385 protein-coding genes, 7 tRNA genes and 7 pseudogenes (2 of these 399 only partly in view) are annotated in these 461,373 nt (G+C 62.9%); 228 read left to right on the top strand and 171 right to left on the bottom strand.

The window, feature by feature from the left end; translation table 11 throughout:
* The 6 genes from AT984_RS13365 to AT984_RS13340 form a co-directional block, all read right to left on the bottom strand.
* Positions 1-4,086, bottom strand: partial view of a translocation/assembly module TamB domain-containing protein gene (locus tag AT984_RS13365; RefSeq protein ID WP_058720508.1) — the 5' portion only. It extends 180 nt beyond the left edge of the window; only the first 4,086 of its 4,266 coding nucleotides appear in the window; it begins with the start codon at positions 4,084-4,086; its stop codon lies beyond the left edge, outside the window.
* Positions 4,087-4,088: 2 nt separating this feature from the next.
* On the bottom strand, positions 4,089-6,188 hold the full coding sequence (locus tag AT984_RS13360; RefSeq protein ID WP_058720507.1) for an autotransporter assembly complex protein TamA: 2,100 nt from the start codon (positions 6,186-6,188) through the stop codon (positions 4,089-4,091).
* The gene (locus tag AT984_RS13355; protein ID WP_058720506.1) at positions 6,185-7,366 is read right to left on the bottom strand and encodes a vWA domain-containing protein; all 1,182 of its coding nucleotides are present in this window, start codon (positions 7,364-7,366) and stop codon (positions 6,185-6,187) included. The genes AT984_RS13360 and AT984_RS13355 overlap by 4 nt, the downstream gene beginning before the upstream one ends.
* Before the next feature lie 151 nt (positions 7,367-7,517).
* A complete protein-coding gene (locus AT984_RS13350) occupies positions 7,518-9,608 on the bottom strand; it encodes a S9 family peptidase (RefSeq protein WP_082680012.1) in 2,091 nt (696 codons plus the stop codon).
* Between the two features lie 121 nt (positions 9,609-9,729).
* On the bottom strand, positions 9,730-9,969 hold the full coding sequence (locus AT984_RS13345) for a hypothetical protein (protein ID WP_058720505.1): 240 nt from the start codon (positions 9,967-9,969) through the stop codon (positions 9,730-9,732).
* A 5-nt stretch (positions 9,970-9,974) separates the two neighbouring features.
* Positions 9,975-10,829, bottom strand: coding sequence for an AAA family ATPase (locus tag AT984_RS13340; RefSeq protein WP_058720504.1), 855 nt, complete (start codon positions 10,827-10,829; stop codon positions 9,975-9,977).
* Positions 10,830-10,915: 86 nt separating this feature from the next.
* On the opposite strand from AT984_RS13340, the gene AT984_RS13335 reads away from it, so the two are divergent.
* The 4 genes from AT984_RS13335 (at position 10,916) to AT984_RS13320 (ending at position 16,866) form a co-directional block, all read left to right on the top strand.
* Positions 10,916-11,602 (top strand): c-type cytochrome, encoded by a 687-nt coding sequence (locus tag AT984_RS13335; RefSeq protein ID WP_058720503.1) that lies wholly within the window; start codon positions 10,916-10,918, stop codon positions 11,600-11,602.
* Between the two features lie 155 nt (positions 11,603-11,757).
* Complete coding sequence (locus AT984_RS13330) at positions 11,758-13,050, top strand: HD-GYP domain-containing protein (RefSeq protein WP_058720502.1); 1,293 nt, start codon at positions 11,758-11,760, stop codon at positions 13,048-13,050.
* A gap of 137 nt (positions 13,051-13,187) precedes the next feature.
* Positions 13,188-14,768, top strand: a complete 1,581-nt coding sequence (locus AT984_RS13325) for an ABC transporter substrate-binding protein (RefSeq protein WP_058720501.1) — start codon at positions 13,188-13,190, stop codon at positions 14,766-14,768.
* Between the two features lie 121 nt (positions 14,769-14,889).
* Positions 14,890-16,866, top strand: a complete 1,977-nt coding sequence (locus AT984_RS13320; RefSeq protein WP_156422028.1) for a hypothetical protein — start codon at positions 14,890-14,892, stop codon at positions 16,864-16,866.
* 69 nt (positions 16,867-16,935) lie between these two features.
* Here the strand turns inward: AT984_RS13320 and AT984_RS13315 are convergent, their stop codons facing one another.
* Positions 16,936-19,056: a metallophosphoesterase gene (locus tag AT984_RS13315; protein ID WP_082680011.1), complete on the bottom strand. Its 2,121-nt coding sequence runs from the start codon at positions 19,054-19,056 to the stop codon at positions 16,936-16,938.
* A gap of 120 nt (positions 19,057-19,176) precedes the next feature.
* A complete protein-coding gene (locus tag AT984_RS13310) occupies positions 19,177-24,873 on the bottom strand; it encodes a CHAT domain-containing protein (protein ID WP_058720498.1) in 5,697 nt (1,898 codons plus the stop codon).
* Between the two features lie 298 nt (positions 24,874-25,171).
* Between AT984_RS13310 and AT984_RS13305 the strand changes: the two genes are divergently transcribed.
* The 5 genes from AT984_RS13305 to arsH all read left to right on the top strand — a co-directional run bounded on the left by AT984_RS13305 (position 25,172) and on the right by arsH (position 29,110).
* A complete protein-coding gene (locus AT984_RS13305) occupies positions 25,172-26,032 on the top strand; it encodes a Crp/Fnr family transcriptional regulator (protein WP_197418085.1) in 861 nt (286 codons plus the stop codon).
* A 261-nt stretch (positions 26,033-26,293) separates the two neighbouring features.
* The gene (locus tag AT984_RS13300; RefSeq protein ID WP_058720496.1) at positions 26,294-26,617 is read left to right on the top strand and encodes an ArsR/SmtB family transcription factor; all 324 of its coding nucleotides are present in this window, start codon (positions 26,294-26,296) and stop codon (positions 26,615-26,617) included.
* Positions 26,618-26,684: 67 nt separating this feature from the next.
* On the top strand, positions 26,685-27,197 hold the full coding sequence (locus tag AT984_RS13295) for an arsenate reductase ArsC (RefSeq protein WP_058720495.1): 513 nt from the start codon (positions 26,685-26,687) through the stop codon (positions 27,195-27,197).
* 21 nt (positions 27,198-27,218) lie between these two features.
* Positions 27,219-28,301, top strand: coding sequence for an ACR3 family arsenite efflux transporter (gene arsB, locus AT984_RS13290; RefSeq protein WP_058720494.1), 1,083 nt, complete (start codon positions 27,219-27,221; stop codon positions 28,299-28,301).
* 119 nt (positions 28,302-28,420) lie between these two features.
* Positions 28,421-29,110, top strand: a complete 690-nt coding sequence (arsH, locus tag AT984_RS13285; protein WP_058720493.1) for an arsenical resistance protein ArsH — start codon at positions 28,421-28,423, stop codon at positions 29,108-29,110.
* Between the two features lie 29 nt (positions 29,111-29,139).
* Here the strand turns inward: arsH and AT984_RS13280 are convergent, their stop codons facing one another.
* On the bottom strand, positions 29,140-31,335 hold the full coding sequence (locus AT984_RS13280) for a TRC40/GET3/ArsA family transport-energizing ATPase (RefSeq protein WP_082680010.1): 2,196 nt from the start codon (positions 31,333-31,335) through the stop codon (positions 29,140-29,142).
* 358 nt (positions 31,336-31,693) lie between these two features.
* Between AT984_RS13280 and AT984_RS23575 the strand changes: the two genes are divergently transcribed.
* Positions 31,694-32,047: a BON domain-containing protein gene (locus tag AT984_RS23575; RefSeq protein ID WP_231741420.1), complete on the top strand. Its 354-nt coding sequence runs from the start codon at positions 31,694-31,696 to the stop codon at positions 32,045-32,047.
* A gap of 199 nt (positions 32,048-32,246) precedes the next feature.
* Here the strand turns inward: AT984_RS23575 and AT984_RS13270 are convergent.
* Both AT984_RS13270 and AT984_RS13265 read right to left on the bottom strand, forming a co-directional pair.
* Positions 32,247-32,336, bottom strand: a tRNA-Ser gene (locus AT984_RS13270).
* Between the two features lie 37 nt (positions 32,337-32,373).
* Positions 32,374-33,201: a symmetrical bis(5'-nucleosyl)-tetraphosphatase gene (locus AT984_RS13265; RefSeq protein ID WP_058720492.1), complete on the bottom strand. Its 828-nt coding sequence runs from the start codon at positions 33,199-33,201 to the stop codon at positions 32,374-32,376.
* 105 nt (positions 33,202-33,306) lie between these two features.
* Here AT984_RS13265 and AT984_RS13260 point away from each other — a divergent pair, with 105 nt between their 5' ends.
* The 5 genes from AT984_RS13260 to AT984_RS13240 all read left to right on the top strand — a co-directional run bounded on the left by AT984_RS13260 (position 33,307) and on the right by AT984_RS13240 (position 39,605).
* Entirely contained in the window at positions 33,307-34,620 is a 1,314-nt protein-coding gene (locus AT984_RS13260) for a hemolysin family protein (protein ID WP_058720491.1), read from the top strand.
* A complete protein-coding gene (locus AT984_RS13255) occupies positions 34,617-35,363 on the top strand; it encodes a SapC family protein (RefSeq protein WP_058720490.1) in 747 nt (248 codons plus the stop codon). The genes AT984_RS13260 and AT984_RS13255 overlap by 4 nt, the downstream gene beginning before the upstream one ends.
* A 155-nt stretch (positions 35,364-35,518) precedes the next feature.
* On the top strand, positions 35,519-37,102 hold the full coding sequence (locus AT984_RS23570) for a lyase family protein (protein ID WP_058720489.1): 1,584 nt from the start codon (positions 35,519-35,521) through the stop codon (positions 37,100-37,102).
* Between the two features lie 115 nt (positions 37,103-37,217).
* On the top strand, positions 37,218-38,513 hold the full coding sequence (locus AT984_RS13245; RefSeq protein ID WP_058720488.1) for an acetyl-CoA hydrolase/transferase family protein: 1,296 nt from the start codon (positions 37,218-37,220) through the stop codon (positions 38,511-38,513).
* 468 nt (positions 38,514-38,981) lie between these two features.
* Entirely contained in the window at positions 38,982-39,605 is a 624-nt protein-coding gene (locus AT984_RS13240) for an N-acyl amino acid synthase FeeM domain-containing protein (protein ID WP_156422027.1), read from the top strand.
* Between the two features lie 39 nt (positions 39,606-39,644).
* Here the strand turns inward: AT984_RS13240 and AT984_RS13235 are convergent, their stop codons facing one another.
* Positions 39,645-40,439, bottom strand: coding sequence for an IclR family transcriptional regulator (locus tag AT984_RS13235; protein WP_058722316.1), 795 nt, complete (start codon positions 40,437-40,439; stop codon positions 39,645-39,647).
* Positions 40,440-40,577: 138 nt separating this feature from the next.
* On the opposite strand from AT984_RS13235, the gene AT984_RS13230 reads away from it, so the two are divergent.
* From AT984_RS13230 to AT984_RS13200, 7 genes are all read left to right on the top strand, one after another.
* On the top strand, positions 40,578-41,549 hold the full coding sequence (locus AT984_RS13230; RefSeq protein WP_058720486.1) for an MBL fold metallo-hydrolase: 972 nt from the start codon (positions 40,578-40,580) through the stop codon (positions 41,547-41,549).
* A gap of 80 nt (positions 41,550-41,629) precedes the next feature.
* Positions 41,630-42,166: a VOC family protein gene (locus AT984_RS13225; RefSeq protein WP_058720485.1), complete on the top strand. Its 537-nt coding sequence runs from the start codon at positions 41,630-41,632 to the stop codon at positions 42,164-42,166.
* Between the two features lie 24 nt (positions 42,167-42,190).
* Positions 42,191-43,876: an FAD-dependent oxidoreductase gene (locus AT984_RS13220; RefSeq protein WP_058720484.1), complete on the top strand. Its 1,686-nt coding sequence runs from the start codon at positions 42,191-42,193 to the stop codon at positions 43,874-43,876.
* The gene (locus AT984_RS13215) at positions 43,873-44,085 is read left to right on the top strand and encodes a DUF2783 domain-containing protein (protein WP_058720483.1); all 213 of its coding nucleotides are present in this window, start codon (positions 43,873-43,875) and stop codon (positions 44,083-44,085) included. The genes AT984_RS13220 and AT984_RS13215 overlap by 4 nt, the downstream gene beginning before the upstream one ends.
* A gap of 81 nt (positions 44,086-44,166) precedes the next feature.
* Positions 44,167-45,489, top strand: a complete 1,323-nt coding sequence (gene fahA / locus AT984_RS13210; protein WP_058720482.1) for a fumarylacetoacetase — start codon at positions 44,167-44,169, stop codon at positions 45,487-45,489.
* A 384-nt stretch (positions 45,490-45,873) separates the two neighbouring features.
* Positions 45,874-48,516 carry a TonB-dependent receptor gene (locus AT984_RS13205; protein WP_058720481.1) on the top strand — a complete coding sequence of 881 codons (2,643 nt, stop codon included), beginning with the start codon at positions 45,874-45,876 and terminating at the stop codon, positions 48,514-48,516.
* Between the two features lie 324 nt (positions 48,517-48,840).
* Positions 48,841-50,175, top strand: a complete 1,335-nt coding sequence (locus tag AT984_RS13200; protein ID WP_058722315.1) for a sugar MFS transporter — start codon at positions 48,841-48,843, stop codon at positions 50,173-50,175.
* A 164-nt stretch (positions 50,176-50,339) separates the two neighbouring features.
* Here the strand turns inward: AT984_RS13200 and AT984_RS13195 are convergent, their stop codons facing one another.
* Both AT984_RS13195 and AT984_RS13190 read right to left on the bottom strand, forming a co-directional pair.
* On the bottom strand, positions 50,340-51,470 hold the full coding sequence (locus tag AT984_RS13195; RefSeq protein ID WP_058720480.1) for a PEP-CTERM sorting domain-containing protein: 1,131 nt from the start codon (positions 51,468-51,470) through the stop codon (positions 50,340-50,342).
* A gap of 172 nt (positions 51,471-51,642) precedes the next feature.
* A complete protein-coding gene (locus tag AT984_RS13190; protein WP_082680009.1) occupies positions 51,643-52,464 on the bottom strand; it encodes a substrate-binding periplasmic protein in 822 nt (273 codons plus the stop codon).
* A 444-nt stretch (positions 52,465-52,908) separates the two neighbouring features.
* On the opposite strand from AT984_RS13190, the gene AT984_RS23005 reads away from it, so the two are divergent.
* The 3 genes from AT984_RS23005 to AT984_RS13180 all read left to right on the top strand — a co-directional run bounded on the left by AT984_RS23005 (position 52,909) and on the right by AT984_RS13180 (position 54,775).
* Complete coding sequence (locus AT984_RS23005) at positions 52,909-53,154, top strand: hypothetical protein (protein ID WP_156422025.1); 246 nt, start codon at positions 52,909-52,911, stop codon at positions 53,152-53,154.
* Positions 53,155-53,219: 65 nt separating this feature from the next.
* Positions 53,220-53,813, top strand: coding sequence for a hypothetical protein (locus AT984_RS13185; protein ID WP_058720479.1), 594 nt, complete (start codon positions 53,220-53,222; stop codon positions 53,811-53,813).
* Between the two features lie 194 nt (positions 53,814-54,007).
* Complete coding sequence (locus AT984_RS13180) at positions 54,008-54,775, top strand: substrate-binding periplasmic protein (protein ID WP_058720478.1); 768 nt, start codon at positions 54,008-54,010, stop codon at positions 54,773-54,775.
* Positions 54,776-54,801: 26 nt separating this feature from the next.
* Here the strand turns inward: AT984_RS13180 and AT984_RS13175 are convergent, their stop codons facing one another.
* The 11 genes from AT984_RS13175 to AT984_RS13125 form a co-directional block, all read right to left on the bottom strand.
* Positions 54,802-56,346 carry a tryptophan halogenase family protein gene (locus tag AT984_RS13175; RefSeq protein WP_058720477.1) on the bottom strand — a complete coding sequence of 515 codons (1,545 nt, stop codon included), beginning with the start codon at positions 56,344-56,346 and terminating at the stop codon, positions 54,802-54,804.
* A 36-nt stretch (positions 56,347-56,382) separates the two neighbouring features.
* The gene (locus AT984_RS13170) at positions 56,383-57,939 is read right to left on the bottom strand and encodes an ATP-binding protein (RefSeq protein WP_058720476.1); all 1,557 of its coding nucleotides are present in this window, start codon (positions 57,937-57,939) and stop codon (positions 56,383-56,385) included.
* The gene (locus tag AT984_RS13165; RefSeq protein ID WP_058720475.1) at positions 57,929-58,687 is read right to left on the bottom strand and encodes a response regulator; all 759 of its coding nucleotides are present in this window, start codon (positions 58,685-58,687) and stop codon (positions 57,929-57,931) included. The genes AT984_RS13170 and AT984_RS13165 overlap by 11 nt, the downstream gene beginning before the upstream one ends.
* Positions 58,688-58,695: 8 nt before the next feature.
* Positions 58,696-60,081: an extracellular solute-binding protein gene (locus AT984_RS13160; RefSeq protein WP_197418083.1), complete on the bottom strand. Its 1,386-nt coding sequence runs from the start codon at positions 60,079-60,081 to the stop codon at positions 58,696-58,698.
* A 488-nt stretch (positions 60,082-60,569) separates the two neighbouring features.
* Positions 60,570-60,986: a VanZ family protein gene (locus tag AT984_RS13155; RefSeq protein ID WP_082680007.1), complete on the bottom strand. Its 417-nt coding sequence runs from the start codon at positions 60,984-60,986 to the stop codon at positions 60,570-60,572.
* A 161-nt stretch (positions 60,987-61,147) separates the two neighbouring features.
* Positions 61,148-61,912: an SDR family NAD(P)-dependent oxidoreductase gene (locus AT984_RS13150; protein ID WP_058720473.1), complete on the bottom strand. Its 765-nt coding sequence runs from the start codon at positions 61,910-61,912 to the stop codon at positions 61,148-61,150.
* A 67-nt stretch (positions 61,913-61,979) separates the two neighbouring features.
* A complete protein-coding gene (locus tag AT984_RS13145; protein ID WP_058720472.1) occupies positions 61,980-63,566 on the bottom strand; it encodes a cryptochrome/photolyase family protein in 1,587 nt (528 codons plus the stop codon).
* Positions 63,563-63,787, bottom strand: coding sequence for a DUF2256 domain-containing protein (locus tag AT984_RS13140; RefSeq protein ID WP_058720471.1), 225 nt, complete (start codon positions 63,785-63,787; stop codon positions 63,563-63,565). Before AT984_RS13140 ends, AT984_RS13145 begins: the two co-directional genes overlap by 4 nt.
* Complete coding sequence (gene ubiG, locus AT984_RS13135; RefSeq protein ID WP_058720470.1) at positions 63,784-64,530, bottom strand: bifunctional 2-polyprenyl-6-hydroxyphenol methylase/3-demethylubiquinol 3-O-methyltransferase UbiG; 747 nt, start codon at positions 64,528-64,530, stop codon at positions 63,784-63,786. Before ubiG ends, AT984_RS13140 begins: the two co-directional genes overlap by 4 nt.
* Complete coding sequence (locus AT984_RS13130; RefSeq protein WP_058720469.1) at positions 64,527-65,603, bottom strand: NAD(P)/FAD-dependent oxidoreductase; 1,077 nt, start codon at positions 65,601-65,603, stop codon at positions 64,527-64,529. The genes ubiG and AT984_RS13130 overlap by 4 nt, the downstream gene beginning before the upstream one ends.
* 10 nt (positions 65,604-65,613) lie before the next feature.
* The gene (locus AT984_RS13125; protein ID WP_058720468.1) at positions 65,614-65,985 is read right to left on the bottom strand and encodes a thiol-disulfide oxidoreductase DCC family protein; all 372 of its coding nucleotides are present in this window, start codon (positions 65,983-65,985) and stop codon (positions 65,614-65,616) included.
* 95 nt (positions 65,986-66,080) lie between these two features.
* On the opposite strand from AT984_RS13125, the gene AT984_RS13120 reads away from it, so the two are divergent.
* Positions 66,081-67,163 (top strand): MerR family transcriptional regulator, encoded by a 1,083-nt coding sequence (locus tag AT984_RS13120; protein ID WP_197418077.1) that lies wholly within the window; start codon positions 66,081-66,083, stop codon positions 67,161-67,163.
* A 54-nt stretch (positions 67,164-67,217) separates the two neighbouring features.
* On the opposite strand, the gene AT984_RS13115 is transcribed toward AT984_RS13120, so the two are convergent.
* A complete protein-coding gene (locus AT984_RS13115; RefSeq protein ID WP_058720466.1) occupies positions 67,218-67,973 on the bottom strand; it encodes a substrate-binding periplasmic protein in 756 nt (251 codons plus the stop codon).
* 374 nt (positions 67,974-68,347) lie between these two features.
* On the opposite strand from AT984_RS13115, the gene AT984_RS13110 reads away from it, so the two are divergent.
* Complete coding sequence (locus AT984_RS13110; RefSeq protein WP_058720465.1) at positions 68,348-68,896, top strand: hypothetical protein; 549 nt, start codon at positions 68,348-68,350, stop codon at positions 68,894-68,896.
* Between the two features lie 478 nt (positions 68,897-69,374).
* On the top strand, positions 69,375-69,788 hold the full coding sequence (locus AT984_RS13105) for a globin family protein (RefSeq protein WP_058720464.1): 414 nt from the start codon (positions 69,375-69,377) through the stop codon (positions 69,786-69,788).
* Between the two features lie 1,034 nt (positions 69,789-70,822).
* Here the strand turns inward: AT984_RS13105 and AT984_RS22535 are convergent.
* The 8 genes from AT984_RS22535 to prfB form a co-directional block, all read right to left on the bottom strand.
* Positions 70,823-71,958 (bottom strand): IS3 family transposase gene (locus AT984_RS22535; protein ID WP_231741419.1). Its coding sequence is split into 2 segments (ribosomal slippage): positions 70,823-71,697 and positions 71,697-71,958, totalling 1,137 coding nucleotides; the frame shifts between segments, so codons are not numbered across the junction.
* The gene (locus tag AT984_RS13090; protein ID WP_058720463.1) at positions 71,936-72,406 is read right to left on the bottom strand and encodes a restriction endonuclease subunit S; all 471 of its coding nucleotides are present in this window, start codon (positions 72,404-72,406) and stop codon (positions 71,936-71,938) included. The genes AT984_RS22535 and AT984_RS13090 overlap by 23 nt, the downstream gene beginning before the upstream one ends.
* On the bottom strand, positions 72,403-74,016 hold the full coding sequence (locus AT984_RS13085; RefSeq protein ID WP_082680004.1) for a type I restriction-modification system subunit M: 1,614 nt from the start codon (positions 74,014-74,016) through the stop codon (positions 72,403-72,405). Before AT984_RS13085 ends, AT984_RS13090 begins: the two co-directional genes overlap by 4 nt.
* 463 nt (positions 74,017-74,479) lie before the next feature.
* Entirely contained in the window at positions 74,480-75,118 is a 639-nt protein-coding gene (locus AT984_RS13080; RefSeq protein WP_058720462.1) for a hypothetical protein, read from the bottom strand.
* Positions 75,119-75,893: 775 nt separating this feature from the next.
* A tRNA-Thr gene (locus AT984_RS13070) sits at positions 75,894-75,969 on the bottom strand.
* A gap of 53 nt (positions 75,970-76,022) precedes the next feature.
* A complete protein-coding gene (locus AT984_RS13065) occupies positions 76,023-77,036 on the bottom strand; it encodes a class 1 fructose-bisphosphatase (RefSeq protein WP_058720460.1) in 1,014 nt (337 codons plus the stop codon).
* A 4-nt stretch (positions 77,037-77,040) separates the two neighbouring features.
* Complete coding sequence (gene pepN, locus AT984_RS13060) at positions 77,041-79,734, bottom strand: aminopeptidase N (RefSeq protein ID WP_058722311.1); 2,694 nt, start codon at positions 79,732-79,734, stop codon at positions 77,041-77,043.
* Between the two features lie 85 nt (positions 79,735-79,819).
* Positions 79,820-80,924, bottom strand: a protein-coding gene (prfB, locus tag AT984_RS13055; protein ID WP_156422024.1) for a peptide chain release factor 2 whose coding sequence is annotated in 2 segments (ribosomal slippage) — positions 79,820-80,842 and positions 80,844-80,924 — 1,104 coding nt in all. Because the reading frame shifts where the segments join, the coding sequence is not laid out codon by codon here.
* A gap of 164 nt (positions 80,925-81,088) precedes the next feature.
* Between prfB and AT984_RS13050 the strand changes: the two genes are divergently transcribed.
* Positions 81,089-81,403: a DUF4212 domain-containing protein gene (locus AT984_RS13050; protein ID WP_335338571.1), complete on the top strand. Its 315-nt coding sequence runs from the start codon at positions 81,089-81,091 to the stop codon at positions 81,401-81,403.
* A 4-nt stretch (positions 81,404-81,407) separates the two neighbouring features.
* Here AT984_RS13050 and AT984_RS13045 read toward each other — a convergent pair whose 3' ends face one another.
* A complete protein-coding gene (locus tag AT984_RS13045) occupies positions 81,408-82,376 on the bottom strand; it encodes an alpha/beta fold hydrolase (RefSeq protein WP_058720459.1) in 969 nt (322 codons plus the stop codon).
* A gap of 109 nt (positions 82,377-82,485) precedes the next feature.
* Here AT984_RS13045 and AT984_RS13040 point away from each other — a divergent pair, with 109 nt between their 5' ends.
* The gene (locus AT984_RS13040) at positions 82,486-82,974 is read left to right on the top strand and encodes a GNAT family N-acetyltransferase (protein ID WP_058720458.1); all 489 of its coding nucleotides are present in this window, start codon (positions 82,486-82,488) and stop codon (positions 82,972-82,974) included.
* 48 nt (positions 82,975-83,022) lie between these two features.
* On the opposite strand, the gene AT984_RS13035 is transcribed toward AT984_RS13040, so the two are convergent.
* From AT984_RS13035 to AT984_RS13010, 6 genes are all read right to left on the bottom strand, one after another.
* Entirely contained in the window at positions 83,023-83,841 is an 819-nt protein-coding gene (locus AT984_RS13035) for a DUF2987 domain-containing protein (protein ID WP_058720457.1), read from the bottom strand.
* A gap of 78 nt (positions 83,842-83,919) precedes the next feature.
* Complete coding sequence (locus AT984_RS13030; RefSeq protein WP_156422022.1) at positions 83,920-84,597, bottom strand: hypothetical protein; 678 nt, start codon at positions 84,595-84,597, stop codon at positions 83,920-83,922.
* A complete protein-coding gene (locus AT984_RS13025) occupies positions 84,587-84,841 on the bottom strand; it encodes a helix-turn-helix domain-containing protein (RefSeq protein WP_058720455.1) in 255 nt (84 codons plus the stop codon). The genes AT984_RS13030 and AT984_RS13025 overlap by 11 nt, the downstream gene beginning before the upstream one ends.
* Complete coding sequence (locus tag AT984_RS13020) at positions 84,841-85,422, bottom strand: DUF2975 domain-containing protein (protein ID WP_197418075.1); 582 nt, start codon at positions 85,420-85,422, stop codon at positions 84,841-84,843. Before AT984_RS13020 ends, AT984_RS13025 begins: the two co-directional genes overlap by 1 nt.
* Before the next feature lie 188 nt (positions 85,423-85,610).
* Positions 85,611-86,207, bottom strand: a complete 597-nt coding sequence (locus AT984_RS13015) for a GNAT family N-acetyltransferase (RefSeq protein WP_058720453.1) — start codon at positions 86,205-86,207, stop codon at positions 85,611-85,613.
* Positions 86,204-86,695: a carboxymuconolactone decarboxylase family protein gene (locus AT984_RS13010; protein ID WP_058720452.1), complete on the bottom strand. Its 492-nt coding sequence runs from the start codon at positions 86,693-86,695 to the stop codon at positions 86,204-86,206. The genes AT984_RS13015 and AT984_RS13010 overlap by 4 nt, the downstream gene beginning before the upstream one ends.
* A gap of 233 nt (positions 86,696-86,928) precedes the next feature.
* Here AT984_RS13010 and AT984_RS13005 point away from each other — a divergent pair, with 233 nt between their 5' ends.
* A complete protein-coding gene (locus AT984_RS13005) occupies positions 86,929-87,189 on the top strand; it encodes a hypothetical protein (RefSeq protein WP_058720451.1) in 261 nt (86 codons plus the stop codon).
* Between the two features lie 108 nt (positions 87,190-87,297).
* On the opposite strand, the gene AT984_RS13000 is transcribed toward AT984_RS13005, so the two are convergent.
* Positions 87,298-87,825 carry a GNAT family N-acetyltransferase gene (locus AT984_RS13000; RefSeq protein ID WP_058720450.1) on the bottom strand — a complete coding sequence of 176 codons (528 nt, stop codon included), beginning with the start codon at positions 87,823-87,825 and terminating at the stop codon, positions 87,298-87,300.
* A 311-nt stretch (positions 87,826-88,136) separates the two neighbouring features.
* Here AT984_RS13000 and AT984_RS12995 point away from each other — a divergent pair, with 311 nt between their 5' ends.
* A complete protein-coding gene (locus AT984_RS12995; RefSeq protein ID WP_058720449.1) occupies positions 88,137-88,628 on the top strand; it encodes an SET domain-containing protein in 492 nt (163 codons plus the stop codon).
* A gap of 121 nt (positions 88,629-88,749) precedes the next feature.
* Here the strand turns inward: AT984_RS12995 and AT984_RS12990 are convergent, their stop codons facing one another.
* Together AT984_RS12990 and alaS are read right to left on the bottom strand one after the other, a co-directional pair.
* Positions 88,750-89,460, bottom strand: coding sequence for a UPF0149 family protein (locus tag AT984_RS12990; protein ID WP_058720448.1), 711 nt, complete (start codon positions 89,458-89,460; stop codon positions 88,750-88,752).
* 83 nt (positions 89,461-89,543) lie between these two features.
* Positions 89,544-92,198, bottom strand: a complete 2,655-nt coding sequence (gene alaS / locus AT984_RS12985) for an alanine--tRNA ligase (protein WP_058720447.1) — start codon at positions 92,196-92,198, stop codon at positions 89,544-89,546.
* Between the two features lie 194 nt (positions 92,199-92,392).
* Here alaS and AT984_RS12980 point away from each other — a divergent pair, with 194 nt between their 5' ends.
* Complete coding sequence (locus AT984_RS12980) at positions 92,393-93,880, top strand: NAD-dependent succinate-semialdehyde dehydrogenase (RefSeq protein WP_058720446.1); 1,488 nt, start codon at positions 92,393-92,395, stop codon at positions 93,878-93,880.
* Positions 93,881-94,000: 120 nt separating this feature from the next.
* Here the strand turns inward: AT984_RS12980 and AT984_RS23850 are convergent, their stop codons facing one another.
* Both AT984_RS23850 and AT984_RS12970 read right to left on the bottom strand, forming a co-directional pair.
* Positions 94,001-95,548, bottom strand: a complete 1,548-nt coding sequence (locus tag AT984_RS23850) for a methyl-accepting chemotaxis protein (RefSeq protein WP_269465245.1) — start codon at positions 95,546-95,548, stop codon at positions 94,001-94,003.
* 250 nt (positions 95,549-95,798) lie between these two features.
* The gene (locus AT984_RS12970) at positions 95,799-99,077 is read right to left on the bottom strand and encodes a TonB-dependent receptor (RefSeq protein ID WP_058720445.1); all 3,279 of its coding nucleotides are present in this window, start codon (positions 99,075-99,077) and stop codon (positions 95,799-95,801) included.
* A 578-nt stretch (positions 99,078-99,655) separates the two neighbouring features.
* Between AT984_RS12970 and AT984_RS12965 the strand changes: the two genes are divergently transcribed.
* Positions 99,656-101,389 (top strand): bifunctional metallophosphatase/5'-nucleotidase, encoded by a 1,734-nt coding sequence (locus AT984_RS12965; RefSeq protein ID WP_197418073.1) that lies wholly within the window; start codon positions 99,656-99,658, stop codon positions 101,387-101,389.
* 195 nt (positions 101,390-101,584) lie between these two features.
* Here AT984_RS12965 and AT984_RS12960 read toward each other — a convergent pair whose 3' ends face one another.
* Entirely contained in the window at positions 101,585-101,830 is a 246-nt protein-coding gene (locus AT984_RS12960) for a hypothetical protein (protein ID WP_058720443.1), read from the bottom strand.
* Positions 101,831-102,778: 948 nt separating this feature from the next.
* Positions 102,779-103,045, bottom strand: coding sequence for a hypothetical protein (locus tag AT984_RS12955; protein ID WP_156422021.1), 267 nt, complete (start codon positions 103,043-103,045; stop codon positions 102,779-102,781).
* Between the two features lie 572 nt (positions 103,046-103,617).
* Here AT984_RS12955 and AT984_RS23000 point away from each other — a divergent pair.
* The 8 genes from AT984_RS23000 (at position 103,618) to AT984_RS12930 (ending at position 110,702) form a co-directional block, all read left to right on the top strand.
* Positions 103,618-104,349 carry a hypothetical protein gene (locus AT984_RS23000; protein ID WP_156422020.1) on the top strand — a complete coding sequence of 244 codons (732 nt, stop codon included), beginning with the start codon at positions 103,618-103,620 and terminating at the stop codon, positions 104,347-104,349.
* 36 nt (positions 104,350-104,385) lie between these two features.
* Positions 104,386-105,279, top strand: a complete 894-nt coding sequence (locus tag AT984_RS12950) for an HNH endonuclease (RefSeq protein WP_058720441.1) — start codon at positions 104,386-104,388, stop codon at positions 105,277-105,279.
* A 422-nt stretch (positions 105,280-105,701) separates the two neighbouring features.
* Positions 105,702-105,905 carry a hypothetical protein gene (locus AT984_RS23265; RefSeq protein ID WP_197418071.1) on the top strand — a complete coding sequence of 68 codons (204 nt, stop codon included), beginning with the start codon at positions 105,702-105,704 and terminating at the stop codon, positions 105,903-105,905.
* Positions 105,906-106,034: 129 nt separating this feature from the next.
* Positions 106,035-106,493, top strand: coding sequence for a DUF6998 domain-containing protein (locus tag AT984_RS23990; RefSeq protein ID WP_082680002.1), 459 nt, complete (start codon positions 106,035-106,037; stop codon positions 106,491-106,493).
* A 171-nt stretch (positions 106,494-106,664) separates the two neighbouring features.
* Positions 106,665-107,780, top strand: coding sequence for a hypothetical protein (locus tag AT984_RS22995; protein ID WP_156422019.1), 1,116 nt, complete (start codon positions 106,665-106,667; stop codon positions 107,778-107,780).
* A 39-nt stretch (positions 107,781-107,819) separates the two neighbouring features.
* Positions 107,820-109,370, top strand: coding sequence for an IS21 family transposase (istA, locus tag AT984_RS12940; protein WP_058718810.1), 1,551 nt, complete (start codon positions 107,820-107,822; stop codon positions 109,368-109,370).
* 23 nt (positions 109,371-109,393) lie between these two features.
* Complete coding sequence (gene istB, locus AT984_RS12935) at positions 109,394-110,131, top strand: IS21-like element helper ATPase IstB (RefSeq protein ID WP_058718811.1); 738 nt, start codon at positions 109,394-109,396, stop codon at positions 110,129-110,131.
* A 196-nt stretch (positions 110,132-110,327) separates the two neighbouring features.
* The gene (locus AT984_RS12930; protein ID WP_058720439.1) at positions 110,328-110,702 is read left to right on the top strand and encodes a hypothetical protein; all 375 of its coding nucleotides are present in this window, start codon (positions 110,328-110,330) and stop codon (positions 110,700-110,702) included.
* A gap of 578 nt (positions 110,703-111,280) precedes the next feature.
* Here AT984_RS12930 and AT984_RS12925 read toward each other — a convergent pair.
* From AT984_RS12925 to AT984_RS23260, 3 genes are all read right to left on the bottom strand, one after another.
* Complete coding sequence (locus tag AT984_RS12925; RefSeq protein WP_058720438.1) at positions 111,281-111,790, bottom strand: hypothetical protein; 510 nt, start codon at positions 111,788-111,790, stop codon at positions 111,281-111,283.
* A gap of 724 nt (positions 111,791-112,514) precedes the next feature.
* Positions 112,515-112,847 (bottom strand): hypothetical protein, encoded by a 333-nt coding sequence (locus tag AT984_RS22990; RefSeq protein ID WP_156422018.1) that lies wholly within the window; start codon positions 112,845-112,847, stop codon positions 112,515-112,517.
* A 298-nt stretch (positions 112,848-113,145) separates the two neighbouring features.
* Entirely contained in the window at positions 113,146-113,301 is a 156-nt protein-coding gene (locus AT984_RS23260) for a hypothetical protein (RefSeq protein ID WP_197418069.1), read from the bottom strand.
* Between the two features lie 659 nt (positions 113,302-113,960).
* Here AT984_RS23260 and AT984_RS12915 point away from each other — a divergent pair.
* The 3 genes from AT984_RS12915 (at position 113,961) to AT984_RS12910 (ending at position 115,553) form a co-directional block, all read left to right on the top strand.
* Positions 113,961-114,371 (top strand): hypothetical protein, encoded by a 411-nt coding sequence (locus AT984_RS12915; protein ID WP_058720436.1) that lies wholly within the window; start codon positions 113,961-113,963, stop codon positions 114,369-114,371.
* A 328-nt stretch (positions 114,372-114,699) separates the two neighbouring features.
* Complete coding sequence (locus AT984_RS23985; RefSeq protein WP_082680001.1) at positions 114,700-114,885, top strand: PEP-CTERM sorting domain-containing protein; 186 nt, start codon at positions 114,700-114,702, stop codon at positions 114,883-114,885.
* A 107-nt stretch (positions 114,886-114,992) separates the two neighbouring features.
* Complete coding sequence (locus AT984_RS12910; RefSeq protein WP_058720435.1) at positions 114,993-115,553, top strand: DUF4268 domain-containing protein; 561 nt, start codon at positions 114,993-114,995, stop codon at positions 115,551-115,553.
* Positions 115,554-116,670: 1,117 nt separating this feature from the next.
* Here the strand turns inward: AT984_RS12910 and AT984_RS22520 are convergent.
* Positions 116,671-117,009 (bottom strand): annotated as a pseudogene (locus tag AT984_RS22520) (50S ribosomal protein L6); the annotation flags it as partial.
* A 563-nt stretch (positions 117,010-117,572) separates the two neighbouring features.
* On the opposite strand from AT984_RS22520, the gene tnpA reads away from it, so the two are divergent.
* The 6 genes and pseudogenes from tnpA to tnpC all read left to right on the top strand — a co-directional run.
* The gene (gene tnpA, locus AT984_RS12900; RefSeq protein WP_058720433.1) at positions 117,573-117,926 is read left to right on the top strand and encodes an IS66-like element accessory protein TnpA; all 354 of its coding nucleotides are present in this window, start codon (positions 117,573-117,575) and stop codon (positions 117,924-117,926) included.
* Positions 117,923-118,255, top strand: coding sequence for an IS66 family insertion sequence element accessory protein TnpB (gene tnpB, locus AT984_RS12895; RefSeq protein WP_058720432.1), 333 nt, complete (start codon positions 117,923-117,925; stop codon positions 118,253-118,255). The genes tnpA and tnpB overlap by 4 nt, the downstream gene beginning before the upstream one ends.
* 57 nt (positions 118,256-118,312) lie before the next feature.
* Positions 118,313-119,047 (top strand): annotated as a pseudogene (locus AT984_RS12890) (IS66 family transposase); the annotation flags it as partial.
* Between the two features lie 110 nt (positions 119,048-119,157).
* The gene (gene istA / locus AT984_RS12885) at positions 119,158-120,702 is read left to right on the top strand and encodes an IS21 family transposase (protein WP_058719888.1); all 1,545 of its coding nucleotides are present in this window, start codon (positions 119,158-119,160) and stop codon (positions 120,700-120,702) included.
* Between the two features lie 103 nt (positions 120,703-120,805).
* Positions 120,806-121,543: an IS21-like element helper ATPase IstB gene (istB, locus tag AT984_RS12880; RefSeq protein ID WP_058719889.1), complete on the top strand. Its 738-nt coding sequence runs from the start codon at positions 120,806-120,808 to the stop codon at positions 121,541-121,543.
* 112 nt (positions 121,544-121,655) lie between these two features.
* Positions 121,656-122,549 (top strand): annotated as a pseudogene (tnpC, locus tag AT984_RS12875) (IS66 family transposase); the annotation flags it as partial.
* 814 nt (positions 122,550-123,363) lie between these two features.
* Here tnpC and AT984_RS12870 read toward each other — a convergent pair.
* The 3 genes from AT984_RS12870 to AT984_RS12855 form a co-directional block, all read right to left on the bottom strand.
* Positions 123,364-124,227 carry a hypothetical protein gene (locus tag AT984_RS12870; RefSeq protein ID WP_058720430.1) on the bottom strand — a complete coding sequence of 288 codons (864 nt, stop codon included), beginning with the start codon at positions 124,225-124,227 and terminating at the stop codon, positions 123,364-123,366.
* Positions 124,228-124,400: 173 nt separating this feature from the next.
* A protein-coding gene (locus AT984_RS12865; protein ID WP_156421925.1) for an IS3 family transposase occupies positions 124,401-125,596 on the bottom strand; the annotation gives its coding sequence in 2 pieces (ribosomal slippage) (positions 124,401-125,338 and positions 125,338-125,596; 1,197 coding nt in all).
* A 134-nt stretch (positions 125,597-125,730) separates the two neighbouring features.
* Positions 125,731-126,099 (bottom strand): hypothetical protein, encoded by a 369-nt coding sequence (locus tag AT984_RS12855; protein ID WP_156422017.1) that lies wholly within the window; start codon positions 126,097-126,099, stop codon positions 125,731-125,733.
* 460 nt (positions 126,100-126,559) lie between these two features.
* Between AT984_RS12855 and AT984_RS12850 the strand changes: the two genes are divergently transcribed.
* The 8 genes from AT984_RS12850 to AT984_RS12815 all read left to right on the top strand — a co-directional run bounded on the left by AT984_RS12850 (position 126,560) and on the right by AT984_RS12815 (position 144,827).
* Positions 126,560-127,945: a tetratricopeptide repeat protein gene (locus tag AT984_RS12850; protein WP_197418066.1), complete on the top strand. Its 1,386-nt coding sequence runs from the start codon at positions 126,560-126,562 to the stop codon at positions 127,943-127,945.
* 746 nt (positions 127,946-128,691) lie between these two features.
* Positions 128,692-129,840 (top strand): PEP-CTERM sorting domain-containing protein, encoded by a 1,149-nt coding sequence (locus AT984_RS12845; RefSeq protein WP_082680346.1) that lies wholly within the window; start codon positions 128,692-128,694, stop codon positions 129,838-129,840.
* Positions 129,841-130,989: 1,149 nt separating this feature from the next.
* Entirely contained in the window at positions 130,990-131,766 is a 777-nt protein-coding gene (locus AT984_RS12840; protein WP_156422015.1) for a hypothetical protein, read from the top strand.
* Positions 131,767-132,470: 704 nt separating this feature from the next.
* On the top strand, positions 132,471-134,042 hold the full coding sequence (locus AT984_RS12835) for a class I SAM-dependent DNA methyltransferase (protein ID WP_058720425.1): 1,572 nt from the start codon (positions 132,471-132,473) through the stop codon (positions 134,040-134,042).
* Entirely contained in the window at positions 134,032-135,273 is a 1,242-nt protein-coding gene (locus tag AT984_RS12830; RefSeq protein WP_058720424.1) for a restriction endonuclease subunit S, read from the top strand. The genes AT984_RS12835 and AT984_RS12830 overlap by 11 nt, the downstream gene beginning before the upstream one ends.
* A 125-nt stretch (positions 135,274-135,398) precedes the next feature.
* The gene (locus tag AT984_RS12825; RefSeq protein WP_058720423.1) at positions 135,399-140,186 is read left to right on the top strand and encodes a DUF3320 domain-containing protein; all 4,788 of its coding nucleotides are present in this window, start codon (positions 135,399-135,401) and stop codon (positions 140,184-140,186) included.
* Between the two features lie 175 nt (positions 140,187-140,361).
* On the top strand, positions 140,362-141,438 hold the full coding sequence (locus AT984_RS12820) for a Fic family protein (RefSeq protein ID WP_058722307.1): 1,077 nt from the start codon (positions 140,362-140,364) through the stop codon (positions 141,436-141,438).
* A 155-nt stretch (positions 141,439-141,593) separates the two neighbouring features.
* Positions 141,594-144,827, top strand: coding sequence for a type I restriction endonuclease subunit R (locus AT984_RS12815; protein WP_058720422.1), 3,234 nt, complete (start codon positions 141,594-141,596; stop codon positions 144,825-144,827).
* A 64-nt stretch (positions 144,828-144,891) separates the two neighbouring features.
* Here the strand turns inward: AT984_RS12815 and AT984_RS23785 are convergent, their stop codons facing one another.
* Positions 144,892-145,026, bottom strand: a complete 135-nt coding sequence (locus AT984_RS23785) for a hypothetical protein (protein ID WP_257721159.1) — start codon at positions 145,024-145,026, stop codon at positions 144,892-144,894.
* Between the two features lie 81 nt (positions 145,027-145,107).
* Positions 145,108-145,251, bottom strand: coding sequence for a hypothetical protein (locus tag AT984_RS22985; RefSeq protein ID WP_156422014.1), 144 nt, complete (start codon positions 145,249-145,251; stop codon positions 145,108-145,110).
* Between the two features lie 439 nt (positions 145,252-145,690).
* On the opposite strand from AT984_RS22985, the gene AT984_RS23555 reads away from it, so the two are divergent.
* Both AT984_RS23555 and AT984_RS12805 read left to right on the top strand, forming a co-directional pair.
* The gene (locus AT984_RS23555) at positions 145,691-145,870 is read left to right on the top strand and encodes a type II toxin-antitoxin system RelE/ParE family toxin (protein ID WP_231741418.1); all 180 of its coding nucleotides are present in this window, start codon (positions 145,691-145,693) and stop codon (positions 145,868-145,870) included.
* A 79-nt stretch (positions 145,871-145,949) separates the two neighbouring features.
* The gene (locus AT984_RS12805; RefSeq protein WP_058722306.1) at positions 145,950-146,195 is read left to right on the top strand and encodes a type II toxin-antitoxin system CcdA family antitoxin; all 246 of its coding nucleotides are present in this window, start codon (positions 145,950-145,952) and stop codon (positions 146,193-146,195) included.
* A gap of 29 nt (positions 146,196-146,224) precedes the next feature.
* Here AT984_RS12805 and AT984_RS12800 read toward each other — a convergent pair whose 3' ends face one another.
* From AT984_RS12800 to AT984_RS12785, 3 genes are all read right to left on the bottom strand, one after another.
* On the bottom strand, positions 146,225-148,246 hold the full coding sequence (locus AT984_RS12800) for a site-specific integrase (RefSeq protein ID WP_156422013.1): 2,022 nt from the start codon (positions 148,244-148,246) through the stop codon (positions 146,225-146,227).
* Positions 148,247-148,328: 82 nt separating this feature from the next.
* Positions 148,329-148,402 (bottom strand) — tRNA-Gly (locus tag AT984_RS12790).
* Positions 148,403-148,414: 12 nt separating this feature from the next.
* Entirely contained in the window at positions 148,415-149,284 is an 870-nt protein-coding gene (locus AT984_RS12785; protein ID WP_058720419.1) for a dioxygenase family protein, read from the bottom strand.
* A gap of 129 nt (positions 149,285-149,413) precedes the next feature.
* Here AT984_RS12785 and AT984_RS12780 point away from each other — a divergent pair, with 129 nt between their 5' ends.
* Positions 149,414-152,005: an ABC transporter permease gene (locus tag AT984_RS12780; RefSeq protein ID WP_082680000.1), complete on the top strand. Its 2,592-nt coding sequence runs from the start codon at positions 149,414-149,416 to the stop codon at positions 152,003-152,005.
* Between the two features lie 59 nt (positions 152,006-152,064).
* Here AT984_RS12780 and AT984_RS23845 read toward each other — a convergent pair whose 3' ends face one another.
* The 7 genes from AT984_RS23845 to AT984_RS12745 all read right to left on the bottom strand — a co-directional run bounded on the left by AT984_RS23845 (position 152,065) and on the right by AT984_RS12745 (position 162,042).
* Entirely contained in the window at positions 152,065-154,122 is a 2,058-nt protein-coding gene (locus tag AT984_RS23845) for a methyl-accepting chemotaxis protein (protein ID WP_058720418.1), read from the bottom strand.
* A 61-nt stretch (positions 154,123-154,183) separates the two neighbouring features.
* A complete protein-coding gene (locus tag AT984_RS12770; RefSeq protein ID WP_231741417.1) occupies positions 154,184-156,373 on the bottom strand; it encodes a methyl-accepting chemotaxis protein in 2,190 nt (729 codons plus the stop codon).
* Positions 156,374-156,518: 145 nt separating this feature from the next.
* Positions 156,519-157,049, bottom strand: a complete 531-nt coding sequence (locus AT984_RS12765) for a chemotaxis protein CheW (protein ID WP_058720417.1) — start codon at positions 157,047-157,049, stop codon at positions 156,519-156,521.
* Between the two features lie 59 nt (positions 157,050-157,108).
* A complete protein-coding gene (locus tag AT984_RS23840) occupies positions 157,109-158,953 on the bottom strand; it encodes a methyl-accepting chemotaxis protein (protein ID WP_082679998.1) in 1,845 nt (614 codons plus the stop codon).
* A 49-nt stretch (positions 158,954-159,002) separates the two neighbouring features.
* Entirely contained in the window at positions 159,003-161,135 is a 2,133-nt protein-coding gene (locus AT984_RS12755) for a chemotaxis protein CheA (RefSeq protein ID WP_058720416.1), read from the bottom strand.
* Positions 161,136-161,174: 39 nt separating this feature from the next.
* The gene (locus AT984_RS12750) at positions 161,175-161,537 is read right to left on the bottom strand and encodes a response regulator (RefSeq protein WP_058720415.1); all 363 of its coding nucleotides are present in this window, start codon (positions 161,535-161,537) and stop codon (positions 161,175-161,177) included.
* Positions 161,538-161,586: 49 nt separating this feature from the next.
* Positions 161,587-162,042, bottom strand: coding sequence for a hypothetical protein (locus AT984_RS12745; protein ID WP_442952186.1), 456 nt, complete (start codon positions 162,040-162,042; stop codon positions 161,587-161,589).
* 289 nt (positions 162,043-162,331) lie between these two features.
* Between AT984_RS12745 and AT984_RS12740 the strand changes: the two genes are divergently transcribed.
* The 5 genes from AT984_RS12740 to AT984_RS12720 all read left to right on the top strand — a co-directional run bounded on the left by AT984_RS12740 (position 162,332) and on the right by AT984_RS12720 (position 168,178).
* Positions 162,332-163,480: a hybrid sensor histidine kinase/response regulator gene (locus AT984_RS12740; protein WP_058720413.1), complete on the top strand. Its 1,149-nt coding sequence runs from the start codon at positions 162,332-162,334 to the stop codon at positions 163,478-163,480.
* Positions 163,477-164,124 carry a response regulator gene (locus tag AT984_RS12735; protein ID WP_058720412.1) on the top strand — a complete coding sequence of 216 codons (648 nt, stop codon included), beginning with the start codon at positions 163,477-163,479 and terminating at the stop codon, positions 164,122-164,124. The genes AT984_RS12740 and AT984_RS12735 overlap by 4 nt, the downstream gene beginning before the upstream one ends.
* Before the next feature lie 148 nt (positions 164,125-164,272).
* Entirely contained in the window at positions 164,273-165,607 is a 1,335-nt protein-coding gene (locus AT984_RS12730; RefSeq protein WP_231741416.1) for a sensor domain-containing diguanylate cyclase, read from the top strand.
* A gap of 46 nt (positions 165,608-165,653) precedes the next feature.
* Entirely contained in the window at positions 165,654-167,639 is a 1,986-nt protein-coding gene (locus AT984_RS12725) for a TonB-dependent receptor plug domain-containing protein (RefSeq protein ID WP_231741415.1), read from the top strand.
* The gene (locus AT984_RS12720) at positions 167,636-168,178 is read left to right on the top strand and encodes a YfiR family protein (RefSeq protein ID WP_058720410.1); all 543 of its coding nucleotides are present in this window, start codon (positions 167,636-167,638) and stop codon (positions 168,176-168,178) included. The genes AT984_RS12725 and AT984_RS12720 overlap by 4 nt, the downstream gene beginning before the upstream one ends.
* A gap of 42 nt (positions 168,179-168,220) precedes the next feature.
* On the opposite strand, the gene murI is transcribed toward AT984_RS12720, so the two are convergent.
* Positions 168,221-169,048: a glutamate racemase gene (gene murI, locus AT984_RS12715; RefSeq protein ID WP_058720409.1), complete on the bottom strand. Its 828-nt coding sequence runs from the start codon at positions 169,046-169,048 to the stop codon at positions 168,221-168,223.
* A gap of 155 nt (positions 169,049-169,203) precedes the next feature.
* Here murI and AT984_RS12710 point away from each other — a divergent pair, with 155 nt between their 5' ends.
* The 4 genes from AT984_RS12710 (at position 169,204) to AT984_RS12695 (ending at position 173,910) form a co-directional block, all read left to right on the top strand.
* A complete protein-coding gene (locus tag AT984_RS12710; RefSeq protein WP_058720408.1) occupies positions 169,204-169,953 on the top strand; it encodes an electron transfer flavoprotein subunit beta/FixA family protein in 750 nt (249 codons plus the stop codon).
* Positions 169,954-170,048: 95 nt separating this feature from the next.
* A complete protein-coding gene (locus AT984_RS12705) occupies positions 170,049-170,981 on the top strand; it encodes an electron transfer flavoprotein subunit alpha/FixB family protein (protein ID WP_058720407.1) in 933 nt (310 codons plus the stop codon).
* A 93-nt stretch (positions 170,982-171,074) separates the two neighbouring features.
* Positions 171,075-172,865: an acyl-CoA dehydrogenase gene (locus AT984_RS12700; protein WP_058720406.1), complete on the top strand. Its 1,791-nt coding sequence runs from the start codon at positions 171,075-171,077 to the stop codon at positions 172,863-172,865.
* Between the two features lie 91 nt (positions 172,866-172,956).
* Complete coding sequence (locus tag AT984_RS12695; protein WP_058722303.1) at positions 172,957-173,910, top strand: NAD(P)H-dependent flavin oxidoreductase; 954 nt, start codon at positions 172,957-172,959, stop codon at positions 173,908-173,910.
* Here AT984_RS12695 and AT984_RS12690 read toward each other — a convergent pair whose 3' ends face one another.
* Positions 173,911-175,077 (bottom strand): alkane 1-monooxygenase, encoded by a 1,167-nt coding sequence (locus tag AT984_RS12690; RefSeq protein WP_058720405.1) that lies wholly within the window; start codon positions 175,075-175,077, stop codon positions 173,911-173,913.
* A 102-nt stretch (positions 175,078-175,179) separates the two neighbouring features.
* Here AT984_RS12690 and AT984_RS12685 point away from each other — a divergent pair, with 102 nt between their 5' ends.
* Complete coding sequence (locus tag AT984_RS12685; RefSeq protein WP_058720404.1) at positions 175,180-176,256, top strand: AraC family transcriptional regulator; 1,077 nt, start codon at positions 175,180-175,182, stop codon at positions 176,254-176,256.
* A gap of 82 nt (positions 176,257-176,338) precedes the next feature.
* On the opposite strand, the gene AT984_RS12680 is transcribed toward AT984_RS12685, so the two are convergent.
* The 4 genes from AT984_RS12680 to AT984_RS12665 form a co-directional block, all read right to left on the bottom strand.
* Complete coding sequence (locus AT984_RS12680; protein ID WP_197418064.1) at positions 176,339-177,931, bottom strand: ABC transporter substrate-binding protein; 1,593 nt, start codon at positions 177,929-177,931, stop codon at positions 176,339-176,341.
* A gap of 45 nt (positions 177,932-177,976) precedes the next feature.
* Positions 177,977-179,566: an ABC transporter substrate-binding protein gene (locus tag AT984_RS12675; protein WP_156422011.1), complete on the bottom strand. Its 1,590-nt coding sequence runs from the start codon at positions 179,564-179,566 to the stop codon at positions 177,977-177,979.
* A gap of 112 nt (positions 179,567-179,678) precedes the next feature.
* Positions 179,679-180,032, bottom strand: coding sequence for a hypothetical protein (locus tag AT984_RS23980; RefSeq protein ID WP_058720403.1), 354 nt, complete (start codon positions 180,030-180,032; stop codon positions 179,679-179,681).
* A gap of 12 nt (positions 180,033-180,044) precedes the next feature.
* Positions 180,045-180,887: a 2OG-Fe(II) oxygenase family protein gene (locus AT984_RS12665; RefSeq protein ID WP_058720402.1), complete on the bottom strand. Its 843-nt coding sequence runs from the start codon at positions 180,885-180,887 to the stop codon at positions 180,045-180,047.
* 464 nt (positions 180,888-181,351) lie between these two features.
* Between AT984_RS12665 and AT984_RS12660 the strand changes: the two genes are divergently transcribed.
* From AT984_RS12660 to AT984_RS12635, 6 genes are all read left to right on the top strand, one after another.
* On the top strand, positions 181,352-184,207 hold the full coding sequence (locus AT984_RS12660; protein WP_058720401.1) for a 2-oxoglutarate dehydrogenase E1 component: 2,856 nt from the start codon (positions 181,352-181,354) through the stop codon (positions 184,205-184,207).
* A gap of 100 nt (positions 184,208-184,307) precedes the next feature.
* Positions 184,308-185,564 carry a 2-oxoglutarate dehydrogenase complex dihydrolipoyllysine-residue succinyltransferase gene (gene odhB / locus AT984_RS12655; RefSeq protein WP_058720400.1) on the top strand — a complete coding sequence of 419 codons (1,257 nt, stop codon included), beginning with the start codon at positions 184,308-184,310 and terminating at the stop codon, positions 185,562-185,564.
* Positions 185,565-185,580: 16 nt separating this feature from the next.
* Complete coding sequence (locus tag AT984_RS12650) at positions 185,581-185,910, top strand: DMT family transporter (protein WP_058720399.1); 330 nt, start codon at positions 185,581-185,583, stop codon at positions 185,908-185,910.
* 22 nt (positions 185,911-185,932) lie between these two features.
* A complete protein-coding gene (gene lpdA / locus AT984_RS12645) occupies positions 185,933-187,354 on the top strand; it encodes a dihydrolipoyl dehydrogenase (RefSeq protein ID WP_058720398.1) in 1,422 nt (473 codons plus the stop codon).
* A 58-nt stretch (positions 187,355-187,412) separates the two neighbouring features.
* Positions 187,413-188,513, top strand: coding sequence for a cell division protein ZapE (gene zapE / locus AT984_RS12640; protein ID WP_058720397.1), 1,101 nt, complete (start codon positions 187,413-187,415; stop codon positions 188,511-188,513).
* A 47-nt stretch (positions 188,514-188,560) separates the two neighbouring features.
* A complete protein-coding gene (locus AT984_RS12635; RefSeq protein ID WP_058720396.1) occupies positions 188,561-189,304 on the top strand; it encodes a hypothetical protein in 744 nt (247 codons plus the stop codon).
* A gap of 50 nt (positions 189,305-189,354) precedes the next feature.
* Here AT984_RS12635 and AT984_RS12630 read toward each other — a convergent pair whose 3' ends face one another.
* Positions 189,355-190,122 carry a PP2C family protein-serine/threonine phosphatase gene (locus tag AT984_RS12630; RefSeq protein ID WP_058722300.1) on the bottom strand — a complete coding sequence of 256 codons (768 nt, stop codon included), beginning with the start codon at positions 190,120-190,122 and terminating at the stop codon, positions 189,355-189,357.
* A 100-nt stretch (positions 190,123-190,222) separates the two neighbouring features.
* Here AT984_RS12630 and AT984_RS12625 point away from each other — a divergent pair, with 100 nt between their 5' ends.
* Positions 190,223-190,450: a YdcH family protein gene (locus tag AT984_RS12625; protein ID WP_058720395.1), complete on the top strand. Its 228-nt coding sequence runs from the start codon at positions 190,223-190,225 to the stop codon at positions 190,448-190,450.
* Positions 190,437-192,500, top strand: coding sequence for an ATP-dependent DNA helicase (locus AT984_RS12620; RefSeq protein WP_082679997.1), 2,064 nt, complete (start codon positions 190,437-190,439; stop codon positions 192,498-192,500). The genes AT984_RS12625 and AT984_RS12620 overlap by 14 nt, the downstream gene beginning before the upstream one ends.
* Positions 192,501-192,594: 94 nt before the next feature.
* Here the strand turns inward: AT984_RS12620 and AT984_RS12615 are convergent, their stop codons facing one another.
* Complete coding sequence (locus AT984_RS12615) at positions 192,595-193,395, bottom strand: outer membrane protein assembly factor BamD (protein WP_058720394.1); 801 nt, start codon at positions 193,393-193,395, stop codon at positions 192,595-192,597.
* 125 nt (positions 193,396-193,520) lie between these two features.
* Between AT984_RS12615 and AT984_RS12610 the strand changes: the two genes are divergently transcribed.
* The 20 genes from AT984_RS12610 to AT984_RS12515 all read left to right on the top strand — a co-directional run bounded on the left by AT984_RS12610 (position 193,521) and on the right by AT984_RS12515 (position 214,836).
* Complete coding sequence (locus AT984_RS12610; RefSeq protein ID WP_082679996.1) at positions 193,521-194,549, top strand: RluA family pseudouridine synthase; 1,029 nt, start codon at positions 193,521-193,523, stop codon at positions 194,547-194,549.
* A 251-nt stretch (positions 194,550-194,800) separates the two neighbouring features.
* The gene (scpB, locus tag AT984_RS12605) at positions 194,801-195,550 is read left to right on the top strand and encodes an SMC-Scp complex subunit ScpB (protein ID WP_058720393.1); all 750 of its coding nucleotides are present in this window, start codon (positions 194,801-194,803) and stop codon (positions 195,548-195,550) included.
* Positions 195,547-197,796, top strand: coding sequence for a pseudouridine synthase (locus AT984_RS12600; protein ID WP_058720392.1), 2,250 nt, complete (start codon positions 195,547-195,549; stop codon positions 197,794-197,796). Before scpB ends, AT984_RS12600 begins: the two co-directional genes overlap by 4 nt.
* A 117-nt stretch (positions 197,797-197,913) precedes the next feature.
* A complete protein-coding gene (gene ndk / locus AT984_RS12595) occupies positions 197,914-198,339 on the top strand; it encodes a nucleoside-diphosphate kinase (RefSeq protein WP_058720391.1) in 426 nt (141 codons plus the stop codon).
* A 67-nt stretch (positions 198,340-198,406) separates the two neighbouring features.
* Entirely contained in the window at positions 198,407-199,543 is a 1,137-nt protein-coding gene (rlmN, locus tag AT984_RS12590) for a 23S rRNA (adenine(2503)-C(2))-methyltransferase RlmN (RefSeq protein WP_058720390.1), read from the top strand.
* Positions 199,544-199,625: 82 nt separating this feature from the next.
* On the top strand, positions 199,626-200,414 hold the full coding sequence (pilW, locus tag AT984_RS12585; RefSeq protein WP_058722297.1) for a type IV pilus biogenesis/stability protein PilW: 789 nt from the start codon (positions 199,626-199,628) through the stop codon (positions 200,412-200,414).
* A 24-nt stretch (positions 200,415-200,438) separates the two neighbouring features.
* A complete protein-coding gene (locus tag AT984_RS12580) occupies positions 200,439-201,452 on the top strand; it encodes a helix-turn-helix domain-containing protein (RefSeq protein WP_058720389.1) in 1,014 nt (337 codons plus the stop codon).
* A gap of 5 nt (positions 201,453-201,457) precedes the next feature.
* Positions 201,458-202,753 carry a flavodoxin-dependent (E)-4-hydroxy-3-methylbut-2-enyl-diphosphate synthase gene (gene ispG / locus AT984_RS12575; RefSeq protein WP_058720388.1) on the top strand — a complete coding sequence of 432 codons (1,296 nt, stop codon included), beginning with the start codon at positions 201,458-201,460 and terminating at the stop codon, positions 202,751-202,753.
* Positions 202,754-202,781: 28 nt separating this feature from the next.
* On the top strand, positions 202,782-204,098 hold the full coding sequence (hisS, locus tag AT984_RS12570) for a histidine--tRNA ligase (protein ID WP_058720387.1): 1,317 nt from the start codon (positions 202,782-202,784) through the stop codon (positions 204,096-204,098).
* 69 nt (positions 204,099-204,167) lie between these two features.
* Complete coding sequence (locus tag AT984_RS12565) at positions 204,168-204,845, top strand: YfgM family protein (protein WP_058720386.1); 678 nt, start codon at positions 204,168-204,170, stop codon at positions 204,843-204,845.
* On the top strand, positions 204,842-205,996 hold the full coding sequence (bamB, locus tag AT984_RS12560) for an outer membrane protein assembly factor BamB (protein ID WP_231741413.1): 1,155 nt from the start codon (positions 204,842-204,844) through the stop codon (positions 205,994-205,996). Before AT984_RS12565 ends, bamB begins: the two co-directional genes overlap by 4 nt.
* Before the next feature lie 57 nt (positions 205,997-206,053).
* The gene (der, locus tag AT984_RS12555) at positions 206,054-207,394 is read left to right on the top strand and encodes a ribosome biogenesis GTPase Der (RefSeq protein WP_058720385.1); all 1,341 of its coding nucleotides are present in this window, start codon (positions 206,054-206,056) and stop codon (positions 207,392-207,394) included.
* 108 nt (positions 207,395-207,502) lie between these two features.
* Positions 207,503-207,748, top strand: coding sequence for an RNA chaperone Hfq (hfq, locus tag AT984_RS12550; protein ID WP_058720384.1), 246 nt, complete (start codon positions 207,503-207,505; stop codon positions 207,746-207,748).
* A gap of 189 nt (positions 207,749-207,937) precedes the next feature.
* Positions 207,938-209,197 (top strand): GTPase HflX, encoded by a 1,260-nt coding sequence (gene hflX / locus AT984_RS12545; protein ID WP_082680344.1) that lies wholly within the window; start codon positions 207,938-207,940, stop codon positions 209,195-209,197.
* Positions 209,198-209,199: 2 nt separating this feature from the next.
* On the top strand, positions 209,200-210,540 hold the full coding sequence (gene hflK / locus AT984_RS12540; protein ID WP_082679995.1) for an FtsH protease activity modulator HflK: 1,341 nt from the start codon (positions 209,200-209,202) through the stop codon (positions 210,538-210,540).
* A 20-nt stretch (positions 210,541-210,560) separates the two neighbouring features.
* Positions 210,561-211,460, top strand: coding sequence for a protease modulator HflC (gene hflC, locus AT984_RS12535; RefSeq protein WP_058720383.1), 900 nt, complete (start codon positions 210,561-210,563; stop codon positions 211,458-211,460).
* Positions 211,461-211,474: 14 nt separating this feature from the next.
* Positions 211,475-211,666: a DUF2065 domain-containing protein gene (locus tag AT984_RS12530; RefSeq protein ID WP_058720382.1), complete on the top strand. Its 192-nt coding sequence runs from the start codon at positions 211,475-211,477 to the stop codon at positions 211,664-211,666.
* 53 nt (positions 211,667-211,719) lie between these two features.
* Positions 211,720-212,883, top strand: coding sequence for an ATP phosphoribosyltransferase regulatory subunit (locus AT984_RS12525; protein ID WP_058720381.1), 1,164 nt, complete (start codon positions 211,720-211,722; stop codon positions 212,881-212,883).
* Between the two features lie 52 nt (positions 212,884-212,935).
* Positions 212,936-214,279 carry an adenylosuccinate synthase gene (locus AT984_RS12520; RefSeq protein ID WP_058722294.1) on the top strand — a complete coding sequence of 448 codons (1,344 nt, stop codon included), beginning with the start codon at positions 212,936-212,938 and terminating at the stop codon, positions 214,277-214,279.
* Between the two features lie 35 nt (positions 214,280-214,314).
* The gene (locus AT984_RS12515; RefSeq protein ID WP_058720380.1) at positions 214,315-214,836 is read left to right on the top strand and encodes a phosphoribosyltransferase; all 522 of its coding nucleotides are present in this window, start codon (positions 214,315-214,317) and stop codon (positions 214,834-214,836) included.
* Between the two features lie 26 nt (positions 214,837-214,862).
* Here AT984_RS12515 and AT984_RS23250 read toward each other — a convergent pair whose 3' ends face one another.
* Both AT984_RS23250 and AT984_RS12510 read right to left on the bottom strand, forming a co-directional pair.
* Positions 214,863-215,051, bottom strand: coding sequence for a hypothetical protein (locus AT984_RS23250; protein ID WP_197418062.1), 189 nt, complete (start codon positions 215,049-215,051; stop codon positions 214,863-214,865).
* A gap of 22 nt (positions 215,052-215,073) precedes the next feature.
* Positions 215,074-215,158: transfer RNA gene (locus tag AT984_RS12510), tRNA-Leu, on the bottom strand.
* 136 nt (positions 215,159-215,294) lie between these two features.
* Between AT984_RS12510 and rnr the strand changes: the two genes are divergently transcribed.
* Positions 215,295-217,601, top strand: coding sequence for a ribonuclease R (gene rnr, locus AT984_RS12505; protein ID WP_442952144.1), 2,307 nt, complete (start codon positions 215,295-215,297; stop codon positions 217,599-217,601).
* A gap of 123 nt (positions 217,602-217,724) precedes the next feature.
* On the opposite strand, the gene AT984_RS12500 is transcribed toward rnr, so the two are convergent.
* Positions 217,725-219,245 carry an NAD(P)H-hydrate dehydratase gene (locus AT984_RS12500; RefSeq protein ID WP_231741412.1) on the bottom strand — a complete coding sequence of 507 codons (1,521 nt, stop codon included), beginning with the start codon at positions 219,243-219,245 and terminating at the stop codon, positions 217,725-217,727.
* Positions 219,246-219,294: 49 nt separating this feature from the next.
* On the bottom strand, positions 219,295-220,602 hold the full coding sequence (locus AT984_RS12495; protein ID WP_058720378.1) for an FAD-dependent oxidoreductase: 1,308 nt from the start codon (positions 220,600-220,602) through the stop codon (positions 219,295-219,297).
* Between the two features lie 320 nt (positions 220,603-220,922).
* On the opposite strand from AT984_RS12495, the gene rpsB reads away from it, so the two are divergent.
* The 16 genes from rpsB to AT984_RS12415 all read left to right on the top strand — a co-directional run bounded on the left by rpsB (position 220,923) and on the right by AT984_RS12415 (position 236,042).
* Complete coding sequence (gene rpsB / locus AT984_RS12490) at positions 220,923-221,669, top strand: 30S ribosomal protein S2 (RefSeq protein WP_058720377.1); 747 nt, start codon at positions 220,923-220,925, stop codon at positions 221,667-221,669.
* Positions 221,670-221,794: 125 nt separating this feature from the next.
* Entirely contained in the window at positions 221,795-222,685 is an 891-nt protein-coding gene (gene tsf, locus AT984_RS12485) for a translation elongation factor Ts (RefSeq protein WP_058720376.1), read from the top strand.
* A gap of 141 nt (positions 222,686-222,826) precedes the next feature.
* Positions 222,827-223,537 (top strand): UMP kinase, encoded by a 711-nt coding sequence (pyrH, locus tag AT984_RS12480; RefSeq protein WP_058720375.1) that lies wholly within the window; start codon positions 222,827-222,829, stop codon positions 223,535-223,537.
* Between the two features lie 44 nt (positions 223,538-223,581).
* A complete protein-coding gene (gene frr, locus AT984_RS12475; protein WP_058720374.1) occupies positions 223,582-224,142 on the top strand; it encodes a ribosome recycling factor in 561 nt (186 codons plus the stop codon).
* 15 nt (positions 224,143-224,157) lie between these two features.
* Positions 224,158-224,889, top strand: a complete 732-nt coding sequence (gene uppS / locus AT984_RS12470; RefSeq protein ID WP_058720373.1) for a polyprenyl diphosphate synthase — start codon at positions 224,158-224,160, stop codon at positions 224,887-224,889.
* Between the two features lie 19 nt (positions 224,890-224,908).
* Positions 224,909-225,769, top strand: coding sequence for a phosphatidate cytidylyltransferase (locus AT984_RS12465; protein ID WP_058720372.1), 861 nt, complete (start codon positions 224,909-224,911; stop codon positions 225,767-225,769).
* Positions 225,766-226,965 carry a 1-deoxy-D-xylulose-5-phosphate reductoisomerase gene (locus AT984_RS12460; protein ID WP_058720371.1) on the top strand — a complete coding sequence of 400 codons (1,200 nt, stop codon included), beginning with the start codon at positions 225,766-225,768 and terminating at the stop codon, positions 226,963-226,965. The genes AT984_RS12465 and AT984_RS12460 overlap by 4 nt, the downstream gene beginning before the upstream one ends.
* Positions 226,962-228,329 (top strand): RIP metalloprotease RseP, encoded by a 1,368-nt coding sequence (rseP, locus tag AT984_RS12455; RefSeq protein WP_058720370.1) that lies wholly within the window; start codon positions 226,962-226,964, stop codon positions 228,327-228,329. The genes AT984_RS12460 and rseP overlap by 4 nt, the downstream gene beginning before the upstream one ends.
* Before the next feature lie 8 nt (positions 228,330-228,337).
* Positions 228,338-230,653 carry an outer membrane protein assembly factor BamA gene (gene bamA / locus AT984_RS12450; protein ID WP_058720369.1) on the top strand — a complete coding sequence of 772 codons (2,316 nt, stop codon included), beginning with the start codon at positions 228,338-228,340 and terminating at the stop codon, positions 230,651-230,653.
* Positions 230,653-231,174, top strand: coding sequence for an OmpH family outer membrane protein (locus tag AT984_RS12445; protein WP_058720368.1), 522 nt, complete (start codon positions 230,653-230,655; stop codon positions 231,172-231,174). Before bamA ends, AT984_RS12445 begins: the two co-directional genes overlap by 1 nt.
* Positions 231,175-231,182: 8 nt before the next feature.
* Complete coding sequence (gene lpxD / locus AT984_RS12440) at positions 231,183-232,253, top strand: UDP-3-O-(3-hydroxymyristoyl)glucosamine N-acyltransferase (RefSeq protein ID WP_058722292.1); 1,071 nt, start codon at positions 231,183-231,185, stop codon at positions 232,251-232,253.
* Between the two features lie 2 nt (positions 232,254-232,255).
* Entirely contained in the window at positions 232,256-232,699 is a 444-nt protein-coding gene (fabZ, locus tag AT984_RS12435) for a 3-hydroxyacyl-ACP dehydratase FabZ (RefSeq protein WP_058722291.1), read from the top strand.
* Positions 232,700-232,713: 14 nt separating this feature from the next.
* Positions 232,714-233,496 carry an acyl-ACP--UDP-N-acetylglucosamine O-acyltransferase gene (gene lpxA / locus AT984_RS12430; protein ID WP_058720367.1) on the top strand — a complete coding sequence of 261 codons (783 nt, stop codon included), beginning with the start codon at positions 232,714-232,716 and terminating at the stop codon, positions 233,494-233,496.
* A gap of 7 nt (positions 233,497-233,503) precedes the next feature.
* A complete protein-coding gene (lpxB, locus tag AT984_RS12425) occupies positions 233,504-234,670 on the top strand; it encodes a lipid-A-disaccharide synthase (RefSeq protein WP_058720366.1) in 1,167 nt (388 codons plus the stop codon).
* On the top strand, positions 234,636-235,268 hold the full coding sequence (gene rnhB, locus AT984_RS12420; protein WP_058720365.1) for a ribonuclease HII: 633 nt from the start codon (positions 234,636-234,638) through the stop codon (positions 235,266-235,268). Before lpxB ends, rnhB begins: the two co-directional genes overlap by 35 nt.
* Entirely contained in the window at positions 235,269-236,042 is a 774-nt protein-coding gene (locus tag AT984_RS12415) for a TrmH family RNA methyltransferase (protein ID WP_058720364.1), read from the top strand.
* A gap of 2 nt (positions 236,043-236,044) precedes the next feature.
* On the opposite strand, the gene AT984_RS12410 is transcribed toward AT984_RS12415, so the two are convergent.
* Positions 236,045-236,920 (bottom strand): EamA family transporter, encoded by an 876-nt coding sequence (locus AT984_RS12410; protein WP_058720363.1) that lies wholly within the window; start codon positions 236,918-236,920, stop codon positions 236,045-236,047.
* 1 nt (position 236,921) lies between these two features.
* Positions 236,922-237,743 (bottom strand): posphoenolpyruvate synthetase regulatory kinase/phosphorylase PpsR, encoded by an 822-nt coding sequence (gene ppsR, locus AT984_RS12405; RefSeq protein WP_058720362.1) that lies wholly within the window; start codon positions 237,741-237,743, stop codon positions 236,922-236,924.
* Positions 237,744-238,067: 324 nt separating this feature from the next.
* Between ppsR and ppsA the strand changes: the two genes are divergently transcribed.
* From ppsA to istB (AT984_RS12345), 11 genes are all read left to right on the top strand, one after another.
* The gene (gene ppsA, locus AT984_RS12400; protein WP_058720361.1) at positions 238,068-240,476 is read left to right on the top strand and encodes a phosphoenolpyruvate synthase; all 2,409 of its coding nucleotides are present in this window, start codon (positions 238,068-238,070) and stop codon (positions 240,474-240,476) included.
* A gap of 125 nt (positions 240,477-240,601) precedes the next feature.
* Positions 240,602-242,704: a sodium:solute symporter family protein gene (locus AT984_RS12395; protein WP_058720360.1), complete on the top strand. Its 2,103-nt coding sequence runs from the start codon at positions 240,602-240,604 to the stop codon at positions 242,702-242,704.
* Positions 242,705-242,874: 170 nt separating this feature from the next.
* Positions 242,875-243,237 carry a 30S ribosomal protein S6 gene (gene rpsF, locus AT984_RS12390; RefSeq protein WP_058720359.1) on the top strand — a complete coding sequence of 121 codons (363 nt, stop codon included), beginning with the start codon at positions 242,875-242,877 and terminating at the stop codon, positions 243,235-243,237.
* 34 nt (positions 243,238-243,271) lie between these two features.
* A complete protein-coding gene (gene priB, locus AT984_RS12385; RefSeq protein WP_058720358.1) occupies positions 243,272-243,580 on the top strand; it encodes a primosomal replication protein N in 309 nt (102 codons plus the stop codon).
* Positions 243,581-243,624: 44 nt separating this feature from the next.
* A complete protein-coding gene (gene rpsR, locus AT984_RS12380; RefSeq protein WP_058720357.1) occupies positions 243,625-243,915 on the top strand; it encodes a 30S ribosomal protein S18 in 291 nt (96 codons plus the stop codon).
* A gap of 13 nt (positions 243,916-243,928) precedes the next feature.
* Positions 243,929-244,384, top strand: a complete 456-nt coding sequence (rplI, locus tag AT984_RS12375; RefSeq protein WP_058720356.1) for a 50S ribosomal protein L9 — start codon at positions 243,929-243,931, stop codon at positions 244,382-244,384.
* 245 nt (positions 244,385-244,629) lie between these two features.
* The gene (gene dnaB, locus AT984_RS12370) at positions 244,630-246,078 is read left to right on the top strand and encodes a replicative DNA helicase (protein WP_058720355.1); all 1,449 of its coding nucleotides are present in this window, start codon (positions 244,630-244,632) and stop codon (positions 246,076-246,078) included.
* Between the two features lie 44 nt (positions 246,079-246,122).
* Positions 246,123-246,410, top strand: coding sequence for a hypothetical protein (locus AT984_RS12365; RefSeq protein ID WP_058720354.1), 288 nt, complete (start codon positions 246,123-246,125; stop codon positions 246,408-246,410).
* Positions 246,411-246,879: 469 nt separating this feature from the next.
* Positions 246,880-248,075 (top strand): IS3 family transposase gene (locus tag AT984_RS12355; RefSeq protein WP_156421925.1). Its coding sequence is split into 2 segments (ribosomal slippage): positions 246,880-247,138 and positions 247,138-248,075, totalling 1,197 coding nucleotides; the frame shifts between segments, so codons are not numbered across the junction.
* A gap of 494 nt (positions 248,076-248,569) precedes the next feature.
* A complete protein-coding gene (gene istA, locus AT984_RS12350; protein WP_058719888.1) occupies positions 248,570-250,114 on the top strand; it encodes an IS21 family transposase in 1,545 nt (514 codons plus the stop codon).
* A gap of 103 nt (positions 250,115-250,217) precedes the next feature.
* Positions 250,218-250,955 (top strand): IS21-like element helper ATPase IstB, encoded by a 738-nt coding sequence (gene istB / locus AT984_RS12345; protein WP_058719889.1) that lies wholly within the window; start codon positions 250,218-250,220, stop codon positions 250,953-250,955.
* A gap of 234 nt (positions 250,956-251,189) precedes the next feature.
* Here istB (AT984_RS12345) and AT984_RS12340 read toward each other — a convergent pair.
* The 8 genes from AT984_RS12340 to cydP all read right to left on the bottom strand — a co-directional run bounded on the left by AT984_RS12340 (position 251,190) and on the right by cydP (position 259,514).
* Positions 251,190-252,316, bottom strand: a protein-coding gene (locus AT984_RS12340) for an IS3 family transposase (protein ID WP_442952143.1) whose coding sequence is annotated in 2 segments (ribosomal slippage) — positions 251,190-252,073 and positions 252,073-252,316 — 1,128 coding nt in all. Because the reading frame shifts where the segments join, the coding sequence is not laid out codon by codon here.
* Positions 252,294-253,838, bottom strand: a complete 1,545-nt coding sequence (locus AT984_RS12330) for a hypothetical protein (RefSeq protein WP_156422009.1) — start codon at positions 253,836-253,838, stop codon at positions 252,294-252,296. The genes AT984_RS12340 and AT984_RS12330 overlap by 23 nt, the downstream gene beginning before the upstream one ends.
* Before the next feature lie 1,456 nt (positions 253,839-255,294).
* On the bottom strand, positions 255,295-255,705 hold the full coding sequence (locus tag AT984_RS12315) for a hypothetical protein (RefSeq protein WP_156422008.1): 411 nt from the start codon (positions 255,703-255,705) through the stop codon (positions 255,295-255,297).
* Positions 255,706-255,795: 90 nt separating this feature from the next.
* Entirely contained in the window at positions 255,796-255,921 is a 126-nt protein-coding gene (gene cydX, locus AT984_RS22515; protein WP_082679994.1) for a cytochrome bd-I oxidase subunit CydX, read from the bottom strand.
* Positions 255,922-255,936: 15 nt separating this feature from the next.
* Positions 255,937-256,551, bottom strand: a complete 615-nt coding sequence (gene petA / locus AT984_RS12310; protein ID WP_058720347.1) for a ubiquinol-cytochrome c reductase iron-sulfur subunit — start codon at positions 256,549-256,551, stop codon at positions 255,937-255,939.
* Positions 256,552-256,625: 74 nt separating this feature from the next.
* Positions 256,626-257,768 (bottom strand): cytochrome d ubiquinol oxidase subunit II, encoded by a 1,143-nt coding sequence (gene cydB / locus AT984_RS12305; protein ID WP_058720346.1) that lies wholly within the window; start codon positions 257,766-257,768, stop codon positions 256,626-256,628.
* A 10-nt stretch (positions 257,769-257,778) separates the two neighbouring features.
* Positions 257,779-259,335 (bottom strand): cytochrome ubiquinol oxidase subunit I, encoded by a 1,557-nt coding sequence (locus AT984_RS12300; RefSeq protein ID WP_058720345.1) that lies wholly within the window; start codon positions 259,333-259,335, stop codon positions 257,779-257,781.
* Complete coding sequence (gene cydP, locus AT984_RS23975) at positions 259,332-259,514, bottom strand: cytochrome oxidase putative small subunit CydP (RefSeq protein ID WP_442952185.1); 183 nt, start codon at positions 259,512-259,514, stop codon at positions 259,332-259,334. The genes AT984_RS12300 and cydP overlap by 4 nt, the downstream gene beginning before the upstream one ends.
* Before the next feature lie 292 nt (positions 259,515-259,806).
* Here cydP and AT984_RS12295 point away from each other — a divergent pair, with 292 nt between their 5' ends.
* The 3 genes from AT984_RS12295 (at position 259,807) to AT984_RS12285 (ending at position 262,751) form a co-directional block, all read left to right on the top strand.
* Positions 259,807-261,087 (top strand): sigma-54 interaction domain-containing protein, encoded by a 1,281-nt coding sequence (locus tag AT984_RS12295; RefSeq protein WP_082680341.1) that lies wholly within the window; start codon positions 259,807-259,809, stop codon positions 261,085-261,087.
* 319 nt (positions 261,088-261,406) lie between these two features.
* A complete protein-coding gene (locus AT984_RS12290) occupies positions 261,407-261,763 on the top strand; it encodes an ArsR/SmtB family transcription factor (protein WP_058720343.1) in 357 nt (118 codons plus the stop codon).
* Positions 261,764-261,914: 151 nt separating this feature from the next.
* Positions 261,915-262,751, top strand: a complete 837-nt coding sequence (locus tag AT984_RS12285; protein ID WP_058720342.1) for a TlpA disulfide reductase family protein — start codon at positions 261,915-261,917, stop codon at positions 262,749-262,751.
* Between the two features lie 238 nt (positions 262,752-262,989).
* Here AT984_RS12285 and AT984_RS12280 read toward each other — a convergent pair whose 3' ends face one another.
* The gene (locus tag AT984_RS12280; protein ID WP_058720341.1) at positions 262,990-263,940 is read right to left on the bottom strand and encodes an IS481 family transposase; all 951 of its coding nucleotides are present in this window, start codon (positions 263,938-263,940) and stop codon (positions 262,990-262,992) included.
* A 465-nt stretch (positions 263,941-264,405) separates the two neighbouring features.
* On the opposite strand from AT984_RS12280, the gene AT984_RS22510 reads away from it, so the two are divergent.
* From AT984_RS22510 to AT984_RS22980, 3 genes and pseudogenes are all read left to right on the top strand, one after another.
* Positions 264,406-264,870 (top strand): LexA family protein, encoded by a 465-nt coding sequence (locus tag AT984_RS22510; protein ID WP_082680340.1) that lies wholly within the window; start codon positions 264,406-264,408, stop codon positions 264,868-264,870.
* 20 nt (positions 264,871-264,890) lie between these two features.
* Positions 264,891-265,142: pseudogene (locus AT984_RS22505) on the top strand (Y-family DNA polymerase); the annotation flags it as partial.
* Positions 265,126-265,260: pseudogene (locus AT984_RS22980) on the top strand (integrase core domain-containing protein); the annotation flags it as partial. The pseudogenes AT984_RS22505 and AT984_RS22980, both read left to right, overlap by 17 nt.
* On the opposite strand, the pseudogene AT984_RS23530 reads toward AT984_RS22980, so the two are convergent.
* From AT984_RS23530 to AT984_RS22970, 3 genes and pseudogenes are all read right to left on the bottom strand, one after another.
* Positions 265,252-265,697 (bottom strand): annotated as a pseudogene (locus AT984_RS23530) (IS3 family transposase); the annotation flags it as partial. The pseudogenes AT984_RS22980 and AT984_RS23530 overlap by 9 nt on opposite strands.
* A gap of 190 nt (positions 265,698-265,887) precedes the next feature.
* On the bottom strand, positions 265,888-266,205 hold the full coding sequence (locus tag AT984_RS23970; RefSeq protein ID WP_058720338.1) for an SPL family radical SAM protein: 318 nt from the start codon (positions 266,203-266,205) through the stop codon (positions 265,888-265,890).
* A gap of 118 nt (positions 266,206-266,323) precedes the next feature.
* A complete protein-coding gene (locus tag AT984_RS22970; RefSeq protein WP_058720337.1) occupies positions 266,324-266,662 on the bottom strand; it encodes a hypothetical protein in 339 nt (112 codons plus the stop codon).
* Positions 266,663-266,901: 239 nt separating this feature from the next.
* Here AT984_RS22970 and AT984_RS12255 point away from each other — a divergent pair.
* A pseudogene (locus tag AT984_RS12255) lies at positions 266,902-267,837 on the top strand (PA0069 family radical SAM protein); the annotation flags it as partial.
* 67 nt (positions 267,838-267,904) lie between these two features.
* On the opposite strand, the gene AT984_RS12250 reads toward AT984_RS12255, so the two are convergent.
* From AT984_RS12250 to AT984_RS12210, 8 genes are all read right to left on the bottom strand, one after another.
* Positions 267,905-268,234, bottom strand: coding sequence for a hypothetical protein (locus AT984_RS12250; RefSeq protein WP_058720336.1), 330 nt, complete (start codon positions 268,232-268,234; stop codon positions 267,905-267,907).
* Between the two features lie 187 nt (positions 268,235-268,421).
* Complete coding sequence (locus tag AT984_RS12245; RefSeq protein WP_082679992.1) at positions 268,422-270,041, bottom strand: response regulator; 1,620 nt, start codon at positions 270,039-270,041, stop codon at positions 268,422-268,424.
* A gap of 264 nt (positions 270,042-270,305) precedes the next feature.
* A complete protein-coding gene (gene dnaJ / locus AT984_RS12235) occupies positions 270,306-271,454 on the bottom strand; it encodes a molecular chaperone DnaJ (protein ID WP_058720334.1) in 1,149 nt (382 codons plus the stop codon).
* Positions 271,455-271,572: 118 nt separating this feature from the next.
* The gene (gene dnaK / locus AT984_RS12230; protein ID WP_058720333.1) at positions 271,573-273,534 is read right to left on the bottom strand and encodes a molecular chaperone DnaK; all 1,962 of its coding nucleotides are present in this window, start codon (positions 273,532-273,534) and stop codon (positions 271,573-271,575) included.
* A 156-nt stretch (positions 273,535-273,690) separates the two neighbouring features.
* Positions 273,691-274,224 (bottom strand): nucleotide exchange factor GrpE, encoded by a 534-nt coding sequence (gene grpE, locus AT984_RS12225; RefSeq protein WP_058720332.1) that lies wholly within the window; start codon positions 274,222-274,224, stop codon positions 273,691-273,693.
* A 221-nt stretch (positions 274,225-274,445) separates the two neighbouring features.
* Positions 274,446-274,886, bottom strand: a complete 441-nt coding sequence (locus AT984_RS12220) for an RNA-binding S4 domain-containing protein (RefSeq protein WP_058720331.1) — start codon at positions 274,884-274,886, stop codon at positions 274,446-274,448.
* Positions 274,883-276,361 carry a sensor histidine kinase gene (locus AT984_RS12215; RefSeq protein WP_082679991.1) on the bottom strand — a complete coding sequence of 493 codons (1,479 nt, stop codon included), beginning with the start codon at positions 276,359-276,361 and terminating at the stop codon, positions 274,883-274,885. The genes AT984_RS12220 and AT984_RS12215 overlap by 4 nt, the downstream gene beginning before the upstream one ends.
* Before the next feature lie 10 nt (positions 276,362-276,371).
* Positions 276,372-277,079: a response regulator transcription factor gene (locus AT984_RS12210; protein WP_058720330.1), complete on the bottom strand. Its 708-nt coding sequence runs from the start codon at positions 277,077-277,079 to the stop codon at positions 276,372-276,374.
* 238 nt (positions 277,080-277,317) lie between these two features.
* On the opposite strand from AT984_RS12210, the gene AT984_RS12205 reads away from it, so the two are divergent.
* The 3 genes from AT984_RS12205 to AT984_RS12195 are packed head-to-tail and all read left to right on the top strand — an operon-like array spanning position 277,318 to position 280,309.
* A complete protein-coding gene (locus tag AT984_RS12205) occupies positions 277,318-278,280 on the top strand; it encodes a Bug family tripartite tricarboxylate transporter substrate binding protein (RefSeq protein WP_058720329.1) in 963 nt (320 codons plus the stop codon).
* Positions 278,280-278,813 (top strand): tripartite tricarboxylate transporter TctB family protein, encoded by a 534-nt coding sequence (locus AT984_RS12200; RefSeq protein ID WP_058720328.1) that lies wholly within the window; start codon positions 278,280-278,282, stop codon positions 278,811-278,813. The genes AT984_RS12205 and AT984_RS12200 overlap by 1 nt, the downstream gene beginning before the upstream one ends.
* Positions 278,813-280,309: a tripartite tricarboxylate transporter permease gene (locus AT984_RS12195; RefSeq protein WP_058720327.1), complete on the top strand. Its 1,497-nt coding sequence runs from the start codon at positions 278,813-278,815 to the stop codon at positions 280,307-280,309. The genes AT984_RS12200 and AT984_RS12195 overlap by 1 nt, the downstream gene beginning before the upstream one ends.
* A gap of 55 nt (positions 280,310-280,364) precedes the next feature.
* Here AT984_RS12195 and hemH read toward each other — a convergent pair whose 3' ends face one another.
* The 11 genes from hemH to argA form a co-directional block, all read right to left on the bottom strand.
* A complete protein-coding gene (hemH, locus tag AT984_RS12190) occupies positions 280,365-281,459 on the bottom strand; it encodes a ferrochelatase (protein ID WP_058720326.1) in 1,095 nt (364 codons plus the stop codon).
* 127 nt (positions 281,460-281,586) lie between these two features.
* Positions 281,587-282,402 carry a substrate-binding periplasmic protein gene (locus tag AT984_RS12185; protein WP_058720325.1) on the bottom strand — a complete coding sequence of 272 codons (816 nt, stop codon included), beginning with the start codon at positions 282,400-282,402 and terminating at the stop codon, positions 281,587-281,589.
* A 107-nt stretch (positions 282,403-282,509) separates the two neighbouring features.
* Entirely contained in the window at positions 282,510-283,385 is an 876-nt protein-coding gene (locus AT984_RS12180) for a substrate-binding periplasmic protein (protein ID WP_058720324.1), read from the bottom strand.
* Positions 283,386-283,651: 266 nt separating this feature from the next.
* A complete protein-coding gene (locus AT984_RS12175) occupies positions 283,652-284,629 on the bottom strand; it encodes an adenylate/guanylate cyclase domain-containing protein (protein ID WP_058720323.1) in 978 nt (325 codons plus the stop codon).
* Positions 284,630-284,834: 205 nt separating this feature from the next.
* Positions 284,835-287,066 (bottom strand): RNA polymerase sigma factor RpoD, encoded by a 2,232-nt coding sequence (gene rpoD / locus AT984_RS12170; protein WP_058720322.1) that lies wholly within the window; start codon positions 287,064-287,066, stop codon positions 284,835-284,837.
* Positions 287,067-287,460: 394 nt separating this feature from the next.
* Positions 287,461-289,485, bottom strand: a complete 2,025-nt coding sequence (dnaG, locus tag AT984_RS12165; RefSeq protein ID WP_058720321.1) for a DNA primase — start codon at positions 289,483-289,485, stop codon at positions 287,461-287,463.
* Between the two features lie 10 nt (positions 289,486-289,495).
* Complete coding sequence (locus tag AT984_RS12160) at positions 289,496-292,678, bottom strand: bifunctional diguanylate cyclase/phosphodiesterase (protein WP_058720320.1); 3,183 nt, start codon at positions 292,676-292,678, stop codon at positions 289,496-289,498.
* 434 nt (positions 292,679-293,112) lie between these two features.
* The gene (locus AT984_RS12155; protein WP_058720319.1) at positions 293,113-293,409 is read right to left on the bottom strand and encodes an H-NS histone family protein; all 297 of its coding nucleotides are present in this window, start codon (positions 293,407-293,409) and stop codon (positions 293,113-293,115) included.
* A 176-nt stretch (positions 293,410-293,585) separates the two neighbouring features.
* Entirely contained in the window at positions 293,586-294,635 is a 1,050-nt protein-coding gene (locus AT984_RS12150) for an extracellular solute-binding protein (protein WP_156422006.1), read from the bottom strand.
* A gap of 258 nt (positions 294,636-294,893) precedes the next feature.
* Positions 294,894-295,166, bottom strand: coding sequence for an oxidative damage protection protein (locus tag AT984_RS12145; protein ID WP_058720318.1), 273 nt, complete (start codon positions 295,164-295,166; stop codon positions 294,894-294,896).
* Positions 295,167-295,255: 89 nt separating this feature from the next.
* Positions 295,256-296,596: an amino-acid N-acetyltransferase gene (gene argA / locus AT984_RS12140; protein WP_058720317.1), complete on the bottom strand. Its 1,341-nt coding sequence runs from the start codon at positions 296,594-296,596 to the stop codon at positions 295,256-295,258.
* A gap of 72 nt (positions 296,597-296,668) precedes the next feature.
* On the opposite strand from argA, the gene hrpA reads away from it, so the two are divergent.
* The 3 genes from hrpA (at position 296,669) to AT984_RS12125 (ending at position 303,191) form a co-directional block, all read left to right on the top strand.
* Positions 296,669-300,565, top strand: coding sequence for an ATP-dependent RNA helicase HrpA (gene hrpA / locus AT984_RS12135; RefSeq protein WP_442952142.1), 3,897 nt, complete (start codon positions 296,669-296,671; stop codon positions 300,563-300,565).
* Between the two features lie 92 nt (positions 300,566-300,657).
* Positions 300,658-302,505, top strand: a complete 1,848-nt coding sequence (locus tag AT984_RS12130; RefSeq protein ID WP_058720316.1) for a DUF294 nucleotidyltransferase-like domain-containing protein — start codon at positions 300,658-300,660, stop codon at positions 302,503-302,505.
* A 53-nt stretch (positions 302,506-302,558) separates the two neighbouring features.
* Positions 302,559-303,191, top strand: a complete 633-nt coding sequence (locus AT984_RS12125; protein WP_058720315.1) for a 3'-5' exonuclease — start codon at positions 302,559-302,561, stop codon at positions 303,189-303,191.
* 93 nt (positions 303,192-303,284) lie between these two features.
* Here the strand turns inward: AT984_RS12125 and AT984_RS12120 are convergent, their stop codons facing one another.
* Entirely contained in the window at positions 303,285-305,012 is a 1,728-nt protein-coding gene (locus AT984_RS12120; protein ID WP_058720314.1) for a cation acetate symporter, read from the bottom strand.
* Positions 305,009-305,317 carry a DUF485 domain-containing protein gene (locus AT984_RS12115; protein WP_058720313.1) on the bottom strand — a complete coding sequence of 103 codons (309 nt, stop codon included), beginning with the start codon at positions 305,315-305,317 and terminating at the stop codon, positions 305,009-305,011. Before AT984_RS12115 ends, AT984_RS12120 begins: the two co-directional genes overlap by 4 nt.
* Before the next feature lie 487 nt (positions 305,318-305,804).
* Here AT984_RS12115 and AT984_RS12110 point away from each other — a divergent pair, with 487 nt between their 5' ends.
* The 15 genes from AT984_RS12110 (at position 305,805) to AT984_RS12035 (ending at position 325,475) form a co-directional block, all read left to right on the top strand.
* The gene (locus AT984_RS12110; protein WP_082679988.1) at positions 305,805-307,757 is read left to right on the top strand and encodes a serine/threonine protein kinase; all 1,953 of its coding nucleotides are present in this window, start codon (positions 305,805-305,807) and stop codon (positions 307,755-307,757) included.
* Positions 307,754-310,237 (top strand): serine/threonine protein kinase, encoded by a 2,484-nt coding sequence (locus AT984_RS12105; RefSeq protein ID WP_082679987.1) that lies wholly within the window; start codon positions 307,754-307,756, stop codon positions 310,235-310,237. The genes AT984_RS12110 and AT984_RS12105 overlap by 4 nt, the downstream gene beginning before the upstream one ends.
* Positions 310,238-310,436: 199 nt before the next feature.
* Positions 310,437-312,155: a glycosyltransferase family 39 protein gene (locus AT984_RS12100; protein WP_082679986.1), complete on the top strand. Its 1,719-nt coding sequence runs from the start codon at positions 310,437-310,439 to the stop codon at positions 312,153-312,155.
* A 157-nt stretch (positions 312,156-312,312) separates the two neighbouring features.
* Entirely contained in the window at positions 312,313-313,407 is a 1,095-nt protein-coding gene (gene apbC / locus AT984_RS12095) for an iron-sulfur cluster carrier protein ApbC (protein ID WP_058720310.1), read from the top strand.
* 219 nt (positions 313,408-313,626) lie between these two features.
* Positions 313,627-314,433, top strand: a complete 807-nt coding sequence (locus tag AT984_RS12090) for a formate dehydrogenase accessory sulfurtransferase FdhD (RefSeq protein ID WP_335338567.1) — start codon at positions 313,627-313,629, stop codon at positions 314,431-314,433.
* A 299-nt stretch (positions 314,434-314,732) separates the two neighbouring features.
* Positions 314,733-317,804 (top strand): formate dehydrogenase-N subunit alpha, encoded by a 3,072-nt coding sequence (gene fdnG, locus AT984_RS12080; protein ID WP_156422005.1) that lies wholly within the window; start codon positions 314,733-314,735, stop codon positions 317,802-317,804.
* A 2-nt stretch (positions 317,805-317,806) separates the two neighbouring features.
* Entirely contained in the window at positions 317,807-318,715 is a 909-nt protein-coding gene (gene fdxH, locus AT984_RS12075) for a formate dehydrogenase subunit beta (protein ID WP_058720307.1), read from the top strand.
* Complete coding sequence (locus AT984_RS12070) at positions 318,712-319,338, top strand: formate dehydrogenase subunit gamma (protein ID WP_058720306.1); 627 nt, start codon at positions 318,712-318,714, stop codon at positions 319,336-319,338. The genes fdxH and AT984_RS12070 overlap by 4 nt, the downstream gene beginning before the upstream one ends.
* A gap of 76 nt (positions 319,339-319,414) precedes the next feature.
* A complete protein-coding gene (gene fdhE / locus AT984_RS12065) occupies positions 319,415-320,452 on the top strand; it encodes a formate dehydrogenase accessory protein FdhE (protein WP_058720305.1) in 1,038 nt (345 codons plus the stop codon).
* A complete protein-coding gene (gene selA / locus AT984_RS12060) occupies positions 320,452-321,903 on the top strand; it encodes an L-seryl-tRNA(Sec) selenium transferase (protein WP_058720304.1) in 1,452 nt (483 codons plus the stop codon). Before fdhE ends, selA begins: the two co-directional genes overlap by 1 nt.
* Positions 321,900-323,846, top strand: coding sequence for a selenocysteine-specific translation elongation factor (gene selB / locus AT984_RS12055; RefSeq protein WP_058720303.1), 1,947 nt, complete (start codon positions 321,900-321,902; stop codon positions 323,844-323,846). The genes selA and selB overlap by 4 nt, the downstream gene beginning before the upstream one ends.
* Before the next feature lie 31 nt (positions 323,847-323,877).
* Positions 323,878-323,973 (top strand) — tRNA-Sec (locus tag AT984_RS12050).
* Positions 323,974-324,057: 84 nt separating this feature from the next.
* Entirely contained in the window at positions 324,058-324,522 is a 465-nt protein-coding gene (locus tag AT984_RS12045; protein ID WP_058720302.1) for a glycine cleavage system protein H, read from the top strand.
* Entirely contained in the window at positions 324,519-324,893 is a 375-nt protein-coding gene (locus AT984_RS12040; protein ID WP_231741410.1) for a DsrE family protein, read from the top strand. Before AT984_RS12045 ends, AT984_RS12040 begins: the two co-directional genes overlap by 4 nt.
* Before the next feature lie 3 nt (positions 324,894-324,896).
* The gene (locus AT984_RS12035) at positions 324,897-325,475 is read left to right on the top strand and encodes a nitroreductase family protein (RefSeq protein ID WP_058720300.1); all 579 of its coding nucleotides are present in this window, start codon (positions 324,897-324,899) and stop codon (positions 325,473-325,475) included.
* Between the two features lie 23 nt (positions 325,476-325,498).
* On the opposite strand, the gene AT984_RS12030 is transcribed toward AT984_RS12035, so the two are convergent.
* Together AT984_RS12030 and AT984_RS12025 are read right to left on the bottom strand one after the other, a co-directional pair.
* On the bottom strand, positions 325,499-326,542 hold the full coding sequence (locus tag AT984_RS12030) for a 2-dehydropantoate 2-reductase (RefSeq protein ID WP_335338566.1): 1,044 nt from the start codon (positions 326,540-326,542) through the stop codon (positions 325,499-325,501).
* Positions 326,539-327,084 carry an Mpo1 family 2-hydroxy fatty acid dioxygenase gene (locus AT984_RS12025; protein ID WP_058720299.1) on the bottom strand — a complete coding sequence of 182 codons (546 nt, stop codon included), beginning with the start codon at positions 327,082-327,084 and terminating at the stop codon, positions 326,539-326,541. Before AT984_RS12025 ends, AT984_RS12030 begins: the two co-directional genes overlap by 4 nt.
* A 150-nt stretch (positions 327,085-327,234) precedes the next feature.
* Here AT984_RS12025 and AT984_RS12020 point away from each other — a divergent pair, with 150 nt between their 5' ends.
* Positions 327,235-327,957, top strand: coding sequence for a YceI family protein (locus AT984_RS12020; protein ID WP_058720298.1), 723 nt, complete (start codon positions 327,235-327,237; stop codon positions 327,955-327,957).
* 164 nt (positions 327,958-328,121) lie between these two features.
* On the top strand, positions 328,122-328,799 hold the full coding sequence (locus AT984_RS12015) for a DUF502 domain-containing protein (protein ID WP_058720297.1): 678 nt from the start codon (positions 328,122-328,124) through the stop codon (positions 328,797-328,799).
* Here AT984_RS12015 and AT984_RS12010 read toward each other — a convergent pair.
* From AT984_RS12010 to moaA, 5 genes are all read right to left on the bottom strand, one after another.
* Positions 328,796-330,079 (bottom strand): cyanophycinase, encoded by a 1,284-nt coding sequence (locus AT984_RS12010; protein WP_058720296.1) that lies wholly within the window; start codon positions 330,077-330,079, stop codon positions 328,796-328,798. The genes AT984_RS12015 and AT984_RS12010 overlap by 4 nt on opposite strands.
* Positions 330,080-330,173: 94 nt before the next feature.
* Positions 330,174-331,475 (bottom strand): molybdopterin molybdotransferase MoeA, encoded by a 1,302-nt coding sequence (gene moeA, locus AT984_RS12005; RefSeq protein ID WP_058720295.1) that lies wholly within the window; start codon positions 331,473-331,475, stop codon positions 330,174-330,176.
* 63 nt (positions 331,476-331,538) lie between these two features.
* Positions 331,539-332,090 carry a GNAT family N-acetyltransferase gene (locus AT984_RS12000; RefSeq protein ID WP_231741409.1) on the bottom strand — a complete coding sequence of 184 codons (552 nt, stop codon included), beginning with the start codon at positions 332,088-332,090 and terminating at the stop codon, positions 331,539-331,541.
* Positions 332,087-332,764, bottom strand: coding sequence for a molybdenum cofactor guanylyltransferase MobA (mobA, locus tag AT984_RS11995; RefSeq protein WP_058720294.1), 678 nt, complete (start codon positions 332,762-332,764; stop codon positions 332,087-332,089). The genes AT984_RS12000 and mobA overlap by 4 nt, the downstream gene beginning before the upstream one ends.
* A gap of 9 nt (positions 332,765-332,773) precedes the next feature.
* Complete coding sequence (moaA, locus tag AT984_RS11990; protein WP_058720293.1) at positions 332,774-333,910, bottom strand: GTP 3',8-cyclase MoaA; 1,137 nt, start codon at positions 333,908-333,910, stop codon at positions 332,774-332,776.
* Positions 333,911-334,096: 186 nt separating this feature from the next.
* Here moaA and AT984_RS11985 point away from each other — a divergent pair, with 186 nt between their 5' ends.
* Together AT984_RS11985 and AT984_RS11980 are read left to right on the top strand one after the other, a co-directional pair.
* A complete protein-coding gene (locus tag AT984_RS11985; protein ID WP_058720292.1) occupies positions 334,097-334,588 on the top strand; it encodes a response regulator in 492 nt (163 codons plus the stop codon).
* A 23-nt stretch (positions 334,589-334,611) separates the two neighbouring features.
* Positions 334,612-336,000: a sensor histidine kinase gene (locus AT984_RS11980; protein ID WP_082679983.1), complete on the top strand. Its 1,389-nt coding sequence runs from the start codon at positions 334,612-334,614 to the stop codon at positions 335,998-336,000.
* Between the two features lie 82 nt (positions 336,001-336,082).
* Here the strand turns inward: AT984_RS11980 and AT984_RS11975 are convergent, their stop codons facing one another.
* Entirely contained in the window at positions 336,083-336,685 is a 603-nt protein-coding gene (locus AT984_RS11975) for a phenylacetic acid degradation protein PaaY (RefSeq protein WP_058720291.1), read from the bottom strand.
* Between the two features lie 231 nt (positions 336,686-336,916).
* Between AT984_RS11975 and AT984_RS11970 the strand changes: the two genes are divergently transcribed.
* From AT984_RS11970 to AT984_RS11915, 12 genes are all read left to right on the top strand, one after another.
* Entirely contained in the window at positions 336,917-337,723 is an 807-nt protein-coding gene (locus AT984_RS11970; RefSeq protein WP_058720290.1) for an enoyl-CoA hydratase-related protein, read from the top strand.
* 4 nt (positions 337,724-337,727) lie between these two features.
* Positions 337,728-338,189 (top strand): hydroxyphenylacetyl-CoA thioesterase PaaI, encoded by a 462-nt coding sequence (gene paaI, locus AT984_RS11965; RefSeq protein WP_058720289.1) that lies wholly within the window; start codon positions 337,728-337,730, stop codon positions 338,187-338,189.
* A 23-nt stretch (positions 338,190-338,212) separates the two neighbouring features.
* Positions 338,213-339,529 (top strand): phenylacetate--CoA ligase PaaK, encoded by a 1,317-nt coding sequence (gene paaK / locus AT984_RS11960; RefSeq protein WP_058720288.1) that lies wholly within the window; start codon positions 338,213-338,215, stop codon positions 339,527-339,529.
* 24 nt (positions 339,530-339,553) lie between these two features.
* Complete coding sequence (gene paaA / locus AT984_RS11955) at positions 339,554-340,555, top strand: 1,2-phenylacetyl-CoA epoxidase subunit PaaA (protein ID WP_058720287.1); 1,002 nt, start codon at positions 339,554-339,556, stop codon at positions 340,553-340,555.
* Positions 340,556-340,592: 37 nt separating this feature from the next.
* Positions 340,593-340,907, top strand: a complete 315-nt coding sequence (gene paaB / locus AT984_RS11950; RefSeq protein WP_058720286.1) for a 1,2-phenylacetyl-CoA epoxidase subunit PaaB — start codon at positions 340,593-340,595, stop codon at positions 340,905-340,907.
* Between the two features lie 11 nt (positions 340,908-340,918).
* Positions 340,919-341,719 carry a 1,2-phenylacetyl-CoA epoxidase subunit PaaC gene (paaC, locus tag AT984_RS11945; RefSeq protein ID WP_058720285.1) on the top strand — a complete coding sequence of 267 codons (801 nt, stop codon included), beginning with the start codon at positions 340,919-340,921 and terminating at the stop codon, positions 341,717-341,719.
* Between the two features lie 2 nt (positions 341,720-341,721).
* On the top strand, positions 341,722-342,246 hold the full coding sequence (gene paaD, locus AT984_RS11940; protein WP_058720284.1) for a 1,2-phenylacetyl-CoA epoxidase subunit PaaD: 525 nt from the start codon (positions 341,722-341,724) through the stop codon (positions 342,244-342,246).
* A gap of 21 nt (positions 342,247-342,267) precedes the next feature.
* Positions 342,268-343,347, top strand: a complete 1,080-nt coding sequence (paaE, locus tag AT984_RS11935) for a 1,2-phenylacetyl-CoA epoxidase subunit PaaE (protein ID WP_058720283.1) — start codon at positions 342,268-342,270, stop codon at positions 343,345-343,347.
* A 32-nt stretch (positions 343,348-343,379) separates the two neighbouring features.
* Entirely contained in the window at positions 343,380-344,000 is a 621-nt protein-coding gene (locus AT984_RS11930) for a TetR/AcrR family transcriptional regulator (RefSeq protein WP_058720282.1), read from the top strand.
* 71 nt (positions 344,001-344,071) lie between these two features.
* The gene (locus tag AT984_RS11925) at positions 344,072-345,226 is read left to right on the top strand and encodes an ABC transporter substrate-binding protein (protein WP_058720281.1); all 1,155 of its coding nucleotides are present in this window, start codon (positions 344,072-344,074) and stop codon (positions 345,224-345,226) included.
* A 186-nt stretch (positions 345,227-345,412) separates the two neighbouring features.
* Positions 345,413-347,467, top strand: a complete 2,055-nt coding sequence (gene paaZ, locus AT984_RS11920) for a phenylacetic acid degradation bifunctional protein PaaZ (protein ID WP_058720280.1) — start codon at positions 345,413-345,415, stop codon at positions 347,465-347,467.
* A 34-nt stretch (positions 347,468-347,501) separates the two neighbouring features.
* Positions 347,502-347,993 (top strand): hypothetical protein, encoded by a 492-nt coding sequence (locus AT984_RS11915; RefSeq protein WP_058720279.1) that lies wholly within the window; start codon positions 347,502-347,504, stop codon positions 347,991-347,993.
* A 74-nt stretch (positions 347,994-348,067) separates the two neighbouring features.
* Here AT984_RS11915 and AT984_RS23965 read toward each other — a convergent pair whose 3' ends face one another.
* On the bottom strand, positions 348,068-348,937 hold the full coding sequence (locus tag AT984_RS23965; RefSeq protein WP_442952141.1) for a C40 family peptidase: 870 nt from the start codon (positions 348,935-348,937) through the stop codon (positions 348,068-348,070).
* 282 nt (positions 348,938-349,219) lie between these two features.
* On the opposite strand from AT984_RS23965, the gene AT984_RS11905 reads away from it, so the two are divergent.
* Complete coding sequence (locus AT984_RS11905; protein ID WP_231741408.1) at positions 349,220-349,648, top strand: YidB family protein; 429 nt, start codon at positions 349,220-349,222, stop codon at positions 349,646-349,648.
* Between the two features lie 75 nt (positions 349,649-349,723).
* Here AT984_RS11905 and AT984_RS11900 read toward each other — a convergent pair whose 3' ends face one another.
* From AT984_RS11900 to AT984_RS11885, 4 genes are all read right to left on the bottom strand, one after another.
* The gene (locus tag AT984_RS11900) at positions 349,724-350,587 is read right to left on the bottom strand and encodes an HAD family hydrolase (RefSeq protein WP_058720277.1); all 864 of its coding nucleotides are present in this window, start codon (positions 350,585-350,587) and stop codon (positions 349,724-349,726) included.
* A 100-nt stretch (positions 350,588-350,687) separates the two neighbouring features.
* Positions 350,688-352,460 (bottom strand): PhoH family protein, encoded by a 1,773-nt coding sequence (locus tag AT984_RS11895; RefSeq protein WP_058720276.1) that lies wholly within the window; start codon positions 352,458-352,460, stop codon positions 350,688-350,690.
* Positions 352,461-352,749: 289 nt separating this feature from the next.
* Positions 352,750-353,232: a peroxiredoxin gene (locus tag AT984_RS11890; RefSeq protein ID WP_058720275.1), complete on the bottom strand. Its 483-nt coding sequence runs from the start codon at positions 353,230-353,232 to the stop codon at positions 352,750-352,752.
* Between the two features lie 174 nt (positions 353,233-353,406).
* Complete coding sequence (locus AT984_RS11885; protein ID WP_058720274.1) at positions 353,407-353,781, bottom strand: Mth938-like domain-containing protein; 375 nt, start codon at positions 353,779-353,781, stop codon at positions 353,407-353,409.
* A gap of 141 nt (positions 353,782-353,922) precedes the next feature.
* On the opposite strand from AT984_RS11885, the gene AT984_RS11880 reads away from it, so the two are divergent.
* The 6 genes from AT984_RS11880 to speD are packed head-to-tail and all read left to right on the top strand — an operon-like array spanning position 353,923 to position 359,846.
* On the top strand, positions 353,923-355,149 hold the full coding sequence (locus AT984_RS11880) for a pyridoxal phosphate-dependent aminotransferase (RefSeq protein WP_058720273.1): 1,227 nt from the start codon (positions 353,923-353,925) through the stop codon (positions 355,147-355,149).
* Between the two features lie 47 nt (positions 355,150-355,196).
* A complete protein-coding gene (locus tag AT984_RS11875; protein ID WP_058720272.1) occupies positions 355,197-356,510 on the top strand; it encodes a homoserine dehydrogenase in 1,314 nt (437 codons plus the stop codon).
* 1 nt (position 356,511) lies between these two features.
* Positions 356,512-357,918, top strand: coding sequence for a threonine synthase (thrC, locus tag AT984_RS11870; RefSeq protein ID WP_058720271.1), 1,407 nt, complete (start codon positions 356,512-356,514; stop codon positions 357,916-357,918).
* 28 nt (positions 357,919-357,946) lie between these two features.
* On the top strand, positions 357,947-359,179 hold the full coding sequence (locus AT984_RS11865; RefSeq protein WP_082680337.1) for a molybdopterin molybdotransferase MoeA: 1,233 nt from the start codon (positions 357,947-357,949) through the stop codon (positions 359,177-359,179).
* A gap of 15 nt (positions 359,180-359,194) precedes the next feature.
* Positions 359,195-359,446, top strand: a complete 252-nt coding sequence (locus AT984_RS11860; RefSeq protein ID WP_058722280.1) for a MoaD/ThiS family protein — start codon at positions 359,195-359,197, stop codon at positions 359,444-359,446.
* A 28-nt stretch (positions 359,447-359,474) separates the two neighbouring features.
* Positions 359,475-359,846: an adenosylmethionine decarboxylase gene (gene speD / locus AT984_RS11855; RefSeq protein ID WP_058720269.1), complete on the top strand. Its 372-nt coding sequence runs from the start codon at positions 359,475-359,477 to the stop codon at positions 359,844-359,846.
* Between the two features lie 83 nt (positions 359,847-359,929).
* On the opposite strand, the gene AT984_RS11850 is transcribed toward speD, so the two are convergent.
* The gene (locus AT984_RS11850) at positions 359,930-360,463 is read right to left on the bottom strand and encodes a porin family protein (RefSeq protein WP_058720268.1); all 534 of its coding nucleotides are present in this window, start codon (positions 360,461-360,463) and stop codon (positions 359,930-359,932) included.
* 139 nt (positions 360,464-360,602) lie between these two features.
* Complete coding sequence (soxR, locus tag AT984_RS11845; RefSeq protein WP_058720267.1) at positions 360,603-361,097, bottom strand: redox-sensitive transcriptional activator SoxR; 495 nt, start codon at positions 361,095-361,097, stop codon at positions 360,603-360,605.
* Between the two features lie 83 nt (positions 361,098-361,180).
* Here soxR and AT984_RS11840 point away from each other — a divergent pair, with 83 nt between their 5' ends.
* Together AT984_RS11840 and AT984_RS11835 are read left to right on the top strand one after the other, a co-directional pair.
* Positions 361,181-362,332, top strand: a complete 1,152-nt coding sequence (locus AT984_RS11840; RefSeq protein ID WP_058720266.1) for a questin oxidase family protein — start codon at positions 361,181-361,183, stop codon at positions 362,330-362,332.
* A 331-nt stretch (positions 362,333-362,663) separates the two neighbouring features.
* The gene (locus tag AT984_RS11835; RefSeq protein ID WP_058720265.1) at positions 362,664-364,382 is read left to right on the top strand and encodes a glycosyl hydrolase family 18 protein; all 1,719 of its coding nucleotides are present in this window, start codon (positions 362,664-362,666) and stop codon (positions 364,380-364,382) included.
* Between the two features lie 291 nt (positions 364,383-364,673).
* On the opposite strand, the gene AT984_RS11830 is transcribed toward AT984_RS11835, so the two are convergent.
* Positions 364,674-364,997, bottom strand: coding sequence for a DMT family transporter (locus AT984_RS11830; protein ID WP_058720264.1), 324 nt, complete (start codon positions 364,995-364,997; stop codon positions 364,674-364,676).
* Positions 364,998-364,999: 2 nt separating this feature from the next.
* Positions 365,000-365,350: a DMT family transporter gene (locus AT984_RS11825; protein WP_058720263.1), complete on the bottom strand. Its 351-nt coding sequence runs from the start codon at positions 365,348-365,350 to the stop codon at positions 365,000-365,002.
* 617 nt (positions 365,351-365,967) lie between these two features.
* Here AT984_RS11825 and AT984_RS11820 point away from each other — a divergent pair.
* The gene (locus AT984_RS11820) at positions 365,968-366,477 is read left to right on the top strand and encodes a c-type cytochrome (RefSeq protein WP_197418058.1); all 510 of its coding nucleotides are present in this window, start codon (positions 365,968-365,970) and stop codon (positions 366,475-366,477) included.
* Positions 366,478-366,551: 74 nt separating this feature from the next.
* Here the strand turns inward: AT984_RS11820 and AT984_RS11815 are convergent, their stop codons facing one another.
* From AT984_RS11815 to AT984_RS11780, 8 genes are all read right to left on the bottom strand, one after another.
* Positions 366,552-367,016, bottom strand: a complete 465-nt coding sequence (locus tag AT984_RS11815; RefSeq protein ID WP_058722279.1) for an FKBP-type peptidyl-prolyl cis-trans isomerase — start codon at positions 367,014-367,016, stop codon at positions 366,552-366,554.
* Between the two features lie 140 nt (positions 367,017-367,156).
* A complete protein-coding gene (locus AT984_RS11810) occupies positions 367,157-368,740 on the bottom strand; it encodes a flavin monoamine oxidase family protein (RefSeq protein WP_156422003.1) in 1,584 nt (527 codons plus the stop codon).
* Positions 368,722-370,332: a polyamine aminopropyltransferase gene (locus AT984_RS11805; protein WP_058722278.1), complete on the bottom strand. Its 1,611-nt coding sequence runs from the start codon at positions 370,330-370,332 to the stop codon at positions 368,722-368,724. Before AT984_RS11805 ends, AT984_RS11810 begins: the two co-directional genes overlap by 19 nt.
* A gap of 92 nt (positions 370,333-370,424) precedes the next feature.
* Positions 370,425-371,390 carry a PA2778 family cysteine peptidase gene (locus AT984_RS11800; RefSeq protein WP_197418056.1) on the bottom strand — a complete coding sequence of 322 codons (966 nt, stop codon included), beginning with the start codon at positions 371,388-371,390 and terminating at the stop codon, positions 370,425-370,427.
* On the bottom strand, positions 371,387-371,785 hold the full coding sequence (locus AT984_RS11795; protein ID WP_058720260.1) for a PA2779 family protein: 399 nt from the start codon (positions 371,783-371,785) through the stop codon (positions 371,387-371,389). The genes AT984_RS11800 and AT984_RS11795 overlap by 4 nt, the downstream gene beginning before the upstream one ends.
* A gap of 129 nt (positions 371,786-371,914) precedes the next feature.
* Positions 371,915-372,139 (bottom strand): DUF350 domain-containing protein, encoded by a 225-nt coding sequence (locus AT984_RS11790; RefSeq protein WP_058720259.1) that lies wholly within the window; start codon positions 372,137-372,139, stop codon positions 371,915-371,917.
* A 22-nt stretch (positions 372,140-372,161) separates the two neighbouring features.
* Complete coding sequence (locus AT984_RS11785) at positions 372,162-373,808, bottom strand: DUF4178 domain-containing protein (protein ID WP_058720258.1); 1,647 nt, start codon at positions 373,806-373,808, stop codon at positions 372,162-372,164.
* Positions 373,801-374,871 carry an SPFH domain-containing protein gene (locus tag AT984_RS11780; protein WP_058720257.1) on the bottom strand — a complete coding sequence of 357 codons (1,071 nt, stop codon included), beginning with the start codon at positions 374,869-374,871 and terminating at the stop codon, positions 373,801-373,803. Before AT984_RS11780 ends, AT984_RS11785 begins: the two co-directional genes overlap by 8 nt.
* A gap of 239 nt (positions 374,872-375,110) precedes the next feature.
* On the opposite strand from AT984_RS11780, the gene AT984_RS11775 reads away from it, so the two are divergent.
* Positions 375,111-375,602 carry a molybdenum cofactor biosynthesis protein MoaE gene (locus tag AT984_RS11775; protein ID WP_058722276.1) on the top strand — a complete coding sequence of 164 codons (492 nt, stop codon included), beginning with the start codon at positions 375,111-375,113 and terminating at the stop codon, positions 375,600-375,602.
* A gap of 8 nt (positions 375,603-375,610) precedes the next feature.
* Complete coding sequence (gene crcB, locus AT984_RS11770; protein WP_058722275.1) at positions 375,611-375,991, top strand: fluoride efflux transporter CrcB; 381 nt, start codon at positions 375,611-375,613, stop codon at positions 375,989-375,991.
* 26 nt (positions 375,992-376,017) lie between these two features.
* On the opposite strand, the gene AT984_RS11765 is transcribed toward crcB, so the two are convergent.
* From AT984_RS11765 to AT984_RS11755, 3 genes are read right to left on the bottom strand one after another with little or no spacing between them, the layout of a single operon-like run.
* Positions 376,018-377,670, bottom strand: coding sequence for a sensor domain-containing diguanylate cyclase (locus tag AT984_RS11765; protein ID WP_058720256.1), 1,653 nt, complete (start codon positions 377,668-377,670; stop codon positions 376,018-376,020).
* A gap of 2 nt (positions 377,671-377,672) precedes the next feature.
* A complete protein-coding gene (locus AT984_RS11760; protein ID WP_058720255.1) occupies positions 377,673-378,182 on the bottom strand; it encodes a hypothetical protein in 510 nt (169 codons plus the stop codon).
* A gap of 5 nt (positions 378,183-378,187) precedes the next feature.
* Complete coding sequence (locus tag AT984_RS11755) at positions 378,188-379,486, bottom strand: hypothetical protein (protein WP_058720254.1); 1,299 nt, start codon at positions 379,484-379,486, stop codon at positions 378,188-378,190.
* 276 nt (positions 379,487-379,762) lie between these two features.
* Here AT984_RS11755 and clpB point away from each other — a divergent pair, with 276 nt between their 5' ends.
* Positions 379,763-382,357, top strand: a complete 2,595-nt coding sequence (gene clpB, locus AT984_RS11750; protein ID WP_058722274.1) for an ATP-dependent chaperone ClpB — start codon at positions 379,763-379,765, stop codon at positions 382,355-382,357.
* 132 nt (positions 382,358-382,489) lie between these two features.
* Here the strand turns inward: clpB and AT984_RS11745 are convergent, their stop codons facing one another.
* Positions 382,490-383,857 carry a L,D-transpeptidase family protein gene (locus AT984_RS11745; RefSeq protein WP_156422002.1) on the bottom strand — a complete coding sequence of 456 codons (1,368 nt, stop codon included), beginning with the start codon at positions 383,855-383,857 and terminating at the stop codon, positions 382,490-382,492.
* A 28-nt stretch (positions 383,858-383,885) separates the two neighbouring features.
* The gene (locus AT984_RS11740) at positions 383,886-385,091 is read right to left on the bottom strand and encodes a YybH family protein (protein ID WP_082680336.1); all 1,206 of its coding nucleotides are present in this window, start codon (positions 385,089-385,091) and stop codon (positions 383,886-383,888) included.
* A gap of 193 nt (positions 385,092-385,284) precedes the next feature.
* Here AT984_RS11740 and AT984_RS11735 point away from each other — a divergent pair, with 193 nt between their 5' ends.
* A complete protein-coding gene (locus AT984_RS11735; protein WP_156422001.1) occupies positions 385,285-386,247 on the top strand; it encodes a type IV pilus assembly protein FimV in 963 nt (320 codons plus the stop codon).
* Between the two features lie 59 nt (positions 386,248-386,306).
* The gene (gene nadB / locus AT984_RS11730; protein ID WP_058720250.1) at positions 386,307-387,929 is read left to right on the top strand and encodes an L-aspartate oxidase; all 1,623 of its coding nucleotides are present in this window, start codon (positions 386,307-386,309) and stop codon (positions 387,927-387,929) included.
* A 32-nt stretch (positions 387,930-387,961) separates the two neighbouring features.
* Here the strand turns inward: nadB and AT984_RS11725 are convergent, their stop codons facing one another.
* From AT984_RS11725 to AT984_RS11715, 3 genes are all read right to left on the bottom strand, one after another.
* Complete coding sequence (locus AT984_RS11725; protein ID WP_058720249.1) at positions 387,962-388,252, bottom strand: late competence development ComFB family protein; 291 nt, start codon at positions 388,250-388,252, stop codon at positions 387,962-387,964.
* 147 nt (positions 388,253-388,399) lie between these two features.
* On the bottom strand, positions 388,400-389,503 hold the full coding sequence (gene nadA, locus AT984_RS11720) for a quinolinate synthase NadA (protein ID WP_058720248.1): 1,104 nt from the start codon (positions 389,501-389,503) through the stop codon (positions 388,400-388,402).
* A 113-nt stretch (positions 389,504-389,616) separates the two neighbouring features.
* On the bottom strand, positions 389,617-390,477 hold the full coding sequence (locus tag AT984_RS11715) for an AraC family transcriptional regulator (RefSeq protein ID WP_058720247.1): 861 nt from the start codon (positions 390,475-390,477) through the stop codon (positions 389,617-389,619).
* 73 nt (positions 390,478-390,550) lie between these two features.
* Here AT984_RS11715 and AT984_RS11710 point away from each other — a divergent pair, with 73 nt between their 5' ends.
* Entirely contained in the window at positions 390,551-391,807 is a 1,257-nt protein-coding gene (locus AT984_RS11710; protein ID WP_156422000.1) for an MFS transporter, read from the top strand.
* The gene (locus AT984_RS11705; RefSeq protein WP_058720246.1) at positions 391,804-393,516 is read left to right on the top strand and encodes a thiamine pyrophosphate-binding protein; all 1,713 of its coding nucleotides are present in this window, start codon (positions 391,804-391,806) and stop codon (positions 393,514-393,516) included. Before AT984_RS11710 ends, AT984_RS11705 begins: the two co-directional genes overlap by 4 nt.
* Before the next feature lie 38 nt (positions 393,517-393,554).
* On the opposite strand, the gene rraA is transcribed toward AT984_RS11705, so the two are convergent.
* The 5 genes from rraA to AT984_RS11680 form a co-directional block, all read right to left on the bottom strand.
* Positions 393,555-394,064: a ribonuclease E activity regulator RraA gene (gene rraA / locus AT984_RS11700; protein WP_058720245.1), complete on the bottom strand. Its 510-nt coding sequence runs from the start codon at positions 394,062-394,064 to the stop codon at positions 393,555-393,557.
* Between the two features lie 8 nt (positions 394,065-394,072).
* On the bottom strand, positions 394,073-394,303 hold the full coding sequence (locus AT984_RS11695) for an RNA-binding S4 domain-containing protein (RefSeq protein WP_058720244.1): 231 nt from the start codon (positions 394,301-394,303) through the stop codon (positions 394,073-394,075).
* 33 nt (positions 394,304-394,336) lie between these two features.
* Complete coding sequence (gene serB / locus AT984_RS11690; protein ID WP_058720243.1) at positions 394,337-395,050, bottom strand: phosphoserine phosphatase SerB; 714 nt, start codon at positions 395,048-395,050, stop codon at positions 394,337-394,339.
* Positions 395,051-395,062: 12 nt separating this feature from the next.
* Positions 395,063-398,602, bottom strand: coding sequence for a transcription-repair coupling factor (mfd, locus tag AT984_RS11685; protein WP_058720242.1), 3,540 nt, complete (start codon positions 398,600-398,602; stop codon positions 395,063-395,065).
* A 325-nt stretch (positions 398,603-398,927) separates the two neighbouring features.
* On the bottom strand, positions 398,928-399,593 hold the full coding sequence (locus tag AT984_RS11680; RefSeq protein WP_058720241.1) for a CCXG family PEP-CTERM protein: 666 nt from the start codon (positions 399,591-399,593) through the stop codon (positions 398,928-398,930).
* Between the two features lie 271 nt (positions 399,594-399,864).
* Here AT984_RS11680 and AT984_RS11675 point away from each other — a divergent pair, with 271 nt between their 5' ends.
* Together AT984_RS11675 and AT984_RS11670 are read left to right on the top strand one after the other, a co-directional pair.
* Positions 399,865-401,118: a hypothetical protein gene (locus tag AT984_RS11675; protein ID WP_058720240.1), complete on the top strand. Its 1,254-nt coding sequence runs from the start codon at positions 399,865-399,867 to the stop codon at positions 401,116-401,118.
* Between the two features lie 7 nt (positions 401,119-401,125).
* Positions 401,126-402,274: a substrate-binding periplasmic protein gene (locus AT984_RS11670; protein WP_082679979.1), complete on the top strand. Its 1,149-nt coding sequence runs from the start codon at positions 401,126-401,128 to the stop codon at positions 402,272-402,274.
* Between the two features lie 71 nt (positions 402,275-402,345).
* On the opposite strand, the gene AT984_RS11665 is transcribed toward AT984_RS11670, so the two are convergent.
* Positions 402,346-403,395, bottom strand: coding sequence for an RNA methyltransferase (locus AT984_RS11665; RefSeq protein WP_058720238.1), 1,050 nt, complete (start codon positions 403,393-403,395; stop codon positions 402,346-402,348).
* A 221-nt stretch (positions 403,396-403,616) separates the two neighbouring features.
* On the opposite strand from AT984_RS11665, the gene AT984_RS11660 reads away from it, so the two are divergent.
* Genes AT984_RS11660 through ispD form a run of 3 tightly spaced genes read left to right on the top strand, consistent with a single transcriptional unit; the run spans position 403,617 to position 406,863 of the window.
* Positions 403,617-405,128: an acetyl-CoA hydrolase/transferase family protein gene (locus tag AT984_RS11660; protein ID WP_058720237.1), complete on the top strand. Its 1,512-nt coding sequence runs from the start codon at positions 403,617-403,619 to the stop codon at positions 405,126-405,128.
* Positions 405,129-405,154: 26 nt separating this feature from the next.
* The gene (locus tag AT984_RS11655; protein WP_058720236.1) at positions 405,155-406,099 is read left to right on the top strand and encodes a bestrophin family protein; all 945 of its coding nucleotides are present in this window, start codon (positions 405,155-405,157) and stop codon (positions 406,097-406,099) included.
* Between the two features lie 50 nt (positions 406,100-406,149).
* Complete coding sequence (gene ispD / locus AT984_RS11650) at positions 406,150-406,863, top strand: 2-C-methyl-D-erythritol 4-phosphate cytidylyltransferase (RefSeq protein ID WP_231741407.1); 714 nt, start codon at positions 406,150-406,152, stop codon at positions 406,861-406,863.
* A 60-nt stretch (positions 406,864-406,923) separates the two neighbouring features.
* Here ispD and AT984_RS11645 read toward each other — a convergent pair whose 3' ends face one another.
* Positions 406,924-408,009 carry a PEP-CTERM sorting domain-containing protein gene (locus AT984_RS11645; RefSeq protein WP_082679978.1) on the bottom strand — a complete coding sequence of 362 codons (1,086 nt, stop codon included), beginning with the start codon at positions 408,007-408,009 and terminating at the stop codon, positions 406,924-406,926.
* 291 nt (positions 408,010-408,300) lie between these two features.
* Positions 408,301-408,930 carry an outer membrane beta-barrel protein gene (locus AT984_RS11640; RefSeq protein WP_058720233.1) on the bottom strand — a complete coding sequence of 210 codons (630 nt, stop codon included), beginning with the start codon at positions 408,928-408,930 and terminating at the stop codon, positions 408,301-408,303.
* A 257-nt stretch (positions 408,931-409,187) separates the two neighbouring features.
* Between AT984_RS11640 and AT984_RS11635 the strand changes: the two genes are divergently transcribed.
* The gene (locus tag AT984_RS11635; protein WP_058720232.1) at positions 409,188-409,925 is read left to right on the top strand and encodes a helix-turn-helix domain-containing protein; all 738 of its coding nucleotides are present in this window, start codon (positions 409,188-409,190) and stop codon (positions 409,923-409,925) included.
* Positions 409,926-409,958: 33 nt separating this feature from the next.
* On the opposite strand, the gene AT984_RS11630 is transcribed toward AT984_RS11635, so the two are convergent.
* Positions 409,959-412,196: a patatin-like phospholipase family protein gene (locus tag AT984_RS11630; RefSeq protein ID WP_058720231.1), complete on the bottom strand. Its 2,238-nt coding sequence runs from the start codon at positions 412,194-412,196 to the stop codon at positions 409,959-409,961.
* Positions 412,197-412,390: 194 nt separating this feature from the next.
* Here AT984_RS11630 and ispF point away from each other — a divergent pair, with 194 nt between their 5' ends.
* Positions 412,391-412,921 (top strand): 2-C-methyl-D-erythritol 2,4-cyclodiphosphate synthase, encoded by a 531-nt coding sequence (gene ispF, locus AT984_RS11625; RefSeq protein WP_058720230.1) that lies wholly within the window; start codon positions 412,391-412,393, stop codon positions 412,919-412,921.
* Between the two features lie 15 nt (positions 412,922-412,936).
* On the opposite strand, the gene AT984_RS11620 is transcribed toward ispF, so the two are convergent.
* From AT984_RS11620 to ompR, 3 genes are all read right to left on the bottom strand, one after another.
* Entirely contained in the window at positions 412,937-413,767 is an 831-nt protein-coding gene (locus tag AT984_RS11620; protein WP_058720229.1) for a hypothetical protein, read from the bottom strand.
* A 232-nt stretch (positions 413,768-413,999) separates the two neighbouring features.
* On the bottom strand, positions 414,000-415,334 hold the full coding sequence (locus tag AT984_RS11615; protein WP_058720228.1) for an ATP-binding protein: 1,335 nt from the start codon (positions 415,332-415,334) through the stop codon (positions 414,000-414,002).
* Between the two features lie 11 nt (positions 415,335-415,345).
* Positions 415,346-416,086 (bottom strand): osmolarity response regulator transcription factor OmpR, encoded by a 741-nt coding sequence (gene ompR / locus AT984_RS11610; protein WP_058720227.1) that lies wholly within the window; start codon positions 416,084-416,086, stop codon positions 415,346-415,348.
* A 201-nt stretch (positions 416,087-416,287) separates the two neighbouring features.
* Here ompR and AT984_RS11605 point away from each other — a divergent pair, with 201 nt between their 5' ends.
* Positions 416,288-417,046: an SIMPL domain-containing protein gene (locus tag AT984_RS11605; RefSeq protein ID WP_058720226.1), complete on the top strand. Its 759-nt coding sequence runs from the start codon at positions 416,288-416,290 to the stop codon at positions 417,044-417,046.
* 62 nt (positions 417,047-417,108) lie between these two features.
* On the opposite strand, the gene AT984_RS11600 is transcribed toward AT984_RS11605, so the two are convergent.
* Complete coding sequence (locus AT984_RS11600) at positions 417,109-417,879, bottom strand: 3-hydroxybutyrate dehydrogenase (protein ID WP_058720225.1); 771 nt, start codon at positions 417,877-417,879, stop codon at positions 417,109-417,111.
* A gap of 104 nt (positions 417,880-417,983) precedes the next feature.
* Between AT984_RS11600 and AT984_RS11595 the strand changes: the two genes are divergently transcribed.
* The 8 genes from AT984_RS11595 to AT984_RS11560 all read left to right on the top strand — a co-directional run bounded on the left by AT984_RS11595 (position 417,984) and on the right by AT984_RS11560 (position 427,447).
* Positions 417,984-418,868 carry an alpha/beta fold hydrolase gene (locus tag AT984_RS11595; protein WP_058722272.1) on the top strand — a complete coding sequence of 295 codons (885 nt, stop codon included), beginning with the start codon at positions 417,984-417,986 and terminating at the stop codon, positions 418,866-418,868.
* Positions 418,869-418,944: 76 nt separating this feature from the next.
* Positions 418,945-421,260 (top strand): RelA/SpoT family protein, encoded by a 2,316-nt coding sequence (locus AT984_RS11590; RefSeq protein ID WP_058720224.1) that lies wholly within the window; start codon positions 418,945-418,947, stop codon positions 421,258-421,260.
* 66 nt (positions 421,261-421,326) lie between these two features.
* Positions 421,327-421,403, top strand: a tRNA-Val gene (locus AT984_RS11585).
* A 72-nt stretch (positions 421,404-421,475) separates the two neighbouring features.
* Positions 421,476-421,552: transfer RNA gene (locus AT984_RS11580), tRNA-Val, on the top strand.
* 212 nt (positions 421,553-421,764) lie between these two features.
* Entirely contained in the window at positions 421,765-423,846 is a 2,082-nt protein-coding gene (locus tag AT984_RS11575; RefSeq protein ID WP_156421998.1) for a M13 family metallopeptidase, read from the top strand.
* A gap of 222 nt (positions 423,847-424,068) precedes the next feature.
* Complete coding sequence (gene phaR / locus AT984_RS11570; RefSeq protein ID WP_058720223.1) at positions 424,069-424,665, top strand: polyhydroxyalkanoate synthesis repressor PhaR; 597 nt, start codon at positions 424,069-424,071, stop codon at positions 424,663-424,665.
* A 66-nt stretch (positions 424,666-424,731) separates the two neighbouring features.
* Positions 424,732-426,132, top strand: coding sequence for a 30S ribosomal protein S12 methylthiotransferase RimO (gene rimO, locus AT984_RS11565; protein ID WP_058720222.1), 1,401 nt, complete (start codon positions 424,732-424,734; stop codon positions 426,130-426,132).
* Positions 426,133-426,256: 124 nt separating this feature from the next.
* The gene (locus AT984_RS11560) at positions 426,257-427,447 is read left to right on the top strand and encodes a PLP-dependent transferase (protein WP_058720221.1); all 1,191 of its coding nucleotides are present in this window, start codon (positions 426,257-426,259) and stop codon (positions 427,445-427,447) included.
* A 69-nt stretch (positions 427,448-427,516) separates the two neighbouring features.
* Here AT984_RS11560 and smpB read toward each other — a convergent pair whose 3' ends face one another.
* Positions 427,517-428,032, bottom strand: coding sequence for an SsrA-binding protein SmpB (smpB, locus tag AT984_RS11555; protein WP_058720220.1), 516 nt, complete (start codon positions 428,030-428,032; stop codon positions 427,517-427,519).
* Between the two features lie 51 nt (positions 428,033-428,083).
* Between smpB and AT984_RS11550 the strand changes: the two genes are divergently transcribed.
* Together AT984_RS11550 and AT984_RS11545 are read left to right on the top strand one after the other, a co-directional pair.
* The gene (locus AT984_RS11550; protein ID WP_058720219.1) at positions 428,084-428,593 is read left to right on the top strand and encodes a type II toxin-antitoxin system RatA family toxin; all 510 of its coding nucleotides are present in this window, start codon (positions 428,084-428,086) and stop codon (positions 428,591-428,593) included.
* Positions 428,580-428,930 carry an RnfH family protein gene (locus AT984_RS11545; RefSeq protein ID WP_156421997.1) on the top strand — a complete coding sequence of 117 codons (351 nt, stop codon included), beginning with the start codon at positions 428,580-428,582 and terminating at the stop codon, positions 428,928-428,930. The genes AT984_RS11550 and AT984_RS11545 overlap by 14 nt, the downstream gene beginning before the upstream one ends.
* 73 nt (positions 428,931-429,003) lie before the next feature.
* On the opposite strand, the gene AT984_RS11540 is transcribed toward AT984_RS11545, so the two are convergent.
* Positions 429,004-429,528 (bottom strand): DUF4124 domain-containing protein, encoded by a 525-nt coding sequence (locus tag AT984_RS11540; RefSeq protein ID WP_058720218.1) that lies wholly within the window; start codon positions 429,526-429,528, stop codon positions 429,004-429,006.
* A gap of 185 nt (positions 429,529-429,713) precedes the next feature.
* Here AT984_RS11540 and guaB point away from each other — a divergent pair, with 185 nt between their 5' ends.
* The 17 genes from guaB to AT984_RS11455 all read left to right on the top strand — a co-directional run bounded on the left by guaB (position 429,714) and on the right by AT984_RS11455 (position 452,370).
* Entirely contained in the window at positions 429,714-431,183 is a 1,470-nt protein-coding gene (guaB, locus tag AT984_RS11535; protein ID WP_058720217.1) for an IMP dehydrogenase, read from the top strand.
* Positions 431,184-431,265: 82 nt separating this feature from the next.
* Complete coding sequence (locus tag AT984_RS11530; protein WP_231741406.1) at positions 431,266-432,555, top strand: MFS transporter; 1,290 nt, start codon at positions 431,266-431,268, stop codon at positions 432,553-432,555.
* Positions 432,556-432,590: 35 nt separating this feature from the next.
* Positions 432,591-434,222 (top strand): glutamine-hydrolyzing GMP synthase, encoded by a 1,632-nt coding sequence (guaA, locus tag AT984_RS11525; RefSeq protein WP_058720216.1) that lies wholly within the window; start codon positions 432,591-432,593, stop codon positions 434,220-434,222.
* Between the two features lie 34 nt (positions 434,223-434,256).
* Complete coding sequence (locus AT984_RS11520) at positions 434,257-434,487, top strand: hypothetical protein (protein ID WP_156421996.1); 231 nt, start codon at positions 434,257-434,259, stop codon at positions 434,485-434,487.
* A 152-nt stretch (positions 434,488-434,639) separates the two neighbouring features.
* Positions 434,640-435,254, top strand: coding sequence for a tRNA adenosine(34) deaminase TadA (tadA, locus tag AT984_RS11515; protein WP_257721158.1), 615 nt, complete (start codon positions 434,640-434,642; stop codon positions 435,252-435,254).
* Positions 435,255-435,263: 9 nt separating this feature from the next.
* Entirely contained in the window at positions 435,264-436,253 is a 990-nt protein-coding gene (locus tag AT984_RS11510) for an LD-carboxypeptidase (RefSeq protein WP_082679975.1), read from the top strand.
* Between the two features lie 186 nt (positions 436,254-436,439).
* The gene (locus tag AT984_RS11505; RefSeq protein ID WP_231741405.1) at positions 436,440-438,677 is read left to right on the top strand and encodes an ABC transporter substrate-binding protein; all 2,238 of its coding nucleotides are present in this window, start codon (positions 436,440-436,442) and stop codon (positions 438,675-438,677) included.
* Positions 438,678-439,661 carry an ABC transporter permease gene (locus AT984_RS11500; protein ID WP_058720213.1) on the top strand — a complete coding sequence of 328 codons (984 nt, stop codon included), beginning with the start codon at positions 438,678-438,680 and terminating at the stop codon, positions 439,659-439,661. It abuts the gene before it with no gap.
* A 9-nt stretch (positions 439,662-439,670) separates the two neighbouring features.
* Positions 439,671-441,134: an ABC transporter permease gene (locus AT984_RS11495; RefSeq protein ID WP_058720212.1), complete on the top strand. Its 1,464-nt coding sequence runs from the start codon at positions 439,671-439,673 to the stop codon at positions 441,132-441,134.
* A 5-nt stretch (positions 441,135-441,139) separates the two neighbouring features.
* Positions 441,140-443,035 carry an ABC transporter ATP-binding protein gene (locus AT984_RS11490; RefSeq protein ID WP_058720211.1) on the top strand — a complete coding sequence of 632 codons (1,896 nt, stop codon included), beginning with the start codon at positions 441,140-441,142 and terminating at the stop codon, positions 443,033-443,035.
* A 370-nt stretch (positions 443,036-443,405) separates the two neighbouring features.
* The gene (locus AT984_RS11485) at positions 443,406-446,360 is read left to right on the top strand and encodes a TonB-dependent receptor domain-containing protein (RefSeq protein ID WP_082679973.1); all 2,955 of its coding nucleotides are present in this window, start codon (positions 443,406-443,408) and stop codon (positions 446,358-446,360) included.
* 116 nt (positions 446,361-446,476) lie between these two features.
* Entirely contained in the window at positions 446,477-447,787 is a 1,311-nt protein-coding gene (locus tag AT984_RS11480; RefSeq protein WP_082679972.1) for an aspartyl/asparaginyl beta-hydroxylase domain-containing protein, read from the top strand.
* A gap of 579 nt (positions 447,788-448,366) precedes the next feature.
* The gene (locus AT984_RS23805) at positions 448,367-449,020 is read left to right on the top strand and encodes a hypothetical protein (RefSeq protein WP_058720210.1); all 654 of its coding nucleotides are present in this window, start codon (positions 448,367-448,369) and stop codon (positions 449,018-449,020) included.
* A 105-nt stretch (positions 449,021-449,125) separates the two neighbouring features.
* Positions 449,126-449,968, top strand: coding sequence for a MotA/TolQ/ExbB proton channel family protein (locus AT984_RS11470; RefSeq protein ID WP_058720209.1), 843 nt, complete (start codon positions 449,126-449,128; stop codon positions 449,966-449,968).
* 49 nt (positions 449,969-450,017) lie between these two features.
* A complete protein-coding gene (locus AT984_RS11465) occupies positions 450,018-450,446 on the top strand; it encodes an ExbD/TolR family protein (protein WP_058720208.1) in 429 nt (142 codons plus the stop codon).
* A gap of 21 nt (positions 450,447-450,467) precedes the next feature.
* Complete coding sequence (locus AT984_RS11460; RefSeq protein WP_197418055.1) at positions 450,468-450,899, top strand: ExbD/TolR family protein; 432 nt, start codon at positions 450,468-450,470, stop codon at positions 450,897-450,899.
* A gap of 190 nt (positions 450,900-451,089) precedes the next feature.
* Positions 451,090-452,370, top strand: coding sequence for a hypothetical protein (locus AT984_RS11455; protein ID WP_058720206.1), 1,281 nt, complete (start codon positions 451,090-451,092; stop codon positions 452,368-452,370).
* Positions 452,371-452,622: 252 nt separating this feature from the next.
* Here the strand turns inward: AT984_RS11455 and AT984_RS11450 are convergent, their stop codons facing one another.
* The 7 genes from AT984_RS11450 to AT984_RS11420 all read right to left on the bottom strand — a co-directional run bounded on the left by AT984_RS11450 (position 452,623) and on the right by AT984_RS11420 (position 457,471).
* Entirely contained in the window at positions 452,623-453,381 is a 759-nt protein-coding gene (locus AT984_RS11450) for a 3-hydroxyacyl-CoA dehydrogenase (RefSeq protein WP_058720205.1), read from the bottom strand.
* Positions 453,382-453,515: 134 nt separating this feature from the next.
* A complete protein-coding gene (gene adk / locus AT984_RS11445) occupies positions 453,516-454,169 on the bottom strand; it encodes an adenylate kinase (RefSeq protein ID WP_058720204.1) in 654 nt (217 codons plus the stop codon).
* Positions 454,170-454,333: 164 nt separating this feature from the next.
* Positions 454,334-455,089, bottom strand: a complete 756-nt coding sequence (gene kdsB, locus AT984_RS11440; RefSeq protein WP_058720203.1) for a 3-deoxy-manno-octulosonate cytidylyltransferase — start codon at positions 455,087-455,089, stop codon at positions 454,334-454,336.
* Between the two features lie 14 nt (positions 455,090-455,103).
* On the bottom strand, positions 455,104-455,298 hold the full coding sequence (locus tag AT984_RS11435; protein WP_058720202.1) for a Trm112 family protein: 195 nt from the start codon (positions 455,296-455,298) through the stop codon (positions 455,104-455,106).
* Positions 455,299-455,335: 37 nt separating this feature from the next.
* Positions 455,336-456,412 (bottom strand): tetraacyldisaccharide 4'-kinase, encoded by a 1,077-nt coding sequence (gene lpxK / locus AT984_RS11430; protein ID WP_082679971.1) that lies wholly within the window; start codon positions 456,410-456,412, stop codon positions 455,336-455,338.
* 2 nt (positions 456,413-456,414) lie between these two features.
* A complete protein-coding gene (locus AT984_RS11425) occupies positions 456,415-456,831 on the bottom strand; it encodes an ExbD/TolR family protein (protein WP_058720201.1) in 417 nt (138 codons plus the stop codon).
* A 22-nt stretch (positions 456,832-456,853) separates the two neighbouring features.
* Positions 456,854-457,471, bottom strand: a complete 618-nt coding sequence (locus AT984_RS11420; RefSeq protein ID WP_058720200.1) for a MotA/TolQ/ExbB proton channel family protein — start codon at positions 457,469-457,471, stop codon at positions 456,854-456,856.
* On the opposite strand from AT984_RS11420, the gene AT984_RS22965 reads away from it, so the two are divergent.
* The 3 genes from AT984_RS22965 (at position 457,392) to AT984_RS23515 (ending at position 459,823) form a co-directional block, all read left to right on the top strand.
* Complete coding sequence (locus tag AT984_RS22965) at positions 457,392-457,670, top strand: hypothetical protein (RefSeq protein WP_197418349.1); 279 nt, start codon at positions 457,392-457,394, stop codon at positions 457,668-457,670. The genes AT984_RS11420 and AT984_RS22965 overlap by 80 nt on opposite strands.
* Before the next feature lie 176 nt (positions 457,671-457,846).
* Entirely contained in the window at positions 457,847-459,151 is a 1,305-nt protein-coding gene (xseA, locus tag AT984_RS11415; protein ID WP_058720199.1) for an exodeoxyribonuclease VII large subunit, read from the top strand.
* 90 nt (positions 459,152-459,241) lie between these two features.
* A complete protein-coding gene (locus AT984_RS23515) occupies positions 459,242-459,823 on the top strand; it encodes a superoxide dismutase (protein WP_058720198.1) in 582 nt (193 codons plus the stop codon).
* 176 nt (positions 459,824-459,999) lie between these two features.
* Here the strand turns inward: AT984_RS23515 and AT984_RS22495 are convergent, their stop codons facing one another.
* Together AT984_RS22495 and AT984_RS11405 are read right to left on the bottom strand one after the other, a co-directional pair.
* Complete coding sequence (locus tag AT984_RS22495) at positions 460,000-460,356, bottom strand: Mpo1-like protein (RefSeq protein WP_082679970.1); 357 nt, start codon at positions 460,354-460,356, stop codon at positions 460,000-460,002.
* A 206-nt stretch (positions 460,357-460,562) separates the two neighbouring features.
* Positions 460,563-461,015, bottom strand: a complete 453-nt coding sequence (locus AT984_RS11405; protein ID WP_058720197.1) for a DUF192 domain-containing protein — start codon at positions 461,013-461,015, stop codon at positions 460,563-460,565.
* 97 nt (positions 461,016-461,112) lie between these two features.
* Here AT984_RS11405 and AT984_RS11400 point away from each other — a divergent pair, with 97 nt between their 5' ends.
* Positions 461,113-461,373, top strand: the start of a protein-coding gene (locus AT984_RS11400) for a heavy metal translocating P-type ATPase (protein ID WP_082679969.1). Its footprint extends 2,067 nt past the window's final position; 261 of the gene's 2,328 nt are visible here — the first part of the coding sequence; its start codon is at positions 461,113-461,115; its stop codon lies off the right edge, out of view.

Below are 461,373 nucleotides of genomic sequence, written 5' to 3'. Positions count from 1 at the left end.
GCCTTTGAAGTCGCTACCCTTGCCGTCGAATGACAGCTCATCCAGGCCCACGGTCTTCATCACCTTGGTGGTGACGCCTTCGCCGTCGCCGGCCAGCAGGGCCAGGGCGGCGCTTTGCAGCATGGCGGCGTCGTTGCCCTCCACCTGGTCGGGCGCGCGGCCCAGCAGCAGCCAGGAGAGTTTGGCGCTCTCGGGCATCTCGGGGTCGGAGTAGAGCTTGATGCGCGGCGACTGCGCGGTGCCGGTCACGGTGACGCCGACTTGCACATCGTCATTGGCACTGCTGTTGAGCTTGTTGGGCCGCAGGGCCAGCACGTCCAGGCGCGGGTTGTCCGGCGTGCCGGTGAAGGTGATCAGGCCTTTTTCGACCGTGAGCTTTTGGCCATAGGCGTCGAAGCTGCCCTTGACCGCCTTGATCTGGCCGTTCAGCGCCGGGCCGCTGGCGGCTTGGGTCAACACCAGCTTGCCGGCCAGCAAAGTGTCGAGGCCGTGGCCGCGCACGCGCAGCTTTTGCCCCAGGTCGATGTCGAGCTTGACCTTGACGCTGCGTTTGGTCGTGGCCTTGTCGGCGACCTGCGGGGCGGCCTTGGCCGGGCGGCGCACCTTCACATCGTCATCCAATTCGGGCGCGTTATTGCGGGAGAAATCGAACAGGCCTTCCTCCACATCCAGCTGGCCGGTCAAATCAAAGGACTTGGGGTCGGTCAGCATTTGCAGCTGGCCGTTGACCGACAAGCGCCGATCGACCCGACGCAGCAGCGCGAACTTGTTCGCCTTGACCTGCAACTCAGCATGCGGCTTGGCGCCCAGCTGCATGAGGCCGGCGGCGCTCAACTCGCCGCCACCGGCGCGCAGCTTGAAGGTTTCCAGCTGGGCCTTGCCGCCGCTCAGCGTCAGGCGTAACTCGCCTTCGTTGACGTCCACGCCCAGCAAGGGGTTGCGCAGGGACAGCTTCTCGGCGCTGGCCAGGCCGGTGATTTCAGGCGCACCCAGGCGGCCACCGAAGCTGGCGCTGGCCAAGAAGCTGCCACCGACGCGCCAACCGGCCGGCAGCAAAGCGCCCCAGGTGTTGAGATTGGTCACCTGGGCTTCCAGCACCCCTTGCAGCTGCGAGTTGGGGCCGGGCCAGAGCTGGCCATCCGTGTTGCGCGCCGTCAGCGCCCCAGCTAGCGCGCCGCCGGGCACGCTCGCTGCCGCCTGCGTCAAATGCCACAGGCCCGGGCTGCCGATCAGGCCGACCCGCAGATCGGTGAGCTGCAGCATTTGCGTGCCGTTGTCGTCGGTGACGCTGAGGTCACCGCGGCTGCGCTCCAGCGCGATGTCCACCTGCAGTTTGGGCTGGCTGCTGATGCGGGCATAGCCGGCCACCACCAGGTCGCCGCCCCAGCCGAAGTCGGGCTGCCAGCGCGCCAGCAGGGGCGCCACCGCCAGCGGTTCGATGTTCAGGTCGAGCGCGATCTGCTGCTCTCCGGCCCAACTCATTTGCTGCCAGCGCAGGCCGGCGCCCAGCAGGTCCAGGCGGCCGGGTTTGAGTTCGGCCTGTTTGAGCTGACCCAGCGCCGCGAAGCTGACCTGGCCGCTTAAATTTTGTGCCTGCAGCCAGGGTGCCAGCGCGCTGTCTTGCGGCCGGGCCAGCAACTTGCCGCCGCTGAATTGCCAGCGCCCGCCATCGCGCCAGAGCTTGAGCGGGGCGGCGTCCAGGCCGGCTTGCAATTCCAGCTTGATGGGGCCGCGGGCGATCAGGTTCTTGGGCTGGTCGGGCGGGATCAGGGCCGCCGGCACTTTGCCCTCGACGCTGCCGTCAAGCAGCAGGCTGTGCTGCGCCCAAGTGCCCTTGAGTTGCAGGCTGGCCTGCGGCAGAGCGAAGCCCTGGCTGGAAAACTTCTGCAGGCTGAGCTGGGCCGATTGCGGCTGCGTCAAGCCGCTGCTGAGCGCCCATTGCAGCTGCGCGCCGCCCAGCTCGGTCAAGCCTGCCGCATCGCCTTGCGGGCCGGTGATGTTTTGCAACTGCAGGCCGCTGCCGCGCAAATCGGCCTCAGTGTGCCAGGCCCAGGCCGGTGCGACTGATTTGGCTGACTTCGCATTGCTGCTGCCGGGTTCGGGCTGCAGTTGCAGGCTCACATTGCCCAACAAACTGCCACTCAGCCGGGCGCCAGGCAAGAAGCTGGCCAGCAAAGCCTGTGCGGAATTCAGCTGGCTGGCGTTGATATTGAGCTTGGCCTGCAGCTGCTCCGCCGCGGACAGGCTGGCTTCGCCGCGCAGCTGATTCGGGCCGGCTTGCAGCTCCAGCATGGCCTTGGGCGTGCCCGCAGCCTGGCGTTCGTAATTCAACAAGCCGCTCAGAACGGGGCCGCTCGGATTGCTGGTTTGCACTTGCAAGGCCGCCGTGCCTTGCGGAGCCATTTGCAGCGGGCCGGCCTTGGCGGTACTGGGGCCGGCCTGCAAATTGGCGTCGAGCTTGAGGTCCAGGGCTTGCGCTTTTTGCTGCCAGGCACTGCCGGGCAGACCGGCCACAAAGCGGCGCAGATCCGGGGCATGGCCCTTGGCTTGCGTCTTGAGCTGCCAGCCTTGCTGCAGGCTGAAGGCCTGCTTGAGCTTGAGTTCGCCGCTGCCGGTCAGTTCACTCAGACCCACTTTGAGCGCGAAGCTGGGCAGCGTGACCATTTGGCGGCTCAGTTGCGCCTGCAGTTGGAGACTCAGCGGCAGATTGGGCTCGGCCAATGGCTTGCGGGCCAGCCATTGGCCCTTGAGCTGGGCGTTCAGATTGAGTTGCGGGTCGGCGCCGGCCTGGTTCAGCTGATTGATGGCCTGGCGGGTGCTCAGCTCGATGCGGCCATTGGCCTGCAAGCCTTGCAAGCGCGTGTCCAGCCCTTCGCCGCGCAGTTGCTCCAGAGCGATGGCAAGCTTGACGCCTTGGGCCGCGCTGCTATTGCCGACCAGGTTCAGGCGCCCGGCTGGCTGGCTAGCGCTGCCCAGCGCCAAGTCCAGGGTTTTGATTTGCAAAGCCGCCGGGTCAGCCGGCTGGAAGCTCAGGTCCAGCTTGAGGCTGCGCAGCGGCAGCAGGGCCTGGTTCCAGGTGCCCGCCGCGGCATTGCTGAGCTGGGCCTGCACGGCCAGGGTCTGCGCTGCATTCGCATCGCCAGCGGCCTGGGCTCGTAGGGTGGCCGAGCCCGTCAGTGCGGTGCGCGGCACGCCGGACAGCAAGGCCGCCAGATCCAAAGCCTTGGCATCCAGCTGCAAAGACTGCAGCGGCCAGGCGGCGAAAGCTTGCACCTGCGCGTGGGCCTGCAGTTGCTGGGCTTGCGCGCTCAGCTGGCCTTGCAGCTGAAACTGCTGCAGCGGGCCTTTAGCCATCACTTGCGCACTCCAGGCGGGCAGGCCGTCCTCGGTGGCCGCGGCTTGCAGCTGCAGCTGCGCGTCCAGCGGCAGCGTGCCCTGGCTGCCCAGGGTCAGTTGGCCGGAGGCCTGCATCAAGTCCCAGGCCAGGTGATGCAGGGTGAGCTGGTGTTGCTGACCTTGGGCCGCGCTGATGTCCAGGCTGGCGCGCAAATCGCGCAGGGGCTTGTCGCCCAGCTCCGGGCTGTGAATGCTGCCAATGCTCAGCTCGCGTACATGCAGGCCCAGGGGGCTGAGTAGGGAGGTCGGTGCTTGCGTGGGCTCGGTGCTGGGGGCCAGGGCCAGCGTGAGGCGCTCGACATGCAAGCGCTGCAAGCTGATGTCGGCCCACAGCGCGGGGCTGCGGTTCCAGGCCAGCTGCAGACCTTGCCAGCGCAAGCCTTGCAATTCGATTTGATCGCTGCCGCCGGGCAGGGTGTAGCGCAAGCGCTTGGCCGAAAACTCACCGCTCAGGCTGCCTTGGACTTGCTCAACGGCAAGACCTGGTACCAGATTCAGCAACTGCTGCGTGCCCGGCTCGGTGGCCACCGCCCACCAGCCGGTGATGCCCACCGCGCACAGCAGCACCGGCAGGGCCAACATACCGGGCAAGAGGGCGCGGCTGCGTGGCTTCTTGGCCTTGATCGGCGCCGGCGCCGGGGCAGGTGCCTGGGCTTGGCCTTGCGCTTGGGGCTCGGGAGTCTCGTTCATGCTCACAGTGCGATGCCCACGCTGAAGTGCAAACGCCATTTGCCGGTGGCGTGCGCATGGGCGTAATCCAGGCGCAGGGTGCCGAGCGGGCTGCGGTAGCGCAGGCCCAGGCCGCTGGCCAGGGTGGGGCGCAGCTCGGCCCAGTTCATGGCGGTGTGGCCGGCGTCCACAAAGGCGGCGCCCATCAGATCCGGCAAGGTGGCTGTGAAGGCGTGCGCCAGCTCGATGCTGCCGGTCCACATCACTTTGCCGCCGGTGGGGTTGCCGTTGGCATCCACCGGGCCCAGGTCATGCAGGCCATAGCCGCGCACCGAGTCGTCACCACCGGCGCGGTAGCGCAGGGCTTCAGGCAGACCGACCTGCGGCTGCGCGTAGACCTGTGACCAGTTCGTGCGCGCGTTGCCGAACCAGCCGCCCGGCAAGGGCTTGTAGCCGTGCAGCACCAATTCGCTGCGACCGAAGGCGCCGCTGCTGGCGACCGAGTTGTCGGCCCGGCCCAGGCCCAGCAGCAGGCTGGCGGTATAGCCGTCGCTGGGCTTGAGCGTGCTGTCCACACGTCGCCGAGTCCATTGGATATTGGCCGAAATCGCGCCGCTGCTGACTACTTGCTGCGGGTCGGTTTCGCGGGCGCGCAGCACTTCAAGAAAATAGATGCGGTCGTCTTGCAGGGTCTCACGCAAACGGCCCAGGCGGGCGCGCACATTGATGGTGACCTTCTCGCCCTCGGGCACGCGCTCGGCGAAGAGGGCGGCGAGGTCGCGCTGCATATCGGTGCGCGGATGCGAGCTCAACTCCCAGTCCAGCCAGGGGTTTTTCTGGCTGACATTGAGCTTGATGCGCGAGCGCATATTCAGGCCCAGCGGTTTGCGGTGGGTGTAGTCCAGGCCCAAGCGCGGACCGTCGCCGGTGCTGAAACCCAGGCTGGCGGTGAGTTGCTGGCGCGGCGCCTCGCGCACATCCACCCACACCGGCGCCAGCGTCGGCCCGCCGGCTTCGGGGCGGATGCTGACGGTGGCGTTGTCGAACAAGGTGGTCTTGATCAGGCGCTCTTGAAAATCAAGCAGCGCGCGTTCGGTATAGGGCTCGCCGACTTGATAGCCGGCCAGGCGCTCGACCACCTCGCGTGGCTGATTCTTCAGGCCCTGGATGCGCAAGTCGCCCAGGCGATAGAGCGGGCCGCTGTCCATCACCAGGCTCAGCTCGGCGTTGTTGCGCTCGGCGTCGATGTCGGCGCTGGAGCTTTCCAGCTTCGCTTGCGGATAGCCCTGGGCGCGGGCCTGGGTCAGCAGGGCCGACTTGGCGGAGGACCAATCGCCTTGAACAAAGGCCTGGCCTTCTTTCAAACGCCAGTTCTGTTGCAGGGTTTGGCGCACGCGCTCGGCTTGGGCCTCTTTCGCTTGATTGGCGGCTTGCTCGGCGGCTGAAAGGGGGGCTGGCGGGGTAGTTGAAGGCGCTGCGCCTTGGTTGGTCGATTGTTCGGCTGCCCCCGTGCTTGTCACTGTGGTGGATGCTGTGCTGGATGCCGCGGTGGATGGGACCGAAGCGGCGGGGCTGGCGGGGTTGGTGGTGGCGTCGCTGCTCTCGTCCGGGTTGACTGCAGATGTGTCGGCTGCAGGCGGCTCAACAAGGCCGGCGGCCACCTCGCCGCGGAAGCTCAGCTTGAGCTTGCCTACCGTGGTGCGCGGGCCTGGGGTGACGCTGACGGTGACGACGATAGGTGTCTGGCTGGTGTCGCGCGTGGCTTCCACCTGGGCATTGAAATAGCCTTGTGTCTCCAGCAAGGCTTGGGCTTGCTCGGGCGCGGCCTTGGTCAGTCGGGCCAGTTCCTGGCTGCCCAGGCGCTGATCTTCCGGCGCATTGCGAAAGCGTGCCAGGTCCAGATGCTCGGACAGCATGTCGCGCAGCGTGGCATCGGGTGCCAGCACCACCAGCTTGTACTCGGCCACCAGGCGACCTTGCGCCTGCTGACCGGGGACCAGCGCACCGAGCGCGGCTTTGGCCTCGCTGATGGGATTGCCGAATTGCTTGGTGAAGCTGGCGCAGCCGCTCAGCAATGCGACACACAGGCCCAGGCCAGCGGCGCGCCAGGGCGCCAAGCTCATTTGCTGAGCAAACGCATGGCGGCTTCCAGCCCGACCAGAGACAGAGGGAACATGCGCTGATGCATGAGTTGCTGAATCAGGGCCACGCTCTGGCGGTACTGCCATACGCCCTGCGGTTCGGGATTGATCCATGCGTACTTCGGGAAGGCATTGGCCAGGCGTTGCAGCCATTCGGCCCCGGCTTCTTCGTTGTTGTATTCGACGCTGCCGCCGGGCTGAAGGATTTCGTAAGGGCTCATCGTCGCATCGCCGACGAAGATCAGTTTGTAGTCGCGGTTGTACTTGCGGATGATGTCCCAGGTGGAGGTCTTCTCGGCAAAGCGGCGGCGGTTGTTCTTCCAGACGAAGTCGTAGACGCAGTTGTGAAAGTAGAAAAACTCGAGGTGCTTGAACTCGGTCTTGGCGGCCGAGAACAACTCCTCCACGCGGTGGATATGCTCGTCCATGGTGCCGCCCACATCCATCAACAAGAGCACTTTGACCTTGTTGTGGCGTTCCGGGATCATGCGGATGTCCAGCATGCCGGCATTGGCGGCGGTTTTGTGGATGGTGTTATCCAGATCGAGCTCAAGCTCGGAGCCTTCGCGGGCGAAGCGGCGCAGCCGGCGCAGGGCGACCTTGATATTGCGGGTGCCCAGCTCCAACTGGTCGTCGTAGTCTTTGTAGGCGCGCTGCTCCCACACTTTGACGGCGCTCTTGTTGCGGCTGGCGCCGCCAATGCGTATGCCTTGCGGGTTGTAGCCGCTATTGCCGAAGGGGCTGGTGCCGCCGGTGCCTATCCATTTGTTGCCGCCTTCGTGGCGCTCTTTTTGCTCCTCGAAGCGCTTCTTGAGCGTGTCCATCAACTCCTGCCAGCCCATCTTCTCGATGGCGGCTTTTTGCTCTGGCGTCAGCTCCAGCTCCAGGTGCTTGCGCAGCCATTCCAGGGGCACGTCTTTACTGAAGTCGGTGAGCAGCTCCACGCCCTTGAAGTAGGCCGCGAAGGCGCGGTCGAACTTGTCGTAATGGGCTTCGTCCTTGACCAGGGTGGTGCGGGCTAGGAAATAGAAATCCTCGGTCGAGGGCGGGCCATCGGCGCCGATCACGCCCGCCTGCAAGCCTTCGAGCAGGCTGAGAAATTCCCGCACGGAAACCGGCAGCTTGGCAGCGCGCAAGGTGTAGAAGAATTTGATCAGCATGGGGGCGGGGAGACAGGGCTGAGTCCGATTATCCACAGGGCGGCCCTGGCTCGCACTCTGGCCTCAATGGCTGGGTTTTTGGCTCGGTATTTCGCTTGGCTTTTAGGCATGGCCGGCCGCCGGGGCAAAGCCCGGCAGGCGCGCTCCGGATTCAGTTCTTGGCCTTGCGGGCCTTGGCTGCTTTGTCACTCTTTCCAGGCTTCTCGGCCTTCGTTGCCTTTGCAGCCTTGCTTGGCTTGGCGCCAGCACCCGCCACCGAGTCATGGCTTTTTAGCCAGTCAAAAAACTCGCCGTACCAAAGCCGGCTGTTCTGCGGTTGCAAGATCCAGTGGTTTTCGTCCGGGAACCACAGCAGGCGCGCATCCACATTCCGGGCCTTGAGGGTGTTGTAGTAGGCCAGGCCTTGCGCATCCGGCACGCGGTAGTCCTTGGCGCCGTGAATCACCAAGGTGGGCGTTTGCATGTGTTGGGCAAAGCTGTGCGGGCTTTGCGAGGCGATCTTGGCGGGATCGTTCCAATACCAAGCGCCCAATTCCTTGGCATGCCAAGCGTAGGCATCGTCGGCGAACATGGCTTGCCAGTCGTAGCAGCCGGCATGGCAGACATAGGCTTGGTAGCGCCCTGCAGGCACATGGCCATTCATCCAGGCCACCATATAGCCGCCGTAGCTGCCGCCGGTGGCGAAGATGCGGTGCGCATCGACCCAGGGCTGCTGGAGCAGATAGTCGGTGCCGGCTTCGACGTCTTGCAATTCCAACTCGCCCCAGCGGTGGGTGATGGCGTCCTTGAAGGCGTAGCCGAAGCTCGATGAGCCGTGGTAGTTGACGCAGGCGACGATATAGCCCTGCGCGGCAAACGCCTGATGGTTCCAGCGCCAATGCCAGGAATCACCGAAAGCGGTATGCGGGCCGCCGTGGATCACCTGCATCACCGGGTATTGCTTGCTGGCATCGAAGTCCGGCGGGTAGACCAGCCACATCTGCACCGGGTCGTTCTGCGCGCCCTGAACGATCACTTCTTCGTGGCGTGAAAAGCGGTAGTCGGCCAGGCGCTTGTCATTGAACTGCTCGATGCGCTGGGTTTGGCCGTCAGCGTTGAGCACCGTGATGCGGGTGGGGTGTTGAACACTGTCGTGCGCCAGCACCAGCGTGCCGTTGGCCTGGGCGAAGGCGGTGATATTGCCGCCTTCGACGATGCGCTGAACTTTCTGGCCAGGCAGATCGAAATGCCACAGATGGCGGCGGCCGCGCTCTTCGGAGGTGAAGAGCAGGCTCAGATCGTCTTCGGCCCAGCTCAAGGGGGCGTCGACCTCATGGTCCCAGTCTTCCGACACCACGGCCCAGGCGCCATGTGTGTCCAGCACCGCCAGCTGCGACGGCATATTGTGCTTTTGGCCTTGGTGGCTGGCGACAAAGGCCAGGTGCTGGCCGGCATGGCTGTAGCGCGGCGCTTGCAGATGCCAGTCCGGCTCTTGCAACAAGGTTCTGATCTTGCGGCTCTTGACCTCCACCTCGCCCAGGGCAAAGCGGCTATCTAAACGCTTCTCTGCGGCGGGGTCGAAGGCGAAGACGATGCGCCGGCCATCGGGTGAGATGTCGAAGCAGTCTTCATCGGCCTCGGTCCAGCTCAGGCTGATGTCGCTGCCTTCGAACAAGTCCTGCGTCTTGCCGCTGGCCACGTCAATGACGTGGAGGTGCGGCACCCGGCCTTGCGGAATATGGTGGTCCCAGAAGCGGTAGAGCGCCTCTGAGGTGGCGTAGGCCGTGGTCTTGCGGGCCTTGAAGTCGGTCAGGGCTTGCGCTTGCGCCTTGGCGCCTTTCAGCGCTGGCCAGACCCAGGAGATGAAGGCGATGTGGCGCCCGTCCGGAAACCATTTGAAGGCTTCCACCCCGGTGGCGACAGAACCCAAGCGGCGTGCTTCGCCGCCATCGGGTGCGATCAGGTAGAGCTGTGCTTCTTCGTCCTTGCTGCCTTCTTGTTCGCGCCGGGCGATGAAGGCGATTTGCTCACCGCTGGGGCTCCACTGCGGGCTGCCATCTTTCTCACCGGCCGAGGTCAGCCGGCGCGGCTCGCCGCCCAGGGTGGACAGCAGATAAAGGTGGTTGGCCCCCTTGTTCTTGTCCATGTCGTAGCTGCTGACGCTGACCACCGCCTGCGCGCCATCGGGCGACAAGCTGGGCGCGCCGACGCGCTCAAGTTGCCACAGGGCTTCGACATTGAAGGGCTGATTCTTCTTGCTCATCGTGCTGAGATCCTTGAGGTGCGCGAAGGGGCGCCGCTGTGGGCTGTTGCGGGTCGGTACGGGTGGGACCAACCTTCCGCGCTTAAACGGCTGGACGGCAGAGGGCCGAGCGGCCCGCTGCTCAGGACTTGTTTTGACGCAGGCGCCAACGCGCCAGCAGTTCCCGGCAAATCAGGCGGCCCAGGCCGCAGCCGGCCAGGATGAAGAGCAGGCCGGTGATCTCCTTCACGCCCCAGGCGCTGGAGCTGACGAAGTCAAAGCCCAGCGTCAAGCCAAGCTGCCAGCCCAGCAGGGCGCCGAGCACAAAGCCGATCGCGTCGGCCACGCCCTCGTGCAGGGCATTTTTCAAAGGTGCGCCCATGGTTTTTAGCGGTTATGGCGTTGCATGAAGACCAGTTTCTCGAACAGCGTCAGGTCTTGCTCGTTCTTCAATAGCGCGCCGACCAGCGGCGGCACGGTGACCGAGGCGTCCTGGGTCAGCAGCGATTCGGTGGGGATGTCTTCGGCCACCAGCAGCTTGAGCCAGTCCAGCAGCTCCGAGGTGCTGGGCTTTTTCTTCAGGCCCGGCAGATTGCGCACCTCGAAGAAGGTCTTCAGCGCGGCGGCCAGCAGCTCTTTCTTGAGGCCGGGGAAGTGCACATCGACGATGCTTTGCATGGTCGCAGCATCCGGGAACTTGATGTAGTGGAAGAAGCAGCGGCGCAAGAAGGCGTCCGGCAGTTCCTTCTCGTTATTGGAAGTGATGAAGACCAGCGGGCGGTGCTTGGCCTTGATCAGCTGGCGGGTTTCGTAGACATAGAACTCCATCCGGTCGATCTCGCGCAGCAAGTCGTTGGGGAATTCGATGTCGGCTTTGTCGATCTCGTCGATCAGCAGGGCCACCGGCTGATCGGCTTCAAAAGCTTGCCAGAGCACGCCTTTGACGATGTAGTTCTCGATGTTGCGGACTTTCTCCGAACCTTCGATGCCGGCCAGCTGGCTGTCGCGCAAGCGGCTCACCGCGTCGTACTCATAAAGCCCTTGCTGGGCTTTGGTGGTGGACTTGATGTGCCATTGCAACAGGGGCATACCCAGGGAGCGCGCCACCTCTTCTGCAAGCATAGTCTTGCCGGTGCCGGGTTCGCCCTTTACCAGCAGGGGCCGCTGCAGTTTTGCTGCGGCGTTGACAGCCAGCATTAAATCTGGGGTGGCGATATATTGATCCGAGCCTTCAAATTTCATGTTGTATGTCAAGAATTGGGTTGTGTAATTTCAGTATAAGGCGCGCCCTATAATCGGCGCCGACCTCAGATCAAGACCACGGGACTATGAAAAAACTGTTGCAGATCTCGATTGCCATGTTCGCCATTTTGGGTGCGACCTCCGCGGTTCAAGCCCAGGCTCAGGCCACCACTTCAGCTGCTGCGGCCGGGTCGGCCAGCGTTCAGTCCAAGGTTGCCATGTGCATCGGCTGCCACGGTATTGCAGGCTACCAGTCCTCGTTCCCCGAAATCCATAAAGTGCCGATGATCGCCGGGCAAAACGCCAAATACATCGGCGCGGCCTTGACCGCATATGCCAAGGGTGAGCGCAAGCACCCCACCATGCGCGGCATTGCCCAGACTCTGAGCGAGCAAGACATCGCCGACATCGCCGGCTACTACGAGAAGCAGGCGGCTCAGGCCGGTGCTACTGCCGTGGCCGAAACGGTGCCCCAGCCTTCGGCCCAAGTGGCTGAGTTGCTGACCAAGGGCGCTTGCGCCTCTTGCCACGGCGCCAATTTCAGCAAGCCCATCGACGGCAGCTACCCGAAGTTGGCGGGCCAGCATCCTGACTATCTGTATGCGGCGCTGAAGTCTTACCAAACCGAAGGTAATCCGGTGGTGGGCCGCGGCAACGCCATCATGGCCGGTCAGGTCAAGCAATTCAGCCACACCGAGTTGCAGGCCATGGCCAAGTACCTGGCTTCGCTGCCGTCCGAGTTGCGCACCGTGCCGCAAAGCAAGTTCCGCTGAAACTGAACTGCCTTGCTTTTGAGCAAGGCCGGATGCAAAAGGCCGCCGTATGGCGGCCTTTTTTCGTCTATTTTTCACGAGTTCAGTTTAGGGGGTGGGTCATACTTCAAAGTGTGACAATTTCATTTTCGACTGCACGAGCAACAAAGCCCCGAATGCTCAAGAAGATTCCTACACAGCAGGTTCAGTTGGGCATGTTCCTCCAGTCGATGGAGGGATCATGGTTGTCCCACCCGTTCTGGAAAACCAAGTTCGTCATCAAGGACCAGGCTGATCTGGAGGCCTTGTTGACCAGCGGCGTGCCCGCCGTTTGGATCGATGTCAGCAAAGGCGACGATGTGCGCCCGACCTCGAACGAGCAGGTCAATGAAGAAGCCAGCGTCACCGCGGCCTTGATTGAGGCTGCGCCAGTGGCCCCGCCTGCCGCGGCCCCGGCCGTGCCGCGCTCAGCACCGGTTGCCGCGCCGCCGCCACCACCGCCTCCGGCGCCAGCCAGCCAGCAAAAGGTGAGCTTGGGTACCGAAATGGCGCAAGCCACCAAGGTCATCAACCGCAGCAAGCAAGCGGTGATCAATTTGTTTGGCGAGGCCCGCATGGGCCGCGCCATGGATGTCGAGCAATGCCTGCCCATCGTGGAGGAAGTGGCTGACTCGGTGTCGCGCAATCCATCGGCCTTGATCAGCCTGGCGCGGCTCAAGACCAAGGACGACTACACCTATATGCACTCGGTGGCCGTTTGCGCCCTGATGGTGTCGCTGGCCAAGCAACTGGGCATGGATGAGGCGCAGTCGCGCGAGGCCGGCCTGGCGGGTCTGCTGCACGATGTGGGCAAGATGATGATGCCGCTGGATGTGCTGAACAAGCCCGGCCAGCTCACCGATGCCGAGTTCAATGTCATCCGCTCGCACCCGTTGCGTGGCTATCAGATGCTCAAAGAGGGTGGTGCGGTGCCGGCGTCAGCCCTCGACGTCTGCCTGCATCATCACGAGAAGATGGACGGCACCGGCTACCCGCAAAAGCTCAAGGGTGAGGAAATCAGCGTGCTGGCGCGCATGGGCGCGGTTTGCGATGTTTACGATGCCATCACTTCCACCCGGCCATACAAGAGCGCTTGGGACCCGGCTGGCTCGATTCAGCGCATGGCGCAGTGGACGGGGCAGTTCGATCCGGTCATCTTCAAAGCTTTCGTCAAATGCGTGGGCATCTACCCGGTTGGCAGCCTGGTGAAACTGGAATCCGGCCGCTTGGCCGTGGTGGTGGACTTGAACCCGCTGAGCCTGGCTGCGCCGGTGGTGCGGGTGTTTTATTCGACCCGCTCCAAGCTGCCGGTGCCGGTGCAGTTGCTGGATCTTGCCAGCCCGACCGCCGGCGACCGGGTGGTGGGTCGAGAGTCGCCGCTGGATTGGGGTTTTACTCATCTGGACGATATCTGGCGCGCACCGCTTTAGTGCTTCGTTAGCGCTTTGATTCCTTGCCCAGGCCTGCAAGTGGCCAGGGCAGGGGCAGTGGCTAGGGTTGCCCCGGGCTGCTGCGCAGCAAGCCCTGCCTAAACTCCCCTCACGACGATGACAGGGAGAGGCACTCGATGAAGAAGATCACCTTGATGGCTTTGGCGCTGGCGGCTTGCAGCGCGCCGCTGCTGCTTCAGGCGCAAACCCTGCGCTGGGCCAGCCAGGGCGACCCGCAAACCATGGACCCGCACTCGCAGAACGAGAGCATGACCAATATGGTCAACGGCCAGGTCTATGAGCGACTGACCCGGCGCGACCGCAGCCTGAATCTGGTGCCAGGTCTTGCCACCGAGTGGACTCAGGTCTCGCCGCTTGTCTGGCGCTTCAAGCTGCGGCCGGGCGTCAAGTTTCATGATGGTCAGGCGCTGACGGCCGATGATGTGGTCTATTCCATTCAGCGCGCCAAGGAGAGCAGCTCACAGCTGGCTGTCTACGCCAATGCCGTCGGCGTTCCCAAGAAGGTCGATGAGCTGACGGTGGAATTCCAGCTTGCCAAGTTCAATCCGATCTTTTTGCAGCACATCGACCTGCTGTGGATCATGAGCAAGCCTTGGTCGGAGACGCACCGCGTCACCAAGCCACTGGACTTCAAGAACAAGGAAGAAAGCTTCACCAGCATGAATGCCAACGGCACCGGCCCCTACCAGCTGGTGACGCGCCAACCGGGCATCAAGACCGTCTACAAACGCAACCCCGGCTGGTGGGGCAAGTTCGAGGGCAATGTGCAAGAGGTGGTGTTCAGCCCCATCGCCAATGATGCGACGCGGCTGGCGGCGCTGGTGTCGGGGGAGATCGACTTCGTGTTGGATCCCGCGCCACGCGACGTGCCGCGCCTGCGCAGCACCAGTGGCGTCAAGGTGGTGGATGGGCCGGAGAACCGGCTGGTCTTCATCGGCATGGATCAGGCTCGCGACAAGCTGCTCTACGGCAAGGTCAGCGGTGACAAGAATCCCTTCAAGGACATTCGCGTGCGGCGGGCCATGTATCAGGCCATCGATGTGGAGACGCTCAAAACCAAGCTGATGAATGGCCTGAGCGTCACCACCGGGAGCTTGACGCCCTCGGCCAGCGCCTCCTACAACGACCCGCAAATCGAGGCCCGCGCGCCCTTCGACATCGCCGCTGCGCGCAAGCTGATGGCCGAGGCCGGCTATGCCGATGGCTTCGAGGTCACGCTGGACTGCCCCAATAACCGCTACATCAACGACGAGTCCATTTGCAAAGCCTTGGCCGCGATGTGGGCGCAGCTCAAGATCAAGATCAACGTCAATGCCATGCCGCGGGTCACTTACTTCCCCAAGCTGGAAAAGCTCGACACCAGCTTGTACCTCTACGGCTGGGGCGGACCGATCACCGATGCCGAGTCCATCCTGACCCCGGTGTTCCGCAAGCGCGGCGAGCAAGGCGTGGGCGCCTACAACTACGGCGATGTGCGCAATGACAAATTCGACGCCCTGGCCGCGCAGTCCAGCGTTGAGGTCGATCCGGCCAAGCGTGAACAGCTGATCAAGGCCGCCATCACCGAGTTCAAGCAGCAGTTCCATGTCTTGCCCCTGCATCGCCAGGTGATTCCCTGGGCCATGCGCAACGGCGTCGAGGCGGTGCACCGGCCCGACAACTGGCTGGAGCTGAGCTGGGTCAAGCTCGGTAAATGAGGCCGCAAATCGGGCGTTAGGCCCCAAATCGGCTGGCATCTCCGCTGACCTCGGCCGGGGTGGCGGTGGCAAGATCAGGCGATAGAAATGCCTTGGGGCTTGAGCACCCCGAATGATCAATATGCCCAGCCTGTTCTTGCCATCTCGCCCCTTCGCCCCGCGTCAGCTGGGCCTGGGCCTGCTTCTCGTTTGCGCAGTCTTGGTCGGCTGTGGTGGCGGCAAGGGCGGTGACAGCAGCTCGGGGGGCGGCGGCGTCACTGAGTTCGCCAGCGGCCCCACACTCAGCGGCATCGCTGCGGTGGGCGCACCTCTGATGAATGCGCGTGTCGCCGTGGTGGACGGCAGCGGCGCCAGCCTGGGCAGCACCACCACCCGCGCGCCTGACGGCTCCTACAGCCTGACCCTGAGCAGCAAGAGCCTGACTGCGCCCTTGCTGGTGCAGGTCAGTGGCTTGGATGCTGCCGGTAATCCGCAAGTGCTGCATTCGGCGGTGCCGATTCTGGCCGCCAATGCCTCGGCCATGGTGGCCCATGTGTCGCCGCTGAGCAATGCGGTGCTGGCGCTGGCGCTGGGCGCCGACCCGCAGCCGGTGTTTGCCGCGGCCAAGTCCAATGGCCCAGCGCTTGCCGCGGCCGCCACGGCCGCCAGCGCGGCCGGCGAGTTCGTTAAAACCCTGGTCAAAACCCAGCTGACTGACCTGAAGTTCAGCAACCCAACCGCCCTTAGCCTGCTGGCCGATCCGGCCTTCGCCGCCAATAAGGGTGCGCATGATTTGCTGATCGAAAGCCTGCGCGTCAGCCTGGTTAAGAACAGCAAGGGCGTGATGCAGCTGCAGCTGAGCAATAAATTGCTGCCCAGCCAGGCAGCCGAAGTGGTGGTGGATTTGCCCATGGCGCAGACCGAGTTGCTCAAGACCAGCAGCCCGACGCCCACCAACGCCATCACCAGCACGCTCAAAGCCACCACCAGCCCGACGGCGACCTTGGCCAATCTGGCCGCGCTGGACGATCTCAGCGCCGCGTTGAACAAGCTGATCGCCCAAGGGGCGAGTGCCGCCACCATTGGCTCGCACGCCTTGTTGGCTGGCTATGACACGCACAACGGCCGGCTCAAGGCCGCGCTCGCCACCAAGCTGGCCGACTATGTCGCCAAGAATCGCCAATTCGGCCGCTGGCAGATCACCGGCTGCGCCGATGACACGGTGACCGGCGGCCTGTGCAAACGCGTGCTGGTGGCCGCACCCATCAGCGATGTCTCCGGCACTGTGGTCGATACCTTCAGCGATGCCGTCAGCTATAGCAAGACCTCCACCACCGGCTCGGTGTGGAACCTGATCGGCAATGGCAAGAAGCTGGCGCTGGCGGTCTACCCGCTGGCGTTTCAGGCGTTGGCGGCCGATGGCACGAACAGTACGGCCATCACGCCGAACCCGGTGGCTGGCCTGCAAATCAACATTCAGACGCTGCTCGAAGGGTCCGCAACGCCGCTGCTGACACAGGCCACGGTGCAAACGCCGGGCGGTTTCAGCATTCCCTTTGCCAATTGCGGGCAGGCGCAGCTGTGCATTTCCAGCACCGCCGGCGCCACAAGCCTGGTGCCGACCGGTGGCTTGGCGGACACGGCTTTGCTGCGATCTTCTGTGGGCTGGATTGGCGCCGACGACATCGTGCTCAATGCCAAGTACCTGGTGACTTACAGCCTCAGCGGCACGGCCGAATCACGCGCGGTTTATCTGCCTGCCGAAGTGCCGGCTGAGCTGCCCGCGGCCCGCTTCCCGACGCTGGACGGCGTCAGCAGCAGCGCGACACTGCGCGGTGGCCAATTGCTGGTGGGCATGACGATCAACTGGTCAGCCTGGGCGGCGGCCAACCCCGATATGCGTTTGATCAGTGTGCGCACGGTGCTCAATGTGCCCGCTGATCCGACGCAGGCGCCTTTGATCAATGACACGACGCCACCGCTGCCGCCGAGCACTACGCTGACCCTCGCCGGCATCAGCGTGCCGGACACCTTTGTCGCCAGCAACTACGAGCTCTGGCTGGGCGCGCAAGACGCCGCTGGTCGCCGCTACTACACGCGCTATACGCTGACGCCGTAAACGCTTCGGCCGCCGATCAGCATCAGATCAAGTCGCGGCCCCAGCATTCTTGCTGGGGCCGCTGCTCATTCACTTGGCCGGGGCTTCGCAGCGGGTGCGCTTGCCCTCGGTGGTGCAGGTGCGTAGCAATTGGCGCTGTGGGTCGAACATGCGGGCGGTCCAGTTGCTGCTGCCGGTGATGCGATCGAAAACTACGAAGCCGAACTCCTCGCTGTGCGCGTTCTTGCTACCCGCATCGATGACGGGGCTGCTGCTGAAGGCATCGGGCTGGGCCATGACCCCATTGGGCAAGCGGAAGGACCAGGGCGCGTCGTGCCAGGGCCAACGGCGGTCTTGCGTTGCGATGTCATTGGCCTGCGCTTCAGGGGCTGCAGCCTGGTAGGGCTTGTCGCCGCGGGCGCCGAAATGGAAGCCTTCCAGGGCTTGGCCGGAATTGCCGATCAGGTATTGCGTGGGTAGCCCAGTCTGCGCCGGGTGGCTGATCATCATCCAGCCGTGGATATGGCCGGAATGCACCATCTGCAGATTGGCCGGCAATTCGCCATTGCCCGCGCCAAAGCTCTCGACGCCGGGCTGCAAAGCCTTCTGAAACTGCCAGGTGCTGCTGGTGACTTTTGGGCCGCCCGAGTAAAAGGCGAACAGCGGCTTGTGCGTGACCAGCCAGGATACGGAAGCGCTCTGGGTCGTGCCGTCGCGTGCCACAGCGGTGAGTTGACGGGCGGTGCGCAAATGGTCGCCATTGGTCCAGCCCTGATTGCGGCCACGGCCCGGGGCATCGGCCAGGCCGCCCACGTCCATCAGAATCAGCTGCAAGTCACCCAGGCGCACCAGCAGCGGGTCGGTGGCATTGCTGCAGATGGCGGCGTCGTAGTCCGGGCTGTATTGCGGTTCTTGCGCGGGGAAGCGGCGGTAGTCGAGAAAGCGATACCAACCCGCGCCGGCCCGGTCACATAACTCGTGATTGCCACGGGTGATGGCCCAGGGCGCGGCGGCCAGCAGCGCGCCGGCGGGGCGGAAGAAATCCGCCTCCCAGGACTTCCAGCCGTAGGTGATGGTGTCCATATAGGCAGCGACGCGGGCCTCGTTGGGCTGGGGCTGGCCGGGCTCGGTGCCCTTGGGCAAGCCTTCGCGGTAATGGATGTCACCGTTGTGGATGATCAAGTCGGGGTTGAAGCTGGCGGCTGCGCGGGCTATTCTGCGCCAGGGCCAGTCGGACTCATCGCTGCAGTCTTGCAGCGGTGCGCCAGGCTTGCCGCTGCCGAAGGCATTGGGCCCCTGCACGCGGCAGCCGGTGTCACCCACCACCACCACGCGATTGATTTGCGCTTGCGGCGGGCGCAGCGCCAGGCGCTGGCCACCCACGCCCACCACTTGCGCCGCAGGCGGCAGCGTGGCCTCGCAGGTCAGCAGTTCGAAATCGGCGCCGATTGTCTGGCGCTTGTCTCCGGTCTGGGCGGCGGAATTGCTGGCCACGCCGCGCACGGCGGGCGCGCGCACCTGCATGGGCTGTGGCCGGCCATCCACCAACAACTGCGGGCACTGCGCTGCGGCGGTGACGACGCGGGCGACTTGCTGGCCGTGGCCCAGGCTGGGGTCGCTCATCGCATAACGTGCGGCCAGATCGGTGGGCGTGGCATTGGCGGCCTTGACCTCGGGGCCGGAGAAAGGCACTTCGTGCTCGAGCGAGCCGCGCTGCTGGCCTTGCGTGCCCGGCGCTGCGGCAGTCACCGCCGTGATGTGGGAGGTAGAGAAGGGCGCTTGGGCCATATCGGCAAACTGGGTCCAAGCGTAGAAGCGACCGGGTGCATCGAGCAGCGGCAAGGCCAGCGCCATGGCCTCCGGCTGGCCGCTGGCTTGGGCGGATGTGATTAGGGCTTGGGTGTCGCGCTCAAAGCGGGCCAGCAGATCCTGGGCGATGGGCTCCAGTCGCGAGGGTTGTTGCTGCAATTCCTCAACGCTCAGGCCGCTGCGGGCGGCGATGCGGCGCAAGCCCTCGGCGCGGCTCAGGCCGGCGGCTTCTTGCGCGCCCAAAAGCTTGTTCATGGCTGGCGGCAAAGTCTGGGCTTGCTGCGCCGGTTGCTGAGGACCGCTGGCGCAGGCTGCCAGCAACAGCGCCGCGCTGACGGCCAAACTCAGCGGCAGCAGGCGATGCTGCAAAGTGGGTGCGGGCAGAGGACGGTGTCGGTTCATTGGGGCGGGCAAAAAGGCTGACAAGGAGACGAAATCAAAGGCGGGCAGGCGGGGGTGGGCGCTGGCAAGGCGCCATTGTCCACCCGCCCATTTTGTGCGCCTGATGTGACGCCAGTCCGTTCAGCTGCGACTGCCAGCCGCCAGCGCCTTGATGCCTTCCAGCAATTGCTTGGCCGCCTTTTGCTCGGCGCTTCGCAAGGCCGCGCTGGCATGGCTGACGCTTTGGTAGGGCTCCAGGGTGAAGCGGGCCTGCTTGTAAACCGTGTCCCACATGGCGGGCGCGGGCACGCGGACTTTGAGCGCTTGCAGGCTTTGCAGCACGGCCCCTGCCGCGCCGGCCAAGCTGGATTGGCTGAGTGCTTGCAGCATGTCCAGCTCGGTCTGGCCCACCACCGACCAGAAGTCCGGCTTGCGTGCATTGGTCTCGGTCAAAGAGTCACGGGCCGCTTTGAAGGCCTCGGCGCTCAACTCATTCGTGGACTCGGCGCCTTCCGAGCCAGTGATAGGTCGGCCCGCCTGGAAGGCCAGGCGCAGCTCAATCGCCATGGCGTTCATGCGTGGGTAGAACAACTCCCCGGACTGCGCTTGCAAGCAGCGCTGCGCGGCCTGGCTGTAATGCTGGGCGGCTTTGCTCAAGGCCTCGGTGACGGCGGGCGGCACGGCTTTGCCCGCAGCCTGGGCCTGCTTCAATTCCAGCACCATGGCCAGATGCTTCCAGGCCGAGCCCATCAAGTTTTCGCGCTCCACCGTGGGCTGCACCGCCAGCACGCGTTCCAGCAGGCTGATGCCGGCGCGGATCTGCGTCAGGTCGGCTTGTTGCTCGCCTTCGCGCACCAGCAGATTGCCGTATTGCTCGCTTGCTTTCAGCGAGGCGCTGCCGTCCTCGGCTTCCACGGCGATGCGGTACCACTCCAGCGCGGCCTTGCGTTCGCCCGCGCTGTTGTAGGCCACGGCAAAGGCTTCCGCCACCGCGCCCATGCTGCCCCACAGCGGCTTGAACTCGGCCTCCAGATAGCGCAGCTTGTCGAGTGCGCCCTGGCGCTTTTGGGGCGAGCTCTTGCCGTATTGGGCGCGCACGGCAATGTTCTCCAGCGTCAGCGTCAGCGACACGGGCGAGGCCACGCCGGCCAGCTCATCCGCCAGCGGTGTGCTGGGTCGCTGGGCGTCGGCGCCTTCGCGGCGCCAGGTCCATTCGGGGTCGCCGTAGCATTGGTAGGCGGCCCAGGTATTGCCCTGTCGGTTGGCGCTCCAGGCGGCCTCGCGGGCGCGGCCCACGGCTTCGATGAAGCGCGCCCCGGTCAGCAAGCTGGCGTAGAAGGTGGTGGCAAAGACCTTGGCTGCTTCGTCCTCGACGGCCCAGCCGGCGGCCACCACGCAGCGCACGCCGACCTTGATCAAGGCTTCGGCCGTGTTGGCGGCAAAGCTGGCGCGGTCGTAGCGGCCGGCGCCTGTTTCGGTTTGCAGCACGGCATTGGGGTCGCGCCCGGCCAGGTGGCAACAATTCAGGAAGACCAACTCCGGCACCACCCGCATGGACTTGACTTCGGCCGCGCTGAGGTAGGTGTTCTGGCCCGACAGCACCACCCCGCCGTTCGGGCCCGGCGCGCCATGGCCGGCAATGTGGATGGCGCGGTAATTGCGCTCGAACAAGGCGTTGATGATGGTTTGCGCATCGTTCTGCTCGGCCAGCAGATTGACCAGCTCGGCGCCGTCGCGGTTGGTCTCGCGGCCGAGGCCGCTGCTCAGCTGCTCGGCCACGGCCAGGGCCTCCTGGCGCGCGCCTTCCAGGCGAGGGTAGAGGGTGGGGTCGCAGAGCGGCTCGCCGATCACCAGCACATGGTCGTCGGCGCTGGCATCGCGCGGCTCGGCGCGGTAATCGTCCAGCTGCAGCTTGCGGATCAGCTTGGTGCGAATCGCCCAGGGGCGCTTGTCTTCGCCGCTGTCCAGCGGATTGGTGTTGAGCAATTCCCAGGGGATGCCGGCGGTGGCGGGCTCCAGCTCAATCACCAGCTCGCTGCTGCCGCCCAGGAAGGGCTCCATCTCGACGGGGATCAGCAGATTGAACAGGGTGCGGCCGATCTGCGTGTCGGTATTGGCGTCGTTGGAGGCGCGGGCCACGAACTCGCGCAGCAGGGCGCCCTGGGCATGCTGCTCACGCAGCTCGCTGCGGGCGCGCTTGGTGTTGAGCTTGTAGGCGATGGCGGGTTGATCCGGCTTGTGGCCCGGCACGGACAGGGCGCTGATGAAGTCGTAATTGCTGCCGCGGTAATTCGAGTCCAGCATGCGCCGCATGGCACCCGGCCCTGAGCTGACCTTGCCCACCAGCTTGTAGCTGCCCGGGCTGGCGGCTTCAAGCTGCTGCAGGGCGCGCCAGGCATCGCCGGCGCGGTCGAGGTAAAGCTCGGTCAGGGTCAGGCGGCTGAGTTGCGGCCAGCCTGTGCCTTGCAACTTCTGCTTGGCGGCCCAGGCGCCTTGGGCAATCGCTTGGGCGGCCGCGCCGGTGGTGATGCCGGTGCCGCCGCTGCCAATCAAGGTGGCGGCCAGCTCGAACTCCAGCGGCGCCGGGGTCTCGCTGCCGGCGGTGCCAGTGGCTTGTTCGGACAGGCGCTGGGCATAGGCCATCACGGCCTGGCGCACGGTGAAGATCAGCTCGCTGGTGCGCAGCTTGCCTTCTTCACCCAGGCCCACCACGATGGCGGCCTGCGGCCTGGCCATCTGGAAGGGATTGTCGGGATGCGGGCGCTGGTTGCCAAAGATTTGATGCGAGCCCACCGCGTCGGGGTAGAGGCCCGCCGCCAGCGCGCGGCTCATGCCTTGATTGACCAAGGCGTCAATCACTTCCTCGGCCCCGGTCAGGGTCATGGAGCGGTAGTGGCCCACCAGCAGCGGCTGCTGCACAAAGCGCAGGTCGGCATTCAGCACCGTCATCTGCAGCGCCCGCGAACCCTGGTCCGCCGCCACACGCTTGGCGCTGTGGCGGGCCAGGCCCATCACATCGCCGGCATCTGAGGGCGGCAGCGAGGCCTGCAAGCCGCGCGAGGGTCGACTGCGTTGCAACTGCGGGCTGGCCGCTGCCGCCGCAGCGGCGCCGCCGGCCGTGCTGGTTGTTGCTGCGGCGCGCGAAGCCCGCGCTTCCAGGGTTTCCAGCGAGCGGGTGTCGCCGGTCTGTAGCAATTCGACGTAAGCGGCAAAGGCCTCGGCAACATCGGGCAATTTGCCATGCTCGGCGTCCAGCTTCCAGGTCCGCAGGCCCAACTGGGTGGCGCTGGCCAGGGTGACGCGGCCATCGCCGTCGTCGGGTGTGTCCAGGTATTCCAGGCCATCGTTCGGGTCCAGCCGGATGCCGGCCGGGGTGAAGCTGGCGTGGCCGACCACCAGCAGCATCTTTTGCTTGTCCAGGCCGAGTTGGCCGATCTGTGCGTCGAGCCGGCGGCGCAGGGCCACGGCCTGGTCCAGCACTTTTTGCGGCGGCGCGCCCCAGGTGTAGATGCTGATCTGTGACTCCAGCTGATGCCAGAAGCTGCGCTCACGCAGGATGGCGATGTCTTGGTCTGCCAGCTTTTGCCAGGTCTCGGCCCGGTCCAGGCCCAGCTGCGGGTCCAGCAAACCGTCTTGCAGCTGCATAAAGCCGGGCATGCCGGCCATCATCTTGCGCGCGCCGCCCTTGTCGAACAGGGCACCAAAGGCCACCAGGGCGTTGCCGAAGGTGTCGTCGCCCGACAGGGTTTGCATCGGCGCCCAGGAGCCGCCGTTGGGCGTGCCCAGCATCAGCAGGCGGGCGTCCGGGTGGGCCATCATGCGGCGCCAGGTGGCGGGCGCTTCCAGCTGCATGGTGCGCGCCACCAGGCCGCCCATGGAGTGGGCAATGATGCGCACAGGCTGGCCGCTGTTGCGGCGGGCGGCGATTGCCGCATCCACCGCCTGGCCCAAGCGCCGCGCCTCGTCTTCAATCGGACGGCGCCAGTCGAAGGCGAAGGGGATCACCTCGTGTGTGTCGGCCAGGCGCTCAATCAACGCGTCGTAGCAGCTGCCGATCGGGCCGTCGGGGGCGAACTCATTGACGGTCTTTTCATCCCAGGCCAGCTTCATCAAACCATTGACGAAGCGAAAGCCCAGCCAGATGCGGCTGCCATTGCGCTTGATATTGCTTCCCAAAATGCCTGGCAGCACAAACACGGCTGGGCGCTTGGCGGCTTGCTCGGCGCGCTGGGCTTGTTCGGCGGGGCTTGGCTCGGCGGTGTCATTGCTGAACCAACCGCGTGAGCGCGCCACTGCCAAGGCGGCGCGCGTGCCGCTGGCGTCCTTGCCTTGCCAAGAGAGTGGGCCGATGGGGCTGAACTCGGCCGGCGCTGCTTCCGTCAGCGCGCTGCTGATGGCGGCCACCGTGCGCTCATTGCTGAAGTAGTTGAAGTGGTTGGTCTTGCCGCCGCGGTCGAGGATGAAGCTGGCCGCGCCGGCACCACTGCGCGGGCTGCCGCCGTACATCGAGCGGGTCTGCACCACCAGATCGTTGTCGGTCCAGTAGAAGGCGTCCGACAGCAAGGTCTTGAGCCAGGAGCCGATGGAGTCGCCTTCCAGATCGCCCGCCACCACGCGCAACTCGCCCGGCAGTTGCGCCTCGCTGCGGTTCAGCCATTCGACCACCGGGCTCTCCGGCATCATGGCCTCCAGGCCGGGCAGCTCTGCAGGGTCGGCGCGCCGCCTGGCCACTTCGTGCACAAAGTCCACCAGTTCCGGCGCCACCGGCACGCCGGCCAATTGCAAGCCCCACTGCAGCACCGAAAGGTAGGCGTCCAGACGCTTGGAGGCCAGCGTGGTGCCGCGCGCCGGGCAAGCCACACGCACCACTCGCTCCAGTTTCAAGCCCTTGGCCTGCGCGGCCTTGACCAGGGCTTGCAAATCGCGGCGGTGCGCCTCGTACTCCGCTCCGGCGAACAGGGCCAGCTCTTCCTCGCTGAGCGCGCCGCCGCCGCAGGCGCGGGCCAGCACCTCAGCCACCAGGCCGCCGCGTGAATGGGTCAGCAGATGCAGGCGGGCACCGGCGGGCAGGGCGTTGACGAGGGTCAGCGCATTGGCAATCGGGCTAAAGCCCATGGTCGGGTGGTCCAGCGCATAGACCCGGTTGGCGTAATGCGCGAACAGGTTGCGCACCTTGTCGGGGTGCTGCACGAAGAGCTTGCCGAAGGTGCTGACCGTGTCCACAAACGTGCCGTGCACCAAGATCAGCAGCGGGCCAGCATCCGCCGCGGCGGGCACTTGCTGCAGCGGCGTTTCATGCTTGAGCGGGCTGCGCAGCGAGGCGGGGCTCAGCGCGTAGACGCCGGCATTGACCTGGCCGTCTACCTTGCGGGTTATGGCGGCGGTGGCCAAGCTGACGGCCGGATCTTTCAGCAAGCCGCTCACCACCTCGAAGGCGCTCAGCACCGCTGAGCCCATCCAGCCGCGGGTGGCGCCGCGTGTGGCTTTGTCCTCCAGGCCGGGCCAGGCTAGGTTGGCCGTCACTTGGACTTCATCGTCATCATGCGCGGCCAGGGCGCTGCGGGTGGCGCCGCTGCTCTGCGCATGCATCAGGTCGCGGGCGGCCTGCGGGTGCAACACCAGGGTGGGGCCGTTGGCCAGGGTCAGCAGCACCACGTCTTCGCCGGGCCGGGCGCTGACGCGCTGAGCCGCGCCGCCGGCACGTTGGCTGCCGAGCTGCACCTTGGCTTTGCTGATGCCGCGCTGCAATCCTCCCGCCTGGCTGGCGCCAGCAGCCGAGCGGCTGGCCACCATCTGGCCGGGGATGAGGAAGGTGATGTCCTGTGACTTGCTGGCCATGGCATGCGCTCCGGGTCGATCGTGGCGAACGGGCAGATGCTAACGGCAATGGCTGGGCTGCGGCAGCCTGCGGGCGCTGGCGCGGGTCTGTTGTCCCTAGCTTGGTGGAGCTGCCGGGCGCATCTGTTGAAGTGGTGGCGATTGCGGCCGAGGCCAAGGCCGGCGCCGGCTTCGAAAGCACGCGGGCTTTGACCCAACGCAAACCGCCGCCGCGCCCGCCTTTGCGCTTCCTCAAAAGCAGGCCTTCCCTGCGGCCTCAAAGTCGAAGTGCATCGACTCAGCTGACTTGGAGATGACCATGCCTCATGCCTCTACCGTCGCAACCATTGCTTCCGGCGCTGGCGCTAATTCAGCCCCGCGCCAGCGCAGCGTTGCGCGCAAGTCAGGCCTTAGTGCCTCGGCAAGCCAGGGGCTGGGCGCAAGCGCCATCCCGCCAGAGATTCCGCCGGAGATTCCATCGCAAGCGCAACTGCGCCAGATCTTGCTGGCGGCGTTCCCGGCCGGGCAGCTCAGCGAGCCGGCCTTGGCAAGCTTGCTGGGCCTGGGTTTCATGCATGTGCTGCCGGCCAAGTCCATGTGCCTGATGGCTTCGCAGCCTGCCGAGGGCTTGTGGCTGCTGCTGCGCGGCACCGTCAGCGTGGGGCGGCATGACGCGCAAATGCAGTGGAGCCAGCGCTGCACGGTGCATGCCGAGGAATGGATAGACGCCGAGAGTGCCTGGCTGGGCGGCAACTATCTGGACAACGCGCGCGCCGAAACCGAGGTCTTGCTGTGGTTCTTCCCGCTGCCGGCTCTGGAGCGGGCCATGGCCGCCGAGCCCGTCTTGGCGCGCAGCCTGCTGGCGGTGGGGGCCGAGCGGCTCAAACGCGCAGTCGGCGGTGCGCAGGACTTGCTGGCCAAGCATGTGTTGGCGCGCTGCGCCGCCTGGCTGCTGGATGAGTTGCGGGTGCTGGGTCAGGGCGAGGGCAGCAGCACGGCCCAGACCCAGCTGGTGCTGAGCCAGCGCAAATGCGCCATTGCCTCGCAGCTGGGCACCTCGCCCGAGACCTTTTCGCGCAGCCTGCGGCAGTTGCGTGAGATGGGGGTGATTGCCTCCAAGGGCTATCGCATCTGGATTTTGGATGTGCCGGCGCTGGTTCGTTTGGCGCAATCGGCTTGAGGCTTCTGCCCGGCTGAGCGCTGGCCGAAGCCGGGGCAAGCGGGCGCGTTTACTGAGTCGCGTCGCTCGCGGGGCCGCGCCCGGCGGCTTTTGCGGGACTGCCGGCCGCGCTGTCGAAGCTCTGGGCGGGGCAATCCACTGACTCCTCGCTGGTCGGCGCCCTCCAGTTCGACACCTGCGCAACTTGTGCCAGTTCGGCTACTCGCGTGGCCTGTCGTTTTCATCTGCTCAATAGTTCCATAGTTATGGAATAATCGATTCATGAATGAAGACATCGTGGTTCGATCCCTTGCTGCCCTCGCGCAGGCCCATCGCCTGCGCGCGTTTCGTTTGCTGGTGGTGGCGGGGGCCGAAGGCTTGACGCCCGGCGCCCTGGCTGAAGCCCTGGCCGTGCCAGCGGCCACCTTGTCCTTTCATTTGAAAGAGCTGATGCAAGCCGGCTTGCTGAGCCAGCAGCGCCTGGGCCGAAATCTGGTCTACCGCGCTGACTTCTCGCAGATGAACGGCTTGCTGGCGTACCTGACCGAGAACTGCTGCCAGGGCGAGGCCTGCATCCCAGCCTCGGCTTCGGGCTGCGGCTGCTGAACTGAGCCGGGTTGCTGCACGCCGCCCCAGCCCGCCACGTCGTTCCCCAATTCCACCCGCCATCACCATGACGATCAATATCCTCATCCTCTGCACCCACAACTCCGCGCGCAGCGTGCTCGCCGAGGGCATGCTTAACCACCTGGCCAAAAAGCTGGGCCGCGATGTGCGGGCCTTCAGCGCGGGCAGCGCGCCGAGCGGGCGACTTAACCCTTTTGCGCTTGAGGCGCTGAGCGAGGCCGGCGTTGACATCAGCGGCTACCGCAGCAAGAGCTGGGACGAGTTCACTACGCCGGAGGCGCCGCCGCTGTCTGTCGTGATCACCGTGTGCGATAGCGCCGCTGCGGAGCAATGCCCCGTGTTTTTCGGCGCGCCTTCTGCCCAGGGTCAGCCGGTGAAAGTCCATTGGGGTTACCCAGACCCCTCCAACGCCGAGGGTGGCGATGAAGGCAAGCGCCGCGCGTTTGAGTTGACGCGCCAGGCCATTGCCTATCGCATGCTGCAGTTGCTGGCCTTGCCCTTGGAACGCATGGACCGCGCCGCCTGCCAGGCCGCCTTGGCTGAAATCGGCCGCAGCTAACACCCTCGAGAGAAAACAAACATGAGCACCACCACCTTGCCAACGCCCGCGGAGACCCCCGCAGCGCCCGCGCCGATGAGCATCTTCGAGCGCTACCTGACCGTCTGGGTCTTTCTATGCATCATCGTCGGCATCGCGCTCGGCCAGCTGCTGCCCGGGCCGTTTCAGGCCGTGGGCCAAATGGAGATTGCCAAGGTCAATCTGCCGGTCGGCCTGCTGATTTGGGTGATGATCATCCCCATGCTGCTGAAGGTGGACTTCGCGGCGCTGTCACAGGTCAAGCAGCATTGGCGCGGGATTGGCGTCACGCTGTTTGTGAACTGGGCGGTCAAGCCTTTCTCGATGGCTTTGTTGGGCTGGATCTTCATCCGCCATGTCTTCGCCCCCTACCTGCCTGCCGACCAGGCCGACAGCTATATCGCCGGCCTGATTCTGCTGGCCGCCGCGCCTTGCACCGCGATGGTGTTTGTGTGGAGCCGGCTCACCGGCGGCAACCCGCTGTTCACGCTCTCGCAAGTGGCGTTGAACGACGCCATCATGGTGTTCGCCTTCGCGCCCATCGTGGCTTTGCTGCTCGGCCTGTCGGCCATCGTCGTGCCTTGGGACACGCTGATCACCTCGGTCGTGCTCTACATCGTGATTCCGGTGGTGCTGGCGCAGCTCTGGCGCAAGGCTTTGCTGCGCCGTGGCCCAGCGGTTTTTGATGCGGTGCTGGCCAAGATCGGACCTTGGTCCATCAGTGCTTTGCTGGCCACGCTGGTGCTTTTGTTCGCCTTCCAGGGCAAGGCGATTCTGGAGCAGCCCTTGGTGATCGCGATGCTGGCCGTGCCCATCCTGATCCAGGTATTCTTCAATTCGGGCCTGGCTTACTGGCTGAATCGGCGCCTGGGCGAGTCCCATGCCGTGGCCTGCCCATCGGCCTTGATTGGGGCCAGCAATTTCTTCGAACTGGCCGTGGCCGCCGCTATCAGCCTGTTTGGTTTCGAGTCGGGCGCGGCGCTGGCCACCGTGGTGGGCGTGCTGATTGAGGTGCCGGTGATGCTGCTGGTGGTCAAGCTGGTCAACGACAGCAAGGGCTGGTACGAGGCGGGGCAGGGGGCATGAGGGCATGAGGGCGCCGACTGGCGCGCAGCTCAAGTCAGCAGCGCATCCAAGCGCTGCTTTGCACAAACATCAATGCGGGCTGCTGCTTGTGAACGCGGCAGCCTGCGCAGGAGACTTCCTTGTCCACGCTTGACCCCAGCCTGCCCCATATCGACACCGCGCTTTTCGATGCGCCAACAAGCGCCAAGCTGAACGGCGCCGGCCCATCCCAACACGCGCCGCGCTTCTTGCTGCTCTACGGCTCGCTGCGCGAGCGTTCCTACAGCCGGCTGCTCACTTTCGAGGCCGCGCGTCTCTTGACCGCGATGGGTGGCGAGGTGCGCATTTTCAACCCTGCTGGCTTGCCGCTGCCGGACGATGGCAGCGATCAGCACCCCAAGGTGCAGGAGTTGCGCCAGCTGACCGAATGGTCCGAAGCCATGGTCTGGACCTCGCCCGAGCGCCATGGCGCCATGACCGGCGTGATGAAGTCGCAGATCGACTGGCTGCCGCTCAACTCAGGCGCCATTCGCCCGACCCAGGGCAAGACCCTGGCGGTGATGCAGGTGTCGGGCGGCTCGCAGTCTTTCAATGCGGTGAACCAGCTGCGCGTACTGGGGCGCTGGATGCGCATGATCACCATCCCCAATCAATCCTCCGTGGCCAAGGCCTTTCTGGAGTTTGATGAAGCCGGCCGCATGAAGCCTTCCAGCTATTACGACCGGGTGGTCGACGTGATGGAAGAGCTGTTCAAGTTCACCTTGCTGACGCGCGATGCCAGCCCCTACTTGGTGGACCGCTACAGCGAGCGCAAAGAGAGCGCCGAGTAGCTGTCAAAACGGGTCAATCAGCCCGCGCTCTAAGGCGTGGCATTTGCCATCCCATCCGTGTGAACGGCTGGCGCCGAGCCTGGCGCGCTGACCAGCTTGCCCAGTTCCTGCAAGCCAATCGGCGGCACCGTCAACCAGGGTAGGGTGAACAAGCGCTTGGCCAGGCCGGCGTTCATGCGCGCGATCTGCTTGCGCTCTCCCGCCAGCCGCGCGGCCAGCAGCGGGTCTTGCGTGCCGGCCGCGAGCACGCTTTTGTTCAGCACCCAGGCATAGGGCTCGACGCTGGCGCGGCGCAAGTCCTCTTGCAGGGCCGCGGCCTGCGAGACTGGCGTCACCTCGGGCAATGTGACCAGAATGATCTTGGTGTATGCGCCGTCTTGCAGTCGCATCAGCGGCGTGACCACACGGGCGCTGCCACGGCCTTCGAACTCATGCATCATTTGCCGGTGGTAGGCGCCGGTGGCGTCCATCAGCAGCATGGAATGCCCGGTGGGCGCAGTGTCCAGCACCACAAAAGCGCTGCGCGCCTCGCTGACGATGCGTGAGAAGGCGTGGAACACCGCCACCTCTTCGGTGCAGGGCGAGTGCAGATCTTCAAGCAACAGCGCCTGCTCTTGCGCATCGAGGCCGGGTGACTTGGCGGCCATGATTTTGTCGATATAGCGCTGCGTTTCCACCTTGGGATCGATGCGGCTGAGCTGCAGGCCGGTGACGGCGCCTTCCAGCGTGGCTGCCAAGTGCGCAGCCGGATCAGTGGTGCTGAGGTGCACGCTTTTTCCGCGTTGCACCAGGCCCAAAGCCAGGGCGGCCGCAATCGTGGTTTTGCCAACGCCCCCCTTGCCCATCACCATGATCAGGCCATGGCCGGCGGCCGCCAATTCGTCGGCTAGCGCGGCCAGCCCCTGAACTTGGCTGAGAGGCAGTGCGGCCCCGGCCAGCGGCGGTTCCGGTGGCGTGGGGCTAGATGTTGCCGGCGCCAGCAGGGCGCGCAAGGCGGGCAGGCCGACGGTGTCAAAGGCCCGCAAGGGAACGCGGTCCTGCGGCAGGGCTTGCAAGGCCGCTGGCATTTCAGCCAGCGCCACTTGCCCTAAGTCCTCAATCGCGCAGGCCACCGCATCGCTGCGCGCGCTGGCGTGAAAAACGCCGTTGATGGCCAGGCGCTGGTTGTTGAGGCCCAGCTCGCACAGGTCTATTGAGGTGCGCGCCGCCTCGGCGATGGCGCCTTTGTCGGGGCGGGTCACCAGCACCACGGTGGTCAGCGCTGGGTCGCTCAAGGCTTTCAATGCGGCCTGGAAGCGCACTTCCTGCATCTTCAGCCCGGAGTGCGGACCCAGGCACGAGGCGCCGCGGTCATTGCCCGCCAGAAAGCCGCTCCAGGCCTTGGGCAAGCTGAGCAGGCGCAGGGTGTGGCCGGTGGGTGCCGTGTCAAACACGATGTGATCGAAGTGCGGCCGGCCAGCGGCCTGGCTACCGGCCTGGTTACCGGCCTGGTTAATGGCCTGGTTAATGGCCTGGTTAACGGCTGGCGAGTTGTCGGCCAGCAAGCTTGCGAACTCATCGAAGGAGGCGATCTCGGTGGTGCAGGCGCCCGACAGTTGCTCGCGCACATTGGCGAGTTCGGCCGCGCTGGCGTTGGCGCCCATCTGCGTCAGCACCCGCTGTCGATAGGCTTCCGCCGCATTGTCCGGGTCGATGTTCAGCACCCAAAGTCCCGGCGCGCCCGGCACGGGCGTTGGCGTGTTGTGCAGGGCCACGCCCAGCATTTCGTCCAGATTTGAGGCGGCGTCGGTGCTGACCAGCAGCACCTGCTTGCCGCCATCAGCCAGCGTTAGCGCCGTGGCCGTTGAGAGCGATGTCTTGCCGACGCCGCCCTTGCCGGTGAAGAACAGGTGGCGCGTTGGCCGGCTCAGAAAACCGATGGTGTTGGCCTCTGCCGCCTGTGTGGCTTGCGTGGTCTCTGCATCCTCTGTGGGCTGTAGAGCCGTGTTCGCCTTCGGCCTCAGCCAGGCCAGTACCTCGTCATGTGAGGGGATGCCGCCGGCGTGAACCACCCGGCCATCAATCAGCACGGCTGGCGTGGCATGTACGCCGTAGCGCTGAATCTCCGCTGCCTGCTCGATCTTGACGAGGTTCAGCTCTTGCCCCAGCGCCGCGGCCGCGCGCTCAATCATGCTGACCGTGCTGCGGCACTTGCTGCAACCCGAACCCAGAACTTTGACTTCCATGGTCTTGGCCTCCCACTTATTGATTGGTTCTGTTGATCAAATGATGCAGCCTGCGCGTGAAGGCGAAAGCGGGCATTCTCTGCAACTGGGCTGTAGCCCCGTTCTCGCTCAAGGCTTAGCCCTGCACTTCGACGGCCAAGGATCAGCGGCAGCCCAGACCATTTTGGCCGCATGACCAAGTGCTTGGCTTGAGTTCAATCAATTGCAAGGCCGTGATGAACTTGTTGCGCCTGAGTCGTGTCGCTTGCTGCGCCCCCGCCTGGCGTGCGCCAACGCACAGACATTGACCGCGGGCAAAGCGAAGGTAAAGGCCGGCGCAGGTCAGCGTGGCCTGGCGTCATTCAGCCAAAGGCCTCCCATGAAGAACTCATACTCTGCCACTCTGCTTTCATCTTGCACCATCGCTGTTGTGCTGGCGCTGGGCGCCTGCAGCAAGACGCCCGAAGTCAACAGCGTCACCGTGCCCGCCATGCCACCGACTGCAGCCGGGCCGGTCAATGTCTCGGATATCGATGTGACCGAGCATGTGAAAACCGCCTTGCAGAACAACGACGCGCTCAAGGGCTTCGACATCACCGTCGTGACGCTCAAAGGCGATGTGCGCTTGATGGGTCAGTTGGACAGCCAGGCCCAGATCGACGAAGCCATACGAATTGCGCGCAGCTCAGACGGCGCCCACAGCATCCACGATGAACTCACGCTCAAGAAGTAGGCGCTTAGGCTGAGATGGTTAGGCAAGCCATGACCTGGCATGGTTGATGTGCCAGCGTTGCCGAGCGAGCGGAAGGCGCCGCCATGGACGAAAAAAACGCCGCAGCGTGACGCTACGGCGTTTGATAAAACGGTGTTTGCCTTGATCGTTCTTGCTTGCTCTTGAGCCTAAAAAGCTCAGCAGTTGGAATCAAAGCAATTGGCGGAAGCTGTGAGATTCGAACTCACGGAGGGGATAAGCCCTCGCCGGTTTTCAAGACCGGTGCCTTAAACCGCTCGGCCAAGCTTCCTGTAATCGAGGCGGCATTGTAGCCGCGAACTAGCGCCTCATTTGCCGGGTTTCTGGGCCTGTTCGCACTTCACCTGAATCAGCTCTCGCATTTGCCCGTTTTCGACGCGTGCGGCGCTGAGCTTGCCGCCCCAGACGCAGCCGGTGTCCAGGGCCAGCAGGTCGGCGCGGGTGATTTGGCCCAGGGTGGACCAATGGCCGAAGGCGATGGGTGTGCCGGCCGTGCGGCGGCCGGGCGTGTCGAACCAGGGGTAGAAGCCGGTTGGAGCTTCGCCTGCACCGTCCTTGGTTTTGAAATCGAGCCGGCCGGCCGCGTTGCAAAAGCGCAGGCGGGTCAGGGCATTGATGACGAAGCGCAGGCGGTCGGCGCCTTGCAAATCGTCGCGCCAAGTGTGGGGCTCATTGCCGTACATCTGGGCCAGGAAGTCGTGGAGATCGGGGCCGCGCAGCAGGGCTTCGACTTCGCCGGCGAGTTGCAGCGTTTGGGTCAGATCCCATTGCGGCACCACCCCGGCATGGACCATCAGCCATCCCTGCTCGAACAGGGCCATGTTTTGCTGGCGCAGCCATTGCAGCAAGGCTTCGCGGTCGGGTGCGTCCAGAATTTCTTGCACCGTGTCATTGCGGTGCGAGGGGCGGATGCCTTGCGCCACGGCCAGCAAATGCAGGTCGTGGTTGCCCAGCAGGCTGCGGGCGCTATCGCCCAGGGCCATCAGGCGGCGCAGGGTGCGCAGAGACGCCGGGCCACGGTTGACCAGGTCGCCCAGCAGGTAGATGCGGTCGCGTGAGGGGGAGAAGTCAATTTTGCTCAGCAAGCGATCGAGGGCATCGCAGCAGCCTTGCAGGTCGCCGATTAGGTAGTTCATTCCGGGATTGTGCTGTCAGAACTTTCAAATGCTTCTGCTACCCTACGCGGCTCTTGCACAGTCAGGCGCACGCTGGGAGGCAATTCCGGCTCAGCGGCGCACTCAATGGATACCGCTTTTCTCATTTTTCTTTTGTGTTTGAACGCCTTTTTCGCTGCGTCGGAAATGGCCTTGTCTGCCAGCCGTAAAGCCCGGCTGCAGGTGTTGGTGGAAGCGGGAGAGTCCGGCGCACGTTCGGCCATGGCCTTGCATGACGACCCGACCAAGTTTTTGTCCACGGTGCAGATTGGCATCACGTCGATTGGGGTGTTGAACGGCATTGTGGGCGATGCGGCGTTCTCGGGTCCGCTGGCGAAGTGGCTGAATGCCACCTTCGGTTGGCATGACCGCGTGGTGGACATCACCGCCACGGCCTTGGTGGTGGTGATCATCACCGTGGTGACGATTATTTTTGGTGAACTGGTGCCCAAGCGCCTGGGTCAGATCTACCCCGAAACGGTGGCGCGCAAGGTCGCGCCCATCATGGATTTCTTGTCCATGGCCGCGCGGCCGTTGGTCAAGTTGCTGAGTTTTGCGACCGAAGCGACCCTGGGCCTGATGGGCTTTGGCGGCCACACTCCGCGCAGCGTGACGGAAGAAGAAATCGCCGCCAGCCTGGACGAGGGGCGCGACGCCGGCGTGATCGAGGCGCATGAGCACCAGATGGTGCGCAATGTGTTTCGCCTGGATGAGCGCGAGATCGGCTCGATGATGATTCCGCGGGCAGAGATCGCCTGGCTGGACGTCAGCGACACGCCTCAGCAGGTGCTGGAGGTGCTCAAGGGCCACGGCTACAGCCGCTATCCGGTGTGCCGCGGCAGCCTGGCGGAGGTGCAGGGCATTGTCTCGGCCCAGGTGCTCTTGCAGCGAGCCTTGAGCGGCCAGCCGCTGGCGCTGGCGGAGGATTTGGAAGCCGCGGTGTTTGTGCCGGAGACGCTGTCGGGCATGGAGTTGCTGGAGCAATTCCGCGTCTCGGATGCACCGCTGGTGTTTGTGGTGGATGAATACGGCGAAGTGCAGGGAGTGATCTCCGTGCGCGACGTGCTTGAAGCGATTGCGGGCGAATTCAATGCGCCCAGCGACGGAGATGCCTGGGCGGTGCAACGCGAGGATGGGAGCTGGCTGCTGGACGGCCTGATCCCGGTGCCAGAGCTGAAGGACCGCCTGGAGCTGAAGGAACTACCCGAGGAAGACCGTGGGCGCTACAACACCCTGGCCGGCATGATCATGCTGCTGCTGGGGCGTTTGCCGCGCACGGCCGATGTGGTGGAGTGGAACGCCTGGAGATTTGAGGTTGTGGACCTCGATGGCAAGCGTGTAGACAAAGTGCTGGTCAGTCGACTGGCTGTTGATGATGATGATGGAGAAGTGAAGTCATGAGTACGCCCCCCCTGTACGGCAATTTGGTGCCCCTGGACCGTGAGGCCCACAAGCACCTGCGCCTGAAGACCGAATTGCCCACGGTGGACCGTGTGGCGGGTTTGAATTCCCTGTTCCTGGCCGTGGTGGAGTTCGCCGAAGCCTGCAAGGAATTCCCCATCGTGTTCGTGCGCGTGGGCGAAGCCCCCACCGACGGCTCCAAGCAAGCCGTCGCCCCGCTGGCCGTGATGGGCTTGCGCGCTGGCAGCAATCTGTTCGTCAAGGACGGCAAGTGGACCGGCAACTATGTGCCCGCCTATCTGCGCCGTTATCCCTTCGCGATGGCGCGCTTGGACCAAGACACTGACACCGTGGCGGTTTGCTACGACAGCGAATGGCCCGGCTTCTCGGTCACTGAAGGCCAAGCCCTGTTCGGCACCGATGGTGAGCCAACCGAGTTCCTGAGCAATGCCCGCACCTTCCTCGAGAACTTCGAGCAAGAGTCCGAGCGCACCCGTCACGCCTGCCAAGCTCTGCAAGAGCTGGATCTGCTGCAAGACATGCGTTTCGAAGCCACGCTGGGCAATGGCGAGAAGCTGGACGTTGACGGCTTCCTGGCCGTGGACGAAAAGAAGCTGGCTGAGTTGCCTGACGCCAAGGTGGTGGAGTTGCATCGCAACGGCCTGCTGTCCTTGTTGGAAATGCACCGCATCTCGATGGGCAATATGAACCGTCTGGCTGTGCAACAAGCCAATCAGGCTTGATGGCCTGAGGCCATTGAGGCCTCTTGAGGGTGCGGAGAACTGGGGCGTTAGCGCCCATGCCTCCGTGCCCCAGGCAAACCCTCTGAGGGTTTGCCGATATCAGCCAAACCCCGGCGCATGGCTAGGATGCTCGCGAAGATCCTCTGAGGTGCGGTATGTCGGTGTTGGTGTTTGAGGGTTTTTTGTCCACGCCCGAAATGTTGGCGGTGTTGGACCAGTCGTCCATCGTGCAGGCCATGATGGACTTTGAGGCGGCGCTGGCCCGTGCCCAAGGGCGCGTGGGGGTGATTCCGCAGTCGGCCGCGCAGGCCATTGCCAGCCTTTGCCGGGTTGAGCTCTACGATATTCATGCCCTGATGGCCGCCAGCGCCCACGATGGCAGCTTGGCCATTCCGGTGGTGCGCCGCTTGGCCGAAACCGTGGCCTTGTTTGACCCGGCCGCCGCGTCCTTTGTGCATTTGGGAAGCACCAGTCAGGATGTGATCGACACGGCGCAAGTCTTGCTGGCCCGCCGTGGGCTGCGCCTGATCGAAGACGATTTGCTGGAACTGGTGGGCGTGCTGCTGGATCTGGCCGATGCGCATCCGGCCCAGCCCATTCTGGCGCGCACCTTGATGCAGCCGGCCCAAGTCAGCAGCTTGCGTTTCCGCCTGGCCAGCTGGGCCTTGCCCTTGCTGCGCTGCGCGCAAGGCTTGCGGCATGCGGCTGACGGCGCTTTGCAGCTTCAGTTTGGCGGCGCGGTGGGTACCTTGTCGGCCCTGGGCGAGAAAGCCGAGGCGGTTAGCCAGGCCTTGGGTGCCGAGTTGAAGCTGCCGGTGCCGGATATGCCTTGGCATTCGCAGCGCGACCGTTGGGTGCGTTTGTGTGCCGAGCTGGGTGTGTTGTGCGGTTCGCTGGGCAAATTGGCGCGCGATGTGTCGCTGCTCTCGCAGGCTGAAATCGGCGAGGTGGCCGAGCCCGAGGATCTGCCGCCCTTGGGGCCGCCTTCGGATGGGCTGGCTTGCCACGAGCCTGCCGGCGCTGTGCCTGCTGCGCCGGCACCGTCGTGGCTCAAGCCAAGCGCCAAGCCGGCCAAGGCAGGCGCGCTTGATGACGCGCATAGGGGCTTGCCTGCGGGACTGCCCTTGTCGGTTCGCAAGCGCAGCCATTCGCGGGCGATGCCGCACAAGCGCAACCCGGTGTCTTGCATGTTGGCGTTGGCGGCGGCGCAGCGCGCGCCGCAGCGTGTGGCGGCCTTGCTGGGCAGCATGCTGCAGGAGTTCGAGCGCGGCCTGGGCGGCTGGCAGGCGGAGCTGGCCGAATCGGTGAGCCTGCTGATGCACAGCCATGGCTCGGCGCGGGCAATGCTGACGGCCATGGCCGGCATCACGCTCTATCCCGGGCGCATGGCGGCCAATATCGAGGCGCAGCAGGGCTTGGTGTACTCCGAGGCCTTGACCCAATGCCTGGCCGGCGTGCTGGGTCGCATAGAGGCCCAGCTGCTGGTGGGGCAGTTGTGCGATGAGGTCTTGGCGGTGCACGAGTCTGGTGATGCTCTGGGCGCTAGCGGCGGGCTGCGCGGCCTGGCTCAAGCGCTTTGTGCGCGTGACGCCCGCTTGCAGGCCGGCATCGAGCCTGCCGCACTGGCCGCGGTTTTTGACCCCCAGCGGGTCGCCCAGCATGCCGATCAACGGGTCAGCAAGGCACTGGCGCAGGCGCGTGTGGACTTGTGCGCCTTGCTGGACCGCCCGCAGTGGTGAAGGGCGCCAGCGGCCCGCGGTGTTGGGCCGCCGCGACCTCCGCCGCGACCTGTAAGGATTGAGGCAAGGTTTCGGGTGCACACTTGGTTTATCCCCCTAGTGAGTTGTGTCCACCATGTCAGTTCAAGACCAATACAAGCAAAAACTGCGCAGTGCAGCGGACGCGCTGGCGCTGCTGCGCAATGACGATTTCATCATCGTGCCCACTGGCGTCGGCGAGCCGCCGGCCTTGTTGAACGCGTTGTCTGAGCAGCGCCGCAGCTTCCGTGGCATCAAGATTGGCCAGATCCTGCCGGTGCGCAAGTTCGCTTATTTCGACCCCGAGACGGTGGACCATGTGCGCCATGTGGCCTTCTTCTATGGCGGCGCGTCGCGCCAGGGTGGCAAAGAAGGTTGGATCGATTTCATCCCCAGCTATTTCTCCGAAATGCCGGCCCTGATCGAGCGGGGCCTGATCCCCGCCGATGTGGTGTTTGCCATGGCCTCGCCGATGGACAGCCACGGCTACTTCTCGCTCAGCCTGGGGGCTGACTACACCATGGCCGCAGTGGCCAAGGCGCGCGCGGTGGTGCTGGAAGTGAACCCCAATGTGCCTTTTGCCTTCGGCAACTGCCATGTGCATGTCTCGCAGGTCAGCGCCCTGGTGGAAAGCTCAGATCCGCTGCAAGAAGTGGGGCTGCCCAAGATCGGCCCGGTGCAGCAGGCCATCGGCAAATATGTGGCCGACATGATCGACGACGGTTCGACCCTGCAGATCGGCTACGGCGGTATTCCCGACGCGGTGGTGATGCAGCTGACGGCCAAGCGCGACCTGGGCATCCACACCGAGATGATCGGCGACGGCATCTTGACCCTGATCGAAAGCGGCGCCGTCACCAACCGGCGCAAGAACTATCTGCCCGGCAAGATGGTGGCTACCTTTGCGCTGGGCTCGCAAAAGCTCTACCGCTTTCTGGATCGCAATCCGGGCCTGGAAATGCATCCGGTGGACTTCACCAACGACCCCTATCTGGCCGGCAAGAACGACAAGCTGGTTGCCATCAACGCGACGCTGCAAATCGACTTGCTGGGCCAGTGCGGCTCGGAAAGCCTGGGGCCGACGCCTTACTCCGGCACCGGCGGGCAAAGCGATTTTGTGCGGGCCGCCAATCGCTCGCTGGGTGGCAAGGCCTTTATCGTGGTGCCTTCGACGGCCAAGGACGACAGCATCAGCCGCATCGTGCCCACGCTGACGCCGGGCACCCATGTCAGTACCAGCAAAAACGACATTAACTATGTCGTCAGCGAGTACGGCGTGGCGCAACTGCGCGGCAAGTCGGCCAAGCAGCGGGCGCAGGAGATGATCGCCATTGCGCACCCCAGCTTCCGCGCGGAGCTGACCGAACAGGCCAAGAAGCTGAAGCTGCTTTGATCGCCTGATCGATCCAGACCGGGCCTGGACGGGCCTCGGTCGCGCGGGAAAGTCAGCAAGCCCAAACTATGAAAAGCCGTGGCCTTTGCTGGTGCTGCGGGTAATGGTTGGCAGCCCGGCCCGACTGCCACTCTTTTCAAAAAATCAAGCCAATGTTGCCAAAGTTACCTTTTCTGTTGTCATTGGCGGCGTTTTTGAGTTTGAGGCCATCTCTGGCTCGGTAGTTCTCTTACTTCCTGCGCTAGATTGCCGTCACTGATCACGATTGGCTCCCATCGCTAACGCAAAAGCCGTCAATATCAATCTAGGGGCTTCTTGTGTAACTTCTCGTATTTCTGGTCAGGATTTCACACTTTGCTCGATAGACTGGCGCCCGTGCCATTCGCCCCCGGGTTCCAGTGATTGACAAGTGAGTACCTGATGATCCATTTCCAAGAAGTATCTGAGTCGCGATATCAGGCGCCCGGTTTGACGATTCAGACCGCCGACCATGCCTTTTGGGTCCATGCGCGCGGCTTGGTGGCGCGCCGTTATGCGGACCGCGGCTATCTGTGCAAAGACTTGAGCACTGCGCCGGATGGGGCGGAAATCATCTGCTCGGCCTTCTCTGGTGCCACCACCGTCGGCACCATCGCAGTTCGCTTTGATACCGAGCATGGCTTGCGTGCTGAGGACTTGTTCGGGGCGGAGTTGCAGGCCCTGCGAGCCCAAGGTTTGCGGCTTTGCGAATTCGGCCGCTTGGCGCTGGATCAGGATGTGGCGGAAAGCAAAGAGCTGCTGGCCCATCTGTTTCACCTCGCTTTCATGCATGCCTACCGCTTGGCGGCTTGCAACACGCTGGTGATTGAGGTCAACCCACGGCATGTGCCTTTTTATCGCCGCATGCTGGGCTTCAAGGTGCAAGGCGAGGCGCGCCACAACACGCGGGTCAATGCCCCGGCGGTGTTGATGGTCTTGGATCTCGTGTGGGCGGGTGAGCAGGTGAGCAGCTTCGGCGGTCGCCCGGCCAGTGCCAGCGTGACGCGCACCCTCTACCCCTTCTTCTACGGCGTGGAAGAGGAATCGGCGATTCTGGCCAAGTTGCGCCAGTAAGCCAGACCAACTGATTGAGTTGGCCATGCGCTCGAGCTTTTAGTCCGCCAGCCAGCCGAGTTGGCGCGACAGTTCTTGCCCGGCCCGCTTGAGGGCGCAGGCCAGCGGGCCGCGTGCATCCAGGTCGAAATGGCCGCTGGGCCCGATGGCGGTCAGGCTGAGCACCATGCGCCCCTGATCATCAAACACAGGCGCCGCCAAGGCGCTGACGCCCGGCACAACGCCGTCCAATGAGCGGGCCAGGCCTTCGGCCCGCGCTTGGCTGAGTTGTTCGTCGAAGTCCTTGTTCTTGCCAGGTTTGTGGCCCTCGGCGCCGTCTTCGGCCGCCAGGGCGGCTTGCACCACGGCAGGCGCCAAGTGAGCGGCAAACAAGCGGCCCGAGGCAGTGCCGCGCAAGCTCATCACCGTGCCATGGCGCATGCTGATGTGAACGGGGCTGGGCGCCTCAGCCACCCGCACGATGGTGGGGCCGCGATTGCCCCAGACCGCAATCGCCACCGTCACCTGCAACTGCGCCGCCAACTCTTCGATGCGCGGCGTGGCCAGGCGTACCGGCTCATATTGCTGCAGGCTGATCAAGCCCAGCTGCAAGGCCAGGGGCCCCAGGCCATAGCGCCCGCTGCTGGCTTCTTGCTCGACCAGGCCGAGCTTGATGAAGCTGACCAGATAGGGGTGCGCTTTGGCGGGCGCCATCTGGCCTTCACGCGCCAAATCCTTCAAGGCCATGGGTCGGCCATGGTGCGCCAAGGCAATCAGCAACTGCCCGCCCACTTCGATGCTTTGAATGCCGCGCGGGCTGGCTTTTTCTTCGTTGGGCAGGGTGGGCGTGTTCATGTCCTTCATTACACCCGATCTCGCTGAACTCGCTGTGCGATAAATTCGCTATAGACAAACGAATTTAACTTTGTTTAAATTCGGGGCCTTGGGTTTCGGGTCTGCCGAAGCCTATTCACGCTCAACAAGCCGACGCCCATGACCCAGCCGACCAAGACCTTTGCCTCCCAAGCCGACCTCGAAGTCAAGCAAGTCAGCTTCGACAAGCTGTCCGAACACGCTTACGCCTACACCGCCGAGGGCGACCCGAATACCGGCATCGTCATCGGTGACGACGCGGTGATGGTGATCGACACTCAGGCCACGCCGGCGATGGCGCAGGACGTGATCCGCCGCATCCGCGAGGTGACCGATAAGCCGATCAAGTACGTGCTGCTGAGTCACTACCACGCGGTGCGCGTGCTGGGCGCCTCGGCCTACCAAGCCGAAGGCTGCGAGCAGATCATTGCCAGCCAAGACACCTATGACTTGATCGTCGAGCGCGGCGAGCAAGACAAGGCCAGCGAGATCGGCCGCTTCCCGCGCCTCTTCGCCAATGTGGAAACCGTGCCGGCCGGCCTGACTTGGCCCACGCTGACCTTCACCGGCAAGATGACTTTGTGGCTGGGCAAGCTGGAGGTGCAGATCCTGCAACTCGGCCGTGGCCATACCAAGGGCGACACGGTGGTGTGGCTGCCGCAGGACCGGGTGCTGTTCTCGGGTGACCTGGTGGAGTTTGATGCCACGCCCTATGCCGGTGATGCCTACTTCAGCGACTGGCCGCAAACCCTCGATAACTTGGCCGCCCTCAAGCCCGCCAAGCTGGTGCCTGGCCGTGGTCCGGCGCTGCAAACCGAGGCCCAGGTGGCCGCCGGCCTGGCCGGCACGCGCGCCTTTGTTAGCGAGTTGTATGCCAGCGTGAAAGCGGGCGCGGCGGCCGGGCAGGAGCTCAAGGCCGTGTACCGCGAGACCTACGAGCGCCTGGCGCAGAAGTATGGCCAGTGGGTGATCTTTGCCCACTGCATGCCCTTTGATGTGACCCGCGCTTTTGACGAAGCCAGCGGCCATGTGGACCCGCGCATCTGGACGGCTGAGCGCGACCTGGCCATGTGGCAGGCCCTGGAAAGCTGAGCGCCTGATCGCTTCTCGGCTCAGCCGCCAAGCACCGCGCTGCTGAGCCCACCCCACCGAACTTAGAGAGTTGCAAGACCATGAAGATCCAACGCATTCACCACGTCGCCTACCGCTGCATTGATGCCAAGACCACCGTCGATTGGTATGAAAAGCATCTGGGCATGAACTTTGTGCTGGCCATTGCCGAAGACAAAGTGCCGTCCACCAAGGCGCCCGATCCCTATATGCACATCTTCATGGATGCGGGCGGCGGCAATGTGTTGGCCTTTTTCGAGCTGCCCAATTCGCCCGCCATGGGCCGCGACAGCAACACGCCGGAGTGGGTGCAGCACATCGCCCTCAAGGTCGACAGCGTGGCCGAGTTGGAAGCGGCCAAGACGCGCCTGCAAGCGGCCGGCATCGATGTGATCGGCATCACCGACCACACGATTTTCAAGAGCATCTACTTCTTTGATCCCAACGGCCACCGCCTGGAATTGGCGGCCGATGTGGGCACGCCCGAGATGTACGCCAAGCTCGACGCCTGCAAGCGCGAGATGCTGGACGAATGGACCCGCACCAAGCAAGCACCCAAGCATGCCGCCTGGATGCACGACGGCTCCCACGCCGCCTGAAACAGTCCTGAGCTGGAGCCCGGCGTGCAGCAGACCTATCAATACCCCGAATTTCCTTATGTGCAGAGCGCGGAGCAAGCGGCGGGTGAGTATCTGCAGCACCCGCTGGTGATCATTGGCGCCGGCCCCGTGGGCCTGAGCCTGGCGCTGGACTGCGCCATGCGCGGCATCCGCACCCTGGTGCTGGATGACAACAACAGCGTCAGCATCGGCTCGCGCGCCGTTTGCTACGCCAAGCGAACGCTGGAAGTGTGGGAGCGCCTGGGCGTGGCCACGCCCTTGCTGGCGCAGGGCGTGAGTTGGCAGCACGGCAAGGTCTTCCACCGCGACGAGTTGGCCTATCAGTTCGACCTGCTGCCCGTGGCCGCGCAGCAAATGCCGGCCATGATCAATCTGCAGCAGTACTACCTGGAAGAAGAACTGGTGGCGGCCTGCGTCAAGCACCCGCTGGTGGATCTGCGCTGGAAGCACAAGCTGCTGAGCCTGAGCCAAGAAGCCGATGCCGTGCGCCTGCAAGTGGAAACGCCCGATGGCCAGTTCGCATTGGGCGCGCAATGGCTGGTGGCCTGCGACGGCGCCAGCAGCGATACCCGCCGCATGGTTGGGGCGGACTTCAGTGGCCAGTTCTTCCAGGACCGTTTCCTCATCGCCGATGTGGTGATCAAGCCTGATGCCGCCAAGGCCGAACTGCCCGCCGACGCAGAACACAGCAACGGCCATGGCGCGGGCCTGACGCGGCCCGGCGCCGCACCCGAACGCTGGTTCTGGTTCGACCCGCCTTTCCACCCCGGCCAGTCGGTGCTGCTGCACAAGCAAAGCCATGACGTTTGGCGCATCGACTTTCAGCTCGGCTGGGAGGCCGATCCGCTTGAGGAGAAAAAGCCCGAGAACGTCATTCCCCGCATCCGCGCCATGTTGGGCGAGGGCGTGCCCTTTGAGCTGGAATGGGTTTCGGTCTATCAATTCGCCTGCCGGCGCATCGACCAGTTCCGCCATGGCCGCGTGCTGTTCGCCGGTGATGCGGCGCATCAGGTGTCGCCCTTTGGCGCGCGCGGTGCCAACACCGGCGTGCAAGATGCCGACAACCTGGCCTGGAAGCTGAACGCGGTGTTGAACCAAGGCGCGCCCGAGCGTCTGCTGGACACCTATCACGAGGAGCGCGCCTACGCCAGCGATGACAACCTGGCGCAAAGCACCCGCTCCACCGACTTCATCACGCCCAAGAGCCGCGCCTCGCTGCGCCTGCGCAATGCGGTGCTGGAGTTGGCGCGCAGCGAGGCCTTTGCCCGCCCGCTGGTCAATAGCGGCCGCCTGTCAACGCCGACACCCTACTTAAGCTCCTCGCTCAACACCCCGGACGAGCAAGCCTTTGCCGCCGCTAGCGTGTGCCCGGGCAGCCCTTGCCTGGACGCGCCGGTGCAAGTGGCGGGTCAGTCTGATTGGCTCTTGCGTCAATTGGGCCGCGGCTTTGCCCTGCTGAGCTGGGGCCCTGCGGCTGCGGTCACTTGGGCCGGCGTGACGGCCCAGCCCCTGATCGTGGGCCGCGATATTGCCGACCCGGACGGCTTGCTGGCTCAGCGCTTTGACGCCCAACCCGGCACTGTTTATCTGATCCGCCCTGACCAATATGTGGTCGCACGCTGGCGCGAGTTTTCGCCCGCCAAAGTCATCACCGCATTGCGCCGCAGCCTGGGAGCTACTCAAGCATGAGCCATCTGAACCGCAGCCCGAATATCCCCGACCCCGATGGCTTTTACGAGGCCTTGATCCAAGCTCAGCGCGACCTCAGCGACGCGCAAGCCGATGCCTTTTTGGCCAAGCTGGTGCTGATCCTGGCCAACCATGTCGGCGACCGCGCCGTGCTGACCGAGGCGCGGGAGCTGGCCCGCAGGAATACCCTGGAAAATCCACCGCAATGAGCGCCGCAACAAGTATTGCCATAAGCATTTAGCCGCTGAATTCAATCCACAAGACTGAAGCAATAAAAGTAGTCCACCACGATGAGCCTGATCGACCATACCCACCGCCCAGACGCCCAAAGCTGGGTCGCCAGCGCCAATAGCGCCGACACCGAATTCCCGATTCAGAACCTGCCCTACGGCCTGTTCCGCCGCGCCGGCAGCAATGAAAGCGCGCGCGTCGGCATCGCCATCGGCACGCAGATTCTTGACCTCCACCGGGCCAGCGCTTTAGGCAAATGGTCCAGCGCCGTGCAAGTGCTTTTGCAGCCCTTGGGTCAAGGTGATCTGAATGCCTTCATGGCCCAGCCCGCCGCGCTGCGCCGCCAACTGCGCCATGCCTTGTTCGACGCTTTGCTGGCCGGCAGCCCACAGGAAGCGGCCCTGCGCCCGGCCTTGGTTGCGCAAGCCGAAGCGCAGATGGCCGTGCCTTGCCGCATCGGCGACTACACCGACTTCTACACCGGCATCCACCATGCCACCACGGTGGGCAAACTGTTCCGCCCGGACAACCCGCTGCTGCCCAACTACAAATGGGTGCCGATTGGTTACCACGGTCGCAGCTCCTCCATCGGCGTGAGCGGCGGCACGGTGCGCCGGCCCCTGGGCCAGCTCAAGGCGCCGGACGCGGACGTGCCGACCTTCAGCGCCTGCAAGCGCCTGGACTATGAGCTGGAGCTGGGTGTGTTCGTGGCCGCCGGCAATGCGCTGGGCGAGCCGATTGCCATGCAGGATGCCGACGAGCACCTCTTCGGTGTGACCTTGCTCAACGACTGGTCGGCCCGTGATGTGCAGGGTTGGGAATACCAGCCCCTGGGCCCCTTCCTGGCCAAGAATTTCGCCACCACGCTGTCGCCCTGGATCGTCAGCATGGATGCGCTGGAACCCTTCCGCACCGCCTTCGCCCACCCGCCCGAAGACCCGCAGCCTCTGCCTTACATCGACTCGGCTAAGAACCGCGCCGAGGGCGGCTACGACATCGAGCTGGAAGTCTGGCTGCAGACCGCGCAAATGCGCGCGCAAGGCCTGCCGGCCACGCGCCTGATGCGCTCCAACTTCAAGCATGCCTACTGGACGCTGGCGCAAATGCTCACCCATCACGCCAGCAATGGCTGCAATTTGCAGCCGGGTGATTTGATGGGTACGGGTACTCAGTCTGGCCCGCAGGCGGGGGAGGGCGGCTCGATGTTGGAGTTGTCCCTCGGGGGCAAGCAAGACCTGACCCTGCCTAATGGCGAGACTCGCAAGTTCCTGGCAGACGGCGACACGGTCATCCTGCGCGGCTATGCCCAGCGCGAGGGTGCCCGCCGCATCGGCTTTGGCGACTGCAGCGCCACCATCACCGCGGCACCTGCGCTGGCTTGATTTTTTGATTGATTGATACACCGGGCTTTGGCGCCGTCGGGAGACGTTCGCGCCAAAGCCCGCTTTCTTGGGTGGGACCCTTTCCCGCCCGCGCCAAAAGTCATGGTTTATTGAAGGGCTCAGAGCGTCCCTGCTGCTGCGGCCGACCCCTTTGTAAGCACCATGCAATGAAGTCCATCAAAGCGCAACGTGGTGATTCAAGCCGGCCCCCAGCCGCTAAATTAGTGGCACCGAAAAGCAGCCGCTTAGCGGAGAGCGACGAGCCAGGTTCGATCAGCCCACTGCCCATTCAGCCCCATGCACCGCATGGCCTGAATCGCATGCTGAGCGCCCGGGAGTCATCAATAGATCCTCGCCAAGAAAATCATCATCAAGGAGCATCCCGTGTCCGACGCTGTATTCAAGAAGAAACTCTTGCCTCAACTCATCACCCTGACGCTGGCCGCGCTGGCGGTGCATGCGGCACAGGCGGCGGATGAGGTGGCTCCGGCCGCTAGCGCTGCGGCCAGCGAGAAGCTGGACTTGGTGGAAGTGGTGGGCGTGCGCGCCACCCTGAAGAAGAATCTGCTGGAAAAGCGCGAGTCCAACAATATCGTTGACTCCATCCGCGCGGAAGACGTGGGCAAGTTCCCCGACAAGAACGTGGCTGATTCGCTGCAGCGCATGCCCGGCGTGTCGGTGGACCGCGGCTGGGGCGAGGGCAAGGCCATCTTCGTGCGCGGCACGGACAAAAACTTGAACATGACGCAGCTCAACGGTCAGGCCGTGGCCTCCGCCGAGTGGTGGCTGAACGAAGCGCAGACACGCAGCTTCAACTACGACGTGCTTCCGTCTGAAATCGTGGGTAGCCTCGATATCTACAAAAGCCCCTCGGCCGATCTGGACGAAGGCAGCGTGGGCGGCCTGGTGGTGGTGAAGACGCGCAAGCCGCTGGAGTTCAAGGAGCGCCTGACCCTGCAGGGCTCGGCCGAAGCCACTTATAGCAAGCTGCCCGGCAAGACTGACCCGCAATTCAGCGGCCTGCTGAACTGGCAAAACGAGAACAAGACCCTGGGCGTGCTGCTCTCCATCAGCGAGCAAAAGCGCACCATGCGCCGCGACGGCCTGGAGAACTTCCCCGACGGCAAGTACAACATCGTGCCGGTCGACAAGACCAACAACCCCACGGGCGCGGCGGCCACCAATGCGTACGCCTCATGGGGCGGTGGCTCGGCCATCTTCCGCCAGGATCGTGAGCGCACGACGGGCAATCTGGCGATTCAGTTCCGCCCCACGAGTGAAACCGACTTCGTGCTGAATTACATGAATTCAGACATGAAGATGAATAACAACAACCAGAACTACCTCTGGCAAGCCAGCGGCCAAGCCGATGCCAAGGGCAATATCAACGTCCAGAACCCCAGCTTCATCAACACCTCGGACGGCAGCAAGGCCTTGGTGGGCGGCACCATCGGCAACACCAATGTGTCGTTTGAGCCGATCTACCGGGAGTCCTACGTGAAGTCCAAGGTGTTGGACCTGGACGGCAGCTATCAAGGCAGCAATTGGAAGCTGCACGGCCAGGTCGGCAGCACCGAAGCCGAAGGCGGCAGCAAGCATGACCGCCACTTCTGGATGGAAGGCAATGCCACCACGCAGATCGATCTGGGACCGGACAAGTACGGCGTCAAATACCTCAATATCGACCCGCTCACCTACACCGGCTTGACCCTGAAGCCGGGCGGTGGCACCAGCGACCGGGTTCGCATCATGAAGAGCAAAGAGAACTACGGCCAGGCCGACTTCTCGCTGTTCTTTGACGACTCCTTCATCAATGCCTTGAAGGTGGGCTTGAAGCTGCGCGACAGCACGCAAGAGAATCAGCGCAGCCAGGGTCGCGCCGATGGTACGGCGGCCAGCTGGCAGTCCTTCACCCTGGCGGACTTGTCCACCGGTGCTTCGCCCCTGCTGAGCCAGAAGGCCGCCACGCCCGGCGCGCTGACTCAGTACCGCTGGTTTGACGACGGCCTGGTGGCCAGCAAAGCCATCCCCATGTTCGACAAGAACATGGTCTATACCGAGCTGAAGAACGAGGAGTACAAGATCCACGAACGCATCAGCGCTGGCTATGTGAAGGCGGAGTATTCCAGCAATAAATGGCGTGGTGACTTCGGCGTGCGCCTGGTCAAGACCGAGCAGACTTCGGACGGTAATGCCATCGTGGCTGGCGGTTATGCGCCCATCAGCGTCAAGAACAGCTACACCGATGCGCTGCCCAATCTGAACGTGATCTATGACCTGCAAAAGGACGTGATCCTGCGCGGCGCGGTGTCTCGCGTGATGTCGCGCCACCCCTTCAATTTGCTCAGCCCCAGCATGACGCGTGACGGCACGGTGCTGACGGCAGCCACGGCCGGCAATCCCTTGCTCAAGCCGGTGCATTCCAATCAAGGTGAGTTGGGCGCCGAGTGGTATTACGCCGAAGGCGCGGTGCTGGCCGGTACGGCCTTCATCAAGAAGCTCGACACCTTTGTCTACACCGTCGCGGCGCAAGAGCAGGTGCTGGGCCAGACGCTCAACGTCACCCGCCCCTACAACGCCGACAACGGCGCCGACATCAAGGGCTTTGAGCTGCAATGGCAACAGCCCTTCGGCAATAGCGGCTTTGGCACGGTGATGAACTACACCTACACCGATGCCAAGGCCGGCGCGGTGGCCGGGCAGCCCAAGCTCAATGTGCTGGGTAACTCGCGTGACCAGTTCAATTTGAGCGGCTACTACGAAGCCCACGGCTTCAGCGTGCGGGCGTCCTACAACTACCGCTCCAAGTCTTACGGCGATATGCACTTCGGCGGCCAGGACGTGAACAGCGCTTACGGCCAGTGGGATGCCACCGCCAGCTGGGACATCACGCCCAAGCTGAGCTTGTATGGCTCGGCGGTGAACATCACCAACGAGGTGGTGCGCACCAACACGACGGATGGCATGCCCATCGGCGTGTATGAGAACGGCTCGCGCTACTCGATCGGCTTGCGCGCCAAGTTCTGATCGGGCGAGATCGCGCCAGCGCTCGGTCGCTAGGCGCGGTCAGACGCAGCTTTGGGAGCGGCTCTTCCTGCCAAGGATGAGCCGACTCCCTTGCCTCGGCGGCTGCGCCCAGAGTGCGCTCGTGACGAGCCTTCGCACCCTGCTCGGGCCGGCTTGATTGCTTTGGGGTGAGTTGCGGCCAGCGCCAACAAGCGCTGTGGTTTGCGCGGCCTCCCTGGCTTGCATCCACGGGCTTGATGGCTTGCGGCTCACCCCTTGTTTTTCTTCGTTTCGCTTTGCCCTACCCACTGCCCGCTGGGAGTTTTCGCAAAAATGGATTCCGTCATGCAAACAAGCCCTGATGTTCAGGCGCCGCCACGCTCGGCGCGGGACGTGGTTCTGCCCATGTTGTTCATCGGCCTGCTGTTCTTCATCCTGGGTTTTGCGACCTGGTTGAACGGCTCGCTGATTCCCTTCCTCAAAATCGTCTGCGACCTGAATAACTTTCAGGCCTTGTGGGTCACGTTTGCCTTCTACATCGCCTACACCGTGATGGCCTTGCCGGCAGCCGCCGTGCTGGGCCGCATCGGCTACAAGAACGGCATGACGGCGGGTTTGGGCATCATGGCCATCGGCGCCTTGCTCTTCATCCCGGCTGCGCGCTCCAGCTATTACGGCATCTTTTTGCTGGCCTTGTTCACCCTGGCCACCGGCATGACGCTGATGCAAACCGCCATCAACCCCTACATCGTCTGCATCGGTTCGCGCGAGAGCGCGGCCATGCGCATCAGCATCATGGGCTTGTTCAACAAGGGTGCCGGCATCGTTGTACCCTTGGTGTTCTCGGCGCTGATTCTGTCGGGCGTGGATCAGTTTTCCGACAGCGCCCTGGCTGCCTTGGATGCCGCCGGGCGCGAAGCCGCACGGGCTGAGTTGTCGGCCCGCCTGGTCTACCCCTACGCCGTGATGGCCGCAGGCTTGCTGGTAATCATGATCATCATCCACTTCTCCTCTTTGCCCGAGATTGCGCTTGATGATGAGCCGGCGAAAGGCGGGGATGAGCTGACCCGCTTTGGCGTGTTCCAGTTCCCGCAAGTGGTGCTGGGGGCGCTGGCCTTGTTCGCCTATGTGGGGGTGGAGGTCATTGCCGGTGACACCATCGGCCTCTACGGCCACAACCTTGGCGTGGCCAATTTCGCGGTGCTGACCTCCTACACCATGGGCTTTATGGTCCTGGGCTACTGCCTGGGCGTAGCCTTGATCCCTAAGCTGATGGCGCAAAAGACGGCGCTGCTCTTGTCTGCCACCAGCGGCATCATTTTCACGTTCGGGGTGGCCACCAGTTCTGCCACTGACACTGGCATTAGCCAGCTGCTTTTGGGTTGGGCGGGTGTGCCCGCCGTGCCCAATACGGTGATGTTCCTGGCCTTGCTGGGCCTGGCCAATGCCCTGGTCTGGCCTTCGATCTGGCCGCTGGCGCTGGAAGGTTTGGGCAAGTACACGGCGGCCGGTTCAGCCCTGCTGATCATGGGCATTGCCGGTGGTGCCTTGCTGCCCATGCTGTATGGCCGCATCTCCGACGCCAGCGGTGCGCAGGCGGGTTACTGGCTGCTTCTGCCTTGCTATGCGCTGATTCTTTTCTACGCGCTGGTGGGTCACAAGCTGCGGCGCTGGAAGTAAGGCCTTGGGCGGCCGGCCGCTATTGAGCGCCATCGACATCGACATGGGCTGACGCCGCGCCATCAGCGGGGTTTGTTCAAGTGGGACAGACCACGAGTGCAGCAAGAAGACCCGCGTGGCACCAGCCAGGCGGGTCGTTTCCTTTTGGTGCGAATCGCTTTTTTTTAGACGCCGCGCTGGCGCTGCCGCATCAAGCCAATCAGGCTCAGCAGGCCCACCAAAAGCAGGGCGGCACTTGCCGGCTCCGGCACCGGTGTGAGCAAGAAAATGTGCTGGCTCCACTGGCCGCTGGCGCTGTCGAAATAGTCACCGGCGCCGAGAATCTGGCCGCTTTCATTGATGTCTCTGGCCTGAGTCAGCTTGCCGAAACTCGCACCCGTGTGGCTCAAGGTATTCAGATCAATCTCGCTCCAGCCCAGCGCCCCTTGGGTCCACATCATGGCCCGCTCGTCGTAAGGGCCGTAAGAGCCATAGCCGACGATGACACTGGCTTCGTTGATGCCGCCGACCCCGCCGACGTTCATCTGCCAATTGGCTGCCGTGGCACTGACCGGCAATGGCGTGACCGTGTTGCCTTGCCAGACATAGGTCTGGTTCCAGCTATAGCCCGCCGCCTCATAAAAAGCTGTGCCGGCCACCGTGTTTGAGTTGTTGATGGCCGCGCCCGCCGGTCTGAAGCCGGCCCGCTCGGGGATGAAGGTCGTGGCGCCGACGCCGTTTGAATAGCCAGCCTGGAAGTTGGCCGTGGGCGAATTGACATTGCTCATCAAGCCCATGCCGGCATCGTTGATGGCGCTGCCGGTGCTCCATTTGTTCAGCTCTGTGATGGCGTAGCCGCCGCTGCCATCCGGTGACCAGATCGCCGCACCGTCCCCGGTGTTGCCGATGACCTGGCCCTTGGCATTGATCTGTCGCACTTCGGAATAGCTATAGCCCGCCCAGTTTGCCAACTGCGGCAAGTTGGTCCGGCTGCCGGCCTGCCACACAAAGGCCTGCGATGAGCCGGCATTGCGATCAACGCCGATCACAGCATTGCTGTTATTGATGCCGTACAAGGCAAAGTTATTGGCATTGCCCTGTGCATTGAATAGCTCGGTGACCGTGTAGCCGCCGGCCGTGGGGCTAAGAATGCGGTTGCCGAGTACCACCCAGCCTTGATCGTTCAAGGCCATGGTCTGCACATTTTGGGCCGAGCCGAGATCGGTGATGGTCCAAGTGACAGCGGAATCCGCCGTGCTGCCCATCAGAGCCAATGCCAAGCCCGCCGTCATCGCCATGGTCGAGTAATGCTTCATCCCAAACCCCTTGCGTCCATTGACTAGAACTCGGCCAGGGCACTGCATAGGTGGCCCCGACCCTGCATCAATGATGGAGGTTTGCGGCCGGCACCATTTGATTTGGATCAGATGGGCATCAAAGTGGACGGGGACTTGGCTACTGCCAATTCAAGGTTTCAGTCCACGAGAACTAGAACGTGACGAAGGCCTTGGCGTCTTCGGGGCTGAAGTATTTGCGCATGATCTTCAGCAGCGTGCCGTCGCGGCGCATGCCGTCGATGATGGCGCGCCATTTCGCTTGCTCGGCCTCAGGCAGAGACTTCTTGGACATGATCAGCCCATGCAGCACCGGCGGGTCGCCGAAGTCCAGGGTGCGAGTTAGCTTGCTGAGCGCGGCGCGCTCGACCTGAGAGAAGTTGAAGGGCTCGATGATCATGCCCTGGATGCGGTTGCGGGTCATCATCTCCAGCAGTTGCGCGTGGTCGGCCACTTCGTTGATGCGGCCGTTCGCTGCCAAGCGATCCACCAGCTGATTGGCGCGTTCGCTGTAGCGGAAGCTGCGGATCTGCCCCAGATAGAGTTCGGGGCTGCGCTCGAAGCCTTCCAGCGTGCTCACCTGCGCGTCTTTGCGCAATAGGAATTGGTATTTGTTGAACAGGTACCAAGCGAAGCCGGCGAACTTCTCCCGCGCCTCATTGCTGATGCCCGACATGCTGAAGTCCAGCTCGCCGGACTCGATCCAAACCCAGATGCGTGAGCGCGGCATCACGGTGGTTTCGATAGCGCAGCCGCTGCGCTTGATCAGCTCGTCCGCCACGTCCCGGTCAATGCCTTGCTGGGTCGCTTTTGAGTAGAGCAGGCCGTGGTCATGAAAGGCCAAGGTGAAGCGCCGCGAACAACTGGGCAAGTCCGCCGTCGCCGTCGCCGCCGCCGCAGCTAGCGGCAGCAGGCACAGCCAAACCAGCACAGCGGCTGTGTAGCGAATGGCTGGGCGAGGAAGCGCAAGACGCATGAATTCTCCGTTATGGCTGATGTCGCGCTGCGGCGCGGCGAGCGACTCAAGTCTATGGCACTTGCACCGGCGCGGCGTGCCCTGGCTTGTTAGCGCGGCCCTGTGCGGGGCAGGGTTACTGCTGCGCCTTTGCCACAGCGGCACGAAGGTTGATGCCGATCAAATGTGCCCAATCGCCTCGATGGGAGCATGAATTGAAGCCCACAAAAAGCGAGAAAGCATCTGTGATGAGTCCAGCTCTGATCTCCTGCTCACCAGCCCTAGCCCCAGCCGTTGCCGCCAACGGCTGCACGCAGGCAGTGCCGCTCGGCCTAGCGGCGTGCACGCTGCTAAGCGGTCCCATACGCAAGACCGGCGCGCTTTAGCCGGTGTGATTGCCCAGGCCGGGGCGGGCAGGACATCCCGCACCTCGGTCTTCATTTCAACTGTCCAAGCGAGGAAATCATGAAGAGATTGAAATCCGTTGAGCCAACGGAGGACGGCCCACGCCAGCCACTGCTGGAGCGGCCTCGTCGAGGCCTTAGCCTGGTGTTTGCGCTCGCCCTGGCGGGCGTGCTCGGCGGCTGTGGCGGTGGGGGCTCAGGCAGCGCACCCGAGCCACCGGCACCACCCCCAACGCCACCCGCGCCCAGCACGCCGCTGAGCTGGGATCAGCCCCAGGCCACGTGGGACAACGTGGTGTGGCAATAGGCCTCGCCACCACTTCTTAAGCAAGAAACGACCAATTCAGTACTTCTATTTTTTGAAAGATTGATATGCGCAAGACTTTTATCGCCCTGACCCTCGCTGCCATCGCCACCGCTGCTTCCGCGCAAGTGACGGTGCCCAACACCTTTGTGGCCGGCGCGCCCGCCAAGGCGGCCGATGTCAATGCCAACTTCCAGGCCCTGGCCACGGCGATCAATAGCCTGAATACCCGTGTGGGCAAGCTCGAAGGCGGACCGGTCACCAGCAGCGATTTGGTGGGTAGTTACACCATCAACGCCATCCAAACAGAGCTGGGTGGCGCAGGCATCAATCCTGGCAAGTTTGTCTCCACCTATGTTGCCAAGGGCACGATCAGTTTTTCGGCCGACGGCACCGGGAAAATTAAGGGTTATGTGGAGACCGGTCACGAAGTGCCACTTCACGACGCCGCCGGGCCGCGCACGATTCATAGCGTGTCGGTTCCCGAGCTCAACTTCAGCTGGAGCTATGTCAACGGTGTGCTTTCGGCCAAAGACAGCAATGGCAATGTCATGATCAACGGCTCGGCCACCGTTGCCTTGGGTGGCAAGTTGATCATCATGACCTCCAGCAACCCGAACGATGGCACCAGCGTGCTCCAGGTCTGGACCCGAAGCAACTGAGCTTAGCGTTTGACTCGGCGCGTCGGCCGATGCGGGCAGTGTGCAATTGCACCGCGTCGGCCGGCGCGTCGTCTTGTTCTTGTCACCGAATTTGGGGGGGCACCCTCTTAGAATTGAAGCGTATATAAAACTCAGAACATCGGGCACCCTGTGTTGGATCGCTGTTTACTCCAGCCAGAGGCTGAATCATCGCCATGCGCCGCCGCGCCTTAAACCTTGCCGCCCTGGGCCTGCTGGGATGCGGAGCGGTCAGCGCTGTCAGTGCGGACGCCAACGAGCGCGTCACGCTGCAGGGCTTCACCGAGCCGCTGCCGCCGCTCAACTATGCCGACGACTCCGGCAAGGCGCAGGGCTTCAGCGTTGACTTGCTGCGCATGATTGCGGCTCAGGCAAAAGTGCCGCTGGAGATTCAAGTCACGCCCTGGGTGCGGGCCACGCAACTGGCGGCTGGCACCCCCAATAGCGTCTTGTTCTCGCTGACCCGCCTGCCGGAGCGCGAGGGCAAATTCAAATGGGTGGGGCCGATCAGTGAGCGGCGCATTCTTTTGTATCGCCTGAAAGATCGCACCGATCTGCAGGTCAAGGACTTGAAAAGCCTGCACGGCTTGAAGATCGGTGTCGTGCGTGAGTCCGCCGCTGCCAAACGCCTGCAAGCCGAAGGCCTGCGGGTGGGCGAAGAGCTGGAGTTGGCCCTCGATGACGGCAGCAATCTGCGCAAGCTGCTGGTCGGCCGCATGGACTTGCTGGTGATGCTGGATTGGGCTGCTGCCTGGAATCTGCGCCAACTCAAGCTGGACTACGCCACCCTGCGCCCGGTGCTGGAGTTGGACAATGCCTACGAGTATTGGTACGGCCTGCATCCCGATTGCGACGACGCCTTGGTGCAGCGCCTGCAAGCCGGCTTGAATGTGCTGCGCCGCAACGGACGTTACGACAAGCTGCGTCGCCAGTATTTCAGCTGAGGTCGTGGCTGCGTGTCAGGCCTTGCTCAGCGCGGCTGAGTGTCCGCAGCAGCGTGTTGCTGCAGATAAGCCCGGTGGCCCCAGAACTCGCCAGCCTTCGCCGCCAAGGCCGACCTGGCTTGCGCGCTGCTGATCAGCCCACTTGGCGGTGCAGGTTGCAGGCCGCCGGGGAAGCGGCCCATGCCCGCCAGCAGGCAATACCAAGAGGGGCGGATGTACATCAGTGCCTCGCCATGCCGGGTCAGCTCAGCCTCGAAGTCAGCGCCGCAGTCCCACACCTCCAGAATGCTGCCCAGGCGCGCGGATATGTTGCGGTTGGCAAGGTTGGCGCGCCAGTATTCGGTGTCGTCCCGGCTATTGAGTTGGTAGTGGCCCACCACATAGTCGCGGACGCCCTCGAACATTTGCCTGATACGGGCATTGAAGCCGGCCTGGCCCGCGCGGCCGAAGTGGGCATGTTCCAGCGCGGCAATGAAGTGATCGAGCGAGAACTGAATCAGCATCAAGGCCGTGGCCTCCAGCGGTTCGATGAAACCTTGCGACAAGCCGATGGCCAGGCAGTTGTGGCGCCAGTGCTCAGAGACTTGGCCCACCCGCATCTTCAGATGCCGTGCCTCGCTGTCGTGCGCCGCAGGGCCCAAATGTTCGCGTAGCTCTTGCTCGGCTTCTTCGGCGCTGACAAAGGCCGAGGCGTAGACATAGCCATTACCAAACCGATTGGTCAGCGGAATTTGCCAGGCCCAGCCATGGCTCAGGGCGGTGGAGCGGGTTTGTGAGGGGATGTCCTGGCTTTCGTCCAGCGCGGTGGGCATGGCGATGGCGCGGTCATTGAAAAGGTTGTCCGCGAAGGACTCAAAGGGCACGCCCAGGGCCTGGTTGATCAACAAGCCCTGGAAGCCGCTGCAGTCGATGAACAAGCTGCCCGTCAGAACCTCGTCGCTGCCGTTCAGGCGCAGACCGCTGATGTCGCCATTCTCTTGACGTAGCACCTCGGCCACCGTGCCGATGCGATGGGTGACACCCAGTTTGAGCGCATGCGACTTGAGGAACTGGCCCAGCAAGCCAGCGTCGAAGTGATAGGCGTAGTCGGTCGGCGGGCTGGTCCGGCCGTCGGCGCGCGGCAGGTAGAAGGGCGCTTTGCGCTGGCGTGCAAGCTCGGCCGCAATGAAGAAATCCTGCGGGTTCGCGTCCGCCGCGCTGCCGCGCCGGCGCAGGCAGGCTTGGGTGAAGAAGCGGGTGCCCAGGCTCAGGTCGTCCTGATTGAAGAAGGGGTGCACATAGCTCTCGAAGCCTGGCTGGGTGGTCCATTGCGGGAACTCGATGCCGCATTTGTACGTGGCATTGCAGGCCGGCATCCATTCGCTCTCGGCCAGGCCCAGGCGGCGGAAGAATTCGCGCAGATAGGGGGTGGAACCTTCGCCCACGCCGATGGTGGCGATCTCGCTGGATTCGATCAGGGTGACGCGGCAGCCCAGCCCGCCCCACTGCTGCATCAAGAGGTTGGCGCTCATCCAGCCGGCCGTGCCGCCGCCGACGATGATGATGTGCGCGATGGCTGCCGGAGGTGTCATGGCCTGTACGTGCATGCGTGCTGAGCTGATTGCGAGTCAGGGCGCGCGGCTGGGCAAAGCCATGCGCACCTCGAAGCCGCCTTGTGGATGATTGCGAAAGCGCAGGGTGCCACCATGGTCGGCCACGATGTCGCGCACGATGGACAGGCCTAGACCCAGCCCTTCCTTGCGCAGCTTGGCGCCATGCTCCAGCCGGGTGTAGGGCTGACCCAGCTTGGCCAGAGCGCTCTCGGGCACGCCGGGGCCGTGGTCGCGCACGGTGAGCAAGACCTGACCCTCTTCGGGGCTGCCGGCCTCGCCTTCGCTCATGCGCAGCTCGGCTCTTCGCTCGGCTTTGTGCTCGGCGCCGGCGCCGTAGAACATGGCGTTGTCCAGCAAATTGCCGAGCGCGCGTTTGAGCGCCAGCGGCTTGCCGAAGACGGTCAGCGGCTTGTCCATCAGCTCGATGTGTTGGCCGGCCATGCGGGCGTCGCGCACCATTTTCTGCAGCACGAGGTCGATGCGCACCGGCACCCGGTTCTCGTGGATGTCGGTGTCTTTGACGATCTGCAAGGCGGTCTTCACCATCATGTCCAGCTCGTCCAAGTCCTCATGAAACTCCTCCTGCACGGCCAGGTCGTCCAGCAGCTCGCTGCGCAGGCGCAGCCGGGTGATGGGGGTCCGCAAATCATGCGAGATGGAGGCGAACAGGCGCTCGCGGTCGCTGAGGTAGCGGCGGATGCGCTCTTGCATCTCGTTGAAGGCCTGGATGGCGTGGCGCACTTCAGACGTGCCGCTGAGTTTGAGCGGCTTGGGTGTGGACTTGTGCCCCATGCGGGCCGCTGCGCGGCTGAGTCCGCGCAGCGGGCGTGTCAGTGCGCGCGCAGCGATTAAGGTCATCAGCAGGGCCAGGCCCAGGGTCAGCAACTGCGGGGCCATGCGTTGCCAGGTGAAGAACTCCAGCTGCTCCAGAAAGTAAGGGTCGGGCAGGGCGCTGGTGAGGTAGAGCCACTGGCCCGGCTCGGTCTCGGCCTGGATCACCAAAAAGGGGGCGGGCCGGTCCGGCGTCAGCAAGGAGGGCTCCACCCAGCTGTCTGGCAGCTCCGACAAGAGCGCGCCGCTGGGCGCTACTTGCAGGCCGACCGGGGAGGCGAGGGTGACATTGAGCGCCGTGCCGGGCTTGAGCTGGGCGCGCAATTCTTGCAGTACGCCTTCTTCCATGCGCCGTGCCAGGTCTTGCCCGGGCAGCGGGGTCACGCTGACTGCAGCGTTATTGAAGAAAACCAGAAAGCGAGTGCCGCCCATGGTGCGCAATTGCTCGATCAGCAAGGGCCGGTAGGCGGCGGGCAATTCCCGCAGTGCGCGCAAGGCGCCGAGTGCGCCGCTGGCCACATGGTGAGCGGCCAGCTCGGCCTGGTGCTTGGTGCGCTGCTCGATCTGGTTGTACCAAAGCAGATTGATCAAAAGCTGCACCAGTGCCAGGCCGCCCAACATGGCCAGCACGAAGCGGCCTTGCAGGCTGTCGAACAAAAAGGCCAGGAAGCGCTGCGGCCATTGTCGCCACGAATTGCGCCAGCCACGCCCGCCCAGCGTGGCGCTGGCCTCAGAGGGCATGGCCGGTGTCTACCGTGGTGGCAAACACATAACCCGAGCCGCGCACGGTCTTGATCAGCGCCGGCTGTTTGCCATCGTCTTGCAAGCGCTGGCGCAGGCGGCTGACCTGCACGTCGAGCGAGCGGTCCAGCGGCCCGAGGTCGCGGCCGCGGGTGACCTCGGCCAGGCGGCTGCGGTCCAGCACCTCGCCGGGGTGTTCCACCAGCAGCTTGAGCAGTTGAAAGTCCATGCCCGAGAGGGCCGAAGCCACGCCGTCAGGGTCGATCAGGCTGCGCTCCAGGATGTCCAGGCAAAAGCCGTTAAAGCGGAAGAAGCGAGGCGGCTGTGGCGCTTGGGGCGGTGGCGCCGTCAGCACTGTGGGCGGGCGGTCTTGGCCGGAGCGGCGGTGGATGGCCTTGATGCGGGCCAGCAGCTCGCGCGGATTGAAGGGCTTGCCAATGTAGTCGTCGGCCCCCAGCTCCAGGCCGACGATGCGGTCGGTTTCCTCGGCGCTGGCGGTCAGCATGATGACCGGCACTTCGGAGCGTTTGCGCACCGCCTGGCAGAGCGCAAAGCCTTCGGTGTCGGGCAGCATGACGTCCAAAATGCACAGGCTGATTTGCGCTTGGCTGCGTTCAAACTCGGCCAGAAAGCTGGCGCCGTCATGGGCTAGCAAAACCTCGTACTGGTTCTTTTCGAGATAGGTCTTGAGCAGGGTGCGGATCTTCTGGTCGTCGTCAACGATCAGGATGGTGCGATTGGTCGTCATGGATGGGTTCAGGAAGATTTGTGGCCCAGGGCACGCAGCAGGCCTTGCAGCTTGCGCTGCGCGGCGGCCGGGCTCTGGCTGGGGTCCAGGGCGAAGCGGTGCACGGTTTCGATGATGGCGTTCTTGCCCACCTCGCCAAATGCCATGCGGTGCACCAGGCTGGGCACACGCGGCGTGTTGGGGTTGGCGAAGAGGCGGAAGGATTGCTGGGCGCAGAGATCAAGTTCATCCACCGGCACATCACGCCGCACCGGGACCGAGCCTTTGATGCGGTTGTAGCCCAGTTGCAAAGCGGCGCTGCCCAGCAGCTCGGCCATTTTTTCTTGGCTGGCTTGGGCGTTGTTGTTGCTGCTGCCATTGCCGCCGTTGCCACCATTGCCGTCATTGGCCAACATGGCCAGGGTGTCGATGCTGAAAAGATGCGCCTGCGCCGTGCCGGGCACGGCCTTGCAATCAAAGTCACGCCCGCCTTCCAGCCCCAGGGTGCCTAGCTCGCCGCGTGCCCAGTCGCCCATGATCAGCATGGCGGAGCGGCCGGCGGCAAAGTCGGCCACCAGCTCGGTCCAGGGGCGCTCGCCGGGTGCGCCGCTGCTGGAGGCGCTGGCGGCGCCGCTGCTGGCGTTGGGATTGGCCGCCAGGCTGCGCCAGGCGCGCAGGCGCGCAAAAGCGCGTTCCAGCGCGGGGTCCGCAAAAGCCTGCGGGTCGCGCTGCACCAGCATGCGCCGGTACAGGGCCGGGCCGGCCTCGCCGAGCAGAAATGCCTCGAACACGGTGGCCACTTGCCAGGGTTCATCGCTGAAGGCCACCGGCGTCACCCCGGCGGCGCGCAGGGCGCGGGCGGCGCGCTGCAGCCCGTCCCAGTCGCTGGGCAGCTCGATCTTGTGTTGGGCGAAGACGGCCTTGTTGAGATAGAGGTTGTTGATGCGGTGAATGCCCAGCGGCGCGGCCACCACGTGATCGCGCACCGTCACCTGCGCCATCACTTGCGGGAACATGGTCTTGGCCCACATGCGCTTTTGCGCCACGCCGTTGAGGTCCAGCAGCAGGCCCAGATCGGCCCATTCACTCATCGATTGGCCGTTGAGTTGCGCCACCTTGGGTGCCATGCGTCGCAGGGTGCGCTCGTTCAGCACCTTGATGGCGGCGCCGCCGCCGCCGCCCGCCACCGCGCCGTCTACCCAGCGCAGGCCCACCTCGGCCATGCGCGCGGCGACGTGGTCGGCGGCTGCGCGTTCGCTGGCCGAGGTCCACCAATGCAGCACATTGAGTTCGCCGGCGCCGTCGCCCGTAGAGGCTGAGGTGGTCGAGCCGGCACTCAAGTTGTTCGTGGGCGCAGCAATGGCCGAGCCCAAGCTCAGCCAGCCAAGCGGAAGCAATGCAAGCGTTGTGAGCATGCGCCGCATCTTGCCCCGCGGCCCTGGCCTGCTGGCTTTGTAAAGGTTGGACTTTGGTGAGCTTGTGTAAGACAAAAGAGGGGTCCGCGACGGCTGTTGTGACAATTCTGGGTGGCTGCGCTCGGGGCTGGCGATAGGGGGTTTCGCTGCACCGGGCGGCTTGGGCCCCGTCTCTCCCATGAGAGCAGGCGCTGGAGCCTACGTTAAAAAAGGTAACACGAGGCCGGCGCGCCACAGAATGGCAGTTTGCACGCTGCGGTCCTAGGGCTCGGCAGCGTTGAGGATCTCAGTTAGGCTGCGCGCACAAATGGCCCGCTCTGGGTCAGGGCGAGGGCCAGGACGCCGCCGCGCAGGCAGGCAGGTGTCGAGCCCTTGCGCTTCACACGTGCTCCTCGTTCACTGCGAGCCGCCCCTCCCGACCAATGCGGGGCGGCTCGTAGGTTCTTTTCTGGGGGCATGACGAACCAGCCCAAGCCTTGCTACGCGAACTACGCAGCGCGCTGGAGGCCTGACAGTTTGAGTAGCTTGAGCAGCGCCATCACGATGAGCAAGCCCATCGCAATGCCCAGACTGTCCGCGAACAGGTCGGCCCATTCGCAGCTGCGACCCGGCACGAAGTATTGGATGAGTTCAATCGCCCCGCCATAGGCCACCAAGCCCAGCGGCAGCGTCAGCTTGCGCGCCCGGGGCCAGGCCAAGCGGCCGACAAAGGCCAGCGAGCCAAAGGCGAGGAAGTGATTGGCCTTGTCCCAACCGGTGTCCATTTCTTTGGGCGGAACGGGAGCGAGCGCCAGGAAGCTGATCACGCAGAGCAGCAGCAGGAACAGCCATTGCCAGGGCGCGGGCGCCAGCAGACGACTCAGCAAGCGTTGATGCAGAGGGGCTGGCTGAGACTCTTGAGGCATGGCGTGGGCGTTGGTGGCTGCTTAAAGGTCAAGGCCTAAGGTCCGACCTTGAATTGCTGCCGGATTCTGCCTTGCCTTTGTGAAGGTCCGGCGGTGTGCCTGGGGCTTGGCCCATGCGGCCAGCAGGCCACCGGCGATCAACCCATCAGCCCATCAACCCATCAACGGACCAATGGCCGCACGCTGGTGAAGCCACCGTCCACCGCGATCACCTGGCCGGTGATGCGCGAGGCGCCATCTGAGAGCAGCCAAGCCATGGTCTGCGCCACTTGCTCTGCGGTTTGCACGCCGCCCAAGGGGTATTGCTTGCCAGCACCTTCGCGCATGGCATCGGCGCGCAGCATGCCGGCGGTCAGCGGTGTTTCGGTCATGCCCGGGGCCACGGCATTGATGCGCAGGCCTAGCGGCGCATAGGTGGCGGCTGCGCTGCGGGCGAGGGCTTCGATGCCGCCCTTGGCCGCGGCAATGGCCTCATGGTTGGCCACGCCGATGCGCGCCACCACGCTGGAGGCCAGCACCGCCGCGCCCGGCTGCCCGGCGCTGCGCAGACCTTCCACCCAGGCTTGCAGCATGAACAGGGCGCTGTCGAGATTGACGCGCAGCACCTCGCGGATCTGCGCCGGGCTGCTGCGGTGCAAGGGCGCGATCAAGGTGCTGCCCACGCAGTGCGCCAGCAAGGTGGGCGGGCCGCCCAAGTGCTCGCTGCAGGCGGAGATGGCGGCGGCTGCGCCTTCGGGTGTGGTGGTGTCGGCGCAGATGTGGGCATCGGCCTCCAAGTCGGCCAAGGTGGCGCCGTCGCGCCCCACGGCCGCCACGCGGTGGCCGGCAGCGCGCAGCTGCGCCAGCAAGGCGCGGCCGATGCCGCCGCGCGCGCCGGTGATCAAGGCGATGTGGGAGCTTGATGAAGAGGTGGTGGTGCTGGTCATGGCGGGCTTTCGTTGGCGGTGGGAGAGTGGGGTGGGCTGGCCGGCTTTGAGCCGAACTGAATGGCGACTAAGCCGCTGCGCCAACAGCGCCGCTGCGTATGGCCTCGGCGCGCTCTTGCACGGCTTGCCGGTCGGCTTCGCTGAGCCTGCTCAGGTTCTTCACCTGCAAGGCGGTGCGGGCGTTCTGGCTCAGCAGGGTTTGGTGGCGGATCAAAAAGTCCCAGTACAGGGTGGTGTAAGGGCAGGCGCGCTCACCACTGCGCAGCGCGGGGTCGTAGCGGCATTGCGAGCAGGGGCCGCCCATGCCTTGGATGTATTTGCCGCTGGCCACATAGGGCTTGCTGGCCATCAGGCCGCCGTCGGCGTACTGGCTCAGGCCCAAGGTGTTCGGCAACTCCACCCATTCCACCGCGTCTACATACACGGCCAGATACCACTCGTGCACCTGCTGTGGCCGCACGCCCAGCAGCAGCGCGAACAGGCCGGTCACCATCAGGCGCTGGATGTGGTGGGCATAGCCATGCGCCAGCGTTTGCGTGATGGCGTCGCGCAGGCAGGCCATATCGGTCTGGCCGGTCCAGTACCAAGCCGGCAGGGGATGCTGCGCAGCCAAGGCATTGCGCTCGGCATAGGCCGGCATCTGTGTCCAGTAAACGCCGCGCACAAACTCGCGCCAGCCCAGGATCTGGCGGATCAGGCCTTCGGCGCTGGCCAGCGGCACCCGGCCGGCGCGGTAGGCGGCTTCCGCCGCGTCCACTACCTCTCGCGCGCCGAGCAGCTTGAGATTGAGCGCAGCCGAGAGCTGTGAGTGATACAGCCAGGGCTCGCCTGGCCACATGGCGTCTTCATAGCGGCCGAACAGCGGCAGGCGTTCCTCGATGAATCGCTGCAGGGCTTGCAGCGCCTGCTCCCGCGTGACAGGCCAAGCAAAGCTGTCCAGCGTGCCGGGGTGGTGGGCGAAGCGTGTGTTCACCAGTTCGATGACCTCGCGCGTGATCGCATCGGGCTCAAACGTCGCGCGCGCTGGCAGCAGGCCGGGGCCGGCGGGGCCGAAGGCGGCGCGGTTGTCGGCGTCGAAATTCCACTGCCCGCCGCAGGGCTGGCCCTCGTCCATCAACACGCCATGGCGCTGGCGCAGTTCGCGGTAGAAATACTCCAGGCGCAGCTGCTTGCGGCCCTTGGCATGGGCGGCGAACTGGCGCACCGTGGTGTAGAAATGGCGGTCCTCGCGCACCTCCAGCTCAGGCCCGAGGCCTGCTTCCCCAAGCGCTGTTGTGGATGGCTCGGCCGCTTGAATGCAGGCTTTGATGGCTTGCCAGACGCGCCAGTCCCCCGGCGCCGTCATCAGCACCCGCTGCGGCGCCAAGGTGGCCAGGGCGGCTTGCAACTCGGCGGCCAGGCTGCCGAGATTGGCGGGGTCCTCCAGCCGCCGGTAGTGCAGCGGGCGGCCCGCCGCACGCAGGGCTTCAGCGAAATGGCGCATCGCGGAAAGGAACAGGGCGCTGCGCTGTTTGCTGGACCAGACTTGGGTGGACTCCTCCGCCACCTCGGCCATCCACACTGCGTCTTGGCTAGGGTCGAAGCCGTCGAAGGCGGCGGCGTCCAGGTCGAGTTGGTCGCCCAGCACCAGCACCAGATGGCGCACGCGGCTCATGGCTGGAACCGCGCGAATTCATCGTTAGGCGCTGCGGTGCCGGCAAGAGCCTTGCTTCTGCGGCAGGCATCGGAGCAGAACTTGACCTCGTCCCAGCTGCGCGCCCAGCGCTTGCGCCAGCTCATGCTGCGGCCGCAGGCCATGCAGGGTTTGCTTGGCAGTGCTTGCTTATTGCCTTTGAACGAGGTGGCGGCGCTGGCTGCCGGCTTCGCGGCCTTCATGCTTGGGTCAACCTGGCCAGCGGGCAGGCAAAAGTGACGTGGTAGTTCACGCGGGTGTCGCGGCACCAGCTGGCACGGTGCAGCACAGGCAGATAGCGCATGCCGCGTAATTCAAGCGTTTGCAGCCCGGCGCGTTCGGCCTCGGCGCGCAACTCGCTCGGGCGCACAAAGCGGCGCCACTGATGCGTGCCGCGCGGCAGCACGCGCAAGAGGTATTCCGCGCCGACGATGGCGAAGAGAAAACTCTTCCAGCTGCGGTCAATGGTGGATGCCATCAGCAAGCCGCCGGGCGCAAGCCGCTGCGCCACGCTGGCCATGAAGGCCGGCACATCTTCGACATGCTCGACGACTTCCAGCGCCAGAACGAGGTCGAAGCGCTCTTGCGGCCGCAGCACTTGGGTCACTTCGCCCAGCCGGTACTCCAGCCGATCTTCGAGCCTGAGCCCGGCGGCATGGCGCTGCGCTGCCGCCACATTGCCGGGCGAGGCGTCCACGCCCACGACTTGGGCGCCGCGCTTCGCTAGCGGCTCGGCCAACAAGCCGCCACCGCAACCCACATCAAGGATACGCAGGCCGGCCAGCGAGCCACCAGGCGCCAGCTTGAAGTGGGCCTCCAAACGCGCCAGCACCAGTTGCAGCCGCAGGGCGTTGACGACATGCAGAGGCCGCATCGGCCCAATCGGGTTCCACCAGCTGGCGCTGAGGCGGTTAAAACGTTCAATCTCGGAGGCGATGGCGCTCATGCGTGTGCTGGCCGGTCATGGGACAGTGGGGTCTTGCTGCTTGCGTTGATTGCCGCCGCCAAAGCGCGGGCTGAAGCCCAAGCGCCCTCAACGCCGGCGCCGCCCAGGGCATCGCCGCAGGCGCCAAGGCCGATGGCGGCATCCCAGCGGTGGGTGGTGGTGGAGATACTGGAAGCCGCAGCGCGCGGCACCGAGGCATAACGCCAACGGTGCACGGTGCTGTAGTGCCAATGCGGTTGGCGGCCGAGTTGCTGAGCCAGGGCTTGTTTGAGGGCGGCCTCCACCTCGGCGGCCGGCGCTTCGAGATGAGTTTGGCTCCAGTCCACCGTGGCGTGCGCGACCCAGTGGGTCAGGCCGGGCTGCGGCTTGCGCCCGGGCTTGGCATCGTCGCGAATCACCCAGGCCAGCGGTCCGCTGCTGGGCCAGGCCAGGTCCCAGGCTGGGGCTTCGGCCGAGGCTATTTCATCGGTGACGGCCATCAAGGCCCAGCCAGGCAGCATCTTTTGAGCCTGCGCTTGTTGGGCCCAAGCGGCTTGGTGGTCTTGCAGCAAGGCGGCAGCCTGCGCGGGAGGAATCGCCACCACTACGGCCGCGAAGCCTTGGTCCACCGTCGTGCCGCCGCTCTCCAGGCGCCAGCCGCTTTCGTCGCGGCGCAGCGCCTCAATGGCGCAGCCGGTGCGCACCGGCAGGCCCGCCAGCAAGCTGCGGCACAGGGCAGGCATATCGGGTGTGGGCGTCCACAGGTCAGGGCTGCCCAGCGGCAGATAGCTGCTGGGCGCCATGCGCGGGCTCCAGCGGGTCAGCAGCCCGTCGCCTGCGGCCTGGGCGACAAAGCTGGCGAAGTCAGCCGAGTGCGCGCTGAAGCAGGGCGCGCCGTGATCAAAGCTGGCCGGGTGTGCGCTGCCGCTGGCATCAGTCCAATCGAGCCGGCGCGTGCTCATGCGGCCGCCCACGCCGCGCGATTTGTCGAATACCTGCACAGCCCATCCGGCGCTGGCCAGCAATTGGGCGCAGCTGGCGCCCGCCATGCCGGCGCCGATGATGGCGATGCGAGGTGCGGAATTGGTCCTCATGTCGCCACCCTCACTTGGGCTGGCGCCAAGCGCGCCGAATGAATAGAAAGCCCCGATAAGCCGGTTCCAGCAGCTTGAGCGCGAACGCAGAGCCCAGCAGCCGGCCCAGCCATGCCCAGCGCGGCAGCGTCTGCCACAGAGTGGTGAAGGCCTGCGCGCCGCTGACCAGGCGGCCGTCCGGGTGGCGCCAATGCAGGCGGGCCATGGCGGCCTCGCGGCTCAAACCCGGGCCTAACTCGCCAGGCTCGCAGCGCGCCACGTCCAGCCATTGGATGTGCTCGGCGCCAGGCTGGCTGCGGTACATCGCCACCTCGCGGGAGCAGACCGGGCAGGCGCCATCGAAATACAGGGTCGGAAGCGGCGTGGCGGCGGGCGTTTTCATGGCTGGATGATAAAACAAAGCAACTCATGATGAACTCGAAGGTCTTTTGGTGTCGATTTGTCGCTCATAATCAAACTCAAAATCAACTCAAGCGAATGATGATGCGCAAATCAATGCCGCCGCCGAATGAACCTTCCAGGGGGCTGATTGAAGAGGCCGCGCCGTCTTTCCGCAGCAGTGCGGTCGCGCGCATGGCGCAGATGCCGGTGGCCACCCTGCGCATATGGGAGCAGCGCTATCAGGCAGTGCGCCCCGGCACGGCGCCCTCAGGCCACCGGCTTTACAGCGCGGCCGATGTGCAGCGGGTGATGCTGCTGCGCCAGTTGACTGATCAGGGTCATGCCATCGGCGCCACGGCCGGCTTGTCCACGGCGCAGCTGCAGGCTTTGGCTGCACAGCAATTGCACGCGCAGCAGAGCAGTCCCGCAGCGGGCGGGAGTAAAGGCAAGCCGGCGCGGCCGGGTGCTGCCGCCTTGCGCGTGGTGGTGGTGGGCCATGCGCTGGCCGCGCGTTTGCAGCGCCCGGCGGTGGCGCAAAGCCTGGGCCAGCCGCTCAAGCTGCTGGCGGTGTTTGAGAGTTTGGAGGAGGCCGCTGCCCACGCGCCCGAGGTGGCTTGCGACTTGCTCATCTGCCATTGGCCCGCGCTGCCGTCCGAAGTGTTGCCCATCATCAAGCTGGCGCAGCAAGCCCGCTCAGCGGCTCGCTTCGCTGTGGTCTACCGCTTTGCCGGCGCCGCCGCCAAGCGGGCATTGGCCGAAGCCGGTGCCGCGCTTTTGCGCGAGCCGCCCGAGGATGAGGATCTCGGCCAATGGCTCGGCGCGCTGCAGGCAAGCATTGAAGCCAAGTCTGCCCAACTGGCACCGACGCTTGTGCCAGCGATCGCAGCCAACACGCTGTTGGCCGATGGCGTTAGCCCACCGCCGCGCCGCTTTGACGATGCGGCGCTGACGGCCATTGCGGGCTTGTCGCCCACACTGGCCTGCGAATGCCCGCGCCACATCGCTGAGTTGCTGATGCAACTCTCCAGCTTTGAGGCCTACAGCGCCGCCTGCATCAAGCGCAGCCCGGCTGATGCCGAACTGCACGCCCATCTGCAGCGCGTGGCGGGCGCATCACGGGCGATGTTTGAGGCGGCGATGGTGACACTTGCCGAGCACGAGGGCTTGAACCTGTCCTGAGTGGCCTCTGTTTCCCGGATTCGGTGCAGCAAGGCGAGGGCCCTCGGCCCCGCCTTAGTCTGGAACTTTGACGCCCCAATGCCGCCCTAGCTCCCTTAACGCGCCGGAGCTGTGCAGCGACTCCAGTCCAAGGTCAAAAGCCTGCCGCAACTCCTCGCCCTGCGCGTTGCGGGGGTAGGCGAAATGCCCGGCCTGCACCGCGATCGGCGGTTGCAGAACGAGCATTTGCTGCGTCAGACCCATCGCCTGCAGCACCGGTTCGGTATTGCGCTCATTGCTGGCCAGTAGTTCGATGCGACCGCGTTGCAACATGCGCAAGCCGGTGGCCACATCGCCTGGATGGCTGAGCTTGAGCTTGCTGCGGGCTTGTTCGATTGCCGGGCCATAGGCCCAGCCCACGACCAGCCCCACCGAATGGCCGCTCAGCTCGTTCGGGTCGCCACGCCACAGCCCTGCATTGCTGGGCAAGGCATAGAACACCAGCGCGTCTTCATAAAAGCCGCGCTTCGAAAAAAGGAAGCGCGCCTCTCGTTCCGGCGTGCGATAGGGGCCGATCAAAATGTCCGCCTGCCCTTGCTCCACCATCATCTGCGCCCGCGCCCACGGCACGCTTTCAAAGCGCAATCGCTGCCCCTGCAAGCCAGCGGCCCGGTTCAATAGATCAACCGCCAAGCCGCTCGCTTGCCCCTTGGCATCCAACTCGAAAACGCGAGGGAAATGGGTGCCTACAGCCAGCAGGTCCCGGCCAACTGCCGGCCCCCAGAGCAGCGCGCAAAGCAGCAGAACCGGCAGTCGGTAAAAGATGTGCATGGGTGGGCAGGAGTGGGCAAGCCAGATTGATTATGCGACCCAAATCCGGCGGTCCTGCGCCTCCGCTGCGGGTGGTGCGAATCCCAGAAACGACAAAGCCTGGCTCTCACGAGCGAGGCCTTGTGCTTTTTGTTTTGGCGTCGATCAAATCAAGCGGCCCCGATGTGGGTTGCTACTGAGCACTGCAGCCTGAAATGAAGGCCAGAATCTGCGTGAGGTTTTGCTTGTCATTTAATGCCTTTTTTTCACACCGCAAGTGCCGCGCAAAGCGAAGCTACAAGCCGCTTGCAGTCTTGTCGCATTGAGCATGTGATGCAGACAGGGTGCCTATTTTTGTGTCACTTCTGTCTCCATATATCCGAGTTAGGCCGCCTATGAAGTCACCGCATGAACTGCTAAAGCAAAGCGAGGACCGTCTGAACGTGGCGCTTGCCGAATATGAAGCGCCTCCCTCAAGTACTTTGGCGCACGAGTTCTATGAGCTACGACTTCAGTCCGCCATCTTCAATTACGACGTTTCGTATGACCTTGTCTCGCTCTGGAAGAATGATCCGTCCGGCTTCGCCGAGAAGGTCGCGCTCAAGAGCATCATTCATCGGCTGTACGAATATGATCTTCTCGTCCGCAACCACCTCGTGAATCGAATGCTCAAGCTGGCAACTGATCGAGACGTTTCGGTAGATCACGAAGCCCTGAAAGCAGCTCGCGATCGTTGGATGCCGCAGCTGAAACGCATTCGATCCTGGTCACAACTCCGCAACAAGGCCGCAGGTCACTATGACAACGATGTCCGTCTCCAGGTTCAACACCTGCGTGGGATTGACCGCAACGAAGTCACCGAAGCCGTGCAAGGGTTTCTCTCTTACAACATTAGCCTACTTCTCGTGCTCCGAGATTCCGGGCGCGGTGCGGCAGCGGCCTAACCTTCATATCGAGCAGACTTGCAAACGACGGCCGCACATATTGCACATTAGGCATTGGCTCAACTATGTCGAAGACCAGTCTTCACTTCAAATCAGAATCCAGCCCACGTCCTGCCCTGTTCGATGGGCGCCGCGCACTCGTCTACGCGTGTTTGGGTGGGCTATTCGGGCTGGTTGGCGCATTGTTCGGTAAGGCTTTCAACCCAACCCTGATGGGCTGGTTCAGTAGCTACCCAGCCTGGGTCTTTCCAGCCCTTTTCGTCGGTCTACTCGCTGCCATGACCTTGGCTGGCTTGCTTCTCCCACCTGTCCTCCGACGTTTGCGCAGCCGCAAGCGCGCCGATGCCTAATCTCCTGCTCAAGTGGAGCGGCAATTGCAGGTCGCCCGCGGGCATCATTTCAGGCTTGCGCAAGCCGAGTCACTACATGCCGGCAAGAGTTTGCGAGTAGCCGCCAACAACACCAGCAGGATTCCAATATGGACCAACAAACGATCACCCTCGTTCAGGACTCATGGGCGAAAGTTATCCCCATTGCCCCGGCTGCTGGTGCGCTGTTTTACGCGAACTTGTTTGAAGCGGACCCGAGCTTGAAAGCCCTCTTCAAGGGCGACATGACCCAGCAGGCGAGCAAGTTGATGCAGATGATCAATGCCGCCGTTGCCAAGCTAGACGATCTTGATTCCCTTGTGCCCGTGCTTCAGCAGCTGGGTCAACGCCACTCGACTTACGGTGTACAGCCGGCCCACTACGACACCGTGGGCGCCGCACTGCTGAAGACGATTGAGCAGGGTTTGGGTCCTGCATTCACACCGGCAACGAAGGAGGCCTGGGCCTCCGTCTACGGGCTTATCGCCAGCGTCATGATGGCGGAGACGAACGCGAAGGCATAGCGCCGCGGCCTGCTTTCCGGCGTGCGCGTGGAGCCCAAGTGCAAGGCGCCAGGCGGCCCGACTGCAGTTTGTGAGCTTCGTCCTTCTGAGTACATGGAGTCTTCCCGTCAATCGGGCTTGGCCGTTCAGGGTCGAAGTCGTGTTTCGCACTCACGACTGACACGAGGCGGTCAGTTTGTTCGGACCAAAGTGCCTACACATCGCCTACATGCACGCCAGAAACGACAAAGCCCAGTTCTTGCGAACTGGGCTTTGCGTTTTTTGTATTGGTGCCGGAGAGATGAATCGAACACCCGACCTTCTCATTACGAATAACCCGGAAACATTGTAGAGCGGCATGGATTGGGGTGGCTAAACTCATTGTAAATCAACAGGTTGCACGCACATAACTTGATTTATGGACGGCATTTGTGTTGATAGATATTCCGCCAAATATCGAGAAAGTGGCTACATGGTGGCTACATGGCAAGAAAGAACAGGAGTGACCCGATATGGCCCGCCCAAGCAAGAACAGCCAAATAGACGTGAGCAAAGCATGCGAATTGACCGCAGGAGCAATTGCACGTTTGTCCTGCCCAGCCGAAAAAGTGCAAGCCTTTTTGCGAGACACCAAAGCACCCGGATTGCGTGTGCGGGTAGCTGTTTGAAAGACCTCGGCGCTGAGGTGAGTTGCTCTATTCACAATAAGGCTCCAGAACCCCGCCGAACGGCAAGGTATGGGGCTCATTGAGAACACCGGTAATCTATGCCGCTATGGCGCCGCTATCAGCATGTAGATTTCATGAAGGTGTTGGAGTGACTGCCGCAATGAAATGCCGCTATTGAATGCCGCAGTAGACAGGCATTCCTACGGATGCCTTAGTGCGGATTTCAGCGATCCCGGACAGCCATTTCAGCGTGATGGCGGACAGCGTTTCAAACTGATCGCGGACAGTTTGGGTGCGCGCAAGTGCCTGGGTTGATGGTAGCTCAGGTGTCCGCGATCAGCCTGAATTGGGCTGGCCCGGACGGTTCTGCGGTGGTTGGTTTGGTGCTCATACCGAGTCCTGTTTCTTGCGCAGCGACTCGCCCTTGAGCGCGATCTTTTGTGCCGAATGGACGATCCGGTCCAAGATGGCATCGGCCAATGTCGGGTCATCCAACCATTGGTGCCAGTTTGAGACGGGTAGCTGACTGGTGATGAGCGTTGAGCGGCTGCCGACCCGGTCGTCGAGCAACTCCAGCAGGTCGTTACGGTCGGCCGCCGTGACCGGTGCAATCGCAAAGTCATCGATCACCAGTAGGTCAATGCGCGCCAGTTGTGCCAGGCGCCGGCCGAAGGAGCCGTCGCCGTGGGCCCGGCAGGTGAACTCCGGCCCGTTGTCGGTTCTCACCGCCGCAGGGTAGCCCCTGAAGATCGCGGCCCGGTCCAGCAACCGCGTCACGTACTGGCCCGAGATGCCGTAGTCCACGGCGATGTCCACACACTCGTGCGTGAAGTCGTCGGCCACAGTCAGGCACTTGATACGCCGGCCATTGGCCAGGCTGTCGGAAACGAAGTCCATGCTCCACACCTCATTGACTCGGGTCGGCACGGTGAGCGGCACGCGCTCGCTGGCTGCCCGTCTGATCTTCTTGCGCTTGCGCACCGCCAACTGCGCCTGGCTGTACAACCGATAGACGCGCTTGTGATTGACGCCTGGGAACTGTGGGCGCAGCACGTCATGGATGCGGCGATAGCCGAAGCGGCGCCGCACCTGTGCGATCTCGACGATCTTGGCGCTGAGTTGCTGCGTGGCCTCATCGACCACGGGCGGGTTGCGATAGCTGTCTCTGGAGAGCCCCACCAGGCGGCACGCGCGGCGTTCGGACAGATGGTGCTGGGCAATCATCTGGGTCGCCGCGTCGCGCCTGACCTGCGGGGCTAGGGCTTTACGCCGAAGACGTCCTTGAGCGCGTGGATGTCCAGGTGGGCCTCTGCCAGCAGGCGCTTGAGCTTGGCGTTCTCGCCTTCGAGCTCGCGCAGTCGCTTGGCATCCGTGGCCTGCATGCCGCCGTACTTGGCCCGCCACTTGTAGAACGTGGCGTCGCTGAAGCCGCCTTGCCGGCACAGCTCCTTGATCGGCATGCCGGCCTCGGCCTGCTTCAGGAACCCAATGATTTGTTCCTCAGTAAATCTGCTCTTCTTCATGTCCATCATTCTCCTGGTTGATGGACTTCCTCTCCATTACGCTGGTACGGCTGGGAGGGTGCAGGTCAAGAGGAGGAGTTGCCACTTCGAGAGCTTCAAGTGACGCCCTACTAAGACTGGGTACACCTGAAGCCTCGTTCAGCTTTCTCAGGTCGAAAGATGAGATGGCGTAGTACAACCATGACCAGTCGAACTCCCGTTTGGGAGTCGTGTAGTACGTGGTGTCAATTGCCCAGAACGGCCCGGCACATCGCTGAACTTTGTCAATCGTGCCCTTTCGCCCCAAGATAACACTTGGGCCGTCGCAAACAATTTCATTCGTGAATCCAACAACTCCGCCAGTTCCGAAGATGGGAAATCCGTCATCGAGTTTCTCGATTTCGGCGGGGGACTTGCCGTAGACGACGTTGACTAGAGATGCGAGCTTTTCGACGGTCCATCCGTTCATCCTTGAGTCTCCAGCAAACCAAGCTCAGCCAAAAAACCGTTCAGGCGCTCATCAACCTGTGCTTCTTCTTCGGCTAGTGCTGCCAACTGCGCCAAGGTGGCCACCACATCGACGGTCTCTTCGGTCTCGCCGTTGTCGATATATCGGGCAATGTTGAGGTTTCCGTCGTTGCTGCGAATTTCGTCCAGCGAGACCACGCGGCAATAGTTCTCCACCTCGGTTTGGTGCTTGAAAGCCGCCTTGTGCGTACTGGCGATGTGGGCGATGTCCTCAGCACGCAGGCTGTTCTGGGCCTTGCCTTCAAGGTAGTCGCGGCTGGCGTCGATGATGATGACCTTGCCCTTGAGCGCAGCAGGCTTGCGTTTGTTCAGGACGAGCACGCAGGCCGGAATGCCGGTGTTGTAGAACAGGGCCTTTGGCAGGCCAATTACGGCCTCGATGAGGTCGCCGGATTGATTGCCGCTGGCAGAGTCGGTGCCGAACAGCAGGCCCTCGCGAATCTTGCCTTCTTCGCCACTGCGGAACAGCACCCCGTGCGGCAAGATGATGCCCATGCGGCCATCGGCTTTGAGGCTGGCCAGCATGTGCTGGGCGAAGGCGAGGTCGGCATAGCCACGCGGCGGGATGCCGTAGACAAAGCGACCGTAGGGGTCATTGACCTGCTTGTAGTTCGGCGCCTTGGGCTTCTTGTCGCCGCCCTGCTCTGCCTCATTGGCCAGTTCCAGCGGTGACCACCATTGCTTGGCCGAGAACGGCGGGTTGGCAATGACTCGGTCAAAGGTCCTCAGGTAGTCGCCATCGAGGTGTTTGGGTTCGACCAAGGTGTCGCCGCGCTCAATCTCCGCCCGCATGTTGTGAAGGTAGAGGTTCAGCTTAGCGATGGCCCATGTGCCAAGGTTCTTTTCCTGCCCAAAAAGCAGCACATTGGGCTTGGCCCCCAACAGCAGGCCGCCCGGCAGGTTGGCGATGTGGTGGGCGCTTTCCACTAGCATACCGCCGCTGCCGCAAGTGGGGTCGTACACGCTGTGGCCGGGCTGCGGGTCGATGAGTTCCACCACCAATTGCACCACCGCCTTAGGCGTGTAGAACTCCCCACCCTTCTTGCCTGCGTCGTCGGCGAACTGCTTAATCAGGTACTCATAGGCGTCGCCCAGCATGTCCGCTTTGTAGAGGTCAGCATTGCCCAGCTTGTATTGGTTGAAGTGGCGGAGCAGCCGCTGCAGGGTGGCGTCGGACAGCACGCGCTTGTCGCCGTACTGGGTGGCGGTCAGCACGTGCTGCAGTTCGGGGTTGTTCGCTTCGATGGTGGCGAACGCCTTGTCCAGGGCCTCGCCGATGTTCTCGGTGCGGGCAATCAGGTCGGGCCAGCGGGCCGTGCCGGGGAAGTGCCCCCACTTGTCTTCGACCTCTTCCTCGGCCTCAGCCGCGCTCAGGCCCTCGGCCTGCATCAACTGGGCAACACGCTCCTCGAACACGTCGTTGAAGCGCTTGAGGAACAGTAGACCGAAGATGTAGTTCTTGAAGTCCGACGAGTCGATGGAGCCGCGCAGGATGTTGGCGGACTCCCAGAGCCACGATTCGAGGGCTTCAAGGTTGAGCTGATTGGACATGGATACGGGGTTCAGAGAGGGGAGGGCAATGTTCGCAGCTTCGGATTTTCGAAGTTGGTAGCTCAAAGGCAAAAAAGAACCGGCCACTTAAGCCGGTTTTTCAGCGAGGTGCAAGCCTAACAGGTCACTTTTGATTGGTGCGACGACGCGTCATACCTACGATTAGGCTAAGCCCGGCAAGCACGAGGGCGAAAGTTTCGGGCTTAGGCACGGAAAGGGCCACGCCTACAGGCCGCACTGCTCGTTTTAGCTCAAATCGAACTACCGAAAACATGGGCCTCCTGCTAGGACTGCGCGGCATAGGTGGATGCCGTCCCGTTAGCCGGATAGTATTCAAGCCTCACCCTCAAGGCCCGCAAGGCCCAGCGCTAGTTCTAACGCTAGAACTGCGGTCGGCAAGTCGAAGTAACTTTGACGAATTAATTATTCATCTTGCGGACAGGAGTTGTTGAATATTAAAAAATCAGTTCTTCTTGTGTAGCTGGCCCGAAAAACCGCAAGCTGCGCCATGAAAGAATGAGCAACCGTCTACTTCTTCCAAAATTACGGCGCCATTGGTAGTGAACTCGGCCTTCACTTTGCAAATGTCCTCCCCATCTCTTGCGGTGATATTTAGGATGTGCCCGACTCGAACTCCGACTCCTTCTGCAGACCCTGCACATCCCTCTGTTGCTGTGCTCATGGATACCCGATACTGATCGACTATCTGTCCTTGTTTGATTTTTAGCTCAACTTCACCCTCTCCCTTTCCGGTGTAGGAGCCAATATATTGATCGCTTTCGCCTTCGGATTTCTTGATTTCAATTCCGAGTTTATTTACGGTATGGACAGCGGCTTTGATGCCAATTTTATCGATCAGTGATGCTGCACCTCTTAACGCAACAAGGAAGTCTTTCCCGTCGGCGGTGCGTTGGGTGCTAAATTCCGTTTGCTTTGTTATGGCGGAACCGTCAATGAGGGTGATGGTCAAAAGACCTTCACATGAGAATTTCTGTGCTTTGTCGTCATAGCCGTTTGAAACGACCTGTGACCACGAAATTTTCATGGTATCGAGGAATTCTCTAAAGTAAGCCGCCCCGTTTCCTACCGTGCTGTTTGCCATATTCGGATGGGCATCAATTATTCCATCGACAATAATTCTCCTTGAGGTTTCGGCGGCTTCAGGACTGCTACACCCGGGGGGTTTGTTCGAGCATCCTGTCAGTGACATGATGCAAACAAGCGTTAGCGCCCAAATAGCATGTGAACTGCACTTCATTTAATTCCTCCCTTAGGCTCTAGTGGCCTGATGACATTGGTGCATTCTAGGAGTGCGTGAAAGCGGACGAAACAGACTCTGGGTCAAGTCTTAAATTTCAAGTCAAGAGCTGACCTCGAAGCATCCCATGTACAGGGAATGGGCCTCAAGTGGGTGCGATACGCCTACTCCCGCGAATGGGGGGCAAATGCCTGAGAAGCGGGCGATTGCCGCGCATAGAGCGCTGGGAAGATTCTCATGGCGTCGGTTGTTTGCTCTGTCGCGTCATAGTCGCTTAAGAGCTGCGAAGCGGAAGTTTGTTGGCGACTGCGCAGTACGGTCGAAGTAGTCAGATGGATGCGCCTCACCTTTTCGCACTGGGTCAATCCAGAGCAGTACCCCGCGAAGCAGATAGCAGGGCCGACTCCGTAGTCCTCCATTTGGGAAGCCGTGTACTTCGCGACGGTGCAAGTCCTCCGCTTCGGGAGGTCTCACGGTGTGGCCCTGCAAGGCTGTGGTTAGGCGATGACGTAGGCCAATACGAGCTGGAAAAGCCGTACTGGCGGCTACATGGTGGCTACATGATGCCCAGAAACAACAAAGCCAACCCTTGCGAGGTTGGCTAAGTGTTTGATTTTATTGGTGCCGGAGAGATGAATCGAACACCCGACCTTCTCATTACGAATGAGCTGCTCTACCGACTGAGCTACACCGGCATCAAGCCCAAAATTCTAGCAGAGAAATATTGGGCTTTTGTTTCGGCACTGGCTTATTTGCCGGCTTCCAGGTGATAGCGGGTGACCTGCTCGACTTCGTTCTTGGAGCCCAGAACGACGGACACGCGCTCATGCAGCTGGCTGGGTTGCAGGTCCAGAATGCGCTGGCGGGCGTTGGTGGCGGCGCCACCGGCTTGCTCAACCAAGAAGGCCATGGGGTTGGCTTCGTACATCAGGCGCAGCTTGCCGGCCTTGTTGGGCTCGCGCTTGTCCCAGGGGTACATGAAGACGCCGCCGCGGGTCAAGATGCGATGCACATCGGCCACCATGGAGGCGATCCAGCGCATATTGAAGTCCTTGCCGCGCACGCCGGTGCTGCCTTCCAGGCATTCGTCGATATAGCGCTTCATTGGGGCATCCCAGTGGCGCATATTCGACATATTGATGGCGAACTCTTTGGTGTCTTCGGGGATCTTGACGTCGCTCTCGGTCAAGACAAAAGAGCCTTGCTCGCGGTCCAGGGTGAACATCACCACGCCGTCGCCCACAGTCAGCACCAGGGTGGTTTGCGGGCCGTAGACGCAGTAGCCGGCAGCGGCTTGTTGATTGCCGGGTTGCAGGAAGTCGGCCTCGCAGACGCCGGCCGAGCCTTCGGGCTTTTTCAGCACCGAGAAGATGGTGCCGATGCTGACGTTGACGTCGATATTCGACGAGCCGTCCAGCGGGTCGAACATCAAGAGGTATTCGCCCTGCGGGAAGCGGTTGGGCACCACATAGATGCCTTCCATTTCCTCGGAGGCCATGGCCGCCAGGTGGCCGCCCCATTCATTGGCTTCGATCAGCACCTCGTTGGCGATGATGTCGAGCTTTTTCTGAACTTCGCCCTGCACGTTCTCGCTGCCGGCAGTGCCCAGCACCTCGCCCAGAGCGCCCTTGTTGACGCTGATGGCAATGCGCTTGCAGGCGCGTGCCACCACTTCAATCAACAAGCGCAGTTCTTGCGGGATGTGGCCATGCTGGCGCTGCTGTTCGATCAGGTATTGGGTCAGGCTGATGCGTCGGGTCATGATGTTAGGCCGTTGGAGTTTGATCGGGAGCCGAAGCCAGGGCGCGGGTAATGACTTCGCGCACATTGACCGACAAGTCGGCCTTGGCGGCCACGCGCTGGATGGCCAGCAGGGCGGCGCTGCGGTAAGGCTCGGCCAGCACATTCCAGCGGTCCATCACGCGGGCCAGGCGGCTGGCGATTTGTGGGTTGATGGCGTCCAGCGCCAAGACCTGTTCGGCCCAGAACACATAGCCCGCGGCATCAGCGCGGTGGAAAGCGGCTGGGTTGAACATGCACAGCGAGAAGATCAGGCTGCGTGCGCGGTTGGGGTTCTTCAGCGTGAAGTCGGGGTGCTGCAGCAGCTGGCGCACGCGGGCGAAGGTGCGGCCATCGCGCTCCGGGGTGCGGCCTTGCAGGGCGAACCACTTGTCGATCACCAGGGGGTCTTTGCTGAACAGCTCGTGGAAGCGGGCCAGCGCAGGCTCGGCCAGCTCGGCATGGGCGCCGACCAGGGCCGACAGGGCACCCAGGCGGTCGGTCATATTGCCGGCGTCCTTGAAGCGCTGGTAGGCGCGGCCGGGCCAGACGGTGTCTTGGCTCGCTTGCGCGTCAAGCACCAGCATGCTCAGGGCCAAATTGGCCAGGGCGCGCTTGCCGCTGGACACCGGGTCGGGCGTGTAGCCGCCCTTGATCTGGTTGGCTTCGAACGCGGCCACCCAGTCTTCGCGCAGGGCGGCGGCCAGTTGCACCTGGGCGGCGTCCACAGCGGCGTGGATGGCTTGCGGGTCCACCACGTCCAGCTGCTCGGCTACATAGGCTTCGCCGGGCAGCGTCAGGGTGATTTCCTTGAAGGCGGCGTCCAGCTCGGGGTGGCGCAGCACGGCGCGCACGGCGTCGAGGTAGGCTCTGTCCAATTGCAGAGGGGTGCCGCTGCGCACTGCCGCCAGGATGCGGTTCAGCGCCAGGCGTTGGCCGGCTTCCCAGCGGTTGAAGGCGTCCACATCGTGCTGCAGCAGCACCAGCAGTTCGGCGTCGCTCAGGCCATCGTCCAGCACCACCGGGGCGGAGAAACCGCGCAGCAGCGAAGGCACAGGGGCGCTGGCCACATTGACGAAAACGAAGGTTTGCTGCGCTTCTTCCAGCACCAGCACTTGCTCGTTCAGCACCTCGGCCGAGCCTTGCAGTTGCAGGGGCAAGACCTGACCCTCTTGGCTCAGCAGGCCCAGTGCCACCGGGATCACCTGGGGCAGCTTGTGCTCTTGGCCTGGGGTGGCGGGGTTGTGTTGCGTCAGCGTCAGGGTGTAGGTCTGCGCGGCAGCGTCATACACACCACGGGCTTGAAGGCGCGGCGTGCCGGCTTGCGAGTACCAGCGCTTGAAGGCGTCCAGGCGTGTGCTCAGGGCCGAGCCGGGGTTGGCGTCGGCAATCGCGGCCGCAAAGTCATCGCAGGTCACGGCCTGGCCGTCATGACGCTCGAAGTACAAGCTCATGCCCTTCTCGAAACCGGCGCGGCCGACCAGGGTCTGGTACATGCGCACGACTTCCGAGCCCTTGTCGTAGACCGTGGCGGTGTAGAAGTTGTTGATTTCGGAATAGCTGTCCGGGCGCACCGGGTGAGCCATGGCGCCCGAGTCCTCGGGGAACTGGGCGGCACGCAGCTGGCGCACATCGGCAATGCGGCAGACGGCGCGGGCGCTGGGGCTGCCGGCCATGTCCATGCTGAACTCTTGGTCGCGGAAGACGGTCAGGCCTTCCTTGAGCGAGAGCTGGAACCAGTCGCGGCAGGTGACGCGGTTGCCGGTCCAGTTGTGGAAGTATTCGTGCGCAACGATGGACTCGATGCGGTTGAAGTCGGTGTCGGTGGCGGTGGCGGCAGAAGCCAGCAGGGCCGAGGTGTTGAAGATGTTGAGACCCTTGTTCTCCATCGCGCCCATATTGAAGTCGGACACGCCGACGACCATGAAGCGTTCCAGATCCAGCGGCAGCTTGAAGCGCGCTTCGTCCCAGACGATGGAGGCGATCAGCGAGTTCATCGCGTGCTCGGTCTTCTCCAGGTCGCCGCGGCGCACAAACACCTGCAGCAGGTGGTCCTTGCCGGCGCGGGTGCGGATGCGCTGCTCGCGTGCCACCAAGTCGCCCGCCACCAGGGCGAACAAATAGCTGGGCTTGGGGAAGGGGTCATGCCATTTGGCGAAGTGACGCGTGGCGTCCAGATCGCCTGAGTCCAGCAAATTGCCATTGCTCAGCAGCACCGGATACTTGGCCTTGTCGGCGCGCAGCGTCACGGTGTAGACGGCCATCACATCGGGGCGGTCCAGGAAGTAGGTGATGCGGCGGAAGCCTTCGGCCTCGCACTGCGTGAAGAAGCTGCCACCCGAGGTGTAGAGGCCGTTGAGCGTGGTGTTCTTCTCGGGCGCGCAGGTGTTGCGCAGCTCCAGCGTGAAGTCAGCGTCGGGCGCGTTGTCGATGATCAGCTCATGGCCTTCCTGGCGGAAGGACACGCTCTCGCCGTTGATCAAGCAGCGCAGCAGGTTCAGCTCTTCGCCGTGCAGGCGGAGGGCGCCGTGGGCGACGGCCTGGTTGCGCTCGATCTGCATCTTGGCGGTGACCAGGGTCTTGGCCGGGTCCAGATCAAAGCTCAGGTCAACGGTGCGAATCCAGAACGCGGGGGCTTGATAGTCTTCGCGGCGAATCAGGGTGGCATTGCCTTCACGCATGGCGGGCATCCTCGGGGTGTGAAAAAAAGGCGGCGCCAGTGAGCGCCGCGTTGCTGGTGTTTGCAGGCGAGTGCGGCTTGTGGCCTCAGACGCCTTGCTTCAGGCTGGCAGAAATGAACGCATCCAAATCTCCGTCCAGCACCTTCTGCGTGGCCGAAGTTTCGTAGTTGGTACGCAAGTCCTTGATGCGGCTTTGGTCCAGCACATAGCTGCGAATTTGGTGACCCCAGCCCACATCGGTCTTGGTGTCTTCGAGCTTTTGCTGTTCTTCAGCGCGCTTGCGCATCTCGTGGTCGTACAGGCGCGAACGCAGGCGCTTCCAGGCCACATCGCGGTTGCTGTGCTGGCTACGGCCGTCTTGGCACTGCACCACGATGCCGGTCGGGATGTGCGTGAGGCGCACGGCCGAGTCGGTCTTGTTGATGTGCTGACCACCGGCGCCGGAGGCGCGGAAGGTGTCGGTGCGCACGTCGGCCGGGTTGATGTCGATCTCGATCGAGTCATCAATTTCCGGGTAGACGAAGAGCGAGGCAAAGCTGGTGTGGCGTCCACCCGAGCTGTCGAACGGGCTCTTGCGCACCAGGCGGTGCACGCCGGTTTCGGTGCGCAGCAGGCCGAAGGCGTACTCGCCTTCCACCTTGATGGTGGCGCTCTTGATGCCGGCCACATCGCCCGCGGTTTCGTCTTCCAGCGTGGCGGTGAAGCCCTTGCGCTCGCAGTACTTCAGGTACTGGCGCAGCAGCATGCTGGCCCAGTCGCAGGCCTCAGTGCCACCGGCGCCGGCTTGGATGTCGATGAAGCAGTTGCTGGGGTCGGCCGGGTTGTTGAACATGCGGCGGAATTCCAGCTGTTCAACGATCTCGTTGAGCTTGGCGGCGTCGCCCTCGATGGCTTCCAAGCCGTCGAAGTCTTGCTCTTCCTTGACCATCTCGTACAACTCGCTGCTGTCAGCGAGGTTGCTGGTCAGGTGGTCGATGGTGCTGACCACGTTCTCGAGCGTGCGCTTTTCCTTGCCCAGTTCCTGGGCGCGCTTGGGCTCGTTCCAGACGCTGGGGTTCTCCAGCGCGGCATTGACTTCGTTCAGTCGCAGTGCTTTGCGATCGTAGTCAAAGATACCCCCTTAGCGCGTCAGTACGCGCTGTCAGGTCGGCCAAGGTGGTGCCGATGGTGTTGATGCGTTCGATGTCCATGAGGGATCCTGTCAGAGCTAGTTTCGCGGCGGTCTTTTTCGGCTGGCTCGGGGCCCCGATGCAGGGCGGCCGCGCGCGCGAACAATTCAGCATTTTTACATGAGCGGCCCAGCTCAGGCAGCGGCTTGGCAAAGTGGCGCCAAACTGCGGCACACTGCAAGCCCATGGAAATGCCCGATTACGAGGATTTGAGCCGCCGCACGCAGCCCCGCGCTCGGCTGCTGCAGGCCTATTGGCGCCGCACTTGCCGGCTCACCGCGGTGCTCTTGCTGCTGTGGGCGCTGGCCAGCTTCGGGCTGATTTACTTTGCCCGCGACCTGTCCTTCAATTTCTTCGGCTGGCCTTTTGGCTTTTGGGTCGCCTCGCAAGGCGCCTTGATGGTGTTCTGCCTGATCGTGGCCTTTTACGCTTGGGCGATGGGGCGGCTGGATGCGCAGACGGCCGCGCTGCTGCAGGCCGAGGGCGCGGAGCGTCCTTAAGTTTTCATCGCAAGAAGTCTTCCAGCGCTTGCGCCAGGGCTTCGGGTTGGTCGTGGTGCAGCATATGGCCGGCCTCATCCAGAACCACGCGGCGCAGCTGTTTGACGACGGCAATGCGCTGCTCGAAATCGTCGCGGGGAAAACGATCACCGAACCAGCGCAGCACCTGGGTGTTCTTGCCTTCCACCCACAGCGTGGGCGCGGCGATGCGTTCCCAGCAGGCCACGACTTCGGCGCGGCGATACAGCGTTGGGTTGGTGAGCTTGTGGGCCGGGTCGCCCAGAATCTGCCATTCGCTGCCGCTTGCATTGCCCTGGGCGGTGCTGACTTCACGCGCCCAATGCGGCGCCAGCCATGCGGCTTTGTCGGCTGCCAGGCGCGGGTTGGTTTTCATCAGGCGGGCGGCCACCTCGGCCAAGCTGGCATAGGGCTTGAGTTGGGGCGGCGCCTGCAATTCGTCCAGCCACTGGATCAACCGATCCGGTGCCAATTCGGGCGCAGCATCGGGCAGGCCAAAACCTTCCAGATTGATCAGGCGGCGGATGCGCTGCGGGCGCACGCCGGCGTAAGCCATCACCACATTGCCGCCCATGCTGTGGCCCAGCAGATCCACCGCTTGATCGGGGCTGATGGCCTTGAGCAGGGCATCTAGATCGCCCAGGTAGTCGGGGAACCAGTAGCTGTCGGCGCCGCTGCAATCACTCAGGCCAAAGCCACGCCAGTCCATGGCCATCACCAGCCGGTCTTCGGCAAGCGCGTCGACCACGAACTGGAACGAAGCGCCCACATCCATCCAACCATGCAGCAGCACCAGCGGCGGGCGGTCGGGCGTGACCAGGCTGGCGTCGCCCCAGCTCAGCACATGATGGCGCAGGCCACGCAGGGTCAGGAACTGGCTTTGGTGCTGGCGGCGTGGGGTGTAGCTGGCAGCTGCTTGGGGGCGGGCGCTTGAGTGAGAAGTGGCTTCGGTCATGCCAGTGAATATAGGGGAGGCAAGGGCGCGCCGATGTCGGGCAGGCGACAAGGGCTCGCCGCCCGAAGGCTGCGGCCCGACAGCTGCGCCGGGCAGGCAGAATGCCCGCATGACTTCAACGCCACCCTACGCCATTCGCCCGGCCACGCCCGCCGATGTCCCGCAATTGGTCAGCTTGATCGAAGAGCTGGCCGAGTTCGAGAACCTCACGCATATGTTGGCGCTGAGCGCCGACAAGCTCCACCCGCATCTCTTCGGCGACAAGCCGGTGGTGGAGGCCTTGATCGGTGAGATCGATGGCGAGACAGTGGGCTTCGCGCTCTTCTTCACCAACTTCAGCACCTTCCTGGCCAAGCCTGGCCTGTATCTGGAAGACCTGTATGTGCGCCCCGCCCACCGTGGCTCGGGCCTGGGCAAAGGCATCTTGACCCGTTTGGCCCAGATCGCGCTGGAGCGTGACTACGGTCGCTTCGAGTGGAGCGTGCTGGATTGGAACGAAACCGCGATCCGCTTTTACGAGCGCATGGGCGCCACCTTGCTGCCCGACTGGCGCATCTGCCGCATCAGTGGCGAGGCGCTGGAAAAATTTCGCAGCTGAGGCGGCAAGCCCAGCAGAAGGCGGCGGGCTGCCTCGCCGCTCTGGCCTTCAGCGGCTCAGTTGCACCGACAACTTGCTGTTCGTTGGCGCCACCAACTTGGCTGCGTCGGGCCAGCGCTCCTGGCCGCTCAGCACGGTGCAGAAGGGGCGCGGATCGGGTTCGTTCTTGCCGTCCTTTTTGACCACAGGATTCTTGCTGGGGGGCAGGGCCTCCAGCGGCAGCGCCAAAGTTTGGCCGCCCTCCGGCCATTCCAGCTGCCAGCCGGCTTGCGGGCTGCAGATCTTCAGGCCCTCGATTTGCGGCATCAGCCAACGCAGGTAGAAGGGCAGCATCTCGGTGCGCAAGCTATGACCCACGCGCATGAGGCGGCGCACCAGCTTCATGTCCACCTCCTCGGGCTTGGCGTTGATCTCCAACAGCCCTTGAATGCGCATCGAGCCCTTGGGCTGGTTGCTGGCGACTTCGGCCTCCTTGGCCTGTGCTTGCGGCAGCAGCGGCAGCACGAAGGCGCCGTCGGGCGCGACGGGAATGGGGATGTAGCGGTCTTCGCTGCTCAAGGCCAGCTTGGGGTTGACCAGCGGTCTTTTATCGTCCTTGGGCAGCAGTTTGAAGTCCAGGCGCACCAGCCCTTCACCCACGGTTTGCAGCTGGGTGAGCACCCGGTTCAGCATCGCGTAGGGCAGCACGGCGGGGTCCTTTTGCATTTGAACCGTGACGGTGTCCAGCTGCGTCGGCGCCGAAGCGGCGGTGCTTGGCGTGGCGTCCTGAGCACTTGCTTGTGCACTCAGCAAGACCAAGCCGCCGAGGGCGAGCACCAGCTTGCGCAGGGCCGGAGTAGTGAACGATTCAAGCTGAGAAATCTTCATGGTGTGCGAGTGAGCCATTGGCAAGGTTGAACGGAGGGCGGACCAGGGCGGGGGAGGGAAAGGAGATGAATTCAGCGTCTATTTATCGCAAAGCTTGTTCAGGGCCGGGGTGGGGTTGATGCCTTGATTGAAGGGGTCCAATCGGGCGATACGGGGCTGTTCCATGTCGATGCAAAGCGAGCCTTGGCGCACCCGCCGCTTGCCGTCGCCGGTGATGGTTTCGACCCTGCTTGGGTCGCTGCCCAGGGCGGCCGCCATGCGTTCACCGAGGTCCGGGCGCTGGCTATTGCTGCGCGGGTCTTGGGTGGCGGCAAATGAGGGGCGCTTCGGGTCTTGGGCCGCCCGCGCCCGCTCTTGCGCGGTGCCGGGCAGTTGCAAATTGAGCGGGGCTTGCGTGGTTGCAGGGGCCGAGGCGGCTGCGGCAATTGAAGGGGCCGCGCTGGGTGTGATCAGGGTGATGCTCGTCGTGACGCGATCGTCCGGCTGGCTTGGCTTTGCAGGCTGCCGCTCGGCTTTGGCCACCTTGTTGTTAGGCGCCGAGCTGGCCTGCAGTTCGCTGCGCGGGTTTGATTTGGACTTGGCCTTGCCGGCGTTCAACCAGATGGGGATCAGCAAGGTTTGCTGACCCTGGCGACTGGACTGCACACTGGGTTTGGCCCGCAGCTGCTGAACCATCAGCCAGCCCAGGCCCAGATGCAGCAGGGCCAGCAGGCCCAGTAGCAGGGGGCGGCGCAAAGGCGTTGCCTTATTTGGCATCGCGCTCGCCGTCGCTTTGGCCGTCACTTGCTGGCTCGGGCCCCTCGACATAACTCAGCAAATCACCGGGCTGGCAATCCAGCGTCCGGCAGATCGCGGCCAGGGTGTCAAAGCGCACGCCGCGCACCTTGCCGGACTTCAGCAGCGACAAATTCGCCTCGGTAATGCCTACCGCCTCGGCCAACTCGCGTGAGCGCATCTTGCGCCGCGCCAGCATCACATCCAGGGTCACGATCACTGGCATCAGACGAACTCGGCGTTTTCTTGCGCCACGCGGGTGGCTTCAAACATCACCCGGGCGATGGCCCAGAAGATCAGGCCGAAAAACAGGCTGAAGCCATGCTCGAAGCCCAAGCCGAGGTTGAGCAAACGCTGGCCCGGCGGGTTGCCTATGGTCAGGGCCAGCACGGACAAGGTGTCCCCCAGCGGCGAGGCCAAGGTGTGCGCCACCAGGGCGAAGGCAAAACGCCGCAGGCGCAGCACCGGCTCGGTCGCAAAGACTTCGCCGCGTTGGAAACAGCTGAACAGCACCCAAACCTGCCACAGCGCAAACAGGCGCACGCCGCCCAAGAGCCAGCTGCTCAGCCAGCCCAGCAAGCGGGCGCCGCTGTCGAGTTGCAGCAGCGCGTCTGGCCGGTGCAGTTGCTGCCGGGCGGAGGACTCCACCCATTCCGGATTGGTCCAAAAAGCGATCGGCCCCAACAGAATCACCAAAGCGCCCAGCAGGCAAAACAGCTTGACCCCTTGGGCCAGGCGGCTCATCGACTTGGCGGCCTGGGCATCGCGAAAGCTGGCGCTGGGGAGGGCTTGGCCCGATCGGCTCATGGTGAGTTCTTCATTGTTCATTGATAAAAATTTACTGTAAAACAATAATTTATCAATGTAAAGTCCTCATACGAATGGAAGACCCTGAGGCTTGCTTTGCCCATGAGACGACTCGCACCCTATGCCGGTTTGGCGCTGACGCTGCTGGGTTTGCTGCTGGCCGGCCTGCTTTTGGCGGCGCCGCGGCTTTAGCAAGGCGCTTGCAAGTCGGGCCAGGCTGGGTTGATCAGCGCGAAGACCTGATGGTCGCGCCAGGCGCCGTTGATGAAGAGGTAGCGCCGCTGCAGGCCGGCGTCTTCAAAGCCCAGGCGCTGCAGCAGGCCGAGGCTGCGCAGGTTTTCCGGGCGCACGGCGGCTTGCAGGCGATGCAAATGGATGCCGCCCGGCGCAAAAGCTTGCGCAATGACGCATTGCAAGGCCTCGCGCATCAAGCCTTGGCCTTGCACGGCAGCATCAAGCTTGTAGCCCAAGGCCGCGTTCTGGAAGGGCCCGCGCGAGACCTGCGAGAGCTGCACCTTGCCGATGATTTTTTCCGGCTCCTCCAGTGGGCTCAGCCAGTAGTTATAGCCCTGGTCGTCGGTCCAGGCTTGGGCGCTTTGGCTCAAGGCTTGCGCCACGGTTTCGGGCTCGAAATAGCTGGGCGGGTAGCTGGGATCCCAGGGCGCGAAATGGGCGAGGTTGCGCAACTGAAAGGCGCACACGGCTTCAGTGAGCTGGGGCGCCGGGGCGCGCAGCAGCAGGCGCGCGCTGCGCAACTCGGTGAGTACCGTGCGCGCGGCCGTCATGGCTTGGCGGCGGGCGGCTGTTGATGCTCTTGGCGCGGCGCGGGCGGAGTAAAGCGCAAGGCCTTGCCGATGCGGTTCCAGGCATTGATGTGGGCCACCGAGGCGGTCAAAACGCTCAGATCGGCGGGGCCGAATTCGGCCAGCACTTGGGCGAACAACTCATCGCTGATGGCGCCTTGTGCGGACAAGGTCAGCTGTTCGGCATAGGCCAGGGCCAGGCGTTCGCGCGGACTGAAGACGGGCGCCTCATGCCAGGCGGCCAGCTGGTCCAGCTTGTCGGCCGGCACATGCAGGCTGCGCGCCAAGTTGAGGTGGTACTGCAGGCAAAAAGCGCAGCCATTGAGTTGCGAGGCGCGCAGTTTGATGAGTTCGATCAGGTCCTTGCCCAGGCCCGAGCCGCCCACGGCCTTGCCGATGGCGCCCAGGCCTTCCATCACGCCGGGGGCGAGTTTGGCGAAATCTGCGTAATCGATGCGCACGGATGTCATGGTGAAGGCTGCGGGGAAGTTGAATTGGCGCTGATTATTGCCCCGCAGCGAGGCGCGTTGACCGAGCCCAATCGACTTGGCGCGCCGGCGCGCGCGAACTTCATGCCCGCGCAGCGCCGCTTATCGGCCATTAACGCAGTTCGTCGCTTTGCGATGGAGCCGGCCGGGATGAGTCGGGATACTGGCGGCCTGAGATCCTGAGGATCGGCCTCAAGAGGGCAAGGGAGTTTTTGATGTTCAACAGCCAAGGCAAGACAAAAAACCGAAATGGCATGCCGTTGGCCGGCGTATTGCTGCTGGCCTCAAGCCTGCTCGTGCCCGCTGCCCCCGCTGAGGCCAGCGAGGTGGTCAAGCTGGTGCGCCTGGTGATTACCGGCAAGCGCATCAGCAACGCACCGGTCAAGCCGGTCAAGAAAGCGCAGGCGCCGCAGCGCGCCGATGAGACGGAGGCGCGTGTCGCCGAAGCCCAGCGCAGCACCTTCCGCCCCATTTGATGGCTTGATCTGGCCCCATGACGTCACCCGCCTCGCAGCGAACGGGTGGGTCGATGGGGCTTTTCATTGCCCCGGCCGACCTGGCTGGCATCGGCCACAAGCGTTTTTTTAGCGAATCATGGGCGGCGAGGGATGCAGGCGGCCCATCGCCAAAGCCGTCACATAAGCACCGTCCCGCAAGGCATAGGCAGGCATGCGGCCTTCCTCTACAAATCCAAAGCGCTGGTAGAGGCGAATCGCGCGAGCGTTGTCGGCATAGACGGTGAGCTCGATGCGCAGCACCTGGGCCCAGTTGTCGGCATAGTCCAACAGCGCAGCCATCAGTGCCGCGCCCACACCCTGACCCTGCGCGCGGCTGGCCACCATGATGCCCATCTCTGCCACATGGCGGCGCCGCGTTTGCCCGGTGACCGGGTGCAGACCGACGCAGCCCAGCAACTCATCCCCATGCTCCGCCACCAGATGCACATCCGGCAGCGCGTGTCCCGCCTTGGCGCTTTCTTGCAGGCGATGCTGCCATTGCTCTTCGCTGGCGTAGGGCATTTGCAGCAGGCCACCAAAAACGGCGGGCTCGGCCACCAAGCGGGCGATGGCGGCGGCGTCTGACAGTTGGCGGCGGCGGATGCGAATGTCCATGTGAGTCTCTCCTATGGCTGGGGTCGTGGCGGGTGGACCTTTGGAAACAAAAAAGCCCGCTGGGGCAGCGGGCTTGAGGGGGATTTGGTGGAGGAATTTGGCGGTGAGCGTCGTTCGCTGCTAACGGATCACCCAGGCATGGCCGACCTGCATCAGATGCAGGTGCGCATGCATGTGTAGCTGGCACAGGCCGAGCGTGGGGGAGGGGATCCAGGCAGTCATGGGCCCAGTATGGTCAGGAGGCGGGGCCTCGGTCAAGCCAGCATGAGGTTTGAATGACGGAGTGCGGCGTGGCTGCGACAATCAGGGCCATGCCCCGCCTGACTGCCATCCCCGCCGCCACTGCTCCAACTACACCCGCCGCTGAGGTGCAGCAAGCGCCCAAGGGTCAGGTCTTGCCGGCTGAACGATTCGCCTTGCGGGTGGGCCCCAGCGTCATTGACGGCCTGGGTGTCTTCGCCGCCGAGGCGATTCCCGCGCGGCGCAAGATTGGTGAGCTGCGCGGCGAGGCGATCTCGGTGCGCGAGGCGCGCAAGCGGGCCAAGGGCCGGGAGCGCATTCACATCGTTGAGGTGTCGGAAACCCGCGCCGTCGATGCCACCGAATCCAAAGACGCGCTGCGCCACATTAACCACAGCTGCGCCGCCAATGCCAAGCTGCGCATCAGCCAAGGCCGGGTGGAGTTTTATGCCCTGCGCGATATCGAGCCCGGTGAGGAGCTGAGCTGCGACTACGGCGTCAGCCACCACGAAGGGCGGCTCAGCTGCCGCTGCGGCGCGCCCAATTGCGTGGGCCGGCTTTGAGGCTGGCCGGCCTGGCCTAAACAGGCCGCTGAAAACTGCTGAAGAGTTCTAGGCAAGCAGAACCAGCACAACCTTGCCGAGCCGGTGCTTCCGGCTGGCAAGGACTGAGCGGGTCAGGCCATCAGGACAGCGCTTGTCCGTCTTGCGGCTGCAGCCAGAACAGGCGCAGGTCTTGGGCCGAGAACAGGGCGTCGTCCAACAGCACGTCTTGGTCGATGTCGTCTTCGGGCTCGTACTGCTCGGCGATGTAAGCCTCGCGCTGCTCACCCGGCGGCATGGCCACGGCGGCCACCGACATCAGCATGGCGTCCAGCATCTGGCCGGCTTCGCTTTCGCTGTCGTGCACATACCAGGCTTGCTCGTTGTCTTCCACGGCTTGCATAAAGCCTTCCACCCACATCAGGCCGGGAGGCGGCAGTTCGCTGAGTTGGTCTTCGCTCAGCACGCCTTGCTTGAGCAGATCGGCCTTGGTGGCTTCGTCGAACTCGGTGATCAGCGGCGTCAGCAGCATGGCTTCCGGGTCGGCCGACAGGGCCTCGGGGTCCAGGCTCTCAGAGATTTCGTTCCAGCGCGTCATCAGCACGCTCATGAATTCTTCGGTGGCGTCTTGCTCGTCCAGCGGCGCGGCCCAGTCTTCGCCGAACAAGGCGTCCATGGCGGCGATGGGGCTCAGCACCACCGGGCCGCAGATCAGCGCGGTCATATAGCCGTCCAGCGTGTCGATGGGCACGGCTTGCTCATCTTCGGGCGTTGCCGCCACCAGGATTTGAAGCAGGGCGGCCAGGCGCTCTGCATTGGCGTGGTCGATATCGTGTTGGGTCGAGTCAGTCATGGTGTTCGTCCTTGAAAAATGACAAGGGCTCTCGAGGATTTTTCGAGAGCCCTTGTCTTGGGGTTGTCAGTTAAGAAAAGAAGTTAGAGCCGCTCGCTCACCCAGGCTTGTACGCCCGCCAGCGCCGCTGGCAAGGCTGCTGGCTGGGTGCCACCGGCCATGGCCAGATCGGGCTTGCCGCCGCCCTTGCCGCCGCATTGCTGGGCCACAAAGCTGACCAGCTCGCCGGCCTTGAGGCCGCGGGCGATGTAGTCGGCGGTGACGCCGGCCGAGAGGTTGACCTTCTCGCCATCGACCGAGGCCAGCACGATGATGGCCGAGTGCATCTTGTCGCGCAGCTTGTCGATGGTTTCGCGCAGGGTCTTGGCGTCGGCGCCGTCCAGTGTGGCGGTCAAGACCTTGGCACCCTTGACCTCGACGGCTTGCGTCATCAAGTCATTGCTTTGCGCGGCGGCCAGGCGGCTCTTGGCGCTGGCCAGTTCTTTTTCCAGTGCCTTGACCTGGTCCAGCACGGCGTTGACGCGCTGCTCCAGCTCGGCCGGTGCGGCCTTGAGCGTGCCGGCCACGGCGGCCACGGTGTTCTCCAGACCCTGAACATAGGCCAGGGCGCCAGCGCCGGTGACGGCTTCAACGCGGCGGATGCCGGCGGCAACGCCGGCTTCGGCCACGATCTTGAACAGACCGATATCGCCGGTGGCCTTGACGTGGGTGCCGCCGCAGAGTTCCTTGGAGGAGCCGATGGACAGCACGCGCACGGTCTCACCGTACTTCTCGCCGAACAGCATCATGGCGCCGCTTTTTTGCGCGTCTTCCAGATTCATCACCTGGGCTTGCGCCGCAGCGTTGGCCAGGATCTCGGCGTTCACGATGGCTTCCACTTGAGCGATCTGCTCCGCCGTGACGGGGGCGTTGTGGGCGAAGTCGAAACGGGTGCGGTCCGCCGTGACTTGCGAGCCCTTTTGCTGCACATGGGCGCCCAGCACTTCGCGCAAGGCCTTGTGCATCAAGTGGGTGGCGCTGTGGTTGCGGATGGTCTTGGCGCGTGTCTCGGCGTCCACCTTGGCGCTGAACTGGTCGCCGATCTTGACGGCGCCTTCCAGCACGCGGCCGTGGTGGCCGAACACATCGGCCTGGATCTTCAGCGTGTCTTCGACAGCGAAACGGCTTGTCAAATTGCGCAGCTCGCCGCTGTCGCCGGCCTGGCCGCCGCTTTCGGCGTAGAAGGGCGTGTGGTCCAGCACGATGACGGCGTCGTCACCCGCGTTGGCTTGGGCCACGCTCTGGCCGTCGATGTAGATGGCGCTGACCTTGGAGGTTTCGCACACCAGATGCTCGTAGCCGTGGAAGGTGGTGGGCGCGCCGGTGTAGGCCAGGCCCTGAGCCATCTTGAACTTGCCGGCGGCGCGGGCTTGTTCGCGCTGGCGGGTCATGGCGGCGTCGAAGCCGGCTTGGTCCACGGTCACGCCGCGTTCGCGGCAGACGTCGGCGGTCAGGTCGACCGGAAAGCCGTAGGTGTCATGCAGCTTGAAGGCCGTTTCGCCGTCAACTTGGCTGGAGCCATTGGCCAGGGCGGCTTCCAGGATTTCCATGCCATTGGCAATGGTCTGGAAGAAGCGCTCTTCTTCTTGCTTGAGCACTTCGGTGACGCGAGTCTGCGCCTGGCGCAGCTCGGGGTAGGCGTCGCCCATCTGGTTCACCAACTCGACCACGATCTTGTGGAAGAAGGGGGTGCGGGCGCCCAGCTTGTAGCCGTGGCGGATGGCGCGGCGGGCAATGCGGCGCAGCACATAGCCGCGGCCTTCGTTGCCGGGGATGATGCCGTCGACGATGGTGAAGGAGCAGGCACGGATGTGGTCGGCAATCACCTTGAGCGAGGCGCTGTCTTTGCCTGCAGCCAACAAGGACTTCAGCTGCTCATCTGTCGGGCAAGCTTGTCCCACTGCCGCTTGAGCTGCATTGATAAGAGCCTGAAAGGTGTCGATCTCGTAGTTGCTGTGCACATGCTGCAGCACGGCGGCCAGGCGCTCCAGGCCCATGCCGGTGTCGACCGAAGGCTTGGGCAGCTTGTGCATCACACCGTCTTCGGTGCGGTTGAACTGCATGAAGACGTTGTTCCAGATCTCGATGTAGCGGTCACCGTTCTCGTCCGGGCTGCCTGGGGGGCCGCCGGCCACTTCGGGGCCGTGGTCGAAGAAGATCTCGGTGCAAGGGCCGCAAGGGCCGGTGTCGCCCATCATCCAGAAGTTGTCGCTCTGGTAGCGGCCGCCCTTGTTGTCGCCGATGCGCACGATGCGCTCGGCCGGGATGCCAACAACCTTGTTCCAGATTTCGTAAGCCTCGTCATCCTCGGCATAGACCGTTACCCACAGCTTTTCGGCCGGCAGGTGGAAATGCTCGGTCAGCAATTCCCAGGCGAAGGAGATCGCGTCGTGCTTGAAATAGTCGCCGAACGAGAAGTTGCCCAGCATTTCGAAGAAGGTGTGGTGACGTGCGGTGTAGCCGACGTTGTCCAGGTCGTTGTGCTTGCCGCCGGCGCGGATGCACTTCTGGCTGGTGGTGGCGCGGTTGTAGGCGCGCTTGTCAAAGCCCAGGAACACGTCCTTGAACTGGTTCATGCCCGCATTGGTGAACAGCAGCGTCGGGTCGTCGCCGGGCACCACCGGGCTGGAGGAGACGATCTGGTGACCCTTGGACTCGAAGAACTTCAAGAAGGTCTGGCGGATTTCTGCTGCTTTCATGCGGGCTCTACTTTCGGGTCGGCTGCGCCTTGGCGGCGCACGATGGAGTCTGGCTTGGCGCAAAAAACGCGGGCTCGGGCCCGCGTTGCTTGGTCAGGATTCACTGGGGCCCGATTATATGGGGATGCCCTGGTGACAGCGGCGCCCAGGCGCCTCGGTTAGAGTGCTGCCACAAGCATGTTGGAGAACCGCCTATGAATCAAACGACTTCCCCTTTGGCCACCTTGGATGACGCCAGCCTTTTGCGCACCCAGGCGCTGATCAACGGTGAATGGGTCAGCGGCACCAGCAGCTTCGCCGTCACCGACCCCGCCACTGGCGCGCTCTTGGCTGAGGTGGCCAATCTGGGGCCGACCGAAGCGCAAGCGGCGATTGCCGCTGCCAACCATGCCTGGGGCCCCTGGCGCAGCAAGACCGCCAAGGAGCGCGCTGCCATTCTGATGCGCTGGTCGCAGCTGCTGAACAAACATGCCGACGACCTGGCCCGCATCATGACGGCCGAGCAGGGCAAGCCCCTGGCCGAAGCGCGTGGCGAAGTGGCCTACGGCGCCAGCTTCATCGACTGGTTTGCCGAAGAGGGCAAGCGTGTCTACGGCGAAACCATCCCCACCACCGACAACAACAAGCGCTACCTGGTCATCAAGCAGCCCATGGGCGTTTGCGCGGCCATCACGCCCTGGAATTTCCCCATCGCCATGATCACCCGCAAGGTGGCGCCGGCGCTGGCCGCAGGCTGCACCGTGGTGATCAAGCCCGCTGAGGCCACGCCGCTGTGCGCTCTGGCCGTGGCCGAATTGGCGCAGCGCGCGGGCATGCCCGCGGGCGTGTTGAATGTGTTGACGGCGGACGCCGACAACTCGGTCGCCATCGGCCACGTGCTGTGCGACAGCGATGTGGTGCGCCATCTGTCCTTCACCGGCTCCACCGAAGTGGGCCGCATTTTGATGCGCCAGTGCGCCGGCACGGTGAAGAAGCTCTCGCTGGAACTGGGCGGCAATGCGCCTTTCATCGTCTTTGATGACGCCGATCTGGACAGCGCCGTGGATGGCGCCATCGCCAGCAAATACCGCAATGCCGGCCAGACCTGCGTGTGCGCTAACCGCCTGTATGTGCAGGCCGGTGTGTACGAGGCCTTCTTGGAAAAGCTGACGGCGAAGGTCAGCGCACTCAAGCTGGGCAATGGCTTTGAGTCGGGCGTCAATGTGGGCCCGCTGATCGATGCGCAGGCCATGGCCAAGGTGCAAAGCCATGTGGACGATGCCCTGGCCCTAGGCGCACGCCTGCTGGTGGGTGGCAAGGCGGCGACCGAGCTGGGCGCGCAGTATTTCGAGCCCACCTTGCTGGCCGATGTGACGCCGGCCATGTTGTGCTCGCGCGAAGAGACCTTTGGCCCCTTGGCGCCGGTGTTCAAGTTCCAAACCGAGGCCGAGGCCATCGCTTTGGCCAATAACACCGAGTTTGGCTTGGCCAGCTATTTCTACAGCCGCGACATCGGCCGCATCTTCCGGGTCGGCGAGGCGCTGGAGTACGGCATGGTGGGCGTCAACACCGGCCTGATCGCCACGGCGGAAGTGCCTTTCGGCGGCGTCAAGCAATCCGGCCTGGGCCGTGAAGGCGCGCATCAAGGCATGGATGACTATGTGGAGATCAAGTACCTCTGCCTGGGCGATATTCAAAAGTAAGGATTTCGATAGACGCGCTGGCTGAGCCCAGCAAGTTTTGCGCTTGCGCAGCATCAATCCATAAAAAAGGGCACCCATGTGGGTGCCCTTTTTGCTGCGCGCTCAAGCAGAGCGCAGCGCTCAGGACGCGAGCTTGAACACCGCGACCGAACCCACCAACTGCTGGGCCTGCAGCTTGAGGCTTTCGGCCGCTGCTGCCGACTGTTCCACCAGCGCGGCGTTCTCTTGCGTGGCCCGGTCCATATGGGCCACCGCCTCACCGACTTGGCTCACGCCCGAGCTTTGCTCGCGGCTGGCCGCGCTGATCTCACCCATGATGTCGGTGACGCTGCGGATGGCGGCCACCACTTCCTCGATGGTGGCGCCCGCGCTGTCGACTTGGGCGCAGCCCAGCTCGACGCGCTCCACACTGGCGTTGATCAAGCTCTTGATTTCGCGGGCCGCTTCGGCTGAGCGGCCGGCCAGCGTGCGCACCTCGCTGGCCACCACGGCAAAGCCCCGACCTTGCTCGCCAGCGCGGGCGGCTTCGACGGCGGCGTTCAGCGCCAGGATATTGGTCTGGAAGGCGATGCCGTCGATGACGCCAATGATGTCGGCAATCTTGCGCGAGCTGTCGCTGATGGCCCGCATGGTGCCTACCACTTGGCCGACGGCCACACCCCCTTTGAGCGCCACTTGCGAAGCGGCCTGCGCCAGCTGATTGGCGGACTGCGCGTTGTCGGCATTGCCCCGCACGGTGCTGCCCAACTGTTCCATCGAGGCGGCGGTTTGTTGCAGCGCCGAAGCTTGTTGTTCGGTGCGCAGCGACAGATCGCTATTGCCCGAAGAGATCTGGGCCGAAGCGGTGGCCACGCCCTCGGCATTGGCGCGCACGCCCTTGACGATGTCGGCCAGGCGCGATTGCATTTGCTGCATGGCGGCCAGCAGGCGGGCGGTTTCGTTGCTGCCGCTGCCGTCGATGGGCATGGCCAAGTCGCCGGCGGCCACGCCGCTGGCAACGCGTACAGCGGCTTCCAGCGGCACCGTGATGGAGCGGATCAGCCACCAGCTGCAGCCCACGGCCAGCATCAGGGCGAGTACCCCCAAGCCCAGCAGTTGCAGCTGAGTGTCGTCAATTTCCGTGCTGGCCAGCTGAGCGTCCTGCTGCATCTGGGTCTCGCTTTGCTGGACCAATTTGTCCACCGCCGCCATATAGGCCAGATGCTTGGGCCGCATGTCTTTGAGCAGCACGGTCTTGGCCAGTTCCATCTCACCCGCTTCGACGGCTTGAGTCACCCGTTCGCGCACGACGCGGTACTCACCGCGCGCCTGATTCAGCTCGGCCAAGCCGCGCTGGCCTTCGGGTGTGCGCAGAACTTTGTTGAGCTTCTCCAGCGTGGCCGCCGTGGTTTTGGAGATCTCGGCGATTTGGGCGAACTGCTGGGCGATCTCGGCCTTGTCGTTGAGGATGATGGCATCGCGCATGGCCCGCGCCACTTGGCCGTTAGCGTCTTTGACCGACAGCAGCATTTTGACCGTGGGATAGCGCTCGTCCATGGTGAGGTGGAATTGCTGGTCGACCTCGCTCATCTTGCTCCAGGCCAGGCTGACCAGCAGCACGATCAGCAGCAGCATGGCGGCAAAACCCAGGCACAGCCGGGTGGAGATCTTCATCGCGTTGAAGCTCATCAGGAATTCACTCTCGCTCTTGTTCGGTAGATGTGGGGAAAGCCGACGAGCGTAGGGGCCGCCTTGCGGCGGCGGCATGAGCTAGATCAAGACGGGCGGGGTGCTGGTTGCCAGCAGTGCGATCTCCGGAGCAAGCCTCCAGAACAAGACTTCTCCGCTTGCCAAAGGGCTTGCGACATTCCGGCGGCCAATAAAAAAAGGGCAGCTCGCGCTGCCCTTTTTGTTGCCTTGCTAGATCAAGTTCAAGTCATCAGAACTCGTAGCGAGCCGTGACCTGGACGGCCCACTGCGACTCGCCCTTGTTCTGGCGGGTTTCGTAGTCATCCGCGCCCACCACGCTGTAGACATACTTGCCGTTCTGGATGCCGGCGAAGTTGACGAAGCCACGACGGTTGCCACCGTTTCCGCCACCGGCGGTGAAGGGAATCTCGTCGATATGGCCCCACTTCTTGTTCAGCAGATTGCCGAAGTTCAGCACGTCAAAGGTGACCACGCCCTTGTGATTGGCGCCAAAGCCCGGAACTTCCTGGCTCAAACGCAGATCGAAGGTGTTGGCGAACTTGCTCTTGGCGCTGTTGCGGCCAATCACCGAGCCACGTGCCTTGCTCAGGTCAGCGTTCTCGTTGACGACGCTCCAGAACAGATCTTCAGCCGCTTGTGCCGACAGACCATTGGCCTTGCTGCCGCGGAAGATGACCTCACCCGAGCCGGGGGCCGTCGGGATGTACATCAGGTCATTGCCGGAGTAGCCGTCGCCGTTCATGTCGTTCTTGAAGGTCCAGCTATAGGGCTTGCCCGTGCGGCCTTCGTAAACCATGCCGACCGTGGTCTTGTACTTGCCGATGAAGGCCTTGGACCAGTTGACCGCTGCGGTGACTCGGTCCTGGATCAGGGTGGCCGAGGTGGCGTTGACCTCTTCATTGGGGTTGAAGGTCGCGCGGTTGGCGTAGTTGGAGCTCGAGGTGGAGGAGGTCAGGGGGCTGACTTCCTTGGCCGCCGTGCGGGTGTAAGCCGTGTTCCAGCTCCAGCCTTGGTTCTGCTGCGAAAGCTGCAGGGTCACGGCATTGCCGCCACCTTGGGAAGTGTGCTCGGCCAGCAGCACATTGCCGAACTTGGTGTTGCGGCCAGCCTTGGCTTGGGCGCCGCACTTGTCGGTGGCGGTGGAGCCACCGTCGGTCCAGCACTTCACGTCTTGACCGGCAGCGTTGTAATAGATCTCGCGGCCGTCAGGACCGGTGGAGACCGGTGCACCCAGGTTGAGGTGGCGGTAGTAAATGCCATCTTTGGTCTTGGTGTACAGGTAGTCCACGCCGGCGACCAAGCCACCCCAAGGCAGTTCGGTATCCAGGCCCAGATTGAGCTTCCAGACCGAAGGCTGCTTCAGATCAGGCGAGAGGATGTCCACGGCCAATGCGGGCGGCTGGCCGGCCACGTTGGGCTGGTTGGCTGGGTCCGCAGTGAACTTGGTGGACGCGCAAGGTGTGGATGTGGGGCCGCAGTTGAATGTGGCGGTCGCCGCACCGGTGTTGGAGTAAGGGTTGGACAGCCAGACATTGGCTGCCGAGCCTTGGAACAGACCGAAGCCGCCGCGCAGCTGGGCTTTCTTCTTCTCCAGACCTTCAAACGCGTAGTTGAAGCCGACACGCGGCTGCACCAGGGTCTGGCCGTCGATGGTCTGGCCGTTGTCGTAGCCAAATGCGGTTTGAGCTGCGCCGTTGCGGATGGGGGTGTCAGGCGTGCTGGCACGATCCAGGCGCAGGCCGAAGGTCAGGTTCAGGTTCTTGTTGACGGTCCAGGTGTCCTGCACAAACAGGCCCAGATTGTTCAGCTTCCACTGCGCAACGCCGTCTTCCAGTGCCTTGCCTGGCAGCGGCAACTGCACCGCGTAGGTGGAGGGGATGCCTGCTGCCCACAGGGCGGCCGGATCGGTGCCCTTGAAGGAGTAGTTGCCGCTGGTGTTTTGCAGGAAGGCGTTGTAGGTGTCGTTGCTGCTGTAGTCGCCACCGAACTTCAGCTGGTGGTCGTCAATGAACCAGTTGGCGGCAAAGTAGCCGTCCCAGGTTTTGGTGCGCAAGATGTTGAACTGACGGCTGTTCTCGGTGCCGAAGAACAGCGAGCGGTCGCTCTTGTTGGTGGCGTCAGCGGGGTAGACCAGTTGGATCTGTGGCAGGTTGGCATTGTTCTTGGGCACGCTGTCGTAGTCGCGCTTGGACAGCTTGAACTCGGTGGACAGGTCCGGTGTCCAGTCTGCAAACCATTGGCCCACCACGGTCTCGATGGTCTTCTTCTGGGTCCACCAGTAGGAGCTCAGCGACAGCGAGCTGGAGTTCAGGCCGGCATAAGTCGGCTCAGCCTGCTCGGTCTTGGCGTAACGCAGATTGGCGCGGTGCTGGCTGTTGATGTTCCAGTCCAGCTTGAGCAAATAGTCCTTGACGGTCAGGAACGTGCCCGTGGTGTCCGAGTTGCCGATGTCCAGACCGTAGGCCTTGGCGACGGTCTGGGCCTTGGCGATCTGCTCGGGCGTGATGCCCACATTGGTCATATTGCTGCCGACCGGGCCGAACGAAGGGGCAGCGCGCGAGCTCTTGAAGTCTTCGTAGGAGCCGAAGAAGAAGAGCTTGTCCTTGATGATCGGGCCGCCCAGGGTGAAGCCCTTGGTGTCTTCCTTGAAGGCGGAGGCGTCGTAGTAGCTGTCGGTGGTGCGGTTGTAGCGCTTGCCGGAGAGCTTGTCGTCACGGTAGACGTAGTACAGGCTGCCCTTCAACTCATTGGTGCCCGACTTGGTCACCGCATTGATGTTGGCGCCGGTGTAACCCTGCTGCGTCACATCGAAGTTGGACAAATTGACTTGCACCGCCTCGATCGCGTCGATCGAGATGGGCTGCTTGGCGGTGGGCAGGTTATTGCCTTCCAGGCCAAAGGTGTCGTTGGTGCGAACGCCGTCGATGGTGATGGTGTTGAAGCGCGCGTTCTGGCCCAGGGCAGAAATCTCGCCACGGTCCTTGTCGGTCTGTGCCAGACGCGGGTCCATGCGGGCGTAGTCTTGCAGGCTGCGGGCGATGGAAGCGTAGGCGTCCAGCTCCTTGCGGCTGATGGCCGTGCCGGCACCCATATTGTCGCTATTGAACTTGCTGCTGGCGCCGCTGCCGGTCACCACCACGGTCGACAGCACGCTGGTGCCGAGTTGAACGTCCAAGCTCAGGGTTTCGGCCAGTTGCAGGTAGATGTCGTTGCGAACTTCCTTGTCGCTGCCCTTGGTGACGGTCACGGTGTAGGGGCCGCCGACGCGCAGGCCGCGGGTGGAATAACGGCCGTCGTTATCCGTCACCAAGGTGTTCACGGAGCCAGACTCGCGGTGAACGATGGTCACCGTCGCGCCGGCCAGAGGCTTGCCTTCGACTGTCAGCACCCGGCCGCCGATGGCGGAGGTGGTGTTCTGTGCCATTGCTGGGGCGGCTGCCACGATGGCAACGGCTGCATACAGCGCCGTTCTGGAAAAAGCCGCAAAGCTCGAACCCTGTCTGTTCATCTCAAAAGCTCCTGTGATCGAAATCAAAAAATAAGAAAAATGAAATCCTGCAAGCTGCTCTCGTCTCAATTGGCAAACGTTTGCCAATCAATGCCTCGGCCACTCGAAATCTTGTTCGCGGCGACTTGTCAGCACTGACTTGTCACCGCCTTTGCGCCGAACGCAGCGGGTCGAAAACGTTTGCGGCAACCTATTTGCCGGGAACATTCGCGTTGCCCATCTGCCTCCGAACTTTCGCGTCCAGACCCTGTCTCTTTGTCAGCAGTGCGCCACTTTATGGTCTGCGCTGCTTTTCTTACCCCCGTGCTTCACCCGAGCGAGGGCCGCACAAACTGTACGCAAGCGCGATTTTCATATGTGAATATTCCAAATCGGTGACATCTTCCGTTCGGCCCATGACTTGTCGTTTTGCTGCGACAGCTTGGCGCCGCTGGCGGCGTTGCGCCAGCGCGTGTCCGCGCGCCTGATTTACCGGGCGGCGTTAACATGCGCCGCTTTCATGGCCGTCTGCCTTTGGGTGGATGGCTTCGCCTGTGGCCTGTTCGGGCCTTTCTTCGATACGCTGGAGCTGCCCCTTGTTGCCCACGCCCCCCCCTTCCAATCACCTCGGCACCGGGCGTTCGCCCACCTCCGGCGCGCTGCTTGCTCTTCTTACCGCTGCACTTTTGGGCGCTTGCGCCAGCCAAGCGCCGGTCAAACCCGCCGAAGTGGCGTCGGCTCAGACTCGCGAGCTGAGCGTTTTTTCCATCAACGACTTCCACGGCAATATCCAGCCCAAGTCGCCGGTGCCTTTGTCGCCGCGCCTGCCCGACGCCCAGACAGGCGAGCTCAAAGCCCAGCCGGCCGGTGGGGTAGCTTATCTGGCCAGCGCGATGCAGCAGCTGCGCGCCGGGAAGCCCAATTCGGTCTTTGTGGCAGCCGGTGATTTGATCGGCGCCTCGCCGCAAATGTCCGCGCTCTTGAAGGATGAACCCAGCTTGGCTGCCTTGAGTGAGCTGGATCTGGCAGCCAGCGCCTTGGGCAATCACGAGCTGGATGCCGGCCTGCAGGAGTTTTTGCGCAAGACGCGCGGCATCTGCCAGGCCGAGGGTTGCGTTTGGCCCGGTTTCAAGGGCTCGGCCTTTCCGTATCTGGCGGCCAATCTGCTGGATGCCAACACCGGCAAGCCCGTGCTGCCCACCCATGTGATCAAGCAAGTGGGCGACTTCAAGGTGGCCTTTGTTGGCGCCGTGACGCGCGATACGCCCTCGGTGGTGGTGCCGCGCGCCATCGTTGGCCTGCGCTTCAGCGATGAGGCCAATACCCTCAATGCCCTGATTCCGCAGCTGCGTGCCGAAGGGGCGCAGGTCTTGATCGCCGTGATGCACGAAGGTGCCGAGCACAAGGGCGCCGCCAATGACCCCAGCTACGAATGCGCAGGGCTGCAAGGCCGCGGCGTGGACATCGCCAAACGCCTGGATCCGGCCTACGCCATGATCATCAGCGGCCACACCCATCAGGCCTACACCTGCAAGGTGGACGGCCGTTTGCTGGTGCAAGCCGGCAGCTACGGCGGCTGGGTGACGGAAAGCAAGCTAACGCTGGATATGAACGGCAAGGTGCTGGCCGCGGAGGCGGTCAATCACCCGGTCTTGCAGTCCAGCTACGCCCCCAACCCGGCTTTTGTGGCCCTGGTGCAGCGCGCTGCTGAGCTGACCGCTGCGGCTCGCAACAAGCCGGTGGCACGCCTGACCGAAGGCGCCGTGCGTTTCAGCAAAGCGCCCTTTGGTGATTCGCCCCTGGGCAATCTGATCGCCGATTCTCAGCTGGCCTATGCCCAGAAGCGTGGCACCGCCGCGGACATCGCCATGATGAACCCGGGCGGCATCCGTGCTGACCTGACCCTGGAGGCGGATCGCCCGGTCACCATGAGCGACGTGCTGGCAATTCAGCCCTTCGGCAATGAGCTGGTGGCCTTGACGATCAGCGGCGCGCAATTGCGTGAACTGCTGCAGCGCCAGCTGCCCAAGGCCGATGCGGCCCCGCGCTTTTTGCAAATCTCTAGCAGCTTGACTTACCGCTGGCAGCAAGGGGCCGATGGCGTGGCCCAGCTGAGCGATGTGAAGGTGAACGGCAAAGCGCTGGACGCTGCGCGCGATTACCGCGTGGTGGTCAATAACTTCATGGCCGATGGCGGCGACGGCAGCGCCGTGCTGAGCAAAGGCCGCGACCGCACCGTGGTGGGCCCGGATGTAGATGCTTTGGTGGAATGGCTGAGCGAGAACCCGAAGGCCGTGCAGCAAGCGAAGGTGGGGCGCATCGTGAAGGAGTAAGCCCGGGCAAGGGGTGGGATTTCGCAGCGACTGAGCGTATTTGAACGCCCCTCCCACCACCCTTCGCAGACGAACTGCACAAAGAAAGACATCGCCCCCAAAGCCTTGCGGCTTGGGGGCGATGTCGCTTTGTTGCCCCGGAATCATCGCGCCATCCCGCTGCGTATGCTGACCGCAGAGGATGGCGCCTTGCAACTAAAGTGCGCCGGCCTTTTCCTGCGCTTTGGGGTGCTGGTGCACCACGTAGGCGGCTGGGGTGGCAGCGCGGCTTGTGCAGACCGCGGCCCATTCATCGAAGCTGGAGTCAGAGACCTCCAGTCCGTCTAGCGAAGCGATGGGCTCACTGGCTTGATCGCTTGCTGGTGTTTCGTTCTTTCCCAGGCCCATGGCCGCAGCCCAGGCCAGGACACGTTGCTTGCGCGAACCATTGCGCTCATTCATTGGTTTCATTCCTCCCTTTTATTCCTTGGCTGAAGCATCGGCGATAAGACGCCGGGGAGGCTATCCAACTGATGGGGGTGTTGTTGCTTTGGCGGTGGGGAATATGCACCGCACCGATCTCAGTAGCTATGCCGGCGGCACCGCAGGCCCCACGTGCTTTGGTGTGGAAGCACGGCGAGAAATTGCGAGCAGCAATGCCGGCAGCTTGTCCCGGACTGTTCCCCGCATTGTTCCCCTGTGTTTGTTTCGCTGGATGACGCAAACAGGCGCCAGCGTGACGAAAAAAAGCCCCTAAGTCATTGATTCGACTAGGGGCTAGATCGCGTGTGAATGCACAGATTCACTTGACTGGAGCGGGTGATGGGAATCGAACCCATAGTTGCGAGCGCTCGCAAGTCATTGATTCCTATACACATAGTACCCCAGCGAGGCCCGAAATGGGTGCTACGACGTGCTACTGCATCGAAGATGGCGTCAGGCTCGTTTTGGCGCTGGTGACCGCCTGTGCAAGCGGCCGGTCAGAGCGCATTCCGCGGCAGGCGGTTCGGCTCTCAGCTAGGGAATCTAATCAGCCGGGGCCGCACCCGAGGGGCTGCACCTGCTCTGCCCCAGTTGATCGCTGCCGACTGCCAAAAGGCGCGTGAAAAGTCAGCGTGCGCGGTTGGTCGAAGTGAGGCTGCGGGCGACTGATGGTTGCTTGGCCCGCGAATGGAGCCCGGGGGCATAGGTCGCCATCTTTGGCAACCAATCATCGGGGTGTCGCGGCAGTACCCGCGTCTGGCAAGAGTCCGGCACGCGAATGGCATCTGGATCGCGACGATGTGCTTCGGCCTCCGTGAGGCGGCAGCGTGAACGCGCAACAGTTTTAGTCACAGGGTCATGAAGCTGCCAATACCAAAACTCTACGTGCCGCACGATTCGATCCTCCATCTGTGCATGCCGACATGGTCAGGCAGCGAGCAGGGCCTCGGCCGGGTCATCTTTGTAGTGGCGCTGAGGCGCGAAGCCCGTCTCGTCGGCCTTCGCCGCCGTCATGCTCCGAAAAAACACTTGCCTGAGCTCGGGGTCGGCTTTGATGCGCCGCAATGCGGCTCTGATCGGCAAGGCGAACTGAGGGCGCAGTCGCTCGAAAGCTTGAAGCTGTGGACCGTGCCGTTCCGGCAGAACTTGCCACCACGACACGATGCTGTCGGGATCGGTGAGGTTCAGGATCATCATTGAACTCCGAGGTTGATGCTGTATGAATATACAGTACATGCGCAGGCTGGGGCAATGGTGCTAAACGAGCCCCTTGGCCTTCTGGCCAAGACCGCGATGGAGGGTGGGGCATTCACCCAGAACACATAGCCGTCCTCGCTGCTCGGGCTGCAGTTTGGTAAACGGATGTGTCCGCGAAACTGATCCAACAGACATGGCGCCGACAGCGTGTGCAGGTTTACCCAACCAACTTCAGTTTCTGCATCTTTGTGCCCCCCATTAGAGTGATGGACGGGCTACGCATATGCTGCGCCAATGCATCAACCTAGCCCGATGTAGGTCGCGGCCTTGTATTACTTCCAAAAAACCAGTTCGGAGTCTGGGCGAGGTTTTATCTGCTACTGAATACTTTTATTTTGTACGGAAATGCCTCGAAGAGCCAAGCGCAGCCTAGTTACATCGGACATATCATTGGATGCTGTTGTCATCAATATATGTCGGTGTTGGCGCGCAGAGAGATAACTCTTTGCCTGAGTTGATTAGCTCGAAAGCGTTTCAGGAACTGTCCATCCAACCCCATGAGATCATAGATGTTGAGAATCTTTCAGCGCTCCTTCGGTGCGGCAATTTCGTTTGGCCTGACTTTTACCGTGCTGCCATCGATAGCAGCCGACGTATCGACCTATGACAGTCGAGCTTCCTGGCTTGCGGGTATTGGTTCAGTTTCAGGTTTCGAAGATTTTGAAGGCTTTACAGTTCCGACGAGCTTTGTTTCTGCTCCTGTAGGTCTGAATAATATGATTCTGTCGGGCACTGTCGGCATAAATCCTACTTCCGATACTCAGTTGGTCGATGCACCTCCGCTAAATTATTTGTCGGCTTACTCGCCAAACGGGACAGCCTATTTGCTCGCTGACCTAATTCCGGGTGGCTACACCCAGCTCACCTTCCTCAATCCAGTGAGAGCCTGGTCTGCTGATTTTACGGGAATATCGAACAATCGAATTACTCACCTGATGTTTAAAGCCAGCGGTGGTGTCACAGTTTTTGACTTGGCGGTTCCCTCCACGCCGGGTTCCGATGGGCAGTTTGTTTCGCGATTTATAGGTGTGTCAAGTGAGGTGCCAATTTATTCGGTCGTTATGGAATTCAACGGACGGGCTGCGAACGATGTCTTTGGCGTTGATAATATTGCCTTTGCCGTCGCTGTTCCGGAACTGCCAACTAGCTCTCTACTCTTGGCGGGCTGTTTGGCAATAACTTGTGTGGCGTTTCGTCGAAAGGAATTTAGGTGGCGTACAGTCGGAGGAGCTGCGCTCTGACTTTTCTATCGGGGGACAGCCTAAAGGTTGCCGCTTATGTCACACGATAGCCTCACCACAAACTATATGCCGCCCACCGCGCTCTACATCAACGGCGTCTACGAAGACACGCTTCAGTCGATCCTTGGTGCGCAGGCAGCTATGCCTGAGTTAATTAGCATGCTCCAGCCATACTCTGGCGCAAGAATCAAACTGCTTGCGAACGCATCGCCTTCGACTGAGGTGGCGACGGTGCTATATATGTCAACTACAACGGCACTATCCCACGTCGCTTACCGTGCAAGCATTGTCGGATGGAAGGACAAGCGGCTATTGAGCACGACCGAATTGGAGGCTCTGAACCAACGCATTGCAAGCCATCAGCCCTCGGAGAAGGAGGTTTACCTATGGGCCAACGGCAAGCCTTGCGTAAACCTAATCTTCATTTCACAACTCGAGCGTCTCGCAAGTCCTGTACCTGTCACCTGCTTTGTGAAAGTCGGAGATAACAAGGCGTTGAAGTCGCGCACCCGAGCCGGAGGCTTTGCCTACGTGCACGAACAGCCGGCTTGGCTTGGAAGGCTTTCGACTGTCCTTGAGCAGGATCTCGAGAAGAATCTTCGCTCCGAGGTAAAACTGTCGGCGCTCTCGTCCGAAAAAGAGCTAGCGCTTCGGCTCGCATCTGCGCCCAAGAAGCCAGCCGAGATTCAAATTGTTTCTCGTGCATTCAGGCGCAACGCCGATGTGATCGTGGCAGTTCTCCGTCGGGCTTCAGGTAACTGCGAGCTCTGCAATACTTCCGCCCCGTTCTTGCGTCTGAGCGATGGGTCGCCATATCTTGAGGTTCATCACAAAGTCACGCTCGCAGCCGGCGGTGATGACACAGTGGAGAACGCATACGCGCTTTGTCCGAACTGTCATCGTCGAGTGCACTTCGGTCAGACCCAGTGAGGTCCAATCGACCCACAAGTCCCCTCCACCAATTCAAGCTCGAACAACATGAACTGACTCTAACCAGGTCTTCTAGGAAGGCGTTCTGCTACTGCGCGTAGGCCCCTTATCCCGGCTGATCGGCGCCGAAGCGGTCTTGTGCTGTAGAGGTGTTATCTCCCAGCAGCAAGGCCTTCAGGCGGTGGCTTCTGTTGCGTGGTTCGCAAACGCCGCCGTTGCGGGCAAGCACCAGATCGCGCACAGCCTCTTTCACGCGCCGTCGGGCACGCGTACGACCGAGAGGTCATCGGAGCAGCCCAGCTTCGCCAGCAGCATCGGGTCGAGGCGGTCGGTTTTGACACGGTCACCGCTCGGGCGCGCAATCGACGACGGGGCGACAACCTCGCTGTGCAAGCCCTGTGCCGACAGATCACAGACCGACAGTGACTAGCCTCGTTGACGATGTGCAAGGGCTGGCCGCGGCTGACGAGCTTGTCCAGTGCCGCAACATCACTGCCGATGCTGCCAATGTGGCGGATCTGGCCGTCGCGCTGCGCATCCGCTACAGCAATGTCGATACTGCCCTTGTGGTCCGCTGTTCCGACGAACATGATGCTAGATTTCTTCATGGCCCAACCCCTTACTAACTCGCCACGCCCCGGCACCCCGTTCGCCTGGACCCTTGGTGCAGCTCTACAGACCTTGTTCCCACGACCTAAGGCATCGCTGGAGTCGGGCCGCCCGATTCCGCAAAGCCATCTTGTCTAGCATTGACCATGCAGCCAAATAGTCATGCGATCGCAAGGGTTCCTGAGCTTGTTTGCAAGCTCTACGAACTCGTGGCTGAATTTGAGAGCCTCTTCCCTGGAAGGGCCTTTACCCCCGACGGGCATCTTGTTGGGAGCATCGGCGAAGTGGTCGCAGCGCACAACTACGGCCTAACGCTTAACGGAGCTTCATCGGAAGGCCACGATGCGATTGCCCCCAACGGCTGGTTAGTTCAGATAAAGGCCACTCAAGTTAGGTCTGTCGCACTGCGATCAGAACCTCAGCATTTGGTTGTCTTACTGCTTCGACCTTCGGGCGAGGCCGACGAGATCTATAACGGTCCAGGCGCACTTGTTTGGGGACACGTTGGCGCCTTGCAGAAGAACGGTCAGCGCACCATCACCCTAACGAAACTGCGTAGTCTCATGCAATCCGTTCCGCAATCCGCTCGCTTGCCAAGAGCATGAAGGCTAACACCTCAGTCAACCGGATACCCAAACCGCTACACAGTTTGGGACCCCTCCGCTGGCGTCCCCTATGCCAGTTACGTTGAGCGTTACGGCGATGAGGCCGCAGACGAGACATTCGGGTAGCTATTCAAGTCGCCTCGACTTGGTGTGCACCGCAGAGGAAACTACATGAAAATCATCAATAGCTTTTTGTTGCCGTCAATTCTGCTGACTCTTTTGCAGGCATTTGACTGCGCCGCGGCTGCCGACACTTTGAGTTCTCCCACGGGCGTCGCCACAGCACAGTCAACCACGACTTCACCACCGGCGGCGCCGTGTGCAACTCCACTGCGCCAAAAGACACCTAGTCCCAAACCTGAGGCGCCACAAAGGCCCCCGAATCCAAGTATCTCGAACGTGTGCGCACCGGTCATCACGATCGCGCCTCCACCCGTAGCCGCCGCACCATCGGAAAGCCAGAATCAACCAGAACTCAAGCACATACCTTCGCCAAGTAGTGCCAGCTCCGCTGTGTCGGGCGTCAAGGAAGCAGTCGAACCACCAGATACCTTTAAGTTCAAGGTCAAGGACCTGGTCGAAGCTGATTTGTCGTCAAGAAGTCGAGTCTTGGTCTGGGCGCTTGTCGCAGTTTTCGTGGCGTTTGGAGTCATCGTATTGGTCGGGCTAAAGACCGTTGCTAAGAACACGGCAAAGTCAAGCTCAAGTTGGTTCTTCGCAGTCATCTTCATCCTGGCGGCTGCGGTCGTTACCTATTTTGTAGTGCGCATGTTGGCCCCGCATAGTCTTCAAGACAGGACGATTGAGCAGCTTTACTTCACGTCAGCGGAACAGCGTGTGGGAACTGGTGATGCCCATGCGAGCAGTCAAAGGTTGCCGTTAGAACATCAACGCCAATTGGTATCGGTCAAGGACGAAGTGATCGAAGTCCGACGCCAAAACCTGATGCAGCAAACCGACTCTGCTCAAAGGGCAAGTACGGACTCCAATGGCACTAGTTGGTCGCTGATTTTTCTGCTCTTGATAATTGGCTTTGGACTTGGCTATGCTTTTTCAAAGTGGCGGGCTCTAAATACATCAAACTCCCATGCGCCAGCCGCCAGTCAGTCTGAGGAGGCAACACCTGCCGAATGGACGGTGCCACTTGCGGATGCGTATTTCAGCCCATCCCGGCCACCCATTTCAGCGGAACGCGGACAGCGTTTCAGACGAAGGCGGACACCATTTCAGGCTGATCGCGGACAGCGTTTCAAACTGATCCCGGACACCCCTGGCGCGCGCAAGTGACCTGAGCCGTAGGCATGCTGACCGATTTTTCGGTCCGTCATGCCCACTCCCAGGATTCACATGCGCCAACTTCGACAAACCCTTCGACTTCACCTTGAATCTGGCCTGAGCATGCGCGAGTGTTCGCGCGTGCTTGGCATCGCCAAGTCGACCGTCAATAGCGTCGTTATGAAGGCCCGCGCCGCCGGTGTGGACTGGGCCGCCGCCCAGACGCTGGACGATGCCGCCTTGGAGGCTCGCTTGTACGGCCCCGCTGTGCCTCGGTCCAGCACCCAGCTTGAGCCCGACTTCGCCCTCGTCCACCAGGAACTCAAGCGCCCCGGCGTCACCTTGCAATTGCTCTGGGAGGAGTACCAGCGCGGTCTGACCGACGCCGGCTCGCAAGCCTACAAGTACACCAGCTTCTGCGTGAAGTACCGCGCCTGGGTCACCGGCCTCAAGCGCTCGATGCGCCAGGTCCACCCGGCCGGCGAGCGCCTGTTCATTGACTACGCCGGCCAGACTGTGCCCTTGGTGGACGCTGCCACCGGCGAGATCCGGCAAGCGCAGATCTTCGTGGCCGTCCTCGGCGCCTCGAACTACACCTTCGCCTGCGCCACGCCGACACAGACAGCAGCCGACTGGGTCGGCGCCATCATGGATGCGCTGGAGTTCATGGGTGGCGTGCCCCGGCTGATCGTGCCGGATCAGGCGCGCGCCCTGATCGCCCGGCCCGACCGCTACGAGGCCACGCCTAGCCGTCTGGTCGAAGAGTTCTGCGACCACTACGACGTGGCGATGCTGCCCGCGCGTCCTGCTCATCCCCGCGACAAGCCCAAGGTGGAGGTCGGCGTGCAAATCGTCGAGCGTTGGATTCTGGCGCGGCTGCGGCACCGGCGCTTCTTCACCCTGGCTGAGCTCAACGCCGCTGTCCGGGAGTTGCTGGTGGACCTGAACGCTCGGCCGTTCAAGAAGCTACCCGGCTGTCGGGCCAGCGCCTTCGCGGCCTTGGATCGGCCGCTGCTCAAACCCCTGCCGGCAGCGCGCATGCCCATCGCCCGCTTCAAGCGCGCCCGGGTCAATATTGACTATCACGTTGAACTCGATGGCCATTACTACAGCGTGCCGCACCGGCTGGTGCGCGAGCAGGTCGAGTTGCGCATCACTTCGACCACGGTGGAGATTCTGGCGGGCCAGCAACGCGTGGCCGTGCACGCCTACAGCGTCCGGCGCGGGGCGCACACGACGGCGCCCGAGCACATGCCGGCCTCCCACCGGGCGCACCGAGAGTGGACCCCAGCCAAGCTCATCGCTTGGGGTGAGCACATCGGCGTGGCCACAGCCGCCGTGGTGCGCTGGCAGATGGAACACCGGCCGCACCCCGAGCAAGGCTACCGCTCCTGCCTCGGCCTGCAAAGCCTGGCGCGCCAGTTCGGCCACGAGCGGCTGGAAGCGGCCTGCGTTCGCGCCATGTCGATTCGCTCGCCGACCTACCAAAGCGTCAAGTCGATCCTGGCCACCGGCTTGGACCGGCAAGCCGCGCCGGCCCAAGCCACGCAGGCCGCACTCCCGCTGCATGACAACGTGCGCGGCCCCGATTACTACCACTGACCCCACTGAAGAAGGAGAAGCTCTTGCTCAACGAACACACCCTGGATCAACTGCGCAGCCTGCGCCTAGACGGCATGGTGCAGGCGCTTACCGATGGCGCCACCCGCACGGCAGCGGCCGAGCTGTCCTTCGAGGAGCGGCTGGCCATGCTGGTGCAACGCGAGGTCGATTGGCGCGACGGCAAACGCCTGGCCCGGCTGCTCAAGGCGGCCAAGCTCAAGGTCAGCAGCGCCTGCATCGAGGACATCAACTGGCGAGGCTCGCGCGGGCTGGATCGCAGCCTCATCACCCAACTGGCGGGCTGCGACTGGCTGCGCCACGGCCACAACGTGTTGCTCACCGGGGCCACGGGTTGCGGCAAGACCTGGCTCGCATGCGCGCTGGCCCAGCAGGCGGCACGCCAGGGATTCGCGGTGTTGTACACGCGGGCGCCGAGGCTGCTGGAAGAGCTGCGGGTGGCCCACGGCGACGGCTCCTTCGGCCGGCGCCTGGCACAACTGGCGCGCATTGACCTGCTGGTCATCGATGACTTTGCGATTGCACCGGTCACGGCGGCCGACCGTAACGACCTGCTGGAGTTGCTCGACGACCGGGTCGGCAGCCGCTCGACGCTCATCACCAGTCAGCTACCCGTCTCAAACTGGCACCAATGGTTGGATGACCCGACATTGGCCGATGCCATCTTGGACCGGATCGTCCATTCGGCACAAAAGATCGCGCTCAAGGGCGAGTCGCTGCGCAAGAAACAGGACTCGGTATGAGCACCAAACCAACCACCGCAGAACCGTCCGGGCCAGCCCAATTCAGGCTGATCGCGGACACCTGAGCTACCATCAACCCAGGCACTTGCGCGCACCCAAACTGTCCGCGATCAGTTTGAAACGCTGTCCGCCATCACGCTGAAATGACTGTCCGGGATCGCTGAAATCCGCAGCGGATATCTATCGCTTAGAAGATATGCTGTCGATGGTGTCAGCTGTCACCCGCGATGAAGTGCTGCTTGACTTCGATCAACCACGGATTGATCCTGGGCAATTTTTGCGGGTCTTGAACACTGTTCGATGGCAGCTTGAATCAGGAAATGCGGCAGACGTCCGGGTCAAGTCTGTGGACACGGGTCTTCGCCTAAAAAGCGATAAGTGGAAATTCGCCGGAATTAACGAATCGCTGAAGGCTCTTGATGAACAGCTGTCTGCCCGTTATGACCTCGTTCCCAACGAATGGCGCAAGAAGGTCCTTAGGCAGTTGGCAGCGACGCGTCGCACAATAGTCCAGGGCTGTGAGATCGCGAGTCCCAAGGACCGTGACAACGGAATCCAGGGGGCGGCATGACTTATCTACAACGACTTCCCTCCATTTCAAGCTCCAATTGCACGACCTGACCCCTCGCTGAGGGGGGGGGCTGGGTTGCTGCCATGCCCGAAGTATGAGCAAAGACGTATCTGCCCTGAAGTCGCGGAAGTCAGTCAGCAGTCGGTGCACTCCGGAGTAGCTGCCAGACAAGGCGTGCTAGGGCTTCGATGAGGTGCGGTGCTACGGGGAATGGTGGTACTGGCTAACTGGGGTTCACCCTTGTCCGGGGCAATAGGCACTATGTCGGGCAGCGGCTGCTGGACATCAAGCCAGCCGAAGGCAGCGACCAGCTCACGCTGCGGCACAGATTTGCGCTGACCCATTGGACGCGTCCGCGATCTCCAAGGGCCTGTTGGTAGTGATGGGACCCTGGTGCCGCCCTAGAGCCTCCAGGCGAGAGCTCAAAGGCTAGATGGTGGCGGGCAGATCGGGGAGTCGTTCAAAAGCTACTTGCTGAGGCCCAAGGGTACAAAGCGGCGTTCATTCGCAGGTGGGCGGGCGGCACCTGCCGACACGCCGGACCTGGAGTGGCCCCCATTTGCGACCGGCAAGAGCGTCTAGCGCATCTCGACCCTGGACGCCCGGCGCACGCCTGCGACGTAGAGGTAGTTCATGGCTTTAGCTTCCACCTCGAAGCGCCCCACATCCTCGTGGGCGTCCTGAACAGCTTCGCTTCCGTAGTAGTCGATTTTTTGCAGTCGGCGAAGTTCCGCCCGAAAGTAGGCGGCGTCATGAAGGCTACTCAGATCAAAGCTGCGCTTGCCGCGGATGTCGTCGTATGAATCCCGTACCAGGTGACTAAGCCGATTCGCTTCTTCGCTTCGGTCGAACAGGGACTTGAGCATGTACCTGCCCGGCTTGTCGTAGGTGATCGTCGCGGTGCCGCCTTCCTCGGCTGCATCGACAGCCAGCGATGCCAGAACTGCTTGGTGGTTCCGGATTTTCGGGAGCATGTAGGTGCCGGGCTCAAATCGAACCGCGCCGAGGCGCCGCATTGTTCTTCGCATGCGATCCCGCTGGGCGGATGTGCGGCTCGGTATGGTCACTTTGATTGTGAGAAGGGTCATGAGTGGGTTTTCCGATGATCAGGATGAATGCCCGTCCGGGATAGAGTAGGCTCTAAGTAATGGTAGTAACCCTGAGCCACACTCGATCAGTTTTTGTTAACTATTCCCAAAAATAGTACGAGGCACGAGTCAACGCATCCAGTCAGTCCTCGGCTCTGCCGGGGCCATGTTTCTTTCTGGAGGTGGACGCCAATCTTTGGGTGTAGGCGTTCTGGTATTGCGACACGCTGCAGCCGTTCGGCTGAGAACTTGTTGGGCTTCGACTACTTTGGCGAAGCCAGCCCCGGGCCATCTTTCCAGAGCCAGGCGGCAGCCCCCAGACGCTACTCGTCGTCACTAAAGTAGCGCTTTTCGGCCAAGAAGGTGATCGCTCCTAGAGACAGTCCTGCTGCTCCACAGGCAATGATTGGCCAAACTGGCGCAGACACCAGGCCCAAGGACAACGCTGCGGCGCCGAGGGTGTGGGAACCCAGGACCGTCACGCTGCCAGCGGCAATCGATGCGCCTATGGCGCCGCCGGCGACCGTGGCACCCGTCCCTACAGCGGCAGCGGTGCCATGTTGGCGCCAACCCAGGATTGAGCCACCGCGCCGACATTTGAATGAGTCATGCCTGGTGACCGATTCTTCAGTGCCTATGCAGGCTATCAGTCAGCCTGCATGGCTCAACGGAAGGTCGGCACTTGTGCCAAAAATGGCTTAATTCGCCGTTGGCGCCAACAGCGTCATGAACATTGGCTATTTCGAAGGGCCTGCTCCTGCACATTGCCGTGGCCACTCCAGAACACCACCATGTTCACATTACTGCGCGCCTCGACAGCGTCACGAACCAGGTCAAGTTGCTCCAGGAGCTCGGTCTTGCCCAGGTTCAACAACTCCACGACCTGAACGCCTGCAGCACTGAACTGATATGAAGAAAGGAGGACATGCAAGCGATTCAGCGTTGGCTCTACTCGCTCCAGCGCCGGTAGATGACGGCGCGTTTCCCGCGTCGGAATGTCACAGCGAGAAAACGCACACAGAACTGCAAGCGTCCGAGTTGCCGGAAATGGATCCATCACAAGGTTCCTCGGTGAAGCCTGCTTACGTCATCTTATGGCAAGTGACAACTCCCAATACCACCGCAAAGAGTTTTGATCGCTTTGGCTACGCTTCGCACCACCAATTCAGCCGAATGTCCTGCTAGATATCAACAACGACGGCTTAGTCAACAATGCTTCAAGCTGACTAATCACCTGTCTTTCCAGTTCATGGTGCCCGCACATTGGGCACGCGGGAAGTAGCAGCCAGACATCATGGCGTAGCACGATAACGTCCGACCAGCCACATTGACCGCACCGCAGCCTTCGGTAGGGATCACGCGGCGCTACTGGCATTTGACGGCCCCTGGTTAGCCTTGTGTTGAATCCACTTCGAATATGCAACCAGTCCAACGGCAGAAATTGCACCTGCTACATAGACGATGGCAAATGCAGCCAGATGATCGAGGGGTGAGACATTGTTGTTTCCCATAAAAACTCCTTGCTTTGAAGTGGCCAGTTTTACCTACAGCTAGCTCAAGGCGTGAGCCATCGAATGGGCCTGTTGGCAAATCAAGGAATATCTAACATGGATTGAGCGCCGCACGGCCGGCTCACGCCACTCCGGCAACGACGCACCTGCTCGCGCGGTGGTGTCGCTCAGGAAACTGCGTCAAAGTTGGATCACCATCTTTTCGACCTCATCAAGATTGACAAGGCGGCGAGCTGAAAATACAGCCCGGTCTTTCGCGCAGACTCCTGATTGGACACCTGCCACGCAATGTCCGGCCTGCTGCCCCTCAATGCCGCCTGTTCGCTTCGTTGACAATCCGAACGCTTCCTGATTCGACTAATTGCTTCATGGGCAAGCCAAATTGACTTGTCATCTTGTCGAATTGTTCTTTGCTTTGCTTTGCTTTGCTGGGACGCTTCTTGATGTTTCACAGGCTCTAGAAGCTTCGCCGCTTCCTTGGGTGCCGTCCTTGACTATGGATGAAGCTTTTTCATGTCAATGCGTACTCCCCGTCAAATCAATCACGCTATCTCGCTGATTGGGATTCGAAGGAGCGCACCGCAATTCAATCATCGGGTACAACCCTAAGCATTGCAACTCCTGCACGACCAAGCTCCGAGTGACATGGTCGAAACCATATGCCTTCTGCCACCCATGTTCGAACCATCGATGAGCTCAAAGCTGCACTCTTGGCCAAGTCGGTCGAGATTCAGATAGTTGATACAAATCTTGCTAAACGGATCATCTTTCTAAAGAAGGCTTCGACTCCCGTCCTGCTTAGCATTCTGGCGGCCGCAGGGGTAGGTATCGGCGCCTCCTTCACACCGGCAGCTCCAGCCGTTCTTGCCGTATCCGGTATCGCGGCAATGACCGGCGGTGAGCTCGCAACTGTGGCCGTCATCTCCATCATCGTTTGTCTTGGCGTCTCCCTCGTCTGGTCGCTCGTTAACGGATATGACATTGACATGAACGGCGAAGTCATGACACCAGACGGCACCAAGGTCAGTGGGGGCGTAAATCTCAAGCCTAAAAGGTCGAAGGCCAACTGAGGCTGGCCGAGGTTTTCTAGCTCTGCTTGCCGAAATAACAGCAGCCCACAGGAAGCCCGACATCAGCGCGGCCTACTCCGAAGGCAGGTCATTGACTGCTGCGAGCCCATTCAGCACGCGCTCGACCGGGCTTCCATCGCAACGGCCAAGCCTGTACGAAGTCCGCAAAGATTGCCGGCGCACGACACAAACAAAGCCCTAACCGACTTCCATACTGTCACGGGCACCGCCACGTTAGCGAGGGAATTATCTTGGCACTGCTACGCCAGTTGCAGCTTCGCTATAGGTGACTCCTTCATGATTCTGGATGCTTCGGCAAACGGCCTGAATGGAAGCTTTTCCAAACTGCATCTTGCGGGCTATGGGGCAGTTGTTCGAGGTTTCCTACGACCGTGCGAAAGGTGACGTCTGGTTGACGGCAGCAATTGCCGCGCCCGTACCAGAACCAAGTCAGTACGCTCTGCTACTCGCCGGCGGCGCATTCTTGGCTGCGAGGCGTTTCCGGAGGGGATAGGGTTCTCTAAGCTAGGTGCTTCCGACCAATCTTTGCTCGGATGATCGAAACTTCCTCATCTCTGCTTTACTTTTCGCGCAGCTTGTGGCGCTGCTCAGGGCTACCGCATGGCCGACGGCACGCTATTGCTGGACGTGCAGCAGCTGATTCCGTTGCCGGAGGCCACGGCCTTCCAGACCCAGATCGGCGTCAAGAAACAGGCCGAGCGGCAAAGCCGAACGGATCGGCATGACCTGCGCCTGAAGTTCTGGGAGGGGCTTCGGCAGGTTGCCAAAGGCAAGAGTGACGTGCACGCCAACCGCAAGCCCACGTCGGACGACTGGCTCAGCGGCGGCATCAATCGCCTGGGATTCACACTGACCTACACAACCCGCCGGACGGACTCACAGGTTGAACTTTGGATTGCCCACGGCACCGGCCAGGCCGCCAAGAACAAAGCAGCGTTCAAGGCCCTCGAAGTGCACAAGGCAGGGATCGAAGCCGACTTTGGCGCTGCCCTGGACTGGCAGGAGCTACCCGAGGGTGAAGGCTGCGGAATCCGATACCTGATCGACGGAGGCTACAAGACGCCTGTAGAGCTGTGGCTGAGCATCCACGCCAACATGGTCGATGCCTTGGTCCGGCTCGACAATGCCATGCGGCAGCGCGTGGCCCAGCTGACCTACTGAGCGGCGATGGCCAAGGTAGCACCTGCAGCGGTCGTGATGAAGTCGCGCTCACCAGAATCGGCCAGGCTGGTGCTCTCTGAGTTGGCCATGGCTTGGGCGCACGATTTGGTGTCCGGGCAGCCTCGCGACATCGGCGAAATTGAGACCGAACATCGAGGCAACAAGTGCGGGTGCGAGTGTCCCAGCTGGGCTTGCCGCTGATGGCGCTGAATGCGGCCAAGGATCAAGTCATCAAGCGTCCGTACGAAAATCGGTGGCGCTGCGCACCAAGTTCGGCAACGCGTACGGCGGAGAAGGGCGACTACTCTGCAGCGCATTGCTGACGGTCGCGGCCCGCCTCATTTCGGCAGCATTGTGCCCAAAGCGGGCGTTCACCTTGGCTCAACCAGTTCACGCAGTTGGCCCGGAGGAGACTTTGACTGTCCCGAACTCGACGCCACAAAGCTGACGCCTACCCTCAGCGCCTACCGCCTACCGCTTTACCGTCAAAGGACTGTTGGCACCAACGACGAATTAAGCCATTTTTGACACAAGTGCCAACATTCCGTTGAGCCATGCAGGTTGACGGCCAAACTCAGGGCGGCAGAGCAGACGATTGCGGAGCTGCGTGTGATGCAGTACGCACAACTGGACATCCTGCGAGCAACACATTTCGATCTTCGCAAAGAGGCCGAAGCACTTCGCAAACCAACGAAGGTGTGATTTTCCATGGGCAACAGGTGAGTCCAAATGGCGAGATCAGCGATCTGGAAGAGGACATTAGAAGTATCGACAAGTATCGGTCGCTTGTGTACACCGCTGGAGCTTGGGAATTGCTGCTTAGCCAGTCCAAGCTTTTTTCCGCACCTCCCGGGGTCAGTTTTCAATGATCGCAAACAGAGCTGGCCAAGGCTAGCTGCCGGCGAGGTCCGCGAACTGGCGCTGCCAGCCACAAGCAGGCGTAGGTCGGTGTCCGCTTCGGAGTCAGCTGCTTGTGGAAGGAGCCTACAGCGAGTCGGCCGGGCTTCGTACGGCGCTGCCGCCCAGCTTGAAGGCCATCCCGAATCTGTGCCAGCATGCAGGATCCCGCAGGCCGATTTCAGGCCAGAGGGCAAGCCTCGAACCATCTGCGATCAAACTACTTTCTCTTGCTCTTCTTGGAGACCGCACGCTCATCAAAGTGACGAACACCCCTTCCCCGAAACGGCTCGGGTGGACGGGCCGCACGCACCTCCGCAGCGATCTGGCCGACAACCCGCCGGTCCGCCCCTTTGATCAATATTTCGGTAGGGGACTGGGTCTTTACCGTGACGCCAGCCGGGAGATCCTTAGTCACGGGGTGTGAGAAACCGATTTGCAAATTCAGTTTCTGACCCTGGGCTTGGGCCTGGTAGCCAACGCCGACTAAATTCAAGTTCTTCTCGAAGCCCTTGTTGACGCCTTTAACCATGCCAGCCACTAGCGCACGAAGGTTGCCGATCCCGGTAATTTCGTTGGGTACGTGACTGACGAATGACACCTGTGAGGGGACTTCTTCGTTCTCGACTGTCAAGAAGGCATCAGTCTCGATTGAAGGATTTAGCTCGCCAAATGCGTCTGCGATCCACGGTATCGGTTCCATTTCGGAGGCCCGAGCCAAATATCTACCTGACCCTGCAACAACCAAGGCCTCAAGCTTCTTGCTGTAGGCGACATCCAAAACTGCAACAGGGCAACTCGCCTCAATCAAGATATTACGTAACCTTTTTTCGAAGTCGGGCGTTGCCACCAACGAATCTACGCAAAGGAACACTCTGTCATATTGCGAGTGCTCTGCATTTCGGCGCCTTCGCAATAACGTCGCAACGTCCAGTTGCGTGGGCTCTTCGACCTTCAACTGTTCATTCCTGAAATGCCCCGCCACTTTCAGAAATTTCGCCACGGTCTTTGCCATTTGCCCGGTGGTTGAAGGTTGCCCTAATGTATGCGTCCGGGCATCCCGTCTTGAATTGAGGCATTGCGACTGCAAGGATCGTGTCCACGTAATCACAGGTGGACACGATGGCAAGCGACAAGCCCACGAGGCGACGGACGTATAGCGAGGCGTTGAAGGTACAGGTGCTGGCCGAATGCGCAGCGCCAGGCACATCGGTGGCGAAGGTGGCCCTGGGCCACGGCATCAATGCCAACGTCGTGCACCGCTGGCGGCAACTGGCGCGCGAAGGCAAGCCATCAGTGCCCACGATCTCAAGCGGCTTCGTTCCGGTGTCGCTTGCATCGACACCTGCGCCTGATCCTGTCTCCAGCGCCGCCATCCAGGTCGACCTGCGACGCGGCGCCATCGCCATGACGATCAACTGGCCGACATCGGCGGCGGCCGAGTTCGCCGCCTGGACCCGCGAGTTGCTGCGTTGATCCGCATCGACGCTGTGTGGATGGCTGTCGAGCCGCTGGACATGCGCGCCGGAACCGAGTCGGCGTTGGCCCGCGTGGTCAAGGTCTTCGGCGCTGCTCACCCGCACACCGCCTACCTCTTCGCCAATCGACGCGCCAACCGTATGAAGGTGCTGGTGCACGACGGTGTCGGCATCTGGCTGGCCGCCCGGCGGCTGCATCGCGGCAAGTTCATCTGGCCCCATCACGTCGAAGGCACATTGAGTCTGAGCCGCGAGCAACTCGACGCGCTCGTGCTGGGCTTGCCATGGCAGATGATGGGCGAGGCCGGAGTCATTCGCGTGCTGTAGTGCAATTGCCGGAAGTGCCGATGCCTGCTGGTATCGAAGCGGGCAAGATGCATTCTCGTGATCCACGAAGCCCAACTCGATGACCTGACACCCGCGCAGTTGCGCGTGCTGACCGAGCGACTGCTGAACGAGGTACGCCACAAGCAGGCCACCATCGACAAGCTCACGCACGAGAACGCGGTGCTCAAGCGGATGAAGTTCGCGGCCAGCAGCGAAGTGTTCCAAGGCGATCAGCGCAGCCTGCTCGAAGACTCGGTCGACGAAGACCTGGAGGCGGTGCAAAGCGAACTGCAGCAACTCGCCACCAGGCCAGCCAGCCCAGAGCGCCAGACACCCAGGCGCCAGGCTCTTCCGGCCGAGCTGCCACGCCGCGAGTTCCGCCACGAGCCTGACAGCACCCTGTGTACGTGCGGCTGCCAGATGAAGCGCATCGGCGAGGACGTGGCCGAGAAGCTGGACTACGAGCCCGGCGTGTTCACCGTCGAGCGTCACATCCGTGGCAAGTGGGCCTGTGCCAAGTGTGAGCGCTTGGTGCAAGCGCCGGTCGAGGCGCACGTCATCGACAAGGGCATTCCCACCGCTGGCCTGCTGGCGCAGGTGCTGGTCGCTAAGTACGCCGACCATCAACCGCTGTACAGGCAAGAAAGCATCTACGCCCGCTCCGGTGTGGCCTTGCCGCGGTCGACACTGGCCGCCTGGGTCGGCGCCTGCGGCGTGCTGCGTATTCCACGCCATGGCGGACACCATTCCACGTTGATGGCGGACAGCATTCCAGCGTCATCGCGGACACCATTCCACGCTGATGGCGGACAGCGTTCCATTTTGATGGCGGACACTTTGGCTGTGTCCTGAGTGACTCCAACGAGGCATAGGCTGCCCGGTCTTTTCACCGGAACCCAGCGATGCCCACACCGAGAGTCACCATGAGCAAGATTCGACACACTTTGCAACTGCTGCACAGCGGCAAACTCAGCCAGCGCCAAATTGGCACCTCGCTGGGCATCTCCAAATCCACGGTCAGTGAGATCGCCAGTTATGCCCGCGTCGCCGGGCTGGACTGGAACGCCGCTCAGGCTTTGAGCGACGCCGAACTGCAGGGCCGGCTTTACCGGCCCGCTGTGGCACGCCAGTCCCGCCACCTGGAGCCCGACTACGCCACACTTCACATCGAACTCAAACGCCCCGGCGTCACCTTGCAGCTGCTCTGGGAGGAATACCAAGCACAACACCAGGGCCAGGCCTACAAGTACAGCGCCTTTTGCGAGAAGTACCAGCAATGGGCCCAGCGCTTGAGGCGCTCCATGCGCCAGACCCATGAGGCCGGCGACAAGCTCTTCGTGGACTATGCCGGGCAGACCGTGCCCATGGTGGATGCCGCCACTGGCGAGATCACCCAGGCGCAGGTGTTCGTGGCCGTGCTGGGCGCATCGAACTACACCTATGCCTGCGCCACGCCGGCCCAGAAGGCCGCCGACTGGGTCGCCTGCATCATCGCCACGCTGGAGTTCATCGGCGGGGTGCCCCGTCTGCTCGTGCCTGACCAGCCGCGTGCGCTCATGATCCGGCCCGACCGCTACGAGCCCACCAGCCACCGCTTGCTGGATGAGCTCTCCCACCACTACGGCCTGGCCGTGCTGCCAGCCCGACCGGCCAAGCCGCGCGACAAGCCTAAGGTCGAGGTGGCCGTGCAGGTGGTCGAGCGCTGGATTCTGGCGCGCCTGCGCCATCAACAATTCTTCAGCCTGGCCGCCTTGAACAAAGCCATTGCGGCCCTGCTGCAAGAGCTCAACCAACGCCCGTTCAAGAAACTGCCCGGCTGCCGTGCCAGCGCCTTTGCCAGCCTGGATCGGCCTCTCCTGGGGCCCTTGCCGGCGACGCGCATGGCCATCGCTCGCTTCAAGCCCGCGCGGGTCAACATCGACTATCACGTTGAACTCGATGGGCATTACTACTCCGCCCCCCACCGCCTGGTGGGCCGGCGGGTGGAGCTGCGCATCACGGCCACCACGCTGGAGGTGCTGGAGGGCCAGGCCCGCGTGGCTGTCCATGCCCTGAGCCCGCACCGAGGGGCCCACTCCACCGCGCCCGAGCACATGCCACCCTCGCACCGGGCGCACCTGCAATGGACGCCGGACAAGCTCATCACCTGGGCCGAGGGCATCGGTGCGGCCACTGCCGCCGTGGTGCGCTGGCAGATGGAGCGCCGCGCCCATCCCGAGCAGGGCTACCGATCCTGCCTGGGCCTCATGCGCCTGGGCCGGGAGTACGGCCATGAACGACTGGAGGCCGCGTGCGCGCGTGCCCAGTCGATTCGTGCGCCAAACTACAAAAGCGTCGCCTCCATCTTGCAGTGCGGCCTGGATCAGCGTCCCATCGATGCGCCGCTGCCCACCCAAACCAGTTTGCCCCTGCACGCAAACCTGCGCGGCCCCGACTACTACCACTGAGGCCGGACACAAGGCCCGGCAGGGGCCTGTGTTTATCGAAGAACCCGATTCATAACGTCTAACTAAGACGCCAAACAAAACACCGATTCAACAAGGAATCAACATGCTCAACGAACACACACTGCAACAACTCAGAACGCTGCGCCTAGACGGCATGGCAGCAGCCCTGACGGATCCTGCCAACCAGATCCACGTTGCCGAACTCCCCTTTGACCAACGCCTTGCGTTGCTGGTACAGCGGGAGCTGGACTGGCGCGACGGCAAACGCCAGGAGCGGCTGCTCAAAGCCGCCCGGCTGAAGGTCTCCACAGCCTGCCTGGAAGACATCGATTGGCGCAGCAACCGCGGACTCAGCCGCGACACCATCCAAACACTGGCTGGCGGAGACTGGCTACGCCACGGGCATAACGTTTTACTCACAGGTGCCACCGGTTGCGGCAAAACCTGGCTGTCCTGCGCGCTGGGCCAGCAAGCTGCACGATTGGGCTTCTCGGTTTACTACGCCCGCGCCCCGCGCCTGCTGGAGGAACTGCATGTGGCGCACGGGGACGGCAGCTTCACCCGTCGGCTGGCTCAACTGGCCAAACTGGACCTACTGATTCTTGACGACTTTGCCATTGCCCCCATTGCCGCACACGAGCGCAATGACCTGCTGGAGTTGCTGGATGACCGCGTGGGCAGCCGCGCCACACTCATCACCAGCCAATTGCCGGTGACGGCCTGGCACACCTGGCTGGATGATCCCACCTTGGCTGACGCCATCCTGGACCGCATCGTGCATGGCTCACACAAACTGGCCCTCAAAGGGGAGTCCATGAGGAAGCTGGCCAACGGGCGTTGATGCCCCTGCGCCACCCGGCCACTAAACGCTCATCTGAGGTCTGTGCGTTACCATCCCCGCCGTCACTCAGGATCCCAGTCCGGGGTGTCCGCCATCGCGTGGAACACTGTCCGCGATGAGCGTGGAATCGGTGTCCGCGATCAATGGAATACGCAGCGTGCAGTTGCAGCCGCTGGTGGACGCACTCAAGGCCGAGATGTTCAGCCACCGCGTGCTGCATGCCGACGAGACACCGGTCGCGATGCTCGATCCAGGTGCTGGCAAGACGCACAGGGCCTATTTGTGGAGCTACTGCACCGGCCAGTTCGAGGACAGCCGCATCGTCGTCTACGACTTCGCCGAGAGTCGCGCGGGCAAGCATGCGATGGAGTTCCTGGGCGACTGGCGCGGTGCGCTGGTTTGCGACGACTACTCCGGCTACAAGGCTCTGCTGGCCAAGGGCATGACTGAGGTGGGCTGCATGGCGCATGCGCGGCGCAAGTTCTACGAACTCTGGGCCAACCATCGCAGCCAGATCGCCGAGCAGGCGCTGAGCCACTTCGGCAAGCTGTACGAGGTCGAGCGCGAGGTGCAGGCATCTGCACCAGAGCAGCGACTGCAGGCCAGGCAGCGGCAGGCCAAGCCCGTGGCCGATGCCTTGCATCTCTGGCTCACGCTGCACCGGCAGAAGGTGCTAGACGGCTCAGCCACAGCCAAGGCCATCGACTACAGCCTCAAACGCTGGGTGGCGCTGATGCGCTACCTTGATGACCCCATGCTGCCCATCGACAACAACTGGGTCGAGAACCGTATCCGGCCTGTCGCGCTGGGGCGTTCGAATTGGCTCTTCGCTGGAAGCCTGCGCGCGGGCAAGCGAGCTGCGGCCGTCATGAGCTTGATCCAATCGGCCAAGCTCAATGGGCTGGAGCCATGGGCTTACCTGAAGGACGTGCTGACCAGGCTGCCGACACAGCCCGCCAGCCGTATCGCTGAGTTGCTGCCGCATCGCTGGGCGCAGCCGTCATAGCTTGAAGCCAGGTCAGCCAGTCAAGATGACTTGGCTGGACGCATACGCCCTAATGAACATACCGCAAAGGCCTTCGATCGCTTCGAGATATGCGCACTAGAACTTACATGGCTCTGTTCAGAAAGGCGAGAATACTGGAGTGAGTACGAGGGTGCTTGCGGAGGCCCCTGCAGGGTTCGAAGGACTTGTGCACCCGGACCAAACATAAAGTTGTTATCGACCAGGCTCATCGAATGCGACGAATAGGACCAAATCGGCTCAATGGAGAGAAGTGGCCACCGCATGGGCTCGTAATATGGAGCGCCCTGCGGCATCGGACTTCCCTCAAGCGCCAACCTCGTAAGGGAAGCAGACACTCGAGGTGTCCTTGTCGCAAGATCTAGGGCCCTCCCAAGCCTATTCCGTGCGGCAGAGGACGCGCGAGCCCACCTTGAGGCGTCACTTTCATCACTGATTTCAACGCGCGGAAGTCGCTTGAGTTCCCTGTCAATGGCAGCGAACCCTTTATCAGTTAAGGAGAACCGCTTCCTTTGCCCACCCCGCTCGCCAGTCGATAGCGTCTCGATCACAAACCATTCTGGGGGCAGCCTCTTAAGCACCGTATGGACGGTGCTGACTGTGACTTTTGCCTCTTGCGCTAGCTTGTCGACCTCAAAGACTTCTAGCTGTCTGGCAGCGGCTAGGGTCTGGATTTTTTTAAGCATAGGTGGAGGGCAGAGTCTTAGGCCCGTGTAGAACAAGTAGGCTTCAACAAGCTCGAAAGTAACAGATCAGGCATTCACCGGTCAAGTGAAGAACGATTAAGGTAGGCCCATTAAAGAGGTAAAGCTATCGTCGCTCTGATGAGCGTTTCCACATCGTGGAATTTCTTTGAGCTGGAGAGGTAGCTCTTGCAGATCTCGATCAACTCAGGGCGCGCCCGAAGCGCTGCGTCGCGTAATGGGCGACTTCCTCTGTCATACAGACTCGCGATGCGACGCACGAAGAAACCGCGCAGTTCATGGGGGAGGTCGGAGGCGTTGAGCAGCATTGAAAATTCAATGGCTTCGCCAACGGTAGTCGGACTTGGACGTAAGTGGGGTGCAACGCCACGAGCTGCGTCCATGCAGTAGCAGAATGCTTTGAAGGCAGCCACCCCTTCCTCTATAAGGGCGACATCTCCATCCTTGCGTAGGCTGAAAGAGTTTCTTAAGCGCCTCGTGTTGTTCATAGCCTCGATCACCTCGGACCGGCCGAGCCAGGCTTCGAGCCCAGGCAGCATGGCATATTCGGCTTCCAACGCATCCGTCAACAGTAGCGAGGCCACCTCGTCCATCCATCCTTCTTGAAAATTAGTGGACAAGTACTGGTCATCAACATTTAGGCGAACGCCGCAATAACCATGGGCAATGCACTCATGTGCAAAAAGGTACAGCAGCATAAGGTAATCGCGATGTTCGAAAGAACTAGCGCACACCCGAAGTACCACCGTCCTGCGGTCGGACAGATCCGACTCTCGAGTCTCTCCATCCACTGCGGGCGATGATGCCGCTCCCCCTCGCTTTACGACATCTAGCTCTAGGGCGAAAGGCAGCGTTTCGCTATCGCCTGCAAGTCGATAAGCATCCTGAGCGAGTTCATTCGCCAGTTCGAAGAGCGCGCGAACGGGCTCGAGGCACTTCGGCTTGGCGGCCAGCAAACGCTCGTCTTCATTTCGAGAGGCAACGGTCCACTTGCATACAGTAGTGCTCCCCAACTTACAACAACCGAGGCCAGGCGATCGGCCAAGATCATTCCCAAGCGCTTCAAGGAGTTCTTTAGCATGCGAAGAGGTGACCTTGCCCCTCTTCCCCGGAGTTCTTAGCAACCTTGTTACGCGGCTTTATCCTGCTGGGCCGCGTGCCAGTTTTTCTCAAACGTCATGGGGCTGACGTAGCCCAGGGTCGAGTGAATTCGACTGTGGTTGTAGAAGGTCAACCAGGCAATCACTTCATCCTTGGCCTGCCGTTTTGTGCTGAACTTCTGACCGTGTAGCCGGCCCACTTTCAGTCGCCCCCACAGGCTCTCCGTCGGCGCATTGTCCCAGCAATCACCCTTGCCGCTCATCGATGAGCGCATGCCGAATTTCTTCAAGTCGCCTTGAAATTCTCGGCTGCAATACTGGCTTCCGCGGTCGCTGTGGAAAATCAGCCCAGGCGCCGGTCGACGCCGAAACCAGGCCATGCGCAGGGCGTCCGTGATCAGGCTGGTTTGCATATGGTCCTGCATGCTCCAGCCCACCACTTGCCGGCTGTGCAGGTCGACGACCGCCGCCAGATAGAGCCAGCCTTCAGCCGTCTCGATGTAGGTGATGTCACTGGTCCACTTCTGATTCGGAGCCTGCGCCTTAAAGTCCCGCCGCAGCAGATTTGGCGCCACCGGCAGGCTGTGCTTGCTGTCCGTGGTCACAACAAATTTGCGCTGGCCGCGCGCACGAATCCCGTGACGCTGCATCAACTTGCGCACCCGTTCCTTGCCCACTCGATGTCCACGCGCAACCAGCTCCTTGGCCATGCGAGGCCAGCCGTACTCCTGACCCACTTCGCCATGGACTGCGCGGATGTGGGTCAGCACCGCTTCATCGCTCAAACGCGGCGTGGCGGCCTTGCTGGGCCTTCTGGCGGCCTTGGCCTTCTGGTGTTCGAAATAGCCGCTCACGCTCACATCCAGGACCTTGCAGCTCAGGCTAACCGGCCACTGAGTCTTCATTTCTTGAATCCAGGCGTACCTTGCAGAAGATCCTGCGCAAAGTACGCCGCCGCTTTTTTTGCGATGTCTCGCTCCATCGTCATCCGAGCCAATTCGGCCCTCAAGCGCGCTAACTCCATCTGCTCAGGCGTCACAGGCTTGTCGCCGGCTCCGCTCAACTTCCCGTCCTCGCTGAGCCGTACCCAGTTGCTCAGACTGGCCTTGGGTATGCCCAAAATCTGCGCCGTCACCGCGGCCGACTGCCCGCCCTTGACCAGGCGAACCGCCTCCATCTTGAACTCCAGCGTGTACTTGCCACGCACCTGCTTTTGCTGACTCATTTCATCGTTCCTCGCTCTGATTTCATCACGAGCTAAGAACTCCGTTTTTTGGGGACAAGGTCACTGATTGCCCGCGCCGCGTAAATCCGCAGCGACAGTACCGGCAAGTCTGGCCACCTCAGTGTCATCGCTGGCTACTTCAGTTCGTCGCCAGCCTTTTTCTCAGTCGTCTTACGAGCTTTCAGAGCTTTCTTCCCGTAGCGCTCCTCGATGCGGGGCAGCAAGACCTTCTTCCAAAGGTCCTTTCCGACGGTGCCAGCGCCCGTAATCAACATACCGATTAGCACAGACACTGGGTCCACGAGAGCCGCGCCGGATGGCTCCACGAAGAAAAACTCTTCGAATTTCTGTCCAGCGATGTCTTCCGGAAGGCCCTGGCGCTTCAATGACTCACGCCCGGCCGGCGTGCGAAGTTCCTCCCAGACGGTATTTAAGTAGCGGCGCAACTCCCCGACGCCAAGGGTTTCTGCATCCAGTTCGTATTCTCCAAGTGTCTCGCGCACTGTCTTCCTCTCGATTAGCATGGGTTGCAATAGAACAGATTCTATCTGTCGACCCTCCTCAGTCAATTGGGGGTGAGCCTGGGATCTTTCGCAGCATTTCGTGCGGCGTTACGCGCTAATTTGTACTGCGAGATACTCGGGGCTGCTAAACCAAGCCGGTAGCCGAAGTTCGCCGGCCAGCAGCAATGTGCACTTTTTGAACGGCGCCCTAGGTTTGTTCGGTAGCTTTCAATCTGCGTGCCCCAAACCTGCTTTTTGCTGCCATGCCTTGGAAACCAATTTGGTTTGGGTAATTTGCACACTCGGGTTTCGCCCTGAATTTTGCAAACGATCCGATACGGACACCCCCGCGAAAGGCGGCCCTTACTAGAATGCGACGCACAACAAGACAAAGGCTTCAGGGATGGTTTCACCGATACCTCCGTCAGGGGCCGGACAAGTTCGCGCGCGTGCGCGGTCCGTGCTAACCGCCTTGGCACGCGGGCTTGCCCGCTTTAAAGGGCCCATCGTTGCCATCGCCGGTGTCGGCGCCGTGCTCAGTGGTTTTGTGGGCTGGTACACAACCTATAAAGCGATAGCAGCCTCACCAACGGCTCAAAGCTCTCCCACGCAAAGTGCCGATGCGATCAATCCACTATCCATTCTCGTGCTGCCCTTCACCAACCAGACCGGTGACGCAAGCAAGGGCTATATAGCAGACGCCTTGACTAGCAGCATCAGCGCTGACTTGAGCCGCATTCGTGATGCATTTGTAGTGCCCACCGCCACGGCCTTCACTTACAAGGAAAAGAATCTCACTGTGGCCCAGATTGGCAAAGACGCGGGCGTGCGTTTTGTGCTGCAAGGCGGCGTGGTAGCCAGCGGAGATAAATTGCGTATCAGCGCGCAATTGGCGGACACACAAAGCGGACAGCAGCTATGGAATGAAGTATTCGAGGGCGAAACGACCAATCTTTTCGAACTGCAAGACCTGGTGACCGCGCGCATTGGCAATAGCATCGGCAATGAGATGGTGATTGTGGCGGCGCGAGAAAGTGAGAAGCGCAAGAGCAGCCCGAAGGTGGCTGATCTGAAGTTGCGCCAACGTGGCTTGGCGCTAAAACCGCTAAGTGAAGACACCTTTAATCAGCGTGAATCTTTGTTGCACGCCATCATCAAGCAGGAGCCAGACAACGCCGCCGCATTAGCCCAGTTAGCGAACCTTTTGGCCGTCTATGCGAGCAACTTTCTAGACGAGAAGAGCCCTAGATATCCGTACATTTACACGGAGGCTAAATCACTTGCGCTAAAGGCCAAGACTATCGATCCTCAATTGCCGAATATTTACTCCGCGTTAGCGTTTATTACGAGCAATATCGACAAAGACAATGCTGAGATGTTGCGTTATTTGGAGATAGTCTTAAAACTCGCGCCGAAAAATCCCGGTAGCTACAATGATTTGGCCATGTGGTATTTCTATGACGCGCAACCCAAGGTGGCCATTGAACTTCTAGAGAAGGCAATATCACTTTACCCGACAGCACCACATTCCAGTATTACTGGAAATATGGCGCGCTGTTTTCGGATGCTTGGGGATAACACAGCAGCAATTGCTTGGGGAAAAAGGTTTATTGATACCAATCCGACATATGGTTTTGGTTATGCAAATCTCGCCATGGCGCACGCTAACTTGGGGCAGATGGACAAAGCGAGGCAGTACGCCGACGAATACAAGCGACTTGTTAAAGCTAATCCAAATAATGGTTACAGTTTGGAGAAACTTGACGGCTCCGAGTCGCCCGCCTACTTCAAGTATTACAACGAACACTACCTTCCCGAGTGGCGCAAGGCGGGGTTGCCGGAATGATCGAAGTTCCTGTGTTTCCGCGGTCTTTTGATTACCCAGAAATGGACTGGCCGGCTTAAGTCCGCTGTCCTTTCTGGACTGCAGTACACACAAGAGTCCGCAGCCTTTTCGGCCTCTGACCGTGGGCATGAACTTCCGCTATGGGCACATTGCCGTAGTTCAAATTTAGCGACCCGTAGGACCGGAACCGCCGAAAGCGGTCAACTTGCCAGGCCACCGACTCGCAAGTGCTACGGGGCAGGCCCCCAGCGTTGACGGCACCCCGCATCCCACGCCACGAATTTACCTTCGCACCACGCGGAAAGGTTGGTTCCAACGACATCAGCAACCTTGTTGTCACGTGCGCCCCCTGCAACTACGGTCGAATGAACTACACGCTGAGCGAATCTGGGCTAGTAGACCCGCGAGATCACCTGCCGCGAGTTGGCTCCTGGATCGGGCTACAGGAGGTCTTGTGATCGTGGCGGCACCGACTCGCGCTGACCCACTGTACGCGTCCGCGATCTCCCAGGTGGGACAGGCCCTGTCGCATACACGGCGGGGCCTGTTGGTAGTGATGAGGCCCCGGCGCCAACCTCGGCGGTGCATTGAATCCAACTGGTGTACCGGTCAAGCCATTGCCGTCGAAGGGCATTTTTTACCGACGTGAAGGAGCATCCAGGGTCGTGAATTTGGCCGCGGAAGTCAGAAGCTAGGCGCCCGCTGAGGGATACCCTTTTCCGGTAGCGAATTAACCGGGGAATGACATGAATCAGCCAATATTCACAGCGTCCAGGGCAATTGCCGTAGCCCTAGTATTAGTGGGGCCGATGGGGGTCAGTGCGGCGACGCCAGCACTTATAGATTTGGGCGTGGTGCTGCAAACTACAGCGAACACTTGGTCCACCTTTGGCTCATTGCGCTTCGGTGACATTTCAGTCAACAACAGTGGGTGGGTAGCGGGGTTTCGGCCTGATAGCCCTGGCTATCGGGCTATTGCAATGAAGCCTGACAACTACGACATTTTGAGCATGGACGCATCCCAGACCATGGGGTGGGCCATCAACAACAAAGGGCAGGTTGGCGGATATCAGCAAATCGGCGGAAACTATAAGGCAAAGGTCTTCGACGCTGCGAATGGCATTAGTCAGACCGTTGGGGCAAAGGCTGACAAGACAATCGCCTATGCCATCAACGACAACGGGTTGTTGGCGGGCGCAAAGGACACCGCGAGTGGCTATCAAGCTGCGACGTTTGCCGGTGAAAAAACCACGGAACTCGGCGCTTTGCCCGACTTTAATACGGTAGGGAAGGCAGTTAACTCTAGCGGTTCTGTGGCAGGGTATGGGCAGGGGGTCAATAGCCGCTTTCTTCAATACCATGCCTTCGTCTATACAGTGGCCAATGGAATGGTCGATATTGGCGATGTGTTTGGAAGAGGAACAGCCTACGCCACGGGAATCAACGATGCGGGCCTAGTAGTCGGAACTGCGCAGTACCACCTCCCTATAAGTGATGGGTTTCGAGCCTTTATCTGGGCCAATGGAAGCGTTAAACAGCTTGGGGCACTGTCCTACAACGGCAATAGCTTCGCTTACGGTGTCGATAACGCAGGGAACGTGGTTGGCATGTCCAACACCAATATTGGTAGGGACTGGCGCGCCTTTATCTACAAGTCGGGTCAAATGGTTGATCTCAACACGTACCTCCCTGCTGGTTCGGGCTGGGTCCTTGAGTCAGCAGAAAGCATTAGCGATAACGGGCGCTTTGTCGTTGGCGCGGGAGTCTATAACAACACGCGTCGTGCATTCTTGCTGGACTTAGCACCTGTTCCAGAGCCGGGAACATATTTTCTTATGTTTGCGGGACTTGCCACTGTCGGCTTGGTAGTTCGCCGCCGCCAAAAAAATCAGTAATTGCACACTGTTCAAATAACCCGCTTCGGCGGGTTTTTCGTTTCAATCGCACGTTTATAAACTTGGTCGCGTGGACTGGCCGTATGCCCGATTGATTGCATATTCCTCAAATTCACATAAGTCGTTGATATATAAGGGATTTTTCAACCTAATGTCAGCCTTTACTCAGGGGATACTCAGGAAAATTTCAGCGGGGCGGGCGAAACTCATGAAACGCGCCGGTTTGAACGCAAAAAAGCCGTAGCGTCAGGCGTGATGAGCGCAAGAAAAGCCCATCTGTGCGCAACCAGTCCGAACGCCATCGCCCAGGCGCGTGCCCGAATACAGACGCGCAGTAACCCGTGACACCGAGCCGAGTGAGTTGGGGGGTAAAGTCAAATTCCATCGATGCAGTAAGGGGAAGACCTTGTACCCCTTATCTAGGAACGCGCAGGGCTTAAGCCCTTGCTTGGAAATTTTTCGGGCGTTCCGGTCGGTTTCTCTATAAGGCTTGTCGCGGGTCGAGGCCTATCTCGTCGTGTTTTTAACTGGCTTTAAAAAAATCAGCTTCCGCAGGCCGCGAGGCCCAATGAGGGCATTCACTTTTGCGTTTGTGGCCGCGGTGGTGAAGGCCTGTGCTTTTTCGTGAGGGCGCGGGGTATTGACCAGGCGTCCCGCCATACAAAGTTCCGACGGCCGGTTGGCGTCGATTTATTACGAATTTGTGTGGGAATCTTTAATTTTGGTTGGGGTGCTAAAAATATACCTGGCTGAAAAAGAAAAATAGTTCCCGCCTCACGTCGAACGATGACTATAAATTGGCATCGGACTCCAGGGCGGTCACCTCAGGCTTGAGGGCGGCTTGGAGTCGCCCTCAACCAATTTGACTGAAATCGCCTTCGCCATGGTTACTCCGCTCGACCTATCAATGTTCAGGGCTGTTGCCCGCATTGATTACATCAAGTTCTATTTCCCATTGCATGGTTCGGAGCTGGGGTTTGATTCTTCACGGTGCTTTTCCGAACCCCATGATGGGCCCTATGGAGAGTGGGTCATCACCTTGCATGATCCGACTCGGGATCAAATGGAAAAACTAGTTTCTGAGGGGGCGATCCCTGGCTCGTTGCCTTTGAATTGGCGGTCGATTTTGAGCCCAAGGACGGTACCCCGATGGATGCGAGGCATGAAATGCTGGAGCATTGCTTTCGAGGGTTGGCCGCACGTTTTCGGCCGGAGAATTATTCGCCCACCGGGATTGGCTACAAGGCTGCGCACCTGGGCGGGAAGGGGGTTCCGTTCCACGATCGATTGGCCGAGCCGACCGAAGAGTTGGTCTATGGACATAGATCAACGGGTGTGAATCTCAAGCTGTATTTGAAGAAAAGGGATCTTGACTGTGATTTGCCGGTCGAGCAGTGGCGGGTTAGGCTGGAAGTGACTGCTCAACAAGGCGGGGTTTCTCTGGTTGGGCTGAGCCGTGTAAGTGCCCTGTTTGGGTTCGGCTACAGAAGGGGCTTTGCCAAGCTCTTCTTCATCGTTGATCGGGTTTCAGTGCGCAAGCGCACTCGTTGGTCGGCCCTTCGTGTGAGCAGGCTCAACCGGGCTGGCGCGGCAGGATGGCTCCGGGCGGGCGTTAATGCATTCGGGCATGGCCCGTGGCCCGAAGACGTGCTGAAGCAGTCTGTGGCCGCGGCCGCTTGGCGAGCTAACAGGGCTCGAAACAAGACGCTTGATCCCCAGCCCTATGTCTTCCACCCGCACCAGGCCGCCCACGCCTTGATTGGCCAGGCGCTGAGGCAGCTGGATCGGCGGATGGCGCCACGAAATTCGGGCGGTAACGTCCAGGCCGATGGATGTAAGTCATTGCTGACTAAGGAGATTCCGGCTGCGCACCCGGGGGCTATTACATATGCACCTAACAAGCCTCTGCCTGAGCCGGCTGTGTAAGCCGCTCGGCGGCTACCAAGCCGTTGGTCTTACCTTGTAGGTGGGAGGCTGTCGGCCGGGCGTGTCCCTGGTCGATCCGCTCTACCTTCTGGGGCGAAGGATGAGCCCTGTTGACTCGATAGTGCGTGAACGTCCCGGGTGGCCCAAAGCCTAGCGAGGCCTCACCCTCTCTGTGCTGATCTGCCCGGGCTGTGCAATATTGGAATCAACCTTAATTGGCCAACCTCTGCTTCATGCCGCACGCCTGGAGAAGTGCCTAGTAAGGGGCTAGAACCGCCACCTGGGGGTGTCTAGGCTTTCAGGGCGGCCACCCCCTGCCTCGATGAGTCGGCGGGCTTCTTGAAGCCTTACCCAGTCCCGGAGTGCTTGAGTGACTTGCTCTGCCTGGGTGACTTCAACATCGAAGCATGCCGCCAGTTCGGCGAGCAGTTCGTCCTCAATATCAACCTGAATGACCATGGCGCCTCCAATGCTTAATGTACCGGCAGACCGTCAAGAGCTTTGACGGTAGGTGAATGGTCGTCCCCGGGAGATGGCAAGTCGCCCGATATGATCAGTAGCAGGGTAGGGGGGGCGCTGACAGGAACTAGAATCCTGCAACGGCATGCGGTCAGCTAGATCTGGCGCTGGTATGGCTGGGCTGCAGGTCTGTAGCCTCGCCAATGCGTGCGGTCACCCCGGCTGTCAAAAACTAAAACACGATCATGCTCGACGACATCAAGAAGACCCTCTGGGCAACGGCCGACAAGCTACGCGCCAATATGGACGCCGCCGAATACAAGCATCTGGTGCTCGGCCTGATCTTCGTGAAGTACATATCCGACACCTTCGCCGCCCGCCGCGCCGAAGTGGTGGCCCGGCTGGCCGATCCCGATGATGAGTATTTCTACGGCGATGCCAGCCCCGAAGACCTGGCCGCCGAGGCTGATGACCGCGACTACTACACCGCCGTCAATGTGTTCTGGGTGCCAGAGGAAGCCCGGTGGGAGTCGCTCCGCGCCCAGGCCAAGCGGCCGGAGATCGGCAAGCTGATCGACGAGGCCCTCAGCCTGATCGAGGCCGATAACCCCAAGCTCAAGGGCATTTTGGACAAGCGCTATGCCCGTGCGCAGCTGCCTGACGGCAAGCTCGGTGAGCTGGTCGATTTGGTGTCCACCATCGGCTTTGGCGAAAACCCAAGTGCCGCCCGCGATGTGCTTGGCCAGGTCTACGAGTACTTCCTCGGCATGTTCGCCAGCGCCGAGGGCAAGCGGGGCGGGCAGTTCTACACGCCGGCCTCCATCGTCAAGACCTTGGTCGCCGTCCTGGCCCCGCACCACGGCCAGGTCTACGACCCCTGCTGCGGCTCAGGCGGCATGTTTGTGCAGTCCGAGCGCTTCATCGAGGCCCATGGCGGCAAGCTGGGTGACGTGTCCATCTACGGTCAGGAAGCCAACCCCACCACCTGGCGCTTGGCGGCCATGAATCTGGCCATCCGCGGTATCGACTTCAACCTCGGTCGTGAGCCCGGCGACACCTTCACGCGCAACCAGCACCCGGACCTGCGTGCCGACTTCATCCTGGCCAACCCGCCCTTCAACATCAGCGACTGGTGGCACGGCAGCCTGGAGGGCGACGCCCGCTGGCAGTACGGCGACCCGCCGCAGGGCAATGCCAACTACGCCTGGCTGCAGCACATGCTGCACCACCTGAAGGACTCCGGCCGCGCCGGCATCGTGCTGGCCAACGGTTCCATGAGCTCCAGTCAGAACAACGAAGGCATCATCCGTGCCGCGATGGTGGACGCCGATGTGGTGGAGGTGATGATCGCCCTGCCGGGCCAGCTGTTCTTCAACACGCAGATCCCAGCCTGTCTGTGGTTCTTGGCCAAGCGCAAGCCGGCAGAGCGCAAGGGTCAGGTCTTGTTCATCGATGCCCGGAAGCTGGGCCGCATGATTTCAAGGGTGCAGTGCGAGTTTGCTGACGAAGAAATTGAGCGGATTGCGGCGGTGGTCGCAGCCTGGCGCGGCGCGGGGGCTTCCGTCGGTGATGCGGTGGCCGATTACGCCGATGTGCCGGGCTTTTGCCGCAGCGTGCCGCTGGCCGAGATCGCCCAGCATGGCCATGTGCTGACGCCGGGGCGCTATGTGGGCGCCGAGGAGGTCGAAGACGACGACGAGGCCTTTGCAGACAAGATGAGCAAGCTGACCGAGCAACTGGGCGAGCAGATGGCTAAGGGCGCTGAATTGGACGCCTTGATCCGGGCGAAGTTGGGAGGGTTGGGGTATGAGTTCTGACTTCCGCCCTGTACGTCTTGAAGAGTTGCTGCAGTTCGCGAACGGCCGCTCCAGTCCAGATCGAGACGAAGCTGCAATGTTCCCGGTGTTCGGATCAAACGGTCGCATCGGGATGGCCGCGAAATCGAACTCGCCTAGCCGCACAGTTGTGATCGGCCGCGTCGGCACGTACTGCGGATCGGTGCACTTTTCCAAGCAAGCCTGCTGGGTCACGGACAACGCCATACGTGCGACTGCCAAGGACGACAACGATCCCGAATTTCTGTACTACCTGCTCAAACACCTAAACCTGAACAACTGGCGCAGTGGCTCTGGGCAACCCCTGTTGAACCAGGGTACTTTGAATGCCATCTCTACTCTGGTCCCAGCGCCTCCAATCCAACGCCGCATATCCAGCTTGATTGGCGCAATCGACGACCGCATCACCCTCCTCCGCGAAACCAACGCCACGCTGGAAGCCATCGCCCAGGCGCTGTTCAAGTCCTGGTTCGTGGAATTCGACCCCGTGCGCAGCAACATGGCAAGTCTGCAGCATGGCTATTTTGATGCAGCAGTCGCCGCATTGTTTCCTGACGACACGGAGACCACTGAGCACGGTGAGATTCCTGAAAGCTGGCACTTCGCACCTCTTCGTGAGATGGTGCACGGGGTTTACGACGGGCCCCATGCGACGCCGCCTGAGGCACATGAGGGGGGCGTATTCCTCGGCATCAAGAATCTCACGGGCACCAGTCTGGATCTGAGCGATGTCCGTCACATTTCGGAAGCGGACTGGTCTCAATGGACCAAGCGCGTGACCCCGCGTCACGGCGACATCGTGTTTAGCTATGAAGCGACCTTGGGCTTTTTTGCCATGGTGCCCCCGGGGCTGCGTTGCTGCTTAGGCCGTCGTTTGGCCTTGGTGCGCCCGCTGGCAGATTCTGGAACACCTCACTTCTGGTTTCATCAGTTCGTAGCCGCGCCGTTTCAGCGACTGCTCGACAAGCACACCATTCAAGGGGCGACGGTAAATCGGATAGCGCTGAAGTCTTTTCCCGACCTGCCAGTTCTCGTTCCACCCCTTGAACTACGGGAAGCCTTTGAGCGTGTCGCTGCTCCGATCTGGCTGCGCATTCACGAGAACAGCGCCCAGGCCATGACCCTTGTCAGGCTACGTGACACGCTCCTCCCCCGACTGATCTCCGGTCAGCTGCGACTGCCGCTGGCTGAAACAGAGGTCGAAGTCGCTTGAGCAGCCACTCGCTTTCATTAGCGCGATGCCTTGCCGGGCCACCATGTTGTGCCTTGGCTGACTAGGGCAAGTCAGCTGCCGCCCACGCCCAAGCCAATTCCATCAATTTCACCACCACCCTCCAGATGAACTCAGACATCGCCACCAAACTGCACGCCAGTCGCAAGGAGTTGCTGGACATCGGCCTGCGCAACAACCTGGTCAGCTTCAAGAAGACGGCCAAGAATTTGGCTCTGCTACAGGCAGATGCCCGCGAGGTGTTCGAGGCGGTGTATGGTGAGGAAAAGGCGTTGTCCTTCTTCGCTGCTGAGGCCAAGCCCAAGCGTGCCGGCGCAACGGCGGCGAAGGGCCAAGGTGCCGTGGACACGGGTGATGAGGAACTGGGCTCCTCGGATCTGGAATTGCTGAGTGAGCTGAGCCAGGCCCGTGCCTTGGACGTTGCTGCTGCCGCTGCGCTTGACGAGCCCACGGCCAAGGCCCGCGGCAAGGCGGCCAAGGTACGGCTGCTGACTGCGCTGGATGAAGAGCGCTTGTTCTTGCAACTGCTCAAGATGCGCTCCGAGGCGCAAAGCTATGTGGAGGAGCAGGGTGTCAATGTGCTCTATCTGGCGCTGGGTTTCCTGCACTGGTATGAGAGCGACAGCTCAGAGGAGGCGCGCCGGGCGCCGCTGGTGATGGTGCCTGTGCGGCTGGTGCGGGTCAGCGCTCAAGAGCCGTTCAAGCTGGAGTACACCGGGGACGAGTTGGTGGTCAACCTGTCCCTTGAGGCCAAGCTGAAGGCCGACTTTGATATCCGCTTGCCGGCCTTCGATATGGAGGCTGAGCAGCCTGCCGATGAACTAATCCGGTACTTCAACGCAGTTGGTGAATCCGTTCGGCTGCAGAAGCGCTGGCAGGTGCAGGCGAACGAGTTGGTGCTGGGCTTTTTCTCCTTCGGCAAGTTCCTGATGTTCAAGGACCTGGACCCGCAGAGCTGGCCGGCTGAGAAGTCGCCCGCCAATCATGCGGTGATCGGGCGCCTGTTGCGGGGCGGCTTTGGCTCGGACGAGCCAGCCTTCGCTGATGACGTGAATGTGGACAGCGTGTGTGCGCCCGGCGAAGTGCATTTTGTGAAGGATGCCGACAGCAGCCAGACGCAAGCGATTCTGGAGGTGCGGGCGGGCTCCAATCTGGTGATCCAGGGGCCACCGGGCACGGGCAAGTCGCAAACCATTACCAACCTGATCGCCGAGCTGATCAGCCAGAACAAGACGGTTTTGTTTGTGGCCGAGAAGATGGCTGCGCTGGAGGTGGTGAAGCGCCGCCTGGACGAGAGCCATTTGGGTGACGCGGTGCTGGAGCTGCATAGCCAGCGTGCGACGAAGAAGTCGGTACTGGATGAGCTGCAGCGCTCGCTGGACCACGGCCGGCCGCTCAACGATCAGGGCGAGCAAGATATCGCCAACCTGACCGAGGTGCAGGAAGAGCTGAACCGCTATTGCGCTGTGGTTAGCAGTGAGGTGGGCGCCAGCGGGCTGCAATTTTTGGAGGTGCTGGGCCGCTATGTGCGCTGCAAGCGCGAGTGGCCGGCGCTGGCGCCGCTGGACTTCAAGCCCATGGCGGCATGGAACGAGGCGCTGTTCTTGCGACGCAAGGAACGCATGCGGGAACTGCAGGTGCATCTGAAGGAGATGGGTCGCCCTGATCGCAGCCCGTTCTGGGGTTCGACCAAGACCTTCTTCACGCCGGTGGATGAGAGCGCCGCCGCGGACGCGCTGCAACAGTCGCTCCAGCATGTGGCGACGCTGCAGAGCCGGGCCGATGAACTGTCGCAGCGTTTGATGCTGAGCCAGCCGGTGACGGTCCAGGACATTGATGTGGTCTGCCGTGCGGCGCGGCGGGCGGCTCAGGCACCACGGCTGCAAGGGGTTCAGCTGTCAACGCAGGACTGGCAGCTGCGGCGCGACGCTTTGCGGGCGCTGATTGATGCCGGCCAGGCGATGACCGCGCTGCGCAAGCAGTTCGATGCTGCGCTGGTGGACGTGGCTTGGGAGCAAGATTTGCTGCCGGTGCGCCAGGTGCTGCTGAGCCATGGCAGCAAATGGTGGCGCTTTCTGTCAGGCACGTTCAAGCAGGCCAAGGGGCGGCTGCAGTCTTTGGCTCGTGGTGAGCTTCCCAAGGCGGCCACCGACATGCTGAAGATGGTGGACGGCGTGATGGCCTACCAGCAGCATGAGAAGGTGTTCCTGCAGCAGGAGACGCTGGGCCAGGCCTTGTTTGGTGCGCAGTGGCAGGGCCGCCAGTCCGACTGGGTGGTGCTGGACCGGCTGATGAGCTGGGTGGTGAGCCTGCATGACGATATGGGCAAGGGCGAGATCCCGGCCGGCATCGTGGACTTCCTGGCCGGGCATGCGGACGCCAGTGGCTTGGGCGATGTGGCGCAGGTGATTGAGAGCCTGATGGCCGACACCAAGGCTGGCCTGACTCAGGTCTCAAGCATCTTGGGTGTGTCGCAGTTGGCTGGCGGGCAGGACTTGTTGACCACGCCCTTGGCGCGTTTGGGTGAACAGCTGACCCAGTGGCAAAGCGGCTTGGGCACGCTGCGGCATATGGGGCGCTTCAATGCCCTTGCGGAGCAACTGCGCAAAGAAGAGATGGCCCAGTTTGTGGCGCAGGCCTCGGTGTGCGAGCAGCCGGATCAACTGGGCGCCTTGCTGGCGCTGAGCTGGTATTCAGGCTTGCTGCAAAGCGTTTACGCGGAGAACCCGACGCTGCAACATTTCGACCGGATTCAGCATGAGCACCGGATTGCACGGTTCCGCGAGCTGGATAAGGCTTCGCTGCGCCATGCCCAGACGAAGCTGGCCGCCAAGGTCTGGGCCGCCAAGCCAAACTTGAATCAGCCGGGTGAGATGGGCGTGCTGCGGGCCGAGTTCAACAAGAAGAAGCGGCATTTACCGATCCGGCAGTTGATTCACAAGGCGGGGCGGGCGATCCAGCAGATCAAGCCGGTGTTCATGATGAGCCCGATGTCGATTGCCAACTTTTTGCCGCCGGGGATTCTTGAATTCGACGTGGTGATCTTCGACGAGGCCTCGCAGGTCAAGGCGGTGGATGCATTTGGCGCCATTCTGCGCGGCCGACAGGTGGTAGTTGTGGGTGACACGCGGCAGATGCCGCCGACCGACTTCTTTGGCCGCGATGTGGAGGTGGATGACGAGGACAACACCACAGGCGATATCGAGAGCATCTTGAGCATGTTCAAGGCGGCCGGCTGCGCGGAGCGCTATTTGCGCTGGCATTACCGCAGCCGCCATGAGTCCTTGATCGCCGTTTCTAATGCCGAGTTCTATGACAGCAAGCTGGTGATCTTCCCGACAGCCGGCACCGACCCCATGGTCACCGGCATCGGCTTTGAACACTTGCCAGAAGCCCTGTACGACCGGGGCCGCACCCGGACGAATAAAGGTGAGGCCAAGGCGGTGGCACAGGCGGTGATGGCGCATGCGATTGAGCGGCCGCAGTTGTCGCTGGGCGTGGCAGCTTTCAGCGCGGCCCAGCGCGACTTGATCGATGTGGAGGTGGAGCTGCTTCGCAGGCGCACGCCGCAGGCCGAGGCATTCTTCAGCCGCCACCCCAGCGAGCCCTTCTTCGTGAAGAACCTGGAGAACATTCAGGGCGATGAGCGTGATGCGATCTTCATCAGCATCGGCTATGGCCGCAACGAGACGGGCAAGATTGCGCGTGAGTTCGGCCCATTGAACAAAGAGGGCGGGCACCGCCGGCTGAACGTGCTGATCTCGCGGGCGAAGATGATCATGCGGGTGTTCTGCAACTTCAAGGCGGAGGACATGGATCTGGACGCCTCGGCCAAACATGGTGTGCGGGCCTTGAAGAACTTCTTGAAGTACGCGGAGACCGGCCAGTTGGAGGCGAGCTACGAGACCGGCAAGGCCGCTGACTCGCCGTTCGAGACCGAAGTGATGCTGGCGCTGCGCGAACTGGGGCACGACATCGAACCCCAGGTGGGGACTGCGGGCTATTTCATCGACATGGCTGTACGTGATCCGGCAAAGCCCGGGCGCTACTTGCTGGCGATTGAGTGCGATGGCGCGGCGTATCACAGCTCGCGTTCTGCGCGTGACCGTGACCGTTTGCGTCAGGGGGTGCTCGAAGGCTTGGGCTGGACCTTCCACCGTATCTGGAGCACCGACTGGTTCCGTAACCGGCAGCAGGAAATCAAGCGTGTGGTGGCAGTCATCGAGGCGGCCAAGGCAAGTGAAGGACGTGTTGTGCCGGCAGTGGCCAAGGATGCCGCAGTTGTTGAGCATGTGATTGACCGGGGCGAGGCTGGCAGCGATGTCGAGGTGGAGTTCTCGCAGCCTTATGTCCGGGCGGCTCTTTCGCCTGTCGCAGGGCTTGAGCTGCACCTGGCGCCCGTTGGCGACTTGGGCAGGATGGTGGTTCGGGTGGCCAACGTGGAGGCGCCGATTCACGTCAGTGACCTGACCCGCCGCTTGATGGAGGCCTTCGGCGTCGTGCGAGCAGGCAACCGCATCACGGCCCGGGTGCAAGAGGCGCTAGACCACTGCGTGCGCGGCGGCAGGCTCGTCTCGCGTGGCGACTTTGTCTACATGCCCGGAGATGCGCAGTTCGTTCCCCGCGATCGCTCATTGTTCAGTGCCAGCGACAAAAAGATTGAATGGGTGGCCCCGGAGGAGATCGATGCCGCGTTGCAGGAAAGCGTGCGCTTAGGCTACTCGCTGAGCATGGAGGATGCCGTGGCAGAGGCGATTCGGCTGCTGGGCTTTGGCCGGGCCACGCAGAAGATTGGTGCCACGGTGGAGGAGCGGCTGGAGGCTCTGGTTCAGGCGGGGGCGCTGGAACGAGTTGGCATGATGGTGACGCTGGCGGCCAGCGCGAGTTTTGCCTAGTGCTTGGTGGCAAGGCCGAAACCGGCTAGCCAACACACGAGCGAAGTGCTTCATGCGATGAGCAATTGACTGGGTTTGCTTGATAGCGCTGGCTAAGCAGAATGCCGGCCGGGCGCTCCTCCCCGATACTTTGGCGGTGAAGGAAAAAATTGAGCAATTGGAAGAGGAATTAGTCATGCCCTTTGAGCGCGATCAGCCGTTTAACGACTTGCCCCTGCTGCCGCCGGCCGCCGAGCTTGAAACGCGTGCGGTGCTGAAGCAGGCCATCGCTGCCAACCGGATGCTGGCCAATCTGCGCGGGCTGGCGGCACAGATTCCGAACCAGGGTGTCCTGATCAACAGCATCGTGCTGCAGGAGGCGCGGCTCTCATCCGAGATCGAGAACATCGTCACCACCAACGACGAGTTGTACCGAGCAGACGCCGACGCTGACGGCAAGACCGACCAGCACACTAAGGAAGTGCTGCGTTACCGCCAGGCCTTGAATCACGGCTTCCGCGAATTGAAGGGGCGACCCTTGAGTACCAATCTGTTCATCGAAATCGTGCAGATCATCAAGGAGGTGGAGTTCGGCATTCGCAAGGTGCCGGGCACGGCACTGAAGAACGAGCGTGGCGAGGTGATTTACACACCCCCAGTGGGCGAGGCGGTTATTCGCGACAAGTTGGGCAACTTGGAATCGTTCATGCATGCGCAAGATGAGCTTGACCCGCTCGTCAAGATGGCGGTGATGCATTACCAGTTCGAGGCGATCCACCCGTTTGAAGATGGCAACGGCCGCACCGGGCGCATTTTGAATTTGCTGTATCTGGTGGACCAGGGGCTTCTGGACATCCCGGTGCTTTTTTTGTCGCGCTACATCATTGCGAACAAGCCAGCTTATTACGAAGGGCTGCGGCGGGTGACCGAGGCACAGGACTGGGAGAGCTGGATCTTGTTCATGCTGCTAGCCGTGGAGAGTACAGCCCAGCAGACCTTTGAGCAGGTGACACGCATTCGCGGCCTGATGGAAGTGGTGCGCGGGCAGGTGCAAACAGCGGCACCAGCCATTTATAGCAAGGACTTGGTTGAGGTGATCTTTGCTCACCCGTATACCAAGATCCAGTTCTTAGTCGATGCTGGCATTGCCAAACGGCAGACGGCTTCAAGTTATCTGCAAACTTTGGCCGGCTTGGGTGTGCTGCGCGCCAGCAAGCAAGGGCGAGAGATGTATTACATCAACGATGCGCTGTTTGCGGAGTTGGTCCGCTGAGGGGCGGAAATAGCAGGGTCATCTGTCGCTGGCATCGACAGATTGTCTTGATATGTTTATTTTTATCGTAAAAATCGACATATAAAGAGATTGAGTCGATTCAATCGACACATAGGCAAATCGGCAAGAAGGCGCCGGTGACTAGGGAGCGAGGAATGACTGAAGATCAACTCGAACAAGAAACACTGGCCTGGTTGGTCGAGGTGGGCTATGCGCATCATCACGGCGCCAACATCGCGCCCGAGAGCAGCTCGCCTCAGCGCAGCGACTACCGCCATGTCATTCTGCGCGGGCGCTTGGCCCAGGCCATCCAGAAGCTGAACCCCGGCATCCCCGCGGCGGCCCAGGAGGACGCGCTGCACCAGGTCTTGAATCTGGGCATACCGTCTTTGCTATCGGCCAACCGGGCTTTTCATAAGCTGCTGGTGGCTGGCGTGCCGGTGCAGTACCAAAAGGACGGCGAAACCCGCGGCGACTTTGTGCGGCTGTTGGATTGGGCCGTGCCCGCCAACAACGAGTGGTGGACGGTCAATCAGTTCACCGTCAAGGGCGCTCACCACACCCGCCGGCCGGACATCATCTTGTTCGTCAACGGTCTGCCGCTGGTGTTGATCGAGCTGAAGAATCCGGCTGACATTCAGGCCGACATCTGGCGGGCCTTTGATCAGATCCAGACCTACAAGGAGCAGATCCCCGATGTGTTCCAGACCAATGAGATTCTGGTGATATCGGACGGCAGCGAGGCTCGCATGGGCTCGCTGTCGGCCGACGCCGAGCGCTTCCAGCAATGGCGCACGATCACCGGTGTGGACTTGGACCCGCTGGGGCAGTTCAATGAGCTGGAGACCCTGGTGCGGGGTGCCTTGGCCCCGGCCATGCTGCTGGACTTCTTGCGCTACTTTGTGCTGTTTGAGGATGACGGGCGGCTGGTCAAGAAGATTGCGGGCTACCACCAGTTCCATGCCGTCCGCGCTGCCATCGAACATGTGGTGCAAGCGTCGCGGGCCGACAGTGCCGAGAGCATCCGCGGCAAGGGCGGCGTCGTCTGGCACACCCAGGGCAGCGGCAAGAGCATCACCATGACGTGCTTTGCGGCCCGGGTGATGCAAGAGCCGCTGATGCAGAACCCGACGCTAGTGGTGATCACTGACCGCAATGACCTGGATGGCCAGCTGTTCGGTGTGTTCAGCCTGGCCCAGGACCTGTTGCGGGAGCAGCCCGCCCAGGCCACCACCCGGCAGGAGCTGCGTGCCCTGCTGAACAACCGGCCCTCGGGCGGCATAGTGTTCGCCACCATCCAAAAGTTCATGCCCGGCGAGGATGAGGACTTCTTCCCTGAGCTGTCGGGCCGGCGCAATATCGTTGTGATCGCCGACGAAGCGCATCGCACGCAGTACGGCTTTGAGGCCAAGTTGAAGACGGTCAAGGTCAAGGGTTCGGCTCCGTCAACGGGCGGCCCGGGTCGAGCGGTGGCTGCGAACGAACTCATCTACGCCGCGAGCGATGTGGCTGCGCCGGCCTTGCTGGCCGCCGATAGCGAGGCCAGTTACCGAACCAAGTATCAGGTGGGCTATGCACAGCACTTGCGTGACGCGCTGCCGAACGCAACGTTTGTGGCCTTCACGGGCACACCGGTGTCGGCGACCGATCGGGATACCCGAGCGGTGTTCGGCGACTACATCCATGTCTACGACATGCAGCAGGCCAAGGAAGATGGCGCCACGGTCGCCATCTACTACGAGAGCCGGCTGGCCAAGCTGCGCCTGAATGAGTCGGAGCTGCCCAGCATTGACGACGAGGTTGATGAGCTGGCCGAGGACGAAGAGGAGAGCACCCAGTCCAAGCTCAAAAGTCGTTGGGCAGCGCTTGAGCGCATCGTCGGCGCGGAGCCCCGGGTGGCGAGTGTGGCCGCCGACTTGGTGACGCACTTCGAGGCGAGGGACGACGCGCAGAGCGGCAAGGCCATGATCGTCACCATGAGCCGTGATATCTGCGTGCATCTCTATAACGAGATCATCCGGCTGCGGCCCGACTGGCATAACGATGACCCCGAGCAGGGGGCCATCAAAATCGTGATGACGGGATCTGCCAGCGACAAGGCCTTGCTGCGCCCTCACATCTACAGCAGCCAGGTCAAGAAGCGCTTGGAAAAGCGGTTCAAGGACCCGGCCGACCCCTTGAAGTTGGTGATCGTGCGCGATATGTGGCTGACCGGCTTCGACGCGCCCTGCGTGCACACCATGTACGTGGACAAGCCGATGAAGGGCCACAACCTGATGCAGGCCATCGCCCGGGTGAACCGCGTCTTCAAGGACAAGCAGGGCGGCCTGGTGGTGGACTACATCGGCATCGGCAATGAGCTGAAGGCGGCCATGAAGGAGTACACCGCCAGCCAAGGCCGCGGGCGACCGACTGTGGACGCGCATGAAGCCTTTGCCGTGCTGGCAGAAAAGCTCGACGTGCTGCGCACCATGCTGCACGGCTATGACTGGAGCGGCTTCTTAACCGGTGGGCACAAGACACTGGCTGGCGCTGCCAACCATGTTCTAGGCTTGAAAGTTGAAGGCAATCGTGACGGCAAGAAGCGGTTCGCCGACCATGCGCTAGCCATGAGCAAGGCATTCACCTTGTGCTGCACCTTGGACGAGGCCAAGGCGGTGCGCGAGGAGGTCGCCTTCTTGCAGGCCGTGAAGGTCATTCTGACCAAGCGCGAACTCTCGCAGCAGAAGAAGACTGATGAGCAGCGTGAGCATGCCATCCGGCAGATCATCAGCAACGCGGTGGTGTCAGATCAGGTGGTCGATATCTTCGACGCGGTGGGCCTTGAGAAGCCCAATATCGGTTTGTTGGACGATGAGTTCCTGGCGCAGGTGAAGAGCTTGCCGGAGCGCAATCTCGCCGTCGAGCTGCTGGAGCGGCTTCTGGAAGGGGAGATCAAGGCCAAGTTCGCCAGCAATGTCGTGCAGCAGAAAAAGTTCTCCGAGCTGCTTGGCAACGTGATCAGCCGATACCAAAACCGATCCATCGAAACCGCGCAGGTGATGGAAGAGCTGATCGAGATGGCCAAAAAGTTTCGTGAAGCGGCGGGGCGCGGTGAGCGCTTGGGCCTGACGGAAGACGAGGTGCGTTTTTATGACGCCCTGGCCAATAACGAGTCGGCTGTACGGGAGCTCAGCGATGAGGTCCTGAAGAAGATCGCCCACGAGCTTACGGAGAACCTGCGCAAAAACCTGGGCGTGGACTGGTCACAACGCGAGAGCGTTCGCGCAAGCCTGCGGCTGATGGTCAAGCGGATCTTGCGCAAGTACAAATACCCGCCCGACCTTCAAGAAGATGCGGTGGACTTGGTGTTGAAGCAGGCGGAGGCTCTGGGCGAGAGCTGGGTCTGACCAAGGCGCTGTGTTCGGAACGGACGGCCTGATAGGGCCGGTCAGCGCACCTTCCCGGCCTCTATCACTCGCCCTTGATGAGCCGGTCTTGCTCTTCGGGCGTCAGCCCGGGCTTGGCGGCGATGCTGATGCCCCAAACGGCGATGCCGATGACCGCCACAAAAACGACCAGCAGAGGGATGGCTTGAGTCCAGGTCATGTCGTTCCCATTTGTCGTGCGAAAGCAGGTGTTGAGCTATGCGCAAGGTGATGGCCGGAATGGCGGCGGGCCTTGATAGGGTCAACCTCGCTGCTTGCCTTTGACCAACTCGTCTTGCTCTTCGGGCGTCAGCCCGGGCTTGGCGGAAATCTTGAACGCCCAGGCGGTGATACCGATCACCACGAAGAAGACGGCCAACAGAGGGATGACTTCAGTCCAGGTCATTTCGTATTCCCTTTGCCCAGCGAGTCCTGGATTTAGAGTAGCACGAGCGCTGTGACCGTCAAGTCGCTTCCATTGCCCTGGCGCGGCCAGGCCCAATGCAATCTGTCTGAGACGTGTAGCCTAGGCACGGCCTCACCCAGGTTGGCCGACCAAACGACTTCACGGTCCAAAGCATGAAAGCGCGGAGCGTCACAACACATCACACGTTGACTCAGCGTGAGTCAAGTTATCACACGTTGATGCAAGGTGGGTCATGCTGATCCAAGGTGCCTCACGGTGCCTCAAGTTGACTCAGCGTGAGTTAACTTATCACACGTTGATGCAAGGTGGGTCATGTTGTCCCCGCCGCCGAAGAAGACCTAGAACGGCTCTTTGACTGGCGCAGTCGGCAGATGAGTTCGACCATGCGAAATCCACGATTGATGCCATCAGGACGACCGTGAAGCACCAGCTGGCGGTCACTCCGTACAGCTTTCGCAAGGCTGGCCAGAACTCGGCACAGCGAGAGCTAATCATCCCCTTCGGCAGCGCCGGCTACGTGGCGCTGTATGAGATAGTCAATGCCTCAACGGTCATCATTTTGGCGTTGCGCCACCAGCGCGAAGAGGGCTGTCACTGACCGCGCCGCATTGCGCTACGGCCGCCGAGAAAGTTGCTTTTGACAAACCGTGGACGCCAGCTTCGACACTGAGGTCATCATGAAGGATCAAGACATTAGCGCACCATCCCGTCGGACAACCAAGATCAACATCAGCGCTGCCCTAGTCGCTCGGGCAAAGGAGATGGGCGTCAACGTCTCTCAAGCTGCTGAGCAGGGAGTCGAAGATGCTGTTGCGAAGCGCATGGGTGAGCGTTGGCTCGAAGAAAACCAAGAGGCCTTGATCAGCTCGAATGCCTTCGTTGAAGCGCACGGCTTGCCCCTCGCCAAGTACAGGCCATTTTGACGGCCGGCCCCGGCAAAGCCGCTTGCTCATCAAGTGGGTCGCTTCACCCCAGACCTTCTCGACTTCTTGAGCGTCAGCGCATCGGATACGGCTTGCAGCCCGTCGGTGATCGAGAACTTATTGACCCCATCAGGTAGGCCAAAGTTTAGCGCCCCGAGGTGCTCAGCCAGTTGATCGATGCGGCGGCCCTTGTCGTATCGACTTTCGTTTTCCGCCTTCCCGAAGCTGTGCCCCATCAACTGTGACTTGACGATAGATGGGATGTCGGCGTCGCCGAGCGTGGTTGAGAAGTTGTGGCGGAAGGAGTGGAAGGTCTTGCGCCCATCGCGCTTTATCCCGAGCTGCTTGCCAAGAAACCGCTCGTTGAACCAACTGCCGGCATGCTTGCCATAGCCCTTGGTCTTGTCGTGCTGAAGCTCGGGGAAGAGGCGTGCATGCCCGGCCTTGCGCAGGGCCTGCACGTAGTCGATGAACCCCAGCTCTATCAGCCTTGGGTGGATCGGCACTTGGCGGACGGCATTGATGGTCTTCAGCGACTTGTCCTGGCCGCTGGCACCTTGAGCGTCTGCACCATCCTTGTCAGCATTGACCTTGTCTTCGCCGTCCAAGTTGAAGTCCAGGTAGTTCACCCCTGACGGCGAGCAACAAATGTCAGCCAGGTAGAGCTGCGCCAGTTCGTTGAGGCGGCCGCCAGCCAGTAGACCCAAGAGCGGGAGCCAGTAGTAATACGGCCGGTAGGCGTAGTAGAGCCCCTCCTTGGTCTTTGTCCCGACACCCTTGGCAAACCACTCGACGGAGAAGATGAGCTTCAGATCATCCGGGCTGAGTTGGTCGCGGTCCTGCGACGCCTTGCTTCGCTTGCCCCCTAACGAACTAAACACCTCGCTGCCTAGCTTGAGTGCGGGGTTGGCGGTCAGGCAGGTCTGTGTCACGGCCCAGGTGAAGATTTCGCCAAAGCCATCCACGAGCTTTTCGATCGCTTGCGTGGACAGCCTTGGCAGCTGGTGCTGCTCGGCAAGCTCGATCAGTTCGGTGAACGTGGTCTCGGGGCGCTTGAACCGTCGGCGCACATGCTGCCGACCATCCGGCAACTTGCGCAGCTTCTCGACCACGTGCCAGAGTGCCCCCCGGTCGATGTCTTTGAGTGGCAGGTTGCCCATCAGCTCAAGCAAGATGGCGCATCGGTCGCTGTTGGTGTGCAGGGTGTTCGGCTTCCACTTGCCGCGATTGCGGTCAATGTAGATCGAGAGAACATCGGCCAAGGGGACGTGGGCATGCCTAGCGTGGGCCAGGCCGTGATAGGGCGTATCAGCTGGCGCTGGTGCCCGTGGTGGGGCTGCCTCGGCCAACATCTCCGGCGTGATTCGGGAGGCTAGCCAGCTTCTCAGTTGCTCAACATCGGCCTTGTTCACCATCAACTGATCGACAGATATGGCGCGTCCGGGAATCTCGACCACAAAGCCACTGGTCCGCGATTGGGGCAGCATGAAGCAGCTCACATCCACGGGTTGTCGAGCTGCCTGGTTGATGGCTAGCACCTCTTCGGCAAATCTCAATTGCAAATGGCGGGGCGACAACTTGGACCGCCGGCCATGTTTAGCCAGCTCACTATCGCAGAGGTCCACGCCGACAAATCCGGTCTCGTCATGCTCGTGATAGAGCTGGTCCATGTCGTCCACGAGCCAGCCATCCCAGTCGTCGCGGTAAACGTAGAACCCAGCGCTCCTCGCGAGGAGGTGCGTAATGACTTCGCCGTGAGTGGCACCGAGCAGGGTGGCCGCGTGATCCACCAGGATGTAGCCCTCGCCAAGGAGGTCGAGGCTCCCCGCCTCAATTTTTTTCAGATCCATGCGAGCGTATTTGTCCTGTGCTGCGTGCCAACGCCCGACGATTTCGGCAGCGACGATCTTGGCCTGCCGGGGATCGCGGCAGCCTGTCGATCGATGAACTTCTTTGTGACCTACCGCAGCCTGGAGCCAGGCGGGGACGTAAAGACGCACAACATGGACACCGCTGACCTTGCGGCGCTGGAGGTTTGACGATCGTGCCATCGGGCCACACTTTCGTAGTGGACCTGCGGGCGACGAGAGATTCTGGCAAATCTCCAAGTCATATCAATGACTTACGCAACTATGGAGCGGGTGATGGGAATCGAACCCACGTGATCTGCTTGGGAAGCAGGAGTTCTACCATTGAACTACACCCGCGTATGGCGCGGATTATAGGGTGGCTGCGCCGGGATCTTGCAGGGCTTGGGCCAATTGCAGTGCTGCGGGGCCGAAGGCGTAGGCATCCATGGCCAGGCTGCCGAAGGTGAGGCTTTCGTGGATGCGTACGGCCGGGCTGTTGCGCCCGCCTGCACCGGCGGGCACGAACCAAGGCAGCAGATGCTCGTCCGTGGGGTGCATGGCGACAGCGTGCGGGGCTTGGCGGCGGTAGTCCAACAAGGCGGGCCAATCGGCCGCCGCTGCGCGGGCTTGCAGCCAAGCACGGAACTCTGCCGAGGCTTGGATTTCGGGTGCATCGATGGCGGGCGGCTGACCTTGGCCGAACACCAGGCGCAGATTGTGGGTGATGCTGCCGCTGCCCATGATCAGCACGCCTTGTTCAGCCAAAGGGGCCAGCATTTCACCCAAGGTGAATTGCTGTGCGGGGCTTTGCGAAGGCACAAAGGCCAGTGGCAGCACCGGCACATCGGCCGCGGGATACATGTAGCGCAAGGGTGTCCAGATGCCGTGGTCAAGGCCGCCCTGGGGGAGGCTGAGCAGAGGCAGGCCGGCTTGCGCGGCCAGGGCTTGCACTTGGGCGGCGAGCTCAGTGGCCCCTGGGGCGTCGTAGCGCAAAGTGTTGAGTTTGGGGTCGAAGCCACCAAAGTCGTACACCGCATGATGCTTGGCCCCAGCCAGCAGTACCGGCTGACGCGCCAAGCTGTGGGCCGAGATGGCCAGAATGGCACGCGGCCGGCCGAATTTGGCATCTAGCGTGCGCCCCAGGTCCTGCATGAAGGCGCCGGCTTCGCGGGGCTCCAGCGCCGTCATGGGTGAACCGTGCGATATGAAGAGGGGAGGGAAGTGGCTGGTGTTTGGCATGGTGCTTGTATTGGACGCTCACTTCTGTCCGCATAGTGAGCAATGCGCTGAACACGCCATTCAGCGCATTTGTATGGTCATGGTGCGCTTGGGCGTGGGCTGTTGCGCAGAGTCGCTACAGTTCCGGCTATGAGCAAAATCGATGCCGTCCTGTTGCCCTTGACACCAACGGTTCACCGCCCCGCGCCGCCCAAGCCACCCAGTGTGGTGGTATTGGCTTGGCGGCAGTTGTGGCGTGACTGGCGCGCGGGGGAGTTGCGGCTGTTGATGGTGGCGGTGTTTCTGGCTGTCGCAGCGCTGTGTGCGGTGGCCTTTTTGTCCGAGCGCATGGATGGGGGCCTGCGTCGTGATGCCGCGCAATTGCTCGGCGGTGATGCGGTGCTGGTCAGTGATCAGGCCACGCCAGCGCCTTTGTCTGAACTGGCCCGCAGCCTGGGGCTGCAACACACCACGCTGATCAACTTCCCGAGCATGGCGCGCGCGCCTGAGGCCCAGGGTGGTGGCAGCCGGCTGGTGGCGGTCAAGGCCGTTGGCACGGCCTACCCCTTGCGCGGCAAGCTGCTGCTCGCCGATGGGAGGCAGGTGGGGGCGCCCCAGCCGGGTGAGGTTTGGGTCGATGCGCAGCTGCTGGACTCTCTGGGCCTGGCCGTGGGCGGCCGCGTGTTGGTGGGCGACAGCAGCTTGCGCATCGCCGGCGTGATCGCCAATGAGCCTGATCGCGGGGCGGGCTTTCTGAACTTCGCGCCCCGCCTGATGCTGGCCGATCAAGACTTGGCCGCTACCGGCCTGATTCAGCCGGCCAGCCGGGTTTCCTATCGACTGGCCGTCGCCAGTGTGAGTGGCGAACCCCAAGCCTTGCCGCGCTTTGTGAAGCAGGCCACGGCCTTCATTGAGCAATCCGGCTGGCGCGGCCTGCGCCTGGACTCGCTGGAAACCGGGCGGCCCGAGATGCGCCAGACACTGGACCGCGCCACCAAGTTCTTGAAGCTGGTGGCCATGCTGTCAGCCTTGCTGGCGGCCGTGGCGGTGGCCCTGGCGGCGCGCGACTTTGCCAGCCGTCATCTTGATGATTGCGCCATGCTGCGCGTGCTGGGTCAGCCGCAGCGCCGCATCGCCTTGGCCTATGGCCTGGAGTTTGGCGCTGCTGGCTTGGTGGCCAGCATTGGCGGTGTGTTGGCGGGATTGGCCCTGCATCTGGTGTTTGTGAATTTGCTGTCGGGCCTGTTCAGCGTCAGCCTGCCGCCGCCCACGCTGTGGCCGGCCCTGCTGGGCCTGGCTTTGGGCCTGAGCTTGCTGATGGGCTTTGGCCTGCCTCCGGTGCTGCAATTGGCGGCGGTGCCGGCGCTGCGGGTGATTCGGCGTGATCTGGGCGCCGTCAAGGCCGGCTCGGTGCTGGCGCTGGTGGCCGGGGTGCTGGGTTTTGCGGCGATCTTGCTGGCGCTGGCGGGCGACTGGCAACTCGGCCTCGGTGCCGCAGCAGGATTCGCCCTGGCCGTTGGCTTGTTTGCGCTGCTGGCCTGGGCCGCGGTGCTTTTGCTGCGCCGCCTGGTGCCGCTGGCTGCGCAGGGGCGTGGCGCGCCGCGCTGGCTGCTGCTGGCTACCCGACAGGTGGCTGCGCGGCCGGGCCTGGTGGTGGTGCAGGTCGCGTCCTTGGCCGTGGGGCTGCTGGCCTTGGCGCTGTTGGTGTTGTTGCGCACCGACCTGATCGACAGCTGGCGCGCGGCCACGCCCAAGAATGCGCCGGATCGTTTCGTCATCAATATCCAGCCTGATCAGGGCGCGGCTTTGCGCGCCCAGCTCAAGCAAAGCGGCGTGCAGCACTACGACTGGTACCCGATGATTCGCGGCCGTTTGCTGAGCATCAATGGCCAGGAGATCAAACCGCAGTCCTTCAAGGACGAACGCGCTCAACGCTTGGTGGACCGGGAGTTCAACCTCAGCCACGCCGACCATCTGCCCGAGCAGAACCTCATCTCGCGCGGCAACTGGGTCAATGACGAGGCGGAAGGCTTGAGTGTGGAAGACGGGCTGGCCCAAACCCTGGGCTTGAAGCTGGGCGACCAGCTGAAGTTTGATGTGGCCGGGGTGGCGGTGGGCGGGCGCATCACCAGCTTGCGCAAAGTTGATTGGTCATCGATGCGGGTGAACTTCTTCGTGCTGTTCCCGCGCGCGGCTATGCCCGATTTGCCCAGCACTTTTGTCACGGCATATCGGGCGCCGACGGCAGCTGCTGGCGTGGCCTTGGATCGCCAGCTCAGCCAGCAGTTTCCGAACCTGACGGTGGTGGATGTGTCCGCCCAGCTGAACCAGGTGCAGGCGGTCTTGGACCAGGTCATTCGCGCGGTGGAGTTGCTGTTTGGCTTCACCTTGGCCACCGGCTTAGTGGTGTTGCTGGCCTCGGTCAGTAGCACCCGTGAGCAACGCACCCGGGAATTCGCCCTGATGCGGGCCCTGGGCGCCAGCGGCCAGTTGCTGCGCCAAGTCCAGCGCGCCGAGTTGCTGGGTGTGGGCGCCTTGGCGGGCTTGTTGGCCGGCGCGGTGGCGGTGGGCCTGGGCGCGCTGCTGGCCCATTTTGTGTTCGGCTTTGAGTGGCGCCTGAATGCCTGGGTGCCCTTAGCCAGCCTCGTCAGTGGCGCCGTGCTGGCGCAACTGGCGGGTTGGTGGAGCTTGCGCGGGGTGCTGCAGCGGCCGGTGATGCAGTCGCTGCGGGAAGCCGCCTGACTGTTCGTTCTGAAGTCTGAAGCGCGGGGCTGGCGATTCGAGCAGCCCCGCGGAGCAGCTTAGAACGATTCCCAATCGCCTTCGGTGGAGGCGCTGGCCTTGCTGGCGCGCGGTGCAGGTGCGGGGGCCGGGGCCTCAACTGCCGGGGCTGGACTTGCTGCTGGGGGGCGCGCCACGGGCTTGCTTGCCGAAGGCGCCGGGGCTTTGCTGCTGGCGGCCTTGAAGCTGTGCGGTTTGGCATGCGCAGCAGAGGCCGCGCTGGACATGGGCTTGTGCGCAGGGGCCGCTGAATGGGCGTGATGGCCCCGTTCGTCTTCGCCCAGGCGGAACACCGAGACCACCTCGGTCAGGCGGCGTGCCTGGTCCTTCAGGCTCTCGGCCGCGGCGGCGGATTCTTCCACCAAGGCGGCATTCTGCTGGGTCATTTGGTCGAGGTGAACCACGGCGCTATTGACCTGCCCGATACCGTCACTCTGCTCGCTGGAGGCGGCCGTGATCTCGCCGATGATGTCGCTGACCCGCTGCACGCTGGAGACGATATCGCTCATTGAGGCGCCTGCTGCCGCCACCAGCCTTGAGCCGACCTCGACCCGGTCCACGCTGGCACCGATCAGGGTCTTAATCTCCTTGGCGGCTTCAGCGCTGCGCTGAGCCAGCGAGCGAACTTCCGATGCCACCACCGCAAATCCTCGCCCTTGTTCACCGGCGCGAGCGGCTTCCACGGCCGCATTCAGGGCCAGGATATTGGTCTGGAAGGCGATGCCATCGATGACGCCGATGATGTCGTTGATTTTCTTAGAGCTGTTGTTGATCTCGTCCATGGTGGTGACCACCTGGTTGACCACATCGCCACCCTTGGCTGCCGCAGAGGAGGCCGAGGAGGCCAGCTGATTGGCGGTCAGCGCGGCATCGGCCGTCTGACGCACCGTGCCGGTGAGTTCCTCCATCGAGGAGGCGGCTTCCTCCAGATTGGCCGCCGTTTGCTCGGTGCGCTGCGACAGGTCTTGCGCGCCGATGGCAATCTCGGTGGAAGCGGTGGTGATGGAATTGCTGGCGGAGCGAACGTCCAACAGGATTCGCTGAATTTTCTCGGCGAAGAGATTGAAGGAGGCCGCAATTCTGGAAATCTCATCGCGGCCGTTCTCGGGCAGGCGCTGTGTCAGGTCACCGCCGCCGGCGCTGATTTCATCCAAAGCGGCGCGCACGCCGTCCAGGCTGCGCAGCATGGCGGCGATCACCGTCGTCATTAGCGCACCGGCCAACACCATCACGACCAGCAGCACCAATACCGCCGCCCGCAGCAAGGAACTCAAAGAGGCCAGGGCCTCGCTCTTATTGGCGGCGGCGACCAGCACCCAATCGGTATTGGGAATGGCTTCACCGCGCAGCAGATAGTCCTGGTCGCCAATCTTGGCTTCGACCCAGGGTGCGCTCGTATCTTGCAGTTGCTTGACCGCCTTGCTGTCCAGTTGCCCCGAGAGCTCAGACGCAGGCTTGAGCGACAACTTGGCATCCGGATGGGCAATGATGGTGCCCTTGTTGGAAACCAGGAAGGCGAAGCCGTTTTCGGTCGGCTTGATCGCCTTGACGGTGCCGACCACTGCATCCAGGAACACATCGGAGGCCAACACGGCCTTGGTCTGGCCACCATCTTTAACGCCGAGGGCAAAGGTCACCACCAATTGCTGGCGGGCTGCATCCATATAGGGTTCGGTCAGCACAGTGCCGCTGGCCGAGGCGGCGGCGGTGTACCAGGGGCGGCCGGTGGGGTCATAGCCCGGCGGCAGGTTTTGAGGAGAATTGAAAAGGATGCGCTTGTCAGCGAAGCCGATGTAGGCGGCCTCCAGCTTGCCCGACTTGGCGGCCTGTACAAGAAAGGGCACCGGCTCTGCCACATCAGCAGCAGGCACCAGGGCGCTGACGATGTTGCGCTGGTTCTGCACCCATTCATTGATGACCGCGGCCCGTCCGGCGACCAGCGCATTGAGGCTGCTCAGCACTTTGCTGTGCGTGTGGTCGCGCACGATCACATAGTTGGCGGCAGTGGCGACAAATAGCGTCAGCACCACTACGCTAATGCTCAGGCCTATCAAGCGGGTCTTGATGGAGTCAAACATCGTCTATCTCCTAAAAAACGATTTGCTTGCTTGGCGCCTGTTGAGCAGCGCCGGAACCGGTTTAGAAACTCTCCCAGTCGCCTTCCTGGCCCGCGGGCGGGCTGCTGGCTGCGGGTTTGGGTGCAGGGCGGGCGGGGGCTGCAGCTGGAGCTTGCCGCGCGGGTGCCGGCTTAGCGCCAGAACTGGCCGCGGCATTTGACTTCAGCGCTGGTTTGGCGCCGGCCGCTCCCATCGGCTTGGCCGTGCCACTGGGCTTGAAGCTCGCTGGCGCGGCATGGGGTTTGGGTGCGGGGCTGGGCTTGGGCGCCGGGGCGGCATGGGACGGCTCTTCAGCGGACAGTCGGAACACCGAAACGGCCTCAACCAATCGATGCGCCTGATCGCGCAAGCTCTCAGCCGCCGCGGCCGACTCTTCCACCAGCGCGGCGTTCTGCTGCGTCATCTGGTCAAGTGCCAGCACCGAATGGCTGATCTGCGTCAGGCCGTCGCTCTGGTCCGCCGAGGTGGCGGTGATCTCGCCAATCACGTCTTGCACGCGTTGCACGCTGCTGACAATGTCTTGCATGGAGGTACCGGCTTCCTGTACCAAGCGGGAGCCGGCCTCAACCCGGTCGACACTGGCGCCGATCAGGGTTTTGATTTCTTTGGCTGCCTCGGCGCTGCGCTGGGCCAGTGAGCGCACCTCGCTCGCCACCACGGCGAAGCCACGGCCCTGTTCACCCGCGCGGGCTGCCTCCACAGCGGCATTCAGCGCCAGGATATTGGTTTGAAAGGCGATGCCGTCGATCACGCCAATGATGTCGTTGATCTTGCGCGAGCTGGTGTTGATGTCTTCCATGGTGGCCACAACTTGGCCCACCACGCCGCCGCCCTTGGCCGCGGCTGCGGCTGCGTTGGTGACCAGTTGGTTGGCAGCGCGGGCCGACTCTGCGGTTTGCTTGACCGTGCCTGTCAGCTCGTTCATGGAGCTGGACGCCACTTGCAGGCTGCCGGCGGTTTGCTCGGTGCGTTGGCTGAGGTCGAGATTGCCGGTGGCGATCTCCTTGCTGGCGGTGCCGATGGAATCGACCGACTGACGCACCACGCCGATGGTGGCGGCCAGGCGCTGACGCATGGCCTCGGTTTGCTGGATCAGCTCGCCGATTTCATCATCGCGCTTGCTGCTCACAGCGTGAGACAAATCACCCTGTGCAATCGCGCCAACGGCGCTGGTCAACTCGCGCATGGGCCGGGCCACCCAATTCCGCATCATCCAGAATAGGCCCATCCCCAGGCCGACGGTGGTCAGGGCCAGCATGATCCAGAAGGGCACCATGGTGGCCCAGTGCGAGGCCATGGCTTCGCTGCGGGAAATCTGGGCAATCACCCAGTAGCCGGTCTTGTCGCTTTTGCGGATGACGGCGAAGTTGTCATCGCGTGGGGATTCCAGCACCTTGGGGGCGTCGGCGAGATAGCCTTCCTTTTGCTCGCGGAACTCGGCCAAGGTTTTCTCGAAGCCGGGGAAGACCTCCTGCACCTTCTTGCCTTTGGCAGTCGGATGGGAGACAAAAAAGGAGTCGGCCGGCTCTGGCTTCAAAGCCACCAAGTAGATGCCGCCGCTGTCAAAGAACTTGGCGTTGGCAGCCATATTGTTCATGGCGGCCTCGAAGGCGTCGAGCTCAAAGCCAACGAACAGCAAGCCAATCAACTTGCCGGCATCGCTCTTGATCGGCTCGTAGTGAGTCATATAGGGCCGGCCAAACAGCACAGCACGACCCGAAAATGATTTGCCGGCGCTGACCGACGCGTAGGCGGGGTGTTGCTTGCCCAAGAGGGTACCGATGACGCGCTCACCCTTGGCGTTTTTCAGCGAGGTGGTGATGCGTTCAAAGTCATCACCCTTGGCCGCGAAGACCGTGGCCACGCCGCCGGTACTGCCGGCGAATTTATCGACTTGGGTGGTGTTGCCGTTGAGCTTGGGACCCCAGTCGCGCAAGTCGCCGGTAGCTTCGTCGAGAGTGAAGCTGGGGCCGAACTCTTGGCGGAAGGAGCCGAAGTTGCGCTCCACCAGCACGCGAGATGTGTCGTCCATGGCGTGCATGGCTTCGACGACCGACTGTGCCTTGTCGCCTGCCCAGCTGACCACACGCTCGTGCGCGACACGAGTCAGCAAGACGCTGAGCGCACCGCTGACGGTCAGCAAGACCGCCGCCAAGACCAGCACGCCGGTCATGGATACGCGGCGAGCAATTGAACTGTGACCCTTGACCATGACAGCCCCTCTACTAGACATGAATGACCTTGGTCAATCGACGCGACTCTGACAAGGTTGGCTGTTGCGCCCTTGCTCGCGGCCCCGGCGCACGAGCATCAGCGGTGCAGCACTGTTTGAACGGGGCTTCGAGCGCCGCCTCAGGTCAAAGGCTGAGCGAGTCCATCAGCCCCATGTCAGCGCTGCTCATCAGACCTTCGATGTCCATCAGGATCAGCATGCGGTCGCTGACCGTGCCAATGCCTGTGATGAAGCTTGTGTCCACCGCTGCCGAGCTGAGCTCAGGGGCAGGGCGGATGGCGTCGCGGTTGAGTTCCAGCACGTCGGAGACGGAGTCAACCACGGCGCCGACCACGCGGCTCCGGACGTTCAACACGATCACGACGGTGAAGCTGTTGTACTCGGCCGTCGGGCAGCCCAGCTTGAGGCGCAGATCGACGATGGGGACGATCACGCCGCGCAGATTGACAACGCCCTTGATGAAGTCTGGGGCATTGGCGATGCGGGTGGGCGGCTCGTAGGAGCGGATCTCTTGCACCTTCAGGATGTCGATGCCGTACTCTTCGGCGCCGAGGCGGAAGGTCAGGTACTCGCCACTGGCGGGGCCGTGGGCTTTCAAGGCGAGATTGCCTGCGTCTTGGCGGCCGGCCGGAACGATGTCTCTGGTGGATTCCATGGCTTACCTCTTTTGGTGTGCGGAAGGTGGGGATGGTGAAAGATGGGTGTCGGGGCGGATCAGAATGATTCCCAGTCGCCCTCGGCCTGCGCGGCCTGAGCCACACGAGGCGCCGGCTCACTGCGTGGCGGGCTGGCCTTGGGTGTCGCGGCTACGGGCGTTGAGCGGGCCTTGGATGCGGAATTCTGAGCGCTGTGCATTGCCGGTGCTGCCGATTTAACAGCCTTGGCGGCCTGGGGCTGGAAGCTGTGAGCGGAGCCCGGCTTGCTGGCGCTGCTCTTGCTGCTCATCCCGCTCATCCCGGACGTGCGGGGCGCATTCACCACATGGGCATGCGATTGACTGATCTTGAACTTGTCCACCGCTTCAGCCAGACGCTCAGCCTGGTCCTTCAGGCTTTCGGCGGCGGCCGCTGATTCCTCAACCAACGCTGCGTTTTGCTGCGTCATTTGATCAAGGTGTACGACCGATTGATTGACTTGGCCGATGCCGTCGCTTTGCTCACTGGCCGCAGCTGTGATCTCGCCAATGATGTCGGAGACGCGCTGCACGCTGGTGACGATGTCGGTCATCGATTCACCGGCTTCTTGTACCAGGCGTGTGCCAACTTCAACCCGTTCGACGCTGGCACCGATCAGGGTTTTGATTTCTTTTGCGGCTTCGGCGCTACGCTGTGCCAAGGAACGAACTTCGCTGGCCACCACGGCGAAACCGCGTCCTTGCTCACCGGCGCGAGCCGCTTCGACCGCCGCGTTCAAGGCCAAGATATTGGTCTGGAAGGCGATGCCATCGATCACGCCAATGATGTCGCTGATCTTTTTGGAACTGGTGTTGATGTCATCCATGGTCGCCACGACCTGACCCACCACATCACCACCCTTGGCCGCAGCGCTGGAGGCGGAATTGACCAATTGGTTGGCGGTGCGAGCGGAGTCTGCAGTCTGCTTGACGGTGCCCGTCAGCTGGGTCATCGACGATGCCGCTTGCTGCAAATTGGAGGCGGTTTGTTCGGTACGACCAGAAAGATCCTGGTTGCCGGTCGCGATTTCCACCGAGGCGGTGCGAATGCTGTCGGCCGAGGTACGCAGTTGACCCACCAGGCTCTGCAAAGACTGCTGCATATGCTGCAGTGAGCGCATCAGGTGCGAGGCCTCATCTTGCCCCTCCACCAGCCGGGCGCTCGTAGTCAGATCACCTGCTGCGATGGCCTTGGCAAGCTCCTCTGCATCGGCCAAGGGCTTGCAAATGCTTTGCATATTCAGCAGGGTCAGCGGTGTGACAACAAGGGCACTGAGCGTCAGAATGGCCATGAAGGTGAGCAGCACCTGATCCTCGGTTTGCTGCGCCTCAGCCAGCGACTTATTGGTGGCGAGGTCAAGCTGCTTACCTAGCTCATCCACCAGCTGCTGCGCTTTACGGATATCAACCTTGGCGCTCTCGATGCCCTGATCGGCCACCGACACATTAGCGACTTGGCCCGACCCAACCTGCTTGAACACGGGTTGAACTTTGGCCGCGTAGCTGTCCACCAGTGATTTCATTTCCTTCAAAGTCGAGGCATTCGCCTCAACCTGAACGGCGGCCATTTCGGCGAGCGTCTTATTGAATTGCTGAAGCGCGGCTTCCCAGCGTTGCAGGGGCTCAGGCACCTTTTCCGGTGTCTGGTAGGCGATGAGAATGTCCTTCTCAAAGCGGCGCAAATTGCCCACTGACAAGACCAGCGATGCCATCTGATGAGAGCTCTGGATGGTCTTTTCTTTGAATTGTTGGGACTGGTTGTGCATGGATCGCATGCCAAACAATCCCACCCCACCCACCATCAGCAGCAGAGCCAGCACCATGGCGATCGCGCCGATCATGCGGGTGCGGATGCTGAACTGCCGAAGCATCGCGCTCATATTCATTAATTACCTCAGGGCCCTTCAATCAGGGCGTTAAATGGATCGGATGGGCTCAGTGGCGTGAACGGCGAACCAAGCTGCCAACGTCCAAAATCAATGCCACTCGGCCGTCACCCATGATGGTGGCGCCAGAGACGTCAGTGACTTTGCGATAGTTGGCTTCCAGGTTCTTCACCACGACTTGTTGCTGGCCCAGCAGTTCATCGACCAGCAAGGCGACGCGGCCACCTTCGGCCTCCACGACAACCATGATGGTGGAGACATGCTCGAAGTCGAAGCGCGGCACGTTGAAGATGTCTTCCAGCCCAATCACAGGCATGTACTCATCGCGTACCTCGACTACGCGGCCGGAGCCGGCGACGGTCTTGATGGTGGTGGACTGCACCTGGAAGGACTCGACCACCGAAGACAGCGGCAAGATGTAGACCTCTTCGCCGACACCCACGCTCATGCCGTCCATGATGGCCAAGGTCAGGGGCAGGCGCACCGAGACCTTCATGCCGTAGCCTTCGGCCGAGTCGATTTCGACCGTGCCGCCCAGCGAGGTGATGTTTCGCTTTACCACGTCCATGCCAACACCGCGGCCGGACACATCAGTCACCACATCGGCGGTGGAGAAGCCCGGCGCGAAGATCAGCCCCCAGACCTCGGCATCGGTCATGGAGTCAGGGGCGTCGATGCCTTTCTCGCGCGCCTTTTGAATCAGCTTGTTGCGATTCAAACCTTTGCCGTCATCGCGCACTTCAATCACGATGGAGCCACCTTGGTGGGAAGCCACCAGGGTGATGGTGCCGTGCTCCGGCTTGCCTTTGGCAAGGCGCTCGGCGGGCAGTTCAATGCCGTGGTCGCAGCTATTGCGCACGAGGTGGGTCAATGGGTCGGTGATCTTTTCGACCAGGCTCTTGTCCAACTCGGTGGCTTCACCTTGCGTAACCAGCTCGACCTTCTTGCCCAGCTTGGCCGCCAGGTCGCGCAACATGCGCGGGAAGCGGTTGAACACGACCGACATCGGAATCATGCGGATCGACATGACCGACTCTTGCAGGTCGCGGGTGTTGCGTTCCAGATCAGCCAGGCCCGAGGCTAGTTGCTGATATAGGCCCGGGGCCAGATCGCGGCTGTTTTGCGCCAGCATAGCCTGCGTGATGACCAGCTCGCCGACCAGATTGATCAGCTGATCCACCTTTTCAATCGACACACGCAGGGTGGATTGATCCATGCCTGCGGCGGCCGGCTTGGCCTCGACTTTGGCGGCGGGCTTGGCGATCGCTGCCACGGGCTTGGCTTCGTTGGCTTGAACTTTGAGGTCGCTGCCGGCAGCGGCACTGCCCTCGGGCACGCCGGGGGCGTTGTCGAAGAAGCCGTAGCCGGGGTCGACCGGCGCCGTCGAGACGGCTGGTGCGCCCGGAGCGCCGTCGTGGAAGCCAAAGCCGGGCCCGAAGGGCAGCAGCTGCACTTGCTCACGAGCGACGTGGAAGGTGAATAGGTCCAGCAAATCGCTGTCACTGCTGCTGGTCAGCACCTTGAAACGACGCACGCCATCGGCCGAGATGCCGCCGTCCAGCGGTTCGATGGTGCCCAGATCGGTGATCTCTTTGAACAGGTCGACCAAGTTGTCGGCCAAGCTCATATCGGTCAGTGGGCCGACCTGCAACTCCAGCTCGCGCGCCGCCGGTTTGGCGGCTTTCGCTGATGCAGCCGGCGCTGGGGCGGGCGCAGGTGCGGCAGCTGCAGTGGGCGCTGGCGCCGGGGCAGGCGCAGATTCGCCTTCCACAAAGCCGCGGATGGCGGTCAGCAAATCGGTGGTGTCAACTGGGTCAGCGCCGGAGCCTTGATGGCGGCCGAGTTGCGCGCGCAGCGCGTCGCCGGACTGCAGCAACACGTCCACCATTTGCGAGTTGGGGGCCAACTCGTGGCGGCGCAGCTTGTCCAGCAGCGTTTCCATCTGATGGGTCAACTCGGCCACATCGCTGAAACCAAAGGTCGCAGCGCCCCCCTTGATGGAGTGGGCGCAGCGGAAAATGGCGTTGAGTTCTTCGTCGTCGGCGGTGTCGACATTCAGGTTCAGCAAGAGCTGTTCCATGTTGTCGAGGTTCTCGCTCGCTTCCTCAAAGAAGACTTGGTAAAACTGGCTCAGGTCGATACCTGCACTCAGGCTGGCGCCTTCGGAAGTCATTTCTCCCATGCCTTACTCCAATTGGGTTGAAAGAAAAGAAGGCAGGCGTCAGCGAATGACTTTGCCAATGACTTCAATCAGTTTTGCCGGGTCAAATGGCTTGACCAACCAGCCGGTAGCGCCGGCCGCGCGGCCGGCCTGCTTCATCTGGTCGCTGGACTCGGTGGTCAGGATCAGGATGGGCGTGGTTTTGAACTTGGGGTTGTCGCGCAACTTCTTTGTCAGGCTAATGCCATCCATGCGCGGCATATTTTGGTCGGTCAGCACCAGATCGAAGTCGCGTGAACTCGACTTTTCCAGGGCATCTTGCCCATCCACCGCTTCAACGACGTTGAACCCAGCGTTTTTGAGCGTGAAAGAGACCATTTGGCGCATGGAGGCCGAATCGTCCACAGCAAGAATTGAATGCATTGTTGAATCTCCGGGTATCAAGCTGATTTCGGTAAATCTCAGGGGCTCTTTAGAACAATTCGATAGAACCTGCGTCCATCTCGTCTTGGGTGACGGGATTGGGCCGCAATGGCGCGACTTCGACCACGGCAGCGCCGTCTTCGTCATCGCCAAAAGTTTCCATAGCGAGTTGATCAGCACAGTTGCGCAAGCGCTGGCTGGTATGTGCAATCAACTGTGTGGCCATATCCTGGAATTGCAGCGCCGTAATGGCGCTGGCGATATGGGTCATGATTTTGTCGAGCGTTTCGACTTCAGGGCCGGCAACGTCTTGCGCTTGGCGTCTCAAATTAGAGGCCAAGCCGGATGCGCTGTAGAAATGCTCGGACAAAGCCTCGCCAGCATCATCCAGCAAGCGTTGCAAACGCTCCAGATCGTTGGTGACCGTCATCAAATGGTCTTGGATTTCGGCCGCAGCCAGCAGCGGCAACATTCCAGGACCGGAAGTTTCCGGCGTTTCATTCATCAGCATCTTTGCTCCACGCTCCAAGGCCTGTGATGGCTGCGATTTGCCCCGCGGGCAGGGTTCGACAAGACCATTTGGCGACTGCTTCTTGTTTGCCATCATCGGCAGTTCTTGCTCCCGTGTCGACAGGACAAGGCGTGCAGAATCGGCCTAATTGTTGGGATCGGCGCGGCTAAATCATCCGATATTAGGGTATACCCTTGACTTTGGCGATTACTGCTCAAATAAGAGCGCAAGTGGCCGAGCCCCGGTCACGGAGCGTGCATGCAATGCCGGCATACTTCTGCCCATGTCGAGCCCAACCGCTGAGCGCCATTTGCGCATCCTTCATATTGAAGACTCCGAACTGGACCATCAACTGATCATGGCGCAGCTGCGCCGTGCCGGTTTGGATCTTGAACTCGTGCGCATGGACAGTTTGGCGGAAGTTGGCGCGGCTTTAAGCCTCGACTGGGATGCCATCATTTCCGACTACAACCTGCCGGGCTTTTCTGGCTTGGTGGTGTTGGACATGCTCAAGGAAAGTCGCCGCCTGCTTCCCTTTATTCTGGTGTCCGGGGAAATTGGCGAAGACACCGCCGTCGCGGCGATGCGCACCGGCGCGTCGGACTACCTGCTCAAAAAGGATTTGGCGCGCTTGGCGCCGGCCCTGCTGCATGCGATTGAGGCCAGCGAGTCGCAGCGCGCCCGCATCGAGGCGGACCGCGAATTACTCAAGTCCAAGCAGCGCTTGCATGAACTGGCTGGCCATTTGCAAACCAGCATCGAGATGGAGCGGGCGGCGATTGCCCGCGAAATCCATGATGATGTCGGTGGCTCTTTGACGGCGCTGAAGTTTGACCTGGCCTGGATCAACCGCCACTCCAAGGATGCCGCGGTCTTAGGCCGGGTGCAGTCGGCCCTGGAAACGGTCACCTCGGCGATTGAGGCCAGCCAGCGCATCATGCACAACTTGCGGCCCGCCATTCTTGAGCAGGGTTTGGTAGCGGCGGTGCAGTGGATGGCGGCTCGTTTTGAGCGTCGCACCGGCATCGTCACCACCGTGCGCACCAGTCATGAACAGATGCAACTGCCGCCCGGCGTGCCTTTGGTGGCCTATCGCACGGCGCAGGAGGCTTTGACCAATGTGTCTAAACACGCCAACGCCACCCGGGTGGATATCGAATTGAGTGTGGACTCCGGCGTATTGACCCTGGAGCTCAGTGACAATGGGCGAGGAATTGCGCCCGGTGCTTTGGCAAAGGCGCGCAGCTTTGGCATTCGCGGTCTGCATGAGCGCGCGGCAACGGTAGGAGGGTGGGTGGACTTGAGCACAAGCAAAAAAGGCGTCAGCCTGATTCTTTCGGTTCCGCTGCAAAACCAGGACCTGGAAACTGTCGGCATGGACGACGGTGAGGAAGCTGCCCATGATCCTTCATCCTGGGGGCTGAAAAAATGATCAAGGTCATTCTTTGTGACGACCATGCGCTGATCCGGCGCGGCATCCGCGACACCTTGTCCGATGTGGCTGATATCGAGGTCATTGGCGAAGCCGGTGACTACGGTGAGTTGCGCAGCCTGCTGCGCGATTTGGGGCCCAACAACGGCTGCGACGTTTTGGTGCTGGACATCAATATGCCGGGCCGCAGCGGCCTGGATGTCTTGCATGTGCTCAAGGATGAAGGTACGAGCATTCGCACCTTGATCGTGTCCATGTACCCGGAAGACCAGTACGCCATCCGCGCCTTGCGCGCCGGCGCCTATGGCTATGTCAACAAGGGCGGCGACCCGCAGGTGCTGGTGCAGGCGGTGCGCACGGTGGCTCAGGGCCGTAAATATGTGACGCCCGAGATTGCGCAGATGTTGGTGGAAAGCCTGACCGCGCCTGTCAATGAGCAAGCGCATCAAAAGCTGTCGGATCGCGAGTTGCAAACCCTTGTGATGATTGCCTCCGGCAAGCGGCTCTCCGACATTGCCGAGGAGTTGATGCTCAGCCCCAAGACGGTCAGCGTCTACCGCGCCCGGGTGCTGGAGAAATTGGCCCTGGCCAATAACTCGGAGCTGACGGTCTATGCCATCCGCAATGGCCTAGTCGCGAGCTGACTGGCCCTGAATAGGGCCGCGCCGGGCCTGTAATTCATCCGCCGGCCAGGTGCCGGGCATGATAGAAATAGCGGTATGCAGCCCTCAAGGGGAGGGTTGCTTGGGCTTTTGGGCGTGAGCTCCATCCGCTGTGACTCAAGAACAGGCCTTGAAACCCGACCCCATCGGCTTGCTTGTCACTGAAGGCCAGATGAGCGCGGGCACGCCTGAGGCCGACTCGCTGGTCCTGCGTCTGACGCGCTTGAACCTGCAGGTCTTGAGCATCACTATGCTCCTGACCTTTGCCTTGATCGCCGGTGCTTCATTGCTGGCTGCTCGGGAGTTACAGGCGCAAGCCGCCGAGCGCAGTGCCCAACTGCTGGCCAATAGCTTGGCGCCCATGCTGGTTTTTGAAGACCAAGTGGCCGCCGCCGCCGAGTTGCAGGCTTTTTCCAAGCGCAGTGAATGGCGCATGGCCCAAGTGGCCACGGCGGGCCGCGAGGTCTTCGCCCAATGGCCCGCAGATTCTGGCAAGTCGCCGCCAGCAATTCAGGCCCAGCCACCATCATTGGCTCAGGCGGGCGTGGCTCGCCAGATGCATCTGGAGTTTGTGGATGTCTGGGTCGCCATCAAGCTCAAGGGCGAATTGATTGGCTGGCTCCATTTGCAAGAGGGGCTGGAGCAAGTGCAGCTGGCCGTCATGCGCATGGCGGGGCTGGGGGCGGTGCTGATTGGCCTGGCGATCTTCATTGCCGCATGGCTGTTGCGATGGGTGCAGCGCAAAGCGCTGGCGCCCATCGTCGAGCTGTCTGATTTGGCCGAGCGGGTGTCGATCAGCCAAGACTACAGCCAGCGCGCCAAAGTGCATCGCTTCGACGAAGTGGGGCGCTTGAGTGAGCGATTCAATCAGATGCTCAAGCGGGTGGAGATTGGCCAGGCGGAGCTGAATCAACAGCTGCGCCAGGAGCAAAAAGTAGGTCAGGAATTTGAGCAGCTGGCCCACCGGGACAGCCTGACCCAGCTGCCGAATCGTTTGTACTTCCAGTCGGCCTTACAGCGCCATGTGGCCACCAGCTGTCAGGAGGTCTTGTTGATGGCGCTGATGTTCATCGACCTGGATAACTTCAAGACCGTCAACGACAAACATGGGCACGATGCCGGCGACGAAGTGCTGCGCGAAGTCGCGGCCCGTATGAGCAAGGTCTTGCGCGCTGGCGATGTGTTGTGCCGCTTGGGGGGTGATGAATTTGCCTTGATTCTGCCCAGCCTGCCGGACGAAGCCGCCGCCGAGCAACTGGCCTTGCGCCTGATTGCCGCGATTCGCGAGCCCATGATCATTGATGGGCACTTGATGCCCATCGGCGCCACGGTGGGGCTGGCTTTTTGTCCGGTCGATGAAGTTGATGCGCCCAATTTGTTGAGTGCGGCGGACGTGGCCATGTACGCGGCAAAACGCGCGGGCAAGAACACTTACCGCAGGGCTTCTCATGCGTCGCGGCAGTAGTTTGATTCCTGGCGGCTGCGGCCTTCGTAGCGGTTTGCGGCACTTAGTGCTTGCGCTGTTCTGGGCCTGCGCATCCAGCGCTCAGGTCCAGTCCCAGGAGAGTGCCGGCTCCGCCAAGCCGCTTGACGCCGACCCGGGCCTGGAAGAGCTGCTGCGGCAGCCGCTCAAGCAGGTGCCGCGTGACGTCGAAGTCAGCACCGCAGCGCGCTTCACGCAAAGCGCCGCACAAGCGCCGACCACGACCTATGTGGTCACGGCGGGTGATATCGCGCGCTTTGGCTATCGCAATATGTCCGACATCTTGCGTGCCATGCCGGGCCTGTACGTCACCAAGGACAATGGCTTTAGCTATGTGGGCGCGCGCGGCTTGGGGCGGCCGGGCGATCTGAATACGCGCTTGTTGTTCCTGATCGACGGCATGCGCATCAATGAAAACGTCTACGACGCCGCGCTCATCAGCGACGAGTTTTTTGTCGACGCTGACTTGATTGAGCGGGTGGAGTTTGCACCCGGCCCCGGCTCGGCCCTGTATGGCAACAACGCCTTCTTGGGTGTGGTCAACGTCATCACCAAACGCGCCGACAAAATGGCGGGCGTGGAGACTCGCGCCAGCATTGATTCGCTTGGCGTGCAGCATCTGCGCGCGAGCTGGGGGCATCGCTCAGAGGCCGGCTGGGAAGGTTGGCTGGCGCTGAGCGGCACCAAGCAGGATCGACGGCCCTATCCCTTCGAAGCGCTTGAGACGCCCGACCCCTTGGAGGGCGAGCTGCGTGATCACCTCTGGAATCGGGCCAAACGGCTGTTGGTGAGTTTCAATGCCGGCGGCTGGGCCATGCGAGGTGGCGCGACCAGCTTGACCCAAGGCGTGCCTGTTCAGGTATCCGTGCAGAACCCCGACTTGCTTGATCAGGGCTATCTGCTCAGTGACAACAACTTTGTCTCCCTCAGCCATGAGCGTAGCCTGAGCCCGGACTGGGATCTGTTTGCCAGCGTTTCGCTCAAGAACAGCAAGTATCAAGAGCGCTACCCCTTGATATTCCCGCAGACGCAGCAACGGGCTTATTACGGGACGACGGCGCGAGGTCGCTGGTCCAACTGGGATCTGCGCCTCAGCACGCGGCGCTGGACTGATCACACAGTGATGGCTGGCTTGGAGTTACAAGACGATGCCTTGATGCGCATCTCACAGGGCCTAGAGGGTGAGCCGCCCTTTCAAGAGTTCTATGGAATCAACCGGCGCGTCGGGGTGTTCATCCAGGATGAGTGGCAGCTGAGCGTCTCGCAGCGCTTGATCTTGGGCTTGCGGCGCGACACCTCGCATGTGGCCGAGCCCAAGCTCAACCCCAGGCTGGCCTGGGTCTGGAATGGCGTGCCGGATGCCACCTTGCGTCTGATGTACGGCGGCGCCTTCAGAGCCGCGAATCTGAACGAGTTTTCCTTGAATAGTGCATTGGGTGTGCCCACGCCGAACCCTGAGCAGATCAAGACCTACGAGGCCTCCTGGGAGCAGGCGCTGACGCCGCAGCTGCAGTACCGGGCTTCGCTTTACGCTTCGCGCTTGTCGAACCTGATGGAGCTCAATCAGGTGGACTTGCCGGTCTACGAGAACCGCGGTCGGCTGCGCAATATCGGTAGCGAGTTGGATCTGGAGCGGCGCTGGGATCAAGGGGCCAATTTGCGGCTTGGCCTGTCTTTGCAGCGCACACGGGATCAGAACGGTGCGGGCTTGAGCAATTCGCCCAGCGCCTTGTTCAAGCTGTTCTATAGCCAGCCTTTGGCGGGTGATGCGCTGCAACTGTCTTGGCAGGCCTATGCCATGAGTCGCCGCAGCACTGCCCTCCAGGAGCTGCCGGGCTATTTGCTGAACAACCTCAATCTGCTGTGGCGGCCGCGCCTGGATGTGGATGTCAGCCTGGGCGTTTACAACTTGGGCGCCACACGCTATCTGGATCGCCCTGCGTCGGCTGCCCCGGCGATCAAGCAAGAAGGGCGTACCGTTCAACTCAGTGTAAGTTGGAGGCTAGGTTCATGAGGGCGGCCTTGGTGTGCTTGCTGTCGCTGGCCGCTTTGGCGGGTCTGGCCATGCCGAGCGATGTTGCCGCCGCGAACCCGGCGCCCGGCCCCGCGCAAGAAGATGCGCAGTTGCGGGCCGCGTTTGTTTATCGCTTTGCCCAGTTCACCCAATGGCCGCCACCGCCGGTGAGTGAGTTCACTTACTGCGTGGCCGGCAATTTGGCCATGCAAGAGGCCATGCAAGCCCTGACCCTGAGGGCGCATGGCGTCGCGAACGTGCGCATGCGCTATTTGACCGAACCGCAGCAGCTGGGGGGCTGCCAGCTCTTGCTCTTGGGTTTCAGCGAGCGGGCCGACTTGCAGCGTTGGCAGGCAGCCTTGGTGAATGAGCCGGTTTTGGTGGTGGGGGAGAGCGCCGAGGCTTTTCGCAGTGGCGCTGTGATCGCCTTGGTGGCCGAACCCAATGGCCTGGCTTTTCGCATCAACCACACCGAGGCCAAGCGGCGCGGCTTGGTGCTGAGTTCACAAATGCTCAAGCTGGCCCGCGAGGTGAAGTAGCCTCGGGCCAGTTCTGACGGCGCCGTTCAATGGCGCGCCGGATTAGATCGCCAGGGGCTTTGCTTTGAGCTGCCAGCCCAAGGCGCGCTGCACAAAGCTGCTCAGCGCGGCGGCGTCGCCGGTGGTTTCCAGCACCATCTCGGCCGCTGTTGCGGGCAGCTTCAACTCGCCCCACAGGCGTGCGGCCTGCTGGGCCACGGCAGTTTCGATATTGAGCAATTGCACCTGGGGGCCAAGGACGGCTTGAATCTGCGCCTGAATCAAGGGGTAGTGGGTGCAGCCCATCAAGACGGTGTCCACGCCGGCATTTTGAAGTGGGCGGCAGAGTTCGCGCAAAAGCTGGTTGAGTGCGGGCGAGTCCAACTCGCCCGTTTCAATCAAATCGACCAGGCCCGGGCAGGCTTGGCTGTGCACCTGTGCCGTGCCGGCGTGGCGCTCGATCAAGCCGCGATAGCGTGCGCTGCCGATGGTGCTGGTGGTGGCCATCACGCCGATGCGGCCATTGCTGCTGGCGGCCACGGCCGGTTTGATGCCGGGTTCGGTGCCCACGATGGGCAAATCAGGCCAGCGCTGGCGCAGCGCGCCGATCGCGTGTGCGGTTGCCGTATTGCAGGCCAGCACCAGCACTTGGGCGCCGGCCTGGCGCAAATGCTCGGTCAGCACCAGGCAGCGCTGGATGATGAATTCGGGCGTGCGCTGGCCGTAGGGCGCGTTGGCGCTGTCCGCCACATAGTGCAGGGGCACGCCCGGCAGCACGCGGTGCAACTCGCGCAAGACGGTCAGGCCGCCCACGCCGGAGTCGAACACGCCGATGCAGGGGTTGGCAGAAGCGCTGCCAGAAGGGGTGGGCAGGGGGGCGAGTGAATTCATTGAGCGCCGCAGTCTAACTTTCTCGCCCGGTCTGGCTGGAAATCATGTCTAAAATAGAACGATCGTGCTTTTTCTTTTTGGCCGCGCCGCTGATTTGGTCGCGCCGCCCGTAGAATCTGATTAACGTTAACGTCAATTAGCCTTGGAGTACTTCGATGAAGGTTCTGGTTCCTGTCAAACGAGTGGTCGATTACAACGTCAAGGTGCGCGTCAAGAGCGACGGCACAGGCGTTGACATCGCCAATGTCAAGATGTCGATGAACCCCTTTGATGAAATCGCCATTGAAGAAGCCGTGCGCCTGAAGGAAAAGGGCGTGGTCACCGAGGTGATCGCGGTGTCTTGCGGTGTCACGCAGTGCCAGGAAACCCTGCGCACCGCCATGGCCATCGGCGCTGACCGTGCCATCCTGGTCGAAACCGACGCCGACCTGCAGCCCCTGGCCGTGGCCAAGCTGCTCAAGGCCCTGGTGGACAAAGAGCAACCCGGCCTGGTGATTCTGGGCAAGCAAGCGATCGACGACGATTGCAACCAGACCGGCCAGATGCTGGCTGCGCTGACCGGCATGCCCCAAGGTACTTTCGCCAGCAAGGTGGAAGTGGCCGATGGCGTGGCAGCCGTGACCCGCGAAGTGGACGGTGGCCTGGAAGTCGTCAAGCTGACTCTGCCTGCCGTGGTCACCACCGACCTGCGCCTCAACGAGCCGCGCTACGTCACCCTGCCCAACATCATGAAGGCCAAGAAGAAGCAGCTGGACATCGTCAAGCCCGCCGATCTGGGTGTGGACGTTGCCCCGCGCATCAAGACCCTCAAGGTTGAAGAGCCGCCCAAGCGCAGCGCCGGCATCAAGGTGGCCGATGTGGCCACGCTGGTGGACAAGCTGAAGAACGAGGCCAAGGTCATTTAATGGCCTTGCGGGACAGATCGCCCGAGCGTACCCGCGAGTAGCTCTGTCCCCAACTGACTAGGTGCTAAGCACGCACAAGATTTGGAGAATTCTGAATGACCGCTCTCGTTATTGCCGAACACGACAACGCCTCCATCAAGGGCGCAACCCTCAACACCGTCACGGCCGCCCTGGCTTGCGGCGCTGATGTGCATGTGCTGGTCGCCGGCCACAATGCCGCTGCCGCCGCTGCTGCTGCCTCGCAAATCGCTGGTGTGAGCAAGGTCTTGCACGCCGACGCCGCCCAGCTGGCCGATGGCCTGGCTGAAAACCTCGCCGCCCAAGTGCTGGCCGTGGCCGGTGGTTACAGCCACATCCTGTTCCCATCGACCGCCTCGGGCAAGAACGTGGCGCCGCGCGTCGCTGCCTTGTTGGACGTGGCGCAGCTCAGCGATGTGACCAAGGTCATCAGCGCTGACACCTTTGAGCGCCCGATCTACGCCGGCAACGCCATCGCCACCGTGCAAAGCGCCGACGCTACCAAGGTGCTGACCGTGCGCACCACCGGCTTTGACGCCGCAGCCGCCAGCGGCGGCAGCGCCGCCGTGGAAACGCTGGCCGCTGCAGCCGACAGTGGCCGCTCGGTCTTCGGCAGCCGCGAGATTGCCAAGAACGACCGCCCCGAGCTGACCGCTGCCAAGATCATCGTCTCCGGTGGCCGCGCCATGGGCTCGAACGAGAAGTTCATGGAAGTGCTCACGCCGCTGGCTGACAAGCTGGGCGCTGCCCTGGGTGCCTCGCGCGCCGCTGTCGATGCGGGTTATGCCCCCAACGATTGGCAAGTCGGCCAGACCGGCAAGATCGTCGCCCCGCAGCTCTACATCGCTTGCGGCATCAGCGGCGCGATCCAGCACTTGGCCGGCATGAAGGACTCCAAGGTCATCGTCGCCATCAACAAGGACGCCGAAGCCCCGATCTTCAGCGTGGCCGACTACAGCTTGGAAGCCGACCTGTTCGCAGCCGTGCCCGAGCTGGTGAACAGCCTCTGAGCACTGCGCTCGCCTAACGCTTGATTTCAACAGGCGCCCGACTTCACGGTCGCGGCGCCTTTGTTTTGCCCTCACTTCGCTCTGGAGCAATTTATGCCTTACCGCGCCCCCGTCAAAGACATGCTCTTCAATATGCAGGAGCTCGCCGGCCTGCAAGCCCTCAACAAGATCCCTGAGTTTGCCGACTTCGACATCGACACCGCGCAAGCCGTGCTGGAAGAGTGCGCCAAGCTCAATGAAGACATCATCGCCCCGCTGAACTTCGAGAGCGACAAGAACCCGTCCTACCTGAAGGATGGCCAGGTTTACACCACGCCCGGCTTCAAGGAAGCCTTCCGCCAGTTCGCCGAAGGCGGCTGGCAAGGCCTGCAGCACCCCACTGCCTTTGGCGGTCAGGGCATGCCCAAGACCATTGGCGCCGCCTGCGGCGAGATGATGAACAGTGCCAGCATCAGCTTCGCCCTGTGCCCCTTGCTGACCGACGGCGCCATCGAGGCCTTGCTGACGGCCGGCAGCGATGAGCAGCGCAACACCTTCATCCCCAAGCTGATCGACGGCAGCTGGACCGGCACCATGAACCTGACCGAACCCCAGGCCGGCTCCGATCTGGCCCTGGTGCGCACCCGCGCCGAGCCGCAACCCGACGGCACTTACAAGATTTTCGGCACCAAGATCTTCATCACCTACGGTGATCACGATATGGCCGAGAACATCATCCATCTGGTGCTGGCCCGTGTGGCCGGCGCGCCCGAAGGCGTGAAGGGCATCAGCCTCTTCATCGTGCCCAAGTTCTTGGTCAATGCCGATGGCTCGCTGGGCGCGCGCAATGACGCGCATTGCGTGTCGATCGAGCACAAGATGGGCATCAAGGCCAGCCCCACGGCTGTGCTGCAGTTCGGCGACCACGGTGGCGCCATCGGTACGCTGATCGGCCAAGAAAATCGCGGCCTGGAGTACATGTTCATCATGATGAACGCGGCCCGTTTTGGCGTGGGCGTGCAAGGCATTGCGATTGCGGAGCGCGCCTATCAAAAAGCCGTGTCTTATGCCCGCGACCGCGTGCAAAGCCGCCCGGTCGATGGCTCGATGGCCGGCAGCGCCGCCATCATTCATCATCCCGATGTGCGCCGCATGCTGATGACCATGCGCTCGCTGACCGAAGGCTGCCGCGCCATGGCCAGCGTGGCCGCATCGGCCTATGACGCCGCTCACCATCATCCCGACGCCGAGACGCGCAAGCAGAACCAGGCCTTCTACGAATTCATGGTCCCCCTGGTCAAGGGCTATAGCACCGAGATGAGTTTGGAAGTGACCGACCTGGGCGTGCAAATACACGGCGGCATGGGCTTCATCGAGGAAACCGGTGCTGCCCAGCATTACCGCGATGCCAAGATCCTGACCATTTACGAAGGCACCACCGCCATTCAGGCCAATGACCTGGTGGGTCGCAAGACCAGCCGTGACGGCGGCCAGATGGCCCGCGCCTTCGCCGCCAATATCGAGGCGACTGAAAGCCTGCTAGCCAAGCGCGACAGCGCGGCCGCCAAGGCCATGCTCAAGCGCCTGAGCGCCGCGCGCCAGGCCTATCTGGACTCGGTGGACTTCATCGCCGCTCAAGGCAAGGGCAATCCGAATGCGGCTTATGCCGGCTCGGTGCCTTATCTGATGTTGGCCGGCAATTTGGTCGCTGGCTGGCAGTTGGCTCGCGCCTTGATGGTGGCTGAGGACAAGTTGGCCGCCGGTGAAGACAGCGCCTTCATGAGCGCCAAGATCGCTACCGCGCGCTTCTATGCCGAGCACATTCTGACCCGTGCCGGTGGCCTGCGTGACGCCATCGTGGAAGGCGCCGACAGCGTCACCGCCCTGGCCCTGGACGCGTTCTGATCTGGCGGGTGGTGGGGCCGCTGATTCAGTTCAGTGGCTTCGCCGCCGCCTTCGTTCCATCCCGCACAACAAAAGACATTTGGAGACTTTCGTGGCCCTGCCTCCCATTCTGCAAAACGCTCCCCTGCCCATCATCGGCTCGCCCCTGTTCATCATCAGCAACCCCAAGCTGGTGATCGCGCAGTGCAAGGCCGGTGTGATCGGCTCCATGCCCTCGCTCAATGCCCGCCCGGCTGAACTGCTGGACGAATGGCTCAATGAAATCACCACCGAACTGGCCGCCTACAACAAGGCCAACCCGGACAAGCCGGCGGCGCCTTTTGCCATCAACCAGATCGTGCACAAGAGCAATGACCGCCTGGAGCATGACCTGGCCGTTTGCGCCAAGTACAAGGTGCCCATCATCATCACCTCGCTGGGCGCGCGTGAGGATGTCAACCAGGCCGTGCACGCCTGGGGCGGCATCGTGCTGCACGACATCATCAACAACAAGTTCGCCAAGAAGGCGATCGAGAAGGGCGCCGATGGCCTGATCGCCGTCGCCGCCGGTGCAGGCGGCCATGCCGGTGTGAAGAGCCCCTTCGCCCTGATCCAGGAAATCCGCCAATGGTTTGACGGCCCGCTGGCGCTGTCGGGTTCCATCGCTTCGGGCGACGCGGTGCTGGCGGCTCAGGCCATGGGGGCTGACTTCGCTTACATCGGATCGGCCTTCATTGCCACCGATGAAGCGCGCGCGGCCGAGGGCTATAAGCAGATGATTGTCGAGAGCAATAGCGACGACATTGTCTATAGCAACCTCTTCACCGGCGTGCACGGCAACTATCTGCGCGGCTCCATCGTCAATGCCGGCATGGACCCCGACAACTTGCCCGAGAGCGACCCGAGCAAGATGAACTTCGGTGGCGACTCCAAAAAAGCCTGGAAGGACATCTGGGGTTGCGGTCAAGGCATTGGCGCCATCGACAAGGTGCAACCCGCCGCTGAGCTGGTGGCTCGCTTGGTGAGCGAGTACCAAGCGGCGCGGCGCCGCCTCAGCCTGGGCTGATCAAGCCCTTCCAACCAGCCCGTGCTTGCGCATCAAGCGCTCGCGCTGGCTGGGTTCAAAGTTGATGCGTTGCGGGTCGCGGCCCACACTGTCCAGCAAGCGCTGGTCCATCACTTTGAACCACAGCGGCGGTATGTAGGCCACGCTGAACATGCCGAAGTAGCCATTGGGCAGTTGCGGCAGATTGTCGAAATGCCGCAGGGCCTGATAGCGCCGCAAGGGGTGGGCGTGGTGGTCCGAGTGCCGCTGCAGATGGAAGGTGGCCCAGTTGGATAGCAAGTGATTGCTGTTCCAGGAGTGATGCGGCTGGGTGGGCTCGTAGCGGCCATCGGGTCGCTGCGCGCGCAGCAGGCCGTAATGCTCGATGTAGTTGGCTGAGGTCAGCTGAAAGTTCGCCCAAAAGGCCGTGGCCAAGATGAAGGGCAAGACTTGCGGGCCCAGCCACAAGACCAGGGCGGTCCATAGCGCCACCGTGATCAGCGCGGGCTGCAAGATCTCGTTTTGCAAGGACCACACCGGCAGCCCAGCCTTGCGCAGGCGGGTTGATTCCAGCACCCAGGCGCGGCGTGCGGCGCCCGGCATCTCACGCAGCACAAAGCGGTAAATGCTTTCCCCCATGCGGGAAGAGGCGGGGTCCAGCGGCGTGGCCACATCGCGATGGTGGCCGCGGTTGTGCTCGATGAAGAAGTGGCCGTAGCCCGAGGGCGCCAGCACGATCTTGGCCAGCCAGCGCTCCAGCGCGGTCGGCTTGTGGCCCAGCTCATGGCCCAAATTGATGCAAAAGCCGCCCACCGAGCCGGCGATGATGACCATGGCCAGCAGGCCATACCAGGGCAGCGGATGCGTGGCCACAAACCAGACGCAGAACACAAACGAGGCCCACAGAATCGGCGCCAAGGCGTAGGTGACGCGGCGGTAGAAGGGGTCGGCCTGCAGGGCCGGCACCGCGTCTTCGGGTGGATTGCTGGTGTCCAGGCCCAGCGCCAAATCGAGCAGCGGCATCAGCCCGTAAAGCATCAGCACCGGCAGCCACAAGGTCCAGATCTGACCGGTCAGCAGCAGCAGGCCGGGCCCCAGCAACACCGAGTTGGGCACCGCCAAGCTGAGCAGCCAGGCATAGCGTTTGGGGTCGCGGTAGGGCGGGCTGGCCGCAATCGTTGTTGGCATCGTTGTCTCCGGGATTTTTGCTTGTTGGGAGGCCCAGTGTGGCGCGGGGCAGCCGGGGCAAACACCGTAGCAAGTGGCAGGCTCTCGTCATAAAGTGCCAAGATGCATGTGTCGCCAGCCCCATCCGACGCCCTGGTTCACCCCACTTATGCCCGCCTGCTTTGCGTGCTGGTGCGTAGCCTGGGCGGCGATTTGGACGCGGTGCTGGATCAAGCGGGCCTGAGCTGGGAGCAGTTATCCACCCGCGAGCAGATGCTGGACTACCGCGTTGTGCAGGCTTTGGTGAGCACCGCTTTGCAGGTCAGCCAGCAACCCAATTTGGGCCTGGCGCTGGGGCAGATGGCCCAGCTATCGGCCCATGGCGCGATGGGTTATGCCGTGGTGGCCAGCCGCGATCTGGCGCAGGCGCTGGCCACGGCCTGCCGCTATGCCAGCTTGCGCAATAGCTTGCTGCGTTTCGATTTCGAGCTGCATGAGCCGCCGCTGGGCGAGGGTGCCAACTATGAAGTGGGCGCCACCCTGCGCGTTCACGAACGACTCGATCTTGGTGCGGCGCGCGGCTTTGTGCTGGACATGGCCTTGGGCACCGCGCTGCGCTTGATTGACTCGGTGGTGGGCCTGCGGCCCAGCGGCTTGCGGGTGGATGTTCCGCTGCCGGCGCCGGTTCAGCTCACTCCGTATTTGCAGGTTTGTGGTGATGCGCAGCTGCAGTTCTCGGCCAGCCATCTGGCCCTGCATTTCAGCCCGGCCCAGTTGCGCTTGCCCTGCCTGACCGCTGATGCCAAGGTCTTCGAGCAAGCCAGTCAGGACTGCGAGCAAGCCCTGCGCTTGGCGGGGCAGCATCTGGGCCATTGGTCGCAGAGGGTGCAAGCGCAGATGCGTTTGCGGCGGGAGGGCGAGCACTTTCAAACGCTGGATGAGGTGGCCAAGGCCTGCCACGTGTCTGCACGCACCTTGATCCGCCGCCTGCGCAGCGAGGGCCAGAGTTTTCAAGCCTTGTTGGACGCCGTGCGCCAGGAGCAGGCGCTGTGGCAGTTGCGCAATACCGCGCATCCCATCGAGGCCATCGCCGCGCAGCTGGGCTTTGAGGATGCCTCTAACTTCGCGCGCACGGTGCGCCGCTGGTATGGGCTGACGCCCTCGGCCCTGCGGGCCCAGTTGCAGGGCGATAGTGCCTGAGGGCGGGCCTGAAATCAGGCCCGTGGGATTCGCTCAGGCCCGGCGCTGCCGCCGGGCCTCGCAAGCCGCTTGAAAGCTTAGCTCAGCGAATCGTGGTCCAGCGCGGCTCGGGCCTGTCGTCGGCGCGGTGCGGCGTGTCCACATTGCTGCGCATGGCCCAAGGGCGCACTTGGTGGTGGATGGGGATGAACAGATACTCGTCCCGCACCCGCAGCAGGGCTTCGCGAATCATGGCGTTGCGCTTGGTCGCATCGATTTCCACCTTCATGGCCTGCACCAGGGCGTCGAGCTTGGCATCGCTGACGCGGGCGTAATTGCCCTTGCCGTCGGCGCCGCTGGTCTTGGTGTGGACGATGTCTTGCAAGGTGTACTGGGCGTCAAAAGTGTTGACGCCCCAGCCGTACAAATACAGCGGTGAATCCATGCGCTGCAGCAGCTGCGAGTGCTGCGACATCGGGCTGGTGCTGAGCTTGGCCTTGATGCCAACCTTGCTCCACATCGCCACCACGGCCTGGCAGATTTCTTCGTCGTTGACGTAGCGGTCGTTCGGGCAGTTCAGCGGCACTTCAAAGCCGCTCGGGTAGCCGGCCTCGGCCAGCAGTTTCTTGGCCTTGTCGAGATCAACCTTGAGTGGCTGGTCGATGTCGGCCGTGTGGCCATTCACACCCGGCGCCACCATGATGGCCGCGGGCATGGACAAGCCCCGCATCAGGCTGCGCTTGATGGCTTCGCGGTCGATGGCCAGGTTCAGCGCTTCGCGCACCCGCTTGTCTTTGAAGGGGTTCTTGCCTTTGACATTGCTGCCCTTCAACTCTTCGCTGCCCTCGTCCATGGCGATGAAGATGGTGCGGTTCTCATTGCCGTCCAGCACCTTCAGCTTGGGGTCGGCCTTGAGCTTGGCCACGTCTTGGGTGGGCAGGTCGGTCAGCAGATCCAGGTCGCCGGAGAGCAGAGCGGCTACCCGGGTGGCATCGCTCTTGATCGGCAAATAGCTGATCTCGCTGATATTGCCGCTGGGCTTGTCCCACCAGTCCTTGTTGGCGACCAGGCTGATTTTCTGGTCGGGCTGCCAGCCGGTGATTTTGTAGGGGCCGGTGCCCATGGCATTGCGGGAAGCGTAGGTGTCTTCCTTGGCCTTGTAGTCCTGGGTGTTGACGGCCTTGTTCTTCTCCGCCCAGCTCTTGCTCATGATGCGGAAGAAGATCAGATTGCGCAGCAAGATGGGGTTAGGCCCGTCCAGCAGCAGGTCGACGGTGTAGTCGTCGATCTTCTTGATCTCCTTGATGCCACTGACGAAGATTTGCAAATTGGCCTGCGGCTGGCGGATGCGGGCAAAGCTGAACAGCACATCGTCGGCGGTGAAAGGCGTGCCGTCATGGAACTTGACGCCGCGGCGCAGGTCGAAGCGCACTTGAGTGGGGCTGAGCTGGGTCCACTTGGTCGCCAGGGCCGGCTCGGGCTGGAACTTGTCGTTGTAGCGGGTCAAGCCCTCGTAGGCAAAGCCGGCAATGGTGTTGGTGGTGGCGTGGTTCTGCGCATGGGGGTCCAGGGTCTGAATGTCGTTCTGCGCGGCCCAGCGCAGCGGCGAGGCCTGGGCAACAGGGCTGCTGATGGCGCCGCACAGCGCGGCCACGCTGAGCAGCAGGGCGTTGACGGTGACTGGTTTGAATTTCAAGACGGGCCTCCTCAGGAAGTTGATGCTGCAGCAGCGAATTGCTGATTACTTGAGCGTGGTGAAGCGGGCTTCGGGTCGGTCGTCCGAGCGATGCGTGGTTTCAACATTGGCGCGCATGGCCCAGGGTCGCACTTGGTGATGGATGGGGATGAATAAGCTCTCATCACGAATGCGCTGCAAGGCCTCGCGGATCATGGCGTTGCGCTTGCTCAGGTCGGGTTCGACCTTCATCGCGTCGACCAGTCGGTCCATCGTCGCGTCGCTGAGCTTGGCGAAGTTGAAGTTGCCATCCGCGCCGCTGGTCTTGGTGCGCGCCAGGGATTGCAGGGTGAACTGGGCGTCGTAAGTGGCCACGCCCCAGCCCAGCAGGAAGAGCGGTGCTTCAAAGCGCTGGAAGGTCTGGCTGTGCTGCGAGAAGGGCTGGGCAATCAGATGCGCTTTGATGCCGATGCGCGCCCACATCGCCACCACCGCCTGGCAGATCGCCTCGTCATTGACGTAGCGGTTATTGGGGCAGTTCAGTGGGACCTCGAAGCCCTCCGGGTAGCCAGCCTCGGCCAGCAGCTTGCGGGCCTTGTCGGCATCGGCCTTGAGCGGCACGTCCAGATCGGGCGTGTTGCCATTGACGCCCGGCGCCACCATGATGCCGGCCGGAATCGACAGGCCGCGCATGATGCTGCGCTTGATGGCTTCACGGTCGATGGCCACACTCATCGCCTCACGCACGCGCCGGTCTTTGAAGGGGTTCTTGCCTTTGACGCTGGCGCCTTTGAGTTCCTCACTGCCTTGATCCATGACGAAGAAGATGGTGCGAACCTCGGGGCCTTCCATCAGCTTGAGCTTGGGGTCGGCGCGCAGCCGGGCCACGTCTTGGGTGGGCAGGTCGGTAAGTAAATCAACATCGCCGGAGAGCAGGGCGGCCACACGGGTGGCGTCGCTCTTGATCGGCAGATAGCTCAGTTCGGTGATATTGCTGCGGGTCTGGTCCCACCAGTCCTTATTGGCGACCATGCTGATTTTCTGGTCGGGCTGCCAGCTGGTGATTTTGTAGGGGCCGGTGCCGTTGACGTTGCGGGCGGCGAAGCTGTCTTCCTTGGACTTGTAGTCCTGGGTGTTGAGGGCCTTGTTCTTCTCGGCCCAGGTCTTGCTCATGATGCGGAAGTCGATGATGCTGCGCAGCAAGATGGGCTGCGGTGCACTCAGGATGAAATCGACGGTGTAGTTGTCGATCTTCTTCACTTCCTTGATGCCGGCTACATAAATTTGCAGCGTGCCCTGCGGCTGCATGATGCGGCCGAAGCTGAACACCACGTCATCGGCGGTGAAGGGCGAACCGTCATGAAACTTGACGCCCTGGCGCAGCTCGAAGCGGATCTGGGTCGGGCTGATGGCGGTCCACTTCGTCGCCAGCGCCGGCTCAACTTGATACTTCTCGTTGTAGCGCGTCAGTCCTTCATAGGCATGCATCAGCACCGCGATGGTGGTGGTGTGGTTCTGCGAATGCGGGTCCAGGGTCAGGATGTCGTTCTGCGCGGCCCAGCGCAGATTGGCGGCTTGGCTGGGTAAGCTCAAGCAGGCTGCCAAGGCGAGCAACGCTTGCGCCAGGAATCGGGGGCGGACCAGGGTGGAGTGCATCTTCTGCCTTGCATGGTTGGCCGGGGGTGCCGCGATGCTAGCCCTGGCCGCCAGCGGATTGGCTAGAGGATTGCCCGCAGTGCTCGCCTCGTCTGGGCGCTCTGCGGCAGCCTCAGTCTTTGCTGCGCTCAGCGGCGGGTTCGGCCTGCAAGTCGGCATCGCAGCCAATGCCGGCGGCAATCCAGCGCCGGCTGCGCCGCGCCAGCCAGGGCGCTAGGTGGCGGTCCAGCCAGCCTTGTGGGCGCCAGCCCAACACCTCGCCGGGGGCGAGCAACATGCCGCAGACATAGCGGCTTGATTCATCTGACCAACGCAAAGCGTCGCAAGCGCCGTGCCTGCGCCGGCTCACCAGCATGCCGATGGGGCAGGGCTCACTTAAACAGCACAGGCCACAACCATTGCAGGCGTCACCGAGGGCCGGCTTGGGCGGCGCCTCGGGGTAGATGTGGATGACGGCGTGGCCCAGCGGCGCCCTCGCTTAAGTCTTGACGCCCAATTCGCGCAGGCGCTCTTGCAGATAGCTGTGGGCCGTGTGGCGGTCCGACAGCACCACTTCGTTGCGCGGGTGCAGAAACAGCGGCAGGGAAACGCGGCTGCGGGTGGCGCCCTCGCCGGTCGGGTTCACCACCCGGTGCTGGGTGCTGGGGTAATAGCCTTGCGAGGCTTCTTCCAGCATGTCGCCGATATTTATGATCAGCATGCCGAAGTCGCAGGGCACGTCAAACCAGGCGCCGTCCATGTTTTGCACCTGTAGGCCAGGCTCGTTGGCGGCCGGCAAGATGGTCAGCAAGTTGATATCGCCGTGCGCGGCGGCGCGCAGGGCGCCGGCCGGCTCTTGGCCGGTCAGCGGCGGGTAGCGCAGCACCCGCAGCAGGGTTTGCTGGCTGCCCTCAATCATCTGGGAGAGCGGCTCGCGGTAATGCTTGGCAATTTCGGGCGGGGTGTAGCGCTCGACCCAGCTCAGCAACTCGCCGGCCAGGGCGTTGGCCTCGCTGTAATACTGCAGCGCATCGGCTTTGAGGCTGTCCGGAATGCGGCCCCAGGGGTAGATGTGGAAGTATTCCTTGATGTCCTTCAGGCTGCTGCCCTTGGCTGTCTCGGAGATCTCGGTGGAGAAGTAGCCGTCTTGCTTTTCCTTGGAGAAGGGGAAGGCCAGTTTCTCGTCGCCATTGAAAAAGTTCAGCCAATCGGCGTAGATCCTTTCCACCAGGGTCTGCTGAATGGGGTGATTGACCAGCACCCCGAAACCCGTGTCGTGCAGCGATTGGGTGAATTTCTGGGCGGCATCGGGGGCGCGGTAATCAACGACTTGAACTTGCATCAGGCTTCCTGCGGCTGGAGAGAATCAGGCGGCGAGTTTAGGGTATCCCTGCCGGCTTGGCGGCGGGCAAACCCGCTGAGGCGGCAGGCCTGAGCCGCTTGTCAGAAGTGGCCGGGCGATCAGCGGCCATCAGCGCCGCGATGCGCTCGGGGCGCCCCTCGCACATTGGCATAGGTCAAGACAATTACCTCAATCTGACAGCGGAAATTAAGCCCACACGTGGCAGCAAGCGCTTCAGAATAGCGCTCTCGGGTCCGATATGGGCTCAGGTCTGCGTAGAGTCGCGTATGCCGCAATATGTCAACAGTGCTAAAGTGCCAGTTGTTTTTAAGACTTAGGTCCTTCCCGTCCCCTTTTCTGGCAACAGCGAAGGCGGGTCGCAATCCGCCAACCGGTCGAGCCGTGTCGCGGAAGGTTTCTCAACCAGCCAATGCCCTGGAAGCCGGGGTTAGAGGTGAGCGAAGATGATGCAGCAACACAGGTCAAATTCATACCTGTTCGGGGGCAATGCCCCTTACGTCGAAGAGATGTACGAGGCCTACCTCGACAACCCGGGTTCCGTGCCCGATAACTGGCGTTCGTATTTCGACGCGCTCCAGCATGTGCCGGCCACCGACGGTGGTGACGGTCGCGACGTGGCTCATGCCCCGGTGATCGAATCCTTTGCCCAGCGCGCCAAGGCCAATGCCTTTGCGAACAAGGCCTCCAGCGCCGATCTGGCCGTGGCCCGCAAGCAAGTGCATGTGCAAAGCTTGATCGCGGCTTACCGCTTCCTGGGCAATCGCTGGGCCGAGCTGGACCCGCTCAAGCGCGCTGAACGCCCCAAGATTCCTGAACTCGATCCCTCGTTCTACGACCTGACCGAGTCCGATATGGACATCAGCTTCTCGGCCGCCAACACCTATTTCGGTGGCGAGACGATGAGCTTGCGTCAAATCGTCCAAGCACTGCGCGAAACCTATTGCAGCTCGGTCGGTTCCGAGTTCATGCACTGCACCGACCCCGGCGAAAAGCGCTGGTGGCAAGAGCGCCTGGAAAAGGCCCGCGGCAAGCCCACCTTCACAGCCGAAGAAAAGCGCCACATCCTCGACCGCCTGACCGCGGCCGAAGGCCTGGAACGCTATCTGCACACTAAATACGTCGGCCAGAAGCGCTTCTCGCTGGAAGGTGGTGAGAGCTTCATCGCCGCCATGGACGAGCTGATCCAGCGCGCCGGCCAACGCGGCGTGCAAGAAATCGTCATCGGCATGGCCCACCGCGGCCGCCTGAACGTGCTGGTCAACACCCTGGGCAAGATGCCTGCCGACCTGTTCGCTGAGTTCGAACACAAGGCTGCCGAAGATCTGCCGGCCGGTGACGTCAAGTACCACCAAGGCTTCAGCTCCGACGTGTCGACCAAGGGTGGCCCGGTTCACCTGTCGCTGTCCTTCAACCCTTCGCACCTGGAAATCGTCAACCCGGTGGTCGAGGGCAGCGTGCGCGCTCGTCAAGAGCGCCGCGGTGACAAGATCGGTAGCCAAGTGCTGCCCGTGCTGGTGCACGGCGACGCCGCCTTCGGTGGCCAGGGTGTGGTGCAGGAAACCCTGTGCATGGCCCAAACCCGTGGCTACGGCACCGGCGGCACGGTGCATATCGTCATCAACAACCAGATCGGTTTCACCACCAGCGATCCGCGCGATCTGCGCTCCACCGCTTATTGCTCGGACGTCGTCAAGATGATCGAAGCGCCGGTGCTGCACGTCAACGGTGATGATCCAGAAGCGGTGGTGTGGGCCATGCAACTGGCCATGGACTACCGCGCCGAGTTCCGCAAGGACGTGGTGCTGGACATCGTCTGCTTCCGCAAGCTGGGCCACAACGAGCAGGACACCCCCTCGCTGACCCAGCCGCTGATGTACAAGAAGATTGCGGCTCACCCTGGCACCCGCAAGGTCTACGCCGACAAGCTGGCCGCGCAAAACGTGGTGGACGCCGCCGGTGCCGATCAGATGATCAAGGCCTACCGCGCCGCCATGGACGAAGGCCGTCACACGGTCGACCCGGTGCTGACCAACTTCAAGAGCAAGTACGCCACCGACTGGTCGCCCTTCCTCGGCAAGAAGTGGACCGACAGCTGCGACACCGCGCTGCCTGTCTCCGAGTGGAAGCGTTTGGCTGACAAACTGACCACGCTGCCCAAGGATCTGGTGGCCCACAATTTGGTGCAAAAGCTCTACGCGGACCGCGCTGCGATGGGCCGTGGCGAGATCAATGTGGACTGGGGCATGGGTGAGAGCATGGCTTTCGCCTCGCTGGTGGCCAGCGGCTATCCGATCCGCCTGTCGGGCGAAGATGCGGGCCGCGGTACCTTCACCCACCGTCACGCCGTCATTCACGATCAGAACCGGACCAACTGGGACGAAGGCGCCTACATTCCGCTGCAGAACGTGGCCGAAGGTCAGGTTCCTTTCGTGGTCATCGACTCCATCCTGAGCGAAGAGGCGGTTTTGGGCTTCGAGTACGGCTATGCCGCTGCCGAACCCAATACGCTGACGATCTGGGAAGCCCAGTTCGGCGACTTCGTCAACGGCGCCCAAGTGGTGATCGACCAGTTCATCGCTTCTGGCGAAGTGAAGTGGGGCCGCTCCAACGGCTTGGTGATGATGTTGCCGCACGGCTATGAAGGCCAAGGCCCTGAGCACAGCTCGGCGCGCCTGGAGCGCTTCATGCAGCTGGCCGCTGACAACAATATGCAGATCGTGCAGCCCACCACGGCTAGCCAGATCTTCCACGTCCTGCGTCGTCAGATGCTGCGCATGTTCCGCAAGCCTTTGGTCATCATGACGCCCAAGAGCCTGCTGCGTGCCAAGGATGCGACCTCCACGCTGACCGAGTTCACCAAGGGTGAGTTCCGCACCGTCATCGGTGAGCAGGATGCTGCGATCAGCGCCGACAAGGTCAAGCGCGTGGTCGTTTGCTCGGGCAAGGTCTATTACGACCTGGTGCGCAAGCGCGAGGAGAAGAAGGCCAGCGACGTGGCCATCATCCGCGTCGAGCAGCTGTATCCCTTCCCGCACAAGGCTTTCGCCGCCGAGATCAAGAAGTATCCCGGTGCGACCGAGCTGGTGTGGTGCCAGGACGAGCCGCAAAACCAAGGCGCTTGGTTCTTCGTTCAGCACTATGTGCATGAAAACATGAACGAAGGTCAGAAGCTGGGCTACGCGGGTCGCCCCGCCTCGGCTTCGCCGGCTTGCGGCTATGCCCACCTGCACCAGGAGCAACAGAAGTCGCTGCTGGACCAGGCTTTCGGCAAGCTCAAGGGCTTCATCCTCACCAAGTAAGAGCAGGGCGGCGCTGGATGGCGCCGCTTTGTTCTCGGTCGTTTGATCGTTTGGCGTTTGGCCCGATCAGCACTCCGAACAAATAGAAAGTTAGAACATCATGGCAATCATCGAAGTCAAAGTCCCCCAGCTGTCTGAATCTGTGTCCGAAGGCACGCTGCTGACCTGGAAGAAAAAACCCGGCGAAGCCGTGGCCATTGACGAGATCCTGGTTGAAATCGAGACCGACAAGGTCGTGCTGGAAGTGCCCGCGCCGAGCGCCGGCGTGATGGCCCAGATCGTCAAGAACGACGGCGAAAGCGTCGCCAGCGAAGAAGTCATCGCCCGCATCGACACCGAAGGCACGGCCCAGGCCAGCCCGCTGGAAGTCAAGGCTGTCGCAGCCGCCGCGCCGGCTGCCGCTGCAGCAGCTGCACCCGTTGCTGGTGGCAAGGGCGATGTCGCCATGCCTGCTGCCGCCAAGATCCTGGCTGAAAAGGGCTTGTCCGCCACCGACGTGGCTGGTTCCGGCAAAGACGGCCGTGTCACCAAGGGCGACGCCCTGGCCGCTGGCGCCAAGCCGGCTGCTGTGCCCGCACCGGTGGCCGTGGCTGCTGCACCCTCGGTTGCCAAGCCTCTGCCTGCTGTGGCCGCACCTGCCGCCATGAACTTGGGCGACCGCCCCGAGCAGCGCGTGCCCATGACCCGTCTGCGCGCCCGCGTTGCCGAGCGTCTGCTGCAATCGCAAGCCACCAACGCCATCCTGACCACGTTCAATGAAGTGAACATGGCCCCGGTGATGGAAATGCGCAAGAAGTTCCAGGAAAAGTTCGAGAAGGAACACGGCGTCAAGCTGGGCTTCATGAGCTTCTTCGTCAAGGCCGCGGTTGCCGCCCTGAAGAAGTACCCGGTGCTGAACGCTTCGGTTGACGGCAATGACATCGTCTACCACGGCTACTTCGACATCGGTATCGCCGTCGGTTCGCCGCGCGGCCTGGTGGTGCCCATCATCCGCAATGCCGACCAGCTGAGCTTTGCCGACATTGAGAAGAAGATCGCCGAATTCGGCCAAAAGGCCAAGGAAGGCAAGATCTCGCTGGACGACCTGACCGGCGGCACCTTCTCCATCTCCAACGGCGGCACCTTCGGCTCCATGCTGTCGACCCCCATCATCAACCCGCCTCAGTCGGCCATCCTGGGCGTGCACGCGACCAAGGACCGCGCCGTCGTCGAGAACGGCCAAGTGGTGGTGCGCCCGATCAACTATCTGGCCATGTCCTATGACCACCGCATCATCGACGGCCGCGAAGCCGTGCTGGGTCTGGTGACCATGAAGGAAGCGCTGGAAGATCCGGCTCGCCTGCTGTTCGACATCTAAACCTGTCGACGGCGCAATGACTCAAACCACGGCCTGGGTTTATCTGCTGCTGGCCGGTGTCTGTGAGATCGGCTGGCCCCTGGGCTTCAAGCTGTCTCAGCAAGCGGAGTACCGGATCAGCGGCATCGTGGCCGCCGTGGTGTCCATGGGTTTGAGTGGTTGGCTACTCTGGATGGCGCAGCGTGAGATTCCCATCGGCACGGCCTATGCCGTGTGGACGGGCATCGGCGGCGCCGGCACTTTTTTGATCGGGGTGATGTTCTTTGGCGATGCCGCCACGCTGTGGAGATTCCTCGGTGTGGCGATGATCGTCGGCGGCGTTATCACCCTCAAGCTCGCCCACTGAAGCGTGGGTGCAGGAGCATTTGATGAGCACAAAACAATTTGACGTCGTCGTGATCGGCGGCGGCCCTGGCGGTTATATCGCCGCCATCCGCGCGGCCCAGCTGGGCTTCAACGCCGCTTGTATCGACGAGTGGAAAAACGACAAGGGCGGCCCCGCACCGGGCGGCACCTGCACCAACGTGGGCTGCATTCCTTCCAAGGCGCTGCTGCAATCGTCGGAGCATTTCGAGCACGCCAACCACCACTTTGCCGACCACGGCATCTCGGCCGACAACATCAAGATGGATGTGGCCAAGATGATCGGCCGCAAAGACATGGTGGTGAAGCAGAACAATGACGGCATCTTGTACCTGTTCAAGAAGAACAAGGTCAGCTTCTTCCACGGCCGCGGCTCCTTTGTCGCAGCCAAGGATGGCCTGTACGAGATCAAGGCCGGCGAGGAAGTGATCCTGGCCAAGCACGTGATTCTGGCTACCGGCTCGAATGCCCGCCAACTGCCCGGCGCTGCGTTCGATGAAGAGAACATCCTCAGCAACGACGGCGCACTGCGCATCGGCGCTGTGCCTAAGAAGCTGGGCGTGATCGGCTCCGGCGTGATCGGCCTGGAAATGGGTTCGGTCTGGCGCCGCCTGGGCGCGGAAGTGACCGTGCTGGAAGGTCTGCCGACATTCCTGGGCGCTGTCGACGAGTCCGTGGCCAAGGAAGCCGCCAAGCTGTTCAAGAAGCAAGGCCTGAAGATCGAGCTGGGCGTCAAGATCGGTGAAGTCAAGTCCGCCAAGGACGGCGTCACTGTGGCCTACACCGACGCCAAGGGCGCTGCGCAGACCCTGGCCGTGGACAAGCTCATCATCTCCATCGGCCGCGTGCCCAACACCATCGGTTTGAATTCCGAAGCGGTTGGCCTGAAGCTGGACGAGCGCGGTGCCATCGAAGTGGACGGCGACTGCAAGACCAATCTGCCCAATGTCTGGGCGGTGGGCGATGTGGTGCGTGGCCCGATGCTGGCGCACAAGGCCGAGGAAGAAGGCGTTGCCGTGGCCGAGCGCATTGCCGGTCAACATGGCCATGTCAACTTCAACACCATCCCTTGGGTGATCTACACCAGCCCCGAGATCGCCTGGGTCGGCCGCACCGAGCAGCAACTCAAGGCCGACGGCGTTGAGTACAAGGCCGGTCAGTTCCCCTTCCTGGCCAACGGCCGCGCACGTGCCCTGGGTGATACCAATGGCTTCGTCAAGTTCCTGGCTGACGCCAAGACCGACGAAATCCTGGGCGTGCACATCATCGGCCCGATGGCCTCGGAGCTGATCTCCGAAGCCGTGGTGGCGATGGAGTTCAAGGCCTCGGCCGAAGACATCGCCCGCATCTGCCATGCTCACCCGAGCCTGAGCGAAGCCACCAAGGAAGCGGCCCTGGCCGTGGACAAGCGCACGCTCAATTTCTGATGCTGATCTGAGCAGAACAAGGGGCGACCGTGGTCGCCCTTTTTTGTTGGAATCCTGAATGACCTCCGTCACCGAGCTTTACCAGCTGACCCTGCAAGAACGCGGCTACACCGCTGACCCGGCCCAGCTGCGCGCCGTCGCAGCCCTGCAGCGCTGCCAAGACGAATGGGCCGACTACAAAGCCCGCCGCAGCAATGCCGTTACCAAGCTGCTGCGCCACCCACCGCTGCCGCGCGGCGTGTATATGTTCGGCGGCGTGGGTCGGGGCAAGAGCTTTCTGATGGACTGCTTCTTCCAGGCCGTGCCGCTGACCCGCAAGACCCGTCTGCATTTCCATGAATTCATGCGCGAAGTGCACCGCGAGTTGCAGGAACTCAAAGGCATTCCGGATCCTTTGGAAGAGTTGGGTAAGCGCATTGCCAAACGCTTTCGCCTGATTTGCTTTGACGAGTTCCATGTGTCGGATGTGACCGATGCGATGATTCTTCATCGCTTGCTGGACGCGATGTTCCGCAACCGCGTCTCCATCGTCACGACCTCCAACTTCCGGCCCGACGACCTCTATCCCAATGGCTTGCACCGGGATCGCATCTTGCCGGCCATCGCGCTCTTGAATGAGAAGCTTGAGGTCATCAATGTGGACAACGGCTTCGACTACCGGCGCCGCACGCTGGATCATGTGGAGCTGTATCACATGCCCTTGGGCGAGGCCGCCGATGCGGCGTTGACCCGTGCCTTCGAGGCCCTCGCTGAGGCCAAAGAAGAGAGCCCGTTGCTGCGCATCGAGCATCGCGAGCTCCGTGCGCGCCGGCGAGCCGGCGGCGTGGTCTGGTTTGATTTCAATGCCTTGTGTGGCGGGCCGCGATCGCAAAACGATTATCTGGAATTGGCGAGCCAGTTCCATACCTTGATTCTGTCCAATGTGCCCGAGATGCCGCCGCGCTTGAGTAGCGAGGCGCGCCGTTTCACTTGGCTGATCGACGTGCTGTACGACCGCCGCGTCAAGCTGTTCATCTCTGCCGCCGTGGCCGCCGAAGCGCTGTATACCGAAGGCCCCTTGGCGCATGAGTTCCCGCGCACCGTCTCGCGGCTGCAAGAGATGCAGTCGTCGGAGTATTTGTCGCTGGAGCGGCGTGATGTGGATACCTCGCTCACCTGAGCCGGATCGGTGGCTGAATGTGTGCGGACCAGAAAGCGGATGCGGCAATGCTTGAGTTCAAGATGATGCAGCCCTGGGCTGGGGCCCTGTTGCGCGCCTTGCCGCTGGCCCTGTTGTCCGCAGCGGCGGCCTCGGCCGGGCTGAGCAATGGCATGGGTGCAGATGCCGAGCGAGCCGCCTTGCAGCGCCAAAGCGCGGCCATCGAAGCGCAGTTCAACAAAGACAGCGAAGCCTGCCAGTCGCGCTTCATGGTTACGGCCTGCCTGGATCAGGCGCGCCAGCGCCGGGAGCAGGCCTTGCGGCCGCTGCAGCAGCGTCTTGACGCTTTGTCCTTGGCCGAGCGCCGCGCCCGCGCCGAGGCGCAGCGCGAGGCTGTGCAGGCCCGCCAGCGTGAGTTTGAAAGCAGGGAGGGGCAGCGCCGCACCGAAGCCTTGCTGCGTGCGCCCAGCGCGGATGCTGCAAACCAGCCCCTGCGTGATTTGCGTGCGCCGCGCGCGCCGCTCATGGACCGACGCGAGCGTGAAGACACCAAGGCCACTCAGCAAACACGCGCCGAGCAAGAGGCTGCCAAGCGCGCCGAGCAATCGCAAAAGCGCCTGCAGCAGATGCAAGCGCATCAAGCTGAAGCGCAGCGCCGCAATGAAGAGCGGCTAAAAAAACAGGCCGAAAGCGGCAAGCCTGCGCCGGTCAGCTTGCCTGTGCCGCCCGCAGCGCAGTTGCCGGCTCGGGTGCAAGCGCCGCTTGCTGCATCGGCACCCGCCTCAGCATCATCGAGCGCGCCAAAGCGCTGAGCTTGTAGGCTGTTTTCGAGTACTGGTGATTGGGCCCCGCAGGCCCAAACTCAAATGAGCGCTTCGACCCGAATAATGGCCAGCGACAGATTGTCGCCCGTGCCACGGGCACGTTGGCGTGCCTTGGCGATCAAGGCCTCGGCTGCTTCCCGGGGTGGCAGCTGTTTGAGCGTATTGCCCAGTTCGGTCTGGCTGAAGTAGTGCCAGAGTCCGTCGGTGCAGCACATCAAGGTGTCGCCAATTTCCAGGCTGTCGATGCGGCTGAGTTGGGTTGCTGGCTCAGCCACCGTGCCCAGGCAGGCGGTCAGCAGATTCGATTGCGGATGGCTTTGCGCTTCCAGTTCGCTGATCTCACCCTCGTCCACCAGGCGTTGCACATAGGAATGGTCGAGCGTGCGCTTGATCATCTCGGCGCCGCGGAAGAGGTAAATGCGTGAGTCACCCGAATGCACCCAGTAGCAGCGCCGGTCGCTATTGATCAGGAAGGCGGCCACAGTGCTGTGCGGTTCTTCCTCGGCCGACAAAGCGGTCAGCTTGATCATCAGATGGGCCTCGGACACCAGTTGCTGCAGCAAGTCTTCGGCTGATTCTTCTTCGGGCACAAAGCGCTCAAACAATTGTTGTGCGGTCAGCAACACCTGATCGGCGGCCTTGCGCCCGCCGCTTTTGCCGCCCATGCCGTCGGCCACGACGGCCAGCACGCAGCCGCTGTATCGGGGGTGGGAGATGACGCCAACCTGATCTTGCTGGTAAGTTCTGTCACCGCGATGGGTGCCGGTGGCGGCAGCAAGGCGAAAGCCTGGGAGGATGCGAGTCATGGCCAAAACTATAATCCCTAGCCCGGTAGATATTGCCCTGGAATGAGCGAATATCCGCCTTCTCTTTTGAAGCCCAAGACTGCGAGTTTGCACCGAGCCCATGGATGAAGAACTGCACTCGCTGTCGCGCCGCCTGATTGAGCTGCGCATGGAGCATGCCGATCTGGATTTGCTGATCGACCGACTCACCCTGGATGAAGCGCAGGCCAAGAGCCAGGGCCTGGCCTCGGACGAACTGAGCTTGCGTCGCCTGAAAAAGCGCCGCCTGGCGCTGCGCGATCTGATTGCTAAGCTGGAACTGGAAAGCGACCCTGATGAACGGGCCTGAGCAGGTGTTGGGCGAGCCTGCTGAGGACTTGGCGATTCCTGAAGTCGACGATCAGTCTCCTTCCGAGTTGGAGCAGTGGGTGGCCGCGGCCTTTGCCCCGGGTGGCCCGATCTCCCAGGCGGACCCCGGCTACTCCCCACGCGAGCAGCAATTGCAAATGAGCCAGGCGGTGGCGCGCGCCATTGCCCGCCGCGAGACCTTGGTGGTCGAGGCTGGCACGGGGGTGGGCAAGACCTTTGCCTATCTGGTGCCGGCGCTGTTGTCGGGTGGCCGTGCCTTGATCAGCACCGCGACCAAGAATCTGCAAGACCAGCTTTTCATGCGCGACTTACCGCGCCTGTGCAAGGCCTTGCAAACACCGGTGCGAATCGCGCTGCTGAAAGGGCGCGGTAGCTATCTGTGTACCCACCGCATGCAACATGCCCGCCACAGCGAGGAGCTGACCGACAGGCGCGCCGTGCTGGCCCTGGCGCGCATCGAGCGTTGGGCGCTGCAAACGCAAAGCGGGGATCTGGCTGAATTGGACGGGCTGGATGAGCGCTCCTCGGTGATCCCGCTGGTGACTTCCTCGCGAGACAACTGCCTGGGCTCCGATTGCCCGGAGTACCGCGCCTGCCATGTGGTCAAGGCGCGCCGCGAGGCCATGGAGGCCGATGTGGTGGTGGTCAACCACCATCTCTTCTTCGCCGACATGACGCTGCGCGACAGCGGGGTGGCCGAGTTGCTGCCCAGTGTTGATCTGGCCGTCTTCGACGAGGCCCATCAGCTGGCCGAAGCGGGCGTGCAGTTTCTGGGTATGCAGTTGGGCAGTGCGCAGCTGCTGGACTTCGGCCGCGATGTGCTGGGCTTGGGCCTGGCGCAGGCGCGTGGCCTGCAGGATTGGCAGGGCTTGCAAGCGCGCCTGGAAAAGGCGGCGCGCGAACTGCGCTTAGTCAGTGCCGGGCCTCTGGCCAGTGCAGGCCGCGAGGTGCGCGGCATGATCAAGCTGGCCTGGAAAGAGCGCGCTGGTACGCCGGCTTTTGCGGCGGCTTTGGATGAGGTGGCGGAGGTGGCCGAGTTGGCGGTGGACTTGCTGGCTACGGTGGCCGAGACCTCGCCCGATTTTGTGCGCTTGCATGAGCGCGCCCAGCAATTGCTCAAGCTGGCGCAGGTTTTTGCGCAGGAGCCCGAGCCGGCCGACGTGCGCTGGATCGACCTCAGCCCGCATCAGGCGCGCTTGATCGAGTCGCCGCTGGACATCCGCGAAGCCATGCAAGAGCAACTGGGCGCTGCGCCCAAAGCCTGGGTGTTCACCTCGGCCACCTTGGGTGATGACGAGCGCCTGACTTGGTTCACCGAGCCGGCGGGTCTGGATGATGCGCGGATCTTGCGCGTCGGCAGCCCCTTCAACTATGCCGAGAATGCGCGGCTCTACATCCCGCGCAATTTCCCCAAGCCCAACGAGGCCGCACACCCGCAGGAAGTGGCTGCGCTGGCGGCACGCTGCGCCCGCGCCTTGGGTGGTCGTACCTTTGTGCTAACGACGACATTGCGCGCACTGCAAACCATTGGCGACAGCCTGCGCTGGGACTTTGAGCAGGCGGGTGATGACATCATGGTGCTGCAGCAAGGTGTGGCGCCCAAGCGCATGTTGCTGCAGCAGTTCATGGAGCATCCGCGTGCCGTGCTGGTGGGTTCGGCTAGTTTTTGGGAGGGCATCGACGTGCCGGGCGACAGCCTGCAATGCGTGCTGATCGACAAGCTGCCGTTCCCCCCGCCCAATGACCCGCTGGTGGAGGCGCGGGTGCAGCGCCTGGAGGCTGCGGGCCGCAATGCCTTCGCGCATTACTTCATCGCCGAGGCAGCCATTGCTTTGAAGCAAGGGGGCGGGCGCTTGATTCGCACCGAGCAGGACCGGGGCCTGCTGGTGGTTTGCGACCCCCGCATGGCGGTGATGAACTATGGCCGGCGCCTGCGTGAGGCGCTGCCGCCGATGACCCGCCTGACTGAGGAGGCCGAGGCGCTCGACTGGCTGCAATTGCTGGCCGAGATGCGCGAGGAAGAGCAATAAAAAAACGCGCCGGTCTGGCGCGTTTTGTTGTGTGGTCTGCGCTGGTGCGGCGCAAGCTGGGGTCAGGTCTTGCCCAAGACCCCGGCTGCCGGCATCACCAGACCTTCCACCAGGGCTTGTCTTTACCGGGGTTGAGATAGGCGCTCTTCGGGAAGTTGGTGGCCAGCACGCGCTGGGCGCTGTCGCGCAGCGGCAGCAGGTCTAACTTCTCATAGCTCTTGACCATGATTTGCAGCGCGTGTTCGGCGGCTGGCGCGTACTGGAACTCTTGCACGGCTTGCTGGGCGCGATTGGCGGCCGCCACATAGGCGCCGCGCTCGTAGTAGTAGCGCGCCACATGCACCTCGTAATTGGCCAAGGTGTTGGTGATGAAGTCCACGCGAACGCGGGCATCACTGGCGTACTTCGAGTCGGGGTACTGCTCAACGACTTGGCGGAAAGACAGCAAGGCGTCCCGCGAGGCTTGTTGGTCGCGCTCGGAGATGTCTTGCGCGGCCAGGCGGCCAAACAGGCCTAAGTCTTCGTTGAAGTTGACCAGGCCGCGCATGTACAGCGCGTAGTCCATCGCCGGGCTGGATGGGTTGAGCTTGATGAAGCGATCCAGCGTTGTCACCGCTTGGGCGCGCTCGCCGCTCTTGTGATAAGCCCAGGCCAAATCCAACTGCGCTTGTTGGGCCATGGTGGTGCCAGCGGCGCGGCCTTCGATCTTCTCCAGGGCCTTGATGGCGCGGTCATAACTGCCCGCCATCAGGTCATCTTTGGCCTCTGCGTACAATTTGTTCAGATTGGCCTGCGAATTCGGGTCATCTTTGGGGGCCGAATTACAGGCCGCCAGGGCCAAGGCTACCGTGACAGTCAGCCAGGTCGCGCGGGCCTTTCGCGCAATGCGAGGCATGGCGCGGGGCTTGGCAGCAAGCTCTCCGGTCGGGAGGCTGGCTTGGCGCTTTACACATTTATCGATCATGATCCCTACAGGGCGGTGCATGGCACCCCCTCAGCTGAAGACGGAGCTTTCATTATATGGTTCAGGCCTTGCCTGCAGATTCAACAAACTCACCCGCGCAAGACGATGGTGAGTGGGACGCCGAGCAGAGCGTCGAGCAAGGCATAGAGGTGCGTGAGTCCCTGGTCACCGCCGAATGGCATGCCCAGCGTCTGGATCGCTGGATGGTGCAACTGGCACCGGAGTTTTCCCGCAATCATTTGCAGGGTTTGATCGAGCGCGGCTGCGTCAGCATCAATGGTCAGCCCGCCAATAGCGCGTCGAAAAAATTGCTGGCCGGCCAGTCGGTTCGGGTGGAGTTGCAGCCGACCGAAGAGAGTAAGGCCTTCCGAGCCGAGCCCATGGACCTCAATATCGTTTACGAGGATGCCCATCTTTTGGTGCTCAACAAGGCTGCGGGCATGGTGGTGCACCCGGCCTCAGGCAATTGGTCGGGCACGGTGATGAACGGCTTGCTGGCGCATCACCCGGCGGCGGCGACCCTGCCGCGTGCGGGCATCGTCCACCGACTGGACAAGGACACCAGCGGCTTAATGATGGTCGGCAAGACCTCTGAGGCGGTGACGGCGCTGACGCGCATGATCGCGGCCCGTCAGGTGCACCGCGAGTACGTTGCGCTGGCCTACGGCCGTGTGCCCGAGGCCATGGTCATTGACGTGCCGATCCGCCGTGACTTGATCTCGCGCATCAAGATGGCGGTGCTGGCCACTGGCAAGCCCTCTCGCACCGATGTTTTTGCGCTGGGCGAAGGGCAGGTGGGGGTGCGCAGCGTGGCGGCCGTGCACTGTGTGCTGCACAGCGGCCGCACCCATCAAATTCGGGTGCATCTGGCCTTCAAGGGGCATCCGCTGGTGTCGGATGCGATGTACGGCGGTGTGCCAGCATTGGGTTTGACGCGGCAGGCTTTGCATGCCGCGCGCTTGAGTTTTGCGCATCCCATCACCGGGGCAGCGCTGCAATTTGATGCGGTTTTGCCACAGGATTTGGCATCTGCCTGGGAATTGTTGGGCCTGCCCGAGTTGCAATTGCCGCCGGTGAGCTACTGAGGGCGCTACAATCGGGGCCTGCTGATGCAGTTGAGTGATCGCGCACCAGCCCGCTGCGTGAGCCTTGAGCTTGATTCTTGCTATAGCAAGCTCCGCCCAAGCCACGCATCAATTGCACAAAACCCCGCCCCTGCGGACATTGGTCCTGACGCCTACAAGCTGGTGAGTTGAACCAGCGAGGCGAGTGATCAATGCCTGGGCCAGGAATATCGCAAAACCCCCGTTTGAATCGGGAAAAATGACGAAAGTCAATGAACACACAGGATGCTAAGCGCGTCCTCGAGACCGCGCTCATCTGCGCCCAGCAGCCTTTGACTCTGCGCGAAATGCGCAGCTTGTTTGCCGATGCGATTGGGCCAGATACCTTGCGCAGCGTCTTGGATGAAATCACCCGAGACTGGGAAGGTCGCGGCGTTGAACTGGTGGCCGTGTCTTCGGGTTGGCGTTTTCAAAGCCGGCCGGAGCTGCGTGAGTACCTGGATCGCCTGCATCCCGAAAAGCCTCAGCGTTATTCCCGTGCCGTGATGGAGACCCTGGCCATCATTGCTTACCGGCAACCGGTGACCCGGGGAGATATCGAAGACATCCGGGGTGTGGTGGTGTCGACCCAGATCGTCAAGCAGCTTGAAGATCGCGGCTGGATTGATGTGATTGGTTATCGCGAGGCGCCGGGGCGGCCCGGCCTCTACGCCACCACCAAGCAGTTTTTGGATGATCTGGGCCTCAACAGCCTGGAGCAATTGCCGGAGTTGGAGGCCAGTGGTGCTAGCCCGACCCAGGCCTTGGCTGATGCGGCCGGGCTGCAAGGCCTTTTGATTGATGACATTGCTGAAGCAAACGAAGTAAACCTTCATTCCAGCCCGGATTCATTGTCTGAATCCGAGCTTTCTGAATCTCTTGATTCCTCCTCAGCGCCAGCCCTCAATGACGGCGGCGCGTCCCCTCCGGCGACGCCGGACCCTTTGTCTGACGCCGCCGATAAGGTGCAAACCGACGCATGAATTCCAACGACCAAGAACCCCAAGACACTGCCGCTGCCGGCGCTCCTTCGACCGAAGCTGAAGCCGCGCCCAAGCGCAAGCGCAGCCCGGCCAAGCCCAAGGTGGCTGCCGAAGTCGCAGCGCCCGCCGATGAGGCAGCTGCTGCCGTGAGCAAGCCGCGCGCTGCGCGCAAGACGGCCGTCAAGAAGGCTGAAGGCGCCGCCGCCGATGTGGCTGCAACTGCTGAGCCGGCCGCAGTGCCTGAGGCTGGGGAAGTTGCTGAAGCTGCGCCCAAGCGCCGCGCGCCGCGCAAGACGGTGGCTGCCGCCGCTGACGCGGTGGTGGAAGTTGCTGCTGAGGCGCAAGCTGCTGCATCGGCCGCTGTGACTGAAGTGGCTGAAGTCGCTGAGGTGGCAGCCAAGCCAGCCCGCAGAACTGCCCGCGCCGAAGCTGCGCCGGTGTTCACGCTGGGCCCGGATCAGTCTGCCGCTGAGGGGGGCGTTGCGCAAGCTGCCGCTGGTGATGAGGGGTCTGAGTCTGGTGCTGCTGAGGGCGGCGATGGTGCTGAGAGCATCGAAGGTAGCGAGCGCCGTAGCCGCAATCGCAATCGCCGCCGTGGCCGCAAGGATTTCGCTGAAGGCGAAGAGCGCGCGCCGCGGGCTGCTGTTGAAGTCCAAGCGCCTGCACCTGAAGTGCTGGCAGCCGTGGGTGAGCGTTTTGCCGAAGTGCTGACGGGTGACTTCGACGCCACCGTGGAAGACATCGAATCGGATGAGGCGCAAGACGAAGGCGAGGGCGAAGAGCAGGACAGCAAGCGCGTCCTGGCCCCCGAGCCCGATGCGCCCAAGCTGCAAAAGGTGCTGGCCCAAGCCGGTATCGGCTCGCGCCGCGACATCGAGGACATGATTGCCGACGGCAAGATCGAAGTGAACGGCGAAGTGGCCCATATCGGCCAGCGCATCTCCTTCGGCGACAACGTGCGCGTGGCCGGCAAGCCGATCCGCGTGCGCATTTCGCCGCCGGCGCCGCGCATCCTGGCTTATCACAAGCCGGCCGGCGAAGTGGTGACCTTCAACGACCCGGAAGGTCGCCCGACCGTGTTCCGCCATCTGCCGCGCCTGCAACAAGGCAAGTGGCAGTCGGTGGGCCGTCTGGACATGAATACCGAAGGCTTGCTGCTGTTCACCAACTCCGGTGAGTTGGCTAATCAGCTGATGCACCCGCGCTTCGGCGTGGAGCGTGAGTACGCCGTGCGCGTGCTGGGTACGCTGACGCCTGATCAAAAGGCGCGGCTGCTGGAAGGCGTCGTCATCGAAGGCCAGAAGGCCGCTTTCAAGAGCATTGAAGACGGCGGCGGCGAGGGCGTGAACCATTGGTATCGCGTCGTCATCACCGAAGGTCGCAACCGCGAAGTGCGCAAGCTCTTTGAGGCCGTGGGCTTGGTGGTGAGCCGCCTGATTCGTATCCGCTACGGCACCGTGGTGCTGCCGCGTGGTTTGAAGCGCTGCGTCTGGATCGAGTTGGGCGAAGAGGATGTGAAGATCATCCGCCGCCTGGCTGGTGGCCCGCAGCAAGAGCGTGCTGATCGTGGTGAGCGTCCCGAGCGTGGCGATCGCCCAGAGCGTGGCAACCAGATGCGCAGCGAGCGCCCGCAGCGCGGCAACGATCGCGGTGCGGAACGTGGGCCTGATCGTGGTGCCGAACGTGGCGGCGAACGTGGTGCTGAGCGTGGTGGCGAACGCGCCCCCGAGCGCGGCAATGACCGCAATGCCGACCGTGGCAACAACCGCGGCCGCCGTGCCGATGGTCGTCATGGTGGTGTCGGCCCGCGTCCTTCGCGTCCGGTGGAGCGCAGCGAGCGTCCGCAGGATCGCGGCCCAGAGCGCTTTGCCGAGCGTGGCAATGAGCGGGTGAACGAGCGCGGCGCCGACCGCCAGGACGACGATTTCGACGAGCCGATCCCGCGCAATATCAATCCGCTGGAGCAGACCTTTGATCGCCGCTTCGCGACCAGCAAGGGTCGTGGCATCCCGGCCGGTTTTGGCGCCGGCGGCAGTGCCGCTGACCGCGGCGGCCGTGGTGGCCGCCAAGGGGGTGGCGATGGCCCGCGTCAACCCGATCCGATGCAGACCTCGGTCGGCTATATCGGTGCCGACGCCTTTGTGCGCCGTGGCAACCGGGGCGGCGGTGGTGGTCGTGGCGGCCAAGGTGGCAATAACGGTGGCGGCGGCCGTTCCGGCGGCGGCTACGGCGGCCGTAACCGCTAAAAAAGTCCGGCCCGCAGGGTCGGCAAGGAATGACAGCGTCGCACTGCATGCGGCGTTGTCATCCTCACACAGTACAATCACGGGCTTTGCTAAGCCCCCCGATTTCAGGAGAAAACCATGGCTATCGAACGCACTCTGTCCATCATCAAGCCCGACGCCGTCGCCAAGAACGTCATCGGCCAAATCTACGCTCGCTTTGAAGGCGCTGGCCTGAAGATCGTGGCTGCCAAGATGGCCCACCTGTCGCGTGGCGAGGCTGAAGCCTTCTACGCCGTGCACAAGGCACGTCCTTTCTTCAACGACCTGGTCAACTTCATGATCTCCGGTCCCGTCATCATCCAAGCTCTGGAAGGCGAGAACGCCATCCTGAAGCACCGCGATCTGATGGGCGCCACCGACCCGAAGAAGGCCGAGAAGGGCACCATCCGTGCTGACTTCGCTGACAGCATCGATGCCAACGCCGTGCACGGTTCCGACGCCGCCGAAACAGCAGCGCAAGAAATTGCGTTCTTCTTCCCCGGCATGAATGTTTACAGCCGTTAATTCGGCAGTCGCAAAGCCTCTTGTGCCTCGGCCTTGAGGCCGCGCGACACAAGAGGATTGAAGACTCATGGACGCAGCCGTCAACCTGCCTGGACTCACGAACCTACTCGGTTTCGACCTCGAAGGCCTGGCCGCGTACTGTGAGCAGCTGGGTGAGAAGCGCTTTCGCGCCACCCAGCTTTTCCGTTGGATCCATCAAAAAGGTGCGTCTGATTTTGATCAGATGACCGACCTGGCCAAGTCGCTGCGCGACAAGCTGGCCTCACGCGCATGCGTCACGGCGCTGCCCGTTATCTCCGAACATATTTCCACCGACGGCACGGTCAAATGGCTGTTCGACGTCGGTGCCGGCAATGCGGTCGAAGCGGTGTTCATCCCCGAAACCGACCGCGGCACCTTGTGCATTTCCAGTCAGGCCGGTTGCGCCGTGGGCTGCCGTTTTTGCTCCACCGGCCACCAAGGCTTCAGCCGCAACCTCGACACTGCCGAGATCATTGCCCAACTCTGGTTCGCCGAGCACAGCCTGCGCAAGCGCTTCAATCAGACTGAACGCGTCATCTCCAATGTGGTGATGATGGGCATGGGTGAGCCGCTGCAGAACTACAGCGCCCTGGTGCCCGCGCTGCGCATGATGCTGGACGACCATGGCTACGGCATGTCGCGCCGCCGCGTCACGGTCTCGACCTCGGGCGTGGTGCCCATGATCGAGCGCCTGCGTGACGATTGCCCGGTGGCTTTGGCCGTGTCCTTGCACGCGCCGACCGATCCGCTGCGCGACCAGCTAGTGCCGCTGAACAAGAAGTACCCCATTGCTGAGTTGCTGGACGCTTGCAACCATTACCTGGAAAAGGCGCCGCGCGACTTCATCACCTTTGAGTACTGCATGCTGGACGGCGTCAATGACACGCCCGAGCAGGCGCATGCCTTGGTGGAATTGCTGCGCGGCCATGTGTCCTGCAAGATCAATCTGATCCCCTTCAATCCCTTCCCGGCCTCCGGCTTGAAACGCAGTGCGAACGAGCGTGTCAAGGCCTTTGCCGATGTGCTGCTGCAGGCAGGCCTGATCACCACGGTGCGCAAGACGCGCGGTGACGATATCGACGCAGCTTGCGGGCAGTTGGCCGGTGAGGTGCAAGACCGCACCCAGGTGCATGTGCGCATGGTGCGAGCGCCAATAGTGGTAAAAGGCGCGAGCCCTTCCTGAACCTCCGTTCTTCAGCCAGCCCGCCGCCATGAAAAACTTCTCGTCAGTTTCCGATGCGCCTGTCTCGACTTGCTTGCATTTTTTGACCCGACCTTTGCTGGCGCTGATGGTGGCCGCCACCGCGCTCATGGTCGGTTGCGCCGCGCCGCAAGGCAATGAGCGGGAAGTGCCCCGCACCGATTTCGATTCCACCGACGCTGATCGCCGCGCTTCTGTGCGTATGGAGCTGGCCGGTGGCTACTTTTCGCGCGGCCAGTACGACACGGCGCTGAACGAGGTCAAGCAGGTCTTGGCGATCAAGCCGGATATGCGTGAAGCGCTCAATTTGCGCGGCCTGATCTACGGCGCCCTGGGTGAGACCCAGTTGGCCGAAGACAACTTCCGCCGCACCTTGAATCTGTATCCGCAAGACCCGGATACCTTGCACAACTACGGCTGGATCCTGTGCCAGCAAAAGCGCTGGTCGGCGGCGCAAGAGCAGTTTGATCGTGCCCTGGCCCAGACCAGCTACCGCGCACCCTCGCGTACCTGGCTGGCCAAGGGGGTTTGTGAGGCGCGTGCAGGTCGCCAGGCCGCGGCCGAGCAGAGCCTGCAGAAGGCTTTTGAATTTGATCCTGCCAGCCCAGCCGTTGCCTTCAATTTGGCCGAGGTGCTGTACCGCGGCCAGCAATATGAGCGCGCGCGTTTCTACATTCGCCGCGTCAATGCGCAGACCGAACAGAGCAATGCCCAAAGCCTTTGGCTGGCATTGAAAATAGAGCGCGGCATGGGCAGCAGCGCGGGCGTTGAGGACCTGAGCCAGCAGTTGCGCAAGCGCTATCCGCAGTCCCCGGAGCTGAAGGCTCTGGACGCGGGCCGCTTCGACGAATAAAAAAGAACAAGAGGGAATGAACGCATGACTTCGAATCTGAGCGGGCCTATTGCAAGCGAGGCAGCCGAGGCAACCGACTTGCCCGCCACAGAAGTTGGCGCCGGCGCGCCGCAGTCGGCCGGTGCCTATCTGCGCGCCGCGCGTCAGCAAAGTGGCCTGCATATCGCCGCGCTGGCCGTCATGCTCAAGGTGCCACAGGCCAAGCTGGAGGCCATTGAGGGCGACCGTTGGCAGGACCTGCCGGATATGACTTTTGTTCGCGCCCTGGCCAAAGCCATGTGCCGTGCGCTGAAGGTTGACGCCGGCCCGGTGATGGCCATGCTGCCGAGCAGCGAGGACAAGGTTCTGAGCGTGTCCCGTGGCTTGAATACGCCATACCGCGACCGCTCCGCTGACAGCTTTTCGCTGGAATTGCTGGGCCGCCCGGTGGTATTGGGCGCGGGTGGCTTGCTGGTGGCTGCGGCCGTGGTCTTTTTTATGCCCGCTGACTGGTTGCAGAACTTGACTGCCAAGAGCCAGCCTGCGCTCGACGTGCCCGCCGCAAGCGTGCCGGTTTTGGCTGCGCCTTCAGCGCCTGCTCAAGACTTGGCGCCGGTGGTGCCGGGTGCCAGTTCCCTGGCCGTATCCGTCGAGACCAATGCCCCGGTGCTGGCGAATGCGCCGGCATCCGCCGCAGCGGCATTGACGACCTCGTCATTGAGCCCGGCGCCGGTGAACACGGCCCAATTGGCGGCCAAGCCCGCCTTGGGTGCCACGCCGACGGCCAGCGCGCCCGTGCCTGCACCGGTTCCTGGCCTTGGTCAAGTGCCTTTGCGCGTCAAGATCAGCGACGAATCCTGGGTCGAGGTGGTTGATGCCAAGGGTCAGGTCTTGCTTTCCAAACTGCTGCGCCCCGGCGATGAGCAGAATCTCGTTGGCACGCCGCCCCTGAAGATCCGCGTTGGCAATGTGGCCGGTACCGAGCTGACCCTGCGTGGCAGCTTGGTGGATTTGAAAGCCCAGTCACGTGACAACGTGGCCCGCATCGAACTGAATTGAACATCATGAGCAGCAGCGACATCATTTTGGACAGCAATATCGAGCAGGCGATTGCCGCCGCCATGCCGGCCCCGCGCCGCTCGCGCCAGGCGCAAGTGCGCCAGGGCTCGCGCATAGTCACCATCGGTGGCGACGCCCCGGTTCGGGTGCAGTCCATGACCAATACCGACACGGTGGATGTGATCGGCACCGCCATCCAGGTCAAAGAGCTGGCGATTGCCGGCTCGGAGTTGGTGCGCATCACCGTCAACACGCCGGAAGCGGCCGAAGCGGTGCCCCATATCCGCGAGCAGCTCGACCGCATGGGCATTGATGTGCCGCTGGTGGGGGACTTCCACTACAACGGCCACCGCTTGCTGACCGACTACCCGGCCATGGCGCAGGCCTTGGCCAAGTACCGCATCAACCCCGGCAATGTGGGCAAGGGTGACAAGCGCGATCGCCAATTCGGCCAGATGATCGAAGCGGCGATCAAGTACGACAAAGTCGTGCGCATCGGGGTCAACTGGGGCAGCCTGGATCAAGAGTTGCTCGCCAGCATGATGGACGAGAACGCGCTGCGGGCCGTGCCTTGGGATGCCAAGCAGGTGATGTACCGCGCACTGATCCAGTCGGCCCTGAGCTCGGCGGCCTATGCCCGTGAACTGGGCCTGAACCCCGACAACATCATCATCAGCTGCAAGGTCAGCGGCGTGCAGGACCTGATCTCGGTCTACCGTGCCCTCGCCGCGCGTTGCGATTACGCCCTGCATCTGGGCCTGACCGAAGCCGGCATGGGCACCAAGGGCACGGTGGCTTCCGCCACGGCCCTGTCCATCCTGCTGCAAGAGGGCATTGGCGACACCATCCGCGTCTCGCTCACGCCTCAGCCCGGTGAAGCCCGCACCCAAGAAGTGGTGGTGGCGCTGGAGATTTTGCAAAGCCTGGGTCTGCGCGCCTTTAATCCCAGCGTGACGGCCTGCCCGGGCTGCGGCCGCACCACCAGCACCACCTTCCAGGAACTGGCCAAGCAAATCGACGACTTCCTGCGTGCGCAGATGCCGGTCTGGCGTGCCAAATACCCCGGCGTGGAAAACCTCAAGGTCGCCGTGATGGGCTGCATCGTCAACGGCCCCGGCGAGAGCAAGCATGCCGACCTGGGCATCAGCCTGCCCGGCACCGGCGAGGCGCCGGCCGCCCCGGTCTTCATCGACGGTGAAAAGGCCCTGACCCTGCGTGGTGACAATATCGCCAACGAGTTCCATGCCTTGGTGGAAAGCTATATCGAGAAACGTTTCGGCGCTGCGGCCCAAACAGCCTGAATCCGCCTGAAAACAAAGAGCGCCATTGATGACTGAAGTACAAGCGAAAAAATTGCCCCAGCTGCAAGCGGTCAAGGGCATGAACGACATCCTGCCGGCCGAGTCGGCCCGCTGGGAATGGCTGGAAGCCAAGATGCGCAATGTCTTGCAGCGCTATGGTTATGCCAATGTGCGTACCCCCATCGTCGAGCCCACCGCCTTGTTTGTGCGCGGCATTGGCGAGGTGACGGACATCGTCGAGAAGGAGATGTATGCCTTCGAAGACCGCGCCGACAAGCATGGCCAAGCCGAGCATCTGGCCCTGCGCCCCGAGATGACGGCTGGCGTGGTGCGCGCCATGATCGAGCACTCCTATCTGCGTGACTCGGGCCGCCGCCTGTACTACTTCGGCCCCATGTTTCGGCGTGAGAAGCCGCAAAAAGGCCGCTATCGTCAGTTCCACCAAATGGGCGTGGAAGCACTGGGCTTTGCCGGCCCGGACGTCGACGCCGAAGTGATTCTGATGGGCAGCCGCCTGCTGCGCGAACTGGGCCTAGTGGATGGTGAGCATGTTCGCCTGGAGTTGAACTGCCTGGGCGAAGTGGCCGAGCGCCGCGCCCACCGCGAAGCCCTGATTGCCTATCTGGAGGAGCACAAAGAGCTGCTGGACGAAGACAGCCAGCGCCGCCTTTACACCAACCCCTTGCGCGTGCTGGACACCAAGAATCCGGCTCTGCAAGCGATGGCCAATGCGGCGCCCAAGCTGCTGGACTTCCTGGGCGAAGCCTCGCTGGCGCACTTCAATGGCGTGCGCGCCATTCTGGATGCGGCCGGTGTGGCCTACCAAATCAACCCACGCCTGGTGCGTGGCCTGGACTATTACAACCTGACCGTGTTCGAGTGGGTCACCGACAAGCTGGGCTCGCAAGGCACCGTTTGCGGTGGTGGCCGCTATGACGGCCTGATCGAACAGCTGGGCGGCAAAGCTGCGCCGGCAGTGGGCTTCGGCATGGGCATGGAGCGCATGCTCTTGCTGCTGGAAGAAGTGGGTGTATTGCCCAGCGCCCCGGTGCCGCAAGCCTATGCCATCGTGCCCTCGGTCAAAGGCTTGCCTCAGGTGATGGTGACGCTGGAGGCGCTGCGCGCCGCCGGCGTGTCGGTGGTCTTGCACCCTGGCCAGAGCAGCATGAAATCGCAGTTCAAGAAGGCCGATGCCAGTGGCGCGGCCTTCGCCCTGATCTTTGGCGAGGACGAAGTCGCCCAGGGTCAGGTGGCGGTCAAGCCCTTGCGCGCCGAAGGGGCAGAGCAATTCATTCGACCCATGGTCGATGCCTCGGCTTGGGCGGCCGAGCTGCTCAACTCATAATCGCGACCGGCTGAGTCCTTTGATGATTCATGCCGGCCACTTTCGCTAATTCAAAGAAACTTCTCATCCATGGCGTCGCATCTCGATCTCGAAGAACAAGAACAGTTAGACCAGCTGAAGGCATTCTGGAAGCGCTGGGGCAATCTCATCACCTGGGGCCTGACCCTGGCCGTGGCCGTGTTTGCCGCCTGGACCGGCTGGAACTGGTACCAGCGCGACCAAGCCATCAAGGCCGCCGCCATGTATGACGAGCTGGACCGTGCGGTGCAACTGGGCGAGGCTGACAAGGCCGGCCGCGTCTTCACCGACCTGAAGGATCGCTACCCCGGCACGGCCTACGCCGCCCAAGCCGCCCTGCAGGCCGCCAAGGTGCAGTTCGACAAGGGCAATGCCGATGCCGCCCAAGCCAGCCTGGCCTGGGCCGCCGATAACGCCAAGGCCGATGAGTACCGTGACATCGCGCGCTTGCGCCTGGCCGGCTTGCAACTCGACGCCAAGAAGTACGACGAAGCCGGCAAGACGCTGGATGGCATCAAGTCCAAGGAATTTGCTGCACTGCAGACCGACCGCCGTGGCGATCTGTTCAAGCTGCAAGGCAAGCCTGAGCAAGCCAAGGCCGAGTATCTGAAGGCCCATGCCGCGATGGACAAGACGCAGGACTATCGCCACCTGGTGGAAGCCAAGCTGGCCACCTTGGGTGTGGCCATGCCTGACGAAGCGGCTGCTGCCGCCGGAGCTGGCAAATGAGTCGGCTGACGAGCTGGGTCTCGGGTCGTCAGCTGCAGCGCAGCGCGGCGCTGTTGGCGGTGTCGGCGTTGTTGTCGGCATGCTCCCTCTTCGGTGGTGACAAAGCGAGCAAGCCCGCTGAGCTGGAAAAGATCACGCCCGCCATCGCTGGCCGCGTGGTCTGGAACACCAGCCTGGACAGCGTGCAGTTCCCGCTTTCCATCGCCGCCGTGGCCGACCAATTTGTGGTGGCCGGCACCGATGGTGTGGTGACTGCTTTGCAAGCCGCTAACGGCAAGCCTCTGTGGCGTGCCGATGTCGGCCAAAAGCTCAAGGCTGGTGTGGGCAGCGATGGCCGCTTCGCCGCCGTGGTGACCCGCAATAGCGAGTTGGTGGTGCTGGAAGCGGGCCGCGTGCTGTGGCGCAAGACCTTGCTGACGCCGGTGATCACCGCGCCTCTGGTGGCGGGTGAGCGGGTGTTTGTGCTGTCGGTGGACCGTCAGGTTCTGGCCTTCGATGCCCAAGAGGGCCGCAAGCTGTGGGAAATGCGCCGTCCTGGCGACGCGCTGACGCTGGCGCAGCCGGGTGTGATCGGTGCCTTCAAAGACACCCTGATCGTCGGCCAAGGCGCACGCCTGACCGGGGTTGACCCGAACAAGGGCACTGTGCGTTGGGAGGCCAGCGTGGCCAATCCGCGCGGCACCAACGAAGTCGAGCGTTTGGCTGACCTGGTTGGCCCAATGTTCCGCAGCGGTGATCTGCTCTGCGCCCGTGCCTTCCAGTCGGCCGTGGGTTGCGTCAATGCTGACCGTGGCCTGGCGCAGTGGAGTCGCAATGTCGGCGGCATCAACGGTGTTGGTGGCAGCGCGAGCCTGGTGGTTGGCGGCGATGCCTCCGATCGCCTGACCGCCTGGAATATCAATAACGGTGAAGTGCAGTGGACGGCGGAGCAATTCCTCAACCGCAAGCTCAGCGCGCCGTTGCTGCAAGCTGCCACCGTGATCGTGGGTGATTTTGAAGGCCAGGTGCATTTCCTGTCTGCCGAAACCGGCAAGACTCAGCTGCGCCTGAGCACCGATGGCTCGCCCATCGTTGCCGCCCCCGTGGCCTTGGGGCAAACCGTGTTGGTCGCCACGCGCAAGGGTGGTTTGTACGCCTTTCGCCCTGAGTAAGCAGGCCGGCGGCCCTCAATTTGTAGTTCAGTAGTCAACAGCTAAAAGAAGAAAAATATGAAACCTGTCATCGCACTCGTCGGGCGCCCCAATGTGGGCAAGTCCACCTTGTTCAACCGGATGACCAAGAGCCGCGATGCCATCGTGGCTGACTTCGCCGGTTTGACCCGCGATCGCCATTACGGCGATGGCCGCATCGGTAATCGCGAGTACATCGTGATTGACACCGGCGGCTTCGAGCCCGACAGCACGACAGGCATCGTCAAGGAAATGGCCAAGCAGACCCGCCAGGCCGTGGCCGAGGCGGATGTGGTGATTTTTGTGGTGGATGTGCGCTTGGGCCTGTCGGCGCAAGACTCCGACATCGCCCGCTATCTGCGCCAGGCCAGCAAGCGCGTGTTCGTGGCCGTCAACAAGGCCGAGGGCATGAGCGAGTCGCCACTGTTGGCGGAGTTCCATGAACTCGGCATGGGCAACCCGATCCCGATCTCGGCCGCGCACGGCCAGGGCATTCGCAGCCTGCTCGACATCGTGCTCGAACCTTTCGAATTCGCGGAAGAGGAAGACGGCGAATCCGGCGCCGCGCCGGACGGCGTGATCCGCCTGGCCGTGGCCGGCCGCCCGAACGTGGGCAAGAGCACGCTGATCAATACCTGGCTGGGCGAAGAGCGCCTGGTGGCGTTCGATATGCCCGGCACCACGCGCGACGCGATTGCCGTGCCCTTCGAGCGCAATGGCCAGCAGTTCCAGTTGGTCGACACGGCCGGTCTGCGCCGCAAGGGCAAGGTGTTTGAGGCGATCGAGAAGTTCTCGGTGGTCAAGACTCTGCAAGCCATTGCCGACGCCAATGTGGTGCTGTTGCTGATCGACGCCACCCAGGGTGTGTCGGACCAAGACGCGCACATCGCCGGCTATGTGCTGGAAAGCGGCCGCGCGGTGGTGATTGCCATCAACAAATGGGATGCCATCGACAGCTATCAGCGCGAGTTGCTGGCACGCTCCATCGAGCAGCGCTTGGCCTTCATGAAGTTCGCGCCCGTGCTGCACATCTCGGCCTTGAAGCGTCAGGGTCTGGGCCCGCTGTGGGGCGCCTTGGCTGACGCCTATTCCTCGGCCTACAAAAAGATGACCACGCCGGTGCTCACCCGCCTGATTCAAGAGGCGGTGGAGCACCAAACGCCCAAGCGCAGCGGACACTATCGTCCCAAGCTGCGTTACGCCCACCAGGGCGGTATGAACCCGCCGCTGGTGATCGTGCACGGCAATTCGCTGGAAGGCGTGACCGAGGTCTACAAACGCTACCTGGAAGGCCGCATTCGCGCGCACTACAAATTGGTCGGCACGCCGCTGCGGATCGAGATGCGTTCCTCCAAGAATCCTTTCGCGGACAAGGAGTGACCCCGTCACCTCCCGCCCCGCCGGCAGCACTGAGGCTTACCCTGTGTTAAGGTGGAAACCGTTAGTTCGAACTCGTTTGTTTATCCCTCTCACAACACGGAGCATATCGTGAGCAATAAAGGCCAACTCTTGCAAGACCCCTTCCTGAACCTGCTGCGCAAAGAGCATGTTCCGGTCTCCATCTACTTGGTTAACGGCATCAAGTTGCAAGGCCACATCGAATCGTTCGACCAGTATGTGGTGCTGCTGCGCAACACCGTGACCCAGATGGTCTACAAGCACGCCATTTCGACTGTGGTGCCAGGCCGTGCCGTGAATTTCCACACCGCTGACGCGGCCGACGACGCTGCTTGAATCCGGCGACCCGCCCCAGCCTGCCTCGCCTGAAATGCTGTCGCCTAACTCGGCGTTAGCACTTGAAGCAAAAGCAGGCGGGCGGGTTGTTTGCTGACTGGGCTGGCCCAAAACAAAGACACCTTGAGTTCATCCGCTTCCACTGCTTCTTTCCCCACCGCGACGCCGCCCTCTGAGGCGGCGCGCGCCATTCTTGTCGGCGTTGATTTCGGCCGCAACGCCAAGGGTTCGACCTTTGACGCGACCCTGGACGAGCTGGCCCTGCTGGCTGAATCGGCCGGTGATACACCGGTGGCACGCGTCATCGCCAAGCGCCAGGCGCCCGATGCGGCGCTGTTTGTTGGCTCCGGCAAGGCTGATGAGATCAAGCTGCTGGTGCAAGCGCACCAAGCCCATACCGTGCTGTTCGACCAGGCGATTTCGCCGGCACAGCAGCGCAATCTGGAGCGCGTGCTCGGCGTGCCCGTCGCTGACCGCACGGCCTTGATCTTGGAGATTTTTGCTGCCCGCGCCAAGAGCCATGAAGGCAAGATGCAGGTGGAATTGGCCCGACTGCAATACCTGGCCACGCGCCTGGTGCGGCGCTGGAGCCACTTGGAGCGGCAAAGCGGCGGCATCGGCATGCGCGGCGGCCCCGGTGAGGCGCAAATCGAGCTGGATCGGCGCATGATCGACGACCGCATCAAGACCATCAAAGACAAGCTCAAGAAGGTGCAGCGCCAGCGCAGCACCCAGCAGCGCGCGCGGGCCCGTAACAGCGTCTTCCGCGTCTCCTTGGTTGGCTATACCAATGCGGGCAAGTCGACCCTGTTCAATGCTTTGGTGAAGGCGCGCAGCTACGCGGCCGACCAACTTTTTGCCACGCTGGACACGACCACCCGCTCGCTGTACCTGGAACAGGCTGGCATGAGCGTGTCGCTGTCCGACACAGTGGGTTTCATCCGCGACCTGCCGCACAAATTGGTCGAGGCCTTCCGCGCCACGTTGCAGGAAGCGGCCGACGCCGACTTGCTTTTGCATGTGGTGGATGCCGCCTCGCCGAACTTGGATGAGCAGATGCGCGAAGTCGAGCGCGTGTTGGCTGAAATTGACGCCGCCGGCATTCCGCAGATTCTGGTCTACAACAAGCAAGACATGCTGGAAGAAGACCAGCGCCCGCGCGAAGCCATGGACTGGCTGGAGCGGCCCGATGTGGGGCAGGGCGGTGCGGTGCGCGTGCCGCGCGTTTTTGTCAGCGCGCTGGACGGCACCGGCCTCGATATCTTGCGCGAACAAATCGTGCTGGCCATGCAGCGTGCGCCTAGCGACGCAAGCGGTGACCCCCGCGATCCGCGCGACTTGAATTTCCGCACATCTCCCCAAGCTGGCGGGATGGACTTTGATTCCGAGCAAAACCCTTTGGCTGACTCCGATCCGGATGCGGCTGACCCATTCCCTACACAGGCATGAGCATGAATACCTTTGAGCCCGTGAGCCGTGCGCGGCCGCTGACGACCACCCCGGGTGGGCAAGTCAAAGCCGTAGCACTCGCCGCCCAGGCCTTGATCGCCGGCGCCGCCTTCAAGCTGATGCCGCGCGGCTGGCAAGAAGGGCGCTTGCTGAACAATGGCCGCAATGACGGCCCGCCCGATTTGGACGAGTTGTGGCGTGACTTCAACAAGAAGTTGTCCGGCATGTTCGGTGGCGGCAACGGCGGCAATGACAAGCCCGGTGGCAATAACAACAACGGCAATAACAACCCCAACTTCCAGCCCGATATGAAGAGCGCCGGCATCGGCGCGGCGCTGATCGCGGGTGTGGTGGTGCTGGGCTGGTTGGGCAGCGGCTTCTTCATCGTGCAAGAAGGTCAGCAAGGCGTGGTCACGTCCTTCGGCAAGTACAGCAAGACGGTCGAGGCCGGCTTCCAGTGGCGCCTGCCTTACCCCTTCCAAGCGGTGGAGGTGATCTCGGTCACCCAGTTGCAGCAAGTGGAAGTGGGGCGCGCCATCGTCGTGCCTTCGTCCGGCCTGCGCGACTCCTCGATGCTGACCCAGGACGAGAACATCGTCGACATCCGTTTCACCGTGCAGTACGTGCTGAAGAACGCGCGTGACTATCTGTTCGAGAACCGCAACCCCGACGAAGCCGTGGTGCTGGCGGCCGAGTCGGCCGTGCGCGAGATCGTTGGCAAGAGCAAGATGGACTCGGTGCTTTATGAGCAGCGCGACGCCATCGCCGTTGAGCTGGTGCAGTCGGTGCAGGCGCAGTTGGATCGCCTGAAGTCCGGCATCTTGGTTAAGAGCGTCAATGTGCAGAACGTGGCCCCGCCCGAGCAGGTGCAGGCGGCGTTTGACGATGCATTCAAGGCCGGCGCCGACCGCGAGCGTCTAAAGAACGAAGGCCAGGCCTATGCCAACGATGTGATTCCGAAGGCGCAAGGTACGTCGGCGCGCTTGATGGAAGAAGCCGAGGGCTACAAATCCCGCGTCGTGGCTCAGGCCGAAGGTGATGCGCAGCGCTTCAAGAGCGTGCTGGCTGAGTACCAAAAGGCCCCCGCGGTGACGCGTGATCGCCTCTACATCGACACCATGCAGCAGGTCTATTCGAATGTCAGCAAGGTGATGGTGGACAGCCGCAGCGGCTCGAACCTGCTGTATTTGCCGCTCGATAAGCTGATTCAGCAGACCGGTGCGGGCAATGTGACGGTGTCGCCACCGGTCGTGGTGAGCCCAGCTACCGAGAGCCCGGCGCCCAGCACCGGCGCCAATGACCTGAGATCACGTGACGGCCTGCGTAGCCGTGACGGCCGCTGATAGAGCCGGGAGATAAAGACATGAATCGTATTGCCGCCATCGTCGCGGGTGCTCTGGTCGCTTTCATGGTGGCCAGCTCCATGCTGTTCATCCTGGATCAGCGCCAGTTTGCCGTCGTCTACTCACTCGGTGAAATCAAGGAAGTCGTCACCGAGCCTGGCCTCAAGTTCAAGATGCCGCCGCCGCTGCAAAACGTGGTCTTCCTGGATCGCCGTGTGCAAACGCTGGACAGCCCTGAGTCGCGCCCTATCTTTACCGCTGAAAAGAAGAGCTTGGTGATCGATTGGCTGGTGAAGTGGCGTGTGGCCGAGCCGCGTCAATTCATCCGCAACAACGGCGCCAATATGCGTAACGTTGAAAACCGACTGAGCCCAGTGGTGCAGGCGGCCTTCAACGAAGAAGTCACCAAGCGCACCGTGCTGGCCGTATTGGCCACCGAGCGTGAGAAGGTGATGAACGATGTGCGCGCCCGCTTGGTGGACGAAGCCAAGCAGTTCGGTATCGAGATTCTGGACGTGCGCATCAAGCGCGTGGACTTCGCTGCCAACATCACTGATTCGGTCTACAACCGCATGAAGTCCGAGCGTCTGCGCGTGGCCAATGAGGCACGTTCTACCGGTGGTGCTGAAGGCGAAAAGGTTCGCGCCGATGCTGATCGTCAGCGTGAAGTGATCGTCGCGGAAGCCTATCGTGACGCGCAAAAGATCAAGGGTGAGGGTGATGCCAGGGCGTCGGCGATCTACGCTGAGTCCTTCGGCCGCGACCCGCAATTCGCCCAGTTCTATCGCTCGCTGGAAGCCTATCGCAACACCTTCCGCAACAAGTCGGACGTGATGGTGCTGGACCCCAACAGTGACTTCTTCAAGGCCATGCGTGGCGCTGGCGCCAACGCCGCACCTGCACCTGCGCCGCGTAAATAAGGCTTAAGCCCGAGGTGTCGACCGATCTGATCTTCGGTGCCTTGGCGCTGATGTTGGTGATCGAGGGCCTGTTGCCCTTGATCAATCCGACCCTGTGGCGTCAGGTGTTCGCTCGTATGCTGGGCATGACGGACGGGCAGATTCGCTTCGTCGGTTTGTCAAGCATTTTGGCGGGAGCCCTGTTGCTGGCACTGGTCTGGCAGTGAATCTGGCCTTTGGGCCGGTACAATGCCGTTTTTAACCGCTGGCGAAAATTCACATGGCCTCTGCTTGGTTGCTACCCGAGCATCTTGCTGACGTTCTGCCCTCCCAGGCGCGTCGTATCGAAGAGATGCGGCGTGAGTTGCTGGACATGGCGCGCACCTACGGCTGTGAGTTGGTCATGCCGCCGCTGCTGGAGCATCTGGAATCGCTGCTCTCCGGCGCCGGCCATGAGCTCGATCTGAAGACCTTCAAACTGGTCGATCAGTTGTCAGGCCGCTCCTTGGGTCTGCGTGCCGACACCACCCCACAAGTTGCGCGCATCGATGCGCATTTGCTCAACCGAGCCGGCGTGACCCGCTTGTGCTACTGCGGCCCGGTGGTGCACACCCGCCCGGCTGGCCTGCATGCCACGCGTGAGCCGCTGCAGTTCGGCGCTGAAATCTATGGCCATGCCGGCCTGGAAGCCGACTTGGAAGTCCAGGAGATGGCGCTGGAGGTTGTGCGCCGTGCGGGCCTGCAAGGTGCCACCTTGGACTTGGGCGATGCCCGTCTGGTGCGCGGCGTCTTGGGTGATGTGAAGCTCAAGCCAGCCGATTTGCAAAGCCTGGTGACGGCACTCGCCACCAAGGACGCACCGGCTGTGCAAGCCATGTCGGCGCAGTTGCCGGCCACGGTGTTGCAAGGTCTGCAAACCCTGTTGTCTTTGTATGGCGGCGTGGAGGTTTTGGAGCGCGCGCGGGCTAGCTTGCCTGCGCACCCCGAGATCACCGCGGCCCTCAATGACTTGCAATGGCTGGCCAAGCATTTGCAGTTGACGCATCCCGAGATGCGCCTGAGCTTCGATCTGGCCGACCTGACTGGCTATGCCTACTACAGCGGCGTGCGCTTTGCGCTCTATGCCCAAGGTTCCAGTGATGCAGTGCTGCGCGGCGGCCGTTACGACGAGGTGGGCGCGGTGTTCGGTCGCCGCCGTCCAGCGGTGGGCTTCAGCCTGGATTTGAAGACGCTGGTGGCCCTGACGCCCAGCAGCCCCTTGCGTGCCGCCGTGCGGGCGCCCTGGGGTGAAGATGCCGGCCTGCGTGCGGCGGTGCGTCGCCTGCGCGAGGCGGGTGAGACCGTGGTGTGCATGTTGCCTGGCCATGAGCACGAAGGTGACGAATTTGATTGCGACCGCGAATTGGTGCTGGTCGACCAACAGTGGGTGGCACGCGCGCTTTGAAAAGCTGCGCTGCTGACCTGACCTAATTTTTTTGATCATCGGAATGAGCAAGATGAATAGCGAAATCTCCCGCGGCCGCAATGTGGTGGTGGTTGGCACCCAATGGGGTGACGAAGGCAAGGGCAAGGTTGTTGACTGGATGACCGATCACGCCCAAGGCGTGGTGCGCTTCCAGGGCGGCCACAACGCTGGCCACACCTTGGTCATCAAGGGCGTGAAAACGGCCTTGCAACTGATCCCCTCGGGCATCATGCGCGACGGCGTGGCCTGCTATATCGGCAATGGCGTGGTGGTGGATCCCACCCACTTGCTGAGCGAAATTGAGCGCCTGGAAAAAGCCGGTGTGGAAGTGCGTTCGCGCCTCTTCATCAGCGAGTCCTGCCCGCTGATCCTGCCCTTCCATGTGGAAGTGGACAAGGCTCGCGAAGCCCTGCGTGAAAGCAGCGGCAGCGGCAAGATCGGCACCACCGGCAAGGGCATTGGCCCAGCCTACGAAGACAAGGTGGCGCGCCGCGCTCTGCGCGTGCAGGACCTGAAGCACCCCGAGCGCTTCGCCAAGAAGCTGCGTGAGTTGCTGGAGTTGCACAACTTCGCCTTGTCGGGTTATCTGAACTCGACGGCGCTGGAATTCCAGCCCATCTTCGATCAAGCCATGAAGATGGCCGAGCTGATCAAGCCGATGATGGCCGACGTGGGCTACATGATCCACAAGGCCCATCTGGCGGGCGCCAACATCTTGTTCGAAGGCGCGCAAGGCACGCTGCTGGACATTGACCACGGCACCTACCCCTATGTGACCTCGAGCAACTGCGTGGCCGGCAATGCTGCTGCTGGCGCCGGCGTTGGCCCGCAAATGCTGCACTACATGCTGGGCATCACCAAGGCATACACCACCCGCGTGGGTTCGGGCCCGTTCCCGACCGAGCTGGAGTGGGAAAAAGAAGGCACGGTGGGCTATCACCTCGCCACCGTCGGCCAAGAGCGAGGCACGGTCACCGGCCGGGCTCGCCGTTGCGGCTGGTTTGATGCCGCTGCGCTGAAGCGTTCGGTCATCATCAACGGCATCACCGGCTTGTGCATCACCAAGCTCGACGTGCTGGACGGCCTGAGCGAGATCAAGATGTGCGTGGGCTACGAGATGGATGGCCGCCAGTTCGACATCCTGCCCTTGGACGGCGATGAGATCGCGGCGTGCGTGCCGGTCTACGAAACCTTCCCCGGCTGGACCGAAACCACTTTCGGCGTCACTGAGTGGGACAAGCTGCCCGTCAATGCGCGCCGTTACCTCGAGCGCATCAAGGAAGTCATCGGCGCGCCGATAGACATGGTCTCCACCGGCCCCGACCGCGAACACACGATTCTGCTGCGTCACCCCTATGTGGGCGCCGTCGCCTGATTCGCATTCACTAGATTTACAGGAGTTCCCCCATCATGTTGACCGACGACGGCAAGCACTTGTACGTGTCCTGGGATGAGTACCACATGCTCACCGAGCGCTTGGCGCTGAAGATCCATGCCTCCGGCTGGGAGTTTGACCAGATTCTGTGCCTGGCCCGTGGTGGCATGCGCCCCGGCGACGTGCTCTCGCGCGTGTTCGATAAGCCGCTGGGCATCATGTCCACCAGCTCTTACCGCGCCGAAGCCGGCACCATCCAGGGTCGCCTGGACATCGCCAAATACATCACCATGCCCAAGGGCGAGCTGGCCGGCCGCGTGCTGCTGGTGGATGACTTGGCGGATTCGGGCGTCACGCTCAAGGCCGTGGTCGAGCGCCTGCGTGGCATGCCTTCGATCAGCGAGCTGCGCTCGGCGGTGATCTGGACCAAGGGTGTGTCGAGCTACACGCCGGACTATTACGTCGAGATGCTGGATACCAGCCCCTGGATCCATCAACCCTTCGAGGAATACGACGATATGCGCCCGGACGCCCTGGCCAAGAAATTCGTTGTCTGAACTAGAGCGCCACACGCTTTTGATCTTCAGCAATGACAAACAAGCCGACCGCACGCAAGTGCCGTCGGCTTGTTGTTTATTGCGGGGTGATCAAGAAAAATTTGCGCCTGCATCGCTGTTTCGCCTGGCAAAGGCGCGGACACAAAGCAAAATGGCCGCATGTTCGCGGCCATCAAAAACAGTTCCAACAAAAACAAAAACAAAAGCCAACGCATGGGCGTTGGCTTTTGAGAAATTTGGTGCCCAGGAGAGGACTCGAACCTCCACGGAGTTACCCGCTAGTACCTGAAACTAGTGCGTCTACCAATTCCGCCACCTGGGCAAGGTTTAAAACAGCTTCTTTTCAGGAATTGTTTTAACGTTTCAGGAAAGACAAGGATTCTATCATCAAAAACTTTAAGAACGCAAGTCAGTCCCCGCAAGAAGGTGCCAGCCTGCTTAGCGAAGTCGACGGCACCTTGCAAGGTCATCGCGACGGACATGGCTTTTTGATCCCCGACGAGGGCCTGCAGGACATCTATCTGCCGCAGCAGGAGATGCATGCCGTCATGCACGGCGACCGCCTGCGGGTGCGCATCACTCGCTATGACAAGCGTGGCCGGCCCGAAGGCAAGGTGCTGGAGATTCTCGAGCGCAAGAAGAAGCCCATCATCGGCCGCCTGCTGCTGGAATCGGGCATTTGGCTGGTGGCGCCCGAAGACAAGCGCATGGGCCAGGACATCCTGATCCCCAAGAACGGCACGGCCAATGCGACGGCCGGGCAGGTGGTGGCGGTTGAATTGATCGAGCCGCCGTCGCTGTACTCCCAGCCGGTGGGTCGTGTGGTGGAGGTCTTGGGTGAGATCGACGACCCCGGCATGGAGATCGAGATCGCGGTGCGTAAATACGATGTGCCGCACCGCTTCAGCGCCGAAACGTTGGCTCAAGCTGCCAAGCTGCCTGAAAAGCTGCGTGCCATCGACTTGAAGGGTCGCATCGACCTGCGTGACGTGCCCTTGGTGACCATCGACGGTGAAGATGCGCGCGACTTTGACGATGCCGTGTTCTGCGAGCCGCACAAGCAGGGCCGCGGCAAGACCGCCTTCAATGGCTGGCGCTTGCTGGTGGCAATTGCGGATGTGAGCCACTACGTCAAACCGGGTGACCCACTAGATGGTGATGCTTACGAACGCGCCACCTCGGTCTACTTCCCGCGCCGCGTCATTCCGATGCTGCCGGAGAAGTTGTCCAACGGCCTGTGTTCGCTCAACCCGAATGAAGACCGGCTCTCGATGGTCTGCGACATGCTGGTCAGCGAAAGCGGCGAGGTGCAGGCCTATCAGTTCTACCCGGCGGTGATCTGCTCGCATGCCCGCTTCACCTATAACGAGGTGGCGGCGATTCTGGGCAATACCCACGGCCCAGAGGCTGCCAAGCGGCGCGATCTGGTGCCGCATCTGCTGCATCTGCATGAGGTCTATCGCGCCTTGCTGGCCGAGCGTGGCCGCCGCGGTGCGATTGACTTCGACACGACTGAGACGCAAATCGTCTGTGACGATAACGGCCGCATCGAAAAGATCATCCCGCGCACTCGTAACGAAGCACATAAGCTGATCGAAGAGGCGATGCTGGCGGCCAATGTCTGCGCCGCCGACTTCATTGCTGATGCCAAGCACGGTTCGCTCTTCCGCGTTCACGAAGGCCCGACGCCCGAGAAGCGCGTGGCCTTGCAGGCCTATCTGCGCGCCCTGGGCCTTGGCCTGAGCATTGGTGACGATCCCAAGCCCAAGGAGTACCAGGCCATTGCCGCGGCCACCAAGGATCGGGTCGACTCGACCCAGATCCACTCGATGTTGTTGCGCTCCATGCAGCAGGCCATGTACACCTCCGCCAACGCGGGTCACTTCGGCCTGAGCTACGAGGCTTACACGCACTTCACCAGCCCGATTCGGCGTTATCCCGACCTGCTGGTGCACCGGGTCATCAAGTCGATTCTGGCGAACAAGCGCTATCACCTCGATGCCGGCAAGATGAATGTGCCGATGCCGACCAAGCGGCCGGGCCGCGCTCAGCCCATCGATCCTGCCAAGGCCTCCACCGAGATCGAGCGCTGGGAGGTCGTGGGCGCCCATTGCAGCGCCAACGAGCGCCGCGCCGACGAGGCCTCGCGTGATGTCGAGGCCTGGCTCAAGTGCCGCTATATGCGCGAGCATTTGGGCGAAGAGTTCGCCGGTACCGTCAGCGCCGTGGCCAGCTTTGGCCTGTTCGTGCAACTCGATGCGCTGTACGTCGAGGGCATGATTCACATCACCGAGTTGGGCGGTGAGTACTTCAAGTTCGACGAAGTGCGGCAGGAGTTGCGCGGCGAGCGCACCGGCCTGCGCTACGCCACCGGCGCCCGCGTGCAGGTGCAGGTCAGCCGCGTCGATCTGGATGCGCGCAAGATCGATTTCCGCCTGATCAACGACAGCGAAGAGGCAAAGCTGGTGGCGCGTGCTCAGCGTGATAAGGCTGGCGCCGCGGTGCCAACTCGCGGCACCATGAGCGCGGCAGAGGCCTTGGAAGAAGTGCGCCGGCATGACCGCGAGGTCAAGTCATCGGGCAAGCGCGCGGCCAAGCCGGCGCGCCGCAAGTCCGGCCCTTCGCAGGCCATGGCTAGCCCGGCGCATCCGGTTAAGGCGGCGCGCGCTGAGGCTCGCAATGATGGGCGTAGTGGGGCGCGCAAGGGTGCGGCCAAGCCTGCTGCGGCGGCTGCGGCTGAGCCGCGCGCTCGTAAACGGCGCTGAACTTGTTTTGGGGTGCCGCTGTGCACTCCGCGCTGGTGCAAATGATGCTGCCCTTTGCGGGCAGCATTGCTTGGCGTTGGTGGTGGCGGCAGGTGCTGCCGCCAAGTCTTGCCTAACTCAGCCCTAGGCGAAGCTTGAGCGCATCGCATGCATGCGCTCCACCAGCGCCCCTGCGCGCAGCGGTCCCAGGGCCTGACTTTGCCCGGCGAGCCCGTGCCAATGCACGGCGGCTGCCGCCAGGGCCTGGGGGTCTTGCTGCGGCGCCTGCGCCCATAGCCCGGCCAGCCAGCCGGCCAGCACATCGCCGGTGCCGGCGGTGGCCAGAGCGGCGCTGCCACTGGAATTGATGAGTGGCGTCTGCTGTGTCCGCGAGGGCGCCGTGATGACGGTACCCGAGCCCTTCAGCACAACACAACTCTCAAATCGATCGGCAAGCTGTTGGGCGGCATTCAGGCGGTCTGCCTGAATGGATTTGGTGTCACAGCCCAGCAGGCGTGCGGCCTCGAGTGGGTGGGGTGTCAGCAGTGTTGCCTGTTGGCGCGCGGCTCTTTGTTGCAGCTGCGATTGAAGGGTGGGATCGGCGGCGATGGCATTGAGGGCATCCGCGTCCAGCACCAGTCGCTCGGCCTGCGTCAGCACGGTGGGCAGCGTTGCCGCCACTTCTTGGCCACCACCGCAGCCGCACAGCACGGTGCGGCCGGCCCATGCGCTGGGCTCGCCAAGCCGGCTAAGGCTCAGTTGCATCAGCTCAGGGGCTTGGGTATCCAGCTCGTTCAATGGCGCCGTTTCGCGTGTGGGGTACAGCGGGCAGGCGTACACCCTGCCGGCGCCTGCGGCCAATGCCGCTCGTGCTGCCAAGCGCAGGGCGCCGCGCAGGCCCGGGGCGCCGCCAATCGCCAGCACATCGCCTTGGCTGCCTTTGTGCTGCATATGGCTGGCGGGGCGGGCCCAATCGCGCAGGCAGTCGAGGCCGATCAGCCGGGCGTCGGGTTCGTCGGGCGCCACGCCCAGCCCATCGAACCAGATCTCGCCGCAGCAGGCGCGGCCGGCGCCGGTGAACAAGCCGGGCTTCAGGCTCAGCAAGCAAAGCGTGTGCTGGGCCTGCACCACCAGGTCGTCGTGGCAGCTGCCGCTGTCGGGCGCCAGGCCGCTGGGCAGGTCCACCGCCAGCACGGGCGCGCTCAACTGATTGAGCGCTTGAATGGCTGTGGCGATGGCGCCGCTCGGCGCGCGATCGGTGCCCAGGCCCAGCAGCGCATCGATGGCCAGGCCGATGTTGTCGGGTGGGGTCAGGTCTTGCGTGATCGGCACGCCCGCTGCCTGCGCGGCCTGCAGCGCCATTTGTGCGTCGGCGGGTGTGTGCTTGGGGCTTGGGATCAGGCTGACCCGGACGCGCCGGCCATGCGCGTGCAGCAAGCGTGCTGCCACCAAGCCATCGCCACCGTTGTTGCCGGGGCCGCATACGACCCAGAAGCTGCGAGCGGCATCTGGCTGCAGGGCCAGTGCCAGCTTGGCCAGGCCCAGCCCTGCGCGTTCCATCAAGCTGGGGCTGGCTTGCTGGGCCAGGGCGCGCGCCTCCATGGCGCGGGCGCTGGCGGCCATGAACAAGGGCAGGGTGTGTGGCGGCTTACTGAGATGGATCACAGCTGGATTGTGAGCCCTATTCCAACCAGGCCATCGGGCTCACAGACCTCTAAACTGCCAAACGACTCAACTCCAGCCCTGTGGTGGCTGGAATATCGGCGCCGGCTTGATCGCCGCTGATCTGGCTGCTGATGACGCTGGCGGCGCCGCAGGCCAGGGTCCAGCTCAGCATGGCGCTGGGTTCATGGGCGAGATTGAGCCAAACCCCGCTGCGCCCGCTCTGGCCCAGCAGGGGTAGGCCATCGGGCAGATGCACCTGGCTGCCGCGCCACTGCTGTAGTTGACCGGCTTGCATGGCGCCGGGGAACCAGTCGTCCAGCACCTTGTGCATCTGCGTCATCGCTGCTGGGCGGATGCGCGGGCTGGCGTCGAATTCACCGCTCTGGCACAGGCGGATGCGCTGGCCGATGCGGCTGATGCTGATGCCAGTGGCTTGGTCGAGCAGCCCTGCGCGCGGCCCCAGATCCGGGTGGGCTTCCAGCTGCCGCAATGGTGCGGTGAGCGAGCTGCCGTGCAAGGTGGCCAGGGCAAGCTTGATGCCCAGGGGTTGCAGCAACGCGGCCGCACCGGTGCCGGCGCAAACCACGATGGCATCGAAGCTGTCTTGCTGCGGGCCATGTGGCGCAGGATGGGTGTCGGCGGCGTCTTTGCTCTCGGCGTAGCGGGTGCTGGGGCCTGGCTGCTCAGTGGGCGGTGTGTATTCGTGCACCAGTTGCGCGGGTGTGCCGGGACTGATGCTGCGCACGGTGGTGTGGAAACGGAACTGTGTGCCCAAGCGTTGGGCGGCCACTCGTATCTGGTGAGCAAACTGACGGCAATTGCCGACCTCGGCTTGCGCCAGGTGAATGCCGCCATGCAGGGCTTGATCGGGGTTCAGGCCGGGCTCGACGGCGCGGCATTCCTCGGCGCTGAGCAGCTTGGCGCTGAGGCCGAACTGCGCCAGCCGGTCCAGCCCGGGCTGAATCTGTTTGAGCTCGCGCTCAGTGCGCAGCAGTACCAGTTGGCCCTCGGTGCGCTCGAAGTCCAGTTGCAGGCTGCGCCGTAGGGTTTGCAGGCGCTGCAAGCTGAATTGGGCGAGCTTGAATAAGTTTTCGTGCGCGGCTGCCGCGTTCTTGTCTTGGGCCGCGCGGCGACGCTGCCATTGCCAGCCAAAGCTGCGGCCAGCGCCCAGGCTGGGCCAGCCGGGCATGGTCCAGGGCAGGGCGAGTGCGGGCGCAACAATGCCGGCGTTGGCAAAGCTGCCTTCGGCGGCGACGCTGCCGCAGCGATCGAAAACGGTGACCTGGTGGCCGCGTGCGCTGAGTTCAAACGCGGTGGTGACGCCGGCAATGCCGGCGCCGATGATGGCGATGCGCATGCTCAGTGCCCCCGCCCGGTTTTGGCAGGTGCTTGGCCCTGGCTGAGGGCCTGAATGGCGGTGAATCGAAGGGCTCGCAGTCGGCCTTCTCGCATGCGCTGCGGGGCGCTGCTCAGGTCGTTGGGCATAAGTCGTGTATAATCTTTGGGTTTTGCCGGGTGGCTCGAACATGAATGTTCGGTCGCTGATTGGCGAAATTAATCGCAAACCGGCTATTCGAGAGGTGTTGCTGCTGTTCAGTCAAAGCCAAGTGCTTTGTCTCAGAAGTATTGCAGAGCAATTCGAGCCGGATTTTAGACACAACCTTCGGAGTAATAAAAATGTCCGTCACTATGCGCGAGATGCTGGAAGCCGGCGTCCACTTTGGTCACCAAACACGTTTTTGGCATCCCAAGATGGCCCCCTACATCTACGGCCATCGCAACAAGATCCACATCATCAACCTCGAGAAGACGCTGCCTGCGTTCGAAGAGGCGATGAAGTTCGTTCGCAACCTGGCCTCCAAGCGCGGCACCATCATGATGGTTGGCACCAAGCGCCAAGCTCGTGAAGTCATCGCTCTGGAAGCTCAGCGCGCTGGCATGCCTTATGTCGACCAGCGTTGGTTGGGCGGCATGATGACCAACTTCAAGACGGTCAAGGCTTCGCTGAAGAACCTGAAGGACATGCAAGCTCAGGTCGAAGCTGGTACCCAGCCTGCGATCAAGAAAGAAGCGTTGATGTTCCAGCGTGACTTGGCTAAGCTGGAAAAAGACATCGGCGGCATCCAGGATATGGCCGGCTTGCCCGACGCCATCTTCGTGATCGACGTGGGCTTCCACAAGATCGCCGTTGCCGAAGCCAAGAAGCTGGGCATCCCCGTCATCGGCGTGGTTGACACCAACCACTCGCCCGAAGGCATCGACTACGTCATTCCTGGTAACGATGACTCGGCCAAGGCCGTGGCTCTGTACGCCCGCGCCGTCGCTGACGCCGTGCTGGAAGGCCGTGCCAATGCTGGTAACGAAGTCGTGCACGCTCAAGCCCCCGCTGGCGACGAGTTCGTGGAAGTGAGCGAAGGCGCTTAATCGCGTCTTTGGCTCCTAACGCCACGACCAAAAGGGGCTGATTCAGCCCCTTTTTTTCAGAAAAATTGGATGTCAACGAGCTGTCGCTGAACAAGCGCGAGGGCTCATGAAACCGGAGAATCAAAATGGCTGTTATTACCGCAAGCATGGTTGCTGAGCTGCGCGCTCGTACCGACGCTCCGATGATGGAGTGCAAGAAGGCCCTGACCGAAGCCGAAGGCGATCTGGTCCGTGCTGAAGAAATCCTGCGCGTCAAGCTGGGTAACAAGGCTGGCAAGGCCGCTTCGCGCGTGACCGCCGAAGGCGTGGTTGCTGCTGCTGTTGTGGGCACCACCGGCGCCTTGCTGGAAGTGAACTGCGAAACCGACTTCGTCACCAAGAACGATGCGTTCCTGGCCTTCGCCAACGCCTGCGCTTCGCTGGCTGCTGAGCATGGCGTGGCCGATGTGGCTGCCCTGGCTGCTTTGCCGCTGTCGCAAGAAGGTTTCGGCCCGACGGTGGAAGATGTGCGCCGTGGTCTGGTCGGCAAGATCGGCGAAAACATGTCGCTGCGCCGCATCAAGCTGTACAGCGCTGGCGGCAAGGTGGTTTCCTACCTGCACGGCACACGCATCGGCGTGATGGTTGAGTTCGACGGTGACGAAGTCGCCGCCAAGGACGTCGCCATGCACGTTGCCGCCATGAAGCCGGCCGCTCTGTCGTCGGCCGAAGTGTCGGCCGAGTTGGTCGAGAAAGAGCGCAAGATCGCTGCCGAGAAGGCTGCTGAGTCTGGCAAGCCTGCCGACATCGTCGCCAAGATGGTTGAAGGCTCGGTGCAAAAGTTCCTGAAGGAAGTTTCGCTGCTGAACCAAAGCTTCGTGAAGAACGACAAGCAGACCGTCGAGCAGATGCTGAAGGAAAAAGCCACCACGGTGAAGAGCTTCACGCTGTTCGTTGTGGGCGAAGGCATTGAGAAGAAGGTGGACGACTTCGCCGCCGAAGTGGCCGCGCAAGTGGCTGCCGCCAAGGGGGCTTAAGCCTCCCCAGTGTAAAGGGCGCCTCTGGCGCCCTTTACACTTGTGCCCGCGCTGACGCGTGGCCCATCCCACAAGGAGGGTGTCATCCGGCGCGGCACGCCAAGAATATTTTTAGCAACACGCAGCACATAGAGGTCACACATGCCCGCGCTCAAACGAATTCTGCTCAAACTCTCCGGCGAAGCTTTGATGGGCGATGACGCCTTCGGCATCAACCGCGCCACCATCGTGCGCATGGTGCAAGAGATCCGCGAGGTCACGGAATTGGGCGTGGAGGTGGCGGTTGTCATCGGTGGCGGCAATATCTTCCGCGGTGTGGCGGGAGGCTCGGTGGGCATGGACCGCGCGACGGCCGACTACATGGGCATGTTGGCCACGGTGATGAATTCGCTCGCCCTGGCTGACACCATGCGCCAAGAGGGCATCACCGCACGTGTGATGTCGGCCATCGGCATCGAGCAGGTGGTTGAGCCCTATGTGCGCCCCAAGGCTTTGCAGTATCTGGAAGAGGGCAAGGTCGTGGTGTTTGCTGCCGGCACCGGCAATCCCTTCTTCACGACCGACACGGCCGCTGCTCTGCGCGGCGCGGAAATGGGCGTGGAGATTGTGCTTAAGGCCACCAAGGTCGACGGCGTTTACACTGCCGACCCGAAAAAGGACCCGACCGCAACCCGCTACGCACGCATCAGCTTCGATGAAGCGATCACCAAGAATCTGCAAGTTCTGGATGCCACCGCCTTCGCGTTGTGCCGCGACCAGAAGCTGCCGATCCGTGTGTTCAGCATCTTGAAGCCAGGTTCGCTCAAGCGGGTGGTGATGGGTGAAGACGAAGGCACGCTGGTGCACGTTTAAGTACTTGCCGGCGTTAGAACTGATCAGACATTCAGAGAAGCATCATGAGCATTGCAGACATCAAGCAGAACGCTGAATTGAAGATGGCCAAGTCCATCGAAGCTTACAAGAACGAGTTGGTGAAGATTCGCGTGGGCCGCGCCCACCCCGGCATCCTGGACCAAGTCAGTGTCGATTACTACGGCTCCATGGTGCCGATCAGCCAGGTGGCCAACGTGTCATTGCTGGATGCGCGCACCATCAGCGTCCAGCCCTGGGAAAAGGGCATGGGCGCCAAGATCGAGAAGGCGATTCGCGAGTCCGATCTGGGCCTGAACCCATCGTCGCAAGGCGATTTGATCCGCGTGCCGGTGCCTCCGCTCAACGAAGAGCGCCGCCGTGAGCTGACCAAGGTCGTGCGCAATGCCGGTGAAGACGCCAAGGTGGCCGTGCGCAATCTGCGCCGCGACGCCAATGAGCAAGCCAAGAAGCTGACCAAAGACAAGCTGATCAGCGAAGACGACGAGCGTCGTAGCCTGGACGATGCGCAAAAGCTCACCGACCGCACGATCGCCGAAATCGACCGCCTGATCGCGGCCAAAGAAGCCGAAATTCTGGCTGTCTGAGCGGACCCGCTGCGCGTGAGTTCCGAACAGACCCTCGTGCCCCGCCACATTGCCGTCGTCATGGACGGCAATGGGCGCTGGGCCAAAAAGCGCTTCCTGCCCCGATTCTTCGGCCACAAACAGGGCGTTGATGCCCTGGTCAAAGTGGTGCAGGCCTGCATCGACCGCGAGGTCGAGTACCTCACCGTCTTTGCCTTCTCGAGCGAGAATTGGAAGCGCCCCTCCGACGAAGTTTCCGGCCTGATGGGCTTGGTGCTGGCGGCGGTGTCGCGCTATCTGGCGCGCATGGGGGCGATGGGCGTGCGCATTCGCATTGTGGGTGACCGCGATGCAGTTTCACCTAAGCTGCGCAATGCCTGGAATGAGGCTGAATCTGCCACTGCGCACAACACCAAGCTGACGCTGTCGGTGGCCTTCAACTACGGCGGCCGTTGGGATGTGGTGCAGGCTTGCAAGGGCGCCATGCAAGCCGGCGTGCCACCCGAGGAGCTGACCGAGGCCAAGCTGAGCGAATTCATGGCGATGAGCTATGCGCCGGACCCGGATCTCTTCATCCGCACCGGCGGGGAAGTGCGCATCAGCAATTTCTTGCTGTGGCAGGTGGCTTATACCGAGTTTGTCTTCTCCGACTGCCTCTGGCCCGAGTTCGGCGAGGCGCAGCTGGATGCGGCCATCGAAGCCTTCCGCGAGCGCGATCGGCGCTTCGGTGGCGTCAAGCCTGAGCCTGCCGTCAGCGCATCTGTCTGAACTTTACTCAAAGGCCTCAATGCTGAAGCAACGCATCATCACGGCCCTCGTGCTGTTGGCCGTTTTGTTGCCTGCCGTGTTTGCGGCATCCAGCTGGCCTTTTGCTGTTCTGACCCTGATCCTCATCGCCGCTGCGGGCTGGGAATGGGCCCGCTTGAATGCCCGCGCCGGTGAGTCGCGGCTGCTACCGTTGGCTTTCGGCGGCGCGGTGGCTGCGGCCTGTGCCGCCACCCTGGCTGGCTTGGGGCTGGAGCCGCCACCGATCTGGTGCTGGTGGCTGGCCAGTTCGATCTGGGTCATGGGCGGCGCATTCGCCTTGCGTGGCGGGCCTACGGCTTGGCCCCATGCCTCACATGCCCTGCGCCTGGTCCTGGGCGCCCTGGCGCTGTGGGCGGCCTGGATGGCCATGGTGCAGGCCAAGGCCATCGGCATCAATTTCCTCTTGTCTGTTTTCTGCCTGGTGTGGATGGCCGATGTGGCCGCCTATTTCGGTGGCCGCAGCTTTGGCCGCCGCAAACTGGCGCCCTCGATCAGCCCCGGCAAGAGCTGGGAAGGCGTATGGTCCGGCATGATCGGCGTCTTGATCCTGGCCTTTGTGTGGGTGCACGTCATCGAGGTGCAGTTCACCGTGGACTCACCCAGCCTCTACCAATTGCTGGCCCGTCAGGGCTGGGTCGTCAGCTTGCTGAGCTTGCTGGTGCTCAGTGCCGTGAGCGTGGTGGGTGATTTGTTTGAATCCCTGATCAAGCGCGCCGTGGGCGCCAAGGACAGCAGCCGTCTGCTGCCCGGCCATGGTGGCGTGCTTGATCGTGTGGACGCCTTGCTGCCGGTGTTTCCGCTGGCCATGGCACTGAGTAGTTTGAGCTTGATCATCACATGAACCCAATCTCCCGAATCCAGCGCATCTGTGTGCTGGGCTCCACCGGCTCCATCGGCGTCAACACCCTGGACGTGTTGGCGCGTCACCCCGAGCGTTATGAAGTGTTTGCGCTGTCGGCCATGAGCCGGGTCGAGGACCTGCTGGCGCAATGCCTGCGCTGGCAGCCGCGCTTTGCCGTCATGCCCGAGCGAGTGCCCGCCGCGCGTTTGCGCGAACTGCTGCGCGAGCAAGGCAGTGCCACCGAGGTGCTGGACGGCGCCGACAGCCTGGCCCAAATCGCTGCGCACCCGGATGTGGACATGGTGATGGGCGCCATCGTCGGCGCCGCCGGCCTGGCCCCTTGCTTGGCGGCTGCGCGTGCAGGCAAGCGCCTGCTCTTGGCCAATAAGGAGGCCATCGTCGTCGGTGGGGCCTTGTTCATGCAGGCGGTGGCGGAAGGTGGTGCCACCTTGCTGCCGATCGACAGCGAGCATTCAGCCATCTTCCAATGCCTGCCCGAGGACCGCTCCACCTGGGCGCAGCGCATTGATCACATTGTGTTGACGGCGTCCGGCGGCCCCTTCCGGCAACGCGACCCGGCCACGCTGGCCGAGATCACGCCCGAGCAAGCCTGTGCCCACCCGAACTGGGTGATGGGCCGCAAGATTTCGGTCGACTCCGCCACCATGATGAACAAGGCGCTCGAAGTGATCGAGGCGCGTTGGCTTTTCAATCTGGCGCCCGAGCAGATCCGCGTCATCATCCATCCGCAAAGCATCGTGCATTCGATGGTGGTGTGCCGCGATATGTCGGTGCTGGCCCAGATGGGCACGCCGGATATGCGCGTGCCCATCGCCTACGGCCTGTCATTCCCAGAGCGCATCGAGGCCGGCGCGAGCCGCCTGGAACTCGACAAGCTCAGCGCGCTGAGCTTCGAGGAGGCCGATGAAAAGCGCTTCCCGGGCTTGTTCCTGTCTTGGCGCGCGCTGCGCGGGGCCGAGGGCTCGACGGCGGTGCTGAATGCCGCCAACGAGGAGGCGGTTGAGGCCTTCTTGAACAAGCGCCTGCGCTTTGACCAGATTCACCGCGTCAATGTGCAATGCCTGGACGAATTGCTGCCCGAGGCGGGTGAGTCGACCAGCGTTGAAGGTTTGCTGGGCCTGGATGCGCGTGCGCGCCGCCATGCGCAAGGTTTGATCGCCGGGCTGTCTGCATGAGTACCTTGTTGGCCTTTCTGGTCACGCTGGCGATTCTGATCGTCGTGCATGAGTACGGTCACTACCGCGTGGCCAAGGCCTGCGGGGTGAAGGTCTTGCGCTTCTCGGTGGGCTTTGGCCGCGTCATCTGGCGCCGCCAGGCCACGCCCGATGCGACCGAGTTCACGCTGTGCGCCATCCCGCTTGGCGGCTATGTGCGCATGCTGGACGAGCGCGAAGCGCCGGTCGATGCCGGTTTGCGCGCGCAGGCCTTCAATAACAAACCTCTGCGCCAACGCGTGGCGATTGTTGCCGCCGGCCCGCTGGCCAATCTGCTGCTGGCGATTGCCTTGTTTGGTGCGGCCAACTGGGTCGGCATGGATGTGCCTAAGGCCGTGCTGGGCACGCCGGTGGCGGGTTCGCTGGCCGAGCGTGCGGGCGTGCGGGCAGGGGACTGGGTGCAGTCGGTGTCCACGGATGGGCAGGACTGGCGCGACATCAGCTCCTTGCTGGACCTGCACGAGCAAGTCGCCACCGCCGTGGCCCATGGCCAGAAGCTGCATTTGAGTGTCAGCCCGGGCCAAGGCCATGGCCGGCGTGAGTTGCTGCTGGACACCGAATCCTTGGCTGGCGCCGAGATGGACGCCGCTTTGGCCGCCAAGCTGGGCTTGGGCGGGCCCTTCAGCGAAGCGGTCTTGGGTCGCATCAGCCCTGGCGGCGCGGCCGCACAAGCGGGCTTGCGCGAGGGCGATCGGGTCTTGGCTGTGGACAGCTTGCAGGTGGCCGATGCCGCCAGCCTGCGGGCGCTGATTCGCGCCGCTTCGGCCGATGGCCAGCCGCATGTTCAGGCTTGGCGTGTAGAGCGCGCCGGCCAGTTCATCGAGATTGAAGTGACGCCGAAAGTGGTGGTCGAGGGCGAGCGCAAGATCGGCCGCATCGAAGCCATGGTGGGTGCTGCGCCGCAAATGGTGCATTTGCGTTACGGCTTTTTCGACGGTCTGGCGCGCGGCGCCGTGCGCACCTGGGAAGTGTCCTGGTCCACCCTGAAGGTGTTCGGCCGCATGCTGATTGGGCAGGCGTCTCTGAAGAATCTCAGCGGCCCGCTGACCATTGCTGAGTACGCTGGACAGTCGGCCAAACTGGGCTTGACGCAGTACCTTGGCTTCCTCGCGCTGGTGAGTGTGAGCCTCGGCGTCTTGAACCTCTTGCCGTTGCCCATGCTCGATGGTGGACACCTGATGTATTATCTTTTCGAGGGTTTGAGCGGCCGCCCCGTCTCGGAGTGGTGGCAAACGCAACTGCAGCGCGCAGGTGCGTTGATCCTGATGCTGATGATGGCTTTAGCCCTTTCCAACGACGTGGCCCGGTTTGCGGGCCTGCATTGATCCTAAGCATGTCCTCATTTCTAAGAAGAATAGGTGCGCCCAAGCGCGCCTCGATCCTGACTTTGGCCTTGGTGGCCACACTGCAGTCAGGCGCCGCCTGGGCGGTGGATCCCTTCGTCATCAAGGACATCCGGGTGGAGGGCCTGAATCGGACCGACCCCGGTACCGTGTTCGCGTCGCTGCCCTTTCGGATTGGCGACACCTACAACGACGACAAGGGCGCGGCTGCCTTGCGCGCCTTGTTTGCCACTGGCTTGTTCAAAGATGTGCGCATCAATATCGACGGCAGCTCCGCTGTGGTCATCATTGAAGAGCGTCCCATCATTGCCAACGTCAGCTTTGTCGGCCTGAAAGAGTTCGACACCGAGGCGCTGACCAAGTCGCTCAAAGACGTGGGCATTGGCGAGGGCAAGCCCTTCGACAAGGCCCTGGCCGACCGCGCCGAGCAAGAGTTGAAGCGCCAGTACCTGACGCGCAGCTTGTATGGCGCCGAGGTCACGACCACGATCACGCCGCTGGAGCGCAACCGCGTCAACGTCAGCTTCGCTGTGACCGAGGGCGAGCCCGCCAAGATCGGTGAGGTGCGCATCCTCGGCTCCAAGGTGTTCTCCGAGAGCACGCTGCTGGGCCTGATGGAGCAGACCACCTCGGGCTGGCTGACTTGGTACACCAAGACCGACCGCTACTCGCGCTCCAAGCTCAATGCTGACTTGGAAACGCTGCGCTCCTACTACCTGAATCGCGGCTATTTGGAGTTCGCCGTCACCTCCACCCAGGTGACGATTTCGCCGGACAAGCAAAGCATCAGCGTGGCCATCACGGTCAATGAGGGTCAGCCCTATACCGTCACGGCCGTCAAGCTCGAAGGTGAGTTCCTGGGCCGCGAGGAAGACTTCAAGCGCCTGATTCAGCTCAAGCCCGGCCAGCCCTATCAAGGCGAGGCCGTGGCTCAGACCACACGCTTGTTCAGCGATTACTACGGCACTTTCGGCTACGCCTTTGCGCGGGTCGACAGCCGGCCCGAAATCGACAAGGCGACCGGCCAGGTCGTGGTTACCTTCACCGGTGACCCGGCGCGCCGCGTTTATGTGCGCAAGGTCATCATCGGCGGCAACACCCGCACGCGGGACGAAGTGATCCGCCGCGAATTCCGCCAGTTCGAATCGGCCTGGTACGACGGCCAGCGCATCAAGGCTTCGAAAGACCGGGTTGAGCGTCTGGGCTACTTCAAGCAAGGTGAAGTGACCATCGACACCCAGGAAGTGCCCGGCACCCAAGACCAAGTGGACGTGTTGCTGACCGTGGTGGAGCGCCCCACTGGCAACATCATGGTCGGCGCGGGTTACTCCAGCCAGCAAAAGCTGTCGCTGACCGGCTCGATCCAGCAGGACAATATTTTCGGTTCCGGCCATTCCCTGGGCATCCAAGTCAATACCGCATCGACCGGCCGCGCGCTGGTGATCAGCGAGACCGATCCCTACTTCACGGTGGACGGCATCTCGCGCTCCTTCGACGTGTTCTATCGGACCCAAAAGCCGATCAACACCTTGGGCGAGCAGTACGAGCTGATCACCCACGGCGGCTCGATTCGCTTCGGTGTGCCCTTCTCGGAAATCGACACCGTGTTCTTCGGCTTCGGCTATGCCCGTACCCGCATGAGCACGACGGCCGGTCTGCCCAATAGCTATTTGCTGTACGGCCGCCAGTTCGGCAAGGACAGCTCGGAGTGGCCCTTCACCATCGGCTGGGCCCGCGACAACCGCGACAGCATCATCTCGCCCACGGTCGGCCGCTTCGCCCGGGTCAACCTGGAACTGAGCACTTTTGGTGATGCGCAGTACGGCCGCGCCAATGTGCAGTATCAGGAATACATCCCGATCACCAACAAGATCACCCTGGGCCTGAACAGCGAAATCGGCTGGGGCCAGGGCTTGGCCGGCAAGCCTTACCCCATCTTTAAGAACTTCTACGCCGGTGGCCTGGGTTCGGTGCGGGTGTTCGAGGCGGGCTCGCTGGGCCCGGTGGACGTGACCGGCTCTTACTCCGGTGGCAATCGCCGCATCAACATCAATGCCGAGCTTTACCTGCCGGTGCCCGGCGGCGGCAATGACAAAACCTTCCGATTCTTTGGTTTCGTGGACGCCGGCAATGTCTGGGGTCCGCAAGAGAAGGTGGACTTCGACTCATTCCGCTCCTCCGCAGGTGTGGGCTTGAGCTGGATTTCGCCAATGGGCCCCCTGCGTTTGAGCTATGGCTCGCCAATGCGCAAGAAACCCACAGATAGAATCGAGAAATTCCAATTCCAGATCGGGAATGCATTCTGATGAAAAGCTTGTCTTTGAAAGCGGTGGCACTGTCCGCCATGTTGTCGGTGTCGGCCTTGTCCGGTGTGTCTGCTGCACAGGCCCAGGAACTCAAGATCGGCTATGTGAACAGCGACCGCGTGATGCGCGAAGCCAATATCGGCAAGGCTGCGGCTAGCAAGCTGGAAGCCGAATTCGGCAAGCGCGAGAAGGATCTGAAGGACACCGAACAAAAGCTGCGCGGCGCCGCCGAGAAGCTTGAGAAAGATGCCCCGACCCTGAGCGAAGCCGAGCGCACCCGCCGCCAACGCGATCTGGTCGAGACCGACCGCGAACTGCAGCGCAAGCGCCGCGAGTGGCAAGAAGACCTGACCCAGCGCAAGAACGAAGAAATGTCGGTGATGGTTGATCGTGCCAACAAGGTGATCAAGCAAATCTTCGACGCCGAGAAGTACGACCTGATCGTGCAAGACGCCATCATGTTCAGCCCGCGTGTGGACATCACCAAGAAGGTGATCGACGCGCTCAACGCGCAAAAGTGATTTCGCCGGTGGCCACCACGGTTCACCTGGCTGATCTGATCGCCGCCTTGGGCGGCGATCTTCTTGGTGAGGCGCAAACGCCCATCGCGCGTATCGCGCCGCTGGACGAAGCCGATGGCCAGTCCATCAGCTTTCTGGCCAACCCCAAGTACCAAGCGCAACTGGCGCAAACGCAAGCGGCTTGCGTGATCGTGGCGCCGGCTTTTGCTGAGTCGGCTACCGCCCGTGGTGCTGATACCGGTGTCGCCATTTCGGCCGCCATCGTCACGCCCGACCCTTACCTCTACTTCGCGCGCCTGACCCAGTGGTGGGCCGCCCGCACGCGCCCCCAAGCGCCTGCGCGGGTGCACCCCAGCGCGGTGATCGACCCCTCGGCCCGTTTGGGCGCAGGTGTCGACATCGGCCCGCTGGCGGTGATTGAGGCAGAGGTGGAGATTGGTGAGGGCGCGCGAATCGGCCCCCATTGCGTGATCGGGCAGGGCGCTCGCATCGGTGCCGGCACACGCTTGAGTGCCAGCGTCACCGTGGGTTTTGGCTGCCAGATTGGCGCGCGCGGCATCGTGCACAGCGGCGTTGTGATCGGCGCCGACGGCTTTGGCTTTGCGCCCAATTTCAAGGCCGGTGATGCTTCTGGTTGGGTCAAGATCGAGCAACTCGGCAATGTGCGCATTGGCGACGATGTGGAGATCGGCGCCAACACCTGCATTGACCGCGGCGCCCTGGCCGACACGGTGCTGGAAGACGGCGTCAAGCTCGACAACCAGATTCAGATTGCCCATAACGTGCACATCGGGCGGCATACTGCGATTGCTGGCTGCACCGCGATTGCGGGCAGCACCAAGATCGGCGCCTTTTGCACCATTGCCGGCGCGGCCAATATCGTTGGCCATCTGAGCTTGGCCGACCATGTGCATGTGTCGGCCGCCACCCTGATCAGCCGCAGCATCAGCAAGCCCGGGCTCTACAGCGGCGCCTATCCCTTCGAGGAAAATGCCAGCTGGGAGAAGAACGCTGCCACCCTGAGACAATTGCATGCCTTGCGCACCCGTTTGCGCGAGCTAGAGAAAAAGAACACATGACCATGGACATCCACAGCATCCTCAAGAAACTCCCCCACCGCTACCCGCTTTTGCTGGTGGACCGTGTGCTGGAGGTTGAAGCCGGTAAGCGCATTCTGGCGATCAAGAACGTCAGCATCAACGAGCCTTATTTCGTTGGCCATTTTCCGCATCGCCCGGTCATGCCGGGTGTGTTGATTCTCGAATCCATGGCGCAAGTGGCCACCTTGCTGGCGCTGGAAAGCTCGGACATCAAGCTGGATGACAGCACGGTCGTGTACTTCGCCGGCATCGATAACGCCCGCTTCAAGCGGCCTGTGGAGCCCGGTGACCAGTTGCGTCTGGAAGTGACGCTGGATCGCGCCAAGGCCGGCATCTTCAAATTCACCGGCAAGGCCTTTGTGGGCGAAGCCCTGGCGGCGGAAGCGCAGCTGATCTGCACCATGCGCAAGATCGACGCCCTCTGAAAGGTGCTGGGCCCATGAGCTTGATTCACCCGACCGCCATCATCGACCCCGCCGCGCAGCTGGATAGCTCGGTCGCGGTGGGTGCCTACACGCTGATCGGCCCGCATGTGCGCATCGGCGCTGGCACGGTGGTGGGCCCGCATTGCGTGATCGAAGGCCGTACCTCTATCGGCGCGTGCAACAAAATCTTCCAGTTCAATTCCATCGGCGCCGTGCCGCAGGACATGAAATACGCGGGTGAGCCGACCGAGCTGGTGATTGGCGATCGCAACACCTTCCGGGAGTTCTGCACCATCAATCTGGGAACGGCGCAAGACGAGGGCGTGACCCGCCTGGGTAGCGACAACCTCTTGATGGCTTACGTCCACATCGCTCACGATGTGCGCCTGGGCAGCCACATCGTGCTGGCCAATAACGCCACGCTGGCGGGCCATGTGCATGTGGGCGATTGGGCCACCATCGGCGGCCTGTCCGGCGTGCACCAGTTCGTCAAGATCGGCGCGCATGCCATGGTTGGCTTCCAAGGCCATGTGGCGCAAGACGTGCCGCCCTTCATGACAGTGGACGGCAACCCGCTGGCGGCGCGTGCCGTCAATGCGGTGGGGCTGAAGCGACGCGGCTTCTCGGCCGAGCGCATTGCGGTGATCAAGCAGATCCACAAACGCCTGTACCGCTCCTCGCTGACACTGGAGCAGTCGCAGCAAGCCATTGCCGAGCTGCGCGGGCAGGGCGCTGACGAGGATGTGGACTTGATGCTCAACTTCCTCGCCGCCGCCACGCGCGGCATCGTGCGCTAAAGCAGTCATGACAGAACTTTCGCCTCGGGCCCTGTCCATTGGCATGGTGGCCGGCGAGGCCTCCGGCGATCTGCTGGCCGGCATGATGCTGGCTGGCTTGCGCGCGCGCTGGCCCGTGCTGCGCTCGCAAGGCATCGGCGGCCCACGTATGGCCGAACAGGGCTTTGAGGCCTGGTGGCCGCACAGCAAGCTGAGCATTTTTGGCTATGTGGATGCGCTGCTGAATCTGCGCGAGCTGCTGTCGATTCGCCGTCAGCTGGGCAATCGCTTGTTAGCCGGCCCCGAGCGGCCGGCTGCTTTCATCGGCATCGACGCCCCCGATTTCAATTTCGGCCTGGAACAGCGCCTGCGCGAAGGCGGCATCAAGACGATTCATTTCGTTTGCCCCTCGATTTGGGCCTGGCGTGCCGAGCGGGTCGAGAAGATCAAACGTTCGGCCGACCATGTGCTGTGCCTGTTCCCCTTCGAGCCCGAGTTGCTTCACAAGCATGGCATCGCCGCCACCTATGTGGGCCATCCACTGGCCGATGCGATCCCGCTGGAGCCGCCCAAGGCGCAGAGCCGTGCCGCGCTGGGTTTGAGCGAGACGGATACCGTGGTGGCGCTATTGCCGGGCAGCCGGCGCAGCGAGATTCGCTACATCGCCGAGCCCTTTTTGCAGGCCGCGCTGCTGATGCAGCAGTCCCGGGCTGACTTGCGATTTGTGATGCCGGTGGCACCGGGCTTGCGTCCGCTGATCGAGCCGCTGGTGACGCGCTTGGCGCCTAGGCTCAATTTGCAGTTGCTCGACGGTCGCTCGCACGAAGCCTTAGCGGCCTGCGACGTGACGCTGGTGGCCAGCGGAACCGCCACGTTGGAAGCGGCCTTGTTCAAGCGCCCGATGGTGATTGCCTACCGCATGCATTGGCTGAACTGGTGGCGCATGCAAGGCAAGAACTACCAGCCCTGGGTGGGCCTGCCGAATGTACTGGCGCGCGAATTTTTGGTGCCCGAGCTGATTCAAGACGCGTGTACGCCGCAAGCGCTGGCGCGTGAGGGCTTGGCCTGGCTCGCTGAACCTGAGCGTTATGCCCAGGCGCAGGCGCGCTTTGCCGAACAACATGAACTGCTGCGTTGCAATACCGCGCAAAAGGCCAGCGATGCCATCGCCCAAGTCATTGATGGCCGCGCCTGAACAGCTGGGCTTGATCTGGGCCGGTGCGGGTTTGCTGGCCGGTGTGGATGAAGCCGGCCGTGGCCCCCTGGCCGGCCCGGTGGTGGCCGCGGCCGTGATTCTGGATGAGGCTGCGCCCATCATGGGCCTGCGCGACTCCAAGATCCTGAGCGAAAAAAAGCGCGAGTTGCTGTTCGATGAAATCCGCGCCAAAGCCCTGTGCTGCTGCATCGCCGAGGCCTCGGTCGAGGAAATTGACCGCTTGAATATTCTGCAAGCCACCCTGCTGGCGATGCGCCGCGCCGTTGAGGGCCTGCGTTTGAAGCCGAGCTTTGTACAGGTGGACGGCAACCGCCTGCCGGTGCTGAAGATTCCGGCCGAGGCCATCGTCAAGGGCGATGCCAAGGTGCAAGCCATCTCGGCCGCATCCATCCTGGCCAAGGTTCATCGAGACCGCCAATGCATCGCCATGCATGAAGCCCACCCGGCCTACGGCTTCGCCACCCACAAGGGCTACCCCACGGCCGAGCATCTGGCTGCCCTGCGTGCGCATGGCGTCACTGCCTGGCACCGCCGTACCTTCGGGCCGGTGCGTGCAGTTTTAGAGTCAAGCAAGTAAATGAGCCAGCTGCATCACATCACCTCGCGGGACAACCCCGCCCTGCAACGCCTGCGCAAGCTCAGCCAAGACGGTGGCGCCTACCGCAAGCTGGGTTCCGTCTGGCTGGAAGGCGACCACTTGGTGCGCGCTTGCCTGCAGCGCGGCCATGCGGTGACGCTGGCCGTCATCACCGAAGCGGCCGCGCAAGACCCGGCACTGCGTGCGCTGGCCGATGCTGCACCCAAGATCTTGGTGGTGCCGGCGGCGCTGTTCAAGAGCATCAGCGGCTTGGAGTCGCCGGCGCAGATCGGCTTTGAAGTGCCGCACGACGATGGTCAAGACTTCAGCCCGGGCCTGGATTCGGTCGTGCTGGACCGCCTGCAGGATGCCGGCAATGTGGGCACCATATTGCGCAACGCGGCAGCGTTCGGCTTCAAGCAAGTGCTGGCCTTGAAGGGCACGGCGGCGCTGTGGTCGCCCAAGGTCTTGCGCGCCGGCATGGGCGCGCATTTCGGCCTGCGGCTGATCGAGGGCTTGAGCCCGGCCGATCTGGATCGCCTGCATGTGCCGCTGATCGCCACCAGCTCCTATGCCGAGTCGCAGATCCACCAAATCGCCTTGCCCCAGCCCTGCGCCTGGGTGATGGGCCATGAAGGGCAGGGCGTGCAGCCCGAGTTGATGCAGCGCTGCGGGTTGACCGTGGGCATCCCGCAGCCCGGCGGCGAGGAGTCGCTCAATGTGGGCAGCGCCGCGGCCATCTGCCTGTACGAGAGCGCCCGCCAGCGCTTGTGACTCTATAGGCTCAGGCCGATCACGCCGCCCGCGATGCAGGCAGCACCTGCCAAGCGCCAGCCGCGCTCACCTTCCTTCAGCAATTGCCCGCCCAGCAGGGCGGCAAACAGCATGGACACCTCGCGAGTCGGTGCCACCCGGGATAGTGGCGCCAATTGCATGGCGTAGAGCACCAGGATGTAGGCCAGCGGGCTGCACACCGCCACCAGCAGCACATAGCGCCATTGCTGACTGAGCGCGGCGGCAAAGCCCTGCGGGTCGCGCCACAAGCCGGGCAGCATGAAGGGCACGCGCAGCAGATTGCTGAAATAGTCAAGCAGCAGCGGCGAGATCAGCAAGACCTTGATGGCATAGCCGTCCACCACGGTGTAGCCCGCGATCAAGACACCGGTGATGCCACCCCAGAGCAGGCCCAGCTTGCGGCGGTGGTGGGCCTCCCCCTCGCGCGGGCGCCACAGCCCCGGCCCGGCGGCAATCAAAACAATGCCCAGCACCACCGCCAGCAAGCCCAGGCCGCCGCGCAGGCCCAGGTGTTCGCCCAGCAAGAACACGGCGGCAATGGCCGACATGGCCGGCGCACTCCCGCGCGCCACCGGGTAGACCACGGTCAAATCGGCCAAGCGGTAGCCCGTCAGCAAGGCATTGAAGTAGAGCAGGTGCAGCAAGGCCGTGGCCATCAGCACGCCCCAAGTCTTGCTGTCGAAGCCGGCGACCACATCCCAGCCGACGACCCAAACGACAGGCAGCCAGATCACGCTGACCGTAAGCGCCGAGGCGAGGGCGAAGTGATGGTTGCCGCCGGCCTTTTTGGCCGCGAAGTTCCACAAGGCATGCAGCAGCGCGGCGGCCAGCACCAGGGCAAGAGCGGAGCCGGGCACCTCAGTAGATCAGGCGGTCGGGTCGCAGGTCGCGCAGGATGGTGGTGGCGATCTCTTCGATGGATTTGTGCGTGGACGACAGCCAGGCAATGCCGTCCTTCTTCATCATCGCCTCGGCCTCGTTGACCTCGTAGCGGCAGTTCATCATGTCGGCGTACTTGCTGCCGGGGCGGCGCTCGTTGCGGATCTGACTCAGGCGCTCAGGGTCGATCGTCAGGCCAAAGCATTTGCGCTTGTGCGCCACCAGCATGGAGGGCAGGCGGCCGCGCTCGAAGTCTTCGGGGATCAGCGGATAGTTGGCGGCCTTGATGCCGTGCTGCATGGCCAGGTAGAGCGAGGTGGGTGTCTTGCCGCTGCGCGATACGCCGACCAGGATCACATCGGCCACATCCAGATTCTTGGCCGATTGGCCGTCGTCATGGGCGAGCGAGAAATTGATGGCCTCGATGCGGTCGTGGTACTCCTGGCTGCGCGCCACATCGGAAAAACGGCCGACGCGGTGGTTGCTCTTGACCTCGAACTCTTCTTCCAGCGGCTCGATGAAGGTGCCGAACATGTCCATAACCCGCGCCTGGCAATGGTCGCGCACGATCTTGAGTACGTCGCGATCCACCAGGGTGGCGAAGACGATGGCCCGCACGCCTTCGCGCACGCTGGTCTCGTTGATCTCGCGCACCACGGCATAGGCTTTTTCCGGGGTGTCGACAAAGGGCCGGCGCACATGGCGTGGCTTGATGGGGAACTGGGCCAGGATGGAGTTGCCGAAGGTTTCGGCGGTGATGCCGGTGCCATCGGAGACAAAGTACACGGTGCGATTGGGCATGGTGGGCGGTGAAAAGTTCGGCTTCATCATAGGGCTGTTGGCGCCGCTGCTGCCACCGAACTGCCCACTGATGTTGCCTCCGACCTACCGCGTGGCGGGGGAAGCGAAATCAGACTGGCCTGCCAAAAATGTCAGCACGCGCCACTCGGGCTTGCCCGTAGAATCAGCGCCAATCATCCCGTTCAGCCACATGACGCCCCTCAGCCCACAACAAAAATTCGAACTCGCTGGGGAGTGTGCCGTCTGTATCAGCCTGAAGGATGGCGCCGGTGGCGGCGTCGTCATTGCGGGAGCGCCGTTTTTTTATCATCCCGGAGCTTTCCCATGTCACAACGCTACGAGCCGACCGCCCTGGTCGTTCCCTTTGAGAATCTGAGAATGACGGATGTCGAGGTGGTCGGCGGTAAAAACGCCAGCCTCGGCGAAATGATCTCGCAACTGGCCGCCTCGGGCGTGCGGGTGCCGGGCGGCTTCGCCACCACGGCCCATGCCTTCCGCGAGTTCCTCAAGCACGAAGGCCTGGACAAGCGCATCGAAGCGCGCCTGGTCAGCCTCAATACCGACGATGTGCGCGCCCTGGCCGAGGCCGGTGCTGAAATCCGCGGCTGGCTGGAGGCGCAGCCTTTCCCGGCCGATCTGGAGGCACAGATCCGCGCCTCCTTCGCACAGTTGACCGCTGAGAACCCCGGCGTGTCCTTTGCCGTGCGCTCCTCCGCCACGGCCGAAGACTTGCCTGACGCATCGTTTGCCGGTCAGCAAGAAACCTTCCTGAACGTCGTTGGCATCGAAGAAGTGCTGCACAAGATGAAGGAGGTTTTCGCCTCCCTCTACAACGACCGAGCCATCAGCTACCGCGTGCACAAGGGCTTTGCCCACGCCGATGTGGCACTGAGCGCCGGCGTGCAGCGCATGGTGCGCTCTGACCTCGGTTCGGCCGGCGTGATGTTCACCATCGACACCGAGAGCGGCTTCAAGGATGTGGTCTTCATCACCTCCAGCTACGGCCTGGGTGAAACCGTGGTGCAAGGCGCCGTCAACCCCGACGAGTTCTATGTCCACAAGCCCGCGCTGGCGCGCGGCAAGCTGCCCATCATCCGCCGCAACCTCGGCTCCAAGCTGATCAGCATGGAGTTCGCCACGCCGGCCGAAAAAGCTGCCTCGGGCAAGCTGGTCAAGACGGTGGATACCGCGCCGGAAATGCGCAATCGCTACTCACTGAACGACGCCGAAGTGATCGAGCTGGCCAAGTTCGCCATGATCATCGAGAAGCACTACGAGCGTCCGATGGACATCGAGTGGGGCCGTGACGGTGTGGATGGCCATATCTACATCCTGCAAGCTCGCCCCGAGACTGTGAAGAGCCAGATGGAAGGCCAAGTCGAGCACAGCTACAAGCTCAAGGGTCACAGCGCCGTGCTGGCTGAAGGCCGCGCTATTGGCCAGAAGATCGGTACCGGCCCGGTGCGCTTGGTGGAGAGTATTGCCGATATGGACCGCGTCCAGCCCGGCGACATTCTGGTGACGGACATGACCGACCCGAACTGGGAGCCGGTGATGAAGCGCGCCGCGGCCATCGTTACGAACCGCGGCGGCCGCACCTGCCACGCCGCCATCATCGCGCGCGAGCTGGGCATCCCGGCCGTGGTGGGTTGCGGCGATGCGACCGAGAAGCTCAAGGACGGCCAACTGGTCACCGTGGCCTGCTCGGAAGGTGACACCGGCTATATCTACGACGGCCTGCTGGAAACCGAAATCAGCGAAGTGCATCGCGGCGAGCTGCCTTACTGCCCCGTCAAGATCATGATGAACGTGGGCAACCCGCAGCTGGCCTTCAACTTTGCGCAGCTGCCCAGCAGCGGCGTGGGTCTGGCCCGGCTTGAGTTCATCATCAACAACAATATCGGCGTCCACCCCAAGGCGATTCTGGACTATCCGAACATCGACGCTGACTTGAAGAAGGCGGTTGAATCCGTGGCCCGCGGCCACGCCTCGCCACGCGCTTTTTACGTCGACAAGCTGGTCGAAGGCATTGCAACCATTGCTGCCGCCTTCTTCCCGCGCCCGGTGATCGTGCGTTTGTCCGACTTCAAGAGCAATGAGTACCGCAAGCTGATCGGTGGTTCGCGCTACGAGCCCGATGAAGAGAACCCAATGCTGGGCTTCCGTGGTGCTTCGCGTTACATCAGCGGCGAGTTCTCGGACGCTTTTGCGATGGAGTGCGAGGCTTTGAAGCGCGCGCGCGTCGAGATGGGCCTGACCAATATCGAAATCATGGTGCCTTTCGTGCGCACCGTGCGCCAAGCTGAACGCGTGGTGTCGATGCTGGCCGAGCGTGGCCTCAAGCGCGCTGCCACCGGCGGCACCGATGGCCTGCGCGTCATCATGATGTGCGAAGTGCCCAGCAATGCGATTCTGGCGGACCAGTTCCTGGAGCATTTCGACGGCATGTCGATTGGCTCTAACGACCTGACTCAGCTGACCCTGGGCCTGGATCGCGACTCCGGCCTGGAGCAGTTGGCTGGCGACTTTGATGAGCGTGACCCTGCCGTCAAGGCCTTGATTTCGCGCGCCATCAGTGCCTGCCGCTCCACCGGCAAGTACATCGGCATCTGTGGCCAAGGCCCCAGCGACCACCCGGACTTCGCCGAGTGGTTGGCCGACGAGGGCATCGTGTCGATCTCGTTGAATCCGGATTCGGTGATCGAGACTTGGCAGCGTCTGGCCAAGCGTTAATCGCCGCTTTCTGAAAGCTCAACAGCCCCGCGAGGGGCTGTTTTCATATCGGGCGCGGGTTCCTCGCTATCGACAGCCTGCGGCCGCCGCTCGCATGATGGCGGCTCGCTTTTCTTTGATCTCCCGTGAATCCTCAGCAAGAAGCCTCCCCCTCCGCCACGCCCGTGCCCGCCTTGCGGACGCGCCTGCATCGCATCTATGCCTGGTACACCTTGGGCTTTGTGGTGTTTGTGCTGGGCTTGGCGGTGTGCGAGTACTTGGGCATGCCCAAGATCTGGATTGGCTTTTGCTTTTTGGCCGCCACGGTGGGCATCTACGCCGTCATCGGCCTGTTCAGTCGCACCACCGATGCCGATGAATACTATGTGGCCGGCCGGCGCGTGCCGGCCATCTACAACGGCATGGCGGCCGGTGCCGACTGGATGAGCGCGGCCTCCTTCATTGGACTGGCGGGCACGCTCTATTTGGCCGGCTATGCGGGCTTGGCTTATGTGCTGGGCTGGACGGGCGGTTTTTGCCTGGTGGCGCTGTGTCTGGCGCCCTATCTGCGGCGCTTCGGGCAGTTCACCATTCCAGATTTTTTGGCCGCGCGTTATGGCGGCCATGCGCCGCGCCTGATCGGGGCGGCCGCGGCGATTCTTATTTCTTTCATCTATGTGGTCGCGCAGATCTATGCGGTGGGCCTGATCACCTCGCGCCTGACCGGCCTGACCTTTGAGATCGGCGTGTTTGTGGGCTTGGGCGGTGTTTTGGTGTGCTCCTTTCTGGGCGGCATGCGGGCCGTCACCTGGACGCAGGTGGCGCAGTACATCGTGCTGGTGATCGCCTATTTGGTGCCGGTGGTGTGGTTGTGTGCCAAGCAAACCGGGGTGCCTTTGCCGCAGCTGGTTTACGGCTATCAGTTGCAAAAGCTCACCCTGCGCGAGCAAGAGCTGATCGACGACCCGAAAGAGCTGCAGGTGCGCGGCCTGTATGCGCAGCAGGCGGCGAACTACGAGAAGAAGCTGCAGGATGTGCCTGTGGCCCTGGCCCAAGACCGCCTGCATGCCTCGCAGCTGGTGGCCAAGCTCAAAGCGCAGGAAGCGCCGCTGGCCGAGATTCAGGCGGCCGAGAAGGGCCGCGCGGCTTTGCCCAAAACCACCTTGGACGCGGAGGAACAGTGGCAGCGTGCCAAGCAGTTCAACGACTCGCGCGCCCAGCCGCTGGGGGGCATGCCGCGGCAGGGGCAGGTGTTTGCAGGCGACCCGGCGGGCACGCCCGCTGAGCAGCAGCAGTTTGGTGATTCGCGCAGCAATTTCTTGGCCTTGATGTTCTGCTTGATGGTGGGCACGGCGGGCTTGCCGCATTTGCTGACGCGCTTTTACACCACGCCTTCGGTGGCCGAGGCGCGCCAGTCGGTGGCCTGGTCGCTGTTCTTTATCGCGCTGCTCTACTTCACGGCGCCGGCCTTGGCCGTCATGGTCAAGTACGAAGTGTTGACCGAATTGGTGGGCCAGTCCTTCAGCCAGTTGCCTGATTGGATCGCGCAGTGGAGCCGGGTCGATTCCAGCTTGCTGTCGGTGTCTGACATCAACGGGGATGGCGTTTTGCAGCTTGGTGAGATGCGCATCAGCTCGGACATCATCATGCTGATGACGCCGGAGCTGGCTGGTCTGCCCTTTGTCGTGTCCGGCATGGTGGCGGCGGGTGCGCTGGCGGCGGCCTTGTCCACGGCGGATGGCTTGCTGCTGACCATCTCGGCCGCCTTGTCGCACGATGTCTACTTCCGCACGGTCAATCCGCAGGCGGTGATGACGCGGCGAGTCACCTTGTCCAAGGCCTTGTTGTTGGTGACGGCCTTGGCGGCAGCGGCAGTGGCGGCGCAGCGGCCGGCGGACATTCTTTTCTTGGTGGCGGCCGCCTTCTCGGTGGCTGGGGCGGCGTTCTTCCCGGCGCTGGTGCTGGGCATCTTCTGGCGCCGTGCCAATCGGCAGGGCGCGGTGGCGGGGATGCTGGCGGGTTTGGGTGTCACCGTTTACTACCAGGCCGTGGCCACACCCTGGATGCGTGAGGCGCTGGGCTTGCCTGGGCCGGTGCAGCTGTGGTGGGGCATTCAGCCGGTTTCGGCGGGCCTGTTCGGTGTTGCCGCAGGCTTTGCCACGGTGGTGCTGGTGAGCTGGCTGACGCCGCGGCCGGACGAGGCGCAGATGCAGACGCTGGCCCTGCTGCGCAGCCCGCCGCCGGTTTGATGGGCGAGCTTGCAAGTAAGTGCTAGGCGAATCCCTAAAGCTGAGCTAGAATCGCGGGTTCCCCCTTGCCGTGATCACGTCAGTCGACGCCGTGGCACGGCTTCTACAGCTTTCGCAGCTGGCTGAAAACAGTCGGCATTCAAGCGGGCTGGAATCCACAAGGAGTACTTATGCGTCACTATGAAATCGTTCTGCTGATCCATCCGGATCAAAGCGAACAAGTTCCGGCCATGCTGGAGCGCTACAAGAGCCTGATCACCACCGGTGGTGGTACTGTGCACCGCGTCGAAGATTGGGGCCGCCGTCAAATGGCTTACCTGATCCAGAAGCTGGCCAAGGCTCACTATCTGTGCGTCAACATCGAGTGCAGCGTTGAGACGCTGCGTGAACTCGAAACCGGTTTCCGTTTCAACGACGCCGTGTTGCGTCACCTGACCGTTGCCAAGGCCAAGGCCGAGACAACCCCGTCGGTGATGATGAAGACCGTTGAACGCGAAGACGCTCGCAAGGCGCCTCAAGTCGCGACGGCCTAATCAGGCCAGCTGTGCTTGAAGTGATCGCATTGCGTTGAACCATCTGGTATTGCAAGCGCAGCTCTCGGAGCTGGGTTTGGTTCGATACACACCGGCCGGCTTGATGGCCTTGGACTGCTGCTTGAAGCATGAGTCCCAGGTTCAAGAAGCAGGCAAACCCCGCAAAGTAGCCATGGAGCTGAAAGCGGTGGTGATTGGTGAGATGGGAAAACGGCTGCAAAGTTTGGGGCTTGGCGGAGAAGCACTGTTCACAGGCTTTTTGACCACCCAACGCAATGGTCGCGGTGTGATCTTTCACATCACCGGCCTTGAGAAATGCAGCAGCAATAGCGCCACCGCCTGAGCACGGAATTGTTCGAATCCGGATTAAATTAAAGAGGTCACAAAATGGCACCACCACGTGGCAAGGGTCGCTTCTCCAAGGACAAGAAGCCCAAGCGCAATACCCAATCGTTGCTGTTCCGTCGCAAGCGTTTCTGCCGCTTCACCGTTACCGGTGTTGAGCAGATCGACTACAAGGACATCGACACCCTGCGCGATTTCATCGGCGAAAACGGCAAGATCACGCCTGCCCGCTTGACCGGCACGCGCGCTTTCTTCCAGCGTCAACTGACTGTTTGTATCAAGCGTGCGCGTTTCCTCGCCATGCTGCCGTACAGCGATCAGCACAAGGTCTGAGGAGTAGACCACTATGCAAATCATTCTGCTTGAAAAAGTCGCCAACCTCGGCAACCTGGGCGATGTCGTCACCGTCAAGAACGGCTACGCACGCAACTTCCTGATCCCGACTCGCCAGGCACGTCGTGCCACCGAAGCGGCCATCAAGGAATTCGAAGCCCGCCGCGCTGAGCTGGAAAAGGCTGCTGCTGAGAAGCTGGCAACCGCCGTCGCTCTGGGCGAGACCCTGACCGGCAAGACCGTTGTCATCAGCCAAAAGGCTGGCGTGGACGGCCGTTTGTTCGGTTCGGTCACCAACGCTGACATCGCCGACGCACTGGTCAAGATGGGCTTCGCGTCCATCGTCAAGTCGCAGATCCGTCTGCCCTTGGGCCCGCTGAAGGCTGTGGGCGAGTTCGCCGTGAACGTGGCTCCTCACACCGACGTGGTGGTGGAGTTGAGCGTTCAAGTGCAGCGCGAAGCTGAGTAATCAGCGAACGAAGATCGCGAAAGAAATTTCGCCTGTGTGCTGACCCGCTTGGGTTAGCATGGAAAAGCCGACGCTGATCAAGCTGTCGGCTTTTTGCATTTTGGGGCGCTGACTTATCCCCGCTTGTCCCGGTCTTGTCCACAGCCTTGTCCACAGCCCTGTTGTGGCAAGCTGAGCGGCCGGAACAGGCCCCGAGGTCAGCCGCCCAACTCAAATACTGCACCGTCCACCGCCGAGTCCTCCCGATGAGCGCCACTTTCTCTTCTCCGTCCCTGCCTTCCTTGCCTGGCTCTGGCGGCAGCGCCGAACGCCGCGATGATGAGGTCGCCCGCCTGCGGGTACCGCCGCACTCCATCGAGGCTGAGCAAAGCGTGCTGGGCGGCTTGCTGATTGACAACTCGGCCTGGGACCGCGCCGGTGACATGCTCACCGAGAGCGACTTCTACCGCTTCGAACACAAGCAGATCTACCTCGCCACCGGCAAGCTCATCAATGCGGCCAAACCGGCCGACGTGGTGACGGTGTTCGAGGAGCTGACCTCGATTGGCAAGGCCGAGGAATGCGGCGGCCTGGCCTATCTGAATGCCCTGGCGCAGAGCGTGCCCAGCGCCGCCAATTTGCGCCGTTATGCCGAGATCGTGCGCGAGCGCGCCATCCTGCGCAAGCTGGTGACCGCCAGCGATGAAATCGCGACCGCGGCCCTGGCGCCTCAAGGCCGCGCCGTGACCCAGATCCTGGACGAGGCCGAAGGCAAGATCTTCCGCATCGGCGAAGAGGGCTCTCGTAGCCGTCAGGGTTTCCAGAGCATGGACAACTTGGTGGTGGCGCTGATCGACCGGGTCAACGAGCTGGCCGAGAACGGCGCCGAAGACGTGACCGGCGTGCGCACCGGCTTCTTCGATCTGGACCGCATGACGGCTGGCTTCCAGCCCGGCGACTTGATCATCCTGGCGGCCCGCCCCTCGATGGGCAAGACCGCGTTTGTGGTGAATATCGGTGAGAACGTGGCCATCAACGAAGGGCTGCCCGTCGTCATTTACTCAATGGAAATGGGTGCCGCTCAGCTGGCCATGCGTATGGTGGGTTCCATCGGCCGTATCGACCAAGGCCGCCTGCGTACCGGGCGTTTGAATGACGACGAATGGGGCCGCCTGTCTGAAGCTGTGGACAAGCTCGGCAAGGCCAGCATCTTCATTGATGAAAGCCCCGGCCTGAGCCCCTCCGAGGTGCGTGCCCGTGCGCGCCGCCAGGCCCGCATTTGCGGCAAGCTTGGCCTCATCATCATCGACTATTTGCAGCTGATGAGCGGCAACGGCGGCAACGAGGAAAACCGGGCCACCGTGATTGGCGAAATCTCGCGCGGCTTGAAGGCCTTGGCCAAGGAGCTGCAATGCCCGGTGATTGCGCTCTCGCAGCTGAATCGAAGCGTGGAGCAGCGCCCCGACAAGCGCCCGATGATGTCTGACTTGCGCGAGTCCGGCGCCATTGAGCAGGATGCCGACATCATCATGTTCATCTACCGCGACGAGTACTACACCAAAGAAGAGTGCAAGGAGCCGGGCGTGGCCGAGATCATCATCGCCAAGCAACGTAACGGCCCGGTGGGCACGGTCAAGCTCTTCTTCCAGCGCATGCACACCAAGTTCGAAAACTTGGCGCCCGACTATGTGAGCCCGGCCGGCGCGGAATACTGAGTTTTTGGGCTGGACATTATTGCCATACTGTATGAATATACAGTATGCCTGCCAAGCCTAAGCCCCAGACCCCGCCCAAACCCGCCCAGCCCCCGATCTATTTGCCTGCCGAGGCCCTGAAAGGCCGCGGCACGGCTTGGGCGCTGGCGCACCGCTTCAGCAGGGACGAGCGCGAGCAATTCGACGATGGCTGGGGCACGCTGACGCAGCAGGCCGATGAGCAAACGCTGCCGCCCCGCACCGAAATCATCGAGGAGCGGGCGCGCAAAATCCTCACCGGCAATCAGTCGCCGGACATCCCCTTTGTTTTGTGGGACGGCTCTGTGCACTAGATGGAAGTGCTTGGCTTCCTGACGGGCCGATCAAGTCTTGGTTCGTATTCCTTCTTGTCTCATTCCAGTCAAGAGTGAGTTGCGCGGCAGGCACCGCGAAGGGCTGGTGCGACGACAGGTCACGCCTTGGCAAGTAAATCTACGATGAATCGCCCTGTGTTTGAACTGACCCTGAACTGCCCCCGGGGCGATTCACTACCTGGCGCATCCAGAGAGCTAGGCGACCACAACAATGGCCAGAATGCGTGTTGAAGTCATTGAGCTAAGAAGACTAGGCCGTAGGCTTCTCAAAGAAGAACTTAACAAATCAATCTACGGCTGCTTGGTAGTCTAGAACTGGACCCTCACCTTTGGCTGTGACGGTGAACGTATTGTTCGCTAAGCCTCACTGCGCCGCACGTACAGCTGACCTTGTCCCCAAAAAACGGAGTTCTTAGCTCGTGATGAAATCAGAGCGAGGAACGATGAAATGAGTCAGCAAAAGCAGGTGCGTGGCAAGTACACGCTGGAGTTCAAGATGGAGGCGGTTCGCCTGGTCAAGGGCGGGCAGTCGGCCGCGGTGACGGCGCAGATTTTGGGCATACCCAAGGCCAGTCTGAGCAACTGGGTACGGCTCAGCGAGGACGGGAAGTTGAGCGGAGCCGGCGACAAGCCTGTGACGCCTGAGCAGATGGAGTTAGCGCGCTTGAGGGCCGAATTGGCTCGGATGACGATGGAGCGAGACATCGCAAAAAAAGCGGCGGCGTACTTTGCGCAGGATCTTCTGCAAGGTACGCCTGGATTCAAGAAATGAAGACTCAGTGGCCGGTTAGCCTGAGCTGCAAGGTCCTGGATGTGAGCGTGAGCGGCTATTTCGAACACCAGAAGGCCAAGGCCGCCAGAAGGCCCAGCAAGGCCGCCACGCCGCGTTTGAGCGATGAAGCGGTGCTGACCCACATCCGCGCAGTCCATGGCGAAGTGGGTCAGGAGTACGGCTGGCCTCGCATGGCCAAGGAGCTGGTTGCGCGTGGACATCGAGTGGGCAAGGAACGGGTGCGCAAGTTGATGCAGCGTCACGGGATTCGTGCGCGCGGCCAGCGCAAATTTGTTGTGACCACGGACAGCAAGCACAGCCTGCCGGTGGCGCCAAATCTGCTGCGGCGGGACTTTAAGGCGCAGGCTCCGAATCAGAAGTGGACCAGTGACATCACCTACATCGAGACGGCTGAAGGCTGGCTCTATCTGGCGGCGGTCGTCGACCTGCACAGCCGGCAAGTGGTGGGCTGGAGCATGCAGGACCATATGCAAACCAGCCTGATCACGGACGCCCTGCGCATGGCCTGGTTTCGGCGTCGACCGGCGCCTGGGCTGATTTTCCACAGCGACCGCGGAAGCCAGTATTGCAGCCGAGAATTTCAAGGCGACTTGAAGAAATTCGGCATGCGCTCATCGATGAGCGGCAAGGGTGATTGCTGGGACAATGCGCCGACGGAGAGCCTGTGGGGGCGACTGAAAGTGGGCCGGCTACACGGTCAGAAGTTCAGCACAAAACGGCAGGCCAAGGATGAAGTGATTGCCTGGTTGACCTTCTACAACCACAGTCGAATTCACTCGACCCTGGGCTACGTCAGCCCCATGACGTTTGAGAAAAACTGGCACGCGGCCCAGCAGGATAAAGCCGCGTAACAAGGTTGCTAAGAACTCCGGGGAAGAGGGGCAAGGTCACAGCAAAGGCGAGCCGCCCTTGCTCGGCCCTATTCAAGATGCCGTAGTGACCCGCGTTACAGAATGCGGCTTTGTGATCGTCGGCAGCCAACGTATCGATGGTACCGAGCATACGCAAGCCTAGTGGGTCAAGCCTGTTGGAATTCCCCCTGGCTAGCCAAGGTTAGGTAGATTCTCAACCGGACAATTGTGATCTCGCAACCCAAGCTACGCGATGTCAGTCATGGGTGTAGGCGCTGACACTGAAGCTTCAGGCCGGTCAAAGCTTGGCTGCGTATTCCACGCCATGGCGGACACCATTCCACGTTGATGGCGGACAGCATTCCAGCGTCATCGCGGACACCATTCCACGCTGATGGCGGACAGCGTTCCATTTTGATGGCGGACACTTTGGCTGTGTCCTGAGTGACTCCAACGAGGCATAGGCTGCCCGGTCTTTTCACCGGAACCCAGCGATGCCCACACCGAGAGTCACCATGAGCAAGATTCGACACACTTTGCAACTGCTGCACAGCGGCAAACTCAGCCAGCGCCAAATTGGCACCTCGCTGGGCATCTCCAAATCCACGGTCAGTGAGATCGCCAGTTATGCCCGCGTCGCCGGGCTGGACTGGAACGCCGCTCAGGCTTTGAGCGACGCCGAACTGCAGGGCCGGCTTTACCGGCCCGCTGTGGCACGCCAGTCCCGCCACCTGGAGCCCGACTACGCCACACTTCACATCGAACTCAAACGCCCCGGCGTCACCTTGCAGCTGCTCTGGGAGGAATACCAAGCACAACACCAGGGCCAGGCCTACAAGTACAGCGCCTTTTGCGAGAAGTACCAGCAATGGGCCCAGCGCTTGAGGCGCTCCATGCGCCAGACCCATGAGGCCGGCGACAAGCTCTTCGTGGACTATGCCGGGCAGACCGTGCCCATGGTGGATGCCGCCACTGGCGAGATCACCCAGGCGCAGGTGTTCGTGGCCGTGCTGGGCGCATCGAACTACACCTATGCCTGCGCCACGCCGGCCCAGAAGGCCGCCGACTGGGTCGCCTGCATCATCGCCACGCTGGAGTTCATCGGCGGGGTGCCCCGTCTGCTCGTGCCTGACCAGCCGCGTGCGCTCATGATCCGGCCCGACCGCTACGAGCCCACCAGCCACCGCTTGCTGGATGAGCTCTCCCACCACTACGGCCTGGCCGTGCTGCCAGCCCGACCGGCCAAGCCGCGCGACAAGCCTAAGGTCGAGGTGGCCGTGCAGGTGGTCGAGCGCTGGATTCTGGCGCGCCTGCGCCATCAACAATTCTTCAGCCTGGCCGCCTTGAACAAAGCCATTGCGGCCCTGCTGCAAGAGCTCAACCAACGCCCGTTCAAGAAACTGCCCGGCTGCCGTGCCAGCGCCTTTGCCAGCCTGGATCGGCCTCTCCTGGGGCCCTTGCCGGCGACGCGCATGGCCATCGCTCGCTTCAAGCCCGCGCGGGTCAACATCGACTATCACGTTGAACTCGATGGGCATTACTACTCCGCCCCCCACCGCCTGGTGGGCCGGCGGGTGGAGCTGCGCATCACGGCCACCACGCTGGAGGTGCTGGAGGGCCAGGCCCGCGTGGCTGTCCATGCCCTGAGCCCGCACCGAGGGGCCCACTCCACCGCGCCCGAGCACATGCCACCCTCGCACCGGGCGCACCTGCAATGGACGCCGGACAAGCTCATCACCTGGGCCGAGGGCATCGGTGCGGCCACTGCCGCCGTGGTGCGCTGGCAGATGGAGCGCCGCGCCCATCCCGAGCAGGGCTACCGATCCTGCCTGGGCCTCATGCGCCTGGGCCGGGAGTACGGCCATGAACGACTGGAGGCCGCGTGCGCGCGTGCCCAGTCGATTCGTGCGCCAAACTACAAAAGCGTCGCCTCCATCTTGCAGTGCGGCCTGGATCAGCGTCCCATCGATGCGCCGCTGCCCACCCAAACCAGTTTGCCCCTGCACGCAAACCTGCGCGGCCCCGACTACTACCACTGAGGCCGGACACAAGGCCCGGCAGGGGCCTGTGTTTATCGAAGAACCCGATTCATAACGTCTAACTAAGACGCCAAACAAAACACCGATTCAACAAGGAATCAACATGCTCAACGAACACACACTGCAACAACTCAGAACGCTGCGCCTAGACGGCATGGCAGCAGCCCTGACGGATCCTGCCAACCAGATCCACGTTGCCGAACTCCCCTTTGACCAACGCCTTGCGTTGCTGGTACAGCGGGAGCTGGACTGGCGCGACGGCAAACGCCAGGAGCGGCTGCTCAAAGCCGCCCGGCTGAAGGTCTCCACAGCCTGCCTGGAAGACATCGATTGGCGCAGCAACCGCGGACTCAGCCGCGACACCATCCAAACACTGGCTGGCGGAGACTGGCTACGCCACGGGCATAACGTTTTACTCACAGGTGCCACCGGTTGCGGCAAAACCTGGCTGTCCTGCGCGCTGGGCCAGCAAGCTGCACGATTGGGCTTCTCGGTTTACTACGCCCGCGCCCCGCGCCTGCTGGAGGAACTGCATGTGGCGCACGGGGACGGCAGCTTCACCCGTCGGCTGGCTCAACTGGCCAAACTGGACCTACTGATTCTTGACGACTTTGCCATTGCCCCCATTGCCGCACACGAGCGCAATGACCTGCTGGAGTTGCTGGATGACCGCGTGGGCAGCCGCGCCACACTCATCACCAGCCAATTGCCGGTGACGGCCTGGCACACCTGGCTGGATGATCCCACCTTGGCTGACGCCATCCTGGACCGCATCGTGCATGGCTCACACAAACTGGCCCTCAAAGGGGAGTCCATGAGGAAGCTGGCCAACGGGCGTTGATGCCCCTGCGCCACCCGGCCACTAAACGCTCATCTGAGGTCTGTGCGTTACCATCCCCGCCGTCACTCAGGATCCCAGTCCGGGGTGTCCGCCATCGCGTGGAACACTGTCCGCGATGAGCGTGGAATCGGTGTCCGCGATCAATGGAATACGCACTTGGCAGCCGAGTCGGGTTCGGGCACATTGACCTGCCCCCTCCCGCCGTAGCAGCCATGCGGAAGTCCGGGTTGAAGGTTACTTGATCTCGTTGCGTGTAGCCGGTGGCGCCTGGTTCTTGGTGCGGTTGCGCTGCGCGAACTCGGCCGGCGGTATCCGACCCAGGCTGCTGTGCGGCCTCACCTCGTTGTAGTCCTGCCGCCAGATGGCGACCTCCGAGCGCGCCTGCGGCAGCGTCTGGAACCAGTGCTCGTTCAAGCACTCGTCGCGGAACTTGCCGTTGAAGCTCTCGATGTAGCCGTTCTGCATGGGCCGCCCTGGCTGGATGAGGATGTGCCGCACGTCGTGAGCTTGCGCCCAAGCGATGAAGGCCCGGCAGGTGAACTCCGGCCCGTTGTCGGTTCTCACCGCCGCAGGGTAGCCCCTGAAGATCGCGGCCCGGTCCAGCAACCGCGTCACGTACTGGCCCGAGATGCCGTAGTCCACTGCGATGTCCACACACTCGTGCGTGAAGTCGTCGGCCACAGTCAGGCACTTGATACGCCGGCCATTGGCCAGGCTGTCGGAAACGAAGTCCATGCTCCACACCTCATTGACTCGGGTCGGCACGGTGAGCGGCACGCGCTCGCTGGCTGCCCGTCTGATCTTCTTGCGCTTTCGCACCGCCAACTGCGCCTGGCTGTACAACCGATAGACGCGCTTGTGATTGACGCCTGGGAACTGTGGGCGCAGCAGGTCATGGATGCGGCGATAGCCGAAGCGGCGCCGCACCTGTGCGATCTCGACGATCTTGGCGCTGAGTTGCTGCGTGGCCTCATCGACCACGGGCGGGTTGCGATAGCTGTCTCTGGAGAGCCCCACCAGGCGGCACGCGCGGCGTTCGGACAGATGGTGCTGGGCAATCATCTGGGTCGCCGCGTCGCGCCTGACCTGCGGGGCTAGGGCTTTACGCCGAAGACGTCCTTGAGCGCGTGGATGTCCAGGTGGGCCTCTGCCAGCAGGCGCTTGAGCTTGGCGTTCTCGCCTTCGAGCTCGCGCAGTCGCTTGGCATCCGTGGCCTGCATGCCGCCGTACTTGGCCCGCCACTTGTAGAACGTGGCGTCGCTGAAGCCGCCTTGCCGGCACAGCTCCTTGATCGGCATGCCGGCCTCGGCCTGCTTCAGGAACCCAATGATTTGTTCCTCAGTGAATCTGCTCTTCTTCATGTCCATCATTCTCCTGGTTGATGGACTTCCTCTCCATTACGCTGGTACGGCTGGGAGGGTGCAGGTCAATGACACCCGACGCCGCGCGTGCGACATTGATGAGGCAGTCGGCGGCGAAGCGACGCAGGAGGACGTGCATTTCGCGGCCGAGCGCGATTTCTCGTAGCACCGGGACATGACGCCCGACAACTTCTGGCACTTCCTGGGCTGCTCGTGCCAATGCGATGAGCAGCCACTGCTGCGCGTGTAGCGAGTAAAAGAACAGGGACTGGTCGGCGAATGGGCCTGAAACTGGATTTCCCAACCGCCCCACTAGTGCATCAAGTGTTTGAATCTGCCCGAAGCCGCTGAGATTCCGAACCACATGAGCAGCTTCCCAACGAATCGAGGCCTCAGGTGACGCCAATGCGGCCCAAACGTAGCCGGCAACGTTCGCTTCGAGAGTCGCGTCAGGACTCAGCGCTGGCTTCCAAGGACCGTCACCGTCGGTTGGCCGCATGGCGCTATCGAGAAGTTCAAGTCCATACGCAAGCGCAGTTTGGGACTCGCTCAGCGTCATTGTCTCGGAGAGTAGATTAACAACCCTGAAGAGATTCTGGGTGTCTAGCACCACATGCGACTTGCCGATTGCGTCAAGTGCAAGCGCACAAAGCTCAGGTCGCGAGTACCCCGACAGATGGCTGGCCAAATCAAGTGGCAATCGTTCATAAAACGTACCCGGAGCCATGTCGAGACAATGTGTCGCTACGACACCTCCTATCAACGAGCGCAGCGCCGGCCTGACTGAGATTCGAGTGAGCCACTCCTCGGGAATCGCTGAAAGCACTCTGCGGTAGTCCCAAAGGTCCAACTCGGTGAAGGACTCCAGCGCAGCGACTATCGCAGCCTCTTCCCCCGGTTGCACGTGATCAAGCGCCCGAGTCAAGAACTCGGAGGCGTTGTTTCGTTCGGATTGCGCCCTGTAGTTTGCGTACGCCGCCCGCAGATCAACGTGGTCATGCAGTTTGCGCAGTCCAAACACGCGACTCCAGTCAGGGCTAGCCTCAGGTTTGGCAGCATGAGTAACTGCAGGCTCTTCCCGGGCGCCTTTTGGGTTTGCAGCAGACTGGCGCTGGGTTTCGCGCGCAATCTCAGCTTCGACATCGTTGAGAGCCAATCCGTTTGCGACAGTCACCTTCCTGATCGCTAGCCACGCCTCAAGTGTGGGGGACTCCAGTCGAACCTTGTCAAGATAGAACTCTGCAGCCTTCGCCTTGTCTGATGGCCTTTCCAGACTGTCAAGAATCAGGGAGAGGTGAGGCGCATAGTCCCAGTCGGCCCGAAAACCAATCATCGACAGTCCGATCCACGGATTCAGGCTCCCAGACCTAAGAAGATGCTTGACCGTAACGGGCAACAGGCGTCGCCAACGACCAAAGCGACGATCTCTCCAGCGGCTAAGAATCGCAACGGCCGAGTTCGGGCAAAGCGATATAACTGCCTCGACGCTTCTTTCCCAATCAAAGTGCTTGTCTCGGTCCACATAGTCGTAGATCAGCTCAGCCGCACGTGCCGTCCGATACGCGAGCTCGCCTTGAGGATGAGCTGTACCTTCTGCTGCAAACCCTGGCTGACCGCTTGACCACGTCCACAGACGGTCGAAGGCCGACCGTCTGCAAGACGGAAATCATGGCAAGCGCTAAGCCAACGACTCGAATGCCAGCTGTCGCGATGGCATCGATGTCCGAGAAGCGGCCAAGGTCGGCGAGCCGCCACGCACCTGCTTTTGCTGACTCATTTCATCGTTCCTCGCTCTGATTTCATCACGAGCTAAGAACTCCGTTTTTTGGGGACAAGGTCAGTAGTACTCGCCTACATCAATCACCTCTTCGCCGGCCTCAACGGTCTGGCCGCCTCCGCCCTCCTGCGATGAAGGTCCTTCAATCGACACCGCTACAAGGTCTGAACTGAGGGACAAAAGCCCCAGACACCTCTGCGCGGCCCACAGGTAATGGAACTGATCTCCATCTCGACTTGATCGGACGAGTTCGCTGTCACTCATTTTTCATCGCCCGGGCTGCGAACGGCGGGATTCGTCGGCTGGGTCGGCCAAGCGCGCGGTCATTGCCATGCTGTTAGCCTGGAAGGTGTCTGAAATGTAACTGCCGAAAATAGGGCCGGCCGCCAGTCGCATGTACTCGGCTGCATCCATGTCTGCGCGGAGCTTGTCGCTGGTAGCCCGGAGTGGGCGGTCGAGGTTTTCTATCATGGGGGGCGGAGTAGTCTCGCAACGGGGCGGGCATCTGGCCACAGGATTACATGTGGCGGGACGATTCTCGCCGGTTTACCTGGCGTACTGGCTCGTCGCTCGCATCGAACTACAGAATCCGGCGCAACTCGATCAGCGTGTCAAGCTACTACTCGCCTTCATCTTTCAGCTAACGATTGAATTGCTCCTCGGCCATGTCCGCTGCGATAACAGAGTTGCCTTCTAGGATTCGAGTGGCGACGGCGATGTGCGACCAATCGACCAGTCTCGTATGCCGCGTTCCAGTCTTAAGCCGGTGCTCGCGAAGGTAGGCTTAGCGCACCCGCCGACTTACAGGATGACGTCATCAAATGACAGGTGTCAGCCTAATGCCGAAATTAGCTGGACTTCGGGTATGCAGCGGCAGCCGCCATTCACGGTACGAGGCTCAATGTCTCCGATCAGCCTTGCAGCCGGCCACCACTGTCGGGATCGCGCCCATTGCGTGTCTTCGTGCGTCCTCGTTGAATTCACGCGGCCGGCCAGAAGCTGACAGCCGCGGACGACCGCTTCCAGGAAGTCCCATGGTGCATCTGAACATGCGTTGGCTCTCTGCCCCGCGCCTGTTTGCGCTGCGCAGCAATCGTTCGCGAGACCCCTACCTTAGACGCAACAGTTCCAAACTTGTGCAGATCGAGAGCGCCTTGAGGTTGATTGCCGATGGTGTTCAGCCGCAACCTACCGATGAACTTCACTCATAGGGTCTTTGCATCGCGCAGGCGAAGTAGTCGTGACGCTCAACCTCCCGCAGCAGATCCCATTGGAGATGACGTTCAATGAACGGATCCAATTCGGCGAAAAGCGTGAAGGCATAAATCGCCTTCTCCAGCGTTTGAAGATCAATCAAGCGCCATATCTTATCCCTTGGCGATCTGGAGAATGTCTGGCAAGTCCTCTCATTTGCAAACACCAACGCCTGGGTCGGTGAAACGGCGAGCGTTACCAAGCAGTCTGGGTCGAGGAAGTCCCTTACCCTGCCGACCGGATAGTTCGAGGTCAGGTATCCCTTTGCATCGTCTCGCGTGATCTCAATGCACTTCTTTTGCATCAGCGCGACCGCATCAGGCAAGTGCCCAAAGCCACCCTGGCTTAACCAACTCATTCATTCCACCCATCGGCGACATACGCGGCTTCGAGCTCAGACTCGGGCCGTGAACGGCAGCTTTGCCCTGGCCTTGGCTTTGTGTCTTGCTCATGGTGTCGGCGTTTGGACGTCGTCGGCTTGCCTCCGTTCCTCGGCCAACTCTCCCCACATTGCGTTCATCACGGCCAGCAGTACAGCGAAGCCGACGCCGAGCATCCAGGCGAAATACCACATGGTGCAGTTCCTTTCTCAGGCGCTATCGCCGATGACAAGCCGCGTTGCGCTCAAAAAGCGGTGCGGCGGAATTTCGAGATTGCTTGGCGCGGGTTTGTTCTTGAACACCCGGCCAGCTAGATCAAAAGTAGAACCATGACAGGGGCAAAAGAAGCCCCCAGGCCAGTCCGCATCAACATTGGGGTTGCCCGAGCCGGCAGCCACAGCCGTCGGCGAGCAGCCCAGGTGCGTGCAAATGCCGATGGCCACGAAGACCTCGGGGTGAAGTGAGCGGCCGGCGTTGCGCAAGGGCTCGGGCAAGTCGTCTCGCCGCGAATCCGGATCAGCCAGTTGAGTCTTCAGGTTCGCCAAGCTGGCCAGCATGGCCGGCGTGCGTCGCACCAGCCAGACCGGTTTGCCGCGCCATTCAACGGTCTTCATCGACCCTGGCGCCAAGTCGTCGATGTCTACCTCAACCGCGGCACCTTGCGCTTTAGCGCGTTCGCTGGGCGCGAAGCTAGCCACAAAGGGCAGGGCGGTGGCAACGACGGCAACACCCCCAGCTGCGCCGGTGGCAAGCAACCAATGGCGCCGCTCGCTATCGTCGGCAAGTTCGGCCGGCATCGTGGTGGAGAGCTTGTGAGTATTCATGCGGGACTCCTGGTGGGGCGTTCTTCAAGGCTTGCAGCGCAGATTGCGCCGTACAAGCCTTCGAAACAAAAAGTTCAATATGCGCTGTGGCTATTGGCTCGAATGTGAGCCACCGTCACCTTGCCGCGCATCACACGGTAGGCCCAACTGGTGTAGATCACGATCAAGGGCATGAAGATCAGCGTGGCCCAGAACATGATGCTCAGTGTGAGGTGGCTGGATACGCTGTCCCAGACGGTCAGGCTCGCCGCAGGCATGCTGGATGAGGGCATGAGGAAGGGGAACATGGCGCCCCCGGCAGTGCCGATCACGCCGGCTAAAGCCAGGGACGAGACCACAAAGGCAGACAGGGTCCGCCCAGCATGCAGCAGCGCGGTGGCCAGCAACGGGCCAGCAAGACCCAAGGCCGGCAATGTCCACAGCGCAGGCCAAAGCCGGTAGTTGCCCCACCAGGCATCGGCGCTCCGCACCACGGTCTTGGCCAAGGGATCGGGCAAAGCAGAGGGATCAATCACCGAGGTGATCACGTAGCCCTCGATGCCACCAAAGCGCAGCCACAAACCAGCCGCCAAGAATGCCAAGACCATGAACAAGGCCGCGCCGCTGGCGCTGCGCTTGGCGCGGGCCTGAATCTCGCCTTCGGTTCGATGGGCCAGATAGATGCCGCCGTGCATGGTGATCATTGCACTCGAAACCACGCCGGCCAGCAGCGCAAAGGGATTGAGCAATTGCCAGAAGCTTCCGCTATAGGTGGACACCAGATAGTCGTCGAACTCAAATGGCACGCCTTGCAGCAAGTTACCGAAAGCCACGCCGAAGATCAGCGGTGGCACGCTGCCTCCGACAAACAAGCCCCAGTCCCAGGTTTTGCGCCAAGTGCTGTTTTGGATCTTGCTGCGATAGTCAAAACCGACCGGTCGGAAGAACAGGGCCCACAGCACCAGTAGCATGGCCCAATAGAAGCCGCTGAAAGCCGTCGCATAGACCAGCGGCCAGGCGGCAAAGATGGCGCCGCCGCCGGTGATGAACCAGACCTGGTTGCCGTCCCAATGCGGTCCAACGGTGTTGATGACGACACGGCGCTCCTCATCGCCGCGCCCGACGAAGGGCAGCAACGTGCCAACGCCCATATCGTGCCCGTCCATCACGGCAAAGCCGATCAGCAGCACGCCGACCAAGAGCCACCAAATCAGCTTGAGAGTGGGGTAATCCATCATGACGCTCTCCTCAGGCGTGAGTCGGTTCGAATTGGTAGCGGCCAGTGCCCAAGCTACCCGGCCCCTGCCGAGCGAACTTGATCATCAGATAGACCTCGATGATCAGCAGCACGGTGTAAAACCCAACGAAGCCAGCCAGCGAGCCGTACAGGCTCTGAACGCTGAGCGTCGACACACTCAGATGGGTGGGCAGTACGCCGTAGATGGTCCAAGGCTGGCGACCGTACTCGGCCACAAACCAGCCCAGCTCGCAGGCAATCCACGGCGCAGGCAACATCAGCACGGCCCAGCGCAGCAGCCAGGGACGGGCACGGCATTCGCTCTTCAGGGTGCTCCAAAAAGCTAAGCCGAAGAGCAGCAACATGGCAAAACCTAAGCCAACCATGATGCGAAAGCTCCAGAACATGGGCGTTACTCGCGGCACGGTGTCGTTCATGGCCTTGTCAATCATGGCCGGCGTGGCTTGGCTGACGTCACGGGTGTATTTCTTCAGCAGCAGGCCGAAGCCGAGGTCACCCTTGGTGAGTTCGAGTGTTTGGCGTGCCTGGAGGTCGTCGCGGTGCTTGCGCAGCGTTTCCAGCGCGATCACGGCACTGATGCCATTCACAATGCGTTCGCGATTGCGGGCTTTGATGTCATGGATGCCGGGGATCTGCTTGCTGAGCGAGCGGGTGCCGATCATGCCCATCACATAAGGCACTTCGAGTGCCCAGTCGTTCTTTTGCTCGGCTTCGTTGATGCCTGCGATCACATTGAAGCTGGCCGGCGCAGTCTCGGTTTCCCACATGGCCTCCATGGCCGCCATCTTGGTCTGCTGGGCCTCGCCAACGGTGTAGCCGCTTTCATCGCCAAGCACGATGACCGAACAAACGCTGGCCAGCCCGAAAGCAGCTGCAACACGGAAACTGCGCTTCGCAAACTCAACATCGCGTCCGCGCAGCAAGTACCAACTGGAGATGGACAGCACAAACATGGCACCGGTCACATAGCCGGCCGACACCGTATGCACGAACTTGGCTTGCGCATCGGGGTTGAAAACGATGGCCCAGAAATCCACCATCTCCATGCGCATGGTCTGCCAGTTGAACTCAGCGCCGACAGGGTTTTGCATCCAACCGTTAGCGATCAAAATCCACAGTGCCGATAGATTTGTGCCGACTGCCATCAAGGTAGTGACCAATAGATGCTGAGTCTTGCTGAGGCGATCCCAGCCGAAGAAGAACAGGCCGATGAAGGTGCTTTCGAGGAAGAAGGCCATGAGGCCTTCAATAGCCAATGGCGCGCCGAAGATGTCGCCGACGTAGTGCGAGTAGTAGGCCCAGTTGGTACCGAACTGGAATTCGAGCGTGATGCCGGTGGTGACGCCAAGGGCGAAGTTGATGCCAAAGAGCTTGCCCCAGAAACGGGTCATATCCTTCCACACTGCCTTGCCGGTCATCACGTAGACCGTCTCCATGATCACCAGCAGCCAAACCATGCCCAGGGTCAATGGCACGAACAGGAAGTGGTACATCGCAGTGGCGGCGAACTGCAGCCGAGAGAGATCGACGAGTTGTTCAGAAATCATGGCTGAGCTCCAGAAGCGGGAAATGCGGAAGCAGCAGTTCCAGCTAGGTGAGCAGCAGTACGCTGTGGATCAGTTGCGACCCGAAGCGGGCGCACGAAAAGGCCCCAAATCAGCAACAGTGCCAACAACTTGATGGCAATTGCTAGGGCGAGGTGATGGGTCAATGACTGGTGCTTCATGCCTTCCCATTCGCAAGTGCCATGCCACCCCATCGCCTCGTGGAAAAGCCCGCTCACAGAGAGTGCTTTACCCATAGAGGCGCATCGTGGGATCAAGCGCTTCTGCCAGAATTGCTGAATTGACAACTGCCACAAATGGCAGTTAACTGACATTTGTGGCACTTGATCGGTCGACGTCCGGGTCGAGCGCAAAGACAGTTGCTGCCAACTCAGGGAGAACGCCATAGACAAGTTCACTACGCCAACGGTGCCGGCAGGTGCGCCATTCGAGTTGCTGTCTTTTTTGGAAGAGATGCCCGAGCCACATATCCTGCTCGACGATCAATACCGCATCGTGGCGGCCAATCTGGCCTACCGACAGCGCTTCAGCCCCCACAACTCGGTGATCGGCCGTCACTGTTATGAGGTCTCGCATGGCATCAGCGTGCCCTGTGACCAAGCCGGTGAGTCCTGTCCATTGGCCCGTGCGCGCACCAGTGGCCGCCGCGAGCGTGTATTGCATCTGCACCATACGCCGCAAGGCGAAGCCTATGTGAACATTGAGCTGTCACCCCTGCGAGATGCCAGCGGGCGGCAGGTCTACTTTGCTGAAAAGATGGAGTCGCTGCCGGTGGCGCGCGGTGTGCCTGCGTCCGAGGGCTTGGTGGGGCGTTCACCGTCGTTTCAGCACATGCTGGGCTTGGTCGCACGGGTTGGCCCCTCGCCAGCCAGTGTGCTGCTGCTCGGTGAATCTGGTACCGGCAAGGAGCTGGTGGCCCGCGCGGTTCACGACGCCAGCGTGCGGGCGGCCAAGCCCCTGGTTGTGGTCGATTGCGCCAGCCTGCCCGATGCCCTTTTCGAGAGTGAGTTGTTCGGTCACGAAAAGGGGGCCTTCACCGGCGCCCATGGCGTCAAGGCGGGCCTGGTCGAGGCGGCAAGCGGCGGCACCTTGTTCCTCGATGAGGTGGGCGATATTCCACTGACCATGCAGGTCAAACTGCTGCGCTTTCTGGAGAGTGGCACCTATCGCCGCGTCGGCAGCACCGACTTGCGACACGCTGATGTGCGCTTGGTTTCGGCCACTCACCGTGACCTCGCCGCGATGGTGGCTGATGGGCGCTTTCGGCAGGATCTGTTCTACCGGCTCAGCACCTTTCCTATCCATTTGCCACCGCTGCGCGAGCGGGGGGCAGACATTCCCTTGCTGGCGGAGTCATTGCTAGCCCGTGTTGCTGCCGGCCGCAAGCTAGTTTTAGGACCCGGGGCACAGCGTGTGCTGGCTGACTACGCTTTCCCAGGCAATGTGCGAGAGTTGCGCAATGTGCTGGAGCGCGCAGCGCTACTCAGTGACGGTGAGCAAATCGATGCGCTCACCATTCTGGCTGCCTTGCAAGTGGGCGCAACTGCTGGCGGCGGTTCGTGTTGCGCGCCGCAAGCGGCAACTAATGGTCGCAAGCTGCGTCAGCTCGAAGACGAGACCCTACGCGCCGCCTTACAGCGGCATGGCGGTAGCCGCGACGACCTAGCGGCAGAGCTGGGCGTCAGCGTTCGAACGCTGTACCGGCGGCTAGCTAGATTGGACGCTGACTCCTGAGGTCTGGTGCGGGTATAGCCCTGGCTCAGCGCTTGATCAAGGAGTGTCGCTGTCCCGTTTACGTTGTCCGAAAGTCGGCCAGTACACCTCGGGCGTTTACCGACCGATGGCGTGCGTCAAGGCGGTGTGGGCCCTGCTTGGCATGGTCGAGCAATGCAACATCGAAGTGAATCTTCGGCATGCTCCTGGAGGAGTCAACGGCCGAGGCCGCAGTGTTAACAAGGGGTTTTACAAATTCAAGTGAGCACTCAATAGCTCCCTGGCAGCTATATCGGTGAATGCAAATACAATGATGCGCCGACCAGAACAACAGAAAATCATGGATCCGCGCAAAACCGAAGACAAGGTTTTTGAATCGGTTGCTGAACTGTTTTCACTCCTGTCCACACCGATTCGGCTGAAGATCATCAGCGCGGTCTGCCATGGCGAGAAGAATGTTTCCGAGTTGTTGAGCGAAATTGACACCACACAGCCGAATATGTCGCAGCACCTGTCGACGCTGTACCGCAGTGGCGTGCTGTCCAAACGCCGTGAAGGCACCCAAATTTATTACAAACTGCAAAGCGACCGGGTCGCCACGCTGTGCCGGGCGGTCTGCACCCAAGTGGCGGCCGAACTCGACCCTGAGACCGAAATTGACACCAAGGAACGCTTGATGCCGGCTGTAGCTCGCTAAAGGCAAGGCCAGGCCTTGTTTGATTGCTGCAGCAAAGCCGCTAGCTTGCTCAGGTTCATTGCCTACAGGCTCTTTGCTTTGCCTGCGCCGGGAAGGGGAGAAGAGCATCTGCTCCGCTGCCGATACGAAGCCAAACTGAACTGAAAGCTCCATGCAATCCGTCGCACTCGGTCTCCTGGCGATTCCACTTTCGCCAGTGTTGATACTGCTGGCCGCGCTACTTGCGCTCGGGATAACTCAGTTGCTGCTGCGGCGTCAGGCGGACGGGCCAAGTCTGCGCAAGTTGGCTGGCGACGCGCTTCTGAACTCGGCCTTCTTCGGGTTGTTGTTGGCTCGCCTGGCTTACGTGGCCCAACATGCACAGGCCTATTTGGCCAACCCTTGGGCATTGCTCGACATTCGCGATGGTGGATGGAACGCCATGGTTGGATGGTTTGCCGCGGCGGCCGTTCTGCTCTGGATTGGGCGTCGACAAGCTAACTTGAGGCCCACACTTGCGGCCGCTGCTCTGGCTGCGGCAACTTTCTGGCTGACTGCAACCGGCTTCATTCAAGCCCCCCGGCCGGACCGGCCAAGCGAGGGCCTGTTCCAAGCCCTGGATGGCGGGCCTGCAAAGAGCCTTGTCCAAGCAGCGCAGGGCAAGCCGATGGTGCTGAATCTCTGGGCTAGTTGGTGTGGCCCTTGCCGGCAAGAAATGCCACTACTGGCTCAGGTCCAAGTAAAGCATCCTGAGCTGAGCTTTGTTTTCGTCAACCAGGGGGAGTCGGCCAGCGCGGTGCAGACCTATCTTGCTTCGCAGCGTTTTGCCTTGAACGGCGTGCTGCTAGACCCCGCCTCTGCATTGGGACCCGCTTTGGGTTCACGAGGCCTGCCCACCACCATCTTTTACGACGCAAACGGCCACTTGGTCGATGCGCATATGGGCGTACTGAACGCGGCGGCCTTGAACATAGCTCTGCGAAAAATTCAGAACCAGGGCCGCCGCTAGGTGTGAGCTCTTCGCAATGTCAAGATGGCTTGGCCAGGCCGAACCGAGGTGGCCGGGACATTGCCCCGCACAAGTGGCGCCGGATCATCCTGCGCACTAAAGCCGAAGTGGAGTCGGGTTAAGGCGCTGCTATGCCCCACTTCGTCTAGCACGCATGCTTTGGCATGGGGTCACCTCCAGGGTTGCGGTATACGCAAGAACGCGCCTGTCAGTGGTACAGACGGTAGTGCAGGTTCATCTAGTTGTGAAGAGTCAAGACGTTGTTGCCTGAATCAGGAAGACGGGACATGGGCGGGCGGCATCCAATGCCGTGATGCGGTCGATGCCAGTTGTAGTGATGAATCCATCGCGCCAGCGCGCTGGTTCTGTCGCGGGAGTGCTGGTAGGTCTGGCTGTACGCCCACTCTCGCAGTGCCGATTGAATGAACCGCTCGGCCTTGCCGTTTGTTTGTGGACGGTAGGCCCGCGTGAAGCGATGTTTGATGTTCAACTCAGCGCAGGCCTGCTTGAAGTCCTTCGACCTGAACGGCGAGCCGTTGTCCGTGAGAAGCGCTCGCACCGTGACACCCAGCCCCGCGTAGTAGCTCACTGAAGCCTGCAGGAAGGCCACTGCGCTGCTCTTGCGCTCATCGGGGTGAATCTGCGTGAACCCGATGCGGGCGTGGTCATCCACGGCCACAAACAAGACTTCCCAGCCTGCGCCGCCGAACGTGTCTGCGCGGTTGCCGGTTACGCGATGACTGGGTCGCTCAATACGCCCGAGCTTCTTGGTATCGATGTGCAGCAGGTCGCCAGGCGCTTCATGTTCATAGCGCACGACAGGCTCAGGCGGACGTAGATCGCTGAGCTTGGACAGGCCGGCTCGTCTGAGGACGCGGCTGACGGTGGCCTTGGAAACGGTCAGGCTGGAGGCAATGCTTGCTTGCAGCATGAACTTGCGGCGCAACTCAACGATGGCAAGCGCCTTGCCCGGCTCAATCGCTCTGGGCGACTTCTGCGGCCTTGAGGACTTGTCGACCAGGGCGACTTCGCCTTGAGCAAGGTAGCGCCCAAGCCACTTGCGGGTCGTCATCTCGCTGACACCATGAGCCTTTGCGGCTTGCGCCACAGTTTGGCCTCTCAATGTGATGTCCTGAACCATTTCGATTCGACGCACGTAGGTCAATCGGGCATTCTTATGAATGTTCATCTGGGTTGTCCTCCTGAGCTGACTGGGGGTTTGGCGATTTCCAGTCTCTCAGAACCAGTCCGGGTGAACACCCGATACAACCTATTGGAACTTCACATCTAGTTCACTCGCTGCGAGTTTTTTGCGAGGATGGTCAGACTTGTCTGAATAGGCGGCCGATCTGGAACAAAGCCAGCAAGACCACAAGCGCAGTAATCGCTGCCGCAATGGCAAGCACCTGCTGAATCGGCATCGGTGGCGCCAGAAGACCTTTCGATTTGACGCGCGCCGATTGAGGGCTTTTTAACGTCCTGAAAGCTGACGCTGGTCAACGACCGCTTGCCGACGGGGCGAAGGACTCAAGAAGCCCCGCCGGGCGACTGCTCCGGGCACATTGTTGACATTGGTGGCCTCGCCACCTTGCAGTCCCCTTTGCGGCGACAGGCTAAAAGTCTCAAAAGTGTCCAGCAGGCGTACACTGTATTTATGTACAGTATTCCGCAAGCGCCATCCTCGATAGATTGCCCACAAGCACCAATTGCCGTTGTCGCCTTAGATGGCGCATGGGTGAAGGGCCTTCTCGGCTCAGTCCAAGCCGGCTTTCCTTCGCCCGCAGAGGACCATGGTGTTGAGCGCATTGACCTCAACAAAGAGCTCATCAAGCACCCACAGGCCACGTTCATGATGCGCGTGCGTGGGGCATCCATGCGTGAAGCTGGTATCGACGATGGTGATGTGGTGCTCGTAGACCGTGCTATCAAACCTTCTCATGGGCATGTCGTGGTCGCCGTTGTAGATGGCGAGTTCACTGTTAAGCGACTCTGGAAGCGAGGCAGCAACCTGAAGCTCCAAGCAGCCAATCCGACTTACCCGGACATCCTCCCCCGTGACGGCCAAACGGTCGAAGTTTGGGGTGTCGTCACGACGGCCATCAAGTCGATGCGTGTCTAAGATCAGCGTGCGGAAAGTCTATGTTTGCGCTTGTCGACGGCAACAACTTCTATGTCTCATGCGAACGAGTTTTCAGGCCGTCCCTTGTCGGCCGGCCCGTCGTAGTCCTATCCAACAATGATGGCTGCGCCATTGCGCGCTCAAACGAGGCCAAAGCCCTTGGCGTGCGAATGGGCCACCCTTGGTTTCAATGCAAGGACTTCGAGCGAGACCATGGCCTGGTTGCCCTGAGTGCAAACTTTGCGCTTTATGGAGACATGTCTGACAGGATGGGCGCAAGCTCACGACGTGCGGCACATCCTCATCCAGCCAGGGCGGCCCATGTAGAACGGCTACATCGAGAGCTTCAACGGCAAGTTCCGCGACGAGTGCTTGAACGAGCACTGGTTCCTTGCCCACTCGATGTCCACGCGCAACCAGCTCCTTGGCCATGCGAGGCCAGCCGTACTCCTGACCCACTTCGCCATGGACTGCGCGGATGTGGGTCAGCACCGCTTCATCGCTCAAACGCGGCGTGGCGGCCTTGCTGGGCCTTCTGGCGGCCTTGGCCTTCTGGTGTTCGAAATAGCCGCTCACGCTCACATCCAGGACCTTGCAGCTCAGGCTAACCGGCCACTGAGTCTTCATTTCTTGAATCCAGGCGTACCTTGCAGAAGATCCTGCGCAAAGTACGCCGCCGCTTTTTTTGCGATGTCTCGCTCCATCGTCATCCGAGCCAATTCGGCCCTCAAGCGCGCTAACTCCATCTGCTCAGGCGTCACAGGCTTGTCGCCGGCTCCGCTCAACTTCCCGTCCTCGCTGAGCCGTACCCAGTTGCTCAGACTGGCCACTCTGAACCTTTGTGCAATCATTTCTGCGAACAGGCCTGACCCTTTAATTCGTGTTCCGAACCGAGGCTCATAGTCTTTGCCGCCGCTCGATTGGGCCACCAAGCTCATGAAATGTGCCGCCTTGAGGGGGCGTGCGCTTCAAGCCATTCCACGAAGAGTTCTCTGACCTCGCCCGGCAATCGAAGCATTACATAGCTAGCGTGTCGAACTCCTGCGCCGAAGGCAAACTCCAAAATTCGTTCGAGACCACAGTCAGTCCAAGGATGACTGGTGACGTAAACACGCGCACAGGTATGCCGGCAGACGCTAGTGCATTGATTGCATCAAGTCTTCGTGCAGGCGTGGGTGCGCGCGGCTCCATCTTCCTAGCCAGTGCCGAGTCGAGTGTGGCGATCGAGATGTTCACCAACGTTTGCTGCCTATTTGCCATTTCAGCCAGGATGTCGATGTAGCGAACGACCAGCGCAGACTTTGTCCTAATGCTTACGGGCGCGTGAAAGCCCATAGAACTTCAAGCATGGCACGCGTGATTTGGTGCTTTCGCTCAATGGGTTGGTAAGGGTCAGTGTTCGCGCCGAGAGCGATGGTGGCGGGCACGTAGCCAGCGCGGCTAAGATCTTCGCTTAGGACATGTGATGCATTCTCTTTAGCGAAGATCTTTGTTTCAAAGTCAACGCCAGCCGAAAGGCCGAGATAGGCGTGACTTGGCCGTGCATAGCAGCAAATGCAGCCATGCTCACAGCTAGATAAGGATTGACGGACTGCTCGAATTCGATATCGGGCGAGGCATTTCTGCTGATGGTCGAGCGCGCGCGATGAGGCGTGATGATCGTTTTTGGCCCGGAGCACGATTCTTCATCAACCGTATCCCCGATCCACCCGTCGTCCTCAATGTTCCTCGATGCAGCGAGGTACTTCGATTCGTGATTGGAGCCCGCGCCGCGGCCCTTCACAAAGGTCAATGGGAAAGTGCGTGACGAGGACATTGATCGGGTAGGTTGGATCGCGACGAGAACGGTCGGTCGATGTTTTGACAAGCGAACATGCTGTATTCGCAAACAGAGAAATGCGCTGCCAATCAAGTCGAACGAGGCTTGTTCGCTCACAGATTCCCATGAGGTGCTTCGTGCACTCGATTGAAAATTTCTCTTTGTAAATCAACCGACTAGCCTTTTCATGGGGTGGTCCGTTCCGTTGACATTTTGACCTTTCCATTAATCCCTATCGGGGCTGTGAGCATGGCTGCGTTTACTGCTTCGCTCGGCCCACGCACAGCTATCTGAATCTGTCGCCGGGGCTGGACTTCGAGACGCGCATCATCGCCAAAGTGAATGCCGCCGAACGGCTGCGCGCCGAGTTCGCGCGGCCCAGTTACCGGCCGCAGCTGCTCTGCCTCGGGGCAGCCACCGATGCCTACCAGCCCATCGAGCGCAAGCTGCGTATCACGCGGGGGTTGATCGAGGTGCTGAGCGAACATCGCCATCCCGTGTCCATCGTTACTAAGTCCGCTGGCATTGAACGCGACCTCGATTTGCTGGCCCCGATGGCAAAGGCCGGCCTGGTGTCGGTCTATGTCTCGGTGACGACGCTGGACGGGCACCTCGCGCGCACCTTGGAGCCGCGTGCTGCCGCGCCGCAGCGGCGTTTGCAGCTGATCAAGACCTTGGCCGAGGCGGGCGTGCCGGTGGGGGTGAGCGTGTCGCCGCTGATCCCCTTTCTCAACGAACCGGAACTGGAGCGCATTCTGGAAGCCGCCGCCGCGCTCGGCGCACGGACCGCTTTCAGCATCCCGCTGCGCTTACCCTGGGAGGTCAACCCCTTGTTTCAGGATTGGTTGCAGCAGCATGTGCCGGACAAGGCCGCCCGCGTCATGGCGCGGGTGCGCGAGATGCGTGAGGGTCGTGATAACGACAGCCGTTTTGGCCAGCGCATGCGCGGTGTGGGCTTGTGGGCTGACTTGATGCATCAGCGCATGAAGAAAGCCTGTGCCCGGCTGGGTCTGAACCGCGAACGCTTCGCTCTGGACCTGACGCAGTTTCAGCGCCCGCAAGCACTGCCGGGTATGTCTGTGCGAGAGCAGGTGGCGGGCCAATGCGAGCTCGACTCAGAAGCGCTGAGGCAAGGGCAGCTGTTCTGAGTTCGCAGCGTCGCGCTAGCTTTGGTCCCAGGCTTCACCGCCCCCGGGGAGGGCGCTGTCTTACCACTCAGGCCGCTGGCGTGCCCAGGCGGTCGCCAAACCGCGCGCGCAGGCGCTCGATGACCTCGTTGATCATGGCCATGGCTTGTTCTTCGCCCAGCGCCACCATGGCGCGATTCTGGTCGGAGTAATGCATCATCAGCAGGCCGCGCAGCTTGGCGAAGCTGGCGGGCTTGTCTTTGCCGCAGACGGCGGGCTCATTGGCCAGCACGCGTTCAATCACGCCGGGGTTCAGCAGCGGCACCTCGCACATCAGGGCCAGGGTGGCGATTTCCTGGTCGATTTCCTCAAAGTGCATGGACCAACGGCCGGTCTGGTAACTGGGTGTGGCGGACATCTGCGTACTCCTTGGCTGAAGTGGCTGGGCTCAGTGGCGACTGAACCTCAAGCATGTGGCCAAGCCAGTCTAGCGCCCCTTTGTGACGGCGCGGCTTGACAACCGTGGGGTCAAGCGGCCTATGCCTCGGTGCTGGGGCGCGCGGTGCCAGGCCCGGCTTGTTCAATGGCTCTTGTTCTGCGGACTCTTAAGTCCGCAGTGCCAAACCACCAGCGGCGCGGCTGCGGCTATTGCTGATGCCCAGCGGCAGCACGTAGAGCTCTTGCAGCTTGTTGATGCGTTCGGCCAAGGCCGGAGCGTCCTCAATTTTCTCGGCATGGCGCTTGAGCACCAGGGCGGCCATGTCGATCAGCTTGGCATTGCGGGTGGCTTCGCCTTGCTGGATCAGCAGCTCGACGCCGGTGCGGGCCGAGCCGCGCATGGAGTGGCGCATCGCCGTTTCGGCAATCTCGAAAATCTTGGTGTGGCAGGCCTGGAACTCGGCAGCAATGGCTTCGTTCTTCTCGGCCATGGCCACCAGCAGCTCGGTGCTGGACTTGGTGGTGCAAAAACGCAGGCCCAAGTTTTGCATCAAGGTGTCCATCTCATCGAGCTGAATGTCCTGCGCGGCTAGGCGCATCCACAAGCCCACCAGCAAGGTGGCGGCTTCCAGATTGAAGTCCTCATCGTCTTGCTCTGCGGCAAAGGCGCGCGAGAGTTCCAGGGCGTCGCCAATCTTGCGATCCTGCAACTTGCGCAAGGCTTGAAAGACCCGGTCGAAGCGTTGCAAGCGGCGGTCCTTGGGCTTGCGTTCCAGCTCTTGCACCAGCGCGTCCTGCGCGTATTTGAGACCCTTGGTGTCGCGCGCGTCGAAGCGCATAAAGCCGACCAGCATCAGGCTCAGCATGTCGAACAACTTAGAGCGCAGGCCGGTGGCCATGGTGCGCTCCAGCATCTTCAGGGCTTCCGCGCGCTCGCCGGCGTAAAAGGCCAGGCTGCCGCAGCTTTGCTGGCGCAACAGGCAGCCGGGCGTGAGCGAGGCAGCCATGCGGTAGGTGCGCAGGGCGCCGGCGATTTCGCCTTGCTCCATTTGCACCCGGCCCATGACGTCGTAGGAATCGGCGTAATCGGGGATCTCGCCGATCAAGGCTTCCAGCGTGCGGCGCGCGGCATTGGTATTGCCGGTGGCCAACTCGGTGCGGGCCACACCCAGCCGCGCCCAGGGCACGGTGCGGGCCTCAACGATGGCGTCGTAGAGTTTGCGGGCATCGTCATGGCGTGCGAGCCGCAGCATCAGCTCTGCTCCGATGCGGGCGGCATAAAGCCAGAACTCGGCGCGGGCATTGAAGCGTTTGAGGCAGTGATTGGCGGCACTCTCGAAGTCCTGCGCCTCGATGGCTTCAAAGATGTCTTTGAGCACTCGCTTGCGGTGGCGGGCATGGGTCAGTCGTTCTGACAGCGCGGCGCTGGTGTAGGGCTTGATCAGATAGCCGTCGAGCGCGGCCTCGGCAGCCTCCGCCACCTTGGCGTAGGTGGCTTCGCCGGTGACCATGACGAAGACGGTGGAGTAGGGCAGCAATTGCTCGCGGCGCAACTCATCCAGCAGGTCTTGGCCGGACATCTCGGTGCCGTCGAAGTGGTAGTCGCACAGCACGATGTCATAGGCCTTGTGCTCCAGAATCATGCGGGCGTCATGCACCCGGGTGGCTTGGCGCACAACGGCCACGCCCAGGTCCCGCAGCTGCGCCGAAAGCAGGCTGCGCGAGGTGGCGTTGCTGTCGATGATCAGGGCGCTGGCGCTCTGAATGCTGCTGTCCATCAGCGCCATAGGCGTTCCGGCGGGGCAGCGAGGGAGATTTTCATGAGCTTCTTCACTTCTGCGCTATCGGCTGCTTGGCGTAGGACTTGAATGCGGGCTTTCCCCGGCGGAATCCAACGGTGGCTGTGCGTGCTGCTGCGCGCATGAAAAACGCCCCGGCGTTTGGCGGCGGGGCGTTGGGTGCGCATGGGCAATGCACGGCTTTGGCTGAACTGAATCAGCCGGCGACAGCGCGACGCGGGTGAAGCCCGCAACGATCTGTCACCCTGGCCATCATTTGAAGATGTCCTTGACCCGATCGGTCCAGCTCTTGGCATTGGGCGAGTGGCGCTCGCCGCCGTCACGGAAGCTCTTGTCCAGCTCCTTCATCAGCTTGCGCTGATGTTCGGTCAGCTTGACCGGCGTTTCCACGCTGATGTGGCAGTAGAGGTCGCCGGGGTAGCTGCTGCGCACACCCTTGATGCCCTTACCGCGCAGGCGGAAGGTCTTGCCGTGCTGCGTGCCTTCGGGCAGCTCGATCTCGGCCTTGCCGCCAAGCGTCGGCACCTCGATGCTGCCGCCCAGGGTGGCGGTGGTCAGGCCCACCGGCATGGTGCAGTGCAGGTCGTCGCCATCGCGCTCGAAGATCTCGTGCTGCTTGATGCGGATCTCGATGTAGAGGTCGCCCGCTGGGCCGCCATTCACACCGGGCTCACCATTACCGGCCGAGCGGATGCGCATGCCTTCGTTGATGCCGGCCGGGATCTTGACTTCCAGCGTCTTGCTCTTCTTCACCTTGCCCTGGCCGTTACAGGCCGTGCAGGGGTCGGGAATGATCTTGCCGGTGCCATGGCAATGCGGGCAGGTCTGCTGCACCGAGAAAAAGCCCTGGCGCATGTGCACGGTGCCCGAGCCATTGCAGCTGCCGCAGCTCTTGGCCGTGGTGCCGGGTTTGGCGCCGGAGCCGCTGCAGACTTCGCAGCCTTCCCAGCTGGGGATGCGGATCTGCGATTCCTTGCCGCGTGCCGCCTCTTCCAGCGTGACTTCCATGGCGTAGCTGAGGTCATTGCCGCGATAGACCTGTTGGCCACCGCCGCGCCGGCCCGCACCACCGCCGCCACCGTTGAAGATGTCACCAAAGATGTCGCCAAAGGCCTCGGCAAAACCGCCAAAGCCTTCCGCGCCCGGGCCGCCACGCCCGCCCATATTCGGATCCACGCCGGCATGGCCGTACTGGTCGTAGGCGGCGCGCTTTTGCGGGTCGGAGAGCATCTCGTAAGCCTCTTTGGCTTCCTTGAATTGCTCCTCGGCCTTCTTGGCACCTTCACCCTGATTGCGGTCAGGGTGGTGCTTCATGGCCATCTTGCGATAGGCCTTTTTGATCTCTTCCTCGGTGGCGCCTTTGGCGACACCCAGGGATTCGTAATAGTCACGCTTTGCCATGGGGCGGTTCCGTGCAGTTCAAACAACAGCGCCGCGACGAGCTTTTCGGGCCTGAACCCTGGGCTACGACGCGGCGGCGAAACACCGGCCAGGCGGCTTGAGCGCCTGGCCAGGAGCCTTACTTGGTGTCTTTGACTTCCTTGAACTCGGCGTCGACGACGTTGTCGTCGGCCGGCTTGGCGGAAGCTTGCTGAGCGCCTTGCGGCTGCTCGCCACCGGCTGCACCTGCGGCAGCGGCGGCTGCAGCTTCGGCGCCTTGGGCGTCAGCGTAGACCTTCTCGCCCAGCTTCTGGCTGGCGGTCATCAGGGCTTCGGTCTTGGCTTCGATGTCGGCCTTGTCGTCGCCCTTGATGGCTTCTTCCAGGGCGGTGATCGCAGCTTCGATCTTTTCCTTCTCGCCGGCTTCGAGCTTGTCGCCGTGTTCGGTCAGGGACTTCTTCACCGAGTGCACCATGCCGTCAGCTTGGTTCTTGGCTTGCACCAACTCGACCTTTTTCTTGTCTTCGTCGGCGTTGGCTTCGGCGTCCTTGACCATCTTCTCAATCTCGGCCTCAGACAGACCGGAGTTCGCCTTGATGGTGATCTTGTTTTCCTTGCCGGTGCCCTTGTCCTTGGCGCCGACATGCAGGATGCCGTTGGCGTCGATGTCGAAGCTCACTTCGATCTGGGGCGTGCCGCGCGGTGCCGGCGGGATGCCTTCCAGATTGAACTCACCCAGGCTCTTGTTGCCGGTGGCCAGTTCGCGCTCGCCTTGGTAGACCTTGATGGTCACGGCCGGCTGGTTGTCGTCGGCCGTCGAGAAGGTCTGCGAGAACTTGGTCGGGATCGTGGTGTTCTTTTTGATCATTTTGGTCATCACGCCGCCCAGGGTTTCGATACCCAGGGACAAAGGCGTCACGTCCAGCAGCAGCACGTCCTTGCGGTCGCCGCCCAGCACCTGGCCTTGAATCGCGGCGCCCACGGCCACGGCTTCGTCAGGGTTGACGTCACGGCGCGGCTCTTTGCCGAAGAATTCCTTGACCTTGTCCTGCACCTTGGGCATGCGGGTCATGCCGCCGACCAGGATCACGTCGTCAATGGCGGAGATGGCGATGCCAGCGTCCTTCATGGCCACGCGGCAAGGCGCAATGGTGCGCTCGATCAGCTCGTCCACCAGCGACTCCAGCTTGGCGCGGGTCAGCTTGACGTTCAAGTGCTTGGGGCCAGTCGCGTCAGCGGTGATGTAAGGCAGGTTGACGTCGGTCTGGGCCGAGTTCGACAGCTCGATCTTGGCCTTTTCAGCGGCTTCCTTCAGGCGCTGCAGAGCCAGCACGTCCTTGGTCAGGTCCACGCCTTGTTCTTTCTTGAACTCGGCCACGATGTAGTCAATGATGCGCTGGTCGAAGTCTTCGCCGCCCAGGAAGGTGTCGCCGTTGGTCGACAGCACTTCGAACTGCATTTCGCCGTCCACGTCGGCGATTTCGATGATGGAGACGTCGAAGGTGCCGCCGCCCAAGTCATACACAGCGATCTTGCGGTCGCCCTTGCCATGCTTGTCCAAGCCGAAGGCCAGAGCAGCAGCGGTGGGCTCGTTGATGATGCGCTTGACGTCCAGACCCGCGATGCGGCCGGCGTCCTTGGTGGCTTGACGCTGGGCGTCGTTGAAGTAGGCCGGCACCGTGATGACGGCTTCGGTCACTTCTTCACCGAGGTAGTCCTCGGCGGTCTTCTTCATCTTGCGCAGGATTTCGGCCGAGACTTGCGGAGGTGCCAGCTTCTTGCCGCGCACATCCACCCAGGCGTCGCCGTTATCGGCAGCAGCGATGGTGTAGGGCATCAGGTCGATGTCCTTTTGCACTTCTTTCTCGCTGAACTTGCGGCCGATCAGACGCTTGACGGCGTAGATGGTGTTCTTGGGGTTGGTGACGGCCTGGCGCTTGGCCGAGGCGCCGACCAGGATCTCGCCATCTTCTTGGTAAGCAATGATGGACGGGGTGGTGCGAGCGCCTTCAGCGTTCTCAATCACGCGCGTCGTGTTGCCTTCCATGACGGCCACGCACGAGTTCGTGGTGCCCAAGTCAATACCGATGATCTTTCCCATGTGTCTTTCTCCTGAAATCTGTTTGAAGGGCGCTGCGGGGCTTGCCCGGTCAGCGCCGACTTGAATGTGGTGAATCCGATGGTTCTAAGCTGTGGCCCAGACGCCGCCTTTCAAGAGGCTTTGTGCTGCCAATCGCCCGAAATGTCGTAATTTTGTTTAACGCGGGGCCGAAACGGTCACCAAAGCGGGGCGCAGCACGCGCTCGGCAATGGAGTAGCCTTTTTGCAGCACGGCCACCACGGTGTTGGGTTCTTGCTCGGCCGGCACCATCGAAATGGCTTGATGTTGATGCGGGTCGAACTTGGTGCCGGCGGCGGGGTTGATCTCCAGCACCTTGTTGCGCTCCAGGGCGCTGGCCAGCTGGCGCTTGGTGGCGTGCACGCCTTCGAGCACCGTTTCCACCTTGGCTTCGGGCATGGCGATGGCGGCTTCCATGCTGTCCATCACCGGCAACAGGCCTTCGGCGAAAGACTCCACGGCGAACTTGCGCGCCTTGGACATCTCTTCTTCCGAGCGGCGGCGGATGTTCTCCACCTCGGCCTTGGCGCGCAGATAGGCGTCAGACATCTCGGACAGGCGGGCTTCCACTTCGGCCAGCTTGGCCTCGACCGTCGGCTCAGCGTTCACCGCTGCGGCGACTTCGGGCTGGTCACTGGAGGAATCGGGGTTAGGTGTTTGAGCTGTTGTCATGATGCTAATGAGAGGCAGTGGCCGACATATGGGCGCGAAAACCCCCAGTTCAAGAGGGCGATTAGGCCGAAAAGTGGGCGATTATCGGATGGAAACCCTAGACGCCTGGGCTTCGGTCTGAGTTTGGTTCGCGCTCGGCCCGCGCTCGGCCTGTTTTGGCGGGCTTTCGGTTCGCAGTCCGCTCCGATTCGTCGGCAGGCGCGGCCGCTTCAACTTCAGCCTCAGCCTTCGTCGCTGGCGCTCCAGCGGTCCCACTCAGACAGGCGCCGGCGGTCTTGCTTGGTTGGCCGGCCCTGGGTGATGGTTTGGGCGGGCTCGGGGGCCAGGCGGCGCTGTTCGGCGGCATGCTCGCGCTGGGCGATGCTCTCCGGCGTTTCTTCGTACAGCGCTTGCGCTTGTGGCGCGGGGCCGCGGGCGTGGCTCAAGCCGCGCACCCACACTTCCCGCAAGACCTGACCCTGGCGCAGGCGCACCAAGTCCCCCAGCTTCATTTCGCGCGAGGCCTTGGCCACCCGGCCATTGATCTGCACCCGGCCATGGCCGATCTCCTCGGCCGCCAGGGCGCGGGTCTTGAAAAAGCGCGCCGCCCAGAGCCATTTATCCAGGCGCAGGCCATCGGCCTTGGCGGTTTTCTTGTCTGTGGCGGCGGCTGGGTTCTTCATGTGGGGGCATTGTCCGCCAAGCGCGGCGGGGTCGCGATGGGTAGGCGCACCCGCGCGATCAGGCCGGCGCCCGAGGCCGAGCCTGCGTCGGCTGCGCGGTTTTCCAGGCTTAACTGGCCGCCCATTGATTGCACGATTTCGCGGCAGATTGCCAGGCCTAGGCCCGCGCCACCGGGCGAGCCGCTGGCAAAGGGTTGCATCAGGCGTGGACGCAGGCTGGGGGCGATGCCGGGGCCGCTGTCGCTGATCGCGAGTTCGGCCTGGTCGCCGTTATTGCGCAAGCTCACGCTCAGTTGCCCCAGCGGCGGGCTGTGCTTGACAGCGTTGTGCAGCAGATTGCGCACCAGCTCGCGCAGCGCCCAGGGGTGGCCCAGCACCGGGCAGCTCTGCGTGTCCAGCTCGAAGTCCAGGCCGGCATCGGCGATCAGGGGTGCCAGATCCAGCGCCACTTCGCGCACGGTCTCGGCCCAGTCCTGCAACGGCGGGTCGCCTTGCTGGCGCAACTGCTCCACCTTGGCCAGGGCCAGCATCTGGTTGGCGAGGTTGGTGGCGCCGTCCACGGTTTGGCCAATCTCGTTGATCGCCTGCATCAGGCTCAAGTCGCCGCGCTGGGCTGATTGCACTTGCACCTTCAGCACCGCCAGCGGTGTGCGCAGCTGGTGGGAGGCGTCGCGCACAAAGCGTTTTTGGTGCGCGAGCAAATTGGCTTGGCGGTCCCAGGCGGCGTTGATGGCGGTGATCAGCGGGCTCAGTTCGGCAGGGGCGGCGGGCGCGTGGATGGGGCGCAAATCGTCGCCCTCGCGGGCGGTGATGGCTCGGCTGAGTTCACGCACCGGCCGGGTGGCGCCTTGCACCACCAGCCACACCACCGCGGCAATCACCGCCAGCAAGGCAGCCTGATGCCACAGCGTCGACTGCAGCACCCGGTGGGCCAGGGTGCGGCGCAGTTGCAGGGTTTCGGCCACCTGGATGGTGGCCATGCCCATGCCGTCTTCGTCGGCCACCGGTTGCAGCAGCACGGCGACGCGGACCGGCTCGCCTTGGTAGACATCGTCGTAAAAATCGACCAAGGCCGCGTAAATGCCGCGCGCTGGAATCTGCCCATGCCAAGCCGGCAAGTCCTCAAAGCCCGAGACCAGCTCACCCTTGAAACCGCTGACCTTGTAGACCATGCGGCTGCGGTTGTCGGCCTCGAAGGCTTCCAGCGCGGAGTAGGGCACGGCCGCATGCAGCGTGGGCACGCCGCCGTTGTTGCGCACATCAAGCTGCTCGCCGATGGCCTTGGCCGAGGCCAGCAGGCTGCGGTCGTACGCGGTGTCCACGGCGGCCAGGGCATCGAAGTAGAGTCGATAGGCATTGAGTCCGACCAACATGCCCACCGGCAGCAAGATGCCCAGCAGCAGCTGGCTGCGCATGGACAAGCGACCTATACCTTGGCCCAAACGCTGGCCCAGACCGAAGAACCAAGACTTCATGCGCCGCCGCTCATGGCTCGGCCTTGAGTAGATAGCCCAAGCCGCGCAGCGTCACCAGGCGGGCCTGGGTGGTGCTGAGTTTTTTGCGCAGGCGGTAGGCCACCACCTCGATGGCATCGGGCTGCACGTCCACCGCGTCACCAAACACCAGGCTGCTCAGGCGCTCCTTGGCCACCGCTTGGCCGGGCCGCGCCAGCAGGGCGCGCAGCAGGGCGGCCTCGCGCGGCGGCAGCTCCAGCGCCAGGCCCATGTGATAGATGGCGCCGCTTTCGTGGTCGGCGCGCAGGCCGCAAAAGCTTGGGGTTTCGACAACTTGCTGCGGCAGGGCTGAGGCGGCAGTCGGCGCCGTGCCCGCGCCGCGGCGGCGCCGTGCCAGCGCACGCACGCGGGCCTCCAACTCGTCCAGGTCAAAGGGCTTGGGCAGATAGTCGTCGGCACCGATATTCAGGCCCAGGATGCGGTCCCCCACGGTGCCGCGCGCGGTCAGGATGATGACGGGCGTGCTGAGGTTTTCGGCCCGCGCATCGGATAGCACCTCCAGGCCATCGCGGCCGGGCAAGGAGAGGTCCAGCAAGACCACGTCGGGCCGGCATTCGCGCCAGCGTTCCAACGCCTGGGCACCGTCGCCGCAGCTGGTGACATGGATGCCGCGGCGCTCGAAAGAGCGCTGCAAAGCGGTCTGCATGGCCAGGTTGTCTTCGATCAGCAGCAGATTCATGGCGGCACGATACCAGCGGCGGCGCGGCGTGCGGGCGAGTTTCGTAATCCCTGGTTTACCCGTAGTTCGCGGACAGCGAATTGACAGGCTGGCCCCGCAATATTCAGGGTCGTGAACCAGCCGCTGCCGGGCTTGAAATGCCTGGTCGGTGTTCACGGCCAGGCAGCCTTGCTGCGGCTGCGGGCGAGCGCAAAATTTCTCGCCCGTTCAGGCCTCATTCAAAAAACAGGAGACAAGCATGCGTCGCGATACCTTTCTGAAGTCTTTGCTGGCGCTGACCGCGGCCGGCGGCCTGCCGCTGGCGGCGCGCGCCTCGGGCGCCAATCTGAAGATGATGCTGCCCGCCAACCCCGGTGGCGGCTGGGACACTACCGGCCGTGCCCTGGGCAAGGCCCTGCAAGAAGGCGGCTTGGCCAATTCGGTCAACTACGAGAACAAGGGCGGCGCGGCCGGCGCCATCGGCCTGGCGCAGTTCGTCAACGCCAACAAGGGCGAGGGCAATGCGCTGATGGTGATGGGCGCCGTGATGCTGGGCGGCCTGATCACCGGCCGCCCGCCGGTGACGCTGGATAAGGCTACGCCGATTGCGCGCTTGACCAGCGAGTACAACGTCTTCGTGCTGCCGGCCAACTCGCCCTTCAAGACCATGGCCGAAGTGATTGCCCAGCTCAAGAAAGACCCCGGCAGCGTCAAGTGGGGCGGTGGTTCGCGCGGTTCGACCGAGCATATTGCCGCCGCCATGGTGGCGCGTGCCGCCGGTGTGGACCCGAGCAAGATCAACTACGTCGCCTTCCGGGGCGGCGGTGAGGCCACGGCCGCCATCTTGGGTGGCAATGTCACCATCGGCGGCAGCGGCTACAGCGAGTTCTCGCAGTACATCGAGAGCGGCAAGATGCGCGCCCTGGCCATCACCTCGGACACGCGCCTGAAGGGCGTCAATGTGCCCACGCTGCGCGAGCTGGGCCTGGACGTGGTGATCGGCAACTGGCGCGGCGTGTACGGCGCGCCCGGCATTACCGATGCGCAGCGCAAGGCGCTGACCGATCTGGTGGTGGCGGCCACCAAGACCAAGTCCTGGCAGGAATCGCTGGACAAGAACAACTGGACCGGCGCCTTGCTGACCGGCGCGGCTTTCGAGAAATTCGTCGACGACGAGTTCGCCAGCCTGCGCGCCGTGATGGTCAAGAGCGGCATGCTTTGATGAGCGGCTCGGTGGACGCTAAAAGCGTCAAGGAAGGCGTCAATTTCCGGCAAGTCGCCGTCGCCGGCGGCGTGCTGGCGCTGGCCCTGGTGCTGGGCTGGGGCGCATTGTCGATCTCCAGCGATGCCGGCTACGGCGGCGTGGCGCCTAACTTTCTGCCCTGGCTGGTCGCCGGCCTACTAACGGCCTGTGCCGCCCGCCTGGTTTGGCAGGCCTGCCGTGGCGGCTTTCCGGATATGGGGGACGCCGACGGAGCCGAGCATGGCCACTGGGCCGGCTTTGCCTGGGTCTCGGCGGGAATGCTTCTGAATGCCTTTGCCATCACCACGCTGGGCTTCATTCTCAGCTGCACGCTTTGCTATGTGCTGGCGATTCGAGGCTTTCGCTCGGCGGAAGACCGGCTGGATCTGAGCCCGCGCATCTGGCTGCTGGATGCTGTGGTGGGCATGGCGATCTCCGCGCCGGTGTTCTGGTGCTTCACCCAATTGCTGGCAATCAGCTTGCCGGGCCTGACGACGAGCGGGTGGATTTGATGTTGGATGTTTGGAATCAATTGCTGCAGGGCTTTGCCACTGCAGGCACGCCGGTCAATTTGCTGTGGGCGCTGGTGGGTTGCACCATTGGCACGGCCGTGGGCGTTTTGCCCGGCATCGGTCCGGCCACGGCCGTGGCCATGCTGCTGCCGATCACGCTCAAGGTCGACCCGACCGCCTCGATGATTTTCTTCGCGGGCATTTACTACGGCGCCATGTATGGCGGCTCCACCACCTCGATTCTGCTCAACACGCCCGGTGAAGCCGGCTCGATGGTGACGGCGTTGGAAGGCAACAAGATGGCCAAGAGCGGCCGCGCTGGCGCGGCCCTGGCCACGGCGGCGGTGGGATCCTTTGTGGCCGGCACCATTGCCACCGTCTTGGTGACCTTGTTCGCGCCGCTGGTGGCCAAGTACGCGGTGCTGCTGGGCCCGCCGGAGTATTTCCTGCTGATGGTCTTGGCCTTCATCACGGTCAGCGCCGTGTTGGGGCAAAGCATGGTGCGCGGGCTGACGGCCTTGGGCCTCGGCCTGGCCCTGGGCCTGGTGGGCATCGACCAAATCTCCGGCCAGGCGCGCTACACCGCCAATGTGCCGGAGTTGATGGACGGCTTCGAGGTGGTGCTGATCGCGGTGGGCTTGTTTGCCGTGGCTGAGGCGCTGTACGCCGTGCTCTACCAGGGCAAGGAAGTGGATACGCAAAACCGCATGGGCAAGGTGCACATGACCTTGTCGGAGTGGCGCCGTTCCTGGCCGGCTTGGCTGCGCGGCACCTTCATCGGCTTCCCCTTCGGCTGCATTCCCGCCGGCGGCAGCGAAATCCCGACCTTTCTGAGCTATGCCACCGAAAAGAAGCTGGCCAAGGACAAGCAGGCTTTTGGCAGCACCGGCGCCATCGAAGGCGTGGCGGGGCCTGAGGCGGCGAACAACGCGGCCATCACGGCCACGCTGATTCCGCTACTGACCCTGGGCATCCCGACCAGCAACACGGCCGCCATTCTGCTGGGTGCCTTCCAGAACTACGGCATCCAGCCCGGTCCGCAGCTCTTCGACACCAATGGCGCGCTGGTCTGGGCCTTGATCGCATCACTCTACATCGGCAATGTGATGCTTTTGATCCTCAACCTGCCGCTTGTGGGCCTGTGGGTCAAGCTGCTCAAGCTGCCGAAGGCGCCGCTGTATGCGGGCATCTTGATCTTCGCCACCGTGGGTGTGTACGGCATGCGCCAGAGCGCGTTTGATCTGGTCTTGCTCTACGGCATCGGCATCCTGGGCGTGGTGATGCGGCGCTACCGCTTCCCGACCGCACCGGTGGTGGTGGGCATGATTCTGGGCCCCTTGGCTGAGGCGCAACTGCGCAATGCCATCTCGATCGGTGAAGGCCACTGGGGTGTGTTCATGGAGCGGCCAATGTCAGCCTTCTTGCTGCTGGTGCTGGCCACGCTAATCCTGCTGCCGCGCCTGCTGGCCTGGCGCAAACAGGCGCGCAGCCGCTGAGCGAGCTAGCCCCGACAAAAAAGGCGCACTTCACAGTGCGCCTTTTTTTGTTCGATCAGTTCGCGGCACCCGCCTGGATGGCCCGCTCACGCTGGCACTTCAGGGCGGCCGTGTCGACCGGCTCCTTGGTGGGCCAGCCTTGCAGATGGCGCTCCGTCAGCGCCGCCAGGGCGCGCATGCCTTCGGGGGAATCGTTCAGGCAGGGGATGTAGTCGTAGCGCTGGCCGCCGGCGTGCAAAAAGGCTTCGCGCGCTTCCATATTGATTTCTTCCAGCGTTTCCAGGCAGTCGGCGCTGAAGCCGGGGCAGATCACCGCGACATGCTTGACGCCATCCGCGGCCAGCTTTTTCAGCGTCGGCTCGGTATAGGGCTGCAGCCATTTGGCCTTGCCGAAGCGGCTCTGGAAGGTGACGCTGTATTCCGAGGCGCTGAGCCCCAAGTTCTCGGCCAGCAAGCGCCCGGTTTTCAGGCATTCGCAGTGGTAGGGGTCGCCCAGTTCCAGGGTGCGTGCGGGCATGCCGTGGAAGCTCATCACCAGGCGCTCGGGGCGGCCGTTGGCGGCCCAGTACTGGCGCACGCTTTGCGCCAGCGCGGCGATGTAGCCGGGATCGTCGTGGTAGCGATTGACGAAGCGCAGCTCGGGCAAGTGGCGGGTGCGCAGCGCCCAGCGCGCCACATCGTCCACCACGCTGGCCGTGGTGGCACCGGAGTACTGCGGGTAGGCCGGCAAAACCAGCACCCGGGTCACGCCCTCGGCCCGCAAGGCGTCAAGCGTGGCGGCAATGGCCGGTGAGCCATAGCGCATGGCATAACGCACAGATACAGCGTGGCCGCGTTCGCCCAACAGGCCTTGCAGCAGCTTGGCTTGCTTCTCGGTCCAGACCTTGAGCGGCGAGCCTTCACTGGTCCAGACGCTGGCGTATTTGGCCGCCGATTTGGCCGGCCGCACGCGCAGGATCACACCATGCAGGATGAGCTTCCAGACTAGGCGCGGGATCTCCACCACGCGCGGGTCACTGAGGAACTGGCCCAGGTAGCGGCGCAGCGCGGCGGGGGTGGGCGCGTCTGGCGTGCCGAGGTTGCAAAACAGCACGGCAGTCTTGGGGGCTGTGCCGTGGGCGTAAGGGGCTTCGGGTTTGGGGGCGCTCATGGGCGCATTGTCGCAAGCTCGGCGGGCTCGAGTGGCGAGGCCGCGCTGATGCCCTCTCAGCGCCTCACACTTTTACTCGCTGGCTCAGTCTTCCCAGTCTTTCTCACGCCGCGGCCGAAGGCTGGCATCAAGGGCTGTCGCCCAGGCCGCCGGCCTTCAGGATGGTTTTGTAGCTGCCATCGGCTCGCATCGACGCGAGGCCGCGGTTGAAGTCGCGCAAGATGCGCTCACGGCGCGGGTCGGTTTTGAGTACGGCGAGCAAATGATCTTTGCTCTCCAGTTCCGGTGATTTCCATTGCACCAGTGCAGCAATCTCACGGTTGGCCGCCTGATTGAGAAAGTGCATGCCCAGGGCCTTGTTGCCGTAGGCCAGATCCACCCTGTCCTTGGCGAGCATGCGCAAGCAGGTGGGTAAATCCAGCACCGGCTCGAAGCGCAAATCAAGCTGCTGAAGCGCCGGCGACAGATAGCTGCCGCGCTGTGTGCAGATGCTCTGGCCGCCCGCAGTCTTGGGGCCGCTGGGATCGCTTGCGCTGCCACGTTTGCCGAAGTAGCCAAGCTCCATTTGCATGATGGGTTGCGAGTAGGCAAACAGCCGGTCGCGCGCCTCATTGCGCCACAGGCCGAGGATGGCGCATTTGGCCTCTTCGGCCTCTTTCATCAAGCGGGCCCAGGGCAGGAAGTGCACCTCCACCGAGCTACCGCTGCGGCGAAACGCTTCGACGGCGATTTCGATCAACGGCCCGCGCCCGGGCAAGTCTTGGCTGTTGAAGGGCGGAAATTCGGTCAGGCAGAGCTGAACGCTGGGTGCCGCCATGGCTGGCGTCTGCAGCAGGCCAAGCACAAGCAAAAGAAGCTGCAGGCCGCGATCACGGATGAATCTGCCGTGGCTGAGCGTCAGTGCCAGCGCCGATTGGGCGGTTCGGCCAAGTGGATTCGGCATGGTGAAGCTCGGCTCCGTCCGGCAATGTGCTCAGGTACAGAGGGGCATGGTAGTTGAGCCGACCATGCAGGGGCAATACGGCTTTGTGCCGATGGGCTCGGCGCGCGCTAGAACCAGTCAGCGCTGCGCTTGAGGATTCTGGCCATATCGCCGCTCTCACGCAGCTCGGCCAAACCGCGGTTGATGTCGCGCAGCACGGCGGGGTGATCGGCGCGGCGCCGGGTCAAGGCCATATGAAGCGGCATGTCCGCAAGGGCAGGCTCCAGCCATTGGAACTGCGCCGCGACGCTTTGCAGCTGTGTTTGCAAGAGATGAAAGGCGACGCCTTTGTCGATCAGCACCAGATCAACACGACCGGCCAGCAGTTTGCGCAGATTACTGACGTCATCGACCGCCAGGTCGGTCTGGAAACTCATTTCCTCGAAGCGTGGCGGATTGGCGTAGCCCCGCACGGTGCCGATGCGCAGCCCGGGCACTTGCCGCAAGCGAAGCAAATCATCGACAGCCATCATGCTGCCGACGCGGGCGATGAAGCCGATTCGGTTGCTGATGCCTAGCGCCTGCGAATAGGCGAGATAGCGCTCGCGTGAGGCCTCATACCAAATGCCCAGCACCCCATCGGCGCCGCCACGCTCGGCTTCCGCGATGACGCGAGCCCAGGGCCTGAACTGGATTTCCGCCGCGATGCCGGCACGCTCCAGCGCGGCGCGGCCCAGGGCGAGCACCACGCCACCATCAGCACTGCTGCCGCTCATATAGGGCGCGTACTCCGTGGTCAAGAGAACCAGGCGCGTGGGCGTTTGCGTTGGCGTGCGTGTACGAGGGGCGGCTGTGGGTGAGGCTGAGGGCGAGGGTGAAAGCGTCTCGCGAGGCTCTGCCACCTGGCTTTGCGGGGGCTGCGCGGCCATTGCCGTATGGCCAGTGCCCAGCGAGCCCAGCACGGGGGCGGCCAATCTCAACAAGGTGTCGCGGCGCGTCAGCATGCCGGATGGTAAGCGCGCGGCGAGCCCATTTTGGGCCTGGGGTTGTTGCCGAGACTGATCATGCCTGTGCGGGTCAAGACGGGGCTAAGGTGCTGCATCAGGCCTTGCATTCAGCGCTTGCGCGGCGCTGGTCCGTGCGGCCCTGCCAAGGCCAGTTTGCCCTTCGGCTCTGGGACGAGGCGGCGCTCAGATTCATGACACGATGCTTGCTGCTGGGCTTGAACGCCCCGGCCAGGCCGCGCATGGTGCGAAAGCGCATGGAGCGTTCAAAGTCGGCTGCGTGCGGACGCGCCGAGGTGTTGGGGTTGGGTCTCGGCAAAATGCAGCACCTCAAATCGCACCACCGGCGAGGTGGCGTCGATGGGCGGGCTGCCAAGGCCGATCACACCGCTGCCATGCAGGGTGCAACTGCCACGCTTGAGGCTGACGGTTTCGCCGGCGCTGCCAAAGCGGACAAAAGTGCCGTTGTAGCTGAGGTCGGTGATGGAGAAGCTGCCGCCATGCCAGTCGATGCGGGCGTGTGAGCGCGATACGCGGCCATCGGTGATGCAGTAGGTGGCTTGTACGCTGCGGCCCAGCACGATGGGCATGCTGTCGATGTCAAACACACGGTCCAGGTCCAGCCACTGCAGGCGGATGCCATCGGGTTCAACCGACTGCATCACCTCGCCGAACTGGGTGGCGGCCATGTCGCCGGTGGCGCCGTGGCTGGGTTGGTCCAGCACATGCACATGCACCGGCTCGCTGCGGCCACGCACCGCGATCAGGTCCAGGCTGCGGAAGCGCGACTTGAGCACGCTGCCTAGGCCTTGCAGCACCTCGGCGGTGATCAGGGTTTCGTTGTCGCCGGCATGATTGAGCAATCGGGCGGACACATTGACGGCATCGCCAAAGCAATCGCCATTCATCTCCACCACTTCGCCGCGGGCCAGGGCCACTTGCATGCGCAGCGAGCGCAGCCCGGCCGAGGCGCCATGTTGCTTGCCGCGCGCCACCACGCGCTCCAGCAGTTCGTGCATGCGGATGGCGGAAAGCACGCCGTCGCGCGGCACCTCGAACACGGCCATCAGGCCATCGCCCAGGGTCTTGATCAGCTTGCCATGACATTCGGTGACGGCTTGCCCCACCAAATTGACGGTGTGCGTCACCACCGACGTGGCTTCGGCATTGCCCAAGGTTTCGAAAAGCGCTGTGCTGCCGCGTAGATCGGCAAACAAGACAGTGCGCTCCCGGATTTGGGTCATGGTGAAGGCTGAGGGCTAAACAGCAAATTTTTTCGCAGTTTAGCTGCGCGCATGCTGAGCGATGGCTTGAAAAGCCCAATAAAAAAGGGCTGGATTGCTCCAGCCCTTTTTGCTTAACTTGCCTTGCTTTGGCTTGCGGCCACCGATCTGGCTGCACTTTTGGCGCACAGCCAAGCGCTGAGCGCTTGGCTGCCTATCTGTCCAATCAGAGATTGTCCAAATAGGTCCGCAATTTGTCCGAACGGCTTGGGTGCTTGAGCTTGCGGATGGCTTTGGCTTCGATCTGGCGGATGCGCTCGCGGGTGACGTCGAATTGCTTGCCGACTTCTTCCAGCGTGTGGTCCGTGCTCATTTCGATGCCGAAGCGCATGCGCAGCACCTTGGCTTCGCGCGGGGTCAGGCTGTCGAGGATGTCCTTCACCACATCGCGCAGGCCGGCTTGCATCGCTGCTTCGATTGGCGCGGTGTTGTTGGTGTCCTCGATGAAGTCGCCCAGGTGGCTGTCGTCGTCGTCACCGATCGGCGTTTCCATGGAGATCGGCTCTTTGGCGATCTTCATGATCTTGCGGATCTTGTCCTCAGGGATCTCCATCTTCTCGGCCAGGGTCGGCGCATCCGGCTCAAAGCCGAATTCCTGCAAATGCTGGCGCGAGATGCGGTTCATCTTGTTGATCGTTTCGATCATGTGCACCGGAATACGGATGGTGCGGGCCTGATCGGCGATCGAACGGGTGATGGCCTGACGGATCCACCAAGTGGCGTAGGTCGAGAACTTGTAGCCGCGACGGTATTCGAACTTGTCCACCGCCTTCATCAAACCGATATTGCCTTCCTGGATCAGGTCCAGGAACTGCAAGCCGCGGTTGGTGTACTTCTTGGCGATGGAGATCACGAGACGCAAATTGGCCTCGATCATTTCCTTCTTGGCGTCGCGCGAGGCCTTTTCGCCCTCGTTCATCTTCTTGTTGATGTCCTTCAGGTCATCAATCGGCACGACCGCCTTGCTTTGGATATCGATCAGCTTTTGCTGCAGCTCTTGCACCGGCGGCAAATTGCGCGCCAGCACCGTGGCGTAAGGCTTGCCGGAGGCGATTTCCTTTTCGGCCCATTCGCGGTTCAGCGCATTGGGCGGGAAGCTCTTGATGAAGTACTCCTGCGGCATGCCGCACTTGTCCACTACGATCTTGCGCAGTTCGCGCTCGTAGCGGCGCACATCATCGACTTGCGAGCGCAGCAGGTCGCAGAGCTTTTCAATCGTTTTGACGGTGAAGCGGATGGTCATCAGCTCGGCGCTGATGGCGTGCTGGGCCTTGTTGTAGGTGGCCGATTTGTAGCCATCCTTCTCGAAAGCCTTGCGCATCTTGTCGAAGTTGACGGCCAGCGAATCCAGCTTGACCAGCGCGGCGTTCTTCAGCTCTTCCAGCTTCTTGGTCAGGGCCTTGGAGCCGCCATTGCCGTCGTCGTCGTCTTCTTCGTCGAATTCGTCGAAGTCTTCTTCAGCCACATAGTCGTCGGCCTCATCGGCGGCGACGAAGCCGTCCACCACTTCCGAGATCGTCTTTTCACCGGCGCGGATCTTGTCGGCCAGGTCGATGATGTGAGCGATGGTGGTGGGCGAGGCCGAGATGGCCAGCATCATGGCTTGCAAGCCGCCTTCGATGCGCTTGGCGATTTCGATTTCGCCTTCGCGGGTCAGCAGCTCAACCGTGCCCATTTCGCGCATATACATGCGGACCGGGTCGGTGGTGCGGCCGAATTCCGAGTCCACGGTGGACAGGGCGGCTTCGGCGGCTTCTTCGGCTTCTTCTTCGGTCGAGGTGGCGGTGGCGCTGCCCTGGATCAGCAGGGTGGCGGCGTCAGGTGCCTGCTCATAGACCGCGATGCCCATGTCGTTCAACATGGAAATGATGGCCTCGAGGATTTCCTCGTTGACCAGCTTTTCGGGCAAGTGGTCGTTGATTTCCTGGTGCGTCAGGAAGCCACGCGTCTTACCCATCTTGATCAGGGTCTTCAGCTCGTGGCGGCGCTTGGCGGCTTCTTCTTCCGTCAGCGCGGTTTCTTCCAGGCCGAACTCGCGCATCAGCGCGCGCTCTTTGGCGCGGCTGACCTTCATGCGCAGGGGCTTGGCCTTGGGCTTGTCTTCGGTGGCCTCAGCCACTTCCGCTTCGGCTTCCGGCTCGCCTTCGAGGTCGGCTTCGAGGTCGGAGAAGTCTTCTTCTTCCACCTCAGCCTTGGCCTTGCCGGCGGGCTTTTTGGATTCGGTGGCTGCCTTGGGCTTGCGGCCGCGCTTGGGCTTGTCCTCAGCGGCGGCGGCTGCTGCTGGCGCTGCTACTGCTGCGGCAGTCTTGGCCGCAGCCTTGACGACGCGCACGACTTTGGGCGCGGGTTTCTTGATCTCGTCAACTTCGGCCGTAGGCGTGGTCTTCTTGGCAGTCATGCAAATCCTCGGGTGGATGGGGGCGGGCGGGCCAGAAACAAAGGATCGAGCTTTGAAAAATCTTTTCAGAGCCGAAAAAATTTTGTAAAAAAATCAATCAGGCAATGCAGTAGCCACCTGGGGCCGTTTACTACGCTTTTCAAGGCGGAGCTCGGCCCAGGTGGCTTTCTAACGTTTTGTTTGCTCGCGCAAGCGGGCAGGGACAAAACGTGGCGCGAGCAAGTTAGCGTGACCCTTTATCAGTGCAGCGCTTGGCGGATACAGGTGGCCTTGATGCCTCAAGGGGCGCCCAGTGTCGCTGGGTGGCCGGGTCCGGCAAATCGCTGCGGGCACTCTTGCCGCGCGCGGAAAACGGCGAATTATCGTCTAAATGTCGGTAATGGTCAAAATTGGCTCAGGCTGCGGGTTTGAGATGCTTCAATGCGCGGATCTTCACGTCCAATTCGCGCCAGCGTCGGAGATCGGCGTTGGCTCCGGCGCTGGTGATGCGTCGTTGTTCTTCTTCCATGCGGACGATAAGCAAGTCTTTGATCACGCCTTGAAAGTCCTCGAACTGGGCTTCGTCCTCGCTGTACAACTCGCCGGTGAAGCGTTTGGCCTCGGGCAGCAAGCCTTCATCGGCCAGGGCAGCTTCGAGCACCGACCAAGGGCTGGCGCCGTGGTTGACCATATGGCGCTCTAGCCAAGCCACCAACTCACCGTGCACGCCGGGTAGTTCGTGCAGCAGTTGATGATCGTCCGGGCTCAGGCGCGCCCACCAGTCGCTATTGAGCAGCAACATGCGCACGGCGTGGTCGGCCTTGGCGGCGGGCTGGCGGCGCGGCGTGCCTATGGTTTCGTCCTCGGGCTCGCCGCGGCGCTTCCAGTTGCCGCTGGGTTTCCAGTCCTTTTTCCACTCTTTCTTTTTCCAAGGCTTGGCGCCGCCACCACCGGCCGGTTCCTCCGCGTGGGCGGAGGGTTCGGGGAGGTCGTAGTGCTCGTCACCGCCATGGCTGTCGAAAACGTCGAGGTCTGGGTAGTGGTCGTGACCGAATTCGTCGTGAAGTTGTTGTGGCTGCGCTGCGTTGGCGGTGCGTTGCTTGCTCCGCTGTCCGCCGCCACCTGTTGTGCCGCTGACTTGCCACAAGCCCATCAACTCCTGATCAGGCAATTGCGTGCGGCGCGCCAAATCGCCCAGCAATTGGCGCTTGAGCAGGCCATTGGGCAGGGCCTGCCAGAGCGGCTTGGCATTGGCCAGCATGCGGGCGCGGCCTTCGGCGCTGCCGAGGTCGCAGCCCTCGGCGCTGGATTCCATCAATTGGCGCGACAAGGGGATGGCCTCGGTCACGCATTGCTCAAAGGCCTCGGCGCCGTACTCCCGCACATAGCTGTCCGGATCATGTTCGGCCGGCAGGAACAGGAATTTGATGCTGCGCACATCGGTGGCGTGGGGCAGGGCGGCCTCCAGGGCGCGCCCGGCGGCGCGGCGTCCGGCGGCGTCGCCGTCGAAGCTGAACACCACTGATTCGGTGAAGCGGAAGAGCTTGTGCACATGCTCGGCCGTGCAGGCAGTGCCCAGGGTGGCCACGGCGTTGTTGAAGCCGCTTTGCGCCAGGGCCACCACGTCCATATAGCCTTCCACCACCAAGGCGTAGCCGCGTTGGCGCAGGCCGGCGCGGGCCTCGAACAGGCCGTACAACTCGCGGCCTTTGCTGAACACCGGCGTTTCGGGCGAATTGAGGTATTTGGGCTCACCCTTGTCCAGCACCCGGCCGCCGAAGCCGATGGTTTCACCGGTGACGTTGCGGATCGGGAACATGATGCGGTCGCGGAAGCGGTCGTAGCGCTTTTGCTCGGCCTCGGGGCCGTCCGCGTTCTGCACGATCACCATGCCGGATTCGGCCAGCAGCGGGTCGTCATAGCTGGGAAATGCGCTGGCCAGGGTGCGCCAGCCTTCGGGTGAGTAGCCCAGGGCGAACTGCGCGGCGATCTGGCCGGTGAGGCCGCGCTTTTTCAGGTAGTCGATCGCACGCGGCGACTTTTTCAGCTGCAGGCGGTAATGCGCGCTGGCCTTTTCCAGCACATCGGTGAGGGTGGCCTGGCGCTGCTTTTGCTGGGCGGCGCGCTCGCGCTCCTCGGCCGAGCGCTCGTCCTCCGGCACCACCATGCCCACTTGCTGGGCCAGGTCTTGCACGGCTTCGACAAAGCCCAGGCCGCTGTGCTCCATCAAAAAGCCCACCGCATTGCCGTGCACACCGCAGCCGAAGCAGTGGTAGGTCTGGCGCGTCGGGCTGACGATGAAGCTGGGGGACTTCTCCCCATGGAAGGGGCACAGTCCCTTGTGGTTGATGCCGGCTTTTTTCAGCTCGACATGGCGGCCCACAATGTCGACGATGTCGGTGCGGGAGAGTAAATCTTGGATAAAGCCGGGAGGGATCACGGCCGGAAGTCTAAGCCAAGCCGGGCACGTGGCCGATGGCCTGCGCCGCCCAGCGTGACTTGCTGAAGCCGCGAACCCAGTCCGGCACCTCTTCGGCCGGCATGGCGTGGGCAATGCCATTGCCCTGGCCCAGCACGCAACCCATGCTGAGCAAAGCGCTGGCGTGGGCCACCGATTCCACGCCTTCGGCCACCACGCTGCAGCCAAAGGTCTGGGCCAGGCTGATCACGCCTTCGACCAGGGCGCGGTCTTGGGCATCGACCAGCAGGTTGTGGACGAAGGAGCGGTCGATCTTGAGTTCATCCACCGGCAGCCGTTTCAGGTAGGTGAGGGTGGAGTAACCGGTGCCAAAGTCATCCAGCGCGAAGCGCACGCCATAGGTGCGGCATTGCTGAATCAGGGTGTAGGTGGCGTCCACATCGGCCAGGGCGGCAGATTCCAGCACTTCCAGGCACAGGTGCTGGGCGACAGGCTCGGGGTGGCGCTTGATCAGCTCCAGCAGGCGGGCCGAGAAGTCGGGTGATTGCAACTGCAGCGCTGTGACGTTGACGCTGACGCTCAGCGACAGGCCCTGGGCCAGCCATTGGGCGCTTTGCTTGAGGGCTTGGGCGATGACCCAGTCGCCCACTTGCGCGGCCAGGCCGGTGGCTTCGATCAGGGGCAGGAAGTGTAGGGGCGGCAAGAGGCCGCGCTCCGGATGCAGCCAGCGCAGCAAGGCTTCCATGCCTTGGACCTGGCCGGTCTGCACATCCACCTTGGGGTGGTAGTAGAGGCGCAGCTCGCCGGCGTCCAGGGCTTGTTGCACCCGGGTCAGAGCGATCAGGCTGGCTTCGTCGCGCAGGTGTTTGGCGGTGTCGAACATCTGGTAGCCATTGCGCCCGCTGTGCTTGACGCGGAAGAGGGCATGGCCGGCATGGCGCAGCAGCGTCTCGGCGTCGGAATTGTCTTGTGGGAACAGGGTGGCGCCGATGCTGGCGGTGAGTGCGAGTTGCAGCGCTTCGGTGTTGCCGCCGGCCGGATCGGGCTGGCGCTCCAGCCGGTAAGGTTGGGTCAGCACCTTGAGCAGGCGCTCCAGGGCCAGCTGCGCCTCATCGGCGCCGCTGCTGCGCAGCAAGAGGGCGAATTCGTCGCCGCTCAGGCGTGCCACCGTGTCTGACCATTGGGGCGCGCTGCGCAGCGCGGCGCGCAGGCGCTGCGCCACTTGCTTGAGCAAGGCGTCGGCGGTCTGGCTGCCGTAGCGGCTATTGATGTGTTTGAACTGATCCAGGTCCACCCGGCAAATGCTCAGGCGAAAGCCTTCCGCCTCGGCCTGTTGCAAGCCACTTTGCAAGCGCTGCATGAACTCATCGTGATTGGGCAGCTGGGTCAGGGTATCGAAGCGGCTTTGCTGCTCCAGTGCGGCTTGCTGCTGCACCGTGCGCGTCATATCGCTGACGGTGACGACCCGGTAACGCAGCGGGCCGTCGGGCTCGGGGATGGTCGACACGGTCAGTTGCAGCTGGCAGGGCGAGCCATCGGCCCGTTCGGTCTGCACCTGCGCTTGCCAAAAGCCTTGGGTGTGCAGGGCCTGCTGCAAGGCTTCAGGGCTGAGGCCCGAGCGGCGCAGGGTCAGCGGCGTCAAGGGAGTGGCGGATTGCCCCACCAGCACATCGCGGGTGCTGCCCAGCATCTCGCAGTAGCTGGGGTTGACGTCCAGCACCCGGTTATTCATATCGGTAACCAGCAAGCCTTCGTGCAGATGCTGGAACAAGCTGATGCTCATGCGCTGGCGTTCTTCGGCGGTGTGGCGCCAGTCCACATCGTTCAGGGTGCATTGCAAGTGCAGGGCCTGACCTCGCTGCGCGCCTTGCCCCCGACGCGCCAAGACCTGGGCGCTCAGATCAAACCAGCGCCAGGTCTTGCCGTGGGCCAGCAGGCGCAGGGTGATCTGGCTGCTGTCGGCGCCGGCGGGCGCTTGCATCTCGCTCAAGGTTTGGCGGGCGCGCTCTTTGTCGAGCGGGTGCACGGCTTCGAGCCACATGGTGTGGGATTGTGCTGGGCCCATATGGGGCCCGAGCACGTCCCGCCACAGCTCGGAGGCGCTCAGCAAGCGGGCGCCTTGGCGACCCAGGCGCCACTCGGCCTGCGCCAGATTGGCGTGCTTGAGCGTCTGCAGCCAGCGCTGCTGGCGCTGCTGCTGCAAGGTCTTCAGGCTGTCGGTCAACAAAGGCAATGCGGCCATGCTGGCTATAAAGCCCCACAAAGACCACAGCGCTGCATCGCCGCTTGTCAGTGCAAATGGGCCCAGGCCAAGGCTTGTGGCCAGCAAGGCGATGGCGTTGATCAGGAGGGCGGTGAAGCTGGCGAGGCGGTTCGTGGGACCCAGCGTGCTCAGTCCCAGCAAAAGTGCTGATGCGAAGAGCCATGGGGTGGCGGCGCTGGCGCTGGCTTGCACCACCTTGCCGGCGGCTTGAAGCCCAAACTCTCCCAGAAACACCCAGGCGGCCAGGCCTGTCGCCGCGGCGCTGCTGAGCGATTGAGCGGCCAAGGCCAGCGCGCTTTCAGGCAGAGCTGTGGCTGGGGCGTCCGTGGCATCGCTCTGTGCTGGCTTGGCAAAGGTCGAAAGCGAAAGCAGGGCTGGCGCCAACATCATCACCCCGGTGGCTTGCGCGCCCCAATCCATCGACAGCAGCTGCCAATCGAAGCCTGCCGCACCGGGCAGCGCTGCGCCCCACAGGTTCGCGGCTACGCTGCTCAGCAATGGCCCGAGCACAAGTCCGAACAGGGCAAACAGCAGCAAATCGCGCCGGCTGCCCATGGGGGTGCTGAAGTCAAACCCATGCCATGCGGCCCTTGCTGCGGCCGCGCCCAGCAGTTGCAGCAACTCTGCGCCGGCGTGCTGGATAAGTCCGCCACTGGCCAACGCCAGGCTGGGCTGGGCCGCCAAGGACAACGCCTGCGACAGGGCGACTCCGGCCAGCAGCCCCGGCCAAGCCTGTCGGCCCCAGGCGTGGAAGCCCAGCAAGGCCACCGTCATCGGCGGCCAGAGCAGGAGAGTTGCACCCGAGCTGCCGACCCTGCGGGTCAACCATTGCCTGGCCAGTGCCGCGCTCAAGGCGTAGGCAAGAGCCAGCAAGGCGCCGCCCAGCACTGCGCACAGACGTGGATTGGCCTGGGCGGAAATTTTGCTGGCCTTGCCGTCTAAATGAGTCACGTCAGTAGGGCTAGGCTAGAAGCGGCGGTGGAAGCGTGGGGGCGCCCATGTCGTGTTATTTGGAAGTTATGTGCCTTTGCGCCTTGATATCTCGTCGGCCAACAATCCCGCGCGCAAACGGGAATTGCCGAAACCGCCGCCGGGCAGCAGGACGCAATTTATGAATATTCTGTTGAAGCTGCGCCGAAAGAGCGCACTGCACGCCCCAATCTGACTGCCGGGCGGTGCAATATGACGAAACTGCAGCACATATGCAGCCGGAAGAATCCTAGCAGTGACTGCCTGGCTTGCCGCCGTCTATTCCCCCCAATTCGAACTGGCGGGAAACCCTGAGTGAGGCAGAGTGAATCAGGATGCACAGGCAAAAAAAAAGCCACCCTTAACAGGTGGCTGATTCAATTCAAAGGCATTTGAGTGCCCTTGAATCTGGCAAATTAAACGTGGAAATCTGCCAAGCTGGCGCCGGCCGAAATGGCTGCCTTCAGCCACTTGGGTTGCAGGCCGCGGCCGCTCCAGGTTTCGCCAGTCGCTTGGTTGCGATACTTGACGGCCACCTTGGAGGTTTTCGCTTGCTTGGCCGGGCGGCTACTCAGATCCGCTGCCGTCAAGCCATAGTCGCTCATCAAGGACTTGACTTTCGCAATCGCATCCGCGCGCTCACGTTCCTTGGTTTCCGAAATTTGCTCGTCAAGAGCGGCTCGTTGAGCCAAAAGGTCTTTCAGTGATGCCATATGCAAACCCTCGCGAAATATGGATAAATCCAAACTGGTGCGAGCCATTATAGGCACAAGCTGCCCGGAACATGTATACGGGTATTTTGCGGATGGGTTTGCAAAGGCGCCGGGATGTTGTCTGGCTGATACATCAGCCGCGCGTTCATCCCCTCTGATACTCGGGCCGATTCCGCTTATTTGTAGCCGACGCGATCCAGCATTTGCTGCACCTTGGGCAGATTGGCGCCAATCTTGCCAACCGGAATGGTTTCGCTCTTGAAGGCGCCCATCGCCTCCAGCGCTGGGTTGGCAGGGCGCACGCCCGGCACGGCCGGCCATTCGTTATTGCCGTTGGCGAAATAGCCTTGCGCTTCGTTGCTGCTCAGATACTCCAAGAACTTGACCGCGTTGTCGCGGTGCTTGGCATGCTTAGCGACCGCGCCCCCGGCAATATTCAGGTGCGTGCCCCAGGATTGTTGATTCGGGAAAACAAGGCCCACCTTTTCCATCGCTGCGCGATCGTCCGGCTTATCCGAGCGCATCATCCGGGCCAAATAATAGGTATTGGTGATGGCAATGCCGCATTCACCGCTGGCCACGGCCTTGATCTGGTCGGTATCGCCACCTTTGGGTGCGCGCGCCATATTGGCGACCATACCTTTGAGCCAGCTTTCGGTGGCTTCCGCGCCCAAATGCTCATAGACGGCGCCGAACAGTGACAGGTTATAGGGGTGCGAACCCGAGCGGGTGCACAACTGGCCCTTGTTTTTCGGATCGCCCAAATCCTGGTAGTTCAAAACGTCGGCTTTCTTGACGTTCAACTTGTTGTAGACAATCACGCGGGCACGGGTCGACAGGCCAAACCATTCGATGCCCTTATCGTCGGCTTGGGCGCGCAGATTGGCGGGAATGCGTTGTTCCAGCACGCTGGATTTGATGGGCTGAAACAGACCGTCTTGGTCGGCTTGCCAAAGGCGCGCCGCATCGACCAACAAAATCACATCGGCGGGGCTGGCCGCACCTTCGCTTTTCAGGCGTGCCAACAGGCCCGCATCATCGGTATCCACCCGATTGATTTTGATGCCGGTGGCTTTGGTGAAATTGGCATACAGCGCCTCATCGGTTTGGTAGTGCCGCGCCGAATATAGATTGAGGACTTGTTGGTCTTGCGCCGAGGCTTGCAGCGCAATACCGCTGAGCAAGGCGAGAGAGAGCAGGGGCTTGACGAGCTTGGGCAGACGCATGAGAACTCCGAACCAAAAAACAGGATGGATCGAAGTCTAACTCAAACAAGAATGATTCTTGTTTGAGTTTCGTGGGTGGTGGCTGCTTGCCCATGGCGCTGGGCGGGCGGCCCGACCGGGTCTTTCAGATCGCTGGCTGCGCCTGGCGGGTGTGCGCTGTGGGCTCAATTTGAGCCATTGGTCCGGCAGGGCCGGGCTGGCGCATGGCGCCCCTGATGCTCAGCATGAGGGGCGCGCAGGGGAGGGGCTGAGTCGTACTCAGGCCGCCGGCGGCACGTAGCCGGCCACGGCTTCAGCGCCGGTGCCGAAGAAGAACTGCTCCATCTGGCGGGCCAGGTATTGGCGGGCGCGCAGATCGGCCAGGTTCAGGCGGTTCTCGTTGACCAGCATGGTCTGGTGCTTGAGCCACAGAGCCCAGGCTTCCTTGCTGACCTCTTGATAGATGCGCTTGCCCAGATCACCGGGGTAGGGCGCGAAGTCCAGGCCCTCGCCTTCCTTCTTCAGATGAACACATTGCACGGTGCGAGCCATGGCTTTACCTCTTCTCAGCTTGAAAAAATCATGGCGCGCCTTGGGGGCGCGCCGGGGAAAAAATTTGTTGGCGTGGACGGCCGGCGGACTTAGCTCAACTTCTTGACCAAGACCTGCGAGCGCCTGTCCCAGTTGTATTTTCGCTTGCGTTCCTCGGGTAGCCACTCGGGGTCGACCTGGACAAAGCCGCGCTTGATGAACCAGTGCATGGTGCGGGTGGTCAGCACAAAGATGCTGGGGATGCCCATGGCCTTGGCGCGCTGCTCGACCCGCTTCAAGATGCGGTCGCCATCGCCCTGGCCTTGCACGGCGGGCGACACCGTCAGCGCCGCCATTTCCGCGGTTTTTGCTTCCACATAGGGGTAGAGCGCGGCGCAGCCGAAGATCACGCCGTCATGTTCGATCACGGTGTAAAGCTCGACATCGCGTTCGATCTCGGTGCGGTCGCGTTTGACCAGGGTGCCGTCGCGCTCGAAGGGCTCGATCAGATTGATGATGCCGGCCACATCGTCCGAGCTGGCTTCGCGCAGGCTTTCCAGCTTCTCATCCACCACCATGGTGCCGATGCCGTCGTGGGTGTAGACCTCTTGCAGCAGCGCCCCGTCCACCGCCAGCGGCAGGATGTGGGAGCGCTCCACGCCGCCTTGGCAGGCGCGCACGCAGTGCTGCAAGTAAAAGCCCACATCCAGCGGCGAGGTCGGCTTGGGCGCGGCGGCCAGCATGCGCTGGGCGTCTTTCAGGGCCAGTTCGGTGTCGATGGCGCTGGCCGGGTCGCTCGGGTCTTCGGGAACACCGTCCACCTCGCACACAAACAGCAGCTTGTCAGCTTGCAGGGCGATGGCGGTGCTGGTGGCCACGTCTTCCATGCTCAGATTGAAGGCCTCGCCGGTGGGCGAGAAGCCAAAGGGCGAGAGCAAGACGATGGCGCCGATGTCGATGGCTTTTTGAATCGCGGTGGCGTCCACCTTGCGCACCACGCCGCTGTGCTGGAAGTCCACGCCGTCCACGATGCCCACGGGCCGTGCCGTCAGGAAGTTGCCTGACACCACCCGCACCGCCGCATTGGCCATGGGCGTATTGGGCAAGCCCTGCGAGAACGCGGCTTCAATCTCGAAGCGCAGCTGACCGGCGGCTTCCTGGGCGCAGTCCAGCGTCACGGCATCGGTGATGCGCATGCCTTGGGCGTAGCGTTCGGGCTGGCCCTTGGCGGCGAGCTGCTCGTTCACCTGGGGGCGGAAGCCGTGCACCAGCACGATCTTGATGCCCATGGCATGCAAAATCGCCAGGTCCTGCACAAAGGCGTTCAATTTGCCTGCGGCGACCAGCTCACCGGTCATCCCGACCACAAAGGTTTCCCCTCGGTAGGCGTGGATATAGGGCGCGACGGAGCGAAACCAGGGGACGAAGGTGTGGGGGAAAACCAGGCTCATGCCCGGATTGTGCCGCAGCGACAAGCGACGCTTGCGGCCAGCCGCCTCGCCTGCGCGGATAATCCGCGCCTCGTGAACGAAAAGACCACTCCCCCCCAGCCGCCTAAGGCGACAGCGCAGCGCAAGAACCCGACGGCCGCCCGTGCCGTGTTGGCCAATCCGCTGCCCCCCATCACCTTCCCGGAATCGCTGCCCGTCTCCGCCCGGCGCGATGACATTGCGCGCGCGCTACAAGAGCACCAGGTCATCATCGTCTGTGGCGAGACCGGCTCCGGCAAGACCACCCAGCTGCCCAAGATTGCCCTGGCCCTGGGCCGCGGCCGCGCCAACACCGGCAAGCTGATCGGCCACACCCAGCCGCGCCGCATTGCCGCCAGCAGCGTGGCCAAGCGCATTGCGGATGAGCTGAAGACGCCGCTGGGCGAAATCGTGGGCTACAAGGTGCGCTTCCAGGACCGCCTGCAGCCCGGCGCCAGCGTCAAGCTGATGACCGACGGCATCTTGCTGGCCGAGACGCAGACCGACCCGCTGCTCAAAGCCTACGACACCCTCATCATCGACGAGGCGCATGAGCGCTCGTTGAACATTGATTTCTTGCTGGGCTATCTGCGCGAGGTGCTGGCGCGTCGGCCCGACCTGAAGCTGATCGTCACCTCGGCCACCATCGACGCCGACCGTTTCGCCAAGCATTTCGAATCCAGCAAGGGCCCGGCGCCGGTGCTGATGGTCTCGGGCCGCACCTTCCCGGTGGAGCAGCGCTACCGCCCGTTTGAAGAATCCCGCGAGTACGACCTCAATAACGCCATCTGCGATGCGGTGGACGAGTTGTGGCGCGAGGGGGGCGGTGATGTTCTGGTCTTCCTGCCCGGCGAGCGTGAGATTCGGGAAGCCGCCGAGGCCTTGCGCAAACATCACCCGCCCGGCGTGGAGGTGCTGCCGCTGTTCGCGCGCCTGTCGCAGCAAGAGCAAGACCGCGTGTTTGAGCCGCATGGCCAGCGCCGTATCGTCTTGGCCACCAATGTGGCCGAGACCTCCCTGACCGTGCCCGGCATCCGCTATGTGATTGACCCAGGTCTCGCCCGCGTCAAGCGCTACAGCTATCGCAACAAGGTTGAGCAGTTGCAGATCGAGCCGGTAAGCCAAAGCTCGGCCAACCAGCGCGCCGGCCGTTGCGGGCGGGTGAGTAACGGCATTTGCATCCGGCTTTACGAGGAAAAAGACTACCTCGCCCGGCCACGCTTCACCGACCCCGAAATCTTGCGCTCCTCCCTGGCCGGGGTGATTCTGCGCATGAAGTCCTTAGGCCTGGGGCAGGTGGATGATTTCCCCTTCATCGAGCCGCCACCCCGCAAGGCGATTGCCGACGGCTATCAACTGCTCAATGAATTGGGTGCGGTGGATGAGGCCAATGACTTGACGCCCATGGGCAAGGAATTGTCCAAGCTGCCGCTGGACCCGCGGGTGGGCCGGATGATTCTCGAAGCGCGCTCGCGCGAGGCCTTGAACGAGGTGCTGATCATCGCCAGCGCCCTCAGCGGCCAGGACGTGCGCGACCGGCCGATGGAGCAGCAACAAGCCGCCGACGAAAAGCACAAGAAGTTCGACGACGAGAAGAGCGAGTTCCTGGGCTATCTGAAGCTGTGGAAGTGGATTGAGGAAGCCAAGGGTGGCCACGGCGAACATAAGCTTTCAAACCGACGGTATGAAGCCCTGCTGCGCGAAAACTTCGTCAGCCCGCGCCGCGTGCGCGAGTGGAAAGACATCTACTCGCAACTCCACACCGTGGTGGCCGAACATGGCTGGCGCCTGAATGGCAGCCCCGCCACGTACGAGCAATTGCACCTGAGCATGTTGGCCGGCTTGCTGGGCAATCTGGGTTGCAAGAGCGACGAGGACGAGTGGTATCTGGGCGCGCGCGGCATCAAGTTCTGGCGCCATCCCGGCGCGCATCTGAGCAAGAAGCCGGGCCGCTGGATCGTGGCCGCCGAGTTGGTGGACACCACGCGCTTGTTCGGCCGCGGCATTGCCAATATCGAGCCGCAATGGTTGCCGGGCATTGCCGGCCACCTGATCAAAACCCAGCTGCTGGAACCCCATTGGGAGAAGAAGGCGGCCGAGGTGATCGCGCTGGAGCGGGCCACGCTTTACGGCATCGTCATCTACAACAACCGCCGGGTCAATTTCGGCAATGTTGATGCCAAGGCGGCGCGCGAGATCTTCATTCGCGAGGCGCTGGTGAACGGCGAGTGGGAGAGCCGCTTGCCCTTCTTGGCGCACAACGCCAAGCAGATCGCCAAGGTCGAGGAGCTGGAGCACAAATCGCGCCGCCAAGACGTGCTGATCGACGATGAGTTGATCCACGCCTACTACGACAGCCAGCTGCCCGCCGACGTGTGCTCCGGCGCCACGCTGGAGCGCTGGTACCGCCATGCCTCGAAGTTAGAGCCCAAGCTGCTGCACCTCAGCCGCGAGGAGTTGATGCGCCACGAGGCCGCTGGCGTCACCACCAGCGCCTTCCCCAAGATGATTCGCTTGGGCGGTGTGGACTGCGCGGCCGACTATCTGCATCAGCCGGGCGATGCGCGTGACGGCGTCACCGTCACCGTGCCCATCTACGCCTTGAATCAAGTCAGCGAAGAACGCTCGGAGTGGCTGGTGCCCGGCATGCTGGAGGCCAAGGTGATGGCCTTGCTCAAGAGCTTGCATCAACGCCCGCGTTCGCGCCTGGTGCCCTTGCCGGACTTCATCAAAGAGTTCGTCGCCACGCACCCATTCGCGCAGGGGCCGCTGGTCGATGTGCTGCTGAAAGCGGTGAAAGAGCGCAGCCAGATTGCCGTGCAGCGCAATGACTTCAAGCTGGAGCAATTGCAGCCGCATTTGTTCATGAACTTCCGCGTGGTGGACGAACATGGCCGCCAGCTGGGGCAGGGGCGGCATTTGGCGGCGCTCAAGTCCGAGTTGGGCGGGCAGGCACGCTCGGCTTTCCAGGCGCTGGCGGCTTTGAAGATGCCGGCCACGGCCGCTGCGCCTTCCGCGCCTTTGCCGCCGGTGGCAAAAGGCGGCATTCGCGCCGAAGTGGCGGCACCGCCCAAAGCTTCGGCTGCGGCAACAGCCACCGCCAGCAAGACCTACACCGCCTGGACCTTCGGCGAGCTGCCCGAGCTGATGGAAGTGCGCCGTGGTGCACAGACGCTGATCGGCTTCCCGGCGCTGCTGGATCGCGGCACGCATGTGGAGATCGAGGTCTTTGACGAGCCCGAGGTGGCGGCCGCCAAGCACCGCCTGGGCTTGCGCCGCTTGGTCGCTTTGCAGCTCAAGGAGCCGCTCAAGTTCCTGGAGAAAAACATCCCGGATCTGCAAAAGATGTCGGTGCTCTATATGAACCTGGGCACGGCCGAAGAGCTGCGCGAGCAGATCATCGGCGTGGCGCTGGAGCGGGCCTTCCTGGCCGAGCTCTTGCCGCAAGATGAGTTCCAGTTCAAGGCGCGGATCGAAGAAGGCCGCGCACGCCTGAACCTGATCGCGCAGGAAGTGGCGCGCCAGACCGGCGTGGTGCTGATCGAGTTTGCCGCTGCCAGCCGCAAGCTCAAGGACGCCCGTGCGGCCAAGGAGGTGGGCGATGACATCACCGCTCAACTGCAACGCCTGGTGCCCAAGAACGTCGTCACCGCCACGCCTTGGGCCCAGCTGCAGCATCTGCCGCGCTACCTCAAGGCCATCACCGCGCGGCTGGACAAGCTGCGGGCTGACCCCGCGCGCGATGCCAAGCTGCTGGCCGAGCTGCGCCCGCTGGAGCAGCGCTATCTGCGCCGCGTCATCGAGCTCAAGGGTACGCAGGACAGTCGCCTGGTCGACTTCCGCTGGCAGCTGGAGGAGTTGCGCGTCAGCCTGTTTGCGCAAGAGTTGCGCACGCCGCAGCCGGTCAGCGTGAAGCGGCTGGAAAAAGTGTGGGGCAGTTTGACGACTTGAGTCTTGTGCGCGGGGTAGGGCTGAGTTGCCCGCTCAGGCTCATGTCAGCCAGCCATGCCCACAATGCTGGCTTAGCCTGAGCTTCTAGCACCGTGCCCAACGCCTTCAATTTCAACACCTCGCCCTTTGACTGCCTGAGCCTGGCGGAGCGCCAGCTGGTGCGCGATCAGCTGGACATCGCCTACTTCCGGCCCGGCGATGTGCTGTTGGCGCCGGGCGTGGTGCCCGAGCACCTGTTCATCATCATCAAAGGCTTTGTGCAGCAGTTTGAGGGCGTGGGCGGGGGCGAGGAGCATGTCGCCACCTTCGGGCCTGAGGACACTTTTGACGGCCGCGCCCTGGTGGCCGGCAAGGTCAGCGGCCGCTTTGTGGCGGCGCAGGAGGTGCTGGCCTATCAGCTGGCGCGCGGCGCGGTCAATGAGCTGATCTCCAGCAACGCCACCTTCAGCGCCATGCTCTTCGCCGATCTGTCAAAAAAGATCAGCGCCCTGGCCGCGCGTGGCAGCCAGCATGAGATGCAGTCCTTGGGGCTGGCGCGGGTGGCGCAGGCGGGCGTGCGGGCCGTGCATCAGCTGCCGGCGGACACCGACATCGTCAGCGTGGCGCGCTGCTTTGCCGAGCAGCGCTGCGACCATGTGCTGGTGCAGGACGCTCAAACTGAGCCGCCCCGCATCGGCCTCTTCAGCAGCAATGATTTGCAGCGCGCCATTCTGGATGGCCGGCCGCTGGATCGCCTGGCCGTGGGCGAGTTGGCCAGCTTCAAGCTGGTCTGGGTGGCTGAGACCGACTATCTTTTCGACGCCCTCATCACCATGATCCGCCACAAGGTGCGCCGGGTGGTGGTGCGCCAAACCGATGCGCCGGATGCGCGCATCCTCGGCACCTTGGATCAGCTCGATTTGCTGAGTTTTTTGACCAATCACTCCTACCTCATCACCCGCCAGATTCAGGAGGCGCAAGGTCTGGAAGCGCTGCGCCTGGCGGCCGAGCAGATCAATGCCTTGATCGCCTTGCTGTACCGCGGCGGCACCAAGATCAATCTGATTGCGCGCCTGGTGCAAGAGCTCAATGCCCAGCTGTTTGAGCGCGCCTGGCAGCTGATTGCGCCTGCAGACTTGCAGGCCAATAGCTGCTTGTTCGTGATGGGTAGCGAGGGCCGTGGCGAGCAGTTGCTCAAGACCGATCAGGACAATGGCCTGGTGCTGCGCGATGGCTACACGCCGCCGGTGAACTTGGCCGAGATCTGCACGCGCTTCTCGCAAGCCCTGGCCGATTTTGGCTACCCCGAATGCCCCGGCGGCATCATGCTCAGCCGCCCGGACTGGCGCCACAGCGCCACCGAATTTGCGCAGACCGTGCGGCGCTGGCTGCTGATGCCCACGGCCGACAGCTTGATGGCCCTGGCCATCTTCATCGACGCCCATGCGGTGGCCGGCGACGCCATATTGCTGGAGACGCTGCGGGCCGAAGTGTTTAAGCAAGTGCTGGACAACGACGCGCTGCTGGCGCGCTTTTGTGCCGTCATCAATGCGTTCGAGCAAGGCCAGGGCTGGTGGAACAAGCTGCTGCATCTGGGTGACAGCCACGGCCAGCAACTGGACCTGAAGCGGGCCGGCACTTTCCCGCTGGTGCATGGCGTGCGCAGCCTAGCGTTGGCCCACCGGGTCACCGCCACCAGCACGGTGGCACGCATCGAGGCGCTGGCGGCGCAAGACCATTTGCCGGCCGATCTGGCCACCGATCTGATCGACAGCTTGCACTTCTTCATGGGCCTCAAACTCAAGACCGGCCTGGCCGCGCTGGAGCAAGGCCAGCAGGGCGGCGGCATCGCGCTGGATCAGCTTTCCAGCCAGGATCGTCACCTGCTCAAAGACACCCTGGGCGTGGTCAAGCGCCTGCGTGCCTTGCTGCATCTGCGCTTCCGATTGGATATGTTGTGATGGGCATCCAGGCTGACGTAGTGACACGCAGCGCCTCCTCAGGCGGGCAGTAAATGCTCTGGCAACAAATCAAACGCCGCTGGTTGCTCTACCACCTGGGTGAGCCGGCCTTCGCGCCGATGTTCGAGGCGCCGCCGGAGGACGAGTGGGTGTCACTGGACTGCGAAACCACCGGCCTGGATCCGCAGCGTGACGAGATCATTGCCATCGGCGCGGTACGCATCAAGGGCAATCGGGTGCTGAGCAGTCAGCGCCTGGACCTGCTGGTGCGGCCCGAGAAGAAAGCCATCTCGGCGGAGGCCGTCAAGGTCCATGGCCTGCTGGCGCAAGACGTGGCGGGCGGGGTGGACATTGACACCGCGATGCGCCAGTTGCTGCACTTCATCGGCCCGCGGCCCTTGGTGGGCTACTACCTGGAATTCGATGTGGCGCTGATCAACCGCGCCATCTTTCCGCTGCTGGGCCTGGGGCTGCCCCAGCCCAAGCTGGAAATCTCCTCGATGTATTACGACTGGAAGCAGCGCCATCTGCCGCCTTATCAGCATGGCGCCAGCATCGATCTGCGCCTGGCCACCTTGATGCAGGACCTGGGCCTGCCCGAGCGCCGCGCCCACAACGCACTCAACGACGCCATCATGGCGGCGCTGGCCTTTGTGAAGCTGCGCAATTTGCTGGCCGAGAAGTAGCGGCAGCAGGCTGCGCGCAGTTCGCGCTGAGTGCTGGGCGGGCATAAAAAAACCGGGCCGAGGCCCGGTTTTGTTTTGGCGAAAAGCTTGAGATCAGTGGCCCGAAGCGCCCGATGAACCCAGGCCGGTTTCTGAGCGCACTTGCTGCGCATCGAAGTCAGCACGCTCCTTGGCCGCTTGCGGGCTGCGGTCCAGCAGGCTCACCAGCCAGATCGTCACGAAGGCGATGGTCATGGAGAACAGCGCAGGCGAAGAGTAGGGGAACCAGGCCGAGCCCTTGGGGTTGCCCAGCGTGGCTTCCCACACCGAGGGCGAAACGATGGTCAGGCCCACCGACGTCACCAGACCCACAAAGCCGCCGACAACGGCGCCCTTGGTGGTGCAGTCCTTCCACAACACGCTCATGAACAGCACGGGGAAGTTGGCCGAAGCGGCAATCGCGAAAGCCAGGGACACCATGAAGGCGATGTTCTGCTTCTCGAAGGCGATGCCCAGCACCACGGCAATCACGCCCAGGCACAGGGTGGTGATGCGCGAGACGCGCAACTCTTTGGCGCTGTCGGCCTTGCCCTTCTTGAACACAGTGGCGTAGAGGTCATGCGAGACGGCCGATGCGCCCGACAAGGTCAAGCCTGCGACCACGGCCAGGATGGTGGCGAAGGCCACGGCCGAGATGAAGCCGTAGAACACATTGCCGCCCACCGCCTTGGCCACCAGCACGGCCGCCATATTGGCCGTGCCCGCGCCGCCCAGGATCACGCCCTTGGCCACATTGGCGTACTCAGGGTCGGTCAGCACCAGGGTGATGGCGCCGAAGCCGATGATGAAGATCAGCACGTAGAAGTAGCCGATCCAGGTGGTGGCCCAGAACACCGACTTGCGCGCTTGCTTGGCGTCAGGCACGGTGAAGAAGCGCATCAGGATGTGCGGCAAGCCCGCGGTACCGAACATCAGCGCCATGCCGAAGCTGATAGCCGAGATCGGGTCCTTCACAAAACCGCCGGGGTTCATGATGGAGGCGCCGATCTTGGCGGCTTCCTCGGCAGTTTTGCCCGAGTTGGCGGCCACGGCGGTTTTCACTTCCACGCCCTTGGCAAACAAGGCTTCCAGGCTGAAGCCGAATTTCGACATCACCATCACCGCCATGAAGGTCACCCCGCACAGCAGCAAGCAGGCCTTGATGATCTGCACCCATGTGGTGGCAGTCATGCCGCCGAAGAGCACATAAATCATCATCAGAGCGCCGACGATGACCACGGCCATCCAGTACTCCAGGCCGAACAGCAGCTTGATCAACTGGCCGGCACCGACCATTTGTGCGATCAGGTAGAAAGCCACGACGACCAGCGTGCCCGAGGCCGCGAAGGCGCGGATGGGGGTTTGCTGGAAGCGGTAGCCGGCCACGTCGGCAAAGGTGAACTTGCCCAGATTGCGCAGGCGTTCCGCCATCAAGAAGGTGATGATGGGCCAGCCGACCAAAAAGCCGATCGAGTAGATCAACCCGTCATAGCCATTGGCCATGACGGCGGCCGAGATGCCCAGGAAAGAGGCGGCAGACATATAGTCGCCCGCAATCGCCAGGCCGTTCTGGAAGCCGGTGATGCCGCCGCCGCCGGTGTAGAAGTCAGCCGCCGAACGGGTCTTGGCCGCCGCCCATTTGGTGATCCACAAAGTGCCCGCCACGAAGACGGCGAACATGGAGATGGCAGTCCAGTTGGTGGCCTGCTTGGCCACCTGGCCCATATCGGCGCCGGCAGCGAAGGCCGCGGAGGCGAAGCCGACCAGGGCGCTCAGGACGAGAGTTTTGCCGAGCTGATTCATTTCACTTCCTCTTCGAGAATTTCACGCGTCAGGCGGTCGAACTCGCCATTGGCGCGGCGCACATACAAGGCCGTGATCACGATGGTGAAGACGATCACCCCGAAGGCGATCGGCACACCCACCGTGGTCACGCCGGCACCGATCTTTTGCGAGAGGAATTCCTTGTTGAAGGCAATCAGCGAGATGTAGCCGAAATAGACCACCAGCATCAGCACCGTCAGCAGGCGGCCAAAGCCGTCGCGCTTGGTTTTGAGTTCCTGGTACTTTGGATTGGCCCGAATCCGGGCCACTACGCTGTCCGTCATGTTGTGTACTCCTGGTTTGTGAATGCGCGCAGCGCACGGCAACTAGATGGCCGGCGCTGAAATACACGCACAGTTTCTGGGGCCAGACTGACCGACAACTGACCCGACCTAGGGCCTTGATTGGTTTTAGGGGAAAACCATGGTGCGGCGCCTGCTAAAGAGTCAAGTGAATGACAGTTCTATGGCTGTCGGTGGTCCGAAGTGCGCTTCAGCTGGGGGCGCCGCTGATGGCCTGGCTCAGCAAGTCAAGGGGGGCGGGCTAAGCAATAACTGCTTAATTAAGCGGTAAAGTCGGCCCCCGTGTGAATTGACCAACTCGCCTGCGCAAATGCCGCGTGGCAAGGTAAAGCGCTGCGACTGTGCGCCACAGCCCAAAAATAACGTGGCGAAACTGCCTCAAGTTGCTGCTTCAAACCTGTAAGTTTTTGTGTCCAATAGGCGCAAACTAACAAGATACCAATCGTCCGCATTGGTCTGCCTGCCATCCATGTCCGGTCCCGACTCCACTGCGAGCACCACCCCTGATTCCGGCGCCGCGCCCAAGGCGACGGCTGCTTCACCGAGCGCGACGCCGATGCGGCGCTTTGGCCGGTTTGAATTGCGCGCCTTGCTCAGCAAGAGCGCGCGCAGCATGTTGTGGCTGGTGTTTGATGCCCGCCTGGGCCAGGAGCTGATTCTTTGCCTACCGCGCACGGCGCCCAACTCGCCCGAGGCCATGAGCCATTGGCTGAAGATGGCCAATGGTGTCTCGCGGGTGCAGCACCCCAATCTGGCCCATGTGATCGAGGTGGGGCAGGTGGAGCAATGGCCTTTCATCGCTTACGACCGCGCTTTGGGCGAAACGCTGGACGAGCGCCTGGCCCGGCAGGCGGTGCCGGTGCCGCTGGAAGCGGCCGACTGGGTCTGCCAGTTTCTGGAGGGCCTGGCTTTTGCCCATGAGGCGGGCCACGCGCATCGTGATATTCAATGCGCCAGCCTGATCATCAGCTCCACCAACCAGGTGCGCGTGCTGGGGCTGGAGGTGGCGCAAGAGGTGTTTCCGGCGTCTGCCGACTTCAATACCGTCACGCGCCGCGCCGTGCGCGAATCGGCCGAAGAGGATGTGCTGTGCGTGGGCTTGATCCTGCACCGCATCCTCAGCGGCCGCCCGGCCTTGGACCGCGCCGATTTGCAAGCCGCTGTGCAAGAGATGCAGCCGCTGGGCCGTGAGTTGGTGCGCATGGGCTGGGAGACGCCCAACCCCATCCCCGACCCGCTGCGCGCCATTTGCAACCGCGCCACCGACCGCCAAGCTCGCCAGCGTTATCACATGGCGCGCAGCTTTTTGCGCGCGCTCGATGGCTGGCGCACCGCCGCCGGCCAGGATCAGGGCGGGCCGATTGCGCTTCTGATGGACAAGTTGCAGCGCATCGGGCATTTGCCCAGCACCAGCACGGCCTTGCAGCGGGTGGGGCAGTCCTCGGCGATGGAGCGCCAGCATGCCAGCGCTTTGTCAGGGCTGGTTTTGCAGGATATGGCGCTGAGCTTGGAGCTGCTGCGCCGGGTCAACAATTCCTTGAAGCAAAACGGCTCGGCGGGTGGTGGCGCGGTGCTGAATATGCAGCGCGCTATTGCCATGATTGGGCTTGAAGGCGTGCAGCAAGCGGCACGCGCGCTCAAGCCCTGGCCGGGGCCGCTGAGCCCGGTGCAGGCCGAGATGCTCAAGAGCCTGATGAAGCGTGTCCAACATGCCGGGCAAATCGCGCAGGCGCTGCGGCCGGCGGGCTATGACGGCGAGGTGGTCTATCTGATCACGGTGATGCAAAACCTGGGCCGCTTGCTTTTGCAGTACCACTTCCCGGACGATGCCCAGCAGATCCGCCAATTGATGTTGCCGCCTGAGCCCACTGCCGAATTTCCTCATCCGGCCAGCTTGGGCGAGCAGGCTGCCGCCTTTGCTGTGCTGGGTTGTGACCTGGACAGCCTGGGCGCTGCCGTGGCCCGGCATTGGAGCTTGGGTGATGAGTTGCTGCACATGATTCGGCGCCAGTCGCCCGACGCCCCCGTGCGCCACAGCGAAGGTGACGCCGACCTGCTGCGCCTGACCTGCAGCTTTGCCAATGAATTGGAAGACGCATTGAATCTGCCCGAGAGCAAACGCCAGGCCGGCATCGAAATCGCCACGCGGCGTTATGCCCGGCCGCTGGGTCTGGGCCTGCGGGAGGTTTACAACGCCCTGAATCCCGAGGCGCCCAAGGCTGCCGAGGACTTTCCTCAGGATCGCGCCGAGGTCGCGCGTGACAAGCCCCAAGTGCCCGTCGATTCCCTGCAGCCGGGGGCGATTGCTGCGCCCAAGGCTTCGGCGCTGCGCTCCCGTTTGGCGGCGATGGCGCCACCCAATCGAGACGGCAGTGGTGGCAGCGGTAACACCGGCAACAGCGGTGCAGGCGGCTCACGATGAGCGCCGAGCAGTCGCCGGTTCCGCCCCGTCCCTCGGGCACGGCTGGGATAGAACAGCTGCCGCAGCTGGGGCGCTTTCGCCTGCTCAAGAAGCTGGGTGAGGGCGCGCAAGCCACCGTCTGGCTGGCCCATGATCCGCGCCTGGACCGCGAGGTCGCCCTCAAAGTGCTGCGCCCCGGCACCGACCCCGGCAGCGTGGACGAATGGCTGCACGAGGCGCGCGCCGTCAGCCGCCTGACCCACCCCTTCATCGTGCCGATTTTTGAGGCCGACACCCAGGGCGCGCAGTCCTATATGGTGTTCGAGTATGTGCCCGGCGGTACGCTGGTGGACCTGATGCGTCGCCAGGGCAAGCTGGGTGCCCGCGCGGCGGTGGAGCTGTGCATGGACGTGCTGGACGGCCTGCATGCCGCCCATCAGGCGGGCGTGGTGCACCGTGATCTCAAGCCCAGCAATATCCTGATCGACGCCAAAGGCCGTGCCCGCGTGATGGACTTCGGCATTGCCGGCCGTGTGGCCGCGAGCAGGGGTGGGGCGGTGTCCCCGGCGCAGCGCAGCGAGCGCGTGGTGGGCACGCCCGGCTATTTGTCGCCCGAGGCGGCCGCCGGCTTGGCGCCCAGCCCGCAGATGGATGTGTTTGCTGCCTCCATCTTGCTGGTGGAAATGCTCAGTGGCCGGCGCCTCAACTACGACCCCGACCCCTGGCGCGCGGTGCAGCGGGTGCAGGAGGAGCAATTCATGGTGCCCGGCGACCTGGGTGCTGATGTGGATGATGCCCTGCGCGCCATCCTCCAGCGCGGCCTGGCCCGCGACCCGGAGCAGCGCTGGCTGGATGCCCATCTGATGCACGACGCCTTGGCTGAGTGGCTCAACCCCACCGAAGACGCGCCCGCCGCTGGTGAGGCATCAGGCGAGGGCGCGGCCCTGGAGTTCTTGCTGCGGCGCATGCGCCATCAGGGCGACTTCCCGGCCATGTCCAATGCGGTGAGCCGGATTCAGCGCCTGACGCTCTCAGAAAAGGAAAGCCTCAGCAGCCTCTCCAACGAGATTTTGAAAGACGTGGCGCTGACGCAAAAGCTGCTGCGCCTGGTCAACACGGTGCAATACAGCCAGGCGGGTGCGGGCGGCATCACCACCATCTCGCGTGCGGTGGCCTTGGTCGGCTTTGCCGGCATTCGCAATCTGGCGCTGTCGTTGATTCTGCTGGAGCGCATGGAGAACAAAGCCCATGCCCAGCAGCTGCGCGAGGAGTTTTTGCGCTCGCTGATGGCTGCTTCGCTGGCGCGGGAGTTGTCCGCGGGTGAGCGCGACAGCGAAGAAGCCTTTCTTTGCGCGATGTTCCACAACCTCGGCCGCTCGCTGACCGAGTTCTACTTCCCCGAGGAAGCGCGCCAGATCCGCCGCATCACCCGACCCGAGCGCGGCCCGATGCTGGTCAAGGACGCGCCCGCGCCGGTGCCGGAGTGGATTGCCTCGGCCCGCATTCTCGGCATGAGCTATGACCAACTGGGCATTGGCGTGGCCAAGCAATGGGGCTTGCCCGAGAGTTTGCAGCTCAGCATGCGGCGCCCCGAAGGCGAGCCGCCGCTGCGCCAGATCAGCAACCCCGATGAACGCCAGCGCTGGCTGGCCCATGCCGCCAACGATGTCGCGGATGTGATTTTGCGCACCGAACCGGCCCAAGCTCACTCCCGGGTCAACGCCATGGCGCAGCGCTACGCCCGCTGCCTGGGGGTGACGGCCGAGGCCTTTGGCCAAGCGGCAGATCAGGCGCGCCTGCGCCTGGCGCAGATGACGGCGGTCATGGATCTGGCCCTGCCGCAGAATTCGCCCGCGCTGCGCCTGCTAGCACCCTTGACACCAACGCCGGACGATTCGCTCTCGGCCCTGCAGTTGCAGGCCACCCAGGTGATTGAATCGACGGAGCACTTGAGCCATCAGCAGCAAATCCGCGACCGTGCGGTGGAAACCCTGGCCGCTGGCATTCAGGACGTCAGCAATGCGATGGTGGAAAACTTCAAGCTCAATGAAGTGCTGCGCATGATCCTGGAATCCATCTACCGCGCCTTGGGCTTTCGGCGCGTGGTGTTTTGCCTGCGCGACCCCAAGCTGGACCAGCTGACCGGGCGTTTTGGCCTCGGCCAGGATGTGGAAAGCGTGGTGACTTGTTTCAAAATCGCGCTCCAACCCAGCCCCGGCAAGCAGGCCGATTTGTTCGAGGCGGTGTGCCAGCGCGGTGTTGATACGCTGATAGCCGATGCCAAGGCGAGCAAGATTGCCGATCGATTGCCGGCCTGGTATTGCGGCCCAGTGTCTGCCAATAGCTTTTTGTTGCTGCCTTTGGCTTTGCGCGGCAAGACTTTTGCGCTGATCTATGCCGACAAGGCAAAAGCCGGGGGGCTGGACCTGGGCGAAAAAGAGCTTTCGCTGCTGCGCACCCTGCGCAATCAGGCCGTGATGGCCTTCAAACAGACTGCCTGACAGCCCGCCAGAGTTCAAAAACTGCTACCTCTAATTGAGTGGTGGTGTGTAAGCGGGGGTAAACGTATCATTGCTGCCTTGTAAAGACGCGCGGCTTTGGCTATGGCGTCAGACATGAAAAACGCTCACTTCGGTGGGCGTTTCGTTTGTATGCCATCGGCGCAGATGCGGAAGCTGCTCTGCCCGCAGAGGGATCTCCATGACATGGAATGATGGGCTGGCGACAGCACGGCCAAATGTGCCAACGGGGCCAACGGTGCCCCAGGGCGTGCCCCTGTGGCCCGCCGGTGGACAAAATCCGCCGCAGCAAGGTTTGAAGCTTGGGGCATGGCGCCTGGATTGCGCCAATGCCAGCCATATGGCGGGCTTGACCTATGCATTTCTGGTCTTCCACCTGCTGTTGTGGACCGTGCTGGCCACGCTGAGTCATCGCGCGCCGCCTTGGGACAATATCGAGCAGTTGGTTTGGCAGCAGTCGTTGGAATGGGGCTATTACAAGCACCCACCGTTCCCGACTTGGTGGGTGCATGGGTGGACCGAGTTGTTGGGCCGCAAGATGTGGGTCACCTTCTTCTCGGCCCAGTTGAGCGTGGTCTTGATGCAGCTCTTCATCTGGCGCATTGCGCTGATGGTGACAACGCCGGCGCGCGCTTTTGCCTCGGTGGTGCTCAGCAGCCTGGCGATTTATCACGGCGTGCACGGCATCATGGCCAACCACAACACTCTGCAGCTGATGCCTGTGGGCCTGCTGCTGTGGCTGACCTTGCGAGCCGTGCGCGGCGAAGGGTCGGCGGGGCAGGTGTGGCGCTGGGCGCTGGTGGGCGCAGCTGCGGCGTTATGTCTGCTGTCGAAGTACAGCGCGCTGATCTGGTTGGCGGTGATCGGCCTGTGGCTGTTGCAGGATGCACGCATGCGCAGCTGGCGCGCTTGGGGCGGGGTGGCGCTGGCGCTGCTGGTCTGCGTCCTGCTGGTGTCGCCGCATATCAGTTGGTTGACGCAGGAGGGCTCGCCCGGCCTGAACTATGCCGGCCGCGCCATACAGGGCCAGAACGACCCCGATCAAATCGATCACTGGGGGCGTTTGGCCAAGTTCTGGGTGATCCAGTTTGGCCGCGTGCTGCCGATTTTTCTGGGCCTGGGCTTGATGCTGGCCTTGCTGCGCCGCGCCAATAAAAAAGTGGGCCAGGCAGTGGATGAGGCCGCTCACCCGGTGCTTGATCCGGCCGGCGAAAGGCTGTCGGCCAGCTCCGAGTGGCGCTTTGTGCTGTTCATGGGCCTGGGCCCGATGCTCTTGACCACGGTGCTGGGCGTGCTGGGTGTGCGCCTGGGTTCGGCCTGGGCCGCGACCTACTTCGTGATGGCCGGCATTTTGGCCTTGGCCTGCCTGCCACTCAAGCCGCCTTCGGCAAGCCCGCAGTTTGTGCGCAGCGTGTTGTGGGCCGGCATCGTGCTGGAGGTTTTGCTGGCCCTAGGCATGGCGCTGGGCAGCGGCTGGCTGGCGGATTTGACCGGCCGCGGCGCGCGTTCCAACTTTCCTGCCGCCAAGCTAGCGCGTCAGCTGGATCGTGTTTGGGAGGCTCAAGCCACGACGCCGCTGCGCGTGGTGGTGGGTGAGACCTGGCTGGCCGGCAATGTGTCGGTGCGTTCCAAATACCAACCCTTGGTGTTCATCGAGGCGGATACGCAAAAGTCGCCCTGGATCAAGCCCCATATGTTGGAAGACTGCGGCGCCCTGATCGTGGTGGATGGGCGTGATCTGGCCGAGCCCATGCCTGCAGCCATGCGGGAGTTGCTGGACCGTGCCGAAGCAAGCGGCCGCGTCAAGCTGCACTGGACCCGTTTGGCTGACCGCGGCCCGCAGTTGGATGTGATGTGGGCCGTGTTGCCCGCCCAGCGCCCTGAGGCCTGCCCACGCTGAACCGTGCATGCATGCATGCAGTGCTTGGTGCGCGCGCTGCAGCGATAGGCCTTGGGCCCGCAGGGGCATGACGGGTCTGGGCTAGACTTCGCGCCATTCGCCCCTCAGCGGAGCCCGGGCTCTGCCGAAGGCACCAACAAATTCCCTTCTCGCGCCCATGCCTAACATTCAAGAAGCCGCCTTGCTGCAGGCCCTGCAGACCGTCGTCGACCCCAATACCGCGCAAGACTTTGTCAGCACCAAGCAGCTCAAGAACCTGAGCATCGCTGCGGGCGATGTGTCTTTTGAAGTCGAGTTGGGCTATCCGGCGGCCAGCCAGATCGCTGAGCTGCGCCGCCAGTTGGTGGCCGCTGCGCGCCAGGTCGAGGGCGTGGCCAATGTCAGCGTGCATCTGCACAGCAAGATCACCGCTCACGCGGTGCAGCGCGGCGTGCAACTGCTGCCCGGCGTGAAGAACATCATCGCCGTGGCCTCGGGCAAGGGCGGTGTGGGCAAGAGCACCACGGCGGCCAATCTGGCGCTGGCGCTGGCCGCCGAGGGCGCGCGCGTGGGCATTCTGGATGCCGACATTTACGGCCCCAGCCTGCCGCTGATGCTGGGTGTTGACGGCAAGCCGGAGAGCCAAGACGGCCAGACCATGGAGCCGCTGATGGCGCATGGCCTGCAGGTCATGTCCATCGGTTTCCTGGTCGAGCAAGACCAGGCCATGATCTGGCGCGGCCCCATGGCTACCCAGGCGCTGGAGCAACTCTTGCGCCAGACGCGCTGGCAGGATCTGGACTATCTGGTCGTTGATATGCCGCCGGGCACCGGCGATATCCAGCTGACCTTGTCGCAGCGCGTGCCTGTCACCGGCGCCGTCATCGTGACCACCCCGCAAGACATCGCCCTGATCGATGCCAAGAAGGGTCTGAAGATGTTTGAGAAGGTGGGCGTGCCCATCCTCGGCATTGTGGAAAACATGGCGGTGCATGTCTGCAGCAACTGCGGTCATGCCGAACACATCTTCGGCGCCGATGGCGGCCGCAAGATGGCTGAGCAGTACAAGCTCGACTATCTGGGCGGCTTGCCGCTGGCCATGTCTATCCGCGCCCAGGCCGATGCCGGCACGCCGACCGTGGTGGCCGAGCCGCAAAGCGAAATCGCCGGCCTGTACAAGGCGCTGGCACGCAAGGTGGCGGTCAAGATCGCCGGCCAGGCCAAGGACTATTCGGCCAAGTTCCCGACCATCTCCATCTCCAAGAACAGCTGATCGCTAGATTGACCGCGGCCCGCCCGCTCTGGGCGGCGCGGTCAAGCAACGATTGTGCGAATGACGGAGTGCTCGCTGGCCTAGCTTGAGTCGGTCTTGCTTGCCCGTTTGTCCTTCCTTGGCGGCCACAATAGCGCCATGGTCAGCCCACATTGCACGCACAGCGCCGCGCCCCCGATTGAGTCTTCTCTGCCCCGGCTCAGCCACGCATGCGCCGCGATGACGCATGAGATCACGGTGCTGGATGAGTCAGGCATGCAGCGCCGCCTGCACATCCCGGCCGAGCGGCCGCTGACCCTGTTTGTGGACAAACAGGAGCTGCTGACCCTGATGACCTTGGGTGAGGCGCCCGAGCTTTTGGTGCTGGGCTATTTGCGCAACCAGGGCTTGATCGAATCGCCCGCCGAGGTTCTGTCCATCACGGTGGATTGGGAGGTCGGCGCGGCCGCCGTCTACACCCGTGCGGGTGCTGCGCAGTGGCAGGCCAAGAGCGCCGCCCACCTGGCCACGCGCACGGTCACCACGGGTTGCGGCCAAGGCACTGTGTTTGGCGATATGCAAGCCGGCCTGGCGAATTTGGTCTTGCCGGATGTGCGCCAGGCGCGCTTATCGCAAACCGATTTGTACGCGCTGCTGGCCGAGATGCGGGCGCTGGACAGCGTCTACAAAAAAGCCGGCTCGGTGCATGGCTGTGGCCTGTTCGAGCAGGGGCAATTGCTGCACGCCGTAGAGGATGTGGGTCGGCACAACGCCATCGACACCCTGGCCGGCTGGCTGTGGATGAATCGCAGCGAGCCACTGCGCGCGCCGGTGCTCTACACCACCGGCCGGCTGACCAGCGAGATGGTCATCAAGGCCGCCAGCATGGGCGTACCCATCGTGGTTTCGCGCAATGGCATCACCCAGATGGGCCATGCCCTCGCCAGCCAGTTGGGGCTGTGTCTGATTGGCCGCGCCAAGGGCCGGCACTTTATCGTTTACAGCGGCTTTGATCGTTTTGTGCCTGACGCTGAAATGGTCACGTAAGTTTGCGCGCGGATGATCCGCCGCTCTTTGCTAGGCTACCCATTGGCATCCCATTGATGGCTTCAAATTGGCCGCCTTTGCTTGAGTGCCGCAATCGACCTGGGGCTTGATGCTATGGACAAGGCAGGGCACTTGTGCGCGAATGCAGCAGGCCTGTCGCATGTTTGTCACGATGGCCTTTGGCGCAGGCGCATAATTTTTAAAGGTCTTTTTTAGAGAATTTGGGAGTGCGAGCTTGCATGGCCAGCATAGGCATCGGGCTCGTGAAACTTGGGTGTCAGCCCGTAGGAGACGCGAACATGGATATGAACCGGAGGCATTTCTTCCGGGTGAGCGGGGCGGGGCTACTTGGCTCCAGCTTGGTGGCGCTGGGTTTTTCGCCCACGGCGGCTTTGGCCGAGGCGCGCAACTTCAAGCTCAGCCGCGCCACCGAAACCCGTAGCACCTGTCCGTATTGCTCGGTGGGTTGCGGCATCCTGATGTACAGCTTGGGCGACAAGTCCAAGAACGTCGTCAGCGACATCATGCACATCGAAGGCGACCCGGATCACCCGGTCAATCGCGGCACGCTCTGCCCCAAGGGTGCAGGCTTGCTGGACTTCGTGCACAGCAAGAACCGCCTCAAGTGGCCCGAGATCCGCGAGCCCGGTTCCAAAGAATGGAAACGCGTCAGCTGGGATGAGGCGATGGATCGCCTGGTGCCCATGATGAAGGCTGACCGCGACGCCAACTTCGTGGCGCAAAACGCGGCCGGTCAGACCGTCAACCGCTGGCTCACCACGGGCATGTTGTGTGCCTCGGCCTCCTCGAATGAGTCGGGCTATATCACCCACAAGGCGATGCGTTCGCTGGGGATGTTGGTATTCGATAACCAAGCGCGCGTTTGACACGCTCCGACGGTGGCCAGTCTGGCCCCGACGTTTGGGCGCGGTGCGATGACCAACCATTGGGTGGACATCAAGAACGCTGATTTGGTGCTGATCATGGGCGGCAATGCCGCCGAGGCTCACCCCTGCGGTTTCAAGTGGGTGATCGAAGCCAAGCACAAGAACAAGGCCAAGCTCTTGGTGGTGGATCCGCGCTTCACGCGCTCCGCTGCAATGAGCGACTATTACGCGCCGATTCGCGCGGGCTCCGACATCGCCTTCCTGGGCGGCGTCATCAACTATCTCTTGTCTAACAACAAGATTCAGCAGGAGTACGTCCGCAAGTACACCAATGCCAGCTTCATCGTCGGCGAGGCCTTCGGCTTCGAGGATGGGCTGTTCTCTGGCTACGACCCGGTCAAGCGCAAGTACGACAACGCCAGCTGGGCCTACGAAATGGGCGCCGACGGTTTTGCCAAGGTCGATGAGACCCTGGAGCATCCGCGCTGCGTGCTCAATGTGATGAAGCGGCATTACGCCCGCTACACGCCCGAGCTGGTCAGCAGCATCACCGGCACGCCGCAGGACAAGTTCCTCAAGTGCTGCGAGATGATTGCCGAGACGGCCAAGCCGAACAAGGTGATGACCATCATGTACGCCCTGGGCTGGACACAGCACAGCCAGGGCACGCAGATGATCCGCAACGGCGCCATCATGCAGCTCTTGCTGGGCAATATGGGCTTGTCCGGTGGCGGCATGAATGCCTTGCGCGGCCACTCCAATATCCAGGGTTTGACCGATCTGGGTCTGCTCTCGACCTCGCTGACCGGCTATATGAGCCTGCCGCGCGAGAGCGAGCAAGACCTGGAGACTTACTACAAGCCGCGCGCCACCAAGCCGCTGCGCCCCGGGCAAATGAGCTTCTGGCAGAACTACCCCAAGTTCTTCGTCAGCATGCAAAAAGCCTGGTGGGGCAAGGCTGCCACGGCCGAGAACCAATGGGCCTATCACTACCTGCCCAAATGGGACAAGGCCTACGACGTGCTGCAGGCCTTCGAGATGATGGGGCAGGGCAAGCTCAACGGCTATATCTGCCAGGGCTTCAACCCGGTGGGTAGTTTCCCCAACAAGAAGAAGATCATTGCCGGCTTGTCCAAGCTGAAGTACTTGGTCATCATCGACCCGCTGGTGACGGAGACCGCCGAGTTCTGGAAGAACTACGGCGAGCACAACGACGTCAAGAGCGAAGAGATCCAGACCACGGTGTTCCGCTTCCCCAGCACTTGTTTTGCCGAGGAAGATGGCTCGATCACCAACTCCGGCCGCTGGTTGCAGTGGCACTGGAAGGGCGCCGAGCCTCCGGGCGAAGCCAAGGGCGACCCGGAGATCATTGCCGAGCTGTTCACGCGCCTGAAGGCGGCCTACCAGAAGGACGGTGGAGCCTTCCCGGACCCCATCCTCAATCTGAGCTGGCCTTACCTGATCCCCAACAGCCCCAGCCCCGAGGAATTGGCCAAGGAGGCCAATGGCAAGGCGCTGGCCGACGTCACCGATCCCAAAGATCCGACCAAGGTCCTGGCCAAGGCGGGAGAATTGCTGTCGGGCTTTGGTTTGCTGCGTGATGACGGCTCTACGTCGAGCGGCTGCTGGATCTACGCCGGCAGCTGGACGCAGGCCGGCAACCAGATGGCGCGGCGCGATAACGCCGACCCGTATGGCATCGGCCAAACGCTCAACTGGGCCTGGGCCTGGCCGGCGAACCGCCGCGTGCTCTACAACGCCGCTTCTTGCGATTCCACTGGCAAGCCTTGGAACCCCAAGCGTAAGCTGGTGGCCTGGAACGGTGAACGCTGGGCTGGCTCCGACGTGCCCGACATTCGCCCCGACGCCAACCCGAATGATGCGGATGCCGTGCGCCCCTTCATCATGACGGCCGAAGGTGTAGCGCGTTTGTTCGCACCCACAGGTTTGGTGGATGGACCCTTGCCCGAGCATTACGAGCCCTTTGAGTCGCCGCTGCCTAACAACCCCATGCACCCCAAGAATGACAAGGCGCGCGCCAACCCGGCCGCCCGTGTCTTCAAGGGCGATATGGAGGCCTTTGGCAACCCCAAGGACTTCCCGTATGTGGCAACCAGCTACCGCCTGACCGAGCACTTCCATTACTGGACCAAGAACTGCGAAAGCAACGCCATCATCCAGCCCCAGCAATTCGTTGAGATCAGCGAAGAACTGGCCAAGGAGAAGGGCATTGCCAACGGCGGCTGGGTCAAGGTCAGCAGCAACCGCGGCTTCATCAAGGCCGTGGCGGTGGTGACCAAGCGCATCCCGGTGTTGGACGTCGCAGGGCAGAAGGTGCATACCGTCGGCTTGCCCAATCACTGGGGCTTTGTCGGGGTGGCTAAACCCGGTTATCTGGTCAACACGTTGACGCCTTTCGTGGGCGACGCGAATACCCAGACGCCCGAGTTCAAGAGCTTCACCGTCAACATCGAGAAAGCCTGACCATGTCTTCACTTCAATCTTTAGACATCGCCAAGCGCTCGGCCACCACCACGCCCAGCCCGCAGGCGCGCCACAAGACCATTGAGGTCGCCAAGCTGATCGACGTGTCCTCCTGCATCGGCTGCAAAGCCTGTCAGGTGGCCTGCATGCAGTGGAACGAGTTGCGTGACGAGGTGGGTGAGAACCACGGCACCTACGACAACCCGCGCGATCTGACGGCCCAGTCCTGGACGGTGATGCGTTACTCCGAGGTGCAAGTCGAGGAGAACAAGCTGGAGTGGCTGATCCGCAAGGACGGCTGCATGCACTGCGAGGATCCGGGCTGCCTGAAAAGCTGCCCGGCCCCCGGCGCCATCATCAAGTACGCCAACGGCATCGTTGACTTCATCTCCGAGCACTGCGTCGGTTGCGGCAACTGCGTCACCGGCTGCCCCTTCGATGTGCCGCGCATTTCCAAGGCCGATAACAAGGCCTACAAATGCTCGCTGTGCTCCGACCGGGTGGGCGTGGGCCTGGAGCCGGCTTGCGTCAAAGCCTGCCCCACCGGCGCCATCCACTTCGGTGCCAAGGAAGACATGCTGGACTACGGTGCCGAGCGCGTGGCCGACCTGAATGAGCGCGGCTTCAAGGAGGCTGCGGTCTACAACCCGGCCGGCGTGGGTGGCACCCATGTGATGTATGTGCTGCAGCACGGTGACAAGCCGGAGTTGTATGCCGGCCTGCCCGCCGATCCCAAGATCAGCCCGCTGGTCTCGCTGTGGAAGGGCTTGGCCAAGCCGCTGGCGGTGGCGGCCATGGCCGGCGCCGTGGTGGCAGGCTTCTTCCATTACATGAAGGTGGGCCCCATCGAAGCCAAGGAAGACGGCGACGAGGGTGAAACCAAGACCGGCAAGGAAAGGAGCGGGACATGAGCACGACCAAAGTCTTGCAGCGTTACTCGGACCGCGACCGCATGAACCACTGGGCGATTGCCTTGCTGTTCATTTTGGCGGCGGTGTCTGGCCTGGCCTTCTTCCACCCCAGCTTGTTCTTCCTGAGCAATTTGGTGGGCGGCGGCGTGTGGGCGCGCATCTTGCACCCCTTCCTCGGGGTGGCGATGTTTGCGGCTTTCCTGGGCCTGTTCATCAAGCTCTGGCGTGAGAACGTCTTGAACGAAGCCGACCGCGAATGGCAGCGCCACAGCGCTGACATGCTGCGTGGCGACAAGAGCAAGATGCCGCCGGTCGGCAAGTACAACGCCGGTCAGAAGGGCGTGTTCTGGTTGATGTCCCTGTGCCTGGCCGTGCTGCTGTTGACGGGTGTGATGTTCTGGCAACCTTGGTTCGCCGACTTCTTCCCCATCACCTTGCGCCGCATTGCCGTGCTCTTGCACTCGGCCTCGGCCGTGGGCTTGATTCTGGGCACCATCATGCATGTCTATGCCGCCATCTGGGTCAAGGGCACCATTCGCGCGATGACGCGTGGCACGGTCACCGAAGCCTGGGCCAAGCAGCACCATGCTTTGTGGCACAAGGAAATGACCGAGCGCAAGTAGTCAGTCCAGACTCCTCGGCGTGTTAAAAAAGGGGCGGGCTGCGGCGCCGCCCCTTTTGTGTTTTGACGGAAAACCTATGACAGTCTCCAGCACCGCCAAACTGATGTCGCCCGAAGAAATCGCGGTGCGCGCGGGTGAACAGATTCCCTTTTTGCTCTACCCCGAGCCTGGCGTATTTGCTGCGCGCGCCTTGCGCTTGCGCCAGCTGGCCCAAGGCCATGCCATGGCCGACTTCCTGCACTTCGCGGCTGAGCTGGCACAAGCCCAGCACGAGCAGCTGAGCCGCTCGCAGCCGGCCCTGACCCTGCCCAGCCAAGCGCAGATCGAGCAAGCCGCACAAGCCGGCCAGGCTTTGTTGGCGCCCGCGCGCTGGCCTCTGGACCCGGTCTGGCGTGAGGGCTTGCGCGCGCTGATGCACACGCTAGCTGCGCGCTTGGCCGCCGGCCCCGCGCAAGCCGCCGTGCTGGGCTTGGCGCAGGCCAGTGATAGCCACCTGGATCTGCAGGCGCAGCGCTTGCTGGCCGGCGTGATGCTGGGCCTGGATCTGGCTACCGCGCCGCTGATCGCGGCCGGCTTGCAGCTTTACTGGACTCAAGTGCTGAGCCAGTTGCAAGCCCGCTACGAGCGCGACAAGGTGCCCAATCAGCTGGCGCCATTCGGTCGTATCGACGATCCGCTGGTCTGCCCCTGCTGCGCCTCTAAGCCGGTGGCCAGCATCACCCGCATCGGTGCGGATGGCGCAGGCTTTCGCTATCTGTCTTGCAGCCTGTGCGCCGCGCAATGGCATTACGTGCGGGTCAAGTGCGCGCATTGTCAAAGCACCAAGGGCATCTCGTTCCAGGGCCTGCTGGCCGAGGACGGCAGCACGCCCGAGGGTGCGGCCGCTGTGCAGGCCGAGTGCTGCAGCGAATGCGGCCACTACCTCAAGGTGGTGCACATGGAAAAAGACCAGGCGGTCGAACCCCATGCCGATGACCTGGCCACGCTGACGCTGGATCTGCTGGTGTCTGACACCGGCCTGATCCGCCACGGCCTCAATCTGATGCTTTTGTTCGGCGATCCAGAAACTGAAGGCGAAACGGGTAATGCCCCGCCCGACACGAAGGCGCACTGATGACGACGCCCGAAGCATCCATGGTTCATGGTCTGAAGGCAGCGCCCAAAGACTTGCCCTCGCTGGACCGCCTGCTGAGCAGCCCGCGCGCGGGCGAGTTGATCGGCCAGCATGGCCACCAATTCGTTGCCAAGCGCGCGCGTGCCTTGCTGGATGGGCTGCGCAGCAGCGCCCTGGCCGGCACGCTGGACTTGGCCGAACTGGCTCTGCCCAGCCTGGCTGAACGCCTGAGCGAACGCTGCGCGCAAGACCTGGCCCCGCGCATGCGCGCCGTCATCAATCTGACCGGCACGGTCTTGCACACCAATCTGGGCCGCGCACTCTTGGCGGATGAGGCCCTGGGCCATGTGATGGCCATGATGTCCGGGCCGAATAACCTCGAATTTGATCTGAGCACCGGTGGACGCGGCGACCGCGACAGCATGGTTGAAGCCCTGCTGTGCGAGATCACCGGCGCTGAAGCCGCCACCGTCGTCAACAACAACGCCGCCGCCGTGCTGCTGTCCATCGCGGCACTTGCCGGTGGGCGGGAAGTGATTGTGTCGCGCGGTGAATTGGTGGAAATCGGCGGCGCCTTCCGCATGCCGGATGTGATGGCCGCCGCCGGTGCCCGCCTGGTGGAAGTGGGCACCACCAACCGCACCCACGCGGCCGATTACGAGCGCGCCATCGGCGCCAACACAGCCATGCTGATGAAGGTGCACACCAGCAATTACGCCATCCAAGGCTTCACCTCGGCGGTGGACGAGGCGGTGCTCGCCCCCATCGCCCACGCCAAGGGCTTGCCGCTGGTGACCGACCTGGGCAGCGGCTCGCTGGTGGATCTGGCGCAATGGGGTTTGCCGCGCGAGCCTCTGCCGCAAGAAATGTTCAAGGCCGGTTGCGATGTCGTCACCTTCAGCGGCGACAAGCTGCTGGGCGGCCCGCAGGCCGGGCTGATCGTTGGCTCGAAGGCGCAAATTCAGCGCATTCGAAAATTCCCGATGAAGCGGGCGTTGCGCATGTCCAAGCTGCCACTGGCGGCGCTGGAGGCCACGCTGCGCCTTTACCTGCAACCCGAGCGGCTCGCCCGCGACCTGCCCACCTTGCGCTTGCTGACCCGGCCGGTGGCCGAAATTCAGGCCCAGGCCCAGCGCCTGCAAGCACCGTTGGCGCAGGCCCTGAGCCCGCGCTTTGTGGTCAGCCTGAGCGAGATGCAAGGGCAGATTGGTTCCGGCTCGCTGCCGGTGGATGTCTTGCCCTCGGCCGGCCTGGTGATCGCGCCGGCTGGTACCAGCAAGAAAGGCTTGGGCACGGCGCTGGATGAGTTGGCCCGCGCCCTGCGCAGCCTGCCCCTGCCGGTGCTGGGCCGGGTGCAGCAAGACCAGCTGTGGTTGGACCTGCGCTGCCTGGACCGCCAGGAGGCTGACTTCCTGGCTCAACTGCCAGCGCTGCGGGAGGCCTTGGCTTGATCATCGGCACCGCCGGTCATATCGACCACGGCAAGACCACCTTGGTGCGCGCCCTGACCGGCGTGGACACCGACCGTCTGCCCGAAGAGAAAAAGCGCGGCATCAGCATCGAACTGGGCTATGCCTTCATGCCGGGTACGCAGAGCGAGAGCATCGGCTTCATCGACGTGCCCGGCCATGAGCGCCTGGTCCACACCATGCTGGCCGGCGCCACCGGCATGGACCACGCCTTGCTGCTGGTGGCTGCCGATGACGGCGTGATGCCGCAAACGCGCGAGCATCTGGCCGTCTTGGCCCTGCTGGGTCTGAAGGCCATCACGGTGGTGATGAGCAAATGCGACCGTGCTGATGAGCAGCGTCGCCTGGCGCTGCGCGAGGAAATTGCTGCGCTTTTAAGTGGCAGTGGCGTGGAAGGCAGCGTGCTGTTTGAAGTCAGTGCCAGCACCGGCCAAGGCGTGGCCGAGTTGCGCGCGCATTTGCTGGCTTTGCGGCCCACGCGTGCGGCCTCGGCGGAACAAGGCTTTCGCCTGGCGGTGGACCGGGTCTTCTCGCTGGCCGGCGTGGGCACAGTGGCCACTGGCACGGTACACGCGGGCGAGGTCAGCGTGGGTGATGAGTTATGCCTGGTGCCGCCAGCCGCTGGCCAAGCGCCGCGCCGGGCCCGCGTGCGCAGCCTGCATGCACAGAATCAAGGGGTGCAGCAGGCGGAGGCGGGCCAGCGCTGCGCGATCGGTCTGGTGGGGGTGGATAAACAAGACGTGGCGCGCGGCCAATGCTGGGTGGCGCCCGACTTGGCGCTGAGCAGCGAACGCCTGGACGTGCGCCTGCGCCTGTGGCCCGCCGAAGCGCGAGCCTTACGTAGCGGCACACCCGTTCATGTGCATATCGGCTCGGCCACGGTGATGGCCAGCGTGGCCGTGTTGGCCTCGGCGCAAGAGGGCAGCCTAGCCGCTGGCGAACAAGGCCTGGTGCAGCTGGTGCTGCGTGAGCCTTTGGTGGCTTGGGCTGGCGACCGGGTGGTGCTGCGCGATGCAGCGGCCAGCCGCACCATTGCCGGCGGCGTGATGCTGGACCCCTTCGCCCCGGCCCGCTATCGCCGCAGCCCGCAGCGTCTGGCCGAGCTGGTTGCGCTGCAGCTTGATGGTCCCGCTGCTCGCCTGCACGCCTTATTGCCCGCCGCCGCGCTGGGCCTGGATCTGAGCCGCTGGGCCACCGCCCAAGGCTTGTCCGCCGAGGCCCGGCAAAGCCTGGATACACCCGCGGACAGCTTGCTGGCCAAGGCCGAGGATGGGCACGCCTGGCTGCTGGGCGCGGCCCCTGCTGCAGCGCTGGCCGCCACAGCCCTGCAAGTGCTGCGCGACTATCACGCCAAGAACCCGGATGAGTTGGGCCCCGACACCGCGCGCTGGCGCCGCCTGGCCGCGCCACGCCTGCCGGACGCGCTCTGGCGCGCCTTGTTGCTGCGTTTGCAAGAGGCCGGGCAGCTGCAGTTGCGTGGGGCGGTGGCGCATCTGCCTGAGCATGGCTTGCAGCTCTCGCGTGCCGATGAATTGGTGGCGCAGAAGATCGCGCCCTTGTTGAGCACGGCCGGCTTCGAAGGCGCCTGGGCGCGCGACTTGGCCAGTGCCACCCAAACGCCCGAGCCTTTGATGCGCGTCAGCCTTTCTCGCTTGGCGCAAGGCGGTGAGCTGCATCAGGTGGTGAAAGACCTGTACTATGCGGCCCCGGTGATGACACGCTTGGCGGCCATGGCGCGCCAGGTGGTGGATGCGCAAGGCGAGGTCACGGCGGCAGCGTTTCGCGATGCCACCGGCCTGGGCCGCAAGCGCGCTATTCAAATTCTGGAATACTTCGACCGCGTCGGGCTGACCCGACGCGTTGCCGATACGCACAAGCTGAGGCTGGATTCGCTCTTGTTCAGCGAGCCGGTGCCAAAGGCATGAAGAGGACCTGTGCTTTTGTGGGCAGGACAAAGGAGGGGAAACGATCCTGGTGGATCGGCCGGGCTTCAAACCCGGTGGGTGGTGCCACGCGCCGCCGGGTGGGTTCGACTCCCATTCCCCTCCGCCACGCCATCCTCGCCCCATCTTGGGATCATCCGATGTTGGTAGACATCGGCGTATTGTTGTCATCTCCTCACCGCGCCCAGACCCCATGCTGATCCAAGGCATCCTGCTCCCCGACGACTTGCTCTATCTGGTGGAGCACCAGACCTGGGCTCGCTTGCAGCCTGATGGTTCGGCCCGGCTGGGCATCACGGCCATGGGCTTGAAGGCCTCGGGTGAGATTTATATGTGCCGGCCCAAGTCGGTGGGCACCCAGTTGGAGCAGGGGCGGGCGATGGCGGTGGTGGAATTGGCCAAGTCCATCGTGTCGGTGAAAACGCCGCTATCGGGTCAGGTCTTGCGGGTCAATACCGCGCTGGAAGAATGCCCAGAACTGGTCTGGCGCGACCCCTACGGTGAAGGCTGGCTGCTGGACCTGGCGCCCAGCCGCTTGGCAGAGGAACAGGCGCTGCTGCACAGCGGTGAAGCGGCGCGCGCGCCGATGGAGAACTATGCATGGCTGAATCAGCTGAAGCCACAAACGCCACAAACACCACATACGCCCCAAGCGTGACGGGCATTGCTTTGCTGCTGTGGGCGGCCGAGCCCGAGGCGCCGCATCGTCTGGTCACGCCCTTTTTCCACGCCGCGGCCGCAGCGGCCATGGATTTGCAGGTGGAGATTTATTTCACCGCCCGCTCAGTGCTCCTGCTCAAGCCCGGCGTGGCGGCGGGTTTGCGGGCCTCGGCGCTACATGACAAGACTGTCTACCAAGCCATGCAAGAAGCGCTGGCCCATGGCGCCAAACTGTTTGCTTGTACGGATGCCCTGCATGCGCAAGGCCTGCAGCGCAGCGAGCTGATTCCCGAGTGCAGCGGCCATGGCGGCGCTGTGCAGTTCATGTCCCGCGTGGCCGATCCGGCCTGGCGCAGCCTGGTGTTCTGAGTCATGCCTACCAGCCCCAATCACGACGCTTTGCAAACCCTGTTGGGCCGCTACTCCGTCGGGCCTAAGCATTTGCTGGAACCCGGCCCCTCGAACGAAGAATTGGCGCTGATGGTGGCGGCCGCCTTGCGTGCGCCAGACCATGGCGAGTTGCTGCCTTTTCGCTTCAAGCGCGTGGCGGGCGAGGCCCGGCAGCGCATGGCTGACTTGTTTGCCGCAGCCGCTCGGGCGGCTGGCAAGGATGAGGCGGGCGCGGCCATGGATGCCGAGCGGGCGTTGCGGCCTCCTCTGACCGTGGCTGTGGTGGCCCGCATCGATCTGGGCCACCCGCAGGTGCCCGCGCATGAGCAATGGGCTTGCGTGGGCGGCGCGTTGAGCAACTTCCTCAATGCCGCGCATTGCCTGGGTTATGGCGGCAAGATGCTGTCCGGCGCCAAGGTGCGCGACCCCGGCATCACGGCGGCGTTTTGCGCGCCGGGTGAAATCTTGCTGGGCTGGATCGCGCTGGGCACGCCGGCCAAGCGTGCCAGCGGCCCTTCGCGCAAGGGTGGGGTGGAGCAGGCCTTGCAGGATTGGATTTGACGGCAGGCTTGCGGGCAGGTCAGTCAGCTCAGCCCCAGGGCTGCCAGCAATTCATCCGGGCCATAGGGGCGTCCGCGCGCTGGCCAATCGTGCATCAAGCGCAGCATTTGCTCATTCAGCGGCGCTGACACACCGGCGCTACGGGCCAGTGCCAACACTTCGCCGCACAAGGCATCGATCTCGGTGCGTCGCCCCAAGGCCAGGTCATCGGCCATGCTAGAGCGGGCCTTGGCATCGATCTTGAGCATGCGCGCGGCCACCAGCTTGAACAGCGGGGTGGGCAGGCGCAGCACGCTGAGCAGGCGGCGCGGTGGCAGCGGTGTCATCGCCCGCACGGGCTGGCCGGCGGCGGCCAGCACATCCAGCGCTTCGGCCTGCAGCGCAGCCAGGCAGCGGCGGTAGCCGCGTTGCTGCAGTTGCTCGCGCAGCGGCAGGCCGGACAAAGCATTGACGGGATTGTTGAGGTTGAGCAGCAGCTTGCCCCATTGCACCGCCCGCATCGCCTCGGCGGAGGCTATCAGCTGCAGCTCGATGCCGCTGTGCGCGAAGGCGCTCTGCAAAGTGCGCAGCGCGGCATCCGCTGCGGCATGGCCTTGCACCATCAGCGCGCCGCTGCTGCCGCGGTGGAAATGACCCGGCGCCAACTCGGCCACATTGAAGGGCACCATGCCGGCGCGGACCTGCAACTCCGGCGCTGCGGCCTGGGCCGCGCTGGCATTGCTGATGCCGTTTTGCATGGACAGCAGCAGGCTGCCTGCTGGCAGGGCAGCCTGCAACTCGCGGGCCGCCTCGGCAGTGGCTGCGCTTTTGACGCACAGCAGGCTGACGGCAGGCTGCAGGCCGGCGGGAACGCGCTCATGGAGTTGCAGCTTGGTGGCAGGGGTGGTGTGCTGGCGGCCAGTCAGATCGCTGCAGACCAGGCCATGACGACGCAGGCTCTCCAGCACCCGTGGGCGGCCGACGAAATGCACCTCCAGACCGGCCGCGGGAGCCAAGCCGCCCAGATAGCAGCCGATGCTGCCGGCGCCCATCACCAGCACTTGCATCGGCGCGGGCTTGATCGTCAAGCCAGCGGGCGGGTCAGGTCACGGAAATGGGTGGGGCCAACGCGGCGTTCAATCTCGGCCAGCATCTCGCGGCCCCAGCCCAGCGCGAACATGGCTTCGGCCACGACGAACATCGGCCCGACGGCCAGGCCGATCAAGTCGTCCACGAAGGCAGGCTTTTTGCCCTCGTAGTAATGGCCCAGGAACTGGATCAGCCAGCCCAGCACAAAGCTGCCCACGCCCCAGGCCAGCCAGCTGCTGGTGCTTTCGGCCGCCAAGGGCTCGGCCAGCACGCACAAGAGGCCGTTGACCGCACTAACGGCCAGACCCAGCGCCACATTGCCGCGGGTCAGATACCAGACGGTGCTGATCAGCCAGATCACCGAAATCGGCGTCAGACTCAGGCCCATGACATCCACGGCGGGACGCGACAGCAGCACGGCGATGGCGAACACGATCAGCGGGATGCCCACGAAATGGGTGGCGATATTGCGGCGGTCGCGGTGGTAGGCGGCGTACTGCGCCATCAGGTCCAGCGCGGAGCGAAAAGTGGAAGGGGTCATGGCAATGTCCCGATAAATGTCAATACTGCATGCTAGTCCAAGCCACTGACTTTGCACTGTCAGAATCGGGACACATTTCCGCGCCATTCCATCATCGTCAACTTCATGCTGCCACTTACGCTTGTCCCCCGTCGTGCCCTGGCTGTGGCCATGTTTCTTGCCATGGTCGGGCTGACGGGCTGCGGCACGCCAGTGGGCAGCGCCGCGGCGCCGGCTGCTTTGGCTGCAGGCGCAGACGAATCCGGTCTTTTGGCCGAGCGCTTTGCCAAGCTGCAGCAGGCTAGTCCTCAGGCGCAGTTGTTCAAGCTGGACGCCGAGGCGTCGACCTTGACGGTCCATGTGTTTCGCGCCGGCCGAGCGGCTGCTCTGGGGCATAACCATGTCTTGCAGGCGCCAGCTTTGCAGGGCTGGGCCTTGGTCACGCCGGCGGCGCTGGGGCAGACGCAAATGGAGTTGCTGCTCAGACTTGATGAGCTGCAGCTCGATGCCCCGGCCCAGCGCGCCCGGCTCGGCCCCGGCTGGGCCAGCGAGTTGTCACCCGCGGCGGTGGCGGCGACACGCAGCAATATGCTGGGCGCAGCGGGCTTGCAGGCCGATCAATACCCCTGGGTTCGCCTGCGGGCGGTGAAGCTTGTGGGCGAGTTACCCAAGTTGGCCGTTCAGGTCGAGATCGAGCTGCACGGCCAAAGCCGCAGCCAGTGGCTGGCGCTGGAGGCCAAGCTTGACGATCAGCGTTTGAGCGCACGCGGCGCGCTGGTGCTGCGCCAAAGCGACTTCGGCCTGACGCCGTTTTCGGTCGGTGCCGGCCTGCTGGCGGTGGCGGACGAGTTGCTGGTGGAGTTTGAGCTGGTGGCGCGTCCGCAGGCGCGCTGAGCCTGGCGTCCTGTCCTGACGCTGGGGGCGCTGCTTGGACGACGCGTCGGTCTCAGCTTCAGCCAAGGCGCTAGCATTGCCGGGCGCTTGATCGCGCCAGTCAGCAAGCTTTTCCGCTGGCCTGCCAAGGCCCCGCCACCGACTTTGTTCCCGATCGCTTACCCATGAAACCACTCGTTAAGTCCACCCAAGCCCATGTCCTGCGCACCCTGCTCACCGGCGCGCTGGCGGCCTTACCGATGGTGGCCACTTTGGTGCTGCTGAGTTGGGTGATGTCCTTGCTGCTGCGCTATCTCGGGCCGGGCAGTGCGGTCGGCGGTGTGCTGGCGGGCTTGGGTTTACGCATCACCGAGTCCGAAGGGCTGGCTTATGCCCTGGGCGTGGGCTTGCTGCTGGTCTTGGTGTACTTGCTGGGTTTGATGGTGGAGACGCAACTGCAGCGCCGGCTCAAGGCCATGCTGGACAGCCTGATCCGGCGCATCCCCATCATCAGCACGGTCTACGAGTTGCTGACCCGCATGGTGACCTTGATGAGCAAGCGCGATGCGGACGGTGTCGGCGCGATGACGCCGGTGTGGTGCCATTTCGGCGGCGTCAAGTCGGCGGAAGAAGGCGGTGGCGTGTTGGTGCTGGGCTTGCTGTCCACGCCCGAGCCGGTGCAGATCAATGGCCAAGCTTATATGGCGGTGATTGTGCCGACGGCGCCGGTGCCGGTGGGGGGCGGCTTGCTTTACTTGCCGCATAGCTGGATCACCCCGGCCGATGTGGGCATGGACGGGCTGACCAGCTTGTATGTCTCCTTGGGGGTCACCAGCGCCGAGGTGCTGGGGCGCAAGGTTTAGTAGAGCCCGCCGCCTGGCTTGGAGGAAGTCAGCACGCCGGCATTGGCGCTGACGTCGTAATCGCTGGTGGCGCCGGACAGTGCTTGCCAGTTGCTCAGATTGAACTGGCTGTTGGAGTCAGCCAGCTTTTTCACCCGCATGTTCTGCACCGTCAGCGGCTTGCCCGATTGGCACAGGGCCGGGCTGGTCTGCGGGGCCACAAAGTAGACGGCGCTGTCTGTGGTGGTGCTGATATTGGTGACACGTTGACCCACGAATGGCTGGCTGGCTGTGCCCTCACCCTGCACCAGCAGGGCGGTTTCAACCCCAAGCCCGATGCCGCGCGCATTGGCTGCCGCCAACACGCCCCCAGCGCAACCAAAGCTGGCGCTGCTGGCAATGCTGCGCGACATAAAGCTCACGAGCCGACCCATGCGGTCACGTTCGTCAAAGTGGGGGTCCACAAAGGTGTTGCTGAGGGCGGGGATATGGTCGCCGCCCGTGGGCGCCAAAAAGCTGCTGGCGCTGAAGGGCTGCGGGTCGAAGCTCATGTATTTGTTGAAGGGGTTGCCCAGCGCTTGGGCCGAGGTCACCGAACCGGTTTGGGCCGAGTAGATGAACTCACCCAGCACATTGGCGCCGGCGCTGGTGCCGCCGATCGGCACGCCGCGTGCAATCAAGCCCTGCAGCGTGGCCTGCAAGGCGCTGCCCTTCCAATTGTTGATGTAGCTGCTTTGGTCGCCACCGGCGATCCACACGGCATTGGCGGTGCTCAGCACCTTGTTGACAAAAGCGTCGTTGGCCGCGGCCAGGCTGGGGATGATGAGGGTCTCTGCGGCCGTCAGGCCCAAAAAGGCGCCGCCCACAAAGCCGTCCACCGCCGCGGTGTTGGTGGCGTTGCTGGCGTCGGAGTAAAGCAGATAGGGGTCGTAGGCGTCGGTGCCGGTGCTGCGGATGACGACGAAGCGGCCGCCGGTTCCGGGCCGGATGCCGGCCTTGTCAATCATCCAGCGGTAGGCGCTGTCCACATCCGGTCCGCCGCCCATCAGCACCAGAGGCTTGACGGCGGTGGGCAGCGTGTTGGGCAGGGGGCGCAGCGGGGTCAGATTGCCGGCGGTGAAGTAGGCGGTGCCGGTGACGAAGTAGCTGTAAGCCGGGGCTTTGCCGCCCCCCTTGGCGCTGGCAACACCACCCGCTGCCAGGCTCGTCAGGCTCGCCAGACTGAGGCTCAGGCTCAGGGCGGCACAACAGGCCGAGCGAAGCGCAGCACGGCGCGCGTGGGGAAAGCGACTGGTGGCCATCTGGAACTCCCGGTAGCGATGCAGGGGGAGCCCCAGTCTAGACACACCCGCCGCTGCGGGGAAGGGTGTAAACCTCTGGCTCGCCGGTGTGGGCTTAAGCCAGGGCCGCCAGCGGCCACACGGTGACCCAGTCACCGGCCTGCACATCGGCCTGCTCATGGCCCAGCACCACCAGCGCATTGGCCTGGCACATGCTGGACAAAATGCCCGAACCTTGGTTGCCGGTGATGGCCACCTGCCACTGGCCTGCTGCGTTGCGGCTGACGATGCCGCGCTGGTACTCGGTGCGGCCGGGCTTTTTACGCATGGCCTCGGTACTGATGGCTTGCACGCTTAGCAGCGGCTCGGGCGTGGCCCCGCTCATACGCAGCAGTGCTTCGCGCACAAAGGCATAGAAGGTCACCATTACCGCCACCGGGTTGCCGGGCAGGCCGAAGAGCAAGGTGCCCGGGCCTGTGGCCGATGGCATGCGGCCGATGGCCAGGGGCCGGCCAGGCCGCATGGCCACGCGCCAGAACAGCACATCGCCCAGCTCGGCCATCACGGCCTTGGTGTGATCCGCCTCGCCAACGCTGACGCCGCCGGAGCTGATGACCGCATCGGCCTCCAGCGCGGCGCGGCTGAAGGCGGCGCGCAGGGCTTGCGGGTCGTCACGCACCAAGCCGAGGTCGATCACCTCCACGCCCAGCTGTTCCAGCAAGGCCCACAAAGTGTGGCGGTTGCTGTCGTACAAGCCGCCCGGGGGCAAGACCTGACCCTGCTCAACCAGCTCATTGCCGGTGGACAAAATCGCCACCCGCAGGCGCCGCCACACTGGCACCTGGGCCAAGCCCAGCGAGGCCAGCAGGCCGATGTCGGCCGCGCGCAGCTTGCGCCCTTGGCGCAGGGCGATGGCGCCGCGCGCCAGGTCCTCTCCGGCCAGGCGGCGGTTGTCGCCGGGCTGCAGCATTCCCGGCGGGATGCTGATGTGTTCACCCTCGGCCTCGGTTGCAATTTGCACCAGCTCTTGCGGCACCACCGTGTCCAGGCCCGGCGGCATCACCGCGCCGGTCATGATGCGCTGGCAGCAGCCCGGCGGCAGCGCGCCAGCACCGGCCTGGCCGGCCAAGCTGGTGCCGGCCACGCGCAAGCGGGTCGGGCCTTCAGTTTGCAAATCACTGCCGCGTAGGGCAAAGCCGTCCATGGCTGAGTTATCAAACGCGGGTACGTTCAAGGGCGAAACCACGTCCGCGCTCAAGACCCGGCCCAGGGCCTGGCGCAGGGGCACCTCGCCTTGTTCGGCTGGTGTGCTGAGCAGCTGCCCAATGAAGTCTTGCGCTACCTCCACGCGCAAGGCTTTGGGGTCATAGCCGGCTAGGCGAGCGGCAATGGCGGCAAGGGTGTCGGGAGCAGTCATGCGCAGGGGAGGGGACTTCAGGAATTGAACGGTTTGATCAGACTAGAGCAGCATCGGCCTGGGTCAGCGTAGGCGCAAACACATCAGGTCTTTGTCCAGCACGCGGCCGTCGGGCAGCTTGATGGCGCCGGGCAAGCGCCCGTAGCGGGTGAAGCCGCAGCGCTCGTACAGCTTGACGGCCCCGGTGTTGCTGGCGGTCACGCTCAGCGTCACCAGCTCCAGCACCGGCTCACCGCGCAGCAGATTCAAGCTGCGTTGCAGCAGCTGCTGGCCGATGCCCCGGCCACGCAAATCGTCGCGCACCATCATGCCGACGATGTGCACCACATGTCGCACCTTGACGCGGGCCTCATGTTCGCAGGTGATGGCGCCCACCAAATGCCCCTCATGCCAAGCCAGCAGGGTGAACAAGCAGACACCGCCTCCGCCACCGCTCAGGCGGCTGCGGTAGCTTTCGGCATCGCGGCTGATTTCGGTGGCCGCGTCTGAGGTGAAGGCTTCCGGGTGGCGGGCCAGCATGCCGTCACGCAAGGCCTTGTAGGCCGGCAGATCGGCCGCATGCATGGGGCGCAATTGGCAGTCGGGTGCGGCGGGCATGGGGCTGGTGGCGTTCACTTGTGCGCTCCTGCGGCTTGGCCGGACCTTGCGTCCAGCGCCCCCGGCTCTTCCAGCGCCTGCAGCTCAGCCAGGCTATTGGCATTGAAGAAAGCCTGGGCATCGCCAGGCTGCTCGAAGGGCACCAAGCAATGCGGCTGTGCTCGCAGCCAGGTGTCGATCTTGCGGCCGCCACCGGCGATGTAGTCGGCCAGGCTGTCTTTCAGGCTGACCCGCAAGAGGCAGAACACCGGCTGGATCTGGCTGGCGCTGGCAATGCCTTCTTGCGGGTTGGCGCTCAGTGGTACCGCCAGCTCGGCGCCGGGCGATTGCTGCAGCGCAGCCGCCAGCCGCGCGGCCAGGTCCAGGGGCAGGGCGGGGGTGTCGCAGGGCGCGCTCAGCAGCCATTCGGTCTTTGCGGCTTGCAGGCCGGCCAGCAAGCCAGCCAGCGGGCCGGCGAAGCTGTCGTCGGCATCGCTGACCACCGCGTAAGCGCTGGCCGCATAGCGCGCCTGATTGCGGTTGGCATTGATCAACACCGGGCCCACCTGCGGGGCCAACCGGGCCAAAACATGTTCGAACAGGGCCTGGCCGCGCAGCAGCTGCAAGCCCTTGTCGACACCGCCCATGCGGCTGCCGCGGCCGCCGGCCAGGAGCAGGCCGGTGATTTGTGATCGCTCGATTCGCTCCGTCATCGCGCCTGCTCAGCCGCCGATGTAGTGCATCTCGACACGGCGCTCGCCGGCCTGGGCGCTGGCCTGTGCCTGGCCGCTGGCGCGCAGCTGCGAGTAGCGGTCGCTGCGGGCTGACCAGAGCTGGGCGATGGCGCCGCCCAAGAGTTCATCGCTGCTCGCGCTGCCGCCCCGCAGCAGGCCGCGCAAATCGGCCCCGCGGTGGGCGAACAAACAGTTGTAGAGCTTGCCTTCGGTGGATAGGCGGGCGCGGTTGCAGTCGCCGCAAAAGGCTTGGGTGACGCTGGAGATCAGGCCGATCTCACCCGCGCCATCGGCATAGGCCCAGCGTTCGGCGGTTTCGCCGCTGCTGCTGGGGTCCAGCGGGTTTAGCTCGAATTCTTCTTGCAGCCGCGCCAGCACCTGGGCGGATGGCAAGACCTCGTCCATCTGCCAGCCATTGCTGCTGCCCACGTCCATGTACTCGATGAAACGCAGGGTGATGCCCGAGCCCCGGAAATGCCGCGCCATGGGCAGGATCTGGTCGTCATTGCTGCCGCGCTTGACCACCATATTGACCTTGATCGGCGCCAGACCCACGGCCTGCGCGGCGGCAATGCCCTCCAGCACTTCCGCCACCGGGAAGCCCACATCATTCATGCGCTGAAACTGGGCGTCATCCAGGCCGTCCAGGCTCACCGTGATGCGCTGCAAGCCGGCGTCCTTGAGGCTTTGGGCTTTTTTCTTCAGCAGCGAGCCGTTGGTGGTCAGGGTCAGGTCCAGCGGCTGGCCTTCGGGCGTGCGAATCGTGGCCAGCATCTCGATCAGGTTCTCGATATGGCGGCGCAGAAGCGGCTCGCCGCCGGTGAGGCGCAGCTTTTGCACCCCCAGCTGCGCGAACACTCGGGCCAGTCGGGTGATCTCTTCGAAGCTCAGCAAGTCGGCATGGGGCAAGAAGACATGGTTCTTGTCGAACACATCCTTGGGCATGCAATAGCTGCAGCGGAAGTTGCAGCGGTCGGTGACCGAGATGCGCAGGTCCCGCAAGGGGCGGCCCAAGGCATCCAGCACGGCCCCGCCGGCCCAGGGCATGGCGGGCGTGTCGAGGACGGTAGGCAGCGCGTTGAGCTGGCGCTGGTCGGCAATGGGGAAGACGACGCGAGTAGTCATGGGGGTGATTGTGCCCGCTGGCGAGCGCGCTCTGAGCGAGCGCTGTTTGCGCCTGCGCGGCGGTTGCCAATGTCGGTGCTTTTTACCTCGATGGGCATGCTCGTGCACTGCTGGGGCGCATGGGTAAACCGCAGTAATATCCCGACACAGCTTGTAGTCAAAGCGCCATGACTGGAAGGGCCTTACGTGGATGATGATCTGCTCCTGTGTGACGACCTTGAAGAGCAAGGCCTGGCGCTCGATGTGGCGCCTTGGAAGATCTTGGTCGTGGATGACGACCCTGGCATCCATGAGGTCACGAATCTGGTGCTGGCCTGCCGCCGCTTCGACGAGCGGCCTGTCGTGCTCTTGCATGCCAGCTCGGCCGCCGAGGCGGAGCGCGTCTTGTCCGAGCACGCTGACGTTGCCATGCTGCTGCTCGATGTGGTGATGGAATCTGAGATGGCGGGCTTGCTGCTGGTGGATCGCATCCGCGGCCAGCTCAACAACCGCCGCACGCGCATCATCATTCGCACCGGCCAGCCCGGCTTGCTGAACGAGGACGATGTGCTCAGGCGTTATGAAGTGAACGGCTATTGCCTCAAGACGGCACTCACTGACGCACAACTTAATCGCACCTGCCTGCTGGCCCTGCGTAATTACCGCGACATCCGGGACGCATGCCTGGCCCTGAGCTGAATGTGCTGGTTGGGGGAGTCGCAATGAGCTTGCCGAGTTCCACGAATTCCACGAGTGCCCCGAGTACCTCGGGCGCCGCTGGCGCTGCGCTTTTCGACGAGTTGCAGGCCAAGCAACTGGCCGAGGCCGCGCTGCGCTCAATCACCCTGTCCACCTCCAAGGCGCAAGGAGAGGAGTTTTTCCGGGTGCTGGTGAAGGATCTGGCCCAGGCCATGCAGGTCCACTATGTGATTGCCGGCGAGCTGTGCCAGCTGGATGACGGCGAGGGCATACAGACCCTGGCGGTCTGGGGCGGCAGCGACTACATGCCCAATATCAGCTACAGCCTGGCTTGCACCCCTTGCCGCAATGTGACCGACCAGAGCATGTGCTTCTTGCCCTGTGATGTGCAGCAGGCCTATCCGGAAGATCTGCTCTTGGTCGAGATGGGGGCGCAGAGCTATATCGGCATGCCTATGGTCGGCAGCGATGGGAAGACTTTAGGCATCCTTGTGGCACTGGATGTGCGGCCGATGGCGGAGGATACGCGCTTGCTGGCCTTGTCCTTGCTGTCCATCTTTGCAGCACGTTGCGCGGCCGAGTTGCAGCACCGGCGGCGCGAGGTGGAGTTGGAGGCTCTGGTCGCGACCCGCACCCAAGCGCTGGCAGAAGCGCAGACCCTGCTGCACGAACGCGAGAAGTTGGCCGCCTTGGGCGGCATGTTGGCAGGCATGGCGCATGAGGTGAACACGCCGGTGGGCGTGGCCATCACCTCTTCATCGGGCCTGAAGACTTATGCCCGCGAACTGATTGAGGCGGTGCGGGCGGAAAAAGTGTCGCGCAGCCATCTGCAAGAGCTGAGTTTGCGGATCGAAAGAGCGGGTGACCTGGTGCTGCGCAATCTTGAACGCGCCGCTGATCTGCTGGCGAGCTTTCAGACCCTGACCAACGCGCAAGCGACCGCGGCCCCGGTGGAGCTGCTGCTGTCACAAGAGCTGGCGCAGCTGCTGGCCGCCCATTGGGCCGAATTCGATCAGCGCGGCGCCCATCATTGCCTGGAGGTTCCCGCGGGTCTTCGCGTGCGCTTGCCCAAGGGCAGCTTGGGGCAGATGGTGTCGAATTTGCTGATGAATGCCCTGAAACATGGCTGCGTTGAAGGGCGAACACTGACCGTGACCATCAAGGCCAATGCGGTGGGTGAGGATCTCCATTTGCAGGTGCGCGACGATGGTGCAGGCGTGGCACCTGATGTCCGCGCTCACATGCTGGAACCTTTTTACACCACCAAACGGGGGCAGGGCGGCACGGGGCTTGGTCTGCACCTAGTGTTCATGATGGTGCAAAAGATTGGCGGCCAGCTCAGCCTGGGCGGTGCACCCGGCAGCGGCTTGGTTGTGGACATCGTTCTGCCGCACTGCGTGCTCGGGGTTTGAGGGCGGCTTGATGCAGGCAGGCGGCGCACATCAGGTGCCGCCAATGCGGACGCCCGATGCCTCGACGCTGTCCCTGCCTCGCTCAAGCCCGCTTGTTCGCAATCAAGGTCTTTGGCCCCGCCACCTTCAGTTGCGGCCGGTTCTCCTCTTCAGCTGTCAGCGGCTGCACCTCCACCAGCGCGGCGTGGCAACGCAGGGTCAGGTCTTGATAGGTCTGGGTGCCATGCAATTTCCATTTGATCTCGTCCTCGCTCAAGGCGCGCATGACCTTGGCGGGCAAGCCGGCGATCAGTGATTTTTCGGGCAGCTTGAGGCCGGCGCGCACAAAAGCGCAGGCCGCGACGATGCTGTAGGCGCCGACCTCGGCCTCGTCCATCACCACCGCGTTCATGCCCACCAGCGCGTCATGCCGCACGGTGCAGCCATGCAGCACGGCGCCGTGGCCGATATGGCCATTGGTCTCCACCAGGGTGACGGAATCGGGGAAGCCGTGGACCACACAGCTGTCTTGCACATTCACGCCCGCTTCCAACACGATGCGGCCGAAGTCGGCGCGCAGGCTGGCGCAGGGGCCGATATAGCAGCCCGGGCCGATATGCACGTCGCCAATCAAAACTGCGCTGGGGTGAACGTAGGCACTGGGGTGAACGACGGGGATGACGCCGTCGATGGCATAGCTGGGCATGGTGTTTGAGCTCTCGGGTTTGAAGCAGCTGAGTGGGCGAAAGGGCTTTTGGCGCGAGCGGGCTGGGCGGTCTAGGGTTAGTACTGCCTTGCTGCGCTTGCGTTAAATCAATGCACAGCCTACGATCTACCGACCGGTCGGTCAAGAATGTTTGTTTGGTCGACTTTTGTCAAATTGCAGTGCCGGGGCCCGAGGTAGGCCCAGCCACTGTGCCGCAATTCAGGGCCACGCATGCAGCTAGAACCGCAGTATTTGAGCAGCCAGGACGGCGCCGTGTTGACGCTCACGCTGAACCGTCCGCAGGCGCTCAATGCCTTCACCTCGGTCTTGCTGGCTCAGCTGCGCGAGGCGCTGGATGCCGCGGCCGAGGATGCCTCGGTGCGCTGTGTGGTGATCACCGGCGCGGGCCGCGCCTTCTGCGCCGGCCAGGATTTGTCTGACCCCTACGTCAAGCCCAGCGATGACCCGGCCGACGCGCCCAAGGACATCGGCCAGTTGCTGGACGGCTTTTACGTGCCCCTGGCGCTGCGCGTGCGCAGCATGCCGGTGCCGGTGATTGCGGCCGTCAATGGGGTGGCTGCTGGGGCGGGCGCTAATTTGGCTTTGGGCTGTGATCTGGTCTTGGCCGGCCAGTCGGCCAGCTTTATTCAAGCCTTTGCCAAGATCGGTCTGATTCCCGACTGCGGAGGCACTTGGCTGCTGCCGCGCTTGGTGGGCCGCGCGCGCGCGCTGCAGTTGGCCTTGCTGGGCGAGAAGCTGCCGGCAGCCGAGGCGCAAGCCATGGGCCTGATCTACCAAGTGGTGGCCGACGAAGACTTGGCCGCCACCGCCCAAGCCCTGGCGCAGCGCCTGAGCCAAAGCCCGGTGCGCGCGATGGCGCAGACCCGCCGCTTGTTTGACCAGGCCGGTTTGCTGGACTTTGACGAAGCGCTCAAGCAAGAGGGGCTGACGCAAAGCCAGCTTGGCTTTGGCGACGACTATCAAGAAGGCGTCAATGCCTTCTTGCTAAAGCGCAAGCCCGTGTTCAAGGATCGCTGACACCATGAATGCACAAGAAATCGCCGAAGCGGTGCGGGATGGCATGTTTGCCAACGACCGCGCGTCCAAGGGTTTGGGCATGGAGATTCTGGCCATCGCCCCCGGCGCCGCCACCCTGGTCATGACGATCAAAGAGTCCATGCTCAATGGCTTTGACATCTGCCATGGCGGCTTCATCACCACATTGGCCGACTCGGCCTTTGCCTTCGCCTGCAACTCCTACAACGAGTTGACGGTGGCCTCGGGCTTTGCCATCGACATCGTGGCACCGGCTCGTCTGGGCGACCGGCTCAAAGCCGTGGCCCACGAGGTGTCGCTGGCCGGTCGCACCGGCGTTTACGACATCACCATCACCAACCAGAACGACGAGCTGATCGCGGTGTTCCGTGGCAAGTCTTACCGCATCAAGGGCAAGCCCGTGGTGCTCTTGCCCATGCCCACGGATGCCGCCGCTTCCGCTGACTGACTGACTCAGGACGAGCTTTTGATATGAGCGCAAGAATTCCCGCCCCGGGCGAGTTGGACCCGATCGAAACCGCCAGCCGCGACGAGTTGCAAGCCCTGCAACTGCAGCGCCTGCGCTGGAGCTTGGCCCATGCTTACGACAATGTGCCGCATTACAAGGCTGCTTTTGATGCGGCCGGCGTGCACCCCAGCGACCTCAAGACGCTGGCGGACCTGAGCCGCTTCCCCTTCACCACCAAGCACGATCTGCGCGACAACTACCCCTTCGGCCTGTTCGCCGTGCCGCAGAACCAGGTCGCGCGCATTCACGCCTCCTCGGGCACCACCGGCAAGCCGACCGTGGTGGGCTATACCGCCAAGGACATCGACACCTGGGCCGGCCTGGTGGCGCGCTCCATCCGCGCCGCTGGCGGCCGAGCTGGCGACATCATTCACATCGCCTACGGTTACGGCCTGTTCACCGGCGGCCTGGGCGCGCATTACGGCGCCGAGCGTCTGGGCTGCACCGTCATTCCCATGTCCGGTGGTCAGACCGAAAAGCAGGTGCAGCTGATCCAGGACTTCAAGCCCAAGATCATCATGGTCACGCCCAGCTATATGCAGGTGATCATCGAGGAATTCGCTCGTCAGGGCCTGGAGGCCGAGGCCTCAAGCCTGAAGATTGGCATCTTCGGTGCCGAGCCCTGGACCGAGGCCATGCGCCGCGAGATCGAGGCTAAGGCCGGCATCGACGCGGTGGACATCTACGGCTTGTCCGAGGTGATGGGGCCAGGTGTTGCCAGCGAATGCGTGGAAAGCAAGGACGGCCCGGTGATCTGGGAAGACCATTTCTACCCCGAGATCATCGACCCCGAAACCGGGGCAGTGCTGCCCGACGGCTCGGAGGGCGAGCTGGTGTTCACCTCGCTGAGCAAGGAAGCCCTGCCCATCATCCGCTACCGCACCCGCGACCTGACCCGCTTGCTGCCGCCCACGTCTCGCGCCATGCGCCGCATGGGCAAGATCGTTGGCCGCAGCGACGACATGCTGATCATCCGCGGCGTCAATATGTTCCCGACGCAGATCGAAGAGTTGGTGCTGCAGGAGCCGCAACTCTCGGGCCAGTACCAGATCGTGGTCAGCCGCGATGGCTTGTTGGACGCGGTGGAAGTGCGCTGCGAGCTGCAAATGGCCGCCGTGGGCCAGGCCGATGTGGGGGCGATTGCCAAGTCGCTGCAGCACCGCATCAAGACCCTGGTGGGCGTGTCCACCAAAGTGGCTATCGGCGCGCCCGATTCGATCGAGCGCACCCTGGTCGGCAAGGCCAGGCGGGTGGTTGACCAGCGACCCAAGTCTGTTTGAGTTGATTGTTTTTCAGGAGCAAGCATGTACACCCAAGCCATGAGCGTCGGCCCACAAGATGTGGCCGCCAAGGTCAAGAGCGCGGAAGAAGCCCAAAAGGAGGCCGCGTTCGAAGCCCGGATTGATGCCGGTGATTTCATCGAAGCCAAAGATTGGATGCCCGAGCATTACCGCAAGACCTTGGTGCGCCAGATCAGCCAGCATGCGCATTCCGAGATCGTCGGCATGCTGCCCGAGGGCAACTGGATCACCCGCGCGCCCACCCTGAAGCGCAAGGCGATTTTGCTGGCCAAGGTGCAGGACGAAGGCGGCCACGGCCTCTACCTCTATTCCGCAGCCGAAACCCTGGGCACCAGCCGCGATCAGATGTTGGCGGCCCTGCATTCGGGCAAAGCCAAGTACAGCTCCATCTTCAACTACCCGACGCTGACCTGGGCCGATATCGGCGTGGTTGGCTGGCTGGTGGACGGCGCGGCCATCATGAACCAGGTGCCGCTGTGCCGCTGCTCTTTCGCGCCCTACGCCCGCGCCATGATCCGCGTCTGCCGCGAGGAAAGCTTTCACCAGCGCCAAGGCTATGAGTCCTTGCTGGTGATGATGCGTGAAGGCACGGCCGAACAAAAAGCCATGGTGCAAGACGCAGTGAACCGCTGGTGGTGGCCCTCGCTGATGATGTTCGGCCCGGCAGACAAAGATTCGCCCAACTCCGAGCAAAGCATGCGCTGGGGCATCAAGCGCATCAGCAATGACGATCTGCGCCAGAAGTTTGTGGACGCCACCATCCCGCAGGCCGAGGTCCTAGGCATCACCGTGCCGGACCCCGACCTGAAATGGAACGCCCAGACCGAGCACTACGACTTCGGCGCCATCGACTGGGCCGAGTTCTGGCGCGTGGTGGGCGGCGACGGCCCCTGCAACCGCGAGCGCCTGGCCGCCCGCGTCAAAGCCTGGGACGAAGGCGCCTGGGTGCGTGAGGCGGCCCTGGCCCATGCGAAGAAACAGTCACTCAAAGCCAAGGCCGCCTGAGCCTTTTGCCTAGCAACAAGATCAAGGAATTAGCATCATGAGCGAAGCCCAAAAGCCCCAGCCCAGCACCCAAAACGAATGGCCTTTGTGGGAGGTGTTCGTGCGCAGCAAGGCCGGCCTGGACCACAAGCACTGCGGCAGCCTGCACGCGGCCGACGCCAAGATGGCGGTGCAGATGGCCCGCGAGGTCTATACCCGCCGCCAAGAAGGCACCAGCATCTGGGTGGTCTTGTCCAAGCACATCGTTGCCTCTGACCCGGGCGAGAAGGGCATGTACTTCGATCCGATGGAAGACAAGGTTTACCGCCACCCCACGTTCTACGAACTCCCTGAGTCCGTGAACCACATGTGAGGGCGCCCGCCATGTCAATCGCCTCCATCCAAGTCGGCAACAAGGCCGACGTTCACTACCTGCTCCGCATCGCGGATGCCTGCTTGATTCTTTCCCAGCGCTTGGGCGAGTGGTGCGGTCATGCGCCCATCCTCGAGGAAGACCTGGCGCTGACCAATATGGCGCTGGACCTGGTGGGTCAGGCGCGTGGACTCTTGACCCGCGCCGGCCAGCTCGACGGCCAAGGCCATGACGAAGACCAGCTCGCGTTCTTGCGCGACGAGCGCCAATACCTCAACCCGGTGCTGATGGAGTTGCCCAATAGCGCCAGCGGCAATAGCCGGCCCGGTGACTTTGCGCTCACGCAGGTGCGCAATTTTGGCGTGGCCACCTGGCTGCTGCTGCTGTGGCAAGGGCTGGAAAAGTCCAGCGACGCCGAGGTGGCCGCCATTGCCGCCAAGGCCGTCAAGGAAGCCAGTTATCACCAGCAGCATGCGGCTGACTGGGTGGTGCGCCTGGGTGATGGTACGGCCGAGTCCGCCGCCAAAGCCCAAGCCGCCTTGGCCCTGCTGTGGCCCTATTTCAACGAGCTGTTCGCTGACGATGCGGTCAGCGCCGCCGCAGTGGCGCAAGGCCTGGGCCCGGCTTGGTCCACGCTCAAGCCGCAGTGGCAGGCGCAAGTGGCCGAGGTGCTGGCCGATGCCCAGCTCAGCCACCCCAAGGACAGCGCCTATGTGCCGACCGGGCACCTGGGCATTCACAGCGAGCACATGGGCCATCTGCTGGCAGAGATGCAGTATCTGCAACGCGCCTTCCCTGGCGGCAAGTGGTGATCATGAGCCCCACCGAGGTCAAGGAGCTTGGCTGCGGTCGTCTGGAAGCCGCTTGGGAAGTGCTCAAGCAGATTCCCGACCCGGAAGTGCCGGTGATCTCGCTGTTCGAGCTGGGCATCGTGCGTGACCTGCGTGAGACGGCTGCCGGCCTGCAAGTGGTGCTCACGCCCACCTACAGCGGTTGCCCGGCCACCGAGCTGATTCAAGACGATGTGCGCGCCGCGCTGGCCCGCTTCGGTGAGGTGGAGGTGATCTTGCAGCGCGCGCCGGCCTGGACCACCGACTGGATCAGCGAGGCCGGGCGCGCCAAGCTGCTGGCCTACGGCATTGCGCCGCCTGGCCGCGTCTTGTCGGACCAGCCCCAGCCCATCCGCCTGGTGCATCGCGCCGCGCTGACCCAGCTGGCCTGCCCGCGCTGCGGCTCGGCGCAAACCGAGAAGCTCTCGGCCTTTGGCTCCACGGCTTGCAAGGCGCTGTACCGCTGCCTGAGTTGCCGAGAGCCCTTCGAGTATTTCAAACCGATTTGATTGCAGAGGAAGCACTTCACCATGAGTCTTCATTTTCATCCCCTCAAGGTGCGCGCCGTCACGCCCGACACCGAGGAAGCCGTGATCGTCTCTTTCGACCTGGCGCCCGAGTTGGCCGAGGCCTTTAAATTCACCCAGGGGCAATACCTGACCCTGCGTCAAGACGTGGGTGGCGAGGACCTGCGCCGCAGCTACTCCATCTGCGCCGGGGTGGACGATGGCGAGCTGCGCGTGGGTGTGCGCAAGGTGCAGGGCGGGCGTTTTTCCAACTGGGTCAATCGCGAGCTCAAGGCCGGTGATGTGATCCAGGTCTACCCGCCGCAAGGCCGCTTCTTTGTGCCGATTGAGCCAAACAGCGCGCGCCATTACGTGGGCATTGCCGGCGGCTCGGGCATCACCCCGATTCTGTCCATCATGAAGACGGTGCTGGCCAAGGAGCCGGCCAGCCGCTTCACGCTGATCTACGGCAATCGCCGCCAGGCCTCCACCATGTTCAAGGAAGAGCTGGAAGACCTGAAGAACCAATACCTCACCCGGCTCAGCCTGCACCATGTGTTCAGCGACGAGGTGGTGGACGCGCCGTTGATGGCCGGCGTGATGAATCGCGCCAAGATTGCCGAGCATTTGAGCGCCCTGGTGCCGGCCGCGGGGATCGACCAGGCCTTCATCTGCGGCCCCTACCAAATGAATGACGAGGCCGAGGCTGCCTTGCGTGAGGCCGGCGTGCCGGAGGAGCGCATCCATGTGGAGCGCTTCGGCACCGTGGAAATGCAGACCGGCAAGCCCGCGCCCCATGTGGTGCTGGCCGGCGATGTGGACGCGGCCAAAGTCACCGTGATCCGCGACGGCATCAGCCGCGAGATCGAGTTCGGCAAGCAAGACGCCAGCATCCTCGACGCCGCGGCTCGCGCCGGCATGGACGTGCCTTTTTCTTGCAAGAGCGGCGTCTGCTCGACCTGCCGCTGCAAGGTGCTGGAAGGTGAGGTGCGCATGGACAAGAACTTTGCGCTGGACAAGCACGAGGTGGCGGCCGGCTTCATCCTCAGCTGCCAAGCCCATGCTTTGACACCCAAGGTCGTGATTTCCTTCGACGAGCGCTGACAATCAGCGCTTTGTCAAAGTAAAAGGACCCCATGGCCAGAGGACGTGCTCCCGGATTTGAGAACCAGCGCGAGGAAATCCTCGACGCGGCGGCGCGGCTGTTTGCCCACAAGGGCTATGCCGGCACGTCCATGAACGCGGTGGCCGAAGCCTGTGAGGTGTCCAAGCCCACGCTTTACCACTACGTCAAGGACAAGCAGGAGTTGCTGGCCCAGATCTGCGAAACCCATGTGCTGGGTCTGGCCGAATTGGTCAAGGATGTGCAGGCGCTCCAGTTGGCGGGCGAGCCCCATTTGCGCGCCCTGATCGCGCGCTTTGTGCAGAGCTACGGCCAGGCGCAGAACCAGCACCGGGTGCTGACCGAGGATGTGAAGTTCTTGAGCGAAGAGGATCAGCAGCGCTTGCTCAAGGTCGAGCGCGAGGTGGTCAATGCCTTTGCCGAGGCAGTGGCCGCGGTGCGGCCCGAGTTGAAGCAAGAGAAATTGCACAAGCCGCTGACCATGCTGCTGTTTGGCATGATCAACTGGACCTTCACCTGGCTCAAGCCCGATGGTGATTTGAGCTATGAGGACATGGCGCCGATGGTGGCGGATTTGTTCTTCGGCGGCCTCGGGGCGGTCAGCGCCCCGGCAGCAAGCCCCGTGAAGGATTGATGCAGCAAGATGGTTCGGTCGGGCCTATCCGGCATGGTTGTTTGACACATAAATCAATGGAGACAAAGACGATGAATCAGATCAAGAAAACCCTGTTGGCCCTGGCGTCCACCGCGGCCCTGTTTGCGGCATCGGCCCAGGCCGACATCAATGTCGGCGTGACCGTTTCGGCAACAGGACCGGCCGCTTCGCTGGGTATTCCCGAGAAGAACACCATCGGCCTGATGCCGACCACCATCGCCGGTCAGAAGATCAACTACATCGTCCTGGACGACGCCTCCGACACCACCGCGGCTGTCTCCAACACCCGCAAGCTGATCAGCGAGCACAAGGTGGATGTGGTGGTGGGTTCCACCGTGACGCCTAACTCCCTGGCCATGATTGATGCGGTGGTGGAGGGCAGCACGCCGATGATCTCCATGGCCGCCTCGGCCCGCATCGTCGAGCCCATGGATGCCAAGAAGCGCTGGGTCTTCAAGACCCCACAGAACGACATCATGATGGCCCTGGCCATCGTCCAGCACATGGCCGCCGCCGGCGTCAAAACAGCCGCCTTCATTGGCTTTGCCGATGCCTACGGTGAAGGCTGGTTCAACGAATTCAGCAAGATCGCCGCCGTCAAGGGCGTGCAGATCGTCGCCTCCGAGCGCTACAACCGCACCGACACCTCGGTCACCGGCCAGGTGCTGAAGTTGATCGCCGCCAAGCCCGATGCGATCCTGATCGGCGGCTCGGGCACGCCGGCTGTGCTGCCGCAAAAGACGCTGAAAGAGCGCGGCTACGCCGGCAAGTTCTACCAAACCCACGGCGTGGCCAATAACGACTTCCTCCGCGTAGGCGGCAAGGATGTCGAAGGCACCTTCTTGCCCAGCGGCCCGGTGCTGGTGGCGGCGCAATTGCCGGCCGATCACCCGGTGAAGAAGAGCGCGCTGGAATACATCGCCAAGTACGAAGCGGCTTTCGGCAAGGGCAATGTGTCCACCTTCGGCGGCCACGCCTGGGACGCTGGCCTGCTGTTGCAAGCTGCCATTCCGGTGGCGCTGAAAAAGGCCCAGCCCGGCACGCCCGCCTTCCGCGCCGCCCTGCGTGATGCGCTTGAGGGCGTGAAGGAATTGCCCGCCGCCCACGGCGTGTTCAGCATGAGCCCGACCGACCACCTGGGTCTGGACCAGCGCGCCCGCGTGATGGTCAAGATCGAAGGCGGCACCTGGAAGTACCAGCCCTGATCGTTCCAACGCTGGGCTGCTGCGCAAGCCGGGCTGGGGTTCTGCAGTGCTCGCCGTACAAGAAAGCGCGGCGGCGCGTTGCAACCCCAATCTCGGCTCGCTCGCAGCGCCCCTCGGCGGCCCGATCCGCTTTTTCAATGACGGCCTCTGCGACTCGCAGAGCCATTCAATAGTTTGAGATCCGCCATGAGCGCCACGCCCCCCATCCTCCAAAGCCTGATCGCCAATCGCTGGATTGGCACGCAATCTGATCGCGCGCTGCACAGCGCCATCAACGGCCGCGCCGTGGCGCTGACGCATGCGGACGAGATCGACTTCGGCGAAAGCCTGGCCTATGCGCGGGGTCAGGCCTTGCCTGCGCTGCTGAAGCTGGACTTCCAGCAGCGCGCGGCCTTGCTCAAGGCCTTGGCCACCTACCTGATGGAGCACAAGGAGGCGCTCTACGCCGTCTCGGTGCACACCGGTGGCACGCGTTCCGACAATTGGATCGACGTGGAAGGTGGCATCGGCACTTTGTTCGCCTACGCCAGCATCGGCCGCCGTGAACTGCCCAGCAGCAATGTCTTCCACGAAGGCCCGGCCATCGCCCTGGGCAAAGAAGGCCAGTTCATGGGCTCGCACATCCTGGCGCCCAAGCGCGGCGTGGCCGTGCACATCAATGCCTTCAACTTCCCCATGTGGGGCATGTTGGAAAAGTTCGCGCCCAGCTTCCTGGCGGGCATGCCTTGCATCGTCAAGCCGGCCACCGCCACGTCCTTCGTGGCCGAGGCCTGTGTGCGCTTGATTCATGCGTCAGGCTTGCTGCCGGCCGGCAGCTTGCAGCTGGTCGTTGGCGGTTCGGGCGATTTGCTGGATCGTTTGGAGGAGACCGATGTGGTCACCTTCACCGGTTCAGCCGACACGGCCGCCATGCTGCGCGTCAACCCCAATCTGATTCGCCGCTCCATTCCCTTCAACGGCGAGGCCGATAGCCTCAACTGCGCCATCCTGGCGCCGGACGTGCTGCCGGGCGACCCCGAGTTCGAACTCTTTGTGCGCGAAGTGGCCCGTGAGATGACGGCCAAGACCGGCCAGAAGTGCACTGCCATCCGCCGTGCCATCGTGCCGGCTCAGCACATCGATGCGGTGGCGGCTGCGCTGCGCGAGCGCCTGGCCAAGATCAAAGTGGGTGACCCCGCCGTGGAGGGCGTGCGCATGGGCGCCCTGGCCTCCAAGGCCCAGCAGGCCGATGTGGCCGAGCGCGTGGCCTTGCTTAGCCAAGGCAATGAGACGGTGTTCGGCGCCGCGGACGGCTTCGCGCCGGTGGGTGAGGGCGTGAGCGAAGGTGCTTTCTTCTCCCCCACGCTGCTGATCTGCCGCGACGCGTTTGCGAACGAAACGGTGCATAACGTCGAGGCCTTCGGCCCGGTTTCCACCCTGATGCCTTACGAGGGCCTGGACCAGGCGCTGGCCCTGGCCGCCAAGGGCCGCGGCAGCTTGGTGGCCTCCGTCGTCACCAAGACGCCTGCGATCGCTGCCGAGGCGGTCTATCAGGCTGCAGCCTTCCACGGTCGCATTCACGTGCTGGACCGCGAGTCCGCCAAGGAGTCCACCGGCCACGGCTCGCCGCTGCCGCAGTTGAAGCATGGCGGCCCGGGACGTGCCGGCGGTGGTGAAGAGCTCGGCGGCCTGCGCGCCGTTAAGCACCATCTGCAGCGCTGCGCGGTGCAGGGTTCGCCCACCATGCTCAGCGCCATCACCGGCGAATACCAGCGCGGTGGCAAGGTGCAAGAGGATGCGATCCACCCCTTCCGCAAGTACTTTGAAGAGATCCAGATCGGTGACTCGCTGCTGACGCATCGCCGCACGGTCAGCGAGGCGGACATCGTCAACTTCGGTGGCGTTTCCGGCGACTATTTCTATATGCACTTCGACGAAGTGGCGGCCAAGGACACGCAGTTTGGCCAGCGCATTGCGCATGGTTACTTTGTGCTCTCGGCGGCGGCCGGCTTGTTTGTGTCGCCCGCGCCCGGCCCGGTGCTGGCCAATTACGGCCTGGACACTTTGCGCTTTGTGAACCCGGTGGCGATTGGTGACACCATCCAAGCCCGCCTGACTTGCAAGCGCCGCATCGACCGTGGCAATCGCCCTGACCAGCCGCCGCAAGGCGTGGTGGCCTGGGACGTGCAGGTGATGAACCAGCGCGGCGAGTTGGTCGCCAGCTACGACATCCTGACCCTGGTGGCCAAGAAGCCGGCTTGAGGGTGACGCCCGGTGTTCGTGATACCTTCTCCGCATGAGTACCGATATCACCGACACCGTTTTGAACCCCGAAGACACCTGGACCCAGGGCGACTTGCTCTGGCGCGATGAGCGCTGGACTGCCCAGGTCATCAAGAACGAAGACGACGAAGGCTGGGCCGTGGCCATGACCCTGGCCGGCGAACAAGAGCCGGCTCTGGTCGGCCCCTGGACCATGGGGCGCGACAAAAAGAACCCCAAGCCCTTGTCGGCCCCGGCGTTTCACACCTTGGTGAAGACCGCATCCGAAGTGCTGCGTCGCCATGAGCAGCAGCTGCATGCCCAATTACACAAAAGCCTCAAGCTCGATACCGAGCAAGGCCGCGTGCAAGTGCTCTTGGACATCGTTCCGGACGAAGACAACCCCTATGCCACCTTGAGTGCCAAGGACGCCGGGGGCGAACTGCTAGCGCAGCGCCGGGTCGAGGCGGGTTTCAAATTCAACGAGACTTCGGCGCGCAACTGGCTGGCCAGTTTGGAGCTCTGATTCGGAAGAGTGATGACGGTGCGGGCCGCTCAGGCCCGCCGCAGCGCTAGGAAGAGGGTGGGGCGCCTGAGCGCTCACTCCCCGGAGGTTTTGCCGTTGGCGGCGTTTTTCAGATCGGCGCGGCGTGCGCCGGTGAAGCGCTTGGACCAATAAGCTTCACGCATGTCCTCAACCCGAACGGCGCCGCCAACGCGAGGGGAGTGGATGAACTTGCCTTCGCCCACGTAAATGCCCACATGCGAGAAGGTACGGCGCATGGTGTTGAAGAACACCAGATCGCCGGGCTTGAGTTCTTCCTTCTTGACCTGCAAGAGGCTGGACAGCTTGGCCTGTTCGTCAGCCCGGCGCGGCAGGATCAGGCCCACGCTGGACTCAAAAATATGGCGGGTGAAGCCGCTGCAGTCAAAACCGCTTTCGGCCGTGCTGCCGCCTCGGGTGTAGCGCACGCCCAGAAAATTCATGGCCGACAAGACCATGTCGGACGCGCCGTCCCGCACCTGGTTCAAGAGCTTGTTGGACTCGCCCTGGGCTTGCGCCAGCAGGCCATGCTCTTGCAAAAATCGGCTGACCGGGTCGGCCTGCAAGGCGGCTGCATCGGCGCTGAGGATAGGCGGATTGCCCGTGCTGGTCACGGTGGGTGCGGCTGCCTGAGCGGGCGTTGTTGGTTTGACGTTGCTGCCCAAGGCGGCTGTCGCGCCAGTTGCCGCTGGCGCCGTCGACTGCGCACCGGGCTTTTGCAATTGGGCCTGGCCAAAAGCGCCGGTCATGGTGCCGGGCGGCGGGGCCTTGCTTGCGCCGCTTGCATTCTGCTGCTGCGCCCACGCGCTTTGGCCCATCGCCAGTGTCAGAACCAGGGCCGCAAGCGTGCCCAACACAAAGCGCGGCTGGCTTGGGCTGGTGCAAAGGCTGGGGGTGGAGGTCCTCGCGCGAGGGGCTGTCGTCATGGTCGACGCGCAGCTTAGGTGCGGGTGCTTGCGGGTGTCAAGCAAAGTGAAGGCAAGCTAGGGAAAGTCTGAGTCAAATCAAGGCCTTGGATGAATTCAAGCGATGGAAGGATTGGAACACATCTGCCCGCCGTGCCGTTCCGCCCGGCGCAGCCAAGAGCGGCGCTTGTGTGAACAATGCCTTGTCCCCTCATTTGTCATTCGGGCTTGGCTGCTTGTGCTGAAAATGGCCGGCGGTGAATAGCACCGGCAAATTTAGCTTTGGAGAAGCTCATGGGACTGATGGATTCATTATTGGGCGCGGCCTCACAGGCCCTGGCTGGCCAAGCCGGTCAGCAGCAAGCCGGTGGCCTTGATTTGATGGGCCTGGCCGCAGGTCTGCTGAATCAGCATGGCGGTTTGCCCGGCCTCTTGCAGCAATTGCAAAGCTCGGGCCTGATGGAACAGGTGCAGAGCTGGGTTTCCACCGGCGCCAATTTGCCGGTGTCGGGTGAACAAATCACCGCAGCGCTGGGCAGTGACAGCGTGGCCCAGATGGCCCAGCAAACCGGCTTGTCACACGGCGAGTTGGGGGCGCAATTGGCGCAGTGGCTGCCCCAGATCATCGATCATTTGACGCCCAATGGTCAGGCGCCTGCTGCCGGTTCTGCTGGCGGCGTCGATCTCGGCAATTTGGCGGGCATGTTGGGCGGCTTGCTCAAGCAAGGCTGAGCTTTCGGCTTGCCATGAAGGGCCGATGTCTCGGTCCTTCAATGTCCTCTTGCGGCGGCTAGCTTTGGGGCGCCCTCAGGGCTTGCCGCGGCCACGGCCGGCGTTTTCTTGCCATTCGGCGGCGATAAACTGCAGCACGCTGTCGCTGTGGTGTGGGCCAATCACTTGATGGGCCAGTTGCTTGACCTCGCTGATCGCGTTGGCCACCGCAATGCCGCGGTGGGCGGCGCGCATCATCTTGATGTCGTTGACATGGTCGCCGAACACCACCACCTCGCGCGCGTCCAGCCCGTAGCGTTGGGCCAGGGTCTGGATGGCCTGATCCTTGGTGGCGCGTCGGTCGTGCACGGTCAGCCAAGGCCAGCCCGGCAGATAGAGGTCTTCGGCCACATGGGTTTCGACCTGCTCGCCGCAAAGTGCTTCGATTTCGGCTTGCAGGGCCAGTAGCACCGGCTCACGGTCTACCACCACAAACGTCACCACCGGGTCGCCGAGTTCGTCTTGCAGTCGGGCAGAGTGGCGCAGGCGCGGATCGGCGTTGCGCAGGCGCTCGTCGATGAAGCGCTGCTGGCCTTCGTTCTCAGCCGCCTGGTAGAACAATTGGTCGCCCAGCGCGCCATGGGTGGAGAAGAAGGGCAGGCTGCCTTGGCGCCGAATCAGGCCGAACAACTCTTGCGCCAAGGCCGGCTCGATCGAATGCACCAACTCATGCCGGCCGCTGGCCATATCGCTGATGTAGGCGCCGTTGGACGAAATCACCGGCAAGCGCAAGGGCAGATCGCCAAGAATGCGCGCGATGGAAGACACGTGGCGCGCACTCGCCACCGTGAAGCAAAGCCCTTCGTCCAACATGCGAGCCAGGCCTGCGCGGGTGCTGGCGGAGAGCTGGGCCTGGGGGTCGAGCAGGGTGCCGTCGAGATCGGAAACGTAGAGAGTCATGGTGGTGTGACGGCGAGCGGAAGGGGCTTGAGTCGTGCAAGAAAAAAGGCGACCTTACGGTCGCCTTTGGGATTGTGCGCCAAAGCTTGGCGTAGAGTGCTTAGAGTACCTCGGAGGCGAAATCCGCCAAGCGTGAGCGTTCGCCCCGCGCCAGGGTCACATGCCCGCTGTGCGCCCAGCCCTTGAAGCGGTCCACGGCATAGGTCAGGCCCGAGCTGCCCTCGGTCAGATAGGGCGTGTCGATCTGCGCCAGATTGCCCAGGCAAACGATCTTGGTGCCGGGGCCGGCACGGGTGATCAGGGTCTTCATCTGCTTGGGCGTCAGGTTTTGTGCCTCGTCGATGATGACGTATTTGTTCAAGAAGGTGCGCCCGCGCATGAAGTTCAGGCTCTTGATCTTGATCTTGCTGCGCACCAGGTCATTGGTGGCGGCGCGGCCCCATTCGCCGGCGGCGCTGTCGCCGCGCGCCAGCACTTCCAGGTTGTCGTCCAGTGCGCCCATCCAGGGGCTCATTTTTTCTTCCTCGGTGCCGGGCAGGAAGCCGATGTCTTCGCCCACCGGCACGGTGACGCGGGTGACGATGATTTCGGAATAGCGCCGGTCATCCAGCACTTGGGATAGGCCGGCGGCCAGGGCCAGCAAGGTCTTGCCGGTGCCGGCCGTACCCGTCAGCGTGACGAAATCGCAGTCCGGATCGAGCAGCAGATTGAGGGCGAAATTCTGCTCGCGATTGCGTGCGGTGACGCCCCAGCAAGCATGCTTTTGGTTGCCGTAGTCCTTCAAGGTGCGCAGCACAGCGGTCTTGCCGGTGATCTCCAGCACCTTGGCGTAGAGCGGCGCGGCGCCTGGCGCCTCCAGATAAAGCAGCTCGTTAATCAGCAGCGAAGGCACCAGCGGGCCGCTGATGCGATAGAAGGTGATGCCGCCCTGGCTCCAGCTTTCCATGGTCTTGCCATGGCGCTCCCAGAAATCGGCCGGCAAGGCCTGCACGCCGGTGTAAAGCAGGTCGGAGTCTTCCAGGGTCTTGTCGTTGCGGTAGTCCTCAGCGGCCAGACCGAGGGCGCGCGCCTTGATGCGCATATTGATGTCTTTGGACACCAGCACCACTTCGCGGTTCGGCTCCTTGAGCTTCAGGGCTTGCACCACACCGAGGATCTGGTTGTCCGCCTTGCCTTGCGGCAGGCCGGCGGGCAGGGGGGTGTCTAGCAGCTGGGTCTGGAAGAACAGCTTGCCGCCGGCTTCGCGGTGACCGGTGTGGTCCAGCGGCAGGCCCAAGGCCATTTCCTCGACGCTGCTGCCCTGCAGGCCGGCCGCCAAGGTGTCGAGTTCGCGGCTGACCTGGCGCACATTGCGGGCCACTTCGGTCATGCCCTTTTTGTGCCCGTCCAGCTCTTCGAGCGTGATCATGGGCAGGTAGATGTCATGTTCCTCGAAGCGGAACAGGCTCATCGGGTCGTGCATCAGCACATTGGTGTCCAGCACAAAGAGCTTGGGCTCGCCGCTCTCGGCCCGTTTGCCGCTGCGCGGCTTGCGGGCCAGGGGACTGGGCTTGAGAGCAGGTGCCTGGGCGCGCGGCTTGGCTGCTGCGAAAGTGGTTTGCACGGCCGGCGCAGCTGCTGCGGTGATCTTGGGCTGGGCTGCGGGCGCTGGTGCTGCGGCGAGTGGCGCCGCCGCCTTTGCCGCTTGGGGGCTGCTGCTGGCGGGTGCCTTGGCCTGAACAGCGGCGCTGTCCGGCAGGCTGCGGGACTTGGCCGCTGGCTTGGCGGGCGGTGTCTGGCGCTGGGTGCCGGGCTTGCTCACGGCCAGAGTGTTGTCAAAAGCGGTGGGGTCAAGGCGGCTGGCGCGTTTGGTCGGGGGCTTTGGCAGTGGCATGGTGGGCTAAGGTTCAGGCTGCGTTGGCGCAACCTTGGTGGGAATACGGCGCGCAGAAAAAGCAAAAGCCGCACAGGCAGCTGTACGGCTTTGGAATTTTGGCTACACGGCGCTCGGGCATGAGCCCATTATGCACAAAGCGATGTGACGCGTTGATGCTCGCCCCTAGTGCATCGTTTGCGCATCTTTCACGCGACAGTGCGGGCTTGAAAATGAAAAAAGCCGACCCGGATTGATCCAGAATCGGCTTTTGGCTCGGCCAGTGAGGGCCGCGCGACTGAGGCTTAACTCAGGCTGCTTCCTTCTTGGTCAGCAGCTTGACTTCCTTCAGCACTTCGTCGACGTGGCCGGCGACCTTGATGCCACGCCATTCGGCGCGCAGCACGCCCGAGGGGTCGATCAGGAAGGTGGAGCGCTCGATGCCCTTGACCTTCTTGCCGTACATGATCTTGTTCTTGACCACGCCAAACATATGGCAGAGCTTCTCTTCGGTGTCGGCGATCAGCTCGAAGGGCAGCTCAAGCGTTTGCTTGAACTTCTCATGCGAAGCCATATTGTCGCGGGAGACACCCAGAACGACTGCTCCGGCCTTGACGAAGTCCTTATGGCGGTCACGGAACTGCATGGCCTCCGTTGTGCATCCTGGCGTGTTGTCCTTTGGGTAGAAGTACAACACCACGGCTTGACCTGAATAGGTATGTGGTGTGAACTTCACGCCTCCGGTGGCGAGGGCTTCAATTTCCGGGAGTGGTTTGTTGAGCGCTGGCGTCATGTGGCCTTATGGGTATGATGCGCCTGGTAGGGCATAGCCGTCCATTATACGTTGAATGGCGAGTGCCCTTGGCCGCCGCGCCCGCGCCCCCCTAGCTGAGCGTGCCGCAAGACCAACATCCTGCTTTGTGGTGCTTGACAAGGCGCGGTGAGTGCGGGAATCGCGCGCCGGCGCTTAACTTTCTATCAGAAGTGCCGCCAAAACGGCCCGGCCCTCGCTGGCCAGCACGTTGTATGTGCGACATGCGGCCGCCAGGTCCATGGTCTCCACGCCGATGCGCTGCCCGATCAAGCATTGATACAACGCCGGATTGGCGAAGCGAATGCGGCTGCCGCTGCCGAAAATCACCAGCTCAGGTTTGCAGGCCAGCATTTGCTCAAAATGCGCCGCGCTTAAATCCTCAAAGCGTTGCAGCTGCCAGGCTTGCACCTCGCCTTGCCAGGGCACCAGCAAGCTGGCGCTGTGCTGGACCTTGTTGACCCACACGCTGCGGCCATCGTGGTGCGAAATGCTGTTGCCGCCGAGCGGCTCGTCGAGTTGGAATTTCATCTGGGCTAAGCCTGGGTCAATGAGAAGCGAACGCTTGGCGCGGGAGGGCCTGCTACCCTGTGATTAAATTGTATGTTTTGCAGCGCAGCAATGCCGCTGCAGCCGCCTTCAGCCCGTGTGTCACTATCAGGAGTGCCCGCTTTGAGACCGATAGCCAAGTCCGCCAAACTAGCCAATGTCAGCTACGACATTCGGGGTCCCGTGCTGGACAAGGCGCGAGCGATGGAGGAAGAAGGCCAGAAGATCATCAAGCTGAATATCGGCAATGTGGCCGCCTTCGGCTTGGAGCCGCCTGACGAGATCGTGCAGGACATGATACGTAACCTGCCCGCCGCGGCCGGCTACACCGATTCCAAAGGCCTGTTCGCGCCCCGCAAGGCGGTGGTGCATTACTGCCAGGAAAAGCAGATCCGCGGCGTCACCATCGACGACGTCTACCTGGGCAATGGCGCGTCCGAGCTGATCCAGATGAGCATGCAGGCCTTGCTCAACGATGGCGACGAAATGCTGATCCCCAGCCCCGACTTCCCGCTCTACACCGCGGTCGTGGGCCTGAGCGGCGGCCGCCCGGTTCACTACCTCTGCGATGAACAGTCGGGCTGGACGCCGGACATCGAGGACATCCGCGCCAAGATCACCCCGCGCACCCGTGGCATCATCGTCTGCAACCCGAACAACCCGACCGGCGCGCTTTACCCGACGCAAGTCTTGCTGGACATCATCGAGCTGGCGCGCCAGCACCAGCTGATCGTCTTCGCCGACGAGATCTACGACAAGACCCTGTACGACGGCAACACCCACGTCAGCATGGCCAGCCTGGCGGACGATGTGCTGTTCGTCACCTTCAACGGCTTGTCCAAGAACTACCGCTCTTGCGGCTACCGTGCCGGCTGGATGGTGGTGTCTGGCGAGAAGCGCCATGCCCGCGACTACATCGAAGGCCTGAATATGTTGGCCAGCCTGCGTCTGTGCTCCAACACCCCGGGCCAGTTGGCGATTCAGACCGCGCTGGGCGGCTATCAAAGCATCAAGGACTTGGTGGCGCCGACCGGCCGCCTGTGCCGCCAGCGTGATTTGGCTTATGACTTGTTGACGCAGATTCCCGGCGTTAGCGTGGTGAAGCCCAAGGCCGCGCTGTATATGTTCCCGCGCCTGGACCCCAAGATTTACCCGATTCAGGATGACCAGCAATTTGCCTACGAATTGCTGGCCGAAGAGAAGGTCTTGATCGTGCAAGGCACCGGTTTCAACTGGGGCGCGCCGGATCACTTCCGCCTGGTCTTCTTGCCGGCCGTCGATGACCTGCAGGAGGCCATTGGCCGCATCGAGCGCTTCCTGGCGCATTACCGAAAACGGCACAGCGTCTGACACAAGACCCCGCAGCAACAGCATTTAGCGACGAACGAAAACACACCATGAAACCGATCAAAGTAGGCTTGTTGGGCATTGGCACCGTCGGCACGGGCACCTTCCATGTGTTGCAACGCAATCAGGCTGAGATTCGCGGCCGCGCCGGCCGTGGCATTGAAGTGAGCATGGTGTGCCGCCGCGATCTGGCCGCTGCGCGTGCCGTGGTTGGCGATAGCGATGTTGTGGTGACCGCCGACCCCTACGCCATCATCAACAACCCCGAGATCGACATCGTGGTCGAGACCATCGGCGGCTGCGGCCTGGCGCGTGAGTTGGTGCTGGCTGCGATTGCCCAGGGCAAGCATGTGGTGACGGCCAACAAGGCCTTGCTGGCCGTTCATGGCACCGAAATCTTCGAAGCCGCGCGCGCCAAAGGCGTGATGGTGGCGTTTGAAGCCGCCGTGGCCGGTGGCATCCCCATCATCAAGGCCTTGCGCGAGGGCTTGAGTGCCAATCGCATCGAGTGGATCGCCGGCATCATCAACGGCACCACCAATTTCATCCTGTCGGAAATGAAGGCCAAGGGCCTGGACTTCGATGTGGTGCTTAAAGAAGCGCAACGCTTGGGCTATGCCGAGGCCGACCCCACCTTCGACATCGAAGGCGTGGACGCGGCTCACAAGCTGACCATCATGAGCGCCATCGCGTTCGGCGTGCCGGTGCAGTTCGACAAGGCGCATGTGGAAGGCATCACGGCCCTGCAAGCGGCCGACATTCGCTACGCCGAACAACTCGGCTACAGAATCAAGCTGCTGGGCCTGACCCGCCGCCGTGAGAACGGCATTGAGCTGCGCGTGCACCCCACGCTGGTGCCCGCCAATCGCCTGATCGCGAATGTGGAAGGCGCCATGAACGCGGTGTTGGTGCAGGGCGATGCCGTGGGCACGACGCTGTACTACGGCAAGGGCGCGGGCGCTGAGCCCACGGCCTCGGCCATCGTGGCCGATCTGGTCGATGTGACCCGCCTGGCCACGGCCGACCCGGATCACCGCGTGCCGCATCTGGCCTTCCAACCCGACGCGATGAGCAATACGCCGGTGCTGGTGATGGATGATGTGATCACCGCCTACTACCTGCGCCTGCGCGTGGCCGATCAAGCTGGTGTGCTCTCACGCATCACCACCATCCTGGCTGAGCATGACATCTCCATCGACGGCATGCTGCAGCGCGAATCCGCCGATGGCGAGAAGCAGACCGACCTGATCATCCTGACCCACGAAACCGTCGAAGGCCGCATGAACAAGGCGCTGGCCCAGATGCAGGCACTGCCGACTGTGCTGGCCCCCATCGTGCGCATCCGCAAGGAAGACCTGGCCTGATATGAAGTACATCAGCACCCGCGGCGACAAGACCGAACGTAGTTTTTGCGAGATCTTGCTGGAAGGCCTGGCGCCCGATGGCGGCCTCTATCTGCCTCTGAGCTACCCCAAAGTCAGCGCTGACACGCTGACGCGCTGGCGTGGCCTGGCCTATGCCGACCTGGCCTTTGAGATTTTGTCGCTCTATATCGACGACATCCCGAGCGAAGACCTGCGCGCCATCACCCGCCGCACCTACACCGAGGCGGTGTTCGGCACGCCCGAGATCACGCCGCTGAAGCCCTTGGGGTCAGGTCTTGCCTTGCAAGCCCTGTCCAATGGCCCGACCTTGGCCTTCAAGGACATGGCTATGCAGCTGCTGGGTCAGTTGTTCGAGTACGAGCTGGGTCGGCGCGGTGAAACGCTCAACATCCTTGGCGCCACCTCGGGCGATACCGGCAGCGCAGCCGAGTACGCCATGCGCGGCAAGGCCGGCGTGAATGTGTTCATGCTCAGCCCGGCCGGCCGCATGAGCCCCTTCCAGCAGGCGCAGATGTTCAGCCTGCAAGACGCCAATATCCACAACATCGCCATCGAAGGCGTGTTTGATGATTGCCAGGACATCGTCAAGGCGGTCAGCAACGATCTGGAATTCAAGCGCAAATACAAGATCGGCACGGTCAACTCGATCAACTGGGCCCGTTTGCTGGCGCAGGTGGTCTATTACTTCGCGGGCTATTTCCAGGCCACGCAGAGCAACGACGAGAAGGTCAGCTTCACCGTGCCCTCGGGCAATTTCGGCAATGTGTGCGCGGGCCATGTGGCGCGCATGATGGGTTTGCCCATCGTCCAATTGGTGGTGGCTACCAATGAGAACGATGTGCTGGACGAGTTCTTCCGCACCGGCATCTACCGGGTGCGCAACGCGGCCGAAACGCACGAGACCTCCAGCCCGTCGATGGACATTTCCAAGGCCAGCAATTTCGAGCGCTTTGTGTTCGACCTGCTGGGCCGCAATGGCGCCTTGGTCAAGAGCTTGTTCGGTGAGGCGCTGCACACCCAGGGCCGCTTTGTGCTGAACGCTGATCAGTTCGAAGCAATCTCGCAATACGGCTTTGTCTCGGGTGCCAGCAGCCATGCGGACCGTCTGGCCACCATCCGCCAGACCTACGAAGACTTTGGCGTCATCGTTGACACCCACACGGCCGACGGCCTCAAAGTCGCACACGCCCATGCCCGGCGCGGCATCACGATGCTGGTGCTGGAAACGGCGCTGCCGGCCAAGTTCGCCGCCAGCATCAAAGAGGCCATTGGCATCGAGCCACCGCGACCCGCGGGTCTCGAGAATATCGAGGCCTTGCCCAAGCGCGTGGTGACCATGGCGGTCGATGTGGCAGCCGTGAAGGCCTTTGTTGAACAACATGTCTGAGCAGCCCCAGGCCTTCAAACGCCCGCCCATGCAAAGTCTGGATGAGGCGCTGGCGCGCCTCTTGTCCGCGGTGCAGCCCTTGGGTGAGCCGGAGAGTGTGGCCACGCAAGAGGCGCTGGGCCGGGTGCTGGCGGCCGAGGTTCGCTCGCTGCTGGATGTGCCGCCGGCCGACAACACCAGCATGGACGGCTATGCCCTGCGTGCCGCCGATGTGAGCGCCCCCGGCACACTGCTGCCGGTGACTCAGCGGGTGCCGGCCGGTGTGGTGGGTGCGGTGCTGGCCCCTGGTAGCGCGGCGCGCATCTTCACCGGTGCGCAGATTCCCATCGGCGCCGACGCGGTGGTGATGCAGGAGCAATGCGAGGCTGTGGCCGACTCGGACTCCGGCGCAGGACTGGGCCAGGTACGTGTCAACACGCTGGTGCAAAGCGGGCAGTGGATTCGCCGCCGCGGTGAGGATGTGCAAGAGGGTCAGGTCGTGCTGGCGCAGGGCGCCAGGCTCGATGCGGCGGCCCTAGGCCTGGCGGCCTCGGTCGGTGCGGCTCAGCTTTCGGTCGCGCGACGCCCGCGCGTCGCCTTGTTCTCCACCGGCGATGAACTCGTCATGCCCGGTGAGCCGCTCAAGCCCGGCGCCATCTACAACTCCAATCGCTTCACGCTGCGGGCCTTGTTGCAAGGCCTGGGCTGCGAGTTGACTGACCTAGGCATCGTGCCCGATCAGCTGGAGGCCACGAGTGCCGCCTTGCGTGCGGCCGCGGCTCAAGCGGACTTGATCATCACCTCGGGCGGCGTATCGGTCGGCGAGGAAGATCATCTGCGCCCCGCCGTGCAGGCGGAGGGCCGGCTGGACCTGTGGCAGATCGCCATCAAACCGGGCAAGCCGCTGGCCTTTGGTGAAGTGAATAAGGCCACTGGCGGCAAAGCCTGGTTCATCGGCTTGCCTGGTAATCCGGTGTCGAGCTTTGTGACCTTTTTGCTGCTGGTGCGCCCGGTAATTCTGCGTTTGCAGGGTGCTGCGAAAACAGCGCCGGTGGGTTTTGGTTTGCGGGCCGATTTTGCTTGGCCCAAGCCCGACCGCCGGCGCGAATTCTTGCGCGTGCGGGTGAATGCGCAGGGTGGCCTGGATCTATTCCAGAACCAAAGCTCTGGCGTGCTCAGTTCGGCCGTTTGGGCCGATGGCTTGGTAGACAACCCAGCGGGTCAAGCCATTGCCAAGGGTGATTGGGTGCACTTTGTGCCCCTGAATGAATTGTTGAGCTGAGCTGAAGCGATGACCATCAAGATTGAAGTGCGTTACTTCGCGGCGCTGCGTGAGCAGCTGGGTGCGGCGCAGAGCCTCGAACTGGCCCAGGCTTGCAGTGTGGGCGACTTGCGCGATCAGCTGATCGCCAGTTCCAGCCAGCATGCCCAGGCCTTGTCGCGCGCCAAAGCTCTGCGTTGCGCGCTCAACAAAAACCTGTGCGCTGAAACCGCGGTGCTGAGCGACGGTGACGAACTGGCCTTCTTCCCGCCGGTGACCGGCGGTTGATGCGCGTCCTGGCTTCAGCGCCCTAGACATGCAAGGCCTGCACCTCACTGCCGATTTGCGCGGCTGCGCGACCGAGCAGGCCTTGATGGTCGATCCGGCCGCCCTGCGTGCGCTTTGCTTGGCGGCGGTGGCCAAGGCCGGGCTGACGGCCGTGGGCGAGCTGTTTCACCGGTTTGCGCCTGCGGCTGGCGAAACGCAAACCGGCATCACCGGCGTGCTTTTGCTGGCGGAGTCGCATCTGGCGGTGCACACCTGGCCCGAGTTGGGCGGGGTCACGCTGGACGTCTATGTCTGCAATTTCGGCCAAGACAATAGCGTCTGCGCTGAAGCCTTAATGCAGCAGCTGATCAGCGCCTTTGCGCCACAGCAGCTGAGCCGGCAAGCCTTGCAGCGTGGCTAAAAGTGGCAATGGCGCATCGGCCATGAAAAAGCCCCACCGAAGCAGGGCTTTTTTCCATCCTTCAAGCCGCTAAGGGCAGGGGATTAGAAAGCGTAGTTCAGGCCCAGATTGAACTGGCTGATGCGTGCCGACAGCTTGTTGCCGCCCACTTCGAACTTGTTATTGCCCAGATCGGCGTACTCACCGCGGATGCTCAGGTTGTTGCCGAGCTGGTATTGCGCGCCGATGCCGATGACGGCGGCGTTGGAGTCGAAGGAGACCGTAGCGCCCTTGACGGCCACTTCCAGCACGTTGTGGGTCAGGCCCAGGCGTGCGTAGACCGAGAAGCCGTTTGCCAAAGGCAGGAGGCCCAGGACGGAGACTTGTGCGGCATTGGCGCGCACGGTGCCGACGTCGATGTCTTGCGAGGCCAGGCGGCGCAGCGAGCCTTCGAAGGCCACGTTGTCGTTCAGTTGGTAGCCCACCAGCGCGCCGAAGCCGGTTTGGCCATCGGACTCGCCGTCAGCCTTGAAGGTGGTGCGGCCGACGTCGGCGCCCACGTACCAGCTATTGCCAGCCGCGGAAGCGGATGCAACGGCGACGAAGGACAGGGCGGCAGCAGCGATGATTTTTTTCATTCTCAGATTTCCAGTTGTTGTCCAGGGATTTCCCTAGGGGGCGGGATCCTAACAAAGCTCTGAGGCACTTCAGCCCCAAGGCGTTGCGTTCTCCCATCACACTGGCCAAGGTGAAAAATTCCTTTGCTGCCGATCATCCTCAGTCCGGCTTGGCTTGCTCGGCCATCACAGCGCTAGCCTTATCCCCCAGCAGGTAACGGGCCCCACTGCCATATTGGGCCGCGCCATCATTGGGGTTGTAGAGCGCGCACTTTTTCAGTGACAAGCAGCCGCAGCCAATGCAGGCGCTGAGTTGATCGCGCAACTGGGTCAGCGCCTGAATTTTTTGATCGAGCAGGGGGCGCCAGGAGCGGGAGAGGCGTTCCCAATCGGCCGGTGTGGGCGTGCGGCCGTCCGGCAGGCTGGCCAGCGCAGCCTTGATCTGCTCCAGGCTCAAGCCCACGGTTTGGGCTGCGCGGATGAAGGCTACCCGCCGCAAGTCGCTGCGCCGGTAGTGGCGCCGGCCCGCGGCATTGCGCAAGCTGCCCAGCAAACCTTGCTGTTCGTAAAAGCGCAAGGCGCTGGCGGCCAAGCCGCTGCGCTTGGCCAACTCACCGATGGGCATATTGGGATCTTCAGTGGCTTTGGCTGGCATCGCGCGAATGAAGTGCTTGACTTCAAGTTAACTTGAACTTTCAGTATAGGCGTCTGTCTCGCAAATGAAGAAAGGACTCTGAGATGCAAACCCAGCTTGATGACGCCAAGGTTCTGACCCATCCCCCCACCGCAGCCACCGCAGCCACCGCAGCAGCTTCCTCGGCAAGCGCAAGCCCAGCCACAAGCGACCAGGGCGGCGACGCCACGAGCGCAAGCTCTACCCGCGCCGAATTGGCGGATGTGCATGAGTTGCTGGCACAAGGCCTGAGCTATCCGCCCGAATACCGTGATCAGCTGGCCAACCACCTGCCGATGGCCTTGCATGCCTTGTTCGAGCTGGGCGCCAGTCCGCAGCAGCTGCGTGCGTTTGAGTCGGGCTATGCGCGCCGCTTCGAGGGCCTTGCCCGCCCCGAGCCGGCACCTGCAGCCGCCGATTGGCTGGCTTTGCGCGGGCAAATGAGCGCCTATGCGCCTTTGCGGGCGTTCTTCGAGACTGCGCTGGCGCAGGAGGGGCGAGATGCCTTGCTGCGCCGCGTCTTGCCTGAGCTGATGGATGCAGGCCTGGCGACCGCCGCCTTTCATGGCCTGATTCGCACGGCGCACGCCATCCAGGCGGGGTATGAGCCCGAACTGGCGTCCGCCTTGGCTTACTGGGCCTCGCGTTGGCAGGCTTTGCCGGCGCCACGCCTTGTTGCTGAGCCACCGAGCTTGGCTTTGCCGGATTGGGTCGCCGAGTTGGCCGCCCGCGCGCAGGGCTGGCGCAGCGAAGCGCCGCTGATCCAACTGCGCATGATGGAGGCCAGCGCCACGCCCACCTATCAGCTGCTTGCCGACGCCTTGGCGCCGGCCGCTGATGCGCCGACGCGCGTGGCCGAACTGGCGCAACTGGCACTTGAGATCTATATGCAAACGCGCAACTTCACCGTGCTGCACATGATCACGGGTCTGCGCGCCCTGCGAGTTGTGCTGCCCTGGCTGGCCCAGCCCGAACAGGTGCAACTGCAGCTGGCGCGGGCACTCACGGCCGCCTACCTGGCGGGCCGCGTCACGCCGCTGGCCCGGCGGCCGGCCGCGCTGCCGCAAAGCTGGCCCGAGGTGCTGGCGCTGGCCAGGGCCTCGGATGACGACCATCTGATCAAGCTGGCCCATGCCTGCCAAGACGAGGCCAGGGCTTACGGTGAGCCGCGCTACTTGCAAGCGGCTGCCCTCGCTGTGGCGATGGCGTCCTACTAGGCGCTTGGTTCAAGCCCAAGCGGCCGCTTGCAACACCTCCTCAAGGCGGCCGCCAAAGGCGCGCTGTGCGTCTGGGCGCAGGGTATATCCAGCATCTTTTTCCAGTGTTTTGAGGCGACCCGAATTTGCAACTGAACTCTTACAGGTATTACCAAATGTAAAAGGTGGAATTTAAGTGGTATTGCCGGTTGATCTGGGTACCTGTCTTGCGGCATATTTCGGGTCGGAGGGCGAATAGCGGAATTTTCTGCTGCATAGAAATTTGCCTGCATACAGAAGTATTTTCAAAGCCTCTCAAAACCACTTTGGAATAGATAAATAGAAGCAAGCCATGAATAAATTGTCCCTTATTGCCCTTGCCGTGCTGGCAAATTCGGCCTTCGCCCTCAGCCCCGCCTGGAAGCCCGATACTTTTTACGCGGCCGGCGCCGTGGTGTCTTATCAAAACAATGAATACCGGGCGCTGGTCAATCAGGTTGACTATCTCAGCACCGGCTGGAACCCCAGCAATACCGCATTGTGGGTTCTCGTCAGTGCCGGCGGCGGCGGCAACCCAGCGCCCGCACCCAGCCCTGCGCCGGCACCTAGCCCCGCGCCAGCACCTACGCCAACACCGCCGGCCCCCGGTGGTTCGGGAGGCACCTGCGCTTTGCTTTGGGATGCCAATCAAGTCTATCTGGGCGGGCAAACCGTCAGCCTTAACGGCGTGAGCTACAAGGCCAATTGGTGGACGCGCGGCGATAGCCCCGTAACAGCCAGCGGCCCCGCCGGCAGCGGCAAACCCTGGACCACGCTGGGTGCTTGCTCGGGCAGTGCGCCTGCGCCTTCGCCCGCGCCTTCACCCGCCCCTACGCCCGCACCGTCGCCGGCGCCCACACCTGCACCTTCGCCCGCCCCGACGCCAGCACCAGCGCCCGCACCTACACCCAGCGGCAAGCTGCCCGCTGAGGCCTTGAGCGCCAATGCCACCGGCCGGGTCTATGTGGGTTACTACCCGAGCTGGAGCGATAACTGGTTTGATGCCAGCGGGAAAACGGCGGCCGAGGTCTATGCCGCCAGCAAATTCGCCCGCATCCCCGCCAATTACAGCCACGTCATGATTTCCTTTGCCGATCCCAGCTTCAGCTGGGCTGGCCTCAGTAGCAATACCTGGTCTGGCACCGGTATTAACTTCAATGGCCGGCCTTCAGATATCAAGGCGGCAATTGATATCTTGCATCAGCGCAATATCAAGGTGATTTTGGCTGTGGGCGGTGCCACCTACGGCAACTGGGCGGCGTTGGCGGCTGAAGGTCAAGCCGGTAAGGGCACCATCATCAACTCGCTGGCGCAAATCATGCGGGACCTGAACCTTGACGGCCTGGACGTTGACTACGAGCTGGACAACAACGTCGACCAATACGCCAACGCCACCAAGGCCATGCGCAAGGCGGTGGACTTGGCCGGTAACGGCCGAATCCTCAGCGCCGCGGGCTGGTCCACCGGCGCGGATTGCACAGCAGTCACCAGCGCACAAGCCAGCTGCCTGGGTCGCCTGTCCTACTGGGGCGGCAATGCCGGCCGTGAGCGCCAACTGGCCGCCCTCTACCCTGCAGTGGCGCAGGGCTTGGACATGGTCAACGTGATGTCCTACGACGCCCGTTTTGAGAACTACGACGGTGTGACCGCTTGGAACGATTACCGCGGCTTGTTCTCGTCCAAGACCATTGTGTCTATCGGGCTGGAGTCCTCACCCGAAGGCTGGGCCGGCGGCAACTTGGTGGTCAATGACGTTGATGCCCAGTGCACTGGCTCGCGTAACCTCAAGACGCAATACGGCGCGCAGCTGAACCTGCCTTACTCGGTGGAGCGCTACAGCAATGCCGTCGTGAAGAGCCAGCACCCCAACCGCAACCCGCGGGACGGCGCCATGCTGTGGAGCATCTTGAAGACCGCCAATGGCAGCTGTGGCAGCGCCGCGCTGGCCTCGCCGGGCGGCATCGGCAAGCGCGTGTCTGAAATCTTCGGCCAAGGCAATGACCCGCTGCTGCAGCGTGCCGAATGGAAGTGATGGATTGATTGACTGACCGATTGATTCATCGATCGATTGACGCTGCGTGACTTGCGCCGGGCGCTCCAGAGATGGGCGCCCGGCGCATTTGCTTTCTAGCGAAGGGGAGGCGGGGGGTTGAGCAGCCGGATTTGCGGCAACTCGCGCATATTCCAAGGGCTGGACTGTCGATGACATGCGAGCCCTTGATTCAATCAGTTCAAAGGTGCGGTGACTGCTCCGCGCCCCTTGAGGAAAAGTTGCTGCCAAGCCGAGCCCAGATCTTGCCGGGGCAGAAGGCGCGATGCCTTCTTACTCGACCAAGCTCAGGACCAACACCGCCGCAATAACCAGCGCAATGCCCAGCCAAGCAATCGGCTTGAGTCGGTGGCCGAATAGCAGTCGGCCACAGATGGCTGTACCCAAAATGCCGATTGAGCCCCACATCGCATAGGCCACGGCGAGATCGATGCTCTTTATGGCTTGGCCCAGCATCAGGAACGCCAGCCAAAGCATGGCAATGGCGCCGAAACCCCAGGCACGGTTTTTAAAACCATTGGATTTCTCAAGCATCATATTGGCGACAATATCGCTACAGGCCGAACCCATAATAAAAATAATTGGCATCGTCTGCATAATCAAGACTCCTCGCCGAGTGCTACGCACACGATGCCCATCATGACTAATGCAAGTCCAAGCAGCTCAGTGCCCGACAAGTCTTCCTTGAACACCAGCACACTCACCAGCGAAAGCGAGGCAAGTCCGATGCCTTCCCACACGGCATAAGCAATGCCGATCGAGATTTGTCCAATGGCTTGCGATAGCAAGTAGTAGGACGCCGCCAAGGCCGCGGCCATCAACAAATAACCCTGGAAACTATCACCGCGCGAAGCATTCGCCATCAGGGTGGTGCCAGCGACTTCGGCAGCAATGGCTGACAACAAAAACAGCCACGCAACGATCAGATTCCTGTTCTTAAAACTAAGCATAAGTTCACCTATAGTTTATTCCTTTGAAAATAAAGTTTTGATATTTTACCACAAGGTATTAACTTTATAAAATAGATGAATTTCTTTGTTGTTTAGCTTGTGTAATTTGATTGTTGAGTTTTTGTGTTTGAAGAATATTATTGACGGGTGTAATTGTATTTAATGGATATTCGGCGCATCGCAAGGGACTGAAGTACGCCTGAAAATGAGGTTTAACCGACGTATTACTTCTGTCGGGGCAGTTATATACATTGCCAAGCAATAAGGCCAATCAAAGGCGTGAAAGGCCGATCTTGCTCTTACCCGCCAAACCTCAATGCTCTGCAACCCCTGCGGGCATCAAGCAGATAGGCCGATCAGTGCTGTGCGCGGCACGAAGAAAACGGCCGGGAGTGGAGGCAACGATGGGCTGCTTCCCTCAGGTCTGATCATGAGGGACAGCAAGAGCAGTGAAGCGGCAAAGCCGGCTTCATTCAGCCTCGAGCCATTGCAAGCTCTTCCGCATACCCAATTTGACGATTAGGCCCAAGCCAATGGCCAGCATGATCTTGATCAATTCCAAGCCGCGTGCGCGGGCCACAATGACTGCACGCCATAGCAAGCAGGAGGCCGACGAGATGAGTGCACCACAAGCCGCCCATTCCTTCTTCAATCACCGTGTACCAGCGGGTCGTCGCACGCTTTGCGGCGCGGCCGTGCTGAGCACGCTATTGGCCTTGCTACTCAGCGGCTGCGCGGTCGAGTTTCAAAACAAGCAGGGCGCCAAAGAGATTGCCGAGGCGGCCAAGTTGCCGGGTTCGGTAGCTACCGGCTGGCGCGTGTTTCAAGAGAACTGCGCGGCCTGCCATGGCGCTGCCGCCACCGGCACGGTCAAGGCCCCCGATCTGCTACCGCGTGTGCGTGAGATGGGTTCCGACCGCTTTACCAATTTGGTGCTGAAGCGCTATGACTGGTCCGCGTCCCAGGCTGGTGGCAATTCGGCAGGATTGAGCACCCGCCCGGTCGGCCAAGCCGTGATGCCGGCCTGGCAAAGTGACCCGGTGGTGAACGCCCATATCGTCGACCTGTACGCTTACCTCAGCGCACGCTCGGAAGGCCGACAAGGGCCGGGGCAGCCGCTGCGTTAGCAAGCCTGAGGGCTTGCCGGGCTTTTTGGTCGGCCAGCTCTTGTCTTCAGCCACCGCAGGGCATTGCGCCTGCGTCAGGGCGCCACGATGCCCAGCAATTCCACCTCAAAGACCAGCGGGGTGTTGGGTGGAATCTCGCCGCCACCGGCGCCGCGCTCGCCATAAGCCAGGTTCGAGGGGCAATGCAGCAGGGCCTTGCCGCCGACCTGCATCAGCTGCACGCCTTCGGTCCAGCATTTGATGACGCGGGACAGCGGGAATTCCGCCGGCGTGCCGCGCTTCAGGGAACTGTCGAACTCGCGGCCGTCCAAGAAGCGGCCGACATAGTGCACCCGCACCTTGTCAGCGGCGGTCGGGTGCGCGCCCGTACCCACCTTCAGGGGCTCGTAGCGGATGCCCGAGGCAGTGGTCAGCGCCTGCGCCGCACCCGCCGCACCCGACGGGGCGGCCGATGGGCTGCTTGCGGCATGGGTCGGGGCTGATGCAGGCGCTGCGGCGGCTTTGGCCGTGTTCTTGGCTGCGGCAGCTGGTTCAAGCACAGCAAAGCCGCCGAGCGTCAAGGCCAGGGTGACGATAAGACTTGTCTTGGTCATGGAGATTGCGTTGAGAACAAAACGCCATCATCGCAGCCTAGAGGCAGGCCTTTGCCATCACCGCCGGTGCCGCTGATGGCGGCGCGTCACCGGTGTTTGCCGGCGATCATTGCGGCCACCTCCACGCCGCGCGTGTAGGCCTCTTCGAAGACCGAATAGCCTGCCAGATCGCTGTGTGCAAAGTGCAGCCGGCCTTGCGGGCGGCGCAAGGCCGCCAGGCTGCTGGCGCCGCGCAGGCCCGGCACGGGGATGCTCATCGCATGGCCCCAGCGCATCAGATCGGCGCGCAGCAGCTGCCCGGGCAGATCGGGGTGGACATGGCTGAGCTCCGCCAGCACCAGGCCCAGCCAGGGCCGCCAGTCGGCTTGCAGCAGCTCCGCCCGGCGCGCTTGCGGCAGGGCCCAGTAGGCCGTCAGCACGGTGGCGCCGCTCTGCGGCGACAGGCTTTGGTGCATGGCATCGACATAGCCCAGGGCCTGGCCGCCGTAGACCACATTGTCCCAAGATGGCGGCGCGCCAACGCGTTGCAGCAAGGGCGCGCCGATGTGCAGATTGGCTACCAGCCAAGGCGCATAACGCGAGACTTGGGCGGCAGCGCGCAGCGGCGCCAGCGCGCCAGCAAGCAGCCGGTTGGCGATGAAGAGCGGCGTGGCCAGTACTACTTGCCTGGCTTCCCACACCTCGGGGCTTTGTGTGGCTTCGTTCCAGGCCTGCACCTGAACCTGATGTTTGTCGGGGCTGATGCGCAGCACCGTGCGGCCGCTGTGCAATTGAGCCTGCAGGCCGGCGCTCATGGCCTCGGTCAGGTAGCTGTTGCCTTGCGGCCAGGTCAGCACCGGCTCGCGCTCTTGGGCGCTATCACCAGGCGGGTGAAAGCCGTGGCGGCTGGCGAAATAGTGCAGGCCGGCCCAGGCGGACACAGTGGCCAGGCCGGCGCCAAAGTCGTCGCGACAGCAGTAGTCCAGATACCAAAGCAGCTGAGCGTCGTCCAGGCCTTGGCTGCGCAGCCAGGTGGCGAAGGTCTGTCCGTCCAACTCGGCGTGCTTTGGTGTCCAGCCCGCGCGGTGGCTGGGGATGGTGAAGCGCAGCTGGCGTTGCACGGCGTCCACCGCCGCCTCGAATCGCTGGTATTGCTCGCGCGTGCCGGGTGTGAGCGCGGGTGGCAGCAAACCCTCATGCCATTGGCCTTGAAAGAACAAGCGCTCTTGCGGGCTGTGGCAAAGATGGCGCTCCTCGTAAACCGGGCGGCCGAGCACTTGCCGCACCAGGCCCAGTTCTTCCAGCAGTTGGTAGACCTCTGGGCTGTCTCGGCCCGGCACGGGCAAGTAATGCGCGCCCAAGGGGCAAGCCATGCCGCCCATCTGATGGCCGCGGCTATTGCCTCCAGCGCGGTCCTCCAGTTCCAGCAGCACCACATCGTCATGCCTAGTACTCACCAAGGCGCGGGCGCAGGCAAGACCTGACACCCCGCCGCCGATGATGAGGGTCTGGCAGCGCTTGACGGGAGCGGCGGTGAAATCGGGCAGGGCCGTGCGCAGACGATGACCGCGTGCGGCCGAGGCGCCGACCCAGCCGCCGGCCACTTCAGGCGAGGGGGCTTGGCAGGCGCCGAGTAGCGCCGTGCCGGCGCCTAGGATGAGGCTGCGGCGCTTCAATGCACCTTGCCCCACTCGGCTTCGAACTCATGCACCAGGGCCTGGTTCGACAAGCGGTTCACGTCCGTGGGCAACCTTGCCATATCGGGCGGAAAGTTCATCAGCGCCGGCAGCCCCGCCAGGTTCAGAAAACGCAGGCTGTTGGGCAACGCGCGCGGCGGCGCAAAAGGCCGGCGTGCGGCGAGCACAAAGCCCCATTCGCCAAAGCTAGGTACATGGGCGTGGTAGGGCGTGGTGCTGAAACCCACCGCCTCCAGCGTGTTCACCACGGTCCAGAAGCTGCGCCGCGCAATCAGCGGCGAGGTGGTTTGTACGACGGCATAGCCGCCGGCGCTGAGGTGCTGGTCCACCAATTGGTAAAAGCTGGTGGTGTAGAGCTTGCCCAGGGCGAAATTGCTGGGGTCGGGGAAGTCGATGACGATGACGTCGAAGATCAGCGCCGGGTTTTGCTCCAGCCAGCCAAAGGCATCGGCGTTCACGATTTTCAGCTTGGGGCTCAAGAGCGCATCCGCATTGAGCTGGCGCAGCAAGGGCAGGGTGGCGAAGAGCTGGGTCATATGTGGGTCCAGCTCCACCAGGGTGACGCTTTCCACCGAGGGGTAGCGCAGCACCTCGCGCACGGCCATGCCATCACCACCGCCCAGCACCAGCACCTTCTTGGGCGCGCCGTGGCCGGCCATGGCTGGGTGCACTAACGCTTCGTGATAGCGGTACTCGTCTTTGGAGTGGAACTGCAGATTGCCGTTCAGAAACAGGCGCACGCCGCCATTGCCGGCGGTAACGACGACGCGCTGATAGTCCGAGCTTTCGCGCACGATGATGTGTTCGCCGTAGAAGCGGTCTTCGGCCCAGCTGCTCAAGCGGTCGGCGCCGAGCATGGCGGCGCTGAGCAGCAGCAAGCTCAGGCCACAAGCCCAGGCGTGGCTTTTGAAGGCGCGCAGCTCATGGCGAAACAGCAGCAGCGCCCACGCCGCCACCAGCACATTGAGCAGGCCAAAGAACAAGCCGGTGCGCACCAGGCCCAGATGCGGCACCAGCAGTAGTGGGAATGCCAGTGCCACCACCAGGGCGCCGAGGTAGTCAAAGGTCAGCACTTGCGAGACCAGATCGCGCAAGGCATAGCGCTGGCTGAAGTGCTTCTTCAGTATGCGCATCACCAGTGGAATTTCTAGCCCCACCAACGCGCCCACCAGCAGCACCAGGCTGTATAGCAGGATGCGAAATCCGGCTTGCTGGCCGGGCGGCAGCAAGCTGTGGGCCGCGAACAAGGCGGCCGGCATCAGCCCGCCGATCACACCCACCAGCAACTCAATCTTGAGGAATTGCGCGATGAGTTGGCGCTCCACAAAACGGCTCAGCCAGGAGCCAATGCCCATGGCAAAGAGGTAGGTGCCGATGATGGTGGAGAACTGCAGGATGGAGTCGCCGAGCAAGTAACTGGCCAGCGCACCGGCCGTCAACTCGTACACGAGACCGCAGGCGGCGATGACGAAAACGCTGGCGAGCAGCAGCAGCTCCGGCAGAGAGATCGAGCCGCCCGGCGGCTGAGAAATACCCGCGTGTACGGGTGAATCGGCGGATGGCAAGGGGGCGGCGGGGCGAGTCATGGGCGCAAGGTTACTGCATGGCTGCGCGGGCGCCGGCTCGGCGGCCACTTGGGCTTCATCCACTGCCACTCAGTCGGGCTGTGACGCGCCCCTCAGGGCTCAGCGTTCAAGAGGCGCTGCAAGTCCTGGTAGCGGCTCAGCAACGGGCCGCCAAGGGCCACGGCCCGTGTGATGGCCTCGCGTGCAGCAGGCTTTTGCCCTCGTTCCATCAAGACCTGAGCCAGGTTGTTCCAGGCCAGTGCCGCTTGTGGATGAACTCGGGTTGCGCGGCGAAAGGCGGCCTCGGCGGCGGCCAGGTCGCCGCTGGCATAGGCGCTGTTGCCCGCGCCCATCATCAACAGCAAGTCATCCGGCCAGCGCTGCAGGGCGCGGGCATAGGCGGGTCTTGCGGCTGCCGGGTTCAGGCGTTCCAGCGCAGCGATGGCCGGGCCAAAGCTGGCGGCCTGGGCGGTGGCGGGGAGCTGATCGGCGGGCAGGGCCAGCATGGCCCAATGCGCGCCGCGCGCCCAGGTGCGCTCGAAGGCGGAGAGCGACATTTCCAGCTGGGACCTCACACCGGAGTGCAAGGTGACGGTGTTGCGTTCGCGGTCGTAGCCGATCAACACGGCGTAGTGCCAAACCGGATAGACGGGCAAGGACAGGTTTTGAAACACCAGCACTGGGTGGCCAGCGGCCACTTCGGCCAGCACCGCATCCAGGCGCGGCGGCACGAGGTAAGCCGGCAAGCCCTGGCGGCGCGCGGCCACCAGCATCTCAAGCTGGAGCGAGCCCTGACGGCCGGGTAGGTAAACCTGAGGTTTGAGTTGCTCGGCCGAGACGGTCATGCCGGCGGACTGCAGCAGCATGGCCAGAGCGGCGGGGCCGCATTCGAATTCTTCTTGCGCGATGAAGGGCGTGTCGGCCAGCAGGACCTGTGCAGGCAGCTCGGCCGGCCATTGCGCTTGCAACTCGCGCACCGGTGTGGCCACACAGCCGCTGAGCAGCAGCACAGCCGAGGCGCCAGCAAGAACAAAGCCCGCCAAGGCGGGCTTGTTGTGCTTGGACTTGCTTGGGTTCACCGCACCGAGCGGGTGAAGGGGAAGACCTTGGTCAGGCCCAGAATGTCGGTGACCAGCAAGATGATGAAGATGGTGAAGATCAGGCCCAGGACTTCGCCGCCGGCGGGGGCTTGGGCAATGCGGCCGTCCAGTTGGGCCACTTCGGCGTCGCTCATGGCATTGACGCGTTCTTGTGCGGCCTGGGCATCCACGCCTTGGCCGACCAGGGCGCGCTGCACATCGCTGCGCTCAAAAAACGCTTGCACGCGCTCGCGGGCGCTGCCTGTGATGGCCGAATCAGCGGGGGCGAGCAAGGCCTCGGTGGGGATGATGTCTGCGTGGGCGCGCATCGGCACGCTCATCAGCGTGCAGGAAACCACCAAGGTGGAAGCGATAAGGCGTTGGATCGTGGACATGATTATTGGCGTCAGGAGAGCGAGGGTCGCCGAGTGTAGGCGTCACAGGGCTGCGCCACCGAGCAGCCTTACAAACTGATGCACTCTGCCCATGGCTCACCGACCAAGCCAGGCCCGGGCGGCGCCACGTCAGCCGTGAATCGCCGCCGCCACAATCTGCCCGATTGAGATGCACATGGCTGCCACCACGATGGCTAGGGCCACGTTCTTGCGCTCGACGATTTCCTCCCACAGCTTGTAGGGGGTGAGCTTGTCGATGATGATGAAGCTGATCCAGAACACCAGCACGCCGATCAGGGCGTAGAGGATGGAGCCCAGCACGATGGCTGGCTTGAGCCATTCGAAACCTGTCATTTTGAAATCTCCTTGCGATGTGTCATTTGTGGCCGCCGCCGCTGCTACCGTAGCCGCCGTAAGAGCCGCCTGTACCGCCGCCCACGCGCGCGCCGCTGCCGCCGCTGCGCTTGCACTGTGCGTACTCGGCGCTGTTCTCGCCATAGGTGTCGCGGGTGTTGTCACAGTCATCGCTGTTGCTGGACAGCACAAAGATGAAGATGATGAAAAGCACGAAGAGCGCAATCGCCACCTTGCGAGGAATGCTGCCACCGTCTCCGTCCAGGCTGTTGCCAATGCTGCGCCCAAGGCCACTCAAGGCCCCGGCATCGCTAGCCAAGGGCAGGCCGAAGGCCTTGGCGACGACGCTGGCGTCCAGCGTGCGACCCCAGCTCCAAGTCACCTCATTGCCGGTCTGCTCGCGGCTGAGCAACTCTTTGCTGGCGCCGACGCGGCATTCGTAATCACTGACCAGCGCGCGTTGATCACGCTTGACCTGCCAGTAGAACTCGCCCAGCACATGGGTGCTCTTGGCGGTGTAGCTTTGCGCGTAACGGCGTTTGAAGGTCTTGCCCTGCCACTCGATGGTGAAGCCCAGGGCGCGCGACTGGGTTGGCGCGCCGGTCAGCGGGCGCACCAGGCTCCAACCGTCTTCGCTGTCCACCAAGAAGACAAAGCCTTCGCGCTTGTTGAACAGCAGGTACTCACGCCAGAAGGTTTGCTCGGCAAAGTCATCCGCGCTGTCGGGGATGTCGCAGCGCTCCTGATAGCCCACCACCTGCCAGCTCAGCAATGGCCCATCGCCAAAGGCCAGCGAGCCGCTGCGGCCCAGGGGAATGTCGGGCTCGCGGCCATTGGTTTGCGCGTAGTGGGGCAGCTCGGCGGCCGCGATTTGGCTGATGTCGATCACCGCCTGGCATTGGCCGCAGACCAAGGACTTGGAGCCGTTTAACTTGGGCGTTAGCGAGGCGCCGCAACTCGGGCAATTGAACTGGCGCGCGCCCAGGGTCTTGCTGCTTTCTTCGCGCAAGCCCTGCATGGCCAGATCGTCGATGCGCACGGACCGACCCAGCGACCACTGCGGCGCCTCCGGCTTGGCATAGTCCAGCGTGCCGACCTCGTCTGTGGCGCTGCGCAGCTCGGCCACCAGGTATTCGCGCTGCAACTCGGGCGGGCGCGGCAATTCACCTTGCGCGGCCAGCAAGGTGCTGGGTGTCAGTGCGGCCACGGACCAAGCCTGGCCGTTGATGATTTGCTGGCTGCCTAGCGTCAGTGCGTGGGCGGGTGGGGGCGGGCTGCTCAGTGGCGCATCGAAGGCGAGCACAAAGCTGCCGTTGTCCTCGGCCAACCAGGCGCTCTTGCGCACCGCCTCGCTGCCATCAAACAGCAAATGCCATTCGTTCCACTGGCCCTCGGCATAGCCCAGCTGCAGGCGGCCCACCACGGTGAAGGCCTGGCCGCTGTAGCGGCCGCAGGCGCCCAGTTGCAGGGGCGAGTAGTCCTCGATCAGCTCGGCGCTGATGCCGATTTTGCGCAGCGCCTCGCCCTCGCGCAGCAGGCTGCTGCGACAGTAGCTGCAGACGGTGCAGGCGCTGGCGGCGGAGGCGAATTCAAGCGGGGCGCCGCAGTTGGGGCAGGCCGCTTGCCAGCGGCGCTGGGGCGCCGGGGCGGAGGCGTTCGAATCAGACAAGTTTCTTCAGCAGCTCGGCTTTTTTGGCAGCGAATTCTTCATCGGTCAAGATGCCCTTGCTGACCAGGGCGCCGAGCTTTTCCAGCATGGCAAACACTTCGTCACTATTGGCGGCTGGTGCCGGTGCAGCAACAGTTGCGGCGGTCGCCGCAGCAGCCGCGGCAGCAGGCGCCGCGACCGTGCCCGCCAGGCCCGCGCCCAGTTGCTGGGCCAGCACCTGGCCCATGGCAAGACCTGCCCCCAGGCCCATCGCGTCGCCGGCCACACCGCCGCCGCCCGAGCCCACGCCTTCAGCCAGCTTGGGGATGGCTTGCGCGGTTTGGTACTGCATGAACTGGCCCATGTCTTTGCCAATCATGCCCATGCCGATTTTCTGGTCGAGGATTTTTTGCAGCTCCTCCGGCAGCGAGACGCTTTGCAGCGTCACGGCTTCAAGCTTCAGACCCAGGCGTTCGAACTCAGGTGCGGTGGCCAGCAGCAACTGCTTGGCAAACTCGACCTGATTGGCGGCCAGGTCCAGAAAGGGAATGCCACTTTGCGCTACCGCGTCGCTGATGTGTTGCAGCATCAGGCCGCGCAGCTGGCCGTCCAGATCGGCCACGCCGTAGCGCTCGCGGGTGCCGGAGATTTCGGTGTGGAAGAGCTTGGCGTCGGCAATTCGGTAGGCGAAGTTGCCGAAGGCGCGCAAGCGCACGGCGCCGAAGTCCTTGTCGCGAATCGTCACCGGCTGTTGGGTGCCCCAGCGTTGGTCGATCTGCTGGCGGGTGCTGAAGAAGTAGACGTCGCTTTTGAAGGGGGACTCAAACAGCTTGTCCCAGTTCTTCAAATAGGTCAGCACCGGCAGGGTCTGGGTGGTGAGCTTGTACATGCCGGGGCCAAACACATCGGCCACCTTGCCTTCGTTGACGAAGACGGCGATTTGCGATTCCCGCACGGTCAGCGAGCCGCCGTATTGAATTTCTTTGTCTGCGACCGGAAAGCGCCAAGCCAGGGTGCCATCGCCATCCTCGGTCCATTGGATGATGTCGATGAACTGCTTTTTGATGAAATCCATCAGGCTCATGGTGCGGGTCTCCTCGTGATCGTGGCTGCAGGCTGAAGCACCGGTTCATCGTTTGGACTGGCGCCGGCCGGCTCGTGCTCGGTGGCGGCAGTATCCCCGAGTCGGCCTTGCGCTGAATGGCAGCATTCCTCGTTTTGTAGGAAAGACACCGCACAGCGGGGGTGAATCTTGCCCTCCGCTGTCGTTTGGGCCTGGGCTTTCGCGTTCGCGCGGCGCGCGTCAGATGCCACAATTCCGCCATGACTGCATCCACTTCCGCCCCGCGCGTACGCATCCAGAGCGAGGACTTTGACCTCAGCCAAGAAACCCTGGCCTTGCGGGCCGACGACGGCGGCGTTGGCGCTGTGGTCAGCTTTGTGGGCACGGTGCGCGACCAGGTGGGTGGGGAAGTGCTGTCTCAAATGGAGCTGGAGCATTACCCCGGCATGACCGAGGCCAGCATCGAGGCCATGGTGGACGAGGCGTTCCAGCGCTTCAATATCCGCGGCGCCCGTGTCATCCACCGGGTGGGCGTGCTGCCGGCTTGCGCGCAGATCGTGCTGGTGCTGGTCAGTTCCGCCCACCGCGGCGAAGCCTTCCAGGCCTGCGAGTTCTTGATGGACTATTTGAAAACCCAGGCCCCGTTTTGGAAGAAGGAAACGCTGGCCAGCGGCGCCCGTTGGGTCGATGCCCGGGTGACGGATGATGCGGCGCTGGCGCGTTGGGGCATTCAGAGCGCCAACGCACAATGAACCCGCTGATGAATCCACTTTGGCTCAAGATCTTGGCGGTAGCCGCCGGGGCCTCGGCCGGCGCTTTGTTGCGCTGGCGCGCGGGCTTGTGGCTGAATGCCACTTGGGCGGGCTTTCCTCTCGGGACTCTGGCCGTCAATCTCCTGGGCGGCTTGCTGATTGGCATTTCGCTGGAGTGGTTTGCCCGCACGCCCAATGAAGTCTTGCAGCTCTTGCTGGTGACGGGGCTGCTGGGTGGCTTGACCACCTTCTCGGCTTTTTCGGGCGAGTCTTTGATGCTGCTGCAGCGTGGTGATCTCGGGCTGGCGCTGCTGCACAGCGGGGCTCATATGTTTGGCGCCCTGGCGGCAGCCGCCCTTGGCATGCGCCTGGCTCAGGCCTTGCTTTGATGGGCTGATTGAGGCGGATTAGCCGATTAGGCTTGGCTGAGCGACTCGGCCACCCGCCAGGCATTCTTGCCATGGCGCTTGACCTCGTACATGGCCGCGTCGGCGGCATTGAACAGCGCGGCGCGGTGCAGGGCGTGGCGTGGATAGCTGGCCAGGCCGATGCTGGCGCCTACCTGGGCGGTGCGGCCGTCGCGCAAGGCGATGGGTTCACTGATGATGCGCAACAAGTTTTGGGCGAGTGCTTGCACCATCGGCGCTTCGGCATCCACCCGGTCGAGCAGCAGCACCAACTCGTCGCCGCCCACCCGTCCCGCGATATCGCTGCTGCGGCGCAGTACGCCGCGCATGCGTTTGGCGCACTCCACGATCACGGCGTCGCCGGCCTCATGGCCGAGTTCGTCATTCACCTTTTTGAAGCCGTCCAGGTCCAGAAACAGCAAGGTCACCGCGTGACCGCTGGCCTGGGCTTGCTGCAGCATCTGATCCAGCGCGGCGATGACGCCGACACGGTTTTTCAGCCCAGTCAGCCCATCGTGCAGGGCTTGATGGCTGGCCGCCGTTTCCTCTGACTTGCGTTGGGTGACGTCGTAGATCACGCCCTCCACCATGCCTTCGGCCATGTCGGCGCTGGCTTGCTGAACCGAAATCAGGCAGTGCACCCAGCGCTGCTCGCTGCCTTTGCTGCGCAGGGCCAGGTCGGCGGCCATGGTTTGGCCCTGGGTACTGGCGTCGGCAATCATTCGGCGTACTTGCTCGGGATCGGCAAAAACGGCGTCCACAAAGTCCTTGCTGGCCAAGTCGGCCGGGCTTGCGCCCTCGGCATCGATCAGACGCAGCACGGTCGGGTTGCTATTGATCAGGCGCCCGCCTGGCGTCAACACAAAGATGCCGGCGCTGGTGTGGTTGAAGATCTGCCGGTACTGCGCCTCCATGGCCGCAATCTCGGCGCGCAGCTGGCGCTCGGCCTGCAAGGCGGTTTCGGTAGCCGTCAGCAGGCCGTTCACCGCAATGACGACGGTGCCTACTTCGTCATTGCGGTGGCGTCTGTTCACGCTGAGACGCTGGCTGCTGCCGGGTGCGATCGTGCTGAGTTGCTGGCTCAGCCGCATCATCGGCTTGGACAGCATGAGCAGCACCACATGGTTGAGCAGCAGGGCCAGAATGGTGATCAGCGTGGCCTGGGCGATGCCCAGCCAGCGTGCCAGGAGATTGGCCTCCTGGATGACCTGGGGCAAGCTGCCCTGTGCCAGCAAATGCCCTAGTTCTTCGGCGCCGTCGAAGGGTGAAACCAGGCGCCGAGTCACCAGCAATGAAGCCTCGACCGAGCCAGGGGGCGGCGCCGGGCTTCCGCCGTCCAGCGGGCTGGCCGCCAAAACCTTGCCGGCGGTGTCCTCCACCCAGACCCGGGCCACATTGGGATCGCGGGCTACGCCTTTGATCAGTTCAAGCAGCAGCACTTGGTCTTCGGCGTAAACGCCTACTGCAACGGATTTCTCGATGGCGCTCAGCATGGACTCCAGCGTGGTTGTGCTTGATTCCCTGGCCTTCACAAAGGTCAGTCGCACCACCACCAGGCTGGCAAGCAAGGCGAGCAAGGTGGCCACGCCGATCAGAATGAGTGTGAACTTGCCGTGCAGGCTGCGATGGTAGCTCTGAAAGCGGAGCAGGGCTTTTCTCATGCTCAGTTGCTTCGGCTCAGGGTCATCACCAGCTTGGCCTGGCCTTCGGCTGGCGGGCTGCTCAGGTAAGCAATGGCGCGCGGATTGCGTTTGACTTCGGCCAGCAACGCTGAGTCACCCGCCAGCATTTTGGGTGGCACCACCCGACCTGTGAACAAGAGCCGTGCCCAGTAGCTGTCGATCTGAGCCAGGTCCATACCGGTGAGCGCCAGGTAGAAAGCCTCGCGCTGCGCGCTGTCCCGCGGCTGGTCGAAGACCTCGGCCGGCCCGGCGCCGGGGAAGTTGCGGCTGCGGCCGGTGTAGAGGGCGATCAATTCTTTTTTGTCGATTTTGGCCAGGGGGTTGCTATTGTTGACGATGACGTAAAGCTCGGCCCCATCTTTCGCCGCGCAAGGCAGGGTTCCGCCCAGCCCTAGCACGGTCAGCCCCACAGCCAAAGCGCCTAGGCGCAGCAAACGATGCAGTGCTTGGCGGCGGGGCAGGGTGTGGGCGGGCATGGTGCGGTCAGCCATGCGGCTCAAAAGACAAAGTCCAGGGTGGCGGAATAGACCTGGCTGCTGCCCGGCTCAGAGGTGTTGTGCCGCCAAGATCCGGCGCCGTTGGCCTGGGTGTTGACTTGATCTACTTGCAGCTTGAGCGCCATGCGCGGTGCGAAGTCATAACGTAGGCCAAGACCGATCGAGCTTTGCTCAAAGCGGGCGGTGTTGGCCGCTTCGGCAGCTAAGGTGCCCAGGCCGGTTGCCATGGCCGCGTTCGGCGCGCCGATCATAGGGGTCAGCTCAGCCTGCCAATTCAAGGGTGCTGCGTTGGGCATCTTGTCCGCCTGGCTGCGTCCAGCGATCAGGTAGGCGCTCAGGCGCTGCCAACGTCGCCCCAAGGAGGCATAGCCTCGCCAGCCGGCTGACAGACCCGAGGCCAGGTGGACATGGCTGGCTTCGGCGCTGCCGAACCAGGTGCTGGACTGGTATTGCAGCCCCAGCGATGCGTATTGCGTCAAGCCCTGGGGGTACAAGTCATCGGATAGGTTCTGCGCTTGCTGCGCCACGGACGGCACAGGCAGTGCGGTGATCTGTTGCAAGGCCTGCTGCAACAGCCGCAAGTTGGCATCGGGCCTCACCTCGATATCGGCGCGCGCATAGCTGGCCTTGATCAGCCAAGCCCCCGCCTCACGGCTGAGGGTGAGGACGGCTGTATTGCGGTTGCGTATGCGCAGAGAATCATCGATGCGCAAGGCTTGAATGGTGTTGAGGCCATTGCCCAGTTGCACTTTGGCGGTCCAGTCGGCGTGTTCGGTGTGCCAGATGTGGCTGAGGTCGGCGCCGTCGAGCGAGTTGATGGGCATCCAGCCATAGAACTCGATATTGGGTCGCACCCAGGGCAGGGCATAGCCCACATTGCGCAGGTCAGCTTGTAAAAACACTTCCGGGCTGGTGCGGCCCAGGCGCAGATGCCAGTCCGTGCTGATTTGATAGCCCACAAACGCCCATTCCACCGCCTCGCCCAAGCTGGCGTCCCTGGCCCGTTGCCGTAGCACCAGTTGCAGCGCGGTGTCCCAGCGCTCGGCCGGCGCCCAGTTCAGTTGCAGGCCTAGCCGTGAGTCCACCAGGGCGCTGCTAGCGCTGCTGGCGCCGACCTGGGTTTGTTCACGCGCCAAGAGCCAGTCGCGGTCGCTGCGGGTGTGGCTCATGCCTAAGGTGCCAAAGCCGCTGAGCCGCAGGCTGCTGGGCGAGTTGTCGCCCGTGTCGTCGGCGTGCACGCCAGCCACGCCAAGTGCCAACAGCAAGGAGGCCATCAGCTGACGGCCAGCGCTTGCCATCAAAGGACGCCTCGCTTGATCGGGTGGACTCAAAAACACGCGGGGCCCTTGCTGCATGTCTTCCTACCGGGTGCATGGTGGTGCTTGACTATATGTCCGGATCCCTGTGCCGTCATGGGGGCGAAGTAATCACGCAACACCCGGCAATTCCGCCGATGCCGGGGCTTCGCTGTTCAGCCCGCTCACCCTTCAACTGGCTTGCGCCAGATCAAACCGCCGGGGCTTGAAATGACCTTCACTGCACCCACTTGCAAGCCCACGGAGGTTCCAATCATCATGCGTGTCGACAAATTCACTTCTCGGTTCCAAGAGGCTTTGAATGAGGCCTCCAGTCTCGCGATTGCCCGCGACAACCCCTATATCGAGCCGGCGCACTTGCTGGCGGCGATGCTGCTGCAAGACGATGGCCCACGGGCGCTGCTGGAGCGCGCCGGGGTCAATGCCGCGGCGCTGAAAACAGCGCTGGAGTCCATCATCGCCGGCCTGCCCCAGGTCAAGGGCGAAGGCCAGCAAGTGGGCGCCGGGCGCGACTTGGTGGCCTTGTTGCAGGCGACCGAAAAGGAAGCCAATAAGCGCGAGGATCAGTTCATCGCCAGCGAGATGTTCTTGCTCGCCTTGAGTGACGCCAAGAGCGACCTGGCTGGTGTGGCCCGTGGCCATGGCCTCAACCGCAAGGCGCTTGAAGCCGCGATTGATGCCGTGCGCGGCGGCCAGAAGGTCGACAGCGCGGAGGCCGAAGGCCAGCGCGAAGCGCTCAAGAAATACACCCTGGATCTGACCGAACGTGCTGCCCTGGGCAAGCTGGACCCGGTGATCGGCCGTGACGATGAGATCCGCCGCGCCATCCAGGTGCTGCAGCGCCGCACCAAGAACAATCCGGTGCTGATCGGCGAGCCGGGCGTGGGCAAGACCGCCATCGTGGAAGGCCTGGCGCAACGCATCGTCAACGGCGAGGTACCCGACAGCCTGAAGAACAAACGCATCCTGGTGCTGGACATGGCCTTGCTGCTGGCCGGTGCCAAGTACCGCGGCGACTTCGAAGAGCGCCTCAAGGGCGTGCTCAAGGAAGTGGCCCAGGACGAAGGCAAGACCATTCTCTTCATCGATGAGATTCACACCATGGTGGGCGCCGGCAAGGCCGAGGGCGCCATCGACGCGGGCAATATGCTCAAGCCCGCGCTGGCGCGCGGCGAGTTGCATTGCATCGGCGCCACCACCCTGGACGAGTACCGCAAATATGTGGAGAAAGACGCCGCCCTGGAGCGCCGCTTCCAGAAGGTGATGGTGGGCGAGCCCACGGTGGAGGCCACCATCGCCATCCTGCGCGGCTTGCAGGAAAAGTACGAACTGCATCACGGCGTGGAGATCACCGACCCCGCCATCATTGCGGCCGCTGAGCTCAGCCATCGCTACATCACCGACCGCTTCTTGCCCGACAAGGCGATTGACCTGATCGACGAGGCCGCAGCCAAGATCAAGATCGAGCTGGACTCACGCCCCGAGGTCATGGACAAGCTGGATCGCCGCATGATTCAGCTCAAGATCGAGCGCGAGGCGGTGCGCCGCGAGAAGGACGAGGGTTCGAAAAAGCGCTTCGACCTGATCGAGGAAGAACTGCTCAAGCTGCAGCGCGAGTACGCCGAACTGGAAGAGATTTGGACCACCGAGAAAGCGCAAGCCCAGGGCTCGGCGCATGTGAAGGAAGAGATCGACAAGATCCGCTTCCAGATCGAGGAGCTGACCCGCAAGGGCGACTTCAACAAGGTGGCCGAACTGCAATACGGCAAGCTGCCCGAGCTGGAGAAGAAGCTCAAAGCCGCCCAGGCCACGGAAGCCGGCAAGAAGGGCCCGGACGCTCGGCCGCGCCTGCTGCGCACCATGGTCGGCGCCGAAGAAATCGCCGAAGTGGTGGCTCGTGCCACCGGCATCCCGGTCGCCAAGCTGATGCAGGGCGAACGCGACAAGCTGCTGCAAATGGAAACCAAGCTGCACCAGCGCGTGGTGGGTCAGGACGAAGCGATTCACGCGGTGGCCGATGCCATCCGCCGTTCGCGCGCGGGCTTGTCGGACCCGAACCGGCCGACCGGCAGCTTCCTCTTCCTCGGCCCCACGGGCGTGGGCAAGACCGAGCTGTGCAAGGCCCTGGCCGGCTTCTTGTTCGACAGCGAGGATCATCTGATCCGTGTCGATATGAGTGAGTTCATGGAGAAGCACTCGGTCAGCCGCCTGATCGGTGCGCCTCCGGGCTATGTGGGTTACGAAGAGGGCGGCGCCTTGACCGAGGCGGTGAGACGCAAGCCCTATGCCGTGCTGCTGCTGGACGAGGTGGAAAAAGCCCACCCGGATGTGTTCAACGTCTTGCTGCAGGTGCTCGATGATGGTCGCCTGACCGATGGGCAGGGCCGCACGGTGGACTTCAAGAACACCGTCATCGTCATGACCAGCAATCTGGGTTCACAGCAGATCATGGCCTTGGTGGGCGAGCCCACCGAGGTGATTCGCGACGCCGTGTGGGGCGAGGTGAAGGCGCATTTCCGCCCTGAGTTCCTGAACCGCATCGACGAAACCGTGATCTTCCATGCCTTGGATGCGGCGCACATCGCCGACATCGCCAAGATCCAGCTCAAGACCCTGGAGCAGCGCCTGGAGAAGATGGAGATGACGCTGGACGTCAGCCCAGAAGCCGTGGCGGAACTGGCCAAAGTGGGCTTCGACCCGGTGTTTGGGGCCCGCCCGCTCAAGCGCGCTATTCAGCAGCGTATCGAGAATCCGCTCTCCCGGCTGATTCTGGAAGGCAAGTTCGGCCCCAAGGATGTGATCCCGGTGGATGTGGTCGACGGCGTGTTCCAGTTCGGGCGCACGGTGCATTGAGAGCTGCGTTGACGGCTAGCTAGATAGCGCCGTCGCTAGAAAAAAAGAGGCGGGCCAAATGGCTCGCCTCTTTCATTGGTGTGATCTGGCTTGGCTTGGCTTGGCTTGGCGTCAAGCCGACGCCCGCGCCAATCAGCTCACCACGCCATCAAAAAAGATCCGCCACTTGCCGGCTTGCTCGCGCCAGTACTGGCGCTTGAGCAGCGGGGCGGCGTCGCTGCCGCTTTGCTCGCGGTAGGTGACGATCATGATGGGTTCCAGATCGTGGCCGGGCAGCACGCTCAGGCGCTCCAGGCTTTGCAGCGGCAGCGCGTGGTTTTGCATCAGGCTGAGCTTGTGCTCCAGGCGCTTGGCCTCGCTGTCCGAGCCGCGCTGCAGATCGGGCTCGTAAAGGCTGCGCAAGGTGGCGGCGTCCTGGCTCTTGCGCGCGGCTTGCCAGCTGGCGTAAGCGGCTTCGAAGCCGGGCGCGATATCGGGCTTGGCGCCTTGCTTGGCGACCCAGTCCACATGTTCCAGGATCAGCACCGGCGTCTCGCGTGCCTTGACGGTGTCGGCCAAGTACTGCATATCGTCGTTGCTGAGCACGATGCAACCATCGGTGGACTGCGGGCCGCGCGCATAGCTGCCGGCGCGCTCGCCATGCAGCCAGATGCTGCTGCCGCTGCGGCCCAGCAAGCGGTCGTACTCATTCGGGTAGTTGAGCGGCAGGGCGGCCGCGCCGTAGCGGGCCACCGCCTCGTCGCGCCGTATGCCCACCTGGTAGATGCCCAGGGGCGTGCGCTGATCGCCTTCCACCTGCTTGCTAATGCCTGCCTTGCCCAGCGAGATATAGCTGTCCTTGACCAGGCGCAGGCCGTGCTCGGCGCTGTTCTCGAACAGGTAAAGCCGGGCCTTGGCCGTGTCCACCACGATGGCGTGGCGCAACGAGCTGGACAAGCCCACCAACTCCTTGGGCACCGCGTCTTGCGGCGGCCGCTCCACCAGCGCGGCCAGGCGCAGCTGCGCCTCGGTGCGCAAGGCATTGGCGCGGCTGATCTGCTCGGGCGTGGCGCCCAGATGGGCTTGTGCTGCCGCCTCGGGCGTGGTGCGGGCCAGCAGCAGATCGGCATAAGTCAGCTGCGCCAGCGAAAAATCAGGCTGCTTGGCGACCAGGGCCTGCACGGTGGCGAAGGCTTGGGGCTCCTCACCGCGTGCCAGCATCTGGAAGGCCGAGATCAGCTGGCCTTCCGGGGTCTGGGTATTGATCTGCGCCGTCAGGATGCTGGGCTCTGCTTTGGCGGGCGCGGCCTTGTGGCCAAAACCCAGGCCCAGCGGCGCATTCGCTTCGACGCGGGAGGACAGCATATTCATGCCCGTCAGGCCCAGCACGGCCGCGGCGGTGGCGCCGCCCACCAGCAGGGCGCCACGCAACCAGAGTTTGCCGGTGGCGGAGGCTGGCTTCTTACTCGGGGGGGACTGCTCTGGCTGCATCTCGGTCGTCACATCAATCGTTCTGGGCACGCGGCTGGCTTGCGTTCGGTGCGGCGGCTCAGCTGGAAGATTCTTGGCTCAGCAGCCAGGCGCCCGACTTGGACTTCACCAGGCTCAGAGTCTTGCTGCTCTTCACGCTCAGTGCGTCCGAGGTGTAGTTCTGGCGGAAAGTGACGGTGGCCTTGTTGCCATCGCCATCCACCTTGATCTTCAGGCCGGAGACTTCCACTGCGATCTTCTTCTTGCCCATGATGCGGATGCGGCGGTCTTCTTCCCAGGCCTTGCGCGTGGCGGCCTTGCCCTTGAAGTCGGGCGTGTAGGCCTTGTAGTAGTCGTCCATATCGCGCTGGCTCCAGGCCTTGGCCCAGTTCTGCACGGCTTTTTCGATGGCTTGCTGCGATTCTTGCTGCGGGTTCGGCTTGGCGGCTTCGGCCTTGGTGACCTCAACTTTCGGCGCCTCAGGCTTGGCCACGGGCGTTGCGGTGGCCGTTGTTGCCGCGGCTGGCTTGGCTGCGACGGTAGTGGCCGGCGCGCTAGCCACGACGGGTGCCGGGGCTGCTGCCTTGGCCTGCACCACAGGCGCCGGTGCAGGCGCACTGACTGCGGGCGGGGTGGCAGGTTTGGCGGCAGCCACTGGAGCCGGCGCCGGAGCGGGGGCAGGAACTGGCGCGGGAGCAGGAGCAGGCGTTGGAGTTGGTGCCACGGCCGCCGCTTTCGCCGCGCGCGGGTCCACGCTGGGCTCAAACACGTTTTGCACCACGGCCAGCTTCAGCGGCAGTTGGTTGTCGCCCTTGTCCAGAGCCAGGGCTTTTTTGTAGGCTTGGCCGGCCAAGCGGGCGTAGACATCGCCCAGGTTCTGGAAGGCGGTGGCATAGCTGGGATTGGTGCGGATGGCCAACTCCAGGGCTTGCCGCGCCTTCTCGAAATCACCTTGATTGCCGTAGAGCACGGCCAGGTTGTTGTAGGGGCCGGGCAGCTCGGGGTTGGTTTCGATCAGCTTTTGGAACACCGCAATCGCTTCGGGCTCGCGCTTGAGCTGGGCCAGGGCATTGCCGCGCTGCAAGCGCAGGCGCGGGTCATTGGGCTTGGCCACCAGGGCTTGGTCCACCTTCTTCAGTGCATCACCCGCATTGCCTTTGGCCAGCAGGGCCTGGGCATCGCTCACTTCGTCGGCCCGGGCAGCGCCGGCGCTCAAACCAAGCGCCAAGCTCAGGGCCAGCGCGTGCAGGGGGAAGCGGGTCAAGGACGAGGTGTGAAGGGGCATGGTTGCGGCCTGGTTTTGGGTGGCTGGATTGTAGCGGTGGGGCCACCCACGGCCGGGCAGCGCGCCCAAGTCAGGGCGGGCTGCGTGCTAGAGTGCCAGGGCAGATGTCATGCCCTGTCTTTTGCGCTTGCAGCTCGCGCTAAAAAGCGGGCTTTCCTTGACCCCTTCAGCCTTCGCAGAAAGCCGCCAACCCGTGCCCTCACGCCGCCGCGCTGCCGCCGTTTTTGCTGCTCATCTCGCTGCTCAGCTGGGCCTCTTGCTGAGCTTGACTTCGCCGGCGCAGGCCTTCGAGCTGGGGCGGCCGCAAACGCTGTCGGGCTTGGGCGAGCCGCTGTCGCTGAAGCTGCCCTTGCGCATGAATGCGGGGGAGACGCTTAACCCGGATTGCATTCAGGTGCATATCGAGTCAGGCGAACATCGCCTGACCGCGGGTGACGTGCAGAAGACGGTGGAGCTGCATCCCGAGACCCAATCCGGCACCGTGTGGCTGCGCAGCAGCGTGCCGATCGAAGAGCCGGTGATCAAGCTGGCCATCGGCTGCCCGCTGCAACATCTGACTGCGTTTGTGGACCCGGCCCAGTCGGGGCCAGCAGCGCATGCCGCCGTGACCACGACCGGTGACTTGAAATGGGCGCCGAGCGCGGCTGGCATTGCGCCCGCCGTGCCGGCCTCACACCCGGCCAAGGCCCAGCCTCAGGCCAAGACGCCGCTCACCTTGGCCACCGAATCAGGCCTGCGCCTGGACGGGCAAGTGGGCCTGCCCAAGCGGCGTGCATCATTGGTCGACAACTGGCAGCACGACGATTCCAGCAACCGTTTGAGCTTGGTGCTGCGCCTGGCCCAGGATGTCGGCGAGGCTTTGCTGTCGACCCCCGAGGCCGTGGCGACGCGTCTGCGCGAAGCCGAGCGTGAGTTCAATCAATTGCAGCGCGAGCAGCGCAGCCTGGACGCGCAAGTTGATCTGCTGAGCAAGCAATTGCAGCAGGGGCCGACGGAAGCACCCTCTGGCCTGGGCGTGGTGGCGATGCTGCTGGGCTGGGCGCTTTTGCTGATTGGCGCTGCGATTTACTTCTGGCGCCGCCGGCAAGGGACACAAAGAGGTGTGCGTAAGGTCATGGGGAAGGGCGCCCGACGGGATGCCGCTGCCGCTCTTTAGAATGCACGCTTCACATTGACGGCGCGGCGGCCTTGCTAGGGGCGCGCGCCAAAGGCCACATGTCCTCCTCTGCCCCCCTGTCTTCGACGACAACTCTGCCCGTGGTGATCGTGGGCGCCGGCTTGGCCGGGCTCACCACGGCCTTGCATCTGGCCGACCGCATGCGCGTGATCGTGCTGGCCAAGCGTGAATTGGGCGAGGGCGCTACCGCCTGGGCGCAAGGCGGCATCGTCGGCGTGCTGGGCCAGGACGACAGCATTGACAGCCATGTGCGCGACACCCAGGAAGCCGGCGCCGGCTTGGTGGACGAGGCCACGGCCCGCTTCATCGCCGAGCAAAGTGCGCAGGCGGTGGCTTGGTTGGTGCAGCAAGGCGTTCCCTTCACGCCCGACAGCAGCGGTCCGCTGGGTCTGCACCTCACCCGCGAGGGCGGCCACGCCGTACGCCGCATCGCCCATGCCGCCGATGCCACCGGCAAAGCCATCCACGACCAACTGCTGGCCGTGGCCGCGGCGCACCCGAATATCGAACTGCGCCAACGCTGGATGGCGCTGGACCTGATCACCTCGCGCCATCTGCAGCGCGATGAAGAGCCGCGCTGCTACGGCATCTATGCGCTCGACATCGACTCGCAAAAGGTCGAGGCACTGGCCGCCCAAGCGGTGGTGCTGGCTACCGGCGGCGCGGGCAAGGTTTATCGCTACACCACCAACCCCGACACCTCCACCGGTGATGGCATCGCCATGGCCTGGCGTGCGGGTTGCCGGGTGGCGAATATGGAGTTCATCCAGTTCCACCCGACCTGCCTCTACCACCCGCAGGAACGCAGCTTTTTGATCACCGAGGCCTTGCGCGGCGAGGGCGGGCATTTGAAGCTGCCCGATGGCAGCCGTTTCATGGCGGCGCACGATGAGCGCATGGAGTTGGCACCGCGTGACATCGTCGCCCGCGCCATCGATTTCGAGATGAAAAAGCACGGCCTGGACCATGTCTGGCTGGACGCCCGCCATCTGGGCGAGGACTTCTTGAAAGAGCATTTCCCCACCGTCCATGCGCGCTGCTTAGGCCTGGGCATCGACATTGCCACGCAGATGATTCCGGTCGTGCCGGCGGTGCATTTCACATGCGGCGGCGTGGTCACCGATATGAACGGCAGCGCCGATCTGCCGGGCCTCTACGCCGTGGGGGAAACCAGTTACACCGGCCTGCACGGCGCCAACCGCCTGGCCAGCAATTCATTGCTGGAATGCGTGGTGCTGGGCCAGACCTGCGCCAGCCACATCCAGGCGCAGCCGCAACACGCCGCCGCGCCGCTGCCGGCCTGGGATGAGAGCCAGGTGGAAGATGCCGACGAGCAGGTGGTCATCTCGCACAACTGGGACGAGTTGCGCCTGCTGATGTGGAACTATGTGGGCATCGTGCGCACCACCAAGCGCCTGGAGCGGGCGCTGCATCGCATCGCACTCTTGCGCGGCGAGGTGGATGACTACTACGCCAATTTCCGCGTCAGCCGCGATCTGCTGGAGCTGCGCAATCTGCTGGATTGCGGCGAGCTGATCGTGCGTTCGGCCTTGCTGCGGCATGAGAGCCGCGGCCTGCATTTCAGCCGCGACTATCCGCGCACCTTGCCGGTCAGCTTCCCGACTGTGCTGGTGGCGGAACGGGGTTTGAAAACCCGCTGAAGCTATCGCCTTAAGTGCTTAGGGCTGGGCGCTCAGGGCTGGGCGCGCAGCGCCGCGCGGGCGTGCACGAAGTGGAAGGCGTAGCCCACGGCTTCGTCAATGGCGGCGTCGATCTCGCGCCGCTCATGCTCGGTCAGATAAAACAGAAAGTCCACCGCGTGGCGGATGTAGCGCGGCGGCAGGCGGTTCAGCGCCACGCAGGCCACATCGCAAAGCAGGTCGGGGTCGGCCGCAATCTGCGGGAAATCGGCGGACGACTTCATCACCGCGGCCAGCACTTCGCGTTCGTGATGGTTGTAGATCGAGCTGAAATCTTGATTCATGGTGGGTTCTCCCGCAAAAGCATCGGCTGACACGATAAGGCTTTTCGCCTGGCTTGCGGGCAAAAAAAGGCCAGCTTCCGCTGGCCATTTCGAATCCGCTGCGGCGACTTGATTCGCCGCCTATGTCATTGGCCTGGCCAATTACGCCTATGCCGCACCGATGCCGGGCACCAGGCCAGCGCGCTGGTTCTTCAGCGCGGCGGTGAAGTCCAGCATGCGGTCAATGCAAGTCTTGGCCTTGATGCGGGTGGCCTCGTCCAGCTCGATGGCGCCCTGGCCGTGGCGCAGGCAATCAATCAGGCCTTGCAAGCTGTTCATCGCCATCCATGGGCAATGGGCGCAGCTCTTGCAGGTGGCGCTATTGCCGGCGGTGGGCGCTTCGATCAAGGTCTTGCCCGGCGCCAGCTGGCGCATGCGATGAAGAATGCCGTTGTCAGTGGCGACGATGTATTCCTGTGCCTGGCCCTCCACCACGGCCTTGATCAGGGCCGAGGTGGAACCCACCACATCGGCCAGCGCCACCACGCTTTGCGGTGACTCGGGGTGCACCAGCACCATGGCGCCGGGATGCTGCTCGCGCAGCAGTTGCAACTCCACGCCCTTGAACTCGTCGTGCACGATGCAGGCGCCGTTCCACATCAGCATGTCGGCGCCGGTTTTTTCCTGGATGTAGCGGCCCAGGTGGCGGTCCGGGGCCCAGAGGATTTTTTGACCCTTGGCCTTCAAGTCGGCAACGATTTCCAGCGCGCAGGAGCTGGTCACCATCCAGTCGGCGCGCGCCTTCACGGCCGCGCTGGTATTGGCGTAGACCACCACTTGGCGGTCCGGGTGGGCGTCGCAAAAAGCGTTGAAGTCCTCGGCGGGGCAGCCCAGGTCCAGCGAGCAGGTTGCGTCCAGATCGGGCATCAGCACCCGCTTCTCGGGGCTCAGGATTTTGGCCGTTTCGCCCATGAAGCGCACGCCGGCCACCAGCAAGGTTTGCGCCGCGTGGTCGCGGCCGAAGCGGGCCATTTCCAGCGAGTCGGAGACGATGCCGCCGGTTTCCAGTGCCAGGTCTTGCAGATCACCGTCCACATAGAAATGCGCCACCAGCACGGCGTTGTTGGCCTTCAAGAGGGCGGCGGCCTCGGCCTTCAGGCTGGCGCGTTCGGCGGGGCTCAGGGGGGCGGGGACTTTGGCCCAGGCCTGGACGGTACAGCTTTGGCCTTGGGCGTCTTGGCGGGTGTAGTCAAACAGCACTTGATCATTCATGGCGAGATTTTATGAGGAGGACCGTTGCTAGGTCGCTGCAGCCGCCGCTAGGCACCTGGCCGGGTCGGGTCATTGCCGGCTGAGGCCCCGGTCTTTGCTGGGAGACAAAGGCTTCAGGCCTCGGCAAAAAAACGGCTTGGCGGCATGCCCACGGTGCGGGTGACCATGGCGCTGAAGGCGCTGGCGCTGGCGTAGCCCAGCTCGGCGGCGATCAGGTTCATCGGCCGCTTGCGTGCCGCCAGGGTCAGGGCATGGGCCAGCAAGGCTTGCTGGCGCCATTGCGCATAGCTGCTGCCCAACTCTTGCCGGAACAGGCGTGAGAGGGTGCGTGTGCTGGCGCCGACCTCGGCGGCCCAGCCGGCCAGGTCGGCATGGCGCAGAGGCTCGTGCAGCATGGCTTCGCAAAAGCGGCGTAGGCGTTTGTCTTGCGGCAGGTTCACGCCCAGGCGTAGGCTGCTGGCGCGGCGCAACTCATCCTCGATCAGATTGGCCAACCACAGCTCGCGCTTGCTGCTATCGCTTTCACGCACCTCGGCCAGTTGCAGGACCAGTTCGCGCAGCAGGGGCGAGACCTCCAGCACCCGGCTGTCCGCCCAAGCCGCTGCCGCGCTGCCGGACAGGCCCGGGCCGATGCGGCCGGGACATTGGTGCAGATAGAGCGTGCGCAGATCCACCCTTTCCACCGGCGTGACCGCGTGTTCCACCTGGGGCGGTATCCACACCGCCCGCGAGGGCGGCACCAAGAACGTGGCCCGCTCGGTGCTGACGCGCACCACGCCGCTGATCGAAAACACCAGCTGGCCCCAGTCATGCTGGTGAGCTTGGATGTCCACATCGCTTTCCAGCACCCGCGCCTTGGCGCGGACTGGCCGCAGGGCGCAAGGCGCGAAGCGCTGCGGGTCCAGCGGCGGCAGGCTGGTGCGGGCCTTGCTCGGGCGCGGCCGTGCAGGTGGCGTGGGCTTGGGCGTGGACATCGGTGGCTGAAATTCGATAGATTTTGGCGAGCTATCGTAACTCGGCCGTGCCTCGGGCGCCTAAAGTGCGGACATGACTTCAGCCAGCCTGCCGCTTGCGGCCGAAACCACCCAAGCCCGCCGCGACATCGCCACCATCAGCCTGATTGGGCTGGCGCATGGCTGCTCGCACTTCTTCCACATGTTGCTGCCGCCGCTGTTCCCGGTCTTCATCCGCGAATTTGGGCTGAGCTATGCCGAACTCGGTTTGCTGGTCAGCACCTTTTTCATCATCTCCGGCTTGGGCCAAGCCATGGCCGGCTTTCTGGTGGATCGCACCGGCGCGCGCCCGGTGCTGTTCGCGGCGCTGTCTTGTTTTGTGCTGGCCTCATTGGCGGCCGGCCTGGCCACCGGTTTTGGCGGTTTGTTGGTGGCCGCCGCCTTGGCCGGCCTGGGCAATGCGCCCTTTCACCCGGTGGACTTCACCATCCTCAACAAACGCGTGTCGCCCGCTCGCCTGGGCCACGCCTTCTCGGTGCATGGCATCACCGGCAATCTGGGCTGGGCGCTCGCACCCGTGTTTTTGATCGGCTTGGCGCAGCTCAGCGGCAATTGGCGTTATGCCTATCTGGGCACTGCGCTGGCGGCCTTGGCTGTGATTGCCCTGCTGTGGTTCAAGCGCGCCGCCATTGACGACACCCAGGGCAGCTGGTCGCATGACAAGGCAGGGGCCACGCCCGTCAAAGACGAACACCCGATGGCTTTTTTGCGCCTGCCTTCGGTGTGGCTGTGCTTCTCGTTTTTCTTCTTCGGTACGACGGCGCTGACGGCGATTCAGAGCTTCGCCAGCCCGGCCCTGAGCCAGCTTTACGGCCTGGCCTCTGAGGCCACGGCCTTTGTCGTCACCGGCTATATGTTGTGCGGCGCGGTGGGCATGGTGATTGGCGGCTTCTGGGTCGCGCGCTCGGCCAGCCTGGAGCGCAATATCGCCATCGCGCTGGCGCTGGGTGCAGCCTTGCTGGCCCTGGCCGCCAGCGGTTGGGTGCCGCCGATGCTGGCGGCCACGGTGGTCGCCCTGGCCGGTTTTGGCACCGGCTTGGCCGGTCCGTCTCGCGATATGTTGATCAAGCGCGCCGCGCCGCCCGGCGCCACCGGCCGGGTCTACGGCACGGTGTATTCGGGCTTGGACTTGGGCTTCGCCCTGGCCGCGCCCATCTTCGGCGCCATGATGGACAAGGGTCACCCTGGCGCGGTATTCATGGGTGCGGCGCTGGCCTTGTTGCTGGCCATCGCCGCGGCCAATCTGGTTCAACTGGCACGACCCAAGAAGGCTTTACAGTCCGCAGCATGACGACGACCCCACAAGCAAAACGCATGGCCGGCCACGTGCTGGTCGAGGCCTTGATTGAGCAAGGCGTAGACACCGTATTCGGCGTGCCGGGCGAAAGCTATCTGGCCGTGCTGGATGGCTTTCATGAGCACCGCGAGAAGATCCGCTTCATCGCCTGTCGCCAAGAGGGCGGGGCTGCCTTCATGGCCGAGGCACAGGGCAAATTGAGCGGTCGGCCGGGCATTTGTTTTGTGACGCGCGGCCCAGGTGCGACCAATGCCAGCATCGGCTTGCACACGGCGTTTCAAGATTCCACGCCGATGATTTTGTTTATCGGCCAAGTGGCCAGCGACCAGCGCGACCGCGAGGCGTTTCAGGAAGTTGACTACCGCCAGATGTTCGGCCCCGGCACCCTGGGTTTTGCCAAATGGGTTGGCGAGGTGCATGACGCCGACCGCCTGCCCGAGTATGTGGCCCGTGCCTTCCATACGGCTTTGCAAGGCCGGCCCGGCCCGGTGGTGTTGGTGCTGCCTGAGGATATGTTGACCACGCTGACCAGCGCCCCGGTCTTGCCTCTGGCGCAGGCTGCCCAAGCCTGGCCTACCCCGGCGGCGCTGAGCGATTTGCGCAGCCGCTTGCTGGCGGCCGAGCGGCCGCTGGTGATCGCCGGCGGCGGTGGCTGGACGCCCGAGAGTTGCACGGCGCTGCAGCGCTTCGCCGAGGCCTGGGGCCTGCCGGTGGGTTGTGCCTTTCGCTTCCAGGATTTGTTCGACAACCGCCATCCGCAGTACGCGGGTGATGTGGGCATTGGCATCAATCCGAAGCTGGCCCAGCGCGTCAAGGACGCTGACCTCATCATCGCCATCGGCCCGCGCTTGGGCGAGATGACCACCGGTGGCTACACCTTGCTGCAGGCGCCGCGCCCGGCGCAAAGCCTGGTGCATATCCACGCCGGGGCGGAAGAGTTGGGCCGGGTTTACGCGGCCGATTTGATGATCAACGCCAGCATGTCCTGCGCGGCCCAGGCCTTGGCGACATTGGCCGCGCCAGAGCAGTGCAAGTGGACCGACTGGACGCGGGCCGCCAATGCCGACTATCAGGCCAATCTGCTGCCGCAGCCGGTCAGCCCGCTGGACATGGCCGAGGTGGTCAAGAGCTTAAGCCGGCTCTGCCCCGAGGGCACGGTGTTCACCAACGGCGCCGGCAATTACAGCGGCTGGCTGCATCGCTTTCACCAGTATCCGGGCCTGCAGCAGCATGGCCGTACCCAGCTTGCCCCCACCAGTGGCGCGATGGGCTATGGCCTGCCGGCGGCGGTGGCGGCCAGTTTGCTGGAGCCCGAGCGCTGGGTGGTCAATATCGCCGGTGATGGCGACTTCCTGATGAACGGCCAGGAACTCGCCACCGCCACCGGCTATGGCGCCAAGAAGCTGCTGTGCGTGGTGGTGGATAACGGCACTTACGGCACCATCCGCATGCATCAGGAGCGCGAGTACCCGGGCCGGGTTTCGGGCAGCGATTTGTTCAACCCGGACTTCTGCTTGCTGGCCCAAGCCCATGGCTGGGCCTCGCAACGCATCGAGATGACCGAGGACTTTGAACCCGCCTTGCGTGCGGCGCTGGCAGCGGGCACCCCCTGCTTGCTGCACCTGCGCTTGTCCAGCGATGTCTCGACCAGCCGCAGCACGCTCAGCGCCATCCGCGAGGCGGCGCTCAAGCGTTTGTCGTAGTCTCGGGTTTTTGCCGGCTTTACGGCTGGCTCAACGGCTTAAGCCGTATGCAGCGGGCGGTCCGCAATCAGCAGGCCGTCCTCGTCGGCGTAAAGCCATTCGCCGGGCTGAATCGTGGCGCCCAGAATGTGCAGGGCCACGTCGGCCTGGCCTTGGTTTTTGCGGTCGGTGGGCATGGGCACATGGCCCAGGGCGAAGATGCCGGTTTGCGCCTGGGCTAACTCGGCCAGGTCACGCACGGCACCATGAATCACCAAGCCGGCCCAGCCATTCTTGGCCGCAGCAGCGGCCAAATTACCGCCCAGCAGCGCGCGGCGCAGTGAGCCCGCGCCGTCCACCACCAGCACGCGGCCTTGGCCCGCGCTTTCCACCGCGGCCTTGACCAGGCTGTTGTCCTCGAAGCATTTCACCGTGCTGATGGGGCCTGCAAAACGGGGCAGGGCGCCATAGCTGCGGAAGGCGCTGCCGGGCAGCACGCGCATGCGGCCGCTCTCGTCGCTCTTGTGCTGGTCACAGATGTCGCAAGTGGAAAAGCTGATGGCGCTCATCGCAGGGGCTACTCCAGGCTGGGGTCGGCTTTGACGTGGATGCGCACGCCGTGCAGGGCCACGGTTTGGCCGGGGCGGATCTTGGCGGTCTTGCGCAGCTCTTGCTGGCCGTCCACCTCGATCTTGCCCTCGGTCACCATCATGCGGGCGCGGCCGCCGCTTTCGGCCAGGCCGGTGGCCTTGAGCAGGCTGTCCAGGGTGATGAATTCACCGCGCAGTTCGAAATCAATGTTTTGCATGGCGTGATTGTCCGTGATCTGCCGGGCCAGGCTTCAGGCGCTGAGCAGAGTCAGCAGTTGCTCCAAGCCGCCTTGGTTGATGGCCACCATGGCCTGGGCGCGCACCTTGGGCTTGGCGTGGAAGGCCACCGAGAGGCCGGCAGCGCCCATCATCGGCAGGTCGTTGGCGCCGTCGCCCACGGCCATGGCTTGCGCGGGCGTGCAGCCGATTTGTTCGCAGCATTGCAGCAGCATGCGGCGCTTTTCTTCGCCGTCGCAGATATCTCCCCAAGCCTGCTGCATCAGGCCGCCGGTCAGGCGCTCGTTCACAATTTCCAACTCGTTCGAGCGGACAAAGTCCATGCCCAGCTCGGCCGCGACATGGCGGGTGAAATAAGTGAAGCCGCCCGACACCAGCAGCAGCTTGATGCCGGCGGCCTTGAGCGCCGCGCACAGCTCACGCGCGCCGGGGTTGAACTGCAAACGCGTTTGCAGCACTTCTTGCAGCGCACTGGTGGGCACGCCCTGCAGCAGGGCCAGGCGGCGGCGCAGGCTGTCTTTGAAGTCTGTGATCTCGCCGCGCATTGCGGCTTCGGTGATGGCGGCGACCTCGTCCTTTTTGCCCGCGGCGGCGGCGATCTCATCGATGCACTCGATATTGATCAGAGTCGAGTCCATGTCGAAGGCGGCCAATTTGAAATCGGCCAGGCGCAGCGGCGGCGTGAAGCCTTGAATCACCAGGGCGGCGGAGTTGTCGGTAGAGGTCATGTTCGCGTGATCTCAGTTTTTCGTGGTCGGTTGGCCGAGCAGGCGCAGCACTTCGCGGATGGCTTGCGCCCGGTCCTTGGGGTCGCTGAGCGCCTTGTCGATGCGCAGCTTGTCATTGCCCACCAGCTTGATATTGCGGTTCTTCTGCACCAACTCAATCACGCGCATGGCGTCGATCGGCGGGTTGGGGCGGAAGTTGATATTCATGGCCAGCGGTGCGGCATCGATCTTGGCCACGCCGTAGGGCTTGGCCAGTACGCGCAGGCGGTGGGTGTCGAACAGGGTCTGGCCTTGCGCGGGCAGCTTGCCGAAGCGGTCGGTGACTTCCTCCAGCAGCTTGTCGATCTGCTCGCTCTTTTCGGCGCTGGCCAAGCGCTTGTAAAGCGAGAGGCGCTGATGCACATCGCCGCAATAGGCATCAGGCAAAAGTGCGGGGGCGTGTAGATTGATCTCGGTGGTGGCGGCCAGTGGCGAAAGCAGATCGGGCTCTTTGCCGGACTTGAGCGAGCGCACCGCCTCGGCCAACATCTCGTTGTAGAGCTGGAAGCCGATTTCCATCATATTGCCGCTCTGGTTCTCGCCCAGCATCTGGCCGGCGCCGCGGATCTCCAGATCGTGCATGGCCAGGTAGAAGCCCGAGCCCAGTTCTTCCATGGCCTGAATCGCGTCCAGGCGCTGGGCGGCTTGCTTGGTCAGGCCCTCCAGATCGGGCACCAGCAAATAGGCATAAGCCTGATGGTGCGAGCGGCCGACGCGGCCGCGCAGTTGGTGCAGCTGGGCCAGGCCGAACTTGTCGGCGCGCGCCATGATGATGGTGTTGGCGCTGGGCACGTCAATGCCGGTCTCGATGATGGTGGAGCACAGCAAGACATTGTGTTTGCCGCTGACGAACTCGCGCATCACCCGCTCCAGCTCGCGCTCGGGCATCTGGCCGTGGGCGATGATGATGCGGGCCTCGGGCACCAGCTCTTCGAGCTTCTGGCGCCGGTTCTCTATGGTCTCGACCTCGTTGTGCAGGAAGTAGACCTGGCCGCCGCGCTTCAACTCGCGCAGCATGGCTTCGCGGATGGTGCCGCTGGTCTCGCTGCGCACAAAGGTCTTGATGGCCAGGCGGCGCTGTGGCGCGGTGGCAATCACGCTCAGATCGCGCAGGCCTTCCAGTGCCATGCCCAGCGTCCGCGGGATGGGCGTGGCGGTCAGCGTCAGCACATCCACCTCGGCGCGCATGGCCTTCATGGCCTCTTTGTGGCGCACGCCAAAACGGTGTTCTTCGTCGATCACCAGCAGGCCCAGGCGGTTGAACTTGACCTCGGGGCTGAGCAGCTTGTGGGTGCCGATGACGATGTCGATGGTGCCGTCGGCCAGGCCGGCCATCGCCGCCTTGATTTCCTTGGCGCTGCGGAAGCGGCTCATCTCGGCCACCCGCACCGGCCATTTGCCAAAGCGGTCGGCGATGTTTTGGTAATGCTGCTCGGCCAAGAGCGTGGTGGGCGCCAGGATGGCGACTTGCTTGCCGCCCATCACCGCCACAAAGGCCGCGCGCAGGGCGACCTCGGTCTTGCCGAAGCCGACATCGCCGCAAACCAGGCGGTCCATGGGCTTAGGGCTGATCATGTCCTGGATGACGGCGTGGATGGCGGCGCGCTGGTCGGCGGTTTCCTCGAAGCCAAAGCTGGCCGCAAAGGCCTCGTAGTCGGGGCCGCTGTAGCGGAAAGCGTGACCTTCGCGCGCGGCGCGGCGGGCATAGAGATTGAGCAGCTCGGCTGCGGTGTCACGCACCTGTTCGGCGGCCTTGCGCTTGGCTTTTTCCCACTGCCCGGAACCCAGGCGGTGCAGGGGGGCTTCTTCGGCGCTGACGCCGGTGTAGCGGCTGATCAGATGCAGCTGCGCCACCGGCACGTAGAGCGTGGCCTTGTCGGCGTATTCCAGGTGCAGGAACTCCGACGCGCCATCGCCGATGTCGATATTGATCAGGCCCTGGTAGCGGCCGATGCCGTGGTTGTTGTGCACCACCGGGTCGCCGACCTTGAGCTCGGACAGATCCTTGATCAGCGCATTGACGTCGCTGACCTGTTCTTGCTTGCGCCGCCGCCGGGTGGTGGGCGTGGTGGCAAACAGCTCGGTCTCGGTGAAGAGCTGGATGACCGTGCCCCCATGTCCGCCTTCGGCGTCCTGCCCCCCGAGGGGGCTGTCCGGGCTTGGGGCGGCCCGGCGCCCGGACGCGCCTTCGCCGGGCTCGTTCCAGAAGAAGCCCGCGGCCAGGGGCGCCGCGGTAATGGCGAACTTCTCCGGCGAGCCCAGGAACTCAGCCAGGCCCGACACCGAGGGTGGGTCAATCTTGTTGTCGCGCAGCAGCTCCAGCAGGCTCTCGCGCCGGCCTTCGCTTTCGGCCAGCAGCAGCACGCGGTACGGCGTGCTCTTGAGGTGCGCGGCCAGGCGGGCCAGCGGCTCTTGCGCGCCGCGCTCGACGCTGACATCGGGCAGTGGGCGGGCGAAGTCCACCGGCTCATTGCCGCGAATGGCCAGCACCGCATGGCTGTGGGTGATGGCAAAGAACTCTTCCACCTTCAGGAAGATTTCCTCCGGCGCCAGGATGGGCCGCTCGGGGTCATGCTGCAAGAAGCGATGGCGCTCGCGTGTGTCGGTCCAGAAGCGGTTCAGGGCTTCGTCGATCTCGCCGTGCAGGGCCAGCGCTGCGCTGTCACCCAGGAAGTCGAAGATGGTGGCGGTCTGCTCGAAGAAGACCGGCAGGAAATACTCAATGCCGCCGGTGGCGATGCCTTGATCGATGTCTTTGTAGATGCGCGAGCGGGTCGGGTCGCCCTCCATCTTCTCGCGCCAGCGGGCGCGGAAGGATTTGCGCGCCGCCTCGTCCATCGGGAACTCGCGGCCCGGCAGCAGGCGCACTTGCGGCACGGGGTAGAGGCTGCGCTGGGTGTCAGGGTCGAAGGTGCGGATGGAGTCCACCTCGTCACCAAACAGATCCACCCGGTAAGGCACCAGCGAGCCCATGGGGAAGAGGTCGATCAGCCCACCGCGCACGGCGTATTCGCCCGGCGAGACAACCTGGCTGACATGGGTATAGCCGCCTAGAGTCAGCTGCGACTTCAGGCTGGCTTCATCGAGCCGCTGCTTGGTCTTGAAGTTGAAGGTGGTGGCCGCGAGAAAGGCCGGCGGTGCCAAGCGGGTCAGCGCGGTGGTGGCGGGCAGCAGCACCACATCGGCCTCGCGCTGGTCGGCCGGTTTGCCCTGCGATTGCAGCAAGCGCCACAGCGTGGCCAGGCGCTCGGAGATCAGGTCCTGGTGCGGCGAGAAAGTGTCGTAGGGCAGGGTCTCCCAGTCCGGGAAGACCGCCACACGTAAGTCGGGCGCAAAGAATTTGAGCTCATCTTCCAAGCGCTGCGTATCACCCGGCTCGGCCGTGATGATGGCGGTGATGCGCCCGGCTGCCATCTGCGTCTGGGCAAAGCGCGCCAGCAGCATGGCATCGGCCGAACCGGTGGGGCGGGGGAGGGTGAACTTCTTGCCGGGTTGAATCAGAGGTAGCTGCATATCGGGCGCACAAATGAGAACAGCCCCGAGCGAGGGGCTAGGGGCTGTGCTCATTGTAGGCAGGCTAGCCCGGATGTTTCACGCGGTCGGCCCAGGCTGACCTACAGCACCGATGCCTGCAAGGACTTTGCCGATTAAGCGCGGATCCAATTTGGCAGACAGGGCCTACGCAGGCTGGCGCGGCACAGGGCTTGCCGGCTGTGCCTCAACTCCTCGCCAATGCCTATGGGCATTGGCTGCGGCCGTCTCGGCCCATCCAGCCACGCCTTGTGCGCACGCCCGTCCCGCGTACCCCGCAAAACACCCGGGCTAGGCCTGCCCGTGCTTAGGCTGCGTTCGACTTGCGACGACGAGCCACCACACCCATGGCGCCCAGGCCGGCCAACATCAGGGCGTAGCTGCCGGGTTCCGGCACGGCCGAGGTGATGTTCAGGCCGTCGGTCTTGCCGAAGGTCTTGAACTCGCTGCCATTGGCGGCGAATTGGAATTGCTGTTGACCGTCGCAGCAGTTTTCCAGGCCGAAGATTTCCAGCTTGTGGTTGCCGGCGCCGATGGCGATTTTGTCGAAGGTAAAGACTTGGCTGCTGTCGCCGTAGCCAGTGTTCCACCACATATCGTTGGACTTGAAGCCCAGGGCCACGCCGTCCAGGAAGACTGCGCCGCCACGGCCGAAGTCCACGCCTGCGCGCAGGTCCCAGCTGCCAGCCTGGCCAGCGGCAACGCCGAAGTTGACGGTGACGCGATAGGCGATGTCGGAGTTGCTGCCGCCGAAGACGCTGCCGTTGCTCAGGCCATCAAACAGGGCCACGTCGGCCGACTTGGCGCCGGGCTGGCTCATGGCAGCGTTGACGGCGTCGCGATAGGCGGCGGCGCTGTTTTGTGCGCCAGTCTGCGATGTGGCGGTTTCAAACGTGACAACGCTGGCTTGTGCGCTGGCGGCTGCGGCGATGGTGGCGGCGAGCAGCAAGGACTTGGCAACAGTCTTATTCATCTAGGGATTCCCTCGAATTGATTTGTGTGGCAGTGATTCCGGTGCAAAAGCTCTGCACGGGTGGACAATGTAACGAATCCGTCATAGTCAACACCCCCCTCAATCCGGTGGTTTTTGCGCCTCAAACCGCACGTTTGTGCGAAGGTTCCGCTATTTCGGGTCCGTCTCGGTCCATCTAGCTGGGTTAGGCAGGCTTTTGGCTGCTTATTGCTGCCGAGGCAAGGGCAAATATCAGGCTTTGCAGGCGCGCGCTTCGATAAGATCAATCCTCATGAAGCTGAGTCAATTAGTGGAATTTTTCGGTGGCTTGTTGCTCAGCCTGCCGCTTGCGGCCGTGGCGGACGATCAGGACGATGGCTCGCAGCGCTTCGAGTTATCTGGTTTCGGCACCTTGGCCGCCTATCGCGGCGGTGATGACGTGGTTGGCGTCAAGCCGGATCCCCGCACGCCCAATTTGTCCAATGGTGACTGGCGCACGAATGGCGACACCCGCTTGGCCGGCCAAGTGCGCTGGCAAGTCGCCGACCGGCTTGAAGCCGTGATGCAAGTGTTGGTGCAAGACGATATTGCCAAGCGTATGCGTCCGCGTACCGAGTGGGCCTATATCGGCTGGTCGCCCGCCCCGGCATGGACGCTGCGCCTGGGGCGACAGACCCTGCCCTTCTTCCTGGTCAGCGAAACCCGTAACGTCGGCTATGCGCAGACGGCCTTGCGGCCCATGAATACCGTGTACAGCATCAACCCGGGTGCTGCGGTGGACGGCTTAAACCTCACTTGGACCGGCGACGCTTTGGGCGGACTGCTCAGCCTTGACTTGGGCGGCGGCACGGCCCGCGTTGATCTCAGCTCCGGCAGTATCGATATCAATCGCTCCACCGTCTTGGTCGGCAATTGGCGCCGCGGTGATTGGCAGTTACGTGCTGGTGTGTCCACTTACGCTGTTGATTTGACGAATTCCGGTGCGGCCGCTTTGCTCAAGCCGCCGGGCTGTGCCAATTGCAATGAGGTCTTGGGGCCGCGCGCCAGCCTGAGCAGCGAGGGTCGCTTGACTTACCTCGGCCTCGTCTGGCAAGCCCATGACTGGACGCTCACTGCCGAAGCCGCGCTGCGAGATTCCAATTCACTCTTGGTCGCCAAACAGGCTGGATGGTATGTGCAAGCTAGCCGCCGCATCGGCGCCTGGACGCCTTATGCCAGCGTTGGCCAAACCACCTACCGCGAAAGCCCGCTTGGCCTGCAGGCAGTACCCAATAGCCCACCGGCGCTGGTGCAAGGTCTCAAGACCTTGGATACCTATTTGCAAAGCCCCTTTGACCGGCGCGTCATTCAAGTCGGCGTGCGGCTTGATTTGGGCGAGCATTGGGCGCTCAAGTTCCAGCAGGATTTTTGGACCGCAACACGCGATCGCAGCACCGGCCGCGCGGCCGAACTGAGCTTGAATGCGCCGCCGCTCGGGCCGCCACTTCAAAAAAGCTGGGACGGGCATGCCAATATGAGCACGATCAGCCTGGACTTTGTCTTCTAAGGCCGCCATGAAGCCGACGACTCGCTTGACCCCAAAAAGCACCATCGTGGCGGCCGTCAAGACGGCGGCGTACTGGCTGGGAGTGAGCTTGGCTGCGGGGATGCCTCAACTGGTGTCTGCTGCCGATTCAGGCCGCTTGCGCGTAGCTATCGCTGCCAATGCACAGCCGCCCTTTGTGTTTTGGCAAGATGCGCAAGCCAGTCGTGGCATCGATCTCGAGGTCTACCGTGCCATTGCCGATGCGCTGCGCTTAAGGCTGGAGCCGCAACTCCTGCCGCGGCCCAGAATTGACGCCGCCGCCGCCGCGGGTGAGCTGGATTTGGTGTGCCACACCGCCCCAAACCTGAGTCGCGATGCTGCGCTTTTCCGCTGGAGTGCGTCCCTGCTGGATTTGCCCGACTTGCTGGTGGGGCACACCAGTGCCAGCCCGGTGGATCAGGCGGAGCAACTCGCGCGTGGCAGCGTGGTCGGTACCTTGCAGGGCTACCCCTATGCGCGGCTAGACGCCCGCTTTGTCGATGGCAGCTTGCAGCGGGACGATGTCATCAGTGAAGACCGTCTGCTCAAGAAAATTCAGCTGCTGCGCCACCCCTATGGCGTGCTGAACCAGCAAAGCCTCAGCTGGGCGGCTGAGAATGGTGAGCTCAGCGGCATTGCGCCCTGGCGTGCGCCCGTTGGCCTTGGCAATTACCACTGCGCCTGGCCCAAGAACAGCCCGGTCAATGGGCAGGTACTGCTGGATGCGGTTGAGGCCTTGCGCGTGTCTGGGGGTTTGAGCCAAATCGTCGCGCGCTACAGCCGCCCGGCACTCGCCGTCGTGGTCTCCAACCGCAGCGCGATCCAAGGGATAGAGCGCGATACCTTGGCCGATCTCTTCATGGGACGCCGTCAGGTTTTGGCCGGCGGCGCGGCGCCTAATCTTTTGATGAGTGCGGGGCCGGAGCGGGATTATTTCTTCAGCGCCGTCTTGCGCAAAGCACCTGCCGAATACCGCTCGGCCTGGTCGGCCCAGCAGTTCGGTGGGCGGCTGCGCCCGCCTTTGGAATTGCGGGACGCTGAAAGCGTTAGAGGCCATTTGCAACGCCATCCTGAGGCGCTGGGCTTTGTGCCGCTGGCGCTGGTTGACGCCAGCTTGCGAATCATCTACATGCCTTGAGCTTTGGCGTGCTTTGCTCGGCCAGGCTGCTCAGCCCTGAGCGTGGCGGGATGGGTCTTTTTTCGAAGCCTTCAGCGCCTTGGCTGCTGGCGCATGACGACCGGCTGCAAGCCGCCCGCCTGAGCGCGTGCGCGCAACTGGCCGCAGCCACCGTCCACATCCTGGCCGGCCGAGTCGCGCAGCTTGGTCAGCACACCGCGGCGGTGTAGCTCGGCCGCGATGGCGCGGGCCTTGTCCCAGCTGGGGCGCTGGAAGGGTAGGTCGGGGATGCTGTTGTAGGGGATCATGTTCAGAATCGCGTACTTGCCGCGCAGCAGCGCGACGATGCCGTCGAGTTCCTCCGGCCCGTCGTTGACCCCGTCCAGCAGCGTCCATTGGTACTGGATCGGGTAGGCGCTGGCGCGGGCATATTGTTCGCCCAAGGTCACCAGTTCATCCGGCGTGAGGCGCGGCGCGCGCGGCAGCAGTTGCGTGCGCAAGTCCGCCTTGCTGGTGTGCAGCGATAGCGCTAGCGCCGGCTTCACTGCGCCGGTGGGCAGGCTGTGCAGACGCTCAAACACGCGCGGGTCACCCACCGTAGAGAAGACCAGATTCTTGTGCGCAATATTGCCCACGCTACCCAGCAGCTCGATGGCTTCCATCACGTTGTCGAGGTTGTGCGCCGGCTCACCCATGCCCATGAACACAACCTTTTTGACCGGCCGCTGACTGCGTGCCTGCGCCACCTGGGCGATGATTTCGGCGCTGCTGACTTGGCGGATCAGGCCATCGCGCCCGGTCATGCAGAACAAGCAGCCGACGGCGCAGCCTACCTGGCTGGAGACGCAGACGCCGTCGCGCGGCAAGAGCACGCTTTCCACCGTCATGCCATCCTGCAGGGCCAGCAGCAAACGGGCCGAGCCGTCCTCGCCGGGGTGGCTGGAAACCAAGCGGGTCAGCCCTTGCAGGCGCGCGTCCAAGTCCGGCAATGCATCCCGCACCGCCAGGGGCAGAAAGTCCTCGGGCCGGCGCCGGCCCGCCGTCAAGGGCAGGGCGCGCACCCATTGGCGCAGCACCCGCTGCACATGCAGGGGCTTGGCACCCAGGGCGCTCAGTTCTTGGCGGATATCTTCGATGCGCATCTTGTGGTGGCAGGGAACTTTGGGGGGAGGGCGGATCAGCAGGGGCGAAAAAGTCTGCCAATAAGCGTGGCCATTGTCTCAGTCGACGGGCGAGTGATCGGTATAAACCCTGATTGATGCCGATTCTTCGGCTAAGCTGTCGGGCAGCCGTACTGTGGAACTTCTTCTGACTTGGTCGAGTTGTTCTTCGATTGTTTTTTGAAAGTGCTGGATTCTCACCGATGCTTGATTTGAACCGTGTGCAAAACGACAGCCTGCGTCAGCGGCTGATGTCGGCCGAAGAAGCGGCTGCCCTGATCCCCGCGGGGGCCAATGTCGGCATGAGCGGCTTTACCGGCGCCGGCTACCCCAAGGTCATCCCGCAGGCACTGGCCGCGCGCATCGCCAGCGAGAATGCGGCAGGCCGGCCCTTCCGCATCGGCCTGTGGACCGGTGCCTCCACCGCGCCCGAGCTCGACGGCGCCCTGGCTCGCGTCAACGGTGTGGAAATGCGCCTGCCCTATCAGTCTGACCCGACCAGCCGCAAGCTGATCAACGCCGGGCAGATGGAGTACACCGATATCCACCTCAGCCATGTGGCCCAGTATGTGTGGTTCGGCTTCCTGGGCAAGCTGGATGTGGCGGTGATTGAGGTGGCGGGCATCCTGCCTGACGGCCGCTTGGTGCCGTCGACCTCGATCGGTAATAACAAAACCTGGCTTGACCAGGCCGACAAGATCATCCTGGAAGTCAATAGCCTGCAAAACGCCGGGCTGGAGGGCATGCACGACATCTACTACGGCACCCAACTGCCACCCAAGCGCGTGCCGATTCCCTTGGTGCAGGTGGGCGACCATATCGGTGAGCCTTATCTGCATTGCGATTTGAGCAAGGTGATTGCAGTGGTGGAAACGCATCAGCCCGATCGCAACTCGGTTTTCGCTGAGCCGGATGAGGTGTCCAACGCGATTGCCGGCCACATCATCGAGTTCTTGCAGAACGAGGTGAAGCTGGGCCGTTTGACGCCTGACTTGCTGCCCTTGCAGTCCGGCGTGGGCAATATCGCCAATGCGGTGCTGGCCGGCTTAGAAAAAGGCCCCTTTGAGAATCTGACCGCCTTCACTGAGGTCTTGCAAGACGGCATGCTGAGCATGCTCAAGTCCGGCAAGTTGGCCTATGCCTCGGCCACCGCCTTGTCGCTGAGCCCCGATGCGGCGGCCTTGTTTGAGCGCGAGATTGAATTCTTCCGCCAGCGCATCGTCTTGCGCCCGCAGGAGATGAGCAATCACCCCGAACTCATTCGCCGCCTAGGCCTGATCGCGATGAACGCCATGATCGAGGCCGACATCTACGGCAACGTCAACTCCACCCATGTGATGGGCAGCAGCATCATGAACGGCATTGGCGGCTCGGGCGACTTCGCACGCAATGCCTATATGTCCATCTTCATGACGCCTTCCGTCGCCAAGGGCGGCGCCATTTCCTGCATCGTGCCCATGGTCTCGCATGTGGATCACACCGAGCATGATGTGCAGATCATCGTCACCGAGCAGGGCTTGGCCGATCTGCGCGGCCTCTCGCCCAAGGAGCGGGCCAAGGTGGTGATCGAGAAGTGCGCGCACCCCGACTTCAAGCCCGCTCTGCTTGACTATGTGCGGCGCGCGGCCGTAGGTGCGCCGGGTCTGCACACCCCGCATTTGCTGGATGAAGCCTTCAGCTGGCATACGCGCTATCTGCGTGAAGGCCGCATGTAAGCGGCAGGGCTGAGAATCCACCCGCAATGATTGTTCGAGACCGCCCCTCTGGCCTGCGCCTGTTTCTGATCGTGCGTGGCTCGGTGCTGCGCCAGATCCGCGCGGTGCTGTTCGTCAACGTGCTGATCGCGGTGGCGGTGACACTTTCGCATGGAATTTTGTTCAGCCACAAGATCACGCTGACCACCATTCCCTTCACCCTGATCGGCCTGCCACTGGCGATCTTTTTGGGCTTTCGCAATAACGCGGCTTACGACCGCTATTGGGAAGCGCGCAAGCTCTGGGGCGAGTTGCTGCTGCGCAGTCGCAATCTGGCCCGGCAGGTCTTGAACTTTGTGGATGCGGAACGGGCCTCGCAAGCTGCGACGGGGCGCGACGATGTGCGCGTGCGCATGATCCAGCGCAGCATTGCCTATGCCCAGGCCTTGAAGCACCAACTGCGCGGTACGCCCGACGTGCAGGGCGAAGTGCAAGCCTGGTTGCAGCCTCAGGAATGGCAGGCCCTGGCAAGCGCGCCCAACAAGGCGGCAAGCCTGATGATGAACATGGGCGCCGACCTGCAGCAGTGCCGCAGGGAGGGGCGTATCGATTCCGTGCTGACGGCCCAAATCGACAACACCCTGTCCGCCATCACCGCGGCCGCTGCCTCTTGCGAGCGCATCAAGAGTTCGCCCTTGCCCTTTTCCTACACCTTGCTCTTGCACCGCACGGCTTACCTCTATTGCTTTTTGCTGCCCTTTGGCTTGGTGGACAGCATCGGCTTCATGACGCCATTTGTGGTGGCCATCGTGGCCTACACCTTCTTTGGCCTGGACGCGCTGGGTGACGAGATCGAAGAGCCTTTTGGCCTGCTGCCCAATGACTTGCCGCTGGATGCGATCTGCCGCGCCATCGAGATCGATATGCGCGCGGCGCTGGGTGAGACCGAGCTGCCTGAGCCTTTGCTGCCGCAGAACTATTGCCTGATGTGAGGCGGTGACGCGCAGGCCTTGGCACTAGCGCGCCACCTAAAATGCCCGCCATGACTTCATATGCCATGGGCCTGCAGCCCCAGTGTTATGCCCTGGTTCCCGCCGCCGGTGTCGGCGCCCGTTCAGGAGCCACCATCCCCAAACAATATGTGCCGCTGGCCGGTCAGGCCATGATGGCCCACACCCTGGCCGCGCTGGCGCAGGTGCCGCAACTGGCCGCCACCTTGGTGGTGCTGTCGCCGCAGGATGATCAGTTTGAGTCGGCGGTGCCTGTGTTCGCAGGCGAGCGCGCTTGGGTGGCAAGGGTGGGCGGCGAGACCCGCGCCGAAACCGTCGCCAATGGCCTGAACGAGTTGCTGGCGCGCGGTGCTCAGCCACACGACTGGGTGCTGGTGCACGATGCGGCGCGCTGCCTCTTGCGGCCGGAATGGGCGGAGCGTTTGATCGCCGCTTGCTGGGACGACGAAGTCGGCGGCCTGCTGGCGCTGCCGCTGGCAGACACGCTGAAAGCTTCGGCGCAAGGCCGCGTCACTGCCACCGTGGACCGGCGTGAAAAGTGGGCCGCACAGACGCCACAGATGTTTCGCCTGGGCCTGCTGCGGCCGGCCTTGGCGAGCTTGAATGAGGGCATCACCGACGAGGCCAGCGCCATCGAGGCCTTGGGCCATCAACCCTTGCTGGTGGAGAGCCCGATGGAGAATTTCAAGGTCACTTGGCCGGCTGACTTCGCGATGGCCGAGGCCTTGCTCAAGAGTCGCAGGTGAAGCCGGCGCTGACGGTGTGCATCAATGCGCCGGCTTTAGGACTCAACTCCTTAGCTGAGTTCAGCGCTGGCGCCGCTGCCGTTTGGCCAGCAAGCCCAGCACGCCCAGACCTGCGAGCAGCAGGGCAGAACTGGCCGGCTCCGGCACCGGCGGGTTGAAGCCGCCGCCGTTGTTGCCAAAGTCCCAGTTGGTATTGATGTCATCCACCGTGGCGGAGTTGGTCACGGTGCCGTAAAGCGCCGCGAGGCTGCCTAAGCCAGCTTGCTGGGCGCCAGACTCCAGGGTGGCGCCGAAGGGCAGTTCGATCGAGCTGATGCGGCCGGTATTGAAGAAGTCAGCGCTACCGTTGCTGCCGACGCCAGTGTATTGGTAGGCATTCAGATTGAAGACCGTGCCGTACTGAAACAAGAGCTTTTTGTAGACAGTCTTAGCGCCGGTCCAGTTGGGGTCGGAGGACGAGGTGTAGATCTCGAAATTGCTCGTGTAATTCACCCCGGCCGTGTCGGTGAAGGTGCTGCCAATCTGCATATTCGCCCAGGCGCTGTTGTAGACGCTGGGGTCAGAAAGGGACGGGAAGTTGCCGTCCAGCTTGGCCGAGACCAGGATGGCACCATAGCTGCCGGTGGGGCGGGCCGCCGTGGCAGCAATGAAAAATTGTTGGCTCCAATTGGCCTGGGCATAGGCAGTGAGGTTGCTTCTGAGGTCAACGGGGTTGCCCTGGACCAGGGCGCCGGTGTTGTCCTCGAGATGCGAGCTGACTTTGGTGTGCAGGCTCAGGCCTGCAGATTCGGCTTGGCCGGTATAGCCCATGCCGTACTTGCCGGCGCTGGTGACGATGTCGTAAACGGGATCCAAGCCGCCCGGGCCAGTTGCGATGGTGAAGGTGGCATCGGCCACCCCGGTGCTGAGATTGCCGGAGCCTTTCCAGTTGTTCTTATAGTCGGACTTGCCGTTCAAGCTGAAACTGCCATCCCCCAGCACGGGGCTGGTGAAACTGGTGTTGACCCATCCATAAACCTGCGCGTAAGCGTTGTAGTCGAGATTGGGCGCGGCCTGCGCCATGGGCGCTAAGCTCAGGGCCGAGCAAGCTCCCAGCAATGCCAAGGCATGGGCGAGCGGACGGTAGACAAGAACATCTTTGGACATGATGACTGAACTCCTGTGCTGATGTTGGGCAAGCCCGACCTGCCCGGTGATGGGGCTCCGGGAGTGGAGCGAGTTGTCAAACCAGGTCAATGAGACGCGAAAACCGTCCGGCGCGCTTCATTCAAATTAGGGGTACACGGGCGCTTGTTGAGCTAACGCAAAGTTGGCCTACGTTTTGCCTGCGTTCGGGTGCCGCAGGCGATCAAGCGTTTTGAGCTGTAGTCCGCTTCATCGGCGAGCGAACGAGCGAACGAGCGAACGAGCGGGTGCGCGTTCAGCGCCGCAGTTGGCTCAGAATTTGAAGCTGATGCCGGCCGACAACATGCCCATGCGGCTGGTGCCGGAGCCATAGCTGGCAGAAAAGGCATCCCAGTCCAGGTTGAGCGTCATTTGCTTGCTGAGCGCATAGCTGCCGCCCAGGCCTAGCAAGGGCTGAAAGCTCCAGCGCGCTTGAGTGCCGCCTGCCGCATAGCTGGCACTGCCGCGCACATAGCCAACGCCCAGCCGAGCCTTGACGCCAAAGTCGCCCATCTCCCAAGGCCGCACCACCGAAGCCCCGACGCCGCTTAGCTTGATAGACCCGGCCTCGTTGACGCTGCCTCGCTGCAAGCTGCCCTTGGCGCTGCCGATGCTGAAGGCCATGGCCTCCAGACCGAGGCCGCCCAGGATTTCGCCGCTGTGGCCAATGTAGACCTTGCCGCTGAGCTTGCCATTGCGCTCGCAAGTGGCGCCGTCATTGCAGTCCAAGCGGTAGTTGTTGATCAGGCCGATATTGCCGCCCACATAGCTGCTGGATTCACGGCTGACGCTGGGTTGCGCTTGGGCGGCGCCGCAACTGGCGGCCAAGCCCACAGCCAGCCAGGCCAGCGGCGTTAAGAGATGGACCGAGGGCGCGGGCTTGAGTTCGGTGACTTTCGGCATTGAAGACTCCTGAAGTGATGATGCGGCTGCCGTGCGATGCGCCCCGCGCTGGGGCTGCGCCACTCCGGTTTAGCGGCGCTGGCGAAGGTGACAGCGGGCGCAGTGTTGAAGCAATTTGCCGCATGCGCCAATGCTTTGTGCCAGGCAGCACAATGCGCCGCGAAGAGGCGCAGTTTTCGCTACCTTGCCCGACGTGGCGGCGAAAGAGGCAAGACCATGAGAACCCAAGAAGCCCTGTCATTGAAGGAGCGTCAGCGATGAGTTCGCCCGAAGTACTGCTGCAAGTTTTGCGCGCCGAGATGCGCGCCGCCGGGCTGACCTACAAGGCCCTGGGCGCCAAGCTGGACTTGAGCGAATCCAGCGTCAAACGCATGTTTTCGCAAGGCGATATGTCGCTGACTCGGATGGCACAGGTCTGCGCGGCCGTGGGCGTGCCGATGGAAGATGTACTTCGCCAGGCGGCCGACAACACGCCGCACGCCGATACCCTGACGCTGGAGCAGGAGAAGTCTCTGGTTTCCGACCCCAAGCTGCTGCTGGTGGCGATCAGCTGCCTGGGCCATTGGAGCCTGGAGCAGATCGTGGAGACCTATGCCATCAGCGAGGCGGAATGCATCGGCTATCTGGTCAAGCTGGACCGGCTGGCGCTGATTGAGTTGAAGCCGGGCAATCGCTTTCGCATGCGGGTGTCGGTGGCTTTTCGCTGGCTGCCGGACGGGCCGGTGCAGCATTTCTTCCGCCAGGCGGTGGTGGATGACTACTTCGCCGGGCGCTTCGATGGCGCCGGCGAGGCCTTGCTGTGTGTGAATGCGCGCTTGTCGGACGCCAGCGCCATGGACCTGGTGCAAAAGATTCGCCAACTGGCTGCCGAGCTGGCCAAGCTGCATCAAAACGACCAGCGCCTGCCGCTGCGCGAGCGCGACGGCTTCACGCTCATGCTGGGCTTTCGCTCCTGGGAGTTCAAGGGCCTGACGGCGCTCAGGCGCAAGACCTGAGCTCTATCCTGAGCTTTAGCCTGAGCTCGGCACCTACCAGCTTGGCCCCAGGAACAGGTAGAAGGCGCTCTCGCCGCCCTTGGTGCTGCCGGCGCCCAGATAGAAGGGGCCCAAGCGGGTATCCACCGCGACGAACAAGCTGCCGGCGAGTTTGAAGTCTGCAAGCTCGATGCGCTGACCGTCTTGCACGGCCGCGCCCAGCTCTACCGAGAAGCCGCCACGCACCGCTTCACCCAGGCCTACCGGCATCGCGCCGATGCGGCGCGCCGTGACGAAGCGCAGCAGGCCCACATTCTGGTTGGACACCGAACTCGCCGGGCTGCCGGAGAGCCGCAAAAAGCCGCCCAACGAGGTGGCCGAACCAAGGTTGGCGTGTGAGTATTCAGCCCAGACATGACCCGCCCATTCATCCGCCCGGAAGGCCGCCAAGCCTTGAAAGCCAATCGCATCGCTGTGGACCTGACTGCCCGCGAGCTGGGTGCGTGTGGCGCCGATGTCCAGCAGCACGCCGCGGGTCGGGAAGGTCAGCGAGTCGAGGGTGTCTGCGCGCAAGCGCAACGAGTAGCTGCTGCCGCTTTGCTGAATCGGCGTGTCGCCTCGGCTTTGCGGCACTTGCAGAACCGCATCGCCACGGAAGCGGCTGGCACCCAACTGCACATCGCCCCAGCGGCCCAGTCGGCGGCCCAGGGCCAGCTCGGCGCTGCTGGTGCTGGTGTTGAAGCGGGCCTTGCGCTGGCCGTCCACAAAGAGGTCCCAGGGCGTGCCGGTGAAGCTCAAGGTCGGCTCGACATACCAGTCCGAGCCCAGGCCCAGTGGCTGGTGAAAGCTGCTGGCCAGCTTGCGTTCGCTGCCGATGCTGGCAAAGGTACGCAGCTCACCACCCCAGGCATTGAGCCAGGAGAGGTTGTGCAAGGCCACCACCTTGAAGCTGTTGTCGTCGGCGAAATTGCTGCTCAGCTCCAGGCCCAGGCGCAGGCGGCTGTGCGCCCAATCGGCTTCGCTGACATTGACGGTGATGTGGCGCTGGCCGTCGCGATCAATCACCTGGGTGTCGATGCGCTCAAAATCGCCGCGCCCGTAGAGCTCCACGGTCGCCTGGTTGATGGCGGCCTGGCTGGCCGGCTGACCGGGCTGCAGTTCCAACTCGGCCTTGATCACCTCGGGGTTGACGCGCTTGCTGCCCTTGATCGTGACATCGGCCAGGGGCAGGGCGGCAGGGGTCACGGCGGGCGGCCGGCGGCGCGCTTGCTCGACCTGGGCATAGGCCTCCGGGCTGAGCGAGAAGACGTTTAAGCGCTCCTGCGCGGCACGGGCGGCGCGTGCGCCGGTGGCGATGGCTTGCTCGCCACGGGTGAAGTCCAAAAAGCCCAGGCCTGCCAGATCGGGGTCGATCAACACATCCTCGGGCCGCAGGGTTCGGGCCGAGCGGGCCGAGTTCTGCGTGGTCAGGATGGACAGCATTTGATTGGCCACGCCCAGGGCGCTGCCCAGCTCTTTCTCTTCGGCCAGCGGCGTGCCCACATCGACGGCGATGATGATGTCGGCCCCCTTGGCGCGGGCGCTTTCCACGCCCATATTGCGCACCAGGCCGCCGTCCACCATCAGCCGGCCTTTGATGCGCACCGGAGAGAAAAAGCCAGGCACCGCCATCGAGGCCCGCATGGCCAGGAAGAGCGGCGTGCCGCTCAGGTCGGCCAACTCGCCGGTCAACAAATCGGTGGCCAGGGCCTCAAAAGGCAGGGGCAGGTTTTGTACATTCAGGTCGGCATATTGGCTGCTGACCAGGCGCTCCAGCGCGAACTCCAGCCCGCTATTGCCGGCCGCTGCGGGCGGCAGGCTGACGCCATCGCGACCCAGGCCGAACTCCAGGCGCGAGGGCAGCATCTGATCGTCCTCGCGGCGGCGGTAGCTCAAATCCTGGCGGGGAGGGCGGTCTGAAAGAATCGCGTTCCAGTCGGCGCTTCTGACAAAGTTTTCCAACTCCTCGACACTGCGCCCGGACGCAAACGCGCCGCCCACCAGGGCGCCCATGCTGGTGCCCACCACCAAGTCCACCGGCACCCGCAATTCCTGCAGCACGCGCAGCACGCCGATATGCGCCAGGCCTCGCGCGCCGCCACCTGACAGCACCAGGGCGATCTTGGGCCGCCCCTGCGGCGTGGCCGAAGCCTGCGCCTGATCTTGCACGGGGCTTTCAGCCGCATGCACTGCCTGCGCCGCACCGATGGCCCAGCACAGCAAGAGCAAGGGCGTGATCAGTCGAGTGCGCATGGTTGATGGCGGGCGAGGGCGGGCGAGGGTGAGCATGGCGGTGGCATGATGAGAGGGCGCCACGATAGCGCACAAATATGGCTTTGCTGCGCGAAGCATGCGCTAAGCTGCGCGCCCCTGGGCCGTCGCACGAGGCCAGTCCATATCGACGATATCTACCCAAGCTCGGTTCATGCCGAGCTCAAGCACGCACCATGAGCGACTCAGCACAAGCCACAAATCCCAATGCAAATCACCCAGCCTTGCCGGCCTTTCGTATCGGTGAGGGCTGGGACACCCATGCCCTGGTCGAGGGCCGGCCCTTGATTCTGGGCGGCGTGACGATCCCGCACAGCCATGGCTTGCTGGGTCATTCAGACGCTGATGCCCTGGCCCATGCCATCACCGACGCTTTGTTGGGCGCGGCAGCGCTGGGCGATATCGGCAAGCTCTTCCCCGACACGGCGGCCGAATTCAAGGGCGCCGACTCCATGGTCTTGCTGGCCGAGGCCTATCGCCGGGTGCGTGAGGCGGGCTGGCAGATCGTCAATATCGACAGCACCATCAAGGCGCAAGCGCCCAAGATGGCGCCGCATATCGCTGCCATGCGCAGCCGCTTGGCGGAGGTGTTGGGGGTGGACGTGGGCCAGATCAATGTCAAGGCCAAGACGGCCGAGAAGATGGGCCCCGTGGGTGAGGGCCTGGCCATCGAAGCGCAGGCCAGTTGCTTGCTGGCCGGGCTTTGATCGCCAGTCAAAGGCTCACAAAGACTTCTTCAGCAAGGCCTCGAATTCGGCCGCGCTGAGCGTCTTGCTGGCTGTGGGGCTGCTGGCGCTGCTGTCGGGGCGCAGCTCCAGGGTGTAGCTCTTGCCGTCGGCGCTTTCCACAATCGTCACCGATGAGCCGTCGCCGCGGCTGCTGACCTTCACGCTGGTCGATTGAGGGTCGATGGTGTAGACCAGCTTTTGCGCCAGGCTGGGGGTCTGCAGCACGATGATCAATTTGCCGCTGGCATCCATGGTCAGGGCGTAGGTTTGTGTGCGCGTGCCCTGGCTAAGGCTGAGGTCGGCGATCACGGCGCTGGGCAGGCCTTGCGCAGTCAAGCTGGCCGCGACGCTGCCGTTGAGGGTTTGCAGCGGCGCGGCGCTGTCGCCGACACGGAACACCAAGTCTTTGATCGTCAGGCTGTGGCCGCCGCTGCTTTGGCCGACCGTGTCGCTGATGCTGCCCGAGGCCAGAAAGGCTTCGCCGGTCTGGCAGCTTTGGGCGCTGTAGTTGCGCACCGTGCCGGCAATGCTCAGCGTCATGCTGCCACCGGCGATGCAGGGGTAGTTGCCGGCGGGCGCGTCGGCGGCCACGGCGTTGATGGGCAGCACGCCGGCCAGCAGCATCTCTGCGCTGTGCTGGGCGCCAGCGGCGGCGATGCCGGCGGTGGCTTCGTAGTTGCCGCTGTTGATGAAGGCCTCGGGTGTCGGCGGCAAGGGTTCGTTGCCTCCGCCACCACCGCCGCAAGCGCTCAGCGCGATGCTGGCGACGGCCGCACACAGGGCTGGGTTGAAGCTTCGGATCAATCGTTTGCAACTGCTGCTCATGCTCTGGCTTTCTAGATGGTGATCTTCAAAGGGCGGGCAGGGTGGCCTTTGTGAGGCCGGGCTAGGTGCCGGCGTTCCCGCTGTGCGCTACGGCGGGGCCATTGTTGGGCAGGTTTGATGGGCGTGAGGCCCGCAAACGTGGGGGTATCAGAAACTGCGCCGGTCGGGGTCAGGGCGCGCTACCGGCGGCCTGTCTGGGGGATGGGCGCCGGGCATCCCGCGGCCGTTCAGCTCAGCTGGCTTTTTGAATCCGAATCACCGTCAGCAGGCCGCCGTCCGGCGCGTTGCTGATCTCCAGCTGGCCGCCCAGGCGTTGCACGGACTTTTCCACGATGGCCAGGCCAAGGCCGGCGCCGGTGGCGGCGGTGCGGGCGGCGTCGCCGCGGAAGAAGGGCGTGGTCAGGCGGCTGAGCTTGTCCGGCGGCACGCCGGGGCCGAAGTCGCGCACCTGCAGGGCCACCCAGCTGCCTTGCAGGCTGTGACTGACCTCCACCATGGTGGGCTGGCCCGGCGCATGGCCGTAGCGGCGGGCGTTTTCGAACAGGTTCAAGAGCACGCGGCCGAGTTCGGTGTCATCGGCCCAAACGCGCAAATCGAGCGGAATCAGCACGCGGATGCGGATCTGCTCCGGGTCGCGGAAGCCCTGCGCCTCGCGCTCCACCACTTCGGCCAGTGGCACCGGCTGCAATTGCAGCTCGGAGGGGCGGGCGTAGTCCATGAACTTGCAGATGATGGCGTCGAGCTGGGCAATGTCCTGGGCCATGAATTGGCGGGCCTGCTCGTCGGGCACGCTCATCTCGGCCTCCAGACGCAGGCGCGCCAGCGGAGTGCGCAGATCGTGCGAAATGCCGGCCAGCATCACCGTGCGGTCATCTTCCATCTTGGCCAACTCACGCGCCATGCGGTTGAAGCCCATATTGACTTCGCGGATCTCGCTGGTGCGGGTGCTCTCGTCCAGGCGGGAGTCGTACTCGCCCTCGCGGATGCGGTGGGCGGCGAAGCTGAGTTCGCGCAGCGGTTGGTTGATCAGCCGGGTGATCAGGGCCGAACCCAGCGCCGTGACGATCAAGGCCAGCAGCAGCCACCAGCCATTGCTGGACAAGCTCACGCTCAGTGGCGCGGCGCTGGTGCGCAACCAATAACTGTCCTCGCCGATGGTGAAACGCACCCACAGGCCTGGCTCGGCATTGACGCTGCGCGCCACCACCGTGTCGGCGCCCAGGCGACCGCGCAACTCCGCGGCCAAGCGCTTGGCAAAGGCATTGGCGTCGTAGGCCTGCCAGCGGTCGGCGGCCTCGGCCACGCGCACCTGCACCGCCTCGCTGCGCGCCAGCGAGGACAGCACGGCAACGCGATTGATGCTGTCGGTGTCGGCCAGGGCCACGCGGCTCAGGTTCACCAGGCCGGCGAGTTGCTGGGCCGACTCCAAGGCGCGTGGCTCAGCCTCCAGCACCTTGAAGGTTTGTTGCCAGGCCAGCACCCCGCCCGACAGCAGCAAGGCCAGCAGCGCAAAGGTGCGCCAGAAGAGGTTAAGCGCCAGCCGCGGCTTGGCGGGGTCGGTGTACACGCGCGGGTGACTTAGGCTTGCGGCGCTTCGTCCGGCACAAACACATAACCCACGCCCCAGACGGTCTGGATGTAGCGCGGCTGGGCCGGGTCGGTTTCCAGCAGCTTGCGCAGGCGCGAGACTTGCACGTCCAGGCTGCGGTCAAAAGGTTCGAAGTCGCGCCCGCGCGCCAGCTGCGCCAGCTTGTCGCGCGACAAGGGCTGGCGTGGGTGGCGCACCAAGGCCTTGAGCATGGAAAACTCGCCCGTGGTCAGCGGCAGCACTTCGCCGTTTTTCGACAGGCGGCGCTGCGCCAGGTCGAACTCAAAGGCGCCGAAGCTGACCGTCAGGGCTTCCATCGACGGCGCGCCGGGTGCCTCGGTGGCCGGGCGGCGGCGCAGCACGGCATTGATGCGGGCCAGCAATTCGCGCGGGTTGAAGGGCTTGGAGAGGTAGTCGTCGGCGCCCACTTCCAGGCCCACGATGCGGTCCACATCCTCGACCTTGGCGGTCAGCATGATGATGGGCGTGTTGTCGTTGGCGGCGCGCAGGCGGCGGCAGATGGTCAGGCCGTCTTCACCGGGCAGCATCAGGTCCAGCACGATCAGATCCACCGTCTCGCGGCTGAGTTGGCGATTGAGGGCGCGGGCGTCTTCGGCCAGCAGCACCTCGAAGCCTTCTTGCGTCAGATAGCGGCGCAACAGGTCGCGGATGCGGGCGTCATCATCGACGACCAAAATGCGATCTGCTCTTGTGTTGCTGGGGCTGTTCATGGCTTTACCGGGTCAAACTGAATTTGTAACAGCGCCATTGTGCGGCGCTTTGACGCCGTTTTTGGGCCTCGGGCGCCGCCGTTACAGCTTGTTAACAATTGTTTGCCCTCTGTGTGGCTTGCGCAGCAGCCTTGTCCGGGTGGTCAACGAAACGGCAGCGGGCGCATTAAGCTCGGTGTTATCACTATGAAAGGAAGCGCCATGTCGCAAGCCAAGATGTCCAAGCTGTCGAAGAAAACCTTGCTGAGTTTGTTGGTCTTGATGGGAGCCGGGGCAACTGGAGGTGCCGCCCATGCCGCCGCCGGCCAGCCGGGCGCCGACAGCTTGCCGCGTGACCGCCTCAATCTGCAGGCCACGGCCAGCGTGGAGGTGACGCGCGATGTCTTGGGCGTGACCTTCACGTCCACCAAGGAAGGCACTGACGCCGCCGCCGTGCAAACGGCCCTGAAGCAAGCTCTGGATGCGGCGCTGGCCGAAGCCCGCAAGCTGGCCAAGCCGGGCCAGGTGGATGTGCAGACCGGCAATTTCTCGCTCTATCCGCGCTACGCGCCCAAGGGTGGCATCAATGGCTGGCAGGGCACGGCTGAGTTGCTGGTGGAGGGCAAGGATGTGGCCGCCATCGCCCAGCTGACCGGCCGCGTTAACAGCATGACGATTGCGCGGGTGGGCTATAGCTTGTCCAAGGAACAGCGCCAGAAGGTGGAGGGCGATGTGGTCAAGCAGGCCATTGCCAACTTCAAGGCTCGCGCGGCTGACTATGCCCAGCAATTCGGCTACGGCGGTTACAGCATCGGCGAAGTCAATGTGAACAGCATGGACAGCACGCCCATGCTGATGGCCGCGCCGCCGGTGCGCTTCAAGGCCATGGCTGCCTCGGCTGACGAGTCGCTGCCCGTCGAAGCGGGCAAGGCCACGGTCAGCGTGACCGTGGGCGGCACGGTGGTGATGACGCTGCGCTGATTCGTTGAGGGCGCTAGGGCATGCCGGTGAGTGGCTGCCCTAGCGCTGCGTTGCGCTGAGGTTTACTGCGCCGTCCAGCCGCCGTCCAGGCTCCAGGCCTGGCCGCAGACATTGCTGGCGGCGTCGCTGCACAAGAACACCGCCAACTCGCCCAGTTGCTCGGGCGTGGTGAAGCGCAAGGAGGGCTGCTTTTCGGCCAGCAGGCGGCGCTTGCCTTCTTCCATATCGACACCATCGGCTGCGGCACGGGCGTCGACCTGTTTTTGCACCAGCGGCGTCAGCACCCAGCCGGGGCAGATGGCGTTGACGGTCACCCCGGAGGTGGCTGCTTCCAGCGCGACCGCCTTGGTGAAGCCGATCAGGCCATGCTTGGCCGCCACATAAGCTGACTTCTGCGCCGAGGCCACCAAGCCATGCACCGAGGCCAGGTTCAAGATTCGGCCCCAGCCGCGCTGCTTCATGCCGGGCAGGGCCAGGCGGGTGGTGTGAAAGGCGGAGCTGAGGTTGATAGCGATGATGGCGTCCCAACGTTCGGGCGGGAAGTCTTCCACCGCGGCCACATGCTGAATGCCGGCGTTGTTGACCAGAATGTCGCAGGCGCCGAACTCGGCCGTGACGTAGGCCATCATGGCCTCGATCTCGGCTGGCTTGCTCATGTCAGCGCCGTGGTAGCCGACCTTGACGCCCAGTGCGGCGACCTCGGCCTTGGGGCCTTCCACATCGCCGAAGCCGTTCAAGACGATGGTGGCGCCTTGGCGCGCCAGACTCAGCGCAATGCCCAGTCCGATGCCGCTGGTTGATCCGGTGACGAGAGCAACTTTTCCAATCAACATGGGGGTGAGTCCTTTCAAAGCTAGTGGATGCCTCATGCACACTATACGGACCTGAGGGCCTAAACCCTGTTGGAGCAGAGATTGATGATGAAAGGATGCCCGCCATGACCGAACCGCAGCTGAAGTTTGTGCAATGTTTGAGTGCATCCGGTCTGCACCGCATGGCGTTTTGGGAATGGGCTTACACCGGCCCGGCTTCGGCCGAGGCGCCGCCGGTGCTGATCTGTGTTCACGGCCTGTCCCGCCAGGGCCGGGATTTCGACACTTTGGCGCGAGCGCTGCAGTCGCACTACCGGGTGATCTGCCCCGATGTGGTCGGGCGCGGCAAGTCGGACTGGCTGGCCCAGCCCGCCGGCTACCAATTGCCCAATTACGTGGCGGATATGGTCACGCTGCTGGCGCGCCTGGATGCGCCGGTGGTGGACTGGCTGGGTACCTCGATGGGTGGCTTGATCGGCATCGGCTTGGCGAGTTTGCCCGGCAACCCGATTCGGCGCCTGGTGCTCAACGATGTGGGACCGACGATTGAGTTTGAGGCCTTGCAGCGCATTGGCGGCTATTTGGGCCAGCCCAAGCGATTCGCTTCATGCGCCGAGGGGGCGGATTATTTGTGGGGCATCTCCAAAAGCTTTGGCCCGCACAGCCCGGCGCAATGGGCCGCCTTGTCCGCGCCCATGTTCAAGCCCGATGGCGACGGCTTTAAGCTGCATTACGACCCGGCCATTGCCCAGCCTTTCGCCGCTTTCACGGCCGAGTTGGCCGCCATGGGTTCGGCGGCGATGTGGCGCGCTTTTGATGCGATTGCGTGCCCGACGCTCTTGCTGCGCGGCGCTGACTCTGACCTGCTGTCGCCGGCAACCGCCCAAGCCATGACACAGCGCGGCCCCCGCGTGGCGCTGCGTGAGTTCGCCGGCGTTGGCCACGCGCCCACCTTGCTGGTGCCGGATCAAATCGCCGCCGTGGCGGAGTTTTTACTGAACGAGGCATGATGTCGGCCTGATTCAAAGTGCTGCAGCCTTGTTTGGGCGACCATCGAAAAAAGAATAAATGAAGACCGGTTTGACTATGAGCGGCGCCACAGCCGCTGCCTCGGCGACGGACGCCGCGCCCATCGTGGCCTTGGTGGATGTTGATTTGTTGGCGGCCGAGGGAGCGCGGGCGGGTGAGCCGCCGCAGTCGCTGGCGCCGGTGCAGCGTGCGCGGGCATTTGCCGAGCCCTTGTTGATGGGCCAGATCCTGGACACCGGCGAGGATGCGCAAGTCCATGCCGACGGGGTGGCCGGCATTTTGGCCGCCATCGGCGCGGCGCCTTCGATGCAGGCCGCTGCCTATCTGGTTTACGCCGGAGACTTTCTCGCCAAGCCCGAGGAGGTGGTGGCCAAGGCCTTTGGCGAGTCCTACGCCAGTCTGGTCACGCATACCCGCCGCCTGGTGCAGATTCAGCGTGCCGCGCGCGAAGCCAAGGTCGATGCCGAGCGGCGCGGCGAGCAGACCGAGCGCGTCCGCAAGATGCTGCTGGCTTTCTCGCGCGATCTGCGCGTGGTGCTGCTGCGCCTGGCCTCGCGCTTGCAGACCCTGCGCTATTTCGCGCTCAGCAAAACGGCCTGCCCCGGCAGCCTGGCGCAAGAGTCGCAGCAGGTGTTCGCGCCGCTGGCCAATCGCCTGGGCATCTGGCAGATCAAGTGGGAGATCGAGGATCTGTCCTTCCGCTTTTTGCAGCCCGAGGCCTACCGCACCCTGGCCAAGGCCCTGGATGAAACTCGGGTGGCGCGCGAGCAAAGCATCGAATCGGCGCGGGCCGAGTTGCAAGCCAGCTTGGCCGCGCAAGGCATTGCCGCCCAAGTGCAGGGGCGGCCCAAGCATCTCTACAGCATTCAAAAGAAGATGCAGGGCAAGAGCCTGGCCTTGTCTCAGGTGTTTGACCTGCGCGCGCTGCGGGTCATCGTGCCCGATCTGGCGGACTGTTATGCCGCCTTGAGCTGGCTGCATGAGGCCTATACGCCGGTGACCGGGGAGTTCGATGACTACATCGCCCGCCCCAAGCCGAATGGTTACCAGTCCTTGCACACGGTGGTGAGGGGCGCGGATGGCCGGGCCATGGAGGTGCAGATCCGCACCCAGGCCATGCATGACCATGCCGAACATGGCGTGGCCGCTCACTGGGCTTACAAAGAGGCGGGCACGCGCGGCTATGCCGGCGTCAGCGCGGCGGGCGAATTTGAAGATCAGGTGGCGCAGGCGCGCAAGGCCGTGCTGCGCCAGTTGCTGGCCTGGGAGCGCGACTTCACCCAGGGCCAGCAGGCGGCGGAGCCAACACCGGCCGAGGGCGGCGCCGAGGCGGTGTTTGACGAGCGCATCTACGTCTTCACGCCCCAGTCCACCATCGTTGAATTGACGGCCGGTGCCACGCCCATCGACTTTGCCTATGCGGTTCACACCGATCTGGGCCACCGCTGCCGCGGCGCCAAGGTGGACGGCCAGATGGTGCCGCTGAGCACCGCTTTGCAAAGCGGGCAAACGGTGGAGATCACCGCGGCCAAGGAAGGTGGCCCCTCGCTGGACTGGCTGCATGCCGACAGCGGCTATCTGCGCAGCCCGCGTTCACGCGCCAAGGTGCGCGCCTGGTTCAATGCCCAGGCGCAGGCGCAGACGATTGCACGCGGCCGCGAGGCGGTGGAAAAGTTCTTACAGCGCGAGGGCAAGACGGCCATCAAGCTGGAAGACTTGGCGGCTCGCCTGGGCTTCAAGGGGGCTGACGCCTTGTTTGAGGTGGTGGGCAAGGACGAATACTCGCTGCGCAATATCGAACTGCTGCTGCGTCCGACGGTGCAAGAGCCCTTGTCTGACGAAGCCCTGGCCCAGCGCATGAGCCGTGGCGCCAGCAAAGCACCGCGTGGCGGCGTGCTGGTGGTGGGGGTGGATTCGCTGTTGACCAATCTGGCGCGTTGCTGCCGGCCGGCGCCACCCGATCAAATCGGCGGTTATGTGACGCGCGGCAAGGGGGTGGCCATTCACCGGGTGGACTGCATCAACTTCCGCCAGATGGCGCAGCGCGCTGGTGAGCGGGTCATCGAAGTGGCCTGGGGTGGCGAGGATGTGGCCGGCAAGGAGGGCAAGGGCGCCGCACTGTATCCGGTGGACGTGATTGTTGAATCCAGCGACCGCCAAGGGCTGCTGCGCGACGTGCTGGAAGTGCTGGCCAAGGAAAAGATGAACGTCACCGCGGTCAACACCCAGTCGGTCAAGGCAAGCAATAAGCAAACCCATGGCGAGACCGCCTGGATGAACTTCACGGTGGAAGTGGCGGACTCGGGCCGCCTGGCTCAGGTCTTGCGCAGCGTGGCTCAGGTGCCGGGTGTGCGGGCGGCGCGAAGAAAGTAATTGCAGAAAATTTTCTGCAAGACTTGCTGAAGTCCATAAAACCGGGCTATACTGCAAAGCTCTTTTAGGCGCGTAGCTCAGCTGGTTAGAGCACCACCTTGACATGGTGGGGGTCGTTGGTTCGAGTCCAATCGCGCCTACCAAATTGTTTGAACTGACACAGGTTGGTTGCAAGCGAAGCGGTAGGCAAGGCCAAAAGAGATTGAGAAAGATGAAGGCGCGTAGCTCAGCTGGTTAGAGCACCACCTTGACATGGTGGGGGTCGTTGGTTCGAGTCCAATCGCGCCTACCAAATTTGGTAGGCGATACTTCAAAAGTGTCGTCCCTGACGATCAGCGAAAGCCCGGTAGATCACATGATCTGCCGGGCTTTTTGCATTCCCGGCCAGCTTCGGTCTGCAGTGCCAAACCCCGCGCTCGGCAGGCCTTGCCCCTGCTGAAAGTCATCTTGCTGCGCCTGCGCGCATGAACTACCCTCGCCAGCTTTCGTAAACAAGGCATTGGCATGAAGTTTTTGCGACTGGCCCCCTTGGTGGGCATGATTTTTCTGGCGCATGGGGCGATTGGCGCCGAGGCAGTGGCTCCGGCCGCTGGCGTGCTGGGTACGGCTGCCGCAACCTCAGCTGCAGCCGCGAAGGCGCCCAATTCTGGGCTGGACCTGAGCGCCTTCGAGCCCAAGGTGCGGGCGCAGGATGATTTGTTCCGCGCCGCCAATGGCACATGGCTGAACACTGCCAGCATTCCTGCCGACAAATCGGCCTACGGCGCTTTTGAGCAATTGGCCGACAAGTCTGATGCGCAGGTGCGCGCCATCATCGAGGCCTTGAGTGCCAAGCCGCAAAAGGATGGCAGCACCGAGCAAAAGATTGCCGCCTTCTACAGCAGCTATCTGGATCTGGCGGCCATCGACAAGGCTGGCCTGGCGCCCGCGCAAGCGCGGCTCGACAGCATTGCGGCCATCAAGACCAAGGCCGAGCTGGCTCAGTGGTTGGGCGGCGCGCAAGGCGTTTCCAATCTGCCGATCAATTTGTATGTGATGGCGGATGTGAAGCAGCCCACCATCAACCGCGCCCTGGCCACGCAAGGCGGCTTGGGCCTGCCTGACCGCGACTACTACCTCAAGGCCGATGCCAAGCTGGCGCAAGTGCGCAAGGCTTATTTGAGCTACTTGAGCACCTTGGCCAAGTTGAGCGGCGAGGCGGTGCCTGACCAGGTGGCGGCCCAGGTGCTGGCGCTGGAAACGCGCATCGCCAAGCTGCATTGGAGCAATGTCGCGAACCGCGACCCGGTCAAGACCTACAACCCAATGACCCCGGCACAGCTGGCCAAAAAGGCGCCTGGCTTGGATTGGTCGGTGTTTCTGAAGGCCGGTCAGCTGGACGGCATTGATCGCCTGTCGGTGACTCAGCCCAGCGCCATCATCGGCCTGGCCGCATTGGTGAACACCGTGCCCCTGGCGCAGTGGCAGCAGTATTTGAAGCTGCGCGTGCTGGACGAGAACGCACAAGTCTTGCCGCAAGCCTTCCGCGAAGCGCATTTCGCCCTGCACGGCGCGGCCCTGACCGGCGCGAAAGAGCCCCTGCCGCGCTGGCAGCAAGGTATCAACGATGTCAACCAGGCCTTGGGCGAGGCCTTGGGCCAGGTCTATGTGGCCGAGCATTTCCCGCCGGCCTACAAGGCGCGCATGCAGGAGTTGGTGGCCAATTTGATGGCGGCTTATCGCGACTCGATCGATGGTTTGAGCTGGATGACGCCTGCCACCAAGGCCGCGGCGCGCGAGAAGCTGTCCAAGTACATGGTCAAGATCGGCTACCCCGATACCTGGCGTGATTACTCCGGGCTGGACGTGCGTGCCGGCGATGCTTTCGGCAACAGCGCTCGCTCGGCCGCGTTCGAGTACCAGCGCATGGCGCAGCGCGCCGGCAAGCCGGTGGACCGCACGGAATGGGGCATGACGCCGCAGACCGTCAACGCCTACTACAACCCAACACTCAACGAGATCGTGTTCCCGGCCGCCATCCTGCAGCCGCCGTTCTTTGATATGGCGGCGGATGATGCGGTGAATTACGGCGCCATCGGCGCGGTGATCGGCCACGAGATCAGCCACGGCTTTGACGACGAAGGCAGTCAGTTCGACGGCGACGGCGCCCTGCGCAATTGGTGGACGCCGGCCGACCGCAAGGCCTTTGATGCCATCGGCGCCAAGCTGGTCGCTCAGTACAGCAAGTACGAGCCGCTGCCGGGCAAGCAGCTCAATGGCAAGCTGACGCTGGGTGAGAACATCGCCGACTTGTCGGGCCTGCAGATTGCCTACAAGGCCTATCAGCGCAGCCTGAATGGCAAGCCGGCCGTGGTGCTGGACGGCATTGGCGGCGAGCAGCGCTTCTTCCTGGGTTGGGCGCAAGCCTGGCGCGACAAGGCGCGGGATGAAAAAGCCCTGCAACAGCTGACCACCGACCCGCATTCGCCGCCGAGCTTCCGCACCAACGGCGCTGCGATCAATAACGATGGCTTCCATCAAGCCTTCGGTACCAAGGAGGGTGACGCCATGTTCAAGCCTTCGGCGCAGCGCATTCGTATCTGGTAATTCAGCAGGGGGCTTGGATGCTCTGAGGGCTGAGGCTCTCGGGCTCTGGCGCCCTGATAATGACGCCGCCCCCTTGCCGCAAGGCGTGGGGGCGATTTTTTTGTGGGGCTGTGGCCGAGCGTTGATCCGCAGGGGTATTCCCCGCCAGGGCCTCAAAAGCGGGCTTTTAGAATGGCCCGAGCAAGCATTACAACAATTGGTCTGACAGACAAGGAGCTTTTCATGGCGACTGCCCGCAAAGGCAAGGCGGCGAATCCGGTCGAGGGCGATGCGGAGTCGGCCGCTGCGGTGCGGATATTGAAAAAGTATCCCAATCGTCGTCTCTACGACACCCAGACCAGCAGCTACATCACGCTGGCCGACGTCAAGAAAATGGTGCTCGAGGGCCAAAGCTTCGAGGTGCGCGATGCCAAGACCAGCGAGGATCTGACGCGCTCCATCTTGCTGCAGATCATTCTTGAAGAAGAAACCGGCGGCGTGCCCATGTTCAGCACCAGCTCGCTGGAGCAGATCATCCGCTTCTACGGCCATGCCATGCAGGGTGTGATGGGCGACTATCTGGAGCGCAATGTCAAAACCTTTGGCGAGTTGCAGTCGCGCTTTGCCGAACAAAGCCAGGGCTTGGCCTTCAGCCCCGAGCTGTGGACGCAGTTCATGGGCGCGCAGTCGCCGGTGCTGCAAAACCTGATGGGCGGCTATGTGGAGCAGAGCAAGAGCTTGCTGACGCAGATGCAAGAACAGCTCAAAGAGCAGATGCAGCAAGCCGGCGCCATGTTCCCCGTGATACCAGGCATGCCGGGCTTTCCGCCCAAAAGATAGGCCTAGAGTCGAGCTTGGTGGCGCCGCGCGTCAGCGGGGCAGGGCGGAATGAGGGAAAATCGCAGGATGACTGCAATCCAAACTCCCAGCCCGCTGACCACCAGCGCCCCCAAGATCGCTTTTGTGTCGCTCGGCTGCCCCAAGGCTCTGACCGATTCCGAGCTGATCCTGACCCAGCTCAGCGCCGAGGGCTACGAAACTTCCAAGTCCTTTGCGGGTGCCGATCTGGTGATCGTCAACACCTGCGGCTTCATTGACGACGCCGTCAAGGAAAGCCTGGACACCATCGGCGAAGCGCTGGCCGAGAATGGCAAGGTCATCGTCACCGGTTGCCTGGGCGCCAAAGCAGGTACAGCCAGCAGCGATGCCGGCAGCCTGGTGCGCGAGATGCACCCCAGCGTGCTGGCCGTGACCGGCCCCCATGCCACGCAAGAGGTGATGGATGCCGTTCACACCCATGTGCCCAAGCCGCACGACCCCTTTGTTGATCTGGTGCCCGCTTACGGCATCAAGCTCACACCCAAGCATTACGCCTATCTGAAGATCAGCGAGGGCTGCAACCACCGCTGCTCCTTCTGCATCATCCCCAGCATGCGGGGCGATCTGGTATCGCGCCCAATTGGCGATGTGCTGAGCGAGGCCAAGGCCTTGTTCGTCTCCGGCGTCAAAGAATTGCTGGTGATCAGCCAGGACACCAGTGCCTACGGTGTGGACGTGAAATACCGCACCGGCTTCTGGGACGGCAAGCCGGTCAAGACCCGCATGTATGACTTGGTCGCGCAGCTGGGCGAGATGGCCCGCGAGCATGGCGCCTGGGTGCGCTTGCACTATGTCTACCCCTATCCGCATGTGGACGAGGTGCTGCCCTTGATGGCTCAGGGCTTGATCCTGCCTTACCTCGATGTGCCCTTGCAGCACGCTCACCCCGATGTGCTCAAGCGCATGAAGCGCCCGGCCAATGGCGAGAAGAATATGGAGCGCATCCTGCGCTGGCGCGAGACCTGCCCGGACATCGTGATCCGCTCCACCTTCATCGCCGGCTTCCCTGGCGAGACCGAAGAGGAATTCCAGTATCTGCTGGACTTCATGCAAGAAGCCCGCATCGACCGCGCCGGCTGCTTTGCCTACTCGCCGGTGGAAGGCGCCACGGCCAATGATCTGGCTGGCGCCTTGCCGCAAGAAGTGCGTGAAGAGCGTCAGGCGCGCTTCATGGCGGTGGCAGAAGCCGTGTCTATCGCCAAGCTGCGTTCGCGCATCGGTGCCACCATGCAGGTGCTGGTGGACTCGGCGCCGGCGCTGGGCCGCAAGGGTGGCGTGGGTCGCACTTATGCCGACGCTCCGGAGATCGACGGCACCGTGCGCATCCTGCCGCCCGAGAAGGCCAGCCGCATTCTCAAGGTCGGCGAATTCACCAAGGTGCGCATCGTCGCGGCCGAAGGGCATGATCTGATCGGCATGCCGGTCTGATGACTTTGGGCAGGGTCAGGCGGGGCGGTTTGCACCAGCCGCCTCGCTCTGCCCTCGGCAGATTGGGTAGAGAATCCACGGCGGGCTTTGGCCCGCTTTTTTGTTTTCACCGTGAGATCGATTCGTGAGCAAACGCGCCATTTCCACTGAGCAAATCCACCACCCTTACCGCGACCCCGAAGGCTGGGATGCGCATCCGGTGGGCGTCTTCAAGGCCTCGACGGTCTTGTTCAAAAACACTGCCGATCTGCATCAGTACCGCCCGCGCGATGGCAAGAGCTACCGCTACGGCCTGCACGGCACGCCCACCAGCTACACCCTGGCCGCGCGCATCGCCACTCTGGAGAGCGCCGAGCATTGCTTGCTGGTGCCCAGTGGCCTGGCGGCGGTGACGCTGGTGAGCCTGGGTCTGCTGCGCCCGGGCGACGAGGTGCTGGTGCCCGATAACGTCTACGGCCAAAACCGCTATCTGAGCGAATCGCTGCTGCCGCAGTTCGGTATTCAATACCGTTTCTACGATCCGCTGGATGCCGCCGGCTTCGAGGCCATGCTGAGCGAGAAAACCAAGCTGGTCTGGCTGGAGGCCGCCGGCTCCATCACCTTGGAATTCCCTGATCTGCTGGGCTTGATGGCTGCTTGCAAAAAGCACGGCGTGATCACCGCGTTGGACAACACCTGGGGCTCGGGTGTTGCTTTCAACCCCTTCGAGATCGCGCCTGGCGTGGGCGTGGACGTGTCCATGCAGGCCTTGACCAAATACGCCTCGGGCGGCGCCGATGTGCTGATGGGTTCGGTCTGCACCCGCGATCTGGCCTTGCATGAGCGGCTTAACCATATGCATGAGCATCTGGGCTACGGCCTGGGCCAGAACGATGTGGAGTTGGTGCTGCGCGCCTTGCCGACGCTGGAGTTGCGTTACCGCGCCCAGGATGCCAGTACGCGCGCCTTGGCCGAGTGGATGCTGAGCCGCCCCGAAGTGGCGCAGGTTCTGCACCCGGCCTTGCCGGATTCGCCCGGTCATGCTTATTGGCAGCAGACCAGCAGCGCCGGCGCGGCCTGCTTGTTCTCGGTGATTTTCAAGCCTGAGTACAGCTCGGTTCAGGTCGATGCATTTGTGGATGCGCTGAGCCTGTTCGGCATCGGCTATTCCTGGGCCGGCCCGATGAGCTTGGCCGTGCCCTATGACATGGGCCGGAGTCGCTCGCTGCCGTCCCGCTTGGCGCCCGGCCGCGTGGTGCGCTTCGCCATCGGCTTGGAGGCGGCGGATGATCTGCAGGCCGATCTGGCGCAGGCCTTGGCCGCCTTGGCGGGCTGATCCTTGCGGTGATGGGCAAGGTGGTGAATCGCTGTGCGCTAGGGTTGTAGCCCTAGCGCTGGCCCTGTCTTACGGGCCTTTTGATGCGTGCCGCATCAGTTGGCCCTTCTCGCGCTCCCAGTCACGCTTCTTCTCGGTGTCGCGCTTGTCGTGCTCGGCCTTGCCCTTGGCTAGGCCGATCTCGGCCTTCACATAGCTGCCCTGGAAGTGCAGGTCCAGCGGCACCAGGGTGAAGCCGCGCTGCTCGATCTTGCCGATCAGGCGGCGGATGTCTTCCTTCTTCATCAGCAGCTTCTTGGTCCGGTCGGCCAAGGGGCTGATGTGGGTGGAGGCGGTGCGCAAGGCGTTGATGCGGCAGCCGATCAGGAATAGCTCGCCGCCTTTGATCATCACATAGCCATCGGTCAGCTGAACCTGGCCGGCACGGATGGCCTTGACCTCCCAGCCTTCCAGCACCACGCCGGCCTCGTACTTTTCGCTGATGAAGTAGTCGAAGCGGGCGCGGCGGTTCTCGGCGATGGGCTTGGAGCTGACGGCGGGCTTGGCCTTGGGCGGCGGCCGGTTGGCGGTAGCGGATGTGGACATGAGACTCGGTTCTTTTTGGGCAGGCGGGTGCCAATACAATTCGTCCATTGTATGAAGCATGTAAAAAAATCCGTCCTCCTTTGGTACTCGCCGCGCGAGATGTATGAACTTGTGGTCGGCGTGGAACGCTATCCGGAGTTTTTGCCCTGGTGCGAGCGCGCCGAAGTGCTTGAGGACAAGGCCGAGCCGCAGGCCGATGGCATCTTGGTGGAAACCGTGATGGCCCGGTTGCATATGGCTTATGCGGGCGTGCGACATGCTTTTTCCACCCGCAACACCCACAGCCTGAATCGGCGCGTTGACATGCAATTGGTGGACGGACCTTTTTCGATGCTCGAAGGGGGTTGGCAGTTTCTGCCGCTGAACAAGCCCGGCACCCTGACGAGTGCGGCGGATGCCGCGGAAGAGCAGGCCCTGGCGTGCAAGATCGAGTTCGAGTTGCGCTACGCCTTCTCTTCAGCGGCGCTGGAGGCTGTGGTCAGCCCCGTGTTTGACCGGGTGGCCAATACCCTGGTCGAGCGCTTTGTGCAGCGGGCCGAGGCTGTTTATGGCCCCCGCTGAGGTGGCAGACCCCAGCATCGCGGTCGAGTTGGTGTGGAGCCCGCGGGCCGGTGAGGTTCATCAGCGTCAATTGCTGGTGGCGCCCGGCAGCAGTGTGGAGCAGGCCTTGCGTGCTTGTGCTGACTTTGCGCCGCAGCTGGCGCTGTTGGCTGACCTGCGCATCGGTGTGTGGGGGCGTATCAAGCCTCTGAGCACGGTGCTGCGTGAGAATGACCGCATCGAGGTGTATCGCCCCTTGACCGTGGATCCGAAAGAAGCTCGGCGTCAGCGCTACAAAGCGCGTGGCCAGCGCATCGTGTCTCGGCATCGGCCTTTGGCGGGCAAGTCCAGCGCCTGAGTGGCGAGCTTAGCTGTCGATTCCTCGCGGATTTGGCGCGGCGGCTTGGCCGTAGCGCCTCAGGCCTTTTGAATCAGCGGCATTCGGAATTGGCTGCAGTGCGGGCGCGTTGCATTTCCAACTCGCGCTGCTGGTCATCCAACACCACCGGCTCACCGCGCTCATTGCTGCGCGTCACCCGGATGCCGCTTTGCAGCAGGCTGAGGTTGTCTTGTGCGCTCTTGCAGTTGGCGCGGCGCTGCTCGGCTTGCCGGCGCTCCTCGTCCTTTTGCTTGGCCAGCGTTTCTTTTTCCTGTTGCTTATTCTTGGCTTGTTGCGCCAATTCTTCTTTGCTCGGGCCGCTGGCTGCTTTGGCAGGCGGCAGGGCGGCTGCGCTGGCTGCTTGGCCGTACGGAACAACAGTCACCACGCTGCGCTTGGAGCTGGCAGGGCGCTGCAGGATGTCGGCTTCGGGCGTGCCATTGGGCGGGGGCAGGTCGCTGAACTGCATCTTGCCCGCGGGGTCGCGCCATTTCCACTGGGCAGCGGCCGGCGTAGCCAGGCTCAAAGCCAGGGCAAACAGGGCCGCACATCGGGCAATGGCAGTGATTTTTGGCATCGGGAACATGGGTTCAGTGTAGCGGCGCAGGGTCGGCGGGCATGGGTGTAAAAGCGTGACCAAGTCGGCATAAACAGGGCCTTGAGGTGGCGAGGCTGGGCCGGCCTGCAGGGAAATTATTGGGTCGGCGCGCCGGCAATGCCCAGCCCTCCGTATAATGCCGCTTTGCGACTGGAGCTTCCCTCATGCGCCTTTTAGGAAAAGCGCTCACCTTCGACGACGTTTTGTTGGTGCCAGCGTTCTCCCACGTGTTGCCTCGCGACACCTCTCTTGCCACTCGGCTTTCCCGCAATATCCGCCTCAATCTGCCCCTGGTCTCTGCGGCCATGGACACGGTGACGGAAGCACGTTTGGCAATTGCCATCGCGCAAGAGGGTGGCATCGGCATCGTCCACAAAAACCTCACGGCCAAGCAGCAAGCCATCGAAGTGGCGCGCGTCAAGCGCTACGAGTCGGGCATTGTGTTGGAGCCTTTCACCATCACGCCCACGACCACCGTGCGCGAAGTGGTTGAGTTGCAGCGCCTGCATGGCGTCTCGGGCTTCCCGGTGTTGGACGGCAAGAAGGTGGTCGGCATCGTCACTGGCCGTGATGTGCGCTTCGAGACCCGAATGGATCTGGCCGTGAGCCAGATGATGACGCCGGCCGAGAAGCTCGTCACCGTCAAGGAAGGCGCTTCGCTGGAAGAGGCCAAGGCCTTGATGCACAAGCACAAGCTTGAGCGGGTGGTCGTGGTCAACGCAAACTTCGAGTTGCGCGGCCTGATGACGGTCAAGGACATCACCAAGCAAACCAGCTTCCCCAACGCCGCCCGCGATGCCCAGGGCAAGCTGCGCGTCGGTGCTGCCGTCGGTTTCGGTGACGACACCGAAGAGCGCGTCACCATGCTGGTCAAGGCCGGTGTGGATGCCCTGATCGTCGACACCGCCCACGGCCACAGCGCTGGCGTGCTGGAGCGCGTGCGCTGGGTCAAGCAAACTTTCCCCGGCGTGGATGTGATCGGCGGCAATATCGCCACCGGCGCGGCCGCTCTGGCGCTGGTTGAGGCGGGCGCCGACGGCGTCAAGGTCGGTATCGGCCCAGGCTCCATCTGCACCACCCGTATCGTGGCCGGTGTGGGCGTGCCTCAGATCACCGCTATCGACAATGTTGCGACCGCTTTGCGTGGCACCGGCGTGCCGGTGATTGCTGACGGCGGCGTGCGCTTCTCGGGCGACCTGGCCAAGGCCATCGCCGCGGGTGCGGACTGCGTCATGATGGGCGGCGCCTTTGCCGGCACCGAAGAAGCGCCTGGCGACTTGATCCTGTACCAAGGCCGTAGCTACAAGAGCTACCGCGGCATGGGTTCGATGGGCGCGATGGCCAAGGGTTCGGCCGATCGCTACTTCCAGGACACCTCGGCCAACAATCCCAACACCTCCAAGCTGGTGCCCGAAGGCATCGAAGGCCAAGTGCCTTACAAGGGCTCGGTGGTGCAGGTGATCTTCCAGATGGCCGGTGGCCTGAAGGCGTCGATGCACTACTGCGGTTGCGCGACCATCGCCGACATGCAGGAGAAGGCCGAGTTCGTTGAGATCACCTCGGCGGGCATGCGCGAAAGCCATGTCCACGATGTGCAGATCACCAAGGAAGCGCCTAACTACCGGTCGGAGTGATCGTTAGCGTTGGAGCAATAGGGGCCTCGGCCCCTTTATTGCTTTCAGCGCCGACCATCCTTGCCAATTCCCAGGAGCACGAGTGAGCGACAGCGCGACGACAAGCAGTCCAGCCCCCGACGCGGGCCAGAGCCCAGGCAAGGGGCGGGCCGCCGGCATGGGCTTCATCATGGTGGCGGTGCTGATCGACATGATCTCCATCGGCCTGATCATTCCGGTGCTGCCGCCCTTGGTCGGCACCTTCACCAGCAACCAGGCCGACCACGCGTTTTGGTATGGCGCCGTGGCCCTGGCCTTTGGCTTGGCCAACTTCTTCGGTTCGCCGATTCTGGGCTCCTTGTCTGACCGCTTCGGGCGCCGGCCGGTCTTGCTGATCGGCTTCGCCGGCCTGGCGCTGAGCTTTTTCGGTACCGCCCTGGCCTCGGCCTTGTGGATGCTGATCGCGATCCGCTTGGTCAGTGGCGCGATGCAGGCCAATGTGTCGGTGGCCAACGCCTATGTTGCGGATATTTCCAGCCCGGAGGAGCGAGCCAAGCGCTTTGGCATGTTGGGCGCGGCCTTCGGCATGGGCTTCATCCTGGGCCCGGTGATGGGCGGCATTCTGGGGGGCATCAACCTTCATCTGCCCTTTGTGGTGGCCGGCAGCCTGGCCGTTATCAACTGGTGCTATGGCTTTTTCATTCTGCCCGAATCGCTCAAGCCTGAGCTGCGGCGGCCCTTTCTCTGGCGCAATGCCAATCCGCTGGGCGCGCTGAAGAAGCTCAACAACCTCAAGGGCGTCGGCCCCTTGGTGTTGGTGATCGCGCTGAGCGGCCTGGCGCAAATGATTCTGCAAACCAGCTGGGTGCTTTACACCACCTTCAAGTTCGGCTGGGGCCCCAAGGAAAACGGCTGGTCGCTGTTTGCGGTGGGTGTGATGTCGGTGCTGGTGCAGGGCTTTTTGCTGCCCAAGCTGCTCAAGGCCTTCTCGACGCAGCGCTTGGTGGTGATGGGCTTGTTGTCCAGCGTACTGACCAACTTTGTTTGGGGTGCGGCCTGGGAGGGCTGGATGATGTACGCCATCATCGGCTTCAATGTGCTGGGCTTTGCGGTCAGCGCGGCGATTCAAAGCCTGATTTCCAACGCGGCCAACGCCACCAACCAGGGCGAGACCATGGGGGCCGTGTCCTCACTCAATAGCATGATGGCGGTGATGGCGCCCGTCATCGGTGCGGCCTTGCTGGGCTTGGTCTCGCATCTGCCCAAGGGGGATTGGCGCATCGGCGCGCCTTTCTATTTCTGCGCCGCGCTGCAGGCCCTGTCCTTGTTCTTTGCTTGGCAGCATTTCAGCCGATCCAAGGCCGCGGCTGAGTCAGCTTCGGCCGCCGCTTGAATTCGAATTTAGAGATAACAGAAGTAGCTTTCACCATGCATGACAAAGTCCTCATCCTCGATTTCGGTTCTCAAGTCACTCAGCTGATCGCGCGCCGCGTGCGCGAGGCGGCGGTGTTTTGCGAGATTCACCCCAACGATGTGAGCGATGAGTTCATCCGCTCCTTCGCGCCCAAGGCCATCATCTTGTCGGGCAGCCATGCCTCGACTTATGAGGACCACGAACTGCGCGCGCCGCAGGCCGTGTGGGATCTGGGTGTGCCGGTGCTGGGCATTTGCTACGGCATGCAAACCATGGCCGTGCAGCTCGGCGGCAAGGTGGAGTGGAGCGATCACCGCGAGTTCGGCTATGCCGAGGTGCGCGCCCATGGCCACACCAAGCTGCTGGACGGCATTCAGGACCACGCCACGCTGGAAGGTCACGGCATGCTCAAGGTATGGATGAGCCATGGCGACAAGGTCACCGCGCTGCCGCCGGGCTTCAAGCTGATGGCCGAAACGCCCAGCTGCCCGATCGCCGGCATGGCCAATGAAGAGAAGGGCTATTACGCCGTTCAGTTCCACCCCGAGGTGACGCACACCCTCAAGGGCCAAGCCATGCTGACGCGCTTTGTGCGCGAGATCGCCGGCTGCAAGGGCGACTGGATCATGGGCGACTACATCGAAGAAGCCGTGGCCAAGATCCGCGAGCAGGTCGGTGATGAAGAGGTCATCCTGGGCTTGTCCGGTGGCGTCGATTCGTCTGTTGCTGCTGCCCTGATCCACCGCGCCATCGGCGACCAACTGACCTGCGTCTTCGTGGACCACGGCCTGCTGCGCCTGAACGAAGGCGATATGGTGATGGACATGTTCGCCGGCAAGCTGCATGCCAAGGTGATCCGCGTGGACGCCAGCGAGCTCTTCCTGGGCCAACTGGCCGGTGTCACTGACCCCGAGAAAAAGCGCAAGATCATCGGCGGCCTGTTCGTCGATGTCTTCAAGGCCGAGGCGGCCAAGTTGAAGGCAGCCAATGCCGAAGCCAAGGGCGAGGCAGGGAGTCGCACCATCAAAGGCGCGACGTGGCTGGCTCAAGGCACCATCTACCCCGATGTGGTGGAAAGCGGAGGCACCAAGACCAAGAAGGCCACCACCATCAAGAGCCACCACAATGTGGGCGGCCTGCCTGAGCAGCTCGGCTTGAAGCTGCTGGAACCGCTGCGCGAGTTGTTCAAGGACGAGGTCCGCGCTCTGGGCGTTGAGCTGGGCTTGCCGGCCGAAATGGTCTACCGCCACCCCTTCCCCGGCCCGGGCCTGGGTGTGCGCATCCTGGGCGAAGTGAAGAAGGAGTACGCCGACCTGCTGCGTCGCGCCGACGCCATCTTCATTGAAGAACTGCGTGGCTGGAAGGACGAAGCCACGGGCAAGAGCTGGTACGACCTGACCAGCCAGGCCTTCACCGTCTTCTTGCCGGTCAAGAGCGTGGGCGTCATGGGTGACGGCCGTACTTATGACTATGTGGTGGCACTGCGCGCCGTGGTCACCAGTGACTTCATGACCGCCGACTGGGCCGAGCTGCCCTACGGTCTGCTGCGCAAGGTCTCTGGCCGCATCATCAACGAAGTGCGCGGCATCAACCGCGTGACCTACGACGTGTCGACCAAGCCGCCTGCCACCATCGAGTGGGAGTGATGAATTTGGCGGCCAGCCTGCAAGGAGCTTTTTGATGCGTGCAGCTTTGAGCATTCTGGGCTTGGTGATCGCCTTTGCCTTCGTCATGTACTTGATGAAGAAGCAGCTGGTGACACTCAAGCCGCCGGCAGCGGCTGCCAGCGCGGCTTCCAGTGCTGCGGAGGCGGGCGGTGCTGCCGCCTTGCCGCGGCCAGATGCTGTGCGTTTGCAGGTCGAAAGTGCCTTGCAGCAGAGCGCGCAAAAGGCCTCTGAGGCCATGCCCTGAAGGCTTGCTGACGGTCTGCCGCTGCAGGGCCTCAGCCAGTGCAGCTTGGTCGGCCCTAGTCATGATCAGCTTGCGCGGCGGGCGCATTGATCGCGGCTCGGAAGCTGGCACTACACTGATGCCGACTCTTTATGACTGCGAGTGCCACGCCTTTGACCGTGATTGAATCCACCCGAACGGCGGCCAGCGCCGCTGCGGACGAATACGCCATGCGCATCGCGCTGGACCAGGCGCATAACGCTTGGTTGGCCGGTGAAGTGCCGGTCGGTGCGGTGCTGATGCGCCAGGGCCAGGTGATTGCCACCGGCTACAACCGGCCCATCACCACCCATGACCCGACCGCACATGCGGAAATTGTGGCGCTGCGCCACGGTGCCACCTTGCTGGGCAATTACCGCCTGCCCGAATGCGAACTCTTCGTCACCCTGGAGCCCTGCGCCATGTGCGCCATGGCCATGCTGCACGCGCGCCTCAAGCGGGTGGTGTTCGCGGCCACTGATCCGAAGACCGGCGTTGCCGGTTCGGTGCTGAATCTGTTTGAACAGCCTGCGCTCAACCACCACACCTGCGTGCAGGGCGGCGTGCTGGCTGAGCCCTCCGCCAAGCTGCTGCGAGAGTTTTTTGCCCAGCGCCGCGAGGCAGCCCGGCAGCGCCGCGCCGCCGCCCGAGCGCACGAAGCGCAAGACTTCGGCGGCGCCAGCGAAGAAGCCATACCCACCGGGGATGCCACGCATCTCGACCCCACCCCGGCCCCTGAGTCCAACTAGAAAGCTGCCATGAGTAATAGCCTGACCCTTTTCACTCCCGCCGGTGTGCTGCTCAAGAGCCAGCCGCTCAAGCGCGCCGCCAAGCGCCTGGCCAAGCTGGGCTTTGATGTGACGATTGACCAGGATGCGCTGGCCAAGCACCAGCGTTTCGGCGGGGATGACGCCACCCGTCTGGCGGCGCTGCACCGCGTGGCCGAGGCCGCGCCCAGCATCGCCATGGCCACCCGCGGCGGCTACGGCATGACTCGTTTGCTGGACCGCATCGACTGGGCCTTGCTGGGGAAAAGCGTGCAGAACGGCACCCGCTGGGTCGGCTTGAGTGATTTGACCTCGCTGCATATGGGCCTGCTGGCCCACGCCAAGGCGCAGAGCTGGGCAGGCCCCATGGCCTATGGTGACTTCGGCCGCAGCAGCAAAGAAGGCGGCGTGGATGATGTGACCCAGGACTGCTTCGTGGAAGCCATGAACGGTTTGCTGGAGGCCGTGGGCTTTCGCTGCCCCAAGTCGGATGCTGGCCATGACGGCCTGGCCGTGCGCGGCACGCTGTGGGGCGGCAATCTCACAGTGTTCAACTCCTTGCTGGGCACCAAGCACATGCCCAAGATCAAGGGCGGCATTCTGTTCTTGGAAGACATCAACGAGCATCCTTACCGGGTCGAGCGCAATCTGCTGCAACTGGCGCAAGCCGGCATTCTGGATGCGCAAAAAGCCATCGTGCTGGGCGACTTCGGCGGCTGGAGCAAGTCACCCAACGACCGTGGTTACGACTTCAAGTCCACCGTGGCGGCGCTGCGCGAGCACACCAAGACGCCCGTCCTGACCGGCCTGCCTTTCGGTCATGTGGACACCAAGGTCAGCCTGCCGGTGGGCGCGCAAGTGGACCTGATCGTGCAAGGCCGTGATGTGCTGCTGGACTGGCAGAACGACCCGCAGCACAAGCGCGCCCATGCGCATGCGCATGAAGAAGGCCACGCGCACGATCACGCCGCGCATGCGTAAACCCTGACTTTGGGCACTCGGCTTTGGCCGAGCTGCCCGCTATGATTCAGCCACTGCCTCACAACCAACGGCCCCATGGGTCGCACTGGTTTGGAGGCTTTGTGTTTTTGGGCGGGTCTTGAAGCGGAAGGAAGTCTTGTGCCTTGTCAGGAGTTCGGGGTCTGGGCCCGTCGTTTGAGCTGCTGCGTGTTGCTATGCCTGGGCCTGAGCGCCTGCAATAACAGCCCTTATCCGCAAGGCGCCGAGGGCGAGAACACGCTGTACATGGCGTTTCAGGAGCGCTCGCCGCGCTATCTGGACCCGACGGCCTCCTACACCGCGCCCGAGTCGGTCTATGCCTACCAAATCTACGAGCCGCCCTACGGCTACCACTACCTCAAGCGTCCTTACGAGTTGGTGCCGCGCGCAGCAGAGTTCGTGGTGCAGCCTTACTACCTGGACGCCCAGGGCCAGCGCCTGCCGCAGGACGCGCCTGCCGAGCGCATTGCGCAAAGCGTGTACGACGTCAAGATCCGGCCCGGCCTGAAGTACGCGCCGCACCCGGCGTTTGCGCGCGACGCGCAGGGTCGCTTGCTTTATCACGCAATGAGCCGCGCCGAGTTGGGCGATAAGCGCTCGCCCTGGGAATTTGCCGAGCGCGGCACGCGCGAGTTGGTGGCGGATGACTTTGTTTTCGCCATCAAGCGCCAGGCCACGCCGCGCATCGAGGCACCCGTGTTCGGGCTGTTTTCTGAGGTGGTGCTGGGCCTCAAAGACTATGGCGAACTGGTCAAGGCCGAGAACCTCAAGCTGCTGGGCGGCCTGCCCGAGAACGCGCCCGACAAGCCTTTTCTGGACTTCCGCCGCTGGCCCCTGGAAGGCGCGGTAGCGGTGGACAAGTACACCGTTCGCATCCGCATCAAGGGCAAATATCCGCAGTGGAAATACTGGATGGCCAGCACCTTTTTGGCGCCAGTGCCCTGGGAGGTGGATGCCTTCTATGCCCAGCCCGGCATGAATGAGCGCGGCCTGTCCTGGAACCAGTGGCCGGTGGGCACCGGCCCTTACATGATGACGGAGTACAGCCAAGACCGTCGCCATGTGATGACGCGCAACCCCAATTACCGCCTGGACACCTATCCCTGCGAGGGCTCGCCCGGCGACAAAGAGGCGGGCTTGCTGGACGATTGCGGCAAGCGCGTGCCCTTCATCGACAAGATCGTTGCCACCTCGGTCAAGGAAGTCGTGCCGATCAAGGAAATGTTCAAGCAGGGCTATCTGGACCTGCCAGAGTTGGACCGCGCCGATTGGGGCGTGGACTTCATGGTCGACAAGACTGACTCCGAGGCGGTGAGCCGCCGCTTCGATGAGCGCGGCTTCAAATTCCCCATTTACGTCGACATCACCAACTGGTATTTGGGCTTCAATATGCTGGACCCGGTGCTGGGCCGGGGCGACACGCCCGAGCAGCAGCGCCGCAATCGCAAGTTGCGCCAGGCCCTGTCGATTGCGATTGATTGGGAGGAGGGCTATGGCCGCATCTTCCGCAACCGCGGCGGCGACACCGCGCACGGCCCGGTGCCCCCCGGCGTGTTTGGCTCGCAAGAAAGCTTGGCGGGTCAGCCGGGCCACCCCCAGGCGCATAACCCTGTCACGCATGAGATCGTGAATGGCCGCTTGCAGCGCCGCAGCCTGGCTGCCGCGCGGGCCTTGATGGTGGAGGCCGGCTACCCCGAGGGGCGCGACGCCAAGACCGGCCAGCCCTTGGTGCTCAATTACGACTATATGCGCGCAGTAACGCCCGAGGTGAAGGCGCAGAACGACTGGATGATCAAGCAGTTCGCCAAGCTGGGCGTGCAGTTGGAAGTGCGTGCCACCGACTACAACCAGTTCCAGGACAAGGTGCTCAAAGGCAAGCACCAGGTGTTCTGGTGGGGCTGGTTCGCCGACTACCCGGACGCCGAAAATTTCTTCTTCCTGCTCTACGGCCCCAACGGTAAATCGAAGAGCGAGGGCGAGAACGTCAGCAACTATGACAACCCCGAGTTCAACCGCCTTTATCGCCAGCTGCAAACCCTGGAAGACGGCCCGCAGAAGCAGCAGGTGATGGACCAGATGCTGCAACTGGTGCGAGAAGACGCGCCCTGGGCCTGGGGCTTTTGGTCCTACTCCGGCTCGGCTTTTCAGAGCTGGCTTTACAACGGCAAACCCGGCGTTGTGGTGCGTGACCCGGTGCGCTACCTGCGCCTGGATGTGGCGCAGCGCAAGCAGAAGATCGCCCAGTGGAATCAGCCGGTCTGGTGGCCGCTGCTGGTCTTGTTCGGGGGCTGCGGCCTGATTGTCTGGCGCACCCGCCAAAGCTTTCGGGCCCGTGAATTGGCGCGAGCGCCGGGCTATCAGGCCGGCTATCAGCACAGCGAAAAATCCGCTTCAGGAGGCGCTTGAATGTTGAGTTATGTGTTGCGCCGCCTGGGCTATGGCTTGCTGGTGCTGATCGGGGTGAATCTGCTGACCTTTGTGCTGTTCTTCTCGGTCAATACGCCGGACGATATGGCGCGCCTGAACATCGGTGGCAAGCGCGTCACCCAGGTGCAGATCGAAAAGTGGAAGACCGAGCGTGGCTACGACAAGCCGATGTACTGGAATGCGACCCAAAGCGGCGCGGCCAAGCTGACCGATACGATTGTGTGGGAGCGTTCAGCCTCGCTGATGTTGTGGGACTTCGGCCGCTCGGATGCGCGCCAGGCCGTGGATATCGGCCATGAGATCAAGACCCGCATGGCGGTGAGCCTGCAGCTGGCCTTGCCGCTGTTCTTTTTGCAGGTCTTGGTGAGCGTGGCTTTTGCCTTGCTGCTGGTCTACTTCCGCAACTCCGCGCTGGACTTTTGGGGTGTGGTGCTGTGTGTGCTGATGCTGTCCATTTCCAGCTTGTTCTACATCATCGTCGGCCAGTATTTCTTCTCGCGTGTGCTGCGCTTGGTGCCCATCAACGGCTATGCGCCTGGGCTGGATGCGATCAAGTTTCTGGCCCTGCCGGTGCTGCTGTCGCTGCTGTCGCGCCTGGGCAGCGAGGCCCGGCTGTACCGCGCCATGTTCTTGGAGGAAACCGCCAAGGACTATGTGCGTACCGCCCGCGCCAAAGGCATGAACGAGCAGGTGGTGCTGTTCCGCCATGTGTTGCGCAATGCCCTGATTCCCATCCTCACCAGCGCCGGCAGCTATCTGCCTTACGTGTTTCTGGGCAGCCTGGTGTTCGAGAGTTTCTTCGGCATTCCCGGCCTGGGCGCCTTCATCATCGAAGCCATCGCGGGGCAGGATTTCGCCATCGTGCGCAGCATGGTGTTTTTGGGCGCCGTGCTTTACATCGCCAGCAATGCGCTGATCGACATTGCCTACACCTGGGCCGACCCTCGGGTCCGCCTGAGCTGAGCCGCGCGTATGGATTTCAAGTTTGTATTCCTCTGGACCGATGCGGCGCTGTGGGCCCTGATGGCGGGGCTGCTGGCCTATGCCTTGCGGGTGCGCGGTCAGGCGACGTTGAAAGCCAATTGGCAGCGCGTGCTGCGGGACCCGGTGGCGGCCAGCGCTGGTTTGCTGCTGGGCCTGTTTTTGCTGCTGACCCTGCTGGACAGCGTGCATTTCCGCAGCCGAATTGCCGTGTCGGCTGAAGCGGCGGGGCAGGGCGCTCCTGCTGTGTACGACACCCAGACCCGCTCCCTGCTGGACCTGCTGCTGCAGCGCCCGATCAGCATGCGTGAGTTGAGCTACTCCGAGCCTCTAGCCTACCGAGGCTTCAACAAGGAAGCGCAGCAAGACTCGCTGCAGCGCGACTACCCGCGCTTGCAATTCGGCGGTGCCCATTTGCAGCATCCGGCCGAGCAATGGGCCGGCGACGTAGCCACCCGCGCGGCCCTAGGCCTGTTGCTCGGCGCTGGCGTGTTGGCCCTGGCCTGCCTGGCCGTGGCCGCCGCGCTGGCCCGCCACCACGGTGGCTTTGGCCGCGCCTGGCGCGACCTGGCGGCCGACCGAACCCATTACCCTTGGCGCGCCATGCTCTTCACCTTGGGCGTGGTGGCCTTGCTGGTGGGCCCGGTGCTGATGTTGATGCCGCACTACCATGTCTTCGGTACTGATCGCACCGGCAACGATGTGCTGGTGCAGGCGCTCAAAAGCGTGCGCACCGCCTTCGTGATCGGCGCCTTGTCCACCTTGGCTACCTTGCCCCTGGCACTGGGCTTGGGCGTGCTGGCCGGCTATTACAAGGGCTGGGTGGATGAGCTGATTCAGTACTTCTACACCTTGCTCAGCTCGGTTCCCAATGTGCTCTTGATCGCCGCTTGCGTGCTGATGGTGCAGGTCTATCTGGACACCAATCCGGAGGCCTTTGAGACCGGCGCGGAGCGCGCCGATCTGAAGATGTTTCTGCTCTGCCTGATCTTGGGCCTGACCGGCTGGGCCGGCTTGTGCCGCTTGGTGCGCGGCGAAACCTTGAAGCTGCGCGAGCTGGACTATGTGCAGGCCGCTACCGCCTTTGGTGTCAGCGACGCGCGCATCATGCAGCGCCACATCGTGCCCAATGTGATGCATCTGGTGCTGATCACGGTGGTGCTGAGTTTCTCGGAGCTGATTCTTTACGAAGCGGTGCTCACCTATGTGGGCGTGGGCGTGGACCCCAGCATGAACAGCTTCGGCGGCATGATCAATCTGGCGCGCAGCGAGATGTCGCGCGACCCGGTGGTGTGGTGGAGCTTTGCCGCAGCCTTCGGCTTCATGGTGACCTTGGTGCTGGCCGCCAATTTGTTTGCCGACGGCGTGCGTGATGCCTTCGATCCGCGCGCCCGTCAGACCCGCCCGCGGGTGCCCGCGTTTGTGGCCCATCAAACCAGCAAGAGTGAGGGCTGAGGGCCATGCTGACGATTGACAAACTCTCGGTCACCCTGGACGCAGAGGCAGGGCTGGTCCATGCCATCGACCAGATGCGCCTGACTCTGCATCGCGGCGAGACCTTGGCCCTGGTGGGCGAGTCGGGCTGCGGCAAGAGCATGACCGCGCTGGCTCTGATGCGTTTGCTGCCCGATGCCGGGCGCATCAGCGGCGGCCGCTTGCTGCTGGATGAACAAGACCTATTTGCTCTGCCGGAAGCGCAGATGCGCGCCGTGCGCGGCGGGCGCATCGGCATGATTTTTCAGGAGCCTTCCACCAGCCTGAATCCGGTGCTGCGCATCGGCGCGCAAATGGTGGAGGCGATTCAGGCGCACACCCGCTGGCGCGGCACTGAGGCTCGCAGCAAAGCGATTGAGTGGCTCAAGCGCGTGGGCATCCCGGAGCCCGAGCGTCGCATTGACGCCTACCCTCATCAGCTCAGCGGCGGGCAAAAACAGCGTGTCATGATCGCCATGACCCTGGCCGCCGAGCCCGATTACCTGATTGCTGACGAGCCCACCACGGCGTTGGACGTCACCATCCAGGCGCAGATTCTTGAGCTGCTGCGCGAGCTGCAGCGTGAGCGCCGCCTTGGCGTGCTGCTGATCACCCATGACCTGGCCGTGGTGGCCGGCATGGCGCATCAGGTGGCTTTGATGTATGCCGGGCAAATCATTGAAGTAGCGGCTGCCGCCACTTTCTTCGCTCAGCCCCGTCACCCATACGCACGCCTGCTGCTGCAAGCCTTGCCGGATGCCGCCAAGCGCGGCGAACGCCTGGCCGCCATTGCTGGAACCGTGCCGCCGCTGTGGACGAAGTTCCAGGGCTGCCGTTTCGCGCCACGCTGTGACCGCGCCTGGGCGCAGTGCCATGCGCAAGCGCCTGCGCTGGCCGATCTCGCGCTGCCACTTGCTGTCGACCAGCAGGCTCCGCAACAACAGCCGCACGAGGTGCGTTGCTGGTTGTACAGCCATGCCGATGGCGCCGCTCAGCCTGCGCTGCCACCGGCAGAGCTGCAGCTGAGGCCGGCAACAGCGACCGCCGCTGCAGTGCCAGAAGCTGATGACAAGCCCTTGCTGGAGGTACGCAATCTCAGCGTTCGCTTTGCCCTCAAGCGCGGCTGGTGGGGTGGGGCGCAGACCTACTTCAATGCCGTGGATGATGTCAGTTATGCCATCAAGCCCGGCAAGACCCTGGCCTTAGTTGGCGAGTCGGGCTGCGGCAAGACCAGCTCGGGCAAGGCCATCGTGCAGCTGCTGCGGCGCACCGCGCAGCTGGAGGGTCAGGCCTTGCTTGACGGGCAAGACCTGTTCCAGCTGCATGGCCAAGCCTTGCAGCAGGCGCGCCGCGCCGTGCAAATCATCTTCCAGGATCCTTTTGCCTCGCTAAACCCGCGCCTGCGGGTCAGCGATGTGTTGGAAGAAGGGCTGCTGGCCCTGCGGCCCGATCTGGATGCCCGCCAGCGCCGCCTGAATCTGGAGTTATTGCTGGATCAAGTCGGCCTGCGCCGCGATGCCTTGCAGCGCTGGCCGCATGAGTTCTCCGGCGGCCAGCGCCAACGCCTGGCGATTGCCCGCGCTTTGGCCGTGGAGCCGCGCCTGATCGTCTGCGACGAGCCGACCTCGGCCCTGGATGTGTCGGTGCAAGCGCAGATCCTCAACCTCCTGCGCGACTTGCAGCGTGAGCGCGGCCTGGCCTTTTTGTTCATCACCCACAACATCGGCGTCGTCGAATATGTGGCCGATGAGGTGGCGGTGATGCAAGCCGGGCGCATTGTTGAGATGGGGAGCTCCGCCAGCGTACTGGCTGCACCACAACAGGGCTATACCCGTGAGCTTTTGGCCGCGGTGCCGCGCCTGCGCTCTCCCTTGGTGCGCTAGCCGCACCGAGGTAGGGCTAAATGCGCTGGGAAGCGCTGTTTCTCGCCTGATTTCAGTGACAGACATGGCGAAAGTCACTTCCATCTGAGCTGTGAAGCCGCTAGCGCCTGAATCGCTGCGGCGTCGGTTCTGCGCAACGAATTCGCCCTTTCTCTGCTCGCTTGCTTAGGGGTTAACGCGGCTTTTTCGGGCAAAACAGGCGCGAAAACCTGCGTCCTAGGGACACCACGGGGGGAGGGCTGGGGGAGCCAATCAGACACTTGCTCGGCCGATCGCTGGGCCCAACATGCTCATGCGAAGTCTCGGACCCGATGGTGGTTCTGGTTGGAGTGGAACAACTGCTCGCCCTGCAAATTTTTAGGAGTTCGTCATGTTTCAAAGAAAACGCGTCAATCTCGCTGTGACCCTTGCCATCGCGGCAATGGCCCCTGGTCTAGCCTTTGCACAGGCTAGCGCGCCAGCCGCCGAAACCCTGCAACGGGTGGAAGTCACGGGCTCACGCATCAAGACTCTGGACGTTGAAGGGCAAAGCCCCATCGTCGTGATGACCGCTGAGTCCATCAAGGCCGACGGTATCCGCACCGCTGAGGGCTTGCTGAACAGCCTGCCTCAGGTGTTTGCTGACTTCGGTGGCTCGGTCTCTAACGGTGCCACCGGTACCGCCACGGTCAATCTGCGTAACCTCGGCGCCAGCCGCACGCTGGTGCTGGTGAACGGCCGCCGTCTGCCTGCTGGTAGCCCCCGCAATGTGGCCGCCGACTTGAACCAAATTCCTGTTTCGATGATCAGCCGCGTTGAAGTGCTGACCGGCGGTGCCTCCGCCGTGTACGGTGCCGACGCCGTTTCTGGCGTGGTCAACTTCATCCTGAAGGACAACTTCCAGGGCGTGGAGCTTGACGGCACTTACTCCTTCTACAACCACCAACAAGGCAATGCGGTGGGCGATGTGGTGCGCACCCGCGGCTTCCCGGTGCCGGGCAACAAGGCCCACGACGGCACCACGCGCGAGTTCAGCATCACCATGGGTGGCAACTTCGCTGACGGCAAGGGCAATGCGGTCCTGAACTTCACGGCGCACAAGGAAGATGCCTTGCTGCAGTCGGAGCGTGACTTCTCGGCCTGTACCGTGGGCGTGACCGGCGGCGGCAAGGCCTTTGCCTGCTCGGGTTCTTCGACTAGCTATCCCGGCCGTTTCTACCTGAACCAAGGTAGCTTCACCGTGGCCGACGACAAGGGCGGCGTGCGTGCTTACAAGGCCGCCACTGACGCTTTCAACTTCGGTCCGATCAACTATTTCCAGCGTCCTGCTGACCGCTACTCGGCCACCGCTTCGGCGCACTACGACATCAACGATATGGCCCGCGTCTACACGCAGTTGGCCTTCCACGATGACCGCACGGTGGCCCAAATCGCGCCCAGCGGCTTGTTCACTTTCGACACATCGACAGCTGGCGGCATCCACTACGAAAACCCCTTGCTGTCTGACGCTTGGAAGGCAGCGCTGGCAGCCTCCAATGCCGAAGATCCGGCAGCGGGCAGCTTCAGTAAGTCGGGTGACATTGCCAACATCCTGATCGGCCGCCGCAACAAGGAAGGTGGCGGACGTCAAGACGATCTGCGTCACACCTCCTACCGCGCCGTGGTCGGCGTCAAGGGCGATATCGGCCCGTGGAGCTACGACATCTTCGGTCAAATCGGCCGCGTGGTTTATCAAGAAACCTACAAGAACGACTTCTCCAATGTGCGTATTGGTCGCGCACTGGACGCGGTCAAGGATCCGCTGACGGGTAACACGGTTTGCCGCTCCAAGCTGGATGGTACTGACCCGAACTGCGTGCCCTACAACATCTTTGCGCTGGGCGGCGTCACTCCCGAGGCCCTGAACTATCTGCAGACTCCGGGCTTCCAGAAGGGCTTCACCAATCAAGGCGTGTTTGGCGCTTCTGCTTCGGCTGACCTGACCCAATACGGTCTGAAGCTGCCGACCGCGCAGACCGGTCTGGGTGTGGCGGTGGGTGTTGAGCACCGCACCGAGCAACTCGACCTGTCGGTCGACAATGCCTTCAGCACTGGTGATTTGGCCGGCCAGGGTGGCCCGACCAAGAGCGTGGCAGGTAACTACAGCGTTGACGACGTCTTCGGTGAATTGCGTTTGCCGCTGATGGATCGCCAGCCGCTGGCTTACGCGATGAATGTCAATTTGTCGTATCGTCATTCCAAGTACAGCACTGGCAACTCGACCAATACCTATGGTTCGGGCCTGGAGTGGGCGCCGATCAAGGAAGTCAAGTTCCGCACCAGCTACCAGCAAGCCGTGCGCTCGCCTAACGTGGTGGAGCTGTTCACGCCTTCGGCCATCGGTCTGTACAACAACGACGCTGATCCTTGCGCCGGTGAAATCGATCCGAAGACTGGTCTGGTCGCAGGTGGCGCCACTTTGGCAGCTTGCCAGCGCACCGGCGTGACCGCTGCACAGTACGGCAAGATTCTGGACAGCGCCGCAGGTCAGTACAACGGCTTGTTCGCCGGCAATGCGGCGCTGAAGCCTGAGACGTCGAAGAGCTTGACCTTTGGTCTGGTGGCCAATCCGCTCAAGGACTTGACGGCAACGATCGACTACTTCTCCATCGAGGTGAAGGACGCCATCGGCAGCGTGCCGCCGACAACGTCCCTGAATCAGTGCTTGGAAAGCGGCGATCCGTACTTCTGCAACAAGATCCATCGCGACAGCAAGGGTTCTTTGTGGCTGCTGCCCACAGGCTATATCGATTCGGGTAACTTGAATCTGGCCAAGTACAAGACTCAAGGTGTTGACTTGGGTCTGGACTACGGCATTCGTCTGGGTGAGAAGGGCAAGCTGGACTTGAGCCTGATGGGTACTTACCTGAAGGAATTCAGCGTGGAGACCGCGCCTGGCCTGGGTGCTTACGATTGCGCCGGCTTGTACGGCTCGACCTGCGGCACGCCTGCTCCTAAGTGGCGTCACAAGCTGCGCGCTTCGTGGGCTACCCCATGGAACGTGACGGCTGCCCTGACTTGGCGCTACTTCGGTGCTGTCGATCAAGACGTCACCAGCAGCAATGCGCAGCTGGCTGGCACTGTGAACGAGATCACCAAGACCTTCAAGGCTCAGAACTATCTTGATCTTGCGCTGTCTTATCGCATGAACAAGACCATCACCTTCGCGGCCTCGGTCAACAACTTGCTGGATCGCGATCCTCCGATTGGCGTGACCGGTGCTCCTTTCGGCAATGGCAACACCTATCCGGTGGTGTACGACGCTCTGGGTCGCCGCATCACCCTGAACGTGAACGCCAAGTTCTAAGTTCGTTTTCGTGAGTTGAAGCGCCTGTGCCTGCACAGGCGCTTTTTTTTGTGCTTAGATTGAACGCAGCTTTTGCCGGGCGCCGCCTTGGCTGCCACTGATTTCAAGGTCTCCGAATGAATAGCCCCATCGCACCTACCAATGCTGCCAAGCCGGCTCAGTCCGATGCTGACTTCTTGCTCGCGCAGCAACTTTTGCAGCAAGGCCAGACCGCGCGGGCAAGCGGATTGCTCCAATCCACCTTGACGCGTGAACCGGCGCACCAGCCCAGCCTGCGGTTGTTGGCGCAACTGGCGATGGGTTCGCGCGATATGACGTTGGCGCAGCAATGCCTTGAGAAATTGACGGACCTGGAGCCGAGCAATCTTCAGCATTGGTTGCAACTCGCCATGCTGCATCGCGCGGGAGGAGATGCGGCGAAGGAGGAGCGCGCGCTATTCCAGGTTTTGTGTATCGATGCCCGTGACTTGATGGCACTGTTGATGCGTGGAGACCTCTTCGAGCGCCAGGGGCGCAATCACGATGCGGCGAAGTCGTTTCAGGCTGCGGTCGCGGTTGCTCCCGATGCTGAAAAATTGCCGCCGCCGATCCGCGCCATGTTGGTCAAAGCGCATCGCTACTGCGAGCGCTACAACCAAAGCTATAGCGATCAGGTCGAAAACTTGATCGCCAACGCTGCGGCGCAGTTCTCGGGTCCTGAGTTGGATCGCTTTCGACTCTCGCTGGACATCATGTTCGGCCGCAAAAAGCGCTACGAGTCCCAGCCCATGAACTATTTCTTCCCTCAGCTGGCGCCGGTGGAGTTTTTTGAGCGGCGCCAGTTTCCCTGGATGGAGGCATTGGAGGCTCGGACCGAGCAGATCCGCGATGAATTCCTGGCGGTGCTGCAAGGCGAGCAGGGCTTTATCCCCTATTTGAGTTACAGCGAGGATCAGCCGCTGAATCAGTGGGTGGAGTTGAATAACTCACCCCAGTGGAGCGCTTTCCACTTGCTGAAGGACGGTTTGCCGGTTGCGGAGAATGCGTCTCGCTGCCCCGCCACCATGGCCGCCATGGCTTTGGCCCCCCAGCCTGACCAGCCGGGCCGCACCCCGGTGGGCATGTTTTCGCTGCTCAAGCCGCGCACCCGCATTCCGCCGCATGTCGGCGTTAGCAATGCGCGCCTGGTGACTCATTTGCCTCTGATCATTCCGCCTAACTGCGGATTCCGTGTGGGCAACACGACGCGGCAATGGGAGCCGGGTCGGGCTTGGGTGTTTGATGACACCATCGAACATGAGGCCTGGAACAACAGCGACTTGTTGCGCGTGGTGCTGATCTTCGACGTCTGGCATCCCGAGCTCAGCGAGGCGGAGCGGACCATGATCACCGCCATGTCATCCGCCTTTAATCAGTTCGCCCAAAGCAGCGGCGGCTTTGATCTATAGCGAAACAGCTTGGTAACAATGCGCTGTTCGCACAGTGCTTGTAGGGGTTAGTACCCAGATGAAACCGGCGCGTCTTTGAGTCGACACCAGTAAAATACCACTTTAGTCAGATGCGGCTAGCTCTGGATTTCTAGGGCTGGCGGTGTGCTGATGCCGGCTTGTAAGCTGCGGGAAAGCCCCATAAGGGTGGCTGTTTCGTTCTCGCTTATGATGCGGCACCGTAAGAATCGATGGCAGCAGGCTCAGGCGGGTTGCTCGTGAACGCTATGCGGTTTCGCCGTGCTTTGTACGGCGATTTTTGATTGGGCTCTCTCGTTGAACCCGGGTTTTGAGTATTTGTGTCCATGCTGCACTCAGCGGCCTTAGCCCCTTCGGCCTTTAGCGCCTTGGGCGCTGCGGCCCCAAACAAGGCTTAGTGCCTATTTGGCCCCAAGCTGTAAGCGTCACCGGTTGCTTTGCTCTGAGCGCGTGTTGATCGAGCGCCAATTGAGAGTTGCAAGCTGCGTGGGCTGATGCGTTGAGCGGGTCTTCCCCAGGTGTGTTGATGAAGGTATTTCGCAGTCATATGAAGGAGCGCGCATGAACTTTGCGCAGGAGAAGAACGGCCCATCCCGCTACACCGGGATTGGCGTCGTTGTGCTGATTCACGTGTTTATCGCCTGGGCATTGGCCAGTGGTCTGGCACGCAAAGCCGTTGAAATGGTGAAGGGCCCGATCGAGACCAAGGTCATCGAGGAAAAGGTCAAGCCGCCGCCACCGCCTGAGAAGGTTGTGCCGCCGCCACCGGATCTGAAGGCTCCGCCGCCGCCATTCGTGCCGCCGCCGGAGTTCCAGGTGACAGCGCCCCCACCGGTCAACGCGCCGGCGATCCAGTCCACGCAAGTGGCACCGCCCCAGCAAGCCGCCAAGGCAGCACCCGCACCCGCTCCTGTAGTGGCTGCGCCGCCGCCAGCACCGCGGGTTGGTCCGCAGCGCGCTGGTGCCGTGTGTACCAAGATGGGCAAGCCTGAAATGCCGTCGGTCAACTTGAACGGCGACGCGCTGTACAAGGCGATCGCAGTGGTGAAGGCAGGCCGTGTGGTGTCGGTGGAAATCACCAGCCTGCGTGCCGGTATCGACCGCAAGGCGCAACGCGCTTTGGTGTCGGCGATTGAAACCACGCTGCGTGACACCTATGAGTGCCCCGGCGATGTGGTGATCGAGCAAGAGTTCCAATTCCGTCAAACGGATTAAGTCTTAGGCAAGGCCCAAGTATTTCGACCCCAACAAGGGGCTTGGCAAGTGCCGAGCCCTGTTCTCTCAAACCAGTTTCAGATTTCTTCCGTAGGAGTTGACTTCATGTTCTCTCGTATTTCCGGCCTCGTTGCCGCCGTTGCTATCGCTGCAACCATTGGCTTCTCGCCCGTCCACGCTCAAGAATCCAAGCCGGCTGATGCCGCTTCTGCTGTTGTGGAAGCCGCTGCACCTGCCGCTGCTGACGCTGCTGCACCTGCTGCTCCCGCCAAGGAGCACATGGACAATCCGTACGGCCTGCAAGCCATGCTGGCTCACGGCGACATGGTTTCCAAGGGCGTGCTGGCCCTGTTGCTGATCATGTCCATGGGCAGCTGGTATATCCTGATCACCAAGCTGTGGGACACCCACAAGCTGACCAAGGAAGCCAAGGACGTCCGCGCCACCTTCTTCAAGAAGGCTACGCTGGCTGATGGCGTCAAGGGCCTGAGCGAAGGTAGCGCATTCCGCTACATCGCTGGTTCCGCCATCGAGGCTTCTGAGCACCATGAAGGCGCGCTGACCGAAAACATCGACCGCAGCACCTGGGTGACCATGAACATCGACCGCTCGGTGTCCGACGTGCAAGGCCGCGTGCAAACTGGCCTGGGCTTCCTGGCTACCGTGGGCTCGACTTCTCCTTTCATCGGCCTGTTCGGCACGGTGTGGGGTATTCTGCAAGCGCTGACCGCCATTGGCGTGGCCGGCCAAGCTTCCATCGACAAGGTGGCAGGCCCTGTGGGTGAAGCGCTGATCATGACCGCCATCGGTCTGGCAGTGGCTGTGCCTGCTGTGCTGGGTTACAACTGGCTGGTGAACCGCAACAAGGCTGTGATGACCCAAGTGCGCAACTTCGCTGGCGACCTGCACGGCGTGCTGATGGGCAACCGTCAAGTTTCCAAGCGCTAAGTCCTGGCTTCAGCAAGATTCGCATCTTAAAAAGCCCGGAGAAACCACCATGGGAATGAATGTCGGATCCTCTTCCGGCGAAGACGAAGTGGTTTCGACCATCAACACCACGCCCCTCGTGGACGTGATGTTGGTGCTCTTGATCATCTTCCTACTCACCATCCCGGCCGTGATCAGCTCGGTGAAGTTGAATCTCCCCAAAGAGACCAACGTCGTCCGCGTCACCAAGCCGGAAAATATTGAAATTTCGGTCTCGAAAGACGGCGACATTTACTGGGGCACGACCCTGGTGAATGACACCGATGACCTCGTCAAGCGCCTGGGCAAGGTCGCGGTGTTGAATCCGCAGCCTGAAGTCCATCTGCGCGGCGACGACAAGTCCCGTTACGAGTCCGTCGGTCGCGTGGTTTACGCTTGCCAACGTGCCGGCATCATGAAGGTCAGCTTCGTCACCGAGCCTCCGGCGCGCGGTGGTTGAAGTCAGGCCAGGAGCTAAAGCATGGGAATGAATGTAGGCAGCTCGTCTGGTAGCGATGAGCCGGAAGTGATGATGGACGTCAACACCACGCCCTTGATCGACGTGATGTTGGTCTTGATCGTGATGTTGATCATCACCATTCCGATTCAGCTGCACAGCGTGAATCTGGACATGCCGCCGCCGAGCAATCAGCAGCCGCTGAAGGAACCCGTTACGCACGAGGTCTATATCGACTTCGACGGCACGGTCTCTTGGGATGGCGTGGCTTTGCCCGATATGGCAGCCGTGACCGCCAAGCTGGCCGAAGTCGTGGCCGAGCCCGATCAGCCTGAAGTTCACATCAAGCCCAATAAGCTGGTGGACTACGGCTACGTGGCCGCCGTGATGGCCGCTTCGCAGCGCCTTGGCGTGAAGAAGATGGGCATGGTCGGTAACGAGCAGTACGTCAAGTAAGACGGACCCGCTAGTACCCCATTGGGCATTGATGATTTGATGCGCAAAATGTAGCGCGCTTCCCGCAAGGGCGGCGCGTTTTTTTTATCCGCTGTGCAATGATTGCGCGCGTGATTCTCTGATCGAAGCATGCGCTGCTCGGCCACTAGCTGAGCAGCCATCGAGGAAAGTAAAAGCGAGGAATGAAGCGATGACGAAAGCGACACAAAAAGCCTTGAAGCTCAACAAGACGCTGGCCGCAATGGCGCTGGGTCTGGTTGCCTTTGGCTTCAATGCGACGCCTCAAGGCCAGTTCGGCTTTGCGCAAGCGCAAGCCCAGGCGGAAGGCGTGCGTGCCGATGTGGGCAAGCACCTGAAGGATGCTAGCGCGCTGATCAAGGCGGGCAAGCACAAGGAAGCGCTGGCCAAGGTGCGTGACGCCGAAGGCGTGAGCGGCCGCAATGCCACCGAGAACTACGCCATCGAAGGCATGCGCGTCGCTGCAGCCTCGGGCGCCGGTGATGCCGATTCCATGGTCAAGGGCTTTGAGGCCATGAAGGCCAGCGGCAAGCTGGGTACCGCAGATCAGCTGCGCATGATGGAGGCCATCGCCGGCACCTATCTGCGCAACAAGGACAATGCCAAGGCCTTGAGCTGGGCGCAACGCTACTTCAAGGAAGGCGGCAACAGCCCCACCATGAAGCAGGTGCTGACCAATGCGCAGTTCTTGTCTGGCGACATGACCGCCATCATCAAGGAAACCAGCGAGGACATCGCTGCCGATGAGAAGGCCGGTCGTGCTCCCTCCAAGGACAAGCTGAACCTGCTGCTCAGCGCCGCTCAGAAAAAGGGCGACAGCAATGCCGAAGGCTTGGCCATCGAGAAGCTGCTGAACTTCTACCCCAGCAAAGAGCTGTGGGCTCAGGTTTTGGGCAGCCTGCAGGCCAAGAAGGGCTTCTCTGACCGCTTCAACCTGGACGTGCTGCGCCTCAAGCTGGCTACCGGCAATCTGAAGGACGGTAACGACTACTTCGAAATGGCCCAGCTGTCGGCCCAAGCCGGCTACCCCGAAGAGGGCAAGATGGTCGTTGAGAAGGGCATGGCCGCCGGTCTCTTGGGTCAAGGTGCCGAAGGTGCCCGTCACAAGCGTCTGCTGGACCTGCTGAACAAGCGCATCGCCGAAGCCAAGACGGCTTTGCCCACCACCGAGAAGGCTGCCAGCGATGCCAAGGACGGCAACGCACAGATCAGCCTGGGCCTGGCCTACGCCTTCCAGGGCGCGGCCGCCAAGGGCGCCAAGATCATTGCCGAAGGCATTGAGAAGGGCAATCTGAAGCGTCCGGAAGATGCCAAGCTCTACCTCGGCCTGGCACAGTCCATGGCCGGCGAGGGCAGCAAGGCCACCGCCACTTGGCGTACCGTCAAGGGCGCGGATGGCTCGGCTGAGCTGGCCCGCCTGTGGATCATTCAGGCCCGCGGCGGCAAGCGTTAAGCTTCTTTCTGCTGGTACAAAAAAAGCCCTGGTGATTTCACCAGGGCTTTTTTTTGATCTCTTCACTAGTCAGTTGGTGCCAGAGCTACTCGCGGTGTACCGATCGGGCGATCTGGCACGCAAGCGTCTAGCTAGTAGGTGACAGAACTACTCGCGGGTACGCTCGAGCGGTCTGTCTCGCAAAGCCGCCTGGTCAGTTGGTGCCAGAGCTACTCGCGGTGTACCGCTCGGGCGATCTGGCCCGCAAGGTCATTACTTGGGTGCCAAGCGAATCGCGCCGTCGAGGCGAATCACTTCGCCGTTGAGCATCTCATTCGTGATGATCTGGTGCACCAGCTTGGCATAGTCCTGCGGCGTGCCCAAGCGCGAGGGGAAGGGCACATTGGCGGCCAATGCATCCTGCACTTCTTGTGGCATGCCGAAGAGCATGGGCGTGCCGAAGATGCCGGGGGCGATGGTCATATTGCGGATGCCGTTGCGCGCCAGATCGCGGGCAATCGGCAGGGTCATGCCCACCACGCCGCCCTTGGAGGCGGCGTAAGCGGCCTGGCCGATTTGGCCGTCGTAGGCTGCTACCGAGGCGGTGGAGATCAGCACGCCGCGCTCACCGGTGGGCTCAGGCTCGTTCTTGCTCATGGCCTCGGCGGCGAGGCGAATCATATTGAAGCTGCCGATCAGATTGACCGTGATGGTCTTGCTGAAAACAGCCAGCGGATGCGCGCCTTCCTTGCCCACGGTCTTGACGGCCGGCGCGATGCCCGCGCAGTTGACCAGGCCGAACAACTTGCCCAGGCTGAGCGCCCTGGCGACGACGGCTTGGCCGTCGGCTTCCTGGCTCACATCGGCCTTGACGAAGGCGCCGCCCAATTCCTTGGCGATGGCCTCGCCACGCTCTTCCTGCAGATCGGCGATGACGACCTTGGCGCCGTGGGCCGTCAACATCCGTGCCGTGCCTTCGCCCAGGCCCGAAGCGCCGCCGGTGACGATGAATACCTTGCCTGCGATTTCCATGCGAACTCCTTGCTGATTTAAGAATGAAAGCGACCAGTTCTGTGGCGGCTTAGTTTACGTTGACGTAAACGTCAATTTTGAGTCAAAAAAAGGCCGCATTGCTGCGGCCCTTTGTTTACCCGCCAAACCGTGGTTTAGCCGAGTGCGACCAGCGCGCGCTGGGTGATGTCGTCGACCGAGCCCACGCCTTCAATGCGGCGGTACTTAGGCGCTGCGGCATCGCCGGTGGCGGCCCAGTTCGAGTAGTAGTCGACCAGGGGGCGTGTCTGCGCTTGGTAGACATCCAGACGCTTGGTGACGGTTTCTTCCTTGTCGTCCTCGCGCTGCACCAGGTCTTCACCGGTGACGTCGTCCTTGCCTTCCACCTTGGGTGGGTTGAACTTGACGTGGTAGGTGCGGCCCGAGGCCACGTGCACCCGGCGGCCGCTCATGCGTTCGATGATGGCGCTGTTGGGCACGTCGATTTCCAACACCAGATCCAGCTTAACGCCAGCAGCCTTCATGGCATCGGCTTGCGGGATGGTGCGGGGGAAGCCGTCGAACAAAAAGCCCTTGGCGCAGTCGGGCTGGGCAATGCGTTCCTTGACCAGGCCGATGATGATGTCGTCGCCCACCAAACCACCTGCGTCCATCACCTTCTTGGCGGCCAGGCCCATATCGGTGCCAGCCTTGACGGCAGCGCGCAGCATGTCGCCCGTGGAAATCTGGGGAATGCCGTATTTTTGGCAGATAAAGGCTGCTTGAGTGCCTTTGCCGGCGCCGGGGGCGCCCAGAAGAATCAGTCGCATGGGTCTCCTTGATGCTTTAAAAAGGCGCTTGCTGGCTCAATTGCTTGAGCCCAAGCGCCTCCGTTCACTGCGGCCGAGGATAGCATGCGTCGCCCTACGCTTGGCTGACACCTGCCTCCCAATTTGCCCGGGGTTGCCCTTCGCGGGCCGCGAAATTTGCGGTGCTAGCCGCCCAGCAGGGCGCGCACGCGCTCCAGGTCTTCGGGGGTGTCCACGCCGGGGCCGGGGCGCTCTTCGCTGATGTGCACCGCGATGCGTTCGCCATGCCACAGCACGCGCAGTTGTTCCAGCGATTCGATCTGCTCCAGCGGACTCACTGCCAGGCTGGGGAAGCGACGCAAGAAGCCGGCATGGTAGGCATAGAGGCCCACATGGCGCAGTGCTGAGCCGGGTTTGGCGCTGCCTTGGCCGTCGCGCCAAAAAGGAATCGGTGCGCGTGAGAAATACAGCGCCAGTCCGTTTTTGTCGGTGACCAGCTTGACCACATTGGGGTTGGCGAATTCGGCCCGGCCTGCGGGCGTGTCGTCCAGTGCATGGGCCACTGTGCTCATCACGCATTGCGGGCTGGCGCGCAGCTTGGCGGCGCAGGCGTCGATCATGGCGGGCGCAATCAGGGGCTCATCACCCTGCACATTGACGACCACGTCCTGGCCGTCCAGGCCCAGCAACTCGCAGGCTTCGGCCAGGCGGTCGCTGCCGGAGACATGGTCGGCGCGGGTCAGCACGGCCTCCACCTGATGGGCTTGGCAGGCGGCCAGCACTTCGGGCGCATCGGTGGCCACCACCACGCGCGCGGCTTGTGAGAGCGCGGCGCGCTGAGCTACCCGCACGATCATGGGCAGGCCTGCCAAATCAGCCAGCGGCTTGTTCGGCAGGCGGGTGGAGGCCAGCCGTGCCGGCACGATGACGGTGAAGCTCATGGTTCTTCAGTCCCTCAAGCCTTGAGGCCTTCGGCTTCGAGATCGACCGCGCGGGCCTCGTTCTCCAGCATCACCGGAATGCCGTCGCGCACCGGGAAGGCCAGGCGGTCGGCGCGGCACAGCAGCTCGCGCTTGTCGGCGCTGCGCAGGTCTTCCAGCGGCCCTTTGCAAAGGGGGCAGACCAGGATTTCAATCAGGCGGGTGTCCATCGGGTGGGGTCCAGTTAACTTGCGGTAATCGTTCGGTTCAATGCGGGCGCAGGCCCAGCGCGGCCAAGCGCGCTTGCACGGCTTGCGCGAAAGCCGGCTCGGGGCAGAAGTCTAGCGCCACCACCCAGACTTGGGTGGCACCGCAGCGGGCCGGATCGAGCTTGATAGCGTCTTTCTCGGTCACCAGCACATGGCGGGTGCTGGCGGGCCAGGGCAGGGCGGCGAAGTCGAAATGATCCGCCAGCGGCAGGGTGTTGAAGCGCAGGCCCTGGGCGCTGAGCATGTCGAAAAAGCGCTGCGGTTGGGCCATGCCGGCGGCGGCTAGCAACTGATCTGCCGGCAGCGCGCGCAAGGCCTGCAAGGCTGCGGGAGTCGCTGGCTGACCGGCCCACCAGTCGCTCAGCGCGACCGCACCGCTCAAACGGCGCTGGGCCAGAAAGCCCGGCAAAGCCGTGCTGGGTGCTCCGGCGTTGTAGAGCACGATCTCGTTCGCCTTGGTCGCCGCCGCTGCAGGCTGGCGCAAGGGTCCGCTGGGCAGCAACTGGCCATTGCCGATACCACGCTCATCAAACACCAGAATGGCCAGCGCACGCGGCAGGCGCAGGTGTTGCAAGCCGTCATCGCTGATCAGCAATTGCAACTCGGGGTGGGCATGAAGCAGGGCGCGGGCGGCCGCCACGCGGTCGCGCCCCACGGCCACCGGCACGCCGCTGCGCAGGTGAATCAGCAGCGGCTCGTCACCCACTGCGGCGGCGCTGCTGCTGCGCGTCACCAAAGCCACCTCATCTTCCACGCGGCCATAGCCCCGCGAGATCACCCCGGCCCGTAGCCCCATCTGCTGGCACAGTGCCAGCAGGGCCAGGGTCGTGGGCGTCTTGCCGGCGCCGCCGACGATCCAGTTGCCCACTACCAGCACGGGCACGGGCAAGGTCCCGGCGCGCAGCAACCCGAGGCGGTAGAGCGCATTGCGCAGGCTATTGAGCAGGCGGTAGAGCAGGCTCAGCGGCAGCAGGGCCAGGCTCAGCAGGGGCCAGGTCTTGCCTGGCGGCTGGCGACTCTTGCTGTACCACTCACGCTGCAGCCTTGTGGCCAGCAACTGGCCCAGGGGCTTCATGCTCAGCGGGCGCTGGACTGGGCCGCGAAGGTCAATCGCGACAAGCCGGCTCGCCGCGCCGCATCCATCACATTGACCACCGACTGGTGAGCCGAGGCGGCGTCGGCCGACACCACGATCATGATCTCGGCATTGCCGCCCGAGGCTTGGCTCAGTGCGGCGCTGAGCAGCTCGACCGAGCGGCCGTCCACCGGCTGGGCATTGACCACATAGCGGCCATCCGCCGCCACCGCGACGACGATCTCGCGCGGCCGGTCTTTGAGCTGCTCGGCATCGGCCACCGGCAGGCTGACCTGCAGCTCGGTGAACTTGGAGTAGGTGGTGGAGAGCATCAAAAAGATCAGCACCACCAACAAGACGTCGATGAAAGGGATCAGATTGATTTCAGGCTCTTCGCGTTGGCGCTGTCTGAACTTCATGGCGGACTCTGCGGCTCGAGCTTCAGGCCAGGAAGCGCTTGAGGTGGGAGAGCAGGCGATCGCTGGCTTGCTCCATCTCCATCACCCGGTCTTCTACCCGGCCACGGAAGTAGCGGTAGAACATCAGGCTGGGAATGGCCACCATCAAACCAAAGGCGGTGTTGTAGAGCGCAATCGAGATGCCGTGGGCCATCTGCGTCGGGTTATTGCCGGTGGGGCCTTGGCTGCCGAAGATCTCGATCATGCCGACCACGGTGCCCAGCAGGCCCAGCAGGGGCGCGGCCGTGGCGATGGTGCCCAGGGTGTTGAGGTAGCGCTCCATGCGATGGATGGCGCGGCGCCCGGCGATCTCGAAGACCTGGCGCAGCTTGTCCTCGGTCAGGTCGGGCTCGTTGCTGGCGGCGCGCAGGCCGGCGGCCAGCACCTCGCCCAGAGCCGAGTTCTCGGCCAGTCGATTGATCAGCTCGGCATTGGGCAGGCTTTGCTGGCTGATGCCCAGCACCTCTTCCAACAAGCGCGGCGGCGCGATGCGGTTGGCGCGCAAGCTGGACAGGCGCTCAATGATCAAGGCCAAGGCCAGGACGGAACAGATCAGCAAGGGCCAGATTGGCCAGCCAGCGGCTTGTATGATGGAAAACAAAGACGACCCCTGTCGAAAAAAGCCTGATCCAGCCCCTGGCCAGTCAGATGCGCTGGCCGGTGCGGAGCAAGTGAATGCGCGCGATTATGGCCTGAAGCAAAGGCGGCTTTCACTACGCCTCAACTTGCTCGGCAAACAATCCACCGCAGCTGTGGATAACTTTGTGGGCAAACCTCGTCACACGGGCCGCAGGCCTTGAAAAATCAAGGCTTTGGATAAATTGCTTAAATCTTGAGCAGGAAAAAATAACTTGAAGAACAAGCGTTTATGTGCGAATGACAGTTCCGTGACGACCGCAGTGCCAGGTCTTGCCTGCCGCTGCGAAATTGTGGAAGACCGCCTGTTTGCCGTGATGCTTGGAGCCGCCTTGTGGCCATGAATGAGCGTGCTCAAGGGGCCGCGCCGCGCCTCGTGTGGGGGGTGGCGTCTTTGCTGGCGGCGGTGTCCGACAGCCTGGCCACCCGCTTTGCGGTTTGCGTGGTGGCAGGCGAGATCTCGGGCTTCACCCGCGCAGCCAGCGGTCACTGCTATTTCAGCCTGAAAGATTCCGACGGCCAGACGGCCACGCTGCGCTGCGCCATGTTCCGCCGCGCAGCCGGCTTGCTGGACTTCAGCCCCAGCGACGGCGCCCTGGTGGAGATGCGTGGCCGGGTCACGCTGTACGAGCCCCGGGGTGAGTTGCAGTTCGTGGTGGAGGGCATGCGCCGCGCCGGCGCCGGCGCCTTGTACGAGCAGTTCTTGCGCCTCAAAGCCAAGCTAGAGGCGCAGGGCTTGTTTGATGCCCAGTACAAACGGGCCTTGCCGGTGTTTCCGCGCTGCCTGGGCGTCATCACCTCCACGGCGGGGGCGGCCCTGCACGATGTGCTGACGGCCTTGGCGCGCCGCGCGCCGCATGTGCGGGTGGTGATCTACCCCAGCCTCGTGCAGGGCGAGCAAGCGCCGGCCGCACTGGTGCAGGCCTTGACGACGGCCAATGTCCGCGCTGCGGAGGACGGGCTCGACGCCTTGTTGCTGGTGCGCGGTGGCGGTTCGCTGGAAGACTTGTGGGCCTTCAATGATGAGCGGGTGGTGCGGGCCGTGGCGGCCTCTGGCTTGCCGGTGATCTGCGGCGTGGGCCATGAAACCGATGTGACCCTGGCCGATCTGGCCGCTGATTTGCGAGCCCCCACGCCCACCGCTGCGGCCGAACTGGCCGCGCCCTCGCGCCAGGCCAGCCTGGATGCCCTGAACGTAGTGGAAACAGCCCTGCGCCGGCGCCTGGAGCAAAGGCTGGACGCCCTGGGCCAGCGGCTGGATCGGGTGGCGCTCCGTCTGGCGCGGCCCAGTGAGTTGCTGAGCCGGCAGCGCCGCCAGCTCGACCTGCTGCGCCAGCGCTGGGGTCAGGTCTTGCCGCGCACCCAAGCCCTGCAGCAGCAGCGCTTAGAGAATCTGGCCCAGCGCCGCCTGCGCGCCGCGCCGGCAGTCCTGCATGAACAAGCCATGCGTCTGCAGGGCCTGGAGGCCCGTCTGGCCGCCCTGGACCCCAAGCAAGTGCTGGCGCGTGGCTACGCCTGGCTGGACGATGGCCAGGGCCGCGCGCTCAGTTCGGTGGCCCAACTCAGTGCCGGCCAGCAAGTGCATGCGGTGCTGGCCGATGGTGAGGCGCAGATGCAAGTTGTCAGTACTCGCGCAGGGGCTTAGTGCCGGTTTTAGCGCGGGTCTGGGGTGAAGCTGCCTACAATCCGCGTGATCCTGTAGGTTCAGATTTTTTACGCAACGAGGAGTTGATTCATGGAACATCTTTTGCCCGCCTTGCCCTATGCCAAGGACGCCCTGGCCCCGCACTACAGCGCCGAGACGCTGGAGTTCCACCACGGCAAGCACCACAACGCCTATGTGGTCAACCTGAACAATCTGCAAAAGGGCACCGAGTTCGAAGCGCTGTCGCTGGAAGAGATCGTCAAGAAGGCCTCCGGCCCGATCTATAACAACGCCGCCCAGATCTGGAACCACACCTTTTTCTGGAACTGCATGAAGCCCAATGGCGGCGGCGCTCCGACCGGCGCGCTGGCTGATGCCATCAACGCCAAGTTCGGCAGCTTCGAAGCCTTCAAGGAAGCCTTCACCAAGAGCGCGGTTGGCAACTTTGGTTCCGGCTGGACCTGGCTGGTCAAGAAGGCTGACGGCACGGTTGACATCGTCAACACCGGTGCTGCCGGCACGCCGCTGACCACGGCCGACAAGGCCTTGCTGACCATCGACGTGTGGGAGCATGCCTACTACATCGACTACCGCAATCTGCGCCCCAAGTTCGTGGAAACCTTCCTGAACAGCCTGGCTAACTGGGAATTCGCACAGGCCAATTTCGCCTGAGCATGCGACTCAAATGGCCTGAGTTGATCGGGCTAAACGAAAAACCGGCTAAGGCCGGTTTTTTTGCGCGCGAGACTCGCAGTGATTGCAGGATGGGTGGGCAAGCTGCGATCAAGTCAGCTGTTCTGCCTGCATCAAGCCTATGGGCTGGGCAAGGCGCCCGCTTTCAGCAAGGGCTAGGGTGCTGCTGTGCGACGCAGTGCATTTAGCCAGCCGCCAGTGAGAACAAAGCGTGGAAACGTGACCCACTGTTCGAGCAAGATGCGCGACACCGCATTGGACTTGCTTGTGAAAGGTTCAGGAGGAACCCGCTCCGTCGCATGCCCACGCCCTTGCGTGGCAATCGAAACCACCATTGCTGCAATTGCAAGCATCGCCACGAGCCAGAACCCTTGAGCAAGGGCGAAGATCAGCACTGTATTGCCGAGCAGGAAGAGTGGCACCATCACAATATGCAACTGTAAGTTGGCTCGCGACTGGTGGTAGCGGGAATAGCCCTCCCACTGCCAACGAAGTAGCTCTGAAATGTTCATGCTGGTCTCTTTTCTAGACGCGGTTTAACTCTGGCCTGTGGGTGTTGCCGTGACGTTTCACCTAGCGCCCAGCCTCCTCAATATGGTCAAACCGACTAGGTTGACAGCGGCTTGCTCAGTCGGGTGATCGTCCAGGGATCGCAAATGGCGAGGGTGATGTAGCTGGGTGCCCGTCTTGGCCGTTCGGGAGTTCTGTCGCTAAGGCCTCAAGACTTCCAGGGCCCACCGCGCAATTTGAAGCCGGCCTTGATGCCGCGCTTGGCGAACCAGCCCAGGTTCATTTCCAGCGCATAACGCACCGGCTTTGCGGAGCAATGCGAGACCTCGGACATGGCTTGCATATCGGCCACATTGACCACCGTGCCGTCATCGGCCACGAAGGCGATGGACAGCGGTATCAAGGTGTTCTTCATCCAGAAGCACTGCTGGCCGGCTTCCTCAAAGACGAACAACATGCCGTCGCCCACGGGCATGCTGGGGCGGTTCATCAGACCAATTTGGCGCTCTTCGAAGCTGCGGGCCACCTCGGCATTGATCAGGTGCATGCCAGCGCTGAGTTGGGTGGTGGGCAGGCGTTGGGCCCGGTCCTGGGCCGATGCTGTTGTGCCCAAGAGGCTACAGGCGCTCAGCAGCAGGGCGAGTAAAAACTTGTTTGGCATGTGAGTCTTGATCTATATCATGTGGACAGATTGCGGGTGCGCCTAGATTATGGTGCCTGAGGCGTCTTCCAGCCTTGCGCCTCCTGCCAGCCTGACGATGACCACAGCCTCCACACTCTCTGCTTCCATGGCCACGCAGCCGTCTTCGGACGATCCGCTGCTGCTGAGTTCGTTTACACGCTGGATCGGGCCGGGTGGGGAGTTGCAACTGGAGCCGAGCAACGATGCGCTGGCCGAATCTCAGTTCCAGCTTTCTGGCCTGCATTGCGCCGCCTGCGCGGGCATCATCGAGCGGGCCTTGATGACTTTGCCTGGCGTGGAGGCCGCGGCGGTGAACGCCGCGAGCGCACGCCTGAAA

Origin of the sequence: Paucibacter sp. KCTC 42545 (genome assembly GCF_001477625.1) — a bacterium.
Lineage (GTDB): Bacteria > Pseudomonadota > Gammaproteobacteria > Burkholderiales > Burkholderiaceae_C > Paucibacter_A.
This window is presented reverse-complemented; position numbering and strand designations above follow the sequence as displayed.

Coding starts and splice junctions, on each gene's coding strand:
- AT984_RS13360 (WP_058720507.1), bottom strand. CDS start 6,188: ATGAGCTTGGCGCCCTGGCGCGCCGCTGGCCTGGGCCTGTGTGTCGCA.
- AT984_RS13355 (WP_058720506.1), bottom strand. CDS start 7,366: ATGCTGATCAAATTCTTCTACACCTTGCGCGCTGCCAAGCTGCCGGTT.
- AT984_RS13350 (WP_082680012.1), bottom strand. CDS start 9,608: ATGAGCAAGAAGAATCAGCCCTTCAATGTCGAAGCCCTGTGGCAACTT.
- AT984_RS13345 (WP_058720505.1), bottom strand. CDS start 9,969: ATGGGCGCACCTTTGAAAAATGCCCTGCACGAGGGCGTGGCCGACGCG.
- AT984_RS13340 (WP_058720504.1), bottom strand. CDS start 10,829: ATGAAATTTGAAGGCTCGGATCAATATATCGCCACCCCAGATTTAATG.
- AT984_RS13335 (WP_058720503.1), top strand. CDS start 10,916: ATGAAAAAACTGTTGCAGATCTCGATTGCCATGTTCGCCATTTTGGGT.
- AT984_RS13330 (WP_058720502.1), top strand. CDS start 11,758: ATGCTCAAGAAGATTCCTACACAGCAGGTTCAGTTGGGCATGTTCCTC.
- AT984_RS13325 (WP_058720501.1), top strand. CDS start 13,188: ATGAAGAAGATCACCTTGATGGCTTTGGCGCTGGCGGCTTGCAGCGCG.
- AT984_RS13320 (WP_156422028.1), top strand. CDS start 14,890: ATGCCCAGCCTGTTCTTGCCATCTCGCCCCTTCGCCCCGCGTCAGCTG.
- AT984_RS13315 (WP_082680011.1), bottom strand. CDS start 19,056: ATGAACCGACACCGTCCTCTGCCCGCACCCACTTTGCAGCATCGCCTG.
- AT984_RS13310 (WP_058720498.1), bottom strand. CDS start 24,873: ATGGCCAGCAAGTCACAGGACATCACCTTCCTCATCCCCGGCCAGATG.
- AT984_RS13305 (WP_197418085.1), top strand. CDS start 25,172: ATGCCTCATGCCTCTACCGTCGCAACCATTGCTTCCGGCGCTGGCGCT.
- AT984_RS13300 (WP_058720496.1), top strand. CDS start 26,294: ATGAATGAAGACATCGTGGTTCGATCCCTTGCTGCCCTCGCGCAGGCC.
- AT984_RS13295 (WP_058720495.1), top strand. CDS start 26,685: ATGACGATCAATATCCTCATCCTCTGCACCCACAACTCCGCGCGCAGC.
- arsB (WP_058720494.1), top strand. CDS start 27,219: ATGAGCACCACCACCTTGCCAACGCCCGCGGAGACCCCCGCAGCGCCC.
- AT984_RS13280 (WP_082680010.1), bottom strand. CDS start 31,335: ATGGAAGTCAAAGTTCTGGGTTCGGGTTGCAGCAAGTGCCGCAGCACG.
- AT984_RS23575 (WP_231741420.1), top strand. CDS start 31,694: ATGAAGAACTCATACTCTGCCACTCTGCTTTCATCTTGCACCATCGCT.
- AT984_RS13265 (WP_058720492.1), bottom strand. CDS start 33,201: ATGAACTACCTAATCGGCGACCTGCAAGGCTGCTGCGATGCCCTCGAT.
- AT984_RS13260 (WP_058720491.1), top strand. CDS start 33,307: ATGGATACCGCTTTTCTCATTTTTCTTTTGTGTTTGAACGCCTTTTTC.
- AT984_RS13255 (WP_058720490.1), top strand. CDS start 34,617: ATGAGTACGCCCCCCCTGTACGGCAATTTGGTGCCCCTGGACCGTGAG.
- AT984_RS23570 (WP_058720489.1), top strand. CDS start 35,519: ATGTCGGTGTTGGTGTTTGAGGGTTTTTTGTCCACGCCCGAAATGTTG.
- AT984_RS13245 (WP_058720488.1), top strand. CDS start 37,218: ATGTCAGTTCAAGACCAATACAAGCAAAAACTGCGCAGTGCAGCGGAC.
- AT984_RS13235 (WP_058722316.1), bottom strand. CDS start 40,439: ATGAACACGCCCACCCTGCCCAACGAAGAAAAAGCCAGCCCGCGCGGC.
- AT984_RS13230 (WP_058720486.1), top strand. CDS start 40,578: ATGACCCAGCCGACCAAGACCTTTGCCTCCCAAGCCGACCTCGAAGTC.
- AT984_RS13225 (WP_058720485.1), top strand. CDS start 41,630: ATGAAGATCCAACGCATTCACCACGTCGCCTACCGCTGCATTGATGCC.
- AT984_RS13215 (WP_058720483.1), top strand. CDS start 43,873: ATGAGCCATCTGAACCGCAGCCCGAATATCCCCGACCCCGATGGCTTT.
- fahA (WP_058720482.1), top strand. CDS start 44,167: ATGAGCCTGATCGACCATACCCACCGCCCAGACGCCCAAAGCTGGGTC.
- AT984_RS13200 (WP_058722315.1), top strand. CDS start 48,841: ATGCAAACAAGCCCTGATGTTCAGGCGCCGCCACGCTCGGCGCGGGAC.
- AT984_RS13195 (WP_058720480.1), bottom strand. CDS start 51,470: ATGAAGCATTACTCGACCATGGCGATGACGGCGGGCTTGGCATTGGCT.
- AT984_RS13190 (WP_082680009.1), bottom strand. CDS start 52,464: ATGCGTCTTGCGCTTCCTCGCCCAGCCATTCGCTACACAGCCGCTGTG.
- AT984_RS23005 (WP_156422025.1), top strand. CDS start 52,909: ATGAAGAGATTGAAATCCGTTGAGCCAACGGAGGACGGCCCACGCCAG.
- AT984_RS13185 (WP_058720479.1), top strand. CDS start 53,220: ATGCGCAAGACTTTTATCGCCCTGACCCTCGCTGCCATCGCCACCGCT.
- AT984_RS13180 (WP_058720478.1), top strand. CDS start 54,008: ATGCGCCGCCGCGCCTTAAACCTTGCCGCCCTGGGCCTGCTGGGATGC.
- AT984_RS13175 (WP_058720477.1), bottom strand. CDS start 56,346: ATGACACCTCCGGCAGCCATCGCGCACATCATCATCGTCGGCGGCGGC.
- AT984_RS13170 (WP_058720476.1), bottom strand. CDS start 57,939: ATGCCCTCTGAGGCCAGCGCCACGCTGGGCGGGCGTGGCTGGCGCAAT.
- AT984_RS13165 (WP_058720475.1), bottom strand. CDS start 58,687: ATGACGACCAATCGCACCATCCTGATCGTTGACGACGACCAGAAGATC.
- AT984_RS13160 (WP_197418083.1), bottom strand. CDS start 60,081: ATGCTCACAACGCTTGCATTGCTTCCGCTTGGCTGGCTGAGCTTGGGC.
- AT984_RS13155 (WP_082680007.1), bottom strand. CDS start 60,986: ATGCCTCAAGAGTCTCAGCCAGCCCCTCTGCATCAACGCTTGCTGAGT.
- AT984_RS13150 (WP_058720473.1), bottom strand. CDS start 61,912: ATGACCAGCACCACCACCTCTTCATCAAGCTCCCACATCGCCTTGATC.
- AT984_RS13145 (WP_058720472.1), bottom strand. CDS start 63,566: ATGAGCCGCGTGCGCCATCTGGTGCTGGTGCTGGGCGACCAACTCGAC.
- AT984_RS13140 (WP_058720471.1), bottom strand. CDS start 63,787: ATGAAGGCCGCGAAGCCGGCAGCCAGCGCCGCCACCTCGTTCAAAGGC.
- ubiG (WP_058720470.1), bottom strand. CDS start 64,530: ATGAGCGCCATCGCCTCCGAGATTGAACGTTTTAACCGCCTCAGCGCC.
- AT984_RS13130 (WP_058720469.1), bottom strand. CDS start 65,603: ATGAGGACCAATTCCGCACCTCGCATCGCCATCATCGGCGCCGGCATG.
- AT984_RS13125 (WP_058720468.1), bottom strand. CDS start 65,985: ATGAAAACGCCCGCCGCCACGCCGCTTCCGACCCTGTATTTCGATGGC.
- AT984_RS13120 (WP_197418077.1), top strand. CDS start 66,081: ATGATGATGCGCAAATCAATGCCGCCGCCGAATGAACCTTCCAGGGGG.
- AT984_RS13115 (WP_058720466.1), bottom strand. CDS start 67,973: ATGCACATCTTTTACCGACTGCCGGTTCTGCTGCTTTGCGCGCTGCTC.
- AT984_RS13110 (WP_058720465.1), top strand. CDS start 68,348: ATGAAGTCACCGCATGAACTGCTAAAGCAAAGCGAGGACCGTCTGAAC.
- AT984_RS13105 (WP_058720464.1), top strand. CDS start 69,375: ATGGACCAACAAACGATCACCCTCGTTCAGGACTCATGGGCGAAAGTT.
- AT984_RS13090 (WP_058720463.1), bottom strand. CDS start 72,406: ATGAACGGATGGACCGTCGAAAAGCTCGCATCTCTAGTCAACGTCGTC.
- AT984_RS13085 (WP_082680004.1), bottom strand. CDS start 74,016: ATGTCCAATCAGCTCAACCTTGAAGCCCTCGAATCGTGGCTCTGGGAG.
- AT984_RS13080 (WP_058720462.1), bottom strand. CDS start 75,118: ATGGCAAACAGCACGGTAGGAAACGGGGCGGCTTACTTTAGAGAATTC.
- AT984_RS13065 (WP_058720460.1), bottom strand. CDS start 77,036: ATGACCCGACGCATCAGCCTGACCCAATACCTGATCGAACAGCAGCGC.
- pepN (WP_058722311.1), bottom strand. CDS start 79,734: ATGCGTGAAGGCAATGCCACCCTGATTCGCCGCGAAGACTATCAAGCC.
- AT984_RS13050 (WP_335338571.1), top strand. CDS start 81,089: ATGGAAATGCCCGATTACGAGGATTTGAGCCGCCGCACGCAGCCCCGC.
- AT984_RS13045 (WP_058720459.1), bottom strand. CDS start 82,376: ATGACCGAAGCCACTTCTCACTCAAGCGCCCGCCCCCAAGCAGCTGCC.
- AT984_RS13040 (WP_058720458.1), top strand. CDS start 82,486: ATGACTTCAACGCCACCCTACGCCATTCGCCCGGCCACGCCCGCCGAT.
- AT984_RS13035 (WP_058720457.1), bottom strand. CDS start 83,841: ATGAAGATTTCTCAGCTTGAATCGTTCACTACTCCGGCCCTGCGCAAG.
- AT984_RS13030 (WP_156422022.1), bottom strand. CDS start 84,597: ATGCCAAATAAGGCAACGCCTTTGCGCCGCCCCCTGCTACTGGGCCTG.
- AT984_RS13025 (WP_058720455.1), bottom strand. CDS start 84,841: ATGCCAGTGATCGTGACCCTGGATGTGATGCTGGCGCGGCGCAAGATG.
- AT984_RS13020 (WP_197418075.1), bottom strand. CDS start 85,422: ATGAGCCGATCGGGCCAAGCCCTCCCCAGCGCCAGCTTTCGCGATGCC.
- AT984_RS13015 (WP_058720453.1), bottom strand. CDS start 86,207: ATGACGGCCGCGCGCACGGTACTCACCGAGTTGCGCAGCGCGCGCCTG.
- AT984_RS13010 (WP_058720452.1), bottom strand. CDS start 86,695: ATGACATCCGTGCGCATCGATTACGCAGATTTCGCCAAACTCGCCCCC.
- AT984_RS13005 (WP_058720451.1), top strand. CDS start 86,929: ATGTTCAACAGCCAAGGCAAGACAAAAAACCGAAATGGCATGCCGTTG.
- AT984_RS13000 (WP_058720450.1), bottom strand. CDS start 87,825: ATGGACATTCGCATCCGCCGCCGCCAACTGTCAGACGCCGCCGCCATC.
- AT984_RS12995 (WP_058720449.1), top strand. CDS start 88,137: ATGCCCCGCCTGACTGCCATCCCCGCCGCCACTGCTCCAACTACACCC.
- AT984_RS12990 (WP_058720448.1), bottom strand. CDS start 89,460: ATGACTGACTCGACCCAACACGATATCGACCACGCCAATGCAGAGCGC.
- alaS (WP_058720447.1), bottom strand. CDS start 92,198: ATGAAAGCAGCAGAAATCCGCCAGACCTTCTTGAAGTTCTTCGAGTCC.
- AT984_RS12980 (WP_058720446.1), top strand. CDS start 92,393: ATGAATCAAACGACTTCCCCTTTGGCCACCTTGGATGACGCCAGCCTT.
- AT984_RS23850 (WP_269465245.1), bottom strand. CDS start 95,548: ATGAGCTTCAACGCGATGAAGATCTCCACCCGGCTGTGCCTGGGTTTT.
- AT984_RS12970 (WP_058720445.1), bottom strand. CDS start 99,077: ATGAACAGACAGGGTTCGAGCTTTGCGGCTTTTTCCAGAACGGCGCTG.
- AT984_RS12960 (WP_058720443.1), bottom strand. CDS start 101,830: ATGAATGAGCGCAATGGTTCGCGCAAGCAACGTGTCCTGGCCTGGGCT.
- AT984_RS12955 (WP_156422021.1), bottom strand. CDS start 103,045: ATGATCCTGAACCTCACCGATCCCGACAGCATCGTGTCGTGGTGGCAA.
- AT984_RS23000 (WP_156422020.1), top strand. CDS start 103,618: ATGTTGAGAATCTTTCAGCGCTCCTTCGGTGCGGCAATTTCGTTTGGC.
- AT984_RS12950 (WP_058720441.1), top strand. CDS start 104,386: ATGTCACACGATAGCCTCACCACAAACTATATGCCGCCCACCGCGCTC.
- AT984_RS23990 (WP_082680002.1), top strand. CDS start 106,035: ATGCAGCCAAATAGTCATGCGATCGCAAGGGTTCCTGAGCTTGTTTGC.
- AT984_RS22995 (WP_156422019.1), top strand. CDS start 106,665: ATGAAAATCATCAATAGCTTTTTGTTGCCGTCAATTCTGCTGACTCTT.
- istA (WP_058718810.1), top strand. CDS start 107,820: ATGCCCACTCCCAGGATTCACATGCGCCAACTTCGACAAACCCTTCGA.
- AT984_RS12930 (WP_058720439.1), top strand. CDS start 110,328: ATGCTGTCGATGGTGTCAGCTGTCACCCGCGATGAAGTGCTGCTTGAC.
- AT984_RS12925 (WP_058720438.1), bottom strand. CDS start 111,790: ATGACCCTTCTCACAATCAAAGTGACCATACCGAGCCGCACATCCGCC.
- AT984_RS22990 (WP_156422018.1), bottom strand. CDS start 112,847: ATGGATCCATTTCCGGCAACTCGGACGCTTGCAGTTCTGTGTGCGTTT.
- AT984_RS23260 (WP_197418069.1), bottom strand. CDS start 113,301: ATGGGAAACAACAATGTCTCACCCCTCGATCATCTGGCTGCATTTGCC.
- AT984_RS12915 (WP_058720436.1), top strand. CDS start 113,961: ATGCCTTCTGCCACCCATGTTCGAACCATCGATGAGCTCAAAGCTGCA.
- AT984_RS23985 (WP_082680001.1), top strand. CDS start 114,700: ATGGAAGCTTTTCCAAACTGCATCTTGCGGGCTATGGGGCAGTTGTTC.
- AT984_RS12910 (WP_058720435.1), top strand. CDS start 114,993: ATGGCCGACGGCACGCTATTGCTGGACGTGCAGCAGCTGATTCCGTTG.
- tnpA (WP_058720433.1), top strand. CDS start 117,573: ATGGCAAGCGACAAGCCCACGAGGCGACGGACGTATAGCGAGGCGTTG.
- istA (WP_058719888.1), top strand. CDS start 119,158: ATGCCCACACCGAGAGTCACCATGAGCAAGATTCGACACACTTTGCAA.
- istB (WP_058719889.1), top strand. CDS start 120,806: ATGCTCAACGAACACACACTGCAACAACTCAGAACGCTGCGCCTAGAC.
- AT984_RS12845 (WP_082680346.1), top strand. CDS start 128,692: ATGAATCAGCCAATATTCACAGCGTCCAGGGCAATTGCCGTAGCCCTA.
- AT984_RS12840 (WP_156422015.1), top strand. CDS start 130,990: ATGGATGCGAGGCATGAAATGCTGGAGCATTGCTTTCGAGGGTTGGCC.
- AT984_RS12835 (WP_058720425.1), top strand. CDS start 132,471: ATGCTCGACGACATCAAGAAGACCCTCTGGGCAACGGCCGACAAGCTA.
- AT984_RS12830 (WP_058720424.1), top strand. CDS start 134,032: ATGAGTTCTGACTTCCGCCCTGTACGTCTTGAAGAGTTGCTGCAGTTC.
- AT984_RS12825 (WP_058720423.1), top strand. CDS start 135,399: ATGAACTCAGACATCGCCACCAAACTGCACGCCAGTCGCAAGGAGTTG.
- AT984_RS12820 (WP_058722307.1), top strand. CDS start 140,362: ATGCCCTTTGAGCGCGATCAGCCGTTTAACGACTTGCCCCTGCTGCCG.
- AT984_RS12815 (WP_058720422.1), top strand. CDS start 141,594: ATGACTGAAGATCAACTCGAACAAGAAACACTGGCCTGGTTGGTCGAG.
- AT984_RS23785 (WP_257721159.1), bottom strand. CDS start 145,026: ATGACCTGGACTCAAGCCATCCCTCTGCTGGTCGTTTTTGTGGCGGTC.
- AT984_RS22985 (WP_156422014.1), bottom strand. CDS start 145,251: ATGACCTGGACTGAAGTCATCCCTCTGTTGGCCGTCTTCTTCGTGGTG.
- AT984_RS12805 (WP_058722306.1), top strand. CDS start 145,950: ATGAAGGATCAAGACATTAGCGCACCATCCCGTCGGACAACCAAGATC.
- AT984_RS12800 (WP_156422013.1), bottom strand. CDS start 148,246: ATGGCACGATCGTCAAACCTCCAGCGCCGCAAGGTCAGCGGTGTCCAT.
- AT984_RS12785 (WP_058720419.1), bottom strand. CDS start 149,284: ATGCCAAACACCAGCCACTTCCCTCCCCTCTTCATATCGCACGGTTCA.
- AT984_RS12780 (WP_082680000.1), top strand. CDS start 149,414: ATGAGCAAAATCGATGCCGTCCTGTTGCCCTTGACACCAACGGTTCAC.
- AT984_RS23845 (WP_058720418.1), bottom strand. CDS start 154,122: ATGTTTGACTCCATCAAGACCCGCTTGATAGGCCTGAGCATTAGCGTA.
- AT984_RS12770 (WP_231741417.1), bottom strand. CDS start 156,373: ATGGTCAAGGGTCACAGTTCAATTGCTCGCCGCGTATCCATGACCGGC.
- AT984_RS12765 (WP_058720417.1), bottom strand. CDS start 157,049: ATGGAATCCACCAGAGACATCGTTCCGGCCGGCCGCCAAGACGCAGGC.
- AT984_RS23840 (WP_082679998.1), bottom strand. CDS start 158,953: ATGAATATGAGCGCGATGCTTCGGCAGTTCAGCATCCGCACCCGCATG.
- AT984_RS12755 (WP_058720416.1), bottom strand. CDS start 161,135: ATGGGAGAAATGACTTCCGAAGGCGCCAGCCTGAGTGCAGGTATCGAC.
- AT984_RS12750 (WP_058720415.1), bottom strand. CDS start 161,537: ATGCATTCAATTCTTGCTGTGGACGATTCGGCCTCCATGCGCCAAATG.
- AT984_RS12745 (WP_442952186.1), bottom strand. CDS start 162,042: ATGAATGAAACGCCGGAAACTTCCGGTCCTGGAATGTTGCCGCTGCTG.
- AT984_RS12740 (WP_058720413.1), top strand. CDS start 162,332: ATGTCGAGCCCAACCGCTGAGCGCCATTTGCGCATCCTTCATATTGAA.
- AT984_RS12735 (WP_058720412.1), top strand. CDS start 163,477: ATGATCAAGGTCATTCTTTGTGACGACCATGCGCTGATCCGGCGCGGC.
- AT984_RS12720 (WP_058720410.1), top strand. CDS start 167,636: ATGAGGGCGGCCTTGGTGTGCTTGCTGTCGCTGGCCGCTTTGGCGGGT.
- murI (WP_058720409.1), bottom strand. CDS start 169,048: ATGAATTCACTCGCCCCCCTGCCCACCCCTTCTGGCAGCGCTTCTGCC.
- AT984_RS12710 (WP_058720408.1), top strand. CDS start 169,204: ATGAAGGTTCTGGTTCCTGTCAAACGAGTGGTCGATTACAACGTCAAG.
- AT984_RS12705 (WP_058720407.1), top strand. CDS start 170,049: ATGACCGCTCTCGTTATTGCCGAACACGACAACGCCTCCATCAAGGGC.
- AT984_RS12700 (WP_058720406.1), top strand. CDS start 171,075: ATGCCTTACCGCGCCCCCGTCAAAGACATGCTCTTCAATATGCAGGAG.
- AT984_RS12690 (WP_058720405.1), bottom strand. CDS start 175,077: ATGCCAACAACGATTGCGGCCAGCCCGCCCTACCGCGACCCCAAACGC.
- AT984_RS12685 (WP_058720404.1), top strand. CDS start 175,180: ATGCATGTGTCGCCAGCCCCATCCGACGCCCTGGTTCACCCCACTTAT.
- AT984_RS12675 (WP_156422011.1), bottom strand. CDS start 179,566: ATGCACTCCACCCTGGTCCGCCCCCGATTCCTGGCGCAAGCGTTGCTC.
- AT984_RS12665 (WP_058720402.1), bottom strand. CDS start 180,887: ATGCAAGTTCAAGTCGTTGATTACCGCGCCCCCGATGCCGCCCAGAAA.
- AT984_RS12660 (WP_058720401.1), top strand. CDS start 181,352: ATGATGCAGCAACACAGGTCAAATTCATACCTGTTCGGGGGCAATGCC.
- odhB (WP_058720400.1), top strand. CDS start 184,308: ATGGCAATCATCGAAGTCAAAGTCCCCCAGCTGTCTGAATCTGTGTCC.
- AT984_RS12650 (WP_058720399.1), top strand. CDS start 185,581: ATGACTCAAACCACGGCCTGGGTTTATCTGCTGCTGGCCGGTGTCTGT.
- lpdA (WP_058720398.1), top strand. CDS start 185,933: ATGAGCACAAAACAATTTGACGTCGTCGTGATCGGCGGCGGCCCTGGC.
- zapE (WP_058720397.1), top strand. CDS start 187,413: ATGACCTCCGTCACCGAGCTTTACCAGCTGACCCTGCAAGAACGCGGC.
- AT984_RS12635 (WP_058720396.1), top strand. CDS start 188,561: ATGCTTGAGTTCAAGATGATGCAGCCCTGGGCTGGGGCCCTGTTGCGC.
- AT984_RS12630 (WP_058722300.1), bottom strand. CDS start 190,122: ATGACTCGCATCCTCCCAGGCTTTCGCCTTGCTGCCGCCACCGGCACC.
- AT984_RS12625 (WP_058720395.1), top strand. CDS start 190,223: ATGGATGAAGAACTGCACTCGCTGTCGCGCCGCCTGATTGAGCTGCGC.
- AT984_RS12620 (WP_082679997.1), top strand. CDS start 190,437: ATGAACGGGCCTGAGCAGGTGTTGGGCGAGCCTGCTGAGGACTTGGCG.
- AT984_RS12615 (WP_058720394.1), bottom strand. CDS start 193,395: ATGCCTCGCATTGCGCGAAAGGCCCGCGCGACCTGGCTGACTGTCACG.
- AT984_RS12610 (WP_082679996.1), top strand. CDS start 193,521: ATGGTTCAGGCCTTGCCTGCAGATTCAACAAACTCACCCGCGCAAGAC.
- scpB (WP_058720393.1), top strand. CDS start 194,801: ATGAACACACAGGATGCTAAGCGCGTCCTCGAGACCGCGCTCATCTGC.
- AT984_RS12600 (WP_058720392.1), top strand. CDS start 195,547: ATGAATTCCAACGACCAAGAACCCCAAGACACTGCCGCTGCCGGCGCT.
- ndk (WP_058720391.1), top strand. CDS start 197,914: ATGGCTATCGAACGCACTCTGTCCATCATCAAGCCCGACGCCGTCGCC.
- rlmN (WP_058720390.1), top strand. CDS start 198,407: ATGGACGCAGCCGTCAACCTGCCTGGACTCACGAACCTACTCGGTTTC.
- AT984_RS12580 (WP_058720389.1), top strand. CDS start 200,439: ATGACTTCGAATCTGAGCGGGCCTATTGCAAGCGAGGCAGCCGAGGCA.
- ispG (WP_058720388.1), top strand. CDS start 201,458: ATGAGCAGCAGCGACATCATTTTGGACAGCAATATCGAGCAGGCGATT.
- hisS (WP_058720387.1), top strand. CDS start 202,782: ATGACTGAAGTACAAGCGAAAAAATTGCCCCAGCTGCAAGCGGTCAAG.
- AT984_RS12565 (WP_058720386.1), top strand. CDS start 204,168: ATGGCGTCGCATCTCGATCTCGAAGAACAAGAACAGTTAGACCAGCTG.
- bamB (WP_231741413.1), top strand. CDS start 204,842: ATGAGTCGGCTGACGAGCTGGGTCTCGGGTCGTCAGCTGCAGCGCAGC.
- der (WP_058720385.1), top strand. CDS start 206,054: ATGAAACCTGTCATCGCACTCGTCGGGCGCCCCAATGTGGGCAAGTCC.
- hflK (WP_082679995.1), top strand. CDS start 209,200: ATGAATACCTTTGAGCCCGTGAGCCGTGCGCGGCCGCTGACGACCACC.
- hflC (WP_058720383.1), top strand. CDS start 210,561: ATGAATCGTATTGCCGCCATCGTCGCGGGTGCTCTGGTCGCTTTCATG.
- AT984_RS12525 (WP_058720381.1), top strand. CDS start 211,720: ATGGCCTCTGCTTGGTTGCTACCCGAGCATCTTGCTGACGTTCTGCCC.
- AT984_RS12520 (WP_058722294.1), top strand. CDS start 212,936: ATGAATAGCGAAATCTCCCGCGGCCGCAATGTGGTGGTGGTTGGCACC.
- AT984_RS12515 (WP_058720380.1), top strand. CDS start 214,315: ATGTTGACCGACGACGGCAAGCACTTGTACGTGTCCTGGGATGAGTAC.
- AT984_RS23250 (WP_197418062.1), bottom strand. CDS start 215,051: ATGCGTTGGCTTTTGTTTTTGTTTTTGTTGGAACTGTTTTTGATGGCC.
- AT984_RS12495 (WP_058720378.1), bottom strand. CDS start 220,602: ATGCGCATCGCCATCATCGGCGCCGGCATTGCCGGCGTCACCACCGCG.
- rpsB (WP_058720377.1), top strand. CDS start 220,923: ATGTCCGTCACTATGCGCGAGATGCTGGAAGCCGGCGTCCACTTTGGT.
- tsf (WP_058720376.1), top strand. CDS start 221,795: ATGGCTGTTATTACCGCAAGCATGGTTGCTGAGCTGCGCGCTCGTACC.
- pyrH (WP_058720375.1), top strand. CDS start 222,827: ATGCCCGCGCTCAAACGAATTCTGCTCAAACTCTCCGGCGAAGCTTTG.
- frr (WP_058720374.1), top strand. CDS start 223,582: ATGAGCATTGCAGACATCAAGCAGAACGCTGAATTGAAGATGGCCAAG.
- AT984_RS12465 (WP_058720372.1), top strand. CDS start 224,909: ATGCTGAAGCAACGCATCATCACGGCCCTCGTGCTGTTGGCCGTTTTG.
- AT984_RS12460 (WP_058720371.1), top strand. CDS start 225,766: ATGAACCCAATCTCCCGAATCCAGCGCATCTGTGTGCTGGGCTCCACC.
- rseP (WP_058720370.1), top strand. CDS start 226,962: ATGAGTACCTTGTTGGCCTTTCTGGTCACGCTGGCGATTCTGATCGTC.
- bamA (WP_058720369.1), top strand. CDS start 228,338: ATGTCCTCATTTCTAAGAAGAATAGGTGCGCCCAAGCGCGCCTCGATC.
- AT984_RS12445 (WP_058720368.1), top strand. CDS start 230,653: ATGAAAAGCTTGTCTTTGAAAGCGGTGGCACTGTCCGCCATGTTGTCG.
- fabZ (WP_058722291.1), top strand. CDS start 232,256: ATGGACATCCACAGCATCCTCAAGAAACTCCCCCACCGCTACCCGCTT.
- lpxA (WP_058720367.1), top strand. CDS start 232,714: ATGAGCTTGATTCACCCGACCGCCATCATCGACCCCGCCGCGCAGCTG.
- lpxB (WP_058720366.1), top strand. CDS start 233,504: ATGACAGAACTTTCGCCTCGGGCCCTGTCCATTGGCATGGTGGCCGGC.
- rnhB (WP_058720365.1), top strand. CDS start 234,636: ATGCCATCGCCCAAGTCATTGATGGCCGCGCCTGAACAGCTGGGCTTG.
- AT984_RS12415 (WP_058720364.1), top strand. CDS start 235,269: ATGAGCCAGCTGCATCACATCACCTCGCGGGACAACCCCGCCCTGCAA.
- ppsR (WP_058720362.1), bottom strand. CDS start 237,743: ATGCCCAATCGCACCGTGTACTTTGTCTCCGATGGCACCGGCATCACC.
- ppsA (WP_058720361.1), top strand. CDS start 238,068: ATGTCACAACGCTACGAGCCGACCGCCCTGGTCGTTCCCTTTGAGAAT.
- rpsF (WP_058720359.1), top strand. CDS start 242,875: ATGCGTCACTATGAAATCGTTCTGCTGATCCATCCGGATCAAAGCGAA.
- rpsR (WP_058720357.1), top strand. CDS start 243,625: ATGGCACCACCACGTGGCAAGGGTCGCTTCTCCAAGGACAAGAAGCCC.
- rplI (WP_058720356.1), top strand. CDS start 243,929: ATGCAAATCATTCTGCTTGAAAAAGTCGCCAACCTCGGCAACCTGGGC.
- dnaB (WP_058720355.1), top strand. CDS start 244,630: ATGAGCGCCACTTTCTCTTCTCCGTCCCTGCCTTCCTTGCCTGGCTCT.
- AT984_RS12365 (WP_058720354.1), top strand. CDS start 246,123: ATGCCTGCCAAGCCTAAGCCCCAGACCCCGCCCAAACCCGCCCAGCCC.
- istA (WP_058719888.1), top strand. CDS start 248,570: ATGCCCACACCGAGAGTCACCATGAGCAAGATTCGACACACTTTGCAA.
- istB (WP_058719889.1), top strand. CDS start 250,218: ATGCTCAACGAACACACACTGCAACAACTCAGAACGCTGCGCCTAGAC.
- AT984_RS12315 (WP_156422008.1), bottom strand. CDS start 255,705: ATGAGTTGGTTAAGCCAGGGTGGCTTTGGGCACTTGCCTGATGCGGTC.
- cydX (WP_082679994.1), bottom strand. CDS start 255,921: ATGTGGTATTTCGCCTGGATGCTCGGCGTCGGCTTCGCTGTACTGCTG.
- petA (WP_058720347.1), bottom strand. CDS start 256,551: ATGAATACTCACAAGCTCTCCACCACGATGCCGGCCGAACTTGCCGAC.
- cydB (WP_058720346.1), bottom strand. CDS start 257,768: ATGATGGATTACCCCACTCTCAAGCTGATTTGGTGGCTCTTGGTCGGC.
- AT984_RS12300 (WP_058720345.1), bottom strand. CDS start 259,335: ATGATTTCTGAACAACTCGTCGATCTCTCTCGGCTGCAGTTCGCCGCC.
- cydP (WP_442952185.1), bottom strand. CDS start 259,514: ATGAAGCACCAGTCATTGACCCATCACCTCGCCCTAGCAATTGCCATC.
- AT984_RS12295 (WP_082680341.1), top strand. CDS start 259,807: ATGCCCGAGCCACATATCCTGCTCGACGATCAATACCGCATCGTGGCG.
- AT984_RS12290 (WP_058720343.1), top strand. CDS start 261,407: ATGGATCCGCGCAAAACCGAAGACAAGGTTTTTGAATCGGTTGCTGAA.
- AT984_RS12285 (WP_058720342.1), top strand. CDS start 261,915: ATGCAATCCGTCGCACTCGGTCTCCTGGCGATTCCACTTTCGCCAGTG.
- AT984_RS12280 (WP_058720341.1), bottom strand. CDS start 263,940: ATGAACATTCATAAGAATGCCCGATTGACCTACGTGCGTCGAATCGAA.
- AT984_RS22510 (WP_082680340.1), top strand. CDS start 264,406: ATGTACAGTATTCCGCAAGCGCCATCCTCGATAGATTGCCCACAAGCA.
- AT984_RS23970 (WP_058720338.1), bottom strand. CDS start 266,205: ATGGGCTTTCACGCGCCCGTAAGCATTAGGACAAAGTCTGCGCTGGTC.
- AT984_RS12250 (WP_058720336.1), bottom strand. CDS start 268,234: ATGTCCGCCACACCCAGTTACCAGACCGGCCGTTGGTCCATGCACTTT.
- AT984_RS12245 (WP_082679992.1), bottom strand. CDS start 270,041: ATGGCGCTGATGGACAGCAGCATTCAGAGCGCCAGCGCCCTGATCATC.
- dnaJ (WP_058720334.1), bottom strand. CDS start 271,454: ATGGCAAAGCGTGACTATTACGAATCCCTGGGTGTCGCCAAAGGCGCC.
- dnaK (WP_058720333.1), bottom strand. CDS start 273,534: ATGGGAAAGATCATCGGTATTGACTTGGGCACCACGAACTCGTGCGTG.
- grpE (WP_058720332.1), bottom strand. CDS start 274,224: ATGACAACAGCTCAAACACCTAACCCCGATTCCTCCAGTGACCAGCCC.
- AT984_RS12220 (WP_058720331.1), bottom strand. CDS start 274,886: ATGAAGAACCCAGCCGCCGCCACAGACAAGAAAACCGCCAAGGCCGAT.
- AT984_RS12215 (WP_082679991.1), bottom strand. CDS start 276,361: ATGAAGTCTTGGTTCTTCGGTCTGGGCCAGCGTTTGGGCCAAGGTATA.
- AT984_RS12210 (WP_058720330.1), bottom strand. CDS start 277,079: ATGAATCTGCTGCTGATCGAAGACAACCTGGCCATGCAGACCGCTTTG.
- AT984_RS12205 (WP_058720329.1), top strand. CDS start 277,318: ATGCGTCGCGATACCTTTCTGAAGTCTTTGCTGGCGCTGACCGCGGCC.
- AT984_RS12200 (WP_058720328.1), top strand. CDS start 278,280: ATGAGCGGCTCGGTGGACGCTAAAAGCGTCAAGGAAGGCGTCAATTTC.
- AT984_RS12195 (WP_058720327.1), top strand. CDS start 278,813: ATGTTGGATGTTTGGAATCAATTGCTGCAGGGCTTTGCCACTGCAGGC.
- hemH (WP_058720326.1), bottom strand. CDS start 281,459: ATGAGCGCCCCCAAACCCGAAGCCCCTTACGCCCACGGCACAGCCCCC.
- AT984_RS12185 (WP_058720325.1), bottom strand. CDS start 282,402: ATGCCGAATCCACTTGGCCGAACCGCCCAATCGGCGCTGGCACTGACG.
- AT984_RS12180 (WP_058720324.1), bottom strand. CDS start 283,385: ATGCTGACGCGCCGCGACACCTTGTTGAGATTGGCCGCCCCCGTGCTG.
- AT984_RS12175 (WP_058720323.1), bottom strand. CDS start 284,629: ATGACCCAAATCCGGGAGCGCACTGTCTTGTTTGCCGATCTACGCGGC.
- rpoD (WP_058720322.1), bottom strand. CDS start 287,066: ATGACTGCCAAGAAGACCACGCCTACGGCCGAAGTTGACGAGATCAAG.
- AT984_RS12155 (WP_058720319.1), bottom strand. CDS start 293,409: ATGGCATCACTGAAAGACCTTTTGGCTCAACGAGCCGCTCTTGACGAG.
- AT984_RS12150 (WP_156422006.1), bottom strand. CDS start 294,635: ATGCGTCTGCCCAAGCTCGTCAAGCCCCTGCTCTCTCTCGCCTTGCTC.
- AT984_RS12145 (WP_058720318.1), bottom strand. CDS start 295,166: ATGGCTCGCACCGTGCAATGTGTTCATCTGAAGAAGGAAGGCGAGGGC.
- argA (WP_058720317.1), bottom strand. CDS start 296,596: ATGAGCCTGGTTTTCCCCCACACCTTCGTCCCCTGGTTTCGCTCCGTC.
- AT984_RS12125 (WP_058720315.1), top strand. CDS start 302,559: ATGCTCTGGCAACAAATCAAACGCCGCTGGTTGCTCTACCACCTGGGT.
- AT984_RS12120 (WP_058720314.1), bottom strand. CDS start 305,012: ATGAATCAGCTCGGCAAAACTCTCGTCCTGAGCGCCCTGGTCGGCTTC.
- AT984_RS12115 (WP_058720313.1), bottom strand. CDS start 305,317: ATGACGGACAGCGTAGTGGCCCGGATTCGGGCCAATCCAAAGTACCAG.
- AT984_RS12110 (WP_082679988.1), top strand. CDS start 305,805: ATGTCCGGTCCCGACTCCACTGCGAGCACCACCCCTGATTCCGGCGCC.
- AT984_RS12105 (WP_082679987.1), top strand. CDS start 307,754: ATGAGCGCCGAGCAGTCGCCGGTTCCGCCCCGTCCCTCGGGCACGGCT.
- AT984_RS12100 (WP_082679986.1), top strand. CDS start 310,437: ATGACATGGAATGATGGGCTGGCGACAGCACGGCCAAATGTGCCAACG.
- apbC (WP_058720310.1), top strand. CDS start 312,313: ATGCCTAACATTCAAGAAGCCGCCTTGCTGCAGGCCCTGCAGACCGTC.
- AT984_RS12090 (WP_335338567.1), top strand. CDS start 313,627: ATGACGCATGAGATCACGGTGCTGGATGAGTCAGGCATGCAGCGCCGC.
- fdxH (WP_058720307.1), top strand. CDS start 317,807: ATGTCTTCACTTCAATCTTTAGACATCGCCAAGCGCTCGGCCACCACC.
- AT984_RS12070 (WP_058720306.1), top strand. CDS start 318,712: ATGAGCACGACCAAAGTCTTGCAGCGTTACTCGGACCGCGACCGCATG.
- fdhE (WP_058720305.1), top strand. CDS start 319,415: ATGACAGTCTCCAGCACCGCCAAACTGATGTCGCCCGAAGAAATCGCG.
- selA (WP_058720304.1), top strand. CDS start 320,452: ATGACGACGCCCGAAGCATCCATGGTTCATGGTCTGAAGGCAGCGCCC.
- AT984_RS12045 (WP_058720302.1), top strand. CDS start 324,058: ATGCTGATCCAAGGCATCCTGCTCCCCGACGACTTGCTCTATCTGGTG.
- AT984_RS12035 (WP_058720300.1), top strand. CDS start 324,897: ATGCCTACCAGCCCCAATCACGACGCTTTGCAAACCCTGTTGGGCCGC.
- AT984_RS12025 (WP_058720299.1), bottom strand. CDS start 327,084: ATGACCCCTTCCACTTTTCGCTCCGCGCTGGACCTGATGGCGCAGTAC.
- AT984_RS12020 (WP_058720298.1), top strand. CDS start 327,235: ATGTTTCTTGCCATGGTCGGGCTGACGGGCTGCGGCACGCCAGTGGGC.
- AT984_RS12015 (WP_058720297.1), top strand. CDS start 328,122: ATGAAACCACTCGTTAAGTCCACCCAAGCCCATGTCCTGCGCACCCTG.
- AT984_RS12010 (WP_058720296.1), bottom strand. CDS start 330,079: ATGGCCACCAGTCGCTTTCCCCACGCGCGCCGTGCTGCGCTTCGCTCG.
- moeA (WP_058720295.1), bottom strand. CDS start 331,475: ATGACTGCTCCCGACACCCTTGCCGCCATTGCCGCTCGCCTAGCCGGC.
- mobA (WP_058720294.1), bottom strand. CDS start 332,764: ATGACGGAGCGAATCGAGCGATCACAAATCACCGGCCTGCTCCTGGCC.
- moaA (WP_058720293.1), bottom strand. CDS start 333,910: ATGACTACTCGCGTCGTCTTCCCCATTGCCGACCAGCGCCAGCTCAAC.
- AT984_RS11980 (WP_082679983.1), top strand. CDS start 334,612: ATGAGCTTGCCGAGTTCCACGAATTCCACGAGTGCCCCGAGTACCTCG.
- AT984_RS11975 (WP_058720291.1), bottom strand. CDS start 336,685: ATGCCCAGCTATGCCATCGACGGCGTCATCCCCGTCGTTCACCCCAGT.
- AT984_RS11970 (WP_058720290.1), top strand. CDS start 336,917: ATGCAGCTAGAACCGCAGTATTTGAGCAGCCAGGACGGCGCCGTGTTG.
- paaI (WP_058720289.1), top strand. CDS start 337,728: ATGAATGCACAAGAAATCGCCGAAGCGGTGCGGGATGGCATGTTTGCC.
- paaK (WP_058720288.1), top strand. CDS start 338,213: ATGAGCGCAAGAATTCCCGCCCCGGGCGAGTTGGACCCGATCGAAACC.
- paaA (WP_058720287.1), top strand. CDS start 339,554: ATGTACACCCAAGCCATGAGCGTCGGCCCACAAGATGTGGCCGCCAAG.
- paaB (WP_058720286.1), top strand. CDS start 340,593: ATGAGCGAAGCCCAAAAGCCCCAGCCCAGCACCCAAAACGAATGGCCT.
- paaC (WP_058720285.1), top strand. CDS start 340,919: ATGTCAATCGCCTCCATCCAAGTCGGCAACAAGGCCGACGTTCACTAC.
- paaD (WP_058720284.1), top strand. CDS start 341,722: ATGAGCCCCACCGAGGTCAAGGAGCTTGGCTGCGGTCGTCTGGAAGCC.
- paaE (WP_058720283.1), top strand. CDS start 342,268: ATGAGTCTTCATTTTCATCCCCTCAAGGTGCGCGCCGTCACGCCCGAC.
- AT984_RS11930 (WP_058720282.1), top strand. CDS start 343,380: ATGGCCAGAGGACGTGCTCCCGGATTTGAGAACCAGCGCGAGGAAATC.
- AT984_RS11925 (WP_058720281.1), top strand. CDS start 344,072: ATGAATCAGATCAAGAAAACCCTGTTGGCCCTGGCGTCCACCGCGGCC.
- paaZ (WP_058720280.1), top strand. CDS start 345,413: ATGAGCGCCACGCCCCCCATCCTCCAAAGCCTGATCGCCAATCGCTGG.
- AT984_RS11915 (WP_058720279.1), top strand. CDS start 347,502: ATGAGTACCGATATCACCGACACCGTTTTGAACCCCGAAGACACCTGG.
- AT984_RS23965 (WP_442952141.1), bottom strand. CDS start 348,937: ATGACGACAGCCCCTCGCGCGAGGACCTCCACCCCCAGCCTTTGCACC.
- AT984_RS11905 (WP_231741408.1), top strand. CDS start 349,220: ATGGATTCATTATTGGGCGCGGCCTCACAGGCCCTGGCTGGCCAAGCC.
- AT984_RS11900 (WP_058720277.1), bottom strand. CDS start 350,587: ATGACTCTCTACGTTTCCGATCTCGACGGCACCCTGCTCGACCCCCAG.
- AT984_RS11895 (WP_058720276.1), bottom strand. CDS start 352,460: ATGCCACTGCCAAAGCCCCCGACCAAACGCGCCAGCCGCCTTGACCCC.
- AT984_RS11890 (WP_058720275.1), bottom strand. CDS start 353,232: ATGACGCCAGCGCTCAACAAACCACTCCCGGAAATTGAAGCCCTCGCC.
- AT984_RS11885 (WP_058720274.1), bottom strand. CDS start 353,781: ATGAAATTCCAACTCGACGAGCCGCTCGGCGGCAACAGCATTTCGCAC.
- AT984_RS11875 (WP_058720272.1), top strand. CDS start 355,197: ATGAAACCGATCAAAGTAGGCTTGTTGGGCATTGGCACCGTCGGCACG.
- thrC (WP_058720271.1), top strand. CDS start 356,512: ATGAAGTACATCAGCACCCGCGGCGACAAGACCGAACGTAGTTTTTGC.
- AT984_RS11865 (WP_082680337.1), top strand. CDS start 357,947: ATGCAAAGTCTGGATGAGGCGCTGGCGCGCCTCTTGTCCGCGGTGCAG.
- speD (WP_058720269.1), top strand. CDS start 359,475: ATGCAAGGCCTGCACCTCACTGCCGATTTGCGCGGCTGCGCGACCGAG.
- AT984_RS11850 (WP_058720268.1), bottom strand. CDS start 360,463: ATGAAAAAAATCATCGCTGCTGCCGCCCTGTCCTTCGTCGCCGTTGCA.
- soxR (WP_058720267.1), bottom strand. CDS start 361,097: ATGCCAGCCAAAGCCACTGAAGATCCCAATATGCCCATCGGTGAGTTG.
- AT984_RS11840 (WP_058720266.1), top strand. CDS start 361,181: ATGCAAACCCAGCTTGATGACGCCAAGGTTCTGACCCATCCCCCCACC.
- AT984_RS11835 (WP_058720265.1), top strand. CDS start 362,664: ATGAATAAATTGTCCCTTATTGCCCTTGCCGTGCTGGCAAATTCGGCC.
- AT984_RS11830 (WP_058720264.1), bottom strand. CDS start 364,997: ATGCAGACGATGCCAATTATTTTTATTATGGGTTCGGCCTGTAGCGAT.
- AT984_RS11825 (WP_058720263.1), bottom strand. CDS start 365,350: ATGCTTAGTTTTAAGAACAGGAATCTGATCGTTGCGTGGCTGTTTTTG.
- AT984_RS11820 (WP_197418058.1), top strand. CDS start 365,968: ATGAGTGCACCACAAGCCGCCCATTCCTTCTTCAATCACCGTGTACCA.
- AT984_RS11805 (WP_058722278.1), bottom strand. CDS start 370,332: ATGACTCGCCCCGCCGCCCCCTTGCCATCCGCCGATTCACCCGTACAC.
- AT984_RS11795 (WP_058720260.1), bottom strand. CDS start 371,785: ATGTCCACGATCCAACGCCTTATCGCTTCCACCTTGGTGGTTTCCTGC.
- AT984_RS11790 (WP_058720259.1), bottom strand. CDS start 372,139: ATGACAGGTTTCGAATGGCTCAAGCCAGCCATCGTGCTGGGCTCCATC.
- AT984_RS11780 (WP_058720257.1), bottom strand. CDS start 374,871: ATGAGCCTGATGGATTTCATCAAAAAGCAGTTCATCGACATCATCCAA.
- AT984_RS11775 (WP_058722276.1), top strand. CDS start 375,111: ATGACTGCATCCACTTCCGCCCCGCGCGTACGCATCCAGAGCGAGGAC.
- crcB (WP_058722275.1), top strand. CDS start 375,611: ATGAATCCACTTTGGCTCAAGATCTTGGCGGTAGCCGCCGGGGCCTCG.
- AT984_RS11765 (WP_058720256.1), bottom strand. CDS start 377,670: ATGAGAAAAGCCCTGCTCCGCTTTCAGAGCTACCATCGCAGCCTGCAC.
- AT984_RS11760 (WP_058720255.1), bottom strand. CDS start 378,182: ATGGCTGACCGCACCATGCCCGCCCACACCCTGCCCCGCCGCCAAGCA.
- AT984_RS11755 (WP_058720254.1), bottom strand. CDS start 379,486: ATGGCAAGCGCTGGCCGTCAGCTGATGGCCTCCTTGCTGTTGGCACTT.
- clpB (WP_058722274.1), top strand. CDS start 379,763: ATGCGTGTCGACAAATTCACTTCTCGGTTCCAAGAGGCTTTGAATGAG.
- AT984_RS11740 (WP_082680336.1), bottom strand. CDS start 385,091: ATGCCCCTTCACACCTCGTCCTTGACCCGCTTCCCCCTGCACGCGCTG.
- nadB (WP_058720250.1), top strand. CDS start 386,307: ATGTCCTCCTCTGCCCCCCTGTCTTCGACGACAACTCTGCCCGTGGTG.
- AT984_RS11725 (WP_058720249.1), bottom strand. CDS start 388,252: ATGAATCAAGATTTCAGCTCGATCTACAACCATCACGAACGCGAAGTG.
- nadA (WP_058720248.1), bottom strand. CDS start 389,503: ATGAATGATCAAGTGCTGTTTGACTACACCCGCCAAGACGCCCAAGGC.
- AT984_RS11715 (WP_058720247.1), bottom strand. CDS start 390,477: ATGTCCACGCCCAAGCCCACGCCACCTGCACGGCCGCGCCCGAGCAAG.
- AT984_RS11710 (WP_156422000.1), top strand. CDS start 390,551: ATGACTTCAGCCAGCCTGCCGCTTGCGGCCGAAACCACCCAAGCCCGC.
- AT984_RS11705 (WP_058720246.1), top strand. CDS start 391,804: ATGACGACGACCCCACAAGCAAAACGCATGGCCGGCCACGTGCTGGTC.
- rraA (WP_058720245.1), bottom strand. CDS start 394,064: ATGAGCGCCATCAGCTTTTCCACTTGCGACATCTGTGACCAGCACAAG.
- AT984_RS11695 (WP_058720244.1), bottom strand. CDS start 394,303: ATGCAAAACATTGATTTCGAACTGCGCGGTGAATTCATCACCCTGGAC.
- serB (WP_058720243.1), bottom strand. CDS start 395,050: ATGACCTCTACCGACAACTCCGCCGCCCTGGTGATTCAAGGCTTCACG.
- mfd (WP_058720242.1), bottom strand. CDS start 398,602: ATGCAGCTACCTCTGATTCAACCCGGCAAGAAGTTCACCCTCCCCCGC.
- AT984_RS11680 (WP_058720241.1), bottom strand. CDS start 399,593: ATGAATAAGACTGTTGCCAAGTCCTTGCTGCTCGCCGCCACCATCGCC.
- AT984_RS11675 (WP_058720240.1), top strand. CDS start 399,865: ATGAAGCTGAGTCAATTAGTGGAATTTTTCGGTGGCTTGTTGCTCAGC.
- AT984_RS11670 (WP_082679979.1), top strand. CDS start 401,126: ATGAAGCCGACGACTCGCTTGACCCCAAAAAGCACCATCGTGGCGGCC.
- AT984_RS11665 (WP_058720238.1), bottom strand. CDS start 403,395: ATGCGCATCGAAGATATCCGCCAAGAACTGAGCGCCCTGGGTGCCAAG.
- AT984_RS11660 (WP_058720237.1), top strand. CDS start 403,617: ATGCTTGATTTGAACCGTGTGCAAAACGACAGCCTGCGTCAGCGGCTG.
- AT984_RS11655 (WP_058720236.1), top strand. CDS start 405,155: ATGATTGTTCGAGACCGCCCCTCTGGCCTGCGCCTGTTTCTGATCGTG.
- ispD (WP_231741407.1), top strand. CDS start 406,150: ATGACTTCATATGCCATGGGCCTGCAGCCCCAGTGTTATGCCCTGGTT.
- AT984_RS11645 (WP_082679978.1), bottom strand. CDS start 408,009: ATGTCCAAAGATGTTCTTGTCTACCGTCCGCTCGCCCATGCCTTGGCA.
- AT984_RS11640 (WP_058720233.1), bottom strand. CDS start 408,930: ATGCCGAAAGTCACCGAACTCAAGCCCGCGCCCTCGGTCCATCTCTTA.
- AT984_RS11635 (WP_058720232.1), top strand. CDS start 409,188: ATGAGTTCGCCCGAAGTACTGCTGCAAGTTTTGCGCGCCGAGATGCGC.
- AT984_RS11630 (WP_058720231.1), bottom strand. CDS start 412,196: ATGCGCACTCGACTGATCACGCCCTTGCTCTTGCTGTGCTGGGCCATC.
- ispF (WP_058720230.1), top strand. CDS start 412,391: ATGAGCGACTCAGCACAAGCCACAAATCCCAATGCAAATCACCCAGCC.
- AT984_RS11620 (WP_058720229.1), bottom strand. CDS start 413,767: ATGAGCAGCAGTTGCAAACGATTGATCCGAAGCTTCAACCCAGCCCTG.
- ompR (WP_058720227.1), bottom strand. CDS start 416,086: ATGAACAGCCCCAGCAACACAAGAGCAGATCGCATTTTGGTCGTCGAT.
- AT984_RS11605 (WP_058720226.1), top strand. CDS start 416,288: ATGTCGCAAGCCAAGATGTCCAAGCTGTCGAAGAAAACCTTGCTGAGT.
- AT984_RS11600 (WP_058720225.1), bottom strand. CDS start 417,879: ATGTTGATTGGAAAAGTTGCTCTCGTCACCGGATCAACCAGCGGCATC.
- AT984_RS11595 (WP_058722272.1), top strand. CDS start 417,984: ATGACCGAACCGCAGCTGAAGTTTGTGCAATGTTTGAGTGCATCCGGT.
- AT984_RS11590 (WP_058720224.1), top strand. CDS start 418,945: ATGAGCGGCGCCACAGCCGCTGCCTCGGCGACGGACGCCGCGCCCATC.
- AT984_RS11575 (WP_156421998.1), top strand. CDS start 421,765: ATGAAGTTTTTGCGACTGGCCCCCTTGGTGGGCATGATTTTTCTGGCG.
- phaR (WP_058720223.1), top strand. CDS start 424,069: ATGGCGACTGCCCGCAAAGGCAAGGCGGCGAATCCGGTCGAGGGCGAT.
- rimO (WP_058720222.1), top strand. CDS start 424,732: ATGACTGCAATCCAAACTCCCAGCCCGCTGACCACCAGCGCCCCCAAG.
- smpB (WP_058720220.1), bottom strand. CDS start 428,032: ATGTCCACATCCGCTACCGCCAACCGGCCGCCGCCCAAGGCCAAGCCC.
- AT984_RS11550 (WP_058720219.1), top strand. CDS start 428,084: ATGAAGCATGTAAAAAAATCCGTCCTCCTTTGGTACTCGCCGCGCGAG.
- AT984_RS11545 (WP_156421997.1), top strand. CDS start 428,580: ATGGCCCCCGCTGAGGTGGCAGACCCCAGCATCGCGGTCGAGTTGGTG.
- AT984_RS11540 (WP_058720218.1), bottom strand. CDS start 429,528: ATGCCAAAAATCACTGCCATTGCCCGATGTGCGGCCCTGTTTGCCCTG.
- guaB (WP_058720217.1), top strand. CDS start 429,714: ATGCGCCTTTTAGGAAAAGCGCTCACCTTCGACGACGTTTTGTTGGTG.
- guaA (WP_058720216.1), top strand. CDS start 432,591: ATGCATGACAAAGTCCTCATCCTCGATTTCGGTTCTCAAGTCACTCAG.
- AT984_RS11520 (WP_156421996.1), top strand. CDS start 434,257: ATGCGTGCAGCTTTGAGCATTCTGGGCTTGGTGATCGCCTTTGCCTTC.
- AT984_RS11510 (WP_082679975.1), top strand. CDS start 435,264: ATGAGTAATAGCCTGACCCTTTTCACTCCCGCCGGTGTGCTGCTCAAG.
- AT984_RS11500 (WP_058720213.1), top strand. CDS start 438,678: ATGTTGAGTTATGTGTTGCGCCGCCTGGGCTATGGCTTGCTGGTGCTG.
- AT984_RS11495 (WP_058720212.1), top strand. CDS start 439,671: ATGGATTTCAAGTTTGTATTCCTCTGGACCGATGCGGCGCTGTGGGCC.
- AT984_RS11490 (WP_058720211.1), top strand. CDS start 441,140: ATGCTGACGATTGACAAACTCTCGGTCACCCTGGACGCAGAGGCAGGG.
- AT984_RS11485 (WP_082679973.1), top strand. CDS start 443,406: ATGTTTCAAAGAAAACGCGTCAATCTCGCTGTGACCCTTGCCATCGCG.
- AT984_RS11480 (WP_082679972.1), top strand. CDS start 446,477: ATGAATAGCCCCATCGCACCTACCAATGCTGCCAAGCCGGCTCAGTCC.
- AT984_RS23805 (WP_058720210.1), top strand. CDS start 448,367: ATGAACTTTGCGCAGGAGAAGAACGGCCCATCCCGCTACACCGGGATT.
- AT984_RS11470 (WP_058720209.1), top strand. CDS start 449,126: ATGTTCTCTCGTATTTCCGGCCTCGTTGCCGCCGTTGCTATCGCTGCA.
- AT984_RS11465 (WP_058720208.1), top strand. CDS start 450,018: ATGGGAATGAATGTCGGATCCTCTTCCGGCGAAGACGAAGTGGTTTCG.
- AT984_RS11460 (WP_197418055.1), top strand. CDS start 450,468: ATGGGAATGAATGTAGGCAGCTCGTCTGGTAGCGATGAGCCGGAAGTG.
- AT984_RS11455 (WP_058720206.1), top strand. CDS start 451,090: ATGACGAAAGCGACACAAAAAGCCTTGAAGCTCAACAAGACGCTGGCC.
- AT984_RS11450 (WP_058720205.1), bottom strand. CDS start 453,381: ATGGAAATCGCAGGCAAGGTATTCATCGTCACCGGCGGCGCTTCGGGC.
- adk (WP_058720204.1), bottom strand. CDS start 454,169: ATGCGACTGATTCTTCTGGGCGCCCCCGGCGCCGGCAAAGGCACTCAA.
- kdsB (WP_058720203.1), bottom strand. CDS start 455,089: ATGAGCTTCACCGTCATCGTGCCGGCACGGCTGGCCTCCACCCGCCTG.
- AT984_RS11435 (WP_058720202.1), bottom strand. CDS start 455,298: ATGGACACCCGCCTGATTGAAATCCTGGTCTGCCCCCTTTGCAAAGGG.
- lpxK (WP_082679971.1), bottom strand. CDS start 456,412: ATGAAGCCCCTGGGCCAGTTGCTGGCCACAAGGCTGCAGCGTGAGTGG.
- AT984_RS11425 (WP_058720201.1), bottom strand. CDS start 456,831: ATGAAGTTCAGACAGCGCCAACGCGAAGAGCCTGAAATCAATCTGATC.
- AT984_RS22965 (WP_197418349.1), top strand. CDS start 457,392: ATGATCAAGGCCAAGGCCAGGACGGAACAGATCAGCAAGGGCCAGATT.
- xseA (WP_058720199.1), top strand. CDS start 457,847: ATGAATGAGCGTGCTCAAGGGGCCGCGCCGCGCCTCGTGTGGGGGGTG.
- AT984_RS23515 (WP_058720198.1), top strand. CDS start 459,242: ATGGAACATCTTTTGCCCGCCTTGCCCTATGCCAAGGACGCCCTGGCC.
- AT984_RS22495 (WP_082679970.1), bottom strand. CDS start 460,356: ATGAACATTTCAGAGCTACTTCGTTGGCAGTGGGAGGGCTATTCCCGC.
- AT984_RS11405 (WP_058720197.1), bottom strand. CDS start 461,015: ATGCCAAACAAGTTTTTACTCGCCCTGCTGCTGAGCGCCTGTAGCCTC.